Source organism: Pseudotenacibaculum haliotis, from assembly GCF_042684245.1.
Taxonomy (GTDB): Bacteria; Bacteroidota; Bacteroidia; order Flavobacteriales; family Flavobacteriaceae; genus Polaribacter; species Polaribacter haliotis_A.
Window position 1 is genome coordinate 1 of sequence record NZ_JBHULH010000012.1, and the last position, 455,248, is coordinate 455,248.

At 35.4% G+C, this 455,248-nt stretch carries 427 protein-coding genes, 6 tRNA genes, 1 pseudogene and 2 riboswitches; of the genes and pseudogenes, 240 read left to right on the forward strand and 194 right to left on the reverse strand.

The window, feature by feature from the left end; translation table 11 throughout:
- The 3 genes from ACFSRZ_RS14410 to ACFSRZ_RS14420 all read left to right on the forward strand — a co-directional run.
- Positions 1-4,706, forward strand: a 4,706-nt coding sequence (locus ACFSRZ_RS14410) for a T9SS type B sorting domain-containing protein (protein ID WP_379667274.1), incomplete at its 5' end; no start/stop codon positions are given.
- Positions 4,707-4,710: 4 nt separating this feature from the next.
- Positions 4,711-5,631, forward strand: coding sequence for a PorP/SprF family type IX secretion system membrane protein (locus ACFSRZ_RS14415; RefSeq protein ID WP_379667275.1), 921 nt, complete (start codon positions 4,711-4,713; stop codon positions 5,629-5,631).
- A gap of 1 nt (position 5,632) precedes the next feature.
- Positions 5,633-7,804 carry an OmpA family protein gene (locus ACFSRZ_RS14420; protein WP_379667276.1) on the forward strand — a complete coding sequence of 724 codons (2,172 nt, stop codon included), beginning with the start codon at positions 5,633-5,635 and terminating at the stop codon, positions 7,802-7,804.
- A gap of 76 nt (positions 7,805-7,880) precedes the next feature.
- Here the strand turns inward: ACFSRZ_RS14420 and ACFSRZ_RS14425 are convergent, their stop codons facing one another.
- Positions 7,881-8,576 (reverse strand): hypothetical protein, encoded by a 696-nt coding sequence (locus tag ACFSRZ_RS14425; RefSeq protein ID WP_379667277.1) that lies wholly within the window; start codon positions 8,574-8,576, stop codon positions 7,881-7,883.
- Positions 8,577-8,932: 356 nt separating this feature from the next.
- Between ACFSRZ_RS14425 and ACFSRZ_RS14430 the strand changes: the two genes are divergently transcribed.
- The 13 genes from ACFSRZ_RS14430 (at position 8,933) to ACFSRZ_RS14490 (ending at position 17,112) form a co-directional block, all read left to right on the forward strand.
- Positions 8,933-9,121: a hypothetical protein gene (locus tag ACFSRZ_RS14430; RefSeq protein WP_379667278.1), complete on the forward strand. Its 189-nt coding sequence runs from the start codon at positions 8,933-8,935 to the stop codon at positions 9,119-9,121.
- Between the two features lie 58 nt (positions 9,122-9,179).
- Positions 9,180-10,847, forward strand: coding sequence for a tetratricopeptide repeat-containing sensor histidine kinase (locus ACFSRZ_RS14435; RefSeq protein WP_379667279.1), 1,668 nt, complete (start codon positions 9,180-9,182; stop codon positions 10,845-10,847).
- A gap of 3 nt (positions 10,848-10,850) precedes the next feature.
- Entirely contained in the window at positions 10,851-11,516 is a 666-nt protein-coding gene (locus ACFSRZ_RS14440) for a response regulator (protein ID WP_379667280.1), read from the forward strand.
- 100 nt (positions 11,517-11,616) lie between these two features.
- The gene (locus ACFSRZ_RS14445) at positions 11,617-11,823 is read left to right on the forward strand and encodes a hypothetical protein (protein WP_379667281.1); all 207 of its coding nucleotides are present in this window, start codon (positions 11,617-11,619) and stop codon (positions 11,821-11,823) included.
- A 19-nt stretch (positions 11,824-11,842) separates the two neighbouring features.
- Entirely contained in the window at positions 11,843-12,382 is a 540-nt protein-coding gene (locus tag ACFSRZ_RS14450) for a hypothetical protein (protein ID WP_379667282.1), read from the forward strand.
- A gap of 11 nt (positions 12,383-12,393) precedes the next feature.
- Entirely contained in the window at positions 12,394-12,768 is a 375-nt protein-coding gene (locus tag ACFSRZ_RS14455; protein ID WP_379667283.1) for a DUF4236 domain-containing protein, read from the forward strand.
- A gap of 23 nt (positions 12,769-12,791) precedes the next feature.
- Positions 12,792-13,094 carry an HNH endonuclease gene (locus tag ACFSRZ_RS14460; RefSeq protein WP_379667284.1) on the forward strand — a complete coding sequence of 101 codons (303 nt, stop codon included), beginning with the start codon at positions 12,792-12,794 and terminating at the stop codon, positions 13,092-13,094.
- Positions 13,095-13,096: 2 nt separating this feature from the next.
- Positions 13,097-13,627 (forward strand): hypothetical protein, encoded by a 531-nt coding sequence (locus ACFSRZ_RS14465; protein WP_379667285.1) that lies wholly within the window; start codon positions 13,097-13,099, stop codon positions 13,625-13,627.
- 1 nt (position 13,628) lies between these two features.
- Positions 13,629-14,618 (forward strand): DUF4407 domain-containing protein, encoded by a 990-nt coding sequence (locus ACFSRZ_RS14470; protein WP_379667286.1) that lies wholly within the window; start codon positions 13,629-13,631, stop codon positions 14,616-14,618.
- Between the two features lie 20 nt (positions 14,619-14,638).
- On the forward strand, positions 14,639-14,875 hold the full coding sequence (locus tag ACFSRZ_RS14475) for a hypothetical protein (protein ID WP_379667287.1): 237 nt from the start codon (positions 14,639-14,641) through the stop codon (positions 14,873-14,875).
- Positions 14,850-16,016 carry a hypothetical protein gene (locus tag ACFSRZ_RS14480; RefSeq protein WP_379667288.1) on the forward strand — a complete coding sequence of 389 codons (1,167 nt, stop codon included), beginning with the start codon at positions 14,850-14,852 and terminating at the stop codon, positions 16,014-16,016. Before ACFSRZ_RS14475 ends, ACFSRZ_RS14480 begins: the two co-directional genes overlap by 26 nt.
- An 11-nt stretch (positions 16,017-16,027) precedes the next feature.
- Positions 16,028-16,399 (forward strand): hypothetical protein, encoded by a 372-nt coding sequence (locus ACFSRZ_RS14485; RefSeq protein WP_379667289.1) that lies wholly within the window; start codon positions 16,028-16,030, stop codon positions 16,397-16,399.
- A gap of 515 nt (positions 16,400-16,914) precedes the next feature.
- Complete coding sequence (locus tag ACFSRZ_RS14490) at positions 16,915-17,112, forward strand: hypothetical protein (protein WP_379667290.1); 198 nt, start codon at positions 16,915-16,917, stop codon at positions 17,110-17,112.
- 286 nt (positions 17,113-17,398) lie between these two features.
- Here ACFSRZ_RS14490 and ACFSRZ_RS14495 read toward each other — a convergent pair whose 3' ends face one another.
- On the reverse strand, positions 17,399-17,770 hold the full coding sequence (locus tag ACFSRZ_RS14495) for a MerC domain-containing protein (RefSeq protein ID WP_379667291.1): 372 nt from the start codon (positions 17,768-17,770) through the stop codon (positions 17,399-17,401).
- Positions 17,771-17,852: 82 nt separating this feature from the next.
- Between ACFSRZ_RS14495 and ACFSRZ_RS14500 the strand changes: the two genes are divergently transcribed.
- Positions 17,853-18,233 carry a Fur family transcriptional regulator gene (locus ACFSRZ_RS14500; RefSeq protein ID WP_379667292.1) on the forward strand — a complete coding sequence of 127 codons (381 nt, stop codon included), beginning with the start codon at positions 17,853-17,855 and terminating at the stop codon, positions 18,231-18,233.
- A 77-nt stretch (positions 18,234-18,310) separates the two neighbouring features.
- Here the strand turns inward: ACFSRZ_RS14500 and ACFSRZ_RS14505 are convergent, their stop codons facing one another.
- The 5 genes from ACFSRZ_RS14505 to ACFSRZ_RS14525 all read right to left on the reverse strand — a co-directional run bounded on the left by ACFSRZ_RS14505 (position 18,311) and on the right by ACFSRZ_RS14525 (position 22,850).
- Positions 18,311-19,735, reverse strand: a complete 1,425-nt coding sequence (locus ACFSRZ_RS14505; RefSeq protein WP_379667293.1) for a DUF3526 domain-containing protein — start codon at positions 19,733-19,735, stop codon at positions 18,311-18,313.
- Between the two features lie 2 nt (positions 19,736-19,737).
- Positions 19,738-21,144 (reverse strand): ABC transporter permease, encoded by a 1,407-nt coding sequence (locus ACFSRZ_RS14510; RefSeq protein WP_379667294.1) that lies wholly within the window; start codon positions 21,142-21,144, stop codon positions 19,738-19,740.
- Positions 21,141-21,857 carry an ABC transporter ATP-binding protein gene (locus ACFSRZ_RS14515; protein ID WP_379667295.1) on the reverse strand — a complete coding sequence of 239 codons (717 nt, stop codon included), beginning with the start codon at positions 21,855-21,857 and terminating at the stop codon, positions 21,141-21,143. Before ACFSRZ_RS14515 ends, ACFSRZ_RS14510 begins: the two co-directional genes overlap by 4 nt.
- Positions 21,858-22,039: 182 nt before the next feature.
- Positions 22,040-22,348 (reverse strand): hypothetical protein, encoded by a 309-nt coding sequence (locus ACFSRZ_RS14520; RefSeq protein WP_379667296.1) that lies wholly within the window; start codon positions 22,346-22,348, stop codon positions 22,040-22,042.
- Positions 22,349-22,445: 97 nt separating this feature from the next.
- Entirely contained in the window at positions 22,446-22,850 is a 405-nt protein-coding gene (locus ACFSRZ_RS14525; protein WP_379667297.1) for a type IV pilin protein, read from the reverse strand.
- Positions 22,851-22,951: 101 nt separating this feature from the next.
- Between ACFSRZ_RS14525 and ACFSRZ_RS14530 the strand changes: the two genes are divergently transcribed.
- The 13 genes from ACFSRZ_RS14530 to ACFSRZ_RS14590 all read left to right on the forward strand — a co-directional run bounded on the left by ACFSRZ_RS14530 (position 22,952) and on the right by ACFSRZ_RS14590 (position 34,836).
- A complete protein-coding gene (locus ACFSRZ_RS14530) occupies positions 22,952-23,302 on the forward strand; it encodes a hypothetical protein (protein ID WP_379667298.1) in 351 nt (116 codons plus the stop codon).
- 9 nt (positions 23,303-23,311) lie between these two features.
- Complete coding sequence (locus ACFSRZ_RS14535) at positions 23,312-25,363, forward strand: type II secretion system protein GspD (RefSeq protein WP_379667299.1); 2,052 nt, start codon at positions 23,312-23,314, stop codon at positions 25,361-25,363.
- Positions 25,363-26,547, forward strand: a complete 1,185-nt coding sequence (locus ACFSRZ_RS14540) for a PilN domain-containing protein (RefSeq protein ID WP_379667300.1) — start codon at positions 25,363-25,365, stop codon at positions 26,545-26,547. Before ACFSRZ_RS14535 ends, ACFSRZ_RS14540 begins: the two co-directional genes overlap by 1 nt.
- Positions 26,544-27,059, forward strand: a complete 516-nt coding sequence (locus ACFSRZ_RS14545; protein WP_379667301.1) for a hypothetical protein — start codon at positions 26,544-26,546, stop codon at positions 27,057-27,059. The genes ACFSRZ_RS14540 and ACFSRZ_RS14545 overlap by 4 nt, the downstream gene beginning before the upstream one ends.
- The gene (locus ACFSRZ_RS14550) at positions 27,056-27,535 is read left to right on the forward strand and encodes a prepilin peptidase (protein ID WP_379667302.1); all 480 of its coding nucleotides are present in this window, start codon (positions 27,056-27,058) and stop codon (positions 27,533-27,535) included. Before ACFSRZ_RS14545 ends, ACFSRZ_RS14550 begins: the two co-directional genes overlap by 4 nt.
- Before the next feature lies 1 nt (position 27,536).
- On the forward strand, positions 27,537-28,949 hold the full coding sequence (locus ACFSRZ_RS14555; RefSeq protein WP_379667303.1) for a GspE/PulE family protein: 1,413 nt from the start codon (positions 27,537-27,539) through the stop codon (positions 28,947-28,949).
- A gap of 2 nt (positions 28,950-28,951) precedes the next feature.
- Positions 28,952-29,401 (forward strand): hypothetical protein, encoded by a 450-nt coding sequence (locus tag ACFSRZ_RS14560; RefSeq protein ID WP_379667304.1) that lies wholly within the window; start codon positions 28,952-28,954, stop codon positions 29,399-29,401.
- A 5-nt stretch (positions 29,402-29,406) separates the two neighbouring features.
- Complete coding sequence (locus ACFSRZ_RS14565; protein WP_379667305.1) at positions 29,407-30,651, forward strand: hypothetical protein; 1,245 nt, start codon at positions 29,407-29,409, stop codon at positions 30,649-30,651.
- Positions 30,639-30,989: a hypothetical protein gene (locus tag ACFSRZ_RS14570; RefSeq protein WP_379667306.1), complete on the forward strand. Its 351-nt coding sequence runs from the start codon at positions 30,639-30,641 to the stop codon at positions 30,987-30,989. The genes ACFSRZ_RS14565 and ACFSRZ_RS14570 overlap by 13 nt, the downstream gene beginning before the upstream one ends.
- Positions 30,976-31,440 (forward strand): prepilin-type N-terminal cleavage/methylation domain-containing protein, encoded by a 465-nt coding sequence (locus ACFSRZ_RS14575; RefSeq protein ID WP_379667307.1) that lies wholly within the window; start codon positions 30,976-30,978, stop codon positions 31,438-31,440. The genes ACFSRZ_RS14570 and ACFSRZ_RS14575 overlap by 14 nt, the downstream gene beginning before the upstream one ends.
- Complete coding sequence (locus ACFSRZ_RS14580) at positions 31,440-32,576, forward strand: type II secretion system F family protein (protein WP_379667308.1); 1,137 nt, start codon at positions 31,440-31,442, stop codon at positions 32,574-32,576. Before ACFSRZ_RS14575 ends, ACFSRZ_RS14580 begins: the two co-directional genes overlap by 1 nt.
- 181 nt (positions 32,577-32,757) lie before the next feature.
- Positions 32,758-33,594, forward strand: a complete 837-nt coding sequence (locus ACFSRZ_RS14585; protein WP_379667309.1) for a hypothetical protein — start codon at positions 32,758-32,760, stop codon at positions 33,592-33,594.
- A gap of 270 nt (positions 33,595-33,864) precedes the next feature.
- Positions 33,865-34,836 carry a PorP/SprF family type IX secretion system membrane protein gene (locus ACFSRZ_RS14590; protein WP_379667310.1) on the forward strand — a complete coding sequence of 324 codons (972 nt, stop codon included), beginning with the start codon at positions 33,865-33,867 and terminating at the stop codon, positions 34,834-34,836.
- On the opposite strand, the gene murI is transcribed toward ACFSRZ_RS14590, so the two are convergent.
- From murI to ACFSRZ_RS14630, 8 genes are all read right to left on the reverse strand, one after another.
- The gene (gene murI, locus ACFSRZ_RS14595) at positions 34,833-35,621 is read right to left on the reverse strand and encodes a glutamate racemase (RefSeq protein WP_379667311.1); all 789 of its coding nucleotides are present in this window, start codon (positions 35,619-35,621) and stop codon (positions 34,833-34,835) included. The genes ACFSRZ_RS14590 and murI overlap by 4 nt on opposite strands.
- Before the next feature lie 69 nt (positions 35,622-35,690).
- A complete protein-coding gene (locus ACFSRZ_RS14600; protein ID WP_379667312.1) occupies positions 35,691-36,236 on the reverse strand; it encodes an OmpH family outer membrane protein in 546 nt (181 codons plus the stop codon).
- A gap of 11 nt (positions 36,237-36,247) precedes the next feature.
- Positions 36,248-37,036, reverse strand: coding sequence for an OmpH family outer membrane protein (locus ACFSRZ_RS14605; protein WP_379667313.1), 789 nt, complete (start codon positions 37,034-37,036; stop codon positions 36,248-36,250).
- 56 nt (positions 37,037-37,092) lie between these two features.
- On the reverse strand, positions 37,093-39,573 hold the full coding sequence (gene bamA, locus ACFSRZ_RS14610; protein ID WP_379667694.1) for an outer membrane protein assembly factor BamA: 2,481 nt from the start codon (positions 39,571-39,573) through the stop codon (positions 37,093-37,095).
- 37 nt (positions 39,574-39,610) lie between these two features.
- Entirely contained in the window at positions 39,611-40,363 is a 753-nt protein-coding gene (locus tag ACFSRZ_RS14615) for an isoprenyl transferase (protein WP_379667314.1), read from the reverse strand.
- A gap of 3 nt (positions 40,364-40,366) precedes the next feature.
- Positions 40,367-41,044 carry a type IX secretion system protein PorG gene (porG, locus tag ACFSRZ_RS14620; RefSeq protein WP_379667315.1) on the reverse strand — a complete coding sequence of 226 codons (678 nt, stop codon included), beginning with the start codon at positions 41,042-41,044 and terminating at the stop codon, positions 40,367-40,369.
- A gap of 106 nt (positions 41,045-41,150) precedes the next feature.
- Positions 41,151-42,050, reverse strand: a complete 900-nt coding sequence (locus ACFSRZ_RS14625; protein ID WP_379667316.1) for an NAD kinase — start codon at positions 42,048-42,050, stop codon at positions 41,151-41,153.
- Positions 42,050-42,709, reverse strand: a complete 660-nt coding sequence (locus tag ACFSRZ_RS14630) for a CBS domain-containing protein (protein WP_379667317.1) — start codon at positions 42,707-42,709, stop codon at positions 42,050-42,052. Before ACFSRZ_RS14630 ends, ACFSRZ_RS14625 begins: the two co-directional genes overlap by 1 nt.
- 129 nt (positions 42,710-42,838) lie before the next feature.
- On the opposite strand from ACFSRZ_RS14630, the gene ACFSRZ_RS14635 reads away from it, so the two are divergent.
- The 3 genes from ACFSRZ_RS14635 (at position 42,839) to ACFSRZ_RS14645 (ending at position 45,231) form a co-directional block, all read left to right on the forward strand.
- Positions 42,839-43,552, forward strand: coding sequence for a pyridoxine 5'-phosphate synthase (locus ACFSRZ_RS14635; RefSeq protein WP_379667318.1), 714 nt, complete (start codon positions 42,839-42,841; stop codon positions 43,550-43,552).
- A 133-nt stretch (positions 43,553-43,685) separates the two neighbouring features.
- A complete protein-coding gene (locus ACFSRZ_RS14640) occupies positions 43,686-44,450 on the forward strand; it encodes an alpha/beta fold hydrolase (RefSeq protein ID WP_379667319.1) in 765 nt (254 codons plus the stop codon).
- 97 nt (positions 44,451-44,547) lie between these two features.
- Positions 44,548-45,231 (forward strand): aspartyl/asparaginyl beta-hydroxylase domain-containing protein, encoded by a 684-nt coding sequence (locus ACFSRZ_RS14645; RefSeq protein ID WP_379667320.1) that lies wholly within the window; start codon positions 44,548-44,550, stop codon positions 45,229-45,231.
- 47 nt (positions 45,232-45,278) lie between these two features.
- On the opposite strand, the gene mscL is transcribed toward ACFSRZ_RS14645, so the two are convergent.
- From mscL to ACFSRZ_RS14660, 3 genes are read right to left on the reverse strand one after another with little or no spacing between them, the layout of a single operon-like run.
- Positions 45,279-45,695, reverse strand: coding sequence for a large-conductance mechanosensitive channel protein MscL (mscL, locus tag ACFSRZ_RS14650; RefSeq protein WP_379667321.1), 417 nt, complete (start codon positions 45,693-45,695; stop codon positions 45,279-45,281).
- A 50-nt stretch (positions 45,696-45,745) separates the two neighbouring features.
- On the reverse strand, positions 45,746-46,846 hold the full coding sequence (gene alr / locus ACFSRZ_RS14655; RefSeq protein WP_379667322.1) for an alanine racemase: 1,101 nt from the start codon (positions 46,844-46,846) through the stop codon (positions 45,746-45,748).
- On the reverse strand, positions 46,839-47,450 hold the full coding sequence (locus tag ACFSRZ_RS14660; protein ID WP_379667323.1) for a thymidine kinase: 612 nt from the start codon (positions 47,448-47,450) through the stop codon (positions 46,839-46,841). The genes alr and ACFSRZ_RS14660 overlap by 8 nt, the downstream gene beginning before the upstream one ends.
- Before the next feature lie 100 nt (positions 47,451-47,550).
- On the opposite strand from ACFSRZ_RS14660, the gene ACFSRZ_RS14665 reads away from it, so the two are divergent.
- On the forward strand, positions 47,551-48,450 hold the full coding sequence (locus tag ACFSRZ_RS14665) for a hypothetical protein (protein ID WP_379667324.1): 900 nt from the start codon (positions 47,551-47,553) through the stop codon (positions 48,448-48,450).
- Between the two features lie 12 nt (positions 48,451-48,462).
- Positions 48,463-48,861 (forward strand): DUF6165 family protein, encoded by a 399-nt coding sequence (locus tag ACFSRZ_RS14670; RefSeq protein ID WP_379667325.1) that lies wholly within the window; start codon positions 48,463-48,465, stop codon positions 48,859-48,861.
- A gap of 3 nt (positions 48,862-48,864) precedes the next feature.
- Here ACFSRZ_RS14670 and ACFSRZ_RS14675 read toward each other — a convergent pair whose 3' ends face one another.
- Entirely contained in the window at positions 48,865-49,212 is a 348-nt protein-coding gene (locus tag ACFSRZ_RS14675) for an arsenate reductase family protein (RefSeq protein WP_379667326.1), read from the reverse strand.
- A 109-nt stretch (positions 49,213-49,321) separates the two neighbouring features.
- On the opposite strand from ACFSRZ_RS14675, the gene ACFSRZ_RS14680 reads away from it, so the two are divergent.
- Positions 49,322-49,777: a DinB family protein gene (locus ACFSRZ_RS14680; protein WP_379667327.1), complete on the forward strand. Its 456-nt coding sequence runs from the start codon at positions 49,322-49,324 to the stop codon at positions 49,775-49,777.
- A gap of 42 nt (positions 49,778-49,819) precedes the next feature.
- On the forward strand, positions 49,820-50,968 hold the full coding sequence (locus tag ACFSRZ_RS14685; RefSeq protein ID WP_379667328.1) for a cystathionine gamma-synthase: 1,149 nt from the start codon (positions 49,820-49,822) through the stop codon (positions 50,966-50,968).
- Positions 50,969-51,008: 40 nt separating this feature from the next.
- Here the strand turns inward: ACFSRZ_RS14685 and ACFSRZ_RS14690 are convergent, their stop codons facing one another.
- The 3 genes from ACFSRZ_RS14690 to ACFSRZ_RS14700 all read right to left on the reverse strand — a co-directional run bounded on the left by ACFSRZ_RS14690 (position 51,009) and on the right by ACFSRZ_RS14700 (position 54,236).
- Positions 51,009-51,821: a THC0290_0291 family protein gene (locus ACFSRZ_RS14690; protein ID WP_449301482.1), complete on the reverse strand. Its 813-nt coding sequence runs from the start codon at positions 51,819-51,821 to the stop codon at positions 51,009-51,011.
- A 52-nt stretch (positions 51,822-51,873) separates the two neighbouring features.
- Positions 51,874-53,484 carry an Ig-like domain-containing protein gene (locus ACFSRZ_RS14695; RefSeq protein ID WP_379667330.1) on the reverse strand — a complete coding sequence of 537 codons (1,611 nt, stop codon included), beginning with the start codon at positions 53,482-53,484 and terminating at the stop codon, positions 51,874-51,876.
- Positions 53,485-53,549: 65 nt separating this feature from the next.
- Positions 53,550-54,236 carry a ComF family protein gene (locus ACFSRZ_RS14700; RefSeq protein WP_379667331.1) on the reverse strand — a complete coding sequence of 229 codons (687 nt, stop codon included), beginning with the start codon at positions 54,234-54,236 and terminating at the stop codon, positions 53,550-53,552.
- A 181-nt stretch (positions 54,237-54,417) separates the two neighbouring features.
- Here ACFSRZ_RS14700 and ACFSRZ_RS14705 point away from each other — a divergent pair, with 181 nt between their 5' ends.
- Both ACFSRZ_RS14705 and ACFSRZ_RS14710 read left to right on the forward strand, forming a co-directional pair.
- Positions 54,418-54,939 carry a class I SAM-dependent methyltransferase gene (locus ACFSRZ_RS14705; RefSeq protein WP_379667332.1) on the forward strand — a complete coding sequence of 174 codons (522 nt, stop codon included), beginning with the start codon at positions 54,418-54,420 and terminating at the stop codon, positions 54,937-54,939.
- A gap of 45 nt (positions 54,940-54,984) precedes the next feature.
- Positions 54,985-56,529, forward strand: coding sequence for a glycine--tRNA ligase (locus ACFSRZ_RS14710; RefSeq protein WP_379667333.1), 1,545 nt, complete (start codon positions 54,985-54,987; stop codon positions 56,527-56,529).
- Between the two features lie 57 nt (positions 56,530-56,586).
- Here the strand turns inward: ACFSRZ_RS14710 and ACFSRZ_RS14715 are convergent, their stop codons facing one another.
- The 5 genes from ACFSRZ_RS14715 to ACFSRZ_RS14735 form a co-directional block, all read right to left on the reverse strand.
- On the reverse strand, positions 56,587-57,087 hold the full coding sequence (locus ACFSRZ_RS14715) for a DUF3575 domain-containing protein (RefSeq protein WP_379667334.1): 501 nt from the start codon (positions 57,085-57,087) through the stop codon (positions 56,587-56,589).
- A gap of 57 nt (positions 57,088-57,144) precedes the next feature.
- Positions 57,145-57,696, reverse strand: a complete 552-nt coding sequence (locus tag ACFSRZ_RS14720; RefSeq protein ID WP_379667335.1) for a DUF3575 domain-containing protein — start codon at positions 57,694-57,696, stop codon at positions 57,145-57,147.
- Positions 57,697-57,875: 179 nt separating this feature from the next.
- Positions 57,876-61,253: a hypothetical protein gene (locus ACFSRZ_RS14725; protein WP_379667336.1), complete on the reverse strand. Its 3,378-nt coding sequence runs from the start codon at positions 61,251-61,253 to the stop codon at positions 57,876-57,878.
- Between the two features lie 109 nt (positions 61,254-61,362).
- On the reverse strand, positions 61,363-61,851 hold the full coding sequence (locus ACFSRZ_RS14730) for a methylated-DNA--[protein]-cysteine S-methyltransferase (protein ID WP_379667337.1): 489 nt from the start codon (positions 61,849-61,851) through the stop codon (positions 61,363-61,365).
- Complete coding sequence (locus ACFSRZ_RS14735; protein ID WP_379667338.1) at positions 61,841-62,605, reverse strand: TatD family hydrolase; 765 nt, start codon at positions 62,603-62,605, stop codon at positions 61,841-61,843. Before ACFSRZ_RS14735 ends, ACFSRZ_RS14730 begins: the two co-directional genes overlap by 11 nt.
- 51 nt (positions 62,606-62,656) lie before the next feature.
- Here ACFSRZ_RS14735 and ACFSRZ_RS14740 point away from each other — a divergent pair, with 51 nt between their 5' ends.
- From ACFSRZ_RS14740 to ACFSRZ_RS14775, 8 genes are all read left to right on the forward strand, one after another.
- Positions 62,657-63,109: a retropepsin-like aspartic protease family protein gene (locus ACFSRZ_RS14740; RefSeq protein ID WP_379667339.1), complete on the forward strand. Its 453-nt coding sequence runs from the start codon at positions 62,657-62,659 to the stop codon at positions 63,107-63,109.
- A gap of 41 nt (positions 63,110-63,150) precedes the next feature.
- Positions 63,151-63,600: a GatB/YqeY domain-containing protein gene (locus tag ACFSRZ_RS14745; RefSeq protein WP_379667340.1), complete on the forward strand. Its 450-nt coding sequence runs from the start codon at positions 63,151-63,153 to the stop codon at positions 63,598-63,600.
- A gap of 64 nt (positions 63,601-63,664) precedes the next feature.
- Complete coding sequence (locus tag ACFSRZ_RS14750; protein WP_379667341.1) at positions 63,665-63,910, forward strand: GIY-YIG nuclease family protein; 246 nt, start codon at positions 63,665-63,667, stop codon at positions 63,908-63,910.
- Positions 63,901-63,974 (forward strand) — tRNA-Arg (locus ACFSRZ_RS14755). The genes ACFSRZ_RS14750 and ACFSRZ_RS14755 overlap by 10 nt, the downstream gene beginning before the upstream one ends.
- A gap of 683 nt (positions 63,975-64,657) precedes the next feature.
- Positions 64,658-65,764 carry a redoxin domain-containing protein gene (locus ACFSRZ_RS14760; RefSeq protein ID WP_379667342.1) on the forward strand — a complete coding sequence of 369 codons (1,107 nt, stop codon included), beginning with the start codon at positions 64,658-64,660 and terminating at the stop codon, positions 65,762-65,764.
- 122 nt (positions 65,765-65,886) lie between these two features.
- The gene (locus ACFSRZ_RS14765) at positions 65,887-66,699 is read left to right on the forward strand and encodes a zinc-dependent peptidase (RefSeq protein ID WP_379667343.1); all 813 of its coding nucleotides are present in this window, start codon (positions 65,887-65,889) and stop codon (positions 66,697-66,699) included.
- Between the two features lie 164 nt (positions 66,700-66,863).
- Positions 66,864-67,346 (forward strand): hypothetical protein, encoded by a 483-nt coding sequence (locus ACFSRZ_RS14770; protein WP_379667344.1) that lies wholly within the window; start codon positions 66,864-66,866, stop codon positions 67,344-67,346.
- Positions 67,347-67,516: 170 nt separating this feature from the next.
- Positions 67,517-67,936 carry a CBS domain-containing protein gene (locus ACFSRZ_RS14775; protein ID WP_379667345.1) on the forward strand — a complete coding sequence of 140 codons (420 nt, stop codon included), beginning with the start codon at positions 67,517-67,519 and terminating at the stop codon, positions 67,934-67,936.
- Positions 67,937-67,962: 26 nt separating this feature from the next.
- On the opposite strand, the gene ACFSRZ_RS14780 is transcribed toward ACFSRZ_RS14775, so the two are convergent.
- The 4 genes from ACFSRZ_RS14780 to ACFSRZ_RS14795 form a co-directional block, all read right to left on the reverse strand.
- A complete protein-coding gene (locus ACFSRZ_RS14780) occupies positions 67,963-69,312 on the reverse strand; it encodes an exonuclease domain-containing protein (RefSeq protein WP_379667346.1) in 1,350 nt (449 codons plus the stop codon).
- A 4-nt stretch (positions 69,313-69,316) separates the two neighbouring features.
- Positions 69,317-70,177, reverse strand: coding sequence for a bile acid:sodium symporter family protein (locus ACFSRZ_RS14785; RefSeq protein WP_379667347.1), 861 nt, complete (start codon positions 70,175-70,177; stop codon positions 69,317-69,319).
- Positions 70,178-70,188: 11 nt separating this feature from the next.
- Positions 70,189-70,845: a ribulose-phosphate 3-epimerase gene (gene rpe, locus ACFSRZ_RS14790; protein WP_379667348.1), complete on the reverse strand. Its 657-nt coding sequence runs from the start codon at positions 70,843-70,845 to the stop codon at positions 70,189-70,191.
- A gap of 125 nt (positions 70,846-70,970) precedes the next feature.
- On the reverse strand, positions 70,971-71,834 hold the full coding sequence (locus tag ACFSRZ_RS14795; RefSeq protein WP_028891227.1) for a sigma-70 family RNA polymerase sigma factor: 864 nt from the start codon (positions 71,832-71,834) through the stop codon (positions 70,971-70,973).
- Positions 71,835-72,222: 388 nt separating this feature from the next.
- On the opposite strand from ACFSRZ_RS14795, the gene ACFSRZ_RS14800 reads away from it, so the two are divergent.
- The 4 genes from ACFSRZ_RS14800 (at position 72,223) to ACFSRZ_RS14815 (ending at position 74,204) form a co-directional block, all read left to right on the forward strand.
- Positions 72,223-72,792, forward strand: coding sequence for an RNA polymerase sigma factor (locus tag ACFSRZ_RS14800; RefSeq protein WP_379667349.1), 570 nt, complete (start codon positions 72,223-72,225; stop codon positions 72,790-72,792).
- 1 nt (position 72,793) lies between these two features.
- Positions 72,794-73,027 carry a hypothetical protein gene (locus ACFSRZ_RS14805; RefSeq protein WP_379667350.1) on the forward strand — a complete coding sequence of 78 codons (234 nt, stop codon included), beginning with the start codon at positions 72,794-72,796 and terminating at the stop codon, positions 73,025-73,027.
- Between the two features lie 22 nt (positions 73,028-73,049).
- Positions 73,050-73,883 carry a mechanosensitive ion channel family protein gene (locus tag ACFSRZ_RS14810; RefSeq protein ID WP_379667351.1) on the forward strand — a complete coding sequence of 278 codons (834 nt, stop codon included), beginning with the start codon at positions 73,050-73,052 and terminating at the stop codon, positions 73,881-73,883.
- Between the two features lie 63 nt (positions 73,884-73,946).
- Positions 73,947-74,204 carry a hypothetical protein gene (locus ACFSRZ_RS14815; RefSeq protein WP_379667352.1) on the forward strand — a complete coding sequence of 86 codons (258 nt, stop codon included), beginning with the start codon at positions 73,947-73,949 and terminating at the stop codon, positions 74,202-74,204.
- Between the two features lie 100 nt (positions 74,205-74,304).
- Here the strand turns inward: ACFSRZ_RS14815 and ACFSRZ_RS14820 are convergent, their stop codons facing one another.
- From ACFSRZ_RS14820 to ACFSRZ_RS14830, 3 genes are all read right to left on the reverse strand, one after another.
- Positions 74,305-74,919 (reverse strand): deoxynucleoside kinase, encoded by a 615-nt coding sequence (locus tag ACFSRZ_RS14820; RefSeq protein ID WP_379667353.1) that lies wholly within the window; start codon positions 74,917-74,919, stop codon positions 74,305-74,307.
- Positions 74,920-74,983: 64 nt separating this feature from the next.
- The gene (locus ACFSRZ_RS14825; protein ID WP_379667354.1) at positions 74,984-75,664 is read right to left on the reverse strand and encodes a response regulator transcription factor; all 681 of its coding nucleotides are present in this window, start codon (positions 75,662-75,664) and stop codon (positions 74,984-74,986) included.
- A complete protein-coding gene (locus tag ACFSRZ_RS14830) occupies positions 75,657-77,180 on the reverse strand; it encodes a sensor histidine kinase (protein WP_379667355.1) in 1,524 nt (507 codons plus the stop codon). The genes ACFSRZ_RS14825 and ACFSRZ_RS14830 overlap by 8 nt, the downstream gene beginning before the upstream one ends.
- 132 nt (positions 77,181-77,312) lie before the next feature.
- Between ACFSRZ_RS14830 and ACFSRZ_RS14835 the strand changes: the two genes are divergently transcribed.
- From ACFSRZ_RS14835 to ACFSRZ_RS14855, 5 genes are all read left to right on the forward strand, one after another.
- On the forward strand, positions 77,313-78,149 hold the full coding sequence (locus ACFSRZ_RS14835) for a GLPGLI family protein (RefSeq protein ID WP_379667356.1): 837 nt from the start codon (positions 77,313-77,315) through the stop codon (positions 78,147-78,149).
- Between the two features lie 119 nt (positions 78,150-78,268).
- Positions 78,269-79,117: a GLPGLI family protein gene (locus ACFSRZ_RS14840; RefSeq protein WP_379667357.1), complete on the forward strand. Its 849-nt coding sequence runs from the start codon at positions 78,269-78,271 to the stop codon at positions 79,115-79,117.
- 20 nt (positions 79,118-79,137) lie between these two features.
- Entirely contained in the window at positions 79,138-81,909 is a 2,772-nt protein-coding gene (locus ACFSRZ_RS14845; RefSeq protein WP_379667358.1) for a carboxypeptidase regulatory-like domain-containing protein, read from the forward strand.
- Positions 81,910-82,047: 138 nt separating this feature from the next.
- Positions 82,048-83,199: a geranylgeranyl reductase family protein gene (locus ACFSRZ_RS14850; RefSeq protein ID WP_379667359.1), complete on the forward strand. Its 1,152-nt coding sequence runs from the start codon at positions 82,048-82,050 to the stop codon at positions 83,197-83,199.
- A 16-nt stretch (positions 83,200-83,215) separates the two neighbouring features.
- Positions 83,216-83,980, forward strand: coding sequence for a hypothetical protein (locus ACFSRZ_RS14855; RefSeq protein WP_379667360.1), 765 nt, complete (start codon positions 83,216-83,218; stop codon positions 83,978-83,980).
- On the opposite strand, the gene ACFSRZ_RS14860 is transcribed toward ACFSRZ_RS14855, so the two are convergent.
- Both ACFSRZ_RS14860 and metK read right to left on the reverse strand, forming a co-directional pair.
- Positions 83,967-84,287, reverse strand: coding sequence for a hypothetical protein (locus ACFSRZ_RS14860; protein WP_379667361.1), 321 nt, complete (start codon positions 84,285-84,287; stop codon positions 83,967-83,969). The genes ACFSRZ_RS14855 and ACFSRZ_RS14860 overlap by 14 nt on opposite strands.
- Before the next feature lie 96 nt (positions 84,288-84,383).
- Positions 84,384-85,637 (reverse strand): methionine adenosyltransferase, encoded by a 1,254-nt coding sequence (gene metK, locus ACFSRZ_RS14865; RefSeq protein ID WP_379667362.1) that lies wholly within the window; start codon positions 85,635-85,637, stop codon positions 84,384-84,386.
- A gap of 304 nt (positions 85,638-85,941) precedes the next feature.
- Positions 85,942-86,043, forward strand: a riboswitch (SAM riboswitch).
- A 122-nt stretch (positions 86,044-86,165) separates the two neighbouring features.
- Here metK and thrA point away from each other — a divergent pair.
- The 22 genes from thrA to ACFSRZ_RS14975 all read left to right on the forward strand — a co-directional run bounded on the left by thrA (position 86,166) and on the right by ACFSRZ_RS14975 (position 109,917).
- Positions 86,166-89,594, forward strand: coding sequence for a bifunctional aspartate kinase/homoserine dehydrogenase I (gene thrA, locus ACFSRZ_RS14870; protein ID WP_379667363.1), 3,429 nt, complete (start codon positions 86,166-86,168; stop codon positions 89,592-89,594).
- Positions 89,595-89,597: 3 nt separating this feature from the next.
- Entirely contained in the window at positions 89,598-90,764 is a 1,167-nt protein-coding gene (locus ACFSRZ_RS14875; RefSeq protein ID WP_379667364.1) for a trans-sulfuration enzyme family protein, read from the forward strand.
- A gap of 29 nt (positions 90,765-90,793) precedes the next feature.
- On the forward strand, positions 90,794-91,201 hold the full coding sequence (locus tag ACFSRZ_RS14880; RefSeq protein WP_379667365.1) for an RrF2 family transcriptional regulator: 408 nt from the start codon (positions 90,794-90,796) through the stop codon (positions 91,199-91,201).
- A gap of 118 nt (positions 91,202-91,319) precedes the next feature.
- On the forward strand, positions 91,320-91,574 hold the full coding sequence (locus ACFSRZ_RS14885; RefSeq protein WP_379667366.1) for a DUF2061 domain-containing protein: 255 nt from the start codon (positions 91,320-91,322) through the stop codon (positions 91,572-91,574).
- On the forward strand, positions 91,571-92,194 hold the full coding sequence (locus tag ACFSRZ_RS14890) for a phosphoadenosine phosphosulfate reductase domain-containing protein (RefSeq protein WP_379667367.1): 624 nt from the start codon (positions 91,571-91,573) through the stop codon (positions 92,192-92,194). Before ACFSRZ_RS14885 ends, ACFSRZ_RS14890 begins: the two co-directional genes overlap by 4 nt.
- A 13-nt stretch (positions 92,195-92,207) precedes the next feature.
- Complete coding sequence (gene cysD / locus ACFSRZ_RS14895; RefSeq protein WP_379667368.1) at positions 92,208-93,113, forward strand: sulfate adenylyltransferase subunit CysD; 906 nt, start codon at positions 92,208-92,210, stop codon at positions 93,111-93,113.
- A 70-nt stretch (positions 93,114-93,183) separates the two neighbouring features.
- Entirely contained in the window at positions 93,184-94,431 is a 1,248-nt protein-coding gene (locus ACFSRZ_RS14900) for a sulfate adenylyltransferase subunit 1 (RefSeq protein WP_379667369.1), read from the forward strand.
- A gap of 16 nt (positions 94,432-94,447) precedes the next feature.
- Positions 94,448-96,553 (forward strand): nitrite reductase, encoded by a 2,106-nt coding sequence (locus ACFSRZ_RS14905; protein ID WP_379667370.1) that lies wholly within the window; start codon positions 94,448-94,450, stop codon positions 96,551-96,553.
- Positions 96,546-97,343, forward strand: coding sequence for a uroporphyrinogen-III C-methyltransferase (cobA, locus tag ACFSRZ_RS14910; protein ID WP_379667371.1), 798 nt, complete (start codon positions 96,546-96,548; stop codon positions 97,341-97,343). The genes ACFSRZ_RS14905 and cobA overlap by 8 nt, the downstream gene beginning before the upstream one ends.
- Positions 97,340-97,915, forward strand: coding sequence for a precorrin-2 dehydrogenase/sirohydrochlorin ferrochelatase family protein (locus tag ACFSRZ_RS14915; RefSeq protein WP_379667372.1), 576 nt, complete (start codon positions 97,340-97,342; stop codon positions 97,913-97,915). Before cobA ends, ACFSRZ_RS14915 begins: the two co-directional genes overlap by 4 nt.
- A 105-nt stretch (positions 97,916-98,020) precedes the next feature.
- A complete protein-coding gene (locus ACFSRZ_RS14920) occupies positions 98,021-99,076 on the forward strand; it encodes an NAD(P)/FAD-dependent oxidoreductase (protein WP_379667373.1) in 1,056 nt (351 codons plus the stop codon).
- 77 nt (positions 99,077-99,153) lie between these two features.
- Positions 99,154-99,483 carry a ferredoxin gene (locus ACFSRZ_RS14925; RefSeq protein WP_379667374.1) on the forward strand — a complete coding sequence of 110 codons (330 nt, stop codon included), beginning with the start codon at positions 99,154-99,156 and terminating at the stop codon, positions 99,481-99,483.
- Between the two features lie 7 nt (positions 99,484-99,490).
- Positions 99,491-100,228, forward strand: coding sequence for a serine O-acetyltransferase EpsC (gene epsC, locus ACFSRZ_RS14930; protein WP_379667375.1), 738 nt, complete (start codon positions 99,491-99,493; stop codon positions 100,226-100,228).
- Positions 100,225-101,151 carry a cysteine synthase CysM gene (cysM, locus tag ACFSRZ_RS14935; protein ID WP_379667376.1) on the forward strand — a complete coding sequence of 309 codons (927 nt, stop codon included), beginning with the start codon at positions 100,225-100,227 and terminating at the stop codon, positions 101,149-101,151. Before epsC ends, cysM begins: the two co-directional genes overlap by 4 nt.
- Positions 101,152-101,186: 35 nt before the next feature.
- A riboswitch (SAM riboswitch) is annotated at positions 101,187-101,303 on the forward strand.
- 48 nt (positions 101,304-101,351) lie between these two features.
- Positions 101,352-102,371, forward strand: coding sequence for a homocysteine S-methyltransferase family protein (locus ACFSRZ_RS14940; protein ID WP_379667377.1), 1,020 nt, complete (start codon positions 101,352-101,354; stop codon positions 102,369-102,371).
- A gap of 242 nt (positions 102,372-102,613) precedes the next feature.
- Positions 102,614-105,292, forward strand: a complete 2,679-nt coding sequence (gene metH, locus ACFSRZ_RS14945) for a methionine synthase (protein ID WP_379667378.1) — start codon at positions 102,614-102,616, stop codon at positions 105,290-105,292.
- Positions 105,293-105,398: 106 nt separating this feature from the next.
- Positions 105,399-106,352 (forward strand): methylenetetrahydrofolate reductase [NAD(P)H], encoded by a 954-nt coding sequence (gene metF, locus ACFSRZ_RS14950; protein WP_379667379.1) that lies wholly within the window; start codon positions 105,399-105,401, stop codon positions 106,350-106,352.
- A 225-nt stretch (positions 106,353-106,577) separates the two neighbouring features.
- Complete coding sequence (trxA, locus tag ACFSRZ_RS14955) at positions 106,578-106,895, forward strand: thioredoxin (RefSeq protein ID WP_379667380.1); 318 nt, start codon at positions 106,578-106,580, stop codon at positions 106,893-106,895.
- Positions 106,896-106,983: 88 nt separating this feature from the next.
- Positions 106,984-107,907, forward strand: a complete 924-nt coding sequence (locus ACFSRZ_RS14960) for a DUF58 domain-containing protein (protein ID WP_379667381.1) — start codon at positions 106,984-106,986, stop codon at positions 107,905-107,907.
- A 119-nt stretch (positions 107,908-108,026) separates the two neighbouring features.
- A tRNA-Asp gene (locus ACFSRZ_RS14965) sits at positions 108,027-108,100 on the forward strand.
- 173 nt (positions 108,101-108,273) lie between these two features.
- The gene (locus tag ACFSRZ_RS14970; RefSeq protein ID WP_379667382.1) at positions 108,274-109,482 is read left to right on the forward strand and encodes a tyrosine-type recombinase/integrase; all 1,209 of its coding nucleotides are present in this window, start codon (positions 108,274-108,276) and stop codon (positions 109,480-109,482) included.
- A 6-nt stretch (positions 109,483-109,488) separates the two neighbouring features.
- Positions 109,489-109,917 (forward strand): hypothetical protein, encoded by a 429-nt coding sequence (locus tag ACFSRZ_RS14975; RefSeq protein WP_379667383.1) that lies wholly within the window; start codon positions 109,489-109,491, stop codon positions 109,915-109,917.
- Positions 109,918-109,919: 2 nt separating this feature from the next.
- On the opposite strand, the gene ACFSRZ_RS14980 is transcribed toward ACFSRZ_RS14975, so the two are convergent.
- On the reverse strand, positions 109,920-110,147 hold the full coding sequence (locus ACFSRZ_RS14980) for a helix-turn-helix domain-containing protein (RefSeq protein WP_379667384.1): 228 nt from the start codon (positions 110,145-110,147) through the stop codon (positions 109,920-109,922).
- Between the two features lie 68 nt (positions 110,148-110,215).
- Between ACFSRZ_RS14980 and ACFSRZ_RS14985 the strand changes: the two genes are divergently transcribed.
- Positions 110,216-110,722: a hypothetical protein gene (locus tag ACFSRZ_RS14985; RefSeq protein WP_379667385.1), complete on the forward strand. Its 507-nt coding sequence runs from the start codon at positions 110,216-110,218 to the stop codon at positions 110,720-110,722.
- A 339-nt stretch (positions 110,723-111,061) separates the two neighbouring features.
- Here the strand turns inward: ACFSRZ_RS14985 and ACFSRZ_RS14990 are convergent, their stop codons facing one another.
- From ACFSRZ_RS14990 to ACFSRZ_RS15010, 5 genes are read right to left on the reverse strand one after another with little or no spacing between them, the layout of a single operon-like run.
- Positions 111,062-112,030 (reverse strand): PD-(D/E)XK motif protein, encoded by a 969-nt coding sequence (locus ACFSRZ_RS14990; RefSeq protein WP_379667386.1) that lies wholly within the window; start codon positions 112,028-112,030, stop codon positions 111,062-111,064.
- A complete protein-coding gene (locus tag ACFSRZ_RS14995) occupies positions 112,027-113,184 on the reverse strand; it encodes a restriction endonuclease (RefSeq protein ID WP_379667387.1) in 1,158 nt (385 codons plus the stop codon). The genes ACFSRZ_RS14990 and ACFSRZ_RS14995 overlap by 4 nt, the downstream gene beginning before the upstream one ends.
- A gap of 8 nt (positions 113,185-113,192) precedes the next feature.
- Positions 113,193-115,436, reverse strand: coding sequence for a Z1 domain-containing protein (locus ACFSRZ_RS15000; RefSeq protein ID WP_379667388.1), 2,244 nt, complete (start codon positions 115,434-115,436; stop codon positions 113,193-113,195).
- A gap of 2 nt (positions 115,437-115,438) precedes the next feature.
- Positions 115,439-117,001: an ATP-binding protein gene (locus ACFSRZ_RS15005; RefSeq protein ID WP_379667389.1), complete on the reverse strand. Its 1,563-nt coding sequence runs from the start codon at positions 116,999-117,001 to the stop codon at positions 115,439-115,441.
- Positions 116,973-118,325 carry a DNA cytosine methyltransferase gene (locus ACFSRZ_RS15010; RefSeq protein ID WP_379667390.1) on the reverse strand — a complete coding sequence of 451 codons (1,353 nt, stop codon included), beginning with the start codon at positions 118,323-118,325 and terminating at the stop codon, positions 116,973-116,975. Before ACFSRZ_RS15010 ends, ACFSRZ_RS15005 begins: the two co-directional genes overlap by 29 nt.
- A 227-nt stretch (positions 118,326-118,552) precedes the next feature.
- Here ACFSRZ_RS15010 and ACFSRZ_RS15015 point away from each other — a divergent pair, with 227 nt between their 5' ends.
- The 14 genes and pseudogenes from ACFSRZ_RS15015 (at position 118,553) to ACFSRZ_RS15080 (ending at position 131,164) form a co-directional block, all read left to right on the forward strand.
- Positions 118,553-118,897 carry a hypothetical protein gene (locus ACFSRZ_RS15015; RefSeq protein WP_379667391.1) on the forward strand — a complete coding sequence of 115 codons (345 nt, stop codon included), beginning with the start codon at positions 118,553-118,555 and terminating at the stop codon, positions 118,895-118,897.
- A 139-nt stretch (positions 118,898-119,036) separates the two neighbouring features.
- Complete coding sequence (locus tag ACFSRZ_RS15020; RefSeq protein WP_379667392.1) at positions 119,037-119,291, forward strand: hypothetical protein; 255 nt, start codon at positions 119,037-119,039, stop codon at positions 119,289-119,291.
- A 139-nt stretch (positions 119,292-119,430) separates the two neighbouring features.
- Positions 119,431-120,180 carry a hypothetical protein gene (locus ACFSRZ_RS15025; RefSeq protein ID WP_379667393.1) on the forward strand — a complete coding sequence of 250 codons (750 nt, stop codon included), beginning with the start codon at positions 119,431-119,433 and terminating at the stop codon, positions 120,178-120,180.
- 171 nt (positions 120,181-120,351) lie between these two features.
- The gene (locus tag ACFSRZ_RS15030; protein WP_379667394.1) at positions 120,352-121,758 is read left to right on the forward strand and encodes a hypothetical protein; all 1,407 of its coding nucleotides are present in this window, start codon (positions 120,352-120,354) and stop codon (positions 121,756-121,758) included.
- Positions 121,748-122,410: an NUMOD1 domain-containing DNA-binding protein gene (locus tag ACFSRZ_RS15035; RefSeq protein ID WP_379667395.1), complete on the forward strand. Its 663-nt coding sequence runs from the start codon at positions 121,748-121,750 to the stop codon at positions 122,408-122,410. The genes ACFSRZ_RS15030 and ACFSRZ_RS15035 overlap by 11 nt, the downstream gene beginning before the upstream one ends.
- 443 nt (positions 122,411-122,853) lie before the next feature.
- A complete protein-coding gene (locus ACFSRZ_RS15040) occupies positions 122,854-123,357 on the forward strand; it encodes a hypothetical protein (protein WP_379667396.1) in 504 nt (167 codons plus the stop codon).
- 168 nt (positions 123,358-123,525) lie between these two features.
- Positions 123,526-124,941: a pyridoxal phosphate-dependent decarboxylase family protein gene (locus ACFSRZ_RS15045; RefSeq protein ID WP_379667397.1), complete on the forward strand. Its 1,416-nt coding sequence runs from the start codon at positions 123,526-123,528 to the stop codon at positions 124,939-124,941.
- A gap of 809 nt (positions 124,942-125,750) precedes the next feature.
- A complete protein-coding gene (locus tag ACFSRZ_RS15050) occupies positions 125,751-125,954 on the forward strand; it encodes a hypothetical protein (protein WP_379667398.1) in 204 nt (67 codons plus the stop codon).
- 323 nt (positions 125,955-126,277) lie between these two features.
- A pseudogene (locus tag ACFSRZ_RS15055) lies at positions 126,278-126,457 on the forward strand (T9SS type A sorting domain-containing protein); the annotation flags it as partial.
- 298 nt (positions 126,458-126,755) lie between these two features.
- Complete coding sequence (locus ACFSRZ_RS15060; protein WP_379667399.1) at positions 126,756-127,637, forward strand: prephenate dehydratase; 882 nt, start codon at positions 126,756-126,758, stop codon at positions 127,635-127,637.
- Positions 127,634-128,776 (forward strand): pyridoxal phosphate-dependent aminotransferase, encoded by a 1,143-nt coding sequence (locus ACFSRZ_RS15065; protein ID WP_379667400.1) that lies wholly within the window; start codon positions 127,634-127,636, stop codon positions 128,774-128,776. The genes ACFSRZ_RS15060 and ACFSRZ_RS15065 overlap by 4 nt, the downstream gene beginning before the upstream one ends.
- Positions 128,777-128,802: 26 nt before the next feature.
- Positions 128,803-129,180 (forward strand): nuclear transport factor 2 family protein, encoded by a 378-nt coding sequence (locus ACFSRZ_RS15070; RefSeq protein ID WP_379667401.1) that lies wholly within the window; start codon positions 128,803-128,805, stop codon positions 129,178-129,180.
- Between the two features lie 38 nt (positions 129,181-129,218).
- On the forward strand, positions 129,219-130,067 hold the full coding sequence (locus ACFSRZ_RS15075; RefSeq protein WP_379667402.1) for a prephenate dehydrogenase: 849 nt from the start codon (positions 129,219-129,221) through the stop codon (positions 130,065-130,067).
- 14 nt (positions 130,068-130,081) lie between these two features.
- Positions 130,082-131,164, forward strand: a complete 1,083-nt coding sequence (locus ACFSRZ_RS15080) for a chorismate mutase (protein WP_379667403.1) — start codon at positions 130,082-130,084, stop codon at positions 131,162-131,164.
- A gap of 126 nt (positions 131,165-131,290) precedes the next feature.
- On the opposite strand, the gene ACFSRZ_RS15085 is transcribed toward ACFSRZ_RS15080, so the two are convergent.
- Positions 131,291-131,752: a hypothetical protein gene (locus ACFSRZ_RS15085; RefSeq protein WP_379667404.1), complete on the reverse strand. Its 462-nt coding sequence runs from the start codon at positions 131,750-131,752 to the stop codon at positions 131,291-131,293.
- A gap of 70 nt (positions 131,753-131,822) precedes the next feature.
- On the opposite strand from ACFSRZ_RS15085, the gene rsgA reads away from it, so the two are divergent.
- The 6 genes from rsgA to ACFSRZ_RS15115 all read left to right on the forward strand — a co-directional run bounded on the left by rsgA (position 131,823) and on the right by ACFSRZ_RS15115 (position 139,924).
- On the forward strand, positions 131,823-132,773 hold the full coding sequence (gene rsgA / locus ACFSRZ_RS15090) for a ribosome small subunit-dependent GTPase A (protein WP_379667405.1): 951 nt from the start codon (positions 131,823-131,825) through the stop codon (positions 132,771-132,773).
- A gap of 1 nt (position 132,774) precedes the next feature.
- Positions 132,775-133,227: a D-aminoacyl-tRNA deacylase gene (dtd, locus tag ACFSRZ_RS15095; protein ID WP_379667406.1), complete on the forward strand. Its 453-nt coding sequence runs from the start codon at positions 132,775-132,777 to the stop codon at positions 133,225-133,227.
- A gap of 82 nt (positions 133,228-133,309) precedes the next feature.
- Positions 133,310-133,945 carry a YceI family protein gene (locus ACFSRZ_RS15100; RefSeq protein WP_379667407.1) on the forward strand — a complete coding sequence of 212 codons (636 nt, stop codon included), beginning with the start codon at positions 133,310-133,312 and terminating at the stop codon, positions 133,943-133,945.
- 91 nt (positions 133,946-134,036) lie between these two features.
- Positions 134,037-135,965: a DUF3857 domain-containing protein gene (locus ACFSRZ_RS15105; protein WP_379667408.1), complete on the forward strand. Its 1,929-nt coding sequence runs from the start codon at positions 134,037-134,039 to the stop codon at positions 135,963-135,965.
- 3 nt (positions 135,966-135,968) lie between these two features.
- On the forward strand, positions 135,969-137,966 hold the full coding sequence (locus ACFSRZ_RS15110; RefSeq protein ID WP_379667409.1) for a hypothetical protein: 1,998 nt from the start codon (positions 135,969-135,971) through the stop codon (positions 137,964-137,966).
- Between the two features lie 26 nt (positions 137,967-137,992).
- Complete coding sequence (locus ACFSRZ_RS15115; protein ID WP_379667410.1) at positions 137,993-139,924, forward strand: DUF3857 domain-containing protein; 1,932 nt, start codon at positions 137,993-137,995, stop codon at positions 139,922-139,924.
- Positions 139,925-139,959: 35 nt separating this feature from the next.
- On the opposite strand, the gene ACFSRZ_RS15120 is transcribed toward ACFSRZ_RS15115, so the two are convergent.
- The 3 genes from ACFSRZ_RS15120 to ACFSRZ_RS15130 form a co-directional block, all read right to left on the reverse strand.
- Complete coding sequence (locus ACFSRZ_RS15120; RefSeq protein ID WP_379667411.1) at positions 139,960-140,508, reverse strand: hypothetical protein; 549 nt, start codon at positions 140,506-140,508, stop codon at positions 139,960-139,962.
- A gap of 88 nt (positions 140,509-140,596) precedes the next feature.
- Positions 140,597-141,283: a response regulator transcription factor gene (locus ACFSRZ_RS15125; protein WP_379667412.1), complete on the reverse strand. Its 687-nt coding sequence runs from the start codon at positions 141,281-141,283 to the stop codon at positions 140,597-140,599.
- A complete protein-coding gene (locus ACFSRZ_RS15130; protein ID WP_379667413.1) occupies positions 141,280-142,662 on the reverse strand; it encodes a sensor histidine kinase in 1,383 nt (460 codons plus the stop codon). The genes ACFSRZ_RS15125 and ACFSRZ_RS15130 overlap by 4 nt, the downstream gene beginning before the upstream one ends.
- 222 nt (positions 142,663-142,884) lie before the next feature.
- Between ACFSRZ_RS15130 and ACFSRZ_RS15135 the strand changes: the two genes are divergently transcribed.
- Positions 142,885-145,272, forward strand: a complete 2,388-nt coding sequence (locus ACFSRZ_RS15135; protein WP_379667414.1) for a TonB-dependent receptor domain-containing protein — start codon at positions 142,885-142,887, stop codon at positions 145,270-145,272.
- 2 nt (positions 145,273-145,274) lie between these two features.
- On the opposite strand, the gene ACFSRZ_RS15140 is transcribed toward ACFSRZ_RS15135, so the two are convergent.
- A complete protein-coding gene (locus ACFSRZ_RS15140; protein WP_379667415.1) occupies positions 145,275-145,733 on the reverse strand; it encodes an Lrp/AsnC family transcriptional regulator in 459 nt (152 codons plus the stop codon).
- A 155-nt stretch (positions 145,734-145,888) separates the two neighbouring features.
- Between ACFSRZ_RS15140 and ACFSRZ_RS15145 the strand changes: the two genes are divergently transcribed.
- A complete protein-coding gene (locus tag ACFSRZ_RS15145; RefSeq protein WP_379667416.1) occupies positions 145,889-147,109 on the forward strand; it encodes an aminotransferase class I/II-fold pyridoxal phosphate-dependent enzyme in 1,221 nt (406 codons plus the stop codon).
- On the opposite strand, the gene ACFSRZ_RS15150 is transcribed toward ACFSRZ_RS15145, so the two are convergent.
- A complete protein-coding gene (locus tag ACFSRZ_RS15150) occupies positions 147,106-148,140 on the reverse strand; it encodes a metal-dependent hydrolase (RefSeq protein WP_379667417.1) in 1,035 nt (344 codons plus the stop codon). The two genes, ACFSRZ_RS15145 and ACFSRZ_RS15150, sit on opposite strands and share 4 nt — an antisense overlap.
- A gap of 79 nt (positions 148,141-148,219) precedes the next feature.
- Between ACFSRZ_RS15150 and ACFSRZ_RS15155 the strand changes: the two genes are divergently transcribed.
- Positions 148,220-149,881 (forward strand): Na+/H+ antiporter NhaC family protein, encoded by a 1,662-nt coding sequence (locus ACFSRZ_RS15155; protein ID WP_379667418.1) that lies wholly within the window; start codon positions 148,220-148,222, stop codon positions 149,879-149,881.
- Here the strand turns inward: ACFSRZ_RS15155 and ACFSRZ_RS15160 are convergent.
- Positions 149,878-151,833: a putative porin gene (locus ACFSRZ_RS15160; RefSeq protein ID WP_379667419.1), complete on the reverse strand. Its 1,956-nt coding sequence runs from the start codon at positions 151,831-151,833 to the stop codon at positions 149,878-149,880. The two genes, ACFSRZ_RS15155 and ACFSRZ_RS15160, sit on opposite strands and share 4 nt — an antisense overlap.
- Positions 151,834-152,096: 263 nt before the next feature.
- Between ACFSRZ_RS15160 and ACFSRZ_RS15165 the strand changes: the two genes are divergently transcribed.
- Genes ACFSRZ_RS15165 through ACFSRZ_RS15175 form a run of 3 tightly spaced genes read left to right on the forward strand, consistent with a single transcriptional unit; the run spans position 152,097 to position 153,604 of the window.
- Entirely contained in the window at positions 152,097-152,507 is a 411-nt protein-coding gene (locus ACFSRZ_RS15165) for a hypothetical protein (RefSeq protein WP_379667420.1), read from the forward strand.
- A gap of 20 nt (positions 152,508-152,527) precedes the next feature.
- Positions 152,528-152,950 (forward strand): hypothetical protein, encoded by a 423-nt coding sequence (locus ACFSRZ_RS15170; RefSeq protein ID WP_379667421.1) that lies wholly within the window; start codon positions 152,528-152,530, stop codon positions 152,948-152,950.
- A 54-nt stretch (positions 152,951-153,004) separates the two neighbouring features.
- Positions 153,005-153,604 carry a ribonuclease HII gene (locus ACFSRZ_RS15175; RefSeq protein WP_379667422.1) on the forward strand — a complete coding sequence of 200 codons (600 nt, stop codon included), beginning with the start codon at positions 153,005-153,007 and terminating at the stop codon, positions 153,602-153,604.
- Here ACFSRZ_RS15175 and lipB read toward each other — a convergent pair.
- Complete coding sequence (lipB, locus tag ACFSRZ_RS15180) at positions 153,587-154,300, reverse strand: lipoyl(octanoyl) transferase LipB (protein WP_379667423.1); 714 nt, start codon at positions 154,298-154,300, stop codon at positions 153,587-153,589. The genes ACFSRZ_RS15175 and lipB overlap by 18 nt on opposite strands.
- 77 nt (positions 154,301-154,377) lie before the next feature.
- Between lipB and ACFSRZ_RS15185 the strand changes: the two genes are divergently transcribed.
- Together ACFSRZ_RS15185 and gldA are read left to right on the forward strand one after the other, a co-directional pair.
- Positions 154,378-157,698 carry a zinc-dependent metalloprotease gene (locus ACFSRZ_RS15185; protein WP_379667424.1) on the forward strand — a complete coding sequence of 1,107 codons (3,321 nt, stop codon included), beginning with the start codon at positions 154,378-154,380 and terminating at the stop codon, positions 157,696-157,698.
- A gap of 109 nt (positions 157,699-157,807) precedes the next feature.
- Positions 157,808-158,704: a gliding motility-associated ABC transporter ATP-binding subunit GldA gene (gldA, locus tag ACFSRZ_RS15190; RefSeq protein WP_379667425.1), complete on the forward strand. Its 897-nt coding sequence runs from the start codon at positions 157,808-157,810 to the stop codon at positions 158,702-158,704.
- 55 nt (positions 158,705-158,759) lie between these two features.
- Here the strand turns inward: gldA and ACFSRZ_RS15195 are convergent, their stop codons facing one another.
- From ACFSRZ_RS15195 to ACFSRZ_RS15225, 7 genes are all read right to left on the reverse strand, one after another.
- Positions 158,760-159,683 carry an SDR family NAD(P)-dependent oxidoreductase gene (locus ACFSRZ_RS15195; RefSeq protein ID WP_379667426.1) on the reverse strand — a complete coding sequence of 308 codons (924 nt, stop codon included), beginning with the start codon at positions 159,681-159,683 and terminating at the stop codon, positions 158,760-158,762.
- 27 nt (positions 159,684-159,710) lie between these two features.
- Positions 159,711-160,103: a DUF4345 domain-containing protein gene (locus ACFSRZ_RS15200; RefSeq protein WP_379667427.1), complete on the reverse strand. Its 393-nt coding sequence runs from the start codon at positions 160,101-160,103 to the stop codon at positions 159,711-159,713.
- Between the two features lie 84 nt (positions 160,104-160,187).
- Positions 160,188-161,024 carry a helix-turn-helix domain-containing protein gene (locus tag ACFSRZ_RS15205; protein ID WP_379667428.1) on the reverse strand — a complete coding sequence of 279 codons (837 nt, stop codon included), beginning with the start codon at positions 161,022-161,024 and terminating at the stop codon, positions 160,188-160,190.
- Positions 161,025-161,104: 80 nt separating this feature from the next.
- Positions 161,105-161,755 carry a hypothetical protein gene (locus tag ACFSRZ_RS15210; RefSeq protein ID WP_379667429.1) on the reverse strand — a complete coding sequence of 217 codons (651 nt, stop codon included), beginning with the start codon at positions 161,753-161,755 and terminating at the stop codon, positions 161,105-161,107.
- Positions 161,756-166,093: a DNA polymerase III subunit alpha gene (gene dnaE, locus ACFSRZ_RS15215; protein ID WP_379667430.1), complete on the reverse strand. Its 4,338-nt coding sequence runs from the start codon at positions 166,091-166,093 to the stop codon at positions 161,756-161,758.
- A 133-nt stretch (positions 166,094-166,226) separates the two neighbouring features.
- Positions 166,227-167,009: a hypothetical protein gene (locus tag ACFSRZ_RS15220; RefSeq protein WP_379667431.1), complete on the reverse strand. Its 783-nt coding sequence runs from the start codon at positions 167,007-167,009 to the stop codon at positions 166,227-166,229.
- A 45-nt stretch (positions 167,010-167,054) separates the two neighbouring features.
- A complete protein-coding gene (locus ACFSRZ_RS15225; protein ID WP_379667432.1) occupies positions 167,055-167,915 on the reverse strand; it encodes an alpha/beta hydrolase family protein in 861 nt (286 codons plus the stop codon).
- Between the two features lie 144 nt (positions 167,916-168,059).
- Between ACFSRZ_RS15225 and ACFSRZ_RS15230 the strand changes: the two genes are divergently transcribed.
- The 3 genes from ACFSRZ_RS15230 (at position 168,060) to ACFSRZ_RS15240 (ending at position 169,354) form a co-directional block, all read left to right on the forward strand.
- Positions 168,060-168,605, forward strand: a complete 546-nt coding sequence (locus ACFSRZ_RS15230) for a 30S ribosomal protein S16 (RefSeq protein ID WP_379667433.1) — start codon at positions 168,060-168,062, stop codon at positions 168,603-168,605.
- A gap of 15 nt (positions 168,606-168,620) precedes the next feature.
- Entirely contained in the window at positions 168,621-169,148 is a 528-nt protein-coding gene (gene rimM, locus ACFSRZ_RS15235) for a ribosome maturation factor RimM (RefSeq protein ID WP_379667434.1), read from the forward strand.
- A 118-nt stretch (positions 169,149-169,266) separates the two neighbouring features.
- Positions 169,267-169,354 (forward strand) — tRNA-Ser (locus tag ACFSRZ_RS15240).
- Positions 169,355-169,644: 290 nt separating this feature from the next.
- Here the strand turns inward: ACFSRZ_RS15240 and ACFSRZ_RS15245 are convergent.
- The gene (locus tag ACFSRZ_RS15245; RefSeq protein ID WP_379667435.1) at positions 169,645-169,908 is read right to left on the reverse strand and encodes a hypothetical protein; all 264 of its coding nucleotides are present in this window, start codon (positions 169,906-169,908) and stop codon (positions 169,645-169,647) included.
- 95 nt (positions 169,909-170,003) lie between these two features.
- Between ACFSRZ_RS15245 and ACFSRZ_RS15250 the strand changes: the two genes are divergently transcribed.
- Positions 170,004-170,390, forward strand: a complete 387-nt coding sequence (locus tag ACFSRZ_RS15250) for a hypothetical protein (protein ID WP_379667436.1) — start codon at positions 170,004-170,006, stop codon at positions 170,388-170,390.
- 81 nt (positions 170,391-170,471) lie between these two features.
- Complete coding sequence (locus ACFSRZ_RS15255) at positions 170,472-171,140, forward strand: tRNA1(Val) (adenine(37)-N6)-methyltransferase (RefSeq protein WP_379667437.1); 669 nt, start codon at positions 170,472-170,474, stop codon at positions 171,138-171,140.
- 7 nt (positions 171,141-171,147) lie between these two features.
- On the opposite strand, the gene ACFSRZ_RS15260 is transcribed toward ACFSRZ_RS15255, so the two are convergent.
- The 14 genes from ACFSRZ_RS15260 to ACFSRZ_RS15325 all read right to left on the reverse strand — a co-directional run bounded on the left by ACFSRZ_RS15260 (position 171,148) and on the right by ACFSRZ_RS15325 (position 187,376).
- Positions 171,148-171,534 (reverse strand): hypothetical protein, encoded by a 387-nt coding sequence (locus ACFSRZ_RS15260; protein ID WP_379667438.1) that lies wholly within the window; start codon positions 171,532-171,534, stop codon positions 171,148-171,150.
- Positions 171,535-171,615: 81 nt separating this feature from the next.
- Positions 171,616-171,825, reverse strand: coding sequence for a hypothetical protein (locus ACFSRZ_RS15265; RefSeq protein WP_379667439.1), 210 nt, complete (start codon positions 171,823-171,825; stop codon positions 171,616-171,618).
- A 7-nt stretch (positions 171,826-171,832) separates the two neighbouring features.
- Positions 171,833-172,429, reverse strand: coding sequence for a hypothetical protein (locus tag ACFSRZ_RS15270; protein WP_379667440.1), 597 nt, complete (start codon positions 172,427-172,429; stop codon positions 171,833-171,835).
- Positions 172,430-172,478: 49 nt separating this feature from the next.
- Positions 172,479-174,680 carry a hypothetical protein gene (locus tag ACFSRZ_RS15275; RefSeq protein WP_379667441.1) on the reverse strand — a complete coding sequence of 734 codons (2,202 nt, stop codon included), beginning with the start codon at positions 174,678-174,680 and terminating at the stop codon, positions 172,479-172,481.
- Between the two features lie 100 nt (positions 174,681-174,780).
- Complete coding sequence (locus tag ACFSRZ_RS15280; protein ID WP_379667442.1) at positions 174,781-175,038, reverse strand: hypothetical protein; 258 nt, start codon at positions 175,036-175,038, stop codon at positions 174,781-174,783.
- A gap of 36 nt (positions 175,039-175,074) precedes the next feature.
- Positions 175,075-177,240, reverse strand: a complete 2,166-nt coding sequence (locus ACFSRZ_RS15285; protein WP_379667443.1) for a hypothetical protein — start codon at positions 177,238-177,240, stop codon at positions 175,075-175,077.
- A 20-nt stretch (positions 177,241-177,260) separates the two neighbouring features.
- Positions 177,261-178,568 carry a hypothetical protein gene (locus ACFSRZ_RS15290; RefSeq protein ID WP_379667444.1) on the reverse strand — a complete coding sequence of 436 codons (1,308 nt, stop codon included), beginning with the start codon at positions 178,566-178,568 and terminating at the stop codon, positions 177,261-177,263.
- 11 nt (positions 178,569-178,579) lie between these two features.
- Positions 178,580-179,236, reverse strand: coding sequence for a phage tail protein (locus tag ACFSRZ_RS15295; RefSeq protein ID WP_379667445.1), 657 nt, complete (start codon positions 179,234-179,236; stop codon positions 178,580-178,582).
- A gap of 4 nt (positions 179,237-179,240) precedes the next feature.
- Positions 179,241-179,657, reverse strand: coding sequence for a phage holin family protein (locus ACFSRZ_RS15300; protein ID WP_379667446.1), 417 nt, complete (start codon positions 179,655-179,657; stop codon positions 179,241-179,243).
- Positions 179,650-180,078, reverse strand: a complete 429-nt coding sequence (locus ACFSRZ_RS15305; RefSeq protein WP_379667447.1) for a TIGR02594 family protein — start codon at positions 180,076-180,078, stop codon at positions 179,650-179,652. The genes ACFSRZ_RS15300 and ACFSRZ_RS15305 overlap by 8 nt, the downstream gene beginning before the upstream one ends.
- A gap of 289 nt (positions 180,079-180,367) precedes the next feature.
- A complete protein-coding gene (locus ACFSRZ_RS15310; protein WP_379667448.1) occupies positions 180,368-180,832 on the reverse strand; it encodes a hypothetical protein in 465 nt (154 codons plus the stop codon).
- Positions 180,833-181,015: 183 nt separating this feature from the next.
- A complete protein-coding gene (locus ACFSRZ_RS15315; RefSeq protein ID WP_379667449.1) occupies positions 181,016-181,456 on the reverse strand; it encodes a hypothetical protein in 441 nt (146 codons plus the stop codon).
- A 3-nt stretch (positions 181,457-181,459) separates the two neighbouring features.
- Positions 181,460-183,646 carry a hypothetical protein gene (locus tag ACFSRZ_RS15320; protein ID WP_379667450.1) on the reverse strand — a complete coding sequence of 729 codons (2,187 nt, stop codon included), beginning with the start codon at positions 183,644-183,646 and terminating at the stop codon, positions 181,460-181,462.
- A gap of 151 nt (positions 183,647-183,797) precedes the next feature.
- Complete coding sequence (locus ACFSRZ_RS15325) at positions 183,798-187,376, reverse strand: hypothetical protein (protein WP_379667451.1); 3,579 nt, start codon at positions 187,374-187,376, stop codon at positions 183,798-183,800.
- Between the two features lie 336 nt (positions 187,377-187,712).
- On the opposite strand from ACFSRZ_RS15325, the gene ACFSRZ_RS15330 reads away from it, so the two are divergent.
- A complete protein-coding gene (locus tag ACFSRZ_RS15330) occupies positions 187,713-188,510 on the forward strand; it encodes an XRE family transcriptional regulator (protein WP_379667452.1) in 798 nt (265 codons plus the stop codon).
- Between the two features lie 21 nt (positions 188,511-188,531).
- Here the strand turns inward: ACFSRZ_RS15330 and ACFSRZ_RS15335 are convergent, their stop codons facing one another.
- Complete coding sequence (locus ACFSRZ_RS15335) at positions 188,532-189,902, reverse strand: saccharopine dehydrogenase family protein (RefSeq protein ID WP_379667453.1); 1,371 nt, start codon at positions 189,900-189,902, stop codon at positions 188,532-188,534.
- An 83-nt stretch (positions 189,903-189,985) separates the two neighbouring features.
- Here ACFSRZ_RS15335 and ACFSRZ_RS15340 point away from each other — a divergent pair, with 83 nt between their 5' ends.
- From ACFSRZ_RS15340 to ACFSRZ_RS15375, 8 genes are all read left to right on the forward strand, one after another.
- Positions 189,986-190,369 (forward strand): DUF423 domain-containing protein, encoded by a 384-nt coding sequence (locus ACFSRZ_RS15340; RefSeq protein ID WP_379667454.1) that lies wholly within the window; start codon positions 189,986-189,988, stop codon positions 190,367-190,369.
- An 82-nt stretch (positions 190,370-190,451) separates the two neighbouring features.
- Positions 190,452-192,053 carry a phosphoenolpyruvate carboxykinase (ATP) gene (gene pckA, locus ACFSRZ_RS15345; protein WP_379667455.1) on the forward strand — a complete coding sequence of 534 codons (1,602 nt, stop codon included), beginning with the start codon at positions 190,452-190,454 and terminating at the stop codon, positions 192,051-192,053.
- Positions 192,054-192,155: 102 nt separating this feature from the next.
- Complete coding sequence (locus ACFSRZ_RS15350) at positions 192,156-193,262, forward strand: DUF2891 domain-containing protein (RefSeq protein ID WP_379667456.1); 1,107 nt, start codon at positions 192,156-192,158, stop codon at positions 193,260-193,262.
- A complete protein-coding gene (locus tag ACFSRZ_RS15355; RefSeq protein ID WP_379667457.1) occupies positions 193,255-194,487 on the forward strand; it encodes an Nramp family divalent metal transporter in 1,233 nt (410 codons plus the stop codon). The genes ACFSRZ_RS15350 and ACFSRZ_RS15355 overlap by 8 nt, the downstream gene beginning before the upstream one ends.
- An 85-nt stretch (positions 194,488-194,572) precedes the next feature.
- Positions 194,573-195,283 carry a 5-oxoprolinase subunit PxpA gene (pxpA, locus tag ACFSRZ_RS15360; RefSeq protein WP_379667458.1) on the forward strand — a complete coding sequence of 237 codons (711 nt, stop codon included), beginning with the start codon at positions 194,573-194,575 and terminating at the stop codon, positions 195,281-195,283.
- Between the two features lie 86 nt (positions 195,284-195,369).
- On the forward strand, positions 195,370-196,113 hold the full coding sequence (gene pxpB / locus ACFSRZ_RS15365) for a 5-oxoprolinase subunit PxpB (RefSeq protein WP_379667459.1): 744 nt from the start codon (positions 195,370-195,372) through the stop codon (positions 196,111-196,113).
- Entirely contained in the window at positions 196,110-196,526 is a 417-nt protein-coding gene (locus ACFSRZ_RS15370) for a hypothetical protein (RefSeq protein WP_379667460.1), read from the forward strand. The genes pxpB and ACFSRZ_RS15370 overlap by 4 nt, the downstream gene beginning before the upstream one ends.
- Positions 196,523-197,374 (forward strand): 5-oxoprolinase subunit C family protein, encoded by an 852-nt coding sequence (locus ACFSRZ_RS15375; protein ID WP_379667461.1) that lies wholly within the window; start codon positions 196,523-196,525, stop codon positions 197,372-197,374. The genes ACFSRZ_RS15370 and ACFSRZ_RS15375 overlap by 4 nt, the downstream gene beginning before the upstream one ends.
- Here ACFSRZ_RS15375 and ACFSRZ_RS15380 read toward each other — a convergent pair.
- Both ACFSRZ_RS15380 and ACFSRZ_RS15385 read right to left on the reverse strand, forming a co-directional pair.
- The gene (locus tag ACFSRZ_RS15380; protein WP_379667462.1) at positions 197,346-198,368 is read right to left on the reverse strand and encodes an endonuclease/exonuclease/phosphatase family protein; all 1,023 of its coding nucleotides are present in this window, start codon (positions 198,366-198,368) and stop codon (positions 197,346-197,348) included. The genes ACFSRZ_RS15375 and ACFSRZ_RS15380 overlap by 29 nt on opposite strands.
- Positions 198,369-198,378: 10 nt before the next feature.
- Positions 198,379-198,792: a hypothetical protein gene (locus ACFSRZ_RS15385; RefSeq protein WP_379667463.1), complete on the reverse strand. Its 414-nt coding sequence runs from the start codon at positions 198,790-198,792 to the stop codon at positions 198,379-198,381.
- 125 nt (positions 198,793-198,917) lie between these two features.
- Between ACFSRZ_RS15385 and ACFSRZ_RS15390 the strand changes: the two genes are divergently transcribed.
- Entirely contained in the window at positions 198,918-200,087 is a 1,170-nt protein-coding gene (locus tag ACFSRZ_RS15390; RefSeq protein ID WP_379667464.1) for an NAD(P)/FAD-dependent oxidoreductase, read from the forward strand.
- Positions 200,088-200,250: 163 nt separating this feature from the next.
- Here ACFSRZ_RS15390 and ACFSRZ_RS15395 read toward each other — a convergent pair whose 3' ends face one another.
- The 3 genes from ACFSRZ_RS15395 to ACFSRZ_RS15405 form a co-directional block, all read right to left on the reverse strand.
- Entirely contained in the window at positions 200,251-202,023 is a 1,773-nt protein-coding gene (locus ACFSRZ_RS15395; protein ID WP_379667465.1) for a DUF2853 family protein, read from the reverse strand.
- 338 nt (positions 202,024-202,361) lie between these two features.
- Entirely contained in the window at positions 202,362-204,806 is a 2,445-nt protein-coding gene (locus ACFSRZ_RS15400) for a sodium-translocating pyrophosphatase (RefSeq protein WP_379667466.1), read from the reverse strand.
- Between the two features lie 113 nt (positions 204,807-204,919).
- Positions 204,920-205,432, reverse strand: a complete 513-nt coding sequence (locus ACFSRZ_RS15405; RefSeq protein ID WP_379667467.1) for an inorganic diphosphatase — start codon at positions 205,430-205,432, stop codon at positions 204,920-204,922.
- Between the two features lie 208 nt (positions 205,433-205,640).
- On the opposite strand from ACFSRZ_RS15405, the gene ACFSRZ_RS15410 reads away from it, so the two are divergent.
- Complete coding sequence (locus tag ACFSRZ_RS15410; protein WP_379667468.1) at positions 205,641-206,069, forward strand: hypothetical protein; 429 nt, start codon at positions 205,641-205,643, stop codon at positions 206,067-206,069.
- Positions 206,070-206,072: 3 nt separating this feature from the next.
- Here ACFSRZ_RS15410 and ACFSRZ_RS15415 read toward each other — a convergent pair whose 3' ends face one another.
- Both ACFSRZ_RS15415 and ACFSRZ_RS15420 read right to left on the reverse strand, forming a co-directional pair.
- Positions 206,073-208,577 carry a DUF5686 and carboxypeptidase-like regulatory domain-containing protein gene (locus ACFSRZ_RS15415; protein WP_379667469.1) on the reverse strand — a complete coding sequence of 835 codons (2,505 nt, stop codon included), beginning with the start codon at positions 208,575-208,577 and terminating at the stop codon, positions 206,073-206,075.
- Positions 208,578-208,639: 62 nt separating this feature from the next.
- Positions 208,640-209,617 carry a pyruvate dehydrogenase complex E1 component subunit beta gene (locus ACFSRZ_RS15420; protein WP_379667470.1) on the reverse strand — a complete coding sequence of 326 codons (978 nt, stop codon included), beginning with the start codon at positions 209,615-209,617 and terminating at the stop codon, positions 208,640-208,642.
- A 55-nt stretch (positions 209,618-209,672) separates the two neighbouring features.
- On the opposite strand from ACFSRZ_RS15420, the gene ACFSRZ_RS15425 reads away from it, so the two are divergent.
- The 8 genes from ACFSRZ_RS15425 to ACFSRZ_RS15460 all read left to right on the forward strand — a co-directional run bounded on the left by ACFSRZ_RS15425 (position 209,673) and on the right by ACFSRZ_RS15460 (position 216,883).
- Positions 209,673-210,863 carry a hypothetical protein gene (locus ACFSRZ_RS15425; protein WP_379667471.1) on the forward strand — a complete coding sequence of 397 codons (1,191 nt, stop codon included), beginning with the start codon at positions 209,673-209,675 and terminating at the stop codon, positions 210,861-210,863.
- Positions 210,864-210,918: 55 nt separating this feature from the next.
- Entirely contained in the window at positions 210,919-211,665 is a 747-nt protein-coding gene (locus tag ACFSRZ_RS15430) for an electron transfer flavoprotein subunit beta/FixA family protein (RefSeq protein WP_379667472.1), read from the forward strand.
- Positions 211,666-211,686: 21 nt separating this feature from the next.
- Positions 211,687-212,655 carry an electron transfer flavoprotein subunit alpha/FixB family protein gene (locus ACFSRZ_RS15435; protein WP_379667473.1) on the forward strand — a complete coding sequence of 323 codons (969 nt, stop codon included), beginning with the start codon at positions 211,687-211,689 and terminating at the stop codon, positions 212,653-212,655.
- Positions 212,656-212,747: 92 nt separating this feature from the next.
- Positions 212,748-213,353, forward strand: a complete 606-nt coding sequence (locus ACFSRZ_RS15440; protein WP_379667474.1) for a bifunctional nuclease family protein — start codon at positions 212,748-212,750, stop codon at positions 213,351-213,353.
- A gap of 9 nt (positions 213,354-213,362) precedes the next feature.
- Positions 213,363-215,072 (forward strand): NupC/NupG family nucleoside CNT transporter, encoded by a 1,710-nt coding sequence (locus tag ACFSRZ_RS15445; protein WP_379667475.1) that lies wholly within the window; start codon positions 213,363-213,365, stop codon positions 215,070-215,072.
- A 103-nt stretch (positions 215,073-215,175) separates the two neighbouring features.
- Positions 215,176-216,000, forward strand: a complete 825-nt coding sequence (locus ACFSRZ_RS15450) for a thymidylate synthase (RefSeq protein WP_379667476.1) — start codon at positions 215,176-215,178, stop codon at positions 215,998-216,000.
- 78 nt (positions 216,001-216,078) lie between these two features.
- Complete coding sequence (locus ACFSRZ_RS15455; RefSeq protein ID WP_379667477.1) at positions 216,079-216,267, forward strand: hypothetical protein; 189 nt, start codon at positions 216,079-216,081, stop codon at positions 216,265-216,267.
- A 118-nt stretch (positions 216,268-216,385) separates the two neighbouring features.
- Positions 216,386-216,883, forward strand: a complete 498-nt coding sequence (locus ACFSRZ_RS15460; protein ID WP_379667478.1) for a dihydrofolate reductase — start codon at positions 216,386-216,388, stop codon at positions 216,881-216,883.
- Here the strand turns inward: ACFSRZ_RS15460 and ACFSRZ_RS15465 are convergent.
- Positions 216,864-217,310, reverse strand: coding sequence for a DUF6146 family protein (locus ACFSRZ_RS15465; RefSeq protein WP_379667479.1), 447 nt, complete (start codon positions 217,308-217,310; stop codon positions 216,864-216,866). The two genes, ACFSRZ_RS15460 and ACFSRZ_RS15465, sit on opposite strands and share 20 nt — an antisense overlap.
- 115 nt (positions 217,311-217,425) lie before the next feature.
- Here ACFSRZ_RS15465 and ACFSRZ_RS15470 point away from each other — a divergent pair, with 115 nt between their 5' ends.
- Positions 217,426-218,745, forward strand: coding sequence for a M24 family metallopeptidase (locus tag ACFSRZ_RS15470; protein ID WP_379667480.1), 1,320 nt, complete (start codon positions 217,426-217,428; stop codon positions 218,743-218,745).
- Between the two features lie 9 nt (positions 218,746-218,754).
- Positions 218,755-219,681: an ion channel gene (locus ACFSRZ_RS15475; RefSeq protein ID WP_379667481.1), complete on the forward strand. Its 927-nt coding sequence runs from the start codon at positions 218,755-218,757 to the stop codon at positions 219,679-219,681.
- On the opposite strand, the gene ACFSRZ_RS15480 is transcribed toward ACFSRZ_RS15475, so the two are convergent.
- Positions 219,652-219,849 (reverse strand): hypothetical protein, encoded by a 198-nt coding sequence (locus ACFSRZ_RS15480; protein WP_379667482.1) that lies wholly within the window; start codon positions 219,847-219,849, stop codon positions 219,652-219,654. The two genes, ACFSRZ_RS15475 and ACFSRZ_RS15480, sit on opposite strands and share 30 nt — an antisense overlap.
- A gap of 32 nt (positions 219,850-219,881) precedes the next feature.
- On the opposite strand from ACFSRZ_RS15480, the gene ACFSRZ_RS15485 reads away from it, so the two are divergent.
- Positions 219,882-220,604 (forward strand): SDR family NAD(P)-dependent oxidoreductase, encoded by a 723-nt coding sequence (locus tag ACFSRZ_RS15485; RefSeq protein WP_379667483.1) that lies wholly within the window; start codon positions 219,882-219,884, stop codon positions 220,602-220,604.
- Between the two features lie 57 nt (positions 220,605-220,661).
- Positions 220,662-221,042: a pyrophosphohydrolase domain-containing protein gene (locus ACFSRZ_RS15490; protein ID WP_379667484.1), complete on the forward strand. Its 381-nt coding sequence runs from the start codon at positions 220,662-220,664 to the stop codon at positions 221,040-221,042.
- Positions 221,043-221,089: 47 nt separating this feature from the next.
- Here ACFSRZ_RS15490 and ACFSRZ_RS15495 read toward each other — a convergent pair whose 3' ends face one another.
- Positions 221,090-223,528 carry a hypothetical protein gene (locus ACFSRZ_RS15495; protein WP_379667485.1) on the reverse strand — a complete coding sequence of 813 codons (2,439 nt, stop codon included), beginning with the start codon at positions 223,526-223,528 and terminating at the stop codon, positions 221,090-221,092.
- A 131-nt stretch (positions 223,529-223,659) separates the two neighbouring features.
- On the opposite strand from ACFSRZ_RS15495, the gene ACFSRZ_RS15500 reads away from it, so the two are divergent.
- Positions 223,660-224,121 (forward strand): MGDG synthase family glycosyltransferase, encoded by a 462-nt coding sequence (locus ACFSRZ_RS15500; protein WP_379667486.1) that lies wholly within the window; start codon positions 223,660-223,662, stop codon positions 224,119-224,121.
- On the opposite strand, the gene ACFSRZ_RS15505 is transcribed toward ACFSRZ_RS15500, so the two are convergent.
- From ACFSRZ_RS15505 to ACFSRZ_RS15520, 4 genes are all read right to left on the reverse strand, one after another.
- Complete coding sequence (locus tag ACFSRZ_RS15505; RefSeq protein WP_379667487.1) at positions 224,118-225,131, reverse strand: hypothetical protein; 1,014 nt, start codon at positions 225,129-225,131, stop codon at positions 224,118-224,120. The genes ACFSRZ_RS15500 and ACFSRZ_RS15505 overlap by 4 nt on opposite strands.
- Positions 225,132-225,223: 92 nt before the next feature.
- Complete coding sequence (locus ACFSRZ_RS15510) at positions 225,224-225,838, reverse strand: pyridoxamine 5'-phosphate oxidase family protein (RefSeq protein WP_379667488.1); 615 nt, start codon at positions 225,836-225,838, stop codon at positions 225,224-225,226.
- Positions 225,839-225,850: 12 nt separating this feature from the next.
- Entirely contained in the window at positions 225,851-226,795 is a 945-nt protein-coding gene (locus ACFSRZ_RS15515; RefSeq protein WP_379667489.1) for an MBL fold metallo-hydrolase, read from the reverse strand.
- Positions 226,795-227,856 (reverse strand): branched-chain amino acid aminotransferase, encoded by a 1,062-nt coding sequence (locus ACFSRZ_RS15520; protein WP_379667490.1) that lies wholly within the window; start codon positions 227,854-227,856, stop codon positions 226,795-226,797. The genes ACFSRZ_RS15515 and ACFSRZ_RS15520 overlap by 1 nt, the downstream gene beginning before the upstream one ends.
- A 120-nt stretch (positions 227,857-227,976) precedes the next feature.
- Here ACFSRZ_RS15520 and ACFSRZ_RS15525 point away from each other — a divergent pair, with 120 nt between their 5' ends.
- From ACFSRZ_RS15525 to mnmD, 3 genes are read left to right on the forward strand one after another with little or no spacing between them, the layout of a single operon-like run.
- Positions 227,977-228,483 carry a DUF4920 domain-containing protein gene (locus ACFSRZ_RS15525; protein WP_379667491.1) on the forward strand — a complete coding sequence of 169 codons (507 nt, stop codon included), beginning with the start codon at positions 227,977-227,979 and terminating at the stop codon, positions 228,481-228,483.
- Positions 228,483-228,896 (forward strand): hypothetical protein, encoded by a 414-nt coding sequence (locus ACFSRZ_RS15530; protein WP_379667492.1) that lies wholly within the window; start codon positions 228,483-228,485, stop codon positions 228,894-228,896. The genes ACFSRZ_RS15525 and ACFSRZ_RS15530 overlap by 1 nt, the downstream gene beginning before the upstream one ends.
- 1 nt (position 228,897) lies before the next feature.
- Positions 228,898-229,581 (forward strand): tRNA (5-methylaminomethyl-2-thiouridine)(34)-methyltransferase MnmD, encoded by a 684-nt coding sequence (gene mnmD / locus ACFSRZ_RS15535; RefSeq protein WP_379667493.1) that lies wholly within the window; start codon positions 228,898-228,900, stop codon positions 229,579-229,581.
- Between the two features lie 20 nt (positions 229,582-229,601).
- Here mnmD and ACFSRZ_RS15540 read toward each other — a convergent pair whose 3' ends face one another.
- Positions 229,602-230,327, reverse strand: a complete 726-nt coding sequence (locus tag ACFSRZ_RS15540; RefSeq protein ID WP_379667494.1) for a DUF1223 domain-containing protein — start codon at positions 230,325-230,327, stop codon at positions 229,602-229,604.
- 105 nt (positions 230,328-230,432) lie between these two features.
- Here ACFSRZ_RS15540 and ACFSRZ_RS15545 point away from each other — a divergent pair, with 105 nt between their 5' ends.
- Positions 230,433-230,567 (forward strand): hypothetical protein, encoded by a 135-nt coding sequence (locus ACFSRZ_RS15545; protein ID WP_379667495.1) that lies wholly within the window; start codon positions 230,433-230,435, stop codon positions 230,565-230,567.
- Here ACFSRZ_RS15545 and ACFSRZ_RS15550 read toward each other — a convergent pair whose 3' ends face one another.
- Together ACFSRZ_RS15550 and ACFSRZ_RS15555 are read right to left on the reverse strand one after the other, a co-directional pair.
- Entirely contained in the window at positions 230,568-231,695 is a 1,128-nt protein-coding gene (locus tag ACFSRZ_RS15550; RefSeq protein ID WP_379667496.1) for a glycosyltransferase, read from the reverse strand.
- Positions 231,692-232,399 (reverse strand): hypothetical protein, encoded by a 708-nt coding sequence (locus ACFSRZ_RS15555; RefSeq protein WP_379667497.1) that lies wholly within the window; start codon positions 232,397-232,399, stop codon positions 231,692-231,694. The genes ACFSRZ_RS15550 and ACFSRZ_RS15555 overlap by 4 nt, the downstream gene beginning before the upstream one ends.
- 346 nt (positions 232,400-232,745) lie before the next feature.
- On the opposite strand from ACFSRZ_RS15555, the gene ruvC reads away from it, so the two are divergent.
- The 3 genes from ruvC to ACFSRZ_RS15570 are packed head-to-tail and all read left to right on the forward strand — an operon-like array spanning position 232,746 to position 235,201.
- Positions 232,746-233,297 (forward strand): crossover junction endodeoxyribonuclease RuvC, encoded by a 552-nt coding sequence (ruvC, locus tag ACFSRZ_RS15560; RefSeq protein ID WP_379667695.1) that lies wholly within the window; start codon positions 232,746-232,748, stop codon positions 233,295-233,297.
- Between the two features lie 27 nt (positions 233,298-233,324).
- Positions 233,325-234,458: a radical SAM family heme chaperone HemW gene (hemW, locus tag ACFSRZ_RS15565; protein WP_379667498.1), complete on the forward strand. Its 1,134-nt coding sequence runs from the start codon at positions 233,325-233,327 to the stop codon at positions 234,456-234,458.
- Positions 234,455-235,201, forward strand: a complete 747-nt coding sequence (locus tag ACFSRZ_RS15570; RefSeq protein WP_379667499.1) for a cyclase family protein — start codon at positions 234,455-234,457, stop codon at positions 235,199-235,201. Before hemW ends, ACFSRZ_RS15570 begins: the two co-directional genes overlap by 4 nt.
- A gap of 345 nt (positions 235,202-235,546) precedes the next feature.
- On the opposite strand, the gene ACFSRZ_RS15575 is transcribed toward ACFSRZ_RS15570, so the two are convergent.
- The gene (locus tag ACFSRZ_RS15575) at positions 235,547-236,440 is read right to left on the reverse strand and encodes a hypothetical protein (protein ID WP_379667500.1); all 894 of its coding nucleotides are present in this window, start codon (positions 236,438-236,440) and stop codon (positions 235,547-235,549) included.
- A 97-nt stretch (positions 236,441-236,537) separates the two neighbouring features.
- On the opposite strand from ACFSRZ_RS15575, the gene ACFSRZ_RS15580 reads away from it, so the two are divergent.
- Complete coding sequence (locus ACFSRZ_RS15580) at positions 236,538-236,930, forward strand: MmcQ/YjbR family DNA-binding protein (protein WP_379667501.1); 393 nt, start codon at positions 236,538-236,540, stop codon at positions 236,928-236,930.
- Here the strand turns inward: ACFSRZ_RS15580 and ACFSRZ_RS15585 are convergent.
- Complete coding sequence (locus ACFSRZ_RS15585) at positions 236,927-237,769, reverse strand: AraC family transcriptional regulator (protein ID WP_379667502.1); 843 nt, start codon at positions 237,767-237,769, stop codon at positions 236,927-236,929. The two genes, ACFSRZ_RS15580 and ACFSRZ_RS15585, sit on opposite strands and share 4 nt — an antisense overlap.
- A gap of 139 nt (positions 237,770-237,908) precedes the next feature.
- Between ACFSRZ_RS15585 and ACFSRZ_RS15590 the strand changes: the two genes are divergently transcribed.
- The 8 genes from ACFSRZ_RS15590 (at position 237,909) to ACFSRZ_RS15625 (ending at position 249,542) form a co-directional block, all read left to right on the forward strand.
- Positions 237,909-238,865 carry a dihydrodipicolinate synthase family protein gene (locus ACFSRZ_RS15590; protein ID WP_379667503.1) on the forward strand — a complete coding sequence of 319 codons (957 nt, stop codon included), beginning with the start codon at positions 237,909-237,911 and terminating at the stop codon, positions 238,863-238,865.
- Positions 238,866-238,907: 42 nt separating this feature from the next.
- Complete coding sequence (locus ACFSRZ_RS15595; RefSeq protein ID WP_379667504.1) at positions 238,908-240,491, forward strand: aldehyde dehydrogenase (NADP(+)); 1,584 nt, start codon at positions 238,908-238,910, stop codon at positions 240,489-240,491.
- A gap of 11 nt (positions 240,492-240,502) precedes the next feature.
- Positions 240,503-242,236, forward strand: a complete 1,734-nt coding sequence (locus ACFSRZ_RS15600) for a DUF885 domain-containing protein (RefSeq protein WP_379667505.1) — start codon at positions 240,503-240,505, stop codon at positions 242,234-242,236.
- Complete coding sequence (locus tag ACFSRZ_RS15605) at positions 242,229-243,239, forward strand: 4-hydroxyproline epimerase (RefSeq protein ID WP_379667506.1); 1,011 nt, start codon at positions 242,229-242,231, stop codon at positions 243,237-243,239. The genes ACFSRZ_RS15600 and ACFSRZ_RS15605 overlap by 8 nt, the downstream gene beginning before the upstream one ends.
- A 102-nt stretch (positions 243,240-243,341) precedes the next feature.
- Positions 243,342-245,600 carry a S9 family peptidase gene (locus ACFSRZ_RS15610; RefSeq protein WP_379667507.1) on the forward strand — a complete coding sequence of 753 codons (2,259 nt, stop codon included), beginning with the start codon at positions 243,342-243,344 and terminating at the stop codon, positions 245,598-245,600.
- Between the two features lie 62 nt (positions 245,601-245,662).
- Positions 245,663-246,907: an NAD(P)/FAD-dependent oxidoreductase gene (locus ACFSRZ_RS15615; protein ID WP_379667508.1), complete on the forward strand. Its 1,245-nt coding sequence runs from the start codon at positions 245,663-245,665 to the stop codon at positions 246,905-246,907.
- 119 nt (positions 246,908-247,026) lie between these two features.
- Positions 247,027-248,322, forward strand: coding sequence for an aminopeptidase P N-terminal domain-containing protein (locus tag ACFSRZ_RS15620; RefSeq protein ID WP_379667509.1), 1,296 nt, complete (start codon positions 247,027-247,029; stop codon positions 248,320-248,322).
- A 2-nt stretch (positions 248,323-248,324) separates the two neighbouring features.
- Positions 248,325-249,542 (forward strand): M24 family metallopeptidase, encoded by a 1,218-nt coding sequence (locus tag ACFSRZ_RS15625; RefSeq protein ID WP_379667510.1) that lies wholly within the window; start codon positions 248,325-248,327, stop codon positions 249,540-249,542.
- 235 nt (positions 249,543-249,777) lie between these two features.
- Here ACFSRZ_RS15625 and ACFSRZ_RS15630 read toward each other — a convergent pair whose 3' ends face one another.
- On the reverse strand, positions 249,778-251,667 hold the full coding sequence (locus ACFSRZ_RS15630; protein WP_379667511.1) for an ATP-dependent nuclease: 1,890 nt from the start codon (positions 251,665-251,667) through the stop codon (positions 249,778-249,780).
- Positions 251,668-252,062: 395 nt separating this feature from the next.
- Between ACFSRZ_RS15630 and ACFSRZ_RS15635 the strand changes: the two genes are divergently transcribed.
- The gene (locus ACFSRZ_RS15635; protein WP_379667512.1) at positions 252,063-252,599 is read left to right on the forward strand and encodes a hypothetical protein; all 537 of its coding nucleotides are present in this window, start codon (positions 252,063-252,065) and stop codon (positions 252,597-252,599) included.
- Positions 252,600-252,821: 222 nt separating this feature from the next.
- Positions 252,822-253,199: an endonuclease domain-containing protein gene (locus ACFSRZ_RS15640; protein WP_379667513.1), complete on the forward strand. Its 378-nt coding sequence runs from the start codon at positions 252,822-252,824 to the stop codon at positions 253,197-253,199.
- 166 nt (positions 253,200-253,365) lie between these two features.
- Here ACFSRZ_RS15640 and ACFSRZ_RS15645 read toward each other — a convergent pair whose 3' ends face one another.
- The 13 genes from ACFSRZ_RS15645 to ACFSRZ_RS15705 form a co-directional block, all read right to left on the reverse strand.
- Complete coding sequence (locus tag ACFSRZ_RS15645) at positions 253,366-254,088, reverse strand: hypothetical protein (protein ID WP_379667514.1); 723 nt, start codon at positions 254,086-254,088, stop codon at positions 253,366-253,368.
- A 52-nt stretch (positions 254,089-254,140) separates the two neighbouring features.
- Complete coding sequence (locus ACFSRZ_RS15650) at positions 254,141-254,719, reverse strand: Crp/Fnr family transcriptional regulator (protein ID WP_379667515.1); 579 nt, start codon at positions 254,717-254,719, stop codon at positions 254,141-254,143.
- 17 nt (positions 254,720-254,736) lie between these two features.
- Complete coding sequence (locus ACFSRZ_RS15655) at positions 254,737-255,174, reverse strand: YybH family protein (protein ID WP_379667516.1); 438 nt, start codon at positions 255,172-255,174, stop codon at positions 254,737-254,739.
- A gap of 340 nt (positions 255,175-255,514) precedes the next feature.
- A complete protein-coding gene (locus ACFSRZ_RS15660; protein WP_379667517.1) occupies positions 255,515-258,799 on the reverse strand; it encodes an amidohydrolase family protein in 3,285 nt (1,094 codons plus the stop codon).
- A gap of 100 nt (positions 258,800-258,899) precedes the next feature.
- Positions 258,900-260,051 carry a galactokinase gene (gene galK / locus ACFSRZ_RS15665; protein WP_379667518.1) on the reverse strand — a complete coding sequence of 384 codons (1,152 nt, stop codon included), beginning with the start codon at positions 260,049-260,051 and terminating at the stop codon, positions 258,900-258,902.
- Positions 260,044-263,193 carry a glycoside hydrolase family 2 TIM barrel-domain containing protein gene (locus tag ACFSRZ_RS15670; protein WP_379667519.1) on the reverse strand — a complete coding sequence of 1,050 codons (3,150 nt, stop codon included), beginning with the start codon at positions 263,191-263,193 and terminating at the stop codon, positions 260,044-260,046. The genes galK and ACFSRZ_RS15670 overlap by 8 nt, the downstream gene beginning before the upstream one ends.
- A 3-nt stretch (positions 263,194-263,196) precedes the next feature.
- Complete coding sequence (locus ACFSRZ_RS15675) at positions 263,197-266,226, reverse strand: aminotransferase class III-fold pyridoxal phosphate-dependent enzyme (RefSeq protein WP_379667520.1); 3,030 nt, start codon at positions 266,224-266,226, stop codon at positions 263,197-263,199.
- 5 nt (positions 266,227-266,231) lie between these two features.
- Positions 266,232-269,510 (reverse strand): glycoside hydrolase family 2 TIM barrel-domain containing protein, encoded by a 3,279-nt coding sequence (locus tag ACFSRZ_RS15680; protein WP_379667521.1) that lies wholly within the window; start codon positions 269,508-269,510, stop codon positions 266,232-266,234.
- Positions 269,511-271,460, reverse strand: coding sequence for an MGH1-like glycoside hydrolase domain-containing protein (locus ACFSRZ_RS15685; protein WP_379667522.1), 1,950 nt, complete (start codon positions 271,458-271,460; stop codon positions 269,511-269,513). It lies immediately after the preceding gene.
- Positions 271,453-272,424, reverse strand: a complete 972-nt coding sequence (locus ACFSRZ_RS15690; protein WP_379667523.1) for an aldose 1-epimerase — start codon at positions 272,422-272,424, stop codon at positions 271,453-271,455. Before ACFSRZ_RS15690 ends, ACFSRZ_RS15685 begins: the two co-directional genes overlap by 8 nt.
- The gene (locus ACFSRZ_RS15695; protein ID WP_379667524.1) at positions 272,378-272,836 is read right to left on the reverse strand and encodes a nuclear transport factor 2 family protein; all 459 of its coding nucleotides are present in this window, start codon (positions 272,834-272,836) and stop codon (positions 272,378-272,380) included. Before ACFSRZ_RS15695 ends, ACFSRZ_RS15690 begins: the two co-directional genes overlap by 47 nt.
- Positions 272,837-272,871: 35 nt before the next feature.
- The gene (locus ACFSRZ_RS15700) at positions 272,872-273,939 is read right to left on the reverse strand and encodes a proline racemase family protein (RefSeq protein WP_379667525.1); all 1,068 of its coding nucleotides are present in this window, start codon (positions 273,937-273,939) and stop codon (positions 272,872-272,874) included.
- On the reverse strand, positions 273,932-274,891 hold the full coding sequence (locus ACFSRZ_RS15705; RefSeq protein ID WP_379667526.1) for an ornithine cyclodeaminase family protein: 960 nt from the start codon (positions 274,889-274,891) through the stop codon (positions 273,932-273,934). The genes ACFSRZ_RS15700 and ACFSRZ_RS15705 overlap by 8 nt, the downstream gene beginning before the upstream one ends.
- Before the next feature lie 140 nt (positions 274,892-275,031).
- On the opposite strand from ACFSRZ_RS15705, the gene ACFSRZ_RS15710 reads away from it, so the two are divergent.
- Positions 275,032-276,303: a S28 family serine protease gene (locus tag ACFSRZ_RS15710; RefSeq protein ID WP_379667527.1), complete on the forward strand. Its 1,272-nt coding sequence runs from the start codon at positions 275,032-275,034 to the stop codon at positions 276,301-276,303.
- Positions 276,300-277,925 (forward strand): adenine deaminase, encoded by a 1,626-nt coding sequence (gene ade / locus ACFSRZ_RS15715; protein WP_379667528.1) that lies wholly within the window; start codon positions 276,300-276,302, stop codon positions 277,923-277,925. The genes ACFSRZ_RS15710 and ade overlap by 4 nt, the downstream gene beginning before the upstream one ends.
- On the opposite strand, the gene ACFSRZ_RS15720 is transcribed toward ade, so the two are convergent.
- Positions 277,918-278,418, reverse strand: a complete 501-nt coding sequence (locus ACFSRZ_RS15720) for a GNAT family N-acetyltransferase (RefSeq protein ID WP_379667529.1) — start codon at positions 278,416-278,418, stop codon at positions 277,918-277,920. The genes ade and ACFSRZ_RS15720 overlap by 8 nt on opposite strands.
- Positions 278,419-278,479: 61 nt before the next feature.
- Between ACFSRZ_RS15720 and ACFSRZ_RS15725 the strand changes: the two genes are divergently transcribed.
- Positions 278,480-279,070, forward strand: coding sequence for a PhnA domain-containing protein (locus ACFSRZ_RS15725; RefSeq protein ID WP_379667530.1), 591 nt, complete (start codon positions 278,480-278,482; stop codon positions 279,068-279,070).
- A 96-nt stretch (positions 279,071-279,166) separates the two neighbouring features.
- Here ACFSRZ_RS15725 and ACFSRZ_RS15730 read toward each other — a convergent pair whose 3' ends face one another.
- The 4 genes from ACFSRZ_RS15730 to ACFSRZ_RS15745 form a co-directional block, all read right to left on the reverse strand.
- Positions 279,167-280,267, reverse strand: a complete 1,101-nt coding sequence (locus ACFSRZ_RS15730) for a DUF4407 domain-containing protein (RefSeq protein WP_379667531.1) — start codon at positions 280,265-280,267, stop codon at positions 279,167-279,169.
- 117 nt (positions 280,268-280,384) lie between these two features.
- Positions 280,385-282,616: a M56 family metallopeptidase gene (locus tag ACFSRZ_RS15735; protein WP_379667532.1), complete on the reverse strand. Its 2,232-nt coding sequence runs from the start codon at positions 282,614-282,616 to the stop codon at positions 280,385-280,387.
- A complete protein-coding gene (locus ACFSRZ_RS15740) occupies positions 282,613-282,984 on the reverse strand; it encodes a BlaI/MecI/CopY family transcriptional regulator (protein WP_379667533.1) in 372 nt (123 codons plus the stop codon). The genes ACFSRZ_RS15735 and ACFSRZ_RS15740 overlap by 4 nt, the downstream gene beginning before the upstream one ends.
- An 82-nt stretch (positions 282,985-283,066) precedes the next feature.
- Complete coding sequence (locus ACFSRZ_RS15745) at positions 283,067-284,020, reverse strand: TlpA family protein disulfide reductase (RefSeq protein WP_379667534.1); 954 nt, start codon at positions 284,018-284,020, stop codon at positions 283,067-283,069.
- 181 nt (positions 284,021-284,201) lie between these two features.
- On the opposite strand from ACFSRZ_RS15745, the gene ACFSRZ_RS15750 reads away from it, so the two are divergent.
- On the forward strand, positions 284,202-284,831 hold the full coding sequence (locus tag ACFSRZ_RS15750; RefSeq protein ID WP_379667535.1) for a peptidylprolyl isomerase: 630 nt from the start codon (positions 284,202-284,204) through the stop codon (positions 284,829-284,831).
- Positions 284,832-284,857: 26 nt separating this feature from the next.
- On the opposite strand, the gene ACFSRZ_RS15755 is transcribed toward ACFSRZ_RS15750, so the two are convergent.
- Positions 284,858-286,246, reverse strand: a complete 1,389-nt coding sequence (locus tag ACFSRZ_RS15755; protein WP_379667536.1) for a dipeptidase — start codon at positions 286,244-286,246, stop codon at positions 284,858-284,860.
- A gap of 92 nt (positions 286,247-286,338) precedes the next feature.
- Here ACFSRZ_RS15755 and ACFSRZ_RS15760 point away from each other — a divergent pair.
- From ACFSRZ_RS15760 to ACFSRZ_RS15770, 3 genes are all read left to right on the forward strand, one after another.
- Positions 286,339-286,420: transfer RNA gene (locus tag ACFSRZ_RS15760), tRNA-Leu, on the forward strand.
- Between the two features lie 114 nt (positions 286,421-286,534).
- Positions 286,535-287,626, forward strand: coding sequence for a serine hydrolase domain-containing protein (locus ACFSRZ_RS15765; RefSeq protein ID WP_379667537.1), 1,092 nt, complete (start codon positions 286,535-286,537; stop codon positions 287,624-287,626).
- Between the two features lie 283 nt (positions 287,627-287,909).
- Positions 287,910-288,110: a hypothetical protein gene (locus tag ACFSRZ_RS15770; RefSeq protein WP_379667538.1), complete on the forward strand. Its 201-nt coding sequence runs from the start codon at positions 287,910-287,912 to the stop codon at positions 288,108-288,110.
- 48 nt (positions 288,111-288,158) lie between these two features.
- Here the strand turns inward: ACFSRZ_RS15770 and ACFSRZ_RS15775 are convergent, their stop codons facing one another.
- Genes ACFSRZ_RS15775 through ACFSRZ_RS15805 form a run of 7 tightly spaced genes read right to left on the reverse strand, consistent with a single transcriptional unit; the run spans position 288,159 to position 291,685 of the window.
- On the reverse strand, positions 288,159-288,341 hold the full coding sequence (locus ACFSRZ_RS15775; protein WP_379667539.1) for a hypothetical protein: 183 nt from the start codon (positions 288,339-288,341) through the stop codon (positions 288,159-288,161).
- A gap of 59 nt (positions 288,342-288,400) precedes the next feature.
- Entirely contained in the window at positions 288,401-289,471 is a 1,071-nt protein-coding gene (gene gwsS, locus ACFSRZ_RS15780; protein ID WP_379667540.1) for a grasp-with-spasm system SPASM domain peptide maturase, read from the reverse strand.
- A complete protein-coding gene (locus ACFSRZ_RS15785) occupies positions 289,464-289,646 on the reverse strand; it encodes a hypothetical protein (protein WP_379667541.1) in 183 nt (60 codons plus the stop codon). The genes gwsS and ACFSRZ_RS15785 overlap by 8 nt, the downstream gene beginning before the upstream one ends.
- Positions 289,639-290,592, reverse strand: a complete 954-nt coding sequence (locus ACFSRZ_RS15790) for a hypothetical protein (RefSeq protein ID WP_379667542.1) — start codon at positions 290,590-290,592, stop codon at positions 289,639-289,641. Before ACFSRZ_RS15790 ends, ACFSRZ_RS15785 begins: the two co-directional genes overlap by 8 nt.
- A 40-nt stretch (positions 290,593-290,632) precedes the next feature.
- Positions 290,633-291,217 (reverse strand): hypothetical protein, encoded by a 585-nt coding sequence (locus tag ACFSRZ_RS15795; protein ID WP_379667543.1) that lies wholly within the window; start codon positions 291,215-291,217, stop codon positions 290,633-290,635.
- Positions 291,218-291,229: 12 nt separating this feature from the next.
- On the reverse strand, positions 291,230-291,418 hold the full coding sequence (locus tag ACFSRZ_RS15800) for a hypothetical protein (protein ID WP_379667544.1): 189 nt from the start codon (positions 291,416-291,418) through the stop codon (positions 291,230-291,232).
- Between the two features lie 57 nt (positions 291,419-291,475).
- Positions 291,476-291,685 (reverse strand): hypothetical protein, encoded by a 210-nt coding sequence (locus ACFSRZ_RS15805; RefSeq protein ID WP_379667545.1) that lies wholly within the window; start codon positions 291,683-291,685, stop codon positions 291,476-291,478.
- 617 nt (positions 291,686-292,302) lie between these two features.
- Here ACFSRZ_RS15805 and ACFSRZ_RS15810 point away from each other — a divergent pair.
- Positions 292,303-293,274 carry a hypothetical protein gene (locus tag ACFSRZ_RS15810; RefSeq protein WP_379667546.1) on the forward strand — a complete coding sequence of 324 codons (972 nt, stop codon included), beginning with the start codon at positions 292,303-292,305 and terminating at the stop codon, positions 293,272-293,274.
- Positions 293,275-293,302: 28 nt separating this feature from the next.
- Complete coding sequence (locus ACFSRZ_RS15815; protein ID WP_379667547.1) at positions 293,303-293,710, forward strand: DUF6438 domain-containing protein; 408 nt, start codon at positions 293,303-293,305, stop codon at positions 293,708-293,710.
- A 335-nt stretch (positions 293,711-294,045) separates the two neighbouring features.
- Here the strand turns inward: ACFSRZ_RS15815 and ACFSRZ_RS15820 are convergent, their stop codons facing one another.
- The 5 genes from ACFSRZ_RS15820 to ACFSRZ_RS15840 are packed head-to-tail and all read right to left on the reverse strand — an operon-like array spanning position 294,046 to position 299,521.
- Positions 294,046-294,399 (reverse strand): DUF6686 family protein, encoded by a 354-nt coding sequence (locus tag ACFSRZ_RS15820; RefSeq protein WP_379667548.1) that lies wholly within the window; start codon positions 294,397-294,399, stop codon positions 294,046-294,048.
- A gap of 18 nt (positions 294,400-294,417) precedes the next feature.
- Positions 294,418-296,613, reverse strand: a complete 2,196-nt coding sequence (locus tag ACFSRZ_RS15825) for a PepSY domain-containing protein (protein ID WP_379667549.1) — start codon at positions 296,611-296,613, stop codon at positions 294,418-294,420.
- Between the two features lie 11 nt (positions 296,614-296,624).
- On the reverse strand, positions 296,625-297,119 hold the full coding sequence (locus ACFSRZ_RS15830; protein ID WP_379667550.1) for a DUF2271 domain-containing protein: 495 nt from the start codon (positions 297,117-297,119) through the stop codon (positions 296,625-296,627).
- Positions 297,120-297,122: 3 nt separating this feature from the next.
- Positions 297,123-298,616: an ankyrin repeat domain-containing protein gene (locus ACFSRZ_RS15835; RefSeq protein WP_379667551.1), complete on the reverse strand. Its 1,494-nt coding sequence runs from the start codon at positions 298,614-298,616 to the stop codon at positions 297,123-297,125.
- A gap of 2 nt (positions 298,617-298,618) precedes the next feature.
- The gene (locus ACFSRZ_RS15840; RefSeq protein WP_379667552.1) at positions 298,619-299,521 is read right to left on the reverse strand and encodes a DUF6607 family protein; all 903 of its coding nucleotides are present in this window, start codon (positions 299,519-299,521) and stop codon (positions 298,619-298,621) included.
- 86 nt (positions 299,522-299,607) lie between these two features.
- Here ACFSRZ_RS15840 and ACFSRZ_RS15845 point away from each other — a divergent pair, with 86 nt between their 5' ends.
- Together ACFSRZ_RS15845 and ACFSRZ_RS15850 are read left to right on the forward strand one after the other, a co-directional pair.
- On the forward strand, positions 299,608-301,686 hold the full coding sequence (locus tag ACFSRZ_RS15845; protein WP_379667553.1) for a TonB-dependent receptor plug domain-containing protein: 2,079 nt from the start codon (positions 299,608-299,610) through the stop codon (positions 301,684-301,686).
- A gap of 18 nt (positions 301,687-301,704) precedes the next feature.
- Positions 301,705-302,331, forward strand: a complete 627-nt coding sequence (locus tag ACFSRZ_RS15850) for an HmuY family protein (protein WP_379667554.1) — start codon at positions 301,705-301,707, stop codon at positions 302,329-302,331.
- Positions 302,332-302,430: 99 nt separating this feature from the next.
- Here ACFSRZ_RS15850 and ACFSRZ_RS15855 read toward each other — a convergent pair whose 3' ends face one another.
- From ACFSRZ_RS15855 to ACFSRZ_RS15895, 9 genes are all read right to left on the reverse strand, one after another.
- The gene (locus ACFSRZ_RS15855) at positions 302,431-304,173 is read right to left on the reverse strand and encodes a M14 family metallopeptidase (protein ID WP_379667555.1); all 1,743 of its coding nucleotides are present in this window, start codon (positions 304,171-304,173) and stop codon (positions 302,431-302,433) included.
- A gap of 11 nt (positions 304,174-304,184) precedes the next feature.
- Complete coding sequence (locus tag ACFSRZ_RS15860; RefSeq protein ID WP_379667556.1) at positions 304,185-305,810, reverse strand: M14 family metallopeptidase; 1,626 nt, start codon at positions 305,808-305,810, stop codon at positions 304,185-304,187.
- Positions 305,811-305,942: 132 nt separating this feature from the next.
- Positions 305,943-306,392, reverse strand: coding sequence for an acyl-CoA thioesterase (locus tag ACFSRZ_RS15865; RefSeq protein WP_379667557.1), 450 nt, complete (start codon positions 306,390-306,392; stop codon positions 305,943-305,945).
- A 54-nt stretch (positions 306,393-306,446) separates the two neighbouring features.
- Positions 306,447-307,037 carry a YceI family protein gene (locus ACFSRZ_RS15870; protein ID WP_379667558.1) on the reverse strand — a complete coding sequence of 197 codons (591 nt, stop codon included), beginning with the start codon at positions 307,035-307,037 and terminating at the stop codon, positions 306,447-306,449.
- A gap of 108 nt (positions 307,038-307,145) precedes the next feature.
- Positions 307,146-308,270, reverse strand: coding sequence for an AraC family transcriptional regulator (locus tag ACFSRZ_RS15875; RefSeq protein ID WP_379667559.1), 1,125 nt, complete (start codon positions 308,268-308,270; stop codon positions 307,146-307,148).
- A gap of 4 nt (positions 308,271-308,274) precedes the next feature.
- Positions 308,275-309,354, reverse strand: coding sequence for an ABC transporter permease (locus ACFSRZ_RS15880; RefSeq protein ID WP_379667560.1), 1,080 nt, complete (start codon positions 309,352-309,354; stop codon positions 308,275-308,277).
- A 69-nt stretch (positions 309,355-309,423) separates the two neighbouring features.
- Positions 309,424-310,122: an SIMPL domain-containing protein gene (locus ACFSRZ_RS15885; protein ID WP_379667561.1), complete on the reverse strand. Its 699-nt coding sequence runs from the start codon at positions 310,120-310,122 to the stop codon at positions 309,424-309,426.
- Positions 310,123-310,131: 9 nt separating this feature from the next.
- Entirely contained in the window at positions 310,132-312,255 is a 2,124-nt protein-coding gene (locus ACFSRZ_RS15890) for a carboxy terminal-processing peptidase (protein ID WP_379667562.1), read from the reverse strand.
- An 86-nt stretch (positions 312,256-312,341) separates the two neighbouring features.
- Entirely contained in the window at positions 312,342-312,857 is a 516-nt protein-coding gene (locus ACFSRZ_RS15895; protein WP_379667563.1) for a hypothetical protein, read from the reverse strand.
- 120 nt (positions 312,858-312,977) lie between these two features.
- On the opposite strand from ACFSRZ_RS15895, the gene surE reads away from it, so the two are divergent.
- The 5 genes from surE (at position 312,978) to ACFSRZ_RS15920 (ending at position 317,724) form a co-directional block, all read left to right on the forward strand.
- A complete protein-coding gene (gene surE / locus ACFSRZ_RS15900) occupies positions 312,978-313,751 on the forward strand; it encodes a 5'/3'-nucleotidase SurE (protein ID WP_379667564.1) in 774 nt (257 codons plus the stop codon).
- Positions 313,739-314,026, forward strand: coding sequence for a hypothetical protein (locus ACFSRZ_RS15905; protein ID WP_379667565.1), 288 nt, complete (start codon positions 313,739-313,741; stop codon positions 314,024-314,026). The genes surE and ACFSRZ_RS15905 overlap by 13 nt, the downstream gene beginning before the upstream one ends.
- A gap of 12 nt (positions 314,027-314,038) precedes the next feature.
- Positions 314,039-315,148, forward strand: a complete 1,110-nt coding sequence (gene lpxB, locus ACFSRZ_RS15910; protein WP_379667566.1) for a lipid-A-disaccharide synthase — start codon at positions 314,039-314,041, stop codon at positions 315,146-315,148.
- Between the two features lie 165 nt (positions 315,149-315,313).
- A complete protein-coding gene (locus tag ACFSRZ_RS15915; RefSeq protein ID WP_379667567.1) occupies positions 315,314-315,613 on the forward strand; it encodes a GIY-YIG nuclease family protein in 300 nt (99 codons plus the stop codon).
- A 101-nt stretch (positions 315,614-315,714) separates the two neighbouring features.
- Positions 315,715-317,724 carry a ComEC/Rec2 family competence protein gene (locus ACFSRZ_RS15920; protein ID WP_379667568.1) on the forward strand — a complete coding sequence of 670 codons (2,010 nt, stop codon included), beginning with the start codon at positions 315,715-315,717 and terminating at the stop codon, positions 317,722-317,724.
- Between the two features lie 9 nt (positions 317,725-317,733).
- On the opposite strand, the gene ACFSRZ_RS15925 is transcribed toward ACFSRZ_RS15920, so the two are convergent.
- From ACFSRZ_RS15925 to ACFSRZ_RS15940, 4 genes are all read right to left on the reverse strand, one after another.
- Positions 317,734-318,267, reverse strand: a complete 534-nt coding sequence (locus ACFSRZ_RS15925) for a thioredoxin family protein (protein WP_379667569.1) — start codon at positions 318,265-318,267, stop codon at positions 317,734-317,736.
- A gap of 89 nt (positions 318,268-318,356) precedes the next feature.
- On the reverse strand, positions 318,357-319,925 hold the full coding sequence (locus tag ACFSRZ_RS15930) for a peptide MFS transporter (RefSeq protein WP_379667570.1): 1,569 nt from the start codon (positions 319,923-319,925) through the stop codon (positions 318,357-318,359).
- Between the two features lie 73 nt (positions 319,926-319,998).
- A complete protein-coding gene (locus ACFSRZ_RS15935; RefSeq protein WP_379667571.1) occupies positions 319,999-321,534 on the reverse strand; it encodes a peptide MFS transporter in 1,536 nt (511 codons plus the stop codon).
- Positions 321,535-321,539: 5 nt separating this feature from the next.
- A complete protein-coding gene (locus ACFSRZ_RS15940) occupies positions 321,540-323,753 on the reverse strand; it encodes a S9 family peptidase (protein ID WP_379667572.1) in 2,214 nt (737 codons plus the stop codon).
- Between the two features lie 142 nt (positions 323,754-323,895).
- On the opposite strand from ACFSRZ_RS15940, the gene ACFSRZ_RS15945 reads away from it, so the two are divergent.
- The 3 genes from ACFSRZ_RS15945 to ACFSRZ_RS15955 all read left to right on the forward strand — a co-directional run bounded on the left by ACFSRZ_RS15945 (position 323,896) and on the right by ACFSRZ_RS15955 (position 327,391).
- Complete coding sequence (locus ACFSRZ_RS15945) at positions 323,896-325,167, forward strand: hydroxymethylglutaryl-CoA reductase, degradative (RefSeq protein ID WP_379667573.1); 1,272 nt, start codon at positions 323,896-323,898, stop codon at positions 325,165-325,167.
- 89 nt (positions 325,168-325,256) lie between these two features.
- Positions 325,257-326,186 carry a GYDIA family GHMP kinase gene (locus tag ACFSRZ_RS15950; RefSeq protein WP_379667574.1) on the forward strand — a complete coding sequence of 310 codons (930 nt, stop codon included), beginning with the start codon at positions 325,257-325,259 and terminating at the stop codon, positions 326,184-326,186.
- Entirely contained in the window at positions 326,183-327,391 is a 1,209-nt protein-coding gene (locus ACFSRZ_RS15955) for a BaiN/RdsA family NAD(P)/FAD-dependent oxidoreductase (protein WP_379667575.1), read from the forward strand. Before ACFSRZ_RS15950 ends, ACFSRZ_RS15955 begins: the two co-directional genes overlap by 4 nt.
- Positions 327,392-327,441: 50 nt before the next feature.
- Here ACFSRZ_RS15955 and ACFSRZ_RS15960 read toward each other — a convergent pair whose 3' ends face one another.
- The 4 genes from ACFSRZ_RS15960 to ACFSRZ_RS15975 form a co-directional block, all read right to left on the reverse strand.
- Positions 327,442-327,675, reverse strand: coding sequence for a hypothetical protein (locus tag ACFSRZ_RS15960; RefSeq protein WP_379667576.1), 234 nt, complete (start codon positions 327,673-327,675; stop codon positions 327,442-327,444).
- A gap of 59 nt (positions 327,676-327,734) precedes the next feature.
- A complete protein-coding gene (locus tag ACFSRZ_RS15965; RefSeq protein WP_379667577.1) occupies positions 327,735-328,652 on the reverse strand; it encodes a DUF6624 domain-containing protein in 918 nt (305 codons plus the stop codon).
- Positions 328,652-329,977, reverse strand: coding sequence for a serine hydrolase domain-containing protein (locus ACFSRZ_RS15970; RefSeq protein ID WP_379667578.1), 1,326 nt, complete (start codon positions 329,975-329,977; stop codon positions 328,652-328,654). Before ACFSRZ_RS15970 ends, ACFSRZ_RS15965 begins: the two co-directional genes overlap by 1 nt.
- 74 nt (positions 329,978-330,051) lie before the next feature.
- Positions 330,052-330,408 carry a hypothetical protein gene (locus tag ACFSRZ_RS15975; RefSeq protein WP_379667579.1) on the reverse strand — a complete coding sequence of 119 codons (357 nt, stop codon included), beginning with the start codon at positions 330,406-330,408 and terminating at the stop codon, positions 330,052-330,054.
- 210 nt (positions 330,409-330,618) lie between these two features.
- Between ACFSRZ_RS15975 and ACFSRZ_RS15980 the strand changes: the two genes are divergently transcribed.
- The 7 genes from ACFSRZ_RS15980 to ACFSRZ_RS16010 are packed head-to-tail and all read left to right on the forward strand — an operon-like array spanning position 330,619 to position 336,800.
- Positions 330,619-331,686, forward strand: coding sequence for a sensor histidine kinase (locus ACFSRZ_RS15980; protein ID WP_379667580.1), 1,068 nt, complete (start codon positions 330,619-330,621; stop codon positions 331,684-331,686).
- Positions 331,679-332,389 carry a LytR/AlgR family response regulator transcription factor gene (locus ACFSRZ_RS15985; protein ID WP_379667581.1) on the forward strand — a complete coding sequence of 237 codons (711 nt, stop codon included), beginning with the start codon at positions 331,679-331,681 and terminating at the stop codon, positions 332,387-332,389. The genes ACFSRZ_RS15980 and ACFSRZ_RS15985 overlap by 8 nt, the downstream gene beginning before the upstream one ends.
- Positions 332,390-332,427: 38 nt before the next feature.
- Positions 332,428-333,510, forward strand: coding sequence for a diphosphomevalonate/mevalonate 3,5-bisphosphate decarboxylase family protein (locus ACFSRZ_RS15990; protein WP_379667582.1), 1,083 nt, complete (start codon positions 332,428-332,430; stop codon positions 333,508-333,510).
- 4 nt (positions 333,511-333,514) lie between these two features.
- Complete coding sequence (locus tag ACFSRZ_RS15995) at positions 333,515-334,039, forward strand: toxin-antitoxin system YwqK family antitoxin (RefSeq protein WP_379667583.1); 525 nt, start codon at positions 333,515-333,517, stop codon at positions 334,037-334,039.
- A 33-nt stretch (positions 334,040-334,072) separates the two neighbouring features.
- Positions 334,073-334,999 carry a mevalonate kinase family protein gene (locus tag ACFSRZ_RS16000; RefSeq protein WP_379667584.1) on the forward strand — a complete coding sequence of 309 codons (927 nt, stop codon included), beginning with the start codon at positions 334,073-334,075 and terminating at the stop codon, positions 334,997-334,999.
- A 12-nt stretch (positions 335,000-335,011) separates the two neighbouring features.
- On the forward strand, positions 335,012-335,929 hold the full coding sequence (locus ACFSRZ_RS16005) for a geranylgeranylglycerol-phosphate geranylgeranyltransferase (protein WP_379667585.1): 918 nt from the start codon (positions 335,012-335,014) through the stop codon (positions 335,927-335,929).
- 40 nt (positions 335,930-335,969) lie between these two features.
- The gene (locus ACFSRZ_RS16010; RefSeq protein ID WP_379667586.1) at positions 335,970-336,800 is read left to right on the forward strand and encodes a pseudouridine synthase; all 831 of its coding nucleotides are present in this window, start codon (positions 335,970-335,972) and stop codon (positions 336,798-336,800) included.
- Positions 336,801-336,846: 46 nt separating this feature from the next.
- Here the strand turns inward: ACFSRZ_RS16010 and ACFSRZ_RS16015 are convergent, their stop codons facing one another.
- Together ACFSRZ_RS16015 and ACFSRZ_RS16020 are read right to left on the reverse strand one after the other, a co-directional pair.
- Positions 336,847-337,323: a hypothetical protein gene (locus ACFSRZ_RS16015; protein ID WP_379667587.1), complete on the reverse strand. Its 477-nt coding sequence runs from the start codon at positions 337,321-337,323 to the stop codon at positions 336,847-336,849.
- Positions 337,324-337,427: 104 nt separating this feature from the next.
- A tRNA-Phe gene (locus ACFSRZ_RS16020) sits at positions 337,428-337,503 on the reverse strand.
- 109 nt (positions 337,504-337,612) lie between these two features.
- Between ACFSRZ_RS16020 and ACFSRZ_RS16025 the strand changes: the two genes are divergently transcribed.
- From ACFSRZ_RS16025 to ACFSRZ_RS16055, 7 genes are all read left to right on the forward strand, one after another.
- Positions 337,613-338,341, forward strand: coding sequence for a type III pantothenate kinase (locus tag ACFSRZ_RS16025; protein ID WP_379667696.1), 729 nt, complete (start codon positions 337,613-337,615; stop codon positions 338,339-338,341).
- Positions 338,338-339,627, forward strand: coding sequence for a hypothetical protein (locus tag ACFSRZ_RS16030; RefSeq protein WP_379667588.1), 1,290 nt, complete (start codon positions 338,338-338,340; stop codon positions 339,625-339,627). Before ACFSRZ_RS16025 ends, ACFSRZ_RS16030 begins: the two co-directional genes overlap by 4 nt.
- A 15-nt stretch (positions 339,628-339,642) precedes the next feature.
- Entirely contained in the window at positions 339,643-341,013 is a 1,371-nt protein-coding gene (locus ACFSRZ_RS16035; RefSeq protein ID WP_379667589.1) for a tetratricopeptide repeat protein, read from the forward strand.
- Positions 341,013-341,591, forward strand: coding sequence for an LPS export ABC transporter periplasmic protein LptC (gene lptC / locus ACFSRZ_RS16040; RefSeq protein WP_379667590.1), 579 nt, complete (start codon positions 341,013-341,015; stop codon positions 341,589-341,591). The genes ACFSRZ_RS16035 and lptC overlap by 1 nt, the downstream gene beginning before the upstream one ends.
- On the forward strand, positions 341,588-341,785 hold the full coding sequence (locus ACFSRZ_RS16045; protein WP_379667591.1) for a hypothetical protein: 198 nt from the start codon (positions 341,588-341,590) through the stop codon (positions 341,783-341,785). Before lptC ends, ACFSRZ_RS16045 begins: the two co-directional genes overlap by 4 nt.
- The gene (locus ACFSRZ_RS16050) at positions 341,786-343,054 is read left to right on the forward strand and encodes a hemolysin family protein (RefSeq protein ID WP_379667592.1); all 1,269 of its coding nucleotides are present in this window, start codon (positions 341,786-341,788) and stop codon (positions 343,052-343,054) included. It begins immediately after the preceding gene.
- A 115-nt stretch (positions 343,055-343,169) separates the two neighbouring features.
- Positions 343,170-345,317 carry a peptidylprolyl isomerase gene (locus ACFSRZ_RS16055; RefSeq protein WP_379667593.1) on the forward strand — a complete coding sequence of 716 codons (2,148 nt, stop codon included), beginning with the start codon at positions 343,170-343,172 and terminating at the stop codon, positions 345,315-345,317.
- A gap of 72 nt (positions 345,318-345,389) precedes the next feature.
- Here the strand turns inward: ACFSRZ_RS16055 and rho are convergent, their stop codons facing one another.
- Positions 345,390-347,003 carry a transcription termination factor Rho gene (rho, locus tag ACFSRZ_RS16060; RefSeq protein WP_379667594.1) on the reverse strand — a complete coding sequence of 538 codons (1,614 nt, stop codon included), beginning with the start codon at positions 347,001-347,003 and terminating at the stop codon, positions 345,390-345,392.
- 203 nt (positions 347,004-347,206) lie between these two features.
- On the opposite strand from rho, the gene ACFSRZ_RS16065 reads away from it, so the two are divergent.
- From ACFSRZ_RS16065 to ACFSRZ_RS16080, 4 genes are all read left to right on the forward strand, one after another.
- Positions 347,207-347,635: a DUF4293 domain-containing protein gene (locus ACFSRZ_RS16065; RefSeq protein ID WP_379667595.1), complete on the forward strand. Its 429-nt coding sequence runs from the start codon at positions 347,207-347,209 to the stop codon at positions 347,633-347,635.
- A 194-nt stretch (positions 347,636-347,829) separates the two neighbouring features.
- Positions 347,830-348,489: a response regulator gene (locus ACFSRZ_RS16070; protein ID WP_379667596.1), complete on the forward strand. Its 660-nt coding sequence runs from the start codon at positions 347,830-347,832 to the stop codon at positions 348,487-348,489.
- Between the two features lie 184 nt (positions 348,490-348,673).
- Positions 348,674-349,351: a hypothetical protein gene (locus ACFSRZ_RS16075; RefSeq protein WP_379667597.1), complete on the forward strand. Its 678-nt coding sequence runs from the start codon at positions 348,674-348,676 to the stop codon at positions 349,349-349,351.
- Positions 349,352-349,452: 101 nt separating this feature from the next.
- The gene (locus ACFSRZ_RS16080) at positions 349,453-351,168 is read left to right on the forward strand and encodes a tetratricopeptide repeat-containing sensor histidine kinase (RefSeq protein ID WP_379667598.1); all 1,716 of its coding nucleotides are present in this window, start codon (positions 349,453-349,455) and stop codon (positions 351,166-351,168) included.
- Here the strand turns inward: ACFSRZ_RS16080 and ACFSRZ_RS16085 are convergent.
- The gene (locus ACFSRZ_RS16085; protein WP_379667599.1) at positions 351,155-351,652 is read right to left on the reverse strand and encodes a metallophosphoesterase family protein; all 498 of its coding nucleotides are present in this window, start codon (positions 351,650-351,652) and stop codon (positions 351,155-351,157) included. The two genes, ACFSRZ_RS16080 and ACFSRZ_RS16085, sit on opposite strands and share 14 nt — an antisense overlap.
- Before the next feature lie 64 nt (positions 351,653-351,716).
- Here ACFSRZ_RS16085 and truA point away from each other — a divergent pair, with 64 nt between their 5' ends.
- Complete coding sequence (gene truA / locus ACFSRZ_RS16090; RefSeq protein ID WP_379667697.1) at positions 351,717-352,442, forward strand: tRNA pseudouridine(38-40) synthase TruA; 726 nt, start codon at positions 351,717-351,719, stop codon at positions 352,440-352,442.
- 5 nt (positions 352,443-352,447) lie between these two features.
- Entirely contained in the window at positions 352,448-354,214 is a 1,767-nt protein-coding gene (locus ACFSRZ_RS16095) for an ABC transporter ATP-binding protein (RefSeq protein WP_379667600.1), read from the forward strand.
- Here the strand turns inward: ACFSRZ_RS16095 and ACFSRZ_RS16100 are convergent.
- The 5 genes from ACFSRZ_RS16100 to ACFSRZ_RS16120 all read right to left on the reverse strand — a co-directional run bounded on the left by ACFSRZ_RS16100 (position 354,178) and on the right by ACFSRZ_RS16120 (position 358,081).
- On the reverse strand, positions 354,178-355,098 hold the full coding sequence (locus tag ACFSRZ_RS16100) for a DUF3667 domain-containing protein (RefSeq protein WP_379667601.1): 921 nt from the start codon (positions 355,096-355,098) through the stop codon (positions 354,178-354,180). The two genes, ACFSRZ_RS16095 and ACFSRZ_RS16100, sit on opposite strands and share 37 nt — an antisense overlap.
- A gap of 8 nt (positions 355,099-355,106) precedes the next feature.
- A complete protein-coding gene (gene cdaA, locus ACFSRZ_RS16105; RefSeq protein ID WP_379667602.1) occupies positions 355,107-355,883 on the reverse strand; it encodes a diadenylate cyclase CdaA in 777 nt (258 codons plus the stop codon).
- A 136-nt stretch (positions 355,884-356,019) separates the two neighbouring features.
- Positions 356,020-356,622, reverse strand: a complete 603-nt coding sequence (locus ACFSRZ_RS16110; RefSeq protein ID WP_379667603.1) for an ExbD/TolR family protein — start codon at positions 356,620-356,622, stop codon at positions 356,020-356,022.
- 51 nt (positions 356,623-356,673) lie between these two features.
- Positions 356,674-357,501, reverse strand: coding sequence for a dihydropteroate synthase (gene folP / locus ACFSRZ_RS16115; protein ID WP_379667604.1), 828 nt, complete (start codon positions 357,499-357,501; stop codon positions 356,674-356,676).
- Positions 357,491-358,081, reverse strand: coding sequence for an LOG family protein (locus tag ACFSRZ_RS16120; protein WP_379667605.1), 591 nt, complete (start codon positions 358,079-358,081; stop codon positions 357,491-357,493). Before ACFSRZ_RS16120 ends, folP begins: the two co-directional genes overlap by 11 nt.
- 95 nt (positions 358,082-358,176) lie before the next feature.
- Here ACFSRZ_RS16120 and ACFSRZ_RS16125 point away from each other — a divergent pair, with 95 nt between their 5' ends.
- The 4 genes from ACFSRZ_RS16125 (at position 358,177) to crcB (ending at position 361,520) form a co-directional block, all read left to right on the forward strand.
- Positions 358,177-358,710 carry a DUF1599 domain-containing protein gene (locus ACFSRZ_RS16125; protein WP_379667606.1) on the forward strand — a complete coding sequence of 178 codons (534 nt, stop codon included), beginning with the start codon at positions 358,177-358,179 and terminating at the stop codon, positions 358,708-358,710.
- 153 nt (positions 358,711-358,863) lie between these two features.
- A complete protein-coding gene (locus ACFSRZ_RS16130; RefSeq protein ID WP_379667607.1) occupies positions 358,864-359,832 on the forward strand; it encodes a BT_3928 family protein in 969 nt (322 codons plus the stop codon).
- Positions 359,833-359,891: 59 nt separating this feature from the next.
- Positions 359,892-360,926 carry an SRPBCC family protein gene (locus tag ACFSRZ_RS16135; RefSeq protein WP_379667608.1) on the forward strand — a complete coding sequence of 345 codons (1,035 nt, stop codon included), beginning with the start codon at positions 359,892-359,894 and terminating at the stop codon, positions 360,924-360,926.
- Between the two features lie 219 nt (positions 360,927-361,145).
- Positions 361,146-361,520, forward strand: a complete 375-nt coding sequence (gene crcB, locus ACFSRZ_RS16140; protein ID WP_379667609.1) for a fluoride efflux transporter CrcB — start codon at positions 361,146-361,148, stop codon at positions 361,518-361,520.
- A gap of 228 nt (positions 361,521-361,748) precedes the next feature.
- On the opposite strand, the gene ACFSRZ_RS16145 is transcribed toward crcB, so the two are convergent.
- Positions 361,749-362,360: a DUF1684 domain-containing protein gene (locus ACFSRZ_RS16145; protein WP_379667610.1), complete on the reverse strand. Its 612-nt coding sequence runs from the start codon at positions 362,358-362,360 to the stop codon at positions 361,749-361,751.
- Positions 362,361-362,365: 5 nt separating this feature from the next.
- Positions 362,366-362,749 (reverse strand): hypothetical protein, encoded by a 384-nt coding sequence (locus ACFSRZ_RS16150; RefSeq protein WP_379667611.1) that lies wholly within the window; start codon positions 362,747-362,749, stop codon positions 362,366-362,368.
- 263 nt (positions 362,750-363,012) lie between these two features.
- Between ACFSRZ_RS16150 and ACFSRZ_RS16155 the strand changes: the two genes are divergently transcribed.
- Positions 363,013-364,224, forward strand: a complete 1,212-nt coding sequence (locus ACFSRZ_RS16155) for an MDR family MFS transporter (RefSeq protein WP_379667612.1) — start codon at positions 363,013-363,015, stop codon at positions 364,222-364,224.
- 97 nt (positions 364,225-364,321) lie between these two features.
- On the forward strand, positions 364,322-364,699 hold the full coding sequence (locus ACFSRZ_RS16160; RefSeq protein WP_379667613.1) for a VOC family protein: 378 nt from the start codon (positions 364,322-364,324) through the stop codon (positions 364,697-364,699).
- Positions 364,700-364,844: 145 nt separating this feature from the next.
- On the opposite strand, the gene ACFSRZ_RS16165 is transcribed toward ACFSRZ_RS16160, so the two are convergent.
- The 19 genes from ACFSRZ_RS16165 to ACFSRZ_RS16255 form a co-directional block, all read right to left on the reverse strand.
- Entirely contained in the window at positions 364,845-365,564 is a 720-nt protein-coding gene (locus ACFSRZ_RS16165; protein ID WP_379667614.1) for a hypothetical protein, read from the reverse strand.
- Between the two features lie 213 nt (positions 365,565-365,777).
- On the reverse strand, positions 365,778-366,476 hold the full coding sequence (locus ACFSRZ_RS16170) for a CPBP family intramembrane glutamic endopeptidase (RefSeq protein ID WP_379667615.1): 699 nt from the start codon (positions 366,474-366,476) through the stop codon (positions 365,778-365,780).
- Between the two features lie 64 nt (positions 366,477-366,540).
- On the reverse strand, positions 366,541-366,996 hold the full coding sequence (locus ACFSRZ_RS16175; protein ID WP_379667616.1) for an SRPBCC family protein: 456 nt from the start codon (positions 366,994-366,996) through the stop codon (positions 366,541-366,543).
- Positions 366,997-367,728: 732 nt separating this feature from the next.
- Entirely contained in the window at positions 367,729-368,154 is a 426-nt protein-coding gene (locus tag ACFSRZ_RS16180; RefSeq protein WP_379667617.1) for a hypothetical protein, read from the reverse strand.
- A gap of 5 nt (positions 368,155-368,159) precedes the next feature.
- Positions 368,160-368,756 carry a DinB family protein gene (locus ACFSRZ_RS16185; RefSeq protein ID WP_379667618.1) on the reverse strand — a complete coding sequence of 199 codons (597 nt, stop codon included), beginning with the start codon at positions 368,754-368,756 and terminating at the stop codon, positions 368,160-368,162.
- A 7-nt stretch (positions 368,757-368,763) separates the two neighbouring features.
- Positions 368,764-369,288, reverse strand: a complete 525-nt coding sequence (locus tag ACFSRZ_RS16190) for a hypothetical protein (RefSeq protein ID WP_379667619.1) — start codon at positions 369,286-369,288, stop codon at positions 368,764-368,766.
- An 87-nt stretch (positions 369,289-369,375) separates the two neighbouring features.
- Complete coding sequence (locus ACFSRZ_RS16195; protein WP_379667620.1) at positions 369,376-370,377, reverse strand: helix-turn-helix domain-containing protein; 1,002 nt, start codon at positions 370,375-370,377, stop codon at positions 369,376-369,378.
- Positions 370,378-370,761: 384 nt separating this feature from the next.
- Positions 370,762-371,493 (reverse strand): hypothetical protein, encoded by a 732-nt coding sequence (locus tag ACFSRZ_RS16200; protein WP_379667621.1) that lies wholly within the window; start codon positions 371,491-371,493, stop codon positions 370,762-370,764.
- 137 nt (positions 371,494-371,630) lie between these two features.
- Positions 371,631-372,629, reverse strand: coding sequence for a tetratricopeptide repeat protein (locus ACFSRZ_RS16205; protein ID WP_379667622.1), 999 nt, complete (start codon positions 372,627-372,629; stop codon positions 371,631-371,633).
- Positions 372,630-372,721: 92 nt separating this feature from the next.
- Entirely contained in the window at positions 372,722-373,594 is an 873-nt protein-coding gene (locus ACFSRZ_RS16210; RefSeq protein WP_379667623.1) for a ComEC/Rec2 family competence protein, read from the reverse strand.
- A 2-nt stretch (positions 373,595-373,596) separates the two neighbouring features.
- Positions 373,597-374,895: a patatin-like phospholipase family protein gene (locus ACFSRZ_RS16215; RefSeq protein WP_379667624.1), complete on the reverse strand. Its 1,299-nt coding sequence runs from the start codon at positions 374,893-374,895 to the stop codon at positions 373,597-373,599.
- A 37-nt stretch (positions 374,896-374,932) separates the two neighbouring features.
- Positions 374,933-375,823 (reverse strand): hypothetical protein, encoded by an 891-nt coding sequence (locus ACFSRZ_RS16220; protein WP_379667625.1) that lies wholly within the window; start codon positions 375,821-375,823, stop codon positions 374,933-374,935.
- Between the two features lie 152 nt (positions 375,824-375,975).
- Entirely contained in the window at positions 375,976-376,809 is an 834-nt protein-coding gene (locus tag ACFSRZ_RS16225) for an HvfC/BufC family peptide modification chaperone (RefSeq protein WP_379667626.1), read from the reverse strand.
- Entirely contained in the window at positions 376,806-377,729 is a 924-nt protein-coding gene (gene bufB, locus ACFSRZ_RS16230; protein WP_379667627.1) for an MNIO family bufferin maturase, read from the reverse strand. The genes ACFSRZ_RS16225 and bufB overlap by 4 nt, the downstream gene beginning before the upstream one ends.
- Positions 377,722-378,309 carry a hypothetical protein gene (locus ACFSRZ_RS16235; RefSeq protein WP_379667628.1) on the reverse strand — a complete coding sequence of 196 codons (588 nt, stop codon included), beginning with the start codon at positions 378,307-378,309 and terminating at the stop codon, positions 377,722-377,724. Before ACFSRZ_RS16235 ends, bufB begins: the two co-directional genes overlap by 8 nt.
- Positions 378,310-378,326: 17 nt before the next feature.
- Complete coding sequence (locus ACFSRZ_RS16240; protein WP_379667629.1) at positions 378,327-379,868, reverse strand: ferritin-like domain-containing protein; 1,542 nt, start codon at positions 379,866-379,868, stop codon at positions 378,327-378,329.
- Positions 379,869-380,063: 195 nt separating this feature from the next.
- Complete coding sequence (locus ACFSRZ_RS16245; protein WP_379667630.1) at positions 380,064-380,504, reverse strand: SRPBCC family protein; 441 nt, start codon at positions 380,502-380,504, stop codon at positions 380,064-380,066.
- Positions 380,505-380,512: 8 nt separating this feature from the next.
- Positions 380,513-382,396: a Xaa-Pro dipeptidyl-peptidase gene (locus ACFSRZ_RS16250; RefSeq protein WP_379667631.1), complete on the reverse strand. Its 1,884-nt coding sequence runs from the start codon at positions 382,394-382,396 to the stop codon at positions 380,513-380,515.
- A gap of 9 nt (positions 382,397-382,405) precedes the next feature.
- Positions 382,406-384,340, reverse strand: a complete 1,935-nt coding sequence (locus tag ACFSRZ_RS16255; protein WP_379667632.1) for a CocE/NonD family hydrolase — start codon at positions 384,338-384,340, stop codon at positions 382,406-382,408.
- A gap of 119 nt (positions 384,341-384,459) precedes the next feature.
- On the opposite strand from ACFSRZ_RS16255, the gene ACFSRZ_RS16260 reads away from it, so the two are divergent.
- The 3 genes from ACFSRZ_RS16260 to ACFSRZ_RS16270 all read left to right on the forward strand — a co-directional run bounded on the left by ACFSRZ_RS16260 (position 384,460) and on the right by ACFSRZ_RS16270 (position 389,835).
- Positions 384,460-385,194, forward strand: coding sequence for a DJ-1/PfpI family protein (locus tag ACFSRZ_RS16260; RefSeq protein WP_379667633.1), 735 nt, complete (start codon positions 384,460-384,462; stop codon positions 385,192-385,194).
- Positions 385,195-385,594: 400 nt separating this feature from the next.
- On the forward strand, positions 385,595-388,138 hold the full coding sequence (locus ACFSRZ_RS16265) for a M14 family zinc carboxypeptidase (protein ID WP_379667634.1): 2,544 nt from the start codon (positions 385,595-385,597) through the stop codon (positions 388,136-388,138).
- Between the two features lie 143 nt (positions 388,139-388,281).
- On the forward strand, positions 388,282-389,835 hold the full coding sequence (locus ACFSRZ_RS16270) for an amidohydrolase family protein (protein WP_379667635.1): 1,554 nt from the start codon (positions 388,282-388,284) through the stop codon (positions 389,833-389,835).
- Here the strand turns inward: ACFSRZ_RS16270 and ACFSRZ_RS16275 are convergent.
- The 4 genes from ACFSRZ_RS16275 to ACFSRZ_RS16290 all read right to left on the reverse strand — a co-directional run bounded on the left by ACFSRZ_RS16275 (position 389,832) and on the right by ACFSRZ_RS16290 (position 393,559).
- Complete coding sequence (locus ACFSRZ_RS16275) at positions 389,832-390,395, reverse strand: hypothetical protein (protein WP_379667636.1); 564 nt, start codon at positions 390,393-390,395, stop codon at positions 389,832-389,834. The genes ACFSRZ_RS16270 and ACFSRZ_RS16275 overlap by 4 nt on opposite strands.
- A gap of 92 nt (positions 390,396-390,487) precedes the next feature.
- Positions 390,488-392,347 (reverse strand): M61 family metallopeptidase, encoded by a 1,860-nt coding sequence (locus tag ACFSRZ_RS16280; protein WP_379667637.1) that lies wholly within the window; start codon positions 392,345-392,347, stop codon positions 390,488-390,490.
- A 122-nt stretch (positions 392,348-392,469) separates the two neighbouring features.
- Positions 392,470-393,015 (reverse strand): sigma-70 family RNA polymerase sigma factor, encoded by a 546-nt coding sequence (locus ACFSRZ_RS16285; protein WP_379667638.1) that lies wholly within the window; start codon positions 393,013-393,015, stop codon positions 392,470-392,472.
- Positions 393,016-393,232: 217 nt separating this feature from the next.
- The gene (locus ACFSRZ_RS16290; protein WP_379667639.1) at positions 393,233-393,559 is read right to left on the reverse strand and encodes a DUF3703 domain-containing protein; all 327 of its coding nucleotides are present in this window, start codon (positions 393,557-393,559) and stop codon (positions 393,233-393,235) included.
- Positions 393,560-393,666: 107 nt separating this feature from the next.
- Between ACFSRZ_RS16290 and ACFSRZ_RS16295 the strand changes: the two genes are divergently transcribed.
- From ACFSRZ_RS16295 to ACFSRZ_RS16330, 8 genes are all read left to right on the forward strand, one after another.
- Positions 393,667-394,170, forward strand: coding sequence for a GbsR/MarR family transcriptional regulator (locus ACFSRZ_RS16295; RefSeq protein ID WP_379667640.1), 504 nt, complete (start codon positions 393,667-393,669; stop codon positions 394,168-394,170).
- 38 nt (positions 394,171-394,208) lie between these two features.
- Entirely contained in the window at positions 394,209-394,559 is a 351-nt protein-coding gene (locus tag ACFSRZ_RS16300; protein ID WP_379667641.1) for a hypothetical protein, read from the forward strand.
- A complete protein-coding gene (locus ACFSRZ_RS16305) occupies positions 394,549-395,040 on the forward strand; it encodes a hypothetical protein (RefSeq protein ID WP_379667642.1) in 492 nt (163 codons plus the stop codon). The genes ACFSRZ_RS16300 and ACFSRZ_RS16305 overlap by 11 nt, the downstream gene beginning before the upstream one ends.
- Before the next feature lie 3 nt (positions 395,041-395,043).
- Positions 395,044-395,928 (forward strand): class I SAM-dependent methyltransferase, encoded by an 885-nt coding sequence (locus ACFSRZ_RS16310; protein WP_379667643.1) that lies wholly within the window; start codon positions 395,044-395,046, stop codon positions 395,926-395,928.
- A 191-nt stretch (positions 395,929-396,119) separates the two neighbouring features.
- Positions 396,120-396,356, forward strand: coding sequence for a RebB family R body protein (locus ACFSRZ_RS16315; protein ID WP_379667644.1), 237 nt, complete (start codon positions 396,120-396,122; stop codon positions 396,354-396,356).
- Positions 396,357-396,376: 20 nt separating this feature from the next.
- Positions 396,377-396,598 (forward strand): RebB family R body protein, encoded by a 222-nt coding sequence (locus ACFSRZ_RS16320; protein ID WP_379667645.1) that lies wholly within the window; start codon positions 396,377-396,379, stop codon positions 396,596-396,598.
- Between the two features lie 3 nt (positions 396,599-396,601).
- On the forward strand, positions 396,602-396,964 hold the full coding sequence (locus ACFSRZ_RS16325) for a hypothetical protein (protein ID WP_379667646.1): 363 nt from the start codon (positions 396,602-396,604) through the stop codon (positions 396,962-396,964).
- Between the two features lie 4 nt (positions 396,965-396,968).
- Positions 396,969-397,184 (forward strand): hypothetical protein, encoded by a 216-nt coding sequence (locus ACFSRZ_RS16330; protein ID WP_379667647.1) that lies wholly within the window; start codon positions 396,969-396,971, stop codon positions 397,182-397,184.
- Between the two features lie 120 nt (positions 397,185-397,304).
- Here the strand turns inward: ACFSRZ_RS16330 and ACFSRZ_RS16335 are convergent, their stop codons facing one another.
- Positions 397,305-400,757: a methylmalonyl-CoA mutase family protein gene (locus ACFSRZ_RS16335; RefSeq protein ID WP_379667648.1), complete on the reverse strand. Its 3,453-nt coding sequence runs from the start codon at positions 400,755-400,757 to the stop codon at positions 397,305-397,307.
- A 281-nt stretch (positions 400,758-401,038) separates the two neighbouring features.
- Between ACFSRZ_RS16335 and ACFSRZ_RS16340 the strand changes: the two genes are divergently transcribed.
- The 5 genes from ACFSRZ_RS16340 (at position 401,039) to ACFSRZ_RS16360 (ending at position 406,280) form a co-directional block, all read left to right on the forward strand.
- The gene (locus ACFSRZ_RS16340) at positions 401,039-403,024 is read left to right on the forward strand and encodes a urocanate hydratase (RefSeq protein WP_379667649.1); all 1,986 of its coding nucleotides are present in this window, start codon (positions 401,039-401,041) and stop codon (positions 403,022-403,024) included.
- A gap of 12 nt (positions 403,025-403,036) precedes the next feature.
- Positions 403,037-403,579 (forward strand): DUF4136 domain-containing protein, encoded by a 543-nt coding sequence (locus tag ACFSRZ_RS16345; RefSeq protein ID WP_379667650.1) that lies wholly within the window; start codon positions 403,037-403,039, stop codon positions 403,577-403,579.
- A gap of 69 nt (positions 403,580-403,648) precedes the next feature.
- Positions 403,649-403,816, forward strand: coding sequence for a DUF5522 domain-containing protein (locus tag ACFSRZ_RS16350; RefSeq protein ID WP_379667651.1), 168 nt, complete (start codon positions 403,649-403,651; stop codon positions 403,814-403,816).
- Positions 403,817-403,862: 46 nt separating this feature from the next.
- Positions 403,863-404,567: a DUF4197 domain-containing protein gene (locus tag ACFSRZ_RS16355; RefSeq protein WP_379667652.1), complete on the forward strand. Its 705-nt coding sequence runs from the start codon at positions 403,863-403,865 to the stop codon at positions 404,565-404,567.
- A 102-nt stretch (positions 404,568-404,669) separates the two neighbouring features.
- A complete protein-coding gene (locus ACFSRZ_RS16360; protein ID WP_379667653.1) occupies positions 404,670-406,280 on the forward strand; it encodes a family 16 glycosylhydrolase in 1,611 nt (536 codons plus the stop codon).
- A 9-nt stretch (positions 406,281-406,289) separates the two neighbouring features.
- Here the strand turns inward: ACFSRZ_RS16360 and ACFSRZ_RS16365 are convergent, their stop codons facing one another.
- Positions 406,290-407,066 (reverse strand): ABC transporter substrate-binding protein, encoded by a 777-nt coding sequence (locus ACFSRZ_RS16365; protein WP_379667654.1) that lies wholly within the window; start codon positions 407,064-407,066, stop codon positions 406,290-406,292.
- A 140-nt stretch (positions 407,067-407,206) separates the two neighbouring features.
- Here ACFSRZ_RS16365 and ACFSRZ_RS16370 point away from each other — a divergent pair, with 140 nt between their 5' ends.
- The 6 genes from ACFSRZ_RS16370 to ACFSRZ_RS16395 all read left to right on the forward strand — a co-directional run bounded on the left by ACFSRZ_RS16370 (position 407,207) and on the right by ACFSRZ_RS16395 (position 417,679).
- A complete protein-coding gene (locus tag ACFSRZ_RS16370) occupies positions 407,207-408,706 on the forward strand; it encodes a helix-turn-helix domain-containing protein (RefSeq protein WP_379667655.1) in 1,500 nt (499 codons plus the stop codon).
- A 368-nt stretch (positions 408,707-409,074) separates the two neighbouring features.
- Positions 409,075-410,592, forward strand: a complete 1,518-nt coding sequence (locus ACFSRZ_RS16375) for a helix-turn-helix domain-containing protein (protein WP_379667656.1) — start codon at positions 409,075-409,077, stop codon at positions 410,590-410,592.
- 239 nt (positions 410,593-410,831) lie between these two features.
- On the forward strand, positions 410,832-413,753 hold the full coding sequence (locus tag ACFSRZ_RS16380) for a SusC/RagA family TonB-linked outer membrane protein (protein WP_379667657.1): 2,922 nt from the start codon (positions 410,832-410,834) through the stop codon (positions 413,751-413,753).
- 10 nt (positions 413,754-413,763) lie between these two features.
- Positions 413,764-415,209, forward strand: a complete 1,446-nt coding sequence (locus ACFSRZ_RS16385; RefSeq protein ID WP_379667658.1) for a RagB/SusD family nutrient uptake outer membrane protein — start codon at positions 413,764-413,766, stop codon at positions 415,207-415,209.
- A gap of 11 nt (positions 415,210-415,220) precedes the next feature.
- Entirely contained in the window at positions 415,221-416,024 is an 804-nt protein-coding gene (locus tag ACFSRZ_RS16390; RefSeq protein WP_379667659.1) for a hypothetical protein, read from the forward strand.
- Between the two features lie 386 nt (positions 416,025-416,410).
- Complete coding sequence (locus tag ACFSRZ_RS16395) at positions 416,411-417,679, forward strand: helix-turn-helix domain-containing protein (protein WP_379667660.1); 1,269 nt, start codon at positions 416,411-416,413, stop codon at positions 417,677-417,679.
- Between the two features lie 640 nt (positions 417,680-418,319).
- Here ACFSRZ_RS16395 and pyrF read toward each other — a convergent pair.
- Positions 418,320-419,132 (reverse strand): orotidine-5'-phosphate decarboxylase, encoded by an 813-nt coding sequence (gene pyrF / locus ACFSRZ_RS16400; protein WP_379667661.1) that lies wholly within the window; start codon positions 419,130-419,132, stop codon positions 418,320-418,322.
- A 74-nt stretch (positions 419,133-419,206) separates the two neighbouring features.
- On the opposite strand from pyrF, the gene ACFSRZ_RS16405 reads away from it, so the two are divergent.
- Genes ACFSRZ_RS16405 through ACFSRZ_RS16435 form a run of 7 tightly spaced genes read left to right on the forward strand, consistent with a single transcriptional unit; the run spans position 419,207 to position 423,372 of the window.
- The gene (locus tag ACFSRZ_RS16405) at positions 419,207-420,283 is read left to right on the forward strand and encodes an ABC transporter permease (RefSeq protein WP_379667662.1); all 1,077 of its coding nucleotides are present in this window, start codon (positions 419,207-419,209) and stop codon (positions 420,281-420,283) included.
- Between the two features lie 4 nt (positions 420,284-420,287).
- Positions 420,288-420,773, forward strand: coding sequence for a TlpA family protein disulfide reductase (locus ACFSRZ_RS16410; RefSeq protein WP_379667663.1), 486 nt, complete (start codon positions 420,288-420,290; stop codon positions 420,771-420,773).
- 31 nt (positions 420,774-420,804) lie between these two features.
- Entirely contained in the window at positions 420,805-421,560 is a 756-nt protein-coding gene (gene tpiA / locus ACFSRZ_RS16415; RefSeq protein WP_379667664.1) for a triose-phosphate isomerase, read from the forward strand.
- Positions 421,560-421,970, forward strand: coding sequence for a hypothetical protein (locus ACFSRZ_RS16420; protein ID WP_379667665.1), 411 nt, complete (start codon positions 421,560-421,562; stop codon positions 421,968-421,970). Before tpiA ends, ACFSRZ_RS16420 begins: the two co-directional genes overlap by 1 nt.
- The gene (gene prmA, locus ACFSRZ_RS16425; RefSeq protein WP_379667666.1) at positions 421,970-422,803 is read left to right on the forward strand and encodes a 50S ribosomal protein L11 methyltransferase; all 834 of its coding nucleotides are present in this window, start codon (positions 421,970-421,972) and stop codon (positions 422,801-422,803) included. The genes ACFSRZ_RS16420 and prmA overlap by 1 nt, the downstream gene beginning before the upstream one ends.
- A 19-nt stretch (positions 422,804-422,822) precedes the next feature.
- Positions 422,823-423,098 (forward strand): ATP-dependent Clp protease adaptor ClpS, encoded by a 276-nt coding sequence (locus ACFSRZ_RS16430; RefSeq protein ID WP_379667667.1) that lies wholly within the window; start codon positions 422,823-422,825, stop codon positions 423,096-423,098.
- Between the two features lies 1 nt (position 423,099).
- On the forward strand, positions 423,100-423,372 hold the full coding sequence (locus tag ACFSRZ_RS16435) for a hypothetical protein (protein ID WP_379667668.1): 273 nt from the start codon (positions 423,100-423,102) through the stop codon (positions 423,370-423,372).
- Positions 423,373-423,383: 11 nt separating this feature from the next.
- Here the strand turns inward: ACFSRZ_RS16435 and ACFSRZ_RS16440 are convergent, their stop codons facing one another.
- A complete protein-coding gene (locus ACFSRZ_RS16440; RefSeq protein WP_379667669.1) occupies positions 423,384-424,628 on the reverse strand; it encodes a hypothetical protein in 1,245 nt (414 codons plus the stop codon).
- A gap of 118 nt (positions 424,629-424,746) precedes the next feature.
- Here ACFSRZ_RS16440 and ACFSRZ_RS16445 point away from each other — a divergent pair, with 118 nt between their 5' ends.
- From ACFSRZ_RS16445 to ACFSRZ_RS16480, 8 genes are all read left to right on the forward strand, one after another.
- Entirely contained in the window at positions 424,747-425,847 is a 1,101-nt protein-coding gene (locus tag ACFSRZ_RS16445; RefSeq protein ID WP_379667670.1) for a hypothetical protein, read from the forward strand.
- Positions 425,848-425,885: 38 nt separating this feature from the next.
- Positions 425,886-427,001 carry an alkaline phosphatase gene (locus tag ACFSRZ_RS16450; RefSeq protein WP_379667671.1) on the forward strand — a complete coding sequence of 372 codons (1,116 nt, stop codon included), beginning with the start codon at positions 425,886-425,888 and terminating at the stop codon, positions 426,999-427,001.
- Positions 427,002-427,117: 116 nt separating this feature from the next.
- Complete coding sequence (locus tag ACFSRZ_RS16455; protein ID WP_379667672.1) at positions 427,118-427,774, forward strand: methyltransferase domain-containing protein; 657 nt, start codon at positions 427,118-427,120, stop codon at positions 427,772-427,774.
- A gap of 145 nt (positions 427,775-427,919) precedes the next feature.
- Complete coding sequence (locus tag ACFSRZ_RS16460; protein WP_379667673.1) at positions 427,920-428,102, forward strand: hypothetical protein; 183 nt, start codon at positions 427,920-427,922, stop codon at positions 428,100-428,102.
- A 226-nt stretch (positions 428,103-428,328) separates the two neighbouring features.
- Positions 428,329-432,450, forward strand: a complete 4,122-nt coding sequence (locus ACFSRZ_RS16465; protein ID WP_379667674.1) for an FG-GAP-like repeat-containing protein — start codon at positions 428,329-428,331, stop codon at positions 432,448-432,450.
- 183 nt (positions 432,451-432,633) lie between these two features.
- Entirely contained in the window at positions 432,634-433,344 is a 711-nt protein-coding gene (locus tag ACFSRZ_RS16470; protein ID WP_379667675.1) for a DUF2490 domain-containing protein, read from the forward strand.
- Between the two features lie 13 nt (positions 433,345-433,357).
- Positions 433,358-434,206 (forward strand): carbonic anhydrase, encoded by an 849-nt coding sequence (locus tag ACFSRZ_RS16475; protein ID WP_379667676.1) that lies wholly within the window; start codon positions 433,358-433,360, stop codon positions 434,204-434,206.
- A gap of 45 nt (positions 434,207-434,251) precedes the next feature.
- The gene (locus ACFSRZ_RS16480; protein ID WP_379667677.1) at positions 434,252-435,382 is read left to right on the forward strand and encodes a helix-turn-helix domain-containing protein; all 1,131 of its coding nucleotides are present in this window, start codon (positions 434,252-434,254) and stop codon (positions 435,380-435,382) included.
- Positions 435,383-435,491: 109 nt separating this feature from the next.
- Here ACFSRZ_RS16480 and ACFSRZ_RS16485 read toward each other — a convergent pair.
- The 4 genes from ACFSRZ_RS16485 to ACFSRZ_RS16500 all read right to left on the reverse strand — a co-directional run bounded on the left by ACFSRZ_RS16485 (position 435,492) and on the right by ACFSRZ_RS16500 (position 437,436).
- Positions 435,492-435,565 (reverse strand) — tRNA-Arg (locus ACFSRZ_RS16485).
- Positions 435,566-435,628: 63 nt separating this feature from the next.
- Positions 435,629-435,844 (reverse strand): DUF2007 domain-containing protein, encoded by a 216-nt coding sequence (locus tag ACFSRZ_RS16490; RefSeq protein WP_379667678.1) that lies wholly within the window; start codon positions 435,842-435,844, stop codon positions 435,629-435,631.
- Positions 435,845-435,856: 12 nt separating this feature from the next.
- Positions 435,857-436,009 (reverse strand): SsrA-binding protein, encoded by a 153-nt coding sequence (locus tag ACFSRZ_RS16495; RefSeq protein WP_379667679.1) that lies wholly within the window; start codon positions 436,007-436,009, stop codon positions 435,857-435,859.
- A gap of 95 nt (positions 436,010-436,104) precedes the next feature.
- Positions 436,105-437,436: a hypothetical protein gene (locus tag ACFSRZ_RS16500; protein WP_379667680.1), complete on the reverse strand. Its 1,332-nt coding sequence runs from the start codon at positions 437,434-437,436 to the stop codon at positions 436,105-436,107.
- Positions 437,437-437,873: 437 nt separating this feature from the next.
- Here ACFSRZ_RS16500 and ACFSRZ_RS16505 point away from each other — a divergent pair, with 437 nt between their 5' ends.
- Positions 437,874-438,809: a calcium/sodium antiporter gene (locus ACFSRZ_RS16505; RefSeq protein ID WP_379667681.1), complete on the forward strand. Its 936-nt coding sequence runs from the start codon at positions 437,874-437,876 to the stop codon at positions 438,807-438,809.
- Between the two features lie 46 nt (positions 438,810-438,855).
- Here ACFSRZ_RS16505 and ACFSRZ_RS16510 read toward each other — a convergent pair whose 3' ends face one another.
- Positions 438,856-439,866: a glutamine synthetase beta-grasp domain-containing protein gene (locus ACFSRZ_RS16510; protein WP_379667682.1), complete on the reverse strand. Its 1,011-nt coding sequence runs from the start codon at positions 439,864-439,866 to the stop codon at positions 438,856-438,858.
- A gap of 192 nt (positions 439,867-440,058) precedes the next feature.
- On the opposite strand from ACFSRZ_RS16510, the gene ACFSRZ_RS16515 reads away from it, so the two are divergent.
- A complete protein-coding gene (locus tag ACFSRZ_RS16515) occupies positions 440,059-442,242 on the forward strand; it encodes a glutamine synthetase III family protein (protein ID WP_379667683.1) in 2,184 nt (727 codons plus the stop codon).
- Between the two features lie 69 nt (positions 442,243-442,311).
- Positions 442,312-443,490, forward strand: coding sequence for an AIR synthase related protein (locus ACFSRZ_RS16520; RefSeq protein ID WP_379667684.1), 1,179 nt, complete (start codon positions 442,312-442,314; stop codon positions 443,488-443,490).
- Between the two features lie 20 nt (positions 443,491-443,510).
- Here the strand turns inward: ACFSRZ_RS16520 and ACFSRZ_RS16525 are convergent, their stop codons facing one another.
- Positions 443,511-444,167, reverse strand: coding sequence for an ATP-binding cassette domain-containing protein (locus ACFSRZ_RS16525; RefSeq protein WP_379667685.1), 657 nt, complete (start codon positions 444,165-444,167; stop codon positions 443,511-443,513).
- On the reverse strand, positions 444,164-444,448 hold the full coding sequence (locus tag ACFSRZ_RS16530) for a hypothetical protein (RefSeq protein ID WP_379667686.1): 285 nt from the start codon (positions 444,446-444,448) through the stop codon (positions 444,164-444,166). Before ACFSRZ_RS16530 ends, ACFSRZ_RS16525 begins: the two co-directional genes overlap by 4 nt.
- A 92-nt stretch (positions 444,449-444,540) precedes the next feature.
- Between ACFSRZ_RS16530 and prfA the strand changes: the two genes are divergently transcribed.
- On the forward strand, positions 444,541-445,617 hold the full coding sequence (gene prfA, locus ACFSRZ_RS16535; protein ID WP_379667687.1) for a peptide chain release factor 1: 1,077 nt from the start codon (positions 444,541-444,543) through the stop codon (positions 445,615-445,617).
- 38 nt (positions 445,618-445,655) lie between these two features.
- On the opposite strand, the gene ACFSRZ_RS16540 is transcribed toward prfA, so the two are convergent.
- The 8 genes from ACFSRZ_RS16540 to nrfH all read right to left on the reverse strand — a co-directional run bounded on the left by ACFSRZ_RS16540 (position 445,656) and on the right by nrfH (position 454,957).
- Entirely contained in the window at positions 445,656-446,234 is a 579-nt protein-coding gene (locus ACFSRZ_RS16540) for a hypothetical protein (RefSeq protein ID WP_379667688.1), read from the reverse strand.
- 86 nt (positions 446,235-446,320) lie between these two features.
- Positions 446,321-446,665 carry a 50S ribosomal protein L20 gene (rplT, locus tag ACFSRZ_RS16545; RefSeq protein WP_379667689.1) on the reverse strand — a complete coding sequence of 115 codons (345 nt, stop codon included), beginning with the start codon at positions 446,663-446,665 and terminating at the stop codon, positions 446,321-446,323.
- Between the two features lie 89 nt (positions 446,666-446,754).
- Positions 446,755-446,952: a 50S ribosomal protein L35 gene (gene rpmI / locus ACFSRZ_RS16550; protein ID WP_349241466.1), complete on the reverse strand. Its 198-nt coding sequence runs from the start codon at positions 446,950-446,952 to the stop codon at positions 446,755-446,757.
- Positions 446,953-447,021: 69 nt separating this feature from the next.
- On the reverse strand, positions 447,022-447,540 hold the full coding sequence (infC, locus tag ACFSRZ_RS16555; RefSeq protein WP_379667698.1) for a translation initiation factor IF-3: 519 nt from the start codon (positions 447,538-447,540) through the stop codon (positions 447,022-447,024).
- An 85-nt stretch (positions 447,541-447,625) separates the two neighbouring features.
- Positions 447,626-449,572: a threonine--tRNA ligase gene (thrS, locus tag ACFSRZ_RS16560; protein ID WP_379667690.1), complete on the reverse strand. Its 1,947-nt coding sequence runs from the start codon at positions 449,570-449,572 to the stop codon at positions 447,626-447,628.
- Positions 449,573-449,646: 74 nt separating this feature from the next.
- On the reverse strand, positions 449,647-452,766 hold the full coding sequence (gene ccsA / locus ACFSRZ_RS16565; protein ID WP_379667691.1) for a cytochrome c biogenesis protein CcsA: 3,120 nt from the start codon (positions 452,764-452,766) through the stop codon (positions 449,647-449,649).
- Between the two features lie 70 nt (positions 452,767-452,836).
- A complete protein-coding gene (gene nrfA, locus ACFSRZ_RS16570) occupies positions 452,837-454,327 on the reverse strand; it encodes an ammonia-forming cytochrome c nitrite reductase (protein ID WP_379667692.1) in 1,491 nt (496 codons plus the stop codon).
- Positions 454,328-454,357: 30 nt separating this feature from the next.
- On the reverse strand, positions 454,358-454,957 hold the full coding sequence (nrfH, locus tag ACFSRZ_RS16575; protein WP_379667693.1) for a cytochrome c nitrite reductase small subunit: 600 nt from the start codon (positions 454,955-454,957) through the stop codon (positions 454,358-454,360).
- Between the last annotated feature and the right edge of the window lie 291 nt (positions 454,958-455,248).

Below are 455,248 nucleotides of genomic sequence, written 5' to 3' on the forward strand. Positions count from 1 at the left end.
AGAACGACCCTGATGGAAGTGATGACAGTGATACCAACACACCTGTACCGGTACCTCAATCAGACTTATCAATTGTAAAGACAATAAGTGATCCGGCACCATTAATTGGAGATACGGTTGTGTTTACTCTTACAGTAAGCAATTCAGGTCCAAGTGATGCAACAGGAGTGGTAGTAAACGATCTGCTACCTAATGGATTTACTTATGTAAGTGATACTCCATCAGTAGGAACATATAATTCAGTAACAGGAGTTTGGACGATAGGAAATGTGACTAGTGGAGTAACTGAAACTTTACAGATGTCAGTTATCATTAATGCTACCGGAAGTTATGCAAACACAGCTACGGTAAGTGGCGATCAGAATGATCCGGATGGAAGTGATAACAGCGATACCAATACGCCAGTTCCGGGAGCTCCTAAATCAGATTTGTCTATTGTAAAAACAGTTAACGATGCTACTCCAAATGTAGGAGATAATATCACCTTTACATTAACTGTAAGCAATTCAGGTCCAAGTAATGCAACAGGAGTAGTAGTAAATGATCTTTTACCGGACGGATATACGTATGTGAGTAATAACCCATCAGTTGGAACCTACAACTCAGGAACAGGGGTATGGACTATAGGCAATTTAAATACAGGATCTAGTGAAACGTTAGATATAACAGCACTTGTTAAAGTATCAGGAAATTATGCTAACACAGCCACGGTAAGTGGAGTTGAAGCAGATCCGGACGTGTCAAACAATAGCGATACTAATACTCCAACTCCAACGTGTGTGAATCCGACAGCGCCAGTTATTGAAAATAGTACCCAACCTACATGTATTGTTACAACAGGTTCTGTAGAATTTAGCGGATTACCTGCTAGCGGAACGTGGACAATTACAGAATCATTAGGGAATTCAACAATCGTTGGAACAGGAACTACAGCTGTGTTTTCAGGATTAGCACCTGGAACATATACATTTACGGTTCAAAACTCTGTAGGATGTGTTTCTAGCCCTTCTGCTAGTGTAGAAATAGCGTTACCCCCTCCACCGGCAGATCCGGTAGCTATAGCTCAAGAGTTCTGTGGAGTAGCAACTATTGCAGATTTGAATGGAAATGTTCCATTAGGAAGTGAACTCATCTGGTATACTATGGCTTCAGGAGGAAGCCCTTTAGTTAGCTCAACAACACTTACATCAACTACCTATTATGCGGTTTCTAGAGATACAACAACAGGTTGTGAAAGTAGTCGAGTAGCTGTAAATGTTACGGTAAAAGAGATTCCTACTTTTGCTTTAGGAACAATAGGACAAGTAACAACATGTTCGGGAAGTGATGGCTCAATTCAATTAACAGGATTAAATGCAAACACTCAGTATGCACTAAGTTACTCTAGAAACGGGATTGTTGTGAATACCAGCATCAATAGCGATGGATCAGGAAATATCAATATTGGAAATTTACCAGTAGGAAGTTATACAAACTTCCAAGTTAACTTAGATGGGTGTGATTCATCCGTTCTAGCAGGACCAGTAGTTATTTCAGAACCCATTCCGGCTGTAATAGGTTTGGAGAGTAATTCAAACCCTACGACATGTAGTGGAACAGATGGAATTATTCAGATCAATGGTTTGGATGCCAATGCTATGTATGCTGTAAGCTATGAACAAGACGGAACACAAATCAATACAAACTTAATGGCAAATGGTTCTGGAATCATTGCTATTGAAAATTTACCGGCAGGAAATTACACCAATATACAAGTAGAATCAAATGCTTGTGAAAGCAATGTTCTTCCAGGGGTAATCTTAGAAGATCCTACAACTCCAACACTTACCTTGGACGCAGTTAATGATCCATTAACTTGTAATGGAACAGGAAGTATAGAGTTTACAGGTCTGGCGGCAAATACCAATTATACATTCGTTTACACTTATAATGGAACGAATTCCAATACTATGGTGATGAGTGATGGAGTAGGTAGGCTCATAGTTTCTAGTTTAAGCCCAGGATTGTACGAAAACATGAGGGTGATTTTTGCAGGATGTGTATCCAATACTATAGATAGAGCGGTTATAAACCCTCCAACAATTTCTTTAGGAGCAGTAGTTAACCCTGCGCAGTGTGGACTTACAGGAAGTTTTGAGATTTTAGGTTTAGTTGCCAATGAGAACTATACGGTAACTTATACCCTCAATGGTAATAACCAAAATCAAGTAATTATGTCTGATGCTACAGGTAGTATTACTGTTAACAACTTGATAGCGGGAACCTATACGAATATTGAAGTTGAAGATCAGTCAAACTGTACTTCAAACGCGATTGCAAGTGTAGATATTATTGAACCCAATGCACCTGCAATAGCTTTAGGAACTACCGTAAACCCTGATAGTTGTATTATAGATAACGGTAGTATTCAAATTACAGGGTTAAATGCCAACGAGAGCTATTCGTTAAGTTATGATTTGGATGGAAATAATACAATGATCTTTGCGGGAACTGATGGATCAGGAAATATTACGTTAACCGATTTGCCAGCAGGTAATTATACGAATATAGTTGCAACAAGCCTCATATCAAACTGCCAGTCTAATGCACTATCAATAACCTTAAATCAACCTACAGCACCAACCAATCCTAATGTAATGGATCAAGAGTTCTGTGGAGCTGCTTTTGTAGGAGATCTGTTAGGAACAGTAGGAACGGGTCAGATCATAAACTGGTACGATCAAGCTACAGGAGGATCTCCTTTAGCACTAACTACGGCATTGGCAACAGGAACTTATTATGCTTCTACTTTTGATTTAACTTCAAATTGTGAAAGCGGAAGAAGTGCTATATCTGTAACCATTAACGGATGTTCTGATCTACGTATTACAAAAACAGTAAATAATACCACTCCAAATGTAGGTGATGAGCTTACCTTTACTATTACCATTAGAAATGACGGGCCGGATGTTGCTACAGGAGTTAGCATACAAGATGTATTACCTGTTGGATATAGCAATATCGCTAATATTAGTAATGGAGGAATAGAAAATTCGAATACAATAGACTGGACTAACTTAACAGTCCCTCTAAATGGATTGAATTTATCCTATACCGCAACAGTATTAGCACCTACCGGGACAGCAGATGAATACAAGAATGTTGTTCAAATTACAGCAAGTGATAATGTAGATCTTGATAGCACTCCAAATAATGATGATGGAGATCAGAGTGAAGATGATGAAGATGCTGTGGTAATTGTACCTCAAGTAGCCGATCTAAGTATCTCAAAAACTGTATCGAATGCAAATCCAAATGTAGGAGATGAAATTACCTTTGAAGTAGTAATCACTAATAATGGTCCGGATGATGCTACCAATGTTAGTATAGAAGACAATTTGCCGGAAGGATTTACCTACGTAGTTAATAGTGTAACCAATGGAGGTGTTTTTGATTCAGCTAGCAATCAAATTGTATGGTCTGCTTTAGATCTAGGAACTGCTCAAGCGATAGTATTGAGTTACTCTGTAAACGTGAATGCTCCAAGTGCATTTCCAATTCCTGTTGATGAATATAGAAATACGGCTCAAGTTCGTTCAAGTGATCAATATGATCCGGATAGTTCTGGAGGAAATGATGATGGAGATCAAAGTGAAGATGATGAAGCTTTTGCGGCTATTGTTCCTCAAATCTCAGATTTAAGCCTACAAAAAACCGTAAATAACACATCGGCAAATATTGGAGACATAGTTACATTTACATTAACACTGTCAAATGATGGCCCCGATGATGCTACCAATGTTCAAGTAACAGATAATCTCCCAATAGGATTCCTTTATGTAACACACTCAGGAGGAGATTATAATCCGGTTACCGGAATCTGGAACGTTGGAGATTTTGCCAACGGAACGTCTCAAGTTTTAACAATTGATGTCGAAGTTTTACCTCCAACAGGAGCAACAGATGAATATAATAATGTGGCAGAAATTACCTCAGCAGATCAGTATGATCCAGATAGTGATGTTGGAAACGGAGGTGGATCAGGAGAAGATGATGATGATTCATCGGACATTATCATAGCATCTATAGATCTTTCTATTGGAAAGACAGTAAATGATCAAACACCAGTAGTAAATAACAATGTGGTCTTTACTATAACGCTTCAAAACAATAGTGTAGTAGAAGCTTCTAATATACTCGTAGAAGATATTTTACCTTCAGGATACGAATATGTTTCTCATACTACAAGTAATGGTGCTTATGATGAATTTTTAGGTGAGTGGAGAATTGTAAGCTTATCAGGAAATGGATCAGCAACACTAAGCTTAGAAGTAAAAGTTAATGAATCTGGCGATTATACAAATATTACCAACATTATTAGTGCAGATCAACCGGATTCAGATAGTTCAAATAATTCAGCAAGTGCTAGTACAGTACCAGTCTGTTTAACCATTTATAATGAGTTCTCTCCAAACGGAGATGGGGTGAATGATTTCTTTGTGATTGATTGTATAGACCAATACCCAAATAATACTTTAGAGATTCTAAATAGGTGGGGTAATACAGTATTTAAAAAGAGAAATTATGATAACTCATGGGACGGAACCTCTACAGGAAGAGCAACAATTAATGCAGGAGAAAAATTACCGGTAGGAACGTATTATTATGTACTAGATTTAGGAAATGGTTCTAAACCAAAAACAGGTTGGATTTACTTAAACAGATAAAAAAATGATTAAGAATATTAAAAATATAGCAATAGTTGTAATAGGTCTGATAAGTTGTAGTAATCTGTTTGCTCAACAAGACCCAGAATACACACAATATATGTACAATACCATGGTTATAAACCCAGGGTATGCAGGGTCTAAAGGTTATGGGTCATTAACGCTGTTAGGAAGATCGCAATGGGTTGGAGTAAATGGAGCCCCGGAAACACAAACATTAAGTTTTCATACACCTCTTGGATTGAGTAATTTAGGTTTAGGGTTCAACCTTATAAAAGATGAATTAGGTCCTTCTGAAGAGATTTATGCAGATGCAAATATTTCATACACGCTTCGTACCAGTGAAGTAGGAAATTTAGCTTTTGGGCTCCGTCTAGGTGGTAGAATGCTTAACATAGATTGGTCTAAAGGAAATTTCCAGAACCCAGATGTTGTATTCAATCAAAACATCAACAATCGCTTTTTAGCAACCGTTGGAGCAGGGTTCTATTATTATACAGATAAATGGTACTTAGGACTTTCGGTTCCTAACTTTTTAAGAACTGATCATTACGATGATTTGGTTGAATCCGTTGCAATTGAAAGATTACATTATTTCTTGATTTTAGGGCGTGTTTTCGATCTTTCGGAAGATGTCAAATTTAAACCGGCAGCCTTGGCAAAAATCGTGTCAGGCGCCCCTTTATCTATCGATATTTCAGCAAACTTTTTATTCAACGAACGATTTACAGCAGGATTATCCTATCGCTGGGATGACTCTATTAGTGCACTAATAAATATACAAGTAAACGATAGATTGCAAATAGGGTATGCTTATGACCTTACTACTTCAAACTTTAGAAACTACAATTCTGGAACACATGAAGTAATGTTGACGTATGATCTATTAAAAGCACCTAAATTAAAATCTCCAAGATTCTTCTAAGATGAGAAAAACAATCACATTCATATTAGCACTTTCTGTAGGAGTAGTTTTTGCTCAAAGCAAAAGAACAGCAGAAAAGTATTTTAACAACTTTGAATATGTTAAATCAGCGGAATTATACGAAAAGATTTATCAAAAAGGAGACAGTAGTTTTCTGGTTCTTTCTCGTTTAGGAGATTCCTATTATTTCAATGCTATCTCTAAGAAATCAGAATTTTGGTATGAAAAATTATTCACAACAATTCCTGAAGAAGAAATTCCTGCTGAATATTATTTTAAATATGCTCAAAGTTTAAAGAGTAACAAGAATTACAAAAGATCAGATGATTGGCTACGTAAATTTCGAGCAAAGAGTTTAGAAGATTCTAGAGGAAAAGAAATTGAAGGGAACAAAAATTACTTGAATGAACTTACAAAAGAGCGAAAGAAAATTGTAACTCTTAATAATGTATCTATCAATACAGCATATTCAGATTTTGGAGGGTTTATTAGTGGAGATTCTTTAATATTTAGTTCAACATCTCCAGGGGTAGAAAAAGGAAGAAAATTGTACAAATGGAACAATCAACCTTTTATAAATGTATATGTTGGAGCTCAGAAAAAATTGAAAGGTAACAAGGAAAAAGAATATCGTTATGATGTTACAGAAGCTAGACAAATGTTAAGTATTAATACTAAGTATCACGAATCTTCAGTAATTATTACTAAAGATGGAAATACAAAGTATTTTACCAGAAATAATTACTTAAAGAAGCTTCGTGCAGACAACAAAAGAACAGTTCATTTAAAATTATATAAGGCAGAAAAAATTGATGGAAGATGGGATAATATTACAGAACTTCCCTTTAATAGTAATGACTACTCTATAGGTCATCCGGCATTGAGTAATGATGAAAAGACACTGTATTTTGTGTCAGATATGCCCGGAGGGATTGGTCAAACAGATCTGTATAAAATCCAAATTTTGGAAGACGGAAGTTTTGGAGAACCTGAGAACTTAGGAAAGACGATCAATACAGAAGGAAGAGAAATGTTTCCTTTTGTAGCAGCAGACAATACTTTATATTTTTCATCAGACGGACACTTAGGTTTAGGCTTGTTAGATGTTTTCGCAAGTAGGCAAGAAGAAGGAACTTATAAGGCAATTGATAATTTAGGAAGCCCTTTCAATAGCCCGAAAGATGATTTTGCTTTTGTAATTGATGATACAAATGCATATGGGTATGTTTCTTCCAATAGAGAAGGAGGAAAAGGAGATGACGATATTTATTCTTTTACCATTCGTGAGCCGGAACCACCATGTATGCAAAACATAACCGGAATTGTAAAAGACAAGAAATTTGAAACTCCGTTAAAAGATGCAAAAATTGTACTTACAGATGAACAAGGTAAAATTGTAGCAGAGCAAATAACCAAAGTTTCAGGGGAGTTTGCCTTTACATTACCTTGTAATAAATTGTATAAGGTCACAGCTTCAAAACAATATTACAAACCGGATTCTAATGAATTTAAAACAACGGAGAAAAGAGATTTAATTTTGAATTTAGATTTCAATTTGGGGGTTATAGATGAATTTACATACAACGATAGAAATGAATTAATGATTCGAATAGATCCTATCTTTTTTGATTATAACAAATCAAACATAAGACCAGATGCAGCCAAAGAACTGGATCGAATAGTATCTATTATGAATCGTTTCCCAAAACTTATCATAGAATCTACTTCCCATACAGATGCCAGAGGTAAGGCAAGATACAATGAGAGCTTATCTGATCGAAGAGCTAAGTCTACTGTAAGATATATTATTTCTAAAGGAATATCAGAAGATAGAATTATAGGAAAAGGCTATGGCGAAAGCAAACTTACCAATAATTGTGTAGACAATGATTCTCATAGTAATAGAGTAAAATGTACAGAAGAAGAACATCAAGCAAACAGAAGATCAGAATTTTTGATTACGAATATTTCTGAACTGGGTATAGGATTGAAGGTAGTTACTCAGGTAAGAGAGAATAAAGCTAAGCAAAATGCAAATAGCCATGTAGTTAAAGAAGGAGATACGTTGTTTTCAATAGCAAAATTCTATGGAATTACAGTAGATCAATTAAAGAAATTAAATAAGTTGTCTGGGAACAAAATAAGTATTGGACAAACCTTAAAAATAAATTAAAAAGCAAGGAGTGTCAATTTATTATGATACCATACTTTTATTTGATACTCCTGCTTTTAAACTTTGGTTAGTTACCTCAATAACTCTCACAAATATGTGTTTGTATCATATGACGTGTTATATCATCTAATGTTCTTCCATTAACCGGATGAATACCGGGGGCCGTAAAAATTTCCAAATTATTATTTCCACGCTTGTAATACCAAGTTATTTTTTCTCCTTTTTCATTAAAGTATCTTGTATTACAGTCAGGATTTTTAATTTTTTTAAAATTCCGAATCAGATCCGCATTGTATAGTTTAAGAGTGCCGTCATCATACTTTTCTATATCAAAAGAAACCTCTACATATTCCAGCCCATCCCAAACCATCCAACGTTTCACAGAAGCAGATGAAATCATCCAAGAAGTTACTATTGTGATGATACTAATAATGAGTATCGGTTTATTCAGTATAATGAAATACAAAACTTTCATATACCAAGGTCCAACGGCTATCAAAAACTTTTCATAGCTCGAGTAACCCAAATAATAGCATAGCCCTGTAATTACAGGTATTTGTTTAATACTAATATCTTCTTTCTTACTCTTTATGTCATTTGCTTTGTTGTAATACTGCTTTAAGCTTTCTGGAGATAATATACAGTTACAATATTCATCTAAATAATCGGAAATGTCCTCTGCTAAATTTGACTTAGAAGGACTCATATCGCCAATTTTTTTTCTGTCTTTTTTGGCTTTTTCAAAAGCCTTGGTTATTAGTTTTTTATGCATAATTGTTTGATTTTCAGGTTAGTGATTTTTTAAAAATTTTCTAAAAAAATAATTTTAAAAAGTTTTTAAATAGCTTTTCAATTTTTTTCAACCCATGTTAGGATTCTTTACGTATTTCGCTTCAGAAACGATCGGGAACATCCTAATCCGATACATAAAAACCGATCATTTCTCTTCTGAAAGTCTCAGTAGAATTAGATATCACCCGGAAGTAATATCTCCTTTTACATAGCCTTTCAACTTCCAACATAAGAGAGGCCTCTCTTTAAAATTTTAGTTAACGCTGCGCTGTCAGCAATTGCCTTTGAGCACTGCTCGAACAGACGCCGCCATGTCAAATTTTAAAGAGGTTTAAAATGAAAAAAATCGTTTCAATTTTCCTTATGGGATTCCTTTTTTTGGGCACCCTAGCGTCCTGCACGCAAAATGATGAGTTAGATGAATTGTTTATAGAAACCCCAGTACAAGGGTGCTGTGGAGAAGGTGGAGAGTTAGATCCCCCACCTCCGCCACCACCACCTCCAGGAGGAGGCTCAGGAGGGTAGAAATACCTGAATTTGAGAAGGGAAGTCAATTTTGGCTTCCTTTTTTTACTTTTAACCTATGAAAACGAAAAAACTAACCTTCTTACTCTACTGTATCGTCATATTATGTATTCAAAATCTTAATGCCCAAATAAATCAAGATAGTCTAGATTATTATATAGGTAAAGTAAGTAATGGAGCAGGAGCATCTATATTAGGTAAAGCCTATGTCTTTTTTGATAAATACAAAGCATCGAATCTGGAGCAAGGACATAAAATTGGAGCAGCTTACGCTCTTGATTATATGAGTGAAATTGAGAAAGAACTTGGTTTGTTTTACGATAGTGAAAGGACAGCGGTTGAAGGATTAAAATTATTAGATAGTTTACCTGTAGATGGATATAATATTATAATAAGAAATCGCTTAATAAATAGGATTGGGTTAGTACATTGGAAGTATAATAAATATGAAGAATCTCTGAAGTATTATTTTAAACTTCTGAAAATTGTTCAAAGTAAGAGTGATTCTGCAACCGTCTACAACAATATAGGGATTTCCTATAAATATTTAAAAGAATATGACTCAGCAAAAGATTATTTAAAGAAGGCTTATAATTTAAGTAAGCAGATAGAAGAAAAACACTCAATAAAGGAAAAATCTTTAGATAACCTTGGATTTGTACAAGCGATGTTGAATGAAAAAGAAGGACTTTCCAATATGATGAAAGCCTTAGATGTAAGAAAAACTGAAAAGAAAGATTTATATCTAAGTTATAGACATCTAACAGAGTTTTATATACTTAAAAAAGATACTAGGAAAGCTTTGTTTTACGCAAAGAAAGCTTATGACATAGCTGTAGAGTATGAAGGGGGATCAGATCAATTAGAAGCCTTACAAAATCTTTTAGAGTTGGGGCAATATGGATACACTACAGAATTCCTAAGATTGAATACCGAAGTAAAATTGGATAACCAACGGAATGAAAATAAGTTTTCAAAGGCTAAATATGATCTAAGTAAATCAGAAGCAAGAGCAGAGAAAGAGAGGGCAAATGCGGAAAGAGCAAAAGCTAAAGCAGCAACAGAGAAACTAGAAAAGACTCAACTTCAAGTTCTAGGAGCTTTTATAGTTTTTATGCTAATTGGAACTATTTTTATCTTAAGAGTTCGCTATAGAAAAAAGATGCTGGTCAAACAGTTTGAAACGGAACAGAGAATCTCAGAAAAATTACATGACGAGGTTGCCAATGATGTATTTCATACCATCACTAAAGTAAGGGGAGAAAAAACAGATCAACAAGAGTTACTAAACTTCTTAGATGATATCTACCATAAAGTGAGAAACATTTCCAAAGCCAACATAGATTTGGATGTAAATCAAGATTTTGGAAGACTGTTAAATGATCTAATCATCAGTTACAAAACAAAAGATGTAAATATATTTACAACAAATAGCTCAAAAATTGCCTGGTCTGAAGTTTCAGAGATCAAAAGAAAAGTACTGTACAGAGTTGTACAGGAGCTTATGATCAATATGAGAAAGCACAGTCAAGCCAGTTTGGTTACCTTAAAATTCAACAAAGAAAAAGGGAAGATCAACATTGAATACATCGATAATGGAGTAGGCTGTGAGCTGGAGAAGGGAAGTGGCCTAAGGAATATGGAAAGCCGTATGGAGTTGGTTGGAGGCACAATTACTTTTGAGTCAGAAAACCAGAGAGGTTTTCGCGCCAACTTAATTCTCTAAGCAATGTTTAAAAAAGTTTTAATTGTAGACGACCACGCTTCCATTAATAATGACGTCTTTGAAATGCTTTCTCAAGAGGGAATCACCCAAATAGATAAGGCCTTGTATTGTGATGAAGCCTATTTAAAAGTGAAAAAAGCAATTCGTGAAGAAGCTCCCTATGATCTGATAGTTACTGACCTGTATTTTAAAAAAGATCATCGCGAAAGAGAGATAGCTTCCGGAAAAGCATTAGTTTCTAAACTACGTTCAGAATTTGCCGATCTTTCTATTATTGTTTACTCACAAGACGATCATTTTCAAACCGTACGTTTTTTAATCAATGAATGTGGAGCCAATGCTTTTGTATGCAAAAGCAGGGAAAGTGATAAAGAGCTTCCCAGAGCATTAGAAAAGGTATTTTCGGGCGAGGAATACTTATCCAAACAAATAGAACGTGCTTTGGTAGAAAGGCACGATAATGAAATTTCTGAGTACGATTTGCACCTGATGGAGTTGATCTCAGAAGGAGTTTCACAATCCAATATTAGCAAGCAATTTAGACAGTCCAATATCTATCCCAATAGCATCAGTTCTATAGAAAAAAGACTGAATCTTCTCAAGGACCAATTCTTAGCTAAGAACACTACACATTTGGTGTCAATTCTCAAAGATCATAAGCTAATTTAGCAGCTAAAGTATTGTCATTACTGCGTTTAAGGGTTTTCCATAAGGAAGACTTTTTTTTTGCCGATAGCTTTGTTGTCATAGTAATTTAAAAATGAAAATTATGGCAGATTATTACGTCAACAAAAATGCTCAATCTAATGGAGATCATGAAGTCCATAGATATGATTGCTCATATCTACCTTATCCGGAAAACAGAATTTATTTAGGAGATTTTTCAAGCTGCCATGGAGCAGTGCAAGCGGCAAGGAAATATTATTCTCAGGTAAATGGTTGTTACCACTGTTCAGAAGCTTGTCATACTTCCTAATTATTAAAAGCGAAATAGTATGATCAAGAAAATTATTACACTTTTAGTTATTGTCTTTACGGTTACATTGCAGGGGCAAGAGAATAAACAGTCAAAATCCAAGATGTCTGATTTTGTCTCACAGACTGGAACTATTATTAAATATGAGAACTATGATTTACCCAAGCTAAAATCAGCTTATGGAAGTGTAGATGTTAAAGTTCAAAAAATAATGAGTGGAAATCTAACAAAGTATTTCTACCTATTATCTAAGCCAGCAAAATATAGCTCTAAAACTGCTTCTATAGCATATGAAGATTTAATAGAAGTAATGAAAGCTTTGGATGAATTGCAAAAACAATTAAAAGATGATTTAAATACTACATCTGATTATCTAGAAAATAAGTTTGTTACCGATGATAAATTCATGATTGGATATTATGTCAGCAAGGGAAAATCCGTTTGGTATCTAAAATTAGATAGTTATGGAAACGATAATACAGTCTTTATTAAAGATATAGAGCTTTTTTCAACATCTTTCAAATTAGGAAAAGAGAAAATAGAGGAGTTAAAACAGTAAAAGTGTCAAAAATGGCATTTAGATACTACAAAAGAATCAAGCTAGGAAAGGGTTTTGGATTGAACGTAAGCAAATCAGGAATCAGACCTAGTTACCGATCCAAAAGAGGATCTATTAGTTCTAGAGGCTTTACCCTTAGAACTGGAATTCCAGGGTTGAATTACAGGAAAAACTTTAGTAAATCCAGTGGTTGTGTTTTGGCTCTTGTCATCATGATAAGTCTCATATTGTCTTTTAGCTTTTTAGCCTGTACCTCCAATGATGAAGAACCGGATTGTGGAACGTATAATGGTCATGAACTCTTTATTGGACCACAAGGAGGATGTTATTATATAAATAGTAACGATAATCAAGTCTACGTAGATAGATCAAATTGCAACTGTTAATACTGATAAGTAAAGTTTGTTTTATGAATACTGAGAAAAAAGAATCTATGAGATTTGTAGGTCAACATGGAAGTTATGGTGCTTTGTTGTTTGATCAACGTTGGAAAGATTTTAGAAAGAAGATTTTAGAACGAGACCAACATAAATGTAGGTGTTGTGGAGCAGAAGGTAAACTAGAAATGCACCACAGGCAATATCATTACTCAAAAACACTAAGAAAGTATAGAAAGCCATGGGAGTACCCTGAAAACTTACTAATCTCTCTTTGCAAAACTTGCCATCAAAAAGGACATCAATTGTATAAAGTACCCACCAAATACGTATAAAAATGAAAATTTTAAATCTCTTCAAAAAGAAAACTGTTACAGAAACGGTAGAGGAAAAAACACCCTCTGAAGATCTCTTTATAGAAAAAGAAGATTCAACGATTACTACCAACGCTCAAATAGAGAAATACAACCTCGAAAGAATCTATGCTTTCGTTGAGGTAGATCACGAGCAAAAAGGATATGACGATGCTTTGATGAACCCTGATTTTTCATATAGTGAAGACAATATAAAGCTATTGAAGTATGATTTAAAAATCAGAATCAAAAGAGCGTATAAAACCTATGAAGACTATATCAAAGATATAGAATTCCATATACAAACCAGAAAGAATGCGGGATTGATAGATACGGTAAAACTTTTGGAAGCTGAGTTGGCAAAAGTCAATGATTCAATAAAGCTTGTGGCAGAAATAGAGAAGGAGTTTAATGAAGAAACAGGTTTAGTAGAGCGTATTTCGTTGTCTTACAAAAGAGGCTTTATGAGAGGTTTAGCAGCAATGTCGGATCAAGTTTTGGATAGTCATGTTTAAGATGAAGAATTTGTGGTTGAAAACAGGATGTTTTCTCACAGGGTATAGTTATCGTTTAGTGATGTCTTGTAGTGAAGCAAGTAAAAAAGCGGTAAAGAAGTATACTTCTGCATTATTGATCATTATGATCATTTGGTTTTTGATTGGTGTGTTGTTCTCTCAGGAATATATCAAACTTTCTTTTTTAGGAGCTGTTGGAGCCGGATTGGTTTTGACAGTGATCATTGTTCAGATAGAACGACAAATCATTTTAGGAACCAAAAGTTGGAAATCTTCAGCTTTTCGATTTGTTCTTGGTTTGGTAATGGCTGCAATTGGCTCAGTGATTATTGATCAGATTATTTTTCAAGAAGATATAGAGAAGCAAAAATTATTAAGAGTAGATAAGGAGGTGAATGAGCAACTACCTTACAAGGTCAAAGAGGTAGATGATCAAATAGCAATATTTCAAAAAGATTTAGATAAAAAAGAAAAGGAACGACTCGAGCTATTAGATGAAATATCAAAAAAACCTACAATCAACATGCCCGTTTATGCAACGGAAAGAATACCTACAAAAGTAAGAAGAAGTGTAATTATAAATGGAGTGTCTACAACTAGAGAATTTGATACGATTCTAGTTAAGAAAAAGTATGAATCTCATGCAGTTGAGAACCCTAAAACCAAGTTGATTCCAATATTGGATAAGCAGATTGATACTTTGAGAAAAAGAAGAGCTGAATTGTCTATTCAGAAAAGTAATATTCGAAAAGATTTAGAACAAGAGTTGTTGCACAAGAAAGGGTTCTTGGATGAATTGGAAGTAATGTTTGAGATCTTAACGTCATCTCCTATAAGTTTAATTGTGTGGAGTTTATGGTTTCTTTTTTTCTTGATTATAGAGCTTTTGGTAATTGTCTCAAAACTTCTAGAGAAAGAAAATGACTATGACCGAATTATTAAACACCAAGTAGAGATTAAAATACTGTCTTTAGAAAAATTAACTGAGTAAGAGTCATAAAAAATTAGAATATGAGAGATACATACAAGTATTGGTTTAAAGTAGGGAATTTGAAAGTTCATTGCGGTATAACCAATGATTTACAAAGAAGAGAAAGTGAGCATAAGAACTCTAATCGTTACACCACTTTTAATGGAAGTAGATACTATTGGAGTAATGGACATATTGTTCAAGAAGGGTTAAAAACAACTAGACAAGCGGCAATGAAATGGGAAAAAGAGAATGGATGTAATAAGAATTGGAACTAAGATGAGTCTAACTATAAATCATATAGTTCTATTTTTGGTTGGCATGTTCTTTTGTGTAAGTTCTTTCTCACAAGAACCTATTGATGTGGCAAACCTGAGCATTAAACTTTCCTTTGATCAAACTCAAGACTACTACTATTCTTTTGATACTGGAGATGAGATTGTTTTCAATTTTCAGATGAAAAAGGGAAGACATTTTAAATATGTAGAAATAGCTTCTCCAACAAATGTGATCAGTACAGAATTCAAAGCAAAGAAGATTGCAAACCAGAGAATCAAAGTTTTGAATAAAGGGGTGTATCGCTTTCGATTTTATAGTTCATCGTTGACGAATAGAGTTGCAAATGTTAATATTCAGAGGGTTCCTTCTTCTATCGGAAGAAAGAGTTTTAATACTGGTTGGAGATGGGAAAGAGTAATAGATACAGCCTATATTCCATATGTAAAAGATAGTTTAACAGGTTATAAAATCACTCCATATCAAGAAACTGTAAAAGAATTAATTGAGGCAAAAGAGGAAGAAGTTTTACTTTTTCAAAAATCTCAACGAGTACACTCCTTTTATAATCGGAATAAGAGTAAAACTTATTTAAGAGTGGATTTACCACGATTAGAAAATACAGTTTTGAAAAGTGAAAGACTTATTGCTTGGGCTTATTGGATTGGAGTAGGGAATGAGGGGAAAGAGGCATACGAACAGAACATTAAATCATTTTCTAATTTAATAGCAAATGCTGCTGATGCTTACTGTCAAACACCACTTGCAGGGTTAGCTGTTGGGACTATTACAGATTTAATACTTCCTTCTACAGGAGAAGATGTCGATTATTCTTTTGTAAATGATTATCAAAACGTACAGAACTTCTTAAATGGATCACAATATTATCTATTTGATAGTGGAAAAGGAAGAGCGGCATTTGGAAGAAATGATAGTAAAAAGCATGGAACATTTTACATCTGTTTATACAATGATAATTTAACTAGAGGGATTGATGTAGATGTAAAAGTTGTCGCAGTTAAAGAAACTAAACTTTATGAGTTTAGAAAGTATAATAAACAAAGAAAAGAACCTCAATACGTAAAATTAAACAAGATAAGAATGCAGATCACGGAGAAAAAATATCGTGTACCTGTCGAATAAAACTCAAAAAAATGAAGGCATTAAAACTAATAACTCTGATTACATTATTCATATTTACTAGTCAGATAGAAGCACAAACCAAAAAACAAGAAGTATATCGTACCTCAAAAGGAGAAAAATACCACAAGAAAGATTGCACAATCATAAAGAAAAAAGATACACTAAAGATCGCTATAAAAGAAGCAAAGAAGAAAGGGTTAGTAGCATGCAAAGTATGTCATCCTGATAATGGGAAAAAGAAAGTGAAGAAGAAAAAGTCAGTTAGCAAAAAGAAAACTCCATCAAGAAGGAGTATGGCGACTCGTTGTACAGGAATCACACAGAGGGGGACACGTTGCAAACGTAACACAAAAAGTGCTGATGGTACTTGCTGGCAACATTAAAACCAACTTTAAAAAGCAAGAAACCAACATTGACTTCTTGCTTTTTTTGTTAGAGAAATAAGATATTAAAAGTGAAGAGCTTTATTTAAAAGCTTTAAATAGCTTGATGTGAATAATGTAATCAGAGTTGTTTGTTTTAAATCGACTTACTTCCAATGCTTAAAGAAACTCAGAGAGAAGTTATAGCTATTCACTAAAAACAAGAGATAAATATTAACTAACACTTTCCTTAAGAAAATGAGGTTTCAGTTCTTTATTTACAATTAACCAACTAGGGGTTTTAATTTAAAACCTATGGCAGGTTGATTAGCATTGTGTTATTCTTTAACATTGTAGTGTAATATACTATGAATACCTAACTTAGGTATTTAGAGGTTCGTGATAAAACATTCTTTGCAAAGAGAGTCATAAAGCTATGAGTGACTTTAAAAAAGTCGTAGAATTATTTTGTCGTGTAATTATCCTTTGAAAGGATGAAAATTAGAATATTTTTAATTACTACTAAAAAAATTATTATGGAAACATTAGAATTAAATCAAATGGAGAATTTAACTGGAGGAAGGGATTGTGATGGTCAGGCTACATCAGCACTTCTTGCAACGGCAGGTGCAACTGTTGCTGTTTTAACAGCAGGAACTGGTGTACTTTTGCTGTCCTTAGCATCTTTCTTCGTTTCTTGGAACAATTTAGGAAATTGTGCAGCTAGAGAATAACTTCTAATAAATAGAAGTTTTGAAAAGTACTTTTAATAATGTATAGAGTGTAGAAATTTGAAAACTTCTACACTCTATTTAAATTTGAAATCAGATGGGAACTAGTAAAGTGACTAACTTAATAAGTTTACTTTTAATTATTATATCTATGGTAATAGTTCTTGCTACGTCTGAGCAAGATATAATAAAAATTATTTCATTTATAATAATACTCGGTGCATTAGTATTTAGTTTTGCCTTACTTAAAAAAAAGAACTAGCCTTTTTATAATATAAAACTTTAACCCTTAGTTACAACTACAATACTTCTTGTTGTATAAATGAAACCCAATCAAGGCCAATGTTGGGATATAGATAGTAGTTTCCGGCAAGGGTAATACTTCTAACTTTTCATTGAGTATAACAACTGTTAATAAAACCCAACTGCTCCAAAGAGCATAACTTACCCATCTTTTTGTTGTGCTTTGTGCAGACGAGTATACCGCAAAAAATGAAATGAGTAAAAAGATATAATCTAAGTATTTCCACCATGAAGGCTGCTCAGTAAATGAAAAAAAGTAAGGCTGTACAGCAAAAAGAACAGGAGTTATTAAACAATGAGCAAGGCATAATCCTCCTGTGAAGATCCCTAGTGTGTCAGATTTTCGTGTTAGTATCATTGAGTTGATTTTAATGCAACCAAGTTGCAAAAATAGAAAAAAGATATTTGTCAATGCCGTTAAGTTGCAATAAATTTGTTGTGTGGGAATTGTAAGAAGAACAAAATCAGTAGAAACTTTGCTTGGAGTATTTGAGCAAAGCGAAAAAGCGATCTCCGTTGTAGATTTGGTAAGTCAATTACAAAAGGAGATGAACAAGACAACCGTCTATCGTATTCTTGATAAACTGGAAAAAGATGGAATTGTCCATTCTTTTTTAGGAAAAGAAGGGTTGAAATGGTACGCAAAATGTCAAGGTTGCTCTTCCGGGCATCATGTAGATGCACACCCACACTTCCAATGCAACAACTGTGGTACTATTGAATGCTTATCGTTAGACGTCAAGATCCCTACAGTAAAAAACTACCAAATAAGTTCTGTTGAGATCATGTTGCAAGGAACTTGCGCTCAATGCAGCGCTTGATTTTCTACAAAAGAAGAAAAAAATCAAGAGGTAAAAACAGTTAGAAACCCATTCTCACCTCTTGAAAGTTTTTAGGATCAAGCTAATCCGGTCTTCTTTTGAATACCTTTAGAGATCAAAAAGCCGATCACTACTAGTCCAATGGAAATGAGTAACAGAGCCAGTGCTGTGATCGAAGTAATTCCTGCTCCTTGTTGATATTGAAACTCCGGCAGATTTTTAAAATCATCTTTCGAAATCTTTTTGTTGTTGTACAAGAAAGGGATCAAATAATCTCGCCAAGCTTCAGCAAAATTGACAACCTGATTTCTATAACCCTCATAATCGGCACTCGAGGTCCCTGCCAACTTGTTTAAAGATTCTTGCATTGCCAAAGCAGGAGAGAACCATTTCATTTGATTTACCAAATCTTGCTGTTTCTTTAATTGTAGTTCATAAGATTCAAGTATGGGAGCTAATTCTTTTTTAACCAACTCTTGAGACGCCATATAACGATGATAGAACCCTCTGGATTGCTTAGGATCGTTAATAGCATATTCAGGATGATCCCGTAGGAAGTTATCCAAGATCTCATTTTGCTTTTTAGAGACTTCTAACTTCTTTGTACGCATTTCATTGATCATAAGAGTTCTGGAAGGCATGGGGTAAAGTGAGCTACCCAATTGATTTAAGAGAGAAGGAGTCAACAAAACAAAAATAACCCATAACCCTAGCATAGAAACTGCATTTTTTGCAGAACTTCCAGACCATACATTGATAACAAAAGCCAATGAGAACCAAAATAACATATAAGTAAGAGTCAATGCAATCAATTCGAGAAAAACACTAAACTGTGCAAATAAGTCAACTCCCAAGATCAAGAAAACTATCAAAAGCGCACCAATAGCTAAAATTGAAAGCCAGAAGAAACGCAATCCAAGTTTTTGAAGCACCCAAGTTTGAATCTTTATAGGTTGAGAAGCCAACAATCGTAATGAGCCGCTTTCGCGTTCGGCAGAAAGAACATTATAAGAAAACGCAATGATCAGAAGAGGTAATAAATAAACGATCACAAAAGTTAGATCAAAGCTTCCGAATAACAGTTGCACAGGGCTGGTCATTTCTGTAAAATTCAATGCAAAATCATCTCCCGAAACAGTCGGTTTTATATACGATGTATAAAGATCAGACTGTCCGGTTGCAATAAAGGCAAAGGGTTGTGGCTCCATAGCTGCAACACGAGGATGATAGTTTCCTACAGCCATTGGGCTCGTAGGAATAGTCCACCTAGAAGCTTTTACTTTCTGTCCTTGAGCAATAGAATCCAAGAGCTTGAGTACTTTGTTGTCACTTTCCTCAATTTCGTTTTTTACAGTCGCAATATCGCTGCTACGCTTTTCTACTTTTTGCTTACCATTTATGACAGAAAATGTAAATAGCAATAGCAATAAGATACTTAGCAATTGTATCCAGCGACTTCGCAAAAGCAGTTTAAAGTCGTATTTGAAATTATATTTTAACATGATTATATTTTTTTAGTAGTAAACAAAAGCAAAGAAAATGAGCCTAAGAGCCATGCTCCTAAGATCCATAGGTTTGATGAATTTTGATTCAAAATAACATCAAGTTCCGGCGGATCGTATTCAAAAGGAGGTAACTCCTTCCAAAAGCTAGCATCTGCTTTGTATCCCCAATTTCCATAATTCGAATTTTGAGCAAAATTGTCATTCAGGAATTTTTGTGTAGCAATACGATAATTTTCAGCCGCATCAGAAAAGTTCCAGTGCGTTGCATAATCTGTATGCGCTATAGACATGCTTAAAAATCGAGCAGGTAAATAAGGAGAGATAACAGCTAAACTTCTGTACACTCTAGACTGATTTGCAAATTGTTCTTTGAGATATTTATAATGTTTAAAATATACTTTGGCTTCATGCTCTTCACCTTTTTGCATTCGGTATGCGTCGAAGTTAAAAGGAAGTTTGTGTAGACTATCTACACCGTGTTCTTTTAAAACTTTTTCTTTAAGAAGTCTAGCTTCTTTACTCCATGGATTATGACCATCAAGACCTTTTTTCTTGTCCTTCAAAACATTGGTTGCAAATTCTTGACGAGTAGGGTAAGGATATTCAGACTCGGCAATATTGCTGGCTGCTTTTGGAGCTGCCAAACAAGCTAAAATCCATATAGATAAGGACAATACAAGAGAGATGCCGGACTTTTTGACCTTAGAAGAAATGAACAAGACCAAATTGATAAAGATGATGTAATAAACGATGTAGACTACGAACATCCATAGCAATGAAGACCACTGAAACTCCCCAAAATCTTGAAGATTAGAAAGTACAATTCCTGCACTGATTAGTAAGATGAAAGTCACCAAAAAGATAGGGGAAAAGAGAGCTAGCCATTTTCCCAGAATCCATTTCCAGGTAGTAATTCCCTGACTTTTCAGCAAAGTAAGGGTTCCCATTTCACGTTCTTTTGTAAAGCTATTATAGCCTAACAAAATGATCAATAAAGGGATGATAAAAAGTAAAATGAAATCAGGTGTTAGGTCTCCAAAACGAGCCAGCCCTGTTTGGTCTGAAGCAGCACTAAACTGCGCTTCGTTTCTATTGTGAGCTTCCAGAAAAATAGAAACTCCGGTGTACTTGTCGACTCCTTTATCAATTAAAGACAAAGGATATTTGGGTTTAAAGGCATAGGTTCCAAAATGTGCAGCTGAATGCGGATTCTTCTCTCCTTGATTATCCCAAAGAGAACGATCTTCTTTTGTAGCTTCTTGGTATTGTTTGTTAATACTTTGATATTGTCCAACGCTTATCCAAACAGCCATTCCCAATAGTAGTATCACAATTAAAAAAGAGAAGCGAACACGTCCGTCTCGTAACAGCTCTTTTGTTTCTTTTGAAAATGTTTTAAAGATCATGATGCCTGTTTTTTATAGTTCATTGTTTGTAGGTAGGCTTTTTCCAATTCTGAAAGAGAAATATCTGCTGCAACAAACTGTTGTTTTAATTCTCCATCCTTCATAATCCCGATATGAGTGGCAACTTCTTTGGCACGAAACAGATCGTGCGTAGCCATCAATGTAGCAACTCCTTTTTGTTTTAACTTTTGAAGCAATACTCCAAACTCGTTACTTGCCTTTGGATCTAATCCTGATGTAGGTTCATCCAAAAGTAAGGCTTTGGCATCTTTGGCAAGCGCTATGGCTATTCCTACTTTTTGACGCATTCCTTTAGAAAAAGTAGAAATACGCTTGTCAAAAGCTTGCTCTTGCAACCCGGCTTCTGTTAGGTAAGCTCTTAATTGAGTTTGTGTAAGGTTTTTCCCGGCAATTCCTGAAAAGTAATCCAGATTTTCTACAGATGTTAAGTTGGGGTATAACATCAGGTTTTCCGGAATATATGCCAGTACTTTTTTAGTCGCTTTTTCATTTTTAGTAACATCGATCCCGTTAATAGAGGCACTTCCTGAGGTTGGATGAATGAATCCTAATAATAAATTGATGGTTGTGGTTTTTCCGGCTCCATTAGCTCCAAGAAGACAATAAATTTCACCTTGATTCACTTCAAGGTTCAGTTGATCTAAGGCAGTTTGATCGTTGTATTTTTTTGTAAGATTGTTTGTTGTAATCATGATGAAAACAAGTTTTTTGATATTAAAATTGTGAGAATGATCCTGTGATGTTTGTATAACATTACAGTTTAAAGAGAAGGCATTGTACTTCTTTCAAAGCTTGTTGCTATAATACAGCATGTGTTTCTGTATAGTTTTGGGAGAACTAAATAGAAAAGGAATTAAAAATAATACAATACAACCTACAGAAGTGGAGGAGGTTTGTTGTAAACAAAGGAAGGACAAGCAATACAAAGCATTGGAGCTTCATATCCGGCATTGATCGTATTCTTCTCCAGGAAAAATACGTTCTTTTCTTCCACTTCTACAAAAGAAGAATTCAGAACAGGCTTTAATTGTTTGGAATCGGAAATGACTTGACATAGCTCACAATCGTTGGCATCAAAGTCATCAGAAAAATGTGAAAAGGCATGTGCATCGGCAACCTTCAATAATAAGAAGGCTGACAGTAAGAAAATACTGAATACAGAATGAAGTGATTTACTTTTCACGCACTAAAATTAGACAATAAGTTCTAGAAAAAAAAGTAGAACTGAAAGCATGTGTCAAGTATACCTATCTTGATCTACAAGAGTACTAAGAAGGTTATTAATCCTTTATAATTTCTTTAGGAATCCCATTTTCATCAATTTCCCAAGTACTTTTAACCCCATCCCCATCTCCATCATTAAGCGCAACTGCTTGAGCTTTGAAAGAATTTCCTGAAGCCTCAATGATCTGATAAGTATAATTGGCAGTACCTCCTTCTTTGGTAGTTTTAGGAGCAATAAAGTCAATCTTGTCAGGATCCAATGTGTAGGAATTGTACATATAATAATGATTCTTTTGTAAGCTGTGGAGCGCTTTTAAGTTTTGTTGAGCTTCCACACTTTTAGCTTTATTGATCACTCCCATAAAATTGGGCATGGCAATTAAAATAAGGATACCAATGATTACTAGGACAACAAGAAGTTCTTGAAGATTATAAGCCGGAACTTTTCTTTTCAATTTCATAAGCAAAATTTTTTATGACACTGATTGTGTCGTCCACAAAGGTAGCAAAAAATAAAAATATTTATTACTTTTACAAAAAATTGAAAAACAAAATTGCGAATATGAAAAAGGTTTATCTACTTCTCCTTTTGTGTTTTACATTGTCTTGCGAAGCTGTTTTTGTAGAAGATATTTCTGATGATTCAGTAATGTTACAGGCTCCAACAAATAACTCTCAGGTAACGTCCGGGAACATTGTTTTTACCTGGCAACTTGTTGATCAAGCAGAAGCTTATCAGGTGCAAATAGCAACACCAGATTTTCAAAATGCAAGTCAGATTGTATTAGACTCTATTACAGATGCTAATTCGGTTTCAACACATTTAGATGCCGGAACTTATGAATGGAGAGTAAAAGCTATGAACTCAGAATATGAAACACCATACAGTGCAGTAAGTTTTACTGTGAACTAAAAAAATGTTATGAAAAAGATATTGCTTTCTCTGGCAATGATGTTGTTTTTAACGATCAATATCAATGCTCAGAATACACCGGAAAGAATTAAAAAACTGGAAGTTCAATTAGACAGTTTGTCAACTTCCGTACCCGGTCTTTCCAAACCTGTTGATTTCTCAATCAACGCAACAGAGTTAAATACATTTATCAGAGCCATTGCAGCTTCTAATGGGGTAAATGTTAGCCTCGATTCTAACTTAAAAAACATCATCGTTTCTCAAAGTTTCTCAGACGCCACGGTTAAGAATGTGCTCTTAAACCTTTGTAAAGAGTATGGTTTGACTATCGAAATTTTGGGAAATATATTGGCTATCAAAAAATACCATGCACCTTTTGTGTCGAGAGATATTCCGGTGTTTTACAATGCTGATAAAGATTTGTTTTCAGCAGATTTACAACAAGATAGTTTATCGGCTGCAACAAGAAAGATCACACAGGTAACTGGAAAGAATGTTGCCTTTTCTTTAGGTTTAGGAAATCAACAAGTATCGGCTTTTATTAAGGATATGCCGTTTGATGCCGCAATTCATAAAATTGCGTTGGTAAATCAGTTAATGATCACAAAAACCAAAGACAACTTCTATATTTTTGAGAAGCTGCCAACAGATGGGATTGTAGGAAGAAACGGAAGAATTAGAAAAGGGAACTTTCATTTTAAGATCAAAGACACAATAAATAAAATTTTAGAAGTTGATTTTGTAGATACTCCTATTGAAGCAGTAATTAGTGATATTGCTTATGATTTAAAAGTGAATATGGCTACGAGTAAGCCTCTGAAGAATATAGGAAAAGCAACCATTAAATCAGATCATATTTCTTTTAATGATTTACTCAACAGGCTTCTAGAAGACACTAAGTTTACCTATAAATTAGAAGATAACATGTACTTCTTTGGGCAAAGTAAGCTATCCTCTGTGTTGGATGTTGAAGTTGTACAATTAATGTACAGGCCTATTGAATCTATGTTACAGCCTCTAGAAAGCTCTGATGGTTTTTCGAGTGATCTATCAAACACTTTTTCCGCTAACGGGGCATATAGTTCTCCCATAAGTCAGCCAAGGCGAAGTCCTGTAACTAGTACAACAAGACCTGCACCGAGTGAAAAGCAGTATCAGTTTGGTTCTGATGAAGAAGTACTTTCTAGAATTTTTCCTGAAGGAGTTACAGATAGTTTGAAAATAAAGATTGATCTAGAACAAAACAGTTTCATCGTAAGAGGTGCGGCACAAAGAATAGCAAAGTTTAAAAAGTTTGTACAGAAAATTGATAAGAAAATCCCTTTGGTGATGATCGAGGTCATGATCATTGAAGTAAATAAATCATCTTCCGTTTCTGCAGGGATCGAACTAGGAATTGGAGATAAACCTACTTCTGATGGAGGAACATTATTTTCAGGAACCAATGTAACATTGGGAGCAAATTCTATCAATCGAATCATACAAGGATTAGGAGGAACAGAGTCTCTTAATATAGGACGAGTGGTTCCTAACTTTTATGCAAAGATTCATGCGATGGAAACCAATGGAGATTTAAAGATCAAATCTACACCTAGACTGACAGCATTAAATGGACATGTTGCAGCTATGAGTAATGGACAAAGAACTTATTATACACAAACCTTGGTAAATACTTTTGGTGTTCAAAACCCACAAACTAGTGAGTTTACAAATTATATCCCTATCGATGCGAATTTGTCTATTAAGATTCGCCCTATCGTTTCAGGAGATGGGAATATCACATTGAGTATAGATGTTGTGCAGTCGTCGTTTAGTAGTGAGCCAACTACAGAAGGTGCACCACCAAATATTGACACAAGACGATTCAACTCTACACTAAAAGTAAGAGATAAAGATGTTGTGGTATTAGGAGGATTGGAAGTAAACTCGAAAAGCAATTCCGGATCCGGAGTACCATTTCTTGCCAGAATACCTGTTATCAAATGGTTGTTTAGCAAACGAGTAAGAACAGCTTCTAATGCAAAATTATCAGTACTTATTAGACCTACAGTTGTAAAATAATGTTGAGGCAAAAGCTAACATATGGTTCTCGTTTTTGTGCTATAGAGCATGCAACTAATACTGAATTCTATCTTCTGGGATTGGAGAAGAAAAAGAAAGAACTTGTTATTTTTCAAAAGAAAGAGTTCAAAGATCAAGAAGAAGTATTTGCAGCTTTAAAAGGACAAAAGCATGTGTATCTGATCATTAATAATGAACAAGTTCTAACTAAGAAAGTTGACTTTAGACATATTGCCAAAGAGAGTGTTGTAAAAGCAGCCTTCCCTAATATTTCAGTGAACGATTTTTACTTTGAGGTTGCTGAAAACGATGTGAGTTCTACTGTAAGTATTTGTAGAAAAGAAGTAATTGATAGGACTGTAAAAGCTTATCTAGAAAAAGGAATTTCTGTCATTCAGTTTTCATTGGCAAATAATAACTTTGAAAATCTTCTGCCATTTTTAAACGATTTCCAATTTCATACATCCAACACCCTTTTTGATGTAGTAGATCATAAAATAGTAGATTGGAAAAAAAGTAAGCCTGTAGCTAAAACGTATGATATCAACGGATTGATTGTTGGTTCTAATCAATTACTTCCGCTTGCCGGAATCTTATCGTATTACAACGGAGTTGATAGAAATACTGAAGAGAAGATACAAGGCCAGTTGGTAAAAGAATATCAGCAGAAACGATTTTTTCAACTCGGACTCCGTTTTGGGCTGGGATTCTTATTTGTACTATTGTTAGTTAATTTTTTGGTGTTTAGTTCCTATAGAAACAAAGTGTCTGATTTAACAAGTGAACTAACACTCAATGAAACCTATAAAAAACAATTGATCAACCTTACGGGTATAGTTGATAAGAAAAAGAAGTTGGTAGAGAGTATCAATTCTGTGAGTAATTCAAAAGTGATTTGGTATTTTGATGAGATTTCCCAATCCGTTCCCAAGACCTTATTACTAAGTGAGATAAACTATCAGCCTTTGACCAGACCTGAACGAGAAGGAAAACCTTTGATATTTACAAATGACCTGATCATCGTAAAAGGAATTTCAAAAGACAATTCCGATTTTACACAATGGATTAGTGAATTAGAAGAAATGAAATGGATCGAAAAGGTATCTTTTCAAAATTATGGAACACAGAAAACCTCTGTAACCTCTTTTGACTTTACCATTCAACTAAAATCAGAAAACCGATGAACAGCAAGCAAAAAAATAGAGCGCTGATTTTCGGGTTTATCATCCTGATGTTAGTAGCGTATCAGTTCTCCTTCAAGAAAACATTTGAACTGAAAGCTTCAATTCAGAAACTTTCAGCAGAGAAAAAGTTGTTGTCAAATGCCAATGAACGAATTCATTATTTACAACAACACAACGCACATTTAGACTCTATTCTGAGATCTAACAATGTTTCTGCAGATCGCTCTTTTGAGCAAAACCTATTTCAGAAACTCGAAAAATTAAGAAAAGAATACAAGACAACAATCGTCTCTTTTGATCAACCACATGAATACGTTTCAGAAGAAGCTACGATGGTAAGCTATACAATAGAAGTAAAGGGTGACTTTAGAAACCTGATGCTTTTTGCCAGCAGTTTAGAAAAACAACGTATGGGAAAATTCTCGTCGGTTGAGTTTTTGAAAAAGAAAAATTATAAGACCAGAAGAAATGAGCTGATCTGTAAGATCATATTACAAAAACTAAGCAAATGATTTTAGCAGCAAACATAGTGATGATGGGATCACTCTTTTGGATTTTTTATGAAGATTTGAAAGAACGAAAAGTAACAATTGCCTTATTGATATTATTATTTGTTGTTGGAGGATTTTTGAATATAAAACAACAGGTCTGGGAAGTGTTTTTAATCAGTTCAATACTAAACCTCGCTGTTGTGTTTAGTATCATATTGATCTTATTTTTATACACAAAGTTGAAATTAAAACAATCACTACCTGAAGCTTTTGGCTTGGGAGACGTTTTGTTTTTTGCTTTTATGGCAATCAGTTTCCCAACTACAACCTTCTTAGTATTATTCTCCTGCTCATTGATCTTCTCATTCATCATTTCGATAAGCTTTCAAAAACAACTAAAGAAGTTCGTTCCACTAGCTGGATTGCAAGCTTTGTTTTTAGGATTGATCTTAGGAGCCAATCAATTGTTTGGTCTCATGAATTTATATGCATTTTGATATGAGCCAGCTAACAAACATACCCACACATATATTGCAATTGGTTAGTGCAGACCAAGCCTATCATTATAGAGTAATTCCTTATCAAGAAGAAGGAGGAAAGGTGTATTTTAAAACAGATCATCAAGCTTTGGATGATCTCTTGGCAGAACTTCAAATTGTACTAGGTAGATCGGTGGTTTTAGAGCAAGAACCTAAAGAAGAGATCGATGTGCACTTACAAAAGAATTACAGGAAAAGACAAAGAGATTTTTCCAGTAGTTCTTTGAACTATTCTGAAGATTTCTTGTTGAATATGATTTATGAAGCAAAGGAGATTGGAAGTAGTGATATTCATTTTGAAGCTTTTGAAAAGCAGCACAGAGTTCGTTTTCGTATTGATGGAAAGCTTATTGAGAAATACATGATCACTCTAGACGATTATCCAAAGATCATCAATAGGATCAAGATCATGGCAGGCTTGGATATTTCTGAAAAAAGATTGCCGCAAGACGGAAGGATTAACCTATCTACCGAAACAGAAGATTTTGATATTCGTGTATCTTCATTGCCTACTTTACATGGCGAAAAGCTAGTGCTGAGAATCCTCTCAAAGAACAATGTAACTGTACAACTCGAAAATTTAGGATTTACAGCGGAGGAATTGAATATCTATAAAAATTCGGTAAGAAAACCTAATGGAATTGTATTGATCTCCGGACCTACAGGATCAGGTAAAACAACAACCTTGTATGCTACTTTAAAGCTGTTAAATAAGAAGGATACCAATATTCTAACTATTGAAGACCCAATTGAATATACCTTAGAAGGAGTCAATCAGGTACAGTTACGAGAAAGTATTGGGTTGGATTTTGCCAGTACACTACGTACATTTTTACGTCAAGATCCGGATATCATTATGGTAGGAGAGATTCGTGATGTAGATACAGCCAATATGGCTATCAGGGCAGCCTTAACCGGGCATTTGGTATTGTCTACCATTCACACCAACTCTGCATGGGCTACGATCTCACGTCTGATTGATATGGGAATTCCTCCTTTTCTAATTGCCAGTACATTAAATGTAAGTGTTGCACAGCGATTGGTTAGGAAACTTTGTGATCATTGTAAAGAAGAAGAAACGTTAACCTTAGATATGCTACCTAAAAGATATCACTTACCTGTAGAAATGACAACACATCATAAAGCAGTCGGATGTTCCCATTGTTATCAAACCGGATACAAAGGACGAAAGGCCATCTATGAGATCATACCAATCAACAAAGAATTGGTAGAGAAAATTCAAGAAAAAGAATTGGATGTTACTGAGTATTTACTAGAAAATAAGATCAATACATTACAATCGAATGCACTGAGTTTAGTGGCACAAGGAGTGACCTCTATTGATGAAGTATATCCATTATTAGTTACATAGCTATGAGTAAGAATCAGAAAACATATTTGTTGTTGTTAGCAGTTATTTTTGTTTGGGGAGCTATAGGATATCAGTTCTTTCAGCAATACAACCCCTCTGTAAAAGAAGAACTAAAGCCTCAGGCAATAAGGTTCAAGCCACAAAAGCAATTACAAGCAATTCAATATACCATACGCCCTGATTATCGAGATCCTTTTTTAGGAAAGTTATATAAAAAACCTGCTCCTAAACGAAAGAAGGTAATTCCAAAACCCAAAGTAGTATTTCCTAATATCACCTATAACGGTTCGATCAAAGGAGCAAAAAAATCGTATATCATTTCTATTAATGGAGTTCAGGAGGTATTTCAGGTAAAGCAAACAATGAAAGGAATTACTTTGGTGAAAGCCAATGAGAATGAGGTTATACTAAAATACAAAGGAGAAAAGAAGAAGTTCTTACTGTTGCAATGAAACCGTTGAAGAAAATAGAAGCAGGAGCCATACAATATGTTTTGGTGGTGTCGATCATTATTATGATTGTGCTATTTGCTTTTATCTCATTGGTATTCTTACAGAACAGAATTCGACTGAAATCAGAAGTATACAAAGAAACTGTTCATGCTTCCTATGTAGGATTTGACTACCTCTCACAGAAACAATTACCGTATAACACTCCAACCGAAGTTCAGTTCTCTGAACTTGATGGAGAGAAAACATCCATCACTAAAAAACATTGGGGTGTTTTTGATCTGGCAATTGTACGATCAACCTTAAAAAATGAAACCTTTCAAAAGATAGCCTTGTTAGGGAATCAGAAAGAAGATAGAAAAGCTCTGTATTTACAAAATAATAATCAGCCTTTAGTGGTGGTTGGAAATACAAAGATCACAGGAGATGTAATATTGCCTCAAAAAGGAATTACAACCGGGAACATTTCCGGAGTAGCCTATTATGGAAATGAATTGGTCTATGGAAATATAAAAACCAACTCAGGACAATTGCCAACAATACATAACCTTGATTATATTATTCAGATAACTCAAGAATATCCTTTGGATGAAGTACAAATGTTTGATTTAAAGGAAGGAATAAAACTTAGAAATTCATTTGAAGAGAAAACACTGGGATTTGAAACGGAAGCTCCTTTAGACTTGAGGAACATGAGTTTAGAAGGGAATATTGTGTTGATGTCCAGATCTCAAATTCGAGTATTTCGCTCAGCAGTATTGGAAGATGTTATTTTGATTGCGCCAAAAGTTATTCTGGAATCCGGAGTGAAGGGAAGCTGTCAAATTTTTGCTGAAGAGAAGATTTGGATAAAAGAAGGAGTAGAGCTAAACTACCCATCTGGTTTAACATTAATAGACAGCAGCATCTTAAAAGGAAAAAACAAAGAAATAAACATTCAAATAGACAAAAGAGCTCAGATAAAGGGAGTTGTATTGTACTATAATAAAAATAAAGAGAGTGATTATACCACTCAGGTAGCTGTTAAAGAAGGGGCTAAGGTGACAGGGGAGGTGTATTGTAATAAGAATTTTGAACTGGGAGGAAGCGTTGATGGTTTTGTTTACACAAGCAATTTTATAGCAAATCAAGCCGGAGGAATTTATATGAATCACCTCTATAACGGACAGATCAATGCAAAAGCAATTTCAGAACATTACAAAGGAATGTTTGTTGAAACGGATAAAGTAACAATAGCGAAATGGCTAGAATAAAGAAAATACGATTCTTAAAAATTAGAGCTGCTTCGTTGGTAGAAACATTAATTGCCACAGTGGTAATAATGATCGTATTTGGAATTGCCATGGCTACCGTAGGAAATGTACTGGAAAGAACTGTAAAAAGTAGTACAGGAGTTATTGATACAGAACTGAACCGATTGGAATATTTATATCAGCATGAAAAAATTTTAGTGCCGGATATAAGAGAATTGGGAGATTGGAAAATCCGTGTTAAAAAGACAAAAGAAGGAGAACTGAATTACATTATTTTCCAAGCAAAAAATCAAAAAAGTCAAAAAGAAAGAATAAAAAAAATACTTGAACACAACTAAGAAAATACAAGCTTTTACATTGAGTGAACTACTGGTGGTTCTTGTAATTTCCAGTATTGTGGTAACACTGTCTTTTTTAGCATTGGGAAATGTTCAAAAACAAGTAAGATCGATCAATCAAACATTTGAGAAGCAACAGCAGATCATCAAATTGGAACGATGGATTACTATGGATATCAATACAAGTAAAGCAAGATTTGATCAAAACAATAAAGTTTTGGAATGTAGTAATGCTAAGGAAACGGCAAAATACCGATTTACAGAAAGCGGAATCATTAGAGGTACGGATACCTTAAAGTTGGTTCCGAAAAAGATGAAACTGTATTTGGATGGTGAAGAGGTGAAGAGTGGAACTGTTGATGCCTTGGAATTTACTTTTTCTGACACCTATGCACAGAAAGGTTTTTTTGTATTTAAAAGAAAAGATGCATCCTATTATATGAATAACTAATGGCATTTCAATTAGAGAACATACAAAAGAAAGAAAAGCAAAGTTCGCAACAGTCTTTGGATATTGACAGTATCTTAAAGAAAGAGATTACCTTGTTTGGATCTTCATTTAACAACAAAAAGAAGGAAGCTTTTTATGTAGAACTCAATGTGTTATTGCAAGCAGGATTGACTTTGAAAGATGCTTTAGAGTTAATGAAGCATGAGCAGAAGAAAGCCAACGATAAAAAATTGCTTGAGAACTTACAGGAAGAGATTATTTCAGGAAGAAACTTTTCAGAAGCGATTAAAAAGCAAAAGGTGTTCTCTGAATATGAATTCCATTCTATTCAAATTGGAGAACGTACCGGAAATTTAGATAAGGTATTCAGAGAATTGGGAGCATTCTACCAGCGAAAGAATCAACAGCGAAGAACAATTGTAGGAGCGTTGTCTTATCCGATGATTGTTTTGTTTACGGCTTTTATAGCCATTGTATTCATGTTAAAGTTTGTTGTGCCGATGTTTGAGAACATTTTCAAACAGAACAACACAGAACTTCCTTGGTTAACAAAGATGATCATTGCAGCATCGGATGCTATGGAACAATATTTCTTCATTGCTTTTCTATTCTTCTTGGGGATCGTGATCTTCTTTAGAATGTCTAGAAAAAAAGTATGGTACAGAAAAATGAGTTCTTCTTTTGTGTTGAAAATTCCTTTTATAGGAGAGTTTGTGAGAAAAGTAAGAATAGCTCAATTTACCCAAGCAATTAATTTGCTAACCAGTGCCAAAGTGCCTTTGTTGAATGGAATTCAACTAACAAAGAAAATGATCGACTATTATCCTCTGCAAGTAGGACTGGAAAAAGTGGAGAAGGATATTCTATTAGGAAAAAGCTTTCATGAAAGTATAGAACAGGTTCCTATTTTCGATAAAAAGATGAGTTCGTTAATCAAAGTAGCCGAAGAAACCAATCAGAATGAAACGATCTTTAAACGAATTACAGAACAATACCACCAAGAAATCGAGTACAAATCAAAAATGATTAGTTCTACCATAGAACCCATCATTGTTTTGGTTTTAGGAGCTATAGTTGCCGTTGTGCTTGTGGCCATGTATTTACCGATGTTTAAACTCAGTACTGTCATAGGCTAAAGAGGTTTTGATAAAACTTTTTTAAAATTAAGGTAGGGTAAATTGCTGATTACCTGTTTATAATAAATAGGCATTTTATGTTCAAAAAATTGTTATTCTAGTTTAAAGTGCTATTTTTAACAGTTTTAATAACATAAAGTATTATTTTAGCAATATTAATTCAACTCAAAACAATTACACAATGAGAAAACTAATTTTTAGATCCCTAGTTCTTGTCGGGCTTCTAGCCTTGAGCAGCTGTGAGGAGAACGAAAACCCGATCTTTGACAATGTCAATGGTCAAACCATGCTAAGATTTGTAACTACTTCTTCAACATTACCAGTTGAGCCAACAGGAGTTACTTCTCAAGAATTAACAGTACATGTAACTACTGTATCTAATCAAGATAGAACAGTTACTTTAGAAGTAGACGCATCTTCAACAGCTACTAGTGATCAATATTCAATCAACGATATCGTAATTCCTGCAGGAGAGTATGTAGGAACTGGTAGTGTCATTGGAAACTATGCTAATTTACCAGCAAGTGGAGCTGTAAAATTAGTAGTAAATATTACTGGAATTAGTGGGCAAACTGCACATCAAGAAGACGCTACATATACGCTAACCTTAGAGAGATTCTGCCCATTAGTAATCGCTGATTTCTACGGAACGTACACTCAATACAGATCATTTAATGATCCTGGGAATGAGCAATTAACTGGTAATTTAGTAGCTTCTGCTGGACCAGTAGCTAATACATTGTTGTTAACTGACTTATATGCAGGAGGAAGACAAGCAGTAATTGAATTAGATTACTCTAATCCAGCAAGTCCTATTGTTACGCACAGAAGTTTAGAATTTAATGCAGTATTCGCAACATTTGCTAGTACAGGACCATTATATACATTTGCTTTAGCGTCAGATCAACCAAACAATACATTTAACACATGTAACAAAACAATTTCTTTAAACTTCTTCAGAACCAACGGAACAAATAATTACGGAGGTGAGTATGTAGTACTTTTAGAGAAGCAATAATTTAAGCATAGTTTTTTATGCTTGAGAAAAGATAAAACGTACAAAAAAACCCAGCGCTAATGCACTGGGTTTTGTTTTTATAAAGATTCAGTTATCCTGCGCAAAAATTAGTTACGACTCCAAGAAACATTTCCAACAATATAAATTGACTCACTGCACAATAAACCGAGTTTTTTTCAGTTGTAAGGATGTTGTTAAATTGCAAACGACTATCAGGTTAATTGATTTAAAAACAATATATTTGACAACCCTTAAAAGCGCATAACTTTTATGAAGTTATTTAAAAGACTTACGTTTAGTATTATTACCCTCTTATTTGCTGCTAATTCTAGCGCACAAGAAACATTACCTATCTATTCAGATTATTTATCGGATAATGTGTATTTGGTGCACCCTTCTGCTGCAGGTATTGGGAATACCGGTAAACTGCGTTTTACTGCTCGCCAACAATGGCAAGGTATTAAAGACGCACCTACTTTACAGACGTTAAGTTTTCACAATCGCTTTGGAGAAAAAGCCGCTTTTGGTTTTGTATTGTTTAATGATAGCAACGGATTCCACTCGCAAAAAGGAGTACAAGGAACCTATGCATATCACTTAGATATCAACCGTGGAGCTTTTATCAATCAGTTGTCTTTTGGAGTGTCATTAACAGCGGTGCAAAATCAGGTAGATCAAACACAATTTTTTGGAGATCCTACCGTAGCACAATTGATTCAAAGTGATAGCTATTTCAATGCAGATTTTAGTGTTGCTTACCACAGGTCAGGATTCTCTTCTTACTTTACCGTAAAAAACCTTTTGCTATCTGCTAAGAACAACTTAAACAACAACCTTGAACCGTTAGATTTAAGAAACTATATCTTATCTTTTGGATACTATTTTGGTCAGGAAAGATTAATTCAATATGAACCATCTGTGATGATTCAGTTAAGAGAATCTACCGGTGAGCGTATTGTTGATTTTAACTTAAAGGCCTATAAGAATTTTCAAGACGGACGCTTTTGGGCAGCATTATCTTACAGAAGAAGTTTTGATGCACAGCCAATTGAAAACCTTACATATATAACTCCAATCGTAGGAGTAAATTACAAGCGTTGGATGTTTTCTTATACCTATTCAAAACAGTTGAACGATATTGTATTAACAGATGCCGGATTCCATCAAGTTTCTGTTGGGGTAAATCTGTTTACTAGAAGACCAAGAGCATCAGCTTGTCCGAATATCAACGCAACTTTCTAAAAGTCTTTTTCTTCAACTTTAGCTTGAAAATTTTCTAATAATCTGTGCAATACAGAAGCATCTTTGTTAATATAAAATTGATGTTTAGGAATTGTTTGCTCTGTTTGGAGTAAGTTATTTTGCTGTAGAATATTTTTTGTTTGACGGGCTACAGCCAGGCCTGAATCTATAATCTGTATCTGATCTCCAACGATGGTTTTAATCTTCGGTATAAGATATGGGTAATGTGTACAGCCCAACACCAAAGCATCGATGTTTTCCTGCAACATAGGTTGCAGATATCGTTGAAGCAAGGTTTCCATTTCTGTTGAATCTATTTGACCATTTTCGATTAGATCTACCAAACCTTCTCCTACTTGTTCTAAGATTGTTACTTCAGGGTCTATCTTTCCTGAGGTCGACTCAAAAAGCTCACTGTTTAAAGTTCCTTTTGTAGCCAGAATGCCAATTGTTTTGGTCTGTGTTACCAGACCGGCAGGTTTAATAGCAGGCTCTATACCTATAAAAGGAACATCATAGGTTTGACGTAAATAGTTAATAGCATTGGTTGTGGCAGTATTACAAGCCACAACAATGATCTTAGCATTCCGATTGAGTAAGAACTCCGTATTCTTTATACTAAGCTCTAAAATCTCTTCTTTTGAGCGTTGACCATAGGGTGCATTTTTGCTGTCTGCAAGATAAAGGGTATGTTCATAAGGCATCAGTTCAGAAATCTCTTTCCAAATAGAAGTCCCGCCAATACCGGAATCAAAAAGCCCGATAGGATGTTCTTGAATTTTCATGCCTTGTAAAAATAAAAAATCCCGCTGGTAACAGCGGGACTTTTTATATCAAATTCGTTTTGAATCTTCTTATTTTTGAGTTGTTGCAGATTTTGGTTTTTGATCTGGTAACAATCCTAATTTAGCTTTTAAGTCGTTGTAGATATTAACACCATCAGCAACCAATACTCCTTTTCCGATAGAAGAATCTAACACATACAACAATCCTTTTGACTTGGCAATCTCTTTGATAGCTTTATCTGCTTTCTCTAAGATAGGGATAAGCTTTGTTTGTTGCTTTTGTTGAATGTCTTGCACAGCAGTTTGTTTTGCTTGATTGATACGAGCATTCTCATCCTGAACTTCTTTAGCTCTTTGTGCGTTTACTTCTTGAGTTTGTGAACCTTGCTCTGCAGAATATTTTTTGTATTTAGCTTCTAATTTTTTCTCCATACCTGCAATATCATCAGAGTATGTCTTAGAAATTTTTTCGATCTCTGCTTGTAAAGTTCTGGTCTCTGGCATATTTGCGATTACTCTCTCCAGATTTACGTGACCTACTTTTTGAGCATTAGCTACTCCTGTCATCCCTAATGCTAAAAAAGCAACCAATAGTAAACTCTTCAATTTTCTCATTTCGATTTAATTTAATTATTATCCTGTTCTTTCTTTTTGTCTTCTTCTTTCTTCTTTTTAGCAGCGTCTTTCTTCTCCTTCAACAGTTTTCTTTTTGCTTCTATATCAGCCAATCTTTTTTTTCTGGCTTCATCAATCTTCTTTTTTCTGGCCTCTCTGTCTGCTTGTTTCTTTTTCCTGGCGGCCTCTTTTGCTGCTAAAGCTTTCTTTTGCTTTTCTGTTAATCCTGCAGTAGGATCTTTTTTAGCAGCAGCTCGTTTTTCTTTGTTCTGTTGAACCTTTCTATCTCGTACTATAGATTTTAAAACGAGATCGCTAATATCGTGTTTTTTATTGGAATAGAGCATAACTAAATCGCTGGATTTGTCAAAAACAAAATCGTATTTTCTACGAGTTGCAATGCTCTGAACCGAATTGTATACTTGGTCTTGAACCGGCTTTACCAATTGCTTTCTTAATAAGAACATATCGCCATTAGGACCAAAGTATAAAGATTCTAATCTTCTTAACTCTTGTTGTTTTAACGTAATCTCATCTTCTTTTTCTTGAATCAGGTCTTGCGTTAAAATTGCTCTCTCATTTGCTAGATCGGTTTTTAGTTTTTCAATGTGTCTGGCTAGTTTATCTAACTCACCTCTCCATTTGGTTACTTTTGCGTCTAACGTATTTTGAGCGTCTAAATATTCAGGAACATTTTCCAGAATATACTCCATATCTATATAAGCGATTCTCTGTGGCTTTTGTGCTATGGCAACCATGGCGCAAAGAAGAAATACAGATAAAGAGATTTTCAACTTCACAATACTATGCTTTGAAAATATCATGCCAAAAAAAATTAAAGTTAATCCCCCACTTGTTAGAACTGCTGTCCAATGATGAAGTGCGTTTGCCATCCAGACTTCACATTTGAACCAGGAAGAGGGTCGAAACCATGCGCAAAATCGATTCCTAACAAACCAAATGCAGGCATAAATATTCTAATCCCCAGTCCAGCAGATCTTTTTAAATTAAACGGATTAAAGTTACTAAAATTGTCATAAGAATTACCAGCTTCTAAAAATCCTAAAGTATAAATAGAAGCACTAGGGGAATCAGTAATAGAATATCTTAACTCTAATTGAAATTTATTATAAATGGTACCTCCATCAATAGAAGATAACCTGTTGTTTTCATAACCTCTTAAACCAATGTTTTCTCTACCATCTAATTGGAATTGAGCAATACCATCTCCTCCAACAAAGAAACGCTCGAAAGGAGTAGTTCCTAATTCTCTACTGTAGAATCCAAGGTATCCCATCTCTGCATTGGCCATTAAAACAAGCTTAGGAGTAAACCCGTTATACCACTTTCCTTTAAAGAGTAATTTGTAGTATTCTAACCACTTAAATCTCTCTGCAGGAGGTAAACTTTGATAATCTTTGTTGTTAAATAACGAGTATGGAATTGTTGCTTTAGCACTCAAGCTAAATGTAGATCCATACGTAGGGAAAATCAAACTAGGACCCGCTGAGTTTCTAGATAATGTAACGTTGTAAGCCAAATTGTTTAAGCTTCCATTACTTAGAATATCTTCACCAACTCTAAACTGATAGTTGTTCAAGTTAAAACTTTGGTAACTGATAGTTTGTGATAATGAGAAGTAGTCACTTGGCCATTGTAATCTCTTTCCTAAACCGATAGATGCTCCAATAATTCCTAAACTTCTGCTTCTGTCTACATCAAAGGTCTGTGGGTTTAACTGGAATTGTTTAGAAGAATATACAGAGAAAGACAACGATTGTGGTTTTCTTCCTCCTAACCAAGGTTCAGTAAATGAGAAACTATATGTGTTAAATGTTCTACTTGTTTGTAAACGCAAGGCTAAAGATTGACCATCTCCCATAGGAAGAGGCTTATATGCATCTTTATTAAAGATGTTTCTGATAGAGAAGTTGTTGAAGGAAAGTCCTAAAGTACCAATAAAGGAACCTCCACCATAACCACCTTGTAGTTCGATCTGACTTCCACCTTTTTCAACTACAGTAAATTCAATATCTGCTGTTTTATCTTGGAAGTTAGGTCTTACATCCGGAGTTACGTTTGTGTCAAAGAAACCAAGCTGACCAATCTCACGAATCGAACGAATAATTTCTCTTCTACTAAAAAGATCTCCCGGTTTTACACGAAGCTCACGGTAGATTACACGGTCATTTGTTTTATCGTTTCCAACAACAGTAACTTTGTTAATGGTTGCTTTTTCATCTTCTCTAATACGAATCTCAACAGTAATAGAGTCGTTTACAACTTTTGTTTCAACCGCATTTACCTGAGAGAATAAGAAACCATTGTTTTGGTATAAAGTCTGAATATCTTCAGAAGTAGGAGTACCGTCTCCTGTAATTCTCTCTTTTAACACGGCACCGTTATAAATATCACCTTTTTGAATCTTTAAAATTTGATTCAAACGTTCTGCAGTATAACTCTTGTTACCTACATAGATGATATCTCCAAATCTATATTGACGCCCTTCTTCAAGTGTAATGTCAATATTAATCGTATTGTCATCATTCCAAGAAAGAGAGTCTTTTAAGATACGAGCATCTCTAAATCCAAGACGGCTGTATTTGTCTAAGATACTTTCTAAATCTTCATCAAACTTATCTTGAATGTATTTAGATCCTTTCCAAAATCTACCCGGAAATCTTCTACGAGTATTTTTCATGGCAGATCTTAACTTTCCATCAGCAAGACTTTGGTTACCATGAAAACGAATATCCTTGATCTTGATCTTATCACCCTTATCAATATGAACATTCATGTTCACCACATTGATGTCTGATGAATCAATTCTTGTGTTAATATTTACTTTAGCTTTTAAGAAACCTTTGTCAGTATATTTCTTTCTGATATAGTTTCTTGTGGTTACGATCAGGTTGTCTGTAACCATAGCTCCGGTTTTAATATCGGCTTCACTCTTTAAGTTCTTAGCCTTGTTCTTTCGAACACCGGTAATGTTAACTTCATTTAACTGAGGAAGTTCCTGTACGTCAAATTGCAGATATACAGTATTTCCATCTACTTTAGATAAGTATACATCTACAGTACTAAATTGCTTACTCTCGTATAGTTTTTTAATAGCACTGGTTAATTTATCTCCAGGAAGTTTGATGGGTTGCCCAACTTTTAATCCGGTAAAAACTTTTACAGTTTGCTCACTAAACTTTTTAAGTCCTGTTATGGAGATTCCTCCAAGAATGTATTCTTTTCCTTTTTGATAAGTAAAGTTCTGTTGTACAGGAATGGTGTCTTTCTTTGCTACGTTCGTAGAATCTTGGGCTTTTGCCGAGAAAGCAGCCATTAATACTAAAAGAAAAAACAAAAAAGAAGTTTTAATCTTACTTTTTTGTTGTTGTAATTTGCTCACTAGTTTTTCCAAATCGTCGTTCTCTATTCTGATATTCAATTATGGCATCATAAAAATGCTCTCTTCTAAAATCTGGCCAAAGTATATCTGTAAAATACAGTTCGGCGTAAGCCATTTGCCATAATAGGAAATTGCTTATTCGTTGTTCTCCGCTGGTTCTTATCATCAAATCAACGTCGGGCAAATTAAACGTATATAAATGATTATTTATAATTTTTTCGTCAATTTCTTCGATGCTAAGTTCGTTATTAACAACTTTTTTAGATATGTTTTTAATAGTATTAACAATTTCTTCTCTAGCACCATAGCTAAGAGCCAGTGTTAATACTATTCGCTTATTATCCTTGGTTTTATCAATAACACTATGTAGTGTTTTCTTTGCATTTTCTGGCAAAGTTTCAATGCTACCAATGGCATTTACTTGTACATTATTCTCTTGAAAAGTTTTCAATTCATTGTTTAAAGAATTGATCAGAAGTGCCATCAAAGCCTTAACCTCTGCTTTAGGTCTGTTCCAGTTTTCTGTAGAAAAAGCGTAAAGTGTAATTGCTTTGGTACCTATTTCAGCAGCGGCTTCAATAGTGTCTCTAACAGCAGTTAATGCATTTCTGTGACCGAAAATACGGTTCATTCCCTTCCCTTTGGCCCAACGACCATTTCCGTCCATGATTACGGCTACGTGATTAGGAACGTTATGAGGGTCAATGCGTAATTTTTTATCCATAAACTATCTGCGGTTAGCATAACATGCAGGTCTTCCAAAGGTGTATACCATAGAAATTCCTGTAAACATATACCAATCATTTGATGTTCCTGCAAAATCTAAACCAGGAAACTGATCGGTAGAGTAATCTAACTTATCTGTAAAGGTATAACGAAATGAAGCTTCTACTGCAAAAGCGATGTTTCCGTATACTTTTGTTTTCCATCCCAGTCCAATAGGAACTGATACGGTTGTGTTTCTCGTAAATCTATAAGTGCCGGGGGAAGTTTCCAATCTTGGAGTCTCATAATCAAGAGCAGCTAATTGTAATAAGATGTAAGGTGTACTTATCTTATTGGCTGATGATAAATCATACTCAAAAAAGTTATACTCTATACCCACTGCAAATTCATTTACAACATTTTTGAAACGAAAGCCTCTTGCTTGCCTGATAGCATTTTCAGACTCAGCATCGTCTCCTAATAAAGAAAAACGGCTTAACGATCCTCTTAAAGCTATTCTAGGGTTTAGGTTGTACTTGTATACAATAGATCCACCGGGGTTGTTGGGTTGAATGTAGTTGGTGCGACCTACGTCGCCAACGTAATTTGTTCCCCCTACAAAAAAACCTATTTCATTGATTTGCGCCAAACAATTGCTTGAAATGCAAATACATAGTAACATCATTAAATACCTTCCCATCCTAAAAAATAGCGAGCAAATATAAATAAATCTATTTGCTTAATAAAGTTAATACTCAGTCTTTTTTGAATAACAATCTTTTTGGTTTTTTATTGTAATTCAAAAGTTAAAGGTTCGATTCATTTCTAGTATCTTCTCCCCAAAGGAGTTTACTTCTTAAAGTAGTTAGGAATGATTGATTCTTGGGAATCACGCTTTTAATGGTGAAAGGCGATTTTTCTATAGATATTGTAGTTTTTTTAGGAACTGATATAATTCTAGAATCCAAAGAGATTAAAAAGTTCTTTTCTCGTGAATCAATCTCTAATTTGATAGATGTATTATCCGGAATTACCATAGGTCTTGCATTCAAATTATGAGGAGCAATAGGGGTAATAACCAAACTCTTAGAATTTGGAGAAATTACAGGCCCATTACAACTCAAAGAATACCCTGTAGATCCTGTTGGTGTAGCTATAATCAAGCCGTCAGACCAATAATTGGTAAGATACTCACCATTGAGAAAGGTTTTTACACCAATCATCGATGTTGTATTCTTTCTGGCAATGGTTACTTCATTCAAAGCAAAAGAAAGCTCTTTGAGTTTTTTGTTTTGAGGAGTAGTTTTAATACTAAGCAAAGTTCTTTCTTGAATCTTATATTCCTTTGCAATCAAAAGCTCCACAGATTCAGCAATCTCATCTTTTTGAACACTGGCTAAAAAACCTAACCTTCCGGTATTGATTCCTAGAATAGGAATGTTTAAATCTCTAACATAGGTAACAGCTCTTAACATAGTACCATCACCTCCTAAACTAAAGAACATATCAAACGAACTATTCAGGTCGTCAAAACTTGAGAAAGTAGGATACTTTTTTTCAAGATGCTGATGTCCTTTCAAGACCTTATAAAAATTGATCTCAAAAAAAACTACCACTTTGTGTTTTTCTAATGCTTCTAGTAAGATTTTTATCTCCTTTTCAGCATTTACCGTATATGTTTGTCCAAAAACAGCTACTTTCTTCATCACATGTCAAGGTATTTTTGCAAATAATCTGAGCGATCTTTCAAATCCTGAAGATAAAAGTCGTCTTTGTATTGCGATATAATATTGTAATTGTATCGTCTAAAGGTTTGAATGATCTCATTTACATCATCCGAACTTACCTTAACAGTTATCTGTGTACTATCTGAGGTTTCGTTTGAAATGTAAAAACCTAAAACTTTTCCGTTGTTGCTTTCTACGATTTGAGTAACCTCACTTGCAGAGAATTCTTTGTTTGATTTTTCTGCTATAATCTCAACTCCGTTTTCATATAAAAAAGGACTGCCGGAAAACAGATCTAAAATATCACTCAACTCAAAATAGCCTAGATATTTTTTCTCGTTGCTAAGCACCGGAAGCATGTTGCAATCGTTATCAGCAAAGAGTTTTACCAGTTCTAATACTGTAACATTTTCAACAGCAAAAAAGAAATCTATAAGGTGAGAGTGCTCAGAAATAGGAGCATTATTGTCTTCTATGGTTTGTACATCACTCTCAGAAATACAACCTAAGAGTTGCCCGTTTTCTACAACCGGAATGTGCGTAATTGGAAACCCTTTAAACAATTTTTGAGCTTCCTTAATTGAGTTCAAGAGACTTAACTCTTTGATCTCATTTAAAATGTATTCTTTCAGATTCATCTCCTACGAATATAGTTTAAAATGATCATAAAACGATTATTTTGATGACCAAAGATTGCATCTGACAATTCAAAAAACAATAAGAATAAACAGATGAAATAGGTTACCTTTGTGCTTTATTTTAAAGCGATGACAAAGTTAAGCGTAAATATCAATAAAATTGCTACACTACGTAATTCTAGAGGAGGAAATGTGCCAAATTTAGTGCAAGCAGCAGTAGACATTCAAGAGTTCGGAGCAGAAGGAATTACCATCCACCCAAGACCGGATGAAAGGCACATTAAATATCAAGATGCATACGATTTAAAACCTGTAGTTACCACAGAGTATAATATTGAAGGAAATCCTATAGATAACTTCAAAAAGCTGGTATTGGAGGTAAAGCCTACTCAAGTAACCTTGGTTCCGGATAGTGTAGATCAATTAACCTCAAATGCGGGCTGGGATACTATAACACATCAATCGTATTTGCAAGATGTGATCGCAGAATTTAAAGAAGCAGGAATTCGTACTTCGATTTTTATCGATACCGACTTAAAGCTCATAGAAGCTGCTGCAACTACAGGAACGGATAGGATTGAATTGTATACAGAGCACTTTGCTACTGAGTTCGACAGAGGAAATAGAGACGCAATAAAACCTTATGCAGAAGCTGCTGTTTTAGCACATGAGCTAGGTTTAGGTATTAATGCAGGTCATGATCTGAGTTTAGAAAACATTCAGTTCTTTAAACAAAACATTCCTCATTTGGCTGAAGTTTCTATTGGTCATGCACTTATTTCTGAGAGCCTGTACTTAGGGTTGCAGAATGTAGTGAATATGTATTTAGATCGACTAAGCTAAATAAATTAATGGTCATTACGAGTACAGCGAAGTAATCTCATTATTTTATAGAAAATGAAGGAAAGATTACTTCAATTCTTTTTAGAATTTCGTAATGATGAGGAATACATTTTACAAACATTGATTACTGAAAATGGACATATTACATTCTAGGATTGTTGGACAAGGAAAGCCGTTTTTAATTCTTCACGGATATTTTGGAATGGGGGATAACTGGAAATCCTTAGCCAATCAATTTGGAGAATCTTTTGAAATGCACTTGATCGATCAACGAAATCATGGACGAAGTTTTCATGCAGATGAGTTTGATTATGAGCTAATGGTAGAAGACTTGCATGAATATATAACTCATCATGATCTGGATGATATCATTTTACTAGGGCATTCTATGGGAGGGAAAACAGCCATGTTGTTTGCTGTTGAATACCCAGAGATCGTAGATAAATTATTAATTGCTGATATTTCACCAAGGTATTATCAACCTCATCATAATGAAATATTAAAAGCATTGAACTCTGTTGATTTTTCTGTGCATACTTCCAGAAAAATGGTAGAAGAACAATTGGAAAAATATATCCCGGAAATGGGTGTTCGTCAATTTTTATTGAAGAATGTGTACTGGAGAGAAAAAGGACAGTTAGATTTTCGTTTCAACTTACAATCTTTAACAGAGAATAATTCTGAGGTAGGAAGAGCCTTGCCATCATTTACCAGTTTTGACGGAGAAACTCTATTTCTGGCAGGAGGAAATTCAAACTATATCACACAAGATGAAATTCCATTGATCAAGGCACATTTTCCAAATGCTAAAGTAGTTACTGTTCCTAATGCAGGACATTGGTTGCATGCAGAAAACCCTAAAGGGTTTTATGAAGAAGTGATGCAATTTCTAGGATAGTTTTTCGCTTCTAACAATCTTGTAGAGATTTAGGTAAATATACCTATAAATGAGCTTGTTGACTTTCTTACATTTGAGAAGCTTATTTCTACCGATCATGAAAAACGCAATCAAACTTCCTTTTCAATTTGATGGAGATCGAATGAAACAAGAGTTGGAATCTATCTCAGACTCGTTTCAATTGATCAAAAATGCCTACACGGGAGATACCTTGTTTGGAATGCATTTGATTCTACCCAACAAAGACGGAATTGCCAATGAAAGAGGGCAGACCTTTTATATGACAGAGGAATTAAAAAAATGTCCTTATCTGCAAGAAGTATTGCATACATTTCAGAGCAACATATTAACGTTCAGAACTCAAAATTTAAAAGCAGGAGGAAGGATTGAAAGACATAGTGATGGTGATAAAGGATTGAATAGTAACGTGGTTCGACTAAACATTCCAGTGGCTACTAATGAAGAGGTCTATACCTATTTTAATGAAGAGAGGATACCGATGAAGAACGGAGAATGTTGGTTGCCCGATGTGACAAAAGTTCACGAAATGGAAAACAAATCAGATGAAACGCGATGGCATATCATGATCGATTGTGATCTGAATGATTGGTGGAAGAATATTCTAGTAGACTATGGTTTTGACTTTGAGTTAGAGTCTCAATACAAGCATTATTCTATAGAAGAATTACAAGCGATCAAGAAAAGATTTTTGTCTATGGGAATGAAGGAATCTGATGAGATAGTTTACGAGCTTGAATTGGAATTGACTTCCAGAGTTTAGAAAACAGATAAAACAAAACCCGAGCATTGCTCGGGTTTTTTATTGACTTATTTGTTTTTTGCTAATAAATCTCTAATCTCAGCAAGTAACTCTTCTTGCGTAGGTCCTGCTGGTGGTGGAGGCGGAGCCGGCTCCTCTTTTTTCTTCATCTTGTTTACACCTTTGACAACCATAAACATTACAAAAGCTACAATGATGAAGTCGATAACATTGGTGAGAAACTCACCGTACAATACAGCTACTTCCCCGGTTATTTTACCGGAAGCATCTGCAACTCCTTCTTCAACTACCCACTTTAGATCTCTGAAATCTGATTCGAAAACCAAACCGATCAAAGGAGATACAATTCCCCCCGTGAACGAAGTCACTACTTGCTTAAAGGCAGCACCCATAACGAAACCGACAGCGATATCGACAAGGTTACCTTTCATTGCGAATTCCTTGAATTCTTTAACCATTCCCATATTAGTTAAATTTTAGTTAGTTAATAGAATTCTAAAAGTAGAAAAAATATTTAAGAAGTCAAGATTCTTTTAACTCGCTGAGAAATAGCAGTTAAAATCTCATAAGAAATAGTTTCTGCTTCTTCTGCCATATGAAGTATATCTTGCTGGTTTTTGAAAATATAGACCTCATCTCCTTCTTTACAATCAATCTTGGTGATGTCTATCATAATCATATCCATACAAACATTTCCAATAATAGGAGCTTTTTGTCCGTGTAGAGTTACATAGCCTTTTTCATTTCCCAAACGTCTAGAAATTCCATCTGCATGACCTATCGGAATAGTGGCTGTTTTTGAAAATCCTTTAGAAACAAAAGCTCTGTTGTAGCCAACTGTTTCACCAGGTTCTATCATGTGTATTTGCGAAATGACAGATTTTAAAACATGTGTGTTTTTCAGCTGAGAAGTTTCTTTTTCATCATTCCCAAATCCGTACAAACCAATACCAAGTCTTACCATATCAAACTGTGCTTGCGGATAATTCACAATACCTGATGTGTTTAGGATATGAATCATAGGTTCGTAACCTAAATGCTCATAGATCTTTTTTACGATGTAAGCGAAATTGTTGATCTGGTTGATCGTAAATTCCTTTTCATCATGATCTTCGCTAGCAGCTAAGTGTGAAAAGATAGATTCAACTTTAACGTGTTTCGATTCCTGAAGCTTTGACAAGATCAATGGAATATCATTGTGCCATAATCCCAATCGATTCAATCCGGTATTAAACTTTAAGTGTACTGGATAATTCATCAATAAAGCCTCATCAGCATAAGCTAGAAAAGCAGTGAGTGTTTTGAAACTGTAAATGCTAGGCTCTAAACGATTTGCTACCAGTTGATCGAAATTTTGGACTTGAGGGTGCAGCACAAGAATAGGTGTTTCAATTCCTGCTTCTCGCAAAGCAACACCTTCGTGTGTATAGGCTACAGCAAAATAATCAACCTTGTCTTGTAAAAAAGAAGCAACCTGAACACCATCACTACCATAGCCAAAAGCTTTTACAACAGCTAGTGTTTTTGTGTTTGGGTGTAATTTCTTTTTGAAGTAATTGAGGTTGTGCTCTAAAGCCTTTCCATCAATTTCAAGAACCGTTACGTGATTATTCATCTTCTTTTTTTTCTTTCAAAGCCTCGGCTTTAAGCATGGCTTTGTGATAGGCAGCTCTACTTAAAGGTTCGTACTCTTGAGTCTCCCCTAAAAAGACAATATCGTCGCTTTGAGCTTTTCTAAAACTATAATGAGCCAAATTTCCGGTTCGAGTACAAACTGCATGTACTTTGGTAACATACTCGGCAGTAGCCATCAATGCAGGCATAGGTCCAAAAGGATTTCCTTTAAAGTCCATATCTAACCCGGCAACGATTACTCGAATTCCTCTGTTGGCAAGTTCATTACAAACAGAAACGATTTCATCGTCAAAGAATTGTGCCTCATCTATACCCACTACATCCACTTCGTTTGCTAACAGTAAAATGTTGGAAGATGCAGGAACTGGAGTAGAACGAATCTCGTTAGCATCGTGAGATACTACCATTTCATCATCATAACGGGTATCTACTGCGGGTTTAAAAATCTCAACCCTTTGTTTGGCAAATTGTGCACGTTTTAGTCTACGGATCAACTCCTCTGTTTTCCCCGAAAACATGGAGCCGCAAATAACTTCGATCCATCCAAATTGTTCTGTATGATTTACGGTATTTTCGAGAAACATTTTGTAATTTTAAGCCTTGTAAGAGATTTGTTTCGTTCTTTATGAATGTAGGCAAATTTATTAAAAAATGACTTCAATATTGAATTAAAGAGAACAACTTATGCACAAAAAATTGGCGGCAGACCTCACTAGTTTAGCACACAGTATCTTACAAATGAAAAACAAAGAAGATGTGTTTGCTCTTCAAAAAAAGGCACATGAGGTATATGAGAAACTATCCGTTTTAGCATATGTAGAAGAATATATTAACAATACGCCCAATCCGGAACATACCAAAGAAGAACTCATCGAAAAGATAGAAGAAGTAGCTGCAAAAGCTGAAGAATCTATTGTAGAAGAGGAGATCATTAGGCATGAATTGGAAGAAATAGCTGAGGCAAAAGAAGAGGAAGAAATTGAAGAAGAAATCGAAGTTAAAGAAGTAGAGCAGGAAGAAAAAATTGAAGAAGTAGTTGAGCCCGAGGCTGAACAGGCAGAAGAAGTTGTAGAAGAGGGAACTGTAGAGGAGGTTCAGGAAACTGAAGAGAAGGAAGAGGAAATAGTAGAACCAACTGCAGAAGAGGTTGAAGAACCGGAACCTATAGTTGAAGAAAAAGAAGAAGAGGTAATTGAAGCTCAAGAAGAATTATTTCCAACAGAAGAGGAAATAATTGAAGAAGAAAAAGAAGAAGAGAAACCTTCTTTGGAAAACGAGTTGCAAGATACCATTGCCGTTGACGTAGTTGCAGACCTTTTTGAAAATGCTCCTAAAAAATCATTGAACGATAAATTACATGGCGATATTCAGATTGGGTTAAACGATCGTATTGCTTTTGTTAAAAATCTTTTTGACGGAAGTCAGGAAGATTTCAACCGTGTAGTTTCGCAATTGAATACTTTCAAAACAGAAAAAGAAGCTAAAAAGTTCATCAGTAAAATGGTAAAGCCAGATTATGATTGGACAGAAAAAGAAGAGTTTGAAGAGCGTTTTATGAACATTGTAGAACGTAAATTTTTATAAAAAGAGAATCGAATGAAGATAGAAGTTTCCAACGGAGAGATTATAGACAAGTACACTATTTTAGAGATCAAACTTTCTCAAATAAAAGATGTTCAAAAGCTGAAGAATATTCAACATGAATTTGATGTTCTTACACCTGATGTAAAGAGTATCTATGCTTCTGTAGAAGATCAAGACCATTTAAAAAAATTACACAACGACTTATTGGAGATCAATAAGAAATTATGGAAAATAGAGGACGATATCAGAGAATGCGAACGCGCAAAGGATTTCGGGCAAACCTTTATTGATTTGGCTCGAGCTGTTTACTACACAAACGATGATCGCTCGGTTGTGAAAAAAGACATCAATGAGTTTACAGGTTCAGATCTAGTAGAAGAAAAATCGTACGAAGATTATAAGTCAGAATAAGAACTAGCCTATTTTTTGCTTTAATCGTTCTATTTCTTTTTTACTGTTTCCAACAAAGATTTCATCGTCTACAATAAATACCGGGCGTTTTAAGAAAGTGTATTCGTCTAGGATAAATTGTCTGTAATCTTGTTCAGATATAGACTCTCCTTTTAAGTCCATTGCTTTGTACTTCTTAGCACGTTTGTTAAACAAAGCTTCATAGCTTTGCGTAAATGAGTGCATTTCTTCCAGTTGAGGAACAGTTACAGGGTGAGCCTTTATCTCTTGTTTTTCAAAACCTTCAATATTTACTTCTTTTAAAATCCTTCTACAAGTATCACAAGTTTGTAAAAAATAAACTTTCTTCATGGTGCTGTTATTTATAAAACAAAAACCGTTTTTAGGCGGTTATTTTTGTAAGTTCGCAAGTGTAAAAATAAAACAGTCTCAGACTGTTTGGCTAAAATAATCAGAATTCATGAAGACACAATTTGATATTCTCAGAAAAGTAAGAGAATTGACAATGAAAACAATTCAAGGCTTAACGCTAGAGCAGTTGCATGCCATTCCAGAAGGGTTTAAAAATAACATTGCATGGAATGTTGCACACTTGGTAGTTACACAACAGTTGTTGCATTACAGAATGTCTGGCAAGGATTGTCTTGTGCCGGATGAGCTTATTGAATTGAACAGAAAAGGAACCAGTCCATCTTCACAATTTACACAAGAAGAGTTTGATGAAGTTCTAGAATTGTTTGAAGGACTGCCTGATACCTTGGAAGAAGATTATAACGAAGGAATCTTTACAGAGTACAACCCTTATGAAACAAGTACCGGTTTTGTGTTGGATTCTATGAATACGGCGATTACTTTTAACAACTTTCACGAATCACTTCATTTAGGAGTGATTATGTCTATCAAGAAATTAGTGTAATGTTTTGTAATTTTGCACAACTAAAATTTGAAATCTAAACAAATGAAATTTAATACAAAGACGATCCACGGAGGACAGAAGCATGAAGAAGCAACAGGTTCGGTAATGCCTCCTATTTTTCAAACGTCAACCTACGCGCAATCAAGCCCGGGAAATCATAAAGGATATGAATATTCAAGAGCAGCCAATCCTACAAGAACTGCATTAGAAAATAATTTTGCAGCGATTGAAAACGGAACACATGGTTTTGCTTTTTCTTCAGGTTTATCAGCTATCGATTGTGTATTAAAAATGTTGAATCCGGGAGATGAGGTAATTGCAGGAGATGATTTATATGGAGGAACGTACAGAATGTTCACCAGAATGTTTGAGAAATACGGATTGAAATTTCAGTTTGTAGACATGAATACAGTAGAGAACGTTTCTAATGCTATTTCAGCAGCAACCAAATTAGTTTGGTTAGAAACACCTACAAACCCATTGATGAAGATTGCAGACATTGAAGCAATCTCTAAAGCTGTAAAAGCAAAAGATGCTAACATCTTAGTAGCAGTAGACAATACATTTGCAACTCCTTATTTACAACAACCTTTAGATTTGGGAGCAGATATTGTAATGCACTCCGCAACAAAATACTTAGGTGGACATTCAGATCTAGTAATGGGAGCTTTAATGGTAAAAGATGCAAAGCTTGCAGAAGAATTACACTTCATTCAATTTGCAGGAGGAGCTGTAGCTGGACCTATGGATTCTTTCTTAGCATTAAGAGGAATTAAGACATTGCACGTAAGAATGCAAAGACACTGTGAAAATGGAAAAGCTGTTGCAGAATTCTTAGCCAACCACGATAAAGTAGGAGAAGTGTATTATCCTGGGTTTGAAAATCATCCAAATCATGAAGTAGCTAAAAAGCAAATGAAAGATTTTGGAGGAATGGTATCTTTCCGTTTAAAAGATGAAAGTCAAGCAGCTGCATTCCAATTTTTAGAAAACACCAAGGTATTTACGTTGGCAGAATCTTTAGGAGGTGTAGAGAGTTTGGTAAACCACCCGGTTACAATGACACACGCTTCTATTCCTGAACCTGAAAGATTAAAAATAGGGATCACAGATTCTTTGATCAGATTAAGTGTCGGAATTGAAGATATAAACGATTTGCTGTCAGATTTAGAACAGGCATTAAATCAATAAAACATGATAAGAAAGGAATTCTGAAAAGAGTTCCTTTTTTTTATCTATTAAAGATAGATAAAGGACGATCGAAGTTTAGGTGATAAATAACACCAAACTGTAGGTTTAATAACCACTCATTGTTTTTGTTTTCAATTACGTTGGCTTGTAAACCATCTACGGCATCAGAGAAGAAGAATTGCCAGTTAAACTGTAAATTGAAATCGATCTTTGGATTGAATTTATAACGGATACCAGCACCAAAAGTTGCTGCAAAGGTTGTTCCTTTTCCAACATCTAAAGCTCCAGGAGTTCTCCACTTGTTAGGTAATACCGTAATGTCTTGTTCCCAATCTCCCAAAGTAGAATTTAGGGAGTTGCTAAACATTGTGTATTGAAGTCCTGCTAAAACATAAGGATTCCATCTGATATCTGACCAAGGATAGATAAAATCCTTCAAACATCTCATATAATACTCCAATTGAAATCCAACATTGGTAATGTTGGCTATTCCGGTCATGGCTTTTAGTTGTCTACCCAAATCAGTATTTTCATTTACAAACCTACCGTGATGTTGAAAATTAGCATTGGTAATAATATTTAATTCACTACGTAAAGCTAAATAACTCCAAATCTTATGATCTGCGTTCCATCTTGGATCTTTGTTAAAGAAATGTAATGTGTGGGTAAAACTTAAAGAAACAGCACTATTTCCATAACTACTTAGGTAATTGTTACGAACACCATAGTCCGTTTGTATGGTCGCGGTACCAGCATGAAAACCTACGTCATGTGTGAAAAATTGTGCATTAGTAACTTGATTCGCTAATAACACAAGGGGTATTATTAAGAGAAATTTTCTCAAAGGGGCCAATTTATGGAGACAAATATATTAAAAATGATAATATATAATAACTTCGTTTTGATTACTTTATTGTAATTATTGCATTCAAAGTCCAATTAGGGCGAACAGCTTGCTCCTCAGGAAAGTATTCAATTACCTCAGCTTCCTTTTTTAATAAGAAATTACCGGTATCCCATTTGCCATTGTTATTCTCGTCATAAATGACGCGGATTTTATAGGTTTTTGGAGTTAAGTACTTGAAAGTTATTGTTTTGTTAGCGTCAGCAACTTCTTCAGTTACAGTTTTGTCGTTGGTGTCAGTTATTTGAATAATTACATTTTTGGACTGTGGATTGATAACGGAAACGATGATTTCTCCGTAATCTTCCAATGATTTTGTCCTAAATTTATTTTGAATTGTGTCTTTATTCACATAATTAAAAATATCGGTAACTGCATTAGGATAAATGTCTAAGGTATAGTTTTGACTAAGTTTTTTATCGAAAAGGAAACCAAACTTGTTCTCTTTTTGAGAAATAAAAGGAGTATAAGGAACCTTAATTGTATCCTTATCTACTAAAGAGATCTTTGTTGTGTCTATGTTTACTATTGGGTTGTTGGTATTAAAGAACAACGTATCTTTAAATTCTAAGAGACCTCTAGTAACAGGAGAAATAGATAAAGAATCTAATGTCTTCTTTCGCAGATTTACCGTAGCTGTATCAATAGTATTTCCTCTAATTATTTTAAAAACCAACGAATCTCTTTCAATAGGAGAGTGCCATACATTTAAGGTATCCTTGTCTTTTTCAAAATGAGCGATGGTTTTAAAATCATCAGGAACATCAGAAAGAACCTCTACTTTCATCCCATCGGCCTTTCCTTCGTAACTAAAGATCAATTGCCCTTTTCTAGCTTCTCTTACTCGCTTAAAACTATAAGGTAAGATTTCTTTAAAAAGAGATATAGGCTTGATTAAAACACTATCTTTTGGAAGCTGTATTGTATCTCTGTAAAAACCAATTTCATCCATTTTAGGATTAAAAATATAATCGCTGGCAGCATCTTTTAATGCAATCAGAAAATAAGCTCCTTCTTTTATATTGGTAAACTTATAGTTAGAAGTATCTAATGTGCTAGTCACATAATTTGGTTTTTTCTTGTAAACAGTAGAATCTGTATATGTACTGTCTAACCTGTACAGAAGTAATTTGATATCCTTGATCTTATCAGAAGAATAAGAATTCTTTACACTTCCTTTAAGAGTGAGTGAATCTATATAGTTACCTGTAGAAAAAACATATTTGAATCGTGCGATTTTATTTCCTTCATTGTTATCCTGAATACTATTTCCAAAATCAAAAGTATAAGTTGTATTCTCTTGCAAAGTATCTAGTAGTTTTATGCTGATGAACTTACTAGGGCTGCCTTGTGGAGTAATTAAAGAAGGGTTTTCTGGGTTTAACGGAGGAGAAATGATCAATTGTTTGTTCAGATCTTTTAACGTAATGTATTCATCAAAATAGAGATAGATTTCTCGTTTGTCAAAATTTATATGCTCATAAGGAGGGTCAGCCGTTACAAAAATTGGGGCTTGCTCATCTTTAGGGCCACCACTGGGTCTTCCTTTTTTTGCGCAAAAGGAAAAGGTTAATGCGATGACAGATAGAAAAAGAAAATGTAATTTTTTCAACTCCGTGAATTTACTACAAATAAACAATATATTTTTCGGAAAGCGATGTGAGAGTATTGTTAATTTTATACTGTTACAGCCATGGTAACAAGACTTATTTTCACATTCTCGACTTTTAAAAGTTCTAGACTACAGCTCTCCAGAGTTGCACCTGTAGTTACAACGTCATCTATCAACAAAACGTGCTTTCCTATCATGTTTTTAGTGTTTTCTACAATGAATTTTGAATCTGTATTGCTAAATCTGTCTAACCTTTTTTTGAAAGTTTGCGTTTTGGTAAAAGAAACACGTTGTAAAACCTGATCGCAATATTCAACGCCAAGAATGGTGCTTAAAGATTTTCCAAATTGAGTTAGCTGATTGTAGCCTCTTTGTCTTAACTTTTTTGAATGCAGTGGAACAGGAATAATACAATCAATATCGTGAGAAAAACAAGAGTCTTTTAATTTTTTACCTAATAAAATCCCTATAAAGCTCCCAATATCTTGTCTGTTCTTGTATTTCAGTTCATGAATAAGTTTTTTAGCCTTTCCGGTTTCTGTATAATATAAAAGTGAAGCTCCTTTTTCTATAGGAATACGTCCTTTAAAAATACGAGTAATCTCGTTGGAGTGGTAGTTTTCATGACCAATCAAAGGAAGATCAAAAAGACAAAACAGACAGACGATTTTTTCTTGATCTATGAGCATACGTTCACAACAAACACACATGTTTGGGTAGAAAATGTCCAGTAAATGACGTAGAAATTTCACATCTCACGCTTTTCATAAACATAAGAGATGTAGTATATTAGACTCCTGAAATGTTAAAAAAAGTAATTTTAGGGGTTATCTTTGTAACAAAAGGAGGGGTAATCCTGTCTAGATACTATAAGTTTTAAAAAATCCAACCTTGCTAAACCGATATAAATTTTTCAAAATTGCTATTAAGAATATGAGAACCTCAGGAACCATCACTCCAAGTTCTCGGTTTCTAGCAAGCAAAATGCTTAATAAAATCGATTTTTCCACAGCAGACCTTATTGTAGAATTAGGTCCCGGAAATGGAAAGATCACCAAAAGAATACTAAGTAAATTACAGCCCAATGCTAAATTGGTGTGCTTTGAGATTAACGATCATTTTTATAATGAGCTTAAAAAGCTAAACAATCCTCAATTGATCGTCTTAAAAAAGTCTGCTGAAAATGTAAAAGAAGAATTGGAAAAACTGGGCTACACCAAAAGTTGTCACATTGTTTCCAGCTTACCACTAACCAACATACCCGATCCCGTTTCACAAAACATTTTGCAAAACTCATATGCTTGCTTGGAAAAGCACGGGACATTTGTTCAATTTCAATATACCCCTACGTATTTTAAAAAGCTCAAACAGGTATTTAAAGAATCTATATCCCTAGATTTTGAAATGTTAAATGTCCCGCCTGCTTTTATTTATAGATGTAAAAAAGTCAATTAAATTTCTCTTGATAACTTTTATGAATCCTGTATCTTTGCCCTCATTATGGCAAAGCAAGAAGATCAGTTTAAGAAAGTAATATCGCACGCAAAAGAATACGGTTATATCTTTCAATCCAGTGAAATTTATGACGGATTGAGTGCGGTATATGATTACGCTCAAAATGGAGTTGAGTTAAAGAGAAATATTCGTGACTATTGGTGGAAAGCAATGGTACAAATGCATGAGAACATTGTAGGAATTGATGCTGCAATCTTAATGCACCCAACAACCTGGAAAGCTTCCGGCCACGTAGATGCGTTTAACGATCCTTTAATTGACAATAAAGATTCTAAAAAGCGTTATAGAGCTGATGTTTTGGTTGAGGATTTCAGAGAGAAGATCAATGAGAAGATCAATAAAGACATCACAAAAGCAAAAAAACGTTTTGGAGAAGCTTTTAATGAAGAAGAATTTAGAAGCACGAATCCTAATGTTTTAAGACGTCAAAAACAAATTGATGAGATCACTGAGGAGTTGACAAGAGTTCAGGAAGAAAATGATCTAGAAGGGTTTAAGAACTTGATTGTTGATTTAGGAATTGCTTGCCCGGTATCAGGATCAAAAAACTGGACAGATGTAAAGCAGTTTAACTTGATGTTTGGAACTCAGTTAGGAGCTTCTGCCGATAGTTCTACCCAAGTATATTTAAGACCTGAAACAGCTCAGGGAATTTTTGTGAACTTTTTGAACGTGCAAAAAACAGGAAGAATGAAAATTCCGTTTGGAATTGCACAAACAGGTAAGGCATTTAGAAATGAGATTGTAGCCAGACAGTTTATCTTTAGAATGCGTGAGTTTGAACAAATGGAAATGCAATTCTTTGTAAAACCGGGAACTCAAAAAGAATGGTACGAGAAATGGAAAGAAACTCGTATGAAATGGCATTTGAGTTTAGGAATGGGAGAAGAGAACTACCGTTTTCACAATCATGATAAATTGGCGCATTACGCAGATGCTGCTGCTGATATAGAATTTAAGTTTCCATTTGGATTCAAAGAATTAGAAGGAATTCACTCAAGAACAGATTTCGATTTGAAAGCTCACGAGGAGCATTCAGGAAAGAAATTACAGTACTTCGACCATGAAGATAACACCAGCTATGTCCCTTATGTGGTGGAAACATCTATCGGATTAGACAGAATGTTTTTAGCCGTTTTTTCAAACTCTTTAAAAGAAGAAGAATTGGAAGATGGTTCAACCAGAACTGTATTGAGTCTGCCTCCGGTATTGGCACCTACGAAAGTAGCTGTTTTACCATTGGTAAAGAAAGACGGTCTGCCTGCTATTGCAGAAACAATTGTAGAAGGCTTAAAGTGGGATTTTAGTGTTGTGTACGACGAGAAAGATGCAGTTGGACGTCGTTACAGAAGACAAGATGCAGCCGGAACACCATTGTGTATCACAGTAGATCACGATACAATAGAAGACCAAACAGTAACAGTACGTTACAGAGATACGATGGAGCAAAAGCGTGTGAAGATCGAAGATCTACATGCTTTAATTAAACAAGAAACAGATGTGAAGACTTGGTTGATGAAATGCAACTAAGAAGAATCGATTATATAGAAAAAGCCCACGAATTTTCGTGGGCTTTTTTATGATATGTTATTGAAATTGAAATCCAATATTAACTCCCACTCTGGGAACAATGGTAGGCGAATCTTTGCTAAACAAATTTCGTCCTAAACCACCGTGTACATCCACAGTAAACCCTCCGGAAGAAATATATTTATATCCGATAGCCAAACCTAAGGCTCCATCAGAATAATCTTCAGAAACAGGTATGTTGTTTACCACAGTTTCCTCATCTCCTTTGTTATAAGCAAAAAAGAGTTCTCCAAATAAGTTCCATGTACTTTGAGTAGAAAAGTAATGTCGCACAAAAGGCGTAAACATTTGATCTTCATTGTATCGAAAATCAGAACTCTCGTTCTCAAAATTAAACAATGCAGATACACCTACAGAAGTCTGCTCAGTTACATAATGCTCATAAGATACATTCAATGTTTTTAGAGCCAAAGCATCTGTGATGTTCACTTTGAATTCTTCCTGAGCTAAAACAGCTCCGGAACAAAAAAGGAAAAGAATGAGTGTGAGTTTTTTCATTGCAAATAAATTTACTACTTGTATAACGAAAAGTATACAAACTTAGTGTGAAATTTATTAGAAACGATATCCCAAAGAAATACCAACTCTTCCGGCTACTTCAGAAAAATCGTTCTCGCTGTTGAATAGATTTCTTCCTACACCTAAGAAAACGTCGGCAACAAATCCGTTTTTGGTTACAAATTTTCCTCCTACAGAGATTCCTAAAGAGAAATCGGTGCGTTTATCCACTTCAACGGTATACGTATTTGTAGAACTTAGGAAGATATCGATGTCCTCTTCTGTAGAGTGGATCATTCCAAAAGCTTCCACATAAAATCCTCTAGCGTATTTATTTGAGAAGTATCTTCTATAGTTTGGTGTGATAGAGAAGTTTCTATAAGATTCAAAATCATTGTTGTTGTCCAATCCAAATTGAACATCAATACCAAAAGAAGACTCTTCGTTGATCAGGTATTCGTACGAAAGATCAATCCATTCAGAAACAATAAGCGTTAAGGCATTCATAGAAACCTCATGTTTCTTATTTACATCTTGCGGATAAGGATCGTCTTGTGCGAATCCGATTGCCGAAAAACAAAAAAATACGATAGGTAATAATTTTTTCATAAGTATGAATTTTTTAAAGTTTAAAGGTTTGCAAATAACAACAAGTGTGCCGTATCTGTAAAACAAGGTTTTTTTTTTGATAAAAGACATTTGATTTATACCTGCAATTTTTTTCAAGTTTAGTTTATACTAAACAGATGCAGAAAAAAGAAAAAGGTTGCACAAAAGCCAATGCTATTTTAGAAAATAGCTCGTAGCTGAATATTTCCCGTGTGGATGGTTTTTGAGTTTTCGCTTTTTCGCCCTCGGTAATTGAAGTTGAGGTTTAAGAACGAGTTTAACTTTTGACTCCATAAGAAAGTCCATGTGTAATTGGTTCCTTCTTGTAAACCTTCCAACATTTGATAACCCACAGGTGAATTAGAATCGCCTTGGAAGTCATTAAAGAAAGCAGTAAAGTTTGCATTGAATTGCGATTTCTCCTTTCCGGTATAAAAATATTCAACCCCCAACTTCTGCTGTTTCAACTCTTCAAAACTCTGTAGTTGATTCTCTTTTGTCTTGTAATGATAAAAAGCCGAAAAACGATTGCTCTGATTCAACTCGTAACTGAATTTAGGGCTTAGCTCCAACTCATCGATCTGGTAATTTCGATTTAAGAAGTTCTCAGTTTCTAAATTGTTCTCAGCCACTTTCCCTAGAAGATCTAACAACCAGTATTTTCCAAGTTTGTGCTGAAATGTTAATTGATGAACCTTAGTGTCTATATCTTGATTTCCAATAAGAAATTGTTGTTTGTTTTCAGAAGTACTATACGTATAACTGGTGCTATAACGTTGCAAACCTCTATTAAAATGAAGACTATTTCTGATGTTGTAATTCAAACTAATTTGCTTGGTTTCATCTAAATCAAAAGGATTTAGATTGAAAGAATTTCCAACACGCTCTTGTTCATTGTTGATGCTTAAGAAAAACTGATTTGAAAAATGAGAAAGCACTTTTTTAATTCCGGTTTTTTGACTCCATTGCTTGGCATCTAAAGAGATGGATTGATTCCATTTGGCTCTTTGAGTTGCAATGAAACGCAAGTTGGGTAATGGCACTCTCAGATAGTTTGCTTGATCTTGGAACTGAGCAATTTCAAATTCGTCAAACTCTTGAATACCATTGTTGTTGTAATCGATCCAAGTATAAAAACCTTGTCCGGGTTCAACCTCCACATATACAAAATCCTGACGTGCTACATTTCCCGAAGAAGTTTCATACGAAGCACCAATGTTTAGAAAATTATTGAAAAAACGCTGGTTGTATACAACTCTTGAATTCAATGCTTTCTCGTCATCAGTAAATGCATTTTCTGTAATTCTATAATTGGCATATATAGAGAGACTGGTTCTTTCGTTTTGGATCAATCGAGTGTCTGCATAAAAGGTTTTTCGATTATTGATCTGAGTAAACTGATTGCTTCTAATACTATCGTTATCTCTGTAATTAATTCCAAACTTGGCAAATACCTTTGTGCTATCTCCAACACCTATATATCCCTCATATTCTTTAAAGCGATGGTTGGTGCTCAACGCTTCTTGAGTTGTGTTTAAAGTTCCGTCATTAGATTCAATATTTACAAAAGCACCTGCCCAAGATCTCTTAAAACTATGTTCTAACCCACCTTTGATGCGCAGAAAAGTATTCTCTTGAATCTCAGAATTGTTGTCCAAGAAACTACTATGTACATAAAAAGATGTCGAGTCTAATTTCATCTGAGAGTTGAGTACATGCTTGCTTCCTTTGTAGTTATCTGAAAACTCCAACTGTTTAAAAGCATAAGTCAGGTAATCATTCTCCTTGTTTTTAAGTGTTAAGCCTAAATCCAGTAAACTTTGATTTCCTTGTGGATTGACCAAGTTCCAATCTCGATTGAATTCAACAGCTTGAAAACGTTGAATTGTATTGAAGTTTTTATGGATAAACAAATAATCAGCATGACTCAACAATTGCCACTTTTTATCCAATAACGTTTGTTGCCAGTTCAATTTGGTGGCCGCTCCCGTATTTTGATTGTTATCGATACTCGAAAATAAGTTTCGATCGTTGTTGCTAAACGCTAACTCAGCAGAAAGTGATGTCTTTTCACTGGGTTTGTATTGTGAGTTTACCATGGCAATCTGTAGCTTTTCGGGCGCTGTCAACTGAACAATAGGATTGTAATCTCCTAAGTTAGGACCTACATAAGCAAAGACATTTCCGGTAGCCAAAGTTTGATCTAGAACATAATCACCCTGATTGCTTCCTACATTGGTGAAACGTACGTTAAACAACTGGTCATTTTCATTTGTAGAATATTCGAAAACCTCAACACTACCTACTTGAATACGTCTGTACAAGATCTTGTTAGGATCAAATGTGTCCGGAAAAGCACTCTCTGCAACCATAAGGTCAGGGTTATTTCCGGCATTAGCCAAGATTTGCTTTTGAGCATCCGTTAGGCTTAATTGGATGGGTTGATTTTTAACGTCGTTTTCATTGTAGAAATACCCAGCAATTTGAAAATTCTCTCCGGAATAGCGTGCTTTTTCATAGGTGATAAAGCGTGTATAATTTCTATTTGAGAATTGAAACTCAACACGGATTCTCATATCATTCGTGATTGGGAATTTGGTGTTGAAACGAATCTCTCCAATATTGTAATCAATAGTATAATCTTCATTAGGACCTCTTCTGATCTGAGAACCATTAACAAAAACACGTTCGCTGCCACCTATAATAACAATATTAGGTTCGTTATTGGGACCAAAGATCTTATATGGTCCTTGATTTCCTTCAACACCTACAAAATTGTATGAAGTAAACTGCCCTCTTACTACAGCTCCAGAAGCCAATACATTGGTGTTTTTATTGATGTTGGCCTCTACTTCCAATCCGGCAACCTGTTTTTCGAATCGAAGAAAATAACTCTGTTGATTGTTTAAGCTCAAATCTCCGGCTTTTACTCGCCAATCTTCACTAAACAATTCTATGAAAATCCGATCAAAATCGGTAATGCTTTGGCTGTATCCGTTGTCTTGCAGAGGAATATTGGTGTCGAAAATATTAGCTCTGATCGAAACTTTGTCGGAGAGTTTTCCTTCAATGGTTAGATCCATAGAAGAATTGGTAACGGTACTTTGATTGTTTCCAACCGTAAGTCCTCGACTAATATATCCACTGGTTTTAAGTCCGTCGAAAAGCTTCAGTTCTGTAGCTTTTTTGTTCGTGGTTAAACTATATAAAGTTCCGGTATTGCTGTTATTGGGAACAATGAGCCGTTTGTCGAAAGGACTGTAGACTCGAGTTAAAAACTCAGGAAATCGAAAATATTCAATGGTAATCTCTCGATACTTTTTGGAATCGATGATCAAAATGGCATCATTAAAAAGAATTTGATATTCGGAAGGGAACAAAACTTTGTTTTGATTGCTGAGAACTTTGAATCTTTGCGGATTGATTGGAACTGAGTCAAACCGTATGGTATCCTTGGTGACAATGATCTTTTTAGATCGAAAGTCAGATGAAGAGATTTGAGCCTGAGCAAAGAACCCAACAAAACATAGCAGTAAAAACGCTGTTCTTTTTGCCATACACTACAAACGTAGGAATAATAAAATTAGTTTGTTTATGAATGTCATTACGAAGTAATTTTTTTAAGCAGATTGCTTCTTCCGAATTCTCGGAATCGCAAAGACTTGCTTAAAACAAAGATTGTTGCTTTACAGGGCTTTCGTGATCTAACAACCATTTTTTACGCCACACACCTCCAGCATAACCGGTAAGAGAACCGTCAGACCCAATGACACGATGGCAAGGAATAACTATCCAAATAGGATTTTTCCCGTTGGCAGAAGCCACAGCACGAATGGCTTTTGGATCACCAATATGTTTGGTTTGCTCTAAATAAGTACGTGTTTTTCCATAAGGAATATTCAAAAGCTCTTCCCAAACCGTTTTCTGGAAATCGGTTCCCTTTGGATTAAGTTTCAAATCAAAATTAACACGTTCACCTTTAAAATATTCATCCAATTGAGTCACACAATCCTGAAGTACTTCCGGAATATCATTTGTGCTGCTCAAAGTTGAAATATCTTCATCAAGTACAGAGATAGATTGAATTCCGTTTTCATCTCCAATAATCTCTGCAGTACCAATAGGTGTCTTGTAATATGTAGTTTTAGATTCCAAAAACCTCTTTTGAATTTTGAGTTGTAATTTCGGCAATTTCTTCGAAAGTCAGACCGTAAATATCTACCAATTTGTCAACAATCAAGCTTAAATAACTGCTTTCATTTCGCTTTCCTCGGTATGGAGTTGGAGCTAGATAAGGAGAATCAGTTTCCAACACAATATGCTTAAGATCGATCTGGTCTAAAAACTTGTCAATCTTCCCGTTTTTAAAAGTTACAACACCACCAATTCCCAGTTTCATGTTATAGGAGATAGCTTGATGCGCCTGATCGATATTTCCGGTAAAACAGTGAAAAATACCACGAAGATCATCTCCCTTTTCCATTTCCAATACTTCAAAGATCTCATCAAAAGCATCTCTGCAATGAATAGCAATCGGAAGTTTTTTTTCTTTTGCCCATTGAATCTGAGTTCTAAAAGCGTCTTGTTGTTGTTCTAAAAACGATTTATCCCAATACAAATCAATTCCTATTTCTCCGATGGCACAAAAATCACGTTTGTCAATCCATTCACGAACAAGCTGTAATTCTTCTTTATAATTTTCTTGAACAGATGTAGGGTGCAAGCCCATCATCAGATGTACATGATCCGGGAAACGTTGTTCCAGATCTAACATTCGCTGTGTATAAGAACTATCGATAGCAGGAATAAAAAAACGATTGACACCGGCATCAAAAGCGCGCTGCATGATAACTCCTCTATCTTGATCAAATTGTTCAGAATATAAGTGCGTATGTGTATCTGTAATCATTTAAAATGTATTTTTGTAGTCCTCCTTTTCAGAGGACGTAAAAATACGCAAATGAGCAGTCTGAAAAAACTATTAGAAAAAAAGAAATATAGAAAGATCAAGTTAAGAAAGATTGTAACCAATCATTTAGAATTGGATGCAGAGATCAATGGAATAAAAGGAAGATTTATTCTAGATACAGGAGCATCTAACTCTTGTGTGGGATTGGATATGATAGAGCGTTTTAATTTGGATGCAGAAGAGAGTGAAACCAAAGCTGCAGGAGCAGGAGCTACAGATATGGAAACACAACAATCCAATGACAATACTTTAGTAATTGGAAAGTGGAAGACCAAAAAATGCCATTTGGTGTTGTTTGACCTAACACATGTAAATGCGGCATTAACTCAACACGAAGCAGAAGAAGTACACGGAATTATAGGAGCAGATGTCTTAGAAAAAGGAAAAGCAATTATAGATTACGATAAGAAAGTATTATACCTTAGAAAGCCTAAGAAATTCTAGAGGAGAATTGTATATTTGAACACCTAAAATACAGACAAAAAATGAGTTTAGAAAAGCAAGTAATGGAAGAGATGAAAGCAGCGATGAAATCGAAAGATACAGTTGCTTTACAAGCGTTAAGAGCTCTAAAATCTGCCTTCTTATTGGCAAAAACAGAAGCTGGTGCAGGAGATGGTTTGACAGATGAGCAACAAATGAAGATCATTCAAAAGCAGGTAAAACAACGCAAGGATAGTGCTGCTATTTTTGTAGAACAAGGAAGGCAAGATTTGGCTGATCCTGAGTTGGCAGAAGCTGCTGTATTAGAAAAATTCTTACCGGAAGCTTTGTCTGAAGAAGAAATAGAAAAAGTGGTAGTAGCAACCATTGCAGAAGTTGGAGCAGAAGGAATGAAAGACATGGGGAAAGTAATGGGAATTGTTTCTAAGAAGTTGGCCGGTCAGGCTGATGGAAAAACCATCTCGGGGATCGTACGTAAAAACTTAGCATAAGTTTTTAACATAGGCCCCGTACCTGCCTGCCGCAGGCAGGGTTCAACTGAAAAAATGAAAAAGAATGTTCTATGTTTATGTTCTGTATAGCGAAAAATTCAGTAGAACTTATACAGGATTCACAAATAACTTAGAGAGGAGATTGAAAGAGCATAATGCTAAGAGGAATAAATCTACGAAGGCATTTGTTCCTTGGAGTATTATTTATAAAGAAGAAGTAGAAACCAGAGTTTTAGCAAGAGAAAGAGAAAAGTATTTAAAATCTGGCATTGGGCGAGATTTTATTAAAACGATAATTAAGGCCCCGTAGTTCAACTGAATAGAATATCAGATTTCGGCTCTGAGGGTTGCAGGTTTGAATCCTGCCGGGGTCACGAATAAATAATTCGATAAGAGAAAACGCCAAGCTTGCTTGAGCGTTTTTTTGTTTGAATTATTTTCAAAGCGGAGCTTTGTCAGGAAATATAATCCTGCTCCAAGAATTGTTTGAATTATTTTCAAAGCGGAGCTTTGTCAGGAAATATAATCCTGCTCCAAGAATTGTTTGAATTATTTTCAAAGCGGAGCTTTGTCAGGAAATACAATCCTGATTACAAGAGTTGTTTGAATTATTTTCAAAGCAGACCAACCTGCATCTAGGAGGGCTTTGTCTAGAAGAGTTTTTTATAGATATACCTTGTTTAATTATTCATTGTAATTCTTTTAAAAAGAATTATCAAACACAAAAAAGAAAAGTAAGGTGTTGGCTTGCTAAAAGTAGGGAGCATCCTTACTTGAAATATAAAAACACATCTTATATTTGCTACCTGTACTGTATAGTACAGAATATTTCCTCAATTACAGAAAACTTAAAAGCTCATCTAGAGTGTGAGTACTTTTTTTAAAGTTTTAATTCAGAAACCCTCACTGAAAATTTAATCTTGAAGTTTATCCCTCCTCTAAAATTCAGAGCAAAAAATGTTGTATAACAAGTTTATTGCGCGATAAGAGGTAGAAACTGAAAAGTTTGAGTAGGTAACGGCTAATAGTTTATAATCATAAAAAAATAAAACACTTTATGAAAAGAAGTATTTTTTTAATAGTAATTTTTATTGTTGGATGTACAAGTAAAAACAACAATACATTCCATTTAAAAGCTCATATAAAAGGAATAAAAGAAGAGTCTAAAGTCTTGTTGTTTAATTATGATAAATTTCAAGTAATGGATTCAACCATTGTAAAAAATGAAGCTTTTGAATTTAAAGACGTAATTGAATATCCTTACGAGGCAGCTGTTTTAATTAAAGAAGATACTCTCATGATTCAGTTTTGGATTGAGCAAGGGGAGATTTCTATAAATTCAGATAAAGAAACATTAAAAGAAACAGGAATGAGTTACTCACCTTATGTGAAAAGTGAAAAAATTAATCCAATCATTCAAAATTATTTAAAATTAACAGAACCCTATTACAATAAAAAAGCTGAGGCTTACAATAAATTAACAAGTAATTTAATTGGTGAAAAAGAATATGAGATTAAAGAAAAAGAATATGAGAAATATTTAGATACTATATATAAGGTTTCCTATGATTTCTTAATGAGAAACTCCAATAACTATTTTTCTTTATCAGAAATGATCAATTATAAGGAAGAGTATTCTAAAGAGCAATTAGATAATTACTATAACAAACTACCCTCAAAACTAAAAGAGTCTCCTAAAGGGATACTGTTAAAAGAATACATGGAATCTTCTATTGTTAATGTAGGAGATGTTGCTCCGGAGATTACAGGTAAAGACTTAGAAGGAAAAAAGATTAAATTATCTGACTATAAAGGAGATTATATTTTACTAAATTTTTGGGCTTCTTGGTGTGCCCCCTGCATTAAAAAGATAAAAAGAAATTTCCCTACCATTAAAGAAAAATATGCAGATAACAATTTTACAATAGTAAACTACTCCTTTGATGTTGATGAAAAATCATGGAGAAAAGTGAGTAATCAATTAAATATTGATTGGGTTAATTTTTCTAATCTAACTAATATGGGTAGAAGCCCAACAGCATTTAAATATGGAATAGAAGAAATCCCCACAAGTTTTCTATTAAGCCCAGAGGGAGAAATTTTGAAGCGCATTAGTTATGAAGATGACCTTATACAAGAATTAGCAAAAGTGTTAGATAAATAAAAAAAATGAAGAAACGGAATTAATACCAATATGAGATTTGTTGATTTGAGAAAAGAAGTAATCTTTGTCGAGCTTTTAGTGGTTCATAAATAATACCTATCTTGTTCCTTCGTTAACCCCCTATGAAGTATACTTCAATATCGAGCTATAAAGCCCCTATATCAGCCTTTTTAGGTTTTGTGATTCGTGGGATAGAAAAACTAAGTTCTTCTATCTTCAACCGTACACCTATAGCTCATACTTCCAAAATCAAAAAAAGACTTTCCAAACAGCAAAAGACCATATTAAGCGGTGAGGTAGATTTTTATAAAAAATTAGACAAACGATATCAGGAACACTTTGAACATAGATTAACCACGTTCTTACGAACTTATGAGTTTATTGGTAGAGAAGGTCATGCTATAGATGTTAGAACGCGTGTGTTGATAGGCTCTTCATACATAATACTAACATTTGGAAAACGAAAGTTTATTACAGATGTTTTCGATAAGATCTTGGTATATCCAGATGTTTTTCTTTCTACTTCAACACAAAGAAAGCATAAGGGAGAGTTCAACCCCAAATACAAAACAGTGGTCTTTTCCTGGAAACATTTTTTAGAAGGAATTCATACCAAAGATGATAATGTAAACTTAGGAATCCATGAGTTTACGCATATTATTCATATCAAATCATTGCAAGAAAGAGATGTAAGTTCTATGATCTTTAGAAGAGGATATCAACGATTGATGAACTATTTACAGAACAATGAAAGTGTACGAAAGCAAATCTTGGCATCTAACTACTTTAGAAGATATGCTTTCGAAAATCAATATGAGTTTATAGCTGTTTTGATCGAAACTTTTATTGAAACCCCTGATGAGTTCAGAGCTCAATTCCCAAGAATCTATAAGAAGATCAAGACCATGTTAAACTTCAATTTCCTTCATTATTAAGAATGTTTTGAGAAAGATATTCCGTTAAAATTTTTGGTATTATTTTTGCGAACTAGAATTTACGAATTTATAAATGTAGAAGAACTTTGAGATCGATAACTTTTTTAATTATTCTTTGTGTTACTCTTTCTGTGAGTGCACAGAAGTCAAATGCTTACGGACAGATGATATCTTTAGAAAGAGGAAATGTTTTATTCCCGGGAGAAAAAGATGGATTTGACTTTAAAGATGTAAAATTCAAATATCAATTTGTTAACTGTAAAGGGCAAGTAAAATTAGGAGTGGCCTATGATAAGAAAGCTACTTTTACCCAGTATAAATACAAAGGAAAAGCATATGGGAAAAGCCAAGTAGGAACTTCACTTTGGCCTAAACCGGGAGAGATAGAGATTCACGATGTTAGTGCCGACCTTTATTTTGGAAGTAGAAAACTTGGAAAAGTATCTATTAGATTCATTCCTAAATACTATTCAGGTTGCTCAGGTAAGATGTACGATGTTTTAAGAGATGTGGGATTAAGAGCAAATGATAAAGTATATAAATCAAATATTAAAAAATTGATTTTAAGAAATATCAAAGTCTTGAAAGCAGGAGTGGCAGACGAAGGAAAAACAGACAAGATTAATAAACGATTAAGTAAAAGCTAGTACCCTTTTCTTTCCAGATATAACAAACTCCTTTTTAAAAGGAGTTTTCTTTTTTACAGCATTGTATCCTACAAAAGATAGTACCAACATTCTTTTTATACAATGACAAAAGTCATCTTTTTTAGACTCTTTTCTCGTGAAATTTGGTATAGAATTTAAAACCAAAGACCATGAAAAAAAGAATGCCAGTATCTACAATAATGACAAAAGACCTGATTACTGTAAACCATACAGATGATCTAACAACAGCAGAAAAACTATTTAAAACACATAACATCAGACATATCCCGGTAGTAAGTGGAAAAGAAATTATAGGGATGTTAAGTTTTACAGATCTATTGCGAATTAGTTATGCAGATGCAGTAGACGAGTATGAAACAGATGTAGATACCATGGTATATAATATGTTTACCATAGAGCAAGTGATGGCGAAAGCACTGGTAAAAGTTTCTCCGCAAACAACAATCAAAGAAGTGGCCGAAATTCTAGCGGAGAAAGAATTCCATGCTTTACCCATAGTTGACAATAGTGAATTAGTCGGTATTGTGACAACGACAGATTTGATCGAGTATTTGTTGGAACAATATTGAGTAGGTTTGGATGGTTGAGAGGCTTCTTAAGAAGCCTCTCTTTTATTAAGGTAATATCGTAAGATACGCTGAATATCTCTGTTGTCTTTTTGGGGCTGTACGTAGAAAAGATATTCATCCGGATTCTCTAAAACAATTTCCTTATCTAAATATCCATATCCCTTGTATATGCCATTGAGAATTAGAGCAAAGCCAATCTCATTGTTAGTTCTTCCCTTTTCTTTAATTACCATGTCTTCAGCCTGCAATCCAAGAGATTCAATAGCTTCTTTTACCCGTTTATTATACGTTTCTACAGCCTCTTTATCGGAGCAAATCCCTTTGCATTTTTTTATTTGATAATGAAAACAAACATTTACATTGGTTTGTAGGTGACAGTATTTAGGGCACAGCTCAAACTCTTCACAGATTCGTTCTAAAAGATTTCTACATTCAGAAATATTGTAAAACTTCATAATAGAGTTAGGAACCAGCTTCAACCTATTGTAAGCAAGATGAAGAATTCCTTTCTGATCTTCATAAGAAAACAAGCCTACAGCTTCATTAGCTCTTCTTTGAGCTCTGTTGTATTTGGGGTATATATGCTTGATCTCTGCCGATTCTTTTAGCAAAGCCAGAAGTTCGCTGCCTGTTTCTTGATAAGTGATGTCAGCAGTTTCCAAACACATGGAGATTTCTTTCTTTTTCTTATCGTAAAAATGACTGATAACACGTTGTTTGATGTTGTTGGCCTTCCCCACATAGATCACATCCTTTTGCAAATCTTTAAAGTAGTAGACTCCTGGTGTTTCAGGTAACTCATCCACTACTTTTTTATCCAAAAGAGGAGGTAATGTAGCCTGTCTGGATCGGTGATTCAAAAAACTATTAATAACAAAACGATCATCACGCTCAATAAGTCTTCGAAAGAGTTCTACGGTAGCTTCAGCATCACCTTTTGCCCGATGTCGCTCGGCAATTTCAATCCCTTCATAACTACAAATATTTCCTAAACTATAGGACTTGAGTCCCGGTATGATCTTTCTGGACAAACGAACAGTACACAGTTTTTTTCTAGAATAGTCAAAACCCAAACTTTTGAACTCATCTTTGATAATATTGTAATCGAAGTTCACATTATGAGCCACAAAAATGGTGTCTTTGGTCATTTGTTCCACTTTTTTTGCAATCTCATAAAACTTAGGAGCCGTTCGTACCATGGCATCTGTAATACCTGTAAGATTGGTAATAAATGCAGGAATAGTTTGCTCCGGGTTCACCAAAGTGGTGTATTCGTCTACAATCTTTTCACCATCAAATAAGAAAATAGAAATCTCGGTGATCTTTTGACCACGATACCCGTTTCCGGTGGTTTCTATATCGATAACCGAATACAAAGGATTACTGTTTCTTACTCTGAAGAGTTCCAATATACACGGCAACAGCTCCGGTAAAGAACATCAATACTCCATAGATTGCAGATACGATGGCAAACTCAGTATTTCCCAAAAGAACCACAGCAACTGTAATTCCTAAGGTTCCGTTTTGGATTCCGGATTCAATGGCAATAGATAAAGCTCTTTTGTTAGTTACCTTCAACAGTTTAGCAGAATAATATCCCACAAACATCACTAGGATATTCAAACAAACCACAACCAATCCCGCTTGACGAAAAGACTCGGCCAAATTATCTTTCTCTTTGATAATAATTCCTACAATAACCAATATCAACACCAGAGCAGAAGCTATATGTACAGGTTTTCCCATTCTCAAAGCAAAAGATTCTCTGTACTTTCTAATGAGCATTCCAATAGATACCGGAATGATAATGATCATCAAGATCTGTAAGAAAGTCTGAACAATATCTAGCTGTATTTGATTGCTCTGATCCAAGAACTGTTCTAATGAAAAGTTAACAATAAAAGGAATCGTTACAATAGTAATAAAGCTACTAAAAGCCGTTAATGTTACAGACAAAGCCGTATCGGCTTTTGCTAAATGTGAAATTAGGTTGGAGGTAGCGCCACCCGGGCAAGCCGCTAAGATCATTACCCCAACAGCAATCTCCGGCGATACTGGAAATGCCAATACAAGGCCAAAAGCGATCAACGGTAATAAAATTAGTTGATTTATAAGACCGATGATAATGGCTTTGGGTTGAACAAATATTCGTTTGAAATCATCAGCAACCAAGGATAGTCCCATCCCCAGCATGATGATCATGAGGGAAACGGCTAGAATGATAGCTGATGTTTGATCCATGATGTTACATATTAGTTAGTAATCGCTTTAAGGTTGGCAATAGTAGCAGTTGGGTCTTCACTTTTAAATACAAAGCTTCCTGCTACCAATACATCTGCACCGGCTTCAACCAAAGCACTGGCGTTTTGATCTGTTACTCCACCATCAATTTCAATTTGACAGTTAGATTCTGAAAATTCGATCAAGTGCTTCAATTGGCTTACCTTTTTATAGGTGTTCTCGATAAAAGACTGTCCTCCAAATCCGGGATTAACACTCATAATGCATACAAGATCCAAGTCTTTGATGATGTCTTCCAAAACAGCAATAGGAGTATGAGGATTTAAGGCTACTCCTGCTTTCATTCCGGCAGCTTTAATAGCTTGAATTGTTCTGTGTAAGTGTGTACATGCTTCATAGTGTACAGTAAGAACATTAGCTCCCAAATCGGCAAATGTTTGAATATAACGATCCGGGTCTACGATCATCAAATGAACATCAATGGTTTTTGTTGCATGCTTAGAGATGGCTTTTAATACAGGCATTCCGAAAGAAATATTAGGAACGAAAACGCCGTCCATAATATCAATGTGAAACCAGTCGGCATCACTAGCATTAACCATTTCAATATCTCTTTGAAGATTTGCAAAATCTGCTGCTAAAATAGAAGGTGCAATTAGTTTGTTCATGTAAGTTGTGTTGTGAATTTTAGTTGGATAAAAATACACATATAAAAAAGAAAACTCCCGAATAATTTTCGAGAGTTTTTCATAAGATATTTACAATTTTAAGGACCCTGACTTGAGTCGAAGGATTACCCTAAATACGTCATCAAAATCTTGCTTCTTGAAGTGTGCTTCAAACGACGAATGGCTTTTTCTTTGATCTGACGAACACGCTCACGAGTTAAGTCAAATGTTTCTCCGATTTCTTCAAGAGTCATTGGTTGGTGTTCACCCAATCCAAAGTATAATTTTACTACATCAGCTTCACGAGGGGTCAAAGTTTCTAAAGCTCTGTTGATCTCGATACGTAAAGACTCGTGTAATAAAGTTTTATCCGGGTTTGGAGATTCTCCAGAATTCAATACATCATATAAGTTAGAATCTTCTCCTTCAATTAAAGGAGCATCCATAGATACGTGACGTCCAGAATTCTTCATAGATTCTTTTACATCATTCACCGTCATGTCTAATTTCTTAGCAATTTCCTCTGCACTTGGCGGACGCTCGTTTTCTTGCTCCAAGAAAGCATACATCTTATTGATCTTATTAATAGATCCAATTTTATTCAATGGCAAACGAACGATACGAGATTGCTCTGCTAATGCTTGTAAGATAGATTGACGAATCCACCATACAGCGTAAGAAATAAATTTAAAACCTCTGGTTTCATCAAAACGCTTAGCTGCTTTGATCAATCCCAAGTTTCCTTCATTAATTAAGTCCGGTAATGTTAATCCTTGATTTTGATACTGCTTAGCAACAGACACCACAAAACGTAAATTTGCCTTTGTTAATTTTTCTAAAGCTCTTTGATCTCCGGCTTTAATTCTTTGAGCTAATTCTACTTCTTCATCAGCTGTGATCAAATCTACTTTACCGATTTCCTGCAAATACTTGTCTAACGATGCGGTTTCTCTGTTGGTAACCTGCTTTGTAATTTTAAGTTGTCTCATGTAATTTTATGGAAAATATTAAGGATTAATACTGTCGTTACATATCATTATACGGATGTCGTTGTATAAATGTTACAAAAAGATGATATTTTTTTAAAGAAGCAATAAAAGCTAAAAATAGCTGTTTAGATACTGTAGTTTAGCACTTTATTTGCTATATTTGCGGAATTAACATATGTTAATAATTTGAGATTTAGTATCGAATTGATAGAGGTTGGGGGACATCTATCGTTCATGTGGAGTAACATTCACAAAAAAGCCATCTGAAAAAGATGGCTTTTTCTATGTTTAGCCAAAAAATATATAAAGTATTCTTACATTTAGTATTCTTAAGAATGTGACTTTTATGAAGTCTTTGTGTCTCAATAAGATAAAGGTTTAGTTATAGTTGAAAACTAAAGGAGTAACAACATTAAGCGACGAAGAATTGGTTGCTAAAATTGTTCGGACAAATGATACCCATTTATTTGCGGTATTGTATGACCGTTATGCTTCTGTGGTATACAACAAGTGTTATGGTTTTGCCAACAGTAAAGAGGAGGCTGAAGACCTGACACATGATGTCTTTATTCGACTGTTTGTAAAACTGAGAACATTTAAAGGAGCATCAAAATTCTCTACCTGGCTGTATTCGTTTACCTATAATTTCTGTGTCAATTACGTACAGAGAAACAGCAATAAGAAAAAAGAAAAGGTAACCGTAGTTACAGATCAGATAAAGGAAGATGCTTCTGTAGAAGAAATTGATGACGCTACATTATTTGCTCTTAGATCGGATCAATTGGCAAAAGCAATGCAAATGATTGACCCGAATGATAAAATGATTTTACTGATGAAGTATCAAGATGATATGTCTATTAAAGAAATATCTCAATTGTTAGAATTAGGTGAAAGTGCAGTTAAGATGAGGCTTAAGAGAGCTAAAGAAAAAGTAGTACAAATATGCAAAGGATTGTAGTATGGAAAATCCGTTTAAGAAAATATTAAACCACGAAGAAGTACCGAAGCTCTTAAGAGATAAGGTAATGAATGACGTTGCGATGATCAAACTAACGATTGACGTGGCCGATCTGTTTGTGGTAAAATACCCTAAAACAATAGAAGACATTGTTGATGGGATCTCTACACCCCAAAAACATAAAGAAGAAGAAAACGAAAACGACGATGAAAACGAAAACAACAAAGAAGAATAAATAACTAACTAATACAAGCGCCATGAGAACATTATTAATCCCGTTACAATCAGATCTTGATTTTAGCTTTTTGACAAATTTGTGGAACGACTTTTTAGCTTTCTTACCAAAGCTATTACTAGGAATAGGATTTTTGGTCCTAGTATGGATCATCTTAAAAGTGATTCTTTACTTGGTAAAAAAAGCACTAGGATTTACCAATATCGATAGCTTACCAGAGAAGTTAAAGATCGATGAAATCTTTGGAGAAGCCAAAATTAAGATTGAACCTACCAAGATTATTCTAGCAACTATCAAATGGATATTGATTCTGATCTTCGTGATCATTGGAGCCGAACTTCTAGGCTTACGAATGGTTTCAGAACAATTAGGAAATCTAATTGCCTATTTACCAAAGCTAGTTAGTGCCCTTATCATATTTGGAATCGGAATTTATATCGCCAATATGGTAAAGAACGCATTGGTGTCTATGTTTAAATCGCTAGAGCTTACCGGAGGCAATTTGGTAGGGAACATCGCATTTTATTTGATTGCCATCATTGTTTCGGTTACTGCGTTAAATCAAGCAGGAGTTAATACCGATTTAATTACTAGCAATCTTTCCTTAATTCTAGGATCTGTTCTTTTGGCATTCACTATTGCCTTTGGAATTGGATCTACAGATGTGATCAAGCGATTATTATTTGGATATTATTCAAGAAAAAATTTAGAAATCGGACAAAAAATAAAAATAAATGACACCATTGGAGTCATTGAATCAATTGATAATATCTGTCTGGTAATCAATACGGAAGAAGGTAGAATTGTCTATCCTATCAAAGATATTGTAGACAGCCAAATCAAAATTATTGAATAAAAACCTAGATTTTTTGTGACCTGATCAAAAAAGTTGTGTCAAAAGAATAGAAAGCACAACAAAATGAAACTAAATAGTTCACAAAAGAGAATAGATTTTTTAAGTACCGTACTACTTATTTCTGCAACTGTATTTATTGCACTCAGCTTTGCTGTTTTTTACTTCGATACAGTTTTAGAGAAAGAATCATTATATACTACTTTGGTTAGAGGAGTTCTGATCTTTGACTTTATCGCTATTGTGATAGGTCATGAGATTATGAAGAGAGAGAAAAGAAAAAGTAGAAATTCAGCTTATACGTTCATGGTGATTAGAAAGTAAAATAATAGGCAAACGGGGGAGACTATTATTTTAATTAGCGTTAAGCTAAAAAAAGACCGCTTTTAAAAGCGGTCTTTTGATTTTTATATGTGTGAGATTTTTAGAACAATCCGTTGATCTGTGAATCTATCCTGTCTATAATGTACCCAAGATCTTCTTGATTGTCTACAAAATCTAAGTTGTCTACATCAATAATTAACAACTTCCCTTTCTTATAAGTAGAAATCCAAGCCTCGTAACGCTCGTTTAATCTACTTAAGTAATCAATGCTAATAGAATTCTCATATTCTCTGCCTCTTTTATGAATCTGACCTACCAATGTAGAAATATCAGCTCTTAAATAAATAAGAAGGTCTGGTGGAGTTACCAAATTTTCCATCAACTCAAACAAAGAACTGTAATTGCCAAAATCTCTGTTGGTCATTAAGCCCATTGCATGAAGGTTGGGAGCAAAAATATGCGCATCTTCATAGATGGTTCTGTCTTGGATAATTTTCTTTCCGGATTGACGAAGTTCAAGGATCTGTCTGAACCTACTGTTCAAAAAGTATACTTGAAGGTTAAAAGACCAACGCTCCATCTCTCCATAAAAATCGTCCAAATACGGATTTTCATCTACAGACTCGTAATGAGGTTTCCAATTGTAATGTCTTGCTAATAATCGTGTTAATGTTGTTTTTCCGGCACCAATATTTCCGGCGATGGCTACATGCATAATTTAGAATTCTAAAGTTGAGATAGGGGGATTAAAGGTAATCAAAATTTAGAATTCCTAAAGCCTAAAATGTGAGTTTATAACCATAGCCTCTAACATTGATTATTTGGACATTTTCATCCTTCGAAAGCTTCTTGCGTAGCTTGCTGATAAACACATCCATACTACGTGCATTAAAGAAATCATCATCGCCCCAAAGCTTTTTAAGAATAAAAGTCCTGTCTAAGATTTCGTTTTTCTTTTGATACAAATGGAAAAGTAATTCAGATTCTCTATGCGTAAGAAGAACTGTATCATTAGGATGTTGAAGGCTTTGTTTGGTATAATTAAAAACATAATCTCCAATACTCATGTTCTCATGATCCCTTTTTAATTTGATACGATCTAAGAGTGCGTGGATACGAACAATTAGCTCCTCCATAGAGAAGGGTTTTTTAAGATAATCGTTCCCTCCATGCTGAAAACCATCTAAAACATCCTTGGTTTGAGACTTGGCAGTTAAAAAAATAATAGGAATAGACTTGTTTTCTTCTCGTATCTCTTTGGCCAACGTAAAACCATCTTTTTTAGGCATCATTACATCCAATACAAGAATGTCAGGATCTTCTTTACTATAAAACTCATAAGCTTCTTCTCCATTAGTAGCAAGAAATACAGTAAAGTCTCTTGTTTCCAAGCTTTCTTGAACAATCTGACCTAAGCTAGGTTCGTCTTCTGCTAAAACAACTTTAATAGAATCACTCATGAGGCAATGTTATTTTAAAAACAGTATTGTTTGGAGTAGATTGAAGCGAAATTTTCCCTTCGTGCTTTTCTATGATCTTTTTGGTATAGTACAAGCCAATTCCAAATCCTTTTACATCATGTCTATTTCCTTTTGGAATTCGATAGAATTTATCAAAAATCTTCTCTTGCTGATTTTTTTCGATTCCCGATCCATCATCTGCAACAGATATGATAGTAGTATTAAGAACAGAGTTTACATTGATTTCTATATGATCGCCACCATACTTGATGGCATTGTCGATCAAGTTAGAAATGGCATTCTCAAAATGAAACAAATCTACTTTCAATAGTTTAGCATCAATATTTGAAGAGAAAGTTAACTCTTTGTTGGTAAGCAATTCATGTTTCTTCGTGATCTTAGAAGTAAGATCAATTAGGTCTATTTGTTCTTTTTTTAAGATTAGTCTCTCAGAATCTAAGGTAGCCGTCTCTAAAAGTTTTTCAACCATTTGATGAAGCTTTTTCAACTGTAAAGACGACATAGATAAATACTTTTGAGTCTTTTCCTTATCATCGATCACATTAAAACTCTCAATAGCCTCAATTGCAGTAGACACAGTAGCAATTGGGGTTTTAAACTCATGTGTAATATTACTTATCAAATCATTTTTAATCTCTGCCAATTCTTTTTGCCTGTTGATGATTCTAAGCAAGTAAAATAAACTACCTATAACAGTAAGTGAAAGAAGTAAAGACAATAAGATACCCGTAAAACTTTTCTTTAGAGCGGCCAAAGTTGGATCAGAATAATACAAACGCAATTCTTGCATGGGTCTTAAATAAGTAGACTTAGACTTTACATGATTTGCGAGCGTCTTTTCATCCTTACCTCTTGTAGTTTCTTTTGTGAAACTATAATTCAAATAATCAAAATAATAATCAGTTTCAATACCCTTTGCTTGCAATTGCTTATTTAATAAAGAATCTAAACGAGAGAAGTTCAAATCATCATTTGTTAGCGCTATATAAACAGATTGAATTCCTTTTGCAACTTTAGTACTATCGGCTATAAATTTTCTAATGATACTATCCTCATAAACAAAAGGTAGCATTTCTATAGTTTTTCGCTGTCCTCTTTTAAAGGCTTTGGAGACCAAACTTTCTTTTAAACGTAAAGAGTCTAATAGAGAAGGAGATCCTTTTAAACGAATGGCTTGTTTGCTTTTACCAACACCCACAGTAACATTGTATTCTAAGCTATCTGTAGGTTCATATGAACTGTCAATAAAAATATCTCCAAAGATGTGGTCGTGAAACTGAATGCTATCGGAGCTCACTATAGAAAAGAAGTTGTTTTTAGATAGGTTACTGTAATACTCTTCGATAGCAGTATCTAAACTTATTTGAACTTCATTCTCAACACGAGTTCTATTTTCTTGGAAATTCTTGTAGTTCCAATACAATTGTACAGCTACTGTAGTTATAATAGTAGCTGTAATTAAGTAAAGTATCCAATTGTATTTTTTGGTGTTCATGCCTCAAAAGTAATTAGTTAGAATCAAAAAAAAGAATCGGTTAACACTAGTTAACATTCATTAACCGATATCTGTCAAATGGAATTTCATATTTGTATCATCAAAAATTGAAATTAAAAATCATTAGAACACATGAAAAACAAGATCTTTATGTTACTCTTTTTCTTGTCAGTATCCATTTCTGCACAAGATTTTTATGGGAAAGCCACTTATAAAACCCATAGAAAAATGGACTTTAAATTAGACAGTACAGAAGCTGCAACTAATCCGGGGTTACAAAGTCAGATTGAAGCACAAATGAAAAAAATGTTTCAAAAAACCTTTGTCCTAAACTTCAACAGATCAGAATCTACATATAAAGAAGATGTGAAATTAAATGCACCTCGACCTCAAATAGGAGGAGGAAATGTAATGGTGCAAGTTGTTGGAGGTGGTGGAGGAAACGATGTACTCTACAAGAATATCAAAGAAAAGAAGATGGTCAACAAAACAGATTTGATGGGGAAAATCTTTTTAATTAAAGATGATTTGGTTGAGTACGATTGGAAACTGACCGGAGAAACAAAGAACATTGGAAAATATACTTGTTACAAGGCTACTTACGAAAGAGAAGTAGAAAATATAGAGATGAAAATGGTAAACGGAGAGCCGGAAGAAGTAACAAAGAAAGAAATGAGAACCACTACAGCATGGTATACTACAGATGTTCCTGTAAGTAATGGTCCGGGAAATTATACAGGATTACCAGGGTTGATCTTAGAAGTTAACGATGGAGATTTGACCATTGTGTGTACTGAGATCGTATTGAATCCGTCTGAAAAGCCAAGCATCAAAGCTCCTGAAAAAGGAAAAGTAGTGACTAGAGATAAGTTTGAAAAGATCTCGAGAAAAAAATCAAAAGAGATGATGGAAAGGTTCCGTAGTAGACGTGGAGACGGTAATCAAATGGAGATAAGAATCGGAGGTTAAATCCATGAAAAAATAAACTTTGTTTAAAATCTTTTTTAAAAGATTAAACTTTTGGCTTTTTTTTCAGTCTTACACATCAGTATAAGCCGTAATTTAATAAAAACTAAAGCCAAATAACAATGAAACAAGTATTTACACTGCTGTTAGTGTTCTTTTCTCTTACTGTTTTTTCGCAGAAAGGATTTCAAGGAAAAGCTACTTACATGTCTAAAACCACGGTTGATTTAAATGCCTGGGGTGGAGATCAAATGTCTGAGCAAAGAAAAAAACAGATCATGGAACGTATGAAGAACTTCTTGGAGAAGACCTATACGTTGAATTTCAATCAAACTGAATCTAACTTTAAAGAAAATGCCAAGTTAGATACTCCTGGAGCCGGACGAGGAAGAGGTTTCCGATTTGGAGGTTCTGCCGGAGGATCGGTTTACAAGAATACGAAAGACGGAAAAGTAATAGAGTCATCAGAATTCTTTGGAAAAAAGTTCTTGATCACAGACAAATCAGGTCAACCTCAATGGGAATTAGGAACCGAATCTAAAAAAATAGGACAGTATACTTGTTACAAAGCTACCTTGGTAAAGGAAGATAATGAGTTCGACTGGACATCTTTTAGAAGAAGAGGAAGAAGAAATAATGACAAAGGAAAAGACTCTGTAAAAACCAAAGAAGTAGAAAAGAAGAAAACAGTTCTAGTTACAGCTTGGTATACGCCTGAGATTCCTGTAAGTACAGGTCCGGACGATTACTGGGGATTACCGGGGTTAATCTTAGAAATCAATGCAGGAAGAACAACTATGTTGTGTACAGAAATTGTACTAAACCCTGAAGAGAAAGTAGAGATCAAAGCTCCTAAAAAAGGAGATAAAGTAACAAGAGAAGAATACAACGCCATTATAAAAAAGAAAACCGAAGAAATGCAAGAACGCTTCAGAAGTAGAGGCGGAGGCAGAGGAAGAGGTAGATTCTAAAAAAGATAATCAAATAACAAATGAAAAAAGTATTACTAATAGCCATTTTATTGGTTACTGGGATATCTAGTGCCCAGCTTAAAATGACAGGGACGGTAAAAGACACCATTGGAGAGCCACTAGAAATGGCAAATGTGGTAGCCATTGATACCGTTGCCAAAAGAATCGCATCATACGGCTTTACAGATGCAAAAGGCTTTTATAAGTTGACTTTGAAAAAGAATACCGTTTATAATATCAAGATCAGTTATGTAGGATATAAGACGGCAAACTTAGTAATCACAACAAAAGAAACAGACATTGTTAAGAATGTTTCTTTAGGAACTGATAACATGCTGGATGAGATCAACATCGTATCTAAAATGCCGGTAACTGTTAAAGGAGATACCATTGTGTACAACGCAGACTCCTTTAAAAACGGTAGTGAACGGAAATTAGAAGATGTCTTGAAGAAAATTCCAGGAGTCGAGATCAATGACAACGGACAGATAGAAGTAGAAGGGAAAACAGTAGAAAAGGTCATGGTAGACGGGAAAGACTTCTTTGATGGAGACTCTAAATTAGCTACCAAAAACATTCCGTCTAATGCTGTTGATAAGATTCAGGTATTACGTAACTACGGAGACGTAAATCAGTTAAGAGGAGTGCAAAACAACCAAGATCGTGTTGCTTTAAACATCAAGCTAAAAGAAGGAAAAAAGAATTTCTGGTTTGGAGATGTTACAGCTGGATTGGGAGATGCTCCTAGTGAAACATTATATCTTTTACAGCCAAAACTTTTCTACTACAGTCCAAAATATACCATCAATGTTATTGGAGATGTCAATAACTTAGGGGAGGTAGTTTTAAACCGAGGAGACATTAGAAACTTCAGCGGAGGTTTTAGAAGCCAGAGTCCATCTAATGGAACAAATATCAATTTGGGAAGTGCCGGAATTGGATTCTTAAATGCCAATGCAAGAAATGCAAATCGTATAGAAACCAAACTATCTGCATTGAACTTTAGCTATTCGCCAAACAAGAAGTTAGACCTAAGTGGTTTCTTAATCTTCTCAAGTAACAGCAACGGACAACAAAACAATTCTAGAACGGACTATGTAGATCCAAATACTCCGGATGATTTTACACAAAGTATCACAGATCAAACAAGTAATACAGGATTGTTCAAGTTTAGTTCTATCTACAAGAAGAATGTAAACAATCAAATGAACTACGATTTCATTGGAAGGTTCTCTAACGAACGTAGAACAGACAATGTAAACTCATTGGTGTTAAGTGATATTGCTGAAAGTGAAAAAGCAACACCTTTCAAGATCAATCAAAACTTGAGCTATTTCTATACAGCAAATGAGAACAACATTTTTGCATTAGAATTACAACACTTATTACAAGATGAAGACCCTATCTATGCAGCATCTTTAGAGAATGATCCGTTAAACAATAACCCTGGAGATGATCCAAACTTAGAAGATTTTGAAGATGGATTTGATGATACTGCTGAAACTTTAGGTTTAGACAGAAGCAACTTATTCTACAGATTAAATCAAGACAGACGTGTAAAATCGAATCAATTAGATGCAAAATTAGACTACTACCACATTTTAAATGCGAAAAGCAACTTAAACTTTGTAGGAGGAACAATTGTTAGCAGACAAACATTCGACTCTAACCTTTTCCAAGTTTTAGATGATGGAAGTATTGTAATTCCAAACCCAACAATTCCGGGAATTATAGACCCGCAAACAACAAATGATACAGAATATAACTTTACAGATATTTATGCAGGGTTAAGATACCGTTTGAAAACAGGAATCTTTACAATTACTCCAGGATTTACTGCACACTCTTATGTATCTAAGAATACACAATACGGAACAGAAGTTTTTGAAGATAAATTCACAAAGATCTTACCTGAATTCAGTTTGATCGCACAATTCAAGCAAAGTGAAAGCTTACGATTCAGCTATAGACAACAAGTAAACTTCACAGATGTAAATCAAATTGCACGTGGTCTTGTAGCCAACAATTATAGCTCGTTCTTTTCTGGAACACCAGACTTGATCAATGCAACAATACACAATGTAAACTTGAACTATTTTAGTTTCAACTTGTTCAACTATACCAATGTATTTGCGAGATTAAACTATAGAAAGACTATTGATCAGATAAACAGTAATGTTATTTTCGAACCGGGTTCTGTTGTTTCTAGCAGTACAAGATTAAACTCTCCATTTGATAATGAGATTTTCACTGCAAATGGTCGTGTTGGGAAAACATTCAACAAGATTAGAACTTCTGTAGGAGGTAACTTCTCATATAGCAAAACATATCAGTTCTTGAACTCTCAAGAAAACGTTAACGAGAGCTACTCTCAAGGATACAATGCTAGAGTAAGCACCAACTTCAGAAAAGCTCCGAATTTTGGAATACGTTACAATGTAAGTCTTACAAACCAAAGTAACACGGCAAGAACGGGAGATATAAAAGGAACAACTCACAGACCTTCTATTGATTTTGATGCGTACATCTGGAATTCATTAACCGTACGTTCAGACTTCTCGTATAATGAGGTAAAACAAAACGGAGTAGTTCAGAACAAGTTCAAGATTTGGAATGCAACACTAGCATACAGAAAAAACAGAGATGCTAAATGGGAATATGAGGTTCAAGGAAGCAACTTATTAGGAACCGGTTCTCGTGCTTCTGTAAATACAAACAACATCTTGTTCTCGATAAATGAGACATTTATCTTACCAAGATTTGTAAGTTTTAGAGTACGTTATCAGTTATAAGATACACAGTATATAAATCAAGAAATTAAGCCTCTCAACCGAGAGGCTTTTTTATTTTCTAACGAAACCTTTTGTAAGAATTTTTTTTAGACTATTTTTCGTCTGTATTTCATTAAGAAATTCGCCCCTCATACAATCATGGATTCAAAAAGAACATTTGACGTAGCTGTTATAGGAAGTGGTCCTGCAGGAGCTTCTGCAGCATTAAAACTAGCCGAAAAAGGAATCTCTACCGTAATTATTGAAAAAGCCACTTTGCCTAGATACAAAACCTGTGGAGGAGGCTTTGCTTTTAGAGGTAGAAGAGAAATGCCTTTTGATATCAGTCCGGTAGTAGAGAAAGAATTCTATAGAGTAGATGCTTATTTTGATAAGATTGGTATACATAAGGTATCAGAAAGAGAAGAGCCGATCATTTCTATGGTTATGAGAGACGATTTCGACAATTTTCTTGTTGAAAAAGCCAAAGAAGCAGGAATTACACTCCTTGAAGATCACAAACTAAAAGACATCACATTTGGCAAAGAAAGTATTTTGCATACCTCACAAGGAGAAGTACGATGCAAGTTTATCATTGCTGCTGATGGAGCGTTGAGTCCAACAGCAAAAATTGCCGGGTGGAAAGAAACTAGATTGTTGATCCCTGCTTTGGAGTACGAAGTAGAGGTAAACCCGGAAGATTTTGAAAGACTGTCGCAAACCGTTCGTTTAGATTTTGATGCAGCTCCAATGGGATATGGATGGTGTTTTCCTAAGAAAAATCACTTGTCTATTGGATTAGCATCCTTTAGAAGAGTAAAAATAGATTTCAAGAAGCTATATCGAGATTACATGACCGATGTGTTAAAGATTACCGATCCTATTCATGAAGAGTTACATGGATTTCAGATTCCGGTAACACCAAGAACAGATGGCTGTGTAAGAAAGAATGTTTTTTTAGTAGGTGATGCAGCAGGTTTTGCCGATCCGTTAACAGCAGAAGGAATTTCCAATGCGATCTTCTCCGGAATTATGGCAGCAGATGCTATTATAGAAAGCGATCTAGATCAACAGAAAGCAGAAGAAAATTATAACCACAAACTGAATACAACATTGCTGCCTGAGTTGAAAACAGGAGTTCGTTTGTCGAAACTGTTTTACGACAATGAGATGATCAGAAACTTCCTGATGAAACGATACGGAGATAGAATCACTGAAGGAATGACTCAGATATTGATGGGAGAAAGAACCTATCCGAAAGACATTGTCAAACAAGTGAAAAAGAAACTAAAACAAGCTATTTTTTCTTAATACAGACTCCAAAAAAATGAGTGTATTTACAACCAAAACATTTTTTCCGGCTTTTCTGAGAACCTTAGGATTACTCTACCTCTATATCTTGATCGGGTTGTTTATAGACAGTAAATTCATGGTAGCCTATTATCAGGAATCTCAATGGATTGCAAACGCATTAATGGTCTTTATTTTTTCCATTGTGCTCTGGAAATCAACACCAAAAATGAGAGAATTGATGGTATATGCAGTACTCATTGGCTATGGTGGCGAATATCTATTCTCTATAGGTTTTGGAATGTATACCTATCGCTTAGAAAATGTACCTCACTATATCCCTATGGGACATGCTTTGGTTTACTTAGGAGTTTTGTATTTCATAAAAACAACCTATGTAAAACAACAAAGACAGCAGTTAGAAAAGATATTTACAGTCATCATCATTGCATATGCAACAGCATTTCTGATCTTTAAAAGTGATGTATTTGGATTTGTTCTTACGGCAATCACTCTATTGATTCTAAGAAAGAAACCCAGAGAACGTTTGTTTTACCTAACCATGTATTTGTCTATTGTGTTCTTAGAGATTGCAGGAACCAGTTATGAATCTTGGAGATGGCCGGAAATAGCCTTCGATTACTTTAGTTTCTTGCCAAGTGCCAACCCGCCAAGCGGAATCAGTTTCTTCTACTTTGGGTTAGATTTAGGATGCTTATGGTTGTACAAACAGCGTCATAAACTCGCTTGGAGTAGAATGAAAAATCAGCGTAAGATACGATTAGGGTCTACCAGCTCATAAGAGCTATAACAGTAATAACAGCAACTAAAGCAGATAGAAAATAGAAAGTATAATAGTTTACTCTCTTCAGATCTTGTTCTAAAATGATAGCAGCTACTTTTTTTTGAATCTGAACTTTTTCTTCTTTGGTAAATTTGTTATGATTATTTTTTGAAATTGTTCCGGCACCTCCTGCCAATTGTTCGCCATAGATTTTGCGAATTTTTTGAAAGACAGGTTTTGGTTTTCTGTTAAAAACCTCTCTCATATTACCTGCTCCGAAGTAAGAAAAACTATTGTGTGCTTGATTTCGACGTTGTGATTTCATAGAATTTATTTTCTATCAATATACTAAAATCTCATGTAAAACAAAAATCCCGCTGCATTCGCAGCGGGACCTTACACTAAATATATCTGTTTAAGATTACAATTGAAAAGCTTCTTTTACCTGATCAACATAATCTAATTTTTCCCAGGTAAACAACTCAACATCCATCGTTTTAGATGTACCGTTAGGTTGCGTAAAAGTTTTAGAAACAACTTCATTAGCTCTTCCCATATGTCCGTATGCAGCAGTTTCGCTGTACATAGGAGTTCTTAGTTTTAAGCGCGATTCAATAGCGTGTGGACGCATATCAAAAACTTCAGAAACTTTCGCTGCAATTTCCCCATCAGATAGGTCAACCTTAGCAGTTCCGTAAGTATCTACAAAAATTCCCATTGGCTCAACAACTCCAATTGCATAAGAAACCTGTACTAATACTTCATCAGCAACTCCGGCAGCAACTAAGTTCTTAGCAATATGACGTGTTGCATAAGCAGCACTTCTATCTACTTTACTTGGATCTTTTCCAGAAAAAGCACCTCCACCGTGCGCTCCTTTTCCTCCGTAAGTATCAACAATGATCTTTCTTCCTGTCAATCCGGTATCACCATGAGGCCCACCAATCACAAACTTCCCTGTTGGGTTGATGTGATATTTGATATCATCATTGAATAAAGCTTGAATCTCAGGAGATAATTTTGCTTTCACACGAGGAATCAAAATATCAATAATATCCTTTCTGATCTTCGCTAACATCTCATCATCAGAATCAAAATCATCATGCTGTGTAGAAACTACAATCGCTTCAATTCTTTGAGGAACGTTTTCATCAGAATATTCGATAGTTACCTGGCTCTTAGCATCAGGTCTTAAATAAGTGATCTCACTATTTTCTCTACGAATATCTGCCAATTCCTTTAAGATCAAATGTGATAGATCTAAAGCCAAAGGCATATAGTTTTGAGTTTCATTTGTAGCGTAACCAAACATCATTCCTTGGTCTCCGGCTCCTTGCTCTTCTTTAGACGCTCTGTCTACACCTCTGTTGATATCGTCAGATTGTTCGTGGATAGCAGAGAATACTCCACAAGAATTTCCATCAAACATATACTCACTTTTGGTGTATCCAATCTTATTGATCACTTCTCTGGCGATCTTTTGAACGTCTAAATAAGTAGAAGATTTTACTTCTCCTGCCAATACAACCTGCCCTGTAGTTACCAAGGTTTCACAGGCTACTTTAGAATCGGCATCAAAAGCTAAGAAATTATCGATTAAAGCATCAGAAATCTGATCGGCTACTTTATCTGGATGTCCTTCTGAAACAGATTCAGAAGTAAAAAAATATGACATACTACTTGTATTTTTTAATGATTTAAAAAGAGGAAATTGGTTGACTTGGTCGCCTAAAGTAGTAGTACATTACTGCTTTAGCATTTTTACTTACTCTAGAGAGTAACGAGGTCGCAATCAGTCAAATTTCTCCTCAAACTGGCGACAAAATTACCAATTAAATCTGAATTGGAAAATCTTTGTAGAAGAAAATGAACAAAAATGAAAGAATCGTTAAATTCATAAAAAAAAGAAGAAATAATTTGGATATTAAATTTTTCTGATTGAATATTTGCGCTCGAAAAGTTCAAAAACTTATTGAATATTGTTATCAAGAAAGGTTGAGGGATTAGACCCGATGACGCCTTAGCAACCCTTTGTCTATCAAAGAAGGTGCTAAATTCTACCCAAATGGGATAGATAACTCAAGAGTTACACACATTCGCGTATGTAGCTTTTAGCATTTCTTAATAACATTTTTCTATAAACCAACTTCGGTTGGGTTTTGACTTTTAAAGTTTATGCATTTAATCATTTAAAAGAAGAAAAATGAGTACTAAAACAGGTTTTGTCAAAAACCTTCACATATTGGAAATAAAAGAGTTTACCACAGAAAGTGGTTTTCAAATTTCCAATTTGCCGCTAAGCTATCAGCTGTTTGGAAAAGAATTAGGAACAGCTCCTGTAGTTTTGGTTAATCATGCCCTTACAGGAAATAGCAATGTAGCCGGTAAAGAAGGTTGGTGGAACGAATTGATTGGAGATAAGAAAGTAATCAATACACAAGAATATACCATCTTGTCTTTCAACATCCCCGGAAATGGCTATGATGGTCATACAATTGAAAATTACAAAGACTTTGTTGCCAGAGACATTGCAGGAATTTTCTTGAAAGGGTTGGAACAACTGAGAATAAAAGAGTTGTTTGCACTTATTGGAGGTTCATTAGGAGGAGGAATTGCCTGGGAAATGGCAGTATTGCAACCTACAATTACACAACACTTGATCCCGGTAGCATCTGATTGGAAATCTACAGATTGGTTAATTGCCAATTGTCAGATTCAAGAACAGTTTTTAACAAACTCAAAGAACCCGGTACATGATGCCAGAATGCATGCGATGCTATGCTACAGAACTCCAGAATCCTTTAAAGAACGATTTCAACGATCAAAAAACGAAGAGTTAGAAATCTTTAATGTAGAAAGTTGGCTATTGCATCATGGGAAAAAATTACAAGAGCGATTTCAACTATCTGCCTATAGATTGATGAATCAATTGCTAAAAACCATAGATGCTGTAAAAGGACGTGAATCAGGATTCAAAACACTGGATAGCATTCAAGCAAAAATTCACATTGTAGGCGTTGATTCTGATTTGTTCTTTACTGCAGAAGAAAACAAAGAAACGTTCAAACAACTGGCATTAACACACCCAAACATAACCTATAACGAGATCAACTCTGTACATGGGCATGATGCTTTTTTAATAGAGTACAAACAACTGGAGAAGATCATAGAAAACATTTTCAATACGCAATCAAAAAATAAAAAAGTGAAAGTTTTAAAATTTGGCGGAAAATCACTCGCTAACGGAAACGGCTTAGAAAGAGTAGTTTCTATCATAGAAAATAAAGTTGAAAAAGGAGAAAACCTTGCTGTTGTAGTTTCTGCAAGAGGAAACGCAACAGATCAACTAGAAGCAATCTTAGAAACAGCTGCTAAAAATGAAGCGTATCAAGAGCAATTGGAAGCATTCAAAAGATATCAGACAGAAGTTGTAGATGAGATCGATTTTTCTACAGAATTTGAAAGGCTAGAAAAACTGTTTGAAGGAGTAAGTCTTTTGGGAGATTATAGTAAAAAAGTAAAAGACGAAGTACTAGCACAAGGTGAGTTATTATCAATCAAAACCATTGAAAAGCTTTTACAAGACAGAAACATTAAAGCTCGTGCTACAGATACGAGAAACCTTATCAAAACAAATGATGACTTTGGTAATGCACATCCGATCACACGATTATCTAAGGAGAATGTTCAACAACACTTTGATAAATACAATGGAGAGACAGTTAATGTAGTTTCCGGTTTTATCGCTTCCAATCTTCAGAATGAAACAACAACCCTAGGAAGAAACGGAAGCAACTATACAGCCTCTTTATTGGCCAACTATTTAGATGCAGAAGAGTTGGAAAATTATACGCATGTAAATGGTATTTATACAGCCAATCCGGATTTGGTAAAAGAAGCAAGAAAGATTGAAGAATTATCTTTTAATGAAGCTAACGAGTTAGCCAACTTCGGAGCTAATGTCTTGCATGCAAAAACCATCATTCCTTTGATTGAGAAAAACATTCCATTGCGAATCTTAAATACGTTCAACCCAAAAGATACCGGAACCTTAATTACTTCAAAACCCAGCACCAAAGGAATCAAATCTTTGTCGGTGTTAGACAATGTAGCGCTGCTACATCTAGAAGGAAGAGGACTTTTAGGAAAAGCAGGTGTTGATGCAAGAATCTTCCGAGCTTTAGGAAAAGAGAACATCAGTGTAAGTATCATCTCACAAGGTTCTTCAGAGAGAGGAATTGGCTTAGTTATTTCTGCGGAAAAAGCAACAAAAGCTGTAGCTGTTTTGGAGAAAGAGTTTGAAAGCGATTTTCATTCCAGAGATGTAAGCAATATCGAAGTGCTTGATGATGTATCTGTAATCTCTATCATTGGGCAAGAACTGAGAGACTTTCATAAGCCTTTCAATACTTTGATCAAAAATCAAATTGTGCCTTTGCTGTTTAACAATACAGTCACAGGAAAGAATGTGAGTTTGGTGGTGAAAAGATCACAGTTAAACAAAGCCTTGAATGTAATTCATGGAGAGATCTTTGGAGTTTCTAAAAAAATAAACCTAGCCATTTTTGGTCACGGTTTGGTAGGAGGAACATTAATCGATCAGATCATTTCTTCGACCAAAGAAATTGAAAAGAGAAAAGGAGTACGATTGAACATTTTTGCCATTGCCAACTCTAAAAAAGTATTGTTTGATGCTAAAGGAATTGAGAATGATTGGAAAGAAAAGATTACAAGTGACGGAACAGCATACGATTTGGAAGACATCATCAAATATGCTGATGAACATCATCTAGAAAACTTGATTGCTGTTGATAACACTGCTAGTACTGGTTTTGTTGCCAATTACGATACCTTAGTTGAGAATGGTTTTGATTTGGTTTCATCCAACAAGATTGCCAATACGATCGACCTTGATTTTTATCAATCTCTAAGAGAGAATTTAGAGAAAAATCAAAAACGCTACCTCTACGAAACCAATGTAGGTGCCGGGTTACCATTGATTGATACGATCAAATTACTACACCTTTCTGGAGAGAACATTACAAAGATCAGAGGAGTATTCTCAGGATCACTTAGCTATTTGTTCAATCATTTTTCCTCTGAAGACAGAACATTCTCAGAAGTCTTACAAGAAGCTATTGACAAAGGATTTACAGAACCCGACCCAAGAGAAGACCTTTGTGGAAACGATGTAGCAAGAAAGCTACTGATCTTGGCTAGAGAATTAGATCTACACAACGAACTTACCGATGTAAAGATCCAAAACTTGATTCCGGAACCTTTAAGAGAGATTGACGCGCCAACATTCCTAAACTCACTTGATGCTATGAATGACGAATACCATCAATTGAAAAGAGATCAAGATTACAATCATGTGCTAAGGTACATTGGAGATCTGTCAGGAGATCTATCCAAAGAAAACGGAGCAACACTGGAAGTGAAATTAGTTTCTGTAGCAAAAGACTCTCCTTTAGGAGCGCTAAAAGGATCAGACTCCATTTTTGAGATTTACACAGAATCTTATGGTGCACAACCATTAGTAATTCAAGGAGCCGGAGCCGGAGCAGCAGTAACTGCTCGTGGAGTTTTCGGAGATATTTTAAGATTAGTAGAAACCAACATAGAGAAATAAATTATGAGTCAGAATTTTGAAACCAAGGCGATCAGAACACAAACCGAACGATCACAGTTTTTCGAGCATTCTACGCCAATGTATGTAACTTCAAGTTTTGTATTTGAAGATGCAGAAGACATGAGAGCTTCCTTTGCAGAAGAAAAAGAACGAAACCTGTACAGCAGATTTTCTAACCCTAATACATCAGAGTTTGTAGATAAAATGGTGGCTTTAGAAGGAGCAGAATCGGGTTATGCTTTTGCAACCGGAATGGCAGCTATATATTCAACCTTTGCAGCATTGTTACGTTCGGGAGATCATATTGTTTCTTGTCGTTCAGTATTTGGATCAACTCATAGTTTATTCACAAAGTATTTTCCTAAGTGGAATATAGAGACGAGCTATTTTAAGGCTAATGAAACAGACACAATTGAATCTCTTATACAAGAAAATACAAAGATCTTATATGTAGAAACACCCACCAATCCGGGAGTAGATATTTTAGATTTGGAGTATTTAGGGCAACTGGCAAAAAAACATGGATTGATCTTTATTGTAGACAATTGTTTCGCAACGCCTTATTTGCAAACTCCAATTCAGTACGGAGCTGATGTTGTTGTACACTCAGCTACCAAGCTTATCGATGGACAAGGAAGAGTTTTAGGAGGGGTAGCCGTAGGAAAAGAAGAATTGATCAGAGAGATCTATCTATTTTCCAGAAATACAGGACCGGCACTATCGCCTTTCAATGCTTGGGTGTTGTCTAAAAGTTTAGAAACTCTACCGGTAAGAGTAGAAAGACACTGTGAAAATGCTTTGAAAGTAGCAGAGTTCTTAGAAGCACATCCACAGGTAAATTTAGTGCGATATCCTTTTTTAGCTTCACATCCACAGCATGAGATTGCAAAACAACAAATGAGGTTAGGAGGAAATATTGTTACTTTTGAAGTAAAAGGAGGAATTGCCGCAGGAAGACAATTTTTGAATAATATTCAAATGTGTTCCTTATCAGCAAACCTAGGAGATACCAGAACAATAGTAACACACCCGGCTTCTACAACACACAGTAAATTAAGTGAAGAAGACAGGTTAGAAGTAGGAATTACAGACGGATTGGTTCGATGTTCTGTAGGTCTAGAAAATGTAAATGATATTATTAATGATATAAACCAAGCCTTGCAGATATAATGGCAAGATAAAAAGTGTATTTTTGTGAAATGCTATCCAAGAGAACAAAATATGGAATTAAAGCGTTGACCTATCTAGCAAGACAGGACGACAAAGTGTTGGTACAAATAGGAAGTATCGCAACCAGTGAAAATATTCCGCATAAATTTTTGGAAAGCATTTTACTTACCTTAAGAAAATCAGGCTTTTTAGGAGCCAAAAAAGGAAAGGGTGGAGGTTATTATTTGCTAAAAGAAGCTTCTGAAATTAAAATGACAGACGTTATTAGAACTTTAGAAGGACCAATAGCCATGCTACCTTGTGTTAGTTTGAACTATTATGAAAAATGTGATGATTGTCCGGATGAAGATACCTGTTCGGTTCACAAACTTATGATTGAAGTTCGAGATAACACCCTTGAAATTCTAAGAAACAATACACTAGCAGACCTAGTTTAAAATTCAAAACAATCTTATTGAATCGTTAAAATTTTAAAAAAAGCTTTGTAGTATAAGCTGAAGTTATACATTTGCAACTTAAATCCTAGTAATCCTATAGGGTAATAGTATTTAAAAAATGATTTTAGAACAAACAGTCGATAGAAAAAGAAATTATAGAGAGGATAAACTCTCAGAATCACCCACAAGAAGCATCTTGAAATCGGTGAGTTGGAGAGTGCTAGGAACCATAGATACCATCATTATTTCATGGGTTGTAACTGGTGAAGTATCAGTTGCCTTTTCCATAGGTAGCATTGAATTGGTAACAAAAATGGTTCTCTATTTCTTTCATGAAAGAATTTGGAACACCATAAAATGGGGAAAAAGATGAATACAGTAGAAATTACCATAGAACAACTAAATCGAAAGTTTAAGAATGCAAGTCCGCAAGAAATTATACAATGGGCTTTGTCAGTAGCACAAAAACCTGTAGTTACTACCAATTACAGACCTTATGAAAGTGCAATACTACATGCTGTAGCTTCAGAAAAAAATGATATTGATGTTATTTGGTGCGACACAGGATACAATACACCACAAACGTATAAACATGCAGAAAAACTGAAAGAACAATTAAACCTGAATGTTCATTTGTATGTGCCAAAACAAACAGTAGCCCACAGAAATATATTCTTAGGATTGCCTACCATAGACGATCCCAATCACCAAACATTTACAGAACAAGTAAAACTAGAACCCTTCAGAAGAGCTATGAATGAGCACCAACCGGATGTGTGGTTTACCAATTTGAGAAAGGGACAAACAGCGTTTAGAGATAAGATTGGAATTCTGTCAAGAAGCAAAGACGGAGTTTTAAAAGTTAGCCCTTTTTATCATTGGTCAGATGAAGAATTAGACACCTATCTGTCAGAACATAATTTACCTAACGAGCAAGTGTATTTCGATCCAACCAAAGTAGAGAACAATAGAGAATGTGGGTTGCATATTTAAAAAAGAAAAAGAGATGAATGATACAATTTTAAAAGTAGGAGCCTTAGAAAGCGAGGCCATTTATATACTTAGAGAAGTAGTCGCACAATTTGAAAAACCAGTGTTACTGTTTTCAGGGGGTAAAGACAGTATTACACTGGTGCGACTTGCACAAAAGGCTTTTTATCCGGCTAAAATTCCTTTTCCACTATTACACATAGATACCGGACACAACTTTTCAGAAACCATAGAATTCAGAGATCGATTGGTAGAAGAATTAGGTGTTGAGTTAATTGTAAGAAATGTACAAGACAACATAGACAAGGGACGAGTAAAAGAAGAAACCGGAAAATATGCAAGTAGAAATATGTTGCAAACAGAAACGCTGTTAGATGCCATTGAAGAATTTGGATTTGATGCCTGTATTGGAGGAGCCAGAAGAGATGAAGAAAAAGCAAGAGCCAAAGAGCGAATCTTTTCTGTTCGTGACGATTTCGGGCAGTGGGATGAGAAGAACCAACGTCCCGAATTGTTTGATATGCTAAACGGAAGGATCGATCTGGGACAAAACGTTCGTGTTTTTCCAATCTCTAACTGGACAGAATTAGATGTATGGACCTACATCGAAAAAGAAGGAATTGAGATTCCATCCATATACTTTGCTCACCAACGATCAACCTTCGTAAGAGATGGTTTAATCTGGTCTGCAGCAGATGATATTGTATACAGAGAAGAAGATGAGAAAGTAGAAGAGCGAACAGTTCGATTCAGAACTGTGGGAGATATGAGTTGTACTGCGGCAGTTTTATCAACAGCTTCGGATGTAGCAACCATCGTAAGCGAAATCAGAGAATCTTCCATTTCAGAAAGAGGAGCAAGAATTGATGACAAACGCTCAGAAGCAGCCATGGAAAAGCGAAAACAACAAGGGTATTTTTAAAAGAGTAAGGAGAGAGAATTAAAGAGTAAGAAGAAAAGAGTAAGAAGAAAAGAGTAAAGAGAAAAGAAAAATGAAAGTCGTAAAAATAGCAACAGCAGGAAGTGTAGATGATGGGAAAAGCACACTCATTGGTCGTCTTTTGTACGATACACATTCCTTAACCGAAGATAAATTACAAGCTATTCAGGAGAAAAGCAGGCAACGAGGATTTGACTATTTAGATTTCTCATTGGCAACCGATGGTTTGGTAGCCGAAAGAGAACAAGGAATTACTATTGATGTAGCTCATATCTATTTTTCAACCCGAAGCACAAGTTTCATTATTGCCGATACTCCGGGGCATATAGAGTATACAAGGAATATGGTGACAGGTGCTTCTACAGCACAGGCCTCCATAATTTTGGTTGATGCTAGAAATGGCGTTGTGGAACAAACATATCGCCATTTCTTTATCAACAATCTGCTACGAATTAAAGAAGTGATCGTTGCCGTTAACAAAATGGATTTGGTAGACTATTCTGAAGAGAAATTTCAGCAGATCAAAGGCGAAATTGAATACTTAGCATCTAAGAGCGATTATCAAAACCAAAACATCACCTTTATCCCTATTTCAGCATTAAAAGGAGATAATGTGGTAGAAGCTTCAGATACTATTTCTTGGTATGATGGAAAAACCTTGCTAAACCATTTAGAAGACCTGCAATTAGAAGATATTCAAGAACAATCTCAAACACGATTCCCGGTACAAACTGTCATCCGACCTAAAACAGAAGAACACCACGATTTTAGAGGATATGCAGGAAAAGTGTATGGAGGAGATCTAACCGTTGGAGATGAAATTGCAGTACTTCCATCAGCAACAAAAACAAAAGTAAAAAGCATTCGATTCTTTGATCAAGAATACAAATCTGTAAAACAAGGAAGCTCAGTTACCCTAGAATTAGAAGATGATGTAAATGTGAGTCGAGGTGATATGCTCGTAAAAGTAAATGAAGAACCATTGGTTGCAAAAGAAATAGTAGCAACTATTTGTTGGATGGATAAAACACCACTGCAAAGTTCGGCGAGGTATTATCTAAAACACGGAATACACGATGTCCAAGCAAAAGTAATGAACATTCAATCATTAATTCATACCGATTTTTCTGGGAAAGATGAACAACCTTCTCAGTTAACATTAAACGAAATAGGAGAAGCTCAATTAAAGTTAAGCAGGCCCGTATTTTTTGATAGCTACAAAGAGAACAAAGCCAACGGAACCTTCATTTTAATTGACGCAAAAACAAACAACACAGCAGGAGTTGGTTTTATCAATTAACTCATAAACAAACAACATGCAAAGCTTTAGAACCGAAATAGAGAATCCGGTTGTAGAAAGAGATATTCTAGAACTGGAAAGAAAGATACGATTGTTTCATGAAGGAAAGATCGACGAAGAAAAATTCCGTAGCCTACGTTTGGCGAGAGGAGTTTACGGGCAGCGTCAGTTGGGCGTTCAGATGATCCGTATCAAGCTTCCCTATGGAAAAGTTACCAGTGAACAATTGCATAGAATTGCCAATGTTTCTGACGAATATTCTAGAGGAAGACTGCATATAACAACAAGGCAAGACATCCAAATTCACCATGTGAGTTTAGACAGAACCCCAGAGTTATGGGCAGAGTTAGAAAAAGACGATATCACACTAAGAGAAGCCTGTGGAAATGCAGTGCGTAATGTAACAGCATCAGAAACTGCGGGAATCGATCCTAATGAACCTTTTGATGTAACTCCGTACGCTCATGCTACATTTCAGTTTTTTCTAAGAAACCCGATCTGTCAGGATATGGGAAGAAAATTCAAAATCTCTTTTTCTTCTACAGATGAAGATACTGCATTGAGTTATATGCACGATTTAGGTTTTATAGCCAAAACCAGAGTTGAGAATGGAAAAGAGATCAAAGGATTCAAAGTATTGTTGGCAGGAGGTTTGGGATCACAACCGCGTCATGCAGATGTAATGTATGAGTTTTTAGAAGCAGATAAGATCATTCCAACCATAGAAGGTGTACTGCGAATTTTCGATAGACATGGCGAACGAGCAAAACGTGCAAAAGCCAGATTAAAGTTCTTGGTAAAAGATTTAGGCTTAGAAGCATTTTTAGCATTGGTAGAAGAAGAAAAGAAAGCCTTAGCGTATCATACATACCCAATTGATACCAGTGATTTTGAGCAAGAAATTACTTTCGAAGAGATAGAAGCTCCACAAGTTTCTATTGATAACAGAGAAGAGTTTGAACTTTGGAAGAAAACCAATGTGCTTCCACAGAAACAAGAAGGATTGTTTGCCATAGGAATCAAAGTGCATTTAGGAGATTTCTTTACCAAAGAAGCAAGAGAGTTAGCAGATCTGATCAAAAAATATGCAGCAAACGAATTGCGATTCACACTGCGTCAGAACATACTCATTCGTCATGTCAGAGAAGAACTATTGCCTTTCTTTTACACAGAATTAAAAAGATTGGGTTTCACGCAAATAGGTTACAATAGCACACTCGATATTACAGCGTGTCCGGGAACAGATACCTGTAATTTGGGAATCTCAAGTAGTACCGGAATTGCTGCAGAGCTAGAACGTGTATTGCAAATTGAATATCCACAATATGTCAATAACAAAGACATCACTATCAAGATCAGTGGGTGTATGAATGCTTGTGGGCAACACAACATTGCTCACATTGGATTTCAAGGAATGACGGTAAAATCAGGAAGCCTTGTTGCTCCAGCTCTACAAGTTCTGCTGGGAGGTGGTGTTGTAGGAAATGGGCAAGGAAGATTTGCAGATAAGCTGGTAAAGATTCCAAGCAAAAGAGGACCGGAAGCCTTACGATTGTTATTGAATGATTTTGAAGAGAACAGACAGGCATCAGAAGACTTCTTGGTGTATTACGATAGAAAAGAGAAAACCTATTTCTACGATCTGTTAAAGCATTTATCTGACACAACCAACCTAACAGAAGACGATTTTGTGGATTGGGGTCATGATCAGAAATATGTAAAAGCAATTGGAATTGGAGAATGTGCCGGAGTTATCATTGATCTGGTGGCTACCTTGCTTTTTGAAAGTGAAGAAAAGATTGCCAATGCAGAAGAAACACTTCAAGAAAAGAAATGGGCAGACAGTATCTACCATTCATACACATCTTTTATCAACACAGCAAAAGCCTTGTTGACATCAGAGCAAAAAAAGACCAACACACAAAGTGTGATTGTAAAGAATTTTGATGAGCATTTTGTAAACAACAACTTGATCAATCTATCAGGTTCATTTTCAGAATTGGTCTATCAAATCAAAGAAAACGAACCTACAGAAGCATTTGCAAAGAACTATTTGGAACAGGCCAAAGAATTCTATCATCAAGTAGATGCCTACAGAGTAAAAGAAGTAAGTCATGCGTAGTATAGAACCTAAATTAACATTAGTAGGAGCAGGTCCGGGAGATCCGGATTTGATCACAGTAAAAGGAGCAAAAGCCTTAGCGAAAGCCGATGTGGTGATGTATGATGCCTTGGCAAATGACGATCTGTTAGCCTATGCAAAAAATGCCAAAAAGATATTTGTTGGAAAACGCAAAGGATACAAGCGCTATTCGCAGGAAAGAATCAATGAATTGATTGTAGAAAATGCATTCAATTACGGACATGTAGTGCGATTAAAAGGAGGAGACCCATTTGTATTTGGAAGAGGTTCAGAAGAGATCGAATATGCTGATAATTTCGGAATTCCGATTGAAGTAGTATCCGGTATTTCATCTTCAGTAGCCGTTCCAGCAAAACGAGGAATAGCCGTTACACAACGAAATATAGCCAGAAGTTTCTGGGTGTTAACAGGAACAGATTCCGAAGGAAAACTGGCAAAAGATATACATCTGGCAGCACGATCATCAGCTACCATAGTAGTCTTGATGGGAATGAGCAAACTCTCTAAGATTGTTAGCCTATTTCAACAAGAAGGAAAAGGAGATGTTCCCGTAGCAATTATTCAAAACGGAACCTTGCCTAGCGAAAAGTTAGGCATAGGAGTTATCAATACGATCGAAGAAGAAGTAGCATTAAAACAGTTGTCTTCACCGGCAATTATCATCATAGGAGATGTGGTAAAGAAAAGTCACCAACTGAGATCATTCTATGAAGAGGTGTGTACGACGGAAAATTCAAAACTCATCATTCAAAATTTAAAACAATCATGAGCGGAGTAAATGAACTGTACCCTATTTTCCTAAAAGTACATCAATTGAATGTGCTGATTGTTGGTGGAGGAAATGTAGCCTTAGAAAAACTATCATTTCTATTAAAATCCAGTCCCAATGCACAAGTACAATTGATCGCACCGATCATTAAAGAAGAAATTAGAGATTTAGCAAGAAAACATACGATCGAATTGATCGAGAAAACCTACGATAGCGACGATATCAGAGGGAAAGACTTAGTTATAGCAACTACAGATAAAGAAGAAGTAAACCTTCAAGTTTATCAGGATTGCCGAGTGAATAATACTTTGGTGAATGTAGCCGATACTCCGCACTATTGCGACTTCTATTTGGGCGGAATCGTGACCAAAGGACATGTAAAAATAGCGATTTCCACAAATGGGAAATCGCCTACAACAGCAAAGCGATTGCGTCAGTTCTTTGAAGAAGTCATTCCCGATGATATCAATCAATTAGTAGAAAACTTAAATCAATACAGAAAAACCATTAAAGGAAATTTCGAAAAAAAAGTAGGTCAATTAAACAAATTAACAGAAACACTCATTAATTAATGTCATTGCGATTCCGAGAATTCGGAAGAAGCAATCTCAGAAAAAATAAGATTACGTCGTCATCCCGAAACGCCGGGATTCCTCGTAATGACAAAAAAGAAAAAAATGATACAGACAGATATTTTAATCATTGGGGCAGGGCCCACAGGATTGTTTACCGTATTTGAAGCAGGATTGTTAAAACTAAGATGTCATTTAATTGATGCCTTACCTCAACCCGGAGGTCAGTGTTCGGAGATCTATCCTAAAAAGCCGATCTATGACATTCCCGCATACCCGGAAATTTTAGCAGGAGATCTAACCCATAAATTGATGGAGCAGATCAAACAGTTTGAACCAGGGTTTACCTTAGGTGAGCGTGCAGATACCATAGAAAAGCAAGAAGACGGAAGCTTTATTGTAACAACCAACAAAGGAACCAAACATCAAGCTCCTGTAGTAGCTATTGCCGGTGGACTGGGAAGTTTTGAACCTAGAAAACCATTACTTTCAAACCTCGCTGATTTTGAAGATAACGGAGTAGAATACATCATTCGTGACCCGGAGATCTATAGAGATAAAAAAGTGGTGATTGCCGGAGGAGGAGATTCTGCTTTAGACTGGTCTATTTTCTTAACAGATGTAGCCTCAGAAGTAACTTTGGTACACCGAAGAAATGAATTTAGAGGAGCCTTAGATTCTGTAGAAAAAGTTCAGGAATTAAAGAACTTAGGAAAGATCAACCTCATCACTCCTGCAGAAGTCAAAGGATTGATTGGGAAAGAAAAATTAACAGGAGTTGCTATTGAGAAAAAAGGAGAAGATGGGTTCATTTTAGATACCGATCATTTCATTCCGTTGTTTGGACTGTCACCTAAACTAGGACCAATTGGAAATTGGGGATTAGAGATCGAGAAGAATGCCATCAAAGTAAACAACTCACTCGATTATCAAACCAACATTCCAGGAATCTATGCCATTGGTGATGTGAATACCTACCCTGGAAAGCTAAAGTTGATCTTATGCGGATTCCATGAAGCAACATTAATGTGTCAGAGTGCCTACAAGCGTATTCACCCGGATAAGAAATATGTAATGAAATACACAACTGTAGGAGGTGTAGAAGGATTTGACGGAACCAAAAAAGAAGCTCCTAAAGCAGTTGTAAAAGCAATTAACTAGTACGATTTTGTCACATCGAGCGCTTGTACTGAGCTTGCCGAAGTAGAGTCGAGATGTCTCAAAGTAACCTATTAATTATGTCAGACATAAAAATTAAAATCACCGACAGAGAAGGAGTTTTGCATGAAGTTTTAGCCCCCACAGACATGGCGATGAATCTCATGGAGGTCGTTCGCTCATACGAGTTAGCTCCGGAAGGAACCATTGGTGTTTGTGGCGGAATGGCCATGTGTGCATCATGTCAATGTTATGTAAAATCAGAGCACAACCTACCCGAAATGGGAGTAGATGAAGATATGATGTTGGCAGAAGCATTGTATGTAGAAGACAATAGTAGATTAGGATGTCAGATTCCCATTCGAGAAGAATTGAATGGTTTAGAAGTAGAATTAGCACCTGAAACCTAGAAAGAAAATGAGTTTTATCAATTATAAGATCGTTTTAAAAGATTGGGTAGAAGAGTTTACAAAGAAGCTCTTCTATGCATTGTTTGACGAAGACTTTTGTGAAGAACACCGATATAGAATTCGAGAATTGTTTTTAGAGATCACCGAGGAATTAAAGATTGAAAATAATGAAGAATTATGGGAAGTCTACCAAGGAACCTTTAAAGAAATTCGAAGAAAGTTAGACGAAGATGCTAAGGTATTTGAAGAGAGCGACCCTGCAGCAAAAAGCCTAGAAGAGATCTATCTCGCATATCCCGGATTTCATGCTATTGCAGTATACCGACTCACCCATGAACTTTTCAAATTAAAAGTGCCTGTTTTACCTAGGATGATGAGTGAGTATGCTCATGGTTTAACAGGAACAGATATTCACCCCGGTGCAAAGATCGGATCCTCATTCTTTATAGATCATGCTACAGGAATTGTCATAGGAGAGACAACTGTAATCAAAAACTATGTAAAGATTTACCAAGGCGTTACGCTCGGTGGAATTCAGGTAAAGAAAAGCCTGTCAAATACCAAAAGGCACCCTACCATAGAAGATCATGTGGTAATCTATGCAAATGCTACCATTTTGGGAGGCAATGTTAGTGTAGGCAGTCATAGTATTGTCGGAGCCAATGTCTGTATTACAGAATCTGTTCCGGAGAACTCAATTGTGATGAGTGAATTCATAAATAAACTAGTAAAAAGAAGTAAATGAAGACGAAAAGCATTGTAGATTTTGTTGGGAATACACCCTTGGTAGAAGCCAAAAGTATTCTAAAGAAAGAAGGAGTAAAATTATTACTCAAATTAGAAGGAAACAATCCCGGAGGGAGTGTAAAGGATAGAGCGGCCTATAATATGATCTATGAAGCCATCAAAAGGAGAAACATCAAAGAAGGTGATACTTTGGTTGAGGCTACTAGTGGAAACACAGGAATAGCATTGGCATTAATGGCACGACAACTGGGTGTAAAAATGATCTTGGTATTACCGGAAAACTCAACCGAAGAACGAATTAAAACCATGAGATCTTATGGAGCAGAAGTTATTTTAACCCCACAAGAATTAGGAATGGAAGGAGCCAGAGACCTTGCCTTGGAATTAAAATACAAGAAAGGATATTTTAGGTTGAATCAGTTTGATAACCACGACAATTCTAGAGCACATTACAAAACAACCGGGCCTGAAATTTGGAGAGATACAGAAGGAGAGATTACGCACTTTGTGTCGGCTATGGGAACCACAGGAACCATCATGGGAGTATCAGATTATCTAAAAGAGCAAAACCAAGAAGTAACCATTGTAGGTGTTCAACCCGATTCAGATTCAAGAATTCCCGGAATTAGAAAATGGCCAAAAGATTACACACCCATGATCTTTAAACCCACCAAGATTGATGCTGTAGAAGAAGTAAGTGAAAAGCAAGCAAAACAAATGACAAGACGCTTGGCAAGAGAAGAAGGAATCTTTGCCGGAATGAGCAGTGGAGGAGCTGTGCACGCAGCCTTGCAAGTAGCCAATAGAATTGATAAAGGAGTGGTTGTTGCCATTATTTGCGACCGTGGAGACCGCTATTTATCTTCCGATCTTTTTCAAGAAGAAAAATATTTAGAGAATGCTGTAGAAATAGAAAAATAATACGTTTCTTTGTACCATCGTTCATTAACGTAGTATTGTTATCAAGAAAGGCGGAGGGATTAGACCCGATGAAACCTTAGCAACCCTTTATTCTTTTTAAAGAAGGTGCTAAATTCTACTATAAAACTTGATGTTTTATAGAGAGATAACGGAAAGAAATTTTTCTTCCCTTTTCCTGATAACAAAATAAAATATCAGGAATGTCAAACATACATCAAGAAATACAAAAACGAATTCTAGTACTGGATGGAGCTATGGGTACCATGTTACAGCAGTACAACTTCACTGAAGAAGACTTTAGAGGAGAGCGATTCAAAGAGTACCCTACACCGCTAAAAGGGAACAACGACCTTTTATCTATTACGCAACCCGAAGCAGTTAAAGAAGTTCACAGAAAATACTTTGCTGCCGGAGCCGATATTGTAGAAACCAATACCTTTTCTGGAACCACCATTGCTATGGCAGATTACCAGATGGAAGATCTGGTATATGAACTCAATTATGAGTCGGCTAAATTAGCCAAAGAAGCAGCAGACGAGTTCACACAAAAAGAACCGCACAAACCTAGATTTGTAGCAGGATCTATAGGGCCTACCAACAGAACAGCCAGCATGTCGCCGGATGTAAACGATCCGGGGTACCGAGCCGTTACTTTTGACGAATTGCGCATTGCTTACAAACAACAAGTAGAAGCTTTGCTAGATGGAGGATCCGATATCTTATTGGTAGAAACTGTCTTTGATACCTTAAATGCCAAAGCAGCCTTATTTGCTATTGAAGAAGTAAAATCAGAAAGAAAGATTGATGTGCCCGTGATGGTTTCAGGAACCATTACCGATGCATCAGGAAGAACCTTGTCGGGTCAGACTGCTGAAGCTTTCTTGATCTCTGTTTCCCATATTCCATTATTAAGTGTAGGATTTAATTGCGCCTTGGGAGCTAATTTATTGCAACCTCACTTAGAAGCCATTGCTTCTAAAACCGATTTTGCTATTTCAGCACACCCCAATGCCGGATTGCCAAATGCCTTTGGAGAATATGATGAAACTCCAGAAGAAATGGCAGCTCAGATAGAAGAATATTTAAAGAAAAACCTCATCAATATTATTGGAGGCTGTTGCGGAACAACACCCGATCATATTACAGCTATTGCAGAAGTAGCTGCTAGATATTCACCTAGGACAGTGATCAATGATCAATTATCAATTGCTGAGAAGTAATAATATTAGTAAGTGAATAAAAGAAATAAAAATATCAAGAGATGTTAAAAACGACCTACAAGAATTTTTCGTAAAACTTCAGATGAAGATTTCGTAAAAATATCCGTTTGTGATGAATTTTGATTTTGAATCAAAAGAAGTTAGTGAGATTTTAGAAATCAAATCGTAAAGTTTAGAAAAAGACTTGTTAGTCTTGACTTTTTGATTCGTTTTGTGTCAAGACAAAATGAATAGAATAGAAAATGAAAACAGAAGAAAAAAGATACATGCGCTTATCAGGCTTAGAGCCTTTGATCATTACTCCCGAAAGTAATTTTATCAATGTAGGAGAACGAACCAATGTAGCAGGGTCTCGTAAGTTCTTACGATTGGTCAAAGAAGAAAAGTATGACGAAGCCTTAGCTATAGCCAGACATCAGGTTGATGGAGGTGCACAGATTATTGATATCAATATGGATGATGGTCTGATTGATGGAAAAGAAGCGATGGTTCGCTTTTTAAACTTAATCGCTGCCGAACCCGATATCAGTCGTGTTCCCATTATGATCGATAGCTCTAAATGGGAGATCATAGAAGCCGGATTGCAAGTAGTGCAAGGAAAATGTGTGGTCAATTCTATCTCTTTAAAAGAAGGAGAAGAAAAGTTCATTTGGGAAGCCACACAAATAAAACGTTACGGAGCTGCTGTGATCATCATGGCTTTTGATGAAGTAGGACAAGCAGACACCTATGAACGAAGAATAGAAATTGCAGAACGTTCCTATAGAGTTTTAGTAGACAAGGTTAATTTTCCGCCGGAAGACATCATTTTCGATTTAAATATTTTCCCCGTTGCTACCGGAATGGAAGAACATCGAAAAAATGCCATCGATTTTATAGAATCTACACGTTGGGTACGAGAAAACTTACCCCATGTAAGTGTGAGTGGAGGAGTGAGTAATGTTTCTTTTTCATTCAGAGGAAACAATACAGTACGAGAAGCCATGCATTCTGTATTCTTATACCACGCTATTCAAGCCGGAATGAATATGGGAATTGTAAACCCAACCATGTTGGAAGTGTATGACGATATTCCGAAAGACCTGTTAGAACATGTAGAAGATGTAATTCTCGATAGGAGAGACGATGCTACCGAACGTTTATTAGATTTTGCAGAAACCGTAAAAGGAAAGAAAAAAGTAGATGATGGTAAAGCGTTAGAGTGGAGAAACGGAACACTTCAAGAACGTATCACACATTCCTTAGTAAAAGGAATTGATGCCTTTATTGAAGAAGACGCAGAAGAAGCCAGGCAAAGTGTAGATAGACCTTTGAAGGTAATTGAAGGGCACTTGATGAATGGAATGAATGTAGTAGGAGATTTGTTTGGAAGCGGAAAAATGTTCTTGCCACAAGTAGTAAAATCGGCTCGAGTGATGAAAAAAGCAGTGGCTTATTTGAATCCGTTTATCGAAGCAGAAAAAGGAGATACCCAACAAAGTCTAGGAAAAGTATTGATGGCTACCGTAAAAGGAGATGTACACGATATAGGAAAGAATATTGTATCTGTAGTCTTGGGATGTAACAATTATGAGATTGTAGACTTGGGAGTGATGGTGCCTCCTGAAAAGATTATAGAAACAGCCAAAAAAGAGAATGTAGATGCTATTGGATTGAGTGGATTGATCACACCATCTCTGGATGAAATGGTGTATTTAGCCAAAGAGATGGAACGTCAGAATTTTGATGTTCCTTTATTGATAGGTGGAGCCACAACATCAAAAGCACATACCGCCGTAAAGATCGATACTCAGTACAAAAACGCAGTAGTACACGTAAACGATGCTTCAAGAGCCGTAACTGTTGTTGGAGATCTGCTAAATCAAAGCACGAAGAATGAATACGTAGTCAAACTAAAAAAAGACTATGAAGAATTTCGTGAGAAATTCTTAAAACGAGGAAAAACAAAAGCCTATATCACTATAGAAGAAGCAAGAGAACGAAAGCTATCTATTGATTGGGAGCAATCGCTAATCTCAAAACCCAAAGAATTAGGAGTACAAACACTAGAGCAATTGAGTTTAAAAGAGCTTGTGCCTTTTATCGATTGGAGTCCGTTTTTTAGAAGCTGGGATTTGCATGGGAAATTCCCAAACATCTTAGAAGATGAAGTTGTGGGAGAGCAAGCTTCCAGTTTGTATAAAGATGCACAAGAAATGTTGCAAGATATCATTGCAAAAAAGTCTTTAAAACCCAAAGCGATCTTCGGATTGTTTGAAGCCAATACCATTAACGATGATGATATTTCAATTTCCAAAAAAGGAAAAGAAGTAGCCGTATTCAGAACCTTGCGACAACAGTTGAAAAAGCGAGAAGGAAAACCAAGCATTGCATTGGCAGACTTTATTGCGCCTAAAGAAACCGGAAGACAAGACTATATGGGAGCTTTTTGTACTGCTATTTTTGGAGCCGATGAATTGGCAGATCAATACAAAGAGCAGCAAGACGATTACAATGCTATCATGGCACAAGCCTTAGCCGATCGTTTTGCAGAAGCCTTTGCAGAATATTTACATTACCGAGTACGAACACAACATTGGGGCTATGCAGCTTCTGAAGAATTGAGCAATGAAGAACTGATCAAAGAAGAGTACAAAGGAATAAGACCGGCACCGGGATATCCTGCTTGTCCGGATCATTTGGAAAAAGAAACGATTTGGAGTCTATTAAATGTAGAAGAACAAATAGGAGTTAAACTTACAGAGAGTTTGGCAATGTGGCCGGCAGCAGCAGTTTCAGGATACTATTTTGCCAATGAAGAAGCTCGTTATTTCGGACTTGGAAAGATCACAGATGATCAAGTACGAGACTTTGCTCAAAGAAAACATATCACCCTAGAAAAAGCAAGAAAGTGGTTACATCCCACAATTGCTGATAATTAAAAAGAAAGAAATGAGTCATTACGATCATGCTTTAGCATGAGAAGTAATCTCAAAACAGACTGCTTTATCTCAAAGGATTGAGACTCGCAGTGACAGAAAAAGTAAAATGAAAGTAACAGAACATATCAAAAACGCCGGAGGAAAAACTTTGTTCTCCTTCGAGATCATTCCTCCCAAGAAAGGAAATAGCATTCAAGAGTTGTATAACAACATCGATCCGTTAATGGAGTTCAATCCTCCGTTTATTGATGTAACCACCTCTCGTGAGGAGTATGTGTACATTGAAAAGAACGGACTTTTAGATCGTAAGATCACCAGAATGCGTCCCGGAACAGTTGGAATTTGTGCGGCTATAAAACACAAGTACGATGTAGACACCGTGCCTCATGTATTGTGTGGAGGATTTACCAAAGAAGAAACCGAATATCTACTGGTAGATTGCCATTATTTGGGAATCGAAAATGTGATGGCCTTAAGAGGAGATGCCATGAGTCACCAAAAGTATTTTGAAGCCTCCAACGGAGGACATACCTACGCAAAAGGATTGGTAGAACAAATCCAAAACCTGAACCAAGGAAAGTATTTGCACGATGTGATAGAGGCAAACAACAAAGCCGATTTTTGTATTGGTGTAGCAGGATATCCGGAAAAACATATAGAAGCACCATCTTTAAAAACAGACTTGAAACGTTTGAAAGAAAAGGTAGATGCCGGAGCCGATTATGTGGTAACTCAAATGTTTTTTGATAACCAACGATTCTTTGAATTTGTAAATGCCGCCAAAGAAATAGGAATTGATGTACCGATTATTCCGGGAATCAAGCCGGTAGCAGTAAAACGCCATTTGCAATTGTTGCCTCAAGTATTCAAGATCGATCTTCCGGAAGATCTTATCTCGGCAGTAGAAAAATGTAAAACCAACAAGGACGTTCGTCAAGTAGGAATCGAGTGGTGTATTCAACAATCTAAAGAACTATTGGCAGCCGGAGTTCCTGTATTACACTATTACTCGATGGGAAAATCGTCTAATATTCAAGCCATCGCTGAGGCAGTATTTTAGAAAAATTACACCTCCCTTAGTTCCTCCTTGAAGGAAGGAAATTAATTGTCTCCTTGAGGGGACTTATAGGGGTGAAAAACTTTAACTCAGCGAGCTACTTGATTGTAAGGATAGACTCACTTGATAGACTCATAACCAAAAGTAATTTTTTAGCATTAGGAAAGGCGAAATATTTAATTACTTTTGTAACATATAATTTGAATTAATTTTAGAAAAGATAATATCATGGCATTAGAAATTACAGATGCAACGTTTGAAGAGGTAGTATTAAACTCAGATAAGCCTGTATTGGTTGACTTTTGGGCTGCATGGTGCGGACCTTGTAGAATGTTAGCTCCTATCGTTGATGAGTTAAGTAATGACTACGAAGGAAAAGCAGTAATTGGAAAAGTAGACGTAGATGCAAACCAACAGTTTGCTGCAAAATACGGTGTACGTAACATTCCTACTGTATTGATCTTTAAAGGAGGTGAGTTAGTAGACAAGCAAGTAGGAGTAGCTCCTAAATCTGTGTATGAGCAAAAGATCAACGACGCATCCTAAGCAGAAATGATCCGCCCGAAGCGGAATTAACAAAATTGAAACAAAAAAGGTTTGGCTACGGTCAAACCTTTTTCTATTTTCGGTAACCATGATCGATTTTTCGCAAATACAAATCTCTGAGATCAAAAACCTCGACCTCTTGGCCCGTCAAGTCGTAGAAGGATTTATTACCGGAATGCACAAGAGTCCGTTTCACGGATTTTCGGTTGAATTCTCAGAACATAAGCTTTACAACAAAGGAGAAAGTACACGTCATATCGATTGGAAGCTTTTTGCCAAAACAGAAAAGCTGTACACAAAGAAGTACGAAGAAGAAACCAATTTGCGTTGCCATATCATTATAGACAATTCAGCCTCCATGCATTATCCTGTGGTAAAAAAGCAAAGTTTGGAGTCGTTAAATAAGATTGGGTTTTCTGCTGTGGCGGCAGCCTGTTTGATGGAAGTGTTGAAACGACAACGAGATGCAGTAGGGTTGAGTATTTATTCCGATGAATACGAATACTATGCGCCAGAAAAAGGAAGTGACCGACACAGAAAAATGGTACTTCACCAATTAGAAAACTTACTTAGCGCAACTTCGAAAGCTACTACAGAAACCTATCAGTACTTACATGAGATCGCAGAGAAGATTCACAGACGATCACTTATTTTCTTATTTACTGATATGTTACAGTCTGACAAACACGAGGAAGAATTGTTTGAAGCACTACGTCATTTAAAATACAACAAGCATGAAGTTGTTTTGTTTCACACCTTTGACGGAAAAACAGAGTTAAACTTTGATTTTGACAATGCACCTAAAAAATTTGTAGATGTAGAAACCGGAGAAGAAGTCAATTTGTTTAGCGAAAACATTCAACAACATTACAAAGAATTGGTGGATCGTTATTTTGAAGAGCTACGCAACAAGTGTTTGCAATACAAAATAGACTATGTTCCTGTAGATATTCAAGTGGGTTTCAGTCAAGTACTAACGAGTTATTTCTTGAGCAGACAGAAAATGGTCTAACACCTCCCTATATCTATTCTTGAGGAGGGACTATAGGGGTGAAAAAATATTTAAATAATTTTCTTTTTTCCTTTGCAAAAACAAAAAACTCATTTATATTTGCATCCGCTTAACGCAACGGTTTGGTAGTTCAGCTGGTTAGAATACATGCCTGTCACGCATGGGGTCGCGGGTTCGAGTCCCGTCCAGACCGCAGAAAGAGAAGTTAGAAATAGCTTCTCTTTTTTTTATTCCTATATTTTACAAGGGTTGAGCCTACTTCTTTATTATCTCTTCAAAATTGCAGTTTCACATAATTAAAAGATAAAAAGGTGTACAAAAAGGTGTACATGAATTTTAACACACTTATTTAATAATTCAAAAGCTATGAATGATAAGATATCTATACTCTTTTTACTAAATAAAGTAAGATTGAACAAAGAAAATACATGTCCTTTAAAATGTAGAATCACATTTAACGGAAAAAGAAAAGAGTTCTCCACAGGGCTATTTGTTAACCCTAATCATTGGAAGAGCAGAAAGCAAAATGCTTCACCACTCATAAAATACAAGAATCTGAATAATCAACTAAGCCTGATAAGAAATGAAATCTATCAGGCTTTTTTATTGATGAAATCCAAGAAACAAGAATTTGATGTTATTGATGTTTATTCAGAGTACAAGGGAGAGACAATCAAAAAAGATTTTGGAGTGATTGAGATTTATAATCAGCATTCAGTTAGATTGAAAAAACTTGTAGGGATAGATATTCAAGAGGTAACTTATTCGAAATACTTGGAATCAGGAATTCATTTACAAGACTTTGTAATCTACAATTTTAAGAGCAAAGATATCCTCTTAAAAGAACTTAAAAGTAATTTTTTAGAAGAGTTTGAGTACTTTCTTAAAACTGTAAAGAAATTACAGCAAAGTACTATTAATAAAGTAATACAAAGATTTAGGAGAGTCATTAAATATGCAATTGCAAATGATTATTTAATAAAAGACCCTTTTATGTTGTATCAAGCTAAAAGAATCAAAAAAGAAGTAGTTTATTTATCAGTTAGAGAACTCGATAAATTAGAGAAAACGAATTTTAGTGATACCAGAATACAGCTAGTAAAAGAATTGTTTGTTTTTTGTTGTTACACTGGCCTTGGTTTTAAGGAAATGTCTAATTTAAAATGGAGTGATTTGTCTGAAGAGTTTGACGGTGAATTATGGTTAATAATTAAAAGAAAGAAAACAGGAAGGAGTTATAAAGTACCATTATTACCTAAAGCAAAAGATATTTTAAAGGATTTTGAACAAAGAGAAAATGAGTTTGTATTCCCTAGGATATCTAATCCTAACTTTAATTCTCATTTAAAAGTCATTGCTAAAAAAATTGGAATAACAAAAAGGCTTACTCATCATATCGCTAGAAAGACTTTTGCAACAACTGTTTTGCTGTATAATAATGTTCCTATGGAGATAGTATCTAAACTGTTAGGTCATTCTAAATTACAGACAACCCAAGAACATTATGGGAAAATAATTCAACAAAGAGTTAGTATGGAGATTGGTAAATTATCACGTATATTGGATAAAAATTAGTTTACTATGGAATATGATTTACTAAAGTCTAGACCAAGAAAAAGATGGAATGAATATCTTGAAGATGACACCTATGTGATTCCTTGTAAGGTTATGGAGATTGATTCTGAACCTATGAGAGTTAAATATGTGGCATCAAAAATTTTTAGGGTTAAAATTGAAATTTTAAATTTTTATGAAAAGAAAATATCTTCTGGATTCATAGCCTATACATATCAAAAATCACTTGAAATTTTTAAAGGGCTGAATAAAATTCCTCCTTTCTATTCTGAATGCACAATTATTAAAAGAGCTACTGGAGAATTTCATTTTGTAGTTTATGGTGCTCATAATACTCACTTTGTTTGGGATATTTTATTTTCAGACTTTGATGAGATTGACGAAGGTAGTTACAACGACAATTATAAAGATTTGAGAGAGTGGATAAAGCAATAACTCTAAAACTCGAAAAGGTCTTTTAGTTTCACTTCGAGTTTGGAAGATAAGTTTAATGCTGTCTTTAAAGTAATGTTTGTCCTTCCATTCTCTATTCTGGATATTGTAGATTTTTCATAATTACAATGACTTGCTAGGTCAAATTGAGACAAGCCTTTTTTAACTCTGAGTTCCCTAACTCTTTCACCAAAAGCTTTTTGAATTTTTATTAAATCTCTATCTATTGACATATAAGTCAATAGTACTTTATATATTTGTTTAAAAGGTTAACATATATGTCAACTGTAAATTTTTGAATATGAAAAAAATTATTTTAAAGCTATTCTTATTTATTACAATAACATCTTATTGTCAAACCAGCCAACAAGTTGAAGACTGGATAATGGTAAAAACGGCAAAAGTATTACTGAATGATAATAAGGTTCAACAATCAATCATTTTTAATCCTTATCCAGAAGTAATCAAAGAAATCACAGATAAGGATTTTCCAGAGTCAGATAGAAAAAAGTTGATGCTTTTTGTATTCTCTAGCAAAACCATAATGACAGCTTATTTGATAGACTATAGAGCTATAAAAGATGTTGAAATAGTGACTGAGGATAAAGTGAAAAAATTGAAAATGTCTGTAGATAATAGATTCTTTACAAAGGGTTTATTTAGAATTGGAGGAATCAAGAATAATCAAGATTTTAATGAGATTCAGATGTTCTTTTCCGAATTTTCATTAGAAAAAAATGACTTCAAAGAAGCATTTATTGAGTTGGGAAAGATTAATGGTTTTGTAGTAAAGGATATGAACCAATAAAATATTAGCCAAGATGCCAAGTTTTTTTACATGATATATCAAAAGATAGTTTATTCAGGAAGAAGCAAAGTGATTAAAACTTTTGATGAAGATATACTATATTATAAAGTTATTATCAGTTATAACACTGAATGGATTGCTTATTTAAAAGAAGAATGGATATACAATCAAGATGGAACAATATTATACCAGAAGGAGGTAATACCTCATTTTAGTTGCTTCGGAAGATTATCTGTTTAAAATGAAAGTACTGTAAAGACAGTAATTAGGTTATTAATAAATCTTAAACTTTTCTTGTAAATAAACTTGGCAATCTGGCCGTTGATAAACTAAATTTATCTACATAAAATTATTTACTAAGCTAGAAATAGTCTCACTTGAAGGCTCGATATTTTGTAGTGAGCATTTAAATTTCACTTCAAAAATGTTACTAGGAATATCTTGAATTGAAGGGATAGCCTCTGAATCATAAATTTTGAGTGATTCAACGGCAGCTTCATAATCGAAGCAAATGTTCTTTATTTTGCTTAATTCACTACCAATTGTAGAGTATGTTATGAAGTTTAGTTTTTCAATTAACTCAGTATCATCACTGAGTTTCTTAGATATGTCATTTACTAGTTCCTCAATACTTATTCCACCAGATAGAACATTTACAAGTATTGAAACAACAAATAATTTACAGTTTGAGGGAGGATTGAGTTGTTCCAGACTAAAGTAATGAACTCTTGTACCAGTACTAGAACTCTTTACTTCAATACGTAATTTTTCTGAGCTGAAATCATATTTCTCTTCAGGCATAGTATGCCATGCTTTTATTAATTTTTTTGGATTATTAGATTGATGGATTAAGAATAGTTCTGTCCACAAGCCTTGTAATGTTTTTTGAGGAGGCTCTTTTAAAGCTTTAAAAAGTTCGATAAACTTATTTACAGTAACTGTGATTTTATTTTTATCGGGTTGTGCACCCAGAGTAGGAATCAAAATTTCACAAATTCTAATAAAATATTTTTTTAGCTCAATGTCATCTCCTGAAAAACTAATTAGTGAGAAAACATGCTCTTCTCTTTTGTTTTTTGTAATTACTTCACAAACAAGATTATGAGTGATTTTTAAATTATAAAGTTTATACTTTGAAACTTTAAAATTATCCTTTTGGTTAGGTAAAAAAATTAATAGACTTGGGTTCTCTTTTGAATCTTTTCCAATTTTGATATGACTATATTCGTTTACATTAAAAGCAGTATAGGAATGCTCTTTTGCACTATTAGGTATAGGTAATTCATCAAATTCTTTCTCAATTTTCATTTACTAATCTTCATTTTTTGGAATACAGATTCTAGCCATTCTTTTTTTATTTTTCCGTTATCGACAAGTCTTAGTTCATGTACTATGTTAACCAAGTCAATTCCTGAAAAAAGCTTGACAGGATACCCATCTTCTAAGACTTCTTTTTGAGTTTGCTTCGTGTAATAAGATGTAGTTACAAATATTCCGAATTGCCCTCTATTAAGTCTTGCTACTAGACGGGATACGTGTTTAGGTTGAACAGCATTGTTCTTTGCAAATTTTTTAGCTTCACCTAAAAAATCAATCTCATATTTAATAGGATAAGGAATAGTAAATTGACCAAAAAAATCAAATCCTCCATCAGCTGTTGGCCTAGTTCTTACAATTTTATGACTCACATGAGGGAGGTTCTTGAATAATTCAACAACAACAGCTTCAAATTGTGTGGGCTGGAGTTGATTTAATTGCAATAAAATTCCAGATTCTTTACTTTTTTCGGGTGGTAACTGATTCTCTTTGCTCAATATGCTTTTAGACCAAATATCAAGTTTCCTGGTTCTCCCCAAAATATAATCTTTCCAAGTTTTAGGTGCACTATCATTCAGTTTACTCAAATCTTCACATCTAGCTCTATAGTGTAACCAACTAATTTCAACTTCTTCAATATCCAAAATTGTCAATTCACATCTGTAATTTTTTACAGGATTGCCTTTTTGTTCGAACCAAGTAGTTTCTAGATTGGTAAGACTACAAACACCGTTAAATTTAACCACACCTTTTCTAGGCTTTGAAAAATGAAGAATTGGTGGAATAAGTTTTTTATTACCATCTAGTATTGCGTGCCATATTTGTAAAAGTCTTTTATTCCCTCGAAAACTTTGATATCCAAGTTTCGGATGAAATTTAGCATCACCCCAATATTTTATCAAAGAAGTATTAAAATCAACAATGTCTTCCCAGGGATTACCTATCCTTTTTATATCATGCGATACGAGAATCATATATGCTGGTAAAAAATCTGACTTTTTGTCTACATAATTCAATGCTCTGATACCATCTGCGTTTCTCATACCACTACCATCTATATTAATCCATCTCAGAAATTGGTCCTCTGGATTTGATGTACCTCCTTTGTCAATGTAGGTGTGTCCTATTTTGTAGCTATAATCCATAGAACTGTTTACTGACCTTTGATTTTTACCAAAGATTTTGATAGTCTATCAGGTATCCAGATAGCTAAAGAAATGACATTCTTGTAATCAGTGTCCTTGAGTTCTAAATTGTGAATTTGAATTGTAACATGATTTTCTTGTTTTATTCTGTCGTCACCAGGATAAATTATTTCACCAGTTCTTGGGTTTTTCCCTTGAAAAAGATTGAGAATCTCTCCTTTATTATTTAGTCTTCTTCTCCTGATATCCCCCTTTTTCATTAAATAAATATAACTTTCTTCTGGAGGAAATTCATCTAAATACAATGCTATTACAGCTTTTAAGCTTGTATATGCACTTGAGTCACTTTGTCTTGTATATTTAAGTTTGCTAATTAAATCTTCGTAAACATCTTTTAATGAAATCTTAGCTAGTAGGTGCTTTTGTTCTTCAGTTCTATTAGCATGTCCATCATCTTCAGAAAAGATATTTGAGTATTTGTTTAAAAACTCTTCATAGACTCTTCTATTATTTTCAATAATAAAATCTGTATCATGTGGGGCTTTAACTCTCATCCAAGCATTTCCAAACTTATTTCTCTCTAAATCATCTGAAAGAACATTTTTTCTCGTCAGTTTAAACATTTCATTCAGCACAAACTCTCTTTTCATTTGATTGAGATGTAAGCCTGAGAGTTTATGATGTAGTAGTTTGTTTCTGATATCTTCTTCATGGTCAACATATTCACTAAAAAGATGTGCATTTTCATCATCAAGATAAACTCTGCAGAAGCCTATATAATCTTTTTTATATCCAAAAAACCGAGCTCTTTGTTGAATCGTGTCAGCATTTCCCACCCCTTTATTTCTGGGCATGTAGGTTACAGTTAGACCCTCCACAGTGAAACCTCTGTCCATTGCTTGTCCACCTACTAGTATGAAAGAATAATTACTTCCCCAATCAACTAAGCTGCCTGCTTTAGAGTTTAACTCTTCCACTGCCGTACTTCTAATGTAATGCCCTAGATTAATAAGTATGTCATCAAACGAAGGCAAATCACTAACATTGTCTTTTAAATCTTTGTAAGCTTCTTGGAATTGACTGATTAGCTGAATTTTTGAAGTGTCATTATCACCTCTTTCTAGCAATATTTTTGCCCATTGGGATTTTACCATATTAACCCAATTAAAATATGTGCTATGCTCATCTACAAGCCTTGAAGGATGGACCATCATGGTTCTATTTCGAGGGTTGCCTTTGGCATCTCCTATTATATTACCCACAGCTACTCCTAAGAAAAATGTTCTCATCGCTTCTAAAAGGGAATCAGGAGCTTCATGAATTGGATTATCTTCTGAATCTATTTCATTATATGGTATAGCTCTAATAATATAATGGTGTTCTCTAAAAAAAGCCATGCCACCAGTATATTTATCACCAGGAGTTAAGAGTTGAATAAAGTTAGGAGATAAATTATCCATGATGTTTATAAACAAAGGTGCTTGAGGTGTTGCCGTATACTGAATGAATGTATGATGTGGTAATATAGATTTTAGACTTCTAATTCTATTGTAAATAGTGCTCATTTGGAAATCACTAAGAACCTCTCCATTGATTTGTCTTTTTGCATTTGCACTGGCAAAGGTGTTCATACTAGCTTGGTCTCCTTCATCATCTATAATTAACGTTGGAACATTTTCTAGTTCAATCTGCCTCAATACTGATATTAGATTCAATAAGTGCCTAGAATTTTTCATTACTGTTATTAGAATTGTCTTCTTTAAGCTTTCAGGGGCACTATCATTTTTCCAACTTCTTAGTTCTCTAGTTATGGTATTCTTATCTTGTGGATTTTTATATGGGTCTTGTGGGTTCTTTAACATTACCCATTTTCTATGAAAGCCAATATTTACCTGTAAATCATTTTGTAATCTAGAGAAAGATTGATTGACTAGATTGGTAGAAATACCAGCAATAACAATTACCATTTGATATCCATTATCTCTAGCTAACGCAGTGAGAGTCGTAAAGGATAATGTTTTTCCACTTTGTACGTAACCAAATACTAAACCAGTATCATCATTTGTCTCATAATTAGGATTACCACATAATTTCATAATGTGATAGGTCTCTTCTTTTACTTTTTCTTTAGACTCTAAATCATTTCCAAATACCTTACTTAATAATTTTTCTGATTCTTCTCCAAATGTTGGCTCCCAAGATTGATTCCCAGACTCATTATTTATAGCATTTATGTTTTCTATCCGACTCATAATTAATGTTTTGATAAGGAGCCTTTAAGTAACTCATTCATGTTGTTTCTTACCTCAGTAACTGCAGATTTTGTTTCTTTTGCAATAATTTCCGATAGGCCAAAAGCAACGGCAATTCTGAGAATTGGCTCTATAATTTTATCATCATCACCAGCAAATTCAACCATAAACGGATGTACAAGTGATAACCTGACTCCAATATTTCTATATCCTGTAGTTTTTTTCCCTTCAGGGACAAGGTGATTTCCAACTTGAAACAACTCTGAAATTGATTCATCATATGAAACTTCAAGATGGACCATCCATTCTAGGTCATTAAGGTTTAAAGAGAATTTCTTAAAATAGGATTCTTTTGTTTCACTTAATGTTTCATCTTCTTCTGAAGGAACAATATTTTTATTTCTTAATTCATTTACTTCGTTAGGTAAACTCTCTTTGATATTGTTAGTAGTGTTATCCACTACTTTCTTTGATACTTTACCAAGATTTTTTTTGCTTTCTCTTACTCTATATTTATCAGCTTGTTTGAGAATAGGTAATGAATCTTTTCCTTCAAGTTGTTCTTTTAGAATATCTAAAAAAGCATCCATGTTATCATCCCACTGAAAGCCATCTTTAGTATGACTAACCTTAAAGCCTTCTAAATGCAGTTCCCCAAATAATCTCTTATATCTATGACTACCTAGAGAACCTGAAATTCTGGGGGGCCTGAATCCTTCGTCGTTATCAGCACTCCCTTCAATTACTCTTCCCCTCCTAAATAGAGCAAAACCACTATCCTTAACAGTCATAGTTTCCATAATAGCAACAAAACCTTTTGCCTTTAATTCTCCCCCTTTTCCATCACTGCCAAAATCAAATTCTACATCTTGTTTCCACTCAATTATTTCTCCTTCAGGATTCTCATAATATGGTACTTGTAATATTTTTGGTGATTTATGCTTTAATGGAATATTATTAATCTTGAGTTCTAATATACCCGTTCTAATGAATTCTCTGTATATACTTGCTAAATGACGTTTTACTTTTGCAAGACTATTTTTAACAGGTATTTTCTCAACCTCTTTAAGCGTAATAACAGTATAATGAGAGTTTTTAGAAGCTTTATCTGACGATATGTCTAATTCATCAATTTTGTCTTCAACAATTTTGGAAATATCAAATGTTACAGTTCTTTCTACTTCTTCATTTAAAGATGTTGTTCTTACTTCCCATTCGTTTGAAAACCAGCACGCTGCTGACTTCATTCCCATTCCAAATTCAGAGAGTTTTGAATTATCTGGAGGTATTTCTGCTGTTCTAAAAGCTCTTTGATAGTCATTAATACCAATACCAGCAGCATTATCAGTTACAATAATTTTTTTACTAGTATTATCAAACTCGATATTAACTTTTAATTTATAGTCACTATGAATCTTTTCTAATGCCTCTTTATTTTTTAAAAAGCTATCTATTGAATTATCAATAAATTCAGCAAGGGCATAGTATGGCTTATAATTTAAGTGTTTTAATACTGATAAAATTGTAACACCAGGTCTAATATTGACACTGCTGAGTTTCTGCATGGGTTAAAACTGGTTTTTCTCTGTCTAGCATCTTTACCTTTTCTTCGTTAATAGTCTTTTTTAGTATAAGTTTCTCAGCAATTTTTTTCACAATTTTTACATTTACAGCATTTCCAAGGGCAGAAAAACAAGCTCCTTTATTCTCTGGCAAACTTATTCCATTCATTGATTGAATTCTTGCACCTTCTCTAGGTGTAATATATCTCTCTTGCCACCCTAAAATGGGAATTTGTGTACTAACAGTTACCAAAGAAGGGAAAAAATCTGTTTTTTTCAGCCTAACGCCTGAGCCCCTGAATTGGATTATATAATTTCTTACAGTTCTCTCACCTCCCTGAACATTCCATTCAAATTTTTGCCAACTAGGAACATTTAAAGCTTTTATTTTTTTTAAAACAGGGTCAATATATTCCTTATAATCAGCATAAAATTTTCTATTACTTCTTATATAGTGTTTTTTCCATGTAGGAAATTCATTTTGTTCAGTTCTAGCATAACTAGGCAGGTTATTAAATTTTTCTTCTCTAGACATTCCTTTTAAAGAAACCCCAAAATTCCCTTTTGTTTTTCCAATTGCAATTGTTGAAGAGGCATAAGGTGTAGTATTTTCGAATGGGTAAGTAGCTCCAAATTCCATACTCCAAATGGGCCAACTAGGGATTTTAGCATTTTTAGGTAATCTATCTAAGAATTCCTGCCATAAATCTAATACGTGAATTTTCTCAGGCTCAAGTTTTGTTGCATTGGTAGGATTGTTATCGAGAAAGTTAAAAATACTTGTTTTCTCATTGATTGTCTCTGGCCAAGTAAAATGCTCTAGTCCGTTTTTTGAACCAACAATAAAAAACCTTTCTCTATGCTGTGGTATTCCAAAGTGGTGAGGAGAAAAAATATGTTTATCGATGGAATAATTTAATTCCTTCTGAAGTCTATTTTGAATGTAATTCCAAGTGTTTCCATTATCATGACTTTCTAGATTACGGACATTTTCAAGTATGAAATACTCAGGTTTATGATAATCCAAAATATCAACTATTTTATCAAATAAAGACCCATTTCTTTCATCGAGTAAACCCTTTTGACTTCCTGCTTTTGAAAAGGGTTGACAAGGAAATCCAGCACATAAAATATCATGCTTCGGAATATCTTCGATAGCAACTTTAGTTATATCTCTATTGGGTGTTATCCCGAAATTTTCCTTGTATAATCCAGCTAATGACTCCTTTAGCTCACTGGCAAAAACACATTCTAAATCAAGCTTCTCTAGTGCTATATGAAAACCACCTATACCAGCAAATAAATCTATAAACTTCAACGTAGACATTTAATTTTTTGAATAGAAAAGAGAAGTAATCATTATACTTTATCTTTTTCAATTTTCTCAAAAATATGAAAACTTTCCTTAATAAAAACCTGACGATTAAAACTTGTTCTTCTGATTGAGCCAATTAATCAACTTTTTCTATAAAAAAGCTTAGTAATTCACTCAACACCCCCTCCTGGGTTTGAGAATGGGGGATAACCCCCCGTCATTAACTTAAATTTTGAATTATGGTAACAATTAAGGGTTATGAAAAAAGAACCAATTCAGATGGAGAAGAATTCTTCATACTTGTGCTCCAAGGTGGAGTTACACCAGTGAAATCTAAAGAGACAGGAAGGATTTATTTCACTGCAAACACAGCTACTGCTACATCAACATTTGATGAAGAAACTTGTAAGGAAATTATTGGAACTCAGTTTCCAGGGAGAATTGCGAAAAAGAAAGTTGAACCTTATGAGTACACTATTCCAGAAACTGGAGAGGTACTAATGTTAGAGCATAGGTGGGAGTATCAAGATGAAGTTCTTGACGAAATCACTGAGCAGTTGATTGATGAAAAGCAAGTGGTTTAGTTACAAGAAATAAAGGGTCAGGATAACTGACTCTTTGTTTTTTATATAGATGACCAGAATGAGAGGTTATACAAGAGGCAGATTATTAGAGCTAATTTATTTCTGAACTCTCGTGTAACATTATAATATATAGCTAAAAATGAAAGAAAAGAAGAAACAGATTTACTGTGATTTCAATCCAGATAGAATTTTAATTGTGACTTATTACAATAAGTTGATGGTTTTATACTGTCCATTTCCTCTAAGATTTAATAAAAACATTAAGAAATTTAAGAAAGGACAGGTAGTACAGGCTAAGAAAGTAGGATTGTGTACTAAAGGAACTTATGTGTTCTTTATTGACACCTTCTGGTTTCATTATTATCACTTTGAGATTCTGTGTTATAATTTATAGCTATAAAACACAGGAGTTATGCTGTATTTTGATAGCCAACTTTTGAGATGGTTTCTCCTTCAATAAAAAACCACTGAAAATGAACGTGCTAGCTATAACACAGTAATTTTTATATTGCTGTGTTATTTAACTTAGCACAATGAGCGAATCAATACTAGATTTTTTTGGTGATTTTAAAGTCAAGAAACCATATGAAAAGTTGTATCATAGCTTTGAGCAAGATGGCGATTTAATTAAAGGCGAAAAGTATAAAGCTGTATTCAGTACACCAGGCAATCATTATTACGACCCAGAAACAGGAAAAGAACATATTGTTTATCCAGAGGAAGAAGTTTTGGATTTTCATTCTGATTATTTGTCAAAAATTATTGATGAAAAAGCAAATGAATATCTAAGGATATATAAGGACATAAAGTTAAAGTACTTAACTTCTCCAACAGAGTTATACTATCTAATAAACGGCGTTGTAGAAGATTTAGGGAATGATAGATATTTTTTTGAGCATCATGAACCACTTAATGAGTTTCCAGAAATTAGAAACAAACTATTAAATACACTAGATGAGTTATTGATAAAAATGCAACCTAAAGATGCTCTTGAGCCCCCAATAGAGTTTAATAAGATAAAATTTAACTTGAAGAAAAGTGAAGTTTGCTTCCTTTTTTATTGGCTAAAGGAGCATGGTTTCTTGGAAAACTCGACAGACAATGAAATGCTATCGAAAAAGATGCAAAAACACTTTTTAAGACAAGCTAGTCTTGATAGGAATGAATATATCGAATTTAAGGATTCAACTTCTGAATTTAGCAAGATAGCTAAAGGTAAAATACTGCCTTCAAAAAGGTTACTTGAATTTATCGAGAAAATAAACAAGCAATATTCCAAATAAAACGTAAGAAAATTTGACAACCTGCTAGTTGTGTTTTTATACTGCTGAATTATTTCAAATAAGCTTCAATCTTTTAAATCTTTGCATTGTGAATTGAGTGTCATTGTTCACAAAAGTATTATCCACAATGACGCTTAACGGATAAAATTTTTAATCATAAATTTTATCATTATGTATAGCAATTTAAATCCGTTTTGGTCAACAGATGAAAATGGGAAAATAAAAATCAGCCAGAATGATTTGACTAATTTTTTAGGTGACTCAGGGTTTTCTAAAGTAAAAAACTTTGAAGGAAGGGTAGTGCTTGTTAGGGAGTACAAAAACATTGTTAGAGAAGTAACTGATGATGATGTAATAGATTTTATAGTAGATTTTTTGAGAAAGCAAAACAAAAAAGAAGTTCTAGAGATTTTCTCCAAAGGAGTGTCAGGCTTTATAAATAAATCTAAACTAAAACTTCTCGATACAACAACAATGATTATTGACAAGGATTCTAAATCAACGAGTATGTTCTATTTTAAGAATTTAACTTGTCAAGTTGGCGTATATGATATCAGAATTATCCCTTATGAAAAACTTGATAAAAAAATTTGGGTTGAAAGGATAATCCCAAATAATTATTTTCCTTATTTAACAAATGAAAAGTCACAGTTCGAACAGTTTTGTTTTAATATTTCAGGACAAGATGAAAAAAGATTTAAAGCTTTAAAAACTAATATTGGTTACTTGTTACACAGGTTTCAAGATTCAAAAAATACTAGGGCAGTAATTTTTGTAGACCAAGAAATGTCTTCTGATGGAAGAGCTCATGGAGGCACAGGTAAAACATTGTTGATGGATGCAATAGGAGTATGCAGAGAGGTTGTTACTATTAGTGGTAAGGATACTAAAAGTAGTAGTAATTTTAAGAACCAAAGAGTTAGCCATACTAGTGATATTGTTTTTTATGACGATGTTAAACAGGGGTTTAATTTTGAGGAGCTTTATTCGACAATCACTTCAGGAATGGTGATTGAACAGAAGCAAAAAAAAGAATTTTATCTTCCACTTGCCTTAGCTCCAAAAATTGTTATTTCAAGCAATTACTACGTTAAAGGAACAGGAGGCAATACTGATTCTAGAAGAAGATGTGAGTTTGAATTGAGTTCATACTACAATGAAAAAAACAAGCCCGATACTGAGTTTGGAAACAGGTTTTTTGATGACTGGGATGATTATCAATGGAGTCTATTCTACAAGTTTATGATGGAATGTACACAGGTTTATTTGAGAGAAGGATTGATAATAGCTGAGCCAATTAATCTTGTTGAAAATGAACTTATTAGTAGTACATCTATTGAGTTTTATCAATTCGTGCAAAATAAAGAGATTAAGGAAAATGAATGGATAAGCAAAAAAGAAACTAAAGAGGATTTTGTTAAAGAGTATCCAAATCATTCGAACATCTCATCTCATCAATTTACAAAATGGATGAAAGTTTATGCATTGAGTATGGGTTTGATTTATGAGGATAGGAAATCAGGAAAAAATTATCAATACTTCATGAAATCAAGGAAGGAGGTAAGTGATGGAAAATAAAAAGCCAAAAATAGTTTACAGGATTGTGAACACAATAACCTTAGAAACCTATATTGGAGTAACTACAACTTCTCTGGAGATTAGGAAGAGAGACCATCTGAGTAAAGCTAAGAATAATACTGGAGGAAAGCTTTATGAGTCCATGGCTACCTATGGAATTGAAAATTTCAAGTTTCAAGTGGTCGACACTACTCTGGATACTATGAATGAGTTAGCTGAAAAGGAAAAGTCTTTAATCAGGAAAAATAAAGAAGAAGGACTTTCACTCAATTCTGATTCTGGTGGTGGAGTACCTAAAAAAGTTTATCAGTATAGCTTAGAAGGAAAATTCTTACGAGAATTTAATAGTTTGAAGGATGCATCGAATGAATGCAATGTAAGCAATAAGAAAATATCTAAAGCCTGCACAGGTTCCTCTACAAAAGCAGGTAATTTCTACTGGAGCTATGTAAAATCAGATAGTATTTTACCTAAAGTAGATAGAAGAGTGAAAATAGTATATAAATTGTCTCCTGATTCTGGTCATATTATTGATAAGTTTGAGTCAGTTGCCAGTGCAAGTAGAATAACAGGAGTGTTGAAGTCTTCTATTGCGAAAGTATGCAGAGGAGAAAGGAAAACAGCAGGAGGATATAAATGGAAATATGGCTAAAAAAGGCTACCAATTCGGCATACACATAATGTGAGATTGCTCTAAAATGCTGTAAACACAGGGCTTATTACATTTTCTTCGAGTCCCGTCCAGACCGCAAAAGCCTCTCAAAATTTGAGAGGCTTTTTCTTTTGGATTGTATTGAGATTTTATTCTTAGAAGCAACCCAAAAGAAAAATACTATTACAAAAGCAATAGAGGCTTTTGCAAAACCACCTTTGGGTCCGACGACTGCAAGGAGTCAATCCCAATTTTACTATCATATAATAAGCTTTAGCAAAGGACACCCAATTAGGTCGCAACGAGCGAAGCGATGAGGCTTTTTCTTTTACCAAAGAACTCAAACCCTATAGATACATCAATCTTTCTTTATTTCCTATGACTTTTATCATATTATAAGAGTAAAATTTGTGTGACCTTAGATACAGATAAATCTAAAAGTCATGAAAACAAAAAACTTTTTATTTGTCCTCTTTATATTACTGCTATATTCTTGTTCTCCGCAAGAAGACATCGTAACCTTTTACGGTGAAGATACCTTATCAAAAGAAATGATCGTTTCTACTACGATAAATGAAGAGCTGCAAAACTCTTTTAATTCGTCTGTTACAATTGATTTGTTAGATTCTAAATTTTTCGAGAAGTATATTGATCATTTAATCGAACTAAAAGCTACATCAATTAAGATTAGTATAACCGATTACAATTACGGTATTGTTAATTCTAAACTTGAGATGGGGAATGACCTATTGATTGATAATTGTATTGATGAAATTAGTCAAAGCGAAGGCTCTATTACAATAACAGACCCGGAAGTTTTGGGAAATATTTCTAATAGACTCATGTATAAACATAAAATCCCTTTTATCCTTTCCGGAAGTAGCCGTTTTTCAGACACCTTTACAGTCTCTATAAGTGTTACTTTCAATGGGGTGTTTGGAGATTAATAGAAAACTCAAGTTAATATTTCTACTTGTTAAAGGGGGTCTCAAGTAGATTTATATTCTCTTGAGAGAAGAGCCTTTTCAAAATGAGAAGGCACTTCTTTTTCATAAGAGTTTTTCTATGCCAAATCGCTCGTTTGAACTACCTTTGTACTGGGAAAAACACTAGGGATGAAATCAAACAGATCACTTACACTTTCTAAAGAAGAAATGAAAGAATATGGTTATCGAATTGTGGATACCATTGTAGAACATTTTGACACACAAAACGAAAAGAATCCGTTTTCTACAGCCAGTAGAAAAGAAATGGACAACTTGTTTTTGGAGGATGCTCCGGAACAAGGAATGGACGCTATGAAGGTCTTAGATTTTGTGACAGATAATGTGTTGTCTGAGATCAATATTGCTTCACACCCTAAGTTTTATTCTTTTGTACCCGGGCCTAGCAATTATGTAAGTGCGATGGCTGATACTTTGGCAACAGGATTCAATGTGTTTTCCGGTGGATGGATTGCTTCAGCAGCTGCAGCAGAATTGGAGATTGTAACCATTAACTGGTTGTTGAAATTGTTTAAGTTTCCGGTTAAAAAAGGAGGTGGAATTTTCACCAGTGGAGGATCCATGGCTAATTTAACAGCTTTGGTAACTGCAAGAAGACAGAAATGTGGAGACGATTTCTCGAAAGCTGTCATCTATATGTCAGACCAAACACACTCGTCCAATATCAAAGCCATCAGAACTATTGGATTTAAGAAAAGTCAGGTTCGTATTATTCCCACCGATTTAGAGTTTAAAATGTCCTTCAACAAACTGAAGAATGCCATTGCTCGCGACAAACTGGAAGGATTACAACCTTTGTGTATTATTGCCAATGCCGGAACAACTAATACCGGTACAGTAGACGATCTGAGAGAGATTTCTAAAATCTGTAAAGCAGAAGACATTTGGATGCATGTTGATGCCGCTTATGGTGGAGGAGCCATTTTATCAGAAAAAGGAGCGAAAGTATTGAGAGGGATTGAAAAGGCCGATTCAGTAACGATCGATCCACACAAATGGTTTTATCAACCTTATGAGATCGGATGTTTGTTGGTAAGAAACCACAAATGGCTAAGCTCTACTTTTAGTGAGCGACCAGAATATTTACGTGATGTAGAAGGAAACGAATCTGAGATCAATTTCTACGATCACGGAGTACAGTTAACACGTCGCTTCAGAGCCTTGAAATTTTACATGTCTATCAAAACCTTCGGATTGCAATCGTTCCGAGATGCAGTAAGCTACAATATCGATTTAGCTGAGCAAACAGAAGCTTTGATCCGAAAAAGTAAGAACTGGGAAGTTGTTTCTCCGGCGACCTTGGCAGTCATCAATTTCCGATACAACCCGATTGGCAAAAACTGTACGGAGAAAGAGCTGGACAAGATCAATCAACAAATTTCAGAAGGAGTCACAGCTTCCGGAAAAGCTGTGTTGGTAACTACCATTTTACAAGATCAAGTGGTGTTGCGTATGTGTTTGATCAATCCGAGAACAACCATTGAGGATGTAAAAGAAACACTGAATTTGTGCAATAGTTTTGTTTAGAGGTTTTTAGTTACTGCTTCGTTAATACGATACTACTATCCGTTGGAAAAACAGGGGGTACTGAAGAATCACAATCTGAAGATACTGATCCTTTGTGTAAATAAACAAAGTACATTTTGTTATTTAGAGCACCTCTGTATTCTTTGATTTCCATAGAATTTGGTTGTTTTAAAAATTAGGGTTCTATTACCAAATAGTTTGAAATTCAGAGGAGAGGATAAATTTCTAAGCATTATGTGAGGGCAATTTAAGTCGGTTTATGATAGTGGACAATACCCGTTTTGGGTGAAATTTTAAACTCACTAAAACAGGTGTGGTTAAGGTGTTATAATGAAGTAATTAATTTGAAACTGAAACTGAAACTGATTTTGAACTTGAATTTCGATTTCAATTTCATTTCCAACATTCAATCTCTTCCAATATCCTCAATACTTTCTTTATCCGCATTGTTTTTGGGGTTGAACTTTTTATATCCATACCGAATCAATATAACTCCGATAATAAGATAGGCTACATTACCTAAAAAGAAACCTATTTTAAAAGTTGCTCAGCTTGATGAAGCTACAATAACAATTACCTCTATAAGCCCTACAAGAAAGCCTGTGGTAAAAATAATACCTACAGTGATAGCTAAGACATACAAAACTTTCTTTCCCATAGAATAAAAGTAAGAAATGATATGGTTACTAAGAGCTTTCAATCTTAATAACGAATCTCCTCACCGAAACAAACCCTCCATTCATCGTTTTTAAGCCTTTCAACTTCAGGGTGTAAACTACTTTTACAACATCATTTAAAAACAAACTTCCATGATTGCAAAAGCATTTACACCCAAGCAGCAATCTGTATTAGCTGTGATGGGAGATCAACATTTAACCAGCAAAGAAATTTTAGACAAAGTAGAAGGAATAAACCTTCTGTTAGAACTCTATCCCGCCTTAGAAGCCCTGAGAAACTACGGAGCGATCCATAGTTATAACCAAGGAGAATACAAATACCACTGCGCAGCATAGGAGAGTGCATACGTTACCCAGATCCATTACCATTAAAGTCCTCATCATGAAGTATGGTGTTTTAGGATCGCCTCGGGAATAGCGCTCTTAGGTTCCTGTTCGTCCCCAGCAGGGACCCCCTAAAAAAGAAAAGTGAGTCAAACCATATAGCTATATGCTAAGACGGTAACTTGCATACACACATTATTAGGTAGGGCTAATCCAGAAAGACTCGCTGCACATTTCACGCATCCATAGTACTACAAACCAACATTAAGAATCATTTAGTTAAAAGCATCAGACAAAAACCATTGTAAGGGCAATAGACCTTACAATCTCCAAATCAGAAGATAACAAAAGCAGAATTATTTGATTTAAATGAAAAAAAAATGCTTTCTTTGAATATCAATTCTCACGAAGTCGATGTTAATGTAACTAACCTTAAAAGAGGTTTGTACATCGCTAGAATCCAAACCGATAAGGATAGGAAGCATTACATTGATGAAAGAGTAGATTGTGCATAAACTGTAGGGGGTTTATGCATCATTGTGAGTTGATTAAGTTTGGAACCTCCCATTTTTGGGAGGTTTTTTTATGGAATTGTTAATTCTTTAAAAATCAATAAAAGAATATTTGTTTATTTCATTTTAATACTTAGATTTGTCACCAAACAAACACGAAATGAGTTTACAACACGTTTGGCAAGGTTTCTATTTTTACTTTTATTTTTTTAATAAGAGCTGAGACTTTGTGCGTGTATATAATGCAAAAATATAACCAGTATAAAGTCTCGATTTTTCGAGACTTTTTTTTTACAACAAAATGAAAAAAAGAGTAGCCATACAAGGAGTTCGAGGATCCAACCACTATAGCGTTGCCAGAGATTATTTTGGAGATGAAGCAGAGATTCATGAGTTCCTTTCTTTTGATGGATTGGTAGAATGCTTAACCTTAGGGAACTGCGATTACGGTATCATGGCTTTAGAAAATACCATCGCCGGATCCATCATTCCCAATTACGCACTAATAGATTATAATGGGTTGAAAATCTGTGGAGAATACTATTTAAACATTCACCACCATTTAATGGCTATGCCTGGTCAGCAGATCGAAGATATTCAAGAAGTATGTTCGCATCCTATGGCTTTGTTGCAATGTAAAGAGTTCTTTAAAGGACATAGGCACATCAAACTAGTAGAAGATGTAGATACCGCCGAAGTAGCACAGCGTATCGCAAAAAATGAGTTGAAAGGAGTGGCAGCTATCGCTCCCAAAAAAGCAGCCGATCTGTTTGATTTAGAAGTTTTAGAAGACGATATCCAAACCATTCGCAACAACGCAACACGTTTTGTCATTGTACAAAAACCGGTGACTGAGGTCACTCGAAGTCACCGAGTAGCAAACGATTCTTTAGACATTGAAGACACTGGAAGTGCTCAGAATCAAATAAACAAAGCCTCTTTAAAATTTGAATTAGAACACAAAAGAGGAAGCTTGGCAGCACTGTTAAATGTAATGAGCGATTGCAAGCTCAACCTAACAAAAATTCAGTCGCTACCCAAAATAGAAACCCCATGGAAATACGCCTTTTTTGTAGATGTTACCTTTGATACTTACGAAGACTATGCAAAAGCAAAGGCAGTTATAGAGATCATGGCAGAAGAATTTACCATATTAGGAGAATATAAGAACGGAAGATCATGAGAGAACCGGCAAACAGATTACAACAAATACAAGAATACTACTTCTCTAAAAAGTTGAAAGAAGTACGCGGCTTGGCAGCCCAAGGGAAGCCTATTATCAATATAGGAATAGGAAGTCCCGATTTACAACCTCCACAAGAGGTGATCAAAGCTATTCAAGAAGCAGTAACAGACGTAGGTGCACATAAATATCAGAGTTACCAAGGCTTGCCGGAATTTAGATCTGCAGTAGCAGATTTTTACCAAAAGCATTACAATACACAGATAGATTCGGGAAGCGAAGTATTGCCTTTGATGGGAAGTAAAGAAGGAATTTTACATATTTCTATGGCTTTTTTAAACAAAGGAGATGAAGTGTTGATTCCTAATCCGGGATACCCAACCTATACCTCAGTGACACATTTGGTAGAAGCCACTCCGGTTTACTATGAATTAAAAGAAGAAAGCAATTGGCAACCCGATTTGGAAGCCTTAGAGCAACAAGATCTGTCAAAAGTAAAAGTTATGTGGGTAAGCTATCCGCATATGCCAACAGGAGCCAAAGGAGATAAAGACTTGTTTGAAAGACTGATCACTTTTGCTAAAAAACATCAAATACTCATTGTCAACGACAATCCGTATAGCTTTATCTTAAACGATAAACCACAAAGTCTGTTAGCAATTGAAGGAGCCAAAGAAGTTGCGCTAGAATTGAATTCTTTAAGCAAAGCTTTTAACATGGCAGGATGGCGCGTAGGAATGCTGTTAGGAAAAGCATCACATTTACAAGATGTATTACGTGTGAAAACTCAAATGGATTCAGGAATGTTCTACGGAATTCAAAAAGGAGCCGTAGCAGCATTACAAATGTCTACTACATGGTTTGAAGAGATCAATAAGATCTACGAAGAAAGACGAAAGTTGGTCTGGCAATTGGCAGACAAATTGAATTGCACTTACAATCGTAATGCTTCAGGAATGTTTGTTTGGGCAAAATTACCCGAAGGGAAAAGCTCAGAAACTGTAATTGACGAGCTCTTATACGACAAAGATATTTTCGTAGCACCGGGATCTATCTTTGGAAATCAAGGAAAAGGATACATCCGATTTTCCTTATGTGTACCCGAAGATACAATTGAAGAAGCATTAAGCCGATTTTAAAAGAAAAACAAACAAAATAAAATCATATGAAAAGACAATTGGATTTAATCAACCTCTACGTGCAAGGATATAATTCCTTTAACATGAAAAAGATGTTATTGCCACTACACTCAAAAGTAGTATTTGAGAATTATGTGAAAAACGAGTTGACGATGAAGTTAGAAGGATTAAAAGCCTTTAAGAAACAAGCACAAAGAGGAACGGAAATGTTCTCTAAAAGGAAAAAGGAAATTCTGAGTGTAGAGCACAAAGACGATCACTGTATTGCTTTGGTAAGCTATAGAGCTACTTTAAAAGTAGATGTAGGTGATAAAATGAAGAAAGGACAAGAAATGAATATCAATGGAAAAAGCATTTTCTTTTTCAAAGACGATAGGATTAGTAAAATAGAAGATTACAGTTAAGAATGATCATTGAATCATTGATAATTGATTATTAAAAAATGAACGTATTTATAATAGGAACGGGATTGATTGGCGGAAGCTTTGCCTTGGATATTCAAGAACAATATCCGGAAGCAAAAATTTTCGGGATCGATCAAAATTCAGATCATCTGAAGGAGGCAAAAGAACTGGGAGTGATTCATGAAGCAGTTACTTTTGATGCGCTGTCTGATGCAGATATTGTTTTTGTAGCGATCCCTGTAAACGCTACGCTAAGTGTTTTAACCAATGTGCTGGATGCAGTACATGACAATGCTGTGGTGATTGATGTAGGCTCTACCAAGCAAGACATCTGCGAGATTGTAAAAGAGCACCCTAAGAGAAGAAACTTTTTAGCGTCTCACCCCATTGCAGGAACCGAGTTTTCAGGACCCAAGGCAGCAATGAAAGGACTCTATCAGCAAAAAACAAACATCATTTGTGAAGTAGAAAAGACAGCCTTTAAATTACAAGAAAGAGCCTTGGAACTGTTTTCCAAAATAGGGATGAGAATTCGTTATATGGACCCAATTTCACACGACAAGCACATAGCATACGTATCTCACTTATCACACATTAGTTCCTTCATGTTAGGGAAAACAGTAATTGAAAAAGAGAAGAACGAACGAGACATTTTTGACATGGCAGGAAGTGGATTTGAATCTACAGTGCGCTTGGCAAAAAGCTCACCGGCCATGTGGGCACCTATTTTTGAACAAAACAAAACCAATGTCATAGAAACCTTGGAAGAATATATAGGGAACTTGCAGAAGTTTAAAGAACTCATGCAGGAGAACAACTTTCAGGCGATCTATGAAGAGATGGAAAATACAAATCACATAAAGAATATTTTAAACGGAATTCGATAAGACAACAACAAACAATGGAAAATAAAAAAGAATTAAGAGGTTGGTTAAATGACTTTGGGTTAAGTCACCCATTGGTTATTGGCGGACCGTGTAGTGCAGAGACGGAAGAACAAGTACTGAAAATTGCACACGAATTAAAAGATACAGATGCAACAGTCTTAAGAGCAGGAATTTGGAAACCTAGAACAAGACCCGGTAATTTTGAAGGAGTAGGAGCCTTAGGATTAAAATGGTTGAAAAGAGCCAAAGAAGAAACAGGAATGTTAATCTCTACCGAGGTAGCAAATTCCAACCACGTAGACTTAGCCTTAGAGCACGACGTAGACATTCTATGGATCGGAGCTAGAACAACCGTAAGTCCTTTTATTGTTCAGGAGATTGCAGATGCTTTAAAAGGAACCGATAAGATCGTGTTGGTAAAAAATCCGGTAAACCCAGATTTACCATTATGGTTAGGAGCCATAGAACGTTTGTATTCGGCAGACATTCAAAAATTAGGAGCCATTCACAGAGGATTTTCAACCTATGAGAAAACCAGATACCGTAACAACCCAAACTGGCAAATTCCTATAGAATTGCAAAACCGTTTCCCGGATCTTCCTTTGATCTGTGACCCATCGCATATTGCAGGAAGACGTGATATTATTTTTGATATCTGTCAAACAGCATTGGATTTGAATTTTGATGGATTGATGGTTGAAACACATTACGATCCTGACAATGCTTGGTCAGATGCAAAACAGCAGATCACACCAAGTACTTTGATCCAAATGATGGTTGATTTAAAGATTCGTAAGTCTACAGATACAGAAGCAGACTACAGAAATGCGTTGAACACCTTACGTACACAGATTGATGTATTAGATCATCAGTTGATTGAAACATTGGGAAGAAGAATGAAGATTGCAGACGGAATTGGAGAATTGAAGAGAGATAAGAACGTTGCGATCCTTCAATCGAGAAGATGGAACGAGATCTTAGGAAAAATGATCTTGGAAGGAGAAGAGAACAACTTGAGTGAAGAGTTTGTGTTAAAAGTATTCAAAGCCATTCACCAAGAATCGATCAATCACCAAAAGAAGATCATCAACGCATAAAGTGAGAAGTCACTACGAGCCTCAATTCTTTGAGGTGAAGTAGTCTATTTTAGAGAGTACCTTCCGTATAGGTATGATCTTAATGAAGGTCAAAAAAAAAGCCCCGAAACTTCGGGGCTTTTTTTATTAAGACTTCTTTTTCTTGAAAATATATCGAGTAATAAAAATACCGTTATTATCTCCTTTTCCACCGTAGCTTTCTACGGCGCTGGTGACAAAGGCTAGCTCCCAACCATTTTCAACCATGGTGTTGATCTTTGAAGTCATTACAGCATCGTTAGCCGCAATGTTTTGAAAACGAATTCCACCTAAGTTGAAAAAGTTCAACAATTTGGTTTCTTCAAAATTCTTTACACGAATGCTAGAACGGTTGGATTTGTTCCTCTTGTCTTTTTCAGATTTTCCATCAGTTCTCTTAGATGTAAAATCTTTGTAGTTGCGTTCGTCGTCGGCAGAAACGATACGAGATCTTCCTAAACCGCTAGGGATAATAGATTCGACGCTGGTGATTACTTTATATTCATACATCTGAGCATCAGCGGTATAAATACAACCCAAAAGGGCAACTACTAAATAGAATTTTTTCATGATATTTGTTTTAAGTTAAATGACTTTCTAAGATAGTCAAAAATGGTGCCAATACAATAAATGTTGAAGAATGATAGGAACAGTATATAAATCGACCGGAAGTTGGTATTGGGTAAAATCCGATGCCGGAAACCTACACAAATGCAGAATTAAAGGGAAGTTCCGTATCAAAGGAATCAAGAGTACAAACCCTATTGCTGTAGGTGATGAAGTAGATTTTGAATTAGAAACCATTGGAGACGAAGAAGTGGGAGTAATTAGTGATATTCACGAACGTAGAAACTATATCGTTCGTAAATCTGTAAACCTTTCTAAACAAACACACGTAATTGCTTCTAACATAGATCAGGTGTTTTTGTTAGTTACAATCAACAATCCGCCTACCTTAACTACGTTTATCGATCGTTTTTTGATCACGGCAGAAGCCTATTCTATCAAAGCAGTTTTGATCTTTAATAAGATCGATACCTATGAGATAGAAGAACGTGCAGAGATCTTGTATCTAAAAGATATCTATGAAGCTATCGGATATCAATGCATAGAAGTTTCAGCAACAGAAAACACCAATGTAGAGCTTGTTAAAGAGCTGATGAAAGGCAAAGTAAGTATGTTCTCAGGACATTCTGGAGTAGGGAAGACAACCTTGGTAAATGCTATAGAGCCCGGATTAGATCTTAAAACCAAAGAAATTTCAGAGCAGCACAAACAGGGGCAACATACTACAACTTTTGCAGAAATGTTTGACCTGAGCTTTGGCGCTAAAATAATCGATACACCCGGAATCAAAGGATTTGGTGTGGTAGACATGAGTAAAGAAGAATTAGGAGATTATTTCCCGGAATTCTTTGCTCTAAAAGAACATTGCAAGTTTAACAACTGTATTCATGTAAAAGAACCACAATGTGCAGTAAAAGCAGCTTTAGAAGAAGAAGTAATCTCTTGGTCTAGATACAAAAGCTACCTACAGATCTTAGAAGGAGAAGAAGAACATTACAGAACAGATATTTGGGAAAACGAATAACATGAAGGCAGTAATTCAGCGAGTTTCTAAAGCAAGCGTTACGATTGAAGGAGAAAAAGTGGCAAACATTCAACAAGGATTATTGATCCTTTTAGGAATTGAAAATGCCGATACACAAGAAGATATAGCATGGCTCTCCAAAAAAATTGCAAACCTCAGAATATTTAATGATGAAGAAGGTGTGATGAATACCTCTTTATTGGATGTAAATGGAGAAGCCATTGTGGTGAGTCAGTTTACACTGCATGCATCCACCAAAAAAGGAAACAGACCCAGTTATATCAAAGCAGCAAAACCCGATGTAGCCATTCCACTATACGAAGCATTTGTAAAACAACTGGAAACAGAGATAGACAAAAAAGTACAAACAGGAGAATTTGGAGCCGATATGAAAGTTGAACTGTTAAATGACGGACCGGTAACAATCCTTATTGATACAAAAGATAAAAAATAACCGAATTAGTTTCCATGGAAACTAATTTATTGTATATTTGCCATGGAAAATAATTTTAAACACGTATTATAATTTAACTCAAATGAAAAAAGTAATTATTGCAATTGTTGCGGTTTCTGCAATTTTAGTTTCTTGTAAAGGAGAAAAGAAAGAGAAGGTAGAGGCAAAAGAAGAAGTAAAAGTTGAAAAAGTAGCTGTTGTAAACAATGTAGATCTTAGTGCTTCTATTCTTAACTGGAAAGGAACAAAGCCAGGAGGAGCTCATAATGGTACAGTAGCTTTAAAAGAAAGCTCACTAGTAGTTGAAAATGGAAAGATCACCGGAGGAGAGTTTATCGTTGATATGGCTACAATCAAGAACTTAGACATTAAAAACCCTGAATACGGAGCTAAATTAGTTGGACACCTAAGCAACGGAGATTTCTTTGATGTTGAGAAATTCCCAACTTCTAAGTTTGTAATCACTTCTGTTGAAGAGAAAGATGGGAAATTAGCAGTTACAGGAAACTTAACGATCAAAGACGTTACAAAGAGTATTACAATTCCGGCTTCTTTAACACAAGAGAACGGAGTAAATGTGTTCAAGAGTGATAACTTTAATATTGATAGAGCTGATTTTAATGTAAAATATGGTTCTAAGAAATGGTATGATAACTTGAAAGATAAATTTATTGATGATCTAGTAGAGATGTCTTTTGAAGTAAGAACAAAGGCATAAGTCTGAAAGATTTACCTTAAGATTCATAACCCAAGGATTTTTTATCCTTGGGTTATTTTTTTATCTTGCAGTCAATTAACAAGCCAGACACATGAAGAAAAAATTGCTATTCTCATCTCTAGTCTTTTTGTTAGCAGCATTTCAGCTATTTAGCCAGTCTGAAGCAAGCCTTAAAGTATCAACAATTCCTATTGAATTGCTTGAAGACTCTAATGTTGTAATCAGACAAAATGATATGCTAGTTAATGTAAAGGGCATTGACCAAATGGAGATCAAACAAAGAACTGTCATTACCGTTTTAAACAAAATGGGAGACAACTTTTTAAATGCTTTTGCAACCGCTCATTACGATAACAATTCAAAAATTGCAAAACTAGAAGCCAGAATCTATAATGCGCAAGGAAAAGAGATCAAAAAGTTTTCAAAGAAAAAATTTATAGACGTTAGTGCAGTCGATGGAGGTACTTTGTACTCAGATTCCAGAGTTATGTATATGGATTATACACCTATTTCCTATCCTTATACCATGGTGTTTGAATCTGAATACAAAAGCTCATCAACAGCATTTATTCCTAGTTGGAGACCCATTTCTTCCTACTACATAACTGTAGAGAGCAGTTCATTTAAAGTGAATTATCCGGTGTCTATGGGAATTACAACGAAAGAACGAAATTTTGAAGGCTTCGACATTCAAAACAACTCAGCAGAAGGACAATTACACTATACTATTGGCAAAACCAAGTCTATTAAGTCTGAGTCTATGGCACCTTCTTTTGATAACCTACGCCCCAAATTATTGGTAAGCCTAAATACATTTAGTACAGAAGGAGTTAAAGGAAGTTATACCAATTGGAAAGAGTTTGGTAATTGGATGAAAGATAAGATTCTTATAGGAAAAGATCATGTAGACGAAGCTACCCAAAAGAAGATTCTAGCCTTAACTTCTGAAGCCGAAACTGATATTGAAAAAGCAAAGATTGTATATCAATTTGTTCAAGATAAAACACGTTACATTAGCGTACAAGTTGGAATTGGAGGAATACAACCCATTGCAGCCAATCAGGTAGATAAAGTAGGATACGGAGATTGTAAAGGATTGACCAATTATACCAAAGCATTATTGGATGTTGTTGGAGTAGAATCCTACTATGTGCATGTAGAAGCCAATGAAGGAGATCAAGTATCTTTTGAAAAAGACTTTGCCTCCTTGATACAAGGAAATCATGTAATTCTAAATATTCCAAACAATGGAAATGATGTGTGGTTAGAATGTACCAATCAATCAATTCCTTTTGGCTTTTTAGGAGACTTTACAGACAATAGAGATGTGTTGGTAGTTACTTCAGAAGGAGGAGTGATTAAAAGAACTCCGGCCTATCTGAATGAAGACAATCTAAAAGATACCAAAGCAACGGTTGCTTTTGACCCTCAAGGGAATTTTACAGCTACCTTAGAAAGAAAGTCTACCGGAATACGATACAACAACACTTACTTTTTAGAAGATCGATCTCAAAAAGATCAAATAGAATACTACAAAAGTGGTGTTTGGAAGTACAACAACAATTTAGAAGTTGAATCTATAGAATTAGAGAATGATAAAGATGCTATAGAGTTTCAAGAAAAGCTAAAACTAAGCGCAGAAGGATTTGCCTCTTTGAGTCAAGATGAGTTTATTTTTAGAATCAATGTTTTCAACAGAAATAGTTTTGTGCCTAAGCGATACCGAAACAGAAAATTTCCATTGAAAGTAAACAGAGGTTATAAAGATGTAGATGAATATACAATTAAACTTCCCGAAGGATATTCGATCATTACATTACCTGAAAAAGTGAATCTTACCTCAAAGTTTGGAAGCTATGAAATGTCAATTGAAAAAGTAGATGATTCAACACTACTATACAAAAAGAAGTTGCTGATAAAACATGGCCTGTACCCAAAAGAAGATTACGATGTGTACAGAAAGTTTAGGAGAAGAATAGCGAGATATGACAATATGAAGATCGCTCTGAAAAAAAAGTAAATAATGAAGAAAATTTTATTGCTGTTTTTTATAGTTGCATACAGTGGACATGCACAAAAAAATGACACATTCAAGCTAGGGCAAACAACAGAAGAAGAACTAAAAATGACTTCTTATACAAATGACCCGGAAGCTAGTGCTGTGGTTTTGTTAGATAAAGGAAATACCTACCACGATGAAAGTGGGAGAAACCTAAATCTGATTAGCGATTACTATGAGCGAATCAAGATATTTAAGAAAGAAGCTTTTAACAAAGCAACAGTAAAAATTAGAATTTACGGAGAAGAAAAGATCAAAGACATTAGAGCTGTAACCTACAACCTAGCATCAGATGGAGCTATTAAAACTGATGAATTTCAAAGCAAAGATGTCTTTACTAAAGATTTGGGAAATAAATGGACAGAGGTAAGTTTTACTTTACCTAATGTGAAAGAAGGCTCTGTAATCGAGTATCGTTATTCGTTACATTCACCCTATAAACAAAATTTAAATGATTGGGTATTTCAATCAGATATTCCTAAAATACAAAGTAGGTATACTGCTGCGATCTTAGCAAATTGGAAATACAATGTTCGTATCAAAGGGTTCTTAACGTTGGATGAAGACAAGCCAAGTATCGTAAATCAATGTGTGAGTATTCCTGGGCTGGGCGGAGGAAACTGCGTGAAGTTTTCCTATGCGATGTATAATATTCCTGCTTTTCAAAAGGAAGAATACATGACATCGGAACGAAACTTTATTTCTCGATTGATCTTCGATCTAATTTCATTTACGAGTCAAGAATACAAAGAAAACGCCAACAGTTATAGTCAATCTACAACTCGTACAAAGGTGAAGAAATATACTTCTACTTGGAAAGACGCAGACAAAGAATTAAAAGATCGTTTTTTAAACAATCAAACGTCTAAAAAAGGCTTTTTCAAAAGACAATTACCAGCAGAGATTTTGAATGAGGCTGATCCAATGAAAAAAGCCAAAAAAGCCTATAAGTACACTCAACAACATTTTAACTGGGATGGAAGCTATTTCTCAGGACAAGAGATGAATGTAAAAAAGGGCTTTGAAGAAAAGACAGGAGGAGTAGATGTTATCAATATGTCACTTTACAACACATTACAAGCATTAAACATAGAAAGCTATCCGGTTGTATTGGCAACTCGACAAAAAGGAATTCCTACAGATCTTTTTCCTGTGATCAACGATTTTAATTATATCATTGTCAAAGCAGTGATCAATGGGAAAAATTACTTCTTAGATGCTACAGATAAATTTTTAGCATTTGGGCAGGTACACTTTCGTTGTTTAAACGGAAAAGTACGTGTGTTAGACTTTAAGAAAGGAAGTTATTGGGAAGGAATTCGTATGAACCAAGCCAGCTCCGTTGGAACCAAGCTGAACCTGAAGCTCAATGAAGAAAATGCTTTTGAAGGAAAGATGATTGTAACTCAAAGAGGTTATAAAGCTTCCGATAAAAGAGAGGAATTAACAACCATGAGCAAAGAGCAATATTTGGAAAAAGTAGAATCTCAAAATCCATATTTAGAAATTAAAGACCATAAAGTTCTGAACAAAGGCCAACTGGATAAAGAACTTGTTGAGGAATTTGATGTAGAGTTCTTTGATGATTCAGAAACCTATCAAAATATCAGAATCAATCCATTTTTTGACGAGCGAATTACGCAAAATCCATTAAAACTAAAAGAAAGAAAATATCCTGTAGATTTTGGGATTCCTTCACGATATACCTATAATTTAAGTCTGGAAATCCCGGAGAAATATACAGTAAAAAAGATTCCGGAAGACATTCGATTTGTATTGCCAAATCAAGGTGGGGTCTTTATGATGAAGGCGCAGCAGAAAGAAAATAAGGTGAACATCTTTATGAGATATATGTTCAACAAAAGAGTGTATTCAAGCGAAGAATACCAGAGTTTAAAAGAATTCTTTAACAAACTAATCCAAGCACAAAATTCCTATATAGAAATAACAACCAAATCATAAAAAAAAGCTAACAAAAATCAACAACCATGAAAAGAATGATAATGAGCTTACTGCTCGTAGCTTCTGCTACAGTGGTATTTTCTCAAGACTATAAGTTTGGGAAAGTATCAAAAGAAGAATTGCTAGAGAAATCCTATGAAAAAGATTCTACAGCTGCCGCTGCTTACTTGTACAAGTATAGAAGAACCTATTATACCTATTCTTCACATGATGGGTATATTTTAATGACGGAATACCATACAAGACTTAAAATATATGATAAAGAAGGATTTGATAAAGCAACTAAAGAAATCTCTTACTACAGGCCGGAAAGCGGAAATGTAGAAAAAGTTACCGGAATTAAGGCCTATACCTACAATCTGGAAGATGGAAAGATTGTGAAGACAAAACTGAACAGTAAGGATGTCTTTCAAACAAAAGCCAGCAAATACATAAGCAAGAAAAAAATTACAATGCCCAATGTAAAAGAAGGTTCTGTTGTAGAATGGAAATACAAAATTACATCACCTTATCCTACCAGTATTGATGATCTAGAATTTCAGTTTGATATTCCCGTTCGAAAATTATACTATTCTATTTCGATTCTAGAATCATTAAAATTCAACACTCTATCTAAAGGATTTTATACAATCGCACCTGAAATCAAGAGAACGTCTGGTAATGTGATTTCTAAATACAATGGGGAGAATATTCCGGCATTGAATGATGATGAGCCTTTTGTAGACAATATCAAAAACTATAGAGGAGGATTAAAATATGAACTAACATCTATACAACCTCCTAACTCAATACCAAAGTTTTTTTCTACCTCTTGGGATAAAGTAACAAAGCAAATCTATTCGGCTAAATCTTTTGGAGGAGAACTTAATAAATCCGGATATTACAAAGATGACCTTGCCTCATTGATAGCAGGAAAAAGTAATAGCCTTGAGAAAATAGCTTTGATCTATCAATTTGTAAAGGGAAAAGTAAAATGGAATGGATACTACGGAAAAACCTCAGATGCTGGAGTAAGAAAAGCGTACAAAACAGGTGTAGGTAATGTTGCAGATATCAACTTGATGTTAACCTCTATGTTGCGTAGCGCTGGATTGAATGCAAATCCGGTATTGGTAAGTACCAGAAATAATGGGGTGCCTTTATTCCCAACGATTGACGGTTTTAACTATGTGATTACTATGGTAAATGTAGGGGAAGGATATGTTTTACTGGATGCTACAGAAAAATATGGATTGCCTAATATTTTACCGGTTAGAGCCTTGAACTGGAACGGAAGAGTTGTGAAAAAGAACGGAAGTTCTTCATGGGTTTCATTAAAAGCTTCAAGTCCGGCAACAGAAGAACATTTTGTAAATGTAAAGATGGATTTTGATGAAGCAGTAACAGAAGGAATGATACGATCTAAATATTCAAATCTGAGTGCTTTGAACTTTAGAAATCGTTACAATAGCATTAAAGAAGAGGAAATATTAACTCAAATGCAGGATAAATATGATATAGATGTAGAGAACTTTAAAGTTTCCAATAAGCTAGATCTTGGAAAGCCAATTACCCGAATGGTAAAATTCTCATCAGAAGATTTAATTGAAGAGATCAATGGAAAGATCTATATCAGTCCGATGTTGTTCTTTACTCAAAAGGTGAATCCTTTTAAGGCAAAAGAGAGAAAATTTCCTGTTGATTTTGCTTCTCCTTGGAAAGATAAGTTTAACATTACTATAGTTATCCCGGAAGGATATACTGTAGAGTCTTTACCGGAGCAAATGGCTGTTGGAATGAGAGACAATATCGGAGTATTCAAATATCAAGTAAAGCATAGTGGTAATAAGATCAGTGTTGTTTGTATGACGGAGTTTAACGAAGGAAAGATATCGCCGGTTTATTATCAAGAACTAAAAGAGTTCTATAAGAAATTGGTTGAGAAACAATTGGAAAAGATCATTTTAGTTAAATCATAACAATAAAAAAGCCTCAAGAAACTTGAGGCTTTTTTTTAGTGGTCATTCAAACGATCCTGAGCTTCTTTTAAAGCTTTTTGGGCTCTTTTAAGCTCCCTTTCTGCTCTTTCCAATTCACGTTTGTTTTCTTCAACAGCATTCCTCCCTGAGATTAGATACCTCAACTCTTTTCCCATAGCAATGATCTCTTTTTGAAATGAACCTGAAAAAGATTCTTTATCCATATAGATCTTCAAAGAGTTCTTAGCCAGTTTACAATAAAATACAGACTCATCATTCTTTTCAATTTTCCAATGCGATGAAGTTCCAACCTTGTAGTAATTCTTATTGGTTAGTTTCTTCATTAAGAACGTTCTGATTTTTGATGTCAGCTTTTTGTTGTAACGAGCTCTTAATTTATAAGTATCGTTGTCATTGCTAATAGAGATCGAATGAGAAGACTTGCTTCCTGTAGAACGATAGCTGTAAGACGAGTTAGAATTTGTTTCTGGAGGAGTTGGTGGTGTTGGAGTGGTTTGCCCAAATGTTGATAGATGTATACAAAGAGCCAACACAAATAAGGTTACGATTTTTATAGATTTCATAGTATGTTAATTTTAATAATTAGACAATAGTACAACTGTTCAAGAATTGTAAATCCTTGATTTTCAAAATACTTTTAAATGTTTTTTGTTATTCTTTAATTTTAAATTCCAGACCTACACCTCGAATACTTTCTATACGAATAGAAGGATCTTCAGAAAGATATTTTCTGAGCCTGCTGATGAATACATCCATACTTCGACCTGAGAAAAAATCGTTTTGCTCCCACACAGCATTCAAGATTTGGTCTCGCTTTACCAACTGATTTTTGTTTTGATATAAGAACTGAAGCAGTAAAGCTTCTTTTTCGGTAATTCTTTGAGTCTTATTGCTGTGCACTAACAATAAGTTGTCAGAATTAAACGTGTATGATCCAATGGTTATCTCCTGAGATAAAATAGCAGCTGTTGTCTTTTTACTTCTCTTAATGATATTCTGAATTCTTAAAATAAGCTCATCAGCTTCAAAAGGTTTAACAATATAATCATCTGCACCTAATTTCAAACCTTTGATCTTATCTTCCTTTTGTCCTCTTGCCGTTAAGAACAAAAAAGGAGTTTCCGGTTCCAAAGCAACAATCTTTTCGGCCAATGTAAACCCATCAATCTTCGGCATCATTACATCGAGGATGCAAATAGACACTTCGTTCTTTTGAAAAACCTCAAAAGCTTCTGTACCGTCTTTTGCCCACAATACTTTAAAGTCATGTAACTCTAAATACTGCTTTAAAATGCTGCCAAAATCAAAATCGTCTTCTGCTAATAAGATCTGTTTCATGCTTTTTTAATAGGGATATTGATAAGAACCTGAGTTCCGTGTTTTAATTTACTTTCCAATACAATACTTCCTTCATGAGCTTTTACAATTTGATGTACATAGTACAAGCCCAATCCTAAACCTTTGATGTTATGTATATCTTGATTTTCAGCTCTGTAAAACTTCTCAAAAACTCTTTTTAACTGCTCTTTAGAAATTCCAATACCATTGTCTTGTATAGAGACCTGAAGCTGATTATTCATAGTTTTTGAAGTAATTAAGATCTCTGTTCCGCCATACTTTACAGCATTGTCTAAAATGTTCAATAATGCTGTGGTCATATGAAACTGATCAACCTCAACCAAAGAATTACTCTCTTCTAACTGACTCTCAATAGTGATGTCATTTTTGCTCAATCTATAATCATTGATCAGCGTTTGCAAAAAGTTAGTACTTACAACAGAAGTTTTTTCTAGTTGAATGTCTTCAATACCCAAAGAATTGTTCCACACCTGATTGATCAAGTTCTGTAAGCGATTTCGCTGCCTATCAATTGTACTGATCGTATTTTTTAGCAAAGTTTCGTCTTCTTGTACCTTTTTTTGATGCAAAGACTTTGTTGCAATACTCAATGTTGCGAGTGGAGTATTTAGCTCATGTGTAATATTGTTGATGAAATCTGTTTTAATGTCAGAGATCTTCTTTTGTTTGATAATAGAACGCAAAGCATAAATGAAAAGGAAGATCACAACCAAAATAGAAACTACCGATAAAGAAAGTAGCCCGATCATTTGCTGTAAGACTACACTTCTCCATTCAGGAATGTCAATAAAACTTTCAGAACGTACTTCAAAGTGTAATGTTCTGTTGGGAGTAATATCGTTTTCATCATCAGAATAAACATTACTGCTCCACTTATTCGTGTTAAAACCTATCCTTGTTTTGGGGTTTAGCTCAGTTCCAAACAACAATACACTTTCACTATTAGGTGAAAGAATAGTATCATTTGCTGGCTCTCGAAAAAGGATGACACTATTCAATTGCTCTTGGTAATTTACCTCATACTTAAAGTTAAGTTCTTCCATACTTTTTTCATAAAAAGCAATGAACTTTGTATTTAAGCTGTCAATAAATTTTGAAGCATCTCCTAAAAACTTTTCCTTAGGTAACAATCCGTTCTGATACTGATCCAACAAACCACTTAAAGCATCGTTATAAGCTTCATCCCAAGATTCCACTCGCTCATTTACATCTATAAATTTCATTTGACTTTTTACCTTATTAATAAAGGCATCTTTCTTTAACTGAAAGGTGTTGGTAATCAAATAGTATTGTACAGATGACAAAGCAATAACAGCAGCCAATGACGCAATAATTAATATGTTGATCTTTCTTTTCATCAATCCAAAAGTACATCAAAAATCAAAGGATTGCCCCGTTTTTACATACGTTAACCGATCATTAACCTTGTTTTTTGTGAAAGCCCTTTAAAACAAAGGGGTTTGAAAAACCTGTTAACAATTTGGTATAGAAAGCAGATGGACGTTAACCTCCCATTAACTCACGGTTAACCATTATTCTTACTGGGTTTGTAGAGATTTGCTCTATCAAAAAACATAGCCATGAGAACTATAACTTCTATTTTATTTTTACTGATAATGTCTACAGGTTTTGCCCAAATAAACTTGAAAGGAAAAGTAGTAGACCAAGATCAAGAACCCTTTTCATTTGCCAGTGTGGTCTTAGTGCAGGCAAAAAACCAATCTATATACAAAGGAGAGATCACAGACGAAGAAGGCCTATTTGTATTTAAGAACATTACAGCCGGAGATTATGTTCTTAAAGTAACATTCTTAGGGTACAAAGATCACACACGTTCGTTATCTCTTAAAGCTTCAAAAGACTTAGGAAAGATTGTATTGACAGAAGATTCAGAAACATTGGACGAAATTAAGATCACAGCAAAGAAACCTACGGTAAAAAGAAAGATAGACCGATTGGTGTTTAATGTAGAAAACACCACACTATCTATTGGGAATGCCTGGGATGTTTTACGAAAGACACCGGGTGTACTAATGAATAACGATCAATTAACCATTAGAAACTCTGCCAATATTTTGATCTTGATCAATGACAAAAGAGTATACCTCTCAGGAGAAGAACTGAAAAACTTATTAGAAGGAACCTCAGCACAAGAAATCACTTCTGTAGAAGTAATTACCAATCCACCGGCAAAATATGAAGCAGAAGGAAATGCTGTATTAAATATCAAAATGAAAAAGAACCTGGTAACCGGGTATAAGGGAACTGTAGGAGGGAGCTTTACACAAGCTAGATTTGCGAAGCAATCACTATTTACCTCTCATTACTTTAAGAATAAGAAAGTGAATTTTTACGGAAGCTATTCGCATTCGAGAGGTCAAAGCAATCGACTAGAAGATGAGGTAATTGACTTTGGTGGGAATTCTAAATTCCGATCTTTCTTAGATAGAAACTCCTGGTCTGGCAATCACAATTTTCGTTTGAATTCTGAATTCAATATCTCGCCAAAAAGTAGTTTGACTTTAGGAACGCAATTTTATTGGAGGCCAAATTGGAGAGCAAGAAATACAACAGACTCTGAAGTGCTAAATGCAAATGATGTCTTAGAATCTACATTTGTAACCAACAGCTCAGCAGATGATTTTATCAGTGATTTGGGAATCGACCTGGATTACGAAGTGAAGTTCAATAACCAAGAAAAACTCTTGGTTAGCGGACACTATACAACCTACGACGGTAACGGAGGACAACAAGTAACTACCCGTTATTTTGATTTACAGAATATAAACATTGGAAATAATCTATTCTCTACAAAGACCGAGCAAGAGACCACTATTTACAGTAGTCAAGTAGATTACGAGAACGCTCTAGATGAAGATACAAAATTTGAGTCTGGATTTAAATTTGCTAACATAGAATCTTTGAGTGATCTAAAGCATTACAATGAGATCAATGGTCAAAATGTATTAGACCCAACAAGAACCAATGCTTTTTCATACAAAGAGAAAAATGTAGCCGGATACCTAAGCTATCAAACTTCTTTAGAGAAATGGAATTTTAAAGCCGGATTGAGGGGGGAATACACTTCTTTAACAGGAGAATCCATTACCATCAACCAAACAAATAAAAACAACTATTTTAAATTGTTTCCAACTTTGTATGTGCAGTATGCATCCAATGAAGATCATCAAATAGGAGTAACGTATGGAAAAAGAATCAGCAGGCCGAATTATTCATCGTTAAACCCTTTTAAGTTTTATTTCAGCGACTATTCATTTTTTGAAGGAAATCCCATGCTAAGACCTGCGATTTCTCACAATTTCGAACTGCAATACACACTGTTTAAGTCTTATAATTTTGAAGTGTACTACAATCATCAAGTAGATTACATGACAGAGGTAAACTATCAAAACAATACAGACAATTCTCTGCGATTTTCAACAATAAATGCTCCAACAAAGAAAGGATATGGAATCAACTTTAGCACAAATCTCACATTGAGTGATCGATGGACATTCTATACAGAACAGAGTGTGTTTAATGACGAGAATATTATTGTAGCTCAAGAAAATAATGGTCAATTGATAAATAGCAATATATGGGGGTATTACGGATACTATTCCACCAGCTATCAATTTTTAAAAGACAAAAGCCTTTCAGCAGAATTGAGTTTCTATATGGTTACTGATGGTATTCAAGGATCTTTGCAAGTAGAGGGTAGTGAAGATCTATCGTTAGGAATTACCAAAAAACTATTTGACAACAAAGCAAGTTTGTCGCTTCGATTTTCAGACATCTTAAGAAGTCAGATCATCAAGATCTCAACAGCGTATCTTGATCAGAACAACTATTTCATAGACAACAGAGAAACACAATATGTTCGTGTTGGGTTTAGATACAATTTCGGAAACCAGTCTCTAAAGAAGAAGCGACAAAAAGATCGTATTTCAGAAAAAGATCGTTTGTAGTCTTACAAAGAAATACTGGAAGAGTTCTTTACTTCTCCAATAGTAAAAATTGAATGCGTACTGCCAATATGCTTTATGGTAGTAAGCTTAGTTACCATAAACTCGCGGTACGCTTTCATATCTTCAACAAAGATCTTTAGAATATAATCGTAATCACCACTCACATGAAAACATTCAGAAACCTCATCTAGTTTTCCGATTTCTTTTTCAAAATTGGAAAGAAATTCTTTTGTGTGCTGTAGCAATTTGACATGGCAAAAGATCAAGAACGACTTGTTGATCTTGTCTTTGTCTACAAGCGCAACATATTTTTTGATGACCCCTTCTTTTTCCAATTTTTTGATACGCTCATAAATAGCCGTAACAGATAAATTCAATTGCAAAGCAATTTGCTTATTGGTTTGCTTGCTGTCTTCTTGAAGAAGTGTGATAATCCTTTTATCGATTCCGTCTAATACCATGATGAAAATATTTCTGTAAGAAACCTGTTTTTAAGAAGTTTGTAGAATTTATATTCCTATTTTAAATCAAAAATAGAAAATAAAACTATAATTAATCAATTTGATTGATTTTTATTCTATTCTGTTGTTGCTTTGTGGTATTAAAATCAATTACCATGAAATTTAATCCGGCAGATAATATTCAAGACTTACAATACTTTGGAGAATTTGGAGGTGTAAACCCTTCTATTTCTGATTCATCAACCTATACATTCCTATCAGCAAAAACAATGTTTGATACTTTTGAAGGAAATGCTGATGGATGTTATTTATATTCAAGACACACTTCACCAAGTAACCTATACTTAGGAGAAGCTTTAGCAGCAATGGAAGGTACAGAAACAGCAAATGTTTCTGCATCCGGAATGGGAGCTATTACACCGGTATTATTGCAATTATGCCAGGCAGGAGATCATATTGTTTCCAGTAGAACTATCTACGGAGGAACCTATGCTTTTTTAAAGAACTTCACTCCAAGATTAAATATTGAAACCACTTTTGTAGATATTACAAAGTTAGATGTAGTAGAAGCTGCAATTACTAAAAACACAAAAGTGTTGTATTGCGAAACAGTAAGCAACCCATTGTTAGAAGTAGCCGATATTAAAGCATTGTCTGAGTTGGCTAAAAAGCACGGAATTGCTTTGGTGGTAGACAATACATTTTCTCCACTATCTGTAGCTCCTGCAAAATTAGGAGCAGATGTTGTTGTACATAGTTTGACCAAATTCATCAACGGATCTTCAGATACTGTTGGAGGTGTGGTTTGTGGTACGCAAGAATTCATTGATCAGTTAAGAAATGTAAATGACGGAGCTAGTATGTTGTTAGGCTCTACCATGGATAGCTTGCGTGCTTCATCAGTATTAAAGAACTTAAGAACATTGCATATCAGAATACAGCAGCACAGTAAGAATGCAATGTATTTGGCAGAAAAGTTTGAAGCTGAAGGATTAAAAACAGTATATCCGGGATTAAAATCGCATCCATCTCACGAATTATTTACATCGATGATGAACCCTGATTATGGTTACGGAGGAATGTTAACCATTGATGCAGGAAGCTTAGAAAAAGCAAATGAGTTAATGGAATTAATGCAACACAAGAACTTAGGATATTTGGCAGTGAGCTTAGGGTTCTACAAAACCTTGTTCTCTGCTCCGGGATCTTCTACTTCTTCAGAAATTCCAGAAGAAGAACAAAAAGAAATGGGATTGTCTGACGGATTGATCAGATTCTCAATCGGATTGGATAACAACATCGAAAGAACCTACGAAATGATGAAGGCTTGTATGTTGGAAGTAGGTATGCTGACTAAGGAAGCTACATTGGTTTAAAAATCTCTGAAGGCTCTTCCATAAATGCCTTCTATGAACTCCCAAATGCTTCCGGCTTCAAAATCTCTCTGAAAAGGTTTTGTATCCCAACGATCACCATTTTTGACCAATTCAAAACTAAACAACGAAGAATTTGCGTCGTCCTCTTTTAATAGAGGATAGCGCAAATCTTTGTATATAATTTGTCCGGTTGAATCGATTTTTTGCAAAGTAAAATAGTCTTTGCTAAACCACTTTAAAACTTCTAAGTCTTGATGACTCATATCTAGCAAGTCATGATTTTTCGGAATAGGAATCATATACGTAGCTAGATCACCTTTATCAAACATGGAATAGAATGTAGCGTAATAACGATCATTGGTTTCGGCAACACTGTACCACAAAAAATTATTTAAAATGGTAGGTTGAGCACTAAATCTAGTGTAGTTGATCTCAGCCTTTTCAAAAGATTTTTTAAAAACACTATCCATATATAACTTGTTTCCTATGGTAAATAGCAAATAAGTAGAACTTATATAAATTCCAGCTTTTGTCCATTTGAAACGCTTGGGATTTGATCGCTTGAAAAACATGGCAACGATCAAGGTCAATAAAAACGGAATCGTATAAAAAGGATCTGCCACAGAGATGTTATTAAAAGCAACTCTGTAATCTGTAAAAGGTAAAAAGAGTTGAGTTCCGTAGGGGGTAAAACTATCCAAAATAGGATGTGTGAATATAGAGAGAAAGAAGAGCCAAATCCAATCTTTGAGATTGGTGGTGTCTTTTCGTCTGCCAGAATTATAGAGTTCATAAAGAATGAATCCTAAAACCAGAGATGCAATACAGGCAAAAACAACGGAATGCATAAATCCCCTGTGAAAAGCCAATTGATCTATCTCGTTTCCGTAAAAAAGATTGCCAAGCAGTACATCCAAATCAGGAATAGTTCCTCCTATCGCTCCAAAGAGCATGGCTTTGTTTCCTATTTTCTTTCCCAAAGCTACCTCTCCACATGCAGCTCCTAAAACAATCTGAGTTAAAGAATCCATAAACACAAATGTAAGAAATCAAGCCATTTGCGTAGCTTCTTCGAAAATCGTAACATTACACTTCCAAAAAAATCAAAATATGCAAGACGATAAGAACCTTTCAGAAATAGATATTCAAGACCAACATATTATGGAAAATAAAGATTTGAGTTTTTTCCAATCTTTAATTCCGGTTATCGTTCTGTTAGGCTTCCTAGCATATAATATTTTTTGGGCTGATGGAGCCATGTTTGGAGATTATTCCAATCACTACATTCTTTTGATAGGTGGACTTGTCTCAGCAATCGTTGGTTTTTTCAACAGAGTCTCTATAGTGAGAATGTTCTTAGAGATTTGGGAAAATTGGAGAAGTATCATGGTACCAATTTTTATTCTTCTCTTGGTAGGAGCATTGGCAGGAACTTGGCTGGTAAGTGGTATCATCCCGGCAATGGTATATTACGGGCTTCAAGTATTGAGTCCGGAGATTTTCTTACCGGCATCTGTAGTCATTGCAGCAATCATTTCTATTGCTACCGGTAGTTCATGGACGACATCTGCAACCGTAGGGATTGCATTGATAGGAATAGGAGGAGCTTTAGGAATTCCGTCAGGGATGATTGCGGGAGCTGTGATCTCAGGAGCTTATTTTGGAGATAAAATGTCGCCTTTAAGTGATACAACAAACTTGGCACCGGCTATGGCTGGAACAGACTTGTTTACTCATATCAAATACATGGCTTATACAACGGTTCCAACAATTGTAATCACTCTCATTGCTTTTGTAATCATGAGTTTTAGTATTGATATTACAGGAAACCCTGATACTGACTTTTTATTAGCAACGATTGAAAGTAGCTTTAATATTACCCCTTGGTTATTCTTAGTTCCTGTTACTGTTGTAGTGTTAATACTTTTCAAAACAAAACCTCTTTTTGCATTAGGTACAGGTGTTGTAATGGCTGCTATATTCGCATTAGTTTTTCAATCTGCGTTAGTTGATAGATTATCAAACTCTAAAACAGAAGTAATTGCTAATTCAGTTTTCGACAGCACGAATATTGGAATAGATGATAAAGAGTATGTTGGAGCTTTTACTAATGAAGAATTAACTGCAATAAAATCAGATGAGTATTTAAAGAACATTTTTACAGAAGATGATCTGAAAAAGGTTCTTTCAGAAAAAGACTTTATTAATGTTTTAGCTCCTTTTGGTTTAGATAAAAGTACACTTGAATATAAGGTAGACAACTTAGAAAAGCTGGTTACAATAAAAAGGTTAAAAAAATTATTTAGTTCGGGAGGAATGGGAGGAATGGTTTGGACTATTTTATTGATTGTTTGTGCTATGGTTTTTGGAGGAATTATGGATGCCATTGGAGCCTTAGCAAAAATTACCAAAGCATTGTTGTCTTTGGCAAGCTCTATTTTTGGGTTATTTGCCAGTACAGTAATAAGCTGTTTAGGATTAAATGCTATTGCTTCAGATCAATACTTAGCAATTGTAATTCCTGGGAAGATGTTCAAGCAAGCGTTTGAAGATAGAGACTTAGCACCGGAAAACTTAAGTAGAACCTTAGAAGATTCCGGAACAGTAACTTCAGTATTAATTCCGTGGAATACCTGTGGAGCTTACCAATCGGGAGTTTTGGGAGTTGGTGTAGGAGAATACTTTGCGTACGCAATCTTTAACTGGTTATCGCCATTTATGACTTTAACGTTTGCTGCGTTGAGAATTAAGATTAGACAACTAAGATCTTAGATAAACCAATTCCAAACCAATCCAAAACGGATTACAAAATCACGATACGGATAGTTAGGAGCAGAGAAATAATTCTTGTTCCCAACATTAGATAAAGCATTGTCAACTCTAAAATAGACACGTGTTCTTCTTACTTGTGCATTAAAGAACAAATCTACTGTTGGGTACCCAATATCTGTAGTGTTCTGTAATGTAAACTCCGCTAAGATTGGGTTATAAGCATTGGCTTTGTACTTGGTAAAGTATTTAAAAGTAGCTCCAATTTGCACTTTCATAGGTTTCCCTTTGAACCAGTAATCAGAATAGTATAACGTATTACGAGTTACAAATTCAGGAACTCTAAACACAGAACTACCTCCACTTACATTTTGGTACATGATTGTGTTGTCTAGAGCAAACTTTTTGTACTTGAATTCACGAGAAGCTTTTACCTTTAGATATGTAACATTTTCAGAAGATTGGTAAGGTTGGTTGTCTTCGCCAAAATAAGTGTAATTCTCAATATTGGTTAAGTTGGCACTGGCATTTACCCATTTTGAGTTAAATTGGAATCCTAGATCTTGAGTTCTTACATTGTCAAAATTATTTACCCAATTGTATTCGTTATAGGTACTTTGATGTAGTAAGAAATTAAAGTTGGGCGATTTAGAATTCAATAAAAGACTAGCTTTTATCGTAAATAAACTGTCTTTTTTATAAGATAGATTTCCATGTAAGTTTGTTCCGGAAAGTCTACCGTTACCCGGGGTAATTTCTCCTGTGGCATTCAATTGAAAACCTTTTACCTTGGCATTCCAATCTGCTCCAAAAGACGCTCCATCTCCTTCTAGCTTTCTTGTGTTTGTAGGTAAATTCTGATTGAAGATATCGCTATAACCATAAGAATAGTTCATCAAACTAGATTTCACTCTAAAAGTTCCCAAAACGTATTTGGAATTGAACTCTACAAAGAATTCATTCTTTAAAAAAGAATTTTCTACTCGATCATTAACCGCACCTGTGGCGGTAGCTGTTCCTAAAAATGAAGTCGAAGAGTTTTGTTTGAATTCATAGGATTTTCCTTCAGACAAGAACGTGTGTCCAATTTTTAAATTGGTAAAATTCTTTTGTTGTAGAGAGTCTTTTTTGCCCAGTAATTTAAAGTCGTGCTGAACATATAACCTGCTTCCTTTAAATAGGTTTTCTGTATCGTCAAGGTTTACATCCAAACGAGCTCTGTCTGTAAAGTTAGGATCGTTGTTAATAAAAGATTGTAAAGCTCCTGTAGTCAATCCACCACTTTCTTCATTCAAAAGATCTTGTGTAGCCAGATGTCCGCGAATTGTATACTGACCTTCTTTGGTCTCATAACGAAACGTTGTTCTGAAATTCCCTTGGCTTACCAATGAATTCCTATATTTTCCTAAAGAACGCAATCCTTTGTAGGCAATAGAAGCGTTGAATCTTCTAGAAAAATTCAATGTAAAGAATGATTCTAAGAATTGTCCTTGCTCCATTGTTGTTAAGAACATGATCTCCGAAGTAGGAGTAGGAACATCGTAATGATTGATATCTTCTACATTGAGATAAAAGAATTGTTTGGCTCTGAATCCAATATCAGGGTGCAAGCTCAAACGATCAAACTGGTATCCTAGACTATTAAAAGTTTGTCCGATGTTATGAAAAGGAAGCAACTCAAAGTTGTCTTTTCTCATAAAATTGAACTTATAATGCTTTTTAATAGTCAGAGTGGTATCTATATAGGTAGTGTCCTTAAAAAAAGAAAGGATCTTATAATCAGTATACTTGGTTTTCCCGCTTAACTTCACCTTTACATTGGTGTTTGTGGTGTCGCGAGGTACAAATGTGTTATTGTTAAACCGTTCTTTGTCTCCTAGTGTTTTTTGTTGCGAAAACATCAAATGGCTACAGCAAAAAACAAAAACAAAAAATAAGACAAGGTTTCTTTTCATAAGGTATTTGTTATGATAGGCAAAAGTAAACTTTTAAACGGAAAACTACTTACTTCATTACAATGACGGACTTTTTTAACACTATATTAGTTCAAATCATTCGAAAATAATCTATCTTTAGAACGATCAAAAAAAAATAGCTATGATATCTTGATCCCTTATTTCCATTATTGGGTTTATCTCTTTTATCCGGTTATTTCCTGATCACCTCATTTTTTATTAACTAATTAATCTATTTAACTATGAAAAAAATTGTTTTTGTATTGTTATTCTGTATCCCACTTATCGGAATAAATGCTCAAATAGGCGGAACGTCTAGCAGCAGCTGCAATGAAGTAGTTGGGCCCTTGTTTGGAATGAATTATAGCGGAAATGTTATTGAATATTCTTGGCAAAATGATGTTTCATGTCCAAACCCTCCTTGTGGACCTCCGGGATTTATATTTTATGATATAGAAATTGAATACGGGATTGAATGGCCTGACGGTTCTATTGTTTGGAGCTTTCAAGAGTCTGTTAATGATTATGGATTGATAAGTACAGAGCCGGTACATTCTTATTCATTCACTATTGCTCATAAATCTAAATACGTAAGATTTAGAGTAAGAGTTGAAAATTTTTCAACGACTTGCAATAATCCTTGGTCAAATTGGATCATTTATCAATTCTATTAATCTTTTAAACTCTTATAATCATGAAAAAAATTGTTTTAGTATTATTTGCCATGATGGCAATTTCAACAGTGAACGCACAATTAACTGAAGTTATCAATGACGATTGCGATGAAGTTGTTACGGATTTAAAAGGAGAAATCTTTATTGGTAATCAACTAGGAATGGCTTGGACTTTTGATACTGGAGGAGTTTGTACACAATGCGGACCTCCGGCTTTTGTAGAATACAGAGTCGAAATTGAGACAGGTTATATGGATGCTACTGGAAATATGGTTTGGGGAGCAACTCAAAGTCATACTGTTTATGAATCTGATACAGTGGCTCGACCTAATTTTGCAGCTTATGTTGGACAAAGAACAAGTTATGCAAGGTTTCGAGTGAAGATAGTTAATGATGAAGACTGTAACCCTTGGACCGACTGGAAAGTAGTATCGGTGGCCTAAATAAATTACCAAAACACCATCATCAACTATGATGGTGTTTTTTTATATTTGACCATGCTTAAAAACAATTACAGTGGGTTTGCATTAGAAGCAGGAACCGATGAAGCCGGAAGAGGATGTTTATCCGGACCTGTGGTAGCGGCGGCTGTAATTTTACCCTTAGATTTTGAGCATGAGTTTCTAAACGATTCCAAGCAAATTTCGGAAGCAAAAAGAAAGATACTACGCCCTATCATTGAAAAAGAAGCCATCGCCTTCGGAGTTTCTTTTGTACACAATGAAGAAGTAGATGAATTGAATGTATTGCATGCTTCCATTACAGGAATGCATCGTTCTGTAGATCAACTTTCAGTAGCACCGGAATTTATTATTGTAGATGGAAATAAGTTCAAACCATACAAAGAAATTCCTCATGAAACCATTGTAAAGGGCGATGCCAAGTATAAGAGTATTGCAGCAGCTTCAGTTTTGGCTAAAACCTATCGAGATGATTTTATGGAAAAGATCCATCAAGAATTTCCAGACTATAAATGGAATAAGAATAAAGGCTATCCAACACAAGAACACCGAGCTGCAATTCTTGCCTCAGGAGCTACAAAATATCACAGGAAATCTTTTAAATTATTACCTACTCAATTAAAGTTGGACTTCTGATAAGAATTCCTCCACTTCAAACTCTTGTTGAAAGTGATTTAGTATTTTGCTTTTTACCTCTTCTAGGTCAACTTTTCTATTTAACTCAGCCTCTAAAGATGTTACTGCTTTTCCGCGAATTCCACATGGAATGATATTGTCAAAATATCCCAAATCTGTATTAACATTCAAAGCAAACCCGTGCATGGTTACCCATCTGCTGCTTCTAATTCCCATCGCACAGATCTTTCTGGCAAAAGGAGTACCTACATCAAGCCAAACACCTGTTTCACCTTCACTTCTTTCACTTTTCACTCCGTATTCGGCCAATGTTTTGATGATTACTTCCTCTAAAAGCCTTAAGTATTTATGAATATCAGTAAAGAAGTTTTCAAGATCTAAAATGGGATACCCAACAATTTGCCCCGGACCATGATAAGTAATATCACCACCTCGGTTAATTTTATAGTAGGTTGCATTCTTGTCTTTGAGCTGTTGTTCGTTGATTAACAGGTTGCTTTGATCTCCACTTTTACCCAAAGTATATACATGAGGATGCTCTACAAAAAGAAAATAATTGGGTGTTATTTTAGACAGATTATCACGCCTATTTTCTCTTTTAATGTCAATGATGTCGGTTAATAGATCGGTTTGGAAATCCCAGGTTTCTTTATAATCTTTTGGACCTAAGTCTTTTAATGTTATTTTTTTGTTCATAATATATTATGCAAAGGTAAATAATTACCTATATTTGAAACTAATAATCAACAATCAACCTTAATTTCGATTAAACAATGAATATTAAACTACCCTTAAAAATGTTCCTTGTTTTCTTCTTACTTAGCTCAATAGCTATAGCACAGAAAACATATTGGACAAAAAGTAAATTAGACCCTACGAGTAGAATAACTACCTCGAAAAACCTAAAAAAAGGCCAGTATCATATCTTCTCTTTAGATATGAATGGGTTAAAAGCAAAACTTTCTAGCGCACCTTTAAGATCAGATACAAATTCACGTTCAAACGTGATTGTGAGCTTTCCGGATCAAGACGGAAAATTAGAGCGATTTAGAGTTGTAGAAACTCCTTTATTAGCTCCAGAGATTGCAGAAAAACACCCTAACATTAAAACATACCTGGGTTTTGGTATAGATAGCCCGGGTGCTAGAGTTCGTTTTAGTGTAACTCCACAAGGAGTACAAACCATGACAACTTATTTAGATAAGCCAAATGTGTTTACTGCACCGACAGCTAAGAATTCTTCAAACTACATTACTTATAATAGAGGAACAAGAATAAAATCTGTAAAAGATTTTGAATGTGATACTGAAAGTGAGTTTGTTCCTATAAAAGACAGATCGTCTCTTACCAACAGAGACGCAAACGATCAAATTTTGAGAACTTTTAGAATTGCAATTTCAACAAACGGAGAGTATACAAACTTCTGGGATGATGGAAACAATGCAAATGGAGACGCTCAAGATGATGCATTTGCTCAATTGGTAGCAACATTAAACAGAAACAACGAAGTGTTTGAGGTAGACATGGCTGTTACTTTTACCTTAGTAAGTGGAACAGAATTGGTATTCCCAAATGCTGCTACTGATCCTTATTCAGGATCATTAAACTCTCAATTACAATCTACTTTAACAAGTACTGTAGGTGAGGCTAACTACGACATTGGACATTTATTTGCCTTTGGAGGAAAAAATGGTAACGCAGGATGTATTGGTTGTGTTTGTGTAGACAATCAAAAAGGAAGCGGATTCTCTCAACACGATTTTACAGACAATGACGGAGGTCCTTATATGACAGACTTCTTCGATATTGATTATGTACCGCATGAAATTGGTCACCAAATGGGAGCTAATCATACTTGGTCTTTCAACTCAGAAGGAACCGGAGTAAACTCAGAGCCTGGAAGTGGAACAACAATCATGGGATATGCAGGAATTACAGGATCTAATGATGTACAAGACCATAGTGACCCTTATTTCCATTACCATAGTATCGATCAAATCTTAGATAACTTAGAAACGCGTACATGTTGGACATCAACAGCCATTGTAAACAATCCTCCTGTAGCAGATGCAGGAAACGATTATACCATTCCACAAGGAACAGCTTTCGTTTTAAGAGGAGCTGCAGCAGATGCAGATGGTAGTGATGTACTTACCTATACTTGGGAGCAAATTGATGATGGGGTAACTACCTCAGGAAACTTTGGGCCTACAAAAACAACAGGAGCTGTATGGAGATCTAGACCTCCTAGCACCAACCCAAACAGATACATGCCTATTATGTCTAGAGTGGCATCAGGACAATTAACAGAAAGTAGTCCTTCTGAAACAGTAGACAATACTTCTTGGGAAACAGTTTCAACTGTATCAAGAACATTAAACTTTGCTTTGATCGTTAGAGACCGTTCTGAAGCAAACGGAACAGGGCAATTCCCACAGTCAGATTTTGATTTAATGACTGTAACTGTAGATGGAAATACAGGTCCGTTTACAGTAACTACACCAAACTCTCCGGTAGAGTGGGATGCAGGAACTACACAAACCATTACTTGGTTAGTAGCCGGTACAGATGGAGGAGCGGTAAATACACCAACAGTAAACATTCGTTTGTCTACAGATGGAGGTTTAACATTCCCATTCTTATTGGCAAGTAACGTTCCTAATGATGGTAGTCACAATATCTCAGTTCCGGTAACAGGAGGTGGAGATACTTCAACTGCCAGAATTATGGTAGAAGGAAACAACAATATTTTCTTTGCAGTAAACAGTTCTAACTTCTCTATTAAAGAAACAGAATTTGTGATTTCAGCTGCAAACAATACAGTAACAGTTTGTGCTCCTGATAATGCAGTCTATAACTTAACATACAACACATTCTTAGGATTTACAGACGTAACTAACTTTACTGTAGAAGGATTACCGGCAGGAGCTTCAGGAAGTTTCAGTCCAACTTCGGCAACAGCAGACGGAACAGCGGTAACTTTTACAGTTTCTGGAACCAATGCCGTTGCACCGGGAAGTCATCCATTTACAGTAAAAGGAACTTCGGGAGCTATCGAAAGAACTGTTGGATTAACATTAAACGTATTTAACCCAACCATTGCTGCACCAAACTTAACAACACCGGCAGACGGAGCAATAGACTTCCCTGCGGCAGGAACTTTAATGTGGGATGCTGATGCAAACGTAGAGAACTACTTAGTAGAGGTGGCAACCGATCAAGGATTTACAAATATTGTAGATTCAGGTACAGTACAAACAAACTCGTATGTGTTGTCTAATTTGAACAATACGACTCAGTACTACTGGAGAGTAACACCTTCAAACCAATGTGCTACAGGTACAGTATCTAGTGTGTATTCATTTACAACAGCTGCAATTGATTGTGCTACGTTCTCTGCAACAGATCTACCACAAACGATCTCAACAGTAGGAAACGTAACATATACCTCTACTATTACTGTAGGGCCTAACTACCCAATAACAGATGTAAATGTAACCTTTAGCGCTACGCATACATTTGATGCAGATTTAGATATCTTCTTAACCAGCCCTAACGGAACTACAGTTGAGTTAAGTACAGATAACGGAAGTTTAAATGATAACTATATCAATACTGTTTTTGACCAAGAAGCGACAACTCCAATTACATCAGGATCTGCGCCATTTACCGGTTCATTTATTCCTGAAGGAGATCTTTCTACAATTTACGGAGAGATGTCAGGAGGAGACTGGGTATTATCTGTAACAGATGATGCAGGTCAAGACGGAGGTAGTTTTGATGCCTTTAGTATTGAATTATGTGTGCAAGGAACACTTTCTACAAAAGAAGTAGAAGGAAACCTTTCTAACTTGTCTTTATATCCAAACCCATCAAATGGTGAGTTTAACTTAAGCTTTGACGCTGAAGACAGCGATGAAGTGAAGTTGCAATTATTTGATGTAGCAGGAAGAATGGTAAAGCAGTTAGATTACAATAACGTAGGTGCAAGATTTGCCAGAAGAGTTCCTTTCAAAGGAGTTTCTAAAGGATTGTATCTGCTAAGAATTACAAACGGAACTAAGTTCTCCACCAGAAAACTCGTTATCGAGTAATAAATTTAATAAAAGTTGAAAAGGCCGATTGCATTTGCAATCGGCTTTTTTTTTATAAACTAAAACGGAATTCAATTCGTTTTAGAAACAATTCACTTACTTTTGTCTTATGTCTATCAAAGTACAATCCGTTTCCAAAACATACGGTCAACAACTGGCGCTAAATCAAGTTTCCTTTACAGCAAATAAAGGAGAGATTATTGGTTTTTTAGGTCCTAACGGTGCTGGAAAATCTACCATGATGAAGATTCTTACGGGATACATTCTTCCCAATGAAGGAGAAGTTTCTGTAGCTGAGATTGATGTGCTTTCTGATGCTATTCAAGCCCAAGGAAAGATTGGATACTTGCCGGAGCAAAATCCTTTGTATGCAGACATGTATGTACGTGAATATCTAGGATTTCAAGCTTCAGTATTCAAAGTTTCTAAAGAACGAATAGAAGAGGTAATTGGGCAAGTAGGATTGACACCGGAAGTACATAAAAAGATTGGGCAACTGTCTAAAGGTTATCAGCAGCGAGTAGGAATTGCAGCAGCTATATTGCACAATCCAGAAGTATTAATTCTAGATGAACCCACCACAGGATTAGACCCTAATCAATTGCAAGAGATTCGAGCTTTGATCAAAGAATTAGGAAAAGAAAAAACAATTTTGTTCTCTACACATATCATGCAAGAAGTAGAAGCGGTATGTGATCGGGTGATCATCATTAAAAAAGGAGAATTGTTGCTAGACAAACCTCTGCAAGAACTAAAAGGAAGCAATCAGCAAAATGTAGAAGTTACGTTCGATTATAAGATAGAAGAACAGTTTATTCAAAAACTATCCAATCTTACATCTTTTAAGAATAACTTTGATAACACGTGGCATTTAACCTTTAACGCTGAAGAAGATATGCGTCCGGCTATTTTTGATTTTGCTCAAGAACACGGATTAAAGATTCTAGAATTGAGCTCACAAAATCAAAGTTTGGAAAAACTATTCAAAGAAGTGACTGCTTCATAAAAAACAGAGATTCGGCACAAAACCAAATCCCTGCCCTTAAGATTATAAGTTGATTTTAGGCAATAAACCTGTGAATTGCTTCATAAGCATTGTCTTGATATTGTGTGTTGTTTAAATCTTGGAAAATCAAACTTTGATCAACCACAGGGCCGGTAAGAACATTCTCTTTACTAGCATAAAACACACCACTTTTGTACGACTTGTTATTGATTCCATCAACAAAACGTTGTGCTCCTTTTTCTAATTTATGAGAGAGCCCCATTAAAGGCATAAAGATGGGCATTCCAATATACTTGAATAAGATACGCTTTACAAAAGGAAGATCATTCATTCCTTCTGTACCTCTTGTTCCTCCCGGACTCATACTAATGAATTTGATATTTGGATATTTACGTGCCATGGACGACATCCATAAGGTTCCTCCGTATTTGATAACTCCGTAAACCTGCATAGCGTCAAACTTTTGTCCGAAGAAAGATCCGTCAAAAACTTTGGCAAATTCATCAGCAGAAGACGTTTGTAGATCCGGACGTTTCATCCCGGTTTGTTTGATTCCTCTTGCAGCTTCCGAACTAGCAAAAAGAGCTACTTTTTTTAGTTTGTTTGCTTTTAACAACTCATCTACCAAGACAACATGCCCAAGAAGATTTGCTGCTGTTATGGTAGTAACTCCCTCTTTTGTTAACTTTTCAGGAGTTTTACCTCCAATACCTCCGGCATTCATAATCAAAGCATCAATAGGCTCTTGTAAGCCTGCTACAGCTTTTTTTACAGAACTTGGGTTTGAGACATCCATAATAGTGATTTCAAAGATGTTTCTTCCGGTTAGTTCTTCCAAAAATCTCTTAGCAGCTTGCGCTTTGATCATATTTCTACAAGCCAGATAGATCTTTTCTGTCTCTTTTATCAGCGCCAACTGTCTGGCGGTATCCTTACCAATACCTGCATTGGCACCTGTAATCATTATTGTTTTGTTCATAATGGTATGTTTTAATGTGTTTGTGTCTTATTTTTCTCTGAATCGGATAAAAAGGATGATTCCGATAATTCCAAGTACGAATTCCAATCCGGTGGCTTTTACCAAACCATCAACAGGAGTTCCGTCAAGTAGTATACTGATTGCTCTTCCGGTTCCTATAGAAAGGAAAAGTAAAAATGAAGTAAGAGATGATGTATAGGTTAACTTCTTTACAAATGCTCCAAGAATAATTAATAGGGCAAAGGCTAGAAGTAAGGTGCTAGACGCTCGTGTGTCATTTAATACATTGATGTTTCCGGCAATATCAATCCCGGCTCCGGCTTTCATTTCAACCGGCATCAGCAAAGTAGCTCCTCCGATAAAAGTGAGTAATAATCCGGATACGATTAGAAAGATTTTTAAGGCTTTTGAATTTTTCATGATTCTGTTCTTTTAAATTGACAGGACAAAAATCATGAAAAGGCAAAGTCTTATTTTATCGTTTTAGTTCAAAGACTTCTCATTTTAGCTCACACGATACTCAGAAGGGGATTTTCCGTAGACGGAAGTGAAATTTCGGTTAAAAGTAGCAAGAGAATCAAAACCCACATCATAGGCAATATCTGAGACACGCAGGTCATTTGCTTTCAAGAGTTCAGCAGCTTTCTCTACTTTCTTTTTAGAAATGTATTTTTTTGGGCTTTCTCCAAAAACAGTTTTAAACTTTCGCTTAAAAGAAGAAATGCTTAAGTGGCATAGCGTGGCTAACTCTTCCAAAGAAAGATTGGCATAGAGGTTTTGGTGTATGGTAGATCTAAAATCTACTTCATTGGGTTTGAATAAGGCTGCTAGAAAGTCTAATTGAGAAGGAGCTTCTTGTGATTTTGATATGAGCAGTACAAACTCTTTTAACTTGTTCTTTATAATGCTGTCATCTACCAATTCAGGATTATCGAGAAGAATATCAATACTCTGTTTGTAGTTTTCTAAAAGACGATCTATTTGTACCTGCTTTACATTAAAATCAACAGTGTGATTAGAAGTAGATACATCAAATTCAAACAAGTCTTTTACCAAAGAAGGGTAGAGAAAAATTCCAATCGACTCTATTCCGTCTTTGCATTTCTCAGTGTCTTCACTAGGCTCAAAAAAATAGTTCAAGCACTTGGCAAGCATTCCTGTGCTTCTGTTGAGCAGTAAATAATCTTCTGAAGACCGAACACCCACTTCTCCTTTGTTTACAAACATAAAACAAGCTTCTTCTTCTACATAACTCTTTAAAGTTCTATTGAAGAAAGGCATAGAAAGTTTGATGAAAACAATACGATCCTTATATGTGATAACTTGTTCTTGAAATTCCATGTGTACTACTTTACAAAACTAGTTCAATTCAAACCTAGTATATTCTATATTGAAAAACAATTTGTTTTGATAAAAACGTATTAATCTGTTGCTGAAGCTGCAATACCAATGTAATAATCTTTGGTTGGGTTATAGACTGTCCAAAATTGAGAACCCCACCATTCTTTGCCAGCATCAAAATAATTGGAACAATCAACGCTCCATTTGTAGATGGTCAATTCATTTAGATTGGAAAATAGAAAATCACAGGTAGAAAGAAAATAATTACCTATTTCTAACTTATTTTTTCCTACCTCTGTGCCATGAGGAGGTTCTAAAAAAGTTTCCATAAAACCCTGTGTCCAATACTCAGATTTATCATTTTTAAATTGAGTTAGAGGAATTATATTGCTCTTTTTCTCTTTTATATCATAGTAGAAATACTCGTAAGAATAAGGAAAAGATCCGTGCAGAATAGGTTTTCTTAATTCTAAGTCAAAAAAAGGACCCATAAAATCTCTTAGCGAAATTTTCTCTCCACTTTTTTGTAATACCTGTTCATTGAAATCAATCGGAAAATATTGATACTCTTTGTCTTCCTGTAATTCTAAAATAGTATTCTTAGCAGTAAGAAAATGAGCATCATACTCTTTGGAAATGTTTGAGAATTTAAAAAACCTAAAGTCTACAAAAACTCCAAAATCTCTAAACTCTTTGAGTTTAGCTTCTATTTCTTGATTTGTATATAGCAATTAATTCAACTTAAAATTCACATGCTCTCGTTCTAGTATTTGAAGCAACTCTGTGGTAATTTTGATCTTGGTATTTCTACTCGGTACACTCAACTCAATTTGCTCTTCAGCATCCCAAATGGTAAAATTCAAAGACTGTTTTCCTTTGTTGTTCTTAAACAAAGCTTCAAATGCAGAGATCGACCTTTCGTTGACTTGCTGAATTGGAATCTTAATGGTGATCTTTTTGCACAGTTCATCCATTACATCATGTAGCAGCTTAAAATCTGTAAACTTTAAACGAGCTTCTCCTTGAACACCGTCTTTGTTTACCCACCCTTGTAAGATGGTAGTTCTAATAAACAAGAAAGAATTAGGCACCAAAAAGTGTTTGAATTTTAAGTAGTCTTCACCAAAGATTTTGAATTCAAAACTGTCTGAATAATCTTCAATAGTAAAGGCTGCCCATCCTTTTCCTGATTTGGATACACGGTGCTGTACATCTGTTACAATTCCGCCAAAAACAAGGTTGGAGCCTACAAACTTATTGAGGTCACTTTTAAAATCAAAAACTGCAGCATTACAGAATTTCAATTCGTTTTTAAAATCATCCAAAGGATGGGCAGAAATGTAAATTCCTACCACCTCTTTTTCTTTGGCTAACATTTCCATGGTACCCCAAGGCTCGCATTCCGGAATATCGGGTTCCGGGAATTGTACCTCTGAAGCTTCTCCAAATAAAGAAACCTGTGATGAGTTTAAGTTCTCTTGGTATTTATTTCCAAAACGAATGGCTTTTTCAATAAAGGTTTGTCCTCGTTCATCAGTATCATAATATTGAGCTCTATGTGTATCAGAAAGTGAGTCAAATCCACCTGCTAAGATCAATCCGTCAAAAGCTTTTTTGTTGGCTGCTCTCAAGTCGACACGCTTGGTTACATCAAAGATCGATTTATAATGTCCATTCTCCTTTCGCTCTTTAATGATGGCTTTTACAGCAGCACTTCCCACACCTTTTATGGCTCCCATTCCAAAACGAACGGCCCCTTCTTTGTTTACAGAGAATTTCAAGTAAGATTCGTTTACATCCGGACCTAATACTTCTAAGCCCATACGTTTACATTCTTCCATAAAGAACGAAACGGATTTGATATCGTTCATGTTATTGGAAAGCACAGAGGCCATATACTCTGCCGGATAGTGTGCTTTTAAATAGGCTGTTTGATAAGCAATCCAAGCATAACAAGTAGAGTGCGATTTGTTAAAGGCGTAGGATGCAAATGCTTCCCAGTCTTTCCAAATCTTTTCCAGAACTTCTTTGTCATGACCATTGGCATTTGCTTGGTCAATAAACTTAGGTTTCATCTTTGCCAGTACCGCAGCTTGCTTTTTACCCATGGCTTTACGTAAAACGTCTGCCTCACCTTTGGTAAAGTCCGCTAGCTTTTGGGATAGTAGCATTACTTGCTCCTGGTAGACGGTAATACCGTAAGTTTCTGCCAAGTATTCTTCCATCACAGGAAGGTCATAACTAATCTCTTCATCACCGTGCTTTCTTCGTACGAAAGAAGGAATGTATTCCATTGGTCCCGGACGGTACAAGGCGTTCATTGCAATCAAATCTCCAAACACTGTAGGTTTTAAGGAGCGCATGTGTTTTTGCATTCCGGGAGATTCGTATTGGAATATCCCAACCGTTTCTCCGCGTTGGAACAATTCATATGTTTTGACATCATCCAAAGGAAAACTCTCAGGATCCAGATCAACATCATGGCGTGCTTTTACGATCTTAACGGTATCCTTGATCAAGGTCAAGGTTTTCAATCCTAAGAAATCCATTTTTAGCAGTCCGGCACTTTCTACTACAGCATTGTCAAACTGAGTCACATACATGTCGGAATCTTTGGCAACAGAAACCGGAACGTAGTTGGTAATATCACCGGGCGTAATGATTACCCCGCAGGCATGAATTCCGGTGTTTCGAACTGAACCTTCTAAGATGGCTGCTTTGTTAATGGTTTCAGCTTCCAGTCCACTTCCTTCGGAAATGGCTTTCAGCTCGTTTACCATGTCTTTTTCTTCAGAACGTAGTCCGGCTACTTTTCCTTTACTCTTCGGATCCTCACCAAAAATATTCTTCAGCTTGATATTCGGAATCAACTTGGCAATTCGGTCTGCTTCAAAAAGAGGAAGATCCAATACACGAGCCGTATCTCTAATAGAAGATTTGGCAGCCATGGTACCATAGGTAATGATCTGTGCTACCTGATTGGCTCCGTATTTATCAATTACATAATCCATAACACGACCTCTTCCTTCATCATCAAAGTCAATATCGATATCGGGCATGGATACACGTTCAGGATTTAAGAAACGCTCAAAAAGGAGATCGTACTTTATTGGGTCTATATTGGTAATCCATAAACAGTAGGCTACTACTGATCCGGCTGCCGATCCACGACCCGGACCTACAGATACATCCATGTTTCTGGCTTCTCTAATAAAGTCCTCTACAATCAGGAAGTAACCCGGATAACCGGTTTTTTCAATTACTTCCAGCTCAAAGTCCAATCGTTCTCTGATGGACTCTGTGATCTCACCATATCGTTTTTTGGCTCCTTCGTAAGTAAGGTGCCTTAAGTAGTTGTTCTCTCCACGTTTACCACCATCTTCTTTATCGGCTTCATCCTGAAATTCTTCAGGAATATCAAAGGCAGGTAATAATACATCACGAGCCAGCGTAAACGGTTCTATTTTGTCTACAATATCCTGAATGTTAAGAATGGCATCCGGAAGATCGGCAAACAATTCTTTCATCTCAGCTGTAGACTTAAAGTAGTATTCATCGTTAGGAAGTCCGTAACGATACCCACGACCTTTTCCTTTCGGAGTGGCTTGCTTTTCACCATCTTTTACACACAGCAAAATATCGTGTGCATTTGCATCTTCTTTGTTTAGGTAAAAAGTATTGTTGGTTGCCACAACTTTTACATCGTGTTTTCGAGAGAACTTTAAAAGTGTTTCATTCACTACTCTTTCGTCCTCTTGATTGTGGCGCATTAATTCGATGTAGAGATCATCTCCAAATTGTTCTTTCCACCAGAGCAAAGCTTCTTCTGCTTGATTTTCTCCAACGTTTAAGATCTTATTTGGGACTTCTCCGTATAGGTTTCCAGTCAAGACAATGACGTCTTCTTTATATTTTTCTATGACTGTTCTATCTACTCTGGGGACATAGTAGAATCCATCTACGAAAGCGATAGAAGACATTTTAGCCAGATTGTGATATCCTTTTTTGTTCTTGGCCAAGAATACAACCTGGTAGCCATTGTCTTTTCTGGATTTATCTAAATGATTTTCGCACACATAAAATTCGCATCCTACAATTGGTTTGATAGGGTTTTCTGCGTCTTTGTTATAACCCATTACAGCTTGTACAAACTGAAATGCAGCCATCATATTTCCGGTATCGGTCAATGCTACGGCAGACATATTATCATTTGCGGCAGCTTTTACAATGTTGCCAATTTGAATGGTAGATTGTAATACGGAAAATTGTGTGTGATTATGTAAGTGCGCAAACTGAGCTTCTTCTAAGGCAGCCAATCCTTCTGAAGTAACCTCTACAGTTTCTACTTCTTTTAAGGATTCTAAGCGTTTGCGAATTTTTTCACTCTCTTTCTTTAAGTTCAGGTGCTTTAAGCCAATAACCTGTATGGTTTTTGGATTGGCTTCAGAAAAATTCTCAAAGTAGCTGTCATCTACATCTAACTGCTCTTGAGTATATTCTCTCAAACGGATCAACTCCAAGAAACAACGCGTAGTTGCTTCTACATCGGCAGTTGCATTGTGTGCTTCGTTAAACCCAACACCAAATAAATGATGGTGTAATTCTGTTAGTGTAGGAAGTTTAAATTTTCCACCTCTACCTCCGGGAATCTGACATAATTGTGCAGTATGTTCCGTACAGGTGTCTAAAACCGGAAGTTGTGTAAGGTTATTTTCTACACCCAATCGGTGGAATTCACACCCCATGATGTTCACATCGAAACCTACATTCTGACCAACTATGAATTTTGTTTTCTTAAGGGCTTCATTAAATAAATCCAGTCCTTCAGATAAAGTGATTCCTTGTTCATGAGCTAAGTCAGTAGAGATTCCGTGTACTCGTTCTGCATCATACGGAATGTTAAATCCATCGGGTTGTACCAAGAAGTCGTTGTGCTCTACCAAATTACCCATCTCATCGTGCAACTGCCATGCAATTTGTATACATCTTGGCCAGTTGTCTGTATCGGTAATAGGTGCGTTCCAACTCTTCGGTAAACCAGTGGTTTCCGTATCAAAAATCAAGTACATAAATGCGGATTTCTTCTCTAGAAATTAAGTAGTATAAAAGTAGCAAAAAAGGAGAAAAGAGAAAGGGGAAAAGAGGAGGAGTTATTGGGTTTTATTAACAATAAGAAAAGAGTGTTGAAACACTTGTAATGAGCTAATATCTACCGAAAAGATTTTTTGCATTGTCATAAGGACTATTAAACACGTACCAATTGGTTGTAGGGAGTTCTTTTCCATCTGTGTTTAAAGGAGTGAAACGTACTTTGTATTTGGTTTTACTGTTAAAAGAGAAAGCGCCTGCGCACATTCCGTGTCCTACGTTTAGTTTTCCTTTGCGATCAAAAGTGTAAAAAACCTTGATCTTTCCTGTTTTGGTGTCTAAGACTTCTGTTTTGAACCAGATTTCAGACTGAGATTTGTTTTGAACGCTAAAAATAGCATTCGCTTCTGGACCGCAACCATATTCAATTACTTTTGTTTTAAGAAAACTAATCTCTAAATTAGAGTCAAGAGGTGAAAGTCTTTTTGTATTAGATGTTTTCCAGTAAATCATCTCATGTTTCTTTTTCTTAGGTCTCCATATCCTCATTTCTCTAGTCTCGCTCTTAGTTTGATTTTGATACCTCAAAAAATAAGTAGAATTAGGTTTTAATTCCCTTTCAGGTTTAAATAATGCTTGCGTAAGACTCATCTCACTATTTAAAATTTGAAGAAGTGATAACCTAACGGAATCTCCTTGAGAAGATATCAGATATACATTTCTGTTCTTAAAGCCATTAACCGTTTTCTGACTAAGGTTGTATCCTTGAATGATAAATGACGAATTTAAACTAATCTCTTTATGAAGTGGATAGAAATTCATACCGCTTATACCACAATCAGAGGCAAAGGACGGGATACTTAATCCTAAGAATAAAATTAGGGCAATTTTTCTCATACAGACTTTATTATTTTCGTCCAATTATCATGCCAGTATGTTTCTTTAAATTTTGTCTTTTACTGTATTCAAAAACTCAAAAGTCTTCTCTAACACCTTTTGAAAATCAGCTGGAAATTCACTTTCAGTCCAAGGTTGTTTGGCGCCAAAAACATGATTGGCATCAGAAACGATACAAAGCTCACTATTAGGATTCCATGTATGTAGGTTTTGTGCGTGTGTTACCGGTACAGCAAGATCTCCATCGCCATGAATGATCAAATGTGGAATGCGAATTTTCTCACAGGCGTTTTTTATGTTCAAACGCTCCTTGTTTTCCAAATAGTCTTCATAGAACTGAATAAAATGAGGCATTTCTTGTTTGGTACGACCGTTGATCACATAAAAAACGCCTTTTTGTTTCCATTGCTCTAACTCATCACCTTGGTTAAACATAGAGCGATGCAAATCGCAAACAGCAGCCCAGCTGATAACCTGCTTGATTCTTGTGTCTTTTCCTGCAGTAAGAGTTACCATTCCACCTCCACGAGAATGACCAATTAAGGTGATGTTCTTTGTGTCGATCTCATCTTGATATTTCTCTTCTTGAGTGATCCAATCTATTACCGTTTGCAGATCATCAAACTCAATAGAATAATTGTTTTGCCCAAAGGCTTCCAGATCTGGGAAATCGATAGGCTGTTCTACAGTTCCTCCATTGTGTGAAAAATTGAACTTGAGTAGGGCAAATCCATGGTCTAAAAAAGCTTGGTTCATCTTTCCAAAAACACCCCAGTCTTTGTAGCCTTTATAACCGTGAACAAAGATAATTAGTGGTTTTTTGGAGTTGGTTTTTTCAAAAAAAAGATCAGTAACGATAGGTCGGTTGTGCTTGCCTTGAAGAGGGAAGTTGGAAAGAATTTGCATTTGGATCAAAAGTTTTGGTAAAAATAAATGATTTAAGTGCTTGTTATCATATCTGTTGTAAAAGAATTTTGTACATTTGCACCCGCATTCTCGAGAAGGGTGCATTTTAATAATCAAGGTCGCGTACCTTAAAAATTAATTGATATGCCAGTAAAAATTAGATTACAAAGACACGGTAAAAAAGGAAAGCCATTCTATTGGATCGTTGCTGCTGATTCTAGAGCAAAGAGAGATGGTCGTTTCTTAGAAAAATTAGGAACTTACAATCCTAACACAAATCCAGCAACTATCGATTTAGATATCGACGGATCTGTAAAATGGTTACAAAACGGAGCACAGCCTACTGATACTGCAAGAGCTATCTTGTCGTACAAAGGAGCGATGTTAAAGAATCACTTAGCAGGAGGAGTTGCAAAAGGAGCTTTAACTGAAGAGGAAGCTGAGAAGAAATTCCAAGCTTGGTTAGATGAGAAAGCAGGTAAAGTTGCTTCTAAAGAAGAAAGTTTAGCAAAAGCAAAAGCTGATGCAAAAGCAAAGGCGTTAGAGGCTGAAAAAGCTGTAAACGAAGCTAGAGTTGCAGAAGCTGTAGAAGAAGTAGTTGAAGAAGAGGCTGCTGAAGTTGAAGCTGCTGCTGAAGAAGCTCCAGAAGCTGAAGCTACTGAAGAGACTAAAGAAGAAGCTGCGGAGTAATCCTCTTGTACGATTATGCGTAAAGAAGATTGTTTTTATTTAGGCAAGATCGTAAAGAAACACAGCTTTAAGGGTGAAGTTGTTATCAAGTTAGATACAGACGAGCCTGAACTGTATAGAAATATGGAATCAGTATTTGTTGATTTAGGCAACAATCTGGTTCCATTTTTTATCGAAAAAAGTTCATTAAGCAAAGGAACCATGCTTCGTGTAAAGTTTGACGATGTAAACACAGAAGACGAAGCAGATATGATCGTTAGATCTGGAATCTATTTACCGTTAGATCTGTTGCCAAAATTGGAAGGAAATAAGTTTTACTTTCATGAGGTGATTGGATTTAAAGTTATAGATGCTGTGTATGGTGAAGTAGGTGTGGTGGTAAATATTAATGATACTGCGGCACAGCCTTTGTTTGAAATAGAGCAAGGTGAAAAAGAGATCTTTATTCCACTAATTGATGATTTTATCAAGAAAATAGATCGAGAGAATAAAGAGATACAGGTAGAGACTCCGGAAGGATTGATTGATCTGTATATGTCATAACCAGTTATTACGAGGCTTGTCTCAAACTAGATTTGAGAACAAAGACGAAGTAATCTGCTGATTAAAATAAGATTGCTTCTTCCGAATTCTCGGAATCGCAATGATTTATGAAACATAAAGTGAGGTGGCCGAGTGGTCGAAGGCGCACGCCTGGAAAGTGTGTATACCTCAAAAGGGTATCGAGGGTTCGAATCCCTTCCTCACTGCAAAAAAAAAACCGCAACAGATGTTGCGGTTTTTTTATTCGAGAAACCGTCAAAAGCTTGCTTTTGAAAGGTTTGGATATAAAAAAACAAGCCGCCCAGAAAAGGGCGACTCTTTTTGCAGTAAAAACTGCGCTGCTATGAAAAAAGGAAAAACTAATTGCCGTGAAAAGTTAAAGTATGCTAAGGCAAGCGTATATTACCTGCCCTAGCGATACTTGGGGACACGTATCAATCTCAATCTCAATCTCTCTCCCTCCGTTGCATTCTGTGATTATTTGTTTAAAGGCAGACTAGATTGTCTTTTTAAGTATTTGTTGCTTTTCTAATTCTCGTTTTTCTATTTCGTCTGTTCTGTTTTTTGCCAATTGCCATATAGCAACTTCTATATCAGAATTGTTGCGAACACCTTGAAAAACCAATCGTATGTATTGTAGATTGTGTGGCTTACCATTTCTATTGGTTATCTTTTTCTCTTCTAAAATGTCTAAAACATCTTCAGCATAATAACCTTGGAATAATAGGCGCAATTTTTTTCGTTCTGTTTCTGTAATCATAGGAATTATTTCTAGGTTTTAACATAATTGTTATTATATTGTTATAATTTTACAGAAAACAAGATATGTAAATAAATTTACAAGTCAAAAGAAAAATGGTAAATAAATTTACTAGTATTAAAGAAAGAGTTATAGAGGTTGCAGAAAGTCAAAGTGGTTCTAAAGAGCAGTTCTTTAGGAATATTGGGATGACTTCTGCGAGTTTTAGAGGAAAAGCAAAAGATTCTCCGTTAAATTCAAACGCAATCGCAAATATAATTACAAAGTACCCTAAGGTAGATTTGTATTGGTTGCTTACCGGAGAAAAGGAAGAAACCTCTACATCTATTGTGAATGAACCGGGCGTCGAATACAAAACGGCTCAAGATATCTGCAAAGAAAAAGACGAGATCATTAAAATGCTAAAAAGTCAGATCAAAGACTTGAAAGCAGACAAAGAAGATCTTAAAAAATTGCTTGGTTTGACTAGAGGAAAGAAGTAATTTTCGGCCGTAAAAACTACAATTATCAGCCAGAAACCATTTCGTTTTAAAGAATTCATAATTCACCAAGACAAAACTGCCATGAAGGTAGGTACAGATGGTGTTCTGTTAGGAGCTTGGTGTTCTTTAGATCATTATCCCGATACTATTTTAGATGTAGGTTCCGGTACAGGATTAATTGCATTGATGCTGGCACAGCGTTGTGATGCCATGACTATTGATGCGGTTGAGATTGATGAATCTGCTTATGAGCAAACCGTTGAGAATTTTGAACAATCAGATTGGGCAGATCGTTTGTTCTGTTATCACAGTCCGTTTAAAGAATTTGCTGAAGAGATGGCAGAGGAAGAGGAGCAGTACGATCTCATCATTTCCAATCCGCCGTTTTACACAGATGAGTATGAAACGGAAGACGATGCGCGAAACAAAGCAAGGTTTACCTCATCTCTGTCTTTTGAAGAGCTTATAAAAGGAGCCAACCATTTGCTTTCTCCGTCAGGAAAATTTGTGGTGGTTGTTCCATTTAAAGAAGAGCAGTTATTTGTTTCCTTAGCCTCCAAAAGCAAATGGTTTTTAAACCGTGTATGTAGAGTAAAAGGCACTGCTGATACTGAGATAAAAAGAAGCTTGTTGGAATTCTCATTTCAGGAAACAGAACTAGTAGAAGAGGAGTTGGTTATAGAAATCTCCCGCCACAACTATACAGAAAGGTATAAGGAGCTAACGAGAGATTTTTATTTGAAAATGTAAGGACTTGTTATATTGAACGAATTGGTTCGTAATTCTGATCTATGTAATTAATAATCTTATCTCTCTCTTTTTGGGAAACAGACGAATTCCATTCGACTCCTTTGTTGGTTAGGGTGAAAATGGCATTTATGATTTTGTAATGATCAAAAAAGATTTTGAATTGAGGGTGTAAAATAGCTTCAGCTTTATTTTCTGTTTTGTATGGGTTGAAATTGTAAGATTTTTCACCCATCCCTCGAGCTAGCAGAAATAACCAATGTAAAATTCTTCTTGAAACTAAATGTGAAATGTCTCTCTCTACGGATTGAGTATCTTTAAAGCATTCATGATGTTTTTTATCAATACTTATAAGGCAGATCATGCTGTCTAACAATTCTTTAACTTCTTTATCCATTAGTTAAACATACTAAAAAAACTCTCAACAGCATGTGTAGTGTCTGTTAAGAGTAACTTAAAGGTTAGTTTTTAAAGTGATTTAATCCGTCATGTTTTCCAATTCATAGATTCCTTTGGAGGTAATTCGTAAAGGTTCTTCTTTGATCAGTTGTTCGTGTACCAATTCTTTTACAGTGGTTAACCAACTGATTAGTCTGGAGTTGTTTTGATAGAACAAACGATCGAATTTATGAATGGTCATCGGTTGATGATCTCTTAGAATTTCTAAGATGTATTTTCTGTAATTCATAGCGCTTTTATTTAAAGATCCTGAATCCCACACCTAGATTGTGTGAGATAGGGTTAATTTCGTTTAAGTTGATTCGGTAACTGATAAACCAATTACCTTTTCTGTTGTATTGCAACCCAAAACTCAGGTTGCTAAATTGTTGTGTGTTTCCTCCAATCTCAGAGAAAAAATACAAACCGCTACGGAACGTTTTAGGATGTTCAATGGTTTTGGTAACGGTTATTTCTCTGGGAACTTTTAATTTGTATGTAAGCTTACTGTCTAGTAAATTTCCATCAACCAAATTGTAGCTGTAAAGATCTATATCGTCGTTGCGTAAGGTGTCTCTGTATACTTTGGCTTTGATAAACTCTGTAGTGTCTTTTACAATAATAGTATCTCGAATGACTTTTGTAGGGCTTTTCTTTGCTACATATACTGTTTCGTATTGTGTGGTTTGAATTTTAAATGTATCTACTTTGGTTTGCCAAACCGTGTCTCTTACAATAGTAATTTTAGGTTCTTTTGGTGGTTGAGTACTGCATCTTCTAGGGAATAAGATCAATAAAATGATCACTCCTATAAGAACGAGCAATTCCTTTTTGTGTTTGTAAATAAATTCCATAGCTATTTGTTTTAAAAACCGTTCCTAGTGATAAGGAACGGTGGTTGTGTTATGAGATGTTTACGGCATCTGTAATCAATCCATCTTTTACGGTAATGCTATAAGCGCCGGCTATAAATGTGCCGTTAAACCCGGCAGTTCCGTCTGAAGATCTATATCCGCCGGCAGGTTTGATGTGTCCCCCGGTTTCGATATTTCCGGAATTCACATAAATCTGTGTTTCTCCATCTGCTAAATACAGTACTTCTGATGTTGGGTTAAACTCTAAAGGTCTGCTAGAGCCAACTTTGATCTGTGCTAAGCTTGATGAAGGGTCGATTATTAACTCTTCTACTGTGGTAGCACCGTTTACGTCTAATGTTCCTTGAAGAACAGCGGTTTTATTTTGATGGTTTAAGATCAGGTGATTTGCGTCATCTAAAGAGCTTCTAAAGAAGGAAGCTGTAGAAGAAAGGTAGAAATCTTTGTGCTGAGTAGATCTTAATTCTAAAGAAGTGGCTGAGCCTGTTCCTTTTTGTTTGAATGTCCAATCTCTACCGCCATCTAAACTTAAACGTAATACTTCATCACCATCTGTACCGTCTGATGAAACATCAATCCCTGCATTTGCGTACACGAGTCCATTAAAATGACTTTCTCCATTTCCAAGCATATAAAGCGGAACGTTCTCATTGGCAGATCCATGTCGCATTACAAATTCTACACGAGCCCCGGGATTGTCGTAATCGTCTCTAAAGCTTGTGTGTAAAAGACCTACAGTGGTTCTAGAAATACTAAACTTGTACGGGTCTTCTCCTAGAGTAAGGTTGTTGTTCCAACCTAAACTTACTTCTCCGTTTGCATCTAGTTTATTATCTACTTCTAAAGTACCGTTTACAAAAGTGTTTCTAAGATTAACAGAAGTTCCATCTGCTCTTACTGAAAAAACTCCTTTAGATTGAATTATGGTTTCATCTCCATCAAAATAAACTCCGTGATTGCCTACTGTGTTTTTAACCAGCCATCCGCTCATAGAGTTTATTAGGAATGTAGAGGCGGTTACAGAACTGTTAAAGTTGGCATCTCCATCTTTAAAATCATGATTTCCGGATGAATCAATTTCGTATCTAGGTGAATCGGCAGTGCTAAGTCTTAGAAGGGTGGCATTGTCTCCAATATAAATAGGTTTAGCTATATTTTGAGTGAAACCAGTGAATAGATAGTAGCCTCCAGAATCTTCTCCTACCAAAAGCTCTCCATCGCTTCCTTCAATATAGCTAGCGCTTGGGGATGTAAATCTAATTTTCTGCCCAGATACATCAATACCTCCACTTACATTGATTGGTTTTAATAAATCGATCTCTCCATTTTTGCTCCAGATTTTTATGTTATCCGAATCCATTCCTAAGTAACCGGAAGAAGTGTCGGTAGAGTCTAAAAAATAAATATACCCACCAACTTCATTTGAAGCTGAAGCTACTGTGTCTTTTAATCTTAAGACTGGTGCGCTGTTGCCAATGGTTTGAGCGGAGATAAAATTATTATCTGCAGTATTCACGGCTAAGTTTCCGCTAACTGTCGGTAGAGATAGGTTTATATTGCCTGTTCCTAAAGGGGTTTCAATAGTAGCTGAATCCCCAGCTCCTGAAGTTAAGGCAAGCTCTCCTTGGATGTTTACCCCATTTGAAACGGTAGATAATCTCAGATCATTTTTGTAATGCATATGAATTTCCCCAGTAGATCCATCGGCAATAATTGAATTTTGATCTATGCCATTAGATGCTTTTGTTTTTAGGTAGATCTTGCTTCCGTTGTGTAAGTTTCGGAGAAGAAAGTCGCCATTCAAAGCGTCAAAATAGGTGTCGTTTGCATTTGCAAAGAACCTTCCGTTGTTAGAGCTTCCAAAGAAGAAGTACTTATCTGTTGGAAGAGAAATGTTTCCGTAGAAATTGATATCAAAACTATCTGCAAACCTAGCAATGGTTTGTCCTGAGTTATTTCTTATTGTGTAAGGTCCGCCAGGTGTTGCTACAGTGGCTTTATCTCCAATGGAGTTTCCTAAGAAATTAGGAGCCGTTACATTTTCTTGAAATGTTTGTTCTGAACTAAAATTGTTGTTCTCATTTTTTAAGGCAATATTTTCGGGCAGATTTGTGTCTGAGATTGCATCGTCTACATGTTGAAGGGAGTCGATTAGATCTTCGTAGTGTTTTTGAGTCGGCTTGTCTCCCGTCTCAAAATATGTTTTTAAAATGTGTTTACTTTTCTTCATAATTTTAAGTCTTAATAGAGATCTTTACCGACAACGATTTTCGGCTCAGTAATTTTTTACATTTTGTAAAGCCGCTCCCGCCAAGCGGGAGCGATACTTTTTAGTTTTCTATTTTTCTCCAGGCTAATTGCTGTTTTTGAATAGCTTCTGGAAGTAACTGAACTATTTGCAACAAATCTGAATTTGCTAATAGAGGAGCTACATTGTGTTTTTTGCACAAAGCTTCTAGTTCCTTATAGAATTCTTGAAGAGCTAAGTCGCTTTCTTGTTTCTTTTTAGAACGCTCTCTTGCGTCTAAAACAGCTTGTTTTTCCTCTTCTGTTAATTGCACTTCTAGGTCTTTTGTTTTTGTGTTCATGTTTAAAAAATTATAGTGTTATAAATGATTTTTTGATTATGTTAATTGACTTGCTACGTACTGAACAACCCACTCTTTTGAGACAAGAACTTTATCGTTTGCACTATCTATTTGTGAAGTGGATAGATCTGTTCTTGTTTCGTCTTGTAATGTGATTACACCATGTGCTGCTGAGATCTCTACTTCTTCTGAAGTTGTATTGTGAGAGATTTGAAACGCAGGAGCTAATGCCGGAGGAGCAGGGAAAACAGAATTGTCTACCAATCCGCCAACGATGATGCTTCCGTCTACATCTAAATTGGATGTAACATTTGCAGAACCGTTAACTCTGAAGTTGTACCCTCCATTGGTTGTTCCGTTTACAACAACGGAATTACCGTATAAATAAAGAGATTCATCTCCGTGATCGTTGTCGTAAAAACTTAATCCGGCTCCAGCTGATTGCTGTATAGTGTATTGGTGATAGCCTGTTCTGTTTAATCTGATTTTTGCTCCGTTGTCTTGACTGAATTCTAGCATACCATGCATGTCAACATTGCTGCCTTCAACAGTTAAGTTGTTTTTCATTACAACACCTCTTTGAAGGATGAAATCTCCGGAAGCTCCTCTGTCTACACTAAAGATGGTATCTGTGGTTGTGTCACTGGCAGCTTCTAAAGAGAAATCGTTGCTGTCTCCATTTAAATGAAGTCTGAATCCGTAAGCATCTGTTCCCCAAGTAGTATCTACATGTTCTAAAAGATAATAACTTCCTGAGTCGACAGGGTTAGAGCCAAATCTACCTGCATAAATATCTCCGCCTCTACTTTTAATATCTCCTGCTACCCACCAATCAGATTCTGATTGGTAATAATCTCCTGAACCCCAATAGAAAATATGAGATGTTCCGTTGTTGTCTTGAAAAGCAATACCTGTTGCAGAATCACCGCTTTGTACTTTAAGAGGAGCGTCTTCTGTGTCAGAATACATCAAATGACGAGCTCCTGAGTTGGCATAAGCTGAGAATGCTCCTTGGTTAATGGTTAAATTTCCGTGGGTTTGAATTGCTTGATTTTCGTCAATTTCTAAGCCTAATGTGTTGTTGGTGAAAATTTTAAACTGACCATCAGTTTCATAGCCATAGATTCCAAATTCATTTCCTGCGGGCCCTGTGTACCCAACATACCATCCATTGTATGTGTTGTCATCTTTTTGGTAAAAAGTAACCGGTTGTCCTGTATTGTCAAGTCCTCCAACAGTCAAGTTAGCATCAACCCGAGTGTTATCATTAAATCGAGTTGTCCCTTCTACAGTTAAATCTCCTCCAAAAGTAGCTGTGCCTGCTGTGACTATGTTACCTGTTGAACTAATTGAGAAAACATTTGTTCCGTCATAGGCTTCCCAAATAAAACTAGCTCCAACATTTGTCATTAATTTTGTATAAAGATTTGAGCCGTTATTATACATGCTAAAACCCCTGGCATTACCTACTGAGGTATTAAAGTTCAAGACAGCATTTGCTGATGTATTAACAATAGAAAGATCCCCTCCAAATTGACTATCTGTACCTACTCCTAATTGCAATATATTAGAAGAATCTAAATACATCAAAGTTCTGTTGCCACTGTTGGCATTATTTCTCGAAGTAATAGTATCTCCGTTCTCTAATCGGATAGAGCCGTTGTTGGCGGCATTGGCACCGGTAGAAAAACCGGAATTTGATACGATCGCTCTACTGGCAGTTATTTCAGTATTGCCCAATGTTAATATTTCAGCATCAGCAGCCCTTATTTTTAAAGTGTCCGTTTCATGATTATAATTAAATCCACCTATACTATAGGAATCTGTATCGGAAAAATATAAGTTACTGATTCCTTGGTTTCCTCCTAATATTTGCAATTGTGCAGTTGAAATTGCTGCTGTACTATCTGCTACTAGTAAATCTGTATCTGCATGAGAATTGGCGCTACCAGTCTTTCGGATATTTATAATGCCATTAACATCTAATCCGGTAAGTGTTTGAGTTACTGAAAAATTATTGTCTTCATTCTTTTTTGCAACTTCGTCTAAATCTGCTTGTGTTACAATGTCACCGCTTATATCACCAATAGGAATATCATCATATACGTGTCGTAAAGAATCGATGAGATTCTCGTACTGGCTTTGAGTGGGCTTGTCGCCCGTCTCAAAGTAAGATTTTAATATATTTTTTTCTTGTATCATTTCTTTTTGTTTAAATGTGATTATAGAATCTTCAGTTCTAATTCAGAAACTTTGTTTGATGTGTAGGTATAGAAGAATGGATGCCAATTTCCGGTGATATTTACAGTAGTATACGATCCTAAAACTCCATCTACGTAAAACTCTAAAGTGGCAGAGTTGGTGTTAGGAATTTCAATTCTCTTTATTTCAAAAAAACTTCCCGGAGTCCAGCTAAGTACGCCTGGATTTGTGAACGAATCAGTGTTGGGGTACAATCGAAAGGTGTAATCGGAGTTACTGTTCGGATGAGCGCTGGTAGGATCGGTTTTAAATCCAAAGTACATCTGAGATGCAGGATCAGCAGTTTGATGTATTCTCATGCTTAAAGTAAAATCACGATCAGTAGGAATCTCAGAAAAATATCCTACATATTTTCCTCCGCTAACTTGAGATTCCCAGCTCCCTACATCATAAATAAGTTCGTTGTGAGGAAGCATCCAGTCTGTATCTAAAGTATTAGGCACATAAATATCTCCGTCTGAAATACTAAACTGTTCTGAGAGAGTAACTTCTTTTCCGTTGTTTATTTTAGGAAATACATCTCCATAGTTACCGTTAGATTGGATTTCTACCAGCATCTTTTTGTCACTTAAATATTGATAACTAAGTACATTAATATCTGGGCCAAAATCTAGGGTTGTGCCAATTTTAATATTTGCTGCATCAACTTGAATAAAGCGGGTAGTATTTGGTGCAATAGCTCTTGGACTTAATACAGAGAATTCAACTGGAGGAAAAGTAGATAAGACATCCATCCATCTTGCCGGATCTTCTGCTAGTTCTGCATTTAAATCACTTGTTGTATATGTGTTTGTGTTAGGAAAATCTCCAATATACTTATATAAAGAACCGTTGAAAATCCTGTATGTATCACCCATATCAGCAGACAGTACTTCATTTGCTTCGTATTGTTTTAAAGGATTGTTCCATTTGGTTTTTTCTGCTGAAGAAACATGAGAGTTGTTGTCTGCTCTGTGGAGAGCTCCATCTGCAACTTGTTGTTTTTCTGCATCGGTAAAAGCATTCGTGTCGGCTTCAGATTCATAAGCTGTTTTTATGTCTGCGCCTGACATGTTGCTTTGATGCAATGATGTGTCATTAATATGGTCTAACAAAGAGGTTGAAGATGCTTTTGAGTCTAAAGAAGCTTGTAAACTATCTACATCAGCTATTGGTAATTTGTCGTCTGTATGTCTGAAAGCATCAATCAATTCTGCGTATTGTGATTCGCTAGGTTTGTCTCCTGTTTCGAAATATTTTTTTAATTCTGCTTTTGTTTTCTTTGCCATTTTTTTGTTTTTTAAATAGGGTTAATGCCTTTTACAGCAATAATGTAGTTTACTGCTAAAAAGGGTTGCACATTGGTGATGCTTGTGCCGTTTCCAGTTGAGTTTGTGGTAACAGACCCAGAAACCGGAGCGGTAAAAGCTTGCATAGTTGTGTCTGATGTAGTGCTGTAGGGAGGAGCAGCCGCATCAACCCCCGGGAAAGCGCCGCTAGGGCTTGAGGAATTAGCACTTGAACCAGATGCAGGAATAGCAACATTTGCAGTAGCTCCGGAATCAATAGTTCCTGTATGAGAGTGAGCAGGTAATTGCTCTTCTGTTAATTGAATGGTTTCATCTCCTCCCGATTGCCCAATCGTGTAAGAGGAAAGCCCGTTTCCGGAGCCTATTCCTAGAGGAACTCTTCCTTGTAGGTCAGGGACGGCAAAAGAAGTTATTCCGTCTCCACCAAAAGTAGTTCCGATCATTGCAAACAACTCGGGATGTTGTGCAGGATCTAATAACTGACCGTTGCATTTAATCCATCCGTCAGGTGCAAAACCAAAACTCACCGCTTTGATTTCACCAATCATAGGCATTCCTAAGCTGTCAATTAGGTCGGCATAGTTTTGTTGTGTTGGCTTATCGCCAGTTTCAAAGTACTCTTTTAGTACGTTTATGCTTTGTTTCATAAGTTCAATTTTTTTTATTTGTTTCTTCTGAGATTTGCTCTAAGGTGTCTTTTAATCCGGTTGACTTGAATAGGTTGATCAAGGCTTTGAAAGGATTGATACCGTAGATCTTGTTGTAGTTTTCTAGGATCGATTTTATTTCAGCAATGGCAATAAAGCCGGCAATTACTTTTAAAAACGGAACCTCGCTTACAATGTGTTTTTCTAGAAAATAAGCGGAAATAATAACCAGGTTGTAAATGAAAAATTTAGAAACTGTATGTCCGATTCGCTTACTTTCGATCGGCTTTTTTTTTACATAGGATGCATAAGATCCGGTAATGAAGTCGACAACAATCAGTAATGCAACTGTGATGATGACTCCGGTTAAAGGGGCTAGTAACGTAAAAAGCCAAAACGTAAATGTTGAAGGTTTATCCATAGCGTTTCAATTTTTTAAAATCTAAGATTCTGTTCTTAGGGTAGGCTTTAATACAAACGCTGTTACGTTGGTTTCCTCCCAGAACATATACGTATCGTTTGGTTTCTTTTACGTAGAAACCAACGTGTCCTTTCCAGCTTTCAGGTGATTCGCGCCATAGGATCACTACATCACCCCAATCGGGAGTTTCTGTAGATTCTCCTACGCTAAGCCAGCTTCTTGCGTTGAGTTTGCCGGTGTATTCGAATCCGGCAGATTTGGCAACCCAGTTGGCAAAAGCACTGCACCATGCTGTTTCGTCTTTTAGTTTTTCGCCATCAAAACCAATAGAGGTAAAATATTTTACAATCTGTGGGTGATCCTGATGACCTTCAATTTCTTTTACGCCATACTGAGATAGCGCGGTTTTGATAATGTCCATAATATGTTTTAATGTTTTGAGTGTAAGCAGAACAAACTAGGGTCAGAGGGCACGCAATTTTTTTCTTAACCAGATGGGTTTTGCCCTGACGGCCGTTTCTACTTACTATAAGTTGTAATTAAACAGATTGACTGTTATTAGAAAAGCGAATACAAATATAAACATATTACAAAATATATACAAACATATTACATGTAAATAATGTTAAATTTTGTAAAATGTTTAAATGTTTTTTTTTAGATAGTAAAAACCCCGCAATCACGCGGGGTTTTATCATTTGTTTGAATTTTTAAGAGAGCTCTTTTTTCTTTTGCTTTCTATAGGGGAGTTGTACGGTTTTTCGAGAAGAATGATCTTTTCTAAATACAATGCCCCCTTTTTTAATGCCAGTTTGATCAATAGATAGGCTATTTTTTAGATCGAAGGCGATTTTAAAGTCACGTTCAAATCGTTCTACTTTAAATAAGGAGCCATCTCCGGAAATCTCTATACCTAGCTTTTGTTTTAATTGATCGATTTCTTCTTTTGGAATGCACTCGGAAGGAGACATAAATAAACTATATTGTTTTTTACGTTGTCCTCTGCCTATTGAAAATGTGACTTGGTATACTTCGGTTTCAAATAAGGCTTCGGAAACCTCTCCGTTTACAATGGCTACAGACCCTGTAAGGTCTATTTCATTCTTTCTTTTTGTGATTCTGAAAATACGTTCAAGCAATTTTTGAGGGTGGATGTTTTTTCTTTCTTTTTCCATAGGTGATTATTCATTACAGATTAATTATAAAATTCTACGTTCGCAATTTTTCATTCAAGTCAAAAAGAAAGACCGGCTGTAAAGACGGTCTTTGCTTTAGATGTCTTGATTGTAGATCCAAATATATTCCCTATTCTAAATCTAACCTATTTACTTTTGGTTTATTGTTTTGAGTTTTCAATCTTATTGAATGCTTAAATACATTGACTTATTTTTTGCTAAGCACTCTTTACATATCGATATAATATCGTAATAATCTGAAGCTATTCTATTGTTGGGATTGGTTAGAGATAAGTTTAAAAGATACTCTACACCTTTCCATTCAATTACTTTGTTAACTGGTTCATCGTTCTCCAATGAGAGGTTTATTTTTTCTAATATTATTTCTAGCTCTCTTTCAAATATGTTTTTTATAGCGCTCGTATCTATAGGGGGTAATTCGTAATCTTTAAATGTTTCGTTGGCTTTGTTGCCGATAGCTTCTTTTATTAGTTCTTTATATTTGGGTACAAGCGTACTAATGCTGGATCCAACATTGAAAAATCTGTACTCATTTTGCTTAGCAAATGTTGAGTAATATTCTTTATCAAAAAAGCTTTCATTTGATATTCTTATATAGCTCATATTCTACTCTTTTAAAAATTTTACAATAACTTCTTTTTCTGTTAAAGGATAATTTATAGGATCATACCAAACTTTAGTGAAACCATTATCTTTTGCCCATTTACCTGTAAAGGTTTCGAACGCTGATTTTGTAACATCATTGTTGTTTTTGGCCATGGCTTCCCAAAATTTTGTTAGATTGATTGATTGCCCCCCGTATTCACTGTAATAATCACTGTTTTTTACCCAAACACCGTAGATGCTGTCTACCTTTTCAAATTTAGGGTGATTTCTAAAAAATGCTAGTGAATCATCTAGAATAATTTTTCCAATTCCTGAAAATTCATTAGTTACTTTTGGAAATAAAAGTAAATCTGCATATATAATACTTTCGTTATCATTTATTGGGAGGTTGTATGTGTTTTTGCTATCAAACAAGGTGACTTGTAGTTTAGCAGGTCTTTTAGAGCCTTTTAGCTTTAATGAATAAAACGCTGTGATATTTTTAAGATTTCGTGTAATTTCACCTAATATTTTACCAGATCTGTCTACAAGTCTTAGTTTTACAGGTGCTCCATTTTTACCTAAGCTGCCAATGCTTTCAGTGTTTTTTACTGTTAACCTTGTCCGGTCGCTGGTTTTTAATTTGCTTACTTCTTGATCTAATTCGTCTAACTTTTCATTTAATTTTTCGGAAGTTTCTTTTTTGAAGTCTTCAATATCAATTTTTTCAAGGGCTTCTTTAGCATTTTTTGAAATTATATCTTCTGTTTGTTCTATTGCTGCTTTCCCTTGTTTTGCTATTTTCCCAGAAGAAGTGGCAAGCTTTTTTCCTCTAAGTACAGGTATGATATATTCTAATATTTCAGGAATTATTTCACCTATATCCTTAGCGAGACGGTATTTGGTTTCTTCATTGTCAAAATCAAAATAATTTTCTAAATCATCTATATATTGAAGCACTTTTTCGTATGCTATAATGTATAGCCCCTCAGACTCATAGAATATGAGATTGAATAAGTTTTCTAGTTTTTCTTTTAAAGGCTGTGATATTCTATATCCAAATTCATTTTTAAGTATAAGTATTATAATGCCTATGATTTCAAAAATACCAGCTATTAAACTCATTATGCCGTTCCAAAGACCAACTAAAAATGCATTGAGAATCTTTAGTATTTCGGCACTACTGCCTTCAAAATATATATTACTTAAAACTTCTGCGTAATAATCAATTGGTTTTTCAAAGGAGTCGATTAAAGAATGAGATTGATATTTTATTAATAAGGAAATTGGATTGTTTCCTTTGGTTCTGTCATTTATAAATTTTCTCGCTTCATTAAAAGGAGTGCTTAAGAGATTTACAAAGTATTTTTTTCTTTTCTTTTTGTTTGGTTCAAATATAATATCCGGTAAGAATAAGGGGGAGTATTTGTTGCTTTCTAATGCGCCATTCCAATATTTTTCGTCTTCTACTTTTTTACTTCTGAGCCATGTTGCGGCTTCAGTTGACCAGGTGTATAGTTTGTTGGCGACATATCCTCCATTTGCTCTCATTAAGAGAGCTAACCAAGATAAATCATCAAACTTTTTATTGTCATATTCATGGTTTATTGCTTTGATTAATAAATTTCTAAAATCATAAGTTTTTATTTCAGATTCTATTTGATTTTCTAGGGATATGCCTTGTGATGTTTCCCAAGCATTTTTTATAAAATCATTAGCAATATCTTCAGAGTCTTTATCGTTCCAAGGATACTCGCTAAAAAAGTTATATCTTAAATCAGAAACAACTTCTTGGCCAAATTTTACTCTGACAATTTTTCCAAAATCAAATTTTCCATCATCAGTTTCAATAAATACAAGAACTTCAAATTTTTTTGATGGTTTGTTTTTGGGATCATTATACATTTTCAGAACTTTTTCTCCATCAGGATCTGCATAAACTCTAAAAGAATAGGCTGGTTTTTTTTGTGAAGAAAGTATTCTTTTGATTGATAGTATTTGATCGTTTGAAATTTTAAAAGAATTGTCTGCCACATAAATAGAATTCTTGTGTCCGATGATTTTTGAGGAGCCAAACTCTTCAATAGCCCAAGGATGAAGGTCTTTTTCCCAATACTGTCCGAAAGGACTACTCTTAAACTTACTTTGAAAATTGTACGATAAATCTTTCTTGTCAAACTTATCTGTTAATTCAAATATGTTACTCATAGTAATTTTTTTAAATGTGAAACATGGTGTTTTGATACAAAACAAACCTTACCCGCTTCCCGTGTTGTGGTAGAAGAAAAGAGGAAGTAAGTCCTTCGATTGCGTTCGAGGAAACGCTTGGGTAAGGTTTGTAAAACGTGTATTAAAACACTTATACGATGTCGTTATCTTCACCTACGATGTCGGCGCCAATTCCATCTGAAGCATTGGAGCCTTCACCTCCTGAGATTACAAGGTCACTGCCTGTAATTGTAGTGTTATCTCCACAATCTGGGTCACAAGGAAGTCCTTCTTCTTCTAGGAGTGCAGATTTGGCTTGTACAATAGTTAGTGAAGTAGGAACTTGAGTTTTCCATGGTTGCCCTACAGGTTCTCCTACAGGTTCTAACATTTCTTCAACAACAGATAAATACAATTCATCATTAATGTCCGTTACCAATCCTTGTCCATTCCAGATTTCACCAGTAGCCATGTACCAGTTTACAGCAGTTTCAAAACCGGGGCGAACGGGTACGACCATTCTAGACATTCCACTTTGTAAGAATGCTTGGAAAATAGGATCTGCATCTTCTTTTTCTACAATTAATTTGTTCCAGTCTCTCTTGTCTGCATAGTAGTAAGGATACAATTGATACGCCATGATCTCCCAATCGAAAGCTTGCTCAAAGAATTTTACAACAGCTGCGTGTTTTTCAAAATCATCAGAGGCATTGATCTGAGGTTTATCATCAACAATTGAAAAATTGTCTTTAGAGATTTCGATATTGGTTGATTTAGTTAGTAATTCTATTGCTAAGCGTTTGAATTCTCTTCTTTCCATGCTTCTGTTGAAGGTTGGATTGAATCGAATTCTTTCTCCTTCAGTATTCTCCTCAAGATCTTGCTGAGCTCTCTTGAAATCGTTGTATTCGTTTACTCTATCATAATAAGCATTCATGATAGCATTGTAGGTTTCATTCTGCCATTGTTCTAACCCTTCTGAAGTTAACTGACAAGAAATTTCTACGTTTATGCTTCCGGAATGATGTCCCATTACAGAGTAAGAAACAGGAATTGTTCCAGTGTACTTTGAGATAGCTTCTGGTGATAATGTAGTGGTGTGAAAAGCTCTGTCACCAACAACTACATGAGTTCCATAACCAGGTTCATTAGCTTGATGGAAAGCAACTTTAGCAGAAGAAGTTTCGTATCCTTCCGGGATTTCATGTTCTATATTCTCTGCAGCAACCTCGTCCCATTCGGCTTTGTTGGTTTCGGGTGTGGTGTAAGAGAAAGAAGTTCCAGATACAATGTATTGCTCAGGTTTTGGTGAAACTTCAGCATTATAAGCAGCAGCAGTTTTTTGGTAGTTTGATGAAAGTAAATCTTTTGCGCTTCTAATAGGAGTGTCTAATTCGCTTGGATGTGGAGGTTCTGTAGGTTGGATAAGCCCTAAATCTGTTTTACTTGATCCGGTACTTGTTAATAAAGCTTCTTTAAGAAAACGAGAAGGCTCCGGAATAGCAAATTCGTACATCAAACGTTTTCCGTAATTAACAATTTGGTTTTCGTATATCTTGTCTACCCAACGATATACGCCTGTAACATGCTTTTCGCCTTTGGTATTGTCAAATCCATGCTTGTTGTTTTCTTCAAACTCTCGTAAGATTCTTGAGGTTCTCTTAGTGCTCACTTTTTCTACAACACGTTCTAAAGCACGTTCTGTTACTTCTTGAGCGTAAGTCTGTGCTTCGCTATTGGATAAAGAGGTTGAGTTTGATGAAGAAGATCCATAGCTTGCTGATGCTCCAAATCTAAACCTATTGCCGCCAGCACTTACAGAAGTACTTGCGCCAAAGTTTTGAGAATTTTGTTGATCAATAACAGAAGAAGCTTCGCTTTGAAGCTCATTGCGCTCTGTACTTGTTGTGTCTGTTAATTGCTCTAGCTCTCTTTCTGAAGTTTGTTCTGTAGTAGCTTCTGAACTTACCAAAGATCGTGTCGATTTTTCTTTGTACTCTCTTGCTAAGATGTTCTCAATATGAGAAACTTCTCCGGGAACATAGCAGCATATTTCTTGTTCAACACGTCTGTAATCAGCAATCCCAAGATTGAAAACACCTTTTAAACTTGGTTTTGTTACTGGGGTGTTTACCGGGTCGTCTACAGCTCCTTGGATACTTCCGCAACCATCAAAGAAATACTCGCTAATATGACCGCAGGCTACAGGTTTCTCGAAGTAATTAACCTTACTTGAAAAATCTACTGCATCTCCATTGGCAAAATTTAATGTTCCGCTGAATGTGTATGTTCCGTCCAATAATGTTGCGGTATTGTCGAATAAAAATCGGTACAATACTTTTTTGCCATCATTGTTTACTAATGAACTTCCGGTTGTAGTAATGGCAGTTGAGGTGCCATCATGTACTAGTGAGAAAGTAGCACTGGTAATATAAGAATCTAATCTATCTGTAAAGATTTGCATGTCGACAACAATACGTTGTGCAGAAATTTTTACCCCTCTTTTCAAAACACCAGCATAGCAATAAGGTGTGTTTGTTACTAGGTCTAATGGGGTAAGAGAAATTGTTGATCCTCCAATAGAGAATGTTTTTTTAGGATTTTGATTTCTTTTTGATAAAATGTCTTCCTCAAAAAGGATACAATCATTTAATGTCTTATAAATGTCTGTGAATGATTTGTCAGATTCAAATTCTTTTCCATCTAAAATGTCTACTGTTTCTGAAGAAAGCATTGTGTCCGGATCTTCAGGAGCTTTTTCAAATACTTCACCGCTATTGTCTTGGAAATTTAAAGTAGGAGCATCATATTCAAATTTTGGAAGGTCTGCTTCCGGATACGATATTTCTCCGGTAGTTGAATCCACTACTTTTACACTTTCTAACTCAGTTTTTACAGCAGTTTGATGAGCAGCAAGAGCGGCATCATAAGCTTCTTGACTTTTTTGATTGTAAATAGCTTCTTCTTTCTGAAGTTCATCAATAGCAGCTCTATAAGTACGGATATTTTCCTCGGCTAAAGAGGCTCTTAATTCATTTCGTAAGAATTGTCTGGTAGTGTCGGGTAATTCTTCAACAGCTTCTACTGTTTCTACAGTGCTAGATAGTAATACTTCTTTCTCGATAACAACGCTTGCGTTGGCTCTTTTTACAAATTCTTTTTCATCCTGATCGGTAAATAAAACAATTTCTCCCTCTCCTAAATTAGCTGTCATAGCAGTGTGATAAACTTTGAATGCTTTTACAAATTGATTGGCAACAAGCATTTGGATAAAGGCTTCACGTAAGCTAACTGAGGTTTTGTTAATTGTTTGGTATAAAAGGTTGTCCCAGACTTGTGCTTCTTCAGCGGCGGTTAATTCTACGCCGCTTAACGTTCCTTCTAAATACCCTGTCGGTAAATTGCTAGCAACAGAAGCGTATGAAAGGCTGTTTTTGTTTCTCATTAGCCAAGAAGAAAAACTATAAAGGTTAGAAGCGATACTTTTTAAGCTTGATTTTCCTTCTATTAGAGTGAAAGAAGGATTTGAATCGGCACCTTCTAAAGCTGTTCTTTTTGCAGCGTCATCACCTTCGGCAACTCCAGCAACGGCAAGGTAATATGCGCTAATGCTAGTAACGCTTGTTTCGGGTGAGATGAATCCAATAGCGTTTTCTTTGTCTTCAATGGCTTGAGGACTACGTAATGTTACAAACCTAAAAAGGCTTGATTTGATAGGTTTTTTACTCATTTTATTTCATTTAAATTTTTAAATAATTGAGTTCTGATAAGAACTGTTCTTTAATTCGCTTTTCTAATAACAGTTGCTTATAAACCCTAAATGAGTAAGGTTTTAAAATAGATGTTTATTCAATCTGAATAGATTGAATTTCAATTGTTTATCGATAAGATTCTTGTGGTAGATTCTTTGAGGAAGTTGCTAATAATTAAACAAATGTTTTATTTTTTCAATAAATTTATGTAATTTAGCAACATAATACATGGCAAATATACAACATTTTACATAAAATAAAAAATAATCTGTATTTTTTTTGTAAAAAGTTTTACTTCACTAAAAAGAACAATTATGGAAGGAGTTGCGCACAAGATCAGAGCAATTATTGAAGAATTCAATTTAAACAACTACTCTTTTTCAAAACGAATAGGAGTTACCAGCACTACAGTAGATAGTATTATCAATGGAAGGCCGCAGTCAGATGGGTCTCGTAAAAGAACCAAGCCGGGTTATGATGTTTTGATGTCTATTATTGATGAGTTTAACATCAATCCTGATTATCTGTTTGGAAAAGATGATCAGATGATACGTTCAGAAGTGCAAAAGCCTCAAACATATTCAGGAATGCCTCAGGTGGTCGCCGTAAACCCATCAGGGCATGAGAATGTAGTGTATGTTCCTATTAAAGCAAGAGCAGGGTACTTGAACGGATATGGAGATACGGGATATATAGAAACACTCCCAACCTTTAGTATGCCGCATTTAACCAATGGTACGTATCGCTGTTTTGAAGTCTACGGAAACTCTATGGTTCGAACATTTTTTGATGGAGATCTGGTATTTGGAAAATATGTTGAGAGTTTAGAAGATATTAAAGACGGTCGTATTTATGTAATCGTTAGCAAAGACGATGGTATAGTCCTAAAACGTGTAATCAACAGAATAGAAGAACGAGGGAAACTCATTCTTAAAAGTGATAACAAAAACGGAAACTATCCAACATATACTATAGATGCAGAAGATATTATGGAAGTTTGGTATGTAACCATGTTTGCTTCCAAGCAAATGCCCGAGCCTGTAGATGTGTATGATAGATTACACGAATTAGAAAGTCAATTGGTAGAGTTAAAAGAATCCTTAGGGTCATAAAACCACTAAGGACTCTTCTCTTCAACCGATCACATTCTCCGGATTGTATCCTAAATAAGGAACTTTCTTTTCAGAGAATTTAACACCGTATTCTTCTAATTCTTCTAAAATAGGAGTGTATACTTCTTTTGTAATTGGTAATTGTACTCCTGGAGTTGTAATCTCTCCATTCAATATTTTTAGCGTAGCAATAGCCACAGGTAACCCTACTGTTTTGGCCATGGCTGTGTAAATTTGATTTTCACCTTTTACTACCATGCTGCTTTCTATCTGACGCTTTTCACCATTGATCTCATATCCGAATTTGTGGTGCATCACAATCATGTCTTTATCATCTTCCTTCAAGGTCCAAGAATCTGATAAGATCTTTTGCAGGATTTGTGCAGGCGTAGCATTTTTTAAACCTACCTTTTTATTGGCATTAAAAATATCTAACTCAACTAGTTTGTCCCACATCACATCATCTTGATCGATCTTTAAATACGAACGAAGCTTCAACTCAACAGAATCGTTTGGTGAATACGCTAAGAAGAGGTTGGTGAAATCACGATAACTCATGTTCTCAGAATCCTCAATAGTATAAGTGTCATCTGTCATTCCTAATTGTACAAAAGTATTCCACGCTCTAGAGAACCCTACTTTTCTAATAGTGCCACGATACATGGTTGGAATATCATCCAATCCATATACACTTCTGTATTTTAAAGAGTCTCTATTGGCGTAGGCTTCAAACTTTCCATCACCGTTCAATGTTAAAAACTCAGTTCTTCTGAATAACTTGTGATATGGGATGTATTTGTAAGTTCCTTCCTGGATAAATTTTGCAGCTCCTCCTTGTCCTGCTACTACCACATTTCTAGGGTTCCATGTGAATTTGTAGTTCCAAAGATTGTCATCACTTTCCGGAGCGACTAATCCACCGGTAAATGATTCAAATAATAATATTTTGGCGCCGTTGTCTCTGATGCGATCGATAACTTGCATGGCACTCATGTGGTCTATCCCGGGATCTACACCAATTTCATTCATAAATACCAAGCCTTTTTCTTTTACAGCTTCATCTAGAGCCTTCATTTCTTTTGAAATATAAGAAGCGGTAACCATGTGCTTACCAAATTCTACACAGTCTTTGGCAACTTCGATATGAAATCTGGCAGGGAGCATTGAAATGACGATGTCTGCCTTTTCAATTTCTCCTTTTCGCTGTGCTTCATTAAAGACATCAAATTTCAATGCTTGTGCATTGGCATGTCCGTTAATTCGCTCTTCGGCATTTTCTAAAGAAATATCGGCTACAGTAATAAAAAGATTCTCTGGATTGGATTTATCCAATAGGTATTTGATCAGGGAAGAGCTGGATCGCCCAGCTCCAATTACTAAAATGTTTCTCATCTTAGAATTATGATTAATTTTGATTGATTGTAGAACGAAATTAAAAAAAAACAAACCCTTGTAACTTATTTTCTGAATTAGATATGAACAAAAATTTAAGCATTACGGCATTTTTAGGGATAACTGCCATCATATTAGGAGCTTTCGCAAGTCATAGTTTGAAAGAAAAATTAACTCCTGATGCGATGAGTAGTCTAGAAACAGCAATTCGATATCAAATGTATCATGTGTTGGTTTTGTTGTTTGTAAATACATACCAAGACTTTTCGGCAAAGCTAAAACGAACTGCGAGCCTATTCTTTTTTCTGGGAATTCTGTTCTTTTCAGGATCTATATATGCCATTTATCTATTAGGTGTTTCTGCTAAGAGTATTTGGTTTATTACGCCTTTAGGAGGTTTGCTATTTATTATAGGTTGGCTGTTGCTATTCCTGTTCTTTATCAGGAAAGTAATCAACAAAAAATAGTGAATAAAAAAAGGATAGAAGACCAATGGTGTAGAAAATATCCTTAATTTTGCCTCAATTAAGACAAACTAAAAAATAGGAAATGATAGATGTAAATACGAAATCGATTTCGTTAGACGGTCTGGGAATTGAAAATGCGACTGTCCGTTATCAACTGTCTTCTAGTGATTTACACAAAATTACTTTAGAGAAAGGACAAGGTAAAGAATCTTCTTTAGGAGCAATCGCTGTAAACACTGGAGAGTTTACAGGGCGTTCGCCAATGGATCGTTTTATTGTAAAAGACGATGTAACCAAAGACGAAGTTTGGTGGGGGAATATCAATATCCCTTTTGACCCTGAGAAGTTTGACAAATTATACGATAAAGTAGTTTCGTATTTATCCGGAAAAGAAATCTTTGTTAGAGATAGTTATGCTTGTGCAGATCCAAACTATCGATTAAATATTAGAGTAGTAAACGAATATCCTTGGAGCAATATGTTTGCTTACAATATGTTCTTACGACCTACTGACGAAGAGTTGAGAGGGTTTACTCCTGAGTGGACTGTGATCAACGCGCCAGGTTTTATGGCTGATGCTGAGATTGATGGAACACGTCAACATAACTTTGCAATCTTAAACTTTGAAAAGAAGATTGCTTTGATTGGGGGAACAGGATATACCGGTGAGATCAAAAAAGGAATTTTCTCTGCATTGAACTTTATTTTACCTGTATTCAAAAATACATTACCAATGCACTGTTCTGCAAATGTTGGCAAAGATGGAGATACTTCCATCTTTTTTGGTTTATCAGGAACAGGTAAAACCACTTTATCAGCAGATCCAGAGCGTAAATTAATTGGAGATGATGAGCACGGTTGGACTAACGAGAACACCGTATTTAACTTTGAAGGTGGATGTTACGCAAAGGCGATCGATTTAACTGAAGAAAAAGAACCGGAAATTTACCAAGCGATCAAAAAAGGAGCGATCCTTGAGAACATCATCATGGATGAAAACGGAGTGGTAGATTTTACAGATACTAGTATTACACAGAATACACGTGTAAGCTACCCGATTTACCATATTGATAATATTCAACCGGGATCTATTGGAAGAAATCCAAAGAATATTTTCTTTTTAACTGCTGATGCATTTGGAGTATTGCCTCCAATCTCTAAGTTAACACCGGGACAAGCTGCTTATCACTTTATCTCAGGATATACTGCAAAAGTAGCCGGAACAGAAGCAGGAGTTACAGAACCACAACCAAGCTTCTCAGCTTGTTTTGGAGCTCCATTTATGCCTTTGCACCCAACACGTTATGCAGAAATGCTAAGTAAGAAAATGCAAGAAGCAGGAGTTACAGTATGGCTAGTAAACACTGGTTGGACAGGAGGTCCTTACGGAGTAGGTCATAGAATGGCATTAAAATATACCAGAGCAATGATTACTGCTGCAATGGACGGTAGCTTAGAAGAAGCAAACAAAGACAACTATCATATTCATTCTATCTTTGGAGTGCAACAACCAAGAGTATGTCCTAACGTACCAACTGAGGTGTTGAGCCCAAGAAAATCATGGAATAATGATGAAGGATATTATGAGACTGCACACAAATTAGCTGCTTCATTTAAAGACAACTTCAAGAAATTTGAAGAGTTTGCTAATGAAGAAATTATGGCTGGTGGTCCGTTAGTTTAAATTTAGAATCAAACAACCATATAAAGCATCTCTCCCGAAGTTTCGGGATGAGATGCTTTTTTTGTGGATTATTTTCTACATTTAGAAGATATTAAACAAACCATGAGATATATCTATATTATGATTTTAATAGCCATCATTGGCTGTAATTCACCTAAGCAAGAAGAGAAGAAAGAAACAACAAACAAAGCATCGGTAGAAGCTCCTAAGTTAAACCTAGCACAAGCTAATCGATTAGCTCAACTTCCTATTCATTGTGTAGAGGTAGAATATCCAAACAAATTAAATCAGACTATCGGAGGAGATAAAGATTTAAAGTCTCCCAAAGAATTACATCCTGCATTTTATGGTTGTTTTGATTGGCATTCTTCTGTACATGGGCATTGGAGTTTGGTTTCGTTATTAAAACAGTTTCCAGAAATGGAAAGTGCTTCAACAGCCAAACAACAATTACTCCGAAATATAACAAAAGAGAATATCGAGAAAGAGGTAGCTTATTTCTACGGGAAACACAACTCGAGTTATGAGAGAACTTATGGATGGGCCTGGTTGTTAAAACTGGCTGAAGAATTGCACACTTGGGATGATGATACAGCTAGACAATTGGAGGAAAATTTACAACCTCTAACCGACTTAATTGCTCAGAAGTACATAGAATTTTTACCAAAGTTGAAATATCCAATTCGTGTAGGAGAGCATACCAATACAGCATTCGGACTTACTTTTGCATGGGATTATGCCAATACAGTTGGAGATCAAAAACTAAAAGATATGATCGAAACTAGAGCTAAAGAGTTCTATTTAGAAGATGCCAATTGCCCTATTACTTGGGAACCTAGCGGATACGATTTCTTATCGCCTTGTTTGCAAGAAGCAGCCATCATGAAACGCGTATTGTCTAAAGAAGAATTTAAGACTTGGTTCGATAAATTTTTACCTGAGTTAAAGAATACAGATTATCAATTGGCAGTAGGAGAGGTTTCCGATAGAAAAGATGGTAAGCTGGTACATTTAGATGGTGTAAACTTTTCTAGAGCTTGGTGCTTGTATACGATTGTTGAAGGGATGCCGGAATACGATCATTTGAAAAATATAGCAGCAGAACATATCAATTATTCATTACCTAATTTGGTGGGAGATAGTTATGAAGGAGGTCATTGGTTAGGAAGCTTTGCTATCTATGCCTTAAATACATCTAACAATGATTAAGAATCTCTTTAAAAATATTGGTCCCGGAACACTAGTTGCTGCGGCTTTTATAGGTCCGGGAACCGTAACCTTGTGTACGTTGGCAGGAGTAAACTTTGGATTCAACTTGCTGTGGGCAATGGTCTTGTCTATTGTAGCAACCATTGTTTTACAAGAGATGGCTGCACGATTGGGAATTATTTCACAGAAAGGATTATCGGAAGTCATCAAATCTGAGATTAAAAACCCTGTGATCAATAAGATCATGTTGCTGCTAATCTTATCTGCTATTGTGGTAGGAAATGCTTCCTACGAAGCGGGAAATATTAGTGGAGGTATCTTAGGTTTGGAAACATTAATTGGTACTTCTCATATCGAGGTGGGAAGTTTTTCCATCAACGTGATGAGTTGGGTCATCGGAATCATTGCTTTTGTATTGCTTTATATCGGAAATTATAAGTTTTTAGAAAGAGCTTTGATTACTCTGGTATTACTGATGAGTGTTTCATTTATCATTACAGCCATTGTTACAAAACCCAATATTTTAGAGATCATAAAAGGAGCTTTTGTTCCCAAATCACCTGAAGGAAGTTTGCTAACAATTATTGGATTAATTGGTACTACAGTGGTTCCTTATAATTTGTTTTTGCATGCTTCTTTGGTAAAAGAAAAGTGGAGTAAGAAAGAAGATTTAAAAGCTGTTCGAAAAGATACCATTGTATCCATCATTTTAGGAGGTTTGGTATCTATGGCTATTATCATATCAGCAGCCTCTATTACTTCAGGAGAGGTAAATAATGCTGCAGATCTAGCGAAGAGTTTAGCGCCTCTGTATGGAGATTTTGCTAAGTATTTCTTGGGAATTGGATTGTTTGCAGCAGGAATCACGTCAGCTATTACAGCGCCATTGGCAGCAGCTTATGTAGCCAAAGGATGTTTTGGTTGGAAAGACGGATTGAAATCAGGAAAATTCCGTTTTGTGTGGGCTATTATTTTATTATTGGGTGTGGCATTTTCATCTTTCGGGTTCAAGCCTATTGAGATTATCAAATTTGCACAAGTAGCCAATGGAATTTTATTGCCTGTAATCGCCGGAGTCTTGTTGTGGGTGGTGAATAAGAGAGGAGTTCTGGGAGATTTTGTGAATTCAAAAATTCAAAATGCTTTTGGAGTGGTGATATTAATTACCACAATCTTTTTAGGAATAAGAGGATTGGATAAAGTGTTTGGATTCGGATTTTTCTAATAACTAGAGTTCCTGATACAGTTTTCTGTCACCTCGATCGGAGTCGAGAGAAAGAAAACTATTCGAACGAACAAAAAACAAGATTGTGCATATAGATTTTAACTGCGATGTAGGAGAAGGATTGGATAACGAGCATTTATTGATGCCCTTAATCTCGTCATGTAATATTGCCTGTGGAGGTCATGCGGGATCAGTAGAGATCATAGACAAGGTTATCGCTTTGGCAATAGAGAATGATGTGAAGATCGGAGCACATCCTGGATATCCTGATACCGCGAATTTTGGTCGTGTGATCATGGATATTTCAGATGAAGAACTCCAGCAAAGCATAGAAGATCAGTTAACATTGTTTAAAGAGCGAACAGCACTGCAAAATGCGACTGTTCATCATGTAAAACCTCACGGAGCTTTGTACAATTTGATAGCTGTAAACCGAGAGAAAGCAATGCTGGTTCTTAGAGCCGTTCAAGCTGTTTTTGATAAAGTAAAGCTGTATGTTCCATATAATTCAGAAATTGAAAAAGTAGCTTTGGAAAATGGAGTTGAGGTATGCTATGAAGCGTTTGCTGATCGAAATTATAATGAAGACCTTACCTTGGTTTCCCGAAGTCAACCCAATGCAATTTTGACAAACCCCGAAGAAATTGTAGCACATGTTTCTAGGATGGCAAAAGAGAGTAAGGTATTGACTGTTTCGGGAGCAGAAAAAAGTATCAAAGCACAAACCTTTTGTATTCATGGTGATAATGAGAATGTGTTGAATATATTAAAAGAGTTACAACAGAAGTTAACTTGATGTCATACGAACGGAGTGGAGATGTCTCTCTTAGAATTTTCAAAAGTTCTCGACTGCGCTCGAACTGACACTTTAGAAGTGAATAATTGAAGAAATTTAAACTTACATACAAACCTTATGGAGAGTCTGCCATCTTGATAGAGTGGCCTACAGAAATTTCTGAGAAAATTATTCAGGATATCGTAGCTTTTGAGAAAAAGTTAGCCAAGCAACAAGAAATTGTAGATACGATCATTGCATACAACTCTTTGACGGTTAAGTATCGCAATCTCAATAATTATTCTGAGCACTATAAATATCGAGATGCTTTTGAAAGGACGGTAGCAAAACTCAAAGAGTTGTATGCAATGAAGAGTGAGAAGGTTGATCAAAAACAAAAGATTTGGCAAGTTCCTGTTTGTTATGATCTAACATTTGGTTTGGATTTGGAGGAGATTGCAAGAGAAAAGAAATTATCAGTTGAAGAGGTGATCCGTTTGCACTCTGAGCATAGTTATTTGATCTACTTTTTGGGCTTTCAACCCGGCTTTTTGTATTTGGGAGGATTGAATTCTAAGATTCATATGCCTCGAAGAGCGAACCCAAGATTGCGAGTTGCTAAAGGAAGTGTAGGAATAGGAGGAGAGCAAACCGGAGTTTATCCGCAAGAATCTGCTGGAGGTTGGAACTTAATCGGACGTTCGCCTATCAATTTTTTTGATATTGAAAAACCACAGCCTTGCTTTGCAAAAGCTGGAGATAGAGTTCAGTTTGTACCTGTAGATCTTGATGTGTTTCACGAAATAGAAGATTCAGTAAATAATGGAGTATATAAAATAAAGAGTTTATGAAAAAGCTGATTTTGAGATTAGTATTTCCTTTGACAATGCTCTCTTTTTTGTTTGTCACAAAATCATGGTTTGTACATGTTGTAGACGGGCCGGATAAATATATGAGAGGGTTTCCGCTAATATGTGAAGGGCAAGGTTTTCATACTTCAATGTCTACTCAAATATTCGTTGGAGAGTTCTTTCTTAACCTGTTAAGTTATTTTTTGTTCTGGTTTATTATAGTATATCTCTTCAATAGGTTTTTATTGAAAATAAAGCTTCATAAAGCTGCTTATAGGTTTTTAATCTTCCTGTCTGTTTTAGCGTTAGCATTATATGCATCAATGTTAACTCTTGGAGATGTAGAATTTAAATTGAGTAGAGATTTTGATGTCGAGGTAAAATCAACAAGTATAACATTCTTAGGATTATGATAAAAGTGCTACATCCGGGGATTTATACTTCTGTTCAAGATCAAGGACGAATAGGAATGGCGAAAAAAGGCATTCCACAATCTGGATTCATGGATGCATTTTCTGCTGAGTTGGGGAATATCTTATTAAAGAATCGTAAAAAAGAAGCTGTTTTGGAGATAACCTATGGCTTGGGAAAATTCGAGTTTACTTCCGATACTTTTATTTGCCTGACAGGAGGAAACTTTTCTCCTAAGATAAATACATTTCCTGTTGAAATGAATACGGTACATGAAGTCAAGAAAGGAGATTTTCTCTCATTTGGAAGACGTGTGTATGGAGCCAGAGTTTATCTAGCTGTTCAAGGTGGAATTCAGACAGATGTTGTATTGAAAAGTAGAAGTTTCTTTCCGGGAATCACACAACAGCGATTGATAAAAGGAGAGGAATTGAAAATTTTGAAACAAAATTTTTATGAAGCAGGATATTCAAGAGTCAAGGTGTACTATGAGCATTTTGAATCCCCTGAATTGGAATGTTACCCCGGACCGGAATATGATCAATTAAACGATAAGCAAAAGCAACAACTACAACAAGCTTTTACCATTTCTGAAGATAACAACAGAGTAGGGTATCGATTGAATGAACTCATTAAGAACGATCTAAAGCCTATTTTAACTTCTGCTGTTTTACCCGGAACCGTACAATTAACACCATCTGGAAAACTGATTGTTTTAATGCGAGACGCTCAGGTAACCGGAGGTTACCCAAGAGTCTTGCAATTATCTGATTATGCTGTTTCTAAACTGAGCCAAAAAGTGGCGGGGGATATTGTACATTTTATTCTGAGCTTTCAGGATCAAAATTAAAAGTGGAGATTACTATTCCATGATCTGAACCGAACCCTCTCCCTTTTTTATCATCTATATGATCATTAATTATTCTGGTTTCTTGGAAACTCCATATTCTATTTTTTGAATAATCGTAAAATTGTTCACTGACTAAGATATGATCTAAAGATTCTCTAAAGCCGTCATGAATGTAAGTGTAGTAAACATCTCTAAGACTCCTTAACTCTTGCAACTCGGCTACGGAATATAATCCTTTGTCAGATCTACTTCCCTTTCTACTTTTGTGGAATAATTTATATGTTGGATCTCCACTTATTATAGAGGTCGTAACACTTTGTTGGGAGTCATTTAAGTCACCCATAAGAATTACAGGTTTATTATTATTGCTCATCTCTTTATTTAAAACAATTCTAAGAGCTGCGGATTCAGAAGCTCTTCTTATAGTTGATAGAGCATGTCCAATAGCGTTAGAATGTTGTTTGACCTCATCATAATAATTCTCATTAGTAATTCTCATTGGTAGTTTCGATTTCAAGTGAGTTACAAAGCATGTGATATTTATGTTCTCATTAAGTTTAATATTAGCTCTTAATAACGGACGAGAATATTTTTTTATTCTAATATCGATCTTGTACGGAGGTTCATTTCCATAACTCTTTCTAGACTTTTTAAGTTTTAACTCTTCAGGTAATTCTGCTTCCCATTTTTTATGGACAATACTTAGGGGTTTTTTGACGGCTAAAGCTACATTAACTGCATTATTGGTTAATAATGTAACTAATTCGTAATCTTCGTTTAACCCGGCTACTTCAAATGCTTTTTGCAATGCTTCTGGGTGCCACAATTCTTGAAACCCAATAATGTCAGCATCAATTTTTTTTAGCATGTCTGCAGTCCATTTGATTTTTCCTTCATATTCTTTGACACTCCATTTTTTCCCATTATACATAGAGCGATTTGGAAGTTGCAAGTTGTAGAGGTTGAAAGTGCTGATTTTTAATCTTTTGTTCATGGAGTAAATTTTAGTTGTTTAAATAAACTTCTGCTATATGTTTTAACCTGCTGATTTCTTCTTGTCTATTACTTGTTTCTTTAGAAGATGAAGGAGTTTCGGGATCCTGCAAGTTCATGAGACCAATTGCAAGCTCATTCTTTTGTTGCTTTTGTTTTTGTTCATTTTTCTCAGCGGTAGAAGCTCTAGATTTATTAACTTCTTTCCCGAATATGAAACCTACAGCTGTGTAAACAATAGCCTCTATGCTTGAGAAAATATATGTGGCTCTTTCCCATACATTGTTTTCTACACCTGCCATTTCTAATAAGTGCTTGATAAATTTCCCGTACCCGACTAGAATGATTCCTGCGAAAATCCAAGGAGCAATTGCTATTAGCTTTTCAAAAAATATTGTTAGCTTGTCTTTTTCCTCAGTTGACATTTTTTTGATTTTGATATTAATATGAAGTAAATAGACTCCAAAAACCATAGCTACAAAATCCCCACAACTAGGTATTTTGAATCTATGTGTATTCCCTAAGAAAATGTTAGCTTTGCTTTCGCTGTATGAATGAAACCATAAAAACAGATGTTTGTATTGTTGGAGCCGGACCTGCCGGAGCTAGCACTTCTTTAATGCTTGCCAAACTGAAGATTCCGCATGTCATTATTGATAAAGCTGTTTTTCCCAGAGATAAAACCTGTGGAGACGGACTGATACTTTACGCATACAAAGCCTTGTCTATTTTAGATGATCAATTGTTAAAAGATTTTTTAAAGCATCCGAAGTTCTTGCATAGTAAACAAGGACGATTGCATATCAATAACGATTTAAATGTTCTTTTTAAAGAAAGTGAAGATCGTGGTTCTTTGATTACTTATGCAAAACGAATCGATTTTGATTATTTCTTAGTGAATCGCCTTTCCAAAGAATATGCTACGACCGAGTTTGGTAACGAGGTGAAAAAACTAGAGGAGCAAGAAGATGGTGTATTGGTCAAACTCAAAGACGGAAAACAGATCTTGACAAAAGTAGTTGTAGGAGCAGACGGAATTCAATCTGTGGTGTCTCGTAAACTGGCTAAGAATACTATTGACCGAAGTAAGACATCTACATTTATTAACTCCTATTTTGAAGGAGTGGAAGGTTTGCCTGCCAATCTTGAGGCAGAGGTACGCATGCATTACAAAAAGATTCCGTTGTTCTTTTATATTTTTCCTTTGACTGACAATCAGGTGAATGTGAGTTTGGGAGGAAATGCCGAAAGTATTCAGAAGCACGGGATCAACTTACGCGAAGAGGTAGAGCAGATTATCAAAACACACCCAAAAGTAGCACACAGATTTACCAAGGCAACACAAGTTGGCAATTGGCGTGGTTGGGGAATCCCTTGTCATTTTGAGAAGGTAAATGTAAGCGGTAACCGCTTTTTATTGGTAGGGGATGCTGCCGGGTTGGCCAATGCTTTTTACAAAGAAGGTGTAGGAACCGGAATGATGTCAGGGATCTTATGTGCCAGAAAGATTGCTGAATGTATTGAGCAAGACGATTTTTCCGCTGAGTTTTTAGCATCGTATCAAACCGATCTGCAAAACGAGTTTGGTCGTTTTTTAAAGTTTAGCGAACTAGCCATGCGATTTGCTAAGTACAGAAGATCTTTTGCAGGAATGGCTTCTATATTCCGAAAACGTGTAGAGCGTGGTGCGCCTGCAGTGATCAAACGTAAGAGTTGTTGAAACTCTTAATTAATAGAGAGAAAAAAGTATATGGACACCTCCCTAATCCCCTTCAAGCCAGCCTGCGTCGGGCAGGGAGGGACTACAGAGGAGTCAACCAAACAAAAGCCACCTCCATACCAAACAGATCCTGTGGTATAGAAAAGTAGCTTTTTAAGATTGATTACTTTTGGAAGACGCTTTCTTTTTTTGTGAGTACCGTAAGTAAATAGTAGAACTCGACACGTAACTTACGACGGTTTGATTTTCCTAATAACTCACATACCAAATGGATATAATGATCCAGCTCAGGACCGTTTTTGATTCTTAATTTTTTGATTAAGAAGTTATTCTTGATAGTTTTTAACTCAGTAAGGTCAGAACAGGCTACCAACTTGGCATCTTTTCTTCGAACTGCAGATCCTAGGTATTTGGTGATGGCTTTATATAATGATGCATCATAAGCAAGGCCATAGGTGCTTAATGCATTTTGAAAAGCATCTGTAGACTCATCATCTTCTCCCACAATTGGGAACAATTGAGAAGAATACACAGGGCCCAATTTACTAAAGTCATAAAAACCTTCTTCTATATTATATACTTTCCCGTGTGCTTTCTTGAATTCGATCATAGCAAATCCGTTTTGCAATAGATTGCTGTCTGGTTTCTGGTTTTTTTCACGCCATTTAACCTGTGAAATATCCAAAGCATCGGTGTTTCCAAACGGAATAGATCCATGACCTGCACAACGAGCCAGAGTACTAGTCTTAAATGTAGGTTGCCCTTTCTCTTTAATGGTTAAAGGAGAATTGTAAACAATAGCATTATGTACATGTCCCCAATACCAAGCATAAGGATCTGAGTTTCCTAAAGCTTGATGGATTTGCCCCCAAAGAGGATTCACTTTAGTACAAGCATCTTCAAATCCGTTGTGATGCGTAAATACAATCGTCTTTTTAGGATCTAACCCTAAACTTTTGATCCATGTAGCTTGCGATCCATCAGTTTCGCCAATACTTCCTTGCATATAAGCATCAAAGGCACTTCCCATATAAGCAGAGTCTAAACCTAGTAAGTTCCAATCTCCAAACTTTAATAAAAAGCAACCTTGCCCTTGCTGAGCGCTAAAAGGAGTAGACGGATGCCCTAAAGCTTCATCAAAATAACCATTCCCACCAGCATACATTTCATGATTAGAATTCAAGGTAAAAGATTTGCCTGCATATTGATGTGGCCATAATTGTAAGAGGTTTTTCATTTCTTCTCCCGGGCTGAAATAATGCTTTCCGTGAGGAGAATCTTTCATAGGGGTTCCGGAATAGTACACGTCTCCTAAGTGAATAATATAATCTGGATCATGTCTTATGATATGGTTCATAACAAGCTCAGAAGTTTGATCACCCGCTCCCCAATCTCCAACAATTGCAACACGAACAGAATCAGGATCTTTTCCTTCTAATTTAACAGGAAGTACTGTAACCGGAGGATACGTATCGCCAAACTTATTCAAACCTCTGATAGCAGTTTCTAAAAGATTTAAAAAGGCAAGAAACCAATTGGCATCATAGGTAGCAAACAACTCTCCACTTAATACCGATCCATCAGTATAAATAAGCTCATGAGTGCCGGAATGAATATAATCGTAGTTTTCAGTAGTCATTTTACTAACCGGAAAAGTATCGTTGCTAGTAATCCTCCACAGCCCAACAACTCCAATAATCTCCAAGATCAAAGTATCATCAAAAGGAAGAACATAGGGATTGTTTAGCCAATAGGCAGCCATTCCCAGTTCTATACTGCCACTTCCGGGTTTATATCCTTCTGGTGGTTGAGGTGGTTCTCCTTGCCATTTCCCTTTTGAGATCATGAAGCTGATGAGGTCCCATTCTGAGTTTTCGATGTAGGCTTGAAGTTTCTTCAACCCTTCTGTAATAATGCCGTTGGATACGTTTTCCATGATTATCTATTTAAAGTTTAGTGTCTAATAGCAAATACCCTTTAAGCAAATTATGTTTGCTTAAAAGGCGTAAGATCAACTTGAAAAGGCACAGCAAAAAATCAGTTGCCAAAGGGACGGAAAGGGTTCGCTGATCGTTGTTTCTAAGTTAGTTGAAAATCAAAAGCAGGTAAACAGCCAAGACTACCTGTATTGAAAAACGGGTATTTTTACCCGCTACAAGAAATAGCCTACTTGTAAATATATTTACGTAGTAAAGACCACAGAACTTTGTATATAAGAAAAAACCGCTCTCCAGAAGCTTCTGGAGAGCGGTTTTTATATGATTGAAAGAAAATCTATTCTACTTTCTTTACTTCTTTTTTGATTTTGATCTTTACATTTTCAGCATCACCTTTAAACGCTTCGATCTTCTTTTCTACTTCTTCTTGAGTTCCTTCAAAGATCTCTTCTTTGGTAACAGTTTCACCGTTTTCATTTGTAGTTGAAGTAGTAACAACAGCTTTTACAGTATTATCTTTATTTTTAGATACATCCATTTTTACAACTTGTGTAAAATTGTTATCGTTCTTAGCTAATTGATCAACTTTGATTTCTACTGTTTCAAGGTTCTTACCGTGGCTATCATCTGAACCGTGCCCTCCTAAGATAGGAGCAATTACCAACCCAACCAAACAAGTTAACTTGATCAAGATATTCATAGATGGTCCTGAAGTATCTTTAAAAGGATCTCCAACAGTATCTCCGGTTACAGCCGCTTTGTGAGCGTCAGAACCTTTATATGTCATTTCTCCGTTGATCTCAACTCCAGCTTCAAATGATTTCTTAGCGTTATCCCAAGCTCCTCCAGCATTGTTTTGGAAGATTGCCCACATAACACCAGATACACAAACTCCAGCCATATAACCTCCTAAAGGCTCAGCTCCAAACAACAATCCAATTAAAATAGGAGTAATGATAGTAATTAAACCTGGTAAGATCATTTCTTTTAAAGCAGCTTTGGTAGAGATATCTACACACTTTGCATACTCAGGAGTTCCTTTTCCTTCCATGATTCCAGGAATCTCTCTAAATTGACGACGTACTTCTTGTACCATTTCCATCGCAGCTTTTCCTACAGACTGCATTGCTAATGCAGAGAAGATCACAGGGATCATACCTCCAACGAATAGCATAGCTAGTACATCTGCTTTAAAGATGTTAATTCCGTCAATTCCTGTAAAGGTTACATAAGCAGCAAATAATGCCAAAGCAGTTAAAGCTGCAGAAGCAATTGCAAATCCTTTTCCAACTGCTGCAGTAGTATTTCCTACAGAATCTAAAATATCAGTTCTTTCGCGTACGTGCTCTTCCAATTCACTCATCTCAGCAACACCACCGGCGTTATCGGCAATTGGTCCGAATGCATCAATAGCTAATTGCATTGCAGTTGTTGCCATCATTGCAGAAGCAGCCAACGCTACTCCGTAGAATCCTGCTAAAGCATACGATCCAAAGATTGCAGCAGCAAATAAGATTACAGATAAGAATGTAGATTTCATTCCTACTGCCAATCCGGCAATAATATTTGTAGCAGCTCCGGTAGAACTGTTTTTTACAATATCTAATACAGGTTTTTTTCCTAAACTAGTGTAGTAAGCTGTTACTACAGAGATCAAAGCTCCTACTGCCAATCCAATACAAGCTGCATAGAATACATTCATAGAAGCAACGTCTTTTGTTCCTTCTCCAAAGAAGTTCATTTGCATAGTTTCTGGCAACATCCAATCGATTAAGAAATAACTTGCGATTAATGTGATAATGATAGAAACCCAGTTTCCTAAGTCTAATGCTTTTTGTACTTGAGCTTCTTTTGCAGTATTGTCTTTAATTCTTACTAAGAATGTTCCTAAGATAGAAGCTAATACTCCAACACCAGCAATAACCAATGGTAATAAGATTGGTCCCATGTTGTTGAATGCATCAGTATATTGACTTGTTACAGACATATCTCTGATCACGTAGTTACCTAATACCATAGCAGCTAATACTGTTGCTACATACGAACCAAATAAATCAGCTCCCATTCCGGCAACGTCTCCTACGTTATCTCCTACGTTATCTGCAATTGTAGCTGGGTTACGAGGATCATCCTCAGGAATTCCAGCTTCTACTTTTCCTACTAGATCTGCTCCTACATCGGCAGCTTTGGTGTAGATTCCTCCACCTACACGAGCAAATAATGCGATAGACTCAGCTCCTAAAGAGAACCCTGCTAAGGTTTCTAGTACGATGGTCATTTCATTATAGAAATCTCCTCCTTCGGTCATAAATTGACCTAAGAAAATGAAGAATAATAAACTCAAACCTAATACGGCCAATCCTGCAACTCCTAAACCCATTACAGTACCACCCCCAAAAGAAACTTTTAAGGCTTGAGGTAAACTTGTTTTGGCAGCTTCAGCAGTTCTGGCATTCGCTTCAGTAGCAATTCTCATTCCAACATTTCCTGCCAATGCAGAAAATACAGCTCCAATAATAAAAGCTGGAATAATCATGATACTGGTAGTCTCTACTACTTGAGAGATTCCGAAAAGAGCACCTGATGCAATGATTACGAAGATGAACAATAAACGATACTCTGCTCCTAAGAATGCTAAAGCTCCTTCTTTGATGGCTTTAGAAATAGATTGCATTTTATCGTTTCCGGCAGCTTGCTTTTTTACCCACGACATTTTCACGAACATAAAAAGCAAACCTACAATTGCCAAGACCATTGGCACATAAATCATATTAGATTCCATATATGTTTGGTTTTTTGTTTATAAGCTGGGCAAAAGTAGTGAAATCGACCCAAATACGAAAGCCCTTTCATATTCAATATGAAAGGGTTGAATTAACTTAGTGTTAAGTAAGTTTAGATGCTAAAGCTATTTTTAGCCTTGTGCTCGCTGTTTTGGTAACGCTCTACACATTTATCGTAGATCTTGTATGCTTCTTTAGCATTACCCCATCCACCTACATCTACTTTCTTCTTTTCTAGATCTTTATACACTTGAAAGAAATGTGTAATTTCTTTTTTTCTGTGTGGGTTTAGATCAGAAATATCTTCATAACTGTTCCAAATAGGATCAGTAACAGGAACACAAATCAATTTTTCATCCGGACCTTTTTCGTCAGTCATATGGAAAACCCCAATAGGTTTTACTTCCATAACACACATAGGAAAAGTAGGTTCAGTTCCCATTACCAAAACATCTAACGGATCACCATCCAATGCTAAGGTTTCAGGAATAAAGCCATAATCACCCGGATACATCATTGAAGAAAAAAGCATTCGATCGAAACGGATCTTCTTCAACTCAAAATCATACTCGTATTTGTTTCTACTTCCTTTCGGAATTTCTATTAAAACGTCGAATGTTTTCATGCCTTTTATTTTTAAGGGGTGCAAAGGTACCGAATTATAAGTTTATGACCAATGAAACTTAGTAAAGAGTTTGTTATAATATGGCTTTTTTCAGCGGTATAATTTTTGATGAATTTTAGGGGGTGAGACCTATCAGATTCTTTGTTTTTGTAAAGAACTGAATTAAAGTTTATTTGCTAATTTTATAACTAAATTTAACCAACCCTATATGCGATCTATAAAAATACTATCCCTAGTTTCATTACTCTTTTTTATAGGATGTGATGAGCGACAAGCAGACCTTCCTGTGTGTGGAAAATTTGCTTTTGTTTCTTCAGACCAATTTGACAATGCGATCAACCGAGGAGATTTCTTTATTCAAAGTGCGCGAATAGAAGACGATTGTTTGCTGATGAGTGTTAGAATAGGAACCTGCGATATTAACGATACAGAAGTTGAACTTGTAGATTCCGGTTCCGTTACCAATTCAGGAGAACATCACAGAACACTCCGTTTGCTATTAGACACAGATGATTCTTGCAACGTTGATGAAATTGTTACCCTAAGCTTTGATCTTAGACCCTTAAGAATTACAGAAGCTCAAGAAGTAATCCTGAACATCCAAACATTTGGTGAGGCTATTACGTATACTTACTAAGCACTAGAAATAAAACCCGGTACCAAACGTAATTCCGAATTTTCTAGCACCCGGATTGTTGAGGTAATTTCCTCTGAAATTGAAATCAACTCGTAAAACCTTTAAGATGTTTGCAATTCCAATGCTATACTCAAAATACGGAGCTTTGTTTGGAGCCTGCAATAGAATCTGAGATGGATTGTTTGTTGTGTTCAGAGCAATGTTCTTATCCGATAATTGTCCCCAAGCTGTTCTAAAACCAACCACTGTTCTTAAATTCAGTTTTCTTAATAGAGGAATTCTGGCAAATATTCTACCATTGAAATTATGCTCTAAATGGAACGAAGAATAAGTGTCTGTTACAAACTCATAGAAATCTAATTGATTAAAGGTATTAAAGAAAGCAAAATAGGTTTGATTTCCCGGAACAACACTTAACAAGCCTAAAGGAACTTCTCCAAATGTTTTTCCTGCCTCTAAAGAGGTTCTCATTCTTCCAAAACCACCAATAAACCAAGGTTGTGTATAGGCAAGCTGTACTTTTGTATAGTCAAAATCACTGCCAAACGGACCTTTACTTCCTTTGGTTACCTGTAAGAAAATATTTCTCAAACGATCTGTATTTGTAGAGATCTCTACACCGGTTCCAGAGACTTTTCTTCCCGGATAGTAGTTGGCTGTAAATATTGTTTCGTACTGTTTCAGTTCCGATGAAACTCCTGTTGGAGATGTAGGATCGTTGTAATCCAAACTAAATGTTGGAGAAGCAGAACGCAATATCTTATAACTGTTAGATAAACTCAAGACAAGGTTTCGAAGCGGTTCAATTTCCAGCGAGACCATTGACAGGTTTAAGTTGGTCAATCGGTCATTGGAGCCTGTTCCTACCAACGATGACGAACCGTTACTTCTTCCCAGTACATCTGTTGTAGCTGTTAAAGAAGCTCCAATTTGCTCTACATCTCTTCGGTTTCCACCGGAAAGAATCAATCTACTTTTCTTATCCAGTAGCACCTTTCCTTGAATTCCGTATTTGAACTTTCTGTCTTTAAATCCATAGGCAGTGTAAGCTTCTATACGCCAAGGATCATTATATCCGAAATAAGTTCTACCCCCGGTTCTAATACGTAATCCTTCCACATCATTAAACCCGAATGTAGAGAAGATAGGTCCGTAATCAAAGTTAATGCTATCAAACTCATAATACCCGGAAGATAGCGTAGCAATTGTATTGTAAATTCGTTTGAACTTCTTAACTGTTTTTAATGTGTCTAGAAGCTCATATACCCCTTGTTCGTCTTTATTTAACTTCTCAAGACGATTGTCTTCCCAAAACTCATCCGGTTGATTGTAAACCGTATCGTCAAAGTTGTACTGTTTCTTTTCGTAAAACTTTTCGTCTAACTTTTTATCAAACTCATAATTGGTATACAAAGTGGTTCTCTTACCGTAAAGACCTCTTGACTTTTCACGCTTGTTCAGTGCAAAATCAGATAAGAAATAATCACGTTTCAGCAAGAAAATAGAATCGTTCAAAATATCAAACTCTTGCTCTATATAGATGTCTTTTACCCAGTTGATGTTGGCATTTTTTGATGCCTGCATGTTAATCTCTTTGATGGCAAACGTAGAATCGTTTACCCAAAAATCACCCTTAAAAGTCAACTCATTTTTCCTTCTAGGATAGTAGATAATATTATAACACCATTTATTATCTATAAAGGCACTGTCTGCCAGATAATAGTTATAGTTCTGAATTCCGGTTCTAGAAAGCGGACTTACAAAGCTCTTGTAAAAGAACTTGATGTAATTATCGTAAATATTATAATCTGTATATAAGTCGTCAATAAAGTCGATAATAGCTTGGTTGTTGCTAAACCCTGTGTTCTTATTTCCTTTCAAGACTTCTTTCTCTTTGTTTATCGTATTATCTCCATAAACTTCAGAAACAGATTCGTTTAAGAAAACCGGCAAGTAAGTCTTTCCTGTAATGGCAGAGGTATCTACATTTTTAAAGACAAACTCCATTCCTCTAAACAAACGTCTTTTCTTAAAAGTACTATCTATTGTATTAAGGTCAAACTCTACCTTTTGATATTTCTTATATTGATATTGATCGAATTTTCGAACTCCATTCTTACGTCTCTTTTCCCAGATCTTACGAAGAATATCAATAGCCGGATTGTTCTTCTTAGGTTGTTTTCCGGTAACAATTACTACTTCATTCAACGTGTTTGCTTCTTCTTTTAAAACAAACTTCATGTTGTAGTTTACCTTCTTGGTTAATGTGTATTCTAAGGTTTCGTACCCTAAAAAAGAAATCACAAGAGTTTTCCAAGTCTTTTTAGACTCTAAGTAAAATCGACCATTCTCATCGGAAATGGCACCTTCTATAGATCCTTTAAAAATGATATTGGCATAGGCTACAGGCTCGTTGTTTTCATCAAAAACACGACCACTAACTTTCGTCTGTGCGTAGGTAAAACCAAATGATAAAAGGAAAATGATAATTGGGAAATATCGCTTCATAAGAAAAAAAACTTCATCAACTTTTATGCCGATGAAGTTATTATAACGCAAAAAAATGCGATTTATTTGTATAAAACTTCTTTTACAGCTTTTACAACATCACCGCTATTTGGTAACCAAGCTTCTAAAAGCACTGGAGAGTAAGGTGCAGGTGTATCTGCTGTTGTTATTCTTTTGATTGGAGCATCTAAATAATCGAAAGCTTCATCTTGAATTCTAAAAGTAATTTCTGAAGCAACACTTCCAAATGGCCAAGCCTCTTCTAAAATTACCAAACGATTGGTTTTCTTTACAGATTCAACAATGGCAGCGTGATCCATTGGACGAACAGTTCTTAAATCGATGATCTCAATAGAAATTCCCTCTTTAGCTAATTCGTCAGCAGCTTTGTATGCCTCCTTAATAATCTTTCCAAAAGAAACTACAGTAACGTCAGTTCCTTCTCTTTTGATATCAGCAACTCCAATAGGAATGATATATTCTCCTTCAGGAATTTCCATCTTGTCACCATACATTTGCTCAGACTCCATAAAAATAACCGGATCATCATCTCTGATGGCCGCTTTTAATAATCCTTTAGCATCATATGGGTTAGAAGGTACGATCACTTTTAATCCCGGACAATTTGCATACCAACTTTCAAAAGCTTGTGAATGCGTTGCTGCTAACTGACCTGCAGAAGCTGTTGGTCCTCTAAAAACGATTGGGCAGTTGAACTGACCTCCCGACATTTGTCTGATTTTTGCAGCGTTGTTGATGATCTGATCGATTCCCACTAAGGAGAAGTTGAATGTCATATATTCAACAATAGGTCTGTTTCCATTCATGGCAGAACCTACTGCTATTCCTCCAAAACCTAACTCGGCAATTGGAGCATCAATTACTCTTTTAGCTCCAAACTCATCCAGCATTCCTTTACTGGCTTTATAGGCACCGTTGTATTCTGCAACTTCTTCTCCAATTAGGTAGATGCTTTCGTCTCTACGCATTTCTTCACTCATTGCCTCACATACGGCCTCACGAAACTGAACTGTCTTCATGTACTATTTAGTTGTTTAATGAAAAAGCAAAAATAGGGAAATTCTTAAGAAAAAAATGTACATTCACTTTCAAAATACGATAACGATTTCTATGCCTAAGTTTTTAGGGCTTCAGCCGAATATAACATTGGTGATTCTTTACTTTTTTGCAAACATTTTTTACTTGATAAAATATGGTGCCCGACAGGAATATATTCCCGTTTATATATTGATTGCTCTTTATCTCGTTATCGGATTAGTTGCTCTAAGAGTAGTAAAGTATTTCGAAAGCAAAATAAACAAGAGTAGATATTTCAATACTCTTTTTTTAAGCTTTGGGCTATTGATCTTCTTTGCTTTGGTAATCTTGGTATTGAATGTTGATGAATCTTCGCTGAAAGTTCTCAGGTGGAAAGGAATGTATACCACAATTTCTCACGTGCTAGAAGGAAACTATCCCTACACTACTTTTTTAGATGCTAAAGGTGATACAACCTCAAACTTACCCGCTCTTTTTTATATAGGATTGCCCTTTTATTTATTGGGAGATGTAGGGCTTTTGCAGCCTTTTGTTTTTTTATTATTGTTTGTAGTTGTGTACAAGAGTAACCTAACCAACTATATAAAAGTGTTGATGATCTCTTTGTTGGTTTTTTCTCCGGCTTTTCTTTGGGAGGTAGCTGCCAAAAGTGATTTGATGAGTAATATGGTTTTGGTTTCACTATTCATTCTGTGGTGGAAATCAAAATGGAAAAATGATATGTTTAAAAAGCCAGTACTTTTATCTTTTTTCATAGCCTTCTTTCTTTTAACTCGACTTTTTGTTGTCATTCCTTTCGTCATATTGTTTTTTTCATCTTTTTTCAAAATAGAAATGAAAAAGAAATTATGGTTTATTGTTGGGCTTCTTTTCTTTTTAGGACTGATTTCCCTACCTGTTTTAATAACAATTCCAGACTTAGATACTGCAATTAAATTTAATCCATTGAACAATCAAACCGGTGAAGCTCCATGGTATTTAAGTATTTTATTTTTGAGCTTGTCTGTAATCTTTTCATATGTGCATTCCTCTTTAAATCAGTTTTTTAAATTGTTTTTATTGTTGACCTTTTTCTTAGTTTTATCAAGGTTTTTTATCAACGTTATAGAAGAAGGTTGGCAACAGAATATGTTCGGGAGTCTGTTTGACATTTCTTATTTTGGATTGATCATTCCTTTGGTCTTGTTTTCAATTTTTACAGAAGAAAAAAATACTATGCATGCATAGTATTTTTTAATAAATTATAGTATCTTCGTAGCCACTAAATTAAAATACGTTTTACATGAAAATATTGGTATGTATCAGTCACGTACCTGATACCACTTCAAAAATCAATTTCACAGATAACGATACCAAGTTTGATACCAACGGCGTTCAGTTTGTGATCAATCCTTACGACGAATTTGTTCTTACAAGAGCAATGTGGTTTAAGGAAAAACAAGGAGCTTCTGTTACTGTTGTAAATGTTGGAAATGCGAGCACAGAACCAACATTAAGAAAAGCATTGGCAATTGGAGCAGATGATGCAATTAGAGTAAATGCTGAGCCTACCGATGGTTTATCTGTAGCAAAAGAATTAGCAGAAGTTGTAAAGAATGGAGGATACGATCTTGTTTTGGCAGGAAAAGAATCAAGTGATTACAATGGACAAATGGTTCCGGGAATGTTGGCTGCATTAACAGATTTCAACTTTGTGAATGGTTGTGTGGGAATGGAAGTTGAAGGTACAGGTGTTACAGCAACAAGAGAAATTGATGGAGGAAGCGAATCTGTAGCAACATCATTGCCATTGGTTGTTGGAGGACAAAAAGGAATTGTAGAAGAATCAGATCTTCGTATTCCTAACATGAGAGGAATTATGATGGCGCGTAAAAAGCCATTGAATGTAGTTGAACCAACAGGAACAGAGAGCGCGACAAATTCTCAATCATTTGAAAAGCCGGCACCTAAAGGAGCTGTGAAATTAGTAGATGCAGATAATGTTGATGAATTGATCAACTTATTACATAACGAAGCAAAAGTAATTTAATCATAAGAAAATAGAGAGAATATGTCAGTTTTAGTATACGCAAGTTCAACAGACGGAAAATTTAAGAAATCGGCTTTCGAAGTAGTTTCTTATGGTAAAAAAGTAGCAGAGCAATTAGGAACAGACCTAGTAGCTTTAGCAATCAATGCAGCAGATGCTTCAGAATTACAGAACTACGGAGCAGAAACTATTGTTGCTGCAAACAACGATCAGTTAGCAACATTCAATGCAAAAGCTTACGCTTCTGTAATCAAGCAAGCGGCTGAAGCTAAAGGAGCAAATGTGGTAATTGTAGATTCTAGTGTAGACGGATTCTACGTAGCACCATTAGTAGCTGTAGCAATGGGAGCCGGATATGCATCCAATGTAGTAGCTGTACCTAGCTCAACAAGTCCTTTTACAGTAAAGAGAAAAGCATTTTCTAACAAAGGATTCAACAATACAGAGATCTCAACAGAGAATAAAGTAATCGGTTTGGCTAAGAACTCTTACGGAGTACATGAAAATGCAGTTGCAGGAAATGTAGAAAGTTTTGATGCTGCCGTTTCTGATGCAGATTTTGGAGTAAAATCTACCAATATTGAAAAAGCAACAGGAAAAGTAACCATCGCAGATGCTGATGTAGTAGTATCGGGAGGTAGAGGTTTAAAAGGACCTGAGAATTGGGGAATGGTAGAAGAGTTGGCAGAAGTATTAGGCGCTGCAACAGCTTGTTCTAAACCAGTTTCTGACTTAGGATGGAGACCTCATAGCGAGCACGTTGGGCAAACAGGAAAGCCTGTAGCTTCTAACTTATACATCGCAATTGGAATCTCAGGAGCTATTCAACATTTAGCAGGAGTGAACGCTTCTAAAGTGAAAGTAGTGATCAATACCGATCCGGAAGCACCATTCTTTAAAGCTGCTGATTATGGAATTGTCGGGGATGCTTTTGAAGTAGTTCCACAATTAATTAGCAAACTGAAAGAATTTAAAGCACAAAACTCATAATTTTTATTAAATTGTGCCCTAGTTATAAGGGCTGTCTGATTTTTGGTGATCGCCATGATTAGACAGCCTTTTTTAACTTATGACATTAGCATATGAGTTTAATAAAACTAACCATAAAAGGGATCTCTTACAGTCAAACGCAAAGTGGTGCTTACGCGCTGGTTTTGAGTGAGATGGAAGGGACAAGGACATTGCCAATTATCATAGGAGCTTTTGAAGCTCAATCAATTGCCATTGCTTTGGAAAAAGAGATCAGACCTCCTAGACCTTTGACTCACGATCTGTTCAAAACGTTCTCTGAACGATTTGAAATTCAAGTAAAACAAGTCATTATTCACAAATTGGTAGATGGAATTTTCTTCTCAAGCTTAATCTGTGAAAAGGATGGAGTAGAAGAGATCATAGATACCCGTACCTCAGATGCTATTGCGATCGCTGTTCGTTTTCAAGCACCTATTTTTACCTACGAGAATATTCTGGACAAAGCCGGAATTTACTTGAAAATAGAAGAAGAAATTGCGATCAAAGAAAATTTAGACCCGGAAACTGTAGAGGTAACTCTTGAAGATACTCCCGGTTCAACCAACTTTTCAAACTACTCCTTAAAAGAACTTCACAATAAATTAAATGAAGCTGTTGCGAATGAAGATTATGAATTAGCAGCTAAGATTCGCGACGAAATAAGCAAACGTTCTTAAACATACTGTATGAAAAAATACATCATTCTTATTTTTTGTTTGATATCATCTTTGGGCTTTGCCCAGACTATTGAGCAAAATTGGAATTTCCATTCCGTAGAAAAAGAAGGAAAAGAGATCATAGAAATTAATGAAAGCGATTCCTTTACTCTAAAAGATGGAAAGTTTAGCTACACTTTAGTAGCCAAAGACAGTTTACAAGCAGAAGGAAGCTATATCCATCAAAACAATTTACTGATCTTTAACTATATACTTCCCAAAGACACTGTACGATACTATAACATATCAAATCTTACAGATTCATTGTTAACGATAACAGAAAACAATGTTTCGTACAATTTTGCCCTAAACAGCAAGGCTAAGCCTATTGTAAAAACAGAAGCAAAAGAATCAGTTTCTAAAATAATTCCTAGTAAAGGTTTTTCTTTTACAAGTCTATGGAGAGGAGCTTTAGGTATGATCGTTTTATTGATCATTGCCTATTTATTTAGTTCCAATAGAAAAGGAGTTAATTGGAAAACAGTAGGGTTAGGGATAGTTTTTCAATTATTGATTGCTATTGGAGTGTTAAAAGTACCTTTTATCCAGTCAGGTTTTGAGATCGTAGGAAAACTTTTTATTAAAGTTTTAGACTTTACCAGGGCGGGAAGTAAATTCTTGTTTGAAGGATTAGTAGTAGATATGGATACATTCGGATTCATTTTTGCTTTCCAAGTATTACCAACAATTATTTTCTTTTCTGCATTAACCTCATTGTTATTTTATCTAGGAATTATTCAATGGGTAGTAAAAGCTTTAGCTTGGTTACTATCTAAAGTGCTTAAAATTTCAGGAGCAGAGAGTTTGTCTGTAGCCGGAAATATTTTCTTAGGACAAACAGAAGCCCCATTATTGATCAAAGCTTACTTAGAAAAAATGAATCGTTCCGAGATTCTCTTGGTGATGATTGGAGGAATGGCTACAGTAGCCGGAGCTGTATTGGCAGCTTATATTGGTTTCTTAGGAGGTGATGACCCTGTATTGCGCTTACAATTTGCAAAACACTTATTAGCAGCCTCAGTAATGGCAGCGCCGGGAGCTATTGTAATTTCTAAAATACTATATCCACAAACAGAGAAGATCAATACAGATGTTAAAGTTGAGCAAGATAAAATAGGTTCAAATATTCTTGATGCTATTGCCAATGGTACCACTGAAGGATTGAAGTTAGCTGTAAATGTAGGAGCCATGTTGTTGGTATTCGTTGCGTTTATTGCTATGTTAAATTGGGTATTATCTTCTATTGGAGGTTTTACTGGATTAAACGATGTAATAGCTGCAAATACTCCTTATACAGAACTTACTTTAGAGATGATTCTTGGATATGCTTTTGCGCCGTTGATGTGGCTGATAGGGGTGGCAAGTGAAGATATGGCATTAATGGGGCAATTATTAGGTATCAAATTAGCCGCTAGTGAGTTTATAGGTTATATTCAATTAGCGGAATTAAAAAATGTAGCCAATGCAACTCATTTGACTTATAATAAGTCTATTATTATGGCAACCTATATGCTATGTGGTTTTGCCAATTTTGCTTCTATTGGAATTCAAATTGGAGGAATCGGATCATTAGCTCCGGGACAACGTAAGACCTTGTCTGAGTTTGGAATGAAAGCTCTGATTGGAGGAACTATAGCGTCCCTAATGTCAGCAACCATAGCCGGAATGATCATTGGATAGCATATAAACAAATCGTTAATAACTTTATCACAATATTGAGAGCTTCAATTCACACGAATTGAAGCTTTTTTTATTTTAGTATCGAAGAAAAAATGATGGATGTATGAAGCAATATCACGACTTAGTTAAGCACGTTCTAGAGAACGGAAATCAAAAAGGAGACAGAACTGGTACAGGAACCAAAAGTGTTTTTGGGTATCAAATGCGTTTTGACCTGAGTGAAGGGTTTCCTATGGTAACAACCAAAAAGCTCCATTTAAAATCTATCATTTACGAATTGCTTTGGTTCATCAAAGGAGATACCAACGTAAAATACCTTCAGGAAAACGGAGTGCGTATCTGGAATGAGTGGGCAGATGAAAATGGAGATTTAGGACCTGTATACGGGCATCAATGGAGAAATTGGAACAGCGATGATATAGATCAACTAAAAGAAGTGATCGAAACATTAAAGAACAACCCTAACAGTCGTAGAATGTTGGTCTCTGCATGGAACCCTAGCGTGTTACCGGATACTTCAGTTTCTTTTTCAGAAAACGTAGCGAATGGTAAAGCAGCGTTGCCTCCTTGTCATGCATTCTTTCAGTTTTATGTAGCCGATGGAAAGCTGTCTTGCCAACTGTATCAAAGAAGTGCAGATATCTTCTTAGGAGTACCATTTAACATCGCATCTTATGCCTTATTTACCATGATGATGGCACAAGTATGTGGTTACGAGCCGGGCGACTTTATTCATACTTTTGGCGATGCTCATATCTACAGCAATCACATGGAGCAGCTAGAACTACAATTATCTAGAGATGCCAGACCTTTGCCAACCATGAAGATCAATCCGGAAGTTAAGAGTATTTTCGACTTTACTTTTGACGACTTTGAACTGTTGAATTACAACCCACACCCACATATCAAAGGCGTTGTGGCTGTGTAAATTAACGTATTTTTATAATTTAGGTATTGTTTCTTGACGCGAGTCTCCGTAACTTAGTTTTCCAAACTATTAATTACTATGACCGTTATTACCACAGATCTACTGAAAGATTACATATACGAAAGGATTTCGGATATTGATGATGAGAATATTCTGATGGCAATTAAGACCCTAATTGACAATATTAATTCAACTCCTGAAGATCATATCACAGAAAAAGAAGATTTCAACAGCTATATCAAAGAATGGCTAAAAGATATGAACTAGCAAGGATCATCCACTCAACATTACGAAGCATTTTTTAGATAAAAAACAACCGAAAAATACCTGATAGAGAAAAAATTACGGTAATTTAGCTCGGATTTTTTTGCATACACTCTATTCTATGATTACAATTATTGCTGCTATTGGAAACAATAATGAGTTAGGAAAAGACAACGACTTGATTTGGCATCTATCTGCCGACCTAAAAAGATTTAAAAAAGTAACTACCGGGCACACCATTATTATGGGAAGAAATACTTTTGAATCTATAGGAAAACCATTACCAAACAGAAGGTCTGTTATCATTACCAGAAATACAGATTACAAGCAAGAAGGATGTGATATTGTTCATAGCCTGGAGCAAGCCTTAGAATTGGTAAAAGACGAAGAACATGCGTTTATTATTGGAGGCGCGCAGATCTACAAAGAAACCATGCAAAAAGGATTGGCAGACCAATTAGATATTACACGTGTGCTTAGTGATTTTGATGCAGATGTTTTCTTTCCTGAGATCAATTCAAACAAGTGGAAATTGATTGCTCAAGAAGACTTTACAGCTGATGAGAAAAATCCGTACAATTTCAGTTTTGTGAGTTATGCTAAAACGACCGAATCCTAACAGGTCGTCCCGTTCCGCCATCTAAGCGCATATTATATTTTTGTTGAGCAAACTGGAAATAGTTAAAAAGTTTGTAGTTGACCTCAAAACCATAATCGATCTTAGAATCGTAGTTGATAATATTCCCATAAATACTTTGATTGAATCGTAAAGGATTCTGAGCTCTCATATTCCAGTTCATCACATAAATCTGATTCCAAGTTTCCATATACGTTTTTGTGTAAAAGCCTCTTGGTTTGGCACGACTGGCTAAAAAATTACTGAAACCTACATCAAAAATAATCACCTCATATTCCAAACTATCATTAGCAATTACAACAGGTTTTTCCTTTTCTTTTTTCTTTTGTAAACTATCAGCAGGAGATGAGCATGCGTACACAATGATTGCCACAATGAAAATTCCGATAAATTTATGTAGATGTCTCATAATCAAAGTTTTCAGTAAATATAAAGTTCCGAAAAATATTCCAAAAACGAGCGCTTTTCCTAAACTTTAACGTTTCCAAAAGAAGAGCTATCTTTAGAGGAAATTAACCAACAATATGAGAATCAATCTGTTTGTGATCTGTCTTTTTTTAAGCAGTATCACTTTTGCACAAGTTTTACCCGAACGAGAAAGAGCCAAATTAAAAGATGAACTTTTAGAAGACAGGTTTCAAAACCTGTTGCCACAACTAATGGACGATGCAGGAATTGATATGTGGTTGATCATTTCCAGAGAATACAATGAAGACCCTGTAATGAGAACTATGTTGCCAGCCAATTGGCTGAATGCAAGAAGAAGAACCATGATGGTTTTTTACAGAGATCAAAAGAATGATACCATAGAAAGACTAGCCGTAGCCAGATACAACATAGGAAAAAGTATCAAGTCTGCTTGGCAAAAAGAAAAACAACCTGATCAATGGAAAGCATTGGTAGATATCATTGCCAAAAGAAACCCAAAAAATATAGGGATCAATTATTCAGCACACTTTCCTTTAGCTGATGGCTTGGTTAAAACAGATTACGAAGAATTGAAACAACATTTACCGGATTCGCTAGAGTCGAGATTGGTCTCTGCAGAGAAGTTAGCTGTTAACTGGATAGAGACACGAACAGAAAAAGAAATGAAACTGTTTAAGCATTTGGTTAAGATCACTCACGATATCATAGATGAAGCTTTCTCAAACAAGGTGATTGTTCCCGGAAAGACAACAACTGATGATGTAGTTTGGTGGATGCGTCAAAAAGTAACCGATATGGGACTGGAAACGTGGTTTCATCCCTCTGTAGATATTCAACGTACCAAAGAAGAACTAAAATCTCACATCTATTCATTCACCAAAAGAGAAAAAGGTAAAACCATTCAGAAAGGAGATTTATTGCATTGCGATTTTGGGATTACTTACATTGGATTGAATACCGACTGTCAGCAACACGCATACGTACTACATGATAATGAAAAAGAAGTGCCAGTATTCTTGCAAGAAGCCTACAAAAAAGGAAACAGATTGCAAGACATTCTCACTTCGGAAATGAAGAAAGGCAGAACCGGAAATGAGATTTTATTAAGCTCGCTTTCCAAAGCCAAGTCAGAAGGATTGAAGCCGGCAATTTATTCACACCCTTTAGGAAAATATGGGCACAGTGCAGGAACTACAATTGGTATGTGGGATTCACAAGGTGGAGTTCCTTTTCGAGGAGATTATCCGCTTCACAAGAATACGGTTTATGCTATTGAATTGAATGTGACCGTAAACATTCCTACTTGGCAAAAAGACATTCGGATCATGTTGGAAGAAGCCGGGTACTTTGGTAACAATGTATTTGAATATGTAAACAAACGACAAACTGCAATCAAACCGATAAAGATCAAATAGAAGAGAACTATGGCGAAAAAAGTAAAAGACCCGGGATTTGGTTATGGGTCCTTTAAGAATGCAAAAAAGATCATTAATGAAGATGGAAGTTCAAATGTAATTCACATCAATAAAAGAAGAGGACTAGAAGACCTTTATTCTTACCTGATCGAGATTCCTTGGTGGAGGTTTTTCTTGTTTGTATTTCTGGTGTACACTCTCATCAATATTGTGTTTTCAGTTGTGTACAACTTAATCGGTATTGAGCAAATCACACCTTCTACAGGAAATATATGGAGAGATTTGCTGAACGGATTTTTCTTTAGTGCACAAACCATTACAACGGTTGGGTACGGAGGGATCGCTCCCCAAGGACTAATGGCCAATATTATTGCCTCTTTTCAGGCCATGATCGGTTTGATGGGATTCTCATTCATCACAGGACTTTTGTACGGACGTTTCTCGAAGCCGCGAGCATCTATCAAATTCAGCAAGAATTTGATCGTTCGTGATTTTAAAGAACACAGGGCAATCATGTTTCGTTTGATGAATAGTAGAAAGAATATGATGATCGAACCGGAAGTAACCGTAACACTATCCATTACAGAACCTGATGAAAAGGCGGAGACTCATAAACGTAATTTTTATCAACTAAAACTGGAAAGAGATAAGATCATGTATTTACCTACCATGTGGACCATAGTACATGAGTTGAATGATGATAGCGTGTTGTCTAAATATTCGAATGAAGAATTAATGCAATTAGATGCCGAAATGTATATTCTATTACAGTATCATGATGAAGCTTTTTCTCAAAAACTATTTAAGATCTATTCCTATAAATTTTCACAATTGAAAACAGATGTGAAGTTTGTTCCTTCCTTTCTTTTTGATGAAGAAGGAAATACCATTTTAGATCATGACAAATTAGATCAGCTTAGCGATCAAAAATCGTAAGGCTACAAATACAATAATAGCAATGGTTCCGTAGATGGCTACTTTTTTTGCTGCTCCTTTATAATACGATTGATGATTGCCAGAATCTTTGCGGTAAGAAAGTGTCATAAGAATGATAAAGGCAATGACAAAAAAAGCGATAAAAATGAGTCGTCCTGTAGTGAACATAAAGTTGTATTTTTAGCAAAATTAAGAATTAAATGAAGAACGCAATCGTTTTTGGAGCAACTTCTGGAATTGGAAAAGAAGTTACCGAACTTTTGATCAAAGACGGATACAAAGTTGCCATTACTGGAAGACGATTGGAAAAGTTAAAAGAGCTAAAAGGAAAGTATCCAAATCAGATAGAAATCTACCAAAATGACATTCAAAAAGTAGAGGAGGTAGAAAAGGTTTTTCAGGAAATTGTTCAAGATTTTGAATTGATCGACTTGGTGATTCAATCTTCTGGAGTAGGTCATATTAACCCGAAACTGGAATGGAATAAAGAAAATGAGACCATTCAAACCAATGTAGTAGGCGTGACAAAACTCTACGATTTGGCTTACAATTTATTTCGAGAACAAGACTTCGGACATTTGGTAGGAATTACTTCCATAGCATCTATAAGAGGAAATAGAGCTGCTCCGGCTTATTTTGCTTCCAAAGCATATCAAAAAGCCTATTTAGAAAGTTTATACATCAAAACAAAAACCATCAAGTCTAAGCAAGTTTTTATTACCGATATTCGTCCCGGATTTGTAGATACAGCTATGGCGTTGGGAGATGGGATCTTTTGGATGGTGTCTTTGGAGAAAGCCACAAAACAGATCTATTCAGCAATTAAAAAGAAAAAAAGAGTCGCCTACATTTCAAAGCGTTGGGCCATCATTGCCTTTGTATTGAAAATTGTTCCGGCTTGGATTCTAAAAAAAGCAATTTAAAATAAATGTCATCTCGAGCGCAGTCGAGAGGTCTTAAACTATAAAAATAAGTACTAAATGAAGAAATATACCGACGCTGTACATGAGTTTCACACAGCATTTGGATTGGGAATTAAAAATGAACCTACAGCAAATATTGGAGAAGAAAGGAATTTGCTTCGTTTTAACTTGATGAAAGAAGAGAACGAAGAGTATTTTGAAGCAGCCAATAACAACGATTTGGTAGAAGTTGCCGATGCTTTAGGAGATATGCTATACATTTTAGCGGGAACCATTATCGAGCACGGAATGCAACACAAAATTGTAGAAGTCTTTGATGAGATTCAGCGTAGTAATATGAGTAAGTTAGGAGAAGATGGAAAACCGATCTATAGAGAAGACGGAAAAGTATTAAAAGGACCTAATTATTTCAAACCGAATATCGAAGCAATTCTTTAAAAGTAAGTTGGAATAAACTTCCAACTTACTTTAATTCTACGCTTATTTTAAGCGGTTTCTTCTACAGAAGTTTTTTGACGAGCTGATCCAAACCCAGAAGTTATTGAATCTTGTAATGCTTGAAAAGGAAAATCTTGCCACATAGGAATTCCTTGAATAGGTCCTTCACCTACTAGATCATAATCTACGGGCATAAATTTTGCGTCAATTAGTTTTTCTACCCTACTATCTTTTTGAGTAATTGGACCAAAACCTAATTGTACTAATTTTTTTCCAAGGTATTTCTGATCATGATCATAAATGACTTGAGCCAATTTTAAAAACTCTAAACCTTCAACGCCTTCATCTTCAATACCTTCAATTTGATCTTCTGATCGATGAAATTTAGCTTTAAAATATCTGTTGCCACTTTTTTCAAGATGAAAATGTATGATCTTTAAATCAAAATAATCTATATTAAAAAGAGTTGTATGTTTTCCATGAAGATCATTTTCTTTTAATTTTTTGCCTAATATTAACCATGCCCATTTATCCGTAAATTCATCATATGAATAGCAAGCTAAAACGAGAGAAGGTTTCTCTCCGCCATGAATAACAGGGATAAACCTAGTACTGTCTTTCATCAAAGATTGATAGTCATTTCTGAGTTTTGTCCAAGGAGATAATGTGCATTTTAGATTAGTTAAATAACCTTCGGTATAGATTTTATTTTTAGAATATGAATTAGTTGAATTGGGGTTATATCGCTCTCCATAGACTCTAGTTGTTTTGCCACTACCATAGCTGTCGCAAAATGCAGTGAGTGTAAAACCAAAAGGAGCCTTGGAAAGAGTTTCATAGTGTTCGTTAAAATAATTGTAAACAGGCATGCCTATTTTGGCAAAATGAGTGTTTGCCTGCAACATTTCACCAAATTTAGCTGTACAAATTCTAAAATCGTCATCCGTAATATATTCTTTGTTTTTTATATAGGTATTAATAAAATCTGAATATTCATAAAGTGTTTTTTCATAAGAAGCTGCACGATCTCTAGTAATATATCCTCCTGTAATTTTTAAAGGCATTTGACAGATGTAATTAAAATAAGATCCAATCAATTGCCGGGTCATTAAGTATATGTTTATTTTGGAGATGTTTAACCCTGAGCGTGTTGGGAAAAATGCATCTGTAGCCAAGGCAGGGAAATAGTCGAGATAATTGGTGAATTCAAAATCATAAATGTCATATTCACCCAATGAAATATCTTCTGAAGCATCCAATTGATCTTTTGAAGTAATGTCATTATCTGTTTTTAGAGAGTGAATTTTATTTTGAGTGTAATTCCATTTTTTTTGTGATGCATTGTCTTGTTTTTGTTCTTGTTGCCCTTCTTGCGAGATTTTCGAATCAGTTGCACTTTTAGCATCCTCCTTAAGCTTTTTGCTAAAATTTTTCCACTCATCTTTTGTGCCATTTTCCCCATTATCTTTCATCTCTTTCACCCGCATAAATTCCACCACTTTGTCAGCACTATCTAGTGTTATAGTAGGTGTCGGTAAACCTTCCTTCTTAGGTGCTTCAACAGCGGGTATTTCCGGTGCTTTTGCATCTGCTACAGGAGCAGCTATTGATGTTGGAGGTTTTTCTTGGATAGCATCAATACTTTTTCCAGCATAATCAGTGATAAATGAGTTTGCCCAATCGGCAACAGATGAGATTCCGGGAATACTTTCTACCTGAGCAGAAACAGAACCTTTTGCTTCAGAATTACTATGAGCATCCACCCATTCCTTTCCATGAGATGCACCTGCAGAGAATTTTTTAAATGCGCCACCCAAAGAATAACCTCTTCCGTGTTTTTGTTGGTCTTGGTCTACTTCTGAATCATAAGACACCAATAGTTCTCCACTTGCAGTAGAAATTAGTTTTAGTTTGGTGACAAATCCATGGCCAAATTCTGCTTGAAAATCATGACATGCTTGCAGCCATCTATTTTGAGCTTCTTCTTCTGAAAGTTGATGGTCATCATCTTCCTCTCCTTGACTAATTTTATTGAATAGTTCTAAAGATTCAGCAACTCTGTTATAAGCAGCTTTAAAACGAGGAGTAGCACAAGCATACAACTCTTCTGGAGTAACGTTGTGGTTTAAAACAATATCACAACCTATAAGGGAGTGTTTTACTTTAAGACTTAGTCCGTTAGCAGTGTTTAATTTTGCTTCACTATTGGAAGTATGTTCATTGTAACTGGTTTTAAAGAAAGGAAAACCTGCTTTTACCGTAGTATCTCCACTTGAAGAAGAGGAGTTTTGATGAGAACTGGAAAAGGAATTTGCTTCAATGCTTAATTCACCAATAGGTTGCTTTGTTTGTATCCTGCCTAAGGCATTAAGTTTAGACATGTCAAAAGCATGTTTTAATGGATTGAATTCGCGAGTTAGGCAATTCATCACACTACCGATTCTTGCGAATCCATACTTGTATGGTAATTTAGATTTCTTATTCATAAGATATGGGGTTAAAGGTTTTAAAATATGTTCTGAATCTATTGTAAAAGAGGAAGTTATTGATGAGTAAAAACACCTGATTTTAAAAAGAAGGATTATTTCTTAACCGAAAAAGTGTAGCTTTATACATTATGGAATATAGAACTTCACGAAAACCACAAAAGAACACCGGAGCGCGAAGAGTCATCAGAAAAGGATGGGCTTGGGCACGTTGGTTGATGATTCCTGTTGTTGCCTTTGCTATTCCTCAATCTTTAGGCTCCTATATTTGGATTAACCTACTTATTATAGCTGTAGGAGTAGGACTGTTTTTTGTGTTCAAAAGAGCCAGAAGAATTGAGCACGATGATGAAAATGTATACATCATTCGTGACAAAAAAGAAAAAGCAATTCCTTTTACAGATATTATCAGCATCAAAAGAAGTGCGACAAAAGTAAATGGAGAACGCTTTTGGAAACTAAGATATAAAGATGGGGCAAAAGAAAGAACCATTCGTTATTTTAGGCTATTCTTCAACAAAGAATTTCAAGAAGCGGTAAAAGAGAAAAATCCGGAAGTGGTTATTTGGACACACCCGCATTTCAATCATTAATCTTCTGAAGGAACTATTTTAGTAATGGTGTTGATAGCTCTTACATCATAATAAACAGTCACTTCCTGATTGTTTGCTTTCTGAACAACATCATCTACATACAATTCAAAATTCATTGTTACACCCTCTGCAGAAGTAATAGTTACTTTGCTGGGAAGATCGCCGGAAAGACTTTGAGCGCCTTTTATGGTTCCGGTAATTTTTTTCCAACTCGAATCCAATTCAGGAGCATATTCTCCATACAGAGACTTTCCTTTGAAATGAATATCATAAAGCGATTCTTCAAGTTCGCTGGTGTAGTAGATGGTTGCGTATTTCCCCGGCAGATTGTTTAAGGTTTCCCCATCAATAGAAACAGCTTCAATATTCAAGTTAAAGTCTTGAGTAAAGTTTCGCTCAACAAAATCTACAGTAAGAATATACATTGGATATACCCCGTCTTCAAACTTTTCTACCTTTCCGTATTCACGAAGTACATCATCATCATCAACATCAACATCGTAGTTATCCTCGTCTGTATATTCTTCTATCTCATTATCGATCACTACCCATTTTTTTTCAAAATAGAGCTTTCTCTTTTTTCCTTGGGCATCTTCTATTTCTGTTTCTATAAAACTCTCGTGAGTATCATTTAAATAAGTAATCTTTGTGTCGGTCATGTCATGAGTGCTGTAATAAGCACCGAGCTCTAAATCAAAAGGGTTTCCTTCGACATCATTGGTAAAGATGGAAAAAAGAATCAATCTTTTGGAATTGGTATCGGGTTTCTCATAACCATAAAAACGATGATCTTTTCTCATCTGAGCATCCAAAGCAAATTCACCTGATTTGGAGTCTACATAGGCTTTGGTCACATTGTTGCCTGATTCCAAAACTGATGTTGTATTTGCATTCTCAATACTATCGAGTTCTGGTGTTAAGTGAGACTTTTTCTTTTGAGGCTCTGACTTACAATTGACAAAAAGAGCGGTGCATAAAAGCAACAATAATAGAGAAATGCGAAAATTCATAGCCAAAAGTTAATGGTTTGATTCAAAGTTAATTAAATTATCTTTTGAAATCTTTTCAACTTTTAAAATTCCCGAAAAACAGGTATTTACGCCTAGAGGTCTTTTTGATAACGTTTGATCATTTCTTCACGAGTTTCCGGAGTTTCAGAAGAATTCAATTGATCTTTTAACATTCTTCCCATCGTAGGAAAATCTTTAGGGTCAATTTTATAAGTCTCTTGCCATAAATGAGAACGCATCAAAGCTTTGGCACAGTGTAAAAAGATTTCTTCTGCGTTAATTACCAAACAGGTGATAGGTTGCTTGTCTTCGTCTTTAAACAGAGCTAAAATACTTTCTTCTGTGGTGATGTGTGCAGTTCCGTTGATTCGTAAAGTTTCATCAATCCCCGGAATTAAAAAGATCAATCCCACATGACCGGTTTCTACAATATTGGTCAAACTATCTACTCGATTGTTTCCTTTGGCATCAGGAATGATCAATGTGTTGTTATCTACAACTTTTACAAAACCTGAATTTCCACCTCGAGGAGAAACATCCATTTTCCCTTCTTTACTGATGGAAGAAAGCAATAAGAAAGGAGAGTTAGCAATAAAGTTTTTTGAGTGTTTTTCAAGTGTGCTCAGCACTTTCTTTTCTGCTCTACCTTTTGGAAAACCATAGATTTCTCTTAGCTGTTCGGTAGAGGTAATTTTGGAGTTGATCATGCAATTGATTTTTTAGAGAGCATACAGGTCTCCTTCACTAGCCACTTTAAATCCTGACTTTTCTAGAGCTTTACGCTCTTTAGAATTGGGTTGTAAAGCAGGATTTGTATGGTTAAAATGAATAAAGATGACCTTGTTTTTTATCTCTGTAGGTTCGTTTTGAAACAAAGTTACGGTTTCTTCAATAAACGGATGAGGCACTTCACTCATAGGCCTGTTAATCTCACCATCCTTTAAAAAAGTAGCATCCAAAAAGGCATAATCTACCTTTTTAACTTCTGCAACGATATCCTTCTTCCACAAATTCCATTTATTGATGTCCGGAATAAAGAGCGCTGTTTTGTTCTTACCTTCAATTTTATAGCCTACCGTTTCAGAAAACTCATCTCTATGCGGCACCAAAAAAGGAGTTACTTTTAAAGAAGCAGATACTTGAATAGTACTGTCTTTTTTCAGGTCGTTGAAAACAATGTTTTGAAGATCGATTAGCTGACTCCAAGGCCCGTTGTTGGTTAAGAACTCTATCATTTTAGGCATGGCATAAACAGGAATATCTTTTTTACCTAAAGCCTCCCTTCCAAAATACATGAGTCCGGCGTAATGACCAATATGCGCATGGGTAAGAAAAACACCATCAATAATAGTTTCTTTTTGTAGATGATTGCGTTCTAGATCATCCAGTTGCGTAGAAATATCAGGTGTTGCCTCGAAGATGAATTTTTTTTGATCTTCTTTGTCTATCAACCCTAAAGAAACAACCTTTTGCTTTTGAGATCTTCCTTCGTAAAAATTGGTACAACATTCTCGTTGACATCCAATATGTGGATATCCACCATCTTGAGCAGTTCCTAAAACAGTAATGTACTGTGGAGACTGAATACTTTTTGCAGTTTCCGACTTCTTTTCATCACATGAGAAGAGAAGAATGGAAAGCAGAAAAAGTAAGTAGTGTTTCATTAAGATATTTTAAATCTCCAATTGTGAGGGTCTTCAGCTTTGTTATACTGAATATTCATTAGCTTTTCTTTGAATAAAGTAGCATAAGAATCTTCCATTTTAGGAAGCTCATAGGTGCTACCAGCATGTTCAAATCCGGCAATAGGATTGATCACCGCAGCAGTTCCGGCTCCAAAGATCTCTTTTAAAGAACCATTTCTTGCAGCTTCTTTGATCTCGGCTACAGGAACTCTTCTTACTTCAACATCTACTCCGGCATCCTGCGCCAACTGAATCACAGATTTACGAGTTACACCATCTAAGATTCTATCATTGTTAGGAGCTGTGATCAACTTATCGTTAACTCTAAAGAAGATATTCATAGTTCCGGCTTCCTCTAAGTATTCGTGAGTGCTGGCATCTGTCCAAATAATCTGTTGGTATCCTCTTTCGTGAGCTAAGCTTGTAGGATAGAACTGAGCTGCATAGTTTCCGGCAGCCTTAGCATAACCTACACCACCGTCTGCAGATCTACTAAATTTCTCAGCAAACAATACTCGTACTTCCTGACTGTAATATGCTTGTGCAGGAGATAAGATGATCATGAATTTATACTCTTCAGCAGGAGAAGCAGCAATAGCTCCTTCTGTTGCAATTACAAACGGACGAATATATAATGAATTTCCCCATCCTTTTTTTACCCAATCTTTATCTAGTAAGATCAGTTGCTTTAGTCCTTCAAAGAAAAAATCTTCCGGAAATTCAGGAATGGCAAGTCTAGCTGCAGATTTGTTAATTCTGGCATAGTTCTCATCCGGTCTAAATAAGAAAAGCTCATCATTGTCATCTCTATAAGCCTTCATTCCTTCAAAAACAGCTTGCCCATAATGGAAAACTCTTGCAGAAGGTTCCATGGTAAGAGGAGCATAAGGAACGATCTTAGGATTAGACCATTTTCCGTCCTTAAAATCACACTCAAACATATGATCTGTAAAGACACGCCCGAATTGCAAGTTGTTAAAATCTACGTCGTGAATTTTAGAAGTTTTTGCAGGAGTAATTTGAATGTCTTTTACCATCATTAGATTCTTTGTGAAGAGGGTGCAAATGTACAACATTTTGTTCGCTTTTTTAAGAAAACCTTACAGGCTTTTTTAATCTAAACAACTATCTTTGTTTTGTTATAAAAATCAATTAAAAGAATGAAAAAGCTAGTATTATTAGCTGTTTTATTGGCAACAACTGTTGCTTGTAAAACAAACAAAGAGGAGAAAAAAAACAAAGAAAAAGAAACGGTAGCTGTAGCCTATGACTCTTTTGGAGACAAGATTACAGATGCAGACTACTTATCAGCTGCAGATGCCTATGCAAAGTACCAAACATTAAAAGCAGGAGACACGCTTAACATTAAGTTTGCTTCTAAAATTAATGAAGTATGCTCTAAGAAAGGATGTTGGATGAAACTTCCTGCAGGAGACACAGACGAAACCATCATGGTGCGTTTTAAAGATTATGGATTCTTTATGCCTTTAGATTCAAAAGGAAGAGAAGTAATCGTAGAAGGAAAAGCATTTGTAAAAGAGGTTTCTGTTGATGAGTTGAAGCATTATGCAGAAGATGCCGGAAAAAGCGAAGAAGAGATCGCAAAAATTACAGAGCCAAAATTAGAATTGGCATTTGAAGCTAACGGGGTGTTGATGAAGCAATAATGAAAAAGCTTCTTATTACAGGAGTTCTTTTGGTGTTTTTCTCTTCATGTAAAAAAGAGAAAGTGTCAAAAGAGCCAATGGTATATCAACCATCTGAAATGGCTGCTTTGATGAATCGAATGTATGAAGAGAATGCAAAGATCAAACAGCAAATTTTAAATGGAGAAACTCCTGAAAATTTCCCTGAAGAATATTTGAAAATTCATACAGCTACGCTGACAGATCCTTCGGATAGAACTTCGCAATTTCGACAGTATTCAGACCTGTATCTTAACAACCTTAGAGACATTTTTGAGACGCCGAAAGATTCGTTAAAGTTAGAGTTTAACGAAGTGATCAATAGCTGTATTGCATGTCATCAAACAACTTGTATAGGACCCATTCCTAGAATTAGAAAATTATTGATACGCTAGATTGAAGCGAGAAATTATCATAACATCGGATGGTTCTACAACCATTCATTTACCGGATTGGAACGAGCAATACCATTCTAAGCACGGAGCCATTCAGGAGGCTTATCACGTGTTTATCAGGCATGGATTGGATGCTGTTCCAAAAACGGAAATTTCCATTCTTGAAGTTGGATTCGGAACCGGACTCAACGCATTCATTACTTTTTTAGAGACTCAAAAAAAAGAGTTGAAAATTCAATACACAGGAGTAGAAGCCTATCCTGTAGCGATAGAGGAGGTGAATCAGTTGAACTATGTTTCAGAACTGAAAGCCGAAAAGTTTTCTGATGCTTTTGTGAAAATTCATTCTGTAGAGTGGGAAGCTATGCATGAGATAACTGCGAATTTCCACCTAGAAAAAAGAAAATGTTTCTTTCATGAACTCAAAGAAGCCAATGCGCACGACTTGGTGTATTTTGATGCATTTGGTGCTCGCGTACAACCGGATCTTTGGACAGAAGAGATCTTTGCGATCATGTACAAAGCATTGAAAGTAAATGGAGTTTTAGTTACCTATTCAGCCAAAGGCTCTGTTCGTAGAGCCATGCAAGCTGTAGGCTTTCAAGTAGAAAGATTACCCGGGCCACCAGGTAAAAGAGAAATGTTGCGAGCCACAAAAGTGGCGAGCGATATTCAACGTAGTTAAATGTTGCGAGCCATTAAGATTTAGATAGCCGTTTGGTTGGCTCCCGTAATTTCCAAATCCTCATTTTGTACAAACCCAATAATAGAAATTGCTCCTTTTTCTTTTAAAGTTGAAGAAGGAATGGTAAGCGATCCGCTCTTTTTATTTCCCAATTCAAGAACAAGCTCATTAAGCACAACATTACTATTTGTCAAGGTTCGATTTCTATTTTCACCTCTTTTAATTTGAGTTGTGTGTTTATTCAGAACCAAAGCTAGTTTCAACTTCTTTCCTTTAAGCTCACCTGAAATATTATAATTGACCAAAAGATTTCCTTTCGCATCTTTTTGCGTGGAGAGTGCTATGTTGTTTTGAGCATCTTTTTTTAAGTAGTTTTTAATCTTGCGTCTCAATCGAGAACCATCAGAACCTACAAAATGCTCTTTTCCATTTACTACAATTTGTGGAGTGTACACTTGTCTTTCTCTAAATTGATCGGCATATCTGTACTGAATCTCAGTGAATTCTCTTTTGCTAAATGGGTCTTTCCATCCTAAACGATCCCAGTAATCTACGTGATACGACATCACAAAAACATTTTGATCCTTGTATTCTTCTTTGATCTTTCCAACCAAAGCATCAGCAGGCGGACAACTACTACATCCTTGAGAAGTAAATAATTGAACAATCACAAAAGGTTTGTCTGTAGTCTCTGGTTGTGTTGAAAAGAAAAGCAATGGGAATAATAGGAATGTGATATATTTCATACGGGATTTCGATTTTCTGATGAGTCGGAATGATTTTTGCTACATAACACGACAGATTACTTAATAAACGTTAAATTTTTATCTTAGTACCCTTAAAACTAACCTATGGAGTTTCAAAGAAAGTTCGGAAAGAGAAAGCGATCCAATCCTAGAAGAGGAATCATGTTGGTCATACTCTTGTTTATTGTATTGATCTTGTGGTTTTATGCAGAAAGCCTAATAGAAAGACTGTTCAGCTAGCTATTTTTTAAAATCTCTGCCTTTCCAGTGATAATTGCTTGTAAGTGTTTTTATTACAATATAAACGCTAAAGAAAGGATATAGTAAACTGCCTAAAAAGTAACCCCTTATCTTCTTTTTCTCTGATTGATAAAAGACTGCTGTTCTTTTGATCAATAGGAAATCCACAAGAAATTTCGAAACTAAAATAATGGCGTAAAAAAGAGAGTTTCTATCAGACCACAAAAGCGCAAGCAAAGAAAGTGAAAAGATGAGGTTGGTTAAAAAGACCATAACACCTACAAATTTTCCAAAACTTAACTGATAAGAACTCGACTTGGCTGCCCAACGAATTCTTTGATGAATGACACGTTTCCAAGACAACAAAGGAAAAGTAGTAACGATGGCCGATTTGGATTTCAAAAACTGAACCTGATCAGGATATTTTTTCAAAAACTTTTCGAATAAGAAGATGTCGTCGCCACTTGCAATATTGGAGTTTCCATCAAAACCATTGAGCTCATGAAAAACATCCTTTCGATAAGCCAAGTTGGCCCCATTACACAAAAAGGGCTTTCCAATGCCAAAACCTCCTACAGTAGAACCTTGCAGACTCAAAAAATCCAACAATTGAAAGCTTTCTAAAAAAGAACCTGTTCTGCTTAGATAGCTTACCGGTCCTGCTATCATTTTAGGTTCTTTGCTTTGAATGAATCCGGAAAAAGTCTTTAGCCAATTTTGCGAGACGCTACAATCTGCATCTGTGGTAATGACCCAGTCGTATGATGCTTTGTTGATGGCTGCAAGTATTGCATCTTTCTTTGGAGAAAGAGAGGTTCTTTGATTGTTGATGATTTGATATTGAATAGCATCATTTTGCAATTCCTGATGAATAATCTTTACAGAATCATCCGAAGAATCATCATCCACAAAAAGACATTCAAAATGATCTCTGGAATATGAAAGTTCTTTTAAAGATTGTAAAAGTATAGGGAGGTTTTGTCCTTCATTTCGAAAAGGAATGATCACAGAGAATCTTTCATTACTGGAATTTACATTACTTTCAAAATTTTTGATCTTATTGAATCCGTAGACGAAAGAAAGAATCAATATCAGGTAAATACTTGTTATGAAAAGCAGTAAGATCATTCGTCTTTGATAGGTTTGAATGTAAGTACAAAGTAGCTCCCCAAAAGAGCAGGTATAGCAAAGTTAAGAATCCACATCAAAGAAACGGTCGCTAAAATAGGAGCAAATTGCACATAGCCCAACCAGCTAAAAACAAAAACACTTACCGATCCTTTCAAAGCAACATCAAACAAAGACAACATAGGAACTATAGAAGCAATTAAATACATGCTGGTAATACATGCCATGGCATCTATATATGCAATGTCAACTTCAAAGATCATCAAGAGGAAATAGAACTGATGCGAGAAAACAAGATAACGCAAAAAAGCTAATAGGAGTACTGATCGATTGTTTTGAAGCTTCCAAAACTCTTTAACTCGTTGCAGCCATTTTATCTTCTTGATTAGAAACGTTGCTAAAACAAACGCTACTAGAATTGCCAGAACAACAACAATGATCCATTCTGTATATATGTCAAGTCGATCATAATAGTTGGGAAGATATAGGATACCTATGCAACCTAAGACAAGAGTTACCAATAGCTGATAAAAATTGCCTGCAAAATTTAAGAATAGAATTTTCTTGCGGTGCTCTTTTTTGTAGTACAAAGCTTTGGCACCATATTCTCCAATACGATTGGGAGTGATCAAAGAAAATGTAAGAGAGCTCAATGATTGTTTGGCAGCTTCAAAGAAAGAAACTCCCTGAACGCTTTTAACCAATACCTGCCATTTTTTAATTTCAAAGAACCAATTCAAAAAACTGAACACAAATAAGAGCCCGATATTTTTAAGCGAAAAAAGCTCAGAGTTTTTTATAAAATGGATAAAGCTTTGAAAATCTAAATCTTGATCCAATTGGAAAAATAGAACAATACAATAGATACAGGCAATTACTATCAATACTTTGAAGGCAAGCCACAAGAATTGATTAGATTTGTATGAAGTTGAGCCGAGCATTGTTCGCAAAATAGGAAATAATCGTCATTACGAGGAGTAAAAAAGCGAAGTAATCTTATCTTACATAAAGATTGCTTTATTGCATTCGAAATGACCAAAACAGAATCATCTGAAAACAGAAAAAATCATTTTAGGAATTGACCCGGGAACTACCATTATGGGGTTTGGTTTGATCAAGATCAAAGGGAAGAAGATGGAGTTTTTGCAGTTGAATGAACTGCATTTGAAGAAATATGACGATCACTACCTGAAACTGAAATTGATTTTCGAACGTACTGTTGAGTTGATCGATACCTATCACCCGGATGAGATCGCTATTGAAGCGCCCTTTTTTGGAAAGAACGTACAATCTATGCTAAAGTTAGGAAGAGCGCAAGGAGTAGCTATGGCTGCGGGGTTGTCTCGTGAAGTTCCTATTACAGAATATTCTCCTAAGAAAATAAAAATGGCCATTACCGGAAACGGAAATGCCAGCAAAGAGCAAGTAGCCAAAATGCTACAGAGCTTATTAGGCTTAAAAGAACTCCCTAAAAACTTAGATGCAACAGATGGATTGGCAGCAGCCGTTTGTCATTTTTACAATTCAGGAAAAAAAGTAGGAGGCAAAAATTACACAGGTTGGGCAGCGTTTGTAAAACAAAACCAAGACAAATTGGCTTAACTGATCATTGATAATTGATAACTGAAAATGGCCGGTATTTATATCCATATTCCTTTTTGTAAGCAAGCCTGTTATTATTGCGATTTTCATTTTTCTACTTCACTAAAAAAGAAAGATGAATTGGTCGATTGTTTGGTAAAAGAGATTGAGCTAAGAAAAGAGGAATTGAATGGAGCCATCGTTGAAACCATATATTTTGGAGGAGGTACACCAAGTATCTTATCACAGCAGGAGATCGATAAGATCATCAAATCAGTATACCAGTATCACACAGTAATTCAGGAACCTGAGATTACCTTAGAAGCCAATCCGGATGATTTAAACAAAGAGAAGATCATCGAACTTTCCAAATCACAGGTCAACCGATTGAGTATTGGAATTCAATCTTTTTATGAAGCAGATTTAAAATTGATGAATCGTGCTCACAATGCAAAAGAAGCAAAAGAATGCTTGTCTATAGCCTCTCGCTATTTTGAGAATATTTCTGTGGATTTGATCTACGGAATTCCCGGTTTGTCACATGATGCCTGGAGAGAAAATATTCACACAGCATTGTCTTTTAGCGTTCCGCATATTTCCAGTTATGCCTTAACCGTAGAGCCTAAAACAGCTTTAGAATCCTTTATTAAAAAAGGAGTGATCTCAGAAGTTGATGATGAGCAATCTCAAGAACAATTTCATATACTGATCGATGAATTGGAGAAAGCCGATTTTGTTCATTATGAGCTGTCTAATTTCGGAAAGGAAGAGTTTTTCAGTAAGAACAACTCAGCCTATTGGCTGGGAAAACCCTATGTAGGAATAGGGCCTTCAGCACATTCATTTGACGGGATTCAAAGAAGTTGGAACATTAACAACAATTCGAAATACATCAAAGCAATTCAAGAAGGAAAATTGCCTATTGAAAGAGAAACCTTGTCTACAACAGATCGGTATAATGAGTATATTATGACAGGTTTACGAACCGTTTGGGGCGTTTCTTTAGAGAAAGTAAAAACCGACTTTGGAGAAACGTATTTCGAATACCTGATGCTACAATCTGAGAAGCATCAAAAGGAAGAATTGTTGTATATTGAGGATGGAAAACTCAGAACAACACAAAAAGGCAAATTCTTGTCAGACGGAATTGCCTCTGATTTATTTAAACTCAACTTATCTTGATAGCACAAATACACTACAACTCCAGAAAATACTCTATAGATCTTAGTAAGCCCATTGATATTTCTATTCCGTTGAGAGATGGAACAGAGAATGTGAGCGCTTGGTATTTAGATCCGCCTAAGATCTTTCCGGTACGTTCAGAAGATTGGGTGGGCTGCGTAAAGGAAGGTGGTGATGTGAATTTTAACAACATCCATTTCAATCCACACTCTCATTGTACGCATACAGAAACGGCCGGACATATTACCGAAACTGTACATTCGATTAATAAATATCTAAATCAGTTTTTCTTTTTGGCTGAGGTAGTTACCATTCCGCCGGAAAAGCAAGAAGACGATTTTGTGATCACCAAAAGACAACTGCAATTTGCTTTAGGAAACAAAAAACGAGACGCCATTGTAATCCGTACGTTGCCCAATTTGGACGATAAGAAAAATACAAACTACTCACATACCAATCCGCCTTATTTGTTAGAAGAAGCAGCTATTTATTTGAGAGAAAAAGGAATCAAACATCTACTGATTGATATGCCTTCCGTAGACAAAGAAAAAGACGAAGGAAGATTATCCGCTCACAATGCTTTTTGGGACACAGAAGGTAAACTACGTTTAGATGCTACGATTACCGAATTCATTTTTGTTCCCAATTCTGTAGAAGACGGAACCTATTTTTTAAACTTGATGGTGGCTGCTATAGAAAACGATGCGAGTCCAAGTAAGCCGGTATTGTACAAGCCTGAGTAATTGTGTTAGATGAATGATGAAATAAATACCAGTTTGACTAATTTCTTGAAATTAGGTGTTTTGTCTGCTGTCTCTTGGTTGATTTTTTATTTGATAGATAATTCAGAAAAGCTGAATCGATTATTTTTTACAAATCAAGTTGGAGAGTCTTCTAAAAAAATTGAAGGATTTTTAATGATATCAATTATTAAGTACTCCTTATTTATAGCTGGATTGGTGATCTCAATGTTTTTAGTGTACACGATTGTGAAAAAAATCAAAACCTAAGCCAGTACTTTTTTGATTAAAATAATAAATAATAGGTTTGAAACACAGGTCAAGAACCTTTCTAGATGGAGTGATGCTTTATTCTATTTTAATATAAAATTTCTTTCTAGCATTTAAAACCTCTCTAATGCATAGGAAGCTTAAAATAAAAGCTATTATGCCAATAGGGAGGATGTAAATCAGTTTCATTCGAGCTAAAATTATTGTGAAGAGAATAGAAGTTAAAGGAATAAGTAATTGTATAGTGCCTAATATAAATCCTAACTTTCCAGGATGGAAAAAAACCCATGAAATTCCTTCTGTCATTTTGGTTGAAACCTTGGACATGGCTTTTGCTATACTTAAAAACATTAATAAAGGCCCTATAATAAAATATGATATAAGAATTATTGCTAAATCAGTATTTACTCTCTCGTTAAGGATAGGAAGCTCTATATAGGTTTTAATATCTTCATTTACTTTTGATAGTGGAGCATTAGTTTTTAGTTTGGTAGATTCCCAATGGCTCTTGATTATATTAATTTGGTTAAGTAATTCTAATCTGTCTTCTTGAATGAAAATCTGAGGCCTTGCAGAAACTCCTTTTTTTAGAAGAGTAGAATCTTCGATTTTAGCTAAATAGAAATTATGATCACGTAAGGCTTCTGCAAAATCTTGGCTGGGTTTGATTATTTTATTTGATTCGAAATTAAATAACATTTTAGGTTCATCTCTTTCAATTGCAAGGATTTGTCCTATGGTTGTATTTTCGAATGGTTTTAACCCATTATTTATTTGATTTTTTGCATTTTGAACAAATAGATTGGTGTTTTCTAGAGATTTTAGATTTCTTAAGTCTGAAGTGATCTCATATATTTTCTGAGCATTCTTATAAACATTGGCAGGCTTTTTATAAGCTGACCAACCTAAAATTAAACCGCTTAAAATAAGTATGTTCAAAATTATTCTAGCTCTTTTGATTAACTCTTCCATTTCTTAGTTGGTTTTTAAGTGTAAATTTATGTATTTCAATTATATATGTGGATTTGTGTAGTTTTTTTTAAGATAAAAAGATTTTTATCTTGCTGCTATGAATATCGAACAACTCCGTACTTATTGCATCTCCAAAAAAGCAACCACAGAAGAATTTCCTTTTGATAATGATACTCTGGTATTTAAAGTGTTAGGAAAGATGTTTGCCATGGTTCCTTTAGATCGATGGGAGAGAGGGAAGGAAATTGCCATCTTCAAGCTTGATCCCGAATGGACCATAGAACTCAGAGAGTCTTATGACGGAGTTATAGGTGGGTTTCAACAAGGAAGAAAACCAGATGCCAGATATGTGCGTACCAAGCATTGGAATACGGTTGAGATGAACAAGGATGTATCCGATACTTTTTTAGAAGAAATTATTGACCATTCCTACGATTTGGTTGTCTCTGGTTTTACCAAAAAGATGAAAGCTGAGTTTGATGCTCTTTAAAGTATATTGCGATATCTCGAAGGCGTTTTCCCTTTGATGTCTTTGAACTGCCTGTTGAAGTTCGATAAATTCCCAAACCCACATTGATAAGCTACTTCAGATATAGGAAGTTCTTTTTTGTTCAGCAATAACTTACAAGCATTTTCAATACGCAATTCCGTTAAGAACTGTACATAGGTTTTGTTGGTACGTTTTTTAAAGTATTTACAAAATGCATTTTTGGTCATAGAAGCCACTTCGGCGATCTTATCTAAGGTAATAGCCTCGTCAAAATGATTCATGGTGTAATTCATTACATCACGCATGCGTTTTCCTTCGTTTGCAGAATAGTTCTTTTTGTATACAAATGAAGAGAGTGGTTGCTTTTTCGCTTTTGTGATCAACTTCAGAATACGAAGCAAGGTAACAAAGCGCTCCAATTTGCTACTGCCTTTTAAAGAAGTAAATGCTTCCTCTAAAGATGCTTTGTTAGAAGTAACCTTAAAACCATTAGCAATTCGTGTAAAGAAAGATTGTATTTCCGAAAGCTCTTCCAGATCAAAGAACTCATCACCAAAACTGTCACGAGTAAAGAATAAAGTGAGCATCAATGATTTTTTCTCCGGATTAGGCTCGCTTTTAAATACATGAGGTAGATTCCCATCAAAAGCCAACACATCCCCTTTCTTATAATTAGAAATCGTATCACCAACCACCAAAGTTCCTTCCCCTTCAGCAATATAACTCAGCTGAATTTCTTCGTGCTGATGTAGCTTGTCGTAGAAGACATATTCATGATCTTCTTGATAGATCAAAGCATCATTTGTAGGCTTTGGAATTTGAAATGGTAATACTTTCATGTGGCTAATATATGCAAATACTACTCTTAATTTATGTTAAATTAAATTTTTTGGATAATATTTTATTACAGATGGATAAAAAAGAGCTAAGAATTCACTCTATATCGAAATAACTTTACCATCTCAAAAAAACAATAAAATGAGCATGCAATGGAATGGCGTAATGCCAGCAGTGTTTACATGGTTGAAAGAGTCAAAATCAGGCTCTCTTGAAATTGACTTTGATGCAACACAAAAACAAGCAGCAGGTATTTTAAAAGCTCAAGGAAAGGGCGGAAGCAGAATGTGCGGACTTGTCGGTTCTGGAACCCTGGGTGAGAATAGCTACCTCACTACCAAGCAGCGTCTTTCTTTACTTAAATCCCTTTCTGAGGTGTCTAAAGAATACAATGTCCCGTTGATTAGCGGAGCGGCAGCAGAAACTAAGGAAGAACTTGTTAAAATCGTTGAAGGACTTGCAACAGTTGGAGTAGATACAGTCATGGTCATGCCACCAAAAACTAAGGCAGTTCCTTCTGAAAAAGAAATGTATGAGTACTATGCACTTTCTGAAGCAACTGCAAAAGATGTAGGCGTAGCCATTATGCCTTATAACAATCCTGATGCAGCCGGTTATCATGCGCTCTCAACTGAGCTTCTTCTAAAGCTTGCTACTCTTCCTAATGTAACTGCACTAAAAATATCAACTATCGATGTTTCAATCATTGAAACGATGATGTTAGCTAACAAAGATTTAAAAATTTTGGCAGGAGTAGACACGGTCACTGTACATGCAGGACTCGCAGGAGCAAGTGGTGGGATTACAGGTGTAGGTTGTATCTTCCCAAAAGCAAGTGTTACGATGCAGGAGTATGTTTTAAATGGAGAATGGGCTGAGGCAAACAAAATTTCTCAGGCTTTAAATTCATTATCGTACCTTGATGCACAGCCATTGCTTATGGAGTATCTTAAGCTTGCTATGGGAATTCATCACAATGATATTGCTGGTGGGCTTCGTACTTTTGGTAAGAAATTAACTCAACAGCAAATTGATGATGTCCATGCACGATACATTCTGGCAAAAGAAAGACTTGAAGTTCTGGACTTAATAGGTTAAGCCTTTCAAAGTATTTAAAAAAACACTTTAAAATAAGTAAGAATGATTACTGGGAAAAATTATATAGGAAATCAATTATCAGCAAACGGAAGCAAGACTTTCAAAACGTTCAATCCTGTTTCAAATACAGAAAATGAGCAGGTATATTCTGAAGCTTCAGTAGAAGAAATTCATGAAGCTGTGGCATTAGCATCACAAGCATTCGCAGAATTCAGAAGCATTTCAGGAGAAAGAAAGGCAGCGTTTTTAAACGCCATTGCAGATGAGATCCTAGCTTTAGATACAGAATTAATCCAAACCTACTGCTCAGAAACCGGTTTGCCGGAAGGAAGAGCCATGGGGGAACGCGGAAGAACCGTATTTCAATTAAGAACATTTGCAGACTTAGTTGCCGAAGGCGATTGGGTTGAAGCAACCATTGATACAGCGATTCCGGATAGAACGCCGATGCCAAAACCGGACGTAAGAAAATTACTAATTCCTTTAGGGCCTGTAGTTGTCTTTGGAGCAAGTAATTTCCCGTTGGCATATTCAACAGCAGGAGGAGATACAGCAGCTGCGTTGGCAGCAGGATGTCCTGTGATTGTAAAATCACACCCAATGCATGCCGGAACCGGAGAATTGGTAGCATCTGCAATTGTAAAAGCAGCAGAGAAAACCGGAATGCCAAACGGAGTATTCTCTAATTTGAACAGTAGCGGAATTGAAGTAGGAGTTGAGTTGGTAAAGCATCCGGGAGTAAAAGCTGTAGGATTTACAGGTAGTATCCGTGGAGGTAGAGCTTTATTAGACCTAGCTGCACAAAGAGAAGAACCAATTCCTGTGTTTGCTGAAATGGGAAGTATTAACCCTGTGGTAATTTTACCGGAAGCTATACAAAACAGAGGTGAAGCTTTGGCAAAAACCTATGCAGGATCTATCACCTTGGGAACAGGGCAATTTTGTACAAACCCGGGGTTGATCTTAGGAATAAAAAGCGACGAATTAACTGAATTTACTCAGAATTTAGGAAAAGATATTTTAGAAATTCAGCCTTCAGTAATGTTGCACCCAAATATTGTGGGAGCTTATGAAGCAAATAAAAGCAAAGCACTTTCTCAATCAGATGTAACCATCGTTGCAGATTATGAGAGTGATGTACAAAGCAACTATGCAAGGCAAGTAATTACTACGGTAGAAGGAAAGACTTTCTTAGAAAACCCAACACTACATCAAGAAGTATTTGGTCCATTCTCTTTGGTCGTGCAATGTGAAGATGCTACCCAATTAGAAACCATCATCAAAGGATTAGAAGGTCAATTAACAGGAACATTGATTGCAGAGAACAGCGAAGCAAACGAATATCAAGATGTAATTGCAGCATTGCAAAACCGAGTAGGTCGATTGATCTACAATGGAGTTCCTACCGGAGTAGAAGTATGTCCGTCTATGGTACATGGAGGACCGTATCCTGCTTCAACCGACAGCCGTTTTACAGCAGTAGGTGTGAGTTCTATCAAACGTTGGGCACGACCTTTCAGTTATCAAGATTGGCCAAACGATTTGTTACCGAGTGAATTAAAGAATGAAAACCCTTTAAACATTACAAGAACTCTTAATGGAGCACTGAGCAAGGAAACTATTTAAAAATACATATTATGAACTATTTGCGATCATTATTGGTCATTATTTTATTCTCGTTTATTCTTGGTTGCACCAATAATGATCAAAATAGTTCTACAAGAGAATTGATTAAGTTGGTTGATAAGTACCAAGACCACGAGGGGTATGACCGAAAGGCATACCCTTTGGGTCTTTTTACGAGAGACTATTACAAATCAGAAGCAGAATTTGCACAATCGATCTTAGATGAACTTTCAGGATTGGACACCAAAAGTTTAAAAGAAACAGATCGTATCTCGGCAGAACTTCTCAAGTTTGTATTGCAAGACAAGATCGACTATTATGAATTTGAACGATTCTTAAACCCGCTACTTTCTGACTCCGGTTTTCATAGTAGTTTGAACTACCAGATCAGATCGATAAGCAATTACAAACAAGCTGTCAATTATTTAAACAAGCTGAATGCAATTCCCGAATTTGTAGCTCAGCATTTTGTCAATTTAAGAGAAGGCTTAGATAAAGGAGTTTCTCAACCTAAAGTGATCTTCAAAGGATACGAATCTACGTATGATGATCATATTGTAGCCAATTACCAAGACAGCTATTTCTATTCGCCATTTAAGAACTTACCAAGCAGCCTTAGTCAAACACAAAAAGATTCTGTATTGAAGGCGGCTAAGGAAGCGATTGAAAAGAATGTTGTACCACAATTTAAAAAGATCAAAATATTCTTTGAAACCGAGTATTTCCCAAAAACAAGAACCAATTTAGGAGTTTCTGAGACTCCCAACGGGAAAGAATACTATCAAAACAGAATCAACTTTTACACAACAAGTACAAAATATACGGCAGAAGACATCCATCAAATTGGGTTAAAAGAAGTTGCACGGATCAAAGCAGAAATGCAAAAGATCATCAAAGAAGTGAACTTTAAAGGAAGCTTTGCCGACTTCTTGAAATTCTTGCGTACCGATGAACAATTCTATGCCAAAACACCAAAAGAACTGTTGATGATTGCCAGAGATATGGCAAAACGTGCCGATGCACAATTACCAAGATTCTTTAAAACATTGCCAAGAAAACCTTACGGAGTGGCACCAGTACCGGATGCCATTGCTCCCAAATATACCGGAGGAAGATATATTCCGGCAGGAAAAAACAGTACAAACCCTGGATATTACTGGGTAAATACCTACGATCTACCAAGCAGGACTTTATATACCCTGCCTTCTCTAACAGTACACGAGGCGGTGCCAGGTCACCATTTACAAGGATCTTTGAACAACGAGTTGGGAGATAGTATTCCACAGTTTAGAAAAGACTTGTATCTCTCTGCTTATGGAGAAGGTTGGGGTCTATATTCAGAATTTCTTGCAGAAGAAATGGGAATGTACACGACACCTTACGAGCACTTTGGAAAGTTAACATATGAAATGTGGAGAGCTTGTAGATTGGTGGTAGATACCGGAATTCATGCCAAAGGATGGACACGTGAGCAAGTGGTAGATTTTATGAGTTCCAATACAGCCTTATCATTACATGAGGTGAATACAGAAACAGATCGATATATCTCGTGGCCCGGACAAGCATTGTCTTATAAGATCGGAGAGTTAAAGATCAGAGAACTAAGAAAAAAAGCCGAATCGGAATTGGGTAGCAAATTTGATATCAGAGAGTTTCACGAGATCATTTTAGAACAAGGAACTGTGACGCTAGCCATTCTGGAATCGAGAATCAATAATTATATAGAGAAAACGAAGAATGAGTAGAAAGACCTTTTTTTGTGTCGATGCGCATACCTGTGGAAACCCTGTAAGAGTGGTAACAGGAGGAGGCCCTAACCTTGATGGGGCAAATATGAGTGAGAAACGTCAACATTTCTTAAAAGAATACGATTGGATCCGTAAAGGATTGATGTTTGAACCGAGAGGACATGATATGATGAGTGGATCGATTTTGTTTCCACCTCACAATCCGGAAAATGATTTTGGAATCTTATTCATAGAAACTTCAGGTTGCTTACCTATGTGCGGACATGGAACCATAGGAACCATCACCATCGCCATTGAAGAAGGATTGGTAACGCCTAAAATTCCGGGGAAGATCAGAATGGAAGCCCCGGCAGGATTGGTAGAGATCGAATATCAGCAAACAGGAAAAAAAGTAGACTGGGTACGATTGACCAATGTAAAAAGTTATTTAGCAGCAGAAGGATTGACCGTGCATTGCCCTGATCTGGGAGAATTGACGTTTGATGTGGCTTATGGCGGAAATTACTATGCAATTATAGATCCGCAAGAAAACTTCTCAGGAGTTCAGGATTTTACAGCCAGTAAGATCGTACAATACTCGCAAGTAGTAAGAGAGCGAATCAATAAACGATATCCAAATATGTTCATCCACCCTGAGAATGATACCATCAGAGATGTAAGCCATATGCTGTGGACAGGTGATACCATCGATCCAAATTCATCAGGAAGAAATGCGGTCTTCTACGGAGATAAAGCCATCGATAGATCGCCTTGTGGTACAGGAACATCAGCAAGATTGGCTCAGTTACATGCCAAAGGCTTATTGAAAAAGGGTGAAGAATATATTCACGAGAGTTTTATTGGGAGCACGTTTGTAGGACGTGTAGAAGAAGAAACAGAATTAGATGGCAAACCAGCTATCGTTCCAAGTATAAAAGGATGGGCCAAAGTATACGGGTACAATACCATCATCATAGACGATGAAGATGATCCGTATGCACATGGATTCCAAGTGATATAAATTAGTCATGTCAGTTCAAATGTTTTGAAATTGTCACCTCGAGCGGAGTCGAGAGGTAATTTTAGAATTCAGAATATACGATACGACAAAACAACACATCTTATGAAAAGATTATACATAGCTGCATTGTTTACTTTTTGCAGTATTTTCAGCAGCAATGCGCAACAAGTCACACAAGAGAATTATAAAAGCGCGGTTAGTTTTTTGTATAACAATTACAATAACAAAACAGCCTTTAACCTATTTACCAATGCTTACTGGTTTGAAGACAATTCAGGAATCTGGTTTGTAGATTACAGCAAAGAAGGTATGACTTACAAAACAGTCGACTTCAAGAAAAAGAAAGTTTCGGCACTTTTCGATCATCAGAAATTAGCCACGGCTCTCGAAAAGTTTTTAGGAAACAAAGTAGATGCTTCTCGTTTGTTGCTGTCAGATATCCAAAGAACCAAAGAAGGAAACTTAACTTTCAATATAAGTCGAAAAAATGTTGAGGTCAATCTCAAAACCTATGCTATAAAAGAACAAGAAAAAGAAGGTGTAACATCCGGTAGCCCCTACGAGAGCAAATCTCCTGATGGAAAGTGGATTGCCTATACCAAGGGTTACAACTTGTTTATCAAGTCAACCGAGACCAATGAAGTGTATCAACTTAGTTCCAAAGGGAAAAAAGGATATGAATACGCTTCATGGTACGGTTGGTATGACAAAATGGAAGGAGAAAATGGAGAAAGACCCAGACGTTTTTATGTAGATTGGTCAGAAGACTCTAAATGGATCTCGACCAGTATTGTAGATACTCGTAATGCAGAGAAGATGTACTTATTGGATTGGAGTATTGATAGCTTATACAAACCTAAATTACTATCCTATTTCCGAGGTTCTCCGGGTGATACAAACATGGTACATATAACTCCGGTATTCTTTAATGTAGAAACGAAGAAAGAGTTAAAAAGTAATTTACCAACTGCTACACACATCAACTCTGTAGGAACCGATTGGATGGAAGCATCCGGGAAATTATTGGCAAGCTATGCAGAAAGAGGATACTTAAAGCAATATGTGAAATTAGTAGACCTGAATAACGGAACAGAGCGTACCTTGATAGAAGAAACCAGTGATACAGGAATTGATAATTTCGAATACAGAAGTTTAGAAGAAAAAGGAAAATTGATCTTTTTATCTGAAAGAAGCGGATGGCGTCAGTTGTATATGGTTGATATTGCTTCCGGAGTAACTACAGCTTTAACACAAGGAAACTATTATATCAACTCCATTCAATATATCGATGAAAAGAACGAAACGGTTTATTTCTTAGCTTCCGGAAAAGAAGAAGGAAACAATCCGTATCATCAGCAGCTATACAAAGTAAACTTTAAAGGAAAAGTAAAATTACTGACTCCTGAAAAAGTACACCACATCATCAACTTTTCTAAAGATGGAAAATACTTTGTAGACAACTATTCAACCATACAAATAGCAAACAAAACAGCCTTACGTTCAGCAAAAACAGGAAAGATCATTGCCAATCTTACCGTAGCAGATATCTCAGAAGCAAAGAGCAGAGGATATCAAGTACCTGAAACCTTCAGTACTACTGCAAAAGACGGAAAGACAACGATCTACGGAGCCTTTTGGAAACCTACAAATTTTGATGCCAGCAAATCTTACCCGATCATTGATGCTACGTATACAGGACCACATACACAACGTTTTCCAAAATCGTTTGGAGGTGTGTTTAGCGAGCAATCGTTGGCAGAATTAGGATTCATTGTTGTTCGTGTAGATGGATTGGGAACTTCAGGACGTTCCAAAGAGTTTCACGATCACTCGTACAAGAACATGGGCAACAATTTGCAAGATCACGTTTTAGCGATCAAAGAATTGGCAAAGAAACACTCGTGGATTGATGGAAACAGAGTAGGGATCTTCGGACACTCAGCAGGAGGATTCGACACAGGAAGAGCCTTATTGGCATTCCCGGATTTCTACAAAGTAGGAGTAGCGAGTTCTGCCGATCACGATTTTAGAATGGAGAAAGCATGGTGGCCTGAGATGTACCAAGGGTGGCCTGTAGACGAAACCTACGAGAACGTATCTAACATTACCAATGCTAAGAACCTAAAAGGAAAATTATTGCTTACGCACGGAGGAATTGACGATAACGTAAACCCGTCAGCAACCTTTAAATTAGCAGAAGCATTGATCAAGGCAGATAAAGATTTCGATTTATTAATTTTACCAAGTCAGCGACACGGATACAGAGGAATTCACAGTCAATATTTCACCAAAAAGCGTTGGAATTACTTTGTAGAGCATCTGTTAGGTGCCAAACCGATCTGGAATTTTAAATGGGAATAAAACAATGATCAGTGAACAATAATCAATGATAAATGATCATTGTTCATTAAATAATTGATTGAATGAAACATTGCGTAATTATTGGAGGAGGAATTATAGGGTTGAGTACAGCTTACTACCTTCAAAAGGAAGGGCACAAAGTAACCGTAATTGATAAATCCAATTTTTCAGAAGGAGCCTCTTATGTCAATGCAGGGTATATTACCCCTAGCCATATCATATCGTTAGCCGCACCGGGAATCATTACCAAAGGATTGAAATGGATGTTGAATCCGGCCAGTCCTTTTTACGTAAAGCCTCGTTTGGATGCTGATTTTTTAAAATGGTCTTTGGCCTTTAAACGATCTGCAAACAAAAGAAAAGTAGCAGAGTCTATTCCGGTGATCAAAGACATCAATGTGTTTAGTAGAGAATTGTATCAGGAGATGAAAGACTCCGGTGATTTCGATTTTCACTATGAGCATAAAGGATTGTTGATGGCTTACAAAGATGAAAAAGTAGGAGAAGAAGAATGGGAAGTAGGACAAAAGGCTATTGAGTTAGGACTAAAAGTAGAAAGCCTATCTGCAAAGCAAGTAGCAGAATTAGAACCTAAAGCTAATTTGGATGTAAAAGGAGCTGTGTATTTTCATTCTGATGCCCATATGACACCGGCAGATTTTATGAAGGATATGTTAGCCTATTTAAAATCTAAAGGAGTACAGATCTTAGGAGAAGAAGAGGTAAAAGATATTGAGGTTTCAGGAGATGCTATTAGCAGAGTCATTACAGATAGAAGAAGGTTGGAAGCCGACGAGTTTATATTGGCAGCAGGAAGTTGGACTTCTTTGCTATCAAAAAAACTAGGCATTAAAATACTATTGCAAGCCGGAAAAGGATACCGTATCAATGTTGAGAGAGAAACCAATATTACTTTGCCAACTATTTTGTGTGAGGCGAAAGTAGCGGTAACACCTATGGACGGATATACGCGTTTTGCAGGAACGATGGAGATCGGTGGAATCAATCATAAGATCAATCCCGTTCGTGTAAATGCCATTGCCAAAGCCGGGCAAGAATATTATCAAGGATTGAGTATCAACGAAGAGGAAAAATCCGATGCACAATGTGGATTGCGCCCTTTAACACCGGACGGATTGCCATACATTGGAAGATCATCTAAATGCAAGAATTTGATCTTGGCAACAGGTCATGCTATGATGGGATGGAGTATGGGGCCGGCTACAGGAAAGCTGGTAACGGAGATCATTTCTGAGCAAAAAGCATCGGTAGATTTACAGCCGTACCATCCGGATCGAAAGTTTTAAAATTCAATACAGAGATGTCACCTCGAGCGGAGTCGAGAGGTCTCTAATAATAAGACAGATCTCTCGACTCCGCTCGAGATGACAAGGTAAAAACAGAAAACAAACAACTAATTTTATATATGCGTTATTCTCAAATTCCCAATGCACTGTTCATCAAAAATCGTCAGAACTTCATTGCTCAGATGAAACCCAATACCATTGCGATCTTAACTTCCAATGATGTAAAACATACGAATGCTGATGATGTAATGGGATTTGCCCAGAATAACGACCTTTTTTACTTAAGTGGAATCGATCAGGAAGAAACCATCTTGGTATTGTATCCTGATGCTTACAAAGAAGAGAATCGCGAGATTCTGTTTGTAAAAGAAACCAACGAACATATCAAGATTTGGGATGGAGAAAAACTCACCAAAGAGCAAGCCTCAGAAATCTCGGGAATCGATCGTGTAGAGTGGGACAATGATTTTGAAACTCTACTGCAATACATGGCGTTTGAAGCTGATGGATTCTACTTAGGTCACAACGAACATTTGAAACGTACCACCAAAGATCAGGAAACACGACAAGACCGAATGATCCAATGGTGCAAGCAAAAATATCCTTTGCACGACTATCATCGTGCGGCCAAGATCACTCGTGATCTACGTCCGATCAAATCCAAAACAGAAGTAGACCTGATCCAAAAAGCAGCGGATATCAGTATAGAAAGTTTTCACCGTGTATTAAAAGCTGTAAAACCCGGTATCAAAGAATACGAATTGGAAGCAGAACTCACCTATAACTTGGTCAAATCAGGAGGAACGCGTCATGCGTTCAAACCCATTGTAGCCTCAGGAAAAAACGCTTGTGCATTGCATTACAATACCAATGATGCCATATGCAATGACGGTGATATGATCCTGTTAGATTTTGGAGTATGCTATGCTAATTATAATAGTGATACCACACGTTGTTTTCCGGTAAACGGACATTTCTCAGACCGACAAAAAGAAGTATACAGCGCTGTGTTGCATTGTTTGAAAGAAGGAAGCAAATTACTAAAACCGGGAATTAGACATGCCGATTACGAGCAGCAAATGGCAAAATTGGTAGAAGAACAATTGATCGGTTTGGGATTGTTGGATGCAGATGCTGTAGCCAAACAAGACCCGAAAAAGCCGTTGTATAAAAAATACTTTATGCACGGAACCGCACACCATATCGGGTTGGATGTGCACGATGTAGGATTGTATTCCAGAACCATCGAAGCAGGTATGGTCTTTACTTGCGAACCCGGAATTTACATTCCTGAAGAAGGGATTGGCTGTCGTTTAGAGAACGATTATCTAATTACCGAAGAAGGAAATACCAACTTAACCGCTGCGATGCCTATAGAGATCGAAGACATCGAAGCATTGATTCAAAACGCATAATTATGACATACGGAATAGGAGGTTCTACTGCTCAGGCAGAATTGGACGCTATCAAACCCATAGCTCATTTGGTTGAGCCCATCAAAAAAGAAGAATACCAAGCGAGAATAGAAAAAGCAGCACAGCTTTTACAAGAACAACAACAATCTGCCTTGTATTTGCATGCCGGAACCAACTTGTTCTACTTTACAGGAATGCGTTGGAATGCCAGTGAGCGTATGGTAGGGACTTTGCTATATGCTGATGGAAGCTTGGAATACATCGCTCCACATTTTGAAAAAGGAACAGTCTTGGATTTTATGGTGATTGAAGGTGAAGTACACTGCTGGCACGAGCACGAAAGTCCGTATGCATTGTTTCATCAATTGTTAGCCGACAAAGGCATTACGCAAGGAGTGGTTTTAATGGACGAAGCCACGCCGTTTTTTATTACAAACGGAATTGTAAAAGCCAATGCAAACATTCAACTAGAAGACGGAAAACCTGTAACAGCAGGTTGCCGAATGACCAAATCTAAAGCAGAGATTGCCATCATGCAACATGCCATGAATATTACTTTGGAAGTGCAGAAAGCAGCCGCTCGTATATTGCGCCCGGGAATTCCCGCCAAAGAAGTAGTCAATTTTATCAACGAGGCACATATTCGTTATGGAATTCCTTCCGGTTCTTACTTCTGTATTGTTTTGTTTGGAGTCGATTCTTCGTTCCCGCACGGAGTAAAACAGCCCAAAGACTTGGAAGAAGGCGAAGTGGTATTGATCGATACGGGTTGTGTGTTGCACGACTATATTTCAGACATCACCAGAACTTATGTGTATGGAGAAGCTTCAGACGAGCAACGTCGTATTTGGAATATTGAAAAAGAAACGCAATTAGCAGCCTTTGAAGCGGCACAATTGGGAGCGACTTGTGCTTCGGTTGATAATGCTTCTCGAAAGGTATTAGCGTCTCATGGTTTGAGTGCGGATTACGACTTACCGGGATTGCCACACAGAACGGGACACGGCATTGGATTGGACATTCACGAATGGCCATACATCGTACGAAATGATGATACAGTTTTAGTGCCGGGGATGTGTTTTAGCAACGAACCGATGATCTGTGTACCGGATCAATTTGGGATTCGACACGAAGATCATATTTATATGACGGAAGACGGGCCAAAGTGGTTTACAGAGCCGATGTACAGTTTGGAAGACCCGTTTGGAATCACTAAATAAATGTCACTCCGATCACGCTTTTGCGTGAGAAGGAGTCTGTTTAAAGAGATTACCTGCTCGCGCCAGCCTGCGTCTTGGCAGGGCAGGCGAGCTTCGTCGTCCCGAAACTTCGGGATTCCTCGTAATGATTAATAAGAATTAGGGATACATCACGAAGATCATATTTATATGACAGAAGATGATCCAAAATGGTTTACAGAACCGATGCACAGTTTAGAGGATCCGTTTGGGGTACTTAATCTTTAGAGTTTATTATTTTAGATAGTTTTACTAGAAGTTCATAATAATTATCAGTTATATTTATTCTAGACAGCCCTTCAAATAATTGATCTTTAAAATCGTCAATTATATCTTTTATAGCAGTAATTTTTTTTGAGCTTAATTCTTTTTTCAATGAATCAATAACCCCTTTAGAAGATGAGTGGTTAAGTATAATTTCATCAGGAATATTATGACTAGACTTTATTTTATCCCAGGTTTTATCAAGATAATTGGGTTTAAGAAAATCCTCACCTGTTTTTTCCTTTCTTGATGAGTCTATTTCATTATATCTTAACCAACTCCCATAAAATTTTTCTTTTTTAAATTCTTTTTGTTTTTCGATTGCAGGAGTATCATTATCAGATATTATAAAGCATTTCCTATTAGCAAGCTCAAAAAATGGAGTTAAGTTTTTAATATGTTTTACTCCTTTTGAATGAGAAATGCCAATTTTAGCATATTCTTTTTTAAGATAAATATATGATTGAGGAGTTGAAGCTATTGCTGTTTTAAAAAGAAATTTGTCTTTCCAGCCCTCAAACAAGATTATAGTACTCTTTAAGGTATCATATATTGAGTATCCTAAAGCTCTAAAAAGAACTTCTTCAGTTAAAATGTTATCGTCATTTGGTGAAATAGTTTCAGTTATTTCATTTTTCTTCTCAATAATGTAATGTCTATCTATGTCTTCATTGTCGATCATGAATATTGAGTGAGTAGTCACAATTATTTGATTTGATTTTGATATTTCAATTAGCCTGTTTCTTAATAATCTAATACCTGAAGGATGTAGACCTAAATCTGGTTCGTCAATTAAAATTAATTTATCAGATAAGTATTCACTTTGTGCAGTAGCAGAAATGTATAATAGAAATGTTATAAACCTTTTAAATCCATCACTTCTTTGATCTAAATGAAATTTGTTTTTCTCTTGAATTCTTACTTCAATATTTGTTCCATTAGGAGATAAGCTGAATTTTATTTGTTTATACTCAGGCCAAATATCTTTAAAGTGTTCAGTTGTTTTTTTAGCTACTCTACTTAATAAATTTTCAAGTCTATTTGATCTCCCGTTTTGAGCTTCACTAATTTTTTCAGAAATATTATCAATACCAGCTAAATTGAACATATTCTTTAGCGGAATGTATGACTCAGGGTTAGAAGTAAAGTTTACAATAGGGATAGAAGAGGGTAATAAATTTTCTTCTTTATAAGACCAGAATAAAACTTCAGGTAAATTAGCTTTAATATAATTAATTACTTCTTGTCCAATAATTCTATATAAACCTTCAACTGTAATAGGTTCAAATCTGTCGTATAAATCTGTATTTATATCTTTCTTATTGAAAATTTTAAATGGTTTCTCACCAAATGGTGAATTTTGACCTTTCTTGAGTTTTACCCAATCTCCTACAAATGACCATTTATCACTAAAAAGGAGAGAATAGTATTGAGTTTTTCTGGATTCATTAATTAAATCAACAGTGTGAATTCCAGAACTCATGTGAGAACACAAGTCTCTGATAAAGTATTCTTTAGAAGAATAGTCTTTAATTATTTTTTCTTGAAAACTTTTTGTGTAGATGTATTTTGCTATTTTATTGAAAACTTCTTCTTTACCTTTTTGACTGAATTTAAATCTAAAGCCTATAGTAGATTCTTCAACTTCTTCTTCTTCAGGTAGAGGCTCTCTTATATCATCTTGATCGTATTTTTTCTCTGAGTTTAAATACGATAATGCATTTAAAACATTAGATTTTCCAGCTTCATTTTTACCAATTAATATTTTAAAATCCTTGTCAAAATCTACTGTTGTGTTTTTTATAGACCTAAAGTTTTTTATATAAATCTTATCAATTTTCATATTCAAAAATTTTGCTAATAGGTTAAGTGATTGCTATAATGTTTAGCTTATACTAAAACCAACCAGAAATTTAAGATGCAATTTTTTAGCCTAGATCTCTCGACTGTGCTTACGCTGAGGCTTCAGCGACACGCGTGTGCTCGAGATGACAATAGACAAGCGTTACATTGGGGACGTAACTAAGTTGGTGAGTCCAAGATAGAAAAAAATGTAGAAAAAGAATAATAACACCCACCTAAATCCTCCCTTAAGGGAGGACTTTTTAAAAGTGTATTAAATTCCCTCCTTGAGGAGGGTTAGGGAGGTGTCAACTTAACACACATTAACACTCAATAACTATTTGTTTTAGAGAGCCGTTGTACCTTTCGGTAGATCAATCAAAAATCGTACTAGCCATGAAATTTATAGTAGCATGTTCACTGTTTTTATTTTCCTTTTTGTCCACTCAGGTTTGCGCTCAGCAGATGAAAGCCTTAGAACCCGATGCAGCCATCGTAGAAGCCGTTAAAAAAGATGTATGGGTACCGTTTATGGAGTCCTACAGAGATCTGGACTTTTCTAAGTTAAAATCCATTCACAGTTCCAAGGTCACTCGTGTATCCGTAGATATGAATAAGATCAATTTTGGAGAACCTTATCTAAATGAGATGGGTGGTTTTTTCAAACAGATCAAACAACTGAATTATCAGATGCAGATCACATTTTCAATCGTTTCATCAGCCACCACAAAAGACACCGTGTATCAAACAGGGTATTATACGATTGGGCTAAGAAAAAATGATCAAACACCATTTCAAACCAGAGGATATTCCTCGTTTAGCGTATTGCTTACCAAAGAAAATGGGAAATGGAAGATCTCTTTTGATGCGGATAAAAAGACAAACGTAACCAAAGAAGAATTTGAGAAAGGGGTGGTGTATAGTCTGGGGTAGTAGTACAGCCCTATAGTCCCCTCAAAGGGACATAAATAAGTCCTCCTTTTATCCATTTTCAAGCCAGCTTGCGTCGGACAGGGAGGGAAAAAACAAATGCCTCTTGAAGGGACTAATTGAAAGTCCTCCCTCGAGGGAGGATTTAGGAGGGTGTTAATATAAGTGATGAATGAGTGTCAAAAATAGCTTGTAAATATATTTTCCCTACTTTTAAAATAAAAATTGCCAAACAAGATCATCCCATACAAACCGGAGTTGAGAGAACTTGCGCGTTCTTTGCGTAAAAATTCAACCCTTTCAGAAGTTATTTTATGGCAGAATATTCGAAAGAGAGCATTAGGAGTCCAGTTTCATAGACAGGTTCCAATGTTAGACTATATCGTTGATTTCTACTGTCATGAAATAGGCTTAGCCATTGAGATCGATGGAAGCAGTCACGATCATAAATTTCTCTACGATGCTAGAAGGCAAGGACGTTTAGAAAAAGAAGGAGTACACTTTATACGATTTACAGATGAAGAGGTGAAGAAAGAATTGTTTAGTGTATTATTAGCCTTAGAAGAAAAAGTGAGAGAGTTGTTGGAGGAAAACCAAGAATAGAATACAAATGATAACACCTCCCTTAATCCCTCCTCAAGGAGGGAATTTAACTTGTCCCCTTGAGGGGACTACAGGGGTGTAAATTATTATTCAAATCAGTTTGTCTTCAGTAGGGAGGATTTAGGTGGGTGTGAATATAAGGTGTCTTAAGGGTGTAAATATATTTTCAACAATGATCTTGTTTGATCTTTCTAAAAACAAGAATATGCAAGTAGATGATGGTAGCCGGAGCAAAAGCAGGAATCCAACTAAAAGGAAAAACACCAAACTCAGCGACACCACTACTACCATCCTCAACGGCTTTTGAAGTAATGATAACAGCTGTTGTTAGCACAGAGAGAATGTCCAACAAGCCAATAATATTCCAAATGATCACCCAAGTTTTGGCATAGGAAGCTTTATTCTTTAAAGCCCATAGTACAGGAAATACCAAAGTAGCAGCCAAAATATCTCCCGCACCACCTATATAGGCAAAGTTCTTAGGTAAAACATCGTAGTTATATGCAATAAAAAAGAAGACGCCCACAAAACGGAAAAGGTGAATTCTAACCAGATTCTCTAATGGTACATGAAAAAAGACTTGTTGAAACCATTTGGTTCTTGGAAGATAGATAAGATAAAAAAGAAACAACGGAAGTGCTGTAGTAACAATAATGCGAGGTGGAATCTCATTAACCACAAAGTATCCGGTAAAAGAAACCAAAGAAACGATGAGGAAATATGCCCAATAAAAAACAATAACCCTCTTACGGAGAGAAGAAGCATCCAAGTTGCCGGCACGTTCTGCAGCGCGAATGGCATTGGTGATTAAAAAAATAGGAGCTGTACTAAAAATTAAAGCAAAAGTAACAGATATCCAGGTGGGAACAGATGTGAAGATTAGATCCATACGATTTGTTTTGATTACAAAGTTGGATCAAAGTTTGCGCTTTTGAGTTGCCCTATGGCAACTTCCGAGCCGTTTCTTTTCTAATTCTACTCAGGGAATATTTGGTAACGCCCAAATAGGAAGCAATCATGTGAAGAGGTACTTGTTGAATGATCTCCGGATGTTCTTTCAAGAGCTCTAAATAACGTTCTTGAGCTGTATTCTTATAAAACGATAACATCTTTTTGTTGATGCTCACATAATTCAAGGTTAGGAGCATTCGGCCCCATTCTCTAAACTCAGGTATGTTGTGAAAACAGTACTGCATGTCTTTGAAATCAATTCCCCAAGCCTCACAATCAGTGATGGCCTCGTAGTTTTCTTCGCTTGGTTTTTGTTTGAAATAAGAAAGGTAGTCATTGAGGAAATCAGGAGCAGAAAAGAAACGGGTGGTCACCTCATTTCCATTGAGGTCTATTACATAACATCGTACAATTCCAGACTGCAAAAAATAAGATTTCTTACTTATTTTTCCTTCTTGAAGAAGAAGCGTGCCTTTTGTAATGGTTTCCTTTTTAAAATACCCGGAAATAAGCTGTGCTTTTTCTTCCGAAATAGATTTGATCTCTTTCAAGTAGTCCTTTAATTCCATAGCTTACAGAAATTCTATCAACAAGACATATCCGCCACAATGCGCCATTCGCCATTGATCTTTCTAAAGATGATCAAAAAAACGCCATTGGCATCGCCAACCTTTCGGGTGAGGTGATATTCGCCCATCACATAATAAGCACCTTTTTCGATCTGTGTCATGTCGTTGATCACAAAACGTAAGGTTCCTGTGTGATCTTTGCTAGGATAGCCACGTTTGTAGTTTGCTAAGGTCTTTTCCCAGCCATAAGTAAGCCCGCTACTTCCGTAGAACTTTAGCGAATCGCTTTTCCAATAGCCTTGCATATATTCTTCTATATTGTGACTAGACCAGGCTTTTTCTTGTGCCTTGAGCACAGCAGTAATAGCTGAACGATCTTCCTGCTCAGTATTTGTGTTTTGTGAACAGGAAGATAGTATCAGTAAAAAGGCAAATAAGATGCTTAGTTTTTTCATAATTTCTTTTTGGTGATTGAGGTTCTCGAAGTCACCTGTGATTTGTTCTCGACACTCCTGTAGCCCCTCAAGAGGACGAAGAAGTTGTTTTTTATTGTCACTCCGATCATGTTTGGCGTGAGAAGGAGTCTGTTTAAAGAGATTACTTCGTCATTTCATGACTCGTAATGACAGGTAGCAGTAAGAGTCTGTTTAATGGGATTACCTGCTCGCGCCAGCCTGCGTCTTGGCAGGGCAGGCGAGCTTCGTCATCTCGAAACTTCGAGATTCCTCGTAATGACATGGTGATTGAGGTTCTCGAAGTCACCAATACGATGCTTCGAGAACCTCAGCATCCGTTTTACTCATGACAACTACACGTAGGTCTGGTAAAACTCATGGTGTTGATGTTAAACGGTACGCCTTGATTGTATTTTCCATTTTCCCAGTAGAACTTGCTACGCTTGTTGTCGTAGTTTCCAATTTCGTTCATAGTTGCCGTATCATACAAACGCCCGTTGATCATGGTGTAGATCACAGAGTCGCTATTTTCAATATCTTCCAAAGGATTCTTATCCAATACAATTAAATCTGCTAATTTTCCTTTTTCCAAAGAACCGATCTCATCCTCCATTCCTAAGTATTCAGCACCGTTGATGGTAGCAGAACGCAAAGCATCCATATTAGACATTCCACCTTGCTGTAACATCCACAATTCCCAGTGAGCACCCAATCCTTGTAACTGTCCGTGAGCTCCAACATTGGCTTTTACACCTAAGTTAGATAATTTGGTTACAGAACGAGAAGTCAAAATATGTCCGTTGTCGTATTCTTCTAAAGGCACCATGGTTCTGTGACGTGCTCTGGCATCTACCACATAACGAGGTGTGTATTTTAATAAAGTTTTGTTTTCCCAAACATTGTACTTCTGATACCAGTAGTACTCACCACTCATACCCGCATAATTTACGATCAGTGTAGGAGTATATCCTGTTTGGCTGTTTCTCCATAAAGTTTGAACATCTTTAAAAAGCGGAGCCACAGGAATATTGTGCTCGATTCCCGTATGTCCGTCAAAGATCATACTCATATTAGCAAAGAAGTTAGAACCTCCTTCAGGAACCACGTTTACACCCAATTCTTTGGCTGCTTGCATGATCTGTTGACGTTGTTCACGTCTTGGTTGGTTGTAACTCTTAACCGATCCCGCTCCAAAAGCTTTCGTTCTTTTGATCGCAAAACGAGCATCTTCCAAGTTGTTTACAACAGCCTTAAAATCTCCTTCTGCACCGTATAAGATAAATCCGGTAGAGAACATTCTAGGCCCAACCGTTCTACCACTACGTTGCAATTCTTCTAAGGTAAAAGCAGCTTGAGTATGTACAGAAGGATCATGAGACGTTGTTACACCAAACGCTAAATTTGCGTAGAACTGCCAGTGTTTTTGAGTACTTAATCCATTTCTAAAAGCACCTACGTGCGCGTGCACATCTACGATTCCCGGCATGATGGTTTTTCCTTTTACATCATACACCTTAGCATCGGCAGGAACGGTAACAGAACCTGTTTTTCCAATCTTTTCAATCTTGTTTTTATAAACTACAATGGTTCCGTTTTCGATGATCTTATCACCATCCATGGTAATGATACGCGCATTGGTAAACGCTACACGACCGTCAGGAACATCCGTTGCTACTTGTAAATTTATTTGCACACCTTGAGCCACTGTTGCCTCTAAATTGGTCTTTGCAAAAGGGTCTGTAGTATTGTTGTCTAAGTTTTTCGTGAAATATTCTCCACCCAAAGTCCAGTGTACTTTGTTGCTGTTTCCTCCCCAGTGCAAGTTGATACCTGCCTCTTTAGACAAGCTTTCAACTTTAAAGGATTTGGTGTTCGCATCGATGTTGATCTCTTTTCCATTATGAACAAACGGAGCAACATATACTTTGTGCAAGTGAATAATAGCTATCCATTGATTATCGGGACTGGCTACCAAACGGTTTGCCAGTTTCGATTTGAAATGACTTCTCTCGTCTTTTCCTTGTAAGTTCACACTCTTTAAACGCTTGGTTAAACCACCAAAGAAGCTTCCTCCCGTTTGAAAGAAAATACGAGTTCCATCCGCAGAAAATTGAGGGAACTGTCCGCTTTCAGAAATTCGTTTAGGATAACCTCCTGTAAAACTCATGGTGTAAATTCCTGTTTTCTTTGTATAGTCGAAACCTTGATCTCCGTTTCCGCCTTCTTTTCTGTAAGCAATCTTGCTTCCTGAATTGTCATATACAGGAGTTCTGTAAATTCCACGTTCTTTGGTCAACTTCTCTAAACCACTTCCGTCTAAATTTACTTTGTAGATCGCTCCTAAATTCTCATCATTCCAAGTCACAAACAATACAGATCTTCCATCAGGAGAAAAACTAGGATCAGCTTCAAAATCTGTTAAGCTGGTCAATCTCGTTGGAGTACCGTTTGGCAAAGACTTCTTATACACATGACCCAAAGCTGAAAATACGATGGTTTTTCCATCCGGTGATGTCTTCGCATCTTTGATCATCTTAGAAGTGAACTTCTCTGTGTATACTTTTCTCTTTACACGATGTGTTTCTGCGATCTTTAATTGCTCATTCACTTCAAAAGGAATATCAGTAGCCATCTTAGAATCGATATTGATCTTTTTGATCTTTCCTTCGCTCCAAATAATGATGTCTTTGTTGTTTGTCAACCAAGTAAAATGAGGATACACTCCAAATACAGCCCAAGCTTCTTGTTGGTCTTTACTTAGATCAAAATATACAGGCGTTTCTTCTCCGGTTTCTAAATTATGAATGTATAATACACTTTGCGTACGCACACGCTTTACAAATGCCAATAACTTTCCATCTTTAGAAACTACGGGTCTTGCAGCTCCTCCCGGACCACCTGTAATTTGTCTGGTTTTTCCGGTTTTTAGATCATAACGCTTTATTACATAGATCTGTTTGTTTGGATCTTTGTTGTACTGAAAGAATCCTCCCGGATACATGTCTTCTGCATAGTATAAATATCTTCCATCAGGAGAAATAGAAGGATCGTTTACGTCTTGCTGATCGTTCTTTCTCTTGGTTAATTGCAATCCGGCACTTCCAGAAAAAGGATATTGCCACATTTCTCCGGCACCTACAGAACGCGTAGAGGTATAATGCTTTCTGGCAATCAATGATTTTCCGTCCGGAGTCCAAACAGCATTGTTTAGCAAACGATATTTCTCTTTGGTAATAGAACGGGCATTCTTCCCATCGGCTGTCATTACCCAGATGTTATTTCCGCCTTCGGCATCACTGGTAAAGGAAATGTATTTTCCGTCCGGACTAAATCTTGGTTGTACCTCGTAAGCCAATCCTGTACGAAGCGCTTTTGCTTTTCCTCCGGTAATAGGCATCGTATAGATATCTCCCAACATGTCAAAAACAATCGTTTGACCATCAGGACTTACATCTAAGTTCATCCAAGTACCTTCATCTGTTTTTAGGTTGAAAGACTTGTACTTCCAGTCTTTATGAGGATTGTTTACATCCCAACCTTTCTTTTTATCTGTTTTCTTCTTTTGCGAAAACCCACTAAAAGAGAAGGTTAAAGCAAGCGTGAATATGAGAAGTTTGCGTAACATATAATTTTGAATTTGTTGATTGTTTAAATATAGAAAATAGCTGTTGTTTATATCGAATTCGAGGTCAATTTTAACATGATGCCTCTATTTGTTAATTCTGTTAGTTTGCAATAATTCTAGCTCCTTTGGAAGGAGTTACTTTGTAAAAAGCACATTCTTTTAAAAAAGCTAGTTTGTAGGCTTTTGAAATCTCTTGTTCAAATGCTTCTACATCATCTTGATGAATCAGGTTTAGTGTACAACCACCAAAACCACCACCCATCATACGAGCACCCAAAACAGACGATCTGTCTTTGGTAAAATCGACTAAAAAATCTAACTCTTCACAACTTACCTGATATTGATCTTTCAATCCTTTGTGTGTTTGATATAAAAGCTGTCCCAGTTCGTTGAGATTGTTTTCCTGCAAGAGTTCTACAGCTTTTTGTACTCGTTGATTCTCTTGAACTACATACAAAGCCATAGAGAGTTCTTCTGAAGTGATAGAGTCAATCAACCCTAACACCTGTTCTTCATTTGCATCTCTCAAGTTTCTGATGCTCAGTAGCTTTGATACGCGTTCACAAATGGCTCTTCTTCTATTGTAAGCACTGTCTGCCAAGGAATGACTGACATTGGAATTGACTAAGAGCAATGTATGATCTTTGAGATCGATTGGAATGGAAGAGGCTTCTAAAGTTCGGCAATCCAACAACAAAGCAGCATCTTTTTGCCCAAACATACTGGCATACTGATCCATGATTCCGCATTGTACACCCGCATAATTATGTTCTGCTTTTTGAGAGATCAAGATCATCTCTTCTTTAGTTAGTTTAAGGTCGAATAGTGAGTTCAATCCAAAAACAATACTGTTTTCCAAAGCTGCTGATGATGACATTCCTGAACCTTGCGGAATATCTCCGTGAATCATTAAGTTGAAATGAGATAATTCTTTTCCGAATTTCTGAATCTCGGCTACCACACCAATTACATAGTTTTTCCATCCTCCATTAGGAATAGGAGAGAGCTGATGTAGCTTGAACTGATGACTTTCATCCAGATTTAACGCTGTAACGGTACACAGGTCGTTATCGGTTCTATTCATAGCCGCTATAACACCTTTGTCTATAGCTGCCGGAAACACAAACCCGTCATTGTAATCTGTATGTTCGCCAATAATATTGATTCTTCCGGGAGCAAAACTCAATAGGGGAGTTGCGTGATATTGATCTTGAAATTCTGTAGCGATATGTAGAGCCAATTCTTTATTCATGACCTGAAGGTTGAATGGTAAAGGAGTATTGATAGGTTTTGTTTGCAGGAATGGTATATTCCGGGTGTACCAAACGTCCCCAAGAAGTATCGCCTCCCACACCCATTTGTAAGAAATCTATATTCCATTGTACGGTGTTTCCAAGCTGAATGTCTGCTCCGTGTTTCTTGGTTACAGGAACCAATCCTGATGCCGATTTTCCGGCTTCTTCACTGCTAAAATCGATCTCTTTCATAGAGAACGGCCACACACTGGTATTCAATTGACTTCCTATTCCGGTAGCTGTTAGTGTCAAACCTTTAGATGTTACTTTTGCCCAACGAATATCGGATTTATTTCCGGTTTCTTGCGGACGTGAGTATCGGTGGAACTGCTCTTTGATCTTTCCTGAATAGATGCCTGTTTTTTGTCCTGTCTTTCTGTCCCAATAACTTTCATCAGGTCCTTTTCCGTACCAAGAGATGTCGGTAAAATCATTCGGTAAGGTCAGATACATTCCCAATCTAGGAATGTTTGGTAGTTTCTTGTCATTAGAATTATACTGATAAGAAACAGATAGTTTTCCGTCTTCCGAAAGAAAATAATCTACCGTTGCTTTGGCATCTATTTCCGGAAAGGTGTATTGTACTTTAAAGCGAACATTTCCATTATGCCCTACAGGTTTATCAACCAATTGAGCAGTGTAGTTGTAGCTGGCTTTTTGCCAAACCTTTGCCCATTTGTCCATTCCGTTTCCTAGATCATTATCCGTAGGAGGTCTCCAAAAGTTAGGTCTGATGGGTTGATTGGTAATTTCTTTTCCGCCAAACTTCCATGAAAGAACTTCTCCGGTAGTTGCATTTATTTGAAAAGTAGTCTGCTTATTTTCAAAAGTATATTGTTGTCCCTTTTTAATACTAAAGTTCCCCGGTTTAGGTCTTGAATCTCTTTTTGCAGCTTTTCGAATGACAAATTCATCCCAAGCGACTTCGTGTCCGGCAGGAACTAAGGCAGTAGCTTCCTTTTGAATTAAACTTATCTGTAAGATATATTCTCCATCCTTTTCAAATGAAGGATCGTCTTTTCCTCTGTCCCATATCGATAGGATATGACTTTCTTGTGGTCCTAAATTGATAGGTGTATTGTACGCTTTCGTCACAAGTTCGCCATCTTTTGTTAGCTTCCAAGAGATACTGTAATCATCAAAATCAGCAAAAAAGTTTTTGTTGGTCACCTTTATTTTTCCGTATCCTACATAGGTAAACTGAACGGGTTCGTATACTTTCTTTACTTCGCTTAAATGCGGATGCGGATTTCTATAAGGATCTACCAAACCATTGTTTAAGAAGTTACCATCGGTAGGAAGATCGGGATGATAATCGTGTCCGTAAGCCAAATAAGGTTTTCCGTTCTCATCTTTGTATTCCAAAGATTGGTCTACCCAATCCCAGATATATCCTCCTTGTAGGTTAGGATAGGTTTCAATAATGTCCCAGTAATCTTGCAAGTTCCCCACAGAATTCCCCATGGCGTGTGCATATTCGATCATGATGGAAGGTTTGTCTGAATCAGACTTTCCGTGATTGATCAAGTATTTAGGTTTAGGATACATTGGGCAGTAGAGATCGGTATAATCTTCTTTTCCGGCAGGTTCGTATTGAACGATGCGGTTATCGTCTCTCTCTTTCAGCCATTTGTAAGTAGCTCTAAAAATATCGCCTTCTCCGGCTTCATTTCCTAAAGACCAAGAATAGATTGAAACATGGTTTCGATCACGATAATACATACGTTCAGTTCGTTTCATATGTGCCGGCAACCAACTCATTTCATTTCCGATCTGAGTTTTTTCATCAATTGCCAAAGGATGACTTTCTATATTGGCTTCATCAACTACATACAAACCATATTTGTCGCACAACTCTAACCAATACGGATGGTTAGGGTAATGAGCAGAACGCACAGCATTGATGTTGTTTTGTTTCATCAAACGGATGTCTTTTTCCATAGATTCTTTGGAAACCACATGTCCGGTATACGGATCAGTTTCATGTCTGTCGACTCCTTTGATGTAAATAGGTTTTCCGTTGATGAGTACCTGACTGTTTTTAATCTCTACACTTTTGAATCCTAAAGGACGAGAGATAAATTGATTGTTATTGGCATCGTCAGTATCGATCAACTGGATTTGCAATTCATATAAATTTGGAGTTTCTGCCGACCAAGATTTGATCTTTTTAAAAACTTCTTTATCGGAAACTTGAATGGTTTTGTTTGCGGGAATTAAAACTTGTTCTTCTTTTTCCCAAATAACTTTTCCTTTATCTAGAACATTGATCTTTAATTCTCTTGTAGCCGATTGATCGGAAGTATTGCTAAGAGATACAATATTCTTAAACAAACCATTCTTGTAAGAATCATCCAAATTGGTGTAGGCATAATAATCTGACACGAATGTTTTTGGCTGTGTGTACAGATATACTTCTCGCTCTATTCCACTCATTCGCAACATATCTTGACTTTCTACATAACTGGCATCCGACCAACGAAACATCTGCAAAGCGATGAGGTTCTTTCCTTCTTTTACAAAAGAAGTGATATTAAACTCAGCAGGAGTTTTACTTCCTTGTGAGTATCCTACATATTGCCCGTTGATGTAGACATACATTGCAGACTTGGCTCCTGCGAAATGGAGGATAATGTCTTGAGATAGGTATTCTTTGTTTAATGTAATCTCCTTGCGGTAAGTTCCTACAGGATTGTAATCTTTAGGAGCCTCAGGCCATTTTGTGGTAAACGGATAACGTTCGTCTAAATAAATAGGTTTTCCGTAGCCTACAACTTCCCAATTGGCCGGAACGGGAATGCTTTTCCAATCAGAATCGTCATAGCTTTCGTTTTGGAAAGAGGTTGGTCTTTCTTGCGGATTTTTTGTCCAGTGAAACTTCCATTCTCCATTTAGGTCTAGAAAACGTTTTGACTGTTCTTTTTCAGAAATGCTTGGTGCTTCATAGGCAAAGAAACTGGCTCTGGGAGGCAATTTGTTCTCTTCAAAGATCTGATGATTGTAATGATAGGTTTGTTCAGCCACCTTGGGAAGATTGTCGTTGTTATGACAGCTGACTGAAAATATAATTATGGATAGAAGTATAAGTACTTTTTTCATAGACTAGTGAGTTTTCATAAAGTCCTCCTTGAGGATTTTTTGTAAGTATGTAATCAGGTCCTGAGCATTCTCTTTGGAGAATACAATTGGAGGTTTGATCTTTAAAACATTGTGATCCGGTCCGTCTGTACTCATCAAAATACCATGTTCTTTCATTCTGTTGGCTAGGTAAGAGGTTTGATCTGCCAGAGGATTCATTTCACTATCAACAAGTTCAAACCCTAAAAACAATCCTTGTCCGCGAACATCGCCAATGATTGGAAACTCTTGAGCAAGTTGCTGCAATTCGGTTTTTAAATACTCTCCAACTTCCAAAGCGTTTTCCTGAAGCTTCTCTCGTTTTACAGTTCTTAAAACTGCTGTAGCAATTGCACAAGAAACAGGGTTTCCTCCAAACGTATTGAAGTATTCCATACCGTTTGCAAAAGCATCGGCTACTTCTTGAGTACAAGCAACAGCAGCAATAGGATGCCCGTTTCCTAAAGGTTTTCCAATGGTAACAATATCAGGAGTCACGTTGTGCAATTGGAATCCCCAAAAGGTTTTTCCTACACGCCCACAACCTACTTGAACTTCATCTGAAATGCACAATCCGCCAGCGTTTCTAACTCGCTCGTATGCTTTTTCTAAGAATCCTTGAGGTAGTTCTACCTGTCCACCACAACTAATGATAGGTTCTACGATCAAAGCACCAACACCTCGTTCTTTTTGGTGAATTGTATCAATACATTTTTGTACTTCTGCTGCATACTGTTCTCCGGCATCATCTCCACGATACTTACCACGAAATGCGTCAGGTAGTGGAAAGATATGTGTGTGTTCTGGTGCTCCGCTACCACCTTTTCCATCAAACTTATAAGAAGAGATGTCAATACACATATTGCTATTTCCGTGATATCCAATTTCGGAAGCAATAATGTCTCTTTGACCTGTGGTAGCTTTTACCATTCGTATAGCCAGTTCATTGGCTTCACTTCCGGAATTTACAAAGTGTAATACATTGAGTTCCGGTGGTAAAGTTTCAATCAATTCCTGAGCAAGCTCATTGATGTTTTCATGTAGGTAACGCGAATTGGTATTGAGCAAAGCCATTTGCTCTTGCCCTGCTTTTACTACTGCAGAGTGCTCATGTCCTACATGGGCAACATTATTTACTGTGTCTAAATATTTTTTTCCTTGCTGATCGATCAACCAAACTCCGTCTCCGCGAACCATTTTAATAGGAACTTTGTATTGTAAACTCAAGCTTTTCCCTAAGTGTTGTTTTCTATAGGAGATCAATTCGTTGTTGGGAACAAATTGTGGTGATGTTAGATCGTTTAGTTTGAATAATAAATTGGGATCTAAACAGAAACTTCTCCAGATATTCACTTGATCCGGATAGGCTACACCGGGAAAATCATCTGTATAATCCAATAAAGAAAGCATTATTTGAAAGTGTAGGTGAGGAGCCCAATTTCCATTTTCGGGATAGTTGCCCAACTCAGAGATCTTCTCTCCTTTTTTAATACTATCTCCGGGCTTGTGCTTCAGCACACTTTCTACGGTATTATGTCCGTAAAGTGTATAGAATTCCAGATCGTTTATGGTGTGTTTTAAGATCACCAATCCACCGTATTCTTTATTTCCGGCATCATCTACAGCAGTCACTACTTCGCCATCAAATAAAGCATGCACCGGAGTGTTGGCCGGTAGCCAAAAATCGACTCCCAAATGAACGGTTCTACTTTCTCTACCGTAATTTCCGATCTTGTCATAGGCTGTAGAGGTATAAATAGGACGAGGTTCTAAATACCCTCCGGCAATGATCTTATTAGGATGTTCTTTTTGTAATTGATCTATTTTGAATTGAAAGAGGTCAAGATTGTTAAAATCGCTTCGATGCCCAATCCACTTACTGGAAACACTCAAATCCAAAAGTTGAACATCTTCTCTTTCTATTGTTGGGAACAATTCTGTTAGTGAAAATTGTTGTTGTTGACTCCACTTGATGAATTCTTCTTCATTAGGATGTGCAGAAAATCCGCAAACTTCTCGGAATGAATAGTAAGCAAAATCGGCATTGATCTCTGCCCATTTATTGAGTACTTCCCAAGCGGGTTTCTCACTGATCAACAGGTATTCGTTATCTGGTTCAACAATTTTATTAATAGCAGATTTGGTTACAGAAATAACCAATCGCATGGCAATACAAGTATACAAATGTTCCAGTTCTACTTCCTGTAAAGGGAAACTGTCATGATATCCTTTTACAATGGCTAATGAAGCTTCTAAAGGATCGTTATGATGCATAATAGCATATGCACAAGCAATGGCCAGATCGTTGATGATCTGTGTGTGAATAGCATCGCCATAATCTATGGCGGCAACTACGGTGGGAGAGATTAAATCTGAAGAAACCAATACATTATTGTCATTGGCATCATTATGAACTACAGATTTTCTAAGTTGTTGATAGCTCTCTAATTGTTCTTCAAATGAAGATTGAAAATGAGTAATGATCTCTCTTTGTTGTTCGTTGAAAAGATCTAAATGTTTTTTGATCCAAAGAGATTGTGCAATGTCCCATTCAAAAGAACGATGTGCTTCATCATGATCAAATCCTTGTAAAGCCTTGGCAAGCTTTCCGCATTCATTCCCTAAACTATATCGTAACTCATTGGAATGTGGGTTTACAGAACTCCATAACCTCCCGGGAATCCATGTGAGCAAACGTACTTTACGCACATTGTTATTAGCATCGGTATATTCAGCCATAGAGTGACTTTGATGGCTTTTGATGGTTTTGGGAGCTATGATGTTGGGATACGATTCTAGATGCTGTAAAATGGCTTGTTGAAAATCCAAATAATCTACATCCTGATCGGGGCGTGAAATTTTTAAGATGTATCCATCTTCACCTTCAACTTTTACACGAAAGTTAAAATCGACATCCCCGGGTAATTCTGAAATATTTCCTTGGATACCAAACAGAGAAAAAAGGATCTCTGCGGCTTCTTGGGTTGATATTTTAAGTTCTTTGTACGTTGTCATAAATTTTATTCTTGATAACGGTAGTTTTTGCTGAGTTCAATAAATTGAGCAGTCTTTTTATTGTTAAAAGGAATGATGTAAAAGCTATATGAGTACTTTTTATTTCCTTTGAATTGATATTTTTCTTGAGGTTTTGAGTACCAACTATCGTCACCAGCAACTCCTCTTTGACCAAGATCAATATTCAATTGTACAAGATCTTTTTCTTTAATATCAATAGTGTGCTTGCTCTTGTTTGAATTTTTGTAATTCAAACCATCAGTTGTGTCAAAATCTTCATTCTCCATATGATGAGCACTAAAACTCAATAGATTTGAATTTGAAGTCACAAAGAGAAGACCATTATTGTTTTTGTCTGACAAAGCAAGCCATCTAGTATCTGTCTTATATCCATTGTCTTGCGGGCGGATATATGGAACATATTGATCTATAACCTTCGAGGTGTATAAATCTATAAAGGCACTGGCTTTCCTATCTTGGTAATTTTCCCATGGCCCTCGACCGAAATAATTTAGATGGTTGTACTTTTTTTGAATTTGCATTCGCATTCCAATTCTGGGAATGTCTCCTTTATATTCTGTAGGATATAAAATGTTTTCAATAAAAACAGCTCCACTTCCTTCTATTGTATAGCTCGATTCATAAGTTGTTTTTACCCCTGGTAACGTGTATTGAACACTTATTTTAATTGCACCGGAAGAGTGTGTTGTATAATCAAATTTTTTCACAGAAAACTTTAGAGAAGCCTCTTTCCATCCAATATTTCTTCTATCCATTGCATTTCCAAAATCATTGTCGGTTACCGCTCTCCAAAAATTTAGTTTCGGGCCTTTCCCATTTTTAAGAATTTCTTCTCCTTTATATTGGTAGGATACTATTTGCCCTTTTTCTTTAGAGAATGTTATTTGAACACTATTGTTGGAGATTGTTAAGGACTTATCTTTCTCTTTTATTAAAAGAGATTGTTTAGAGCTTGAGATTTCCTTTTTTTCTTTTTTGAATTTAGAGTGTAGAGATATTTGTTCACGTGCAACTTCAAACCCTTTGGGCAGCATTCCCCATTGTTTTTTTGTAGTAGCAGATACTTCTATAAAATATTCGGTATTCTCTTTAAAATCAATATCGTTTAAAGGAACACGAATTAACTTTCCTGTATGACTTTCTATATCAATAGTTTTTAAAGTGATTGTTTTTAAAATTGCACCATCTGCTTTGATAAAGGCTTTAAAGTTAAATTGATTCAAGTTGGTAAAATCATACAAGTTTTCAATGAGAATTCGCTGTTCGTCATATCTATTAATTCCTTTGTTTTTAAAGTTGATGTACTCATATACTTTTTTCACTTCAAATAGAGCAGGTTGAGGTGTTCTATCCGGAAAAACAATTCCGTTGTTTAAGAAGGTGTTGTCTGTTGGCATATTTTTACCATAATCGCCACCATAAGCATAATACCGCTCTCCTTTTTCATTGGTTTTCCAAATTGATTGATCTACCCAATCCCAGATAAACCCTCCTTGTAAATTGTCATATTGTTCGATGATATCCCAATAGTCTTGAAAATTACCTGTACTATTTCCCATAGCATGTGCATATTCACTGGGAATAAAAGGTCTGTCTGTTTTGGATTTTCCTATTTCTTCAAAGCGTGCTGGTGATGGATATTGAGGAACGATAATGTCTGTATTAGAATCCATATCATATAGGTTTCCATCACGGCTTTTATAGGGTCTTTCATACTGAACAGGACGCTTTGTATTATCATTTGCCTTGATACTGTCATAGCCTTTAAAGAAATTAATACCATTTCCGCCTTCATTTCCCATACTCCAAATAATTACAGAAGGATGGTTCCTATCTCTTTTTACCATTCGAACCATTCTGTCAACGTGAGCTTTCTCCCAGCTTGAATTTTTGGCCAATGAATATTTTCCATAATACATTCCATGTGACTCAATATTGGCTTCGTCAACTACATATAAACCATATGTATCACATAGTTCATAAAATCTTCTTCCACGAGGATAATGACTCAACCGAACTGCATTAATATTGTTTTCTTTCCATAAACGAATATCTTTTAAGATGAGCTCTTCTGACATAATATGCCCGGTTTCCGGATCGGCTTCTTGAGTGTTAACACCTTTTAAGGTTATATGTTGGCCGTTTACTAATAAGATTCCATTTTTAATTTCTACAGAACGAAAACCAATTTTTGTTTTAGTATATTCCAATATGTTGTCATTTGCATCTTTTAGCTCTAAAAACAAAGTATAAAGATTAGGATGTTCTGCATTCCATTGTTTTGCATTAGGAATCGTTGCAATGAAATCAAATGTTTTTTCTTGTAGAGAGGATATTTTCACCTTTTTTGTTTCCGTAGAAACAACTTTGTTTGAATCGTCTAACAATCGATAAGAGATGTTTCCATTTTTATTAGACCTGTGATGGTTCTTAAGGGCAATATTTAAGACAAGTTTTCCATGTTGGTAAGCCGCATCTAATGTAGAAGTAACCTCAAAATCTCGAATCCTCATTTTGGGTTGTGCATAAATAAACACATCCCGTTCGATACCACTAATTCTCCAGAAATCTTGACATTCTAAGTAAGAGCCATCAGTCCATCTAAAAATTTGTATCGCAATTGTATTCTTTCCTTGCTTCAATGCTTTGGTAATGTCAAACTCGGCAGGTAGTTTACTTCCTTGAGAATATCCAATGTATTTTCCGTTAATCCATATAAAACCACCCGATTTCATAGCTCCTATGTGTAAGAATACTTGTTTTTTCTTCCAGTCTTTGTCCAGAATGAAATCTCTTCTGTAGGATCCTACAGGATTGTAATGATTGGGAACATCACCAGGTTTTTTTGGGTAGATACGATCTATTAGCTCCATATCATCAGCTACCATAGCTTTATAATCTGCAAATTCATATTGATGGTTCACATAGATAGGAACTCCATAACCCTCTACCTCCCAGTTAGAAGGAACTTTGATATTGTCCCAATGAGACACATCAATTTTTGGGTTCATAAAGTTTGTAGGTCTGCTGTTAGGGTCTCTCACCCAATTGAATTTCCAGTTTCCGTTTAGAAGTTTAAAAAACGTAGGTTTTGTTTGGCCTTCTATAGCGAAAGAACTGAAAGACGCATGTGCAGGGAGTTTATTTTCACTAATAATTAATTCGTCTTCTATATATTTTTGATAATCTTGAACTGGATCATTCTTTTGAGCGAATAAGCTAATATTTAGGAAGACCAATAGAGGTATTAGAGAGTTTTTCATTTATTTAGATAATAGCATGATAATATGTGCTGCACTCCAGCTAAAATTCTTTGCATGCAAGCCTTGCCCTGTTAAAGGATGATAGTTTTCACGAATGGGTTTTCCTTCTTCCAATATACCTTCTGCTCCTTCTAAAATCTGACGAGTAGCCTTATCTGCTTCTGTGTTAAACCCGTAATTACGTAATCCTTTTACACCAAAATAAGATTGGTCTAACCAGTTTGGGCCACGCCAATAACCACGTAAAGGATCAAACTTTGGATGGTCTGCACTCATGGTTTGAAACGGGACTTTGGTAAAGAACTTTTGAGGATTCATCATTCGTTTTTTAACAGCTTCTGCTTGTTCTTGTGTAGCGGCTTTAGCCCAAAGAGCCGTCCATCCTTCGCTTCCTTCTCCTTTGATGAATGTATTGCCTTCCAGATTGGTATCGTAGAACCATCCGTCATTGGCATCGTAAAATTGTTCTTGTACTTTCTTTTTTAACACTTTTGCTTCTTGTATGTAGGTATCAGCATCGTTATTGCCAAGTGCTTTAGACAGCTCAGCCAAAAAGAGCTTTTCTGCATAAAGATAACTGTTTAAATCTACACTCTCCTGATCTAAAGAATAAGCTCCTTCACCATTTTTTACGATCTTAGAATCGTCAAAACGAATGGCATTGTCCATACCACTTTCCCATTTGGCAGCAATCAAACTACCATCAGTAGATCCGTATTCGCAAAGTCCATCTTGATCGTGATCACGTTTTGCATACCACCATTCATGGTATTTCTTTAGTTTAGGATACATGTATTTGACAAATTCTAGGTCTTTATCTTTCTCGTAAATCTTGGCTACTGCCCAGGCAGATAAAGGTGGTTTGGTGTCTCTGTAATTATGACGTTCAATGCTTGTGTCTCTGTACACCACATCAGCTACAAAGCCATCTTCATTTTGAAATTCGAACATCAATTTCATTTGCTTTTTGGCAAGATCTAAATCAAAATGAGATAAACCTACAGCGTGCTTCCAAGAATCCCACGACCAAAACCCGTTGAACCATCGATAATGATAACTAGGGAACAAGCCTTCGTGTTTGATCTCTCCGGCAGGAATTCTCCAGTTGTTTTGCAGGGTTAACTGGGCTTTGGCCAAAACATGAGCGTAAATAGAGTCTTCAAATTGCGATTTACGATTTGTGATCAGGTTTTTTAGTTGTGTGTTTTTCTGGTTTTTCCTTTCGGAAAGTAGATCGTTGAAATCGGTTTGTTGAATTGACTCTTTTTCTTTAGCCCAATCGTATTCGGGGAAAATAAAAGTTTGAGAAATGGTAAATTCTTTTGATTCGTTTGGTTTCAGTTCTAGTGTTAATGAAGCCGGATTCATCAATATATGTCCAACTGCATTTGTTTTAGATGAGGTAATGGTAATCTCATTGCCTTCTCTTTTCAGTTTTAAACTGTCAGCTAAAATCGAATTGATCTTCCACTCATAATCTAAAGAAAGTGTTTCATCAGATGTATTCTTAAGAGTTGATTGGATCAAAGCCGTATGACCTGAGAGGAAAACTAGTTTTTGCGTAAGCTCTACGTTAGATGAGGTGAAAGATTGTTCTAAGTGACTTGAGTAACTTTCGATATGATGAGAATCCCAGTTGACATTCTTAACGGATAATTCTGTTAAAGCCTTGCTAGACCAAATTCCGTTTTGTTGTGTCATTAAGAAAGGCCCTGTGAATCCAACTTGTAAAGCAAAGCGTTTTTTTGTGCTGGATCCGGGGAAACTATAGGCAAACCAAGCTCCTTGATCAGAGAACATCAATCCGCTCTTGTCGAATTTCTTTTCAGGTGTAATTCTGTAATACAGTGCATTCTTACTAAAAGAATTATAAGGATGTTCAGGTTCTTTTTCAGTTTGTGAGCAACTCAGAATAGTGAGACTCATTAGAAAGACAAAAAATCTATTCATAACAACATAAGGTTAAATTGATAGTATAGGTGTAATTCGAATTAGGCGCTAGTTCTAGCAGTCCTTTTTTGTGATTAAAAGCATTAGGAATGCAGGTCATGGGTTCGATAGCAATACAATCTCTCTGCTCAGGAATATATAACTGAACATAGGATTGGTTTGAGCTTCCCATTTGCATGTTTAATTGATATTCGTTGGTTTGTAAAACCAGTTGAGGGGTTTCTAGAATAAAACAGGTATCCAACTCCATAGAACCGACTTGGAAAGTAGTGGGTAAGGTATGTTGTTTTCTTCCTGTAGGAATGAGATTCTGATTGTAACTTATTTCATGACTTGCGTCAAAACGCAAAGTTGCTTCTGAAAGCTGTGAGCTTTTAAAATAAGGATGCCAACCTATTCCAAAAGGAAAAGAAGTTGACCCGGTATTTGTGGCTTCAAAAGAAATGGCAATTCCTGATCCGGAAATCTGATATTGAATTTTGAGATCAAAATTGAAAGGAAATCCTGTTGAAGGTTTCTTTTTAGAAAGGAGGAATTCAAGCTTTATAGAATTTCCTTCTTGTATTGTTTGGATAAGCTCAAACGATTCAAAAGCAACCAATCCATGAATAGCATTGGAGCGTTCGGGTTCGTTAAGTTCTAAACGATGTATTTTATCTTGAAAAAAATAGCTGCCATTATCTACTCTTCCTGGGAAAGGAAATAGAGGGGCCGATGAATATAAATCTTGGTAAACAGTAATGTCTTTTTGATCGCTTTTAATTCCTTTGATAATATCCTTTCCTTGCCATTCTAATTTTTGCAAAGAAGCTCCGAGGTTAGGGTAGATCTCACAAGTGATTTCTTCAGATGAAACTTGTACGGCTTGTAAAAGCTTGCTTTTATGAGGTATATGTTTGATCTGAAACGCTGCCATCTTATTGTATTTTACCATCATGGAATCCGGCTCTTTTCCATTTTCCATCTTGAAAAGTCCAGATATTAGTTACTCGATAAGCATTTTGTACAACCGTATCTTGTTGCTGTGTCTCTACTTGAATTCTCGCAGTGACAATTGCTGAGTTTTGCAAAAGCTGAATGTCTAGTTCATCCATAGTGTATGCTAACACTTTGATCTTTCCTGCTTCAATATCTTTTGCTCTTTTTTTTAGGTAGTTAAGCCATACATCTCTTCCGATCATTTTGGAAGTTCCATTCGTATGAGAATAACCATCAGTAATCATAGAACTCAAAAGCTCAACATTCCCTTCTTGAAAGGCTGTGTTGAATTTTTTTATTGCCGACCTAAGTTCTTTTTCTGAGCCTGTTTTTGGTGCACATTGACTCAATAGTAAAAAGCCGATAAAGAATCCTGATATTTTAAAAAGAGATCTCATAGATATGTTATTTACAAGGCTCACTAAAATACGATTTATCTAAGGATGAATCCATCTTTCATAGGATCATTCGGATCAATCACAAATGTTTGTACTCCTGTGATATGAGCCGTTCCTTCTACTTGCGGAATGACTGCTTTAAAAGGTCCGTAATCTTCCTCTTTTACAACAGATCCTTTGAATGCAGAACCTGTAATACTTTCTATAGACATGGTTCCTCCAAAGTCGATCTCTTTTCGAGCTTTGTGAATAGCCATTCTTCCAGAAACTCCAGATCCTGTTGGAGATCTGTCTACTTCGCCTTCAGCAAAAATGCACACATTACGACTGTCGTATCCGGAGTCTTGCGTTGTATTGTCAACAAAGATGGTTCCGTATAAGAAACTCAAGTCTTCTTCAAAAGGATGAAGAATTTCCTTGTCGCTATCCATAACCGCATGTTTTATATCCATTCCTTTGGTGATAAGTGCACGGTATGAGTTTGGAGTTAGATCAAAATCAAATTGATTCTTAGCCATATCTACATAGGCATAAAAAGCACCTCCGTAAGCAAGATCGTAAGTAACAGTTCCAAGTCCTTTTACTTCTACAGTTCTGTCTAAACCAACCACAAAACTTGGTACACAATGGAATCGAACGCCTTTAACCTTTCCGTTTTCTACATTGGCATAAGAATAAATTCGTCCACATGGCGCATCAATTTTCAGTTCATTATCTCCTTCTTTGATATTGATCCAATTCATTTCAACGGCTAATGTAGAAATGGCAATAATGGCATGTCCACACATGGTAGAATATCCTTCATTATGTAAGAAGATAATTCCAAAATCGCCTTCCTCATCATTAGGTGGTAATAAGATACATCCGTACATGTCTGCATGACCACGAGGCTCAAACATTAGAGCTGTACGTAAATAATCGTAATGCTCTTTGCAATAACGTCTGTAATCCAAAACCGAATTTCCTTTCAGTTCTGGAAAACCATCAACAATCACACGTAAAGGCTCACCTCCCGTATGCATGTCAATAGTTTTGATTTGCAGCCAGTCTTGAGGAGGTTGAAAATCTTTGTGTTGTAATATATTTTGATAGGTTTTACTCATCTGTAAATTGTTTGTAATAATAATCAGCAGCAGCCAAGTCTTCTAAAGCATGACCTACTGATTTAAAAAGTGTGATCTCATTGGCATCTTGTCGTTCTATTCGATCGTTCTTACACAGATTGAACAGATCACCTTTGATATCGCCTTCTTTTAAAATTCCATTTTTTAAAGGAATAGCAATGTCTCCGCTTTCTTTCAGTCCGGCTTCAAAAGTATCGATGTAAACCGATGCTTTTTCAATAGCCAAATCATCAGATTCTCTCATGGTGGGAGTGTAAGCTCCTACGAGATCTATATGTTGCCCGGGAGTTAAAAACTGACCAAAAACCAATGGGTTTTTGGAGAGTGTAGCACAAGAAATAATATCTACTTCAGAGATCTTTTCTTCTATGTATCGAATAGGAGTGACGGTATAGTCTTCCTTTGCTAGTTCTGAAACAATTTGCCCTGCTTTCTCATAATTCCTTCCCCATACATATACCTGCTTGATAGGTCTAACACTAGCGTGTGCCTGTATTAAATTTTTAGACAGTGCTCCGGTTCCTATCATTAACAAAGAAGAAGCATCTTCTTTGGATAGAAATGATGAAGCCAACGCAGAGGTTGCCGCTGTTCTTTTAGCAGTTAGGTTTTTGGCTTCCATAATAGCTTTGAGTACTCCGGTTGTAGCGTCTAAATAAATATAAGACCCTTGTATGGACGGAAGATCAAATTGATGATTTTCCGGACTGATGCTTACTACTTTAATTCCGGAGTTTTTACCGGGATTCCATGCGGGCATCAATAAAAGAGTTGTGTCAGCTTGTGTTTGAGGATTGGGGAAATCGTGATGATGTCTTACGGGGACGATTGTTTTTTGATGAGAAAAACTGTGTTTTATCTCTGAGATCAGCTCAGGAAATTGGGTGTTTTTCTCTATAAAAGTATCATCAATAAAAATTGGGTTAGCCATAGGCTAAAGGTATGCAAAAGGAGAATTTAAATTAAATATTAACCTTTAGGTAGATAAGATTCTATAAAAGTTGGAATATTTACTATCAGTAGCCGGTTTTGCATTGAATTATTTTTAAAGACTATATATTAGAAATCGACATGAAGAAACACTTGTTTTTTACCGCCTGTTTAAGCTTGCTCCTTTTTTTACAAGTTCAAGGACAGCAATCGCTCAAAACTCAACTGGAAAACCTCTTTCCGGGATCAAAAATTGAAAAGCTTTCCAACAAAGATCACTTTACAGAAAGTTATCATATTGTGTTGCAGCAAGCATTGGATCACAAAGACCCGAAAGCCGGAACTTTTGAGCACCATATTTACTTTTCTCACTTCGATACAAAAGCTCCGATGCTTTTGGTAACTGAAGGATATAGTGCCAGAAACAGAACTTATGAGTTAAGCAAGTACTTAAAAACAAATCAGGTAATTGTTGAGTATCGTTTTTATGGAAAATCCAGACCCAATCCAATACCATGGAAATACCTAACAAATGATCAAGCTGTAGAGGATTATCATTCGATCACTCAGAAATTAAAAACGATCTATCAAAACAAGTGGATCTCAACCGGAATCAGTAAAGGAGGAGAAACGGTGATGATCTATAAGTCAAAATATCCGAAAGATATTGATGTAGCCGTGCCTTATGTAGCTCCATTAATCAATGGGTTAGAGGATGAGAGAACAACACAACTGATCAATTCTGTAGGAACTGAAGCTTGTAGAAAATCGATACGAGAATTTCAAAGAGCAGTACTTAAGAACAGAGATGAGGTTTTAAAGGAAATGACAACTTTTGTGAAAGAAAAGAAGATGACATATACCGAAGTTTCTATTGAAGAAGCGTTGGAGTATGCAACTTTGGAGTTTCCTTTTTCGTTTTGGCAATGGGGAGGGAAATGTGAGGAGGTTCCTGCTAACACAGCATCACCTAAAGAGTTGTTTGCGTATCTAAATAAGGTAGTAGGAGTTTGGTTCTATTCTGATGGAGGCTACGAAACCTATTTGCCGTCATTCTATCAGCATGTGCGAGAGTTGGGGTATTATGGGTTTGATCTAGAGCCTGTGCAAGACCTGTTAAAGATTGTAAAGAGTTCTACCAACAAACGTTTTGCTCCTAAGAATGTAGATTTGAGCTACAATCCGAAATACATCAAGAAAGTTAGGCGATTTATTGAAAAGAAAGGGAATCAAATTCTCTATATTTATGGCGAGTTTGATCCATGGGGAGCTTGTGCGCCAGAGCCTAGAAAACAGTTAGATGCTTTAAAAATGGTTTTAAAAGGAGGGCACCACGGAACTAGAATCCGACACTTTTCTCCCGAGGATCAAAAATTAATTTTTGATACCTTAAACCGTTGGCTTAAAGAATGAAGATTGTAAAAGGGAACATTGTAGACATTGCAAACAAAAAGATCGTTAAAGGAGAAGTTGTTGTAAATGATGGAAAGATCGTTGAAATAAGACCGTCTGAACATACTGTAGAAAACTATATACTACCGGGTTTTGTAGATGCTCATATTCATATAGAAAGTTCTATGTTGGTTCCTTCTGAGTTTGCAAAAATTGCAGTAACTCACGGAACAGTAGCCACAGTTTCTGATCCGCACGAGATTGCCAATGTTTTAGGAGTACAAGGAGTAGACTTTATGATAGAGAACGGAAAGAAGGTTCCGTTAAAATTCAATTTTGGAGCTCCTTCCTGTGTCCCAGCAACTTCTTTTGAAAGTGCCGGAGCTGTTATTGATTCTGATGATATTCAAAAGATGATGGCCAATCCTGATATCAAGTATTTGGCTGAAATGATGAATTATCCGGGTGTCTTATTTGAAGACGAAGAGGTAATGAAAAAGATTGCCTGGGCAAAGCATTATAACAAACCAGTAGACGGTCATGCTCCCGGAGTTAGAGGAGATGATATTACCAAATATATAGCAGCCGGAATTTCAACAGATCATGAGTGTTTTACTTATGAAGAAGGTTTAGAAAAGCTTCAAAAAGGAATGAAGGTGATCATTAGAGAAGGCAGTGCAGCTAAGAATTTTGACGCTTTGATCGATCTTTTACCGGATTACTACGAAAATATGATGTTCTGTTCTGATGATAAGCATCCTGACGATTTATTACTTGGACACATCAATCAGTTGTGTGCACGTGCAGTAGCCAAAGGAATGGATGTGTACAAAGTGTTGCAAGCGGCTTGTATAAATCCTGTAGAGCATTACAATTTAGATGTTGGTTTGTTGCAAAAAGGTGATGAAGCAGATTTTGTTGTGATCGACAATCTAAAAGATTTCAATGTATTGCAAACCTATATAGATGGTGAATTGGTTGCTGAAGACGGACAATCTTTTGTAGAGCATGCAAATTTTGAGGTATTGAATAACTTTCATACAGATAAGAAGAGTGTAAGTGATTTTGAATTCCATTCTGCATCAGAAAAGATTCGTGTCATAGAAGCTTTGGATGGTGAGTTGGTGACCAATGAGATTGAAGCAGATAGTTTGATCAAAGATGGAAACTTAGTTTCTGATGTTGCAAATGATGTGCTAAAAATGACTGTGGTCAATCGTTATCAAAACTCAGAACCTTCGATTGCTTTTATCAAGAATTTCGGTTTGAAAGAAGGTGCTATTGCCAGTTCTGTAGGACACGATTCTCATAACATTATTGCAGTTGGAGTTTCTGATGAAATGATCTGCAAGGCAGTAAATCTATTGATTGAAAATCAAGGAGGTGTTTGTGCGGTAAATGAATTGGAAGAAAAAGTGGTACCACTTCCTGTAGCGGGTATTATGAGTGACCAACCTGCTGAAATTATTGGAAAAGCATATGCTGAGTTGGATCAGATGGCTAAAGAGATGGGAAGTCAATTACGAGCTCCATATATGACTTTATCGTTTATGGCTTTACTGGTGATCCCGTCGTTAAAGTTGAGTGACAAAGGTTTATTTAATGGAAGTTCTTTTGAGTTTACTTCATTGGAAATTAAGTAGAGAATAAACTAATTTCTTCGGCTTCTTGTGATAGTTTGATATGCTTTTCAAACTTCAGCCCTAATTTCTTTAGCAAAAGGTGAGAACGCTCGTTGTCGTTGTTGGCAATTCCCATTACAGTAGAAAAACCTAAGGTGTCGTATCCATAGTGCATGATAGCTTCAGTAGATTCGAAAGCATACCCTTTTCCTCTTCCTATAGGTAAAAAAGCAAAACCTACGTCTACATATTGCAACTGCTCTCGTTTTACAAAACCGGTAATTCCCACCGGAGTATTTGTGTCTTTTTCAATCACTAGATAAAACCCAAAACCCGAATTGGTATAGCTGGGAATAATTCGTTCAGTCAGATAATTTTGAGCATCTTGTATTGTGTGGATATTCCTATCACCTATGAATCGTTTCCAGTCGTCATCATTGGCTAGTTCAAAGAAGAAAGAAGCATCTTCAGGAACCATTTCTCTTACGGATAAACGTTGGGTTTCTAAAATCATGATCATAAAAGTAATCAGATTAATTTAAAGAGTTACTTTTACAACGTTAAAAAAATGACTGATGAGCTTATTACAGGAATTACAAGAGAGAAGTGGAAATCAATGCGAATTGTGTGGTGCTAAAGATGGTTTGGCAATCTATGAAGTTCCACCAATTTCTACAGGAGGTGTAGATGGTAGCTTATTGGTTTGTACAACGTGCAAAGGACAGATTGAAAAGCCAGAAACAACCGACGCGAATCACTGGAGATGTTTGAATGATAGTATGTGGAGCGAGTATAGAGCTGTAAAGGTTATGGCTTGGAGAATGTTATCTCGATTAAGGGCTGAAGGGTGGCCTCAAGATCTCTTAGAAATGATGTATTTAGAGGAAGAGGAATTGCAGTTTGCCAAAGCAACCGGAGAAGGATTGGAAGAAAGCGAAAAAATTATCCATAAAGATTGCAATGGAAATGTACTGCAAGCAGGAGACTCTGTTGTTTTGATCAAAGATCTAAAAGTAAAAGGGTCTAGTATGGTAGCAAAACAAGGAACAGCAGTCCGCAGGATTTCATTAGACCCTGAGAACGCTACATATATTGAAGGAAAAGTAGGAGCTCAAACAATTGTTATCATTACAGATTATGTGAAGAAAATGGTGGATAAAGAATAAAAGCCATCTTCTTATTTGGTCTTTGCGATCCCGAATTTATGAGGGAGAAGCAATCTGCTAAAATTAAAAGACTGCTTCGTTTCACTCGCAGTGACTTTATAAAAGTTTCTTCTGCTTTGTGTAAAAAGCATCTGCCTGATCTTGCATCATCTGTTTAGCAACTTTACGTTTGTAGGCATATACATCTTCATCTTCTTGAATGTCTGTATACACTTTTCCGTTAACCACAACATCAGCATCTAATAATACTCCTCGTTGATGTACTTGTTGCTCTACCCAAGTTTTTACAGCTGTTTCTTCGTCTTCCAGTTTGAAATCGTATTCTCCTTTTGGAGATACCAGTTTCGCAAAAATTGGAGCGGTTTCTACCGCTAAAAAGAGTAGGAAGATAAAGAATGAAGGTAACCAAGGAAGTTTTCCTAAAGCGTTGATCCTAGCCATAAAACCATCAAAATTGGAGATGATAGGTTGTGTATCTTGCTCTGCTTTTTTCCAATCAGCTTGCAACTGCCCAATAGCAGCTTCGTTATTTAAGATTTTCTGATTGTTATCTTGTTTTAACTGACTTAATTCTAATAAAGCAGCGTCGTGTTTGTCTCTTTTTTCTTGATAAACAGGTCCTTTTCCTAAAAGGAGAGTTCCTTTTCGTCCTTCGGCTTCTGCGATATAGGTTTCATATAGGTCGTTTACTTCTTTTTCCTTATCTGCAATCTCATCTTTTAATGCTTTGATGCCATTGTTCAATTGGGCTATTTCCGGTTCAAACTGTTTGGCAATTTGCTCTTTGTTTCTCAAGGTCATCTCGTTCTTTTCTTCCAAGATTACTTGATTGATCTCTTTTTCAAAGATTTTTAACTCTAAAGGTTTTGAAATAACCATGGCAATGATCATGGCTAAAATGAGTCGCGGAGTTGCTTGTAAGAGCTCTTTCCATTTTGAGTTGCTTTTTTTTATAGTGGATACAATGAACCTGTCTAAATTAAAGATGAGCAATCCCCATACGAGCCCAAAGAATAAGGCTGTGTAGATATTATCAAAAACAGTATATAAAGCATAGCTGGCGGCTAAAGAAGCCATAACTGCGGTAAAGAAGACAGTGGCTCCAATACCTGCATATTTGTTTTGCTCGCCATTTGAGCAGGTGTCTATAAGTTTGAGGTCGACACCAGAGCAAAGGAGGAAGAATTTTTTTAACACGAGATTGATTTTTAAGTTGGTTACAAGTGTATAACGTGCTAAAAGTCAATTTGTTTCTTAAGGGAAAGTTAAAAGCCAGTTCATTTGAACTGGCTTTTAATTTGTTGTAACGAGATCTTATCCTTCTTTTTCAATGAGTTTCAATCGTTTACTCCATTGTTTGTAAGCTTTTCTTGCTTTAGCTTTTTCTGCATCACTCATTTTATCTCCCATAATTTCTGGAGGTGGTGGAGGTATATTCTTACGATCTTCATCTGTTAACTCAGATCTTAATTTGTAATATACTTTTCCTTGTTCTGTGATAAGTCTTAAGTAAGGAGTAATAGGGTTTTTAGGTCTGCTAACTCGTCTTTTTTGATCTCTAGACATTCTAAAATACATGCCACCTAAGTCAGAAAACTCTTGTTTGATTCTTTTTTTATCTTGTTTAGATTTATGAACAAAGTGCTTTCCTTCTTTTTGCAAGCGTTTGTATAGTTTATGCTTTTTCTTGTACTCTTTTACAATATCAAGATCAACGAATTTTCCATTTTTATAGTAGCGAGCTACTCTTTCTACTCTGTCAAACGTGTAATAGTATCTCTGTCCATCAATAGTGATATACCAACCTTTGTGAAATTTGATGGTTTCTTGAATTGCTACAGGAGTTTCTACAACCTCAATAACTTCAGGCTCTTCAACAATCTCTTCTCTAATTTCATTTGCTTCAATTACTGTTTCTCTTAAAGCAGGTTCGTCTTCTATAACTTCTTCTACTTCTTCAACCCCTTCAGGAACTTCTCTGATCTCTACCAATTCAACAGGAACTTCTGTTTCTTCTATGATCTCGCGTGTTTCAGCTACTTCTTTTGATTCTTTTAGCTCTTTCAATCTTTTAGCAACCTTAGGAGCTTTACTCTCTTTAGGTTCTTTTTGCTTTCTTGGCGGTGGTGGAGGCGGAATTTTACTTTTCTCACCTTTTTTTACTACCTCGATTTTAACAGGTTTTGGAGGTTTGTTTTTTTGTGCCCTAACTTTTTTGTTATACTTTTCTACATATTCCTCGGTATACAATGAATATTGATGTTCTTGAGGAAACTTCTTAGAACGAGCATTATTATATACATAGCTTCCGCTGTAGCTCTTAAAATCTGTATGCTTGTATTTGTTAAGAACGCTGTTGTCTACCGGTTTTGAGTCGATCCAAACCGCATATTTCTTTTTATCCTTTAACTCCTCGTATTTTTTAGAGCTAATTTGTTTTTTTGTTAACTCTCTAGGAGGTGGTGGAGGTACTAACTCATTAACATTTTTAACTGTCTTTTTCTGCGCTTTAGACATCATAGAGTACAGTAAACGCATTTTCCTTAACTCTTTTAGGTTAAATACTTTGTCTTTTACTGATCTTTCTAGCAAAGCTTTGTATTCATCCATTTGAGCTTTTGTGGCTTTTCTTTTTTGTTCTTTTACCTCAATTACCTGTGGTTTCTTCTTTTTTGATTGTGCTTCTACACGATCTGCAAACAAGAATACCAATCCCGTTAGTAAAGGTAAAATGGCCAACTTTTTCATAAATATTGTTGCCCTAGAATTGGGTGTTTTCATCATTAATAATCGTTTTTTTGTAAGTGAATAATTCAAATTACTGGCCAAGTAATATTTGTTTTTCCAGGCAGCTTTATCTAACAATAGATATTGATACCTGGTAATATCTTGATGGGATGCAATTACCTTGTCATCCGCTAAGAATTCGTGATTTAATTGAATGGCTTTCTTTAAAGGATAAAAGAAAGGATTGAACCATAGAACGATCTGTAAAAACTCTATGATCAATACATCCAAAGTATGTTTTTGTGTTACATGAGTAAGCTCATGCGTAAAGAGTTCGGTTTCTATCTTTTTTGCAAAAAACTCTTCTTTATTGATAAAGATGTAATTCCAAAAAGTATGAGGTAAAATAGCGTCTTCTACCAATACAACTTTAGCACTCTTATAATGCACTGTTTGATTGGTTTTGATCTTTAATATGATATCTACAAAGCTTTTTAAGAATCGAATCAATAATATTGAAGAAACAAACAGATAGAACATCACAAAATACTGTGTGAAATTGATGGAGTTATCTACAGGAACTTCTGCTGGTAATAAAAACTCATGACTTTTAGGAATTGCTATTTCAGTATAATCTGCAACCATCTCTGGTGCTGCTTCTACGTAGATGATAAAGAACGGAACGATGAACGAAAAAAGGACACTCCCTAATAAATAGAACCGATTGAATTGATGCATTTTTTCACGCTCCAAAACCAAGTGATAAAATGCAAGGAGAATGGCTAAACACAATCCGGATTTGATCAAATAGGATATCATTTTTTGTTCTCTTTGATTTGTTTATCTATAATCTTGCGTAATTCCTCTAACTCTTCATTACTTAAATTGGTTTCCTTAGTAAAGAACGATGCAAACTGACTGGCTGAGTTGTTAAAGAAATTTTTGATCAAGCCATTTACATGCTTAGAAAAGTAATCCGACTTTTTAACCAACGGATAATACTCTCTAGATTTTCCAACAGTTGTATAAGCGATAAAACCTTTATCGGCCATTCTTTTTAGCAAAGTAGCTACTGTTGTTGTTGCAGGCTTAGGATCAGGAAAATCTTCCAACAAATCTTTCATAAAAGCTTTGTCGCGTTTCCATAAATATTGCATTACTTGTTCTTCAGCTTTGGATAATTTCATAAGGTGTCATTTTCGTACTCTACAAATATAGAATAAAAAGTTTTGATTCTACAATTGTAGAGTTAAAATTTAGTTAAGCCTTTTACAATTCATTAGAGAGATAATCTTTTATATCATCAAATGCATTAAATGTTTGGATGATCTTGCCATTTCCTTCTATTAAAAAATAAGTAGGGAAGACAGAGATCATCAGGTCTTCAGTAAGAGAGCCTGCATATTGTTTTTGACGATAATTCTTCCAAGGATATTGTTTCTCTTGTAAGAAACCTGACCAAACTTTTTGTTGCCTGTCTGTTGATATTCCTATCAATTCGATGTTCTTTTGTTTAAGCAAATTGGGATTCTTTAAAAACTTTTGATGGTCTTTTATACAAGGTGGACAGTTGACAAACCAAAGATCTAACAAGTATTTTTTTGAAGGTTCTGTTTCGATTTTGATTGTATTGCCTGCAATATCTTCAAAGTCGTATTTCTTCAGGTCAATACTATGTTGAGATAGTATCTTATCTATGCTTTTATGAACAGGAAATGCTAGATGATCTTTGAATGCTTTGGGTTGATCTTTAAGCAGTGATTGTAAGTTGCGTACTTTCTCTTTATCGTTTTTGTTTTTGTAAAGGTAATAATCGGCTGTTTGTAAAGAAAGAGGGTTGTTGATGTTCTCTTTCGTATAACGAATCAGCAGTTGATTAATAACTTCATCTTTCGCCTTTTCTTTGTAAAGTTGTCTGTACTCTTTCTGAAACTTTTGAGCTTTATAAAAAAGATCAGATCCGAGAACTGTATCGATCTCAAAACGTTTTCCAATGCTTCCTTTGATGATCAGGTTTTTACCATTCAGCCATAATTGCTTTGTTCTTCGTCCTTCTTGAGTAAAGAACCATATATTGTACATATCATTGATACTGTCTTTGAATTGAACTCTCAATGTATCTGAATAGGGAAGTATATAAAACTCCCGATCCTGAGCAATGTTAGATACAAATACGCTATCTATTTTCAAATTGGAACTCAAGTACAAATTTAGATCTGCCAATTCCTGATCTTTTTCTTTGGAATTGCAGTTATATAGCACAAGGACTAGAAGACAAAAAACAATTTTCTTAAGCATTATTTTTCTTTTGCTCTACAAACATAGAATAAAAATATTAATTCTACAAACGTAGAGTTTAAATTGGAATTCATTTTACCTATCTTTGAGACATAAATTTTAAGGTATGATAAGAAAACTGATAGCGGTCGTTATTTTGACTTCTGTGGTAGCATGTAGTCAGAAAGTGTTTAAAGAAAAGTGGACTAAAGAAAAAGCTCCTGAATACTTCAAAGCTCGTTTTGAAACAAGTCAAGGGAATTTTGATATTGAAGCTAAAAGAGAATGGTCGCCACAAGGTGTAGATAGATTGTATCAGCTAATAAAGAGTGGTTTTTATACTGATATTGCAGTATTTCGAGTTGTGCCAAATTTTGTAGCTCAGTTTGGAATTCACAATGATAGTTTGGTAAACTCAGGTTGGAAAGAATACAAGATTGATGACGAGCCTGTTGTAATGAAAAACAACAAAGGAACAATTTCTTTTGCTAGAGGAGGAGTAAAGACCAGAACAACACAAATCTTTATCAACTTAAAAGATAACAACAGGTTGGATGATATTGATTATTCAGGTGTAAAAGGTTTTCCGGTAATTGCAAAAGTAACTTCAGGAATGGATAATGTATTGAAGTTTTATGGGAAGTACGGAGATAAATTAGGGTTCCGACAAGACTCTATTCAAAAGTATGGTAACAAGTTCATCAAAAAGAATTACCCTGAGATAGACTTTATCAAAACAGCATATATTATAGAATAAAAAAAAGAGCCTTGAGGCTCTTTTTTTTATTTTGATAATTCTGTAAAGTACTTATAGAATAATGGAATGGTTTCAATTCCTTTCAGGTAATTAAAGATTCCAAAGTGCTCATTAGGAGAGTGAATAGCATCACTGTCCAATCCGAATCCCATCAGAATTGTTTTACTTTTCAATTCATCTTCAAACAAAGAAACAATAGGAATACTACCACCGCTTCTCTGTGGAATAGGAGTGACTCCAAAGGTATCTTGATAAGCTTTGCTTGCTGCTTGATATCCGATACTATTAATTGGAGTTACATATCCTTGACCTCCATGATGTGGAGTTACTTTTACTTTTACAGATGCGGGAGCTATGCTCTCAAAATGCTTGGCAAATAGTTGAGTGATCTCTTCCCAATCTTGATTAGGTACCAAACGCATAGAGATCTTAGCATAAGCTTTAGAAGCAATTACTGTTTTTGCTCCTTCACCGGTATACCCTCCCCAAATTCCGTTGACATCCAACGTAGGACGAATCGAGTTTCTTTCATTGGTGGTATATCCTTTTTCTCCGTACACATCATCAATATCCAAGGCTTCTTTATAGGCTTCTAATGAAAAAGGAGCTTTTGCCATTTCATCTCTTTCCGCTCTGGTTAACTCTTCAACTTTGTCGTAAAATCCGGGAATGGTAATATGGTTGTTCTCGTCGTGTAGAGAAGCGATCATTTTTGTTAATACATTGATTGGGTTTGCTACAGCTCCACCGTACAATCCGGAGTGTAAATCTCTGTTAGGTCCTGTAACTTCAACTTCTACATAGCTTAAACCACGCAATCCTGTAGTGATAGAAGGTTGTGTATTGCTTATCATACCCGTGTCTGAGATCAAGATCACATCGTTAGCCAATTTCTCTTGATTTCTTTTTACAAACCACCCTAAGCTTTCAGATCCTACTTCTTCTTCACCTTCAATCATGAATTTTACATTGCAAGGAAGATTCCCTGTAGATGTCATGTATTCTAAAGCTTTAACATGCATGTACATCTGACCTTTGTCGTCACAAGCACCACGAGCAAAAATAGCCCCTTCAGGATGCAGTTCAGTTTTCTTGATCACAGGTTCAAAAGCAGGAGAATCCCATAAGTGTAAAGGATCTGCCGGTTGTACATCATAATGCCCGTAAACTAATACTGTAGGAAGACTTGGATCGATGATCTTTTCTCCATATACAATAGGATAACCCGGAGTCTCGCAAATTTCTACATGATCGCATCCGGCTTTTTCCAAACTTTCTTTTACAGCTTCTGAGGTATTTAATACATCTTGATTAAAGGCAGGATCTGCGCTAACAGACGGAATTTTAAGTAGTTCGATTAATTCATTAATGAAACGATCTTTGTTATTTTCTATATAAGATTTGATATCTGACATGGTTTGTTTTTAAGGAAAATCAAAAATAGTAAAATTCCTATGAAAGGGCTTTGCAATTTCAGTTGAATGCGTATATTTGCAGTCCAATTGCCGCGGGTGTGGTGGAATTGGTAGACACGCTAGACTTAGGATCTAGTGCCGCAAGGCGTGGGGGTTCGACTCCCTTCACCCGCACAGCTTATAAGCCGCTCATTCGAGCGGTTTGTTTGTTTATAGAGTATACCTCAAAATAGTTAGAGCTTACTTGTAAAGCAGTTATACAATATGAAAATGAAAACCTCACAGTTTATGAAAAAACAGCTTGTAATTTTTTTCCTGCTCACTTGTTTGATTGGAAAATCATTTGCACAGGCAAAAAACAATAATGTTTTTAGTAAAATAGATGCATATCTAGAGGAAACTATAGATAGCTTAAAGATTATTGGTTTAAATTATGCAATACTTGTTGATAACAAAATTGTACATAAAAATTCATTTGGTTTAGCAAATGCTCAACTTAATGTACCCATGACTATCGAAAAGTCTTTTCCTGTAGCTTCAATATCTAAACTTTTCAGTTCAGTTGCTCTTTATAAATTATTAAGTATTCATAAACGTGATGTGAGTGAAACGGTAGAAGAGTTTCTTCCAAACAGAAAAGATTTGCCTGAATCTTGGAGAAAATTAACTCTCAAGCAGTTACTTTCTCATACTTCAGGTATTCCTGACCAAATTGATTATCAAATTTATTTAGCACCTGAAAGTGAGAAGTCTGTTATTACTGCCATAAAAGATAAGCCGTTTAGTTCTACACCAGGAACAGAAAACAAATATAACGCGACAGGGTTTTTATTGATTCGAGCAATAATTGAAAAGTTGGCAAATAAAGAATTTGAATCTTATATGCAGTCTGAATATTTCGATAAGTTCAACTTAAGTTCAGCTAAATATGGTGGGTTTAAAAAAGTGATTCTAAATAGAGTTACTTGTTACCAAAATAGAAATGGAAATTTAGAGATGTTTCCTCTCAATTATTCGCCTCCAATGTATGCAGGAGCCGGATTAAATGTTACAATAGATGATTTGATAAAGTGGTTCCAAATAGTTCAAAAGGAAAAAATATTGACTAAAGAACAACTCGAAGAGGTTTGGACACCTGTTAAGTTAAATAATGGAAAAGATGGATATTTTGGATTAGGTTGGGAAGCATATAGACTTCATGGAGCTTACAGAATGGTTGGGCATGGAGGCGCTGGAATTTCTTCTTTCAGACATTATTGGAATGAACAAACTCAACAAAATGTTACAGTAGTTTTGTTGACTAATGGAGCTTTAAACTGGAGGATTAGACCCAATCAGATCAATTCACAAATTGCAACTATGATGTTAGAAGAAGAGTAAATTACATTATGTAGCAATGTGTGTTACTAAAAGTATTTAAATAAGGTACGGGATACTTTCTTCACCCGCACAACAAAAAGCTCTCAATTTATTGAGAGCTTTTTTTATGAAACCCATTTGAGAAGCTCAATTTATGGTTTTCCATCAGGTGGTTTGGATATAAATGAATATCTTCATAACATCTTATAGAGAATTACTTACCTAAAATTCCAGTCTTTTTCCCCTGTTCTACTATCAAGTTTGGAATTATTTTTACCTCAATAACGCATAAGAGCAAAGTATCATGAATCTACAACTAACTTCAAAGCAGAAATCTGTGATTGTTGCACTAAGCAATCAGCATTTGACCAGCTCAGAAATTCTAAGCAAAGCACAAAAAGTTCCACACATTTTAAAACTGTATTCAATTTTAGATGAATTAAGAAGAAAAGGAGTCATCCAAAGCTATATGAAAGATGGTGTAAAATACCATTGTGTAGCTTAACCATAAATGTATTTTATGATTTTCGAATACAAAGAATTCTAGGTTTGTTTACTTTTTTCTTTTGTATTTGATAATCTCTCCAAATGCTTTAACGTTTAAGTTATCACCTTTTAAGATATAACCAGTACATAAATCTCCTTCAGTTATATTAGAAAATGTAAAGCAGATTTTATCTTTCTTAGCATACCAATAACGCTTATTGAAAACTCTGGAAGATTCTGTAGAAACCATTTTCATCAAATAGTTAATTTTTTCATTTTCATTTCACTTTTTCATTGCGGCTAACTTTTCTACAGCTTTTTCATATCGTAATATTCTATAGCTTTATTTTTGACGGGATTTTCTTCCCAATTTTCCCACTCATTTGTGTAAGGATCATAGCCACACTTTAGTGGCTTAGAGTATTGGTTTTCTATATTCTCGATGTATGCTCTACAATCTGTACAAACATATCTAAACTCACAATCTTTACATACTTCAATGTTATCTTTGGTAAGGGACCAATATTTTTTAAAATCTTTTTTATGAAGAGATTCCTTTAATGAAACGTTTTTAATATTCCCAAAACTGTGTGTCATTGATGGGCAGTTTTTGATATTGCCCTGAGTATCAATGGATATTTTGCCATTTAAACATGAATTACAATTTAAACTTTCTGTAAAAGATTTGATATTAATGCTAAAATATTTAGAAGAAATTATTCCACAATTTTTAGGAGATAATTTGTTCTTTAGATAAACAATGTATGCTCTATTACCTCTTATAGGTGTTATAAATTGATCTGAATCAGAATTAAAAACGTAGAATGAGTTTATTCTTGGATAATCTGATAATAACACTGATAATTTTTCTTTTGAAAATTCACTAGAAAAAGGAAGCAAAATATCTATGGATAAAATGATTGAGTTTTTTTTATTTAAATGGTTAAGAAGATTTAGTATGGTATTGTAAGTAATGGTGTCGAAAAAACGTAGTTGAACATGTTTACATTTTAACTCATTAAGTTGATCTAACCCAGATACTAATTCATATTTTGAATTAATATCAAAATCTAATATGGCATTACTTATTTCAAATGGATAATGCCAATCTAATTTTAAATTAGGAAACAAATGAGGTGTTTTAGTCTCAAATACTAACTCGTTTTGCTTTAAGAATACAAAATATTCATCTATAGTTTCATCATACTCATTATTGTATAGCTTTTTAATCTCAATGATAGTCTTATTAGAGTGAAGTATTAGTATTTCATATAAATCATTAGGGATGATGTATAATTCGTTTCTTTGCAAGTCACAAATAACACTTCTTTTTGCTCCTTTTACAGGAATACAGTTAGCAAATAATTTTATCTTATTCATCAAAGGTTATGATTTTTGATATTGGTCGATGAAAGCCTTCAAAATAATCACTTGAAGATTGATAATTTTTAACCTTGACAGAAGCATTTACCTTTTTTAAAAGAGGGTTTTTTTTATAAAATTCAACTTCTTGTATTGTAATTGGTAGTATACTTTTATTTTTAATCTTATCCATTTTTTTTACTTATTAAGTGGTCTACAATATTTTTTTCAATGTAGTAGTTACAATTTTTGGAAACCCAATCTAATTGGCCTTGAGGATTTATTTCAAGAAAAACATATTCATTTTCAGGAGTAACTATGATATCGATTGAACCTGAATTTATTCCAGATAGTTTTAGAAACTCATCAATCTGAGTTTTAATTTCATCAGGAAGATTTACAGGGATACATCTATTAGGTAGGTAGGCATCATACTCTCTATAGTCAATTTTCGTTTTTTGATTTTCTTGAGAAAAGATAGCCATAGAGAAATACAAACTATCAAAGATAAATACTCTGATTTCATAAATTTTCTCAACGTACTTTTGGGCTAGAATAGGAGAGAACATGTTGTCTAATCTATCAAGATGTTCTTGTTTAATTAAAAAAGTTTTAGATGAATTATGATGAATATCTTCTATATTTATATTTACTGGAGATCGAATAGTTTTTGTTATAACTCTTTTTTCCGAATTAAAAAACCTTACTAATTCTTTCTTTAAACCAGTAACAATTGTTTTGGGAATCTTTAATCCAGCTTTTTGAGCATAGTATAAGTTTAACAGTTTGTAGTTTTGATCTTCTTTATAAAAACTACCTATATAAGTAATATTATCTTTTAAATGAAACTCAAGAGACTTAACAATAGCGTCATTCTCTTGCTTTATATATTTAAATACCTCTAATTGATTTATCCCTCTAGGAGTAATATTTAGTCTTCCTCTTCTATGGATTACAATATCATTAGATGATATTTCTTTTCCTAAAAGTTGAATCTGCCCTATGTTGGAAGATAATTTGTACGTCAAAGGAGAATATGATTGGGTGTTTAGACGTAAAAATTTTATTTCTTTAGCAATCAACCATTCAATAATATAATTTGTTGTCACATCGTCTTTCTCAGAAATAATGAAGACCATTTCTCTAATTTGATTTTTTCAATTTCATATGTATTTATAATTACTTTTTGTTATAAATAACTCTTCCATTTTTAGCTAATTTTGGCGGAAATCCTATTCTGTCATTTATATGCCAAAAGATGTAAGCCTTTTCATATTCTGATATTCTATTAGCTTTATATTCGGATGATAGTAATGCTTTAATTTCATCGAAATATGACCTAGGGGAATGAACAAAAAGTAAGTAAGCAGATGCACGCTTGGCTTTTAAGCGTTCTTGACTAGGGAAGCCATATTTCTTAGTTAACTGAAGTAATTTATTGGTATTTGAATCATCAATTTTTCTCATTTCATTGTAAACACTATCTACAGATTTCTTATACTGATTATATCTTTCTCCTAATTTTTTCTTTTTCATAAAGTTTAATTGGTATTGTCCATTATTACTCTTTTTATCAACTTTATAAATAGAATCAATATCCCAAATAGCATTTCTAATATCTTGGTCAACAGTATACATTGAATCAACTATTTTGTTGAGAAATTTAATATCTTTACGATTTAACACCTTCTTTAAAGGTGAGCAATAAATACCCACCAATAAAAAAAGCATTAAACACCCAATTATTTTGACGTTTAATTTCATGTTTAACTGTTATCAAATAGAACAAGGTCCACAGTCAGTTGTATAAATAATTGTTCCTGGTTCATTATCATCCCATAATCCATCCTTGTCCCAATCTTGAAATGAATCACTTTTAGTCTTTGTGCATCCAACATTATCTACTGAAGGCAAACCTTCAGTAGCAGTTAGACCTTCATGCCTTCCATGAATACATTTACTCATATGAGAAATACTTAACTTATTATTTTTAAAATCTGATATTTTTTTCATTTTTCTTGCTTAACATTCAATTACAATTTCTTCTTGTCCCGACTCACCTGGATTCCATTTCCCATCGCCATTACAATCATCAAAAAAGTCAGTTTTTTTAACTTGACATCCATTTTCATCTTTCCATTTATCAGATGTTTTGACCAATTTACCTATAAAACCACCCATGAACTTATGTGCTGATGAGTCATTTAATTTAAATTTTTCTAAATTTTTCATTAATTTAATTTTTAAGTTTTCACCTACTCTGTTTAAGGCTTTTCAGTTTCCGCCTATTATTACGCAATAATGCTTTATCCTAAAAAGGAATAATACTGATGAAAAATGTGGTAAGTGAAGGGAAAAATGTTCTAAGTAATGAACATCGCAACTTTTTTTGATTTTTCATATCATTTTCATTAAATTTTTAATTCAAATGACTGAAACCCGTGAGGGCTAGATTTCAATCGTTTTACCCGATTGTAACAGTTCTATAAGTTAGTTTTAGGTGATTTTTTTCACTAAAACTAGGTTGACTGTCAGTGTAAGATACTGCAACTAAATAATTGATTTTTTCTGAAATGGACAAAATTTTAACAACTTTTTTCAACGTATTTACCTCGATCTTGAAAGCTTCATTTTTTGTTATTGGAGTAAGACCGAGTAAATTTTCTGTATGCCTTGTTCTGAGTGGGAATACGCGTTGTTAATCCAATAATTTTTTAGAATTATTTGTCTAAAATAAACATCCGAAAATCTCCTTTCGGATTTTTTTATGCCCGCTTTTTTCGAGTAGGGTTTTTCATAACTCGCCTGTTTTCAAAATAATACAGATTATGAACTTAAAAACCACGATTATGAAGGCACGATTTTTAAACAGATGGGTACTGTTACTACTAATTTTTTCAGTTACTTTTTTAGGATGTAATAATGATGATGATATGTCGGTGTTAACCGATCCCATCGGTGATAATAATGGTGGTGGAGATGATGATGGAGGAGGACCGCAATCTGGAACTCAAGGTGAGATTACTTTGTACAGAGTGTCTGGGAATGACATTCAGAAAATAAGAGATTATCAGGTTTCCGGACAAGATATAGCTTACCAAAATGATGTAGCAAGACATCAACAATTATGGGGATTTACTAAGGATGTTGTACCTGTAGCTCATAGAAACAAAATGAATGAGTTTATGATCTACAATGGAAGTGTTACGGGATCTGCCGGATATGTAGTGCAAACCAAACAGGATCTATCTACTTGGCAAATGGGATTGGCGATCAATTTTGCGGATGATCAGAACGAATTATTGTATACCATCATTCATGAGTTTGGACATATTTTAACATTAAACGATACTCAAATAGATGCGAGTGTAGGCTCAGGTTCTTGTAGCAATTACTTCCCTGGAGAGGGTTGTGCTAAAACAGATTCTTATATCAACAAAATGCACAGTTTGTACTGGGCTGACATCTGGGAAGAATTTCAAAATGCACAAAATGACGAGTCGGCTCACCAAGCATTCTATGTAAAATACCAAGATAGATTTGTAACCAATTATGCAGCTACAAATCCGGGAGAAGATATTGCAGAAGTCTTTGCAACTTTTGTAACCAGAAACAACAGACCTGCAGGAAATACCATTGCAGAAAAGAAGATACTATTAATGTATGACTACCCGGAACTGGTACAATTAAGAGAATATATTAGAGAGAACTTAGGGTCTAACAGAGGAAGAGCAAGAAGTATTTTGCCTAGCCCAGGTAGCTGGAAAAAAGCAAATACTCTAGGAAACGCAAAGAGTTCACATTGTGGACATAAACATTAATAAATCATAAAGGAAAAAGATGAGAAAGATGAAAATGCTATTAGGTTTGATTTTGATGATGAGTTTCTCATGCAATACTGTAAAGCAAGATCCATCCGATCCATTAATACAGTTGACAAAGAAACGTTGCTTTGGAAAATGTCCGGTATACGATCTGTATGTTTATAAAGATGGATTGGTAAAATACAATGGAATAGATCATGTGAAGAGGAGAGGAAAGCACGAGTTTACATTATCAGAAGATCAATTGACAGAGATTAAAAATGTATTTGAAGCTGCAGGTTTTGAAACGTTGGAAAGTCAAGAAAAGAAAGTGAGAGATCTGCCTATAACCCAAGTTAGCTTTCAACACAAGAAAGTACAGTTTATAGGAAACGATATTCCTAAGGAAGTTAAAAAAGGAATTGGACTTTTAGAAAGAATTGTTGGGATATAGAAAAAGAAAAGATCTAGGTAGGGTTTTTTCGGAACTCCCTGTTTACTAGATGACAAATGTAGTCAAACCGACTGTAATTTGATTAATTGATTTATATAAAGCTCCTCTTTTGGAGGGGCTTTTTTTAAAAAATAAAAAAAAATAAAATTTAGGGTAGGGTTTTTTTTAGACTGCCTGTTTTATAAAAGAATATTGAAAGTTTTTAAAAATACACCATTACTACAACAAGTAATTTAGTTGGTTGATTTTTAGTTAGTTTGGTTTCCCTAGAATCGAACAAAGAAGAGGCTCCTCATCGCTGAGGAGCCTCTTATATTTTATAAAGAAATTGTTTGCTAGTTGAGAATCAACGTGTAATCAATATCATCTAGCTCTATTTCCTGAAACTTATGATATGATTTAAAAGAAAGAAGTTTTTTTAATTCTTCGATCTCTTTTCGATTAAATATCAAAATCAGATTTTTTTGTAGAGACGGAATGGGAATATTTTTCTTGATCACAGGACAAGGGTAATTAGATTCCCAATATTCCAAATTGATGTTGAACACATAATCTCTAAACTGTTTCAACTCTTTTCTACTAAACTCAAAGAAGATATTATTGAACATTAAATGATAATGATTACAGTTGGTACATAAGCTTAGTTCTCCACTTTTGACTTTTGCGATTGTTTTTATTTTGCTACACATAGGCTTACTTTTTTTGAATTAATAACAATCTGTTTTTATTTGCCAGCCAAAACTTGCCAGCTCAGATTGTAGTTTTTCTTGAACAATAGATTCTAAAACCTTCCTTACACCTTTCTCCATAGCTAAAGAGCCGCAAATCATGATCACACCTTTTTTTGCTAAGACAGTAGCTATGAGTTCTGATTTTTCTTTGATACTATCTTGAACGTATTGTTTGGATTCTTCCTCTCGAGAAAAGGCTAGATGCAAACTGCTCAATTGTTTTGTTTGCAATGCTTTTTGAGCAATCTCTGAATACAAATCAAAAGAAGGTTTAGTTCTTCCTCCCCAAAATAAATGCGCTTTGATATGACGTTTGTTCTCTTGAATCATCCCTATAAAAGGAGCAATTCCGGTACCATTTGCAATCATCACTACCTCAGGTACTTTTTTAGGAAAATGAAATGCTTTGTTTTTCTGAACCCCGGCTTCTATAGTATCATTAGCGTTCAATTGACTGAAGAATGAAGAGCAAACACCTAAGTCGTGTTTCTTGATGCTCAGTAAAACATCTTTTCCTTTGATCCCAACAGAATAATATCTTGGTACAGTTTCTCCTTGGGGAAAGAATTCTAAGAGGTCTCCCGATTGGTAAGCTGTTTTTTTCTTGGGGCGCAATTGTAAGAGGAATGTTTGATCTTGATTAAGATCGGTTCTATTTACAACGTCAAAACGATGTTGTTTTTTGGGTTTAATATTTCCTTTAGGTTCTTCTATTTGGAGAGATACGTTTGTTTTTGTACTCCAATCCTGGACCCATTTTGAAAAATCTGAGAAGGATTGGTTATGTATTTTATACAGATCAGTGGAAGCATAGAAGTTTGAGTTTTGCTTTAGAGTAGTGTCAATATCAATAGCAAACTCACAAAAATCTTCGTAGGCCAAAGAGCCAAAACCAACAACTGAAAACTGAACTTTCTGTGTGTGTTCTACTGCTTGAAACTTCTGAATGAAGTTTTTGGCATTGGCAGGAGCTTCGCCTTTTCCATAAGTAGATGTAAAAACAAGAAGGTGTTTGAGGTTTTTGAATTCTTTGTATTGATTCAGCTCCGTGATATAAACCTTTTTGTTGAGGTTTTTAATTGCATCAAATACCAATGCTGCCGGCTTATAAGTATTCCCTGTTTCCGAACCTACCAAGATCACATATTCAGCTTCGTCTGAACGATAGGTATTGGAAGGAATAGAAAAAGATTCCTTTCTTCTTTTGAAGGTCATGTAGAACCCGGAATAGATAAAGTACAAAATGGATGCGGTAGATAACAACAAGACAAAAGACCACAACATACTTCCTCTTCCGGTATGCAAAAACAGACTTAAGGAAGAAGCGAGCGAAACAAAAGGATGCTTTACCTCACTAACAATAGCACCATTGTATTGGTGAACAACCAGCTCTGTATGTTTCAGTTTTACAAAATAGTAATCTTCAGGATCTTCAGAGAAAGGAAATTCTATGCTTTTGATCTCTTTTAAAGAGGTATTCTTAAAGATTTCAAAATCAGCAATAGGCTGTTTGGTATCCGGGATGTTTTCAACGGTTTGGATGCTATGATTGATCTTCTCATCAGGAAGCAAAGAGAATTTTTCAAGAGAAAGATACACGCCCGTTAGTGTAATAATCATGATAGGAACAAGGGTGAGCCTTCCTAAGATCACATGATAGTATTGATTGTTGTCTTCTTTAACTACTTTAGAAAAGAACTGAGGAATTCCTCCTTGTCTTTTAATGATAAGAAGTACTCCGGTAACAGCGATCAGAAACAGAAAGAAAGAAACAATGGCAATAATTACTCGCCCGGTAGTTTTTAAAAAGAGAGAGCGATGCAAGTTGGTAGCGAATTGAAAAATTGGTGCTTTTTCAATAATGTCTCCAATTTTTTCTCCGGTTAACGGATCGATATAGAAACGATCGTCAGCTCCTTCTTCTGTAATAACAGAGGCAATAATAAAACCGTTATGATCTTTTTCTAGTGTAAGAACTTCGTCATATTTTTCATTCAAAATTTGAATAGTACTTGCTAATGAATGTTTTTCTACATCAGTAGCATAAGGTTTTAGCTGTTCTGATATAGGTTCAAAAGCCAGTATAATTCCGGTAATGGAGGCAACGAGGATAAAAACAAATGAAGATATAGCCAAAGCAAGATGACTATATCTCCAAATAGAAGTGATCATAAGATAGATGATTATTTTTGAGGAATCATACGAATGTATCGGATGAATCCTTTTCCTTCAACTTTACCTTTTACACTTTCCGATGTCAATTCAAACTCAACATCGTCTTTGTAATATTCCTGATCTTCAACGGCCGTTTCAAATCGGATCTTATATCCTTTATCGATCTTGTCGTCTTCAATTTCAATAACTGAGATGGCTCTTTTTCCTCCACTGATGGTAGCTCCGGTAATTGCATCAATATCAGTGCGTTGTTTTCCGTAGTAGTTCCACCATTCAGTAATGTCAAAATACCATTCATCATCATCACCATGAACATATAAGGTTTTTTCATATTCTCCTTTAGGGTTTAAGAGAGAGATAGCGATGTATGCTCCTTCACCATTATAATTGGTCATTTGTATCATGCACTTGTATTTAGGTGATGGGGTTTTCATCGTAAATCCAAACACAATGGCTAGAATAAAGATCGATGCGATTGTCTTAAAAAGTTTATATCGTTTCATCTGTTACTTCAGGAATTGGATGTCAATATTATTTTTTTGTAAGAGCTCATTTTCTGCTGCCAGTGCATAAACAGATTCATCAAAATCAGTTTTGATTCCTTTGTTGGCACCAATGCTCAATAAGTATTTTAAGATGGTATCATCTTTTGCTGTCATGGCTGCCTGATGCAAAGGAGTCAAACCATCTTTGTTCTTAATGTTTACGTTTACACCAATTTTGTGTACCCATTTTAGAAGGTCTAAATTATCAGACTCAAGAGCGATGTGAAATAATGAGTTTCCGTCTTTTTGGTTTTTTGTGATGTCAAAACCTTTTTTAGAAACTAAGGCTACTTTCTGTTTGAAATCATCAACTTTTCTTGGGCTGTAGGATCTAACCAAGTAATAGCCCAGGTTGTTACCTTTTTTATCAGTCACATGCACATCAGCACCTTTTTCAATTAAGAAGCTTACAACTTCAGGAGAGTTTCTTTGAATGGCGTTGGTCAAAGCTGTTTTCCCATCTTTATTTTGAGTGTTTATGTTCTTTACATGTTTAGAAAGCATAGAAATGATCTTTACGTCATTCATCAAAGTTGAATTTAGAAAAGGAGTATTTCCGTTGCTGTCTGCTTGATTTACATCCACGCCCTTAGAGAGAAAGTACTTATATATGCCCATGTCCTTCCCTCTGTAGGCGATTGAATGTAGGGGGGTTATCCCATCATTAGTAACAACATTAGGAGCTATCCCTAATTTCTCTAAGTATTGGTATGTTTCTAAAGTATTCTTTTTGTTACGTGTACCACGGCTGGCAAAGATCATTGCGTTTCCGCCCTTTTTATTAGGCTTTTTGTAGGATAGTCCTTGCTTTACTAGGAAGTTCATTAATTCAATATTCCCTGTTTTAGCAGCGTAGTTAAAGATTCCGTTTCCGTCGTTGTCTGTACTGTTCACGTCGATTCCTTTTGAAGTAAAGTATTTGATTAATGACATATCCTTTATAAATGGAGCAACCAGTAACAAAGCATTTGCTCCACTATGATTTTTCTCTGTTTTAGGATCGGCACCGTGTTCAATACAGAAGTCGTATAGTTTGGTGTTCAATTGTCCGGTAGTAGCTGCAAAATTCAAAACAGAATATCCATGACTATCAACAATATCTGTTTTTGCGCCTTTGTCTACCAAGTATTTCATCATTTCCAAATTGTCTCTGTAGGCAGCCCAGAAGATATAGGTTCTGCCATCGTGCGTAAGTTTATTTACTCCGTTTCCTTTCTTAGACAATAAGTACTTTACAGTTTTGTTATCTGCTTTTTCGATGAGTGCCCAAGTAACGGCATCAAAGGCAGCTCCATTAAGAGCAGTAATATTGTTTCCTTCTGCTATCTTTAGATCGATGTCTTCTATGCTTGGGTTTCCTTTCCAATAGGCTCTGTCTAAAAAGACGTTCTTTTGAGCATAACCAATGGTGGCAAGGAATAATAAACCTGCAAGAATTGTTTGTTGAATTCTCATAATTATTTGATTACAAATGCGTCAATGATCTCACCGATCTTTTTGTCTTCTTTTACCTTATCTGAGAATAAATGCTTGTAAAGAACTTTGTTGTCTACCTTGCTCTCTAATTTTAGATTTGCATTTCTACCATATACTTCATCCCACTTGGTTCTAACCTTAGCCCATTTGTTGTAGTTCTTTTTCCACCAATCTTGAGCTGCTTTACACCTACTGTCATCTACTTTTACATAGGTGTTGTATCCTTTTTCTTGAGCAATGATTACATCTTCTGTACCGACCTTTCTAACAACTTTGTCGTTATCTTGATCGTGTACCCAACCAAATTTGGTTACTTCATGTCTGTTACCTCTAACAGTTACATTATAATCACTTCTCTTTGTGTACTCTCTTCTTGGTAGGGGAGCATCGGTTCTGTTTTCCCAATAACTTTTTCCATCTACGTGTACCCAAGAACCCGATCCTTCATATCTAGGGCTATCATCTACTTGGTATACTTTCTGTGTCCATTGTTTCTTTACTTCAGACTTAGGTTTCTTTTCGTAAATCCAAGAGTTGTCTCCGTTAAACATGTAGAAGTCTGTGTTTTGATACAACCAGTCTTGTCTCCAGTGCTTAACAATGTATGGGCTAGAAGGTTTTCCAACGATTAATAAATGTTGAATAGAGATCTTATTATTATCATCTGTAACCAACTGTCCCCATTCCAATCCTTTGGCAACTTTTGTTTTTGATGGCTTATAATTAGGGTCGTCACTATAATTAAATGTCTCAGCGAAGTTGAAGGTTACTTCAAAACATCCGCACATGCTTTTGATAGCATTTCGGTCTTTTTTCTTTTTACTCTGTGCACTTACAGTAACTGCAAAGCTTACTAGCAATATTGATAATAATACTCTTCTCATGATTCTCTGTTCTTAAAGAAATTTATTTAACTTTTATTTAGATTGAATTAAAATAACATATATATTTGCGACAAATATAAAATAGAATGAGTCTAAATAAAAATAATATTTGCTTTTTTTTCTCCCTGATTTTTTCCATTTCTCTTTTGGCTCAGGAGGGAACTCAAAAGAAAGATTCGATCAAAACAGAAAAATTAGATGAGGTAGTTGTAACCGCCACCAGAACGCTTAGACAGTTGTCTTCTTTACCTATGCCTGTACAAGTGGTAAGCAAGGCAGATATCAAACGTTCCAATTCGGTAAGGTTATCAGATATTTTAAATGAGCAAACGGGATTGATCACGATCCCTGATTTTGGAGGGGGAGAAGGAATTCAACTGCAAGGGCTGGATTCACAATACACTTTAATATTAATAGACGGGGTTCCATTGATTGGAAGATCGGCAGGAACTTTAGACTTAGAAAGAATTACCATTGGTAATATCAAACAAATAGAGATTGTAAAAGGAGCATCATCCAGTTTATATGGTAGTGAAGCTTTGGGAGGTGTGGTAAATATCATTACAGAAAACCCAAAATATGGTTTTAGAGGAAATGCCAATTACAGATCCGGTGCTTTTGGAACACATGATATAAGTACTTCTGTTAGTCATAAGAAAGAAAAATTGGGAATTACAGCTTTTGTCAATAGATATAGTAGTACTGGATATGATCTTTCTGATACCAATGTAGGGAATACTGTAGAGCCATTTTCTAACTATACATTTGAAACAAAAGTAACCTATGATCTCTCTGATAAAACAGATTTTATCTTTTCAGGGAGATACTATATACAAAATCAAGATAATGTTGCATCTCAAACCTTAAGAGGAGAAAGCGAGATCAACGAATGGAACTCAAGATTTAAAATTACCCATAAGCATAGTGATAAGTGGGTGAGTTTAGTTGAGTTCTATGCAACCCGTTATAAGGCGGATGAGTATTTAAACAACGCTGATGGTTCTTTATTTAGCGATAGTTTTTTCAATCAATTTTTCATTCGACCAGAGTTTAGATCCACACTAGAACTGAAGAAGAATCAGCTTACGTTAGGATTGGGTACAACGCATGAGTCTTTAAAAAGAACATCGTTCTCTACCAATCCGGTATTTAATTCGCCTTATATATTTGCGCAATACGACATGAATCCTACAGAGAAGTTAAACCTGATCTTAGGAGCTCGTTACGATAACCATAACAAATACGAGTCGCAGTTCAGTCCTAAGTTTGCTGCAAACTATAAATTTAATAAGAAGGTTTCTGTAAAAGGATCTGTAGGCTATGGCTTTAAAGCTCCGGATTTTAGACAGTTGTACTTCGATTTTACCAATGCTACAGTAGGATATACAGTTTTGGGATACAATGCTGTATCTACAGCGATACCTTTACTACAAGCACAAGGACAGATCGCCAATATTATTGTGCCAATTTCTGAGTTTCAAGATGCTTTAAAACCGGAAAATTCTGTGAGCATCAATATAGGATCTAGTTATAAAATCTCTTCCAAAGTTTCTACGACAGTTAATTTGTTTAGAAATAATATAAACGACTTGATAGATACTCGTGTGATAGCTAATAAGACCAATGGGCAGAATGTATTTAGCTATTACAATGTAAACGAAGTATACACGCAGGGAGTGGAGTTTAATTCTACTTGGAGACCTAATGATCAATTAAGAGTTTCTGTAGGATATCAATTGTTGTACGCTAAAGATAAAGAAGCGGAAGAGGCTTTTGAAAATGGACAGGTGTTTGCCAGATTAACACCAAGTTCGCCTTCATTTCAATTATCCAAAAGTGATTATTTCGGTTTGTACAACAGATCGAGACATATGGCAAACATCAAATTGTTTTACTCAGTTCCGAAATGGGAATTGGATGCAAATATTCGTGCTACCTATAGAAGTAAGTACGGATTGTTTGATAGCAATGCGAATGGCTATTTAGATCGCTACGATAGCTTCGTAGATGGGTATTCTGTCATAGACTTAGCTGTTAATAAAACCATTTTTAAAGATTATCAACTCGGTGTGGGAGTAGACAATGCTTTCGATTTTACCGATGCACAAAACATCAGTAACATTCCGGGTAGAATCGTATACGGAAAACTTAATATTCAATTTTAAATACCTAAATAAACTATAATGAAAACTATTAAAATTTTAACCTTATTTGTACTAACAGCATTTTTTGCTTCTTGTGATGATAATGATACAGTTACTTTATTGGAAGTAGAGTCGGAAACAGTTTCTAACTTACATGCGCCACAGCAGGGAGGACAAGGGCAACCGGTATCGGGAGAGTTTACAAAATTCGATTTCGAGACAGGAGCAATAACTACAAGCACCACAGATTGGGATATTGCTTTTAGAGGAACTTCTATCATTGTAAACGGAGGTGTTTCTCTAGGAACAGCTGATGAGCCGGAAAGAACAGGGGATGCAGCATTGTATATTGTAGACGCAACTTTTGCGGCAGTAGCAGGAGCTAATGAGAATTTGTTAACTCAAGATAGCGCTTCCGGGTATGCAATTGCTACAGGAAGTGGAAATGGATGGTACAGTTATGCAGGACCTCCAACGCATTTGATCAACCCAATTGCTGGAAAAGTAATTGTGATCAAAACAACGGATGGGAAATTTGCAAAAATGGAGATCTTAAGTTACTATAAAGATGCACCGGCAAACCCTAATGCTTTTACAGATGAAAGCAGATACTTTACATTTAACTATGTATACCAACCAAATGAAGGAATAGCAATCTTTGAATAAGAATTTGTCTTTTATACTCGTTTTTGTTAATTAATCGAAAAGCCCCTCTCCAGAAATTTCTGGAGAGAGGCTTTACTTTGTTGAGTATATACTTCTGTATTATTTACTTGTTTTGGTAGCAATACCACCTTTGGCACTGTCTACTGTAATAGTAAACTTTGAGTTTCCTTTTACAATCCAGCGTACTTTTACAACACTGTTTCCTGGAATATTTCTAACTTTTAATTTTTCCGGTTGTACTTTTTGCTCTGTAGTGAAGTTAAAATCTTCATTGGTTACAATCATTCCGGCAATCACTTTCACACCTGAAATGCTTACAAAATCCGGTCTGGTAATATTGTATTTTAGATCCTGACTGGCATGTGTTGGCATCAAACGATCATTTTTGATGTAAGCAGTTATTTCTTTTAATCCTCCTTTTAATTTCTTCACTTTAATATCAGCAATCGATAAATGAGGCATGTGATGTGCATGGTAGAAAGTAAAGGCCATATTTCTATGTGCTTCTTCTTCTAACATAAACCCGGGTGTTGCACGTCCAAAATTCTTTTTAAATCCACCGATCTCAATCTCTCCGTATGTAGGGTGATTGTATTTTTTCCAAGGAGTAAATGCATCGTACATTAATAGATCTTTGTCAAAATTGTATTGAGTATCTGCATTGTTCTTATTGGTTTTGTAGTAGGCAAATCTTGAGAAGATCTCATTGGTAAACGTATAGATTCCTCTGCTTCCATAGAACCAATCTAACTCACCACCAAATACAGAATACAAGTCTTTATACACTGTTAAGTAACGATATCCCGGAATCATTTGCTCTCCTTTTTTACCAATAGCATCGTAAATTCTAATGTCTTGGCGGTTGTATGTAGATACATCTTCTTGAGCTCCAGGACCTCTTAAGATCATTCCTCCTGAGTTGTGGTAACTTTGTGCTCCGGCAATATTAGGTTGCTTTAAAACAAAGTCGGCAACAGCTCTTGTTTCAGGAGCAGAGAAAGGATACTTGTAGGCTCCTCGTTGAATATAATCCGGTTGCCATTTCCAACCCCAATCTCTGTTAGGATCGTAATATCCGTATGTGTCTTCATTGATTCTTCCGTCATTATCATTGTCAATACCTTCGGTTCCTAAGAATTCATAGCGCTGCGCGGTAACTACATCATCAGGGCCAATTTGTATCATTCTTCTTGGATCTTTTGGATCGATAATGAAATTTCCATGATCATTTTTTCTTCTCATTCTGGTAATAGAACCGTCACCATCCAAATCATCGTAAGTATCTTCATCAAAAAGACCATCCCTATCATCATCCAAAGGAATCATTCCTGCTCTTGGACTATGAGGTGTGTTGGCTTCTAACATATAATCGTTACGAGCATCCGGATTGATGGTTGGAACGATGTAGAAAATACGATCGTTTAACATTTCGGTTACGTAATCGTTTTTACCAAAACTCTCTGTCAAATACCAAGCTGTATACGTACAGATTTCTCCTCCTTGAATTTCATTGGAGTGAATGTTTCCATCTACATAGAATCCCGGTTTTCTATCAGGATTTCCTTTTTTATAATTGGTAATGGCCAACATCCAAATATCTCTTCCTTGGGTAGATTTCCCGATGGATTTTCTACGAACCAAATCAGGATAAGCATTGGCTATCTTTTGCCCTAAAGCTGCTAAGCCTTCGGAAGTATAGTATCTGTTAAATGAAATTTGAACTTTTGGGTTTTCCGGTGTTCCGGCAGCTCTAAAAACTTCATTGTTTTTTTGTGCGTTGATTGCTAATGGAAAAATAAACAAAAGCAATAATGACTGAATTGTATATCTATAGATTTTCATTTCTCTTAAGTTTATTTTAGTTTCACTGTAGCTTTATCTATACCTGTATGAGAAGTTCCGGCTTCTAGCTCAACACTTCCTTTTCCTTTTACAAGCCAAGTAAATTGAACTGATTTATCTCCTCCAATATTATCAACCAAGGTGATCTTTCTTCCGGAAATCAACTCCTGATTTTTGTTGAGGTTAAGTGCAACTTTGACCTTACGAAGCCACCTTGATCTTTTTCCCATTTCTGTATGGGTAGGTAGTAATCCTTTGTTGTGCACATCTACGGTAATTCTTGTAAACCCATTGTCTACAGCCTCTACTTTTAAGTTTTCTAAGACAACATTAGGTTGCATTTTAGCAAGGTCTACAATAAACTTTGTATGCTTTTCACTAATATCTTTAACCATTTTGAAAGGAGGGTTGTACATGATATAAGGTGATACACCGCCAACTTCTACTTTCTGATTAGGGAAATCTGGGTGCTGTACTTCTGTCCAAGGAACAAAGGCATTTTGAATTCCTTCTTTTTCTGCCCATTGTAAGAAATTAGCATATTTGTTTTTCTTGGCTTTGGTAATTGAATCTCCTTTAAATTTTGGAGCCCACCAACCCGGAGTACTCAAAGCTAATTTTCCGAAATGGAAGTAAGACCACTCGAAAAAACTTCCTCCTTTTCCGGTAGATGTAGGAGCATTTTTGTCTTTGATGATCTTATTGTATTTACCGGATATGAACTTATTAAGAGCAGCATCTCCTCTTAAAATACTTGTAACCACTCTTTTTCTTGCTCCACTTGGATTGTACTTTAAAGGTTTTGATAAATTGTTCTCAGGACCTAAAGTAACAATGGCAAAGATGTTCCATTGCTCGTATAGGAAATCTAACAAAGCTCTAGTTTCTAATTCAGAAACGGCATGCTCTCCGGCACCGGGTTTAAAGTACGGATAGTTAAAGCTGAAGTTCTTGTTAAAGATAATTCCACCTTTTCCATCTTCATTAAACTTTCCGTCCTTGTCATTGTCAATTCCTTCGCTAATTACTTTATAAGCTCCTAATTGTCCTTTGTTTTTATCGGCAGGAACTACAATTCTTTCATCTTCTTTTAGTTTGATGTAATCTCCGGTAGCATCTTCAATTCTCATCAAAGTAATAACACCGTCTTTATTAAGATCTTCAAAAGGATCTTCATTTACGGTTCCGTCTCTGTCATCATCTGTCTTTTTTGCATTTCCGTTATTGTAATGCTTTAGAGAAGAAAAGTAATTTTCTGTTGCATTAGGACTCATGTTTGGAAAGATGTAGAAAGTAGTGTTATCTAAAACATCTGCATGATTTTTGACAATGTTTTCTGCAATAGAAACTGCCATCTCCGGTCCTAAAATGTGTTTTCCGTCTACACCACTTACAATGGCAATAGCAGGTTTGTTTTTTGCATCTCCTTTAGATAAAGTCAATGCCCAAATAGTATGACCACCAATAGTTTTGGTAAGTGATTCCAGTTTGCAAACGCCTGAATTTGCACGTTGCAACTGTTTTAATCGTTGTGAAAGTTTACTGTAATTACTGTAGTCAGATTGTGCTGATAGTTGTAATGAAGTAAAACAAATGAGTATCCCTAGAAGTAGAGAACTCTGTTTTTTTGTGAACATAATAACAAATGGTTAAGTTAGTTAAAACCTTGGTTTTTTAATAGGGTCTTGAAGGTAAGGAAACCTATTTGTTATTTGAAAATGATCTAAAAAATTAAGTTTTTTTTAACAGTAGGAGATACAATAAAAGAGCTACTTGTTAGACTTTGTTTGAATGATCTCGAAGTCTTCAGTTTGTTCCAAATGATCAAAAAGAGGGTCGTATTTTTCGGGTAAAACAGCGAGTTTTCTTTTTTCGAGATCAATCCAAGCACCATATACTTCAATGATGGCTGCTACTTTTCCAGCTTCATTGATCACTTCATGTCTCAGTTTCCACCTTCCTTTATCTTTAGAAAGACCTTGAAGTTTGATATTGACCGCAATCTTTCCTCCTGATTTGATCTCTTTTCTAAAGGAAGTATATTCAGTGAAAAGAATAGGGCCTATGTTATCTTTGGCAATAGCATCAACCGGAAATCCTGCATGAGAAAAATAACGAATACGAACTTCTGCAGCATAATCATTATAGGCTGTATGTCTCATATGTCTATTAGGGTCAAAGTCTGACCATTTGGTATTGAATTCTACTTTGTAACTCATATTGTATTATTGATTGGATGAAATTACAAAGTAGAATCTATTTGAGAAAGGGAATTACTTTTTTATAGCGAGTGCTCTAATTTTGATTTTTACTTCTTTTCCAATAAAAAGAGAGCCATTATCCATTCGCTTGCTGAATTTAATCCCATAGTCGAATCTGTTAATAGAAAAGTCAGCTTTAATTCCAATGGTTTTATTTTTGGTTGGATCTACAAATGGCCCGGAAACGACAATCGGAAATTCAACTTCTTTGGTAACCCCTTTAATGGTAAAGTTTCCTTTCATTGAAACCTTATCTCCATTTTTGTGAACAGAGGAAGAGACAAAGCGAATTTCAGGATGAGCTTGCGCATCTAACCACATTTTACCTTTTAGATGCCCATCTCTGGTTTTGTTGTTGCTGTCTAAACTAGCAACTTTTATAGTAGCGTCTAGTTGTAATGTGGTAACGTCATCACCTTTCATAGAAATGTTTGCAGAAAAATCATTAAACCTGCCTGAGACTTCACCTACCATAAATCGTTCTACATCAAACCCGATATAAGTGTGACCAACATCTAAAGTATAATTATCTTTAGTATCTTTTACAAAGCCGGTGCAGACTAGCAGAACAGTGAATAGCGGAAAGAGTACTTTTTTTCTCATCATTGATTGTTTTAAATTAATAAAGGTCAATGATAGAAGTACCGCTATACAAATTCGACAATCTTTATAAAGGTTGTCGAAAACTAGATGGGTTTAATAAAAATTTAACTACTTGTTGGTGTATTGTTTTCGGAAAGCAGAGGGAGTATGACCATTAAATTTTTTAAAAGCGTTTACAAAAGAAGTCTTATTGTTAAAACCTGCTTCGAAGGCTATTTGCAATAAATTCTTTTTTGGAAATTGCTCGATCAATTCTTCTGCCTTTTTTACTCTTTGTTGATTGATAAAATCAAAAAAGGAACATTGGTAATGTTCGTTTATCAATTGTGATAGGTGGTGACGATTGATACCAGACATCGTAGAAAGGTCTTTAAGTCTAAGATCATTTTTTAGATATGGCTCTTCTGTACTCATTAACTTTTCTAAAACTTCCAGCGAACTAGATTTTTCTTGTTCTTTTAAAGAAGAAGATTGGTAACGTTTAGTTTCTGTAATTGGCAACCAAGCTTGGTTAGAAAGTTTATAACTTATAGCATATATAAAAATACCTAAAGGAACTACATAGATATAATCTAAGTTTCTGTTGTAAGCATCGGATTTAAATAAAATGTAGAGATATACAGAGGTTAGAATGAGGATTCCAACAAGAAGAAGGTTAAAAATGCTGATCCATTTTAGATTCTTGATAGAAGAATATTCTGTTTTTAATTTTTGAGTATAATTTCGAATCATCCTTACGTTGAAAAGCAAATACAAGGCTAAATGGATAAACTGTAGATAAAAAATAGTAGAATACAGATATTCAAAAAGAGTAACGGTTTTAGGTCTGTGATCAAATACAGCCAACATACCATAATGAATTTGCCTGTGACTTAACGACTCATTACTCAAAAGAGGAATTAAGATCGTAAAAATAAGAAAGGGAAGTACATGTAAACTGTCTTTTAATTGAAATCTCCACTTTTCTTGAGTGATGGTTTTAAAAAAGTAATAGGTAAGAGGCCCTAATAAAAGCCAAGAACCGTATCGTGTCCCATAGAATAGATTTGCCGGAATTTTAAAGGCTTGCCTAATAGATAGAAATTCTAATAAAAACCAAGCCAATAAAAGAGTAATGGCTATTAAATAAGTATTTCCTCTACGAGATTCCTTTGAGTTTGAAATGATGAGCAATGATAGATTGAACAATCCTTGGAATGTAAGTATGATTATAAGTATTGACCAAACATCCATTTCTTTAGCTTTTTACATCCAATGTATCTCTTAAAGTATTCCCAATCAACATAAAAGCCATCACCAAACTCATAATGGCCAACCCAGGAATAACGGCTAAGTAAGGTTTTCCTAAGATGATATAATTATAGTGGTTTTTAATAATAGCTCCCCAAGATGGAGTGGGAGGTTGTGCTCCAATTCCTAAGAAACTCAACCCGCTTTCTATTAAAATAGCAGCAGCAAAATTAGCTGCGGAGATCACAATAACAGGCGCCATGATATTGGGTAAGATATGACGAAAGATAATTCTGAAGTTAGAAAACCCTAAAGCTCTGGCAGCTTCTACGTATTGTTGTTGTTTGGTAGACATTACTTGACCTCTCACCACTCTGGCAACTTCTACCCACATGGTCAATCCTACTGCAATGAATACTTGCCAATAGCCTTTTCCTAAAGCTAAGGTAATTGCGATTACCAACAAAAGTGTTGGAATAGACCACGCAATATTAATAACCCACATGATTAAAGCATCAACCTTACCACCAAAATATCCGGCAGCAGCACCAATGGTAATTCCGATCAATAAAGAAATAAATACGGCAATGAATCCGATAAAGAAAGAAATTCTGGTTCCGATGATCAATCTACTTAATAGATCTCTTCCGTATTTGTCGGTTCCGAAATAGAAAGTGTGCTGCTGAATGTATTTTTCAGGAAGATTATTCAGAGAACTTAAAGGAATCGACTTGGTCATTTTGTCGGTATAATTCACATACTCTAAATTCTCACCTTTTACAACATAGGATTCAATAGGAATCTCTGTATCTAGGTTCTTCTTTCCATTAAAAACTTTGTTTATAAAAGATTGTTCAACTGTTTCTGTTGATGGGATGGTGAGCATCAAAACAGAGAATCCCGGTTTTTTAGAGTGAATCTCCAAATGCATTTGATTGGCATTAGAACTGTTGTCCGGAGCCAATAGATATCCGAATACAGCTATAAATCCACAAATGAGAACAAACCAAAAAGAAACCAGACCGATCTTGTTCTTTTTGAACTTTTGAACCGCAATTTGAAATAAGGATTTTGATGTGTCGGACATAAAACAAAAATAAAAAACCTGACAGCTTGTACAAGCATATCAGGTTTTATCTCTTTAAAATATATTCTCTTAATACAGGTAGAACTTTACTCTAACTGATGATGTGATCTTTATTTTTCTGAATTCAACACTGTCTGCTAATGTTGGTTTCGCTTTATAATTGCTTGAGCGTAAATTAAGTGCATCGAAGCTGAAATTTTCCGCACGATCATAATTTGTGTTGATATCGTAAATAGAAAAGGCTTTTCCTATTTGTTGCTCCAAAGGTTTTGCTAAGTTCTCTGCCTGTAATTTAGCTTGTAATACTGCTTTTTGTCTCATAAAGAGTTTTAACTCATCGGCTTTGGAATACTCTACTTTTCTCAACCAAACATTAGAGACTTTCACTTTTTCTAAATTAATTAATACTTTAGAAAGTGTTTTTGCATCGTACACTAAAAGTTGATAAATCTTTTCTTTTGTTACCTCTTTCTTTCTTAAGAAATACTTAGAAAAATCACTTCCTAAATTTCCTAAAGAGAGTTGCTTTTTTAGATTAACACCTGCTGCTTTTAAAGCAGATTCCATTTGTTTCTCCAACTTTTCAATAGAAACTCTTCCTTTGGTGTCTTTTTCATCCAAACGTATGTTCATGTAGATTCTGTCGGGTACAACCAAGGTATCTACAGAAGCCATAGTTTCTACATGTGAAACAATTTTGTTATTTGTGTTTTGCGCATAGGAAACTACACTACACAGTAAAAACGCAATCAGATATATTCTTTTCATAGCTAAGGATTAATTTTTAACGATCTCTACAGGGACTCTTAATTTTAACTGACTCAATACATTCAAAGCTTCTGCTATGTACATGTCTTTAGACAAGTAAGTGTGCCACTTTTCTCTTTCTTCTTTTAAATCTTGGTTCTTTTCAAACAAAGGAAGCTCATATTTAGGAGAGTTAAATACTAAGTGAGAATCGTATTTGAATACAGAGTTAAAGCGTTTTGCATATTCACCTCTGTCTTTTAAATTTTGAACATATTCTTTATAGTTCAGAGAATATGTAGAATCGTCCTGTTCTTTCTTTAACCATTTTGCATATTCATTCACCAATTGGAATTTTGGATCATTTGCAATACGTTCTTTACTTGAATTTACTACATCAGAGAAGTTGCTGTACGAGTTTGTTTGTACGTACTTAGCTTGCGGAACCATATCCCACTTTAAAGCTCCGTCCATATCTCTTTCTCCAAACTTCATATAGCTATATCTGTTTGGAATGGCAATATCTGAATAAACACCTTCCATTTGAGTAGATCCTCCGTTAATTCTGTAAAATTTCTGAATGGTCATTTTTAAGAACCCAAGGTCTTTTTCGTAGTTAGGATAGAACTGATTGATAGGTAATATATTTTGAACAGTTCCTTTTCCGTAGGTCTGATTTCCTCCAATAATTACGGCTCTGTTATAATCTTGCATCGCAGCAGCAAAGATCTCAGAAGCAGAAGCAGACAATTCATTAACTAGAATTACCAATGGTTTTTTCCACTGAATCTTACTATCCTCATCATTTTTTACAACAGGCTTTTCACCTCTGTATTTTACTTGTACAATTGGTCCTTTGTCAATAAATAATCCTGCAATTTCAATAGCGGTCTTTAAAGATCCACCACCGTTGTTTCTTAGGTCGATTAATAATCCTTCTACATTTTCAGATTTCAATCTCTCAATTTCTTTAGCCATGTCTTTGGCAGAATCTCTAAAGTTCTTATCGTCAAAGCTAATGTAGAACTTAGGAAGATCAATAACTCCAAACTTTTTGTTGTCGATCTTTACAACAGAAGATTTTACAAAAGTCTCTTCTAATTGTACTACATCTCTAATGATGGAGATTACACGAGTAGATCCATCTAATTTTTTCTTAACTGTTAAGCGAACTTCCGTTCCTTTAGGTCCTTTGATAAATTTGATAGCATCGTCTAAACGCATTCCTACAATATCAAGTGGCTTTTCATCCGCTTGTGCTACTTTTAAGATAATATCTCCTTCTTCCAATTCACCTTGTTTCCAAGCTGGTCCACCGGATACTAACTCTATTACATGTGTATAGATTCCTTTCTTTTGCAAACGAGCTCCAATTCCTTCTAACTTCCCAGACATATCTTGATCGAAACGATCTTTAATTCTTGGATCCATGTACGTTGTGTGCGGATCAAAAGCACCTACAACACTATTTAAGAAAGTAGAGAACCAATCTCTATGCTCTAGCTCTTCAATACGGATGTATAATTCTTCCATACTCTTCATTACTTCAGCTCTTGCCTTTTTCTCTATCTGAGCAAAAGACTTTTTCTTGTATGAAGGGTCTTTTTTGAATTTGTCTTCTTCTAATTCTTCTTGCTCTTGAATTTTATCGATGGTTTGCAATTTTAATTGCTTTCTCCAATAATCTATCAATTGTTCTTTATTAGTAGCAAAAGGAACATTGTCATAATTCACATCAATTTGCTCTTTCTTCTTGTAGTTGAAAGGCTTGTCTAAAATCGTTCCGTAAAATTTTTTAGCAGACTTGATCTTCTCTAAGAATCTACCATACACCAATTTGTAAAAATCAAGTTTCAATTCCTTTAATTGGTTGTCGATTTGAAATTTGTATCTCGAAAATTCTTTAATGTCTTCTTGCGTAAAATAACGCTTAGAAGGGTCTAAGCCATCAATAAAACTATTAAAAACATGTTCAGAAAACGTATCGTCAATCTGTTTTTCAACAAAGTGACCACGAGTCAACATATAATTCAATACAGAAATCAAGACTTTGTCTTTCTCCGGATCTTTGTTAATAGTTGTATTGTTTGCATGAGTAGCGTTTCCAAAAAGTAGGAGAAATGCTAAAAAAGGGATTAAAAATTTCGTCTTCATGAATCTTCTGTCGTTAATATTCGATTTCTTTTCAATTGATGTTTGGCTAATGTACTAAAATGATGCCAAAATGTTCATTATCAGGATTAGTTTTTCTTTTTGTAGATGCCTCTAAAAGCTTCTTGTATTACTTTTCCTTGTGTAGAGATGAATTCCCATACTTGCGTTACAGAGCCGTCTTTGTTTGGGGTCCAGGTAATACGATTGTAGTATTCTCCTTTTTTTCCTTTTACCAGGTCACTTTTAAGCACCATTTTCCCGTCAACTAAATTCCCTTTTAAAACAAGAGAATATCCTGAGTTGTCTACCCAAAGCTGATTCCAAGTATTGTCTGTAAGATCTACATAGTTATAACTGGTTCCTCTACTGTTGCTGGTTTTAGAAACCCAATTCTCCTGCATTACACAATTGCTATGCATTTTAAGGATTTTATTAGCTCCTATTAGTTTTCCTTGTTTGTTGTATACATTCCAATCGCCAACCCAGAAATTAAACTCGTTGTGCTTTTCTGTATCGCAAGGAGCTTTTTTAACCTGCGCACTAGCAACATTCGTAGTTGCCGTAGCAAACATGAGCAGTAAAAAGGTAATAACACGTATCATAAGGAAGCTCGTATAGTCTCTATACAATGTTACTCAAAAAACGAGGGAATCAATCTTTACAAAATGTTAAAATAATTTTTGACCAAAATCGTTTACATTTGTGTAAAATTCTTCACACAAATGACCAAAGAAAGACCGTTAATTTTAGTAACTAATGATGATGGAATTACAGCGCCGGGCGTTCGTACATTAATACAAATCATGAACAAGATAGGAGATGTTGTTGTAGTTGCTCCAGATAGTCCACAAAGTGGAATGGGGCACGCTATTACTGTAAACAATGTGTTACATTGTAACCCTATTACTGTTGATGATGGGCCACAAATTGAATATAGTTGTTCAGGAACTCCTGCAGATTGTGTTAAAATGGCAGTGAATGAAATATTAAACCGCAAACCTGATCTTTGTGTATCAGGAATCAACCACGGATCTAACTCTTCTATAAATGTGATTTACTCAGGAACTATGAGTGCAGCTGTAGAAGCAGGTATTGAAGGGATTCCCGCTATTGGTTTCTCTTTATTGGATTATACGTACCATGCTGATTTTAATCAGAGCAAGGAATTTGTAAAGAACATTACGTTGAACGCTCTTGAAAATGGAATTCCTGAGGGGGTTGTACTAAATGTAAATATCCCTAAGTTGAAAAAAGAGGAGATCAAAGGAGTAAAGATCTGTAGACAAGCAAATGGATACTGGAGAGAAGATTTTGATAAGCGAAAGAGTCCGTTTGGAAAAGAATATTACTGGCTTTCAGGAGAGTTTGTAAACAAAGATAGAGGAGAAGATACCGATGTGTGGGCTTTAGAAAACGGATATGTATCTATTGTGCCTGTTCAGTTCGATCTTACTGCTCACCATATGATCCAAAAGTTGAATACATGGGATCTATAAGAAAAGAAATTACGATTGGATTTATCATTTCTCTTCTAGCAACAGCTGCCGGAATTTTCTTGTATATGCAATACTTTTCCAGATATGGTTTTGAAGAAACCTGGCAGATGATCAAAGAAGGAAACCTATATTCTTCAGTACTCGCTTTAGCAGCTCTTCCTAATTTGTTTGTCTTTTTTGTCTTTATCAAAAAGAAACAGGATTATAGAGCCAGAGGTGTATTAATGGCTTCTATATTAACGGCTTTGATTACCTTTGTGTTGAAGTTTATATAATCGTTTCACTCAATGAAATACTACATCATTGCCGGAGAAGCTTCGGGAGATCTACATGGTTCTAATTTGATGAGAGCCTTGTTGCAAGAAGACAAGAATGCTGAGATCAGATTTTGGGGTGGAGACCTTATGAAATCTGTAGGAGGAACTTTGGTGAAACATTATAAAGAACGAGCCTTTATGGGGTTTGTAGAGGTCTTGCTAAACTTAAGAAAGATCTTAGGCTTCATTAAGTTTTGTAAAGAAGATATTGCTGCTTTTCAACCCGATGTTATAATTTATATAGACAATTCCGGATTCAATCTTAGAATTGCGCAATGGGCAAAACAACAAGGATTTAAAAACCATTACTATATTTCTCCTCAAGTTTGGGCTTCACGAGCAAGTAGGGTGCAAAAGATCAAAAGAGATATAGATCAGATGTATGTGATCTTACCTTTCGAAAAAGAATTCTACCAGAAATATGATTACGATGTAAACTTTGTAGGCCATCCGTTGATCGATGCAATTGCAGATCGTACTCAAGTAAACGAAGAGCAGTTTAGAAAAGAGTATAGTTTAGGAGAGAAACCTATTATAGCCTTGTTGCCGGGAAGTAGAAAACAGGAGATTTCTAAAATGCTTTCTGTGATGTTGTCTTTGGTTGATGAATATGCCGATTACCAATTTGTTATAGCAGGAGCGCCAAGTCAGCAATACGATTTTTACAAGGAGATTATTGGAAATAAGAAAGTAGCTTTTGTAGACAATAGAACGTATGATCTGTTAAGTGTATCTACTGCTGCTTTAGTAACTTCAGGAACAGCAACCTTAGAAACCGCACTATTTAAAGTTCCTCAAGTGGTTTGCTATAAAGGAAGTAATATTTCATATCAAATAGCAAAAAGGATCATTACACTCAAATACATTTCATTGGTAAACCTCATTATGGATAAAGAGGTGGTAAAAGAGCTGATCCAAGGAGAAATGAATACTGAAAACCTCAGAAGAGAGCTAACTTCTATTTTAGAAGAGAATCACCGTGCTCGTTTGTTTGAAAACTATTATGATTTGGAACAAAAACTAGGAGGAAAAGGAGCTTCTCTCGCTACTGCAAAAGCTATTGTGGGTAGTTTGAAATAATTTAAGTTGTCATTTCGAACCGAGAGAAACGAGTGTGAGAAATCTCTTTTCTTGCATTTAGATTTCTCAGTCGTGCCTTCTTCGAAATGACTGAAGATAGAAATTGAATTATTTAGAATTGTAAGAAGTAAATATGAGAAAACTTATATTTACAAGAAAAAGAAAATGCTATGCAAATATTATGTTTACATTGTTACTAATATTCGAAAAACTACGCTTTATATAGGTGTAACGAATAATATACAACGAAGAACTTCTCAGCATTATTTCGATAGTCAGCATTGGAAAAAATCTTTTGCAGGAAAATATAATTGCTTCTATCTTATATACTATGAAGGTTTTGAAAGAGCCCATGAAGCAATTGTAAGAGAAAAAGAAATCAAAAAATGGAGAAGAGAGAAAAAAGATCAGCTAATAACGAAGTTTAACCCGAATTGGGAGTTTTTAAATAACGAGATTTTTTAAATACCTAGTTAGTCATTTCGAACCGAGAGAAACGAGTGTGAGAAATCTCGTTGTAGGAATTAGATGTTTGATTCGCAGAATTTTAGTAGCTTTACCTTGCTATGAGAAAGTTACTAGGATATCTCCCTTTTCACTTTTTAATATGTCTTGTTATTGGAATTTTCATTCAGTATTCTACTGACCTATGGACTTATGATAAAAAGTGGTTGTGGTATGCTCTTTTGGCAATAGTTATACTGTTGGCAATTGTAAAAAGAACTATTTTATTTCAGGTTTTTACTTGGGTGTCGTTTGTTCTTCTTGGAGTATATGTTACACATCAAAATAACGATAGAAATCACGCTCTTTTCTATCAAAATTATCATTCAAAAAATACTACTTATGTTTTGCATATTAGAGAGGTTTTAAAACCAAATCAATACTCTAATCGATACAAAGCAGAGGTTGTGCTGGTAGGAGATCATAGCACTTTGGGTAAGGTTCTATTGAGTATTCAAAAAGATACTACTCAAGAGTTATCTGTAGATGATCAGATCATCACTTCCAAAGATTTTATTGAAGTAAGATCGCCATTAAACCCGTATCAGTTTGACTATAAAAGTTATTTAGCAAAAGAAGGTATTTATCATCAAGTCTTTTTAACAGAAGAAGAGTTTCTTCGGGTTGAAAGCAAGCCGACTTTTTTAGGTCGTATCGCTAAAATTCGAAATTCCATTCAAACGTCATTAAAAGAAGAAGGCTTTTCTAAAGATGAATATGGAGTGATCAATGCTCTATTATTAGGTCAAAGGCAAGAATTATCAAGAGAACTATCAAACGATTATTCTAGAGCTGGAGCGATTCATATTTTGGCAGTTTCCGGATTGCATGTAGGTATCATTCTACTCTTATTATCTATGTTTTTCAAACCTGTAGAAAGTTTGAAGTATGGAAAAATAATCAAACTAATATTGATTCTTCTGTGTCTCTGGTTTTTTGCGATACTAGCCGGAATGTCTGCTTCGGTGGTTAGAGCTGTAACCATGTTTAGTGCAGTAGCAATTGGATTGTCTTTGCAAAGGAAGAATAGTGTTGAGTTTTCCTTGGTCTTTTCCATGTTTGTTTTACTGCTAATGCAACCAATGTTTTTGTTTGATGTTGGATTTCAATTGAGTTATTTAGCAGTTTTTGGTATTGTAACCATACAACCTAAGCTATATGAGTTATGGAACCCTAAGTTTTGGTTGTTAAACAAAGCGTGGCAATTAACAACAGTTTCTGTTGCTGCACAATTAGCCGTTTTACCGATAAGTCTATATTATTTCCATCAGTTTCCTGGATTATTTTTACTGTCGAATCTTGTGATTGTTCCTTTTTTGGGAGTGATCTTAATTGGGGGGATTCTCATCATTGTTTTGTCACTTTGTTCAATCTTACCCGATTTTTTAGTGATGGTTTACGGAAGCTTTATTTCTTACATGAATAGTTTTGTTCGCTTCATTTCTCAGCAAGAAACTTTCTTGTTTTCTGATATTTCTTTCTCGTTAGGAATGCTGCTATCGAGTTATTTAATGATTGTAATGGGATTCCGATTCTTTGAAAGAAGAAGAGTTCAAAGGTTGATTGGTGTTTTAGGCGCTGTTCTTATTTTTCAAGGAGTAATTTTATATGAAAAGCATGCAACATCTCAAGAGAAAGAGCTAATTGTATTTCAAAAAAGACAATCTTCTATGATGATATTGCGACAAGGAAATGATGTGCAGTTATATCATTCTTTAGATTCAGCAAAGCGGAAAAATAATTATGTATTAAAATCCTATTTGATAGGAGAGAACCTTTCAGTACAAAAAGAGAATAGTTTGATAAACTATCTTGAATACAACGAAGAAGATATTTTACTAATTGATAGTTTGGGAATCTACACTATAGAAGGCGTAACATCTCCTATTGTGATCCTACAAAATTCACCTCGAATTAATTTAAAACGATTAATTAATGAATTAAAACCTAAGCAAATTGTGGCTGATGGATCTAACTATAGAAGTTATGTGACTCGTTGGGAGAAAACTTGTATGAAAACAAAAACTCCATTCTGGTTTACAGGCCAAAATGGAGCATATATTTTAAAGTAAAAGGTCTTTTTATAAATTACTTTTAAAGCCTTTTACAAAATCTTGCCAGGTTTCTGTCTTGTATTTTTCAGTAGCAAAGAAGGTAACTACTTTTTCCATGATCTTGGCATCTAAATACCCGGGAACTCTGTCTAGTAGTTGTAGTTCTTTGTTCATAATCACTGTAGTAGGGTAGCTTAACTTTCCATTCAACAATGCTGCTGCAAACTCGTTATAGCCTCTTCTTCCTTGATTTTTGAACTTGAATGTATAATCTTTAAAGGTGATGTCTTCCTTTTCTTCACCGTTCAATTTTACAGGGTGAAAGTTTTTGTTGATGTATTGAACGATTACTTCATTTTTATAGGTAGTTCTGTCCATTTTTTTACAGTAACCACACCAATCTGTATACACATCAATCAATAAAGGTTTTGGATTCTTTTCATTCAACTTGATAGCTTCCTCAAAAGATAACCATTTTACTTCTGCTTTTTTGGTTTCTTGTGCACCAACCTGAAATATCAGGGCAAAAAATAGAAAAGGGATTAAAATTTTTTTCATCATAATCTAACTGTCGTAATCCGTTGAACAAATTTACAATAAAAAAGACACCAAAAATGGTGCCTCTTTTATAATTATATGCTAAAGTTCAGTTAGTGAACTCCATGCATCATTCGTTTCATCATAGGATTTAAGAGAATCAAGATCAGTCCTGCAACAACAGGAACAAGTGTAAAGATCAAGAAGAATGTTGACATCGAATATTTGTTAACGATTACATCTATATATCCTCCTACTTTTTGTGCTAAGAAATTACCAGCAGCAATTGCCAGATACCAAACCCCAAACATCATTCCTATTTTCTTTGGCGGTACTAGTTTCGAAACATAAGATAACCCTACAGGAGATAATGATAGTTCTCCCATAGTATGTAATAGATAAGCTAATACTAACCAAATCATACTTACAGATGCGGTTTTAGCTCCTGATGGTATGGTAGAAGCTCCATAAGAAAGTGCTGCAAACCCCAGCCCTAATAGAATCAATCCAATGGCAAATTTAATTGCAGCGGAAGGGTTGTATTTGCTCTCCCATACTTTCGAAAAAAGAGGGGCTAGTGCAATAATAAAAAGAGAGTTTAAGATTAAGAACCAAGAGGCTTCAATTTCTGCAGTATCTTTTGGAAGTATTACAGAAAGCTTCCAGAATACAAATCCCCAAATACTTAAAAAACTAATTCCAAGAATAATATTAGAAAGTGAGATCTTACTAAAGGTCTGCCTGAATAATTTGATCAACACCCACGTGATAATTCCGAGAGGGACAACTGAAATAAGTGTATCTACTATTTTAAATGTCAAAGCAGAATTACCAGTTAATGTCCGCTGTGTATAATCTCTGGCAAAGATGGTCATCGAACCACTGGCTTGCTCAAAAGCTGCCCAGAAGAAAACAACAAAAAAGGCCAAAATACCTACAACAATATATCTGTCTCTCTGAACATTTGCAGATACATTATATTCAACAGAATCGTTATCTGATGCTTCATTTCCAACTTCTTCAATAGCATCTGAAAGGTCTACTTTTTTAGAAGGTTGCTTTCCTATATTTTCAAAGATGGCTCTACCAAACCAAAACTGTAACATTCCTAATAACATGAACAATCCGGCCAATCCAAACCCCCATGAATAGCTTAAGTTACTTGCTAAAAAACCACATAAAAGAACTCCTAAAAATCCTCCTGAATTAACTCCCATGTAGAAAATGGTAAAAGCACCATCTTTTCTTTCCGGAAATTTGTCATACAATCCACTAATGATAGAAGTAATATTCGGTTTAAATAAACCATTACCAATAATAAGAAACCCGACACCGACGTAGAACATAAATTCTGTTTCAAATGCCAAGGAAGCATGCCCTAAGGTCATTGCTAAGGCTCCAAAAGCAACAGCTTTTTGATACCCGGTCAATTTATCGGCTATCCATCCTCCAATGATTGGAGTTAGATAAACAGAACTTGTGTAGATTCCTAATAAACCTAAAGCTCTTTCATTTGACCATTCCCAACCTCCATCAACAAAAGGAGCTGTAAGGAATAAGACAAAAATGGCGCGCATTCCGTAGTAGGAAAAACGTTCCCACATTTCTGTAAAGAACAAAACAAATAACGCCGGCTTGTGATTTAAAAGACTAAACTCATTAGATCTTGAAATTGCGCTCATAAAGTAGTTTTTGAATTATTATAAAAGAAAAATCCCCATAGAATTTCTATGAGGATTTTAAATATTTTAATTGTTAGTGTACGTTACCCATTAACTTCTTCATCAGTGGTCCGAATAGAAGAACAACTAATCCTGCTCCAACAGAATACATTGCTATCAATTCGAATCCATCAGTATACACTCCTAAAGTATCTAATCCTCCAACATTAGCATCTGTACTTTCAATAGCTAATTGTTTAGAGATAAAACCTACAATTTGAAATGCGTAAGCAGAAGACAAGAACCAAATTCCCATCATAAATGCTACAATACGTTTAGGTGATAAATCTGTGATCTTAGAAAGTCCTACAGGAGACATAAACAACTCTCCCACAGAGATAATAAAATACATGACCAATAAATAGGCAAAAGGTACCATTCCATTTTCGTCAGCACTTCCTTCACTGATTGATAAGATATAGAAACTAAGTCCTGCTAATACCAATCCAAGTCCAAATTTGTAAGGAGTTCTAGGGTTTAATTTTTTCTTTGATAGATAGGCCCATAATAACGAAATAGGAATAGCCAATATGATGATAAACATTGAGTTTAAAGAGTTGGTTTGACTAGCTGTCATAATTCCTTCTAAAGCAACGTTTCTAGAAGCAAACAATGTAATTACACTTCCTGATAATTCATGGAATCCCCAGAACATCGTCATAAAGAAAGTAATTAATACTGCCATGAAAAGCTTTTTGCGCTCTTCAACAGTAGCTTTAAACATGATGTTTCCTAAATAGATGATTACTACAACACCGATAATTTTAAAGATTAAACCAACAATAGTTTCATCTCCTAAGAAAGATTCACCACCAGCAATTGCTTTATATGATGATAAAACATAAGCTATTACCGGAACAGCTAAAACAGAAAGAACAGGGATTAACGTTTTTTGAGGTAAACCCAAAACTCTCTTTTCATACACTTCCATATTAGGAGGTAACCCTTTGTCTCCAAAAACATTTTTTCTAATTCCACTCCAGAAAAAGATCAAACCTGTTAACATTCCGATTCCGGCCAATCCAAAACCATAATGCCAACCATATTCAGCTGCTAACCATCCACAAAGTAGTGGAGCAATCCAACCTCCAATATTGATACCCATGTAGAAAATAGTAAAACCAGAATCTTTTTTAACATCTCCTTCTTCATATAGAGAACCTACAAAAGTTGAAATATTAGGTTTAAAGAATCCATTCCCCATAATGATGAATGATAGTGCTAAGAAAAACGCAATATCATTTTCTATAGCCAAAACAAAATGTCCAACAGCCATTAGAATTCCTCCTAAGAAGATAGAGCTTCGCATTCCTAAGATTTTATCGGAGATTTGTCCTCCAATTACAGTAGAAGCATATACTAATGAACCATAAGATGCATAAACTACAGCTGTGGCTGCATCGCGCTCTACAAGAGCTTTGAAAATTTCTTGCACCATATAAAGTGTAAGAAGAGCTCTCATTCCATAGAAGCTAAAACGCTCCCATAATTCGGCAAAGAATAAATAAAATAACCCTTTAGGGTGACCAAACATTTTTTGATCCTGTGGTGAAGTAGAAATATCTGACATAGTTTTTAACCTTTAATTTTTAGTTCCTTGTTTTTATCGTTGTTCAAGTTTTTCTTGATGAAGTTTGTCATCTTTTTGTACAAATGCAAACGCGTATTACCTCCGCGAATTCCGTGATTACGATCAGGATAGATAGCCCAATCGAATTGCTTATCGGCTTGAATCAAAGCTTCAGCCATTCTCATTGTGTGCTGTAAGTGTACATTGTCATCACCACTTCCGTGAACTAAAAGGTAGTTTCCTTCTAGCTTTTCAGGATAGTTTAAAGGTGAATTTGCATCGTATCCTTCTGCGTTCTCTTGAGGAGTACGCATGTATCTTTCTGTATAAACTGTGTCATAAAAACGCCAAGTAGTTACCGGAGCTACTGCAATAGCAGTACTAAAAATATCACTACCTTTTAGTAAGCAGTTGGTAGACATATGACCTCCGTAACTCCATCCCCAAATACCAACATTATCCTCATCAATATAAGATCTTTCGGCTAACTTTTTAGCAGCAGCAATTTGATCTTCGGTCTCGTATTTTACCAAGTTCATGTAAGTAACTTTCTTAAAATCTCTTCCTTTAAAACCAGTTCCTCTTGGATCTACACAAGCGATGATATATCCTTGTTGTGCCAACATTTGATGCCAATAGTCATTAGTTCCGTTCCATCTGTTGGCAACTTGTTGCGAACCTGGACCAGAATATTGGAACATGAGCATTGGATATTTTTTGTTTTCATCAAAATCAGCCGGTTTGATCATCCACATGTTCAAATCCTCACCATTGATGCTGATCGTAGAAAACTCTTTTGGGCTCATCTTATAGTCAGACAATTTCTCTTTTAGAGCAGCATTGTCTTTAATCACTTTTAACATCTCTCCTTCAGCAGTATGTAAAGAATAAATTGGTGGAACTTCTGCTGTAGAGTGTGTATTGATGAAGAAGTTTAAATTATCGCTAAAAGAAGCTCTGTTGTTTCCATCTTCGTTGCTTAACAATTTCTTGTTTTTACCATCCAATCCAATACTGTAGATTCCTCGGTTGATAGAACCGTTTTCTACAGACTGGTAGTATATGGTTTTCTTGTCTTTATTGTATCCATAGTAATTGGTTACTTCCCATTTTCCTTTTGTAATCTGATTGATCAAATTTCCATTGAAGTCGTAGTGATAAATATGGTTGTATCCATCTTTCTCGCTAGTCCAGATAAAACTGTTGTCATTAAGGAATGTAAGATTATCATGAATGTCTACATAAGCTTTATCAGTTTCATTTAAAAGCAATTGTTTGCTTCCGTTGTTGGCATTTACTTTGTATAAATTCAAATCGTTCTGATGGCGGTTAAGAGTTGTGGCAATCAAAATATTTTTAGCACTCGACCATTTGATTCTTGGAATGTACTCGTATGCCCCCAAATTGATCTTTTTTGTAGCTCTTGTTTGGGTATTGTACATGTGTAAGCTCACTTTGGCATTCTCTTCTCCTGCCTTTGGATATTTGAATACATGTTGAGTAGGATATAATTTCTTTCCAATAACATCCATAGAGAATTCTCTTACATTAGACTCATCAAAACGCAAAAAAGCAATGAACTTACTGTCATTGCTCCATTCAAAGGCTCTTACAAAGGCAAACTCTTCTTCATAAACCCAATCAGTAGTACCATTAATAATACTGTTTACTTTTCCATCTCTGGTTACTTGAGTTACAGAATTGTTTGATAGATTTTTAATATAAATATTGTTGTCTTTAGCATAGGCTACTTTCTTACTGTCAGGAGAGAAGGTAGGTACTTGAATATTCTTTCCAATTAAAACCAATTTTTTAGAAGCAATGTCATATGCATAAAAAGTTCCAGTAAACGAGTGACGATATATAGGATTAAAGTCTTTTCCTAAAATCAGTTTTGTTTCGTCGTTATTAAAACTATAAGAACTAAACTTATTTAATCCTTTTAATGTTTTTCCATCTACAATGGTGGCTACTTTTTCTAATGTTTTGTAGCTGTACTTATCTACTTTAGAGTTCCCTTCGTCATCACTATTTAAGAGAGAATAATAATCTCCGTTCATAGAATTTAGGGCATTCATTCTGTCTGTTGAAAATTCACCGCCCCATATTTCTTCTAGGGTAATTTCTTTTGTTCCGGTGCTTATGCTTGAAGTTGATGTGTTGTTTTTATCGCAACTAATAAAAAGGAGAATCGTTGCTAAAATGAATAATTTTTTCATTCTAAACTTATATTTTTGATAACGGAATGCCAAGTTTACGGAAAAATCATCAAAAATCGAGCCTAAAAACTATAAATGTTCAATATGTAGCCTAGTTTTAGGCGATTCATTTATCTTTGTGCATGAATGAAAAATGACATCAATGTCTAAAATTATTTCTGGATTCTCCAAACTAACCAAAGAGGAAAAAATCAAATGGCTGGCGGCAAACTACTTTAATAATCAGCCAGAGATCATCAATACGATCAAACAATATTGGAATGTAGATGAGAAGCTACAACAGCTTCACGATGATTTTATAGAGAACACAATCTCCAATTTTTATATGCCTTACGGGGTAGCTCCCAACTTCATTATCAATGGGAAAGAGTATGTAATTCCTATGGTGGTTGAAGAGAGCTCTGTAGTAGCAGCGGCTTCATTAGTAGCCAAGTTTTGGAGCTCAAGAGGAGGTTTCAAAGCAGAGGTGATCTCAACTCAAAAAATTGGGCAGGTTCACTTTATGTATGAAGGTGATAAGACTGAATTAACCCAATATTTTGAATCGAAAAAGAACGATCTGCTTTCTGCTACTACTTCTATTACTAGAAATATGGAAAAAAGAGGTGGTGGAATTTTAGATGTTGAATTGGTAGACAAAACAGATAAGCTAGCCAACTATTATCAACTGCATGTTACTTTTGAAACGGTTGATTCTATGGGAGCAAACTTTATCAACTCCTGTTTGGAAGCTATGGCCAAAGAATTTAGGAATGATGAAATAGAGGTTGTAATGAGCATTCTTTCTAATTATGTACCTGAATGTTTGGTAAGAGCAGAGGTTAGTTGCAAGGTAGAAGAAATGGGAGGAGAATATCCACAAAAGTTTGCCAAAAAATTCTGCCAAGCAATACAAATAGCAGAAATAGAACCCTACAGAGCTGTTACTCATAATAAAGGGATCATGAACGGAATTGATGCTGTGGTTTTGGCAACAGGGAATGATTTTAGAGCAATTGAAGCTGGAGTGCACGCCTATGCAGCCAAATCAGGAACCTATAAAAGTTTAACTCATTGCGAGGTGAAAGATGGTATATTCCGTTTTTGGATAGAAATTCCATTGGCATTAGGAACAGTAGGAGGGTTGACTTCTTTACATCCGATGGCAAAGTTATCTTTAGATATGTTGCAAAAACCATCTGCAAGAGAATTGATGATGATTATGGCAACTGCAGGATTGGCTCAGAATTTTGCTGCTTTAAGAGCATTGACAACGAAAGGAATTCAGCATGGTCATATGAAAATGCATTTGATGAATATCTTAAACCAACTTGGTGCTAATGAATCTGAGAAAAAAGAGATTGCTACTTATTTTGATGGCAAAACAGTTTCGCATAGTGCTGTAGTTGAAAAGTATAATAAGATAAAAAAGTAGTTTCACTACAAAATGTCACCTCGAGCGGAGTCGAGAGGTTTTTGTAAATTTAGGTCTCGACTCCGCTCGACCTGACAAAAGAACAATAATTGAATAGATACTACTCGAACGGAAAGTTATTGCTTACAGGCGAATATGTTGTTTTAGATGGAGCAACTTCCTTAGCTGTGCCCACTTCTTTTGGACAAGATCTTACTGTAGAGTCTATTGAAGAATCACAACTGATTTGGGGGAGTTTTGACCATGCAAATCAATGTTGGTTTGAAGCTATTTTCGATCTTCCTAAATTAAGGCTGGTAAGCGCAACATTTAATTCATCACAAGAAGGAAGCTCTGAATTTATTGCAGAAACCTTATTGAAAATATTGCAAGAGGCTAGAAGGTTGAATACTGACTTTTTACAAACAGAGAAAGGCTTTGTAGTAAAAACTAATTTAACCTTTCCTAGAGATTGGGGTTTGGGAAGTTCTTCAACACTCATCAATAATATAGCACAATGGGCTAATGTTGATCCTTTTAAATTATTATGGAATTCTTTCTCTGGGAGTGGTTACGACATTGCTTGTGCTCAGAATGATTCACCAATTTTGTATAGGTTTGATGGGAAAGAACCATTTGTTAATACATGTGACTTTACACCATCATTTAAAGAGCAATTATTTTTTGTACATCTAAATCAAAAGCAAAATAGCAGAGAAGGGATTCAACGTTACAGAGAAAACAGCAAAGACAAAAAAGAGCTTATTGATAGAATTTCTCAGATTTCTTTTGATCTTTTGGCAATAGAAAGTATAGAAGTGTTTGAGTCTTTGATAGAAGAACATGAGTTGCTAATTTCTTCTGTAATAGGGTTACCTACCGTAAAAGAAAATTTATTTCCAGATTATTTTGGAAGTATAAAAAGCCTTGGTGCTTGGGGAGGAGATTTTATTTTGGTTACCGGAAATGAAGAGACTCCCAATTATTTCAAACAAAAAGGATATTCAACAATTCTTTCCTATTCAGAAATGGTTCTATGAAAAAAGTAATCATCGTTGGAGGTGGAGCAGCAGGTTTCTTTACGGCTATTAATGCCAAAGAGATAAATCCTGAGTTGGATATTACCATCCTAGAAAAAGGAAAAGAAGTTTTACAGAAAGTAAAGATATCTGGAGGAGGAAGATGCAATGTAACCCATGCTTGCTTTGAACCTAAAGAGTTGGTGAAGTTTTACCCTAGAGGAGAAAAAGAACTCTTAGGGCCTTTTCATCAATTTATGACAGGAGACACTTTTGAGTGGTTTGAGAATAATGGAATTCCATTAAAAATTGAAGGTGATAATCGTGTATTTCCAGAATCCAATTCGTCACAAACGATCATTGATTGCTTTTTAAAGAAAACCAAAGAGTTGAATATTCCGGTATTAAAAAATCATGGAGTAACTTCGGTTGTGAAAGAAGGAGAAAAATGGATCGTAAATACCAAGGAAGAACAATTTATTTGTGATGCTTTGGTGATAGCAGCAGGAAGCAGTAAAAAAGTTTGGGATCTGTCAAAATCGTTAAAACATTCTATTGTAGAACCAGTACCTTCCTTATTTACTTTCAATATCAAAGACCCAAGAATCAAAGATTTATTAGGAATTTCAGTGCCTTATGCCACAGTAAAATTAATAGATACTAAGCTAGAAGCTTTTGGGCCTTTATTGATTACGCATTGGGGAATGAGTGGACCGGCTGTTTTAAAATTATCAGCTTTTGGTGCGCGAATTTTAGCAAAGAAGAACTACGAATACAAAGTGGAGGTAAATTGGCTGTCTCAATCTACCAATGAAGTTTTAGAAGATTTACAAAACTTAAAGGCTCAACAATCCAAAAAGCAATTGATATTAAAATCTCCTTTTACCGAGATTCCAAGAAGATTATGGGAACGATTGGTCATAGCATCTCATATCAATCCTGATCAAAACTGGGCAGACCTAAGCAAAGTACAATTGCAAAAACTGGCAGATCAATTAACAAAAGCTGTGTTTCAAGCCAAAGGAAAAAGTACTTTTAAAGAAGAGTTTGTAACTGCTGGAGGAGTAGATTTAAAAGAGATCAATTTCAAAAGATTTGAAAGTAAGCTTCATCAAAACCTGTTCTTTGTAGGAGAGGTTTTAAACATAGATGCAGTAACCGGAGGATTCAACTTTCAAAATGCGTGGACCGGAGGTTGGATATGCGCGAAATCGCTCAGTTCCTAAAATTACTAAAGACAGTAAACGCCACATCTACACCTAATACTATCCTTTCTTTATGCTATTTCACCACGATGAGGTTTTAGAGCATTTCTATAGGTAAGCATATCTTTTTCGTCTACTGTAATAAAAGCATAGGCTAGCATTGGGTTGAGTTCTGTGACATCAGCTTCATGATAATGTAGGTTTTCCATGGCTGCAAATTCTTTTAAATGAATGGTATGATGCTTGGCTGTTTCCAAAGCTTCCGGACCTCTAAAATCCCAGATCAATTTTATTTTTCTGCTCATAAAGCAAAAATACCCATTCCTTAACGAAATGGGCACTTAAAGCACTAACTAAATATCAACTACTTTCTCTTTTGCATTACTTTCCAATCAAAATTTATCTTTCGTTTTAAATAATCTTTGATTGGTTCGAGACCAATAGCCAATCTTTTTTGATCTACATATTCAGGCTCTTCTACAGGAAAAGGAACAAGTTTTCTGTTTGTGTCATAGCGAAACTGCATCCCATAAATTTGTGGTTTTCCTTGATTTACCAGAATTCGATCTTGAATTTTTGCGTATTCCATACAGCTGCCTTCCTTTTTTAAACAAGCTGTTTTTATTTGCTGTAGATATTTGATGCGAATTGCATCATCTTCATGATGATTGATGATTAGCAAAGGACCATCTGCCGCCAGTTTTCCAACTTTTGAATAGGTAGGCCACCCGTAGATTTTAATCAACTGTTCCATTTGTTCAAAGTTGTCGGAACTTAGTTGCTTTTTAAGATGAGCAATAGGATAGTACCAATGCGGAATCTGACCGTTTTTCATGTAATACTTTTTGGCTAGATCTATTTGATAATCCATTGCTTGATCTTTCATAATAAGCATGAGTAACTTTCTTGCATATTCTGATTGCTGTAGCTTTCCTTTCTTAGCTTGAAATTTTGTCAATTGCTGCTCTTGAATCGTTTTCCATCTGGGATCGTCAGTCAATGAGATCAAGTCATTATCTGCCAAAGCCCATAAGCTATCATCATTTTTTAAGGCAATGGTCAGATAATGGAAGGCACTATCTTTTTGAGCAAAGGTCAATGCAAAAGCACAAGCCAAGTTGTAAGTGTTTCTGGAGTTCTCAGGGTTCTTGATAAAGTCGGATTTGTAAGCTTCTATAGCTTGAGTTAAATTGCCTTCATTTCTCAATTGATCTCCTTTACTTTGAGAAAAGCCGAAGAAAGAAGCTAAAATAAAAATGAGAAAGGTGCTTGATTTTGCCATTATCTTATTCTTTTAAATAAATGAGTATTGCCTCTAAAGAAAATTGAGATTGCTTCATTAGGAGGATTGAATGAGAATTTAATCCCCATAGAGTCATATGAAAAATGATCTTTTTTTACTGCCAGGAGTTTAAATAAAGGCTGTCCTTCTGCTTGAGCGAAGAGCACATTCCCTTTTTTTGTGATAGTTACTTTTGCCGGAAAAGTCTTACTCACGTATATACCTAGATATTTATCTAAATCTTTAGAGCTTACGCTAAAAGTAGAAGACCTTTTTAATGTAGGGTCGTTTTCAAAGTAGATGTCAAGAATAGAGATAACCGTAGGTACAATCTCAGAAGTAGATCCATTTAATGTAATTGCCAGAGTTAGATTTTTCTCTGGGATATGTAAAGCAAAAGAAGAAAAACCATCAATACCACCATCATGGCCAAAAACCATAAGCCCTTTGTATTCCATGCTGGAAATGCCTAAACCCATTCCTTTTGAAGTGTCTGTCATTTGCTGTAAAGAAGCTTTAGAAAACAATTTGTTGCCAAATACATTCATGTAAAATTTAGCAAGATCGTTAGTACTTGCTACTATTCCGCCCGCTCCCATAGGGGCGCTTAAATGAGTTTCTGTTGTAATAGGGTACCATTTCTCATTTTTAAGATAAAAGGGCAAAGCTTGATTTTTCTTACCATTCAAACGTTTTCCAAAGTGTGTTCTCTTAAGTTTAAGAGGGCGAACAATTCTTTTCTTAACAATGGAAGAGAAAGATTTTCTATCAATTTTTTCCGCTATATATGAAAGTAAAATGTAGTTTGTGTTTGAGTACGAAGTTTTCTCTTTGGGTTGAAAATCTACAGGATATTTTACAATACGATCTAACATTTGTTTTCTCGTTTGTTTTTTGATCACCCAAGAACGTAAGTTTTCATCTTGGGTAATATTATATAATCCGCTTTGATGTCTTAGTAAATCTTCAATTGTAATTTTCGTAGCATTGGGCACTTGAGGAAAATAGTCACTTAACTGAGTTGTTAACGATAACTTCTTTTCCTCTATCATTTGTAGGATGATTGTTGCAGTATAAGTTTTAGAAATTGAAGCAATTCTATATAGGGTTTCTTGATCTGCTTTCTTTTTAGTTTTTACATTAGCATACCCAATTGATTTTTGATAAACTTGTTTATTGTTTTTATAGATAGAAATCATTCCCATTCCATCTTTTTTTGTTTGCATCGAATCAAAAAAACGATCTAATTTCTTTGAATCGAATGTTTGAGAATAGTTTGTGAAATGGCATAACAATGCCACTAAGAAAATAATAGATTTTCTCATAAATATTGTTGTTAAAGATTGAAAAAGACTAAGTGGAATTATGTCTCTTTATATGTGGAAGTTGATGCGTTAGCTTACTTTTTTTTCATTGTTAGACCAATGATTCCTAAGCGAACAATTAAAAAGGTAACCATCCCAAAGGTAGGTGATAAGAGTCCAATTTTTAGACCATCTGCAAATACAGCACTAGAAACATGGGTTGCCATAGATATAGCATCGAAAGCTTCTATTAAACCAATAAATAGTCCAAGAAATCCCCAAACCAAGGCAAATAAGCTAATGTGTTTTAAAAGATTTAATGATTTGCCATTTTCATCACCCTTTAAAAAGGCTTTTACCAATAAAATAATACATATGATTAGCATTAATAAAGTAGGATACATAAAAATAGGACCACCGTCATTTAATAAGTTGAAGAATAAAAATTTCATAATTCTTTGTTTTTAATGTTACGAATCAAAAGTATACCTCAAATCCGTAGCTAATCTTTAATAGCGATGACCTACAATTTATGAGCTCAAAATAACAAATCTAAAACTAGTTTCAACAAAATAGACTAAAATCGGTTATTTGTCTATGAGTATTGGAATTTAATCGCAAAAACCATCAAAATTCTATAAAATATAAGATATTGCAGGCTTATGAAGAAGGTGTTGAAATATTTTTCTTTCTTACTTGTAAATGTATTCTTTTGGATAGGAGTCTATTCATTCTATACTTATTTTTTGGGATATGGTAGCTCTAATATAGAGTACGTAAATAGTTTTTCAAGGTACTTAATGCCGGTAACTATTCTATTTAGTTACTTTATCATTTTGTATTTAATTCCTAATTATTTGTTGAAAAAGAAATACAAATTATTCCTTTTATATGGAGGGTATACTTTCATCATTTCTTTCGTTGCCATTCTCCTTTCTGTTTTTTATGGCTTGGTTTTTTCTTCTTATTTAAAAGAGGCAAACTCAATTGTGCTTACCAAATCATTAGCACTGATTATTTTAGGGGTCTATTTTGTAGTGATCATAGCTACCGCAATAAGTTTTGTTGTCTATAGTTACCTGTCTAATATAAAAAATGAAGACTTAAAGAATAAGATATTACAAGCACAGTTACAATTAAAACAACAAGAATTGAAACTGCTGAAAATGCAGATTCATCCTCACTTTTTATTCAATTCACTAAATACTATTTATGGATTTGCTCTGGCAAAAAAAGAAGAAGCTCCGGAGATGATCTTAAAGCTGTCTAATTTATTGGATTATATACTGTATCAAATAGACAAACCGGGAGTTCCGTTGAAAAGCGAATTAGAACATATTGAAGATTATATTTCTCTGGAGAAAATGAGATTTCACGATACTTTAAAAGTGAATGTTAGTTTTGAAAATTTAAAGAGTGATATGCAAGTAGCACCTATGCTGTTAATTCCTTTTGTAGAAAATGGATTCAAGCACGGAGCTATTATTGATGGCTTTTTAAGTATAGATATCTTAGCAAAAGAAGAGCATGGCTTTTTTGTATTTCAGATGAAAAATTCTTGTCAAAAGAATGAGGAGAAAACTAAAGGGATCGGTTTAGACAATATCCGAAAAAGACTGGAAATGTTATATGCAAATCGTTATGAACTTGACGTTAATCGCCAGGCAAACGAGTTTTATGTAGAATTAAAAATTCAATTGTCAGATCAAAAAACAATAGAGGATGCCTAAAGTTAAATGTTTAATTACTGATGACGAACCTGTAGCAAGAGAGATCATCAAATCTTTTGTAGAAAAAATTCCCGATCTAGAATTGATAGGAGAGTGTAAGAACGTGAGTGAAACACTAGAAATTCTTGCTAAAGAAGATATTCAACTATTATTTTTGGATATTAACATGCCGGAAATTTCCGGTTTAACATTGGCTAAGAGCATTCAATCTAAAACAAAGATCATATTTACAACAGCCTACAGAGAATACGCTATTGAAGGGTTTGATTTGCAGGTAGTAGACTATTTATTAAAACCCATTTCTTTTGATCGCTTCTTCAAGGCAGTACGTCAGTTCTTCGATTTGTACATGTCAAAAGAGAACGTAAATGAAGTTGTGACGCCTACAAAAAAAGAAGAATTTATTTTTGTGCGATCAGAACGAAAAATGGTGAAGATCAATTTTGATGATATTATATACATCGAAAGTTTAAGCGATTATATAAAAATGCACCTGAAAGATCAGGTTGTAGTTACAAGAGAAACCATCAACAATATAGAAAGCAAATTGCCAAAAGATTATTTCTTGAGAACTCACAGGTCATTTATTGTTTCAATAGGGCAAATAACATCCTTTACAAGCGAATTTATTGAACTCGGCAAAAAAGCAATTCCTATCAGCAGATCCTATAAAGAAAATGTGCTGAAAAGGTTGCATGAGTAATGAGGTAAAACTTCTATCTTTGCTGCAAAACAAGTCCTTTGGGTACACAAGAATTCATTCCAAGATCATTACAGAACTCTTTAGAAAAAGCAAGCTTTACTTGGCAAACACCAAGTAATATTGCATTGGTGAAATATTGGGGGAAAACAGACCCTCAACTTCCTAAGAATGCTTCCATAAGCTTTGCCTTAAGTCAGAGTCATACCATTACAACCATTGATTTTAAAAAAGTCGACAAGGTAGAAACGCCAACTTTCGAGTTGTTCTTTGAAGGTAAAAAGAAAGACGATTTTAAACCTAAGATCGCAAAGTTTTTCGAAAGAATTTTGGAGTACTGCCCATATTTACTGAATTATGAAATGGTTATCAATTCAGAGAATTCATTTCCCCATAGTAGCGGAATTGCTTCTTCAGCAAGTGGGATGAGTGCCATTGCCATGTGTTTGATGAACCTCGAAAATGAGTTAAGCAAATCAACACTGAGCGATGAATTTTTGAATAAGAAAGCTTCTTTCTTAGCAAGATTAGGCTCTGGAAGCGCAAGCAGAAGTATAGAAGGGCCGTTGGTTGTTTGGGGATTGCATGAAGAAATTGAAGGCAGTTCTGATCTTTACGGAGTTAAGTTTCCATTTCAAGTAGCTTCTATTTTCGAAAACTATCAAGACACTATCTTATTAGTAGACAAAGGAGAAAAGCAAGTAAGCAGTACAGTAGGGCATAATTTGATGCACAACCATCCTTTTGCAGAGCAACGTTTTCAGCAAGCAAATGATAATTTGTCAAAGATCACCCGTTGTCTAAAAGAAGGAAATATTGATGAATTCATCAGTTTGGTAGAGAGCGAAGCGCTGAGTTTACACGCAATGATGTTGACTAGTAATCCGTATTTTATTTTGATGAAGCCTAATACATTAGAGATCATCAATGCAATTTGGAATTATAGAGAAGAAACAGGAAGCAAAGTTTGTTTCACCTTAGATGCAGGAGCCAATGTACATATGTTGTACCCTGAGAATGAGAAAGAAAGTGTTTTGCAGTTTGCTGAAAATCAGCTTTCTAAATACTGTCAGAAAAATCAGTATATTTGTGATAGTGTAGGCTTAGGAGCTAAAAAATTATAATCTTTTGAAAGGCAATCAACAAACAATATTTCTTTTTGTTTTCTTCTTATTTATTGGAATATCCCCATTTACTTCTGAAGCTCAAGCCAGAGTCTGGATTGGTGAAGATCATCAGATCACAACAGAAAAGAATGGAGTTTACTATAGGCCATCACCCAAAAAGAAACGCGGGAGTTATGTTATTATAGATTACTATAAAAATGGTAACAAATACAGAGAAGGGAAGGCAGAATTTTCTACTGTAGGAAGCGAAAGGTTTAATGGAATTCTAACCTATTATTTTAGAGATGGAATCGTTTCTAAAAAAGAGAAATACAGGAGAGGGAAGCTTAATGGCCCTTATAAAGAGTTCTATCCAACAGGAGAATTAAAAGTAGATGGAGGTTATGATAAAGGAAACAAAGAAGGTGTTTGGAAGATCTATTACAAAACAGGAAAAATAAAAACAAAAGGAAAATATAGAGATGGAGAGAAAGTAGGAGTATGGAAAACTTTCTACAAAAATGTCTATTATCCTGATGATGAATAATTTTATCGTACCTTTGTACTATAATAAAACCCTATGAAAGGACCTCTTTTTTACGCAAAAATACTGCTCTTTGGTGAGTATGGTATCATTAAAGATTCCAAAGGACTTGCTATACCCTACAATTCATACAAAGGAGCATTAAAGTCAGTTGCGAATTTATCAGGTGAAGCGAAAAAGTCAAACGAAAACCTTGTTAAGTTTTACGAATATCTAAAAGATTTGGATACTAATATTGTATCCTTTGACTTGGATAGATTTAAGCAAGATATAGATGGTGGGATGTATTTTGATTCTTCTATTCCTCAAGGATACGGAGTGGGAAGTTCAGGAGCTTTGGTAGCTTCTGTGTATGATCAATATGCGAATGATAAGATTACAGTTCTAGAAAACCTAACAAGAGATAAATTATTAAAGCTCAAAGATATTTTTTCGGCTATGGAATCTTTTTTCCATGGAAAAAGCTCTGGGCTTGACCCCTTAAATAGTTACCTAAGTTTACCTATACTAATCAACTCAAAAACAAATATAGAACCGGCAGGAATTCCTTCGCAAAAAGAAGGAAAAGGAGCTGTGTTCTTGTTAGACTCTGAACAAGTAGGAGAAACAGAGCCTATGGTAAACATCTTTATGAATAAGATGAAAAACGAAGGCTTTAGAAGAATGCTCAATGAAGAGTTTGTTTCTTATACAGATGCGTGTATTGATGATTTCTTACACGGAAACATCAAATCACTTTTTGGAAATGTGAAGAATCTGTCTAAAGTTGTTTTTGCACACTTCAAACCAATGATTCCTTCAGCATTTCACAAAGTTTGGGAGCAAGGAATTCTTACAAATGATTATTACCTGAAGTTATGCGGTTCAGGAGGAGGAGGTTATATCTTAGGATTTACACAAGACTACGATAAAGCCAAAGAATCACTTAAAGATTATAAATTAGAGGTAGTATACAGATTCTAGAAGCTATTTAAAATGGAGAATACGAAGCAAGTTTCTTTATTTTATAAGGTTTTTAGCCTGCTGTCTGTTGTTAGAGGTTACAACATTTTGGTGCTGGTTGCAGCTCAATATTTAGCTTCTATTTTTATCTTTTCTCCTCAAAAATCAGTTAGACACGTTGTATTTGATCTGCATTTATTATTTGTAGTTATTGCCTCTATTTGTGTTGTGGCCGGAGGTTATATTATCAATAACTTTTACGATAGCAGGGCAGATAAAATCAATAGACCTTATAAAGCCGGTTTAGATAGTTATGTGAGTCAGGAAACAAAACTAACTCTGTACTTTATCCTTAATTTTATAGGAGTGGTTATTGCGTATTTTGTGTCTTGGAAAGCGGCAGCCTTTTTTTCTGTTTATATCTTCGGAATTTGGTTCTATTCCCACAAGCTAAAGAAATATCCTCTTACAGGTTTAATAGCGGCCACGGTTCTTACAATTTTGCCTTTTTTCGTAGTGTTTGTCTATTTTAAGAATTTCTCTAAGATCATTTTTGTGCATGCGATCTTCTTGTTTCTTGTGATCATGGTAAGAGAACTGATCAAGGATTTAGAGAATATGAAAGGAGCAGTAGCAAGTAATTATAAGACGTTTCCTGTAGCTTATGGCGAGCGTAATACAAAGATATTTTCGGTGTTTTTACTTTTAATGACCTTAGGCCCTGTAATTTTCCTCTTTACTTATCCTGCTATTTCCTACATGAAATATTATTTCTATATAACAATGGTATCTCTTATTGTTGTAGGAGTGGCTTTGTTTAAATCAAAAGAAAAGAGGCATTATACAGTTCTTCATACAGCATTGAAGTTTTTATTGTTGTTAGGAGTTGTAAGTCTGGTTTTTATTGATCCAAGCCTGCTCATAGAGAAAGTTATTGACAGACTTCATTAAAAATGAAATAATTAGCAGTACCTTTGCCGAAAATTTTAAAATGAGCACACGTAAAAACTCGTCGAGAGGACGACACGCAAGTAAAGGCAACTCTCCTCAACGTAAAAAAGGTTTTCAAAAAGACTTTAAGAAAACAAGTTCACAACCCAAAAAGACAGATACTGATGGTATCCGATTGAACAAATTTATTTCCAATTCAGGAATTTGTTCAAGAAGAGAAGCCGACACTTTTATAGAGCACGGTAGTGTTACTGTAAACGGTGAGTTGGTTACAGAAATGGGGTATAAAGTGCAACCGACAGATGAAGTAAGGTTTGACGGAACAATGATCTCTCCGGAAAAAAAGAGATATGTTTTGTTAAACAAGCCTAAGAATTACATCACAACAATGGATGATGAACGCGGTAGAAAAACTGTGATGGATTTAGTAGATAGCGCAACAAAGGAAAGAATTTATCCTGTAGGAAGATTAGACCGTATGACTACTGGTTTGTTGTTGTTTACTAATGATGGTGAGTTAGCTAAGAAACTAACACACCCCAAGCATAATGTACGAAAGTTGTATCATGCTTCTTTAGATAGAAAGCTAGATTTAAAAGATCTAGAAAAATTAAGAGGAGATGTTATTATAGAAGGAAGAAAAGTATTTATAGATGCTGTTTCCTATGTAGAAGGGCAAAACAAAACGGAAATAGGAATAGAAATCCATTCCGGGCGTAACAGAATTGTTAGAAAGATCTTTGAACACGTAGGTTATAAAGTGGTAAAACTGGATCGAGTTATTTTTGCTGGACTTACCAAAAAGAATCTCCAAAGAGGAAGATGGAGAGAGTTAACCAATCAAGAAGTTATCAATTTACAGATGATATAAAACAAAAGCCCAATCATATGATTGGGCTTTTGTTTTGTGAATCGATTTAACGTTTTACTTTTTCAAGCCATACATTATCCTGAACTTTCCTGTTATCGTCTACAGAAACAAGTTTCCCTCTTTTTAGCATCCAGCCGTTATTGTCGTTTAATTTCAGACGATCACCTCTTTTAGAAGTGGTAACCAATCTTCCTTTTTTGTCAATACTCCAAGTACAAGCTTCTGCTTTTATAGTTTCATCTTCATCCAGAGATTTTTGTTTGATGACTAAAATATGGTTCTTTTTAAACTCAAAAGTGATCTCTGCATCTTTAATGAGTTCATCTACGGTTTTTAAAATTCCTTTTGCAAGAGCTCTTCCAAAAGAACCCTCTTCTTCATCTACTTCATCGATCTCTTTATTAAGATCTATATGGAACTTCCATGTTCCAATTACGTCGCGCTCTTTTACTCTGCTTTGAGAAAAAGCTAATGATGATACAAATAAGGCTAGAAGAAAAAATTTGGTTGTGATACTTTTCATAATCTTGGTTTTAGTTTCTGTAGGAAAGACGATAAGGAAAAGTGTGCGTTGCAAAAAAATAAAAAGAAAGTATAAAAAAACCCGAACAAACTTGTTCGGGTTTTTGGTGGTGCCTCCAGGAATCGAACCAGGGACACAAGGATTTTCAGTCCTTTGCTCTACCAACTGAGCTAAGGCACCATTGGTCGCTATCGCTCTAGCGGGTGCAAATATAAAACGAGTTTTTTATATCTGCCAAATAAAATTACAAAAATCTATTGTATTTTTGAGCTTCATTTTTAACCACATGATAAATCTTGTTGTTGATATAGGAAATACGCAAGTCAAAGCGGCTGTATTTGAGTTACATAAGTTGATTGAGCATTTTGTTTTTGAAGAAGAACAATTCTCAAAAAAAATTCAACAAATTTTACAAGAAAGAGAAATTAACCAATGTATTTTGTCTTCTGTAAGAGAAAATAACACCAAAATAGTCGATCAGTTAAGTAAAATTCCGCGTTTTATTCAATTAAATAGTACAACACCTGTTCCGTTTCAGAACTTATACAGTACACCTAAGACTTTAGGAATTGATAGAATTGCACTTGTTGCAGGAGCTATTGGTGAGTTTCCTAACCAAAATGTATTGGTTATAGATGCGGGAACTTGCATTACTTATGATTTTTTAAATAGTAAAAGCGAATATCTAGGTGGAGCAATCTCACCAGGAATAACAGTTCGATATAGATCGTTACACGATTATACTTCAAAACTCCCTCAATTAACTATTAATGAGGAGTTTAATTTGATTGGAGATTCAACTTCAGGAGCAATTCACTCTGGCATAATTAATGGTGTAATTCAGGAAATTGAAGGGGTAATCAACCAATATCAGGCAAAATATCAAGATTTAACAGTAGTTTTAACAGGAGGAGATACAAAATTCTTGTCCAAACAATTAAAAAATAGCATATTTGCCAATCAAAATTTTCTCCTCCACGGATTAAATCAAATATTGACATTTAATAATAAAGAATGATTAAAAGAATCATATTCTTCATTACTGCACTAGTATCGATCCAAGCATTTTCTCAAAGATCAAGTTCATCTCCATATTCAATTTTTGGAGTAGGAGACGAGTTCGGAACAAGAACTGTAGAGCAAATTAGTATGGGTGGTGTAGGAGCTGCTTACAGTAGTAGCCAATACTTAAACTTTATCAACCCGGCTGCATTATCAGAATTGAGATATGCAACATACGTTTTTGGACTTTTACACAACGATCTAAGAGTAAAAGACGCAGATACCAATCAGTCTTCAGCAACAACAAGTTTAAGTTACTTTAGTTTTGGAGTACCTATTAGTAAAAATGCAGGAATTATTGCTGGATTGCAACCTACTTCAGCTGTAGGGTATTCATTAATCAATAATCTCGTTGATGGAGATGGAAACATAGTAGACATTACTGCTTTTACCGGAGACGGAGCTGTAAATAGATTATATGGAGGAATTGGAGCAAAATTGTTCAAAGGATTTTCTCTAGGTGTAGAAGTTGATTTCTTGTTTGGAAATATCACAAACAATGTTAGTAACAGAAGACAGAATGTAGCTCTAGGAACTAAAAATGTTGAAGATTCTAGAATTAGAGGAGGTTCTATAAAAATAGGGGCACAGTACAAAACTCAAATAAAGGAAGATATTGATCTTACTGTAGGAGCAGCAGTTAAATTGAGCAACCGACTAAGAGCAAAAGGAGAAGAATACTTGTATTCTTTTACTCAAGGATCTTTAGGAGGTGAAATTCCAAGAGATACACTTTCAGCAACATCTTTAAGAGGGAATTTAGAAAGACCTTTGGAAACAGTTGTTGGAATTGGAGTAGGAAAACAAAATAAATGGTATGCTGCGGTAGACTATCAGTTTCAAGATGCATTGATGCCATCAGGATATTTGAATGAGTCAGCACAAAGCTTGCGATATGGAAACTCGTCAAGAGTATCTTTAGGAGGGTTTTACCTTCCAAAATTTAACTCTATTTCCAGTTATTGGCAGAGAGTAACATATAGAGCCGGATTCAAATATGCAAAGACTGGATTGTTGGTAAATGGTATACCTAGTGGAAATACTTTTACAGCTGTTGATGACTTTGGCATATCTTTTGGTTTAGGTTTACCACTGGGGAATAGGGTCTCTAATGTAAATGTTGGATTTGAATATGGAAAGAGAGGTTCAACAGAGAATGGATTACTCCAAGAGAATTACTTAAATTTGCGTTTGAGTTTATCTCTAAACGACTTATGGTTTAGAAAAAGACAAATTGATTAACAAATACTATTAAAAATGAAGAAACGAATTATTTTACTAGCTAACTTATTTCTTTTCATGGGATTAACAACAGTTGTAGCTCAAGCAGAACAGCAAGAGTGTACAATTAAGTATAACCTTTTTAAAGGGGATTACCAATCCAAAAAATATGATGATGCATATACAAATTGGATTTGGTTAATGGATAACTGTAAAAAGTTATCGATTAATATTTATAAATTGGGATATAAATTAGCAAAAAAGAGATATGAAGAAGGAACAGATAAGTCAGCAGCAGCTGTCTTAATGAAAAGAGTTTATGATCAAAGATTAGAAAACTATCCTAATAATGATGTTGCTAAAGTGCACAGTGATTATGCTGCTTTTTTAATAGAAAACAAATTAGCGTCTGATGATGAAGTATTTGTTTTATTAGAAAAAGCTTACAATATAGACCCTACAAGGTTGGGTGTGAAAAATATCTACAGATACTTTCAAGGAATTACTGATAAGAACAAAGATTCAAACCCTCAAAAAGTATTTGATACGTATGACGATGTGTTAGAGTCTGTAGCTGCTAAATTAGCTGACTACTCTAAAAAATTAGTGCCACTTCAAAATAAAGAGGAAGCTGGAGAAGAGTTAGATAAGAAAGAAAAAAGAAACTTAAAAATTTATACAGTTAACTCTAAAGCATTAGGGCAAGTTGAAACAGGGTTAGATAATATTATTGTAACGTTGTCTACTTGTGATAGATTAGTTCCATTGTATACTAGAGATTTTGAAGCTAATAAAACCAATGCTAAATGGTTAAAAAGAGCCGTTTCAAGAATGTTTAACAAGGAATGTACTGATGATCCTTTATTTGAAAAACTAGCAAAAGCATATGCAGATGCTTCTCCTTCTGCAGACGCATATACATTTGTTGCCGGAGTATTAGCAAAGAATGGAGACAATGCTGGAGCAGAGCAAATGAGAATGAAAGCATTTGAGTTAGAAACAGATCCTTTAAAGAAAGCAAACTATAAATTAAAATTTGCTCAGGCTGCTAGAAAAAGAGGGCAAAAATCTAAAGCTAGATCTTTAGCTAGAGAAGCAATTAGCTTAAACCCTAATTTTGGTAAAGCATATTTATTCATCGCAAACTTATATGCTACTTCTGTAAATGCATGTGGTAACAGTGAGTTTGAAAAGAGAATGACTTATGTTGCAGCTTATAACAAAGCTAGAAAAGCTTCTGCTGTAGATCCAAGTATCAGTACAGTAGCAGGTAAGTTCATGAGAAACTATAAAGCTAACTTCCCTTCTAAGAAAGTAGTATTTACTGAAGGTAAAAAAGTAGGAGATTCTTTTGCTGTTAAATGTTGGATAAATGAATCTGTAAAGGTGGCCACTAGTGGTAAATAATGAATAAACCTTTCAAAATAATAAAAGAAAGCATTGCTGTGGTATTGTTCACAGCAATGCTTTTTTCTTGTACCAATGATTCTAAAGAGGTACGTGATTTTTTGGCAGAAAAGAACTTGCCAATAGGTGTGGCAAGAGATGCCTATCACGTATATAAAGATTCGGGACGTATTACCTCTAAACTCATCACTCCACAATTGAATGATTTTAGCAATCGTAAAAATCATCCGTATAACGAGTTCCCAAAAGGAGTGAAGATTATCAATTTTGAAAATGACGGCAAAGATTCTGTAACCGTTGTTGGAGATTATGCACTGTCGTATGCAAAGACCTCTATTTCTGAATTAAAAGGAAATGTTGTGGTGATTAACCATACGGATATGACAAAATTGGAAACTGATCAATTATTTTGGGATCAAAAAAATAAATACTTTTTCTCGGAAAAACCATTTATATTAACGAAATTGACCGATAGTACCTTTACAAAAGGAATAGGGTTTGAGTCGAGAGAGAATTTAACCAAATGGGTGTCTAAGAAAATAACAGGAGACATCATAACCAATGAAGATGAACTATGACTAAGCTTTGGAAATATACCTATTACGGATACCTGATTATTGCATTGATCCTAATAGTAGAAGGAATTTTACAGTTCGGAAAAGATATAAAAATGGCATTAATTCTTCTAGCCATTGCCGGAGCTGTTATACTTAAGTTTTTCTTTACAAGAAAGTTTAGGAAAAGGATTGCAGAGAGAACCGAACAAAAATAAATGGAGCTAGATATAATAATTATTCTAACTTCTATTATCCTCTCAGCGTTCTTCTCAGGAATGGAGATCGCATTTGTTTCTGCAAATAAGCTCCACATAGAACTGGAGAAAAAAAGGTCAGGGTTTATACCAACCATTCTAGGAAAACTTACCCAAAAATCTTCAAAATTTATAACAACCATGCTCGTAGGGAATAATATTTCCTTAGTAGTATATAGTTATTTTATGGGGAAGGTAATCGTAGAAACATTGCCCATAGAACAATATTCCGACTTTTGGATTCTACTTATTCAAACGGTTATTTCTACACTAGTTATTCTTGTTACAGCAGAATTCTTACCCAAAGCCATCTTTAGAGTGTATGCCAATCAAATGCTTAAATTCTTTGCTATACCGGCATACGTCTTTTATTTGATCCTCTATTTACTCTCGTTTATCGTGAATGGAATTTCTAACTTTTTCCTGAGAGTATTTTTCAAAACGCATTCAGAAGAAGAACAAACAGAGTTTAGTAAAGAAGAACTTGGAAACTATATTTCGGAACAACTGGAAACCGGAAACGACGAGGAAGAAATGGATTCTGAAATACAAATCTTCCAAAACGCACTAGAGTTTCAAAAGGTAAAAGCTCGTGAGATCATGGTGCCTAGAACAGAGATCATGGCCATTGAGATCCATGACGGGGTCAATGAGTTAAAAGAATCATTCATCAGTACCGGGTATTCTAAGATCTTAGTGTATAAAAACTCATTGGATGATATTATCGGATATGTCAATGCCTTTGAGTTGTTTAAAAAGCCACGTACTATTAAATCTATCTTACTACCGGTAGAAATAGTGCCGGAATCTATGATGATCAATGATGTATTAAACATTCTGATGAAAAAGAGAAAAAGCATTGCTGTTGTTGTAGATGAGTATGGAGGAACATCAGGTATGATTACAGTTGAAGACATTGTAGAAGAGCTCTTTGGAGAAATAGAAGATGAGCACGATTCGCAAGAATTGTTGGAAGAAAAACTGACCAATAATGAATTCAATTTATCAGCTCGTTTAGAGGTAGACTATTTGAATGAAGAGTACGATTTGAATATTCCAAAAGAAGAAGCTTACGAAACTTTAGGAGGTTTTATCATCAATCATACAGAAAATATACCTAAGCAAGATGAAGAACTGGAGATCTTGAACTATCACATTAAGATTCTAAAAGTAAGCTCCTCAAAAATCGACGATATTTACCTTAAAGCCTTGGAAAATAAGGAGAATTAAAACATATTTTCTACGTTAATTTTCTTGTAAAATTTCTGTAAATACTAGGGTTTCAGGTTGTTTATTTAATTGGCAAATTGTATCTTCGCCCATTCAAAATAAAATAATCAACTTTATGGCAATTTTATCAAAAATTAGAGAAAGATCTGTTGCATTGATCGCCGTTATTGGATTGGCTTTGTTTGCCTTTGTATTAGATCCATCTACATTAACGGATTTCTTTAATTCTTCAAAGATTAATGAAGTAGGAGAAATAGGAGGTGAACCTATTTCCAGACAAGAGTATGCAGAAGCAGTAGATAGCTACAAAACGAGAACACAAAATCGTGCTACTGAAATGCAAGCTGCCAATGCTGTTTGGAACAACCTTTTAAGAGAGAAGATCTATTCTCAACAATTAGAAGAAGCAGGAGTAACTATTGGTGAGTCTGATGTATGGAATGAATTAATTTCGTTGCCATCAGTTTCTCAAAACCCACAGTTCTTTAATGAAGCTGGGTTGTTTGATGAAAACATGTTCAAACAGTTTTTACAAGATACCAGAAACGGAGAGAATAGAGAATTAGCAAAAGCTTGGGATGATTATATTAATCTAATTGGTTTAAACCTAAAGAGAAATACTTATAACAATTTAGTAAGTGCAGGTTTAGGAGCTTCTTTAAAAGAAGGAAAAGATAGATATAACGAAGAAAATACTAAGATTAGTGCTGATTTTGTATATGTACCTTACTTAACTATTCCTGATAGTTTAGTTAACGTATCAAAAGCAGACATTGAAGCTTATGTAAAATCTCACCCAAAAGAATTTCAAGTTGAAGAAACAAGAGATCTTTCTTTCGTGAAGTTTGATATCAAAGCTACACAAGAAGATAAAGATGAGATCAAGAAATCTGTTGCAGATCTATTAAACGATACCAAAGACAGAAACGATCTTGATGTTTTAGGATTTAAAAACACAGAAGACTATCAATTGTTCTTCGAAGAGAATGAATCAGACCTTCCTTTAATTCAAAACTATTTATTAGAAGCTCAGGTTCCTACCGTTATTTCTAAAGAAGTAGTAGCTGGAAAAGTAAATGATACATTTGGTCCTTACGAAGAAGGAAATTTCTACAAGATTTCAAAAATTGTAGACATCATTCAGAGACCAGATTCTGTAAGCTCTAGCTATATTTTAATTCCACATATTGGAGCTGCACGTGCAGGAGCAGATGTTACACAAACAGAAGAACAAGCAAAAGTAACAGCAGATAGCATCTTCAAATTGGTTAGAAATAACAAGAAGAAGTTTGAAGAAATGGCTGCTAAGTACAATACAGATAGTAGTAAAGACAAAGGAGGAGATTTAGGATGGATCAATCACCAAAATGCATTCTCTCCTAGATTTGATAAAGACTATGCAGAGTTTGTTTTCAATAACAAAAAAGGAGAAGTAAAAGTTGTTAAAACTGCTTTTGGTTACCACATCATTAGAATTGATGATCAGAAGAACAAGCAAAATGCATACAAGCTAGTAACTTTTGGTAAAGCAATCAAGCCATCTCAGGCAACAGAAGATGCAATTTTCCAAGAAGCAGAAACATTTGCTTTGTCTATTATGGACGGAAACACAAACAAGTTCTACAGTGCTGCAAGAGAGAAGAAATATACTACAAGACCGGCTATCGGATTAAAAGTATTAGATGAAAGACTTCCTGGAGTTCAAGGAAACAGTAGAGAAGTAATTTCTTGGGCTTTTTCTAGCGATACAGACAAAGGTGACTTCAAGAGATTTGATGTCGAAGGAGGTTATGTTGTAGCTACTTTGGTAAACAAAACTAAAGAAGGTTTGATGCCGGCATCTAAAGCAACAGGAAGAGTAAAACCAATTTTATTGAATGAGAAGAAAGCAAAGTTGATCAGAGAAAAGATGAAAGGAGCTACACTTAATGATATCGCAACAGCAAACAAAGTAGCTGTTAAGAAGATGAGTGATGTAGCTTTAAAATCACCTTCTATTACAGGAGTAGGATTTGAGCCTAAAGTTGTAGGAGCAATGTACTACGCTAAAGAAAACCAATTGTACAACGGAATCGAAGGAGGTAAAGGAGTGTTTGCTTTTGTAATCACTAAGAAAGAAAAGCCAGCTGAAGTTCCAAACTACGAACCTTTCAGACAACGACTGTCAGAAGAGAGAAAAGGTAGAGTAGGAAACGTTTTCGAAGCTTTAAAGAAGTCATCTGATATAGAAGATAACAGAGCATTCTTTTATGGTGTAAACTAATAAAGAAACAACGATACAATAAAAAAGCCGTTCCATTTGGAACGGCTTTTTTATTGCTGTTATATGATTTAATTATCCATTCATGGAGATCAAGAATTCATCATTACTTCTTGAGAATTTGATCTTCTCACTAATGAATTCCATCGCTTCAATTGGGTTCATATCTGCTAGGTATTTACGCAACACCCACATACGTTGTACCGTCTTGTCGTCCAATAATAGATCGTCTCTTCTTGTACTTGATTTGATAAGGTCGATAGCAGGATAGATTCTTCTGTTGGCAATATTACGCTCTAACTGAAGCTCCATGTTACCGGTTCCTTTAAACTCCTCAAAAATCACTTCATCCATCTTAGAACCAGTCTCTGTTAATGCTGTTGCAATGATAGTTAAAGAACCTCCGTTCTCAATGTTTCTGGCAGCACCAAAGAAACGTTTTGGTTTGTGTAAAGCATTGGCATCAATACCTCCGGATAAGATTTTACCCGAAGCAGGAGCAACAGTGTTGTATGCTCTTGCCAAACGTGTAATAGAATCCAATAAGATCACTACATCATGACCACATTCTACCAAACGTTTTGCTTTTTCCAAAACAATATTGGCAACTCTTACATGCTTTTCAGCAGGCTCATCAAAAGTAGAAGCAACTACTTCTCCACGAACACTACGTTGCATGTCTGTAACTTCTTCAGGACGCTCGTCAATTAATAAAACAATTTGATATACCTCAGGATGGTTTGCGGCAATAGAATTGGCCACATCCTTTAATAGCATTGTTTTACCGGTTTTAGGTTGTGCTACAATCATTCCTCTTTGTCCTTTTCCAATAGGAGAGAAAAGATCTATAATGCGAGTAGATAAATTACTACTTCTTTCTGCTAAGTTGAATTTCTCGTCCGGGAACAATGGAGTTAAATGTTCAAATGAAACACGATCTCTAACGATGTTAGGATTTAGTCCATTGATCTTAGATACACGGATCAAAGGGAAGTATTTTTCACCTTCTTTAGGAGGTCTTACATTTCCTCTTACTGTATCTCCGGTTTTCAAACCAAACAATTTGATTTGAGATTGAGAAACATAAATATCATCTGGAGAAGACAAATAGTTATAATCAGAAGATCTTAAGAAACCATATCCGTCAGGCATCATTTCAAGAACACCTTCACTTTCTATGATTCCGTCAAATTCGAAATCAGGGTCCTTGTAACGGTTTCCTCCTTTTTGGTTTCTGTTCTTTTGGTCTCTATTCTGATTGTTATTACGGTTCCTATGATTGTTCTGATTCTGATGGGATCCGTTATTCTTTGGTTTTTGCTGAGGAGGGGTTTTGTCGTTGTTCTGTTGTTGTTGAGGAGCTTCTTTTTCTTCTGAGGTGGGTGCGGAGGGCTTTTGTTTTGGTTTCGGTTTCGGTTTTGGCTTTGATTCCGGTTCCTTCTTCGCTTTTACCTCAGTAGGTTTTGCTTCGCTCTTTTCTGTTTGAACAGGTTTTTTAGCAACTCTTTTTCTTTTTGGTTTTTCCGCCTTCGGTTTCTCCTCTCTGGTAGGGTTTGCCGCTTGAGTATCTAAGATCTGGTACACAAGATCCAACTTTTTTAGCTGGCTAATCTTGGTAAGACCAATAGATTTAGCAATTTGTTGTAACTCAGCAAGTGTCTTTGCTTTAAGTTGAGATATTTCAAACATGTAGGTTATGAATTAAGTTTTAAACTCTTAAATGCTTTTTTTAAGAAGTAATTAGATGTTTATTTGCTTTTATAAAAGTTTGTATAAAGAATTATACAATATGTTAGAGCGGTTGTATATATCGCAAATATATACAATTATTTTAATTTTTAATGTTTCTTTTTAAAAAAGAAAATGATAATTTTGTCTTCCATTTTTAAAGAATGATACAAAGAATACAGACCTTATATTTACTCGTTGCGGCAATTGTGTCTGCGGGACTCATTTTTGTGTTCAACTTATGGACAGTTGCAGAAACAAAGAAGTATGCCATCGATTTATTTTCCGAAGCATCTCTATTAAATAAGTTGGTACCTGTATTGTTCTTTTTATCGGCCATTGTAGCTGTCATTTCTATTTTTTCATATAAGGATAGACAGAAACAATTTGTATTAGGCCGAGTTATTATGTTGATCAATCTTTTTTTATTAGGAGTATTGATTTATTTATCTCTAAACTTACCTGGAGAAGGTTCTTCTGAGAAGGGTATTGGGATGTTCATACCAACTGTTGCTATTTTGTTTTCTGTTATGGCAAATAGAGCAATTAAAAAGGATGAAGATCTTGTAAAATCTGTAGATAGATTGCGATAAGCCTAACATCTTAGTATATTTAGTGCGAAAAACCAAGGCTAAACCCTTGGTTTTTTTATATTTACGCCCGAAAACTTACAGCATGTAGTGTCCCCAATTCTAGTGAACCTTCTCCCCAAAAATGGGGAGGGAAAAATTTCACTAATTCGTGGTATTGTATCATATTTACATCACTCATAAATTTGTAACGTAGAATGAAAGAAAAGATACACGTTCATGTCGCTGATGATCACAAGATACTTATCGAAGGTATCATTGCGGTTATTAATACAGACAAAGATATTGAAGTAGAGGGTTACTCTCTTACAGGAAAGGAAGTCATCGATTGGGCTCAGAGCAATACTGCGGATATTCTAATTTTAGATATCAATATGCCTCACTACGATGGGATAGAAGTCTTAAAATTTTTCAAACTGAAAGACATTAAGATCAAAACCATTATTCTTTCCAGTTATGACGATGTAAAACTCGTAGAAGAAATGCTAACACTTGGTGCTAGCGGTTTCTTATCAAAAGATAGTGCTGGTGAACACATCATCAATGCAATCAAAGCAGTACACGAAGGCGAGCAATATTTTAGCGATGCCATTAAAAGTAACCTGCTGAAGTTGTATACAGGACAAAAGGTAAAAGCAGGGCAAAGACCTGAGAGTACCATTGCACACAGCTTAACAGACAGAGAAATAGAAGTGTTAAAGCTGATAGCGCAAGAATACAGTTCGCCAGAGATCGCTGATATATTAAACATCAGTCAAAGTACGGTAGACACGTACAGAAAAAGTTTATTAAAGAAAACAAATGTCAAAAATGCAGTAGGCTTAGCAATGTATGCGGTAAAAAATAAGATTATATAGTTATATAGTTTTACCCCCTAAAACAAGAAAGACGGTTCTCAAATTCCATTAAATTTTACCCCCTAAAATTAAGAGAACACATCATCCCCCAACCCTCTATATATCTACCGCGTGCATTGTAAGTCTATTTTTAAACAATAATAGTTACAAAACCAAATTTTCCTTTTTTAAAAACTTTCTAATCATGAAAAAATTAAGCTTAACAACAATAGCATTAACACTTATTTTAGGGTTTTCTTCTTGTACTCAGGACGACAATACAATACTAGAACCTACAGCACAAGACTTGTTAAAAGCATATAAAGTGCAAAGAGATGCGTCAGGAGCATATTCCTTAAATTACGAATTAAACGATGGAGTTGCTTCAGAAAACATCAAAGATAAAATTACCAATACTAACAATATTTACTTATATTCGTCTGATTATCAGTCTAGATCTAAGATGAGTGAAAACTTGGAAATAGAAGACGGACAATTAAAGATTGGTTTCAAAGACACCAATAATCAAAGAGAAACCCTAATTACTATTACTGATAAAAAAATAGTATACGGTAAAGAAGTTAATAATAGCATTTATCTTGATACATATAGCATAACGGGTAATGGAGATGGGACGTTTAACTTAGACTTTACTGTTAAGGATAATGTAGATGTAAGTTTTGCATTTAATGAAGACGAAAATATATATGAAGTACACCTTGAGGAAGGAAGTGGAGATGATGGAAGTGATTTTTCAACAGTATTAGTAAAAGAAGAAGGGGTTACATTAAGATTTGACTTTGTAAATCATATTGTTTCAAATACTTCTAAAGAGACTACAGTAGAAAAGGTACCTAGAGGTTCAATTGATACCATTAATTAATGAATAGAATTTTTATAGTAATATTCTTTTTCCTTATCTCAAGTGAGATAAGATCACTAGAAAGGGTAGAGGTCGAGTTTAACTCAACTTCTACCTTTTTTATGGTCCAAAATGATAGTACACTACACAAAAAGTACCTTCTTTTACAACAAAAGCTAAAAGATAAGAACTATACTGATGCATTAGGTGAAGGACTCATTTTATTAGAATCAGCTCAGAAAAAGAATGAGCAAAAGATGGTGATCTTATTGACATATTTTTTGGGAGAAGTGTTTGAAAAAACAGACAACAATATTGATGCTATGAAGTATTATAAAAAATCATACGCTGAAATATTAAAATCAAGATCAAAATTTAATTCAACTGATCAATACTTGAAATCATCTTTTAATGATGTAAGTCTGGCTGAAAGATTGATTAAAATTGGAGGACTATTTCATAAACTAGAAAAAAAGGATAGTGCAAAAGTTTTTTACAACAAGATAATTAATCTAGAATCTTTGAATAAAGAGATAGAGGCTATACAGGCTAAAGCATATAGTAATTTATCATTTATTTTTCAAGTTGATAATAATTTCTCAAGCGCAGAAGAATATTCGTTAAAAGCAATTGACATACATCGTAAATACAATAATTCAACATCCTTAGCTTCCGCACACATAAATCTTGGAAATATATATGTTTTAAAAGGTGAATATGAAGAAGCTAAAAAAATATATAATAAAGGGTTGAAATATATAAAGTATGATAAAGGTGAGAGGGCTACAAAGTTTAAAGAAGATTTGTATTATAATTTAGCTTATGCTCTTTATATGTTGAAAGACTATAAAGCATATGAATATCAAGAGCTATCTTATTCAATTAAAGATAGTGTAAGAGAAGAGAATAATAAAACTAAATTGGCAGCAATTTTAGCAAAATATGATGTTAATGTAGCTAAAAGAATGGTGCAGCAAGAAGAAGCTTTAAAGAGAGAAAAAGTAATTAATCAGAAGCAAAAAGCTCAAAGAAACACTTGGATTCTTGGTATCAGTTCCTTTTTTGTAATCGTTTTGTTAGTCTTTTTGTTAAACCAATACAAACTCCGTCAAAAGAATTTAGGCTTAGAGTTATCCAAACAAGAGCTCATGCAACAGCAGAAAATGGAGAAGATCAAAGCAGAATCTCAGATTCGTATCTTAAATGCTACGTTGGACGGAAAAGAATCAGAACGTAAGCAGATTGCAGAAACACTGCACGATAGTGTTAGCGCACTTTTATCTTCTGCCAATTTGCATTTACAAGCCTGTAAGAAACAATTCAACGGAACTACACCTATAGAAGTAGACAAATCGCAAAGCATCATTAATGAAGCTTCACAAAAGATTCGTGATCTGTCGCATACCTTAGTGTCTTCTATCCTATTAAAATTCGGATTGAGTTACGCTATCAAAGATATTTCTGAAAAGTTCTCAAATTCTCAATTAAGAATCGATTACGAAACGCGTTATATCAAACGATATGATCAAGGATTTGAAATCAAACTCTACAACATCATTCAAGAGTTTGTTAACAATATTCTAAAGCATAGTAAAGCTTCTTATGCTAAAATTACCTTAGTAGAGAAAAAGAATCGATTACATCTGATCATTGAAGACGACGGACAAGGTTTCGATAAGACTCAAATTCCAAAGAAAGATGGTTTAGGAATCAATCAGATCGATGCACGTATTCAAATGATGCAAGGGAAATTTAATATTGATACAGGAAAAGGAAAAGGTACCGTAATTACTATAGAATTACCAGTATTTGAAAAAGAGGCTGTTACTTTCTCTTAGCCAATTCGATAATCTCTAACTCTTTAATATCTCCTTTATCCAATACAAAACGTAACATAGTGCGTACTTTGTGGAATCCATGCTTTCCGGCAGCTCCGGGATTCAAATGAAGTAGTTGTAACTTTTCATCATATTGAACTTTCAGAATATGAGAATGTCCACAGATAAATAATTTAGGAGGGTTTTGTTTGATCATCTCACGTACCCTCATGTTATACTTATTAGGATAGCCACCAATATGTGTGATCCATACATCAACACCTTCTACCGTAAAACGATTGTCCAAAGGAAATTCAGCACGAGCGTCCTTATTATCAATATTTCCGTAAACAGCACGTAAGGGCTTTAACTTTTGTATCTCGTCGGTTACATTCAAGTCACCAATATCACCCGCATGCCAAACTTCATCAGCTTGCTTCACAAACTTCAAAATCTGCTCGTCAATATAACTATGGGTGTCTGATAGTAACAGGATTTTCTTCATGTTTCGAAAGTACGAAGAACAAAATAAAATGCGTAATTTTGATCTACGTTTAATGACTACTTTTTTGAGATATTTCATCAAGTTATCGTACAAAGGAACACAGTATCACGGTTGGCAAATTCAGCCAGATGCTATATCCGTTCAGGAAGAAATTCAGAAAGCTTTACAAACCATATTACAAGAAGAAATTGCGATTGTAGGAGCCGGAAGAACAGATGCCGGTGTGCATGCCCGTCAAATGTTTGCACATTTTGACAGTGAAAAGGAATTGAACGATTTACATGTATACAAGCTTAATTCGGTATTACCGAATGATATTGTGATTTACAAATTATCGCAAGTAGCAGAAGATGCCCATGCAAGATTTGATGCAGTTAGTAGAAGTTATGAATATCATATTTGGTTAGGAAGAGACCCTTTTTTATTGGAGACTTCTTGGCAGCTGTATCAGCAAGAATTGGATATTGATCTTATGAATGAATCGGCAAAAGTTTTGTTGGAATACACAGACTTTGAATGCTTTTCTAAAGTAAAGACAGATGTACATACTTTCGATTGTACGGTGACTCATGCAGAGTGGAAAAAAGAAGGGCAAAATCTGGTGTTTCACATTTCTGCCAATCGCTTTTTACGAAATATGGTAAGAGCTATTGTGGGTACGTTGATCGAAGTAGGACAAGGTAAAAAAACAGTTTCTGATTTCAGAAAAGTTATTGAAAGCAAAAAAAGAAGTAAAGCAGGTTTGTCAGTTCCTGCACAAGGTTTATTTTTAACAGAGGTAAAGTACTAAAACACATGGCAGAAAAAGTTTCAGGAAAAGCATTTGATGTAAAGATCTTTATGAGGTTGATGAGCTTTGCGAAGCAATATAAATTTCGATTTACTGTTGCGGCTTTGTCTACCATTACTCTAGCATTAGTTGCAGCGGCCAATCCTTATGTTTTAGGAATGACGGTTAACGACTTTACCAATACCAAGAGTATAGACAATCTTAACTTTTACATCCTGGTTTTATTGGGATTAACCTTTGCCGAAGTTATCTTACAATTCTTGTTTATTTACAATGCCAATTGGGTAGGTCAGCATATCATTAGAGATATCAGGGTCAAGATTTTCAATCATATTCTGAAATTTAAAATGACCTATTTTGATAACAACTCAGTAGGAAAATTGGTTACAAGAGTAGTGTCTGATATCGAAACCATTGCAGCCTTCTTTTCCAATGGGGTTTTTACCATAGTAAGCGATATTTTGAAGATGTTAGTAGTTCTGGTTGTAATGTTTGTTATGAACTGGAAACTAGCCTTTATAACCATTGCTGTTCTTCCTTTATTGATCTATGCTACCAAGGTATTTCAAGTTGCTATCAAGTCTACTTTCCAAGAAGTCCGTAATCAGGTAGCCAATCTAAACGGATTTGTACAGGAGCGTGTAACGGGAATGAAAATTGTTCAGCTATTCAATAGAGAAAAGATTGAATATGAAAACTTTGTTGGAATCAATGACAAGCATAAGAAAGCATACATAAAAACCATTTGGTACTATTCTATTTTCTTTCCCATTGCAGAGATTTTATCCTCTATTGCAATCGGATTGATTGTTTGGTATGGAGGAAAACAAGTATTGGAAAGCTTTACTACCGTTGGAGCTGTTATTGCATTTATTAAAATGTCGCAAATGCTGTTTCGTCCTTTACGTCAGATTGCAGACAAATTCAATCAGTTACAAATGGGAATTGTATCCGGAGAACGAGTTTTCCAAGTGATGGATACCGAAAGCTTTATCAGCAAAGAAGGTACTCATACAGTAGATAAGGTGCAGGGAGATATTTCTTTTAAAGATGTACGTTTTAGCTATATCGAAGGAGAAGAAGTATTAAAAGGAGTGTCTTTTGAAGTTCAAAAAGGACAAACTGTAGCCATTGTAGGAGCAACAGGAGCAGGAAAGTCTACTATTATTAACCTGATCAATCGTTTTTATGAGATCGATAGCGGAGCAATCTGTGTAGATACCATTCCGGTTCAAGAATATGATTTAGAATCTTTAAGAAGCGAGATTGCCATTGTGTTACAAGATGTATTCTTGTTCTCAGATACTATCTATAACAACATCACTTTAAAAAATGAGAATACTTCTTTAGAAGAAGTGCAAGAAGCTGCTAAGAAGATCGGAATTCATGACTTTATCATGTCTTTACCCGGTAACTATCACTACAACGTAAAAGAAAGAGGAGCAATGTTGTCTTCCGGACAGCGTCAATTGATCGCTTTCTTAAGAGCTTATGTAAGCAAGCCTAGTATTTTGATCTTAGATGAGGCGACTTCTTCAGTAGATTCTCATTCAGAGCAAATGATCCAATATGCAACAGACGCTATTACAGAAGGAAGAACCTCAATTGTAATTGCTCACAGGCTGGCTACCATTAAAAAGGCAGACAAGATCATTGTAATGGACAAAGGAAACATTGTTGAAGAAGGAACTCACAAAGAATTACTCAAAAAAGAAGACGGTTACTACAAAAACCTTTACGACAAGCAATTTAGCTTAGAACTGGCCTCATAGTAAGAGATCGCTTTAGGATCTTTAATACTATCCTTTTTCTGAAGTTTCAAACTATCTATGGGTTGCACTTTCTGAATACTATCTTTCTTTTTTAGATGTTTAGGCTTGAATTTCTCAAGATATGTTGGTCCTTGAATCATAAACATTATAACATTCATGATAATTCCCATAAATAAAAATACAAACATAGAAACAACTAAGAAATAGAGAGTTTTGACAATGAACTGCCAAAATTTAAGCTTGTACAATCGTATGAGAACATAGGAGAAATACACAAAACTAAAAAGACTCATATAAAGTGAAACAACCCCACTGATCTTTTGATCTATTAAGTATATGGGAGCTACAACTATAAAACTGAGAGCGATTGTTTGAGATGCGGCGTACAGATAAATGACAAGATGCTCAAAGAAATTATACTTTTTCCTGTTTAAGAATACCAGCCATGAAATAAAACCATATACAGGAATATTCATTACAGTGAAAATTGACTGATAATCAGAAATCATATTCAGGTAATCTTCTGTGAAAATAGAAGCTAGAAAAGAATCTCCGGATTGAGAACTGGTGTTTATACTCTCCAGATAAATATCTTTTAAGAAATAAAAATAAATTCCACTTATTGTAATAGAGATTAGAAGATAGCTAAACGGGTTGTAGTATCGTTTTCTTATACCATCTATATAGCCATTAATTACTGCTTCCGGCTTTGTAAACAAATGCCAAAAGGTTTTCATTAGCTTATTGTCTACACTCAATACTTTATCTAAGATTTCCTTGATAAGAAATTTAGTAGAAATTCTTTCGTCGATAACACGTGCTCCGCAATATGAGCAAAATCCATCTTCATCCTGAAGGTTTGCGCTGCAATTTTTACACTCCATAGCTTGATTTATTGAACGTCTTTTTTCAATTTTTCCTGCAACTCATCATAATCTGCATACAACTCAAAATTTCCATCTTTGATGTATGAGATCTCTCCGGTTTCTTCCGAAACCAACAAACAAACAGCGTCTGTCTTTTCTGAGACTCCAATAGCAGCTCTATGTCTTAATCCAAATCGAGATGGAATCATAGAATCGTTAGAAACAGGTAAAATCACACGAGTAGCTACCACAAAATTATCCCTGATAATAGTAGCACCGTCATGCAAAGGACTATTCTTGTAAAAAATACTTTCTAGCAAGGCAATGTTAACTTGAGCATTCATAGAATCGCCTGTCTCAACTAAAAAATCAAGACTGTTGGTGCGCTCCAGAACAATCAATGCTCCCGTTTTTGTCTTCGATAACTTCTTGCATGCTTCCAGCAAGACCTCTGTATCTGTATCAGAAGCTATCTCAGACTTTAAAAATTTTAACTGATGTAAGAAATTTCTTCTTGAGGCAAAGTTTGTGGTTCCTATCATTAACAAGAACTTTCGTATTTCTTGTTGAAATACAATAATCAAAGCAATTACCCCTCCGCTTAACAAGTATCCTAGAATGTTACTTAACATTTCCATCTTTAGGATTTGTGTCATCTTCCAGATTAGGAAAATTAGCGCAATTCCAATAAAAATATTAATAGCAACCGTTCCTTTTAAGAGCTTATATATGTAATAAAGAAGAATGGCTACCAGCAGAATGTCTAGTACATCTAAGAAAGAAAAATCAATAAAATCTAACATCGATATTGATTGGTTTCGGGTAAATGTACTAATAAAGTTGCAAAGAGTAAAAAATGATACAAGTATCAATGAGCAATGATCAAAAAACAATGCTCAATTAGCAACTAATTAGAGTAAAAATTCACAATTCGTAATTTTAATTCTGAATTTGAGAATCTGTGATCAATAATGGATATTTCTCTTGTATTAGTTTAATACGATCTCGTAAGAGCTGATTGTTTTCCAACATTTTCTTTTCCTCTTTAACCATGTCTTTATAAGATACTTGATAGGTTTTTAGGGCATATCTATCTCTTAAGATTCCGTAAGCTTTGTACAGTTTATCTAAGACCGATATATAGGTTTCATAATTGGCGCTGCGCACTGCTTGAATATTAATGACAGCTTTTGAAGGATGATCTGAAGAAGTAGGGTCTTTGGCTCCCTGACACCAATCACAAGGCTTTCCATCTCTGTCTGTTCCACCACCATTGTCAACAAAAGCCAAAGCAATTTTTGTCAGCTCATTAATTTTGATCTCCTTTTCTTCTACCAGTAATTGATTGTGTTCATTAATGATGACCTCCAGAAGATTTTTGTCTTTTAAAACAATAGGAGGTGTGTCGTTTTCCTTTCGTGGGAGTTTGGTAAAGATTCCTTGGTCTACATCCATGGTAGTGGTTACCAAAAAGAAAATTAATAGTAAAAATGCGATGTCGGCCATAGACCCCGCATTAATTTCGGGAAGTTCTCTTCTCATAGTTAGTAATTTTTTAGTTTACTGAGAATCAAACAAAAAGAGTGCCGAAACTTATTTTTTTGCTAGCAGTTCTACAACTTTAACACTTTCCATCGCTTCCTTTACATCGTGTACGCGAAGAATATGCGCTCCATTCATAAGTGCAATGGTATTTGCAGCGGTTGTGGCATTTAAAGCGTCTTGCGGAGTTATTTCTAGAGGCTTATACAACATAGATTTTCGGGAAACTCCCACCAAAATAGGAGCATCTAAGTTTTTGAAAAAATCCAGCTCTCTTAATAACTGATAATTGTGTTCTACGGTTTTTCCAAAGCCAAAACCAACATCAATAATTACATCTGCAAGCTGTAATTGATGCAATTGGTTGAGTTTTTCAGAAAAGAACTTTACAAGCTCTGTAGTTATGTTTGTATAGCTTGGGTCTTGCTGCATGTTTTGTGGAGTTCCTTGCATGTGCATAGCGATATACGGAACTTTCAAAGCTGCTACAGTGGCAAACATATGCTCATCCATATTTCCACCAGAAATATCATTAATCATGGCAGCTCCTGCTTTGATGGTTTCTCTGGCAACGCCACTTCTAAAGGTATCTACAGAAATAAGAATATCAGGAAATTTATTGACCAACAATTCAATCACCGGAACAATTCTTTTCAACTCTTCTTCTTCAGAAATATGAGCAGCTCCGGGCCTAGATGAATATGCACCAACATCAATAAAAGTAGCACCTTCAGAAAGCATTTTTTCTACTTGCTGTACAATGGCATTTTCATCTTTGTACTTTCCTCCATCGTAAAAAGAATCTGGAGTGATGTTTAAAATACCCATCACTTTAGGTGTAGAAAGATCAATAAGTTTTCCTTTGCAATTAATTGTCATGCTTCACAACTTTATTTATAACATGACTTTTTAAAGGAGCTTCGTACAGATGCATTTTATCTAACAGATCTTTTGCCGTATCTGCCACCAGCAACATCTTTCTATTAGAAGGTTTTAAGAATCCTTCTTCTACCATATGATCTAATTGTTTGATCGTATGATCAAAATAGTTGTTAACGTTTAAAATTCCGCTAGGTTTTTCTTCTATGTGAAGTTGATTCAGCGTTAACCCTTCAAAAAGCTCATCTAGTGTTCCAAATCCGCCGGGAAGACTTATATAGCCGTCACACAACTTACTCATGATCACTTTACGTTCACTCATGGTTTTGGTTACGATCAGTTCAGTTACATCGGCATTCACCACTTCCTCTTTTTCCAATAACTTCGGAATCACACCAATCACCTTACCTCCCAATTGCATGATTGTTTCGGCTAAAACTCCCATCATTCCTATTTTCCCACCACCATATACCAAAGCAATGTCTCGCTTCACAAACTCGGTTCCCAATTCAATAGCAGCTTGTTTATAAACAGGATTAAACCCTAAGCTGGAACCACAAAAAACAACGATTTTTTTCATAAGAAAAAGTGTAAAACTATTCTGTAAAAATAAATGAAAAGACTCTAGTATTTACTATTTTTACGCGAATACTTTTCAAAGAAATTATAGATTTTATGCCAAATACTTCTCAAGAATATGATGCCGTAGTAGAACAATGTAGAAGTTTGTTCGTTAAAAAAATGAGTGATTACGGTTCTGCATGGAGAATCCTTCGTTTACCATCTTTAACAGACCAGATATTTATCAAAGCACAACGCATTCGTCAGTTACAAGAAAATTCGGTTCGAAAAGTAGATGAAGGAGAACGTTCTGAGTTTATCGGGATTATCAACTATTCTATCATGGCTTTAATTCAATTGGAATTAGGAGTGGTAGAAAATCCGGATCTAACTACAGAAGAGGCAACAGAATTGTATGACAAACACATCAATATCACGAAAGAGTTGATGGAAAATAAGAATCACGATTACGGTGAAGCCTGGCGTGATATGCGTATCAGTTCTCTTACAGACCTGATCTTACAAAAACTATTACGTGTCAAGCAAATTGAAGATAACGAAGGGAAAACCATTGTATCTGAAGGAATTGATGCGAATTACCAAGATATGATCAACTACGCCATCTTTGCGATGATTCATATGAGTTAAGAAGTAAAGAGTAAAGAGGCATTGGGGTTTTTCATTCTTTTTTCATCGATGGAAAAAAGGATAAACAAGAGGTTATCTTGATGTGTCACGTTGTAGATTTACTAAGAAAGAAAACTTTTTTAATAAGTATATCACTTTTAAAAAAATAGAAGAATGATAAAACTATTAGTCCATTTATCCAGAATCTTTGTCGGAGCTATGTTTATATTCTCCGGATTTGTCAAATTGGTAGATCCAATTGGATCTCAATACAAGTTTGAAGAATACTTTGGAGAAAGTGTATTGAATCTCGAATTCTTAATTCCTTATGCATTGCCTTTTTCAATTGTATTGATCATTGCTGAAGTGATGTTGGGAGTAATGTTATTACTCGGATACAAATCTAAATTTACCGTTTGGAGTTTGTTAGGATTAACCACCATTTTCTTATTCTTAACCTGGTATTCTGCTTACTACAACAAAGTAACAGATTGCGGATGCTTTGGAGATGCTATTAAATTAACACCTTGGGAAACCTTCTGGAAAAATGTGATCTTGATAGGACTGATCATTCTCTTGCTATTCAGAGTAAAAGACATCAAAGAGGTTTTATCTAAAAAACTAACTGTTGCCATTACGCTTATTTCATTACTGAGCTTTTCATATATCACCTACCATGTACTCAATCACCTTCCTATCATAGACTTTAGAGCCTATGCTGTTGGAAAGAACATTCCTGAAGGCATGGAATTTCCGGAAGACATGAATGAGTTGCCAGCAATTCAGAATTTTATGCTGGAAGACACACAAAACGATTTGGCTCCGGAGATTCTTGCTATGAATAAGGTGATGTTGATCATCGTATACAACATTGATAAATCGGATAAAGAAGGATTTACAGCTATAAAGAGTACTGCTGATAAAGCCATCCAGAAAGGCTATAAGGTGTATGGTGTTTCTGCTTCTTTTGAAGATGATCTTATCTTAATGCAAAACAAACACGATTTACCGTTCGACTTCCTGTTTTGCGATGAAACGACCTTAAAAACAATGATTCGTTCCAATCCCGGAATTATGACCTTAGAAAAAGGGACAGTTACCGGCAAATGGAATTGGAAAGATGCTGATGATGTGAAATTTTAGGATTTGATTGCTGAAAATTGCTAACTTAGTGGTTATCAACAATCAAAAACTAAGGGAATATGAAAATTTTAAAGTACATCCTCTTATTTTTACTCGTGGTAATTGTAGGAGGACTCATTTATACAGCTACTATTCCTAGCTCGTATGATGTGTCACACTCGAGAGTGATCAAAGCTCCGGCATCAGCTATTTACAATACTGTAAACGATTTAAGAACCTGGGAAGAATGGGGTCCGTGGTATGAAGCAGACACCACCATAACCGTAACCTACGGAGATATTACCTCCGGAGTAGGTGCCAACAGTAGTTGGACAAGTAAAGAAGGACCGGGAACAATGAAAACCATTGCTGTAGAGCCTAATAAATCTATTAATCTAGAATTGGCATTTGAAGGTTTCGATCCAAGCGATATCTATTGGACCTTTGAAGAAGTAGAAGGCGGAACCAAAGTAACTTGGGGAATGAAGGCAGATGATGCTCCTTTTGCATTTAAAATAGGTGCAGCTATGATGGGAGGATGGGAAGGTATGTTTGGTCCCGATCAGGAAAAAGGATTAGAGAATATCGAAAAATTAATGGCTAAAAAGATGGAAGAAGAAAATAGCTTTAGAATTGGAGATGTACAAACAGTAGATCTACAAGGAAACAAGTTTATCGGATTCTTACAACAAACCAGCACAGACATTAGTCATGAAGAAATGACAAAGTTGTTTATGGCCAATATGCCAAAAGCAGGTATTTATGCAGCGCAAAGCGGAATGCAACCAGGAGATTATGTACCGGGTTCTGTATTTACCAAATGGGATATGGAAAACAAAGAAGCAGAGTTTTACATTGGACTATTACTGAATAAAAAACTAAAACCGGGAGAAGGAATGACAAGTATAGACATTCCTAAAGGAAAGGGAGTAATGGTTATCAAACACGGAAAATACGGTGTTGGAGATCCGGAAGCACATGCAAAGATCGATCAATATTTAAAAGACAACAACCTAGAGCCAACCGGATTGGTTTGGGAACTGTATTTAAACGATCCTACAAGTGTAAAACCACAAGATATTCAAACTGGTATTTACTACGCTTTAAAGAACTAGATAGACCACATTCTTAAAACAATATTTTGTCAGTTCGAGCGGAGTCGAGAACTTTTTTGAGTTGTAATTTTTGCTACACCTTGTATCTCGCATCTCGTATCTCGACTCCGCTCGATATGACATGCTTTTAGCCATTGCGAACGAAGTGAAGCAATCTGTTATTTAAGAAAGATGCTTACAAATTAAGATTTCTCGCAATGACGTTTTATATTCGCAGTCATGAAGCAATTATTATTGGTTTTTGTAGGAGGAGGTTTTGGAAGCGTACTTCGCTATCTTCTAGGAAAATACTTGAATAGTTCTGAAACAGGTATTCCTTACGGAACCTTTGCCGCCAACATTTTAGGAAGCCTGTTAATAGGATTTATCTTAGGATTAGCAGCAAAGAATGAAGCACTCACACAAAATCAAACCCTACTGTTAGCCACCGGTTTCTGTGGCGGATTCACAACCTTTTCTACCTTTGCTTACGAGAATCATATATTCTTAAAGAGTGGTGATTTCTCTAGCTTTGCCTTTTATACCATTGCCAGTTTTGTAGTAGGATTTTTAGCAGTTTTTGCCGGAATCTATTTGGTTAAGTTGGTTGCTTAGTTATTAGAAACGAGTAAACACATAAACCTGTAAACACCTAAGCATCTCAACGTATAAACTTATCAACTAAAAACGTATAAACAAATCAACTTATAACCATGCTAAATGTGACTTCGAGAGCATTTCGTATCTCGTATCTCGACTCCGCTCGATATGACAGCTCAATGTAACACCTCAGTCACCAACTTCGCTCAATCTAGTCTATAACCACTAAAAACTAAGTGCTACTTACTTCTTAAAATCCTTAACTCCAGCTTTGATAGCCACATCCAAATGATTTTTTCTCGGCGTTAGCGGACAAGAGTAATCCTCATTATAAGCACAATATGGATTGTAAGTATTGTTAAAGTTCAATACAATTGTGTTGTCGTCCAGAATATTTTTCTCGTAAATATCCATATAACGACCACCGCCATAAGAACTATCACCACTAGTATCATCAGTAAAAGGTAAGAATAAATATCCTTCGTATTTAGGATCCTCATACTCCTCTTTGCTCTTATATACTGTTAAAGAAAGTTCTTTTCCTTGAAGTGTAAATTTTAAAACTCCAAACTCTCTGTACAACGGCTTTCTATCTGTAGTAGTAGCCATTTCAAAAAACGGAGTATCCGGAGTTTTGATCAATTTGGCAGTTACCACATAAGAAGAATCTACAGGGTAAAAATCTAAGCCTTTAAACTTCTTTAGATCTCTCTTCTTTAATGGCGATTTAGAAGCGTCTTTGTACACCGCATTCAGTTCCCTTTGGTATTCAGTTTCACCAACAACAGCTCTTTTTCCTTGAGAATTACAAGAAAAGAAGATAGATACAAACAGAATTAAAAAAAGTTTCTTCATTAGAATTAATTTACGCTCAAATGTAAGGCTTTTATCTTGTTGTTTTTCGGATTCGATGCATCATACAAAATACGAATCGTATCCTTAGCTTTTACTACTCTGTCGAAATACTTTTTGTAATCTTTCTTTTCAATAGTTCTCACACTCTGATAACTTTGTTCATCTACCATAAAATTGAAAGTGATCACATAATTCTCGATGAATCTTCCTTCCAATTCATTCGCCTTGTAATTGTTTACAGCAATTTTAGAGATCACAGCTGTAGTTTCAATACCATTATTCATCAGCTCTTGGTTTTTGCTTTCCTGAAAAGAGTTAGAAATGTATAAAAGAGTGAGTAGCAATGCAATAGCGGCTACAAGTATGTAGCCCGTTTTTATCTTCTTCATAATTTTAATTTTTCTCTAAAATACAGAAAGAAAATAAATTTTTGTTTTTTGAATTGAAATTTTATGTAGCTTTACCGCCGTAAACAACAAAAAAGAATCATGAGGATTGTCAATACATATACATGTAAGCAGTGGATTTCGAAAATCCATAGCCGGACTTTGTATGTGTTTTGATGATATAGAAATAAGATCATTCAATCATAAAAGTCCGGCTATATAGCCGGACTTTTTATTTTAATACAACCCTCAAATCTACTAACACTATGAAAAAATTGTACTTTAATTATTTAGAAACCTTCAAAGGTCTTTCAACAGAAGTTTGGTGGCTGTCTTTGATTACGCTAATCAACAGGGCAGGAACAATGGTAATCCCATTTTTATCGCTGTACTTAACCAAGAGCTTAGGATTCACATTACAAAATGTTGGGTGGATCATGACCTGCTTTGGTGTAGGATCTGTATTAGGTTCTTGGCTAGGAGGAAAGCTAACAGATAAAATTGGGTACTACAAAGTAATGAGCATTAGTTTGTTTCTTACAGGAGTTTTGTTTGTGGCTTTACAATACGTAACCACACTCTTAGGGTTTTGTATCGGGATCTTTTTGGTAATGCTGGTAGCAGATACCTTTAGGCCTGCCATGTTTGTGGCTTTAAGTGCCTATAGCAAGCCGGAAAATAAAACACGTTCTGTTACCTTGATCCGTTTGGCTATTAACCTCGGGTTTACAGCCGGACCAGCCGTTGGTGGATTAATTATTACCTCTATTGGATATCATGGATTGTTTTGGGTAGACGGAATCACTTGTTTGATGGCTGTAGTACTTCTCATGCAAGTATTAAACCCTAAAAAAGCAAGAGTTTTGGATGAGGTAAAAGTAGAAGACCCTGTTTCTGTATACAAAGACAAACCGTTTTGGATCTTCTTTGTAGCCATGTTTATTTTTGGGTTTATCTTCCTACAATATTTCTCTACCATGCCTTTGTATTACAGAGATGTACATCATTTAACAGAGCTGGAAATAGGATTATTATTCGGACTGAATGGTTTCTTTATCTTCCTCTTAGAAATGCCATTGATCAAGTGGTTGGAAGATACCAAGAACTCAAAGTCATATCTCATGCTCATAGGATTGTTGCTTACTGTTTTCAGCTTTATTGTATTACTGATAAGTACATGGGCCGGAGTATTGGTGATTGGAATATTACTGATGACTATTGGAGAGATGATTGCCTTTCCGTTTTCGAATGCTTTTGTAATCGATAGAGCAAAAAAAGGAAACCAAGGAGAATATATGGCTTTCTATAGCATTGCCTTTTCTATGGCTCATATTTTCGGGCACAATTCGGGAATGCAATTGGTAGACAAGATTGGATTTGACAATACTTGGAGTTTAATCACGGCCGTAGGCTTTATTGGAGTCTTGTGCTTGTGGATATTAACCAGAGTAGTGAAAAGAGAAAAAGTTGAAGCATAGCTTTTCATGGTGACTGAGGTTCTCGAAGTCACCATGAAAGTTTATAGGTTGATACGTTGAGAAGTTTATGAATTGACAAACTTTAAAAAGAAAAGAAATGATATTAAACCAAATAACCGTTCCGTCTTTAGATGTAGAAAAAGGAACTAAGTTTTATCAAAAATTAGGCTTGCATCTCATTGTAGATGCAAGACCTAATTATGTACGTTTTGAACTGCCGGATGGAGATGCAACTTTCTCTATTCATTTGGTAGAAGAACTGCCAAAAGGCGACGGCATTTACGTTTACTTTCAAGAAGAAAACTTAGATGCAACAGTTGCCGAGTTACAAGCCAAAGGAATTGAATTTGACCTCTTGCCCACCGATCAACGTTGGTTGTGGCGAGAAGCCAGATTGAAAGATCCGGATGGCAATCAATTGATCATCTTTAGTGCAGGAGAGAACCGTAAAAACCCACCTTGGCGAGTGAATTAAACATCATTCCCTACTGTCATTCCGAACTGAGTGAAGCTCGCCTGCCCTGCCTAGACGCAGGCTGGCTCGAGCAGGGAATCTATCATTCTGTATTGAGAAACAAGAAAAAAGAAACAAGAAGCAAGACGCAAGAAACAAGACGCAATTATTTATCTGCTTTGTTATAAACTGGTTTTAATTCTGGTATTCTAATTAAAAGCCCCTCTGTTGAAATGTCTTTTAGCGCTATCTTCTTTTCATTTACGTTAGTGATTTGAAAAATATACTCACGAGTAGTATATGGATCAGGGTCAATAATGAGAAAAAAGTTCTTATTTTTTTGCCCGATATACCAGTATCCTTCATGTTGCATACTAGGAGAAGAGCTCCTTAATATTCGTTTATCTTTTATACCTTTTGTGAAATAATTATTGTCAAAATAATCATTTGAAAACACCATTTGTATTGTGTCATTTACAGCATAAGACTGTTGCTCAATCAAAAGTTGTATTATTTTTTCTTTAGAAGAATCCAACTCGTGAGAAAGATCTAAGGGAATCAATACTTTGGTAAGATTTTGTCGCTTGATATAAACTTCTAAAGAGTCGTTTCTATAAAGTTTGTAACCAATCTTGGCTGAATCTCCTACTGGTATAATAGAATTAGAAGGTGAGTCAACGATAAACTTTGAAACCGATTCTGAATAGTTGGATAAAAAATGGCACTCAAGTTTGTCAAAATCAACAACAAGGCTTGTAATACCATGAGCATAACCATTTTTAGAAGTCATTTGCTTCTCTTTTACAGTAATCCAAACTCCTTTTGGATTAGTTTCTTTACAGGAAAGAAGCCCTATTAAAAAAAGTAGTAGTAGATGTTTTTTCATTTGTTTAGCAATTTTAAAGATATCTATTTATAACGAAACGTAAGATTTAAAACTCAAGAAAGAAGAAACAAGATTCAAGATTCAAGAAACAAGAAGTTCCCTACTGTCATTCCGACTGGAATGGAGGAATCTGTTGTTTTATAACGAGAAACAAGATGTTAACTATAGCTTTTCCTGTCTCTTGCATCCTGTCTCCAGTCTCTTCTCTCATCCCTAAATCTTCCCCATCATAGACATGGTATTTAACACACAATGTGCAATGATTAAAGGCCATAAATTTCGCCCACCTTTTACATAAGCAATTCCCATTACCAAACCAATAATAGCTACAGAAATAGATCGTTCTGAGATATCATAAGAATGTCTAAAACCAAAGATCAAAGCTTGTAAGATAACGGCAAAAGCTGTGGCAAAAGAAGCATTAGAAAAAGCGCGTTCAAACCAATTGATCAAAAAACCTCTGTCTAGCAATTCTTCCAAAGCCGATTGTATAAGGATAAAAGGAATGATGGTAAAAAAGTGAGGCCAGTTGTCTTTTAAATCGCCAAACTTACTCACGGCGTCTTCGCTGGAAGTATCCGGAGCTAAATCCAAAGAAAATATATTTTGAATCTGCTGAAATATGATGATGCAAATAGGAATAGCAATTAAGATTCCTATGGTAACCAGCAAGGTTTTTAAGAGATTGTCGGGCATTTTTAAGCCCAGGTCTTTCCATGTAACTCTACGTGCTCGCATTCTCCACATGGCAACGATCAACGTAGAAAAAGACCACATCAATCCGTTGGCAATAAAATATAGCTCAGGAAAATAGAGTTCCCGAATTAAGAACATCAAGGATAAGTAGATAACGAGATCCAATACAAAGCCTTTGTAATTGCTTTGTTGAGAAGAAAGCGATTGTGAATTCATAAAGTTTTGGTTAGTGATTAAGTATTAGATGGTTTTACTCATCAAAGGTTACAGATTTATGGAGTTACATAGGAAGATCAGTTTCATTTAAAAATACTTCCAATCTATCAAAAACAGCATTCCATCCCTTAGCAACTCCTTTGTTTTCTTGTTGAGTTTTATACTCTTCTGTAGGGTGAATGATGTGAAAGTTAAGTTCTGTTTTTGTGCCCAATTCTTTAAATACAGATTCAATACAGATGCCTATGGTCATAGGATGAAAATTAGCGATAGATGCTATTTTTTCTAACGGAATAATCTCTGTATAACTTCCTTCAGCAATAAACTCGTTGTTGTTGGGCATTAGCATTGCATATTTCCATGATCCGTTTTTTGTAAAAGAATGTTCTACAATTCGAGTTTCTCCACCAGTAGGATTCCACCATTTCGCAATGTGTTCAGGTGTTTTCCATGCCGCCCAAACCGATGCTATAGGCGCGTTAAGAGTTCTTTTGATGGTAATGGTTTTGTTTGTGTTCATTGTTTTTTGTTTTATCATTTATCTCTTAGTTACAAGAGAAATAGAAATATGACAAAAGAATTATAAGATTTCACGTTGCTCAAGTTTTACTCTCAGTCTGCCGACAGGCAAGACACCGAAATATGAGGCTCCTAATATCTTAGGTCTTGCATTTCGACTCCACTCAGTACAGGCGTTCGGAATGACCACTTGGAATGACAGTACTACAACAACTCCTTGTCATTTCGACAGAGCGAAGCATGAGCGACGAGAAATCTCAAAAAACAGATTCCTGCTCGATCCAGCCTGCGTCTAGGCAGGGCAGGCGAGCTTCACTTCACTTCGACTCCGCTCAGCACAAGTGCTCGGAATGACAGGTTGCTAGTGTCTTGCATCTCGTATCTCGACTCCGCTCGATATGACAGCTCGATGTGACAATAACTCGTCTTGAGTCTTGTTTCTTGCGTCTTGAGTCTTGTATCTTGAGTCTTCCGTCTTGCCTCTCGTTACAAACTCCTAAGTATTAAAGCATGTAAATATATTTTCAATACGTAAATATATTTACAGCTTATAAACCCATAAACTCATCAACGTATAAACAGATCAACATATAAACAGATTGCTTCTCATACTAAAGTACACTTCGATATGCTTCGACAAGCTCAGCACAAGCACTCAGCACAAGTGCTCGCAATGACATCACAGTTATCAATTATAAATGATTAATGACTAATAATCTAACAATCCAACTCACTAAAAATCCCTCACAAAACTCACGCTGTTAATCAATCCTCTCTCAACCTTATAAATAGAAATATACTTGGTGTCTTTACCGTCTGTAGTTACTATTTCATGGTTGATCACATAAGGACCATTTTCCATCTGATTGACAATTTTTACGGATACTCGTTTGTTTTCAAAATCCGATTTAAAAATAGAAGCCAATCGGTCTGATCCTTTTCCCATCAATCGATTCGGGTATGTGTACACTTCTACACCGGAATTGTAGAGTTTTATAAACTCATCGTAATTATGCTGGTTAAAATAGTTCATTCGTTTGTTTACTACTTCTAAAGGAGATAGGTCTGAGTAGTTCTGAGCATCGTTGTTTGTTTGTGTGTTTTCTTTACAGGCCATCAATGCAAAAAACAGCAAGCCTAGGATGATGATTCTTTTCATGGTATTTAGTTTTTAGGAAAATTTGTAGTGTTTTTAATCTCTTCTATCTGCTCTATATGACGGTTTGTGTGTGCTGCCATGTACAAGAAGATTTGATAGGCGTCTACGGTACCAAAGTTTACATAATGGTTTCGCAGATCGTCTTGAGTGCTTTTAAGGTAGTTGATGTGCTTTTCCAAATTATCGAGATAGGTGGTTAAAGTAGCGGTATGGTTGCCATCTGTGTTTTTGGGTTCAAAGTCTTCTTCTGTTGTTGCTTTTTTACTTCTGTCTCGTACGTAGATCATCAGATCTTTATCAGAAAACTTCACATCTTTACGTCTTTCAGGGTTGGCAGGCAGCTCCAAAGACTCTTCCAGTATTTCAAACAATTCAGTAGAAAAGAGCGTTAAGTGTTCTACACATTCTGCAATAGACCAAGAAACTTCATCAGGTTTAAAGTAGAGTTGAGCGCTACTCAATCCTTTGATGGATTGCAGCAAGTTGTCTTTGGATCTATCCAATTCTGTTGTGGCAAAATTTCGTTCTTCTTCAGAGAGCGTGGTAGCGTTTTTACATTGAATGCATAAAAGCAAAATGAATGGAATCATGTATTTTTTCATAAGAGTTCTATCTAATTTTAATCATTCGTTTTGTCAAACCCTTTTCCAAAAAATAGTCCTCAAGCTCTTTGGCTTCACCCACCTTAGAATGGTGAAGTAATGTGAGACCATGAGGACCTTTGGAAAAAAGTAATTCAGGATATGTTTCTATAATGGGTTTTACCAATTCGGTTTTTCCCAGCATGGTTAAGGCAAAAAGATTGGGCCTGGCTCCTTGGCTAATCAAATAGTTCACAATTTCTTTGTTGCCCAAATGTGCTGCGCCTTCTATGGCTTCTTCATAATCGCCATTGCCCCAATCGTAGGAAGTATAGATGAGGTTGGGATGTTCGTTTAGCATCTCTTTTACCAAATCTAGTTTGGAATGTCCGGCAACCACAAAATCTTTGATCAGTTTTGTATCTAATTGCCCAGAGGCTCTTTTCGTTGGATCAGGTTGCTTAACTTTTGATGTAGAAAGTAAATAGCTGGGCACTGCAATGGCAGCTCCTAAGCCTACAAGCGATCCGTAAATAAATTTCTTTCGATTCATGCTGAAAACGGTTTGTTTCCACAATATTCAGTATTCGCAGATCAAAACCCTTTAAAATACATGTATCCTTGAACGAAAAAGAGAAGTTTATGCTTTTCGGTAAGTAGATGGGGTAGCACCCATTACTTTTTTAAATGCTAAGTTGAAAGAGGTAACATTTCCAAATCCGGAGTCGTAGGCAATCGTAGCAATTTTAGCGTCTTTGTAGTTGGCATCTTTTAGTAAAGTTGTGGCTTTTTCTATACGATATCGGTTTACAAATTCATAGAAGTTTTGCTGAGTATTCTCATTCACGGCTTGTGAGATTTCTCTAGATTTTACGCCTAACTTTTCAGAAATGGTTTGTAGGGTAAGACTGTTGTCTAAATAAATTTCTTCGGTGTCAAACAGTGTCTTTATTTTCTGAAACAAGGCTACAGATCCTTTTTTATCCAAAGCAGAACTGCTGTACTTCTGTAGGTTGAATTTATGTCGATTCAAAAACAGATAGCTAAAAGCATAAATAAGCAAGGAGTAAAAGATAGGCCCTCTTATGTAGTAGTGTTTAAAATCGAAGAGGTTTCCTACATAGTGCAGCCAAATGAGTGTGGCTCCAATTAAGATATTTCGGTACCAAACTACAATCTCTCGAGAGGTATTGCTTTTGTTTTTACGCAACAAAGTCCAAGAGAGGATGAGGTAAAACAAGAGATGAAATACTACTAGGCCGTAGTTCCAAAAAGATTCAAAGTTTCCATGTCTGGGAATCACGGGAATCAGAAAGAGAAACAAGAAAAACGGCACAAAATGGATGTAGTCTTTTGTAGAAAAAGAGAATTGTTTGTAAAACAATGTTTTCCCATAAAACCACAAAGCAGGCGAGGCAAATAAGATACCTGAGATTCCAATATTGTTTTGCCAGTTTTCTAGAGGAACGTAATAGTTGAGTACAGATTTTCCTACTCTAATGGTGAGACCTAATAAGAAAAGCGCCAAAAATTTATTGGAGGTTGTATGTCCGTTTTTAAGCGTGAGTAGGTAAAGACTTAAAAAAAGACCTTGCACCAAACCTAGGGAAGCAAGAATTAGGATCAAACCGGTTGTTAACATGTAAGCAATTTAAACATTCTAGACCAGAGACAAAATTCTGTGTTTTGCTAGAAAAATACTTTAAAAAACATGTTTGTTTGAATGAAAAAAGAGACAAAAGGAGCAAGACGCAAGACGAGGAGAGGCAAGAGACAAGATACTAGCAATCTGTCATTCCGACTGAAATGGAGGAATCTCTCATTCGAGATTTCTCGTCGCTCATACTTCGCTCCCTGTCTGCCGACAGGCAAGACGTCGAAATGACAAGGAGTTGTTACAGTACGGTCATTCTTTATTGTCATTCCGAGCTTGTCGAGGAATCTGTTGTTTAGTATCGAGAAACTAGAAACATGACTCAAGAAGCAAGAGACAAGACACAGGATGAGAAATGAGAATAACAATGCTTTATTTATAGTCTTTCCACCATTTTCTTAACTTCTTGTTCAATTCGTTGTCTACTTTTGGGCAGGAATAGAGTCCTAAATCTACTTTCTTCTTTTCCATAAAGGCTTTGATAAATATGGCTGCATAACCACCTTTTTCTGCAGAATCATGATAGTTTGGTAGATAAGATGAGTGAGGATTAAAAAAACATCCGCTGCTTTCTTTGGAATCTAACAATAAAAAGAGCGGTTCAAGATGTTCTTTTTTTACCCAATCAATAGGGAATTTTTCAACCATTAATATCCCTAAAAACAAAGTGTCTTTTTCTGTCTTTAATGAGGTTGAAATACGCTTTATAAATGAAAGAGGAGTAAAATCCTTGGGGCTTGAATAGGGAAGGGGAGAATTCCACCATGACTGAATCAAAGTAGAATCTGAAATAGAGAAAAAAGCCCAATCATTGTTTTCCGTAATAAAACCTTTATTGGTTTTGAATCTTCTTATAGAGCTATCTTTTAATTTGAACGTTACCCAAAACTCAGATATCATTTTACGAGGACCTTCTGAGGTTGCTTGATTCCATTCTTGAGTAAATAATTTAATTCGCTCTTGATTGAGCTGGATAGAATCTTTGCCATATAATTCCTTCTTGATATAGGCTTCATGGACAGTTTTTATATCAATAGGAGTTTGTTTTTTGGGCTGAAAACACCCGAAAAAGAGAAAAGGAAACAGATAAAGTAATTTTTTCATAGGTATATTTTCCCTGAAAAATACAGAAGAAATGGTTGGGAACAAAATAGAGATGAGTTAAGAAATCTTTTTGTTTGATGTGGTGGTAAGGAAGCTAACTAAGGTATAGCACTTAAGATTAAAAGTTTTGTAATCGACTACTTAAGCCAAATGGGAATGCCAAACTCTGTTATTATTAACAACAAACTCAAAATAATTATAATAGTTAAACCAATTCTATAATCCCAAAATTTTATCTTTTTATTTGAAAACAAAAGATGAATTACTAGAACAAACATTAATAAAATAAGCCCCAGAGATATGTTAAAAATTATTGCTTCACTGAAATTGAAATTTTTCCCTATTGAAATAGTAGAAAAAATGAAGGCCATTATAGCAGAAAAAAAACCAAGAATTTCTATTATTCTGTTTTGCCCTTTCTGTGTTTCGGTTTTTATTATTTCATTTATAGAATTTTCAGCTTCTTTAATTTTATTTGAAAATAAAATTTGATCTTGAAACCTTTCATTGAAGGATATAAAATAATTATGATAAATAGGCTCTCCAATAAAGGTCTCACCTTTTAATATATCCTTAATTAGATCAATACCTTCATCGTATTTAGAATCTTTTAATAAATTACTTAGGAGTGGAATATAAGAGTGAAAAAGACTTTTTTCGAAATGCTTATTATGTTTATCTTTTTTTAGAGCATAAAGATATGTTTCTATTGCTTCTTTATATTTGCCATTATTGTGTAAAGAATGAGCATAATTATGTCTAAACTCAGGATTATAAGGATATTCTTCAATTAGATTTTTAATTTTTGAGACTTGATCTTCTTTAGGTAAAGTATTATATTGTATTTCTGAACTATAAAAATCTAAAACTTCTCGCTCGTCTTTATTCGATTTTTGTTTCTCTTCTTTTAAACAATTCAAAAAGTCAATTGGATTAGTAGAATTAAACTTTGTTCCCAAATTATATACTTCAGATCTCCAAGATTGTTTCCAATTTTCTAAAGAAAATTTACCTAATAATTTTACTTCTGAAATATGTAATTTAAACTTATTTAATGCCTCTTCTTCTTCTCCACTTTCAATAAGATTAATTATTTCTTTTAAATCACTTAAGTGTTTAGGTTTGTATTCAGACATTTTTATTGTTAATAGTTAATAAAAAGAGAAAAGAATTTTTAGTTTTTCTTACTCTTACAAATAATTGATTTAGAGGTTTTTGATTTTAAGTGTTATAGCCAATGATCATATCGTTTAGTATTAAAATCTTTGTCAGATGATACTTCGGTTGAGTTTGCTTTAAGATTTATTGCTTTATATGCAATTGTATCATCACCAATAGTTTTGATCACTACATCACCTGTTTTTGTAGTATAAAGTGTAACACTATTTTCATAAAGCAATTCTCTAATTTCAGGTTTAGGATGATCATATTGATTATCATAATTTGAGGTGCAAATTGCAACTTTGGGAGAAACACCTTGAATGAATTTTTCAGTTGTAAAACCATTATCTGCCCCGTGATGAGCTAGAATCATTACATCAACTTCCTCTTTAATAATATCACCTGTACCTAATAGATAATCGGCAATTTCAGACTTCTCAAGATCACCTAAACTAAGAACGGTAAATGCGCCACTCCTAAACAGTTTTATTGTTGAGTTATCATTTGCATTTTCATATGTTTTAGAATTATTATACAGAATGTTATGGTAAGTCCAGTTTGTTGCATTGTCTAAATTACTTACATAAGTACTGTCAATTTTTTTAGAATTAATATGAGCTTGTACTATCTTTAAGCATTCTTTGCCACTATCTGTATGTGGGGTATATCCAGGGTATTCAATTCTTGTAGGTTTTAAACTTTCGATAATTTCTTCTAACTCACTCTGTCTACAATGGTCTGTATCCCAGCTAGTGATATGAAGGCAGTCAATTCTTGTCTTCCCACAAGCTTTTAACTCTGCAATTATTGATGGAGCACTCGTTTCTGTTACTCGTGCTTCAATTAATGTGAAACTACTACCATCAAAGTATGAGAAAGACGATCCTTCATTTCCCAATTGGTATGCTCTGAATCTGGTGTTTAATGATTTAAATTCCATAATTAATTAAGTATATGTGGTAGATAAAGTTTTATTTGAAGTTCGGTAATAATTTCTGAATGTTTTATCAATGCTTTTGCTTGATTTTGTTTTAAAGGAACCAAGTTAGTTCCAACAGACCGAGCAATCTTTAATTCAACATTAGTGCAACCTTGACTTATTAGATTTTTTAAATCAATTTTTTTTGATATATATTCTTTAATTTCTTCCCATTTGCCATTTCTAATCCACTCTAAAGGAATTGAATGACCGTTTATGACATCATTAGATAGATATCCTTTTTTAAGCATATTAATGAACTCCTTCATAGAGTCTTCTAAATCAAAACCTAAAGATTGATATGCAACATTTGACTCTCCTTTTAAAGGTATACGGTATAGATTTCTCATCATTTGGAAATTCTTTATTCTAGCCATGAAAACATTACTTGTTCTAATCAATAATGTTATCACATTTCTAAAGCTTTCTTTGAAAGGTAGCTCAGTTCCAGCATCACTTACAATCACATTTTCACAATAAGAAGAACTACTCTGAAACGTAAGTTTATGAATACCTTGATTATCATAAACACCTCCGTCGACTAATCTTGGTTTTACTTCTTTAAAATGTTTTGGGTTTTTATAAAAATGTTTTGAAATTTTGACAGGAGTAAATGCAAAAGGGACACAAGAAGAAGCCATTACAGCTCTTGAAATAGGAAATCGTTCTGGTTTAAAAGTAATAGATTCCAATTCTCCACGATATTCATACTTTGAATCTCCCATCTTCTCTAATGAGAATTGAAAAATCTTACCAGTAGCTAAATTTGTAGAGTTTATTGTTGTTTTGAATTTCTTTGAGAGATTTTTTAGAGTTTTTTTTTGGAAAAAAAGATCATCATAAATACTCTCTATTATTTTACTGATAGGTAGAATCTCAAATTGTGCTAATAATATTAAGATTAAGAATGATGGCCATATTATAATATTCAACCATGCAAAATTTGTAAACAGTAAATAGATAGAGATAATAATAATTCCAATAAAGATAAGAAGAGGGATTATAAACCTAGGATTCTTTAAAACTCTACCAATAACACTCTTTTGAACACCAGCTATTAAAACGCTTTCAAAATGATCAAAATTTTCATGATTTATAGAGTAACAAGCTCCAGTTATTGAGCCTCCTGAGTTGGTTGAAATAACATCAATTGTATCTAATATTTTAAGCTTCCTTAATGCTCTTAAAGTGCCAATATGATATATAGCGGCTCTATACCCTCCTCCAGAGAGAGCTAAACCTAATCTGTTTTTTTTTCTCATCTCGTTTAAAACATATATGGTATTTACTTATTATATTTTATATCTCCAGTGTACCTAAATAATAGCAATTATATTTGTTGGGTAAGTTTTTGTTAACCAGAAAATTAACAGAATAACTATCGTTAGATACATAAATGTCAATTTGACTATCAACACAGTCAAATAAAATATCTCCTGCGGAGTTTTGAGTTATTTTATTGTAACCATCATACCCCGCATAGTCTAAATTAGCAGAAGGGGCTTCTCCCATGATTACAATTTTTGGATCCATCTCATCCATCATTTCTTTAGGGACTTTCCCACTTTTTCGACCATGATGTGGGGCGAATAAGATGTCGATACTAGGTAAAGTAATAGTGCTTTTTATTTTTTCCATAAAATCATTTTCTAAATCTCCCATCCAAATAAATGTTCCATTGTCTTCTATGCTGTAAGTGAAGATTGGAGATATGTTATTTGGACTTCCACCATCTTTAGCTTTTTTTAAAGCATCTTTATAGTCAGAATTATCAGTTTTAGGCCATTGAAAGTTTATACCAGCACATTCCCTACCTTCACCAGATCGATTCATCCATTTTCTTGAACAACCTCTATAAACATTATAAGCTTTATCTGAACCTCTCATTGACTTATACCTAATAAAGCCATCTGTCTCAACGTTTTTTGTAGCTTCGTTTTCGACACAATAGAAATTTACTATGGGCATTTCATCATCTAAATAATTTAATTGTTTAATGTGATCTTCATCAGGATGGGTTGAAATGAAACGGGTAATATTTTTATTTTTTGATTCTTCCTTTAATTCTGTTACAATATCTTCTTTGTTTTCATCTGAAAGAGAACAGTCGATAGTTGTGAAATTATCACTATTATGTATTATATAAAACATATCTCCATTACCCACAGATAGTGATTTTACTATACTCATATTATTTTGTCTGTTACTTTTTAATTATATACAATTTGTTACATCAAGAATAAAGTTCCACTTTATTTATACTTATCTCGGGATATAAGAAACTTTATTTCTCGTAAAAATCTAATATTCATTTCGACCTTCCTTACGGAAAACCATAAGGCTCAGATTCGAAAGATTTTAGCTTCTATCCAACGTGTTTTCCATGAGTTCCAAACAAAGCCAAATTCTTCTACTTCGTTGGGGTGTTCTTTTGTAAATTTCGCTTTGGCTTCGGGTACAGTCAAACCCTCTTTCAAGTACTGTAAATACTCGTATTGTTCCTTGTGTAGGTCGTATACTGCTAACTTAAAATTATGTCGTAAAACCACACAATAACTGGTACGAGGAAAAGGTAGATCTGGCCCCTTCCAATTCTTAAAATCTGAGTAGAACTCACGTACCGGAAAGTCAAAGGAAAACAGCTCACAAATAGGAACCAGTTTGAGGTTTTCCTCAGCCGTTTTTGTATCGGCTAATTCATAATTTTCTTCGGCTTTTTGCTCAAAGATCACCCCCAGATCGTATTCAAATTGAGCCAACTCGATCACAAAATCAATCCAGTCTTCCTTTTGTTCTGCGTCTTTGTCGGGGCGGTTTTCTTCCAGGTATTCTGCAAAGTGTTTGCCCAATAAAGCCAAATTGTAATTGTAAGAGGGGCGCGATGCCAGATAATCATCCGCAAAAGCACAGAAAATATCTTCGCCCAAGGCATATTCCAAAGCACTAAACTGCTGAGACATGCAATTGCGCAATCGGGCAATATAACTACGCTGGTAAATTGCCAGATGATCTTTGGCAGTCAACTTCTCAGAATGTTGTACCACATCTTCCAAACGCGTATAGTTTTCCGGTAGCAGATCGTTGGGGTCTACCTCCGTTTGTTGGAAAGGATCTAACAACAACTGCTGCATCCATTGCTGGAAATCTGTCAATGGTATCTGTGGGTTCTTTGTCATGACACTTCCGTTTCAATTTCCAAAGGCACTACATTCAAAGGGTTTGAGACTTGCTCATACTCTGAATGTTGTGTTTCTTCTTGGATGCCTGCAAAATCAGGATCCATAAACTTCTTTGCCTTCAACAATTCATCATGATACACTTCAAAAGGCGGAATGTTTCCATCCCATTCTAATAAAATAGCTGCTTCTGATGCCAGTTGATAGGTCATTTGAAACAACTTCCATACAGGATTGGTTACCTCTCTGTCGTGCGTATCAATAATATAATTCCCCATGTTCTGGTGTCCTGCCAAATGCATTTGCACCACTTTGTCATGCGGTATTCCCTGAATGTACTCTACAGGATCAAAATCGTTGTTAAAAGAAGAAACATACACATTGTTCACATCCAAGAGCAATCCGCAACCTGTTTCTTCCGTCATCAAACGTAGAAATTCCCACTCGGGAATGTCTGAGTTCTTAAAGGAAGCATAAGTGCTGGGGTTTTCAATGATCAAAGGTTGCTCCAGATAATCCTGTACTTGTTTGATTCTGCCGCACACATGTTGTAGCGATTCTTCATTCAACGGCAACGGTAGCAGATCGTGCGAATTGGTGGTTAATACGCCCGTCCAACACAGGTGATCGCTCACCCAAGCCGGTTGCACTTCATCCGCTAAAGCTTTCAAACTTTTTAAGTAATGAAAGTTCAAAGGATCGGTGCTGCCAATAGACATAGATACCCCGTGCATAACCACGGGATATCGTTCTGCTATCTGTTTTAATATTTGTCTCGGACGTCCGAAGGAATCCATAAAATTTTCCGAGATCACTTCAAACCAATCCACTTCCGGAGAGGTGTTAAGAATGTGATCGAAATGTTGGTTTCTCAACCCGAGTCCAAGACCTAAATTGGGTAATCCAAGTCGTTTACTCATTGTTTGGAGGACAAGTTTTTAAGGTGTCCGGTAATTTTTTTGCACTGTCTTTCTCCATTTGCAACACACGCGCTTCCATTTCTGCTTTTCTCGTTTTCTTATCGGCTGCATAAGAACAAGCTCTAGAACCACTTTGTCCGCAAGAAGAATAATTTTGATCTTTAGTACCGCGAAGCTTATTTACAAACTCTTCCGTAGGTCCGTATGGACATTCTTTTGGTGGATCTCCTACAATTTGTCCGTTCGCTTTTCTTTTCTCTACAAAACGAGCTCTTGCCAATTGCCAAACGCTACGGCCTTTGTTGGGACCTTGCGACATAAAGCGCGAAGCCAAAATAGGCACACCGCAACTTCCTTGGTATCTACAATCGTTTTCTCCTGGGTGGCAAAACTCTTCGGTAGTTCCAAAGATTCCGCAACCTCCTTGCCCTTTACAGGCGTTTAATGTGTGGCAAGGATGCCCTACAGCCGTAGAACAATCTCCCTGTCCGGCGCAGTCATTACTTCCGGAATATCCTGCGTTTTTACATGAATTAAGCCCCATACATACGTGAAGCTCTTTACTTACTAAATCTGACATACTATGATGGTTTTTAATTAATGAGTTCTTTGATAAGGTGTGCTTGGTACGCTAGGAATTCCTTCTACTACGCTGTGGTCTAAACCTACATCCGGTAATGATGGGAAATAGTTTACATCTTCAACTCCCCAACCCCAATTTTCTGGATCGGCAGCAGCCAATTCTTCTACCAAGTTCATGATCTGAGCTTTGGGTCTCTTATAACTTTGTGCAAAGTCATACGGCTCAAAAGTTAAGGCTCCTTTAAAAGCTTGACTTCCTTTAGAGTAAGTGTAACTGTTGATCTGATTTCCAACACCACTCAACAACCAGATCATAGATTTGTGAATTCCAAACATAAACAGGTCGTACTGCGTGCTTTCTTCTTTGTAATAGCAAGTTTCTACCATTAACAAGATGTAAGCAAACAAGGCGTTTCCTAATTTGTTGGCCAATGCCAAAGGTTTGTTTCCAGAATTGTCATAATCAGATTGCTTTGGGTTGGTGTCTTGATCGTATACGAAGTAGCTAAAGAAATCATCCAAACCTTCAATCTTCTCAAACTTCTCTTGGTAATATCCGCCCAAACTATAGGCTTCTAAGAACTTTGCAAAGTGTGCCAATTCTTCGCCACCATCTTCATAATCTCCCGGCCAGAATTCAACCTCAGGAACATTGTCTTTACCAACGGTTACTTTCATCGGAATCGGCATTTTATCCGGTCCCCATTCTAGTAAATGTTGTTTCTTTTCATTTTGCTTGGTTGTGCTTCCTTCTCCTTGTTCTACAATTCTGTGCAAGGCATCAATAGCAGTTGCACTGTTGTACACACCTACCAATCCGCCACTATCGTCTTTATTGGCAAAATGCGGATTGTGTTGTCTGTCGTAATGAACCGTATTGGAAGAGTTTTGAGAATAGAACGGCCTTGGAGGTCCGCCTTTCTCAGGTGGTAATAACTGCGGACGTTGGGTATACGGCCCCGGGAAATTACTGTCGATACATTCCATGATCATTTTGTACAAACGACCAATGGTTTTGTATTCTACCACAGCTCTTCGAGCCATATCGGCATTCGGATCTGTAAAAGGCTGCGGACTCTCTATCTGTAAGAAAGTAGTTAACTGATCTAAAGAGAGTTTTCCTGCGTTGATCTGAAATTCCGGCTCGTGTCCGTCTAACTGAGTTGGAAAAGACAATACTTTTCCGATACCCATGATGTCCGGAGCAACCTGACACACAGCTTGTTTTACATTACAGGCCAATGCCAAGTGTAGCATTTCTTCGATCACAACACTCATAACAAGTGCAGCAGATTTATTGGAATACACAAGAATATCCAATTTTAGTTCTTGTGCTAATTGATTGATCTCATCCGTAGTTCGCTCTCCGGAAAGAGCCAACTGGGCTTGGAGTTTTTCATACAAAGCATCTTGATCTTGTGCTCTGTTGATGGAGTAGTAGGTAGACAAATAGGTAGGAATGGTAGCCAGCTCCAGGGCAATTGCCTGTTGCATGACATCTACAAGATTTGCCGGTGTTACCTCATTAACGAGGGTAAAAAGCTTTTTAGAAGACATAAGTTCTGATAGTTTTTTAGAAAAAATTTTTGTTATTCGACCGGGTAATTTCTGTAGTAGAAATTTTATATGTAGAAAAGTAGAAAAAGACCGAATAAATAAAATGAGTACAAATACCTGTTTTTCAATTCAGGTAAAAAAGAAATGCTAACACCCAAAGGCATTAGCATCGCTATAAATAAGTTCACGGTAAACTTATTGGTTTTCTAAAAATCGTTTAAAGTTGTTCAACCATTTTTGTACTTGCTTTTTAAAGAAAGAAGGAAACAAAAACGACATGGTTTTCACCATAAAACCACGAAATTCGGTATAGTGAATTTCTGCATCGTAGCGAGTCACATCATCACTCACAGCAGTAAACACACTTCTCATTGTGTTGTCTGTAAATATATGATGGTATTGCGCATAGAACTCATTAGGAAGATCGTTTTTGATGATGGTTTCCGTGAGCTCCATAGTTCGCTTTCCTTGTGCGTAATAGAGTTTAGAAACCGCACCTTCTTGCCAAGCACTACCTGAGATCAGTTCCTTCTTCTGAAACCCTTCCTGATATTCGTGGATGTAATCCGGATTGACAAAAAAGTCAGTAACGATAGAGAGGGGTTTATTGATGGTAACTGTACAGGTAAACTTCATATAATAAATTAATTGGTTGCTTTTATAAATGTCTTACCACCACCTACGATTGGAATTGAAATGCTGGTACCTTTAAGGTCAACTGTCAATTCTGTTCCCGGTTTTGGTAATAATGTAAATCTGTTATCGCTAGAGAAGATCATCAAACCAATTTGCTGTCCTTTTTTGATCACCTGATCGTCAGGTTGAAGGTCAAAAGACATGGTATAGAACTTACCGGGCTTTAAAGGCTTACTTTTCTTTAGAGATTTGTAATTCTGAATATCTGCCCAACCTCTGGTGATGATATTGTCTGTGATCTTGGCACCTTTTTCACCATTCCAAGGTAATGATACCAACCATACAGATAAATTGGCTGCCGGTTTACTACTAGCTACTTTGATAGTAATTCTAGGAACTCCGGAAATATGCACATCCTCTTTTAATACAGGTGTAACATATAATAATCTGTTCTTTGAAGATCTTGCAATTGCCAATTCTTTTCCTGAGATGTTGTGATCATCTACCAAGGTTTCTTTGGCTTTAGATGGCTTCATTTTACGAACAATTAAACCTCCATGACTGTTTCCTCCCGATTGTAAATGGAAGATTGTTTTTACAGCTTCAGGATTTGGATAATCTTTATAAGATGTAGGATTACTTCTCTTATCATTTTCACGAACAACCCATGCTTTAGGATCGTTTTCTACACCATTTTCAATTCCGTGTAGGTAACGTGTAAACCAACGGTTCATCATGGTCATGGGTGGAGGTCCACCATGCCCGTTTTGATGGTAATAGATCTGAGTAGGAAGCCCCATTTCTTTTGCTCTCTTATAGATTCTATAACTGTGTTCCGGCATTACGTTCCAATCGTTAAAACCGTGCGACATTAATAAAGCAGCTTTCATAGGTTTCATTTGATTTAGGTAATCGCGCCCTTCCCAGAACTCATTTAAATCTCCGGTTTTTCTGTCCATTCCTTTCAACAATACCGCATCGCGAACAGTAGCATTGTTATAATCTCTTTTTCTGATAAACTCTTTTGAACCTTTATTGTCTTTGAGGTAATTTTTATTTGGAATCATGTCCTCTCCACCACTGTGGATGAAGTCGTACAATACATCTATATCTTCTCCTAAATATCCTCCTGGAGAACGTACCAATCCGTTAGAACGATAATAGTGATAATACGAAGTATTTGGTGCAATAGGAATAATGGCTTCCAATCCTTCAACTCCTGTTGTAGCGGCTGCTAAAGGAATAGTTCCGTTGTACGAAGTTCCTGTCATTCCCACTTTTCCGGTTGACCAAAAAGCATCTACAGTTTCATTTCCATCCGGACTTGTAAATCCTTTGGCTCTTCCGTTTAACCAATCTACTACAGCTTTTGGAGCCAACGATTCGTTGATTCCTCCTACGGTAGGAGCTCCTTGAGATAACCCTGTTCCCGGTGATGATGAGTGTACTACAATATACCCTCTTGGAACCCAAGTTCTAATATGAGAATTGGAAATGATAGGGCGTTTTCCGGTTCTTTTTACTTCCGGATGCACTCTAGGTACCGTAGTTTCTTCACCTAGTTCGTGCTTTACATCCCAAAACAATCCTTTTACATTAGGTGCTACTCCTGCAAAATACGGACTGGAAACATAAACAATAGGAAGTTTTAATCCTTCTGTTTTTGTTTGTTCAGGGCGAGTTACAGACACGTGCATACGGTCTAACTTTCCATCACCATCCGTGTCAAAAGTAGTTTCTACCCAAAGATCATGTCTAATCCATTTGCTAGGATCTTTAAAAGCGTCTACAATTTGAGCCTCTCCGTTTTTAAAAACAGGTTTTGCTTTTTCCTGTGCATACACTGCTGATGTGAATGCAAGTAATAGGGTGAATTGAATAAGTTTTTTCATAGGAGTTTGTTATTTCTTTAATACAGTAAACTCAATGCTAGAATCTGCAAATACTGAGTGTGTTTGTGTTTTAAAATCTTTTTTCTCTGCTTTAAAGATGTTGTCTACATACGTTTGAGGATTCAGGTCAATTAATGGGAACCAAGTACTCTGCACTTGAATCTGTAATTTGTGTCCTTTCTTAAACGTGTGGAATACATCTTGAAGTTTAATATCTACTTCCGTCTTTTTGTTTGGTGTAAACGGTTCCGGCTTACTAAAGCTGTTTCTAAAACGACCACGCATTACCTCACTTCGTACCATCAAATGATAGTTACTCATCTTTAGGTGCTTTTGTAAGCTCTTGTTTTTCTTGTCGTTTTTAGCATCCGTAGGATGCACATCAATCACTTTTACAATCCAATCTGCAGCCGTTCCTGTAGTAGCAACTTTTAACTTAGCTAAAATATCACCGGCTAGAGTAAGATCTTCTGTCAATACATCCGTTTCAAAAACCAATACATCCGGTCTTCTTGCAGCAAAACGCTGATCGTCTGTCATGTATTTTCTAGGTGTGAAAACGGTTTTAATATCTTCTGAATACGGTACCGGTCTTTTAATATCACTTACAAACTTAATGGCTTTAGAAGATTTTTTCCCTTCTGTTAATTCTTGATCCGGTGATAAGTAGAAGGTTTCTTTTTCTACATTTTGCGGAGGCCAGCTATTAAACTCGCTCCATTCTCTCTTTCCGGAATCAAACACATAAGCTTCCGGTAAACCTGAGTTTTTAGAACCATCACCTTTTAAGAAGTGATTAAAGAATTTAGTTTCGATCTTATCTTGGAAAAACTCAGAAATAGAATCTCCAAAATAGTAGTTTCCTACAATATTGGTTCCTCGTCTTCTTGCCCACGCTCCGTGATCCCAAGGTCCAAAAACCATTGTATTATAATTATCCTTTCCGTGCTTTTCTATACCCTTATAAGTCTCTAGTGGCCCGTATAGATCTTCAGCATCAAACCAACCTCCAACAATCATCGTAGCTACAGATGAAGGAACTTTATCCATATGTTGAATGATTCCTTTGCTTTGCCATACAGAATCGTAGTTTGGATGTTCTACCATTTCTTTCCAGAAGAAATCATCAATACGATCCGGATTTTTAGGCGCATTATCATCTAGCTTGTCATACTGGAAATAGGTGTTCAAATTCTTTAAAGGACCTTTGTCTAAAAAGAATTGATATTGATCCTGACTGTCCATTTTTGGGAAAGAATACCAAGCTGTATCTGTAGGCGTGTCTTTGTAGGTTCCAAATAAAGAAATAGCTCTAAAATAGCTTAACAAGAAAGCTCCGTTGTGGTGAAAATCGTCAAAGAAAAAATCACCAATACAAGCTTGTGGCGATGCAGCTTTTAAAGCCGGGTGTGCATCAACTGTAGAAACAGTTGCATAGTGTCCCGGGTATGAGATTCCCCAAGTACCAACACGTCCGTTGTTGTTTTCTACGTTGTTTACCAACCAATCAATAGTGTCGTAGGTATCAGAAGCCTCATCAGACTCATTTTCTTTCTTATTCGGAATGTAAGCTCTCATATTATCATACACTCCTTCACTCATCCAACGTCCGCGAACATCTTGGTATACAATAATGTTTCCTTCCTTCATTAGATTTACATTCGGTCCAATGCTGGTACGCATTTTTCCTTCTCCGTACGGACGAGAACTATAAGGTGTTCTCTGCATAAGGATTGGATATTTCTTGCTTGTGTCTTTTGGAGAATAAACAGTGGTGTGCAATTTTACACCATCTCGCATAGGAATATCATATTCTTTTTTGGTGTAATTGTCTTGTACAAATGTGTCTTTTGGCTTTTCAGCAACTTTATCATTTTTTTCGCAACTCGTAAACGAAATAAGGAGTGCCAAAACGAAAAATGAATAAAGAGTTAGTTTTTTCATAATGATCTGATTGGTTTGGAAGTAAATGTACAAAACAAAAAAGGAGTGCTAAAGATTTTGACTGTTAAAACGAATGCGTATTTTTAGAATCTTGTTTAAAATAAAACGCACAAAAACAGATGAAAAATTGGTGGCTATTATCCTTGTTGATCCTTGTGATCTCATGCAATTCAAACGAAACAAAAAAAGAACCGGAAGTAGCAAAAAAGACCTTTCCGGTATTAAAGCCCGATCGATACAATGTTGCCTTTCTGATTATGGACGGAACGTTTAATACAGAACTTACCGCTCCGTTTGATATTTTTCAACATACCATCTTTAGAAAAGGGATCAAACCCATGAATGTTTTTACTGTAGCAGATACAGACGAAGCAATTGTAACTTTTGAAGGCATGAGAATTCTACCGGATTTTAATTACTTAAAAGATAGCTTGCCAAAGATAGATATACTGGTAGTGCCAAGTGCAGAACATCATTTAGATACAGATCTAGAAAATAAAGCCCTTATTGATTTTGTAAAGAAAGCTGGTGAAGAAGCACAGTTTGTAACGTCACATTGCGACGGAGCTTTTGTTTTGGCGAAAGCCGGATTGTTGGACGGAAAGGTATCAACCACCTTCCCAAGTGATATTGACAAAATGCGTGAAATGTTCCCTGATTTGGATATCAGAAAAGAAGTACTGTTTGTACACGACGGAAAAACCATTACATCTGCCGGAGGAGCTAAATCTTTTGAAGCTGCCTTGTACTTGTGCGAATACTTATACGGACCTGAGATTGCTAGAAGCTTAGCCGGAGGTTTGGTTATCGATTGGAAGCTGGAAGACGTTCCGCATATTGTGTTGAATGATTGATGTTAGATCATTAATCATTGATAATTGTATAATTGATCATTGTTAATTGGTGACTGAGGCTCTCGAAGTCACATCCATTTGTTTATACGTTGATGGGTTTATATGTTTATAAGCCGTAAATTTATTTACGTATTGAAAATATATTTACATATTTAGGGTGTTAGATGATTGGACTCTTAGATCATTAACCATTGATAACTGTGATGTCATTGCGAGCGTACTTTAGTATGAGAAGCAATCTGTTTATAAGTTGATGGGTTTATAAGTTTATTTCGGTTGTCATTTTGATTTAATGATTGAGAAATCTCAAACAATTTCATCAATTCTGTTAATTCAGAAAACCCGATGATTTTCTTATAATCAGAAAGTTGTATTTTTAGAACTCTATAAATTCAACTCAATGAAACCAACCCATAAATTACTTTCTGTATTCCTGTTCTTACTAACATGCAATGTATTTGGACAGGATTATTTTTTTAAAGACAAAGCACCTTTCAATTCCAACATTCCTACACCAGAAGCTTTTTTAGGCTACCCGATTGGTGAGCAACATACAAGACACGATCAGATTGTGGCTTATTTCTATAAGCTTGCCGAGGTTTCAGACAGAGCTCAGATTGAAGTGTACGGATATACACATGAAAAGAGAAAATTGGTAATGCTTACTATTTCAACACCGGAAAATCTTTCCAATTTGTCTTCTATCAAAGCAGCTCATTTACAATTTGTAGATCATACCTCCAATGCTAAGAATTATAATGAGGTTCCGGTATTTATTCAATTAGGATACAATGTACACGGTAACGAACCTTCCAGTTCAGAAGCGGCTCTGTTAACAGCTTATACTTTGGTTGCATCCAATAGCAATGAGGTACAAAACTACTTGAAAAACTCAGTTGTTTTTATAGACCCTACGATCAATCCAGATGGAAGAGACAGACATACACAATGGGCAAATCAATACAAATCAACACCATTGGTATCCGATAATATAGATGCAGAGCACAATGAAATGTGGCCAAGAGGAAGAACCAATCACTATTGGTTTGACCTAAACAGAGATTGGTTGTTGGCGGTGAATCCAGAAAGTCAAGGAAAACTCAAATGGTATCATGAGTGGTATCCGAATGTGGTAACGGATTTTCATGAAATGGGAACCAATAGCAATTACTTCTTTGAGCCGATGAAACCTATAGGATCACAAGATCCCATTATGCCAAAAGAGAACTACGAAGATTTGAACAATTTGTTCGCACCCTATTATGCAAAAGCCTTAGATAATATTGGATCATTCTACTTTACCAAAGAAGCTTTTGACGGAACCTATCCTGGGTATGGTTCATCTTATCCGGATCTACAAGGAGCCTTGGCATTACTGTTTGAGCAAGCAAGTTCTAGAGGTCATGTACAAGACACAGATTATGGTAAAATTACCTTTCCGTTTACCATTCGCAATCAATATCAATCCAGTATTGCTACCATCAAAGCAGCGGTAGAAAATAAAGCTACCTTACGCAAATATCAGCAAGACTTCTTTAAGTCGGCTGTAACCAAAAAAGCAAAATCAGGATTTGCAGCCTATGAATTTGGAGATGCCTACGATCAGAACAGAAACAAAGCTTTTGTTGATTTTCTGTTGAAACACCACATCAAAGTATACAAGAAAGGAAACAAGTTTGTGGTTCCGTTAAAGCAGCCTCAACATCGTATGGTGCAAACCATGTTTGAAACCTATAGCAAATTTAGAGATAGTGTATTTTATGATGCTTCTGCATGGAGTGTTTCCAATTTCTATGATATGAAAGCCAAAGGCCTAAAGTCGGCACGATTGGGAAGTGAAATTACATCTACTAAGAATTGGGAAAAACCGATAAGCGTTACCAAATCCGATTATGCGTATTTATTGGATTGGGATGATTACAATGCACCGGCAGCGTTGAATTATATACAAAGAAAGGGAGTGCAAGTATCAGCAGCATTCAAAAAATTCTCTGCAAAGACCAATGCCGGAGAGCAAAGCTTTAACTATGGAACTGTAATGATTCCGGTAAGCAAGCAAAAGAAGTCTTCGGCAGAAGTATATGAAATTGTTAGAAAAGCTCAGGAGAAATTTAATGTGCCTATCTATTCTACAAACACAGGTTTTAGCGTTAAGGGAATTGACTTAGGAAGTAATAATTTTAGAAAGCTTCAACAACCCAAAGTTGCTATGTTAATTGGTGACGGAGTGTATTCTTATGAAGCCGGAGAGGTGTGGCACTTGTTAGATACTCGTGTTCATATGCCATTGACCAAAATTCAATTGAGAAACTTTAGAAGAGCTTCTTTAGATAAGTACAACACTTTGGTAATGGTATCTGGAAGCTACACACAATTAGACTCGATCCAAAGAAAGAAAATTAGTGATTGGGTAGGCAAAGGAAATACCTTGATCACTATTGCAAGAGCTTCTCAATGGTTGATCAACAGAAAGATGGTAAAGGAGAGTTTGACCAAAAAACCAAAAGCAAAGGAAAAAGATAAAAAAGCAACCAAGAGATTGCCTTATGTTGATGCTTCTGAGCATATTGGAAGAGAGCGTTTAGGAGGCGCTATTTTTGAAGTGGATTTGGATGTTACGCATCCTTTAGGGTTTGGATACAGAAATACAAAAGTGCCGGTTTATAAAAACAATAGAGTATTTATACAGCCTAGCAAGAATCCGTATTCTACCGTAGCAAAATATACTGCGAACCCTCATATAGATGGATTTGTGTCTACAAAGAACTTGGAAACTTTCTTAAAACCTTCTGCTTCTTTGGTTGTAAGTAGAATAGGAGGAGGAAGAGCTATTTTATTTGCAGACAATCCTAATTTTAGAGGTGCGTGGTACGGAACCAACAAGCTGTTTTTAAATGCTTTGTTCTTTGGAAATAATATTTCTATTCCTTTTACAGGGAATTAATCATTAATAGAGGAAGGTAGAGTTGTCATTTCGAGCTGAGTCGAGAAATGAGACCTCTCGACTGCGCTCGAGGTGACAATTTAGTACAAGAGCTTGAGGTGACAATATAATTACTGATTTTCAGATCAGACTAAACATAAAAAATGAAAAAACTAACCATACTATTTGCATTCCTAATCACCTTTTCAGTGTTCTCACAAGAAAAGTATTTGGGAGAAGGACCTTTTGACCAATTGATCATTCGCGGTGTTATGCTTATTAATGGAGATGGATCTCCGCCACGTGGTCCTGTAGATATTGTTGTAGAAAATAACAAGATCGTACAGATCAAAGTTGTAGGGTATCCGGGAGTAGAGATCAAAGAAAGCTCAAGACCTAAATTGAAAAGAGGCGGAAGAGAGCTAGACGCAAACGGAATGTACTTGCTTCCCGGTTTTGTAGACATGCACGGGCATATTGGAGGGAAAGCACAAGGTGCCAGTCCTGAATATGTTTTTAAATTATGGATGGCACACGGAATTACCACCGTTCGTCAACCAAGCGGAATCAATGCCAAAGACCTAAAGAAGAAAAGTGCTTCCAATAAAATTGTAGCTCCAAGAATCTTTGATTATGTAGGATTTGGATCCGGTGCTAAAAAATCAATCAGCACACCGGAAGAAGCCAGAGAATGGGTGCGTATGAATGCCAAAAAAGGGGCAGACGGAATTAAATTTTTTGGTGCTGAACCTGAGATCATGGCAGCAGCTTTGGATGAAAATAAAAAGTTAGGATTAGGATCGGCATGTCACCATGCACAACTAAGTGTTGCTCGTTGGAATGTATTGCATTCGGCAAGAGCAGGACTAACAAGTATGGAGCATTGGTATGGTTTGCCGGAAGCTTTGTTTGAAGACAGAACTGTACAGAACTATCCGTTAGATTATAACTATCAGAATGAACAGCATCGTTTTGAAGAAGCCGGAAAGTTATGGGAACAGGCTGCAAAGCCTTATTCTGATCATTGGAATAAAGTAATGAATGAGTTAATAGCATTAGATTTTACTTTAGATCCAACATTAAATATCTATGAAGCTAGCAGAGATCTGCAAAGAGCCAGAAGAGCTGAATGGCATGAAGAGTATACCTTGCCTTCTTTGTGGAAATTCTACGAACCCAGCAAAATATCTCATGGTTCGTACTGGCATTATTGGGGAACTGAGCAAGAGGTAGCTTGGAAGAAAAACTATCAGCTATGGATGACCTTTTTGAATGAATACAAAAATAGAGGAGGTAGAGTTACTGCAGGATCAGATTCAGGGTTTATCTATCAGTTATACGGATTTGCTTACATACGAGAACTGGAACTATTAAGAGAAGCCGGATTTCATCCTTTAGAAGTCATCAGAGCAGCAACTTTGAACGGTGCTGAGGCTTTGGGATGGGATGATAAAATAGGTTCTGTACAAATAGGAAAACTGGCAGACTTTGTTATTGTAGAAGTAAACCCATTAAAAAACCTGAAAGCATTGTATGGAACAGGCGCTATTAAGCTTACCAAAGACAATGAAGTGGTACGAGTAGGAGGTGTAAAGTACACGATCAAAGACGGTGTAATCTACGATGCAAAACGATTGCTATCTGACGTAAAGAAAATGGTAGATGCAGAAAAAGCAAAAACCAATTGGAAACTAATACAGCCGGGAGTAAAAGACTAGTTGAGATCGACAAACATATCAGACGAAAGTACTTTGTATTTAGAAGCGTCTTTCAATCTTTTTTGAACCCTTTTCAAAGCACGTTCAATCACAAAACGATTGTCATAAGCACCTTTTTTAAGTTCTTCATCTGTAAAGGTTGATTCTTTTTTCTTGGTAAAAAGTTTATTGATTCTTTTTAGGATTCGTTTCTTATTCCATTTGATGAGTTGAAACCTAGCTCCGGCAGAAAAAGCACCCATGGTTGCATTGGTTTCTACTAGATAAACTTTTCCTTCTTGAAGATCAGCTTTTAAAACATCTGTATTTTCTGCTTTGATCCAAAAAGTATGTTCACCGGGCTCACATTCGTAACGGATATAACTTCTTCCGTTAAACTTTCCCAAATACTTTTCTCCATCAAAATATCGAATGTTCATGATAGATCCTAAGCTTGTTGTTCGTAAGAAATAAATAACTGATTTCCCTTTAGAAGGTGGAACCAATTTGTCTTTGAACTGTGCTGTTGCGATAAAAGAAATGGATACAAAAAGAATTGTAAGAAGGAGGGACTTTCTCATAGATGATTTTTTTAACGGGGCTAAAATAGTAATTTTTTTCAATGAAAAAAGGGCTGCGATGAAGCAGCCCTTTTTATCTATATATTTTTCTCTTAACCTTTAAGCCAAGCAAGTCTTAATTTTGCTTTTGCATCGCTGGCAGGAAGGTCTAGTACCTTTAAGCTTTTTGATTCAGCTTGAGGCTTGATCACTTTTCCTTCTAAGGTAAGAGGCTTTCCGTCTCTTACTACTTCGATCTTTAAAGTATCTCCTTCTTTCCACTGGAAAGATTTTCCAATGATCTGACGTGCGCTTTGTAAGTTTACTTCATCTCCGTTTACAGATTTGATCACATCACCACCTTGAACACCTAAAGCTTTTAATCCGCTGTTAGATCTCTTAGTAAAGAAGATTTCTTGTTTGTCGTTTACAGATAAGAAAGGCTGATTCTTGTTGTCTAAGAAATAGCTAACGTCTACAGTTTCTGTAGTTTCTTTTACACCTACTTTTTCGAAGTATTTGTTGTAATCGATTGGAGTAGTTCCTTCTACGTGATTTTTAAAGAACTCACCTACTGCAGGATAAGTCATTTTTACGATCTCAGCAATGATCTCATCATCTTTAAATGGCTTTTTAGCTCCGTACTTTTTAGAAAGATCTCTCATCAAATCTCTAATACCATACTTTCCGTCACTTTCTTCACGTAAGATGATGTCTAAAGTCATACCAATCAATGCACCTTTCATGTATACATTGCTATAGTTTTGTGCGTATTTTCCTTCTAAGATATTTTTACTCATTTCAGTAAATGACATCGTATCATCAAAACGCTTTGCTGTATTGATCTTACCTTGCATTTCATTAATGAAATCTTGCTCAGAGATCAATCCTTGATTTACTTGGAATAAGTTTGCAAAATATTCAGTAGTTCCTTCATACATCCATAAGTGTTTAGACATATTCGGCTTGTTGAAATCGAACGAGTGAATCTCTTCAGAGTGTACAGAAAGTGGACTTACAATATGGAAAAATTCGTGAGAAACCGTTCCGTTGATCATTCCGTCAGACAATTGCTTTTTAGTGTAAGTCTCAGGATATACAACTGTAGTAGAAGATAAATGCTCTAAAGCTCCAAAGCTGTTCCACTTGTATACTTTAGGATCAAATAAATACAATAAGATGTTGTATTCGTTGGTAGTTTCAAACCCTTCTAAGAAGTTGGTTTGTGCTTGTACCATTGTCTTTAATGCTTCTTCCATGTCTTTGGCAGAGTGAGTATTGTTTGGCGAGTATACTGCCATGGTTACATCTACTCCGTTTACATTAAAGCTTACAGAATTTTGAGGCGCATACATGATAGGATTGTCTGAGATCTCATCATATCTTGAAGCTACAAAAATATCTTTCGAGTTATCTTCTTTGGTTGTGTTCTTGTTGATCAAAGAAGAGGTTTCATACAAATTTGTTGGGTGAGAAATAGAGATCTCATACGGAGTCTCTTTCTTTCCTTTGAAATACCCTACAAATCCAGGTAAGTTTAAGAAAAAGTTCTTACCGGCTTCAATATTGGTTCCGGCCATTACATAGATCTTGTGTTTCTTTTCTGAGTCAAATGTATCATCTACCCAGTAAGTAACTTTATCTAATTGTTGTGCATTGTCTACTTGCCATGAATTGGTGTCTAACTTTTGTACAGTCATTTCATTTCCATCATAATCATAGGCTTTAAAGTCAGAAACAAACATTCCATAATCACTAATTACATACGTTCCAGGAACAATTGCCGGAATCTGGTAAACGATGCTTGCATCCTTGATCTTTTGTGGGTTTACTTCTACTTGTACCTTATCGTCAACAACATTGTTTAAGTCAATGGCAACTTCGATTGTGCGTTTTGCACTGGCGGCATTCTTTGTTGTAGAACAACTAGCCAGGATAGCTAAAGCGGCTAATCCTAAAAATATTTTTCTCATGAGTTTGGTTAAATTGCTTTGTGTTTAGACGATGCCTTTACACAATTGTTACAGAATTTAGGCCGTAAAGTTACACTTGTCTGACGAGAGAATATGTTAAGAATATGTGATAGTTTTTAGACTTAGTGAACTCCGCAAACTTTGCAGTCCTTTTTGTCTTGGATTTCGCCTACCAAATGCCCTTGCTCATTAAGGGTAAACCCGCAGCAATCCATAAAGCCTTGTGCAATGAGTTTTCTTGCTCTTTGGATCTGTGATTTTACAGTAGGCAAAGGAAGGTTTAGCTGTTTGGCAACCTCTTGTTGTTTCATGCCTTTGATATCGGATAAAAACAAAGGAGTACGATACTTTTTAGGCAAGCTTTTGAGAATGCCTCGTAAACAATCCTTTTCTGTATGAAGGTCGGATTCTATTTCTGTTTCCCACTCATAATTGGCAAATTCAAAAGTCTTTTTTGAATCCTTGAAATGATCGATAATGGAATTTTTTGCAATAGAAAAAGCCCAAGACTTTACTTTACTGTAATCTCTTAGGGTATGAAGCTTTGTATGAATTTTAATAAAGGTGTCTTGAAGGATATCATCGGTAACAACTTCATCTTTGGTTTTACTGATGATAAACCTTTTTACATCCTCGGCATATAGATTCCAAACGTCGTTTGTGGTCATAAAATAAAAATCAAACAAGTACAGTTGATCTGTCAACTGTACTTGCAAAGTTAGTTAACAATTACAATTTGTGCAGGTACATTGTTCACAAGTACAAGCAGCGCAATCACCGTTGATACAAGAAACACAAGTACAAGAGCATTGATTTTTATATTGAGTCATGATATCTGATTTTTAAATTCATAGATAAGACAGAGAAAGTGTGAAAAGGATGCAATTACTTCGAAAAATATTTTTGTAATTCTTTTCTAATGGGCATTGGACGAACCGGAGATACATTTGCACCTCCTGTATTGCCTTTTGGAACCCAGATAAGAGTAAAGATAATAGAAGCAAAAATTCTAAAGAATTGTCCAATAACCTCCTTTGTATCTGTTGTTTTAAACCCATAAACCATCATCCAATAATGAGAAAGGGTATGGCGGTATACATGAGTTTGTCCTAAAATGTGAGCATTTTCAAAATGATAAAAAGCTTTTTTAAAGTTTTTTTTAAGTAGAAAGTTTTTGCCTAGTGAAAGCTCTGAGTAAAAATGTTGTGACATTTGTTTTTTTATGAAGACAAAGCGCAAAAGAAAAAGATGAAAACTTAAGAGTATATTTTATTTTCAATAATTTTTGAAAGTTTTAAATATTGTTATATATTTGACCCATGGAACTAGACGAAGCAAAATTAAAATACATTCATACTTGGGGTAGCCTGGCAACTAGTTGGGGCATCAATAAAACGATGGCTCAGGTTCATGCTTTGTTAATGGTTTCTACAAAACCCTTATCTACAGAAGATATTATGAGCGAACTGCAAATATCTAGAGGGAATGTAAATATGAATGTAAGAGCTTTAATTGATTGGGGTATTGTTCAAAAAGAATATGTAGTAGGGGAGCGCAAGGAGTTTTTTGTAGCAGAAAAAGATGTTTGGGAGTTGTTCAAACAAATCACCAAAGAGAGAAAGAAGCGAGAAATAGAGCCTGTTTTAAAAACCTTATCTGATTTACAGCAAATAGAAGACAACTCAGAGGAAGCACAAGAGTTTAAAAAAGTATTAGCAGACCTTTCTAATGTGACCACACGTGTGAATGGAATTTTAGAAAATGCGATTAAGGCAGATGAACATTGGTTGTTGTCTAATTTTACCAAGATGATGAAAAAGTAAAAAAATTTAAAAATAAACTTTCAAAAATTTCTGAAACTATGAAAAATGCAGATATCCCAGTTTACATAAATCGTTTTTTCATGCTGACCACATTGGTCTTATACCTCACCGTTTTTTGGGGCTTACTGGCACAGATCTTCTTAGGCGCTTTTCAAGTACTTACCGGTTTATTTCTTCTGTTCTTTTTAAATAGAATTCCTGAAAAAATAAAAAAGCACTTGATGTATTATTGGATCAGTGTTTTGATATATGGTGCTTTTTATTTGATAAACAAATTTGAAAGCTTTGAGGATTATTGGGTGCTATCCATCATACTTGTCCCAATGGGAATTGCCGGTTACTTCACTTATATTTTAGAATCCATCAAAAAACAAGGCTATGAAAATTGATATCCAAAAAGATTGGGGAAAGATCAAGAGTCATTTTAGAACATGTAATAGAAGAAACATGCATGTAGTCATTAGTTCAGTAGACTCAGATCAAATGCCTACAGTAACGCCTATCGGTTCATTATTCTTAAACGATGATCAGACAGGGTTCTACTTCGAAAAGTTTGCAACAAAACTGAGAAAGAGTTCAGAACAAAATAAGAATATATGCGTGCTGGCAGTCAATTCCAGGAAATGGTTTTGGTTGAAGGCATTGTTTAAAGGAAAGTTTTCGGATTACCCGGGAGTAAAGCTGTATGGAGAGCTGGGAGAAAAGAGAGATGCCACACCCAGAGAATACAGAGCTTTTCAACGAAGAGTACAGAGTACTAAACGATTGAAAGGCTACCATTACTTGTGGAAAGATATGGCTCAGATACGAGAGATCAAGTTTACAAAAGCCGAAAAGATCAATCTAGGAAAAATGACAAAAGAATTATAAGCTATGAATACAACTACAACACTAAGATCTAAAAACATAGAGCAATCAAAATCTGTAAAGGAAAACATCATTGATTTTTATAACAAGGCTACAGAAGATTATGAGTTTTGGAGCAAAGACCTAAATATGCATTTTGGGTATTACATCCCTTTTAAAACGAACCTTTTGAAAAGAGATACGATGCTGAATACAATGAACGAATACATCTTTTCAAGATTGAAAATAAAAGATAAAAATGCTACTATCGTTGATTTGGGCTGTGGAATGGGAGCTACCATGAAATTTGGTATTGAAAAGTATCCTAACATTACTATGAGAGGCTTTACTATCTCTGACTTTCAAGTTGAGTATGGGAATAAGTTGATCAATTCAGAAAGAGGTTTGATTTCCAATAAAGATTACAGAAAAACAGAATTGCCTAATAATTATTCTGATGGGGTTTATGCGATAGAGAGTTTTTGCCATTCAGGTTGCTCTAAAGATTCGCTACAAGAAGCCTACAGGATTTTAAAGCCCAATTCGAGATTGGTGATTGCTGATGCTTTTTGTAAAAGAGATAGAGGCTCTATGAATCTTTTGTCTCAAAAAGTTCATGATGGTTTGGCAAAATCGTGGAGTTTAGAAAAACTCGGAAATATCAGAGAAGTAAAAAAACAGTTAAGAGAAATTGGATTCAAAGAAGTAGAGGTCAAAAATATTTGGTATAGAGTTGCTCCATCTGTTTTGCATGTGCCATTTGCCATTACAGGTTTTACGCTAAAGAAATTGATCAACTCTAAATCTTTAACAAAAGAAAGTATAGATAATTTAAAAGGTTCTTTTTATGCCTTGCTTACCGGATTGTGCTTACCAGATTTTGGATACTATATAATCACGGCGAAGAAATAATTTCAAAAAGGGATATTTTGAAACTATGAAAAAGAGAGAGGAAAAAGGCGGCACTTGTGCCGCCTTTTATTATTGTAAAGACTAGGTAGAAGCACCTGTTTTGCCCCGTATTAATGCCTGATTTAACGGCAAGTTTCAAGAATGAAAAGCTTTATTCTCTACATTTAAACTCATTCAAAAAAAATAAAATTATGGCATTTCCAACAGCAGTAAATGATCAAGTAACAGATTCTGTAACACAAGCAAATGTAGAAACATTATGTAGCGCTCCGGCTATGGCAATGGGTAGTTTGTTTCAAACAAGTGCACATTCGTTGTCTTTGGCATTTGAAAACGCAGTTACAAATCAACAACAACAAAACACCATTAATGATGCTTCTACAACCAACTGTATAGCTCTTTTATTGGACGGTAAAAAATCAAAATAACAATTTTAAAATAGAATAGTATGGCATTTCCAACAGCAGTAAATAGTCAAGTTACAGATTCAGTAACTCAAGCAAACGTTCAAGTGATCGCAGATGCACCGGCAATGGCAATGGGATCTTTATACCAAAGTATGGCACACTCTATGGGCTTAGCATATGAAAACGCAGTTGCTCAGCAACAAAATGCAAATTCGTTAGGGCAAGCAGTTGTAACAAAGTGTGTAAGTTCATTAATCGGATAAACAATGAGCGATCCTATACAACAAGGTCCTTCGACTAACAATAGCGCGAAGTCTTCTATCAATAGTCAGATCATAGATTCTATTAAAGAAGTAAATGAGCTATTAGCAGAAGGAGAGAAGAATTTGAACACGGTTTCAAATCAGGTACTTACGCAAGCAGCAGGAATGGCAATGTTGAATATGGTAAACCAGCAACAACAAATGTACATCCTGCAAAATACAGTAACAACGGTAGCGGCAAAAGCTATGTTAGAAGCAAATCCGGAAGAAGCTGTAAAGATGATGAACTCTGTTATAGAGAACAACAATATAACAAATGGTTTGAAAGAACTAAAAGATCTGATGCACGATCTGAATAATAAATAATATCATGGCAACACCTAAAAAGAATACACCGAGGTCTCCTAAAAAGACCACTGCTTCTAAAGCCAAGAAAACAGCAACTACGCAAAGTAAAACTGAGGTAGAAGCTATTAACAAGGCACAGCAAGAAGCAGAAAAGGCAATATTACAAGCACAGCAAGAAGCACAAAATGCAGTTGTGCAAGCCATGAAAAGCATACAAGAATCAATCAACCAACAATAAAAAAAGGCTCTGCAAAAGCAGAGCCTTTTTTGTGTTTAATGCTGAGATATCAAAATGATCCTTTGATAAACTCAGGATAAGCAATTTCTATAGTTTTGTAAAATAAAACCAAGAACCTGCTTACATATTTCTTCTGTACTGACCACCTACTTCAAACAAAGCAGAAGTGATCTGACCTAAAGAACAAACTTTTGAAGCTTCCATCAGTTTTTCGAAAATATTCTCGTTCTGAATTGCAGCTTCCTGAATGATTGCTAATTGCTCTGCAACCTTTTCTTTGTTTGCTTCGTTTAAGTTCTCTTTTGTTTTGATCTGGAATTGTTTCTCTTCTTCCGTTGCACGAATTACTTCCGCAGGAATTACCGTTGGAGAACCTTTAGAACTCAAGAAGGTATTTACCCCAATAATTGGAAACTCTCCTGTATGTTTCAACGTTTCATAGTACAAGCTTTCTTCTTGGATCTTAGATCTTTGGTACATTGTTTCCATTGCACCTAAAACTCCACCACGCTCAGTAATTCTATCAAACTCAGTTAGTACAGCTTCCTCTACCAAGTCTGTTAATTCTTCAATAATGAATGAACCTTGAATTGGGTTCTCATTCTTAGCCAATCCTAATTCTTTGTTGATGATCAACTGAATAGCCATTGCACGTCTTACAGACTCTTCTGTAGGAGTGGTAATAGCCTCATCATACGCATTGGTATGTAATGAGTTACAGTTATCGTAGATCGCATATAATGCTTGAAGTGTAGTTCTAATATCATTAAAATCAATCTCCTGAGCGTGTAAAGAACGTCCGGAAGTTTGAATATGATATTTTAACATTTGAGCTCTCGGGTTTGCACCGTATTTGTGTTTCAACGCTTTTGCCCAAATCTTACGAGCAACACGTCCGATTACAGCATATTCAGGATCAATACCATTTGAGAAGAAGAAAGATAAGTTTGGTCCAAACTTATTGATGTCCATTCCTCTCGATAAGTAGTACTCTACATAAGTAAATCCATTTGCCAACGTCAACGCTAGCTGTGTGATAGGGTTGGCTCCGGCTTCAGCAATATGATATCCGGAAATAGAAACAGAGTAGAAATTACGTACTTGTTTCTCTATAAAATACTCTTGTACATCTCCCATTAATCGCAATGCAAATTCAGTAGAGAAAATACAAGTGTTTTGTGCTTGATCTTCTTTTAAGATATCTGCTTGTACCGTTCCTCTTACCTGAGCTAAGGTTTCTGCTTTGATCTTAGCATAAACATCTGCAGGTAATACTTGATCTCCGGTAAGACCTAACAACATCAATCCTAATCCGTCATTTCCTTCCGGCAAATCTCCCTGATATGAAGGCCTTTCTAATCCTTTATCGTCATAAATCTCCTTCAGTTTAGCTTCAACCTTCTTTTCTAGCTTATGTTCCTTGATGTATTTCTCACAATTCTGATCGATGGCAGCATTCATAAAGAATCCTAACAACATTGGTGCTGGTCCGTTAATGGTCATACTCACAGAAGTCATTGCATGACTCAGGTCAAAACCGGAATACAATTTCTTAGCATCATCTAAACAACAAATAGATACTCCGGCATTTCCAATCTTTCCGTAAATATCTGGCCTGTGTCCTGGATCGTTTCCGTATAATGTTACAGAATCAAATGCAGTAGACAAACGTTTTGCCGGCATTCCTAAACTTACATAGTGAAAACGTCTGTTGGTACGCTCTGGTCCACCTTCACCCGCAAACATTCTGGTAGGATCTTCTCCGGTTCTTTTAAACGGATACAATCCGGATGCATATGGGAATTCACCGGGAACATTTTCTTGTAGATTCCATTTCAACAAATCTCCCCAAGCTTGGTACTTAGGCAATGCTACTTTTGGGATATCTGTATGAGATAATGATTTTGTGTGTGTTTCTATTTTGATCTCCTTATCTCTTACTTTAAAAGAATAGATAGGATTTTTATACTTTTCTACTTTCTCACTCCAGTTTAAGATGATCTCCCAGTTGTAAGGATCTAAGTTCATTTTAACACGATCAAACTCTTTGATTAAAAGCGATAAGAATTGTTGATCAGTGTCATTCTGAGCTTGTCGAAGAATCTCTTCATCGTTGATTCCGTTTTTATCTAAAAAAGACGTCTCGACTTCGCTCGACGTGACATTAGCTACAGAGCAGATAGTTTTAAAGATTCCGTAAAGCTTTTGAGCTATAGCAACTTGCTCATCAACTCTTTTATCATAGGCTCTGTTGTTTTCTGCTATTTCAGATAAGTAACGCGTTCTTGCAGGAGGAATGACAAATATCTTTTCAGACATCTCTTTGGTAATCTCAAAAGATGATTGTAGATCAGCTCCGGTTTTTTCAACCAACTTATCCATGATCGCTTTGTAAAGAGAATTCATCCCCGGATCATTGAACTGAGAAGCAATGGTTCCAAATACAGGCAATTCATCTTGAGGCGTATCCCACAAATTGTTGTTACGCATGTATTGCTTTTTCACATCACGTAATGCATCCAAAGCTCCACGTTTATCGAACTTATTGATGGCTACCAAATCAGCAAAATCTAACATATCGATCTTTTCCAATTGAGTAGCAGCACCAAACTCAGGAGTCATTACATATAAAGAGGTATCAGAATGCTCAATAATTTCAGTATCAGATTGCCCAATACCTGAAGTTTCTAAGATGATCAAATCAAACTCAGCAGCTTTTAATACTTCTACAGCTTCATTTACATACTTAGATAACGCCAAGTTAGATTGACGAGTTGCCAACGAACGCATATATACTCTAGAGTTGTTAATGGCGTTCATACGAATACGATCTCCCAACAAGGCACCACCTGTTTTTCTTTTAGATGGATCTACAGAGATCAACCCAATAGTTTTTTCCGGGAAATCGATTAAGAATCTTCTTACCAATTCATCAACCAAACTCGATTTTCCGGCACCTCCTGTTCCTGTAATACCTAAAACAGGAGTGGTAGATTTTTTATTTTTCTCATGGATGATGTCCATGGTATCTTTAGCAACTTCAGGAAAGTTTTCTGCCGATGAAATAACTCTGGCAATACTTCCTATTTCTTTCTTGTCAAGATTGTTAATCTCTCCGTTCAATTCATCACCAATAGCAAAATCTGATCGTTGAACCAAGTCATTGATCATTCCTTGCAATCCTAGTTCTCTTCCATCATCAGGAGAATAGATACGAGTAATTCCGTAATCCATCAATTCTTTGATCTCTTCCGGTAAGATAACTCCACCACCGCCACCAAAGATCTTGATATGACTGGCTCCTTTTTCTTTTAATAAGTCGTACATGTACTTAAAGTACTCATTGTGCCCACCTTGATAAGAAGTCATGGCAATAGCATTGGCATCTTCTTGTATGGCACAATTCACTACTTCTTCAACGCTTCTATCATGCCCTAAATGAATTACTTCTACACCGGTAGATTGAATAATTCTACGCATAATATTAATGGCTGCATCGTGTCCATCAAACAGAGATGCTGCAGTTACAATTCTGACTTTATGTTTTGGCTTATAAGGAGCTATTTGTTCCATTCGTAAAAAATCTATGATTTAAGGGCTGCAATTTACGGAATTTTCAAAAAATAGCTGATTTTTTTGAAACGATAAAAATGTTATAATTTTGAAAAAAGATATCTTTGTAGAAGATTATTCAAGTGGATTTTACATTATTAAAATATAAGAAAAGGATTACAGCTCAATATCACAGAGCCGATATCCGCTATCCTTAGTGTTTGTTGTTTTTTATCGGAAGTTTACGTAAAGTTTTAATCTGATCCTCAAAAACTTACAAGAGGATGAATAAAGTATAAAAAATGACATTTAAAGAAACCATACAACAAGGAATTCCATCTATATTACCACCAAAGAGAGCATATGATGAAAACATCAACCACGCTCCAAAAAGAAAAGAGATCTTATCAGAAGCAGAAAAACAACTGGCATTAAAAAATGCATTGCGCTATTTTGATGCAAAGCATCATGCGGAATTGTTGCCTGAATTTGCAGAAGAATTAGAGAAATACGGAAGAATTTATATGTACCGTTTTCGTCCGGATTATAAGATGTACGCACGCCCTATTGAAGAATACCCGGGAAAATCATCTCAAGCAAAGTCTATTATGCTGATGATTCAAAATAATTTGGATTATGCAGTTGCGCAGCACCCACATGAATTGATTACTTATGGAGGAAACGGGGCTGTCTTTCAAAACTGGGCACAATACCTTCTTACCATGAAGTATTTGTCTGAAATGACAGACAAGCAAACCTTAGTAATGTACTCAGGTCACCCGATGGGATTGTTTCCTTCCAATAAGAATGCTCCAAGAGTAGTTGTAACGAACGGAATGATGATTCCTAACTATTCTCAACCGGATGACTGGGAAAAATTCAATGCGTTAGGAGTTACTCAATACGGACAAATGACTGCGGGAAGTTATATGTACATAGGCCCGCAAGGAATCGTACACGGAACTACCATTACGGTATTGAATGGATTTAGAAAGATCAAAAAATCACCAAATGGAAACCTATTTGTAACTGCCGGACTGGGCGGTATGAGTGGAGCACAACCAAAAGCAGGAAATATTGCCGGATGTATTACGGTTTGTGCAGAGGTGAATCCAAAAATCACACAAGTTCGTTTAGATCAAGGGTGGATCGATGAAAAGATTACTGATTTGGATGCATTAGTTTCTAGAGTGAGAAAAGCAAAAGAAGACAAAGAAACCATCTCATTAGCGTATTTAGGAAATGTAGTAGAGGTTTGGGAGAAGTTTGATGAAGAAGATATCTTTATCGATCTAGGATCTGATCAAACATCCTTGCACAATCCATGGGCCGGAGGATACTATCCGGTTGGAACTTCGTTTGAAGATGCTAATCAAATGATGGCAGAAAATCCTGATTTATTCAAAGAGAAAGTACAAGAATCGTTACGACGCCATGCCAAAGCGGTAAACAATCATACAGCCAAAGGAACCTACTTCTTCGATTATGGAAACGCCTTTTTACTAGAAGCAAGTAGAGCAGGAGCTGATGTGATGGCAGAAAACGGAATTGATTTCCGTTATCCAAGCTATGTGCAAGATATTATGGGACCTATGTGTTTCGATTATGGATTTGGACCTTTCCGTTGGGTATGTACATCGGGGAATCCGGAAGATTTAGCGAAAACAGATGAGATCGCGTGTAGCATTTTAGAAGAGATTCGTCAGAATTCACCAGAAGAGATTCAGCAACAAATGGCTGATAATATTCAGTGGATCAAAGGTGCACAAGAGAATAAATTGGTTGTAGGATCGCAGGCAAGAATCTTGTATGCAGATGCAGAAGGAAGAATCAAAATAGCCAAAGCATTTAACAAAGCTATCAAAAGAGGAGAAATAGGACCTGTAGTTTTAGGAAGAGATCATCATGATGTATCCGGAACAGACTCTCCATATAGAGAAACCTCTAATATTTATGATGGCTCTCGTTTTACTGCAGATATGGCCATTCATAATGTAATTGGAGACAGTTTTAGAGGAGCTACCTGGGTGTCTATTCACAACGGAGGTGGAGTAGGCTGGGGAGAAGTGATCAATGGAGGATTTGGCATGCTTCTTGATGGTACTAAAGCAGCTTCAAAGAGGCTGAAATCAATGCTTTTTTGGGATGTTAACAACGGAATAGCGAGAAGAAGTTGGGCAAGAAATGACGAAGCCATTTTTGCAATCAAGCGAGCTATGGAGCATGAAAAGGAATTAAAAGTTACACTTCCAAACAAAGTGGATGAATCACTATTTAATAACCCTTAAAACTAATTGACCATGAAGTTGTTAAGATTGTTACCACTAGCCATACTTGTAACCCTCACTTCTTGTAGTAGTTTGAAAGTTACTTCAGATTATGACACCAAAGCCAGTTTTAATCAATACAAAACCTTTGCTTTTTACAAGAAAGGAATTGATAAAGCTTCTGTTTCTGATCTGGATAAGAAAAGAATCATGCGTGCTATAGAAGCCGAGTTGTTAGCCAAAGGATATACCAAATCCGGCAAACCGGATGTCTTGGTAAGTATCTTTACAAAATCAAGAGAACGAATTAACGTCCGTAATAACAATGCCGGCTTTGGATGGGGCTGGGGTTGGGGCTGGGGATACAATCCTTGGTTTTACGGATACAACAATATCAATGTCAACCAATACACAGAAGGAACGCTGTTTATCGATATTATAGATAAGAATAATAACGAGTTGGTATGGCAAGGAATTGGTTCTGGAGCATTGCGAATGAAGAGTCCTGAGAAAAAAGAAGAAAGGATCAAACAATTCGTAAAAGAGATATTAGCAGAGTACCCTCCGGGACAATAAAAGATAAAAGCAAAAGCGCTCACTTAGATGAGCGCTTTTTTTATGAATATTAAATGGTATTTTTGCCCCATGTACAATAAACGTATAGAGCTTACCGAAGAAGATTATTACCTGAATGAGCAAGGGTACAAGGTCTTTACAGAAAAGTATCATTTAAAAAGAGGGCATTGCTGCCAGAGTGGTTGTAAACACTGCCCGTATGGATACGACAAGAAAACCAATAGTTTTATAAGATAATGTGACTTTGGGCACAAAGCTGTGTCTAAATTCCTAAACAAAGAAAATGATCAAAAGAATTTTTATACTCTTTATTGCTGTGCAATTTGCTGGATGCGCAGAATTACAAAAAGTTGTTAGCCAGTTACCGGGAAATGAGTTATTGACCGAAGAACAAATTGGGCAAGGATTAAGAGAAGCGTTAAACAATGGAATTAGTCATCAGGTTTCTAAATTGACAGCAAAAGATGGATTTTATAGAAATGAGTTGGTGAAAATCTTACTTCCAGAAGAATTACAAGTTGTAGACAAAGGCTTACGAAAAATTGGGTTGAGTTCTATTGCAGATGAAGGGTTAAAAGTTTTAAATAGAGCAGCAGAAGATGCTGTAAAAACAGCTACACCTATTTTTGTTGATGCAGTAAGAGGTATTTCTTTTAATGATGCCAAAGAAATTTTATTAGGAGATATTGATGCAGCAACCAACTATTTAGAGAATGAAACCTCCAATGCTTTGTATTTGAAGTTCAATCCGGTCATTAAAAAATCATTCTCAAAAGTAAAAGCCGATAAGATTTGGGAAGATATCATCAATAGATATAACAAAATTCCTTTTGTGAAAAAAGTGAATCCTAACTTAACGGATTATGTAACCAATCAAGCTTTGTCTGGAGTTTTTACCATGATTGCGGTAGAAGAAAAAGGAATCAGAGAAAAAGTAGGATTGCGTAACACAAAATTGCTAAGAGCAGTTTTTGCATTGCAAGATTAACAGCTTTTACCCCTATTGTTTGGTTTTTGTATAGGTTGTTTTTTCTCATATAGATAAATATGTTTCTATCTTGTACTTACAAGATAACAGACAAATTTATATATGAGAAAACTAGTACTACTATTCATTTTAATATCTTCTATTTCGGGTTTTTCACAACAAACTGTTGAGGATGATTTTGAGGGGTTGGGAACTATTTCTTCATGGTTTGGCGATAATTGTGGTGTAAATACAAGCTTTACAAATCCGTTTCAAAATGCAGATAATAACTCATCTACAGTTTTAGAATATACAGATACAGGAGGACAGTATGCTAATGTAAGATTTGATGTTTCCGATAATTTTGACTTGTCTGTTAATCATACATTTTCATTCAAAATATATGTTTCGTCTAGTTCTTTGACAGGAGCTCAAACCAATCAGGTTTCTTTAAAGCTTCAAGATGGAACTTTGACACAACCTTGGGTAACGCAAAGTGAGATCATCAAAACGATACAACTAGATCAATGGCAAACAGTAACATTTGATTTCGAAAATGATTCCTATGTCAACTTAGATCCGAACTCTCCGGCACCAACAACAAGAACCGACTTTAATAGAGTATTGATTCAAGTGAATGGAGAAAACAACAATGACCATGTGACGGCCTATGTAGATGATTTCTTATACGATGGAACTGTTGGTAATGGAAGTGATCCAGTATTTGATGATTTAATTTGGTCAGATGAGTTTGATGTGGATGGTGCAATTGATGCTAGTAAATGGTTTCATCAAACACAATTACCAAACGGAACCAGTTGGTATAACGGAGAGATACAGCATTATACAAACAGATTGGACAATTCTTATGTAGACAATGGTATCTTGTATATTGTTGCCAAAAAAGAATCATTTACAGATCAAGGGCAAACAAAAGAATACACTTCAGCAAGATTAAACTCTAAAATAGCATTTACTTACGGTAGAATAGAGATAAGAGCAAAACTACCAACAGGAATAGGGACTTGGCCTGCTTTGTGGATGCTAGGACAAAATATTACAGAACCGGGAGGGTATTGGGAGCCAACCCACGGAACCACTTCCTGGCCTGCTTGCGGAGAGATTGATATCATGGAGCACTGGGGAGATAATCAGAATTATGTGCAAAGTGCATTACACACACCTTCTAGTCATGGAGCAACAGTAAATAAAGGAGGACAAACAGTTTCTACAGCCTCTACAGCATTTCATATATATGCTTTGGAATGGACAGATGAGAAAATGGTGTTTAGTGTAGATGGTGTTGAACATTATACTTATAATCCATCTGTAAAAGATGCCAATACTTGGCCTTTTGATGCACCGCAGTATCTACTTTTTAACATAGCGATATTGCCAAATATTGATGCCGGTTTTGTAGAAAGTTCTATGGAAATCGACTATGTTAGAGTATATCAGGAAAGTGCATTGTCTGTAGATGAAGAAACAATCACTAAGTTAGATGCAATCGTTTTATTCCCAAATCCGGTTGAAGATGAATTAAAATTGAAACTTTCTGATGAATTGATAGGATCAAAAGTATCTATCTATTCTTTGTTAGGTCAAAAACTAACATCATTTCCTGTAACAAAAGAATTGGAAACTAGCGATCTGTCAAATTACAAATCGGGAATCTATATTGTGCGAGTTGAAAGCAAGTACGGAACTAAAACATTCGAAATAGTAAAAAAATAGAAGTAGGTTTCATTCAAGTCTAGTTCTCAATTGCTTGAAATAATCGAATGCTTTTAGCAAACGACTTCCATACCAGCTAAACATTTCGCCGTCTACAAAAACTGTTTTTGCATGATGTGTACATCTACCCACTTCAAAAGCATGCTCTTCTTTAAAAGGATAAGGTTCAGAAGAGAGAAATACCAGATCAGGATCGCCTTCCATTCGGATCTTTTTTAACTCAACTTCAGGATAACGTTCTTTATTAGCGTAGATGTTTTCATAGTTGTTTATCTCAAGCAGATAATCGATAAATGTATTGTTGGCAGCAACCATCCATGGATTTCTCCAAATAAAGTAGGCAACTTTTAATTTAGGCTTTTCTTGAATGAATTTTTGAAAATCATTCATTTTAAACTGAATCTTCTGAGCAATTGCGTTGGCTTCTATTCTTTTATTGAAAAGAGTTCCGTATTCTTGAATCAAATCGATTGAATCCTCTAGAGTGTAAATTTCTGAAACGTGAGTTTCACAAATCTTCTCACAAGCTTCAACGATCTCTTTTGTGTTTTCTTCTTTGTTGCATAAAATGATGTCCGGTTGCAATTCTTTGATCTTTTCCAGCTTGATATTTTTAGTTCCTCCAACGATCTTTTTGGTCTGTTTTGCATGAAAAGGGTGCACACAAAACTTAGTAATTCCAACAATGTTTTCTTCCAGTCCCAGATCATAGAGTAATTCTGTTTGAGAAGGCACTAAAGAGATGATTTTTTTTCGTTTTTTATTCGATAATTTATGAGTATTCATTTCTAGGAACTTAAGGGAAAACCAAGGGTTAATTAGGGGTAAATTATTATCGGGAATTACTAGTTAACATTTTTTTAAGTAAAAATTTAGTTATCTTTAAATCACCAAGCACGCTAACTTTCACGAAGTAATATTATTGTATGAAGTCAAAGAATATTATACTGTTCTTATGTGTGCTGTTGTGCTCAAAGGTTTTTGCTTTCAACTCGGTTGATTCTTTATCAACTTATAGTAAAAGCAAAGATAGATTGTATAACTTAAATATAATCAAGCATGAGGGGCTTTTAGTACAAAACCTATCACAAGACTTACAAAAAATAGAAAACAAGGCTGATTTAACTGCAGATGAGTTAAAAAAGCTGGCAATAGGTTATGCCTATTTAGAACTTGTCGATAAATCTGTAAAGTATACCAAGCTATATATTAAAGAAGTATTAGATGTTAATATTCTTTACGACTCTGCTTTCGATAATATCAGATCCTCTAAAGAATTTGCTGCTTTAGAAGATAAATACATACCAAGAATAAATATTTGGGTGATCTTTCTTTTTTCTTGTGGTCTTTTGGGAATTTTTTTATCAGTGGTTTTAAACCTTAGGCAAAAAGGAGACACCGTTGGTAATCTATTAATAAGCTCTTTTGTGCTATTTCACTCCTTATTTATAATACATGGATGCTTCTTTATGTCCAGGAATAATTTTAATACCCCCGGAGTCTTATATATTTCTACCTCCTTTTCTTTCTTTTATGGGCCTTTGCTGTATTTCTACTTTAAAAGGATCTCCGAAAAGTATAAGTTCAGAACTATCGACCTTTTGCATTTGATTCCTTCTGCAATCATATTTTTATACCTACTCCCTATTTATTTATTGCCGGGGCAAGATAAATTGCACATGATGTTTAACAGAGAAGACGATTCGTTCTTGGCTGTTATTGTAATCACAATAGCAAAATTTATCTCTCTATCAGTATATGCATTTTTAGTATACAGAATTTATGCAAAAATTAGAAAGAAGAAGCAGAAGACCGATACGCAAGTCTTAAAATGGCAGCGTAATATTATGGTGTTGAATTTTGTGTATGTGTTTTCATATTTCATTTTTGGTATTGCACGTATCAAGGTGTTTGACATGAACATCTCTATTTACCCGCAAGTGTTTTTGATGTCCTTTATTATTTTATATGTAGGGTATGTTGCCTATGTACAACCCAAAGTTTTCAGCAAAAAAACCTTGTTTAAGGAGATCGATATCTTAAAGTATCAGAAGTCAGGATTGACTCATAGTTTTTCGGAAGAGTTAAAAACGAATTTGTTACTGCTTTTGGATGAAAAGAAAGTATTCAAACAAAACAATATAAGTCTGGATATTCTGGCAGATCAGTTAGGAACAACCCGACATAATATTTCTCAGGTGATCAATGAGCATTTTGATATGAACTTCTTCCATTTGATCAATAAATATAGAATTGAAGAGGCAAAAGAGATCTTAAAGAACGATCATAATAGAAACCTGAATATCATTGACGTGGCTTATGATGTTGGTTTTAATAATAAGGTGACTTTCAATAAGGCTTTTAAGGCGGAAACCAATATGACTCCAACGGACTATCTTCAGTACATGGAATTAGAAGTTTCATAATAGAAGAAACAAATAAGGGAACCTGTTTCTTTTATAAGAGTTTTATCACTTAATAACCTTTTCCTTTTTTGTGGAGTTAAACAACTTTTAGGCTGTTTTTATAGTAGCCATTCTATTCATGGTTATACTATTCTTTTTTTGAAATTCTATGAAGTGTATGAATTGGATTTACCCAGATGTAAAAAGATAAAATTTTTTCGATTTTTTTATATAATTTTTGAACGTTCATTTCTAGGAATTTAAGAAAAAACCAGGGGTTAATTAGGAGTAAATTATTATCGGGGATTACTAGTTAACATTTTTTTAAGTAAAGTTTTACATACTTTTATAGTACCAAGCACGCTAACTTTCACGAAGTAATATATTGTATGAAGTCAAAGAATATTATACTGTTCTTATGTGTGCTGTTGTGCTCTAAGGTTTTTGCTTTTACCTCCGGTGATTCTATATCAACCTATACTAAAAGTAAAGAAAGATTATACAACTTGTATTTAATCAAGCACGAGGGTCTTTCCGAGCAAAGTTTGTTAGAAGATTTACAAAGAATTGAAGAAAAAGGAGGAGATTTCTCTGAAGATGACCTGAAAAAGTTAGCATTGGGTTATGCACACCTAGAAGTTGTAGAAAAATCTGCAACGTATACCGAGCTTTATATTAAAGAAGTTTTAGATATTGATATTCTTTACGATTCTGCTTTTGACAATATTAAATCTTCTGTTGAATTCCAGGCTTTAACACATAAATACTTGCCGAAACTTAACTTTTGGGTGATACTTTTATTTGCCTGTGGCCTCATAGGAATCTTCTTGTCTGTTGTGCTAAACCTTAGAAAAAAAGGAGATGCTGTTGGGAATTTGTTAATAAGCATTTTTATAATGCTACATGCAATGGTTATTTTACAATCATCTATCATATTATCTAACAATAAGTTCAAGTTTCCTGATTTATTCTTTATAACAGCCGGTACAGCATTATTTATTGGGCCATTATTGTATTTCTATTTTAAAAGAATCTCTGAAAGATATCGATTCAAATGGGTAGACATTGTACACTTGATTCCTCCTTTGATTCCAGCCATCTATTTTATTTCTCTTTGTTTTATTACACATCGAGAAAAAATTGATTTAATGTTTAATGGTAGAGATGTAAGATATACTACCAGTATTATATATGCAATTAGTCTTATTGCAAAGGCTATTTCATTATCGTTATATGCATTCCTTATTTACAAAGTGTATAGAAGAAATAGCAAGAAGAAAATAAAATTACATGATCAGATCATAAAGTGGAAACGAAATATGATGAGAATCTATTTTGCCTATACCATCATATTTGTAGTACCGATTATACTTAAATTAAGTGGAGTAGAATTAAAAGCATATCAATTTCCGCAAATCATTTTAACGGCTTCAACCATTTTATATATGTCATACGTAGTGTATGTACAACCTAAAGTATTTAGCAAGAAATTTATATTCGTAGAAGTTGACGAACAAATAAAATATCAGAAGTCCGGGTTGACCAATAATTTTTCAGAAGAATTAAAAGCGAACTTATTGGCACTTTTGCATGAAGAAAAAGTGTTTAAGCAAAATGATATCAGTTTAGATATCTTGGCAGAACAACTAGATACTACCCGGCATAATATTTCTCAGGTTATTAATGAACATTTTGACATGAACTTCTTCCATTTGATCAATAAATACAGAATTGAAGAAGCTAAGATGATCTTAAAGAACGATCACAACAGAAACTTACACATTATTGATGTAGCTTACGATGTTGGTTTTAATAATAAGGTAACTTTTAACAAAGCTTTTAAGGCAGAAACCAACATGACTCCTACCGAATATATACAACGTGTGCAATTAGAGCTCACCGTATAAGTAAAAAGCAAGTAAATCTTTATCGGATGAGGTAATCTTTATAGGGTTTACCTACGCTAGCAGCTAAATCCACGTACTTCGATGAGTATTTGAATTAGTTAGTCTGGCATTATAGATATTTACTTCTTAATTCCATTAAACTTTGACTTCATCACTTAAGATTTCATATTGATTAATGCCAGCTTTCTCTCAACTACACATTAACCTTAATTCAAAAAGTTTAACTAAAAATGCAGTTTATGAGAGTAAAAATTATCTTATGTATCATGCTTTTTCTGGGAACAATAACATATGCTCAGAAGAAAGCTATCTCAGGTAATGTTACAGATGCAACTGGACCTTTGACTGGGGTCACCGTTATTATTAAAGGTACTACTATAGGTGCCGAAACAGATTTTGACGGGAACTATACCATTCAGGCGTCTACAGGGCAAACATTAGTATTCAGTTATCTGGGATACAAGACAGAAGAAAGGGTGATTGGAAACCAAACGCGGATAGACGTGAAAATGGTAGAAGAACAAACTTTACTTCAGGAAATCGTAGTAGCTTTTAGAAAGCAAAAGAAAGAAGCTGTTACGGGAGCAACCACTAAAATTGACAAGCAAATTCTGGAAAGAGTCCCTGTGGCTTCTTTAGATCAATTGTTTCAAGGAAATTCTTTAGGATTGAACGCAACTTCAACCAACGGAAACCCGGGAGCAAGATCTGAAGTTTATATCAGGGGTATCAATAGCCCTACAGGAGGGTCAGAACCTATTTATATTTTGGATGGAGTGAGAATTACAGGAGGAGACTTTAGAGCATTAAACGCTACAGATTTTGAAAGCGTTGATATCTTAAAAGATCCTTCTTCTACTGCTTTATATGGAGCACGAGGAGCAAACGGGGTGATCTTGATCACTTCGAAAAAAGGAAAAAAAGGTGAAGGAGTTATCGAGTATGATTTTTCTACAGGAGTTTCAACATTGACCGATCCGAATATCGAAATGATGAATGCACTTCAGTACAGACAGTTTAGAAACATTCTGTCTCCTGGAACATTCACACAAGCGCAATTAGATGAAGTTGCAAACAGATCTACGAATTGGAGAGATGTATTCTTTAGAAATTCATTAACTCAAAGACACCAATTAAGTTTTTCCGGAGCATCCGATAAAATTAATTATTACGTATCTGGATCTTATTTGAATCAACAAGGAACATTGGAAAGATCAGATTTAGAAAGAGCAAACTTGAGAGTAAACTTATCTGGAGATGTAAAGAGTTGGTTAAATATAGGAACCAACCTTTCACTTGGATTTACACAAGAAGATGTGGCTGATGATTTTGGAGTAAATACCAATAGCCCGGTAACACAAGCGTTCTTGAACAGACCGGATGCAGAAGCTTTCAATCCAGACGGAACAATCAACGGAAACCAAGTATTCGGATTCAATGCCTTAGAGCAAACAAGAATCAATTCAGATGTAAGAGAGCAAACCAAGTTTGTTGGAAACATCTTTGGTACTGCGAAGATCACTGATAATTTATCAGTAAAATCCAATGCAGGTATCGACTTTAGAGAGTTTGACAGAAAACGTTTCTTCAGACCAGGAACTAATTTAGGAGACCAACAAGACAATGGTCAGTTGTTATTTAACAATACAAGAACCTACACGATCAACATCAACAATCAGATCGATTACAACTGGAGAATTAACGATGACAACAAGTTAGATTTCCTTTTAGGGATGTCTTTTGAAAGATTCAGAAACAGAACATTAGGAGTTGATGTACAAAACTTCTTATTCCCTGATTTAGATGTAATTGATGGAAATGCAAACGTAGTAGATGCTACAGGATTGGAAGACAATGCTACATTTATCAACTACTTCTTTAATACGGATTACAACTTAAAAGGAAAGTACTTCTTAACTGGTTCTTTATCGTATTCGGCAGATAGTGACTTTAACGTGAACAACAGATTTGATTGGTTCTATAGTTTAGGAGCTTCTTGGATATTATCTAAAGAAGATTTTATGGAAGATGCTAAGTGGTTAGATTATGCAAAAGTGAGAGCTTCTTACGGTTTAACAGGAAACAACCAAAGTTCTGGATTGTATGCAGGTTTAAACACACTTTCTACAACACAATATAACGGAAACACCGGATTGATCAGTCCTTTTACCTTCAACGACCCAAGTGTAAGCTGGGAGAAAGTAGCAGGATATAACTTAGGAGTTGACTTCGAGATGTTTGACAGAAGGTTGAAAGGAACCATAGAAGGATATCACAAAGCAACAACAGAATTAGCGTTCCAAGAACCTATTGCTCCAAGTACAACAATTACCGGAGGAACAGGAGGAGTAATCAATACAAATACAACTGATTACGAAGTAACGAACACAGGTATTGAAATCCAATTGACAGGAGATGTAGTAAGAACAGATAATTTCTTATTCCAATTAGGAGGAAACTTCTCTTACAACAAGAACAAAGTGAACAACCGAAATGGAGTAACTGGAATTTCAGATCCTAACTTAGGAAGCGCTTGGTTTGGAGACGGAGAAGCTTTTGGAACATGGTATTTAGTAAGATTTGCAGGAGTGAACCCAGCCAATGGAGATGCTTTGTATTATGATGCAAACGGAAACATTACCAATGTATACGATGTAGACAACAATTCAGTAATCCTTAGTGGTAAGAGTCAATATGCACCAATAAACGGAGGGTTCTTTACTTACTTCAAGTACAAAGCCTTTGAATTGGATGCGAGATTCTCGTACCAATACGATAAATATGTATCTAACAACTCAAGATTCTTTACTGAGAATACAAACTTCTCAGGATTCAACCAAAGTGTAGAGATGTTAAATATCTGGCAACAACCAGGAGATATTACCAATGTTCCTAGAGCAGGTCAAGGATCTCAGTTTGATACCAGATTGTTAGAGAACGCTTCATTTATGAGATTAAAGACATTAACTCTGTCTTATAACTTACCAAGTGATGTTTCTAAGAAGATCGGTTTAGGAGGATTAAGAATGTATATCCAAGGTCAAAACCTACTTACGTTCACTAAGTATCGTGGTTTAGATCCGGAATTGAATCAAAGATTTGATGGATTTAGCTATCCATTAGCTAGAGTATTCTTACTAGGATTAAATGTTAAACTATAAAAACAGGAAAATGAAGAATAATAAGATATTATATTTCGTAAAAATGATCACATTAGCATGGCTTCTTGTTTTTCAGTCATGTAGTGAGGATGTGTTAGATACTGCACCATCGGACGAGGTTGATTTAGAGTTGGCGGTATCCAATGTGGCAAATGCAGAAGCTACTTTATTAGGAGCTTACAGCAGATTTAGAAGTGGGCTATACTACACCGGAACATTAACGGCATTAGGAGATATAATGACAGGAAATGCTTCCATTACAAGTATCAATAATGGTATTTATGCTTTCATGTATAGATATGATTTTAACTCGGCTACACAAGATGTAGATGATGTATGGAATCGTGTGTATTCTATTATTGGAAACGTAAACCCAATTATTGTAGCTATGCCGGATTATGATGATCCAAATGACCCAGATATTGGTAGAAAAGATCAAATTACAGGAGAAGCTCACGCACTTCGTGCCTTAGCATATTTTGATTTGTTAAGAATCTATGGAGAAAGAATGAACAATCCAGGTTCTGAATTTGGAGTGCCAATCCCTACACCACAGATTATACCTAGCACAGACCCACAACCAAGAAGTTCTGTACAAGATGTTTTAAATCTAATTATAAGTGATTTAAACACAGCAATTGGATTGATGGATGGTGACGAAAGCGATAAATCACGTGTAAATAGAAATATGGCTTACGCATTGCTTTCAAGAGTATACTTATACACCGAGAATTACACAGAAGCAATCAATGCTGCGAATAATGTAGGTGGAGTTTCATTGATTACCAATGCTGGAGACTTTAATAATTTCTGGAGAAATTCTGCAGGAAATGAATTGATCTGGAAGATTGCAGTTACTCCGGTAGATGGAGCTAACTCTTTCTCATGGACGTACCTATTCCCGGTAAATACAATCAGGCAAGACTATATTGTTACACAAGAAGTATTGGATTTATATGAAGCAGGAGATTACAGAGAGCCTGTTTATTACACACCAATGCAATCTAGTGCAGACGGACAAGTTAGAAATACGGTAACAAAGTTCCCGGATAATCCTGCTATCAACCAATCTGGTGTAGTAGAGATCATGCCTTTCAGATATGCTGAGGTGATCCTTAACAGAATGGAAGCTTATTATGAAAGTGGAAATGAAGGAAGCGCTTTGAGTGATTTAAATACGTTGAGAGCCGCTAGAGGATTAGGATCAGTATCACTTTCTGGAGCTACTTTAAGACAAGCCATCAGAGATGAGAGAAGAAAAGAGTTGGCTTTTGAAGGTCACTACTGGCATGACTTGAAGAGATGGGAAGTAGATATGGTTAGAGTTCAGGAAGAAAGCTGTACAAGCTGTACATTAACAATTCCTTCAAATTCTCACTTTTGGTTGTTCCCGGTTCCTGTTGCAGAAACCGATACAAATCCAAATGTAACGCAAGCTCCAGGATATTCTAACTAAAACTAAAAGTCATGAAAAAACTAAGATTACTTTATTTGATAGCGTTAGTTTCATTTACATTTCTAGGGTGTGAAAGTGACGCAGAAATTGATACCCCATCTTATCAAAACTCGAAATGGATTCAATTTGACAGTGAGGCAGTTTCCGTATCAGAATCTAATACCATTACAATTCCGGTGCTTTTAGCAGCATCTGAAAACACAAGTGGACAATCAGTTAGTTTTACGGTAACTTCTCAATCGCCAGATAGATATGCAATTACGCAAAACGGAACAGTTGAAATACCGGCAGGAGAGTTTTCTGCCAATATAGAACTAGTTCCTGTAAACGATAATTTGGTGAACGGAGATGCAGAGGTAACTATCTCGTTATCTAATACAGATGTAGGAGTTGGTGTAGGAGGAGAAGGATTACGATTTAATTCAGTAGTAGTTACCGTTGTAGATGACGATTGCTTACCTACCCCAGGATCTTCATATACAGCTACTGTAAGAGCATTTAATGATGATGCTCCTTCATATACTGCTATGTTAACTCCTGTACCCGGAACTACAGATCGTTACACAATCGACTCGGCTTGGGGGCCAGATTTTGTAGGATGGGCTACAGGAAATGCAGGCTTTAATGGACAATTTGTGTATCCGGCAACCATAGTAATTAATAGCGATCTAACGATTGATGTTCTAGGAGGCGCTGGTTATGCAACTGGAGGATCAGGATCTTATGATTCTTGTGGAGATGTGTTTACTTATACGCTAACTCAAGGATTATTTACAACTGATTTTACAGTAGATGTAACGTTAACTGCGAATTAATTTATCGTAGTGACTTAAAAAAATGATTTTTTTTAAGGTTTTTACCTCATAAATGAATTATTTTGTGTTGAATATGATTAGTGGCATGGAGATTTTAAGATAATCTCTATGCTACTTTTCTTATAAATAGCTGTGAAAAAACTACTTCTTTAAGATTTATTGATTTAACTAACGTAAATAATCTAATGCTGTTTTTCACTTAAAAGCTCATGAATGAAATATGTTCTGATGTGTATGTCAGAATATTTTTACGCAGGTTTTTAATAGTTGATCTTTCCTCAAAAGATCTACGAAAAGGCATTAGCAGAGTTTAAGAAGTTTTGTTTGACTATCCGATTTTGATTTTTGGTAGTCTAACAAAGATTATTTAATGTTAAATCAATTGCATGAAAATTAAAGTGCTTGTAAGCCTGCTTATCGTAAGTTGTTCTTTTGGAATATTAGGCTTCAAAAATCAAAAAAAAGAAAATCAGAAAATCTTTGTTGATACGAAAAATGTAGAAGCTCTTTCTACTACAAATAAAAGTTTTGAAGAAGTAAAACTTTCTAAGAGGCTTTCCAAAGACAAAATGTACAATCCTAGTAATATCAAACTAAGAATGTATGCTTTACTTCTGGCTTCTATAGGAGCAATAGGGCTTTTTTTCTCTTTTGTTATGAATACAAGAAAGAAAAGAGATTCATTTAGCAGCCTTATTATAGGTGCTTTTATCGTCTTGTATTCATTATGTGTTTTTCTTTTAAGCTTCTATGTGTTGAACCCTACTAGAGATAGGGCAATTTACTTATCCATAGTATTTATGATGACTCTATTGAAAGGCCCCATGTTGTATTTTTATTTTAGAAAAACTTTCTATATACAGGATGTAAAACGTCAAGATGTTTTGCACACTATTCCGTTTCTTTTTTCACTGAATTGTGTATTCTTTTTTTCTGATCACCTATCATTACTCTTCATTGGCGGAATCTCTTTAGTAGTTTATATTCTATTGGCCTACTTTATTTATGATCAAAAGAAAGGGAAAGTGAAAAAAACAGAGCAGTCAATAGTTTTTTGGCATAGAAACCTACTAGCTGTACAATTAATATATACGATATGCTTTTTAATTTATGGAGTTTTGGTGTTCTTAGAAATATTGGGAGAAGCTCCCATATATTTTTTGTTAGTACCCCAATGTTTTATGGTTTTATACATATCCTATATTTCTTACATGAAACCGGAAATCTTGAACAAGAGATCACTTTTTGAAGAAAGAACATTTAAAAAATATAGAAAATCAGGATTGACTGAGGATTACTCAGAAGAACTGAAAAAGCAGCTTCAAAAATTATTTACAGTAGATAAGATTTATAGAGATGGAAATCTAACCCTTGAAGATGTTTCCAATAAGCTAAGCACAAGTAGGCACAATGTTTCACAGGTAATTAACGAGCACTTTGAAGTGAACTTCTTTCAATTCGTAAACAAGTATAGAATTGGAGAAGTCGTAGAGATACTAAAGGAATCTAAATACAAAGAGCACAAGATGATGAATATTGCTTTTGATGTGGGCTTTAATAATAAGGTAACGTTTAACAGAGCCTTTAAAGCAGAGATGAATATGACTCCAACTGTGTTTTTGAAAATGATCAATGACAAGGAGGAAAAAAAGTAACAAGTTGTCAGAAAAGTTAAATATGATAGGCACTGCCTAAAAATATTCTGAATAGAGCTTTATTTGAATGATTATTTGTTAATGGTATGGCTAGGGATTGCAAACAATATTTTTTTCATTAAGCTTTGTCTTCAAATTAAAAGTCTTATAAAAAAATAGCAATCCCAGCCTTTTTTCGAAAGAGGCTCAGCAAATACTTCCTTTATATAAAGCTCCTAGTTAATAATTAACCGTTTTCATTTTAATCTTCTATTCTTGATATCCAATCTTTATTAATACAGTATTACAATTATCGTGGTTAGTTATCCTTGCCTCTTTTAAGAGAGTATAAAATGGACACGTAAATTAGAAGAAGCTCTAAATGCTTTGGCCTATATTTTGGGAAAAACAGGTAACTATTTAACGGAAAAAGGTAAATATTATAGGGAGTGTCTAAAAGAATCTCTAAATGTAATTACTTAGCCGAAGTATAATTGTAGAAAGCCAGTATTTCTCATTTTTCAACACCTAAAGTTTCTAGAATTGAAAGGTTGTTGGTGCCAATTTTGTAGAATTGTATTAAGTGCTTTATGAGAAACTGGCTGTAAAATTGTATTAAATGCTTTGAAAAGCTGGGCTATTGTCCAGCTTTTCTTTTTTATTAGGATAAAATCTCTGCCATTTGTTCTTGCAATTCAGAAGCTTTTTTAGCTGCAGCTTCCGCAAAATCTTCTCCGTTAGAAACATATATGATTCCTCGAGAAGAGTTGATCAACAAACCTACTTGCTTATTCATACCGTATTTGCAAACATCCTGTAAGTTTCCTCCTTGAGCTCCAACTCCGGGAACTAATAAAAAAGCATCAGGAATAATCTGACGAATATCAGCTAAAAACTCTGCTTTTGTTGCACCTACCACATACATCAAGTTTTCTGAATTGTTCCAAGTTTTAGAAGTCTCTAGCACTTGTTTGTACAATTCTTGTTCATTTACTTTCTGAGTTTGGAAATCAAAAGCTCCCTGATTAGAAGTTAAAGCTAGTAAGATGGTATGCTTGTTTTCAAAAGCTAAAAAAGGTTCAACAGAATCTTTTCCCATATAAGGAGCCACAGTAACACTGTCAAAAGAAAGATCTTCAAAGAAAGCTTTGGCATACATTGTAGAGGTGTTTCCAATATCTCCTCTTTTTGCATCAGCAATTGTAAAGATATCCGGATGTTTCTCGTTCAAATAACAAATTGTTTTCTTTAATGCTTTCCAACCTTTAATTCCATAAGCTTCATAAAAAGCAGTATTAGGTTTATAAGCTACACACAGGTGATGTGTTGCATCAATAATTGCTTTGTTGAACTCAAAGATCGGGTCTTCCTTTTCTAATAAAAAAGCGGGGATCTTTGCAAGGTCTACATCTAAACCGATACATAAAAATGATTTCTTTTTTTGAATTTGAGCGAAGATTTCTGCTGTGGTCATGTGTTGATTTAAAAGTTGAGCAAAGGTACATATTTTTAAGACTTTCTGTTATCTTTGTTATATAGCGATACTTCATGATTCGATATATAGCCAATAAGTTTTTTTATGGAATTCTAACACTCTTTGGTGTCGTAACGGTCATCTTTCTGCTCTTCAATATTTTACCAGGAGATCCTGCCAGAATGATGCTGGATCAACGCGAAGATTCAGAACAATTGGCCAACATCCGTAAGAAGTATGGCTTCGACCAATCGAAAACACGACAGTACTTTTATTATCTGAATGATTTATCTCCTGTTTCTTTTCACTCAAAGGAAGCAAATGACTATACTTTTTTAGATGATGATAAGTATACTTACCAATCTCTGTTTTCTGTAGGAAACACAGAAGTAGTCGTAAAATATCCCTACTTGAGAGAATCTTTTCAGAAGAATGGTAAAAAGGTGTCGGAAGTTATCTCAGAAACTTTACCTAACACAGCAATTTTAGCTGTTTTTGCTATTGTAATAGCCATGATCTTGGGAATTATTTTTGGTGTATTATCAGCCATTTTTAAAGATTCGTGGTTTGATAGGATTATTGCAGTCATAAGTACATTAGGAATGAGCATTCCTTCTTTCTTTTCTGCAATTCTCTTTGCCTGGATCTTTGGATTTGTGCTTCATGAAATAACCGGTTTAGAAATGACCGGAAGTTTGTATGTGGTAGATGATTTTGGAGAAGGAACCTATATTCAGTGGAAGAATTTATTATTGCCCGCAATTGTTCTGGGAATACGCCCTTTGGCTGTTGTGATTCAGTTGATGCGAAATTCGTTACTGGAAGTTTTAAGCTTAGATTATGTAAGAACTGCCAAAGCAAAAGGACTGAATATGTATCGGGTTATCAGAAGACATGCGCTAAAAAACTCATTGAACCCCGTGGTAACCGCAATATCAGGTTGGTTTGCCTCTATGTTGGCAGGAGCTGTATTTGTAGAGTATATCTTTAACTGGAACGGATTGGGTAAGGAGATCGTGAACTCATTAAATACTCTTGACCTACCGGTAATTATGGGAAGCGTATTGGTTATTGCAACCATGTTTATCATCATAAACATGTTGGTGGATATTATTTACAGTTGGTTAGATCCCCGAATCAGATTACAATAGAAAAATGAGAAAACTACTTGTCATTGTAAGCTTACTTTTTTTATGGAGCTGTAGTAAAGCTCCCACAGAGTTTTCAGAAAAAGCATTGGGAGAAATACTTCTAAACAGGAACAATGAAGAAGTTCTTTTTAAAGACATCTTAGAAAAGTACAGAGGAGAAAAAATATTGATCGATGTTTGGGCATCTTGGTGTAAAGACTGTATTATAGGGTTGCCAAACTTGAAAAAATTACAATCCGAAAATCAGAATGTGCAATATGTTTTCCTGTCTTTAGACAGAACATCTAAAAGCTGGAAAAGAGGAGTTGATAGGTTTCAAATAAAAGGAGACCATTATTTTATGAAAGAAGGCAAAAAGGGAGCCTTAGGAGAATTTCTGAATCTATGGTGGATTCCTCGTTATGTTGTGGTAGATGAATCGGGAAGAATTGCCTTGTTCAAGGCTACAAAAATTACAGATAAAAAGATATTAGAAGCCTTAAAAAAATAAGTACTTTAGCCCTATAAAATCAAACTTTATTATGAGGAAAAATATTGTTGCAGGAAACTGGAAGATGAATAATAATGCTGAACAAACACAGCAATTGATCAACGATTTAAAAACAGCCGTATCTGGATTAGAAACAGAAACGAGAATTATTATAGCACCTACATTTGTAAACTTAGCGTTGGCACAAAATAATGCGGCAGGTTCATCTATTGAAGTTGCAGCACAAAACATGCACCAAGCCAAGAATGGTGCTTATACGGGAGAGATTTCTGCCGATATGTTAACATCCATAGGATTGCAAACAGTTATTTTAGGACACTCAGAAAGAAGAACATATTTTGGAGAGAACGATGCTACCTTAACAGAAAAAGTAACTGCAGCATTGGAAAATGAATTGGAAGTTATTTTCTGCTTTGGAGAGTTGTTAGAAGATAGAAAATCAGACAATCATTTTAATGTTGTAGAGAGTCAACTTAAGAACGTGTTATTCAATTTGCCAGCTTCGTCTTGGGAAAAGATTGTATTGGCTTACGAACCGGTATGGGCTATTGGAACAGGAGAAACAGCAAGTCCGGAACAAGCACAGGAAATGCATGCGTTTATCAGAAGTTTAATCACAGATCAGTATGGAGCAGAGGTTGCAAGCAATGTTTCTATACTTTACGGAGGAAGTGTAAAACCTAACAATGCAGAAGAGATCTTTTCTAAAGAAGATGTAGATGGAGGATTGATTGGAGGAGCTTCTTTAAAGGCACAAGATTTTACAGCAATTATAAAAGCTATTTAATGGCCAAAAAAACATGGCAGGAAAAATTCGATTCAGACAAGCCGCATCAGGTTAAAATCATAGAGAAGAGGTTTGCAGACATGCCTGAGGGCACTAAAATGTTCATTGCTACACCTAAGATCATTGATGCATATATCAATCATATTCCAAAAGGAGTAGAGGTAGATGTGCAAACTATGAGAAAAGATCTGGCAGCAGAGTATGATGCGGAAATGACCTGTCCTGTAACCACAAGCATTTTTTTAAGAGTAGTAGCTGAAGTAGCTTTAGAGAAACATCAGCAAGGAGCAGTTCTGGATAAGATCACGCCATTCTGGAGAGTTGTAAAATCCAGATCTCCTTTGGCAAAGAAATTAAGCTGTGGAACAGAGTTTATTAATGAATTAAGAACTAAAGAAAATTTATCGTAATGGATGCGATTTATATTGAATATACTTTTGAAGTAAGCCCTAAAGAACCGGCAACAGAAATTCTGATTGCAGAATTGGGATTTGCAGGCTTTGAAAGTTTTGTTGAGAACGAGAACGGGGTAACGGCATACATTCAAAAGCAAGATTGGAATGATGCTATTTTAGAAGGAATAGGAATCTTAGATTCTGAAGATTTCGATATAAAGTATGATCAGAAAGAAGTAGCTCAGACCAATTGGAATGCAGAATGGGAAAAGAATTTCAATCCTATTCAGGTAGATGACATGGTGAGCATTCGCGCTCCCTTCCATGAAGATCCAAATTTAAAATACGATATCATCATTGAGCCCAAAATGAGTTTTGGTACCGGGCATCATGAGACTACGCATATGATGGTACAACACTTGTTAGATCTTGATCTTGACGGAAAGAAAGTGTTGGATATGGGATGTGGAACAGGAATCTTAGCAATTTTTGCTGAAATGAAAGGAGCACAACCTATTGATGCTATCGATATTGATTCTTGGTGTTATGAAAACTCATTAGAAAACGCCGAGCGCAATAATTGTCACCATATTTCAGTTTATGAAGGAGACGCTGCCTTGTTAAAAGGAAGAAACTATGATGTGATTATAGCTAATATCAATCGTAATATTTTATTAGCAGATATGGCAACCTATACTGAGTGTTTGAATGAAAATGGAGTTTTGTTGCTAAGTGGTTTTTATGAGGAAGATATTCCGGTAATTAACGAAGAAGTTTCTAAGTACAATTTGACTTTTAACAAAAAAATTGAACGAAATAATTGGGTAGCACTCAGATATTTAAAGTAAAGTTTATAAATTCGTGTTTATGAGTACGATAGAAAAGATACAAGAAGAGATTGACGTACTGGAGCAAGAAGTCAATCAACATGAAATTGTTTTGTATAATGATGATGTGAATACATTCGACTTTGTGATTCACTCATTAATTAATGTATGTGAGCATACTACGGAACAAGCAGAGCAATGTACTTGGTTAGTTCATTTTAAAGGAAAATGTACTGTCAAAACAGGAGAGTTAAAAGATTTAAAGCCTAGATGTTCTAAGTTGTTAGAGTTAGGATTATCAGCAGAATTGGTATAGAATGGAGAACGTTTTTAAGTACTTCGAATTTTCTTCGTTCTTTACAGATGAATCCCAAAGTTTTTTAGGAAATCAAATTGCATATAGTGAGTTGAACTCAGAACATTTTCTCGTTTTTGAAAATGAGAATGATTCCTATAATTTATATGTTTCTAAATATGCAAATAAGAAACAGATAGGAAAAGAAGCTCCAGAAATTTTAGAACTCCTTATCAAAGACTACGATAAAGGAAATCCTGAGCACAGAATAGCCATCAGAAGATATTTTGAATAAGTCTGCAGACTTTATTTCAAAATTGTTTGGCCATTTGTTACATCTTTAATTTCTATACTTTTCACTTCACCGGCACCTAGAAATCGGTATCGTATTCCTACAAGGTCTCCAATAGATTCATTGTATTTTCCTGAATAGATAAGACTATCTTGAACAAAGACTCTTACATTCTTGTTGTTGATGTCTATATTGATATCGGTGAAATTAGATAGATCAACACCAAAATTAGAAAGATCGTGTTTTTTTCCACTTAAGAAAACATCGTTTAGCAGCAATCCAATATCGGAGATACAACCCAATTGAGTAAAAGGAATAATCATAGCCCCTTCAGTTCCTAAAATAACAAACCTCAATGTTTGGCACACAGCCCACTTATCATTGTATGTGTTTTTTACAGATGTATGTATGGAAATATGATCTCCAGATACTCCAAAGTGATCAATCAAATGAAAAGAAGAAACAATAGGCTCTTTGCTATTGGCTATTTCATTAATGGCAGCATCAGGAAAAGATAATTTCTGTTGCAAAAACAGTTGCTCTTTAGTGTAATATTTAGGAACAGGCTCATAATCTAAAGTTCCAGACCAACCATTAGACTTTATAAATAGATCATGCTCTTTAATAATCTTTCCGTCTACCAATAATTTTGATCTGAAATAACCGGGAAAGTAATAGATACCTGTAGCCTGCTTTTGCCCAGATTCCAATTTGATAGTTTTAGTTTTATCCCAGAACTGTTGAATATAAATACTATCAGATTCAATACCTGTTAGATCAAAATCAAAGATCACAGAATTAGGCAAACCATCAATAATAGGCCTGCTTTTAAAAGAAACATTAGAGTAATCATTCTCTTTCACATTGGAATTTAAAGTCATTGAGAAAAAGGAAATAAAAACCAAAGTCAATAAGGCAGCACTAGGAACAATAATACTCAAATAAGGAACGATCTTCTTTTGAAAGAAGTTAGGTTTTGAGTTGGTAGCATTGAGTTTAAAATCTCTCCAATTTTTATAATCGATAAATTGCGCTAAAGTATTCAATGTACTAATGCTGGGTGAACTCTCGTAATGTACCCTTCCCCAAACTCTTTTTAATGTAGTTGGACTTAGTAGAACACCTGTTTTTTGTTGAATAAATTCACTCAATTCAGCAAACATATCATTATGCCACGTAGAAGACTTCCCCCAATCTAATTTCTTCTCAATCAGACCGAGACAAGCTTTAAGAATTTTATGTTCTTCCTGTGCATTCATCTTTAACAAAAATCATTAAAATATCTCATCTGCACAAGATTGATCCGTTTTGAACGGTTTTGTTTTTAGAAAAAAGACCTTAGAAAATATATTTGAATTCAATTCAATAATTAATGTCATGAAATTCAAATTAACTACTCTTTTGTTTTTGCTAACTCTGGTTTCGGTAAAATCACAAAATACAATTCCAATAGATACAACTCATTGGCAAATACAAGCGAGATCCTATGTGATTGAAACTTTCAAAGGAAAGAACGCAATTTATTTGCAAGGAGGATTTATGAAGCTAAAAGACCAAAAGTTCCTAAACGGAACCATAGAATTCGATATTTATTTAAAAGAACTACAAGCCTTTCCGGGAGTATATTTTAGAATAGATGAAGAATCTAATGGAGAGCAGTTCTTTTTAAGACCTCATTTGTCTGGCAAACCAGATGCAAATCAAGCAGCTCCGCTTACTCATGGTATAACACCGTGGCAGCTGTATTTTGGACCTAGATATTCTTTTCCTTACACATATAACTATGAAGATTGGACTCACGTAAAAATAATTGTAAATGAAGGTAAAGCTCAGGTCTTTCTTAATTATGCTAAGAAACCCAATTTATCTTGGAATCTGTTTCACAAACCCAAAAGTGGAGATATAGGTTTTAGAGGAGGTAACAGAACAGGTTTGCATATTGCAAATATTAAGATAGATCATTCAGTCCCTAAGATTTCCGGTTTTGCACCAATAGAAAGAAAACCTATAGAAGGACTCATTCAAAAATGGGAAATCTCAGATAGTTTTGAAGAAAGCGAACTAGATGATATAAATAACTTGACAAAGTTAATTGCTAATAGAAAATGGAATCATGAAATTGTTGTTGAAGAAGGAACTGCAGCGAATATTTCAAGAAAAGTAAACCTAGTAAGTAATAGAAAGAAAAATACAGTCTTTGCTAGAATTACTATTCATTCAAATAAGAAACAAACCAAGCTAATCAAATTTGGGTATAGTGATCGAGTGGTAGCTATTCTTAATGGGAAACCTATTTATAAAGGAACCAATAAATGGAGAAGCAGAGATTATCGTTATTTAGGGACAGTAGGATTGTTTGATGGAGTATATCTTCCATTAAAAAAAGGTAAAAACACATTGCTTATGGCGGTTTCTGAAGATTTTGGCGGTTGGTTAATTACAGGGAAATTTAACAATGAGATAGGATTAAAATACTAGAATAATGATACTTTTGTTTTTGTAATTCAAAGTATATTATGAAAACGAGTATCAAACTTCTAGCATTATTGGGTGTTGTGACTTTTTTCGGATGCGAAAAGAAAGAAGAAGCACCTAAGAAACCAAAAAATGTAATCCTTTTAATTAGTGATGGTACAGGGTTGTCTCAAATATCATCAGCATATTTTTTCAAGAATGAAGAACCTAATTATTCTAGATTTGAAAATATAGGATTTATTAAAACTTCATCATCAAAAGAAGATGTAACAGATTCTGCTGCTGGAGCAACAGCGTTTGCAAGTGGAGTAAAAACCTATAATGGAGCCGTAGGAGTAAATTCTGATTCTATATCTGTTCCAACAATTGTAGAATTAGTTCAAGATAGAGGAGTAAGAACAGGAGTAGTAGCAACATCTTCTATTCAACATGCAACACCGGCTGCTTTTTATGGGCATCAAGTTAGCAGAAGATATTATGAAAAGTTGTCTCAAGATCTATATAATTCAGATATTGATTATTTCGCAGGTGGAGGATTAAGATTCTTTACCAAAAGAAAAGATAGTGTAGATCTATACAAGAAAATGGAAGATAAAGGTTTCTACATGAACACAGAAGCTTTAACAAACTATGATCAAATAAAAGACAAAAGCAAAGCAGGATTCTTGTTAGCAGAAACGGCAATGCCAAAAATGCAAGAGAACAGAGGTGATTTCTTGCCAAAAGCAACTCAATTAGGAATCGATTTCCTAAATAATGATAAAGGTTTCTTTATTATGGTAGAAGGTTCTCAGATCGACTGGGGAGGGCATGCAAATGACGGACCTTATGCGGTTGCTGAGCTGATCGATTTTGACAATGCTATTGGAAAGGCATTAGACTTTGCTAAAAAAGATGGAAATACATTGGTAGTTGTAACATCTGATCATGAAACCGGCGGTTTTACCTTGGCTTCAACAACAAAAAAAGACGAAAACGGTAAAGAATACAGCGACTATTCTGAGGTAGATATCACTTTCTCAACCGGAGGGCACTCTGCAACATTAATTCCTGTTTTTGCATACGGACCGGGTGCAGAAGAGTTTAAAGGGATTTATGAAAACAACGACATTTTCCACAAAATCATGGAAGTAACCGGATGGAAAGCTAAAAAATAGATCCGAAAACATATACTGTTAAAAGGACTCATTATAATGAGTCCTTTTTTTATTTAACATTTTGTTAGTCAGAAGGTTCAATAATTATTCTTTACTTCATAAAAAATACCAAAGCCATGTCCAGAACTAACTCATTCCAACTAGTATTCATCACATTCCTGATGGTATGCAATTTAGGCTACTCACAGTACAAAAAACAATATTGGGAAAGCAGAGATAAGTGGCAAAAAGTGCCGGAGCTTATTAAATTGATGAAGATCAAAAAAGATATGAATGTAGCAGATATTGGTTGTCATGAAGGTTATATGACCATTCATTTATCTAACTATCTTAACAACAAAGGAAGAGTATATGCGGTAGATGTAGTAAAAAGCAGAATAGATCAACTTAAAAAATTGCTGAAAGAAGAAAAGAAAACCAATGTAACTCCTATTATTGGAAAATACGACGACCCTCTCCTTCCTAAGAATACCTTAGATGCTGTTATTATTATGGATACCTATCATGAGATTGATGCCAATAAGAAAGTTTTGAAAAAGGTATATCAATCTTTAAAAAAAGGAGGGAGACTGCTAATTCTTGAGGAGATAAAAACTTATAGAATCAAAAACACTAGAGAAAGTCAGAGAAGCAGACATGATATTGCATTGCGGTATGTAAAGAAAGACCTCTTGGAAGCAGGATTTACCATTGAAAAAGAGATACCGGATTTTGGTAGATGGGAGGAGAAAGAAGAAGAACAAATGTGGATACTGGTCGCCGTCAAAAAGTAAGAAACAAGATGTAAAAAGCTCGCTATACTATAGCGAGCTTTTTTAATATTAATACCCTGAAAAAGAATTTTTTGTAAGATTTTTTAAAAAAATGTGACCATGTAAAGAATCATGTGTCTAACTATTTAAAGACAAGTAACTAAGTATGGGTAATAAGAAAGTTTTTGTTTTAATGATGGCAATTTTAGTGTCGACTCAGGTTGTAGGACAAGCGGTTCCGCCGCCAATTCCACCACCTCCGCCACCGGGATTATCGTTGGGAATTGGGGAGTATTTCTTTTTGATGGCAGGATTGGTGTTTGGTGTTTTAGAAATCAAAAAAGGTTGAAGTTAATGATTATGAATACCCCTTACGGTTTTAGACTTAGTTGATTGTATATTTCTGACAGAGTCCCCAAGACCAGAAAGCAAGTTATAGATTCGTCTATGCTTGCTTTTGTTTTTTATGCGCATTATATGATGTACTCTTTGTTGGTGAAGCAGTTTTTAGAAATGTTAAAATTTTCTTAAATTAGTAACCAACGGGGTTATAACTATATAAAGAACAAGGGGGTATGAAAAACTATAAATCGCCATATAGCATGGCGTTATATGCTATTTTTCATAAAAAAAAGACTGTTTTACAATTGTATTGGGTACAACAGTTTTTCAATTTCTATTCACGCTTTTTTTGTGTCACTTTTCTATTTTTTCTGATCAGCAATTTTGCAACAGCACAATTTACATTTGTTCATAAAGGAAGTTTAGCAGGTTTTGCTGAACTAAAAGAGAATAATGGAGTTTCTGTAGCCGACTATGATGGAGATCTAGATTTGGACGTATTTGTGGTTGCAAAAGGATATGATGATAATGGGAAACCGGAAACAATAAGCAAACTGTTTAGAAACAATAATAATGGAACATTTACAGATGTCACAGAAGAATCTGGGTTAACCGATTTACTATCGCCTGAAGAGGTGCCAAGTATGTTTGACAATTACGATGGTTTGGCAGGAGAGAAATACGGAGCCTTCTGGGGCGATTATGATAATGATGGTGATCCCGATTTGTTTTTTACGCACTTAGCAAAAGTACAGCTCTTTAGAAATCAAGGCGATGGGACTTTTGTTGATGTTACTCAACAAGCAGGAATTTTAGAAATAAATAATTGCGGAAATACAGTAGCCACATGGTTCGATTTTAATAACGATCGTTTTCTGGATCTTTATATTAGCGATTGGAGGTATTGTGAGAATACCTTGTATCAAAATAACGGAGATGGAACATTTACCAATGTTACTGTATCTTCAGGAATACAAACAGAACCTGCATTGCCTAGTTTTGTTCCCTTTCCTTTCGATTTTAATAAAGACGGTTTGATGGATTTGTATCTTACAAATGACCTTAGCAAACCTAATGACCTATTTATCAATCTATCTGGAAGTACATTTGAAGAAAGAGCTGAAGACTTTGGAATAAATACAGCAGGTGATGATATGGGAATGACTATGGGAGATTACAATAACGATGGTCATTTCGATATTTTTATAACAGCGATAGATCAAAACTTCTTGCTTACCAACAATGGCAATAATACCTTCATGGATAAGGCTTCGGTAAACTTTGTAGATAATTCGGGTTGGGGCTGGGGTGCTACATTTGCAGATTTTGATCTAGATGGAGATGAAGACTTAATGGTAGTAAACGGTTATGATTATCCCACGCAAAACAGAAGTGCAGAGTTGAACTTCTATTACGAGAATAAGTATGCACAAGGTGGGAATCATTTTGTGTCAAATACAACAAACGGAGCAGTTGAATTAGCAATTAGTGTAGAAGCTTTGGATTTTGATTACGATAATGATGGAGACCTAGATCTTTTTATAACCAATTCAGACAGACGCTCTTCATTCTACCACAACAATACAATAGAAGATAGTAACAGTTCTTTAACTTGGTTTCAAGTTCAGTTGCAAGGAACACTTTCTAATAGAGATGCCATAGGAACTATTTTAACTTTAACTACAACTACAGGAACAATCAAACGATATTATACAGGAGTTGGATTTCTTGGACAAAGTTTAAAGCCTGTTCATTTTGGACTGAATGGCGAAACTGAAATTACAGAGTTAAAAATAGAATGGCCTTCCGGACATGTAGATACACATCAAAACCTAACAGCCAATACATTTATAAGAGCTGTTGAAAATCAAGGATTCACAACTTTAAATATAGCTCCGGCAGAAACCATAGAGGGGTGTACAGACCCCAATTCATGCAATTTCAATCCACAAGCAACAATTAATAATGGTTCTTGTGTGTATTTAACTGCTACAGAAAGTATCGTTGGAGAAAACAACCCGGGATATTTGAGTATTGAAGAATATTCTTATTCCCTTGCTATAGGAAATACAATGACTTGGGAAGTAGAAGGGGGTGAAATCATAGAAGGACAAGGAACAGGAAGTATTAAAGTAAAATGGGGGCTTTCTGAAAATGCTTCCATAAAAGCAATTCTAAGTAGTAGTCTGTGTAATAGCGATGAATTGAACTTTGATGTTGTGTTAGGAGTGAACAATCTTGAAGAAGATAAATCAATTGCCAGATTGTGGAACGAAGTTCTTTTAGAAGCCATACGTAATGATTATGCCCGACCTACAGTACATGCAAGGAACCTATTTCATACCAGTATTGCAATGTATGATGCTTGGGCAATCTATTCCGATGAAGCTAGACCCTATCTAATTGGTAATAGTCAAAATACGATCAATGCATTTCAGCCATTCTCTGTAAATCAAACAATCGAGACATCTAGAAATACAACCATTAGTTATGCAGTATACAGATTGTTAAAATACAGATTTAGAAACTCTCCACATGCAAATGAAACTAGTGATCTTCTAGATCGAGTGATGAATCAATTAGAATATGACATACATATGACTAACACTGATTTTTCAGATGGAAACGCAGCAGCATTAGGAAATTATATAGCCGAGCAGATCATTGCTTATGGTCATCAAGATGGAGCAAGAGAGCTTTCAGGATACGATAATGGGTATTATGAACCTATCAATGAACCTTTGGCTCCAATACTTCCCGGAAACTCAACGATAAACGACCCCAATAGATGGCAATCATTGAGTTTGGATACCTTTATAGATCAAAGCGGAAATTTAATTGCAGGATCAACCATTGATTTCCTAAGTCCAGAATGGGGAAATGTAACCCCTTTTGCCTTATCTAATGTTGTCAAACAGAGTTATGAACGAGATGGGAATACATATCATGTCTATCACGATCCAGGAATTCCACCTTACTTAGGGGGAAGCAGTCAAGCAATGGATGAAGCTTACAAATGGGGATTTTCTAAAGTATCTATTTGGAGTTCGCACTTAGACCCTGAAGACGGTGTACTATGGGATATTTCTCCGGCATCTATCGGGAATATAGCTATAGAAGATTTCCCAACTTCACATTTGCAATACCCAAGTTTTTACGACTTGATCAATGGAGGGGATATAGGAGAAGGATATGGTTTTAATCCAAAAACAGGGCAACCATATCAACCACAAATAGTTCCAAGAGGTGACTATGCACGAGTTTTGGCAGAGTTTTGGGCAGATGGTCCGGATTCAGAAACACCTCCGGGGCATTGGTTCTCAATTTTAAATTATGTAAATGATCATTCCTTGTTTGAGAAAAAACTAGAAGGAGTAGGAGAAGAGTTAGACCCTCTAGAGTGGGATGTAAAAGCATATTTTGCAATGGGAGGAGCCATGCATGATGCAGCGATCTCTGCGTGGAGTGTCAAAGGGTGGTATGATTATGTACGCCCTATCTCTGCAATCCGTTATATGGCAGACAAAGGTCAAAGTACAGATCAGAATTTACCAAGTTATCATGAACATGGAATTCCACTTAGATCTGGATATGTAGAACTGGTAGATGAAAATGATCCTTTAGCAGGAAGATATGGAGAAAACATAGGAAAGATCAAAGTAAAGGCATGGAGAGGACATGGGTATATAGGGAATACAGCTACAGATGTGGCCGGAGTAGACTGGATCTTGGCAGAAAATTGGTGGCCTTACCAACGACCTAGCTTTGTAACACCTCCATTTGCGGGTTATGTTTCTGGGCACTCAACTTATTCAAGAGCTGCGGCAGAGGTAATGACGCTGCTTACCGGAGATGCTTTTTTTCCGGGTGGAATGGGAGAATTTGTTGCCAAAAAAGATGAGTTCTTAGTGTTTGAAGATGGTCCCTCTACAGATGTAATATTACAATGGGCTACCTACAGAGATGCCTCAGATCAATGTAGTTTGTCTAGAATTTGGGGAGGCATTCACCCTCCGGCAGATGATATTCCTGGAAGGTTGATTGGAGAGCGAATAGGAATAGAATCGTATAGCTATGCCAAGTCCTTCTTTCAAGGAAAGAGATTCAGCACTTTTGTGTTAGGAGATGCTTCTATTTATCCCAACCCGGTAGATAGAATGGGAGAAGTAACAATTTTGAATACCAGAACAGATGATGCATATACCCTATATAACCTACTAGGAAAATCCATTGCTGTGACATGGAGTTTTGATGCCGATACAAATACAACAAAAGTTGATATTCCTATAGTGTCTAAAGGATTATATGTTTTAAAGAACAGAAATGGTGAATCTTGGAAACTATTAGTAAAATAAAAGTTAGTTAAGGTTTTGTAACCATGTGAGAATGATTACCACAATCAACTCTCCCTTCAGTTAAATGATTAAAATATTATTGCGTATAGATTTCTGATTTCTGTACGTTAATACGCCTTTGTTTCTATCCCTCATTGTTAGCTAATTGAGAGCTTTACACTTTCAAATAAAAAATTAGTGAAGATGAAAAAAGGCATCATTTGTTTTTTCCTGTCTGTACCTTTATTTATGATGGCGCAAACTCAAGAAAAGTATAGTTCTTGGAGTTCTCTAATTATTGATTATAAGCTCAGCGATAATTTCTATCTCAAAAATGAAGCACATTTTAGACGTACCAAATTCCTTTCAGATTGGCAACAAATTCTTTTACGTCCCTCATTTCATTACAAGTATAATGAAACAGTAGACTTTGCTATTGGATATACGTATTCAAGAAATTACAGAAACACACGCAACTTCAATGAAAATGATGCATGGGAACAAATGCAACTATCACATAAATCAAACAAATCCTCTTTCAAACATCGCTTTCGTCTAGAACAACGGTTTATAGAAAAAATAGTACTAACACCTAATGGGAATTATGATATAGAGGGAATCAATTTTAAAATGCGGTTTCGTTACCGATTTACATGGAGTATGCCTCTATTTAAAATCACGGAAGACAAAAGTATCGGGATAACCGCTTTTGATGAAATATGGCTCAATACAGATAAAGGCATTGTTCCAAAGCAGATCAACCAAAACTGGTTTTATGCCGGGCTTTCATACCCTCTTTTCAAGAAAGCATCTATAGGAATAGGCTTCCTAGATGCTTTTGCTCCGGTAGGTAACAGCAATCATAATTTTATTAATAACAGCATTTTACAAACAACAATAAAATATCATTTATAAATAATAGAGAAGAATGAAATTAAAAATTAGAGATAGACAATCACAAAGAAATAAGAAATCAGTAAACGAAAAAGCGAAAGCAATTTTGATTTGCGCATTAGCAGTTCTAACATTAGGATGTGAAAGCAATCAAAAAGTGACAAAAGTAAGAGAAACGTCACACGAACGTAATAAAGAACTACATTGGAGTTATCAAGGAGAAACCGGACCAGAACATTGGAAAGAAATAGAAAAAGATTCAGACTGTGGAGGGAAATATCAATCCCCTATTAATATTATCAGTATAGATGCAAAGGTAGATGACTCAATGAAACCACTAGATGTTCACTATTCATCAAAAATTAAAATTAAAGAAGTAGTTAACAATGGGCACTCTATTCAATATAATATTGAGCCGGGAGATTATTTAAATTATAAAGAAGATAAATATGAATTGAAACAAATACATTTTCATGCAGCTTCAGAACATACCATAAACGGTATTCAGTATCCAATGGTTATCCACATGGTACATGTAAGTGATGAAGGTAAATTTGCTGTGTTAGCTGTAATGGTTAAAGAAGGAAGAGAAAATAAATTGTTTACATTTTTAGAGAGTTATCTTCCTTTGAAAAAAGAACAAATAAAACAAATGAATACCTCATTTGATTTGAATAAATGTCTCCCAAAAGATAAAGGTTATTTTAGCTATGTAGGCTCTTTAACCACGCCTCCATGCACCGAAGGCGTTAATTGGTTTGTATTTAAAAAGACGATCACAATTTCTTTGGAACAAGTAAAAATATTACAAAAACTAATGCCTCTTAATAATTGTAGAAAAGAACAACCTTTAAACGGTCGTATTGTTAAACAGACAAGGTAGTTGGTGAGCGATCTATAATTTGAGATTATTGAGGTAACCCTTTTTATGGAAACGAATTATAGTTTTATTAGTATCATAGATATTCTTGGAGTAGTACAAGGGGTGCTTTTTGGAGTTATGCTTTTATTACTGCACTCTAAAAAGAACAAGCCTACTTTATACTTAGGTTTTTTTATTCTATTATTTTCTCTGGAGCCTATTCCAAATATCCTGAATGATCTAGGGTTGTTACATCAATACCCGCAATTAGAATTATTACCTGTTCATTTTCATTTTTTAGCTTACCCCTTATTTTACATTTACATTCAAAAAATATCTGTTTTTGGTAATAAAAACCCAAGCTATTGGAGTTTGGTTCCCGGCATCTTGGAAATTCTAGTAGGGATAGTGATTTTTTTACTGCCAACTGAACTTAAATTAAAATTGAAAGCTTCTAGGTATTCCGTGGTATACTTTGTTATTGGACTTGGGTATTCTATATGGATCGGTATTTTAATAATCAAATGGATTCAGCATCATAAGAAAGAAATAGAAAACCAATTCTCATTTGTTCTTCATAAACAGCTAAATTGGGCTAAACTGTTCACCTATTCCAGCATTGGGTTTCAGTTGTTATTGATGATCAATTTTTTTGTTGATAATAGCTATTGGTACTATTTCGTGATTATCATCAATGTAATTCTAATCTATTGGGTGTCATTTAAGGGTATTGTGCAAGAGAATATCACATCTCTTTTTTCATTTTTTTCTCAATTGGGTACACAACCATATTCGACCACAATAGCAGAACTATCAGCTACTGAAAAAAACAAATCAAACGTATTGACTTCTGCCGAAATGGTTGAAATAGTCAAAATTATCGATGATTACATTAAGAACTCACAATGCTATGTAAAGGACAATCTTACCATTATAGACGTTGCAAATGCCATAAATATACACCCTAAACGAATTTCTAATTCTCTTAATAAGCTTAAAGGAGAAAACTTTAACAGCTACATTAATAAATTTAGAGTAGAGAAAGCAAAAGCACTGTTTAAAGACGATTCTAAGGCGAATTTGTCTGTAGAAGGAATTGGTATGGAGGTAGGCTTTCATTCGAAAGCTTCCTTTTATAATGCTTTTAAAAAGTTTGAAGGAGATACTCCAGCTAACTATAGAAAGAAGAAAGGCTAGAACAGATTGCTGTAAAAAGGAAGATCTGTCTGAACCTGTTATCGTTTAAACTTAAAAACGATCTAAAACAAAAAAGTCTGCATAAATATGCAGACTTTCCATTCTTAAGTGACCTCGGCAGGATTCAAACCTGCAACCTCTTGAGCCGTAATCAAGTGCACTATTCAGTTATGCTACGAGGCCAATTACTTATTTAAATAAGCGGGTGCAAATATAAATATGTTTTTTAAAAGAGAAAAGCTTTCTTTAAGCAATTTCTTTTTTAAAATCTTCAATAATAGGGCTCGCTTTTTCAAAGTCTATGTTCAAGACATACAATTCATCAATATAATTTGTAATCTCATATGCAGGAATCTTGTCTGATTTTATAAGACTGCTAATGTTTTTCTCCTCCAATAAAGATTTTAATCTGCGAGTAATAATGGAAGATCCGGTAAAAACTTTAATGTGTTCTTCTTTCATAGTAGTAAGATTTTAGTCCAATGAATTTAATGTAACATAAGCACGCCAGCCTATAATTGCTAATTGCACCTTAGAGGCTTTGGAAATATCCAACCTTCTTTTGGTATAAGAAGGTAAAAGAGCTTTGTTCAGTTTGGCTAAGAGCTTAAAAAAAGATTTTTTCATCTAATTGGGTTCTCTCCCAAATATAACGAAAAAAAAGTAGGTCGTTCGGAGCGAAACAAAAAGTTTCGCTCCTCCTGACTAGGTTGGTAGTTTTCTTAATTCTTTTTCTTTTCAATCATTTTCTTAGCAAGCTCAGCTCCGATTAATGACTCTAGCAAGTTCCCGTTATTTCCGTTTTTACCACCCTCAATGTAAGTCTCAGGTAGTTTCAGGTCTTTTAATTGTTGTGCCACTCCTACAGCTGTTTTGTAATCCCATTCAGCTCTTTCCTGAGGAGTTAAACCCGCACTTACCAATTTCGCATTTTCATAGTATTGCGCATCTGCTGCGACTTTTTTACTTTTTGCTTTAAACTGCTCAACCTCATATTGTTTTTTCTCTTTTATTAAATTAAACTCAGCTACTTTCGCTTCAGTTTCAGCAGCAATGGTTTGCTGAATCTGAGCTTTTTCTAATCGAGCTCTCTCTTTCGCTTTTTCAGCTTCTCCTTTCGCCTTTTCTTTTTGAGCTCTATAAAATTCTCTCTCTGCTTGTTGCTTCTCTAACTGAGTTTGTGCTACTTCTTCTTTTTGCAATTGCAAACGTTTATCAAACGTTTCTTCCCAATCGATTTCATTAACTACGGCTTGCACTACAGTCAAACCATATGATTTTAATGAGTTTCCTTTTACACGTACAGGCTCTCCGTTTCTGTACTTAATTCTAAATCTCTTCTTACGAGACTCTTTGTTTGGAACAGTTCTCACAATAGTACTGTCGCCAATAACATCCGGTTTTTCGTTTTCAATGTACTCTTCCAATACATACATACCATTCTCTAATTGATCTTGAAAATATCTGTCAAAATCTGCAGCCTGACCCGAAATATAATCTTGAGCTGCCATCAGTTTACAAGTATTCTTAATAGACTGATCTATATTTGGAATGATCCTCGAGCGTATCAAGTTCTTTTCCGTTTTATTTCTATCTGCTACCGATAAGAATTGTGATTCATCAGTAGTATTGATGCTAACCACAATAGAAGTGGCAATTTTCCCCTTTACTGCATCATTAAATTCCCAATGTCTTGCAGCATCTACATAAGCATACTTACTTTGATCTCCAAAATCCCCTTCAGAATTTGGGATCACATATTTAATAGGCATTTCAAACTGGATAGGAATTAACCGTCCCCACATTTTTGTATTTATTCCTTGCTTAAAAACTGCCTTTTGAGTCCCCCAAGGATATTGAACTGCATAGGCGGTTCCGGGCTCGGCATAAAAGAACATTCCAGTGACAATACTCATGAAAATTCCTAAGAATGTAAACTGTAAACTCCGCTGGGTGGTAAACCAGTTTAAAAAAGAACTGTTTTTGAATACAGTCTTAAGAATTAGTGTAGAAAGTCCAATAATAATAAATAGAATTCCAATAGTTGTTAACATAGCTTTTTGGTTTTAATGGTTGTTAAAAATTTATATAATTAACGAAGCCAAGGCTAAAGTGACTTCAATAACTTTTAATGCAAGTGTGATCATTTTTGTTAGTTTTAGGTGTTAGATAATATGTAATTCTAGAATTGTTTTTTGAATATATATTATTGAAATGATATCTTCCTAATGAAAATGATGAAAAAGATTAAATTAATTTTACATTTTAAACTAAATAATTCAATAAAGTTTAAGTATGTAACATTGTTTACTTCATTATTGTTTTAATTTATAATCAAAAATAGAATAAAATGTTTTAAGGTGTAATAAAATAAAGGATTTTTGAGGTGTTTTTTGAAATTTAAACTCCCAAAAAGGCTCTTTTTGGGCAAATCCATCTTTTAGACAATTTTAGAGTCAAGAATAATGTATATTCGCACAAAATGTAAAAAATGAATTTCTTACTTATCATTTTAGGGTTCGCTTTATTGATTTTCGGAGGAAATTGGTTGTTAAAATCTGCAGTGGCTATTTCATTGCGATTACAAGTTCCAAAGATTATCATAGGTATGACAGTTGTCTCTTTTGCAACTTCTGCCCCTGAATTGATTGTAAGTGTTCAATCGGCCATTGATGGATATACAGATCTGGCATTAAGTAATGTGATTGGGTCTAATATTGCCAACCTTGGCTTTGTACTTGCCATTACACTATTGATCTCAAAAATAGACGTACAAAAGAGTTTCTATACAACAAATTGGCCGGTGATGATGATTGCTTCCGGTTTGTTGTACTATTTTATTCTTACCAACAATAGTGTTGGTAGATACGAAGGAGTGATTTTGTTCTCTTTTTTGACCATCTTCTTAATTTATCTCTTAAGATTTCAGAAAGAAGCTGTGGTAGATGAGATGCCGGAAGACGATGAAATGCTGCCTAATTATCAAACAGCTTTGTTCTTTGTATTAGGAGCTTTAGGACTATGGGGGGGATCTGAACTATTGATCAAAGGGGCTACAGACCTAGCATTGCAATTAGGAGTTGGAGAACGTCTAATAGGAATTACAATTGTATCTATAGGAACCAGTATACCGGAACTAGCAGCGTCTGTTATTGCAGTTATGAAGAAAGAAAAAGCAATTTCATTAGGAAACTTAATCGGTTCGAATGTGTTCAATATTTTGGCAGTAATTGGAATTACCTCAATGATCACTCCGGTTTCTGTAACAGACAATCAATTAATTTCCAGCGATATCTATTGGATGTTAGGAATTTCATTCCTAATACTCCCGCTGGTATTCTTGCCTAAAAGAATGCGATTAGAAAGAAAGAGTGGAGTCATTTTATTACTGCTATACATTCTTTTCTTATACAATACAATTACATAAAAAAAGCAGCCCAAAGGCTGCTTTTTTCTTTATCTATTTGCTAATATTAAACATCAGCAGACTTTACAGTTTCAATAATTCTACCTGCTACTTTATATGGGTCAGCATTAGAAGCAGGTCTTCTGTCTTCTAACCATCCTTTCCAACCTTTCTCTACGGTAATGATTGGAATTCTGATGGAAGCTCCTCTATCAGATACACCATAGCTAAAATCGTTAATAGAAGCTGTTTCGTGTAATCCGGTTAAACGTTGGTCGTTAAATTCTCCGTAAACAGCAATATGTTCTTTGGCAACAGGTCTAAACGCTTCACATACTTTTTCATAAGTCTCTTTGCTTCCGCAAGTTCTTAATAAAGTATTAGAGAAGTTAGCGTGCATTCCAGATCCATTCCAATCTCCTTTTACTGGTTTTGGGTGGTACTCAATATAGTAACCATACTTTTCAGTTAAACGATCTAGTAAATATCTAGCTACCCAAATTTCATCTCCGGCTTTTTTAGCCCCTTTTGCAAATAATTGGAATTCCCATTGTCCGGAAGCAACCTCTTGGTTGATTCCTTCAAAATTTAATCCGGCAGCAATACATAGATCAGCATGCTCTTCTACGAAATCTCTTCCGTGTGTGTTTCTACCACCAACAGAACAGTAATACAATCCTTGTGGTCCAGGATATCCTCCAATTGGGAACCCTAAAGGCAATTGAGTATGAGTATCCATAATAAAGTACTCTTGTTCAAAACCAAACCAAAAATCATTGTCATCATCATCGATACCTGCTCTTGCATTTGTTGGGTGAGGTGTTCCGTCTGCATTTAAAACCTCTGTCATAACCAAGAATCCATTTTCTCTAGCAGGATCCGGATAAATTGCTACAGGTTTTAAAAGACAATCTGAAGAACCTCCTTCAGCTTGCTTTGTTGAAGAACCATCGAAAGACCAGATAGGACAATCTTCTACTTTTCCACTAAAGTCTTCTACAACTTTAGTTTTGCTTCGCATGTTTTGAGTTGGATAGTAACCGTCTAACCATATGTACTCTAATTTAGATTTAGCCATGTTTTATTGTTTGATATTGTTTTTGAGCTATTTACTGTGCAAAAATGAATCATTTTTATGTAACCTCCAAAAAATATAGGGGTAAAGTTATTAAATGTGTGTTAATAATTTAATTGACCCCTAAAAATTAGGGGGTATAAATAATAATTCATTGTTTTTTAGTATTTTTGACGAAATAACACCTGTGTAAATATGTCAGTATTAAGATTTAACGCTTTGCAAGAGGTTTTAAACAGAAAACCTGTAGTCATTGAAGAAAAGAATCGTCGCTCAGAATTGTTCGGGAAAAATGTTTTTAATGAAGTAGCGATGCGTCAGCATATGACAAAAGAAGCCTATAGAAGCGTTATGAACGCTATAGAATTTGGGACAAAGATCGATAGGAAGATTGCAGATCAAATTGCAGTTAGTATGAAAGAGTGGGCACTGTCTAGAGGAGCAACTCACTACACGCATTGGTTTCAACCTTTGACCGGAGCTACAGCAGAAAAACACGATGCCTTTTTTGAAACAAATGAAGATGTAGGAGCAATAGAACATTTTGATGGGGGTCAATTAGCACAGCAAGAGCCAGACGCATCCAGTTTTCCTAATGGTGGACTAAGAAATACATTTGAAGCTAGAGGATATACCGCTTGGGATCCTACTTCGCCGGCATTTTTATACGGAACAACCTTGTGTATCCCAACTGTTTTTGTAGCCTATACAGGAGAAGCCTTAGATAATAAAACACCTTTGTTAAGAGCGCTCCAGGCAGTAGATCATGCAGCCACAGCAGTATGTAAATTCTTTGATAAGAATGTAGCAAAGGTGAATGCTACCCTAGGCTGGGAGCAAGAATACTTTTTAATAGATACAGCTTTGGCGGCAGCTAGACCGGATCTTATGATGACAGGGAGAACCATGTTGGGGCACTCTCCGGCAAAAGGACAGCAGTTAGATGATCACTACTTTGGTTCAATTCCAACAAGAGTAATGAGCTTTATGCGTGACTTGGAAAAGGAGTGTATGCTTTTGGGAATTCCTGTAAAAACCAGGCACAACGAGGTAGCTCCGAATCAATTTGAATTAGCGCCTATTTTTGAAGAAGCCAACCTTGCCGTAGACCATAATTCTTTATTGATGGATGTGATGGAGAAAGTATCACAGCGTCATCAATTTAAGGTCTTATTTCATGAAAAACCTTTTGAAGGAATCAATGGATCGGGGAAACACAACAATTGGAGCTTGTCTACCAACACAGGAGTGAACTTGTTAAGCCCAGGGAAAACCCCGATGAAGAATCTACAGTTTTTGACCTTCTTTGTGAATACGATCAAAGCAGTTCATGATTATGAGGAACTGATTAGAGCTTCCATAGCAAGTGCTAGCAATGACCATAGATTAGGAGCTAACGAAGCACCGCCTGCTATTATTTCGGTATTTATAGGCTCTCAGTTGTCGCAAGTTTTAGACGAGTTAGAGAATGTAACAAAAGGGAAATTATCACCTCAAGAAAAAACAGACCTGAAATTAAATATCATTGGAAAAATTCCGGAGATATTACTAGATAATACAGATAGGAACAGGACATCGCCATTTGCATTTACAGGAAACAAGTTTGAATTACGTGCGGTAGGTTCATCAGCAAACTGTGCCGGGCCCATGACTATATTGAATACAATCATTGCAAAACAATTGGCGGATTTTAAAAATGAAGTAGATGCGTTGATTGAAACAAAGAGCCTTAAAAAAGATGAAGCCATCTTTAATATTCTAAGAGAGTACATAAAGGCTTCCAAGAAAATTCGTTTCGAAGGAGATGGATACGGGGCTTCATGGGAAAAAGAAGCTAAGAAAAGAGGCTTAAGTAATAACAAGAAGACTCCTGAAGCGCTAAAGGCAAAGATTTCAAACAAGGCAATTTCTCTTTTTGAAGAAATGAGCGTAATGAATAAGATAGAGGTAGAGGCGCGTCATGAAATTGAATTAGAAGAATATTCCAAACGTATTCAGATAGAAAGTAGAGTGTTAGGAGATGTGGCTAGAAATCATGTAATTCCTACGGCGATACAATATCAAAATACATTGATAGAAAATGTACGAGGGTTGAAAGAGATTTTTGGGACAGATTTTGAAAAGTACGCCAAAGAACAAGTAGATCTAATTCAAAGAATCTCTCAGCACATAGCAGAGATCAACTCCAAGATTGAAGAAATGACAGAAGAGCGTAAAAAAGCCAATAAGTTAAAAGGACAAAAGAATGCAGATGCTTATTGCAATAAAGTAATGCCTTTCTTTGAAGAGATACGATACCACGCAGACAAATTAGAGCTTCTTGTAGATGACAATCTGTGGCCTCTAACAAAATATAGAGAGTTACTGTTTACAAGATAAAATCTATGGCGTTAAAGTAGCGTCTTTTTCATTTCAAAAAAGTAAATTTGCAGCCAACAACACAACAAAATGAGTCAAGAAGTTTCTAAAAGATACGCCCAAAGAGGAGTGTCGGCATCTAAAGAAGATGTACACAATGCCATCAAGAATATTGATAAAGGATTATTTCCAAAAGCATTCTGTAAAATAGTTCCGGATTACTTAACCAATGATGAAGACTACTGTTTGATCATGCATGCAGATGGAGCAGGAACAAAATCTTCTCTGGCATATATGTATTGGAAAGAAACAGGAGATGTTTCTGTGTGGAAAGGAATTGCTCAGGACGCATTGATCATGAATATTGATGATTTGTTGTGTGTAGGAGCTACCGATAATATTATGTTGTCTTCAACAATAGGGAGAAACAAGAACTTGATTCCCGGTGAAGTGATCTCAGCTATTATCAATGGTACAGAAGAATTGATTACTGAGTTAAAGAACTTCGGAGTAACAATTCATTCTACAGGAGGAGAAACAGCAGATGTTGGAGATTTGGTACGAACAATTATTGTAGACTCTACAGTAACTGCCAGAATGAAGCGATCTGATGTTATAGACAATGCAAATATTCAAGCAGGTGATGTGATCGTTGGATTGGAATCATTTGGACAGGCATCTTATGAAAAAGAGTACAATGGTGGAATGGGAAGTAATGGATTAACATCAGCAAGGCACGATGTTTTTCATAAATACCTAGCAGAGAAATTTCCGGAAAGTTTCGATGCTTCTGTTCCTGAAGAATTAGTTTACTCTGGAAACGTAAAACTAACCGACGAAGTAGAGAATTCTCCGATTGATGCAGGGAAATTAGTCTTGTCTCCAACAAGAACCTATGCTCCTATCATCAAAGAGATCTTATCTAAATACAATTCAGATACAGTTCACGGAATGGTGCACTGCTCTGGAGGAGCGCAAACCAAAATCTTACATTTTGTAGATAGTCTTCATATTATTAAAGACAATATGTTTGAAATTCCGCCTTTATTTAAATTGATTCAGGAGCAATCAAAAACAGATTGGAAAGAAATGTATCAAGTGTTTAACTGCGGTCATAGAATGGAGTTGTATGTTTCTCCGGAAATTGCAGAAGATTTGATTACTATTTCAAAGTCATTCAATGTAAATGCTCAGATTGTTGGTAAAGTAGAAGCTTCAGATACTAAGAAGCTAACAATTAAAAGTGAATACGGTACTTTCGAGTACTAATCAGATTTCTCTTTCTAGAATCAAAGAGAATACAGATAATTGTACTGAACAAGCTGCTCATTAGAAGTAATCAATTTACTCCAGCCGTCCTTAATAAGGTAGAGTTGATCAGAAACATCTAAAATCTTTTTATAATGATGATCTGTGATGATTATAAACTTATCTTCTTTTGATCTAGCAATCTCTTCTTTGAGAGCTTCAGAATAGATAGGGGCAAGGTAAGAGAAAGGCTCGTCTAATAATAAGATCTTACTAGGCGATTTTATAGTTGTGTATACTTCAATGAGTCTTTTTTCTCCTCCGGAAAGTTGCTTGAACTTAAAATGTCGCTTGTCTTTAAAGTCGGGAAAAAGATCAGCAAAGGCGGCGTAATCTACATCATTAAAATGAAAGATATTCTTTAGAGTTAATGATTTAGGGATGTAATGAAATTGAGGTAAGTACTTCACGATCCCTTTAGAATACATAGGTTGTAAAATAGGTTTGCTATCAATACGTATGAGTTTGCTTTTAGGCTTTAGCTCACCAAATAAAATTCTGAGTAAACTGGTTTTTCCGCAGCCATTACTTCCTAAGATACCGGTTATTTTTCCGACTTCCGCTTTGAAATAAATTCCTTGCAGAACATTCTTTGTTCCGAAGTTCAACTCTATATTGTCAATTTCCAACTTTTTCATTTCCATAGTAAGTTTAAAGCAGTTAGGAATAAAGCATTCAAAACAAAGATGAATCCGTAGAGTTTGGTCTCGGAAATTCCGTGATTAAAGAAAAAATACAAACGTTGTTTCTTAGGATCATCAATAAAATGATTATAAAAAAAGATGCCTAAAGTTGCAAAAAACAGTGCAAAAATTGCTGTTCCAATATGTTTTTCTTTGGCAAAAGCTAAGACCGAAACTATTAATGGAAAAAGAAATGTACTTTTATAAAAAATGAGGTATAGTCGAAGTTTTTTCATAACAACATACAGAAGATTTCAAATATACATAAAAGGAGGTCTATATAAATCATAAGAAAATTGTAAATTCGCTGACCAATTAAAGACGGACGATGTTAGATAAATTACAGATTGTAAAACAACGATATGACGAAGTTTCTGACTTGATCATCCAACCGGATATCATTTCAGATCAAAAACGTTATGTGCAGTTGAACAAAGAATATAAGGATCTTGGAGAGGTAGTTAAGAAAGCCAAAGAGTACGAAGGTTTGTTAGGAAACATTGAAGAAGCAAAAGAGATTATTTCTGATGGTTCTGATGCGGAAATGGTGGAAATGGCGAAAATGGAATTAGACGAAGCTAATAATCGTATTCCGGCATTGGAAGAAGAAATTAAGTTTTTGCTAATTCCTAAAGACCCAGAAGATTCTAAAAATGCAGTAGTCGAACTTAGAGCCGGTACAGGAGGTGATGAGGCAAGTATTTTTGCCGGAGACCTGTATCGTATGTATACCAAATATTGTGAGAGCAAAGGATGGAAAGTATCTACTGTAGATTATAGTGAAGGAACAAGTGGAGGTTTCAAAGAGATTCAGTTTGAAGTTTCAGGAGAAGATGTTTACGGAACATTGAAGTTTGAAGCCGGAGTACACCGTGTACAAAGAGTGCCACAAACAGAAACACAAGGAAGGGTTCATACATCTGCAGCTACTTGTATGGTATTTCCGGAAGCAGAAGAGTTTGATGTAGAGATCAATCCGAAAGATGTAAGAATTGATTATTTCTGTTCTTCAGGACCGGGAGGACAATCTGTAAATACTACCTATTCTGCAGTTCGTTTAACGCACATTCCAACTGGATTGGTAGCGCAATGTCAGGATCAGAAATCTCAGCATAAGAATAAAGAGAAAGCATTCAAAGTATTACGTTCTCGTTTGTACGATCTAGAATTGGCTAAGAAGCAAGCTGAAGATGCAGCAAAGAGAGGTTCTATGGTAACTTCGGGAGATAGATCTGCTAAGATTCGTACCTATAACTATCCGCAAGGACGTGTTACAGATCATAGAATTGGACTAACATTGTATGATCTTTCTAATATTGTAAATGGAGACATTCAGAAGATCATAGACGAGCTGATGTTGGCAGAGAACATGAGTAAGCTAAAAGAATTAGGAGAAACGATATAAAACAAAAACCGAGCAATTGCTCGGTTTTTTTTATGTTGTTAAACTCCTCTTTGTTTGTTGATCTCATCTTGGAGTTGTCTTCTTAGTTTTTGTTCTCGTTCCAGAGATTTCTTTTTGTGCAACGCAAACTCTTCTTCCAAATTAGAAAGTTCAGCCTTGGCTTCTGTAGTTACAATGTTGCTGTTTTTAAATCGGTAAACAAAATAAAGCAGTAAAGCCAAAAGAAGAATGATCAACCCCCAAACGATCATATTGTAAGTAGACTTTAAAATCTCGATACCAAAAATCTTGATGCCATTCTTTTGCGCAATGGTTTGTTTAAGCTCTCCATCTAATATTTCTAATACTTTTTTGGTTTCAGCAATGCTGTCTTTTTGAATAGTAATTCGCTGTTCTTTACTCTTTAATTCACTTTTTAAAGAGTTCAATGAATCTAAGACCTGCTTTTTGAGATCCTGAAAACGTGTTTTTCTAACGACTTTATATTCTTGATACGAACTGGAGGTTCTGTAAATCTTGTCAAATTTTTCAGGTAATGTCAAAGTATCTTTGGTCTGCTGTGAAAAAACAGACGAAGACAATAAAAAGACAAATAAAAGGGGAATGAATTTTCTCATGATTGTTTACGCTTATAGTTCCGAAATTTAATAAAAAAACCCAAACGCTAGGTTTGGGTTTTTTATTATAAGCAAGAATTATTAATTTATTTAACTTTCTCTACGATTGCCTTAAAAGCTTCTGGGTTGTTCATAGCTAAATCAGCTAAAACCTTACGGTTTAATTCGATATTGTTAGCTTTTACTTTCCCCATAAACTGAGAGTAAGACATTCCGTGTAAACGAGCTCCAGCGTTGATACGTTGGATCCATAATGAACGGAAGTTTCTCTTATTGTTTTTACGGTCTCTGTATGCATAAAGCATCGCTTTTTCAACCGCGTTTTTTGCTACTGTATAAACGTTTTTTCTACGTCCGAAGTAACCTTTTGCTTGCTTCAAGATTTTCTTTCTTCTATTTCTTGAAGCTACTGAATTTACTGATCTTGGCATAATTCAAATTGTTTTTGTAGTAGGCGCCTTATTAAAAAGAACTTTATGAGCCCAACTCCATGGTTAATAATTAAATTCCCTTACAACAATTATTTTAAAGCTAATTGTTGCTTAATATTCGCTTCGTCAGACTTATGTACTAAAGTATCATGAGTCAACTTAAGCTTACGTTTTTTAGACTTCTTTGTTAAGATGTGACTTTTAAACGCATGCTTTCTTTTAATCTTTCCAGAACCTGTCAACTTAAAACGTTTCTTGGCACTAGATTTTGTTTTCATTTTAGGCATTTCTCCTTCGTTTTTATTTCTCGCTTATATTTTATACAATTCAATAGGTAATTGAAACCTATCAAACCATTATTTCGTTTTCTTAGGAGCGATAAACATAATCATACGTTTACCTTCTAATTTTGGTAGTTGCTCCACTTTACCATATTCTTCTAACTCTTGAGCTAGCTTTAATAAAAGAATTTGACCTTGCTCTTTAAAGATGATCGATCTTCCTTTAAAGAATACAAACGCTTTTAACTTAGCTCCGTCTTGTAAGAACTTAATCGCGTGTTTCTTTTTAAACTCATAGTCATGCTCATCAGTTTGCGGTCCGAAACGAATCTCTTTAACAACAACTTTCGTTGCTTTTGCTTTTAGAGCTTTATCTCTTTTCTTTTGTTCATACAAGAATTTCTTGTAATCGATAATTTTACAAACTGGTGGAACTGCTTTTGGAGAAATCTCAACTAAATCCAATCCTTGCTCTCTTGCCATTTCTTTTGCAGTAGACAAAGGATAGATGTCAACTTTGACATTATCTCCAACCAATCTCACTTCATCAACATATTTGATCTTATCGTTGATTCTGTGCTGATCTTGCTTAATTATTCTTGCTGGTCCTCTAGACCTTTTTCTTCTAATTGCTATGACTTATAAATTTAAATCCTGTTTTTACAGGGGTTGTTACTTGTTAATTATTAAACTCTACAATAGTTTTGTTTACCTCATTCTTAATTAAAGATACAAATTCTTCAATAGTAAAGGTTCCTAAATCTCCTTCTCCGTGTTTTCTAACAGAAACGGTACCTTCGTTTTCTTCCTTTTCTCCAACAATAACCATAAAAGGTATTTTGTTTACTTCGGCATCACGAATCTTTCGACCCGTCTTTTCATTCCTATCGTCAACGAGGGCGCGAATTTCGGAATTTTCCAACAAATGTAAAACTTTTTCGGTATATTTTTGATATTTCTCACTGATTGGCAGGATGATAACTTGATCTGGAGTTAACCATAACGGGAAATTTCCTCCGGTGTGTTCCAACAGTACAGCAATGAATCTTTCCATAGATCCGAATGGAGCTCTGTGAATCATTACAGGCCTGTGTAACTGGTTATCTGCACCTTTATAAGTAAGGTCAAAACGCTTAGGAAGGTTGTAGTCAACCTGAATAGTTCCCAACTGCCAGCTTCTTCCTAAGGCATCCTTTACCATAAAATCTAACTTAGGACCATAAAAAGCAGCTTCACCCTCTTCAATTACATAATTCAAACCTTTATCGGTAGCAGCAGAGATAATTGCTTTTTCTGCAATATCCCAAGTTTCAGGATCACCTATATATTTATCAGGATTGCTCATATCTCTAATAGACACTTGAGCAGTAAAATCTTCAAAACCTAAAGAACCAAATACATATAATACAAGGTCGATTACATTTTTAAACTCTTGATCTAATTGTTCAGGTGTACAGAAGATATGTGCATCATCTTGCGTAAACCCTCTAACACGAGTTAATCCATGTAACTCACCACTTTGTTCATATCTATATACGGTTCCAAACTCAGCAAATCGCTTTGGTAAATCTTTATAAGAATAAGGTTTGAAATTATAAACCTCACAGTGATGAGGGCAGTTCATTGGCTTTAGCAAGAACTCTTCATCATCTTTAGGTGTGTGTATAGGTTGAAAACTGTCTTCTCCATATTTAGCATAATGTCCGGAAGTAACATATAATTCTTTCTGACCAATATGAGGAGTCATTACCATTTCATAGCCGGCTCTCTTTTGAGCGTCTTTTAAAAAGTCTTCTAATCTGCTTCTTAGCGCAGCTCCTTTAGGTAACCATAAAGGTAAACCTTGACCTACTTTTTGAGAAAAAGTAAATAGCTCTAGCTCTTTTCCTAATTTTCTATGATCTCTCTTTTTAGCTTCCTCTAATAACTCTAAGTATTCTTTTAGATCTTTTTGCTTTGGGAAAGATATTCCATACACACGTGTTAACTGATTGTTCTTTTCATCTCCTCTCCAGTAAGCACCTGCAACATTCATGATCTTAATGGCTTTAATAATTCCTGTATTAGGAATATGTCCACCACGACATAGATCGGTAAAGTTACTGTGGTCACAGAAAGTGATATCTCCATCTTCAAGCCCTTCAATCAGTTCTACTTTATATTGATTGCCTCTTTCTGCATAATATGCCAAAGCATCAGCTTTGGATACAGAACGCATTGTAAACTCTGCTTTTTCTCTGGCGCGTTCTAAAAACTTCTTTTCGATCTTATCAAAATCTTTTTCAGAAATGCTGTCATCTCCAAAATCAACATCATAATAAAAACCATTCTCAATCGCTGGACCAATAGTAAGCTTAGCATTCGGATAAAAATCCAAAATCGCTTGCGCCAATACGTGTGCAGAAGAATGCCAAAAAGCTTTTTTTCCTTCCTTATTATTAAACGTATACAAAATCAACGAACCATCGGTGGTTAAAGGCGTGGTGGTTTCAATGGTTTGATCATTAAAACTTGCAGAAATCACATTTCTGGCTAAACCTTCACTAATGCTTTTGGCTACATCAATAGCATTGATGCCGCTTTCAAATTCTTTTACGCTTCCGTCTGGTAAGGTAATTTGTATCATTTAATTATTAATTTATCAAGGGGCAAAGATATTAGAAAACTCCCGTAGAAACAATACAAAAAATTAAGGAATCCTTAAGCTTTTCTCATTGTTAACTTTAATCCCGAAAGAAGAGTGATAGCAAGTTGAATGCCCAGTAGCACATAAATGAATTTTGGAATTGGAATTGGGTCTCCTGTTGCATAACTGTGTAAACCGGTTAAATAGTAGTTTACACCAAAAGAAGTCATAATAATAGACCAAAAAGCAAAGATGCTTGCTGTGTTTAAAACAAATTGATTGTTTAGCTTAGGAATAAATCGCAAATGCAAAACAATAGCATAGATAATAATGCTTATCAACGCCCAAGTTTCTTTTGGGTCCCAAGCCCAATAACGACCCCATGATTCATTGGCCCAAACTCCACCTAAAAAAGTTCCTACGGCTAAAACAAACAAGCCAATAGTCATAGACATTTCGTTGATATAAGTTAGCTCTTTAATTCTGCTCTCAACAGCAATGTGATTGCGAGAGTTCTTGATGAGCATTAATATTAGCGACATAATTCCTAAAACGGCTGATAGCGCCAAAGGAGCGTAGCTACTTACAATTGTAGCAACATGTATTTTTAACCAGTATGATTTTAATACAGGCATCAAATTGGTAATCTCAGGATTAAGCCAATCTAAGTAACTTACAAATAAAAGAGCTCCGGCAAATAAAGTAGCTAAAGGAAGAGTAAAATCTGATTTTCTAAATGTAAGAATACCACTGAGCAGTAAACACCAAGCAACAAATACCAACATTTCATATCCATTACTCCAAGGAGCGTGCTCAGCAACATACCAGCGTAAAATAAGGTTAGCGGTAAATACAATAAAAGAAATTAGTGAAATAAGAACCAGGCAATTCCACAAAAACATTAGTAACTTGGAATTGGTAAAAATCTTAGCAATAGCTATAATTAGCAAGATAAAACCAGCTGTAAAGAGAATTTGAAACAACCAAAAATTCAGATTGATCTTATTGTACCATATCTCTGCTTCAATTTGATTATTAGAAGGGATCACATCTTTGGCTAATACCTTTTGATAGGTTTCTATGTATGAAACTTTTTCATTGGCAGACTTCCAGTTTTTTGTAGCGATATCTTTGAAATATACAGGTAGTACAGATTTTGCAAAACTTCTGTCTTCTTCCGTAAAGTCATTGAAATGGTGTGTGTAGCTGTACCATGTGTTATTTGGATCGTTTTTCTTAGGGAAGATCTTTAAATAATTCCCAATAAGGATATTATAGAAAATATTAAAACGCTCATCTACTTTTAAAATCTCTTTGTCAGATTCATTTCTCTCAGCTGGCTTTTTAAGATTGACTTCCTCCACAGCTTTAGAAAGTAAATAATCTCCGGAAGGAGTGAGGAGCTGCTGAAATGATATTAAACTATTTTGATTAGGAATAACATCTTGGAAAATCTCACCGCCTTTTTCTTTATCAATTTTAATAATAGGAACATTTTGCCAGTAATTAGGTAACATGTGAATTCCTAAAAACACCTGATCAGGAGTCAATCGATACTCTTGAATACTATCTGATATGATTAGATAATTTTTTCGAGATAACTTTCGTAAAAACTCGGAAGCTAAAGTATTAATGGGTTTAATTCTTCCATCTAAATCTTGTACAAGTAATCTTCCAAAATACTCAGCATGCAATTCATTAACAGGCTCTATAAATGGTTTTGCATTTTGTTGTGCCTCAATATTTGTAACAGAGAATAGAGCGAGTAAGAGTAGGGGTAAAGCCTGTTTTTGTTTGAGCTTTTTCAATTTTTTACTTAGCATTTTAAATCGAGAAGCTTTGCTAAAGAATGTAAAGAACATACCTAGTGTCATTAGGAAATAACCTAGGTAAGTAATATTTGTTCCTAAATGATCGTAATTGACGGAAAGAACAGTTCCTTTTTCATCTGTATCATAACTGGCCTGAAAAAAACGATACCCTTTATGATCCAAAACATTATTCATAAAGATCCTAAAATCAAATGATTCGTCCTTGTCTTCTACAGTAACCTCACTAGCATAAGATGAAGGACTGCTAGAACCGGGGTAGCGCTCTAATTGAAAATCGTTCAGTTTTACAGAAAAAGGAAGAAGAAAAGGTTTTGCACCATAAGAAAAGGTTAAATCAAGATTTTCCGAACTTAAAGGATGTACTGAGGGTAAGAACCCTTCTCTATATAGGATTGGAACTTGTTGTTGTTTGTTGTGTACAGATACATTAATTAATAAAACATCATCTTTCACTCTGTCATTGTCTTTACTGTTTTCTGCTGAGCTCATAAAATCGATCTTCCCGCTGGGGTGATACTTATTAGGAACAAATGACAAGTCTCCCATTCTGTACAAGGTTTTTAAATGGAATGGGTGTAAGCTGTCTTTCTGAAAAACTCCGGCAGCTTGAGTAGACATCATAAAGTAATCTAGGTTGTTGGGTGCTTTGACAAATAACTGTCCTTCTTTTTCAATGATGCTGACATTTTCTGGTGAAGGGTTTTGAGTTTGAAACTCGATCTGATGATGGTTGTCTACAGATTCAATCTCCCCTTTCTTTAAAAAGACAGTCTGCTTTTCGCTTCCATGAGAGATGACCAATTCTAAAATAGGCTCTCCATTAATAGAGTCATGAAAGATTGTAGGAACAGCATCAGGGATAAATTGATGATAAGAAATATGAATAGGAGTTCCTTTAAAATCTGTTTTTATGGTGAAATCATTATTCTTTAATGTAGAGAAGTTAAGAGCTTTTTCTAAGTGTTTTTTAGACTCCTTATCGTTAATTTCTACTTGGAGGTAGTTTTTATCTGTAATCATTAAGTTTGAAGAAGCGCCTTCACGAATTCTGATGATTCCGGAATAGGAACTATATCTTGTAATTCCGGCACCTATAATAATAACAACAAAAGCAATATGGAATAATAGGATCGCCCACTTTCTGGATTGCAATAATCGATACTTGAAAATGTTTGCAATAAAGCTTAACGCTAGCCCAAGCATAACCAATTCAAACCACCAGGAATCATATATTAAGATCCAAGCAGCAGCTGTACCAAAATCATTTTCAACAAAAGTCGCTGCAGCCATGGCAACAGCAAATACTAATAATAAGGTAAGAGCAAGTCTTGAGGACGAAAAAAGTTTGTATAACAAGTTCAATGAAATCTGTTTTATTGAAAGTACCTTCTACAGAATCCTGTAGAAGATACTTTTATAGATGAAGTAATACTTATTCAGATGCTTTTTTAGAGTTGTATCCGGCTTCTCTTTTTTTAGCTTCTTCTAACCATTTAGGAACTAAGTTCTTTTTAAACTCCTTTTTGTCGTGTTTCATTTTTTCAACATTTAAGCCAATGTATTTCTGTGCTTTTTCTTTTGTTGAAATGTCCGGCATTTTAACAGGAGTGTTATGGCCTAATTCGGCTAACAATCTGGCAAGCTTCAATCGAGTATCTTGTATCTTGATCAATCCGGTACCCAATACTCTAGCGGTTTCTACAGGAGAGTGGAAAGAAGCTCCGTGAGCTGCTGCTGCATAATCCCATCTCCATTGAGCATGACGAAGACCTTTTAAAATATCTTTCATTTGTTCTTTGGTAGCTCCTAATTCCCATGCTTTACCTGCTTCTACATGACCTTTTACTAATAGAGACTCTAGTTGCAAACGAATTTCAGTAGACTTTTTCTGGCGCTCAAATACGTTGTTCTTTAATTTATCAGCATCTTCTCTATGGCAAACCTGACAAGCATTGGCAACATTATTTAAAGGAGATTGTATATGGTGATCTGTGAACTTTTGACCACCCTCACTTTTATAAGGCATATGACAATCTGCACAAGAAACACCTCTGTCTGCATGAACCCCTGTTAAATAAGTTTCATATCCCGGGTGTTGGGCTTTCAACATAGGAGCTTTACTTATTTTATGAGTCCAATCAGCAAAATCGATTTCATCGTAGTATTTTTCCATGGCCTCTACACTCATACCGTTTTTCCAAGGGAATACTAAATAAGGAGTTCCTTCTTTACCGGGCATCTTCTTATTAAAATAGTATTCAACGTGACATTGAGCACAAACCAAAGAACGCATTTCCTGATGAGTTGCTTTATTGATGTCTTTACCCATAGCATCAAAAGCTTCTATAAGAGCAGGTCGTGTAATAGTTAGCTTCATGGTCTTAGAATCATGACAATCAGCACATCCAATAGCATTCACAACTTCCGGTCCTTTATCAGCCCATTTTCCCTGATAGAATTCAGTGATTCCGTTTTCATTCATTAATCTAGGAACATCAGGACTTTTACAAGTCCAACAAGTCGAAGGCATTGGTCCATCACCATCACCTTTAGGAGCTCCGGTTCTTAAGCTATTATGCAAATCTTCAATTGCATAATAATGTCCTCTTCCTTGATTGTAATCTTTGGAGAAACCGTATCCTGCCCATAGAACTACTAAGTTAGGATCTTCTTCTAGCATGTCTCTCATGACAGAACCTCCTTGATAGGTGGCAAAATTGGTTTCAGAAGTTTGCAAGAAAGATTGGTATTCTCTAGGGAAGTTTTTTCCCCACTCCTCATTTCTAGGTTCGTTTTCGTTAATCTCTACTTGTGGAAGGTACTTGTATTTAGATTCGTTCTTACGGTTAATAATACTGGAAGCTAAAAGGCCTAATAGAAAGACGACAATTGCTGTTACTACGAATAAGACTTTGTTTTTCATTTAAATTGAGTTAATAGGGTAGTACAAATTTTATTTATTGTTCATTTTATTTTGTAACCATGTTGGAATTACAACATCGACCTGATCGGTAGGAATAGGAGCAATGTTATTCTTAACAGTAGATATACCATGAATAGAGCCATGAGGAACTTCTTGATGACAACTCCAACATTTTCTTTCGGTTCTATTTTCTCGGTGATCCTCTATATAGCCATCATATTTAGTCTGTGTTACATTTTGAATATGGCATCGAATACAGTTGTCTTGAACAACTTCTTCTGAAGCTTCTCTCATAAACATTACTTCGGGCTCCTTTCGTAAAGTGAAAATTGTAGCATGAAATAATCCATCTTTTGCTTTGAAGTAATATTTATTGAGAGTGTTGTTATGCGGCACATGACAATCATTACATGTAGTCCATTGTCTATGGGAGCTATGCATCCAACTATTATATACAGGAGTCATCACGTGACAATTGACACATGCCTGTGGGTTGTCGGACATATAAGAGACTACTTCCGATTCTTTCGCCATAAATGCACCTAGTCCAACAATAACTGCAATAAAAAAAACAGCTACTTTTCTCCAGCGAGATTTTTTAGAGGGTAATAATTTGGGTGTTGACTTCAAAGCTTACTGTTTTATCAAATGAGAATATCTACATTATATATATCTAAATAGTATTTAGCTGCTGTAAAAGTATATTGGACTTATGTTCTAAAAAATGATAAAAATCATGTTTGATAAAGATGTTTGCAATGGATAATCTGCCAATTTGAAATAAAGTTAAAGTGTAACTGCCCTCTAATGAATTGATTGGGTGATTAGGAGAAAAAAAATGTAATTTTTTTACCAAAAAGTTTGTTTAGAAGCTAGATGTTGTACTATCTTTGCCGTCCGTTTCGGCGGGGAGTTCATTGA

Bases quoted from the DNA above. Each gene is read 5' to 3' on its own strand.
- ACFSRZ_RS14415 (WP_379667275.1), top strand. From the start codon at position 4,711: ATGATTAAGAATATTAAAAATATAGCAATAGTTGTAATAGGTCTGATA.
- ACFSRZ_RS14420 (WP_379667276.1), top strand. From the start codon at position 5,633: ATGAGAAAAACAATCACATTCATATTAGCACTTTCTGTAGGAGTAGTT.
- ACFSRZ_RS14425 (WP_379667277.1), bottom strand. From the start codon at position 8,576: ATGCATAAAAAACTAATAACCAAGGCTTTTGAAAAAGCCAAAAAAGAC.
- ACFSRZ_RS14430 (WP_379667278.1), top strand. From the start codon at position 8,933: ATGAAAAAAATCGTTTCAATTTTCCTTATGGGATTCCTTTTTTTGGGC.
- ACFSRZ_RS14435 (WP_379667279.1), top strand. From the start codon at position 9,180: ATGAAAACGAAAAAACTAACCTTCTTACTCTACTGTATCGTCATATTA.
- ACFSRZ_RS14440 (WP_379667280.1), top strand. From the start codon at position 10,851: ATGTTTAAAAAAGTTTTAATTGTAGACGACCACGCTTCCATTAATAAT.
- ACFSRZ_RS14445 (WP_379667281.1), top strand. From the start codon at position 11,617: ATGGCAGATTATTACGTCAACAAAAATGCTCAATCTAATGGAGATCAT.
- ACFSRZ_RS14450 (WP_379667282.1), top strand. From the start codon at position 11,843: ATGATCAAGAAAATTATTACACTTTTAGTTATTGTCTTTACGGTTACA.
- ACFSRZ_RS14455 (WP_379667283.1), top strand. From the start codon at position 12,394: ATGGCATTTAGATACTACAAAAGAATCAAGCTAGGAAAGGGTTTTGGA.
- ACFSRZ_RS14460 (WP_379667284.1), top strand. From the start codon at position 12,792: ATGAATACTGAGAAAAAAGAATCTATGAGATTTGTAGGTCAACATGGA.
- ACFSRZ_RS14465 (WP_379667285.1), top strand. From the start codon at position 13,097: ATGAAAATTTTAAATCTCTTCAAAAAGAAAACTGTTACAGAAACGGTA.
- ACFSRZ_RS14470 (WP_379667286.1), top strand. From the start codon at position 13,629: ATGAAGAATTTGTGGTTGAAAACAGGATGTTTTCTCACAGGGTATAGT.
- ACFSRZ_RS14475 (WP_379667287.1), top strand. From the start codon at position 14,639: ATGAGAGATACATACAAGTATTGGTTTAAAGTAGGGAATTTGAAAGTT.
- ACFSRZ_RS14480 (WP_379667288.1), top strand. From the start codon at position 14,850: ATGGATGTAATAAGAATTGGAACTAAGATGAGTCTAACTATAAATCAT.
- ACFSRZ_RS14485 (WP_379667289.1), top strand. From the start codon at position 16,028: ATGAAGGCATTAAAACTAATAACTCTGATTACATTATTCATATTTACT.
- ACFSRZ_RS14490 (WP_379667290.1), top strand. From the start codon at position 16,915: ATGGAAACATTAGAATTAAATCAAATGGAGAATTTAACTGGAGGAAGG.
- ACFSRZ_RS14495 (WP_379667291.1), bottom strand. From the start codon at position 17,770: ATGATACTAACACGAAAATCTGACACACTAGGGATCTTCACAGGAGGA.
- ACFSRZ_RS14505 (WP_379667293.1), bottom strand. From the start codon at position 19,735: ATGTTAAAATATAATTTCAAATACGACTTTAAACTGCTTTTGCGAAGT.
- ACFSRZ_RS14510 (WP_379667294.1), bottom strand. From the start codon at position 21,144: ATGATCTTTAAAACATTTTCAAAAGAAACAAAAGAGCTGTTACGAGAC.
- ACFSRZ_RS14515 (WP_379667295.1), bottom strand. From the start codon at position 21,857: ATGATTACAACAAACAATCTTACAAAAAAATACAACGATCAAACTGCC.
- ACFSRZ_RS14525 (WP_379667297.1), bottom strand. From the start codon at position 22,850: ATGAAATTGAAAAGAAAAGTTCCGGCTTATAATCTTCAAGAACTTCTT.
- ACFSRZ_RS14530 (WP_379667298.1), top strand. From the start codon at position 22,952: ATGAAAAAGGTTTATCTACTTCTCCTTTTGTGTTTTACATTGTCTTGC.
- ACFSRZ_RS14535 (WP_379667299.1), top strand. From the start codon at position 23,312: ATGAAAAAGATATTGCTTTCTCTGGCAATGATGTTGTTTTTAACGATC.
- ACFSRZ_RS14540 (WP_379667300.1), top strand. From the start codon at position 25,363: ATGTTGAGGCAAAAGCTAACATATGGTTCTCGTTTTTGTGCTATAGAG.
- ACFSRZ_RS14545 (WP_379667301.1), top strand. From the start codon at position 26,544: ATGAACAGCAAGCAAAAAAATAGAGCGCTGATTTTCGGGTTTATCATC.
- ACFSRZ_RS14550 (WP_379667302.1), top strand. From the start codon at position 27,056: ATGATTTTAGCAGCAAACATAGTGATGATGGGATCACTCTTTTGGATT.
- ACFSRZ_RS14555 (WP_379667303.1), top strand. From the start codon at position 27,537: ATGAGCCAGCTAACAAACATACCCACACATATATTGCAATTGGTTAGT.
- ACFSRZ_RS14560 (WP_379667304.1), top strand. From the start codon at position 28,952: ATGAGTAAGAATCAGAAAACATATTTGTTGTTGTTAGCAGTTATTTTT.
- ACFSRZ_RS14570 (WP_379667306.1), top strand. From the start codon at position 30,639: ATGGCTAGAATAAAGAAAATACGATTCTTAAAAATTAGAGCTGCTTCG.
- ACFSRZ_RS14580 (WP_379667308.1), top strand. From the start codon at position 31,440: ATGGCATTTCAATTAGAGAACATACAAAAGAAAGAAAAGCAAAGTTCG.
- ACFSRZ_RS14585 (WP_379667309.1), top strand. From the start codon at position 32,758: ATGAGAAAACTAATTTTTAGATCCCTAGTTCTTGTCGGGCTTCTAGCC.
- ACFSRZ_RS14590 (WP_379667310.1), top strand. From the start codon at position 33,865: ATGAAGTTATTTAAAAGACTTACGTTTAGTATTATTACCCTCTTATTT.
- murI (WP_379667311.1), bottom strand. From the start codon at position 35,621: ATGAAAATTCAAGAACATCCTATCGGGCTTTTTGATTCCGGTATTGGC.
- ACFSRZ_RS14600 (WP_379667312.1), bottom strand. From the start codon at position 36,236: ATGAGAAAATTGAAGAGTTTACTATTGGTTGCTTTTTTAGCATTAGGG.
- bamA (WP_379667694.1), bottom strand. From the start codon at position 39,573: ATGGCTGCTTTCTCGGCAAAAGCCCAAGATTCTACGAACGTAGCAAAG.
- ACFSRZ_RS14615 (WP_379667314.1), bottom strand. From the start codon at position 40,363: ATGGATAAAAAATTACGCATTGACCCTCATAACGTTCCTAATCACGTA.
- porG (WP_379667315.1), bottom strand. From the start codon at position 41,044: ATGGGAAGGTATTTAATGATGTTACTATGTATTTGCATTTCAAGCAAT.
- ACFSRZ_RS14625 (WP_379667316.1), bottom strand. From the start codon at position 42,050: ATGAAGAAAGTAGCTGTTTTTGGACAAACATATACGGTAAATGCTGAA.
- ACFSRZ_RS14630 (WP_379667317.1), bottom strand. From the start codon at position 42,709: ATGAATCTGAAAGAATACATTTTAAATGAGATCAAAGAGTTAAGTCTC.
- ACFSRZ_RS14635 (WP_379667318.1), top strand. From the start codon at position 42,839: ATGACAAAGTTAAGCGTAAATATCAATAAAATTGCTACACTACGTAAT.
- ACFSRZ_RS14640 (WP_379667319.1), top strand. From the start codon at position 43,686: ATGGACATATTACATTCTAGGATTGTTGGACAAGGAAAGCCGTTTTTA.
- ACFSRZ_RS14645 (WP_379667320.1), top strand. From the start codon at position 44,548: ATGAAAAACGCAATCAAACTTCCTTTTCAATTTGATGGAGATCGAATG.
- mscL (WP_379667321.1), bottom strand. From the start codon at position 45,695: ATGGGAATGGTTAAAGAATTCAAGGAATTCGCAATGAAAGGTAACCTT.
- alr (WP_379667322.1), bottom strand. From the start codon at position 46,846: ATGAATAATCACGTAACGGTTCTTGAAATTGATGGAAAGGCTTTAGAG.
- ACFSRZ_RS14660 (WP_379667323.1), bottom strand. From the start codon at position 47,450: ATGTTTCTCGAAAATACCGTAAATCATACAGAACAATTTGGATGGATC.
- ACFSRZ_RS14665 (WP_379667324.1), top strand. From the start codon at position 47,551: ATGCACAAAAAATTGGCGGCAGACCTCACTAGTTTAGCACACAGTATC.
- ACFSRZ_RS14670 (WP_379667325.1), top strand. From the start codon at position 48,463: ATGAAGATAGAAGTTTCCAACGGAGAGATTATAGACAAGTACACTATT.
- ACFSRZ_RS14675 (WP_379667326.1), bottom strand. From the start codon at position 49,212: ATGAAGAAAGTTTATTTTTTACAAACTTGTGATACTTGTAGAAGGATT.
- ACFSRZ_RS14680 (WP_379667327.1), top strand. From the start codon at position 49,322: ATGAAGACACAATTTGATATTCTCAGAAAAGTAAGAGAATTGACAATG.
- ACFSRZ_RS14685 (WP_379667328.1), top strand. From the start codon at position 49,820: ATGAAATTTAATACAAAGACGATCCACGGAGGACAGAAGCATGAAGAA.
- ACFSRZ_RS14705 (WP_379667332.1), top strand. From the start codon at position 54,418: ATGAGAACCTCAGGAACCATCACTCCAAGTTCTCGGTTTCTAGCAAGC.
- ACFSRZ_RS14710 (WP_379667333.1), top strand. From the start codon at position 54,985: ATGGCAAAGCAAGAAGATCAGTTTAAGAAAGTAATATCGCACGCAAAA.
- ACFSRZ_RS14715 (WP_379667334.1), bottom strand. From the start codon at position 57,087: ATGAAAAAACTCACACTCATTCTTTTCCTTTTTTGTTCCGGAGCTGTT.
- ACFSRZ_RS14720 (WP_379667335.1), bottom strand. From the start codon at position 57,696: ATGAAAAAATTATTACCTATCGTATTTTTTTGTTTTTCGGCAATCGGA.
- ACFSRZ_RS14725 (WP_379667336.1), bottom strand. From the start codon at position 61,253: ATGGCAAAAAGAACAGCGTTTTTACTGCTATGTTTTGTTGGGTTCTTT.
- ACFSRZ_RS14735 (WP_379667338.1), bottom strand. From the start codon at position 62,605: ATGATTACAGATACACATACGCACTTATATTCTGAACAATTTGATCAA.
- ACFSRZ_RS14740 (WP_379667339.1), top strand. From the start codon at position 62,657: ATGAGCAGTCTGAAAAAACTATTAGAAAAAAAGAAATATAGAAAGATC.
- ACFSRZ_RS14745 (WP_379667340.1), top strand. From the start codon at position 63,151: ATGAGTTTAGAAAAGCAAGTAATGGAAGAGATGAAAGCAGCGATGAAA.
- ACFSRZ_RS14750 (WP_379667341.1), top strand. From the start codon at position 63,665: ATGTTCTATGTTTATGTTCTGTATAGCGAAAAATTCAGTAGAACTTAT.
- ACFSRZ_RS14760 (WP_379667342.1), top strand. From the start codon at position 64,658: ATGAAAAGAAGTATTTTTTTAATAGTAATTTTTATTGTTGGATGTACA.
- ACFSRZ_RS14765 (WP_379667343.1), top strand. From the start codon at position 65,887: ATGAAGTATACTTCAATATCGAGCTATAAAGCCCCTATATCAGCCTTT.
- ACFSRZ_RS14770 (WP_379667344.1), top strand. From the start codon at position 66,864: ATGATATCTTTAGAAAGAGGAAATGTTTTATTCCCGGGAGAAAAAGAT.
- ACFSRZ_RS14775 (WP_379667345.1), top strand. From the start codon at position 67,517: ATGAAAAAAAGAATGCCAGTATCTACAATAATGACAAAAGACCTGATT.
- ACFSRZ_RS14785 (WP_379667347.1), bottom strand. From the start codon at position 70,177: ATGGATCAAACATCAGCTATCATTCTAGCCGTTTCCCTCATGATCATC.
- rpe (WP_379667348.1), bottom strand. From the start codon at position 70,845: ATGAACAAACTAATTGCACCTTCTATTTTAGCAGCAGATTTTGCAAAT.
- ACFSRZ_RS14795 (WP_028891227.1), bottom strand. From the start codon at position 71,834: ATGAGACAACTTAAAATTACAAAGCAGGTTACCAACAGAGAAACCGCA.
- ACFSRZ_RS14805 (WP_379667350.1), top strand. From the start codon at position 72,794: ATGGAAAATCCGTTTAAGAAAATATTAAACCACGAAGAAGTACCGAAG.
- ACFSRZ_RS14810 (WP_379667351.1), top strand. From the start codon at position 73,050: ATGAGAACATTATTAATCCCGTTACAATCAGATCTTGATTTTAGCTTT.
- ACFSRZ_RS14815 (WP_379667352.1), top strand. From the start codon at position 73,947: ATGAAACTAAATAGTTCACAAAAGAGAATAGATTTTTTAAGTACCGTA.
- ACFSRZ_RS14820 (WP_379667353.1), bottom strand. From the start codon at position 74,919: ATGCATGTAGCCATCGCCGGAAATATTGGTGCCGGAAAAACAACATTA.
- ACFSRZ_RS14825 (WP_379667354.1), bottom strand. From the start codon at position 75,664: ATGAGTGATTCTATTAAAGTTGTTTTAGCAGAAGACGAACCTAGCTTA.
- ACFSRZ_RS14830 (WP_379667355.1), bottom strand. From the start codon at position 77,180: ATGAACACCAAAAAATACAATTGGATACTTTACTTAATTACAGCTACT.
- ACFSRZ_RS14835 (WP_379667356.1), top strand. From the start codon at position 77,313: ATGAAAAACAAGATCTTTATGTTACTCTTTTTCTTGTCAGTATCCATT.
- ACFSRZ_RS14840 (WP_379667357.1), top strand. From the start codon at position 78,269: ATGAAACAAGTATTTACACTGCTGTTAGTGTTCTTTTCTCTTACTGTT.
- ACFSRZ_RS14845 (WP_379667358.1), top strand. From the start codon at position 79,138: ATGAAAAAAGTATTACTAATAGCCATTTTATTGGTTACTGGGATATCT.
- ACFSRZ_RS14850 (WP_379667359.1), top strand. From the start codon at position 82,048: ATGGATTCAAAAAGAACATTTGACGTAGCTGTTATAGGAAGTGGTCCT.
- ACFSRZ_RS14855 (WP_379667360.1), top strand. From the start codon at position 83,216: ATGAGTGTATTTACAACCAAAACATTTTTTCCGGCTTTTCTGAGAACC.
- ACFSRZ_RS14860 (WP_379667361.1), bottom strand. From the start codon at position 84,287: ATGAAATCACAACGTCGAAATCAAGCACACAATAGTTTTTCTTACTTC.
- metK (WP_379667362.1), bottom strand. From the start codon at position 85,637: ATGTCATATTTTTTTACTTCTGAATCTGTTTCAGAAGGACATCCAGAT.
- thrA (WP_379667363.1), top strand. From the start codon at position 86,166: ATGAGTACTAAAACAGGTTTTGTCAAAAACCTTCACATATTGGAAATA.
- ACFSRZ_RS14875 (WP_379667364.1), top strand. From the start codon at position 89,598: ATGAGTCAGAATTTTGAAACCAAGGCGATCAGAACACAAACCGAACGA.
- ACFSRZ_RS14880 (WP_379667365.1), top strand. From the start codon at position 90,794: ATGCTATCCAAGAGAACAAAATATGGAATTAAAGCGTTGACCTATCTA.
- ACFSRZ_RS14885 (WP_379667366.1), top strand. From the start codon at position 91,320: ATGATTTTAGAACAAACAGTCGATAGAAAAAGAAATTATAGAGAGGAT.
- ACFSRZ_RS14890 (WP_379667367.1), top strand. From the start codon at position 91,571: ATGAATACAGTAGAAATTACCATAGAACAACTAAATCGAAAGTTTAAG.
- cysD (WP_379667368.1), top strand. From the start codon at position 92,208: ATGAATGATACAATTTTAAAAGTAGGAGCCTTAGAAAGCGAGGCCATT.
- ACFSRZ_RS14900 (WP_379667369.1), top strand. From the start codon at position 93,184: ATGAAAGTCGTAAAAATAGCAACAGCAGGAAGTGTAGATGATGGGAAA.
- ACFSRZ_RS14905 (WP_379667370.1), top strand. From the start codon at position 94,448: ATGCAAAGCTTTAGAACCGAAATAGAGAATCCGGTTGTAGAAAGAGAT.
- cobA (WP_379667371.1), top strand. From the start codon at position 96,546: ATGCGTAGTATAGAACCTAAATTAACATTAGTAGGAGCAGGTCCGGGA.
- ACFSRZ_RS14915 (WP_379667372.1), top strand. From the start codon at position 97,340: ATGAGCGGAGTAAATGAACTGTACCCTATTTTCCTAAAAGTACATCAA.
- ACFSRZ_RS14920 (WP_379667373.1), top strand. From the start codon at position 98,021: ATGATACAGACAGATATTTTAATCATTGGGGCAGGGCCCACAGGATTG.
- ACFSRZ_RS14925 (WP_379667374.1), top strand. From the start codon at position 99,154: ATGTCAGACATAAAAATTAAAATCACCGACAGAGAAGGAGTTTTGCAT.
- epsC (WP_379667375.1), top strand. From the start codon at position 99,491: ATGAGTTTTATCAATTATAAGATCGTTTTAAAAGATTGGGTAGAAGAG.
- cysM (WP_379667376.1), top strand. From the start codon at position 100,225: ATGAAGACGAAAAGCATTGTAGATTTTGTTGGGAATACACCCTTGGTA.
- ACFSRZ_RS14940 (WP_379667377.1), top strand. From the start codon at position 101,352: ATGTCAAACATACATCAAGAAATACAAAAACGAATTCTAGTACTGGAT.
- metH (WP_379667378.1), top strand. From the start codon at position 102,614: ATGAAAACAGAAGAAAAAAGATACATGCGCTTATCAGGCTTAGAGCCT.
- metF (WP_379667379.1), top strand. From the start codon at position 105,399: ATGAAAGTAACAGAACATATCAAAAACGCCGGAGGAAAAACTTTGTTC.
- trxA (WP_379667380.1), top strand. From the start codon at position 106,578: ATGGCATTAGAAATTACAGATGCAACGTTTGAAGAGGTAGTATTAAAC.
- ACFSRZ_RS14960 (WP_379667381.1), top strand. From the start codon at position 106,984: ATGATCGATTTTTCGCAAATACAAATCTCTGAGATCAAAAACCTCGAC.
- ACFSRZ_RS14970 (WP_379667382.1), top strand. From the start codon at position 108,274: ATGAATGATAAGATATCTATACTCTTTTTACTAAATAAAGTAAGATTG.
- ACFSRZ_RS14975 (WP_379667383.1), top strand. From the start codon at position 109,489: ATGGAATATGATTTACTAAAGTCTAGACCAAGAAAAAGATGGAATGAA.
- ACFSRZ_RS14980 (WP_379667384.1), bottom strand. From the start codon at position 110,147: ATGTCAATAGATAGAGATTTAATAAAAATTCAAAAAGCTTTTGGTGAA.
- ACFSRZ_RS14985 (WP_379667385.1), top strand. From the start codon at position 110,216: ATGAAAAAAATTATTTTAAAGCTATTCTTATTTATTACAATAACATCT.
- ACFSRZ_RS14990 (WP_379667386.1), bottom strand. From the start codon at position 112,030: ATGAAAATTGAGAAAGAATTTGATGAATTACCTATACCTAATAGTGCA.
- ACFSRZ_RS14995 (WP_379667387.1), bottom strand. From the start codon at position 113,184: ATGGATTATAGCTACAAAATAGGACACACCTACATTGACAAAGGAGGT.
- ACFSRZ_RS15000 (WP_379667388.1), bottom strand. From the start codon at position 115,436: ATGAGTCGGATAGAAAACATAAATGCTATAAATAATGAGTCTGGGAAT.
- ACFSRZ_RS15005 (WP_379667389.1), bottom strand. From the start codon at position 117,001: ATGCAGAAACTCAGCAGTGTCAATATTAGACCTGGTGTTACAATTTTA.
- ACFSRZ_RS15010 (WP_379667390.1), bottom strand. From the start codon at position 118,325: ATGTCTACGTTGAAGTTTATAGATTTATTTGCTGGTATAGGTGGTTTT.
- ACFSRZ_RS15015 (WP_379667391.1), top strand. From the start codon at position 118,553: ATGGTAACAATTAAGGGTTATGAAAAAAGAACCAATTCAGATGGAGAA.
- ACFSRZ_RS15020 (WP_379667392.1), top strand. From the start codon at position 119,037: ATGAAAGAAAAGAAGAAACAGATTTACTGTGATTTCAATCCAGATAGA.
- ACFSRZ_RS15025 (WP_379667393.1), top strand. From the start codon at position 119,431: ATGAGCGAATCAATACTAGATTTTTTTGGTGATTTTAAAGTCAAGAAA.
- ACFSRZ_RS15030 (WP_379667394.1), top strand. From the start codon at position 120,352: ATGTATAGCAATTTAAATCCGTTTTGGTCAACAGATGAAAATGGGAAA.
- ACFSRZ_RS15035 (WP_379667395.1), top strand. From the start codon at position 121,748: ATGGAAAATAAAAAGCCAAAAATAGTTTACAGGATTGTGAACACAATA.
- ACFSRZ_RS15040 (WP_379667396.1), top strand. From the start codon at position 122,854: ATGAAAACAAAAAACTTTTTATTTGTCCTCTTTATATTACTGCTATAT.
- ACFSRZ_RS15045 (WP_379667397.1), top strand. From the start codon at position 123,526: ATGAAATCAAACAGATCACTTACACTTTCTAAAGAAGAAATGAAAGAA.
- ACFSRZ_RS15050 (WP_379667398.1), top strand. From the start codon at position 125,751: ATGATTGCAAAAGCATTTACACCCAAGCAGCAATCTGTATTAGCTGTG.
- ACFSRZ_RS15060 (WP_379667399.1), top strand. From the start codon at position 126,756: ATGAAAAAAAGAGTAGCCATACAAGGAGTTCGAGGATCCAACCACTAT.
- ACFSRZ_RS15065 (WP_379667400.1), top strand. From the start codon at position 127,634: ATGAGAGAACCGGCAAACAGATTACAACAAATACAAGAATACTACTTC.
- ACFSRZ_RS15070 (WP_379667401.1), top strand. From the start codon at position 128,803: ATGAAAAGACAATTGGATTTAATCAACCTCTACGTGCAAGGATATAAT.
- ACFSRZ_RS15075 (WP_379667402.1), top strand. From the start codon at position 129,219: ATGAACGTATTTATAATAGGAACGGGATTGATTGGCGGAAGCTTTGCC.
- ACFSRZ_RS15080 (WP_379667403.1), top strand. From the start codon at position 130,082: ATGGAAAATAAAAAAGAATTAAGAGGTTGGTTAAATGACTTTGGGTTA.
- ACFSRZ_RS15085 (WP_379667404.1), bottom strand. From the start codon at position 131,752: ATGAAAAAATTCTATTTAGTAGTTGCCCTTTTGGGTTGTATTTATACC.
- rsgA (WP_379667405.1), top strand. From the start codon at position 131,823: ATGATAGGAACAGTATATAAATCGACCGGAAGTTGGTATTGGGTAAAA.
- dtd (WP_379667406.1), top strand. From the start codon at position 132,775: ATGAAGGCAGTAATTCAGCGAGTTTCTAAAGCAAGCGTTACGATTGAA.
- ACFSRZ_RS15100 (WP_379667407.1), top strand. From the start codon at position 133,310: ATGAAAAAAGTAATTATTGCAATTGTTGCGGTTTCTGCAATTTTAGTT.
- ACFSRZ_RS15105 (WP_379667408.1), top strand. From the start codon at position 134,037: ATGAAGAAAAAATTGCTATTCTCATCTCTAGTCTTTTTGTTAGCAGCA.
- ACFSRZ_RS15110 (WP_379667409.1), top strand. From the start codon at position 135,969: ATGAAGAAAATTTTATTGCTGTTTTTTATAGTTGCATACAGTGGACAT.
- ACFSRZ_RS15115 (WP_379667410.1), top strand. From the start codon at position 137,993: ATGAAAAGAATGATAATGAGCTTACTGCTCGTAGCTTCTGCTACAGTG.
- ACFSRZ_RS15120 (WP_379667411.1), bottom strand. From the start codon at position 140,508: ATGAAATCTATAAAAATCGTAACCTTATTTGTGTTGGCTCTTTGTATA.
- ACFSRZ_RS15125 (WP_379667412.1), bottom strand. From the start codon at position 141,283: ATGAAACAGATCTTATTAGCAGAAGACGATTTTGATTTTGGCAGCATT.
- ACFSRZ_RS15130 (WP_379667413.1), bottom strand. From the start codon at position 142,662: ATGAAAAGAAAGATCAACATATTAATTATTGCGTCATTGGCTGCTGTT.
- ACFSRZ_RS15135 (WP_379667414.1), top strand. From the start codon at position 142,885: ATGAGAACTATAACTTCTATTTTATTTTTACTGATAATGTCTACAGGT.
- ACFSRZ_RS15140 (WP_379667415.1), bottom strand. From the start codon at position 145,733: ATGGTATTAGACGGAATCGATAAAAGGATTATCACACTTCTTCAAGAA.
- ACFSRZ_RS15145 (WP_379667416.1), top strand. From the start codon at position 145,889: ATGAAATTTAATCCGGCAGATAATATTCAAGACTTACAATACTTTGGA.
- ACFSRZ_RS15150 (WP_379667417.1), bottom strand. From the start codon at position 148,140: ATGGATTCTTTAACTCAGATTGTTTTAGGAGCTGCATGTGGAGAGGTA.
- ACFSRZ_RS15155 (WP_379667418.1), top strand. From the start codon at position 148,220: ATGCAAGACGATAAGAACCTTTCAGAAATAGATATTCAAGACCAACAT.
- ACFSRZ_RS15160 (WP_379667419.1), bottom strand. From the start codon at position 151,833: ATGAAAAGAAACCTTGTCTTATTTTTTGTTTTTGTTTTTTGCTGTAGC.
- ACFSRZ_RS15170 (WP_379667421.1), top strand. From the start codon at position 152,528: ATGAAAAAAATTGTTTTAGTATTATTTGCCATGATGGCAATTTCAACA.
- ACFSRZ_RS15175 (WP_379667422.1), top strand. From the start codon at position 153,005: ATGCTTAAAAACAATTACAGTGGGTTTGCATTAGAAGCAGGAACCGAT.
- lipB (WP_379667423.1), bottom strand. From the start codon at position 154,300: ATGAACAAAAAAATAACATTAAAAGACTTAGGTCCAAAAGATTATAAA.
- ACFSRZ_RS15185 (WP_379667424.1), top strand. From the start codon at position 154,378: ATGAATATTAAACTACCCTTAAAAATGTTCCTTGTTTTCTTCTTACTT.
- gldA (WP_379667425.1), top strand. From the start codon at position 157,808: ATGTCTATCAAAGTACAATCCGTTTCCAAAACATACGGTCAACAACTG.
- ACFSRZ_RS15195 (WP_379667426.1), bottom strand. From the start codon at position 159,683: ATGAACAAAACAATAATGATTACAGGTGCCAATGCAGGTATTGGTAAG.
- ACFSRZ_RS15200 (WP_379667427.1), bottom strand. From the start codon at position 160,103: ATGAAAAATTCAAAAGCCTTAAAAATCTTTCTAATCGTATCCGGATTA.
- ACFSRZ_RS15205 (WP_379667428.1), bottom strand. From the start codon at position 161,024: ATGGAATTTCAAGAACAAGTTATCACATATAAGGATCGTATTGTTTTC.
- dnaE (WP_379667430.1), bottom strand. From the start codon at position 166,093: ATGTACTTGATTTTTGATACGGAAACCACTGGTTTACCGAAGAGTTGG.
- ACFSRZ_RS15220 (WP_379667431.1), bottom strand. From the start codon at position 167,009: ATGAGAAAAATTGCCCTAATTTTATTCTTAGGATTAAGTATCCCGTCC.
- ACFSRZ_RS15225 (WP_379667432.1), bottom strand. From the start codon at position 167,915: ATGCAAATTCTTTCCAACTTCCCTCTTCAAGGCAAGCACAACCGACCT.
- ACFSRZ_RS15230 (WP_379667433.1), top strand. From the start codon at position 168,060: ATGCCAGTAAAAATTAGATTACAAAGACACGGTAAAAAAGGAAAGCCA.
- rimM (WP_379667434.1), top strand. From the start codon at position 168,621: ATGCGTAAAGAAGATTGTTTTTATTTAGGCAAGATCGTAAAGAAACAC.
- ACFSRZ_RS15245 (WP_379667435.1), bottom strand. From the start codon at position 169,908: ATGATTACAGAAACAGAACGAAAAAAATTGCGCCTATTATTCCAAGGT.
- ACFSRZ_RS15250 (WP_379667436.1), top strand. From the start codon at position 170,004: ATGGTAAATAAATTTACTAGTATTAAAGAAAGAGTTATAGAGGTTGCA.
- ACFSRZ_RS15255 (WP_379667437.1), top strand. From the start codon at position 170,472: ATGAAGGTAGGTACAGATGGTGTTCTGTTAGGAGCTTGGTGTTCTTTA.
- ACFSRZ_RS15260 (WP_379667438.1), bottom strand. From the start codon at position 171,534: ATGGATAAAGAAGTTAAAGAATTGTTAGACAGCATGATCTGCCTTATA.
- ACFSRZ_RS15265 (WP_379667439.1), bottom strand. From the start codon at position 171,825: ATGAATTACAGAAAATACATCTTAGAAATTCTAAGAGATCATCAACCG.
- ACFSRZ_RS15270 (WP_379667440.1), bottom strand. From the start codon at position 172,429: ATGGAATTTATTTACAAACACAAAAAGGAATTGCTCGTTCTTATAGGA.
- ACFSRZ_RS15275 (WP_379667441.1), bottom strand. From the start codon at position 174,680: ATGAAGAAAAGTAAACACATTTTAAAAACATATTTTGAGACGGGAGAC.
- ACFSRZ_RS15280 (WP_379667442.1), bottom strand. From the start codon at position 175,038: ATGAACACAAAAACAAAAGACCTAGAAGTGCAATTAACAGAAGAGGAA.
- ACFSRZ_RS15285 (WP_379667443.1), bottom strand. From the start codon at position 177,240: ATGATACAAGAAAAAAATATATTAAAATCTTACTTTGAGACGGGCGAC.
- ACFSRZ_RS15290 (WP_379667444.1), bottom strand. From the start codon at position 178,568: ATGGCAAAGAAAACAAAAGCAGAATTAAAAAAATATTTCGAAACAGGA.
- ACFSRZ_RS15295 (WP_379667445.1), bottom strand. From the start codon at position 179,236: ATGAAACAAAGCATAAACGTACTAAAAGAGTACTTTGAAACTGGCGAT.
- ACFSRZ_RS15300 (WP_379667446.1), bottom strand. From the start codon at position 179,657: ATGGATAAACCTTCAACATTTACGTTTTGGCTTTTTACGTTACTAGCC.
- ACFSRZ_RS15305 (WP_379667447.1), bottom strand. From the start codon at position 180,078: ATGGACATTATCAAAACCGCGCTATCTCAGTATGGCGTAAAAGAAATT.
- ACFSRZ_RS15310 (WP_379667448.1), bottom strand. From the start codon at position 180,832: ATGGAAAAAGAAAGAAAAAACATCCACCCTCAAAAATTGCTTGAACGT.
- ACFSRZ_RS15315 (WP_379667449.1), bottom strand. From the start codon at position 181,456: ATGAGCTATATAAGAATATCAAATGAAAGCTTTTTTGATAAAGAATAT.
- ACFSRZ_RS15320 (WP_379667450.1), bottom strand. From the start codon at position 183,646: ATGAGTAACATATTTGAATTAACAGATAAGTTTGACAAGAAAGATTTA.
- ACFSRZ_RS15325 (WP_379667451.1), bottom strand. From the start codon at position 187,376: ATGAGTAAAAAACCTATCAAATCAAGCCTTTTTAGGTTTGTAACATTA.
- ACFSRZ_RS15330 (WP_379667452.1), top strand. From the start codon at position 187,713: ATGGAAGGAGTTGCGCACAAGATCAGAGCAATTATTGAAGAATTCAAT.
- ACFSRZ_RS15335 (WP_379667453.1), bottom strand. From the start codon at position 189,902: ATGAGAAACATTTTAGTAATTGGAGCTGGGCGATCCAGCTCTTCCCTG.
- ACFSRZ_RS15340 (WP_379667454.1), top strand. From the start codon at position 189,986: ATGAACAAAAATTTAAGCATTACGGCATTTTTAGGGATAACTGCCATC.
- pckA (WP_379667455.1), top strand. From the start codon at position 190,452: ATGATAGATGTAAATACGAAATCGATTTCGTTAGACGGTCTGGGAATT.
- ACFSRZ_RS15350 (WP_379667456.1), top strand. From the start codon at position 192,156: ATGAGATATATCTATATTATGATTTTAATAGCCATCATTGGCTGTAAT.
- ACFSRZ_RS15355 (WP_379667457.1), top strand. From the start codon at position 193,255: ATGATTAAGAATCTCTTTAAAAATATTGGTCCCGGAACACTAGTTGCT.
- ACFSRZ_RS15370 (WP_379667460.1), top strand. From the start codon at position 196,110: ATGAAAAAGCTGATTTTGAGATTAGTATTTCCTTTGACAATGCTCTCT.
- ACFSRZ_RS15375 (WP_379667461.1), top strand. From the start codon at position 196,523: ATGATAAAAGTGCTACATCCGGGGATTTATACTTCTGTTCAAGATCAA.
- ACFSRZ_RS15380 (WP_379667462.1), bottom strand. From the start codon at position 198,368: ATGAACAAAAGATTAAAAATCAGCACTTTCAACCTCTACAACTTGCAA.
- ACFSRZ_RS15385 (WP_379667463.1), bottom strand. From the start codon at position 198,792: ATGTCAACTGAGGAAAAAGACAAGCTAACAATATTTTTTGAAAAGCTA.
- ACFSRZ_RS15390 (WP_379667464.1), top strand. From the start codon at position 198,918: ATGAATGAAACCATAAAAACAGATGTTTGTATTGTTGGAGCCGGACCT.
- ACFSRZ_RS15395 (WP_379667465.1), bottom strand. From the start codon at position 202,023: ATGGAAAACGTATCCAACGGCATTATTACAGAAGGGTTGAAGAAACTT.
- ACFSRZ_RS15400 (WP_379667466.1), bottom strand. From the start codon at position 204,806: ATGGAATCTAATATGATTTATGTGCCAATGGTCTTGGCAATTGTAGGT.
- ACFSRZ_RS15405 (WP_379667467.1), bottom strand. From the start codon at position 205,432: ATGAAAACATTCGACGTTTTAATAGAAATTCCGAAAGGAAGTAGAAAC.
- ACFSRZ_RS15410 (WP_379667468.1), top strand. From the start codon at position 205,641: ATGCGATCTATAAAAATACTATCCCTAGTTTCATTACTCTTTTTTATA.
- ACFSRZ_RS15415 (WP_379667469.1), bottom strand. From the start codon at position 208,577: ATGAAGCGATATTTCCCAATTATCATTTTCCTTTTATCATTTGGTTTT.
- ACFSRZ_RS15420 (WP_379667470.1), bottom strand. From the start codon at position 209,617: ATGAAGACAGTTCAGTTTCGTGAGGCCGTATGTGAGGCAATGAGTGAA.
- ACFSRZ_RS15425 (WP_379667471.1), top strand. From the start codon at position 209,673: ATGTACATTCACTTTCAAAATACGATAACGATTTCTATGCCTAAGTTT.
- ACFSRZ_RS15430 (WP_379667472.1), top strand. From the start codon at position 210,919: ATGAAAATATTGGTATGTATCAGTCACGTACCTGATACCACTTCAAAA.
- ACFSRZ_RS15435 (WP_379667473.1), top strand. From the start codon at position 211,687: ATGTCAGTTTTAGTATACGCAAGTTCAACAGACGGAAAATTTAAGAAA.
- ACFSRZ_RS15440 (WP_379667474.1), top strand. From the start codon at position 212,748: ATGAGTTTAATAAAACTAACCATAAAAGGGATCTCTTACAGTCAAACG.
- ACFSRZ_RS15445 (WP_379667475.1), top strand. From the start codon at position 213,363: ATGAAAAAATACATCATTCTTATTTTTTGTTTGATATCATCTTTGGGC.
- ACFSRZ_RS15450 (WP_379667476.1), top strand. From the start codon at position 215,176: ATGAAGCAATATCACGACTTAGTTAAGCACGTTCTAGAGAACGGAAAT.
- ACFSRZ_RS15455 (WP_379667477.1), top strand. From the start codon at position 216,079: ATGACCGTTATTACCACAGATCTACTGAAAGATTACATATACGAAAGG.
- ACFSRZ_RS15460 (WP_379667478.1), top strand. From the start codon at position 216,386: ATGATTACAATTATTGCTGCTATTGGAAACAATAATGAGTTAGGAAAA.
- ACFSRZ_RS15465 (WP_379667479.1), bottom strand. From the start codon at position 217,310: ATGAGACATCTACATAAATTTATCGGAATTTTCATTGTGGCAATCATT.
- ACFSRZ_RS15470 (WP_379667480.1), top strand. From the start codon at position 217,426: ATGAGAATCAATCTGTTTGTGATCTGTCTTTTTTTAAGCAGTATCACT.
- ACFSRZ_RS15475 (WP_379667481.1), top strand. From the start codon at position 218,755: ATGGCGAAAAAAGTAAAAGACCCGGGATTTGGTTATGGGTCCTTTAAG.
- ACFSRZ_RS15480 (WP_379667482.1), bottom strand. From the start codon at position 219,849: ATGTTCACTACAGGACGACTCATTTTTATCGCTTTTTTTGTCATTGCC.
- ACFSRZ_RS15485 (WP_379667483.1), top strand. From the start codon at position 219,882: ATGAAGAACGCAATCGTTTTTGGAGCAACTTCTGGAATTGGAAAAGAA.
- ACFSRZ_RS15490 (WP_379667484.1), top strand. From the start codon at position 220,662: ATGAAGAAATATACCGACGCTGTACATGAGTTTCACACAGCATTTGGA.
- ACFSRZ_RS15495 (WP_379667485.1), bottom strand. From the start codon at position 223,528: ATGAATAAGAAATCTAAATTACCATACAAGTATGGATTCGCAAGAATC.
- ACFSRZ_RS15500 (WP_379667486.1), top strand. From the start codon at position 223,660: ATGGAATATAGAACTTCACGAAAACCACAAAAGAACACCGGAGCGCGA.
- ACFSRZ_RS15505 (WP_379667487.1), bottom strand. From the start codon at position 225,131: ATGAATTTTCGCATTTCTCTATTATTGTTGCTTTTATGCACCGCTCTT.
- ACFSRZ_RS15510 (WP_379667488.1), bottom strand. From the start codon at position 225,838: ATGATCAACTCCAAAATTACCTCTACCGAACAGCTAAGAGAAATCTAT.
- ACFSRZ_RS15515 (WP_379667489.1), bottom strand. From the start codon at position 226,795: ATGAAACACTACTTACTTTTTCTGCTTTCCATTCTTCTCTTCTCATGT.
- ACFSRZ_RS15520 (WP_379667490.1), bottom strand. From the start codon at position 227,856: ATGATGGTAAAAGACATTCAAATTACTCCTGCAAAAACTTCTAAAATT.
- ACFSRZ_RS15525 (WP_379667491.1), top strand. From the start codon at position 227,977: ATGAAAAAGCTAGTATTATTAGCTGTTTTATTGGCAACAACTGTTGCT.
- ACFSRZ_RS15530 (WP_379667492.1), top strand. From the start codon at position 228,483: ATGAAAAAGCTTCTTATTACAGGAGTTCTTTTGGTGTTTTTCTCTTCA.
- ACFSRZ_RS15540 (WP_379667494.1), bottom strand. From the start codon at position 230,327: ATGAAATATATCACATTCCTATTATTCCCATTGCTTTTCTTTTCAACA.
- ACFSRZ_RS15545 (WP_379667495.1), top strand. From the start codon at position 230,433: ATGGAGTTTCAAAGAAAGTTCGGAAAGAGAAAGCGATCCAATCCTAGA.
- ACFSRZ_RS15550 (WP_379667496.1), bottom strand. From the start codon at position 231,695: ATGATCTTACTGCTTTTCATAACAAGTATTTACCTGATATTGATTCTT.
- hemW (WP_379667498.1), top strand. From the start codon at position 233,325: ATGGCCGGTATTTATATCCATATTCCTTTTTGTAAGCAAGCCTGTTAT.
- ACFSRZ_RS15575 (WP_379667500.1), bottom strand. From the start codon at position 236,440: ATGGAAGAGTTAATCAAAAGAGCTAGAATAATTTTGAACATACTTATT.
- ACFSRZ_RS15580 (WP_379667501.1), top strand. From the start codon at position 236,538: ATGAATATCGAACAACTCCGTACTTATTGCATCTCCAAAAAAGCAACC.
- ACFSRZ_RS15585 (WP_379667502.1), bottom strand. From the start codon at position 237,769: ATGAAAGTATTACCATTTCAAATTCCAAAGCCTACAAATGATGCTTTG.
- ACFSRZ_RS15590 (WP_379667503.1), top strand. From the start codon at position 237,909: ATGAGCATGCAATGGAATGGCGTAATGCCAGCAGTGTTTACATGGTTG.
- ACFSRZ_RS15595 (WP_379667504.1), top strand. From the start codon at position 238,908: ATGATTACTGGGAAAAATTATATAGGAAATCAATTATCAGCAAACGGA.
- ACFSRZ_RS15600 (WP_379667505.1), top strand. From the start codon at position 240,503: ATGAACTATTTGCGATCATTATTGGTCATTATTTTATTCTCGTTTATT.
- ACFSRZ_RS15605 (WP_379667506.1), top strand. From the start codon at position 242,229: ATGAGTAGAAAGACCTTTTTTTGTGTCGATGCGCATACCTGTGGAAAC.
- ACFSRZ_RS15610 (WP_379667507.1), top strand. From the start codon at position 243,342: ATGAAAAGATTATACATAGCTGCATTGTTTACTTTTTGCAGTATTTTC.
- ACFSRZ_RS15615 (WP_379667508.1), top strand. From the start codon at position 245,663: ATGAAACATTGCGTAATTATTGGAGGAGGAATTATAGGGTTGAGTACA.
- ACFSRZ_RS15620 (WP_379667509.1), top strand. From the start codon at position 247,027: ATGCGTTATTCTCAAATTCCCAATGCACTGTTCATCAAAAATCGTCAG.
- ACFSRZ_RS15625 (WP_379667510.1), top strand. From the start codon at position 248,325: ATGACATACGGAATAGGAGGTTCTACTGCTCAGGCAGAATTGGACGCT.
- ACFSRZ_RS15630 (WP_379667511.1), bottom strand. From the start codon at position 251,667: ATGAAAATTGATAAGATTTATATAAAAAACTTTAGGTCTATAAAAAAC.
- ACFSRZ_RS15635 (WP_379667512.1), top strand. From the start codon at position 252,063: ATGAAATTTATAGTAGCATGTTCACTGTTTTTATTTTCCTTTTTGTCC.
- ACFSRZ_RS15645 (WP_379667514.1), bottom strand. From the start codon at position 254,088: ATGGATCTAATCTTCACATCTGTTCCCACCTGGATATCTGTTACTTTT.
- ACFSRZ_RS15650 (WP_379667515.1), bottom strand. From the start codon at position 254,719: ATGGAATTAAAGGACTACTTGAAAGAGATCAAATCTATTTCGGAAGAA.
- ACFSRZ_RS15655 (WP_379667516.1), bottom strand. From the start codon at position 255,174: ATGAAAAAACTAAGCATCTTATTTGCCTTTTTACTGATACTATCTTCC.
- ACFSRZ_RS15660 (WP_379667517.1), bottom strand. From the start codon at position 258,799: ATGTTACGCAAACTTCTCATATTCACGCTTGCTTTAACCTTCTCTTTT.
- galK (WP_379667518.1), bottom strand. From the start codon at position 260,051: ATGAATAAAGAATTGGCTCTACATATCGCTACAGAATTTCAAGATCAA.
- ACFSRZ_RS15670 (WP_379667519.1), bottom strand. From the start codon at position 263,193: ATGAAAAAAGTACTTATACTTCTATCCATAATTATATTTTCAGTCAGC.
- ACFSRZ_RS15675 (WP_379667520.1), bottom strand. From the start codon at position 266,226: ATGACAACGTACAAAGAACTTAAAATATCAACCCAAGAAGCCGCAGAG.
- ACFSRZ_RS15680 (WP_379667521.1), bottom strand. From the start codon at position 269,510: ATGAAAAACTCTCTAATACCTCTATTGGTCTTCCTAAATATTAGCTTA.
- ACFSRZ_RS15685 (WP_379667522.1), bottom strand. From the start codon at position 271,460: ATGAATAGATTTTTTGTCTTTCTAATGAGTCTCACTATTCTGAGTTGC.
- ACFSRZ_RS15690 (WP_379667523.1), bottom strand. From the start codon at position 272,424: ATGGAAAATGGAAAAGAGCCGGATTCCATGATGGTAAAATACAATAAG.
- ACFSRZ_RS15695 (WP_379667524.1), bottom strand. From the start codon at position 272,836: ATGAGATCTCTTTTTAAAATATCAGGATTCTTTATCGGCTTTTTACTA.
- ACFSRZ_RS15700 (WP_379667525.1), bottom strand. From the start codon at position 273,939: ATGAGTAAAACCTATCAAAATATATTACAACACAAAGATTTTCAACCT.
- ACFSRZ_RS15705 (WP_379667526.1), bottom strand. From the start codon at position 274,891: ATGGCTAACCCAATTTTTATTGATGATACTTTTATAGAGAAAAACACC.
- ACFSRZ_RS15710 (WP_379667527.1), top strand. From the start codon at position 275,032: ATGAAGAAACACTTGTTTTTTACCGCCTGTTTAAGCTTGCTCCTTTTT.
- ade (WP_379667528.1), top strand. From the start codon at position 276,300: ATGAAGATTGTAAAAGGGAACATTGTAGACATTGCAAACAAAAAGATC.
- ACFSRZ_RS15720 (WP_379667529.1), bottom strand. From the start codon at position 278,418: ATGATTTTAGAAACCCAACGTTTATCCGTAAGAGAAATGGTTCCTGAA.
- ACFSRZ_RS15725 (WP_379667530.1), top strand. From the start codon at position 278,480: ATGAGCTTATTACAGGAATTACAAGAGAGAAGTGGAAATCAATGCGAA.
- ACFSRZ_RS15735 (WP_379667532.1), bottom strand. From the start codon at position 282,616: ATGATATCCTATTTGATCAAATCCGGATTGTGTTTAGCCATTCTCCTT.
- ACFSRZ_RS15740 (WP_379667533.1), bottom strand. From the start codon at position 282,984: ATGAAATTATCCAAAGCTGAAGAACAAGTAATGCAATATTTATGGAAA.
- ACFSRZ_RS15750 (WP_379667535.1), top strand. From the start codon at position 284,202: ATGATAAGAAAACTGATAGCGGTCGTTATTTTGACTTCTGTGGTAGCA.
- ACFSRZ_RS15755 (WP_379667536.1), bottom strand. From the start codon at position 286,246: ATGTCAGATATCAAATCTTATATAGAAAATAACAAAGATCGTTTCATT.
- ACFSRZ_RS15765 (WP_379667537.1), top strand. From the start codon at position 286,535: ATGAAAAAACAGCTTGTAATTTTTTTCCTGCTCACTTGTTTGATTGGA.
- ACFSRZ_RS15770 (WP_379667538.1), top strand. From the start codon at position 287,910: ATGAATCTACAACTAACTTCAAAGCAGAAATCTGTGATTGTTGCACTA.
- ACFSRZ_RS15775 (WP_379667539.1), bottom strand. From the start codon at position 288,341: ATGGTTTCTACAGAATCTTCCAGAGTTTTCAATAAGCGTTATTGGTAT.
- gwsS (WP_379667540.1), bottom strand. From the start codon at position 289,471: ATGAATAAGATAAAATTATTTGCTAACTGTATTCCTGTAAAAGGAGCA.
- ACFSRZ_RS15785 (WP_379667541.1), bottom strand. From the start codon at position 289,646: ATGGATAAGATTAAAAATAAAAGTATACTACCAATTACAATACAAGAA.
- ACFSRZ_RS15790 (WP_379667542.1), bottom strand. From the start codon at position 290,592: ATGGTCTTCATTATTTCTGAGAAAGACGATGTGACAACAAATTATATT.
- ACFSRZ_RS15795 (WP_379667543.1), bottom strand. From the start codon at position 291,217: ATGAAATTAAACGTCAAAATAATTGGGTGTTTAATGCTTTTTTTATTG.
- ACFSRZ_RS15800 (WP_379667544.1), bottom strand. From the start codon at position 291,418: ATGAGTAAATGTATTCATGGAAGGCATGAAGGTCTAACTGCTACTGAA.
- ACFSRZ_RS15805 (WP_379667545.1), bottom strand. From the start codon at position 291,685: ATGAAAAATTTAGAAAAATTTAAATTAAATGACTCATCAGCACATAAG.
- ACFSRZ_RS15810 (WP_379667546.1), top strand. From the start codon at position 292,303: ATGAAGGCACGATTTTTAAACAGATGGGTACTGTTACTACTAATTTTT.
- ACFSRZ_RS15815 (WP_379667547.1), top strand. From the start codon at position 293,303: ATGAAAATGCTATTAGGTTTGATTTTGATGATGAGTTTCTCATGCAAT.
- ACFSRZ_RS15820 (WP_379667548.1), bottom strand. From the start codon at position 294,399: ATGTGTAGCAAAATAAAAACAATCGCAAAAGTCAAAAGTGGAGAACTA.
- ACFSRZ_RS15825 (WP_379667549.1), bottom strand. From the start codon at position 296,613: ATGATCACTTCTATTTGGAGATATAGTCATCTTGCTTTGGCTATATCT.
- ACFSRZ_RS15830 (WP_379667550.1), bottom strand. From the start codon at position 297,119: ATGAAACGATATAAACTTTTTAAGACAATCGCATCGATCTTTATTCTA.
- ACFSRZ_RS15835 (WP_379667551.1), bottom strand. From the start codon at position 298,616: ATGAGAATTCAACAAACAATTCTTGCAGGTTTATTATTCCTTGCCACC.
- ACFSRZ_RS15840 (WP_379667552.1), bottom strand. From the start codon at position 299,521: ATGAGAAGAGTATTATTATCAATATTGCTAGTAAGCTTTGCAGTTACT.
- ACFSRZ_RS15845 (WP_379667553.1), top strand. From the start codon at position 299,608: ATGAGTCTAAATAAAAATAATATTTGCTTTTTTTTCTCCCTGATTTTT.
- ACFSRZ_RS15850 (WP_379667554.1), top strand. From the start codon at position 301,705: ATGAAAACTATTAAAATTTTAACCTTATTTGTACTAACAGCATTTTTT.
- ACFSRZ_RS15855 (WP_379667555.1), bottom strand. From the start codon at position 304,173: ATGAAAATCTATAGATATACAATTCAGTCATTATTGCTTTTGTTTATT.
- ACFSRZ_RS15860 (WP_379667556.1), bottom strand. From the start codon at position 305,810: ATGTTCACAAAAAAACAGAGTTCTCTACTTCTAGGGATACTCATTTGT.
- ACFSRZ_RS15865 (WP_379667557.1), bottom strand. From the start codon at position 306,392: ATGAGTTACAAAGTAGAATTCAATACCAAATGGTCAGACTTTGACCCT.
- ACFSRZ_RS15870 (WP_379667558.1), bottom strand. From the start codon at position 307,037: ATGAGAAAAAAAGTACTCTTTCCGCTATTCACTGTTCTGCTAGTCTGC.
- ACFSRZ_RS15875 (WP_379667559.1), bottom strand. From the start codon at position 308,270: ATGGATGTTTGGTCAATACTTATAATCATACTTACATTCCAAGGATTG.
- ACFSRZ_RS15880 (WP_379667560.1), bottom strand. From the start codon at position 309,354: ATGTCCGACACATCAAAATCCTTATTTCAAATTGCGGTTCAAAAGTTC.
- ACFSRZ_RS15885 (WP_379667561.1), bottom strand. From the start codon at position 310,122: ATGAAAAGAATATATCTGATTGCGTTTTTACTGTGTAGTGTAGTTTCC.
- ACFSRZ_RS15890 (WP_379667562.1), bottom strand. From the start codon at position 312,255: ATGAAGACGAAATTTTTAATCCCTTTTTTAGCATTTCTCCTACTTTTT.
- ACFSRZ_RS15895 (WP_379667563.1), bottom strand. From the start codon at position 312,857: ATGATACGTGTTATTACCTTTTTACTGCTCATGTTTGCTACGGCAACT.
- surE (WP_379667564.1), top strand. From the start codon at position 312,978: ATGACCAAAGAAAGACCGTTAATTTTAGTAACTAATGATGATGGAATT.
- ACFSRZ_RS15905 (WP_379667565.1), top strand. From the start codon at position 313,739: ATGGGATCTATAAGAAAAGAAATTACGATTGGATTTATCATTTCTCTT.
- lpxB (WP_379667566.1), top strand. From the start codon at position 314,039: ATGAAATACTACATCATTGCCGGAGAAGCTTCGGGAGATCTACATGGT.
- ACFSRZ_RS15915 (WP_379667567.1), top strand. From the start codon at position 315,314: ATGCTATGCAAATATTATGTTTACATTGTTACTAATATTCGAAAAACT.
- ACFSRZ_RS15920 (WP_379667568.1), top strand. From the start codon at position 315,715: ATGAGAAAGTTACTAGGATATCTCCCTTTTCACTTTTTAATATGTCTT.
- ACFSRZ_RS15925 (WP_379667569.1), bottom strand. From the start codon at position 318,267: ATGATGAAAAAAATTTTAATCCCTTTTCTATTTTTTGCCCTGATATTT.
- ACFSRZ_RS15930 (WP_379667570.1), bottom strand. From the start codon at position 319,925: ATGAGCGCAATTTCAAGATCTAATGAGTTTAGTCTTTTAAATCACAAG.
- ACFSRZ_RS15935 (WP_379667571.1), bottom strand. From the start codon at position 321,534: ATGTCAGATATTTCTACTTCACCACAGGATCAAAAAATGTTTGGTCAC.
- ACFSRZ_RS15940 (WP_379667572.1), bottom strand. From the start codon at position 323,753: ATGAAAAAATTATTCATTTTAGCAACGATTCTCCTTTTTATTAGTTGC.
- ACFSRZ_RS15945 (WP_379667573.1), top strand. From the start codon at position 323,896: ATGTCTAAAATTATTTCTGGATTCTCCAAACTAACCAAAGAGGAAAAA.
- ACFSRZ_RS15955 (WP_379667575.1), top strand. From the start codon at position 326,183: ATGAAAAAAGTAATCATCGTTGGAGGTGGAGCAGCAGGTTTCTTTACG.
- ACFSRZ_RS15960 (WP_379667576.1), bottom strand. From the start codon at position 327,675: ATGAGCAGAAAAATAAAATTGATCTGGGATTTTAGAGGTCCGGAAGCT.
- ACFSRZ_RS15965 (WP_379667577.1), bottom strand. From the start codon at position 328,652: ATGGCAAAATCAAGCACCTTTCTCATTTTTATTTTAGCTTCTTTCTTC.
- ACFSRZ_RS15970 (WP_379667578.1), bottom strand. From the start codon at position 329,977: ATGAGAAAATCTATTATTTTCTTAGTGGCATTGTTATGCCATTTCACA.
- ACFSRZ_RS15975 (WP_379667579.1), bottom strand. From the start codon at position 330,408: ATGAAATTTTTATTCTTCAACTTATTAAATGACGGTGGTCCTATTTTT.
- ACFSRZ_RS15980 (WP_379667580.1), top strand. From the start codon at position 330,619: ATGAAGAAGGTGTTGAAATATTTTTCTTTCTTACTTGTAAATGTATTC.
- ACFSRZ_RS15985 (WP_379667581.1), top strand. From the start codon at position 331,679: ATGCCTAAAGTTAAATGTTTAATTACTGATGACGAACCTGTAGCAAGA.
- ACFSRZ_RS16000 (WP_379667584.1), top strand. From the start codon at position 334,073: ATGAAAGGACCTCTTTTTTACGCAAAAATACTGCTCTTTGGTGAGTAT.
- ACFSRZ_RS16005 (WP_379667585.1), top strand. From the start codon at position 335,012: ATGGAGAATACGAAGCAAGTTTCTTTATTTTATAAGGTTTTTAGCCTG.
- ACFSRZ_RS16010 (WP_379667586.1), top strand. From the start codon at position 335,970: ATGAGCACACGTAAAAACTCGTCGAGAGGACGACACGCAAGTAAAGGC.
- ACFSRZ_RS16015 (WP_379667587.1), bottom strand. From the start codon at position 337,323: ATGAAAAGTATCACAACCAAATTTTTTCTTCTAGCCTTATTTGTATCA.
- ACFSRZ_RS16030 (WP_379667588.1), top strand. From the start codon at position 338,338: ATGATTAAAAGAATCATATTCTTCATTACTGCACTAGTATCGATCCAA.
- ACFSRZ_RS16035 (WP_379667589.1), top strand. From the start codon at position 339,643: ATGAAGAAACGAATTATTTTACTAGCTAACTTATTTCTTTTCATGGGA.
- lptC (WP_379667590.1), top strand. From the start codon at position 341,013: ATGAATAAACCTTTCAAAATAATAAAAGAAAGCATTGCTGTGGTATTG.
- ACFSRZ_RS16045 (WP_379667591.1), top strand. From the start codon at position 341,588: ATGACTAAGCTTTGGAAATATACCTATTACGGATACCTGATTATTGCA.
- ACFSRZ_RS16050 (WP_379667592.1), top strand. From the start codon at position 341,786: ATGGAGCTAGATATAATAATTATTCTAACTTCTATTATCCTCTCAGCG.
- ACFSRZ_RS16055 (WP_379667593.1), top strand. From the start codon at position 343,170: ATGGCAATTTTATCAAAAATTAGAGAAAGATCTGTTGCATTGATCGCC.
- rho (WP_379667594.1), bottom strand. From the start codon at position 347,003: ATGTTTGAAATATCTCAACTTAAAGCAAAGACACTTGCTGAGTTACAA.
- ACFSRZ_RS16065 (WP_379667595.1), top strand. From the start codon at position 347,207: ATGATACAAAGAATACAGACCTTATATTTACTCGTTGCGGCAATTGTG.
- ACFSRZ_RS16070 (WP_379667596.1), top strand. From the start codon at position 347,830: ATGAAAGAAAAGATACACGTTCATGTCGCTGATGATCACAAGATACTT.
- ACFSRZ_RS16075 (WP_379667597.1), top strand. From the start codon at position 348,674: ATGAAAAAATTAAGCTTAACAACAATAGCATTAACACTTATTTTAGGG.
- ACFSRZ_RS16080 (WP_379667598.1), top strand. From the start codon at position 349,453: ATGGTCCAAAATGATAGTACACTACACAAAAAGTACCTTCTTTTACAA.
- ACFSRZ_RS16085 (WP_379667599.1), bottom strand. From the start codon at position 351,652: ATGAAGAAAATCCTGTTACTATCAGACACCCATAGTTATATTGACGAG.
- ACFSRZ_RS16095 (WP_379667600.1), top strand. From the start codon at position 352,448: ATGGCAGAAAAAGTTTCAGGAAAAGCATTTGATGTAAAGATCTTTATG.
- ACFSRZ_RS16100 (WP_379667601.1), bottom strand. From the start codon at position 355,098: ATGGAGTGTAAAAATTGCAGCGCAAACCTTCAGGATGAAGATGGATTT.
- cdaA (WP_379667602.1), bottom strand. From the start codon at position 355,883: ATGTTAGATTTTATTGATTTTTCTTTCTTAGATGTACTAGACATTCTG.
- ACFSRZ_RS16110 (WP_379667603.1), bottom strand. From the start codon at position 356,622: ATGAGAAGAGAACTTCCCGAAATTAATGCGGGGTCTATGGCCGACATC.
- folP (WP_379667604.1), bottom strand. From the start codon at position 357,501: ATGACAATTAATTGCAAAGGAAAACTTATTGATCTTTCTACACCTAAA.
- ACFSRZ_RS16120 (WP_379667605.1), bottom strand. From the start codon at position 358,081: ATGAAAAAAATCGTTGTTTTTTGTGGTTCCAGCTTAGGGTTTAATCCT.
- ACFSRZ_RS16125 (WP_379667606.1), top strand. From the start codon at position 358,177: ATGCCAAATACTTCTCAAGAATATGATGCCGTAGTAGAACAATGTAGA.
- ACFSRZ_RS16130 (WP_379667607.1), top strand. From the start codon at position 358,864: ATGATAAAACTATTAGTCCATTTATCCAGAATCTTTGTCGGAGCTATG.
- ACFSRZ_RS16135 (WP_379667608.1), top strand. From the start codon at position 359,892: ATGAAAATTTTAAAGTACATCCTCTTATTTTTACTCGTGGTAATTGTA.
- crcB (WP_379667609.1), top strand. From the start codon at position 361,146: ATGAAGCAATTATTATTGGTTTTTGTAGGAGGAGGTTTTGGAAGCGTA.
- ACFSRZ_RS16145 (WP_379667610.1), bottom strand. From the start codon at position 362,360: ATGAAGAAACTTTTTTTAATTCTGTTTGTATCTATCTTCTTTTCTTGT.
- ACFSRZ_RS16150 (WP_379667611.1), bottom strand. From the start codon at position 362,749: ATGAAGAAGATAAAAACGGGCTACATACTTGTAGCCGCTATTGCATTG.
- ACFSRZ_RS16155 (WP_379667612.1), top strand. From the start codon at position 363,013: ATGAAAAAATTGTACTTTAATTATTTAGAAACCTTCAAAGGTCTTTCA.
- ACFSRZ_RS16160 (WP_379667613.1), top strand. From the start codon at position 364,322: ATGATATTAAACCAAATAACCGTTCCGTCTTTAGATGTAGAAAAAGGA.
- ACFSRZ_RS16165 (WP_379667614.1), bottom strand. From the start codon at position 365,564: ATGAAAAAACATCTACTACTACTTTTTTTAATAGGGCTTCTTTCCTGT.
- ACFSRZ_RS16170 (WP_379667615.1), bottom strand. From the start codon at position 366,476: ATGAATTCACAATCGCTTTCTTCTCAACAAAGCAATTACAAAGGCTTT.
- ACFSRZ_RS16175 (WP_379667616.1), bottom strand. From the start codon at position 366,996: ATGAACACAAACAAAACCATTACCATCAAAAGAACTCTTAACGCGCCT.
- ACFSRZ_RS16180 (WP_379667617.1), bottom strand. From the start codon at position 368,154: ATGAAAAGAATCATCATCCTAGGCTTGCTGTTTTTTGCATTGATGGCC.
- ACFSRZ_RS16185 (WP_379667618.1), bottom strand. From the start codon at position 368,756: ATGAAAAAATACATGATTCCATTCATTTTGCTTTTATGCATTCAATGT.
- ACFSRZ_RS16190 (WP_379667619.1), bottom strand. From the start codon at position 369,288: ATGAATCGAAAGAAATTTATTTACGGATCGCTTGTAGGCTTAGGAGCT.
- ACFSRZ_RS16195 (WP_379667620.1), bottom strand. From the start codon at position 370,377: ATGTTAACAACCGGTTTGATCCTAATTCTTGCTTCCCTAGGTTTGGTG.
- ACFSRZ_RS16200 (WP_379667621.1), bottom strand. From the start codon at position 371,493: ATGAAAAAATTACTTTATCTGTTTCCTTTTCTCTTTTTCGGGTGTTTT.
- ACFSRZ_RS16205 (WP_379667622.1), bottom strand. From the start codon at position 372,629: ATGTCTGAATACAAACCTAAACACTTAAGTGATTTAAAAGAAATAATT.
- ACFSRZ_RS16210 (WP_379667623.1), bottom strand. From the start codon at position 373,594: ATGGAATTTAAATCATTAAACACCAGATTCAGAGCATACCAATTGGGA.
- ACFSRZ_RS16215 (WP_379667624.1), bottom strand. From the start codon at position 374,895: ATGAGAAAAAAAAACAGATTAGGTTTAGCTCTCTCTGGAGGAGGGTAT.
- ACFSRZ_RS16220 (WP_379667625.1), bottom strand. From the start codon at position 375,823: ATGAGTATAGTAAAATCACTATCTGTGGGTAATGGAGATATGTTTTAT.
- ACFSRZ_RS16225 (WP_379667626.1), bottom strand. From the start codon at position 376,809: ATGACAAAGAACCCACAGATACCATTGACAGATTTCCAGCAATGGATG.
- bufB (WP_379667627.1), bottom strand. From the start codon at position 377,729: ATGAGTAAACGACTTGGATTACCCAATTTAGGTCTTGGACTCGGGTTG.
- ACFSRZ_RS16235 (WP_379667628.1), bottom strand. From the start codon at position 378,309: ATGTCAGATTTAGTAAGTAAAGAGCTTCACGTATGTATGGGGCTTAAT.
- ACFSRZ_RS16240 (WP_379667629.1), bottom strand. From the start codon at position 379,868: ATGTCTTCTAAAAAGCTTTTTACCCTCGTTAATGAGGTAACACCGGCA.
- ACFSRZ_RS16245 (WP_379667630.1), bottom strand. From the start codon at position 380,504: ATGAAGTTTACCTGTACAGTTACCATCAATAAACCCCTCTCTATCGTT.
- ACFSRZ_RS16250 (WP_379667631.1), bottom strand. From the start codon at position 382,396: ATGAAAAAACTTATTCAATTCACCCTATTACTTGCATTCACATCAGCA.
- ACFSRZ_RS16255 (WP_379667632.1), bottom strand. From the start codon at position 384,340: ATGAAAAAACTAACTCTTTATTCATTTTTCGTTTTGGCACTCCTTATT.
- ACFSRZ_RS16260 (WP_379667633.1), top strand. From the start codon at position 384,460: ATGAAAAATTGGTGGCTATTATCCTTGTTGATCCTTGTGATCTCATGC.
- ACFSRZ_RS16265 (WP_379667634.1), top strand. From the start codon at position 385,595: ATGAAACCAACCCATAAATTACTTTCTGTATTCCTGTTCTTACTAACA.
- ACFSRZ_RS16270 (WP_379667635.1), top strand. From the start codon at position 388,282: ATGAAAAAACTAACCATACTATTTGCATTCCTAATCACCTTTTCAGTG.
- ACFSRZ_RS16275 (WP_379667636.1), bottom strand. From the start codon at position 390,395: ATGAGAAAGTCCCTCCTTCTTACAATTCTTTTTGTATCCATTTCTTTT.
- ACFSRZ_RS16280 (WP_379667637.1), bottom strand. From the start codon at position 392,347: ATGAGAAAAATATTTTTAGGATTAGCCGCTTTAGCTATCCTGGCTAGT.
- ACFSRZ_RS16285 (WP_379667638.1), bottom strand. From the start codon at position 393,015: ATGACCACAAACGACGTTTGGAATCTATATGCCGAGGATGTAAAAAGG.
- ACFSRZ_RS16290 (WP_379667639.1), bottom strand. From the start codon at position 393,559: ATGTCACAACATTTTTACTCAGAGCTTTCACTAGGCAAAAACTTTCTA.
- ACFSRZ_RS16295 (WP_379667640.1), top strand. From the start codon at position 393,667: ATGGAACTAGACGAAGCAAAATTAAAATACATTCATACTTGGGGTAGC.
- ACFSRZ_RS16300 (WP_379667641.1), top strand. From the start codon at position 394,209: ATGAAAAATGCAGATATCCCAGTTTACATAAATCGTTTTTTCATGCTG.
- ACFSRZ_RS16305 (WP_379667642.1), top strand. From the start codon at position 394,549: ATGAAAATTGATATCCAAAAAGATTGGGGAAAGATCAAGAGTCATTTT.
- ACFSRZ_RS16310 (WP_379667643.1), top strand. From the start codon at position 395,044: ATGAATACAACTACAACACTAAGATCTAAAAACATAGAGCAATCAAAA.
- ACFSRZ_RS16315 (WP_379667644.1), top strand. From the start codon at position 396,120: ATGGCATTTCCAACAGCAGTAAATGATCAAGTAACAGATTCTGTAACA.
- ACFSRZ_RS16320 (WP_379667645.1), top strand. From the start codon at position 396,377: ATGGCATTTCCAACAGCAGTAAATAGTCAAGTTACAGATTCAGTAACT.
- ACFSRZ_RS16325 (WP_379667646.1), top strand. From the start codon at position 396,602: ATGAGCGATCCTATACAACAAGGTCCTTCGACTAACAATAGCGCGAAG.
- ACFSRZ_RS16330 (WP_379667647.1), top strand. From the start codon at position 396,969: ATGGCAACACCTAAAAAGAATACACCGAGGTCTCCTAAAAAGACCACT.
- ACFSRZ_RS16335 (WP_379667648.1), bottom strand. From the start codon at position 400,757: ATGGAACAAATAGCTCCTTATAAGCCAAAACATAAAGTCAGAATTGTA.
- ACFSRZ_RS16340 (WP_379667649.1), top strand. From the start codon at position 401,039: ATGACATTTAAAGAAACCATACAACAAGGAATTCCATCTATATTACCA.
- ACFSRZ_RS16345 (WP_379667650.1), top strand. From the start codon at position 403,037: ATGAAGTTGTTAAGATTGTTACCACTAGCCATACTTGTAACCCTCACT.
- ACFSRZ_RS16350 (WP_379667651.1), top strand. From the start codon at position 403,649: ATGTACAATAAACGTATAGAGCTTACCGAAGAAGATTATTACCTGAAT.
- ACFSRZ_RS16355 (WP_379667652.1), top strand. From the start codon at position 403,863: ATGATCAAAAGAATTTTTATACTCTTTATTGCTGTGCAATTTGCTGGA.
- ACFSRZ_RS16360 (WP_379667653.1), top strand. From the start codon at position 404,670: ATGAGAAAACTAGTACTACTATTCATTTTAATATCTTCTATTTCGGGT.
- ACFSRZ_RS16365 (WP_379667654.1), bottom strand. From the start codon at position 407,066: ATGAATACTCATAAATTATCGAATAAAAAACGAAAAAAAATCATCTCT.
- ACFSRZ_RS16370 (WP_379667655.1), top strand. From the start codon at position 407,207: ATGAAGTCAAAGAATATTATACTGTTCTTATGTGTGCTGTTGTGCTCA.
- ACFSRZ_RS16375 (WP_379667656.1), top strand. From the start codon at position 409,075: ATGAAGTCAAAGAATATTATACTGTTCTTATGTGTGCTGTTGTGCTCT.
- ACFSRZ_RS16380 (WP_379667657.1), top strand. From the start codon at position 410,832: ATGAGAGTAAAAATTATCTTATGTATCATGCTTTTTCTGGGAACAATA.
- ACFSRZ_RS16385 (WP_379667658.1), top strand. From the start codon at position 413,764: ATGAAGAATAATAAGATATTATATTTCGTAAAAATGATCACATTAGCA.
- ACFSRZ_RS16390 (WP_379667659.1), top strand. From the start codon at position 415,221: ATGAAAAAACTAAGATTACTTTATTTGATAGCGTTAGTTTCATTTACA.
- ACFSRZ_RS16395 (WP_379667660.1), top strand. From the start codon at position 416,411: ATGAAAATTAAAGTGCTTGTAAGCCTGCTTATCGTAAGTTGTTCTTTT.
- pyrF (WP_379667661.1), bottom strand. From the start codon at position 419,132: ATGACCACAGCAGAAATCTTCGCTCAAATTCAAAAAAAGAAATCATTT.
- ACFSRZ_RS16405 (WP_379667662.1), top strand. From the start codon at position 419,207: ATGATTCGATATATAGCCAATAAGTTTTTTTATGGAATTCTAACACTC.
- ACFSRZ_RS16410 (WP_379667663.1), top strand. From the start codon at position 420,288: ATGAGAAAACTACTTGTCATTGTAAGCTTACTTTTTTTATGGAGCTGT.
- tpiA (WP_379667664.1), top strand. From the start codon at position 420,805: ATGAGGAAAAATATTGTTGCAGGAAACTGGAAGATGAATAATAATGCT.
- ACFSRZ_RS16420 (WP_379667665.1), top strand. From the start codon at position 421,560: ATGGCCAAAAAAACATGGCAGGAAAAATTCGATTCAGACAAGCCGCAT.
- prmA (WP_379667666.1), top strand. From the start codon at position 421,970: ATGGATGCGATTTATATTGAATATACTTTTGAAGTAAGCCCTAAAGAA.
- ACFSRZ_RS16430 (WP_379667667.1), top strand. From the start codon at position 422,823: ATGAGTACGATAGAAAAGATACAAGAAGAGATTGACGTACTGGAGCAA.
- ACFSRZ_RS16435 (WP_379667668.1), top strand. From the start codon at position 423,100: ATGGAGAACGTTTTTAAGTACTTCGAATTTTCTTCGTTCTTTACAGAT.
- ACFSRZ_RS16440 (WP_379667669.1), bottom strand. From the start codon at position 424,628: ATGAATGCACAGGAAGAACATAAAATTCTTAAAGCTTGTCTCGGTCTG.
- ACFSRZ_RS16445 (WP_379667670.1), top strand. From the start codon at position 424,747: ATGAAATTCAAATTAACTACTCTTTTGTTTTTGCTAACTCTGGTTTCG.
- ACFSRZ_RS16450 (WP_379667671.1), top strand. From the start codon at position 425,886: ATGAAAACGAGTATCAAACTTCTAGCATTATTGGGTGTTGTGACTTTT.
- ACFSRZ_RS16455 (WP_379667672.1), top strand. From the start codon at position 427,118: ATGTCCAGAACTAACTCATTCCAACTAGTATTCATCACATTCCTGATG.
- ACFSRZ_RS16460 (WP_379667673.1), top strand. From the start codon at position 427,920: ATGGGTAATAAGAAAGTTTTTGTTTTAATGATGGCAATTTTAGTGTCG.
- ACFSRZ_RS16465 (WP_379667674.1), top strand. From the start codon at position 428,329: ATGAAAAACTATAAATCGCCATATAGCATGGCGTTATATGCTATTTTT.
- ACFSRZ_RS16470 (WP_379667675.1), top strand. From the start codon at position 432,634: ATGAAAAAAGGCATCATTTGTTTTTTCCTGTCTGTACCTTTATTTATG.
- ACFSRZ_RS16475 (WP_379667676.1), top strand. From the start codon at position 433,358: ATGAAATTAAAAATTAGAGATAGACAATCACAAAGAAATAAGAAATCA.
- ACFSRZ_RS16480 (WP_379667677.1), top strand. From the start codon at position 434,252: ATGGAAACGAATTATAGTTTTATTAGTATCATAGATATTCTTGGAGTA.
- ACFSRZ_RS16490 (WP_379667678.1), bottom strand. From the start codon at position 435,844: ATGAAAGAAGAACACATTAAAGTTTTTACCGGATCTTCCATTATTACT.
- ACFSRZ_RS16495 (WP_379667679.1), bottom strand. From the start codon at position 436,009: ATGAAAAAATCTTTTTTTAAGCTCTTAGCCAAACTGAACAAAGCTCTT.
- ACFSRZ_RS16500 (WP_379667680.1), bottom strand. From the start codon at position 437,436: ATGTTAACAACTATTGGAATTCTATTTATTATTATTGGACTTTCTACA.
- ACFSRZ_RS16505 (WP_379667681.1), top strand. From the start codon at position 437,874: ATGAATTTCTTACTTATCATTTTAGGGTTCGCTTTATTGATTTTCGGA.
- ACFSRZ_RS16510 (WP_379667682.1), bottom strand. From the start codon at position 439,866: ATGGCTAAATCTAAATTAGAGTACATATGGTTAGACGGTTACTATCCA.
- ACFSRZ_RS16515 (WP_379667683.1), top strand. From the start codon at position 440,059: ATGTCAGTATTAAGATTTAACGCTTTGCAAGAGGTTTTAAACAGAAAA.
- ACFSRZ_RS16520 (WP_379667684.1), top strand. From the start codon at position 442,312: ATGAGTCAAGAAGTTTCTAAAAGATACGCCCAAAGAGGAGTGTCGGCA.
- ACFSRZ_RS16525 (WP_379667685.1), bottom strand. From the start codon at position 444,167: ATGAAAAAGTTGGAAATTGACAATATAGAGTTGAACTTCGGAACAAAG.
- ACFSRZ_RS16530 (WP_379667686.1), bottom strand. From the start codon at position 444,448: ATGAAAAAACTTCGACTATACCTCATTTTTTATAAAAGTACATTTCTT.
- prfA (WP_379667687.1), top strand. From the start codon at position 444,541: ATGTTAGATAAATTACAGATTGTAAAACAACGATATGACGAAGTTTCT.
- ACFSRZ_RS16540 (WP_379667688.1), bottom strand. From the start codon at position 446,234: ATGAGAAAATTCATTCCCCTTTTATTTGTCTTTTTATTGTCTTCGTCT.
- rplT (WP_379667689.1), bottom strand. From the start codon at position 446,665: ATGCCAAGATCAGTAAATTCAGTAGCTTCAAGAAATAGAAGAAAGAAA.
- rpmI (WP_349241466.1), bottom strand. From the start codon at position 446,952: ATGCCTAAAATGAAAACAAAATCTAGTGCCAAGAAACGTTTTAAGTTG.
- thrS (WP_379667690.1), bottom strand. From the start codon at position 449,572: ATGATACAAATTACCTTACCAGACGGAAGCGTAAAAGAATTTGAAAGC.
- nrfA (WP_379667692.1), bottom strand. From the start codon at position 454,327: ATGAAAAACAAAGTCTTATTCGTAGTAACAGCAATTGTCGTCTTTCTA.